This window comes from Paenalcaligenes sp. Me131, assembly GCF_050487225.1.
Taxonomy (GTDB): Bacteria; Pseudomonadota; Gammaproteobacteria; order Burkholderiales; family Burkholderiaceae_B; genus Paenalcaligenes.
The window spans coordinates 1-459,572 of sequence record NZ_JBKQGY010000001.1; the positions used below are offsets into that span (position 1 = coordinate 1).

A 459,572-nucleotide genomic window follows, 5' to 3' on the forward strand; every position below is an offset into this window, starting at 1 on the left:
GCTAACCAGTACTAATTGCCCGTGCGGCTTGATCCTATAACTCTTAAGGTTATAAGTTTTAAGTGTCGTTCAAACAAATTTAGCAGTACAAAACGCAATCCCAAACATGAAACACTGCATCATACTGTTGATGTGGTTGTGCTAATTCCAGATTTAGTTGACATGCTCGATGAGCATGTGAGCAAGCCAGTTACGCTTGACGACCATAGCAAGGTGGCACCACCCCTTTTCCATTCCGAACAGGACCGTGAAACGCCTTCGCGCCGATGATAGTGCATATTCATGTGTGAAAGTAGGTCATCGTCAGGCTCTTACACCAAAAGCCCCGCATCCAACCGATGCGGGGCTTTTTTACGTCTGGGCAAAACGAAAAAACCGCTGCAAAGAACCGATACAAGCAGAGCCAGAGCTCTGCTAATTACTATCTTCTATTACTACGCTGCCTGCTGAGCCAGTTTCTCTTTAGCATGGGCCACCTGCATACTATTGGGTAAGACTAGGCCATTTTTAATTGCAATGACTTCAGCCATCAAGCTGATGGCAATCTCTGCGGGAGTTTTACTGCCTATGTAGATGCCTATAGGACCGCGTAGCTTATTAAGTTGTTCGGCACTCAGATCAAAATGCTGCATCAGTCTTTCTTGGCGATCTTGATTATTACGCCGTGAGCCTATGGCTCCCACATAGAAGGCTTTAGTGTGCAAGGCTTCCATTAGGGCTAGGTCATCTAATTTAGGATCGTGGGTTAGCGCTATGATGCAGCTACGGCTGTCGGCGTTGAATGCTGTGACCACGTCATCAGGCATATCGGACACTATTGTTACGCCTTCTATAGAGACACTATTACGATACTCTATACGTGGGTCGCAAATGGTGACGCTAAAGCCGCTGAATAAAGCCATGGTGGCTACATATTCTGTGAGTTGGCCTGCACCAATCAGTAGCATTCTATATTCAGGGCCAAAAGAGGTACTTAGGCTGTTTTTGTCGATGCTAAGTGGCGATGGGCTAGTGATGGGCTGCTGAGCTACAGAACCATCTTGTAGACTGACTGAGCGCTGCATGAGCAGGCCTTGGTCCAATGCCGCTACCAATTGCTGTAGTGCTGTAGCCTCTGGGTTGAACTCCAACAGAATTTCTAGTGTGCCGCCACAAGGTAGGCCAAATCTAAATGCCTCTTCAGCACTTAATCCATAGGTGACCAGTCTAGGTATAGAGGCCTCTTCTTGCAAAGCCGCCTTTTCATTTCCTACGGTGTATTGCCGGATAAGGTCGTCCTCTATACACCCTCCGGATACTGAACCTACTACCGCGCCGTCTTCACACAAGGCCATGATAGAACCTAGAGGTCTAGGTGAGGATCCCCAGGTGCGTGTAACGGTAGCTAAGATGGCTTTTTTGCCTTCATTACGCCAAACACTGAGTTTGCGTAGTACTAGAACATCCAAATTTTCCATAAAACTCTCGTCTCGCTGAGGCGTAGCTCGCGCTCATTTATCATTTTTATAAATAACTGATGACAGCATTAGGGCGGCGTTGTGCACGCCCATGTATCGCTTTGGGTATTGATGTGAATGATTATGCCTGCATAGCAGTGGGCAAGACGAGCTAGAGATGAATAATCAGACTCAAAGGTAATTGGGCCGACTGTTAGGTAAAAGGGATAGGGCCTCTCATTCCTATACTGTTTCCAGATGTTTGCACTCTTATTTAACTCATCAAAATAAAGCACATAGTGAGTACAGGTAAGAGCAATACAGAGCCAGACAACAACGAAAACTACTACAGCAAGTTGAGTTGGCTCTGAGCAGGGTATTTTCGGAGACAGTGCATGAGCACAGTGGAAAGTATGCCAACAAACCCTACAAGCAGGTTTGTCGGGCAGAGAGTTGAGCGCTTTGAAAGCATTCCTTTGTTACAAGGCAGAGGGCGTTTTGGCGATGATCTAGCGATCAAGCCAGGCACCTTGCATGCGGCCGTCTATCGCTCAAGCTATGCACACGCACGGATCGTATCTATTAATGTGTCGCGCGCAGAAAAAATGCCTGGTGTACGTGGGGTGCTGACTTCAGCAGATGTGCGCGCATGGTCAAAGCCGTTTATTAACGGTGTGAAAGTGCCTATGGAAATGTGGGCATTGGCCATGGATAAGGTTCGCTATGTGGGTGAGCCAATTGCTGTAGTGATTGCCGAAGATCGGTATTTGGCAGAGGACGCCTTAGATGGCATAGTCATCGAGTTTGAGTCGTTGCCCGCGGTAAGTAGCATTGATACTGCTATCTCTACGGACGCTGCCATTTTGCACGAGGCCGTTGAAAGCAATGTATTGCATGACCGCTCATTTGTGTATGGCAACCCTCAAGCTAGGTTTGAAGAGAGCGATCACAGCTTATCGCTAGATATTGAGTACCCGAGAAACTCCTGTACGCCTATTGAGTGTGGGGTTGTCATCGCGGAGCACTTGCCAGGTGATGAAGGCTACGATGTCTGCTCAAACTTCATGGGGCCTTTCTCCATGCATGCGGTGATGTCGTTGGCACTTAAAGTACCAGGCAATAGATTACGTCACCGCTCTGCGCCAGACTCGGGCGGGAGCTTTGGAGTGAAACAAGCGGTGTTTACCGCCGTTGTGTTGATGTGCTTAGCCTCAAGAAAAGTGGGTGGAGCACCAGTTAAGTGGGTTGAAGACAGGCTAGAGCATCTTAGTGCAGCAACAGCGGCAAATGGCCGTAAGGCGACGATTAGGGCCGCATTTGATAGCGATGGAAAAATTAATGCTATAGACCTAGATCAGTTTGATGATGTGGGAGCTTATTTGCGAGCGCCAGAGCCAGCAACGTTTTATCGTATGCACGGCCTATTAACTGGGGCGTATCGCATTGCTGATCTGCAAGTACGTAATCGCGTGGTGGTCACCAACAAGATGCCCTCGGGTCTAGTGCGAGGCTTTGGTGGCCCGCAGGTGTACTTCGCCTTAGAACGAATGGTTCACCGTATTGCGCAGTATCTAAAGGTAGATCCGTTATCCATATATGAGCGCAACTTTATTCAGCCAGAAGCCTTTCCTTATCGTGCAGCAGCAGGTGCTTTATTGGACTCGGGGGATTATCCGCGAGCCATGAAAGCGGCGATTGAAGAGGGCGGGCTGAAGGAGCTACTACAACGACGGGATCAAGCTAGAGCGGAAGGTAAGCTATATGGCATAGGCTATGCCGCCATTGTAGAACCGTCTATTTCTAACATGGGCTATATCACGATTGCGTTGACGCCCGAGCAGCGTGCCAAAGCAGGCCCAAAAAACGGAGGGATTGCATCTGCTACGGTGAGCATAGACTTGCTGGGTGGTGTGACTGTGATTATTGCTTCAGCCCCAGCAGGGCAAGGCCATGTCACGGTCTGTGCGCAGGTGGTGGCAGATGTGTTTGGGTTACAGCCCAAAGACATTAACGTCAATATTGATTTTGATACCAGCAAAGATGCGTGGTCGGTTGCCGCTGGTAATTACTCCAGTCGTTTTGCGGGAGCCGTGGCAGGCACCGTGCACATTGCCGCGAATAAATTACGGAACAAACTAGCCGCTATCGCCGCACCGCAATTGCACTGTGATGTGGATGAGGTCAGGTTTGAAGCGGGTTATGTATTCCAAGAGAGCAATCCCTCTACCACTATTCCATTTGCTAGGTTGGCAAGCAGTGCGCATTGGTCGCCTGCAGAATTGCCCGAGGGCATGACACCCGCCATGCGCATCACGGAATTTTGGACACCCGAAACCTTAGAGGCACCATCCGAAGACGATAGGGTGAATACCTCAGCGGCCTACGGTTTTGCATTTGATATTTGCGCTGTAGAAATTGACAAGCAAACGGGCCGTGTACGTATCGATAAATACGTTACGGCGCATGATGCGGGGACTCTACTGAACCCTGCGATGGCGGATGGACAAATCCGAGGTGCGTTTGCCCAGGGCCTAGGGGCAGCGCTGTTGGAAGAGTTTAGGTATGGCGATGATGGTGGTTTTCAATCAGGTACCTTTGCTGATTACTTAGTGCCTACTAGCTATGAGGTGCCTGAGCCCGTCATCGTGCACTTAGAAACGCCTAGTCCGTTTACGCCTCTGGGTGCTAAGGGCTTGGGCGAAGGTAACAACATGAGCACGCCCGTGTGCATTGCTAATGCAGTAGCCGATGCATTAAGCCCGTCACATGGTGAGCTGGATATACGTCTACCGTTAACGCCTAACAAAGTATTAGAGCTTATTGGTTTTGACGATCCCGAGCCTTCTGGGGCGGTACAGGTACAAAAAGCAGCGAAGAAAACAGGTAAAGGTCACGCGCTGTCTGCCTCGGGCAGTACACAAATTTCTGCTTCGCCTGAACAGGTATTTGATGTGCTTTTAGACCCTATTGCTTTAGCCGCCGTGATTCCTGGTTGTCGTGAGTTGCAGCGTATAGGCGAAAACAAATACCGCGCAGATGTCACGATCAGTATAGGGATGATTAAAGCCAGATACGAAGCGACTATCGCACTTTCCAATATCCAACGACCACATTCATTGCATTTGCAAGGCACTGGTGTGTCGTCGCTAGGTGGCGCAGAGGGTGGAGGCGATATTGTTCTAGAGGCGAATGAACATGGTACGTTGATGACCTATCACTATGCTGCGGAAGTGCAAGGGAAGGTGGCTGCTGTAGGCGGGCGCATGCTAGAGGGGGCTGCTCGCATGGTGTTGGGGCAATTGTTTGAACAGCTTGGTCGTCAGGCATCCGGAGGCCAAGTGGCGCAGAAATCGGGTGGCTTTTGGTCTCGTTTGATGCGTTGGTTGAGGATAAGAAAATGAAGCCACAAGCCTTTGAGTATAAGCGTGTGGAGTCCACTACCCAAGCCCTAGAGTGGTTACACGAAGCCGGTGAGAATGCTCGCATATTGGCGGGTGGGCAGTCGCTGGTGATTTTGCTGAACATGCGTTTAGCGCAACCGGCATATCTGTTAGATATCTCTCACTGCCAAGAGTTGAACTACATACGACACGATAAAAACATGCTGTGCATAGGAGCTAGCACTACCCAAGCGCAATTGCAGCATTGGTCAGATTTATCGGTAGTGTCGCCCTTGCTAGCAGAAGCTATACCGTTTATTTCGCATTATCAGATTCGTAATAGGGGAACGGTAGCGGGTTCTATTGCCCATGCCGACCCTAGCGCGGAGTTGCCATTATGCCTTGCCACATTAGGCGGTCAGGTTGTGTTGCGTTCTCGAAAAGGTAGCCGAGAGCTACATGCTGCTGATTTTCAGCAGGGGATGCTGACGACCGCCAAGAAAAATAACGAGATGGTGACTGAAGTACGTTTTCCCGTTGCAAAAGATGGGCATGGGTATGCCTTTGATGAGTTTGCGTTACGCCGAGGGGATTTTGCCATTGTGGCGTGTGCCGTTGAAGCGGGGCCTGAGTATATACGCCTAGGAATAGGAGGCGTTGCCGACAAGCCGGTGGTAGTGCAATGGCTACGCAGTCAGCAAGCTCTCTTTCCACAGTATTTGAATGACTTGGCTTGGGAGCTTCAAGCGCAGGATGACCAACATGCATCAGCAGCTTATCGGCGTCATTTAGTACGTGTGTTAGGACAGAAAACTATAGAGACGGCGATATCTCGTTGTTCACGAAAAGAGGGCTAGTCCATGTCGGCATCACAACATAACAAGCATGTAGTAGAGCTTAGGCTCAATGGGGTGGCCCGTAGAGGCTATGCAGAAGATCGTACGTTGTTATCGGACTTTATTCGTCACGAGCTAGGAGCAACAGGTACGCACGTGGGGTGTGAGCATGGCGTGTGTGGGGCCTGTACGGTGCAGATTGATGGTGTGGCAGTACGTTCTTGTTTGTGCTTTGCACGCCAAGTAGAGGGGCGTGATGTCTGCACGGTAGAAGGCTTGGCTGATGACAGCGATACCTTGAGTGCGTTGCAGCAAGCATTCAAAAAACACCATGCCTTGCAATGCGGGTTTTGTACAGCGGGGATTTTGATGTCTAGCGCTGATTTCTTACAGCGTTTCCCACAACCCAGTGAAGAAGAGGTGCGGGACATGTTATCAGGCCACCTGTGTAGATGTACCGGTTACACACCGATAGTAGCGGCGATCCTCGATGTTGCCGATCAATTAAAAGCAGAGAAAACGGAGACTTCGAATGCTTGATTTAGGAAGCACTTTTATACAGAGTGTGGAGCGTAGCCCCAACGCGCTTGCTGTAGTCGCAGATGGACAGCGTCTGACGTACTTGCAGTGGTTTGACAAGATTAGAGCCGTCGCGGGTGGTCTTGAAAAGCTAGGCGTGCAGCATGGCGATCACATTGTCGTGATCATGCAGAATCGCTGGGAAATGGCGACGGTGCATTGGGCGTGTCAGCTTTTGGGCGTCATTATTACACCGCTGAATTGGCGCTCTAAAGCTGAAGATATCGAATACTGTATTGCTGACTCACAAGCCAAATTACTGATTCATGATGATTCATGTCTTGAGGCTATGCGTGAGTTGCGGGTTTCGGCAGACATAGTGAGAGTAACGGTAGGTGATGTGTGCGAACTGAGTGGAGAGCGTTTTGAGGATTTGCTTAATGCCGCCCCTATAGATGCAGTGTCTCGTGCCAATGCTAATGACTACTCATTGATGTTGTATACGTCGGGTACCACAGGCAAACCCAAAGGCGTACCACGTAGGCATAGACACGAGCGTGCGGCCGCTTTGGCGCATGTGGCACAAAATTTGTATGCCAATGGTGAGTGCACATTAGGCGTGATGCCCCTGTATCACACCATGGGCGTGCGTTCTCTATTAGCGATGGCATTGATTGATGGTTGCTTTGTTTGCATGCCCAAATTCGATGTAAGCCAAGCGCTTTCATTGATTGAGTCTGAAGGCATCACTAACTTGTATTTGGTGCCTACGCTTTATCACGATTTGCTGTCGCACCCAGCCTTCGCGGCAACGGATATTAGTCAGGTACGTAAGCTGGGGTTTGCGGGTGCCCCTATGTCAGAGGCGTTACTGAGAAAAATAGATAAAGCCTTTGCCCCGTCCTTGTTTGTGAACCACTACGGCAGTTCCGAGGTTTACACCATGGCAATCAATCAGAAAGCACAGCAGAAGGCAGGCTCTAGTGGTAGAGCTGGGCTGAACTGTAGATTGCGAGTGGTCAAGCTAGGAAGCACGGATCCAAACGATGTGGTGCAGGCCTTAGAAGAGGGGCAAATCATTGCCCACTTAGATGGTGATGAGGCGTTTGAAGGATATTGGAACCGTCCCGATGCAGATGCCAAATCGTTGAATGGTAGTTGGTACTTCACGGGCGATATTGGTTACGTGGACAGAGATGGTGAACTGTTCGTAAGTGGCCGGGTGGACGACATGATCATTAGTGGTGGAGAAAACATCTCGCCAGTTGAAATCGAGTCTGTTATTTCACTGCACCCCGCAGTGGATGAGGTTGCGGTTGCTGGTGTGAAAGATGAGCGTTGGGGGCATAAGGTCGTAGCCTTTGTGAAGCGCCAAGCGGCGGTCAGTGCTGAAGAGCTAGACCAATATTGTCGCTCTACAGACCTCGCCAATTTCAAACGACCACGCGAGTACGTGTTTGTTGCTGCTTTGCCTAAATCACCGGTTGGAAAAATTTTGAGACGTAAGCTGGTTTCAGGGGAGTACGACCTTGAGACCAGTGCAGAGTCTTCGCTTCATGCCACAAATTGAGATCTATTAAGGATAGAAAAAATGAGTCATATTACGCACCCTGCACAAACATTGTTGGATAACCTAGATGGTTTTACGGTAGAAATTTACCCCGAGAAAAAACGTGCAGACATCGTGTTAGGACGTCCACCTTTCAACATCATTTCCATGTTGCAACGTGAGCAGTTACGCCTGGTGTTTGAAGCGCTAGATACGAATGATGATGTGCAAGTGATTGTGCTGCGCGCTGAAGGTGAGCACTTTTCTAGTGGCGGCGACATACGTGGGTTTTTAGAGGCCTCTCCGGAGCATGTGTCTAAGCTCGCATGGAATGTGGCCGCCCCTGAGCGTTGCACCAAACCTGTGATTGCAGCAAATCGTGGTTACTGTTTTGGTGTGGGTTTTGAACTGTCGTTGGCCTGCGATTTTCGTATTGCGACGACTACGTCAGAGTACGCATTACCCGAGCAGAAGCTTGGTCAAATCCCAGGTTCCGGCGGTTCTGCTCGATTGCAAAAAATGGTGGGTGTTGGGCGTACTAAAGATATTGTGATGCGCTCACGTCGTATTCCAGGGCCACAGGCGTATGACTGGGGGCTGGTAGTAGAGTGTGTGGCCGATGATCAATTAGAAGCGGCTACAGACAAGTTAGTTGCTGAGTTAGTGAAGTTCTCTCCGTTGGCTCAGCGCACAGCGAAGAAGTTGTTAAACGACAGTGAAGATGCCTCGTTAAGTGCAGCCATTGAACTTGAAGGGCATTGCTACAGTCGCCTACGTAGTTCGGCAGACTTCCGCGAGGGAGTAGAAGCATTCCACGCAAAACGCCCTGCACATTTCATTGGGAAATAACGGGGAGGGCATCGATAGGGCTAAGTCCTTTCGATGCCTGAAATAATGAAAACAAAAAATATACGGCTTTCAGGAGACAAGCATGGACAGCCAAACAGTTGGGACAGCAAAAAATAGTACCCACAATGATCCAGTAGCCCCAGGTTGGCTATCAGGGTTAAAAGCGTTGCCCTCTGCCTTGAACTTAAACTCGTTCAGTGCAGGTTTAGTAGCAGCCATTTTCGGATGTTCTGGGCCCGCCTTGATTGTGATAGGTGCGGCACAGGCCGGTCAGTTAACCAATGGACAAACGGTTGCATGGTTGCTGGCCATTTATTTGTTGGGTGGCATTATCAGTTTGTTTATGGGCATACGTTATCGCATGCCTATTACAGGGGCCTATTCCATACCCGGGGCAGCCATTATGGTGGCCGCTTTTGCTAGCTTTTCTTATCAAGAAGCGGTGGGGGCGTTTATTATGGCCGGGGTCTTGGTGTTGATCTTAGGCATTACCGGCGTGATAGGAAAGATCATGCGTTGGGTTCCTATGCCCATCGTAATGGCCATGATTGCAGGCGCCATGATCCGTTTTGGTATTGCCGCTGTAGAGGCTGTACGCGCTGCGCCATTGATTGCCGGGCTAGCTGTGATTGCCTTTTTTATCACCGGACGTCTGACTAGAAAAGTACCACCGGTCTTAGCTGCATTAGTGGTGGGGCTGATCGCTACATTTGTGACCGGTGGTTTACAAGAAGGGGCATCCACATTGGCATTTGTCATGCCTGAGTTCACCGCTCCTGTATTCACGGTGGGCGCTTTTTTTGGCATCGCTGTGCCATTAGCGGCATTGGTCATTGGTGCCGAGAATGCTCAGGCGATTGGTGTGTTGATGGCAGAAGGTTATAAGCCGCCTATTAATGCCATGACTATAGTAAGTGGCGTAGGTGGGATTCTGGCTGGCATGATGGGTGGTCATAATGCCAATATTGCCGGTCCAATGACAGCGATTTGTTCTTCAGAGCAAGCGGGTGAAGATAAAGATAAACGCTATGGCGCTACGGTGGTGAACGGTATTTTGTTTGGCGCCTTTGGCTTAGTTGCAGGGTTAGCGGTTCCTGTCGTGATGGCCTTACCCAAAGCATTGATTGGGGTGGTCGCTGGCTTGGCAATGATAGGCGTATTGTTGAGTGCCTTACAGGGGGCGTTTGGGCCTAAGCTTGGGAATCAGGTAGGTTCTTTTGTGGCCTTCGTTGTAGGGATGAGCTCACTTAATTTGCTAAGTATTAGTGCACCATTTTGGGCATTAGTCTTTGGTGTATTAGCGTCATTACTTGCTGATAAGGTGATGAGCGAAAAGCCAGCTAAAGCAGAGCCGTTGGCTAAAGTATCAGGGTAAAAGAGGATACGCTAGACGCCTTGTGTGCTTGAAGTAAATGATAAAATTAGGTCACAAGATTCAGCAGGTTAGTCGAACCTGCTGAAAGACTCTTCGCTGAGGGTGTAGCCAACTCGACACCATGTCTACGGCAATCAAAATTTTCCAAGGAGCTTTTGGCCGCGTCTCGTTGCTTGATATGAGCAAACCGCTGGTCACTCACGCTCACCATCACTGCCACGCCCTGATTAAAGTCAGTGGCGTGGATAGTTCGTTTCTGGTGAAAGGACGCAGTCAGCCACTGACCAAAGATAGTGTGGTGTTGATAAATGCGTGGGAGCCGCATGCCTACGAACATACGCCTAGCGGTGAGGGGCGCTGTATTTTATTGGCGCTGTACTTAGAGACTACATGGCTAAGCCAAGTCTTGCAATCACTGACTGTTAGCGGTCATCCTCAATTTTTTCCTAAACCCTGCGCTGTCTTGCCGCCCGGTGCGCGCAAGCTTGTTAATGCCTTGGCAGCCGAAATGTTGGTGTCTCAAGAAATAGCCGCTGACATTTTAGAGGGGAAAATTTTCGACTTGTTTATGGCAACGGCAGAGAATCATTCTTTGTTGAAAGATGCCTCGCAATTACTGTCTAGCTTACGTACCCAGAGCATGGATCCACGTATTCGTAGAGCCGTAGCCAAAATGCGTGAGAATCTGCATTACGGTGATAACTTTGCCGAGCTAGCGGCTGAGAGCGCATTGTCTCGTGCGCATTTCTTTGAGCTATTTAAGCGCAGCACAAATTTAACGCCGGCCGTGTATGCCAATGCCCTACGAGTAGAAGCCGCTATTGCTGAACTCTGTAAGCCAGAGATCCGTATAGGAGACATCTCCTACAATGTGGGGTTTTCCGCGCCAGGCCATTTCACACGCTTCTTTAGACAGCATTTGGGTATTACCCCGGGTGAGTATAGGCGTGTGGTAGATCTGATGGACAGTGGCCAGTATTTTGATAGGCTGTAAGCCCACTCGCCTCGTGTAGTGCGTTAGCGAATGGGTGTCATATGCCTAGCTATTAAGATCGCTTGCTTCTGTGTACCGATGCCAACGCAATAATGCCGGTCACCACCATAGCACTACCAAATATTTGTCGGCCGTTTAGGCTTTGCTCTAACAGTATCCATGCCAGAATCAGTGAGGCAACGGGTTCAATGTTTAAGGCGGGGGCATTTTGGCTTAGGTTGAGTCGTGGCGTCAGTACGAATAAACCTATAAATGCACAACTGTAGAAAAAGCCTACGGCGATTAAGGCTAGCCATCCAGTGGCATCAATCGGCATAGCTGTACCGCCTTCTAAGGCTCCGGTAAAGCTTAGTCCTAGCATGCTGAAAAACACAATGCCAATGGTATAAAAACTGCGTACTGGGCCATATAAATTGGCAAGACGGTTTTCACTGATCCACAAAATAAAAGCAAAGCAGGTTGCGGCCCCAAAGGCAAAAAGCAATCCTAAAAACCAAGTGCTACTGAGCTGCTCGCTATTGTGAAACCACATGGGGGCGTCTAATACCCAAATCAGCCCAAATAGAATCATCCCCATAATAATGGCAGAGGCTTTAGTGGGACGCTTTCCGCTGACTGCCCAATTCAATAATGCTAAGAGAATAGGGAAAGTGTTTGCCACCAATAAGGCTATACCAACAGGGATACGAGCAACCGCAGAGAAGATGCAGAAACTTTGTAGTGCAACCAATAAGCCTAGTGTTAATTGCCAAGGCCAGAGCTTTCGTTCAAAGCGTAATGAATGGCGTTGCCATAACAGCAATAAGGTAAGGCACACCAAACTGGTGCCTGATCGGAACAAAATGGCGGTTAATAAGCCAGCACCATGATCAAAGGCGATGCGTGCAGAAACGTGATTGGTGGCAAAGCCTGTGCCTAATCCTAGCAATATAGGAATGGCGATATGGCGTTTAAATGGTAGAGGGGAGTTCATGCAGATACAGCCGGCTAGGAAAGAAAACAATCTTAATCATCTTATGACAGAGTGTGTTTTCTACCTAGCAGGGGATGGCTGTATAGAAAGAAAGAGTGGCAGTTGTTGTAATAAAGAGGTTTATTCCATGCAATGTTCATTTAGTGAACCATTTTGTGTAATGCATGGAGTTTTAGAGTGAATTACAGTTCAACCGCGTAGTACGCAATATAGAGTTCTTCGCCCGCTAACCATAAAGCTGTTACCCCCATGATCAATGCCATTGCAGTGTTAAATACGCGAAGATAGTTTGGGCTTTGTAGAAGCTGACGCAATCTATCCCCTAATAAGGCCCATAGCAAAATGCAGGGGAAGTTGGTAACGATGTAGAGCAAAGACACTTGTAGGTTGTGGCTTAGGGCTTGATCGCTGTCCATCGTCCCAAACAAGAGCGCCGTATTAATGGCCATAATCCAGGCTTTGGGGTTAATCCATTGAAAGGCAGCCATTTGCAGGAAACCAAAAGGACGAGCATCTTTTTTGGCTTCGGGTGCGCTGGATTGCAAAATCTTCCACGATAACCACAGTAAGTACATACAGCCGGCTAAGGCTAAGAACAACCGCATTTGTCCTAACCATGACACCATCGCGCCCAAGGCTTGCATGGTGACAAAGCACTGAAAGCCCGCACCCAAACTAATGCCCAAGCTCATAGGCAGGGTACGTTTGAAGCCAAAGTTCACGCCAGAAGTTGCTAACAGCAAGTTGTTGGGGCCGGGTGTAACCGACATAACGGCTACGTAACTGAGAAGGGCGGGGTTAATCATGATGACTGGCTATATGAAAAGGAAGAAAGAACTGTCAGCGTAAAGCAGATATAAAAATAGGTACAGGCTCAGAAATTATCAATTATGATGGGTACAGTTGCTGTGTGCTATTTCCTTTGAGGATGTCATCATGCCTGAGTTGCTGTCTGCTTCGTCACAACCACGTTATCTGCAATTGGCAGAGGGGTTAAAACAGGCCATAGAAAAAGGTGTGTTCAGTGCGGGTGGGGCTTTGCCGTCTATACGTCAGGCAGCGCATACCCATAATCTCAGCATTAATACGGTGATTGCTGCCTACCGTTCACTTGAGGATCAAGGGTTTATAGAGGCCAGGCCGCAATCCGGTTTTGTTGTAAAAAATCAGCTACCTGGTTTAATGCGTACCTTTGAAAAGGGTACAGAGGATAGTACGGCGAGTGCATCGGTGTTGAGCTTAATTGAACAAGCCTTTGCTATGCAGCAAGATCCATCCTTTTTGAATTTGTCGTTGGCTTGCCCCGATAAGCATTCGGATCTATTCCCTAGGGAAAAACTAGGGCGCATTATGAGCCGCTTAGTACGTCAGCAAGCATCGTTGATTTCCAGCTATGCCTTGCCTCCAGGGAGCTTGACGTTACGCAGACAGATCTCGCGTCGTATGCAAAATTTGGGTGTGCTGAGTCATGTGGATGATATTTGTCTGACGCATGGTTGTATGGAGGCTATTAACCTCGCACTGCGAGCAGTGACCAAGCCAGGGGATAGTGTAGGGGTAGAGTCGCCTACGTATTTTTATTTAATCCCGTTATTGAATGACTTGGGATTAAAACTGGTAGAGCTACCTACGCATGCAGAGACAGGTTTATGTGTGGATGACATAGAGCCGCTCTTGGCGGAAAAAAAGTTGCAAGCCTTGATTTGCATGCCCAACTTACACAACCCTTTGGGTTGCAGTATGCCGTTGGAGGCTAAGAAAAAGCTCGCCAAACTGGTGAATCAATACCACGTCCCGCTAATTGAAGATGGCTTATATGCAGAGCTGCAAAGCCACGGTACTTTACCTGCTGTACAGTCCTTGGATGAAAATGGTTGGGTGATTTTTTGTTCTAGCTTTAGCAAAACTTTAGCACCCGATTTCCGTATAGGCTGGGTACACAGCACGCGTTTCAATAGGAAAATACGCCAGCTGAAAAGCCTCTATTCCATTGCGGAGTCGCAGTTTTTATCGGAAACTTTGGGCCAGTTTTTAGAGGCTGGTGGCTATGACTATCACCTACGTAAACTACGTAAGAGCTATGCGAAGAATATGAACGTGGCGCAGGCCTTAATCGCTGATTATTTTCCTGAGGGTACTAAAGCTACTAAGCCTGATGGCGGGTATTTATTTTGGTTGGAGTTGCCCGAGCCCATCGATACTTATGTGCTGTATCAACAGCTAGTGCGTGACAAGATTAGTTTGATACCGGGGCGTTTATATTCAGCCAGTGGTAGGTTTAGCAATGCTGTGCGTATTTCTTGCTGCAATCCCATAGATGAGCGATACAGGGCGGGCTTTGCGAGAGTAGGGGAGAAGGCCAGAGAGTTACTGGCCTCGTCCTAAGTGCGGTGTTTAGACAAAAAGCAGGCTGAGATTGACGCCAAATGCAGCGAACCAGATTAGGCTGCGCAATGATGATAGGTTGCGAATGTACACGTAGATGTACGCCACGCGTAAGAGTACCCATGCTAAGCCCAGCTTCAGGACTAGCTCAGGAGCAACGGGCTGGATGAATAACGCGTAGATAAAGGCAGCGTAGAAAAAAGGTAGGGCTTCAAAGGTATTAGCTTGGGCCGCGTTGGCACGAGCACGCCAGCCTTCTTGCTTGGCTAACCATTCACGCGGGGTATGGTTTTGAAAACCTTTACCACCTACTTTGGCGCTGACTGCCGCCAGAAACGGCAAAAAAGCCGCGATGATCATAATCCACTTTGCACTCATGAGTAGTCTCGTCTAAAAGAGTAAGGGGCGAAATTTACAAGCCCGAATGATGGCATTATAATTTTTGTTGAGTGCAAACGCACTGTGCCGCTTTAGCTCAGTTGGTAGAGCAGTTCATTCGTAATGAAAAGGTCGCCAGTTCGATTCCGGCAAGCGGCACCAAACATAGCAAACATGTACGCCAACTCTACTGGGTTGGCGTTTTTGTTTTTGGTGGCAGGAGTAAGCACACAGTACGGCATTTTCAAAGACTTACTCATCTATGCTGAATGCAAGAAACAGGCGAAAATAAGCTGTTTCTTGAGCAACATAATGGATTGAGTAATGCACATCTCTGTGAACCCTGATTCGGTATTCAATAGCCTTCAGTATGGTTTTAGCCAAGCGGTACTAACCAAAGAGGGGAAGCACCTTTTCTTATCAGGCCAAGTAGCAACAGATAAAGATCAAAATACTATCGCTACTGGTATGAAAGAGCAGACGCGAGTTTGTCTTGAAAATATAGAGAAAGTGCTGTTAGCGACACAAGCTAAAAAAGAGCATATTGCAATGCTGCGCATCTACATCAAAGAAGATGCCAATAACCCAGAGAATCAACTGGAAATCAGCGAGGCACTGAAAACCTTTTTCAACACTAACCCTCCTGCGTCATCCTGGGTAGTGGTTACCGGTCTTGCATTACCAGAGTGGTTAATTGAAATCGAGGCTCAGGCTGTCATTCCAGCGGTTGGATGACCTAAGGAGTTTCGCATCCACGGCATGAGGAATTCAGGGCTCTGTTAGTTAGTTTGAGCTTGGATCGATACTAGGAAGCTTTTCTTAGTATCGACCCATGTATGTTTACTGGCTTGGTTAGGGGGCTCTCAGAGGCAGTAGCAGCTTTCAGCATCAGCCTTATGCCTTATCAGTCCCTATTTCCCCTCACGCATACTGGGCGAGCTGAGCTGCCAATTGCTGCTGATAAAAGCTATTGCCATTGCGTGTATCGAATGCGTTGGCGGCTTCTTGAGCATGTTGTAGCGCTTCGTCTAACCCCATACCTACATCCATAGACAGCCCGCGTTTTTTGGCAGCCTGCAACAGTACGGCGACGGCCGCATAAAGACGGAACTGGCGGAATTTGTTTTCGCTTTTGGGTAGGATTTTAAGTTCTGTAGCAGCAAGATTTTCAGCTTCTTGCCATTGATCACTCGCCATCAAATACAAGATGAAATCAGCATTGGTGTTTAAAAACTCAACCTGGTTTTTGGTGAGTTTGTAGCCTCTTTCAAAACGCTCTTGTGCGGCTTCTTTATTACCCAATGCCCAAAAAGACAAGGCCAACATGCCATTGGTAAGGTGCGGGACTTCACCGCATCGTTGTCTGCCAGACACCAACGGTTTGCCCTTGGTGACGGCGGCTTGATGATCGTTGTGATAGAACTGAAAATGTACTTCATCATTGGTTTCGCAGGCGGCACAATCGTTCATGTGGTCTTGCTTGGCCGATTGCCACTCAGCACGTAGACGCAGCACTTCTTCAGGTTCGCCCATGCTCATTGCCACCATAGTGCGGATTTTGTAATAGGGCTTTAGCGAGTACTGAAAGCCCAGATACTTTTGCTTCATGTCTTCCAGTAGGTTGTCGATTTGTGCTTTAGATATCTCGGGGAAATCGACAATACTTAAGGCCACCCATTTGTATTTCCACATCAGGTCGTCTTCATCAATGTGGATTTCTTTGTCTTCGAACTGTTTGATCATCCACGCAAAGGCCAACAATTGCTTTTTGGGCATACCTAAAGTGTAGGTGGCATCCATCAGCATTTCGCGTGCTTCATAGCCCGCTTCTACGTCGTTGTCAGCATCAGCTGCCTTAATAGCTTGTTCGATTAGGCGCACGCCTTCTACGCTGTTTTCACCTACTTCGTAGGCTTCTTCCATGTACTCGTGAGCATTCATGCTGGTGTTCCTTGTGTTGCTGGTTTGTGGGAGTAGGCCGTCACAAACTCAGGTGTTTTCTGTAGAGTGCCAACCGCACGGTTTGTCGTGAACGTCATGCGGTAGCCAGAGTGTCTTGGTAGGCAAGAATGCCTTATTTCATCGCCTTAATGATGTGCAGCAAGCCGGTGTTCATAAGGGTGACCTCATCTTTTTTCAGAGGGTAGTGCCCCATCAACAAGGCTTGCACATAGAGCACTTCAACCACGTTGCAGATTGCGTCTACGCTTTTTCCAGAGCAAAACACGGATTGCACCACTTCATTATGAAAGTTCAGATACAACTGTGCCAACGGTGCGCTTTCTGCTTCTTCTTGCAAGCTACCTAAAATGCCGCCAAACAAATCGTTGCTGGCTTCAGCTACCCGTCCTAGTTCGCGCTCTGCTTGCTTCTGCTGGTTGCAGATGTACAGCATAGGAATGTCGTGTGGACTAAAGTAGTTGAGCACCACTTCTACTTGGTGGGTTTGTAAGCGGGCGTTTAGTTGGCGTAGTAGATCAGCAAAAGCGCGCTCCTCTTCAGGAAATAGCGGTTGGAATGCAAACTCTACGTCTTCGGCCTGGAATAGCTTGAATACCTCGTGCCCCAGTATGCCGTTTAGGTGTCTGAGGATGGCTGAGTCGTAGGCGTAACCGCCGTTAATCAGAGGCATTTGCTGCGCACGAACGACATCGGCGATTTGGCGGAATTCATCTACAGTCTGGGTGTAGTACACCACTTCGGACCGTGATAGCAGGGTTTGCAGGTTTTCTTCACCATTTAGGGTGCGAAAGTTCAGGTGTGGGTAAATGAACTGCAGCAATTCGCTGTCTTCACATGCTAAGGCTTTGAAGGCCAAGTAGTGTGTGTTGAGTAGGCGCTGCAATTGTTTCTCAGGCATCGCTTTGATTTGTTGTTTTAGCGATGCTCCCAACTCTTGGCTAACACGTTCCAGCGCTTCGTTTTGGTAAAACGCCTCGCGTGATGCGACGGGTTGCAGCTCTTTAGTCCAAATGACCGTACGGGTAAAGAATGCCCACTCAGGCATCACTTCTTCTACCGCGTCGCTCACAAACATGCGGTTCAAATAGGCGCGGTGCAGTTTGCGTGCATGGGTACTGACAGCAAAAGGAATCACATATGCCACAGCAAAAGTGTTGCCACTTTCGTTATGCAAGATGAAGTAATCTTGCAGTGAGCGCATTTCATCGGCCCCAAAAAGGGTACGCCCAAACTGCAAAACCTCGTTGCGGCTCAAGGCTTGTAGGTCCGGCAAGCTGCCTACCTTATTGCTGTGCTCGTTTAGCCATACGCGTGTGCGTTGGTCTTTAAGATAAATAGGTACTTCGAGGCAGGCACCATACTGGAACATGTACTCACGCAGGGTGCTGTGCAGATCCGCATAGGTTTCCGCAGCAATCTCTGCTTTGTACGTTAAGTACACGGTGGTGCCGATTTCAGGGTGGGCTTCAGGTGCAAGCTCGCGGATTTCGTAAGTACCATCGCCTTTACCATTCCACTCTAATACCGTGCCGGTTTTGGCTGAATGGGTCACTAAACGAATCTGCGTGGTCACCACAAAGCAAGACAATAAGCCTATGCCGAAACGTCCAATAAAGCTTTGTTCACTGCTTTCACCAAAGTTTTTCTCGCCTTTGGATGAGCTGGCGATAGTTGCCAAGAACACCTCAACCTCATCAGCCGTTAGACCAATACCATTGTCAGCAAATACTAGGGTTTTGCTGTTAGCGTTTTGGTCTTGCTGTAACTCTACATTGATCTCGCCCGCATCAAATTGGCTGTCCCACAACTTACGGGCACGAATGGCGTCAGTGCCATTTTGCAAGAGTTCACGGATATAGACGTTTTGGTCGCTGTACAAATGGTTGGAGAGGATGTCAATCATGCCCGCAAGGTTGACTTGGAAGCGGCTTTCTTGGCTCATGTGGGGGACTCAAATATGACGAATAAGAAACCTCATCATGCTAGAGAGTCATCATGGAAATAACAAGTACGTTGACGTAATTTGAGATTTTGTAATAGATAGGTGCAATTTCGTAAGCCGCAGGGCGACACCGATGGCTGTTTGTGCGTAGTGAGGGACTAGACCCATGTGTTACTCCTCAACCGTGAGTAGGGGCGTGGTGTCTATTTTGTCATGCTGTGATTGGCGTGTTTGAAGCAAAAAAAGAACGAAGCGTGTAAGGGCGCTTCGTTCTTAGGGGAAATTTGCTTTTAGCGAGCTGTCATAAGAGGCTCTTAATGACAACTCGGGCTACGTTGAAAGGCTTAGCTGGCTTTTTTGAACTTTAATGACATAAACCCTTCAAGGGAGTCATCTTTAATCTCTAACCACGGTCTAGGTAGTTGAGCGGCAACAGTTCCTGTAATTGTAGAAGCATAGGATTTATTTCTGAAACCCATAATGTCTAGTTTCTTATCTTCTAGCCATTTTTTAAATAGTTCTGCTTGTTGATGAACTGGGAAACTTGGGTAGTCAGTAGCGCTAGTGAGGTCATCAATATAGTTAGCTTGGAAATCAATAGACTGGGCATCAGTATTTAATTTTTCATGATTTTGTAGCCAGCTATCTATATCTTTACGTCGTTCACTTTCATTAGGGAGCTGTATTTTCCCCATGATAACGTCACGAACGTACCACGCTTGAGCATCAAACATATTGAACGTGAACCATTGATCTTGCATACCAAGATAAATAAGTTTCGGATTGCTTTGGAAAAATACCCCTTTATATAAATTATCAGGATATAAACAGTTATGTGTTTCCAAACGCAGTTCATCTGGTAAGAACGGGAAGTGGAAGATGTATCCGGTACACATCACAATGGCATCAAAAGCTTGGCTACTACCATCGCTAAAGTGCACCACGTTCCCTTCAATATGTTCTAAACCTGGCTTCTCGTTAACGGCTTCTGGCCAGTTATAGCCAAATGAACCACCACGATGGCTAATCGTGACCGATTTAGCGCCGTACTTATAACACTGTGAGCCTATATCTTCTGCAGAGTAGCTACCGCCTACCAGCAGTATATTTTGTCCTTCAAATTCCAACGCATCACGGAAGTCATGTGCGTGTAAGACACGCCCAGGAAACTGCTCTAAGCCTTTGTAGTAAGGCATATTAGGGGTGGAAAAATGCCCTGTTGCTACGACAACATAGTCAAACTCTTCCGTTTCTTGCTCACCCGTTTTATGGTTCATCACCGTGACACTAAAGCGTTGTGTATCCTGGTCAAAGGTTACCCAACGTACCGGGCATTCAAAGCGCATGTACGTAAACAGGGCGCGTTTGTCTAAACGACCCATGATGTAGTCTTTAAGGACTTCGCGTGGTGGGTAGGACGGGATGGCCTGACCAAAGTGCTGGTCAAAACTATAGTCAGCAAACTCAAGGCACTCTTTAGGGCCGTTAGACCACAAGTAGCGGTACATGCTGCCGTGTACAGGTTCTCCGTTTCTATCTAAGCCTGTACGCCATGTGTAGTTCCACATGCCGCCAATATCGTTTTGTTTCTCATAACAAACAATTTCTGGAAAGTCACTGCTATTAGATTTTTTACGTAATGCTTCAAAAGCACGTAATTGAGCTAGGCCACTAGGACCCGCGCCTAGAATTGCGATTCTTGTTTTTGACAAAATAAAACTCCATTTCTTTTTGGCGCTACCCATGCTGAGAGTTACGCTCTGTTTTTAATAATAATTATTTCAAGAAAAGGTTATTTTTAACTATTTATTGGATTAAATTGAGATAGTTAAATTTTTAAAAACAACCTTTATTGTGTAAATTCTGGCGTTATTATACCACACTCTGTTTTTGCTTGATTTTAAGAGTTTTCTGTAAATTAATTATTGGTTGTTTTTGGTGTTCTCCTTCCTTATGCAAGAACCAGATTTTGTCTGCATGGAGACTAGCTGTTTTGTTGCAATACACGTAAGGAGGGGCAGGAGCTGTTGCCTATTTAATAGACCATGTCAGAAGCAAGCTAGCTGGCAGATAAGAGGCGATGTGGCGGTAAGTCAGACGATTTTGACAAGCCTTCTTCTATAAGGTAAAAAACCTACGCGAGCGGAAACCGTGGCTCGTTTTGCTGTGTGGCACTGTTGCTTGCTTATTTATTACCCGGGGCGGACCGGTGTTTAGCTTTGGTCTGTATGCCAAGGCACGCTGGAGTTTACGTTGATTACCCTGAGTCCTTTTAAACGCCGCTTGGTGTATGTAGGCATTTTTGAAGTTTTTGCGATACTGTTTTCTACCCTTATTTTGATGGTGCTCAGTGAAAGTGGGGCAGACGACTCATTGCCTGTAGCCGTGATGGTGTCAGTTGCTGCCGTGGCGTGGAATTACACATACAACAGTCTTTTTGAGGCGTGGGAACGCCGTAACCACGTGATGGATAGAACCTTGCGGTTACGCTGTGCACATGCCATAGGTTTTGAGGGCGGGTTGATCCTGATTTGTCTGCCTATTTATATGTTGTGGTATGGCGTTGGGGTGTGGACGGCTTTCATGATGGAAGTTACTTTGTTAGTCTTTTTCTTGGTCTATACATTTTTCTTTACCCTAGGCTTTGACAAGATTTTTGTACTTCCTCATCAGGTACCTCAAGCACCAGCCGAGTGATAGCAGTAGGGCAGTGCGTGGGGAGCCCCTCATCAGGAGCCCGTTCTATGTTGCACAGATTTTCTACACGTACATCGCCCCGCACTTACGGCACTACCTTTTTCGGTTATATGGCTTCTTTGGTGTTGGCCGTTGCTAGCCTCGTCACACAGGGGCAAGCGCAAGCCAGCAACCAGGGGCCTATTGTGCAGAAGGCGGCCACAATAGAAGAGCAACTGCAGGCACGCGTGGGTGTGGCGGTTATTGATACCGCTAGTGGGCAGTCGTGGCTCTATAGAGCTGACGAGCGTTTTCCCATGGCCAGTACGGCTAAGACGTTAGTGTGCGCCGCTTTGCTACAACAAGGTGAGCCGCTGCTGCATAGCCCTGTTTTGCTGCAGCCCGACGACATACAAACTTATGCGCCAGTGACTAAAGAATTGGTAGGACAGACATTGTCGGCCTTTCAATTGTGCGAGATCACGCTACGTAGCAGTGATAATACGGCGGTTAATCTGGTGTTGAATGTAGTGGGCGGCCCTAGTGCTGTAACGTCCTTTTTACGCCGTATTGGTGATGAAACCACGAGACTGGATAGGTTGGAGCCAGAGGTGAATGAGGCTAAGCCGGGGGATGAGCGCGATACCACAACACCTGCGGCTATGGCAGCCACCATGCGCGCTTTGCTGGTAGATTCCGCACTAAACCCAACGATGCAGGCGCAGTTAGTGGATTGGTTGAAGGCGAATGAAGTAGCTGGGCCTTTATTGCGTGCTGGTGTGCCTAACGATTGGTTGGTGGCAGACAGAAGCGGTAGTGCTGAGTACGGCACACGTGGCGTGGCTGCAGTAATGTGGCCGGAGCAGCGTGCGCCTATAGTGACAGCTGTGTATATCACCGAAACGGATGCGCCCATTGAGGCTCGCAACGCCGCGATAGCTTCAATAGGCCAGGCTATAGCCGAAGAACTGTCATCGCTGCCCCCTAAATGAGGGGGGGCGTTACCTATGTAACGCCGCTAGGCTGGCGAGTAGGCCGTAAAATGTCGATATGGTGGTTGTCTTGCGATTCTCAATTTTATAAAACGAATATTCATTCTATAATTACTTCATGATTGAACTAACTGAAAAATCCTGTAGTCTGTTTCCTGAAATGGGCCCTCGTCACGAGGCTATCCTCAGGGCAGCATTACGCTTGTTTAATGAAAAAGGCTATTTCAGTACTTCGGTTCATGAAATCGTGGCAGCGGCGGATGTGTCGGTAGGCTTTGTGTACCATCACTTCACCGATAAGGCCGGTATAGCGCGTGCTTTATTTGACCACTTGTTGTCAGGCATGAATGCATTGCTGGACGACATAGAGGCCAGCCATGAACGCGCGCAAGAGCGTTGCAAGGCTGTCGTGCAAATGCTGTTTGAGCTTACCGATACGGAGCCAGATGCAATGGGTTTTATTATCCATGCACGACACAAAGAGTTTTTACCTACCGAGAAATCTATTTGTTCTGCCTCGGCTTTTGTACGTATGCGCAGGTTTGTACTCAAGGGTATTGAGGAAGGGGAGATCCCCGCCATGGATTCCTCAGTAGCGGGGGCGCTGGTGTATGGTGCCGCCATACGTTTAGTATGCTTGCGGTTGGATGGTTTGGTAGAGCTACCACTAGAGCATTATTTTGATGAATTGTGGTCACGTACGTGGGCCGCAGTACAAAGCGAAAATTAAGTAGTAAGCGCTAAGAAACGGGGTGTAATCACGTCCCGTTTTTTTACCGCAGTAGTTAGAACGAATGTTCGTTCTGAATTTTAATGACAACAGGAGACATCAATGACGCATCATATTTTGATTGTGGGCGGCGGGATTGGCGGTACGATGACAGCGAATCACTTGGTGAATAAGCTGTACCCCGAAATACGCGCTAAAAAAGTCAAGATCACTATGATCTCTAATTCGCCTTGGCATTATTACAAGCCGGCGTTCATGTATGTAGCCTTCAATAGTTTCTTCCGTGATGAGCTGCGTAAGCCGCAACGTAGTTTGCTGCGTCCTGAAATTGATTTTCACGTAGAGGAAGTAACGCAGTTTGATTTCGCCTCCAACCATGTGCTTTGCCGCAGCGGTAAGAAAATCGGCTATGACCATCTGATTGTTTCCACAGGTTGCTTGCCAGCGCCTGAGAAGATTGAAGGCTTGAAAGAAGCGGGCGATCACTTTTATCAGCATGCGCCGGCCAGACAGTTGGCCGATAAGCTGGCTTCTATAGAGAAAGGCCGTATTTTTATTACGGTGACTTTCCCCAAAACGCATAACGTGCCGCACCAGTGCGGGATTGCACCTATAGAAACCACACTCATGCTAGACGACTTGTTGCGTAAACGTGGAGTACGTGACCAGATTGAGATTGTGTATACCTATCCAACGGTAGCGCAGCTATTGCGCAATTGCCTGTTCTTGCAAAAAGACACGTGCGAAGTCTTGCCTACGATTTTTGAACAGCGGGGCATTAAGCACCAGCGTGGCTTTACCTTGGACAAGGTAGACCCATCCAGAAACATTGCGTACTCGGTAGAAGGTCAAGAAGAAAACTTCGATATCTTGATGGCCACTCCTCCTATTCATGCAGTAGAAGCGGTACGCAATGCGGGTATTTCGCAGGCGGCTGATAACGAAGGGTGGTTGCCAACGGATCACGAAAGCATGAAAGTGCTGGGCTTGGAAAACGTGTATGTGTTGGGCGATACGGTAGATTTGCCAGTCAGTAAAGCGGGTGGTTCGTGCCATAGCCAATCGCCAGTGGTGGTCAATAACATAGCATCCGAGATTCGTCATGGACGTATTTGTGATGCATACGACGGCAAGGTCGTGGCGATTGCACAAATGGGGTTAGAAGATGGCATGCCGCTTTGGTATGACTACAACGAGGACGTGAAGCCTACGCCTCCCAATAAGTTGGGTGGATTAATGCGTAAAGGCTTTAACCGTGGTGTGTATTGGGCTGTGGCTCGCGGGTTGGTGTAAGTCATCCATACAGACAAGGAGATAACGACATGACAAATAGTGAAAACACAGGGCACAACATGCTGAATATCACGGCAGAGCAAAGTACCGCCAAACCCTTTGATGCGTTGATGCAAAATGAAGCTGCCATGAAAGGACTTGAAGATCTGCTGGAAAAAGTAGGGCCGTTGTTAGCTGGCGGGCGGTTCAACCGTTTGGTGGATTTAGCTTCCGTGACAGCCGATGCGGTGGATATGACCGACGCCTACATGATAGAGAAAATGGCCAAAGCCTTTGATGATGTGACGGGGGCGGTATGGACAGCAGGTAATGCGGCGCGCATGGCGCAAGCACACGTGGCTGATATGAAAGATCCTCCTTCTATCATGGGCTTGTGGCGCTTGGCTCGTGAGCCTGAAGTACGCCGTGGCTTGGCATTTTTATTCTCGGTGGCTGGTGTGTTAGGCAAAGGTATGTCTACCCCACCATTAGATGGCACGGCAGAGTAAATAGGCGCAGATAAGAAAAAGGCCCTGTATTCACACAGGGCCTTTTTCATGGCGAAGTGAGGACTACGCCTAACTTTTATACAGGTTGTAGCCCAAGGCATTAGCAATAGACGCAACCATTTTTTGACCGCGCACGCTATTGCCTACCTCGTCTAAGGGTGGCGAGAATGCGGCGATACCCATCACACCGGGGACTACGGCTAAAATCCCGCCCCCCACACCGCTTTTTCCTGGTAAACCTACGGTGTAGGCCCAGTCGCCAGAGGTGTCATACAGCCCCTCCATGGTCATATCTGCCAGAATGCGGGGAGTATTGTCGGCACTTAAGACTTGCTCTTGACTCACGGGATTGACCCCGCCTGTTGCGAGCGTAGCGCCCATAGTGGCTAGCTCTACGGTGGTTAACAGGGTGGAACATTGGCGGGTATACACATCACACGCTTCCATAGGGTCGCAGTACAAATAGCCAGCCGAATACAGTAACCAGGCGATGGCACGATTATGGAAGTTGGTGGTTTGTTCGGATTCGTTTAACTGAGCAGATAGCTTAATCTGTGGCGAGCCCAGTTTGCGCTGCATGGCAAGGATGCGGCTCCAGCGGTCTTCGGTGTTTTTGGCTTTGATCAGGCTGGCACTGGCAATGGCACCGGCATTCACCAGTGGGGATAAGGGTTTACCGCTGTGTAGCTCTAAGGCCATGACAGAGTTAAACGGCATACCTGTAGCATCAGCCCCGATTTTTTGCTGCACCGTTTCAGCGCCCCAATCTTCCAGAGCCAAAGCCAAGGTACACACTTTGGAAATGGATTCTATGGCAAATCGGTAGTGAATATCGCCAGCGGAAAGAATGTCTCCTTGTGCGGTCACAATCGCGACGGCAGAGAGGTCGCTGGGGATATTGGCGAGAAAAGGAATGTAATCAGCGTTAGCACCGCCGGGTGCTTGACCAAATTTTTGATGAGCGTCGTCAACGGCTGATTGTAGGGTCTTGAGGTCTAGCACGAGCCTACTCCTGAAAGTGGATCATGAAAGTAACAGAGGAAAAACTGTCATGATACGAACAGCTTTTCCTCTGGATGTGCTGGGTACTACAGCCTCTTAAGAGTTGCTAGGTGCAGCGGTTGTACTAGGGGCTGTAGTTGCTGTGGTGGCCGCCGCTTTGACTTCCCAGGTGAAGGGCTCGAAGTCAGAGTTGGGGTCACGCCAGCTAGGTTTACGTTGTGCGTAAATGATCAGCGGGATAGCCACAAAGATCACGACCAACACTACCAAATACAGGAAGTAGGAGGTTGGGCTACCTACGGCAATTTGGCTAGGTGGTACGAAGCTCAGTGCGAAAGCGAGTAAGGAGCCTACAAAACCCAACGATGCCCATAAATACATGGCGGGGGCGCGGTAGGGGCGAGGGCGATCTGGTTGTGTACGGCGCAGACGAATACCTGCCGCAAACATCAGCAAGTACATCACCAAGTACAAAATCACCGTCAACTGCGACAGGATCTGGAACGCAGCTTGCACAGAAGGCATTACTACGAAGGTAATGGAAAGAATGGATACGATCACCGCTTGCACCAGCATCAGGTTTACACCCATGCCGTGCTTATTGGTTTTTTGGAACCAACGTGGTAGGTAGCCTGCTTTGGCAACGGCCAGTACCCCAGTGTTAGGACCGGCAATCCATGTCACCACTCCACCCAGTACACCAAATGCCAGCATGACAGCGACAATAGAGCCTAGCCATGGTGCTCCCAGCCATTTGAAGAGCAGGTCATAGGCCAACAGCAGACTTTGAGTCAGGTTAATGTCTTGGGCGGGCACAATAAAGGCGATACCCAAGGTACTCAGCAAGAAAATCGCTACTGTACCCAATGATGCAATGGTGATAGCAATGGGGTATTTTTTAGTAGGATTGTCCATGTCCTTCACGTGTACCGCGTTCATTTCCATACCGGCGTAAGCCAAGAAAATGCTGGCGGCGAGTACGACGGTGCTGAAATTGCTGAAGTCGGGCATCAGCGCACCCCACGACAGTTCAATCAATGGTTTATTGCCACTGAACATCAAGTAGGCAAACCCTAGCAAGGTCACAATACCGGCTGGAATGATGGTGCCTACAATACCGCACCATTTGGATACGCTGGCAAAAATGCCTACGCCGCGCAGCGCAATGGCGACAGAGATCCAGTACACAATCAGCACAAAGCTGGTGATATACCATTTATTGGCCGAGATACTTTCCGCCATGCTGACGGTAGGATCAATAAAAGCAATGGAAACAGCACCAAATGTCAGCACTGTGGGGAAGTAGGGGATTACTTCAATCCACACCATCGCCATGGCTAAAAAGCCCAGTCTAGGGCCGAAAGCTTCACTGACCCAGCGGAATACACCGCCTTTTTCGGGGTACGTGGTGGCGAGTTCAGCCGCTACCAGTGCCATAGGAATCAGAAAAACGAGTGCAGCAAAGGCAAAGAAAAATATGGAACCTAATCCATACTCTGCTTCTGATGGTAGAAAGCGCAGGCTAACCACCGCCGTGATGTTCATGATGGCAATGGTAGCAATCGACATCTTCGCCGTAGGCTGATTTTGTGTCGCAGAGCTCATGGTTACCCTCTCATAAAGATGATTGAAAACAGAAACCGGCAGGGATGCAGAAAGAGGCCATTGCTGACCTCTTTCCTATACCTTATGTTTTAGTGGTGGAAGCCACCGGCTTCTTGTTCATCCAACGGCTGCGATACAGGGCGTTTGGCAAAGTAGTCCAACGTGCGTTGGAAATCAGCCAATAGCAAATCGGCCAAGTCGCGGCTCACGCCGTGACGTACCAAAATACGCTGCACCACGAGGTCTTCGCGATTGGCAGGCATGGAGTAGGCGGGAACTTGCCAGCCACGACTACGCAGGCGGTCTGCAAAGTCATACAAAGTGAAATTCACTTTACCTTTGAACTCTTCTTTAATGGTCCATGACAAGGCAGGAATGCCTTTTTTCATGTCGCCATCAAAAATGATTTTGAAGGGGCCGAATTTCTCAATTTCTTGGGACAGGTATTTGGCGGTGTCGTAGCACGCGGTTTGAATGCGTTTGTAACCCTCTTTGCCCAAGCGCAGGAAGTTGTAGTACTGAGCCACAATCTGGCCACCAGGGCGCGAGAAGTTCAGCGCGAACGTAGGCATGTTGCCACCTAGATAGTTCACGTTAAAGATTAGCTCTTCTGGCAGGCTGGCGGCATCACGCCACACTACCCAACCCACCCCCAGTGGTGCCAAACCGAATTTGTGACCCGATGAGTTAATGGATTTCACGCGAGGAAGGCGGAAGTCCCACTCGATTTCGGGGGCGCAAAATGGTGCCAAGAAACCACCGCTAGCACCATCGACGTGGATAGGAATATCTAACCCTGTGTCTTTTTGCAGTTTATCCAACGCATCGCTCACGGCTTTAACGGGCTCGTAATCGCATGTGAAGGTAACGCCCATGGTAGGTACAACACCGATAGTGTTTTCGTCTACGCGTTTTAGTACTTCTTCTGGCGACATGATTAGTCTATCGCCTTCCAGAGGGATCTCGCGCAGTTCTACATCGAAGTAGCGTGCGAACTTGTGCCAGCAAATTTGCACAGGACCGCAAATTAAGTTGGGTTTGTCGGTAGGCTTACCGGCTGCTTGCATCTTTTTGCGCCAGCTCCATTTCAGTGCCAAGCCCCCCAGCATTGCCGCTTCGGATGACCCAGTTGTAGAGCACCCCATGGTGTTAGCCGCATCGGGAGAGTTCCACAAATCAGCAATCATGTGCACGCAACGTGACTCGATTTCAGCCGTTTGTGGGTACTCATCTTTGTCGATCATGTTTTTGTCTATGGACTCATCCATAAGACGGCGGGCTTCATCGTCTACCCATGTCTGGCAAAAGGTCGCTAGGTTTTGGCGCGAATTACCATCCATCATTAATTCGTCATGTACCACTTGGTAGGCGTGACGTGGGTCATGCTCACCCTCAGGCATTTTGTACTTGGGCATGACTACCGATAGATCGTTGGATGCGTATACATCGTCGTACATACGATCACGGATATCATCTTTGGAGTGCAGAGCCATCTCTATAACCTCATTGAATGAAAAGGGTTGAGCCGAATTTCGGCTTGAAACAACATCATTAATACGAGTTAATCGGTAAGTGGCTTATTTGGTTTTATTGGAAATTTTTTTGCTGCAGCAATGACTGGATGATGTGTGGATTCTAGATGGCTTTAATAATTCTATTCTGTAACTAGTTAATTCTAGTATTTCTATATGTTTCTATGGTGGGCATTTATTTGCTAAGAGAGTGAGCTGATTTTTATGCGGTAAAACGTATTTTTGAGGTGCAAAATTGAGTAGAGATAGTATTTTTAGTCTCAAGGAAAACACACTAAGCACCTGATTTTTGGATGTAAAAAAGCAGGCAGTCTACTCAAAAAGGTAGGCTGCTTGCTGTGTATGCCATAACCGTGACACAGATGGCAGTGATGATGTGTCTGGGCAGTTACGACAAGAGCTTACGTAGCTCCATCAGGCCTGTTTGTAACGCTGTTTCTTGGTTTTGTACGGCTTCAGGTAAGCCTATATGGCCGTCATTACGTAAGATTTGTTCAGTAGAGAGGGTGAGTTCGGCATGTTGTTGGGTGACATGCAGTTTAAGCCCCGTTAATACTTGCCGTAATTGCGCTGCACATTTCTCACCCCCATGAGCGCCGTAACTCACAATAAAAGCGGGCTTATGGTGCCATTCACTATATAAATGATCCAGCGCATTTTTTAATGCAGCAGGATAGCCCCAGTTATATTGAGGCGTCACAAAAATAAACGCATCGGCTTGGGATATTTTACTGCTCCAGGCTTGAGCTTGTGGTGTTTGATAACCTGCGCCATGAGCAGGAATGGCTGGTTCATCCATCATGGGCAACGGCCAATTACGTAAATCCACTAATTCGAACACGGCTTCGGGTATGCAGAGTCGTCCTACGGATGCTACCCAGTCTGCTAGTAAAGGGCTAATACGCTGCAAGCGTACGCTGCCCATAATGACGAGAATTTTAGGGGAGGGCTTCATGTGCATTCTCTACGTTAATGTGGCTGATTGATGCAGGCCTAACGACCCCTCTCATCATAATCAGTTATGGCTATGCTGGTTTTGTTTTAAGGCAGAAAGGACACGATTTTTCTGTACGAAAGCTCGCTCTATGCGGGTGTGCGATGGGGTGTTTTGAGCCATTACGTAACTGAATGTTAGTAAATTATGGTTGTGACATGCCTTGCTATAAATAATAGAAAGTAATATGAGTGATATAAATCAAGGTATTAATGTCATGTTCATGCCTTAGTCAATTCAGTGGTATGTGGCAATGAAATATATGGTTACTAAATAGCGGTTAATTCAGTAAAAGCAAATAGGACTGAAAATCGTGAGCAATAGGCCAGCAGTGACGCCAAGCTTAAGTGTCTGTAGAAGCAGACAGAAAACAGGTGTTTTGGGCTTTGGTGGTGCAAGTCATAACGGTTGTGTTGAGGCTTCAAATACAATACATACGTATGTATTGAATGGTGCAAAACATGAGCAAACCGCGCAGCATAGACAGGGATAAAGTGTTGGATCTTGCTGAGGCCATTGTGGACGAACACGGTGCGGCGGCATTGACTATTGATGCTGTGGCGAAAGCGATGGGCATTAGTAAAGGCGGTGTGCAATCGTGTTTCGGTACCAAACAAGGTTTGGTGAATGCCATGTTGGAGCGCTGGGGGCGACGTTATGATGCCTGCTTGGAAAAGGCAGCAGGTGTCTCAATAGAGCAGTTATCCAGCATCGATAAAATCAGTCAGCATATACACATCACAGCAGATGAGCAGGCGCTCATTGCGCGAGCAGCCAGCCATCTTAGTGTGCTCCTAGAGGCTAAAGAACTACGTGAGTGGATCAAGCGATGGCATCACGAGCGATTAGCAGAATTAGACACCTCTACACCTGAAGGCAAAAAGGCGCGTATTGCGTACTTTGCGACAGAAGGGGCGTTTGTATTGCGTTATTTCGGTTTGGCCGAGTTAAGTGATCAAGCGTGGCAAGACACCTTTAACGATATAGCCGGCTTGATGGGCAAGCAGGCAATGTAACCACCTCTTAAGTCAGGGCAGTAGTTTTCATGTTGAGTTGGGTTTTTTTAGTGATATCCAGTGCGCTGGAGGTCTTGTGGGCAGCAGGGCTGAAGTATGCAGCAAGTCCAGAGGATTGGGCTGCAACCGTTCTGTGCATTGTGGGCAGTTTTGTGTTTATGGTGTTGGCGGCACAGCGTATGGGGGCGGCATTTGCCTATGTGGTGTTTGTCACCTTTGGCACGGTAGGTACTTATCTATTAGACGTGCTGTATTTTGGTAAAGAACTGAAATGGGCCGCCATGTTGGCCATCGCTGTGATTTTGTTCTCGGTGATCAAGTTGAAGCAGAACGAGGCATAGGATGAATTGGTTATTTCTGGTTCTGGCTGGCTTGTTAGAGATTTTCGTGGTGGCGGGTATTCGCGATATAGCGAGTAAGCGTTATAGGCGTGGTGCAGTGGTGTACGGCTTAGGCTTATCTAGTTCGCTGTACTTTTTGTACCTTTCTATGCGCAGTATTGATGTGTCTATTGCCTATACCGCTTACACAGGAATAGGGGTAATAGGCACGGTAGTCTCTGGTATTGTGCTGTGGGGCGATAAGGGTGGTGTGCGTAAGTTCTTCTACTTGCTGTTGATCATTGCGTCTATCGTGACATTGAAAATGGTGGGCTGATGACCTTACCCGATGTTGGGCCGCAGGGTATTTTGCTTGAAGTTGTAAGGTAAATTGTTTCTAAAAGTTTTTATTTTTCTTCTATTTTCTTCTAAGTTTAGCTAAAATCGGCGAAATTTGCTTTATTCTTCGTAATAGTCCATGCTATAGCGTGTTATGGGTTTTAGGGAGAATGGTATGCATGCGTATGAAACACGTATACAAACTGTGGAAGTGCGTGAAGCAGGCAATATGCGACTGCGCACTTTGGCCGACACTCAGCAGTTTCACGACTACAAAGGGATGGCGGCACGTTTGGGTGTTTCGTCGGCCACATGGCCGTTATTTGGTCAGCTTTGGCCTTCCAGTGTTCATCTGGCTAACAAAGTAGCCACACGTCCTTTAGATAAAAAACTACGGATACTAGAAATTGGTTGTGGCCTAGGGCTTGCCAGTTTGGTGGCGCATCAACGCGGTTTACAAATCACCGCCAGTGATACGCACCCGTTAAGCAGCGAGTTTTTACGTCGTAATGTGCATTTGAATAAGTTGTTGCCGATGCGCTATAAGTATGGCCGTTGGGGCAAGAACTATAACCAGCAAGCCAAAATCTTAGGGCTAGAGGTGCTAGAAAGCCGCTTTGATTTGATTATGGCGAGCGATGTGCTGTACGAGCCAGATATGCCTAACGATTTGGCTGCTTTTATTGACCAGCACAGTGAGCCTACCGCTGAGTTCTGGCTGGTAGACCCAAACCGAGGTTATGCCGGACGCTTTGGCAAAGAGCTGCAAGAGCACGGGTTTGAGTTGTTGGAAAATACAGAACTAAAAGAAGACCCAAGTGAGCATAATACTAAGGGGTTTTCAGGGCGCTTTTTACGTTATGGGCGTCAGGTTGTGCACCAATAAGTAAAACAGTAGCACGATAAAAAACGGCAGGCGCGCGAGCCTGCCGTTTTTTTGTTCTAGCCTAGAATCTCATCAGTGAGACTGATTGCGTTCTTCTTCTAGGCTGCGGTTGCGTTGCTCGATGGCAGCGGGGAATAGATCCCAGCATGCAATAAAGAGGGCTGCAATCAGCGGGCCAATCACAAAGCCATTCAGGCCAAAGAGCGACAAGCCTCCCAGCGTAGAAATCAAAATGATGTAATCGGGGATTTTTGTGTCTTTACCCACTAAGAGTGGGCGCAGAACGTTGTCTACCAAGCCGATGACGAATAAGCCAAAGGCTGTTAGTACAGTGCCTTCAAATATCTGCCCTGTGGCAAAGAAGTAAATGGCTACAGGCCCCCAGATGAGGGATGCTCCCACTGCTGGCAGTAGAGACAGCACAGCCATCAATACGCCCCAGAATAAGGATGCTTGAATACCGAGAATAAAGAAGATCAATCCCCCCAGTGCACCTTGGGTGGCAGCCACTGCAAGGTTACCTTTAATGGTCGCGCGCACCACGATAGTCAGTTTGCGCAACAGGTGGCTTTTTTGTTCTTCGCTCAGCGGGATCAGGTTGCGGCAGTGGCGACCCAGCATCGTGCCGTCACGCAGCAAGAAGAACAACATGTACAACATAATCCCCAGGCTAACCAAGAACTGGAAGGTGTTAGAACCTATGCTCAGTGCTTGGCGGGTTAGGAACTGCCCAGAGCTGATGGCGAACTCGGAAAAACGTTCGCGCATGCTGTCTAGATCACCGCCTAATAGGCGATTAGCAATGTCATGCACACTTTGTGGCATCACGCGCAAGATTTGGTCTAGGTAGTTACCAAGGTTGAGTTGTCCTCCCTCCATCATCTTGTAGAGCGAGACCATCTCTTGTATTAGTGCACCTGCGACGAGTATGACCGGGATAATGACGATCAGAATGATGATGAGTAGGGCGACTAGGGCAGCCAGTGTTTTTCTACCATTCATGACCGTCAAAATACGGCGTTGCAGTGGGGCAAAAATAATCGCTAAGACTACGCCCCAAAATACAGCGCCGTAAAACGGCAATAGCAGCCAAATAAACGTTAGGCTGACGAAAGCAAGCAACACCAGGAAGCTGCGGAAATAAAGGGCCGTTTCAATTTTCATGGAAAATGTGCGTAATGAGAAATCCGTGAAGTGTGCTAACGATAACCTGAATCCTGGTGTCTGCGCTTGAATTATCTGTAATTAGATATCAGTCATCTTTTCCCCACCAGCCCAGGGTTTTATAGAGTTGCACAACATAGCGTTGAGCCGTGAACTCCTCTTGTCGCAACTGTTGCTCTATGTCGTACAGTGTACGTTGAGTTTCCAGAACGTAAAGGTAGCTGCCTGAACCTGCACCGTGCCGGGTTTTGGCAATCTCAGCGGCACGTTGTATGTGCACGCTGGCTTGTAGCAGGCGCTGTAGTTGCTTTTGGTGCTCAGTGATATTCAGGATGGCACTTTGTACCTCTTGCTGAGCCGTGAGTATGTGCTGTTGGTAGTCCACTAGGGCATAGTCACCATCAGCTTCGGCAGCACGTAATTGTGCTCGCGCCGAAGACACGTTCACCGCTGGCCACTGCAGCATTCCTTGGGCTGAATACGCTTGTGTGGCGGAGTTCAGCCCCTGCGTTCCCAACGAGAAAAAGCCCAAAAAACTACTGATGCTAAGGCGTGGGTACAAGTTGGCTGTCGCAGCGCCAATGTGGGCGGTAGAGGCTTGCAGTTGTGCCTCGGCACGACGCACATCAGGGCGTTGTTGAATCCACTCGTTAACCTGTGCAAGCGGTAGTGTTTTGACCTCAGGGGTAGAGCCTTGTTCAGGTTGTAGCGGTAGCGCTTCATCAGGTGCTATGCCTAGCAAGGTTTTTAGCGTGAGTAGCTGCTGCTGTACATTCAGCGCTAAGGCTTCATGCTCTTGGTATTGATGTTGCAAACGGGCTTGGGCATCTTCGCTGTCCTCAGGTAGTCCAGAGCCAGCGCGTTGTTCGGCTTGCAGTTGGGTGACGGTAGCGGTCCAGCTTTGTATTTGCTGTTCTTTGAGCGCTACCTGTTTTTGCAAATGACGGTACGAGAAGTAGGCATCTGCCACGGTAGCGGCAATAAGTTGCTGCATTTGTGTCACGTCGGCACTGGAGGCTTCTGCATTGGCTGCAGCCGCCTCACTTAAGCGTTGCAGCCTACCAAACAGGTCTATTTCCCATTGCACTTGCATGCCTAGCTGACGTGGTTCACCTACCTCGCGTCGGTTGGGGTCTATGCTGACCTGTTGGCTTTGCCGTGTTTGGCTAGCGCTGCCGGTGATTTGTGGCCAGCGCTCGCTGTCTTGCTGATCTAACAAGGCTCTGGCTTTGCGCAATCTGGCTTCGGCTTTACGTATGTCGTGATTAGACTGTAGCGCTTGTTGTATAAGGCGGTCTAATTGAGGGTCGTTAAACCAGCTCCACCAATGGGTACGAGGAAGCACATCAGAAAAGTCCTGATAAGGCAGTGCGGTTTCGGCCAACTGGTGGGTAACGGGGCGCTCATAATCTGGGCCCACAGCGCAGCCTGCAATCACAAGGCTGCTTGCAATCAGCGAAAGTAAAAAAGGTGTACGCAAAATCATGATTGGGCTGGTCCTTCTTCTAGATCAAACTGCTCCAGTTGCTGTTGTCGGGTGGTCCGACTTTTTTGGGTATGGTCTTTGGCCATCAGCAAGTAGAAAGAGGGCAGAATAAACAAGGTAAATAGCGTACCCAGCGCCATGCCTGTAATCAGTACAGCACCTAAGCCAAAGCGGCTATTGGCACCTGCGCCGCTGGCAAACAGCAACGGCAGTAGACCAAATACCATCGCCACGGTGGTCATGAGCACTGGGCGCAGGCGGATTTCAGCAGCGCGCAAAATAGCACTGCGTTTATCCAGTTGGGATTTGTGCTGTAACTCGTTCGCAAACTCCACCATCAGAATCCCGTGTTTGCTGATCAGGCCTATTAAGGTGACCAGACCAATCTGGGTATAGATGTTGAGCGATCCCAGTCCTAAGGCTAGTGGTAATAGCGCACCACATAACGATAAGGGCACCGTGACCAAAATGATGAGTGGGTCTACAAAGCTGCCATATTGGGCGGCTAATACGAGGTAGATAACAATCAGTGCGCCCATGAATGCAAACACTAGGGTGTTGCCTTCTTGTTTGAACTGTCTGGAGTCAGCAAGCCAGTCGTGGCTAAACTCAGCGGGCAATGCTGCCAGAGTGTCTTCCAAGAAGGACACAGCATCCCCCATGGCCACGCCGGGTGCCAAAATCGCTTGGAAGATGGCGGCGTTTTGCTGGTCAAACTGGCTTAACGAATTGGCAGTAACGCCAGACTCTAACGTCACGATGGTAGACAGCGGAATGGTATCGCCTGCTGCTGTGCGTATGCGGTGCAGCTTTAGGCTGTCGGGGCTTAAACGTTCGGCATGGTTGCCTTGCGGGATGATGTCGTAGGCACGACCTTGCATGGTGAAGCGACTGATGTAGTCTTCGCCCATTAACAAGGAAAGCGATTCACCGATGCTCTGCATGCTAATCCCCAAGCTATTGGCTTTAGCGCGATCTATGCGCAAGCGGGTAACGGGGTTGTTGTAGTCCAGATCGCTGTCTACGACGACAAACAAACCGCTTTTCCATGCTTGTGCCTTGATTTGATCCATGACCTCAAACAACTGTGGGTAATCTAGGGTGCTTTTCAGCACCATTTGCACGGGCAAACCACCGGTAGATCCGGGCAACGCAGGAAGTTGGAAAATGAAAATACTACTACCTTCTACATCGCTGACTTTAGCTTGCAGCTCTTGCTGAATTTCAGCGGCAATACGTTCACGATCCCCCCAAGAGCTGAGTTCTAAACCACCAAAGCTGGCGGCAGGGCCATCGGTACCGTTGATGATCCATGAGCCTCTGCCTTCGGGGATGGTGTTGAACACCTCCGTCAGTTGGCGAGAGAAGTGTTCGGCATAGTTGAGGTTGCTGTATTGCGGGGATTTCACCGCGCTTAACAAGTGAGCTTGATCCTCGGGTGGGGCCAGTTCACGTTGGGGCATGGTGTAGAGAAAGGGTAAGCTAATGAAAATAAGTGCCGCAAAAGCCAGTACTTTTTTGTGATGACGTAGCAAGACTTCGAGGGTGCTGTGATAGCGTCTACCCAGTGACGTAAAGAAGTGCTCAGCGAGTTGTGCGAGTTTGCCTTCTTGTTGCTGGCTGTTCAATAAGTACGAACTCATGACGGGCGACAGCGTTAAGGCCACCACGCCCGACACCAACACTGCACCAGCTAAGGTCAGTGCAAACTCACGGAAAAGTGCGCCTGTTAATCCGTCCATTAACCCAATGGGGGCGTATACAGCAGCCAGGGTTAAGGTCATGGCAATCACAGGCCCAGCCACTTCGCGTGTACCCAGTAAGGCGGCCACCACAGGGGATTTGCCTTCTAGAATATGACGGTGCACGTTTTCTACCACCACAATGGCGTCATCCACGACCAGCCCTACTGCCAGCACAATGGCAAGCAAGGTGAGCAAGTTAATGCTGAAGCCGAATACCAGCATGATGGATGCGGCCCCCAATATAGAGAGAGGGATGGTAGCGAGAGGTACTAGCACCGTACGTAACGAACCCAAGCACAGGTAAATCACGCCAATCACAATCAGCATGGCTTCCAGTAAGGTGCTCATCACCTCATCAATAGAGGCTTGGATGAAACGGGCAGTTTCAAATGCTAGAGCAACGTCGACGCCGGGTGGCAAGGTGTTGCGAATGGTGGGGATGAGTTGGCGTATGCCATCTACAATCACCAATGGGTTGCCGGTAGGGGTGGAAAACAAGCCTAAATATACAGCAGGCTTACTGTTCATGAGGCCGCTGCTATCAGTTGCGTTGGCAGCTAGCTCTACCGTACCTACATCACGTATGCGTATAGGGCCTTCGTCGTCGTGACGGATCACGAGGTCCTGAAACTCTGACACGCTACCTATATCCGTGTTCACCTGAATGTTAGAGAGCACATAGCGGCCCTTCACCTGTCCGGGGGCGGCAATGTAATGGTTGCTGCGTACGGCTTGGGCTACATCGTTGGCAGTAAGGTCACGGGCGGCTAACTTTTGCGTATCCAACCATAAACGCATGGACAACGTTTGCCCGCCATAGACTTGCACGTTTGACACGCCGTCAATGGTGGAAAAGAGCGGTTCTACTACCCTAGATAAATAATCTGTAAGTTCAGGGATAGGAAGCTCTGTACTAGAGAAGCCCACATAGGCTACGGCAGTGGCGTCACCTGAAGAACGCTCAATGACGGGGTCATAGGCTTGTTCGGGGAGTTTGTAGCGGATCTGGCTCACACGTGCCATGACTTCGGTTAGGGCTTTGTTAGAGTCATGGTTGAGGTTTAAGCGTATGGTGACGCGGCTTTGTCCTTGTACGGATGCGGACTGCACATAGTCAATGCCTTCAACAGACGATACGGCTTGTGTGATGGGCTGCGTAATATAGCCTTGCACCACATCAGAGGGCGCGCCTGGGTATTGGGTAGTGACCGTGATAGAGGCGTTTTCTAACAGCGGGTATTGGCGTATAGGCAGTTTGCCCAACGCTTGCAAACCCAGTAAGCAAATCAGCGCACTGACAACCACCGCCAGCACAGGGCGGCGAATAAAGAGATCGGTAAAAGTCATGGTGCTAGCCCTTGGTTATCTGAGAGCGCAAGGGTGTTCTGCGCTTTAACCTGAACGGGGGCTTGATCTTGCAGTTTGATTTGGCCCGATACCACGACGTGGTCTTCGGGTTGCAGGCCATGCAAAATTTCGGCTAAACCTTGCTCGCGTCGGCCTACCTCTACCGAGGTGCGTTTCGCTAAGGTGTCACCCGAATCAGCCGTTTGTATGGTGAAAAGCGTGTTGCCGTAGCTGGCGTAATTGATGGCCGTTTCAGGTACCCAGTAACTATTCCCCTCTTGTGGGATACGTACTTGAATGGTGGCAGAACTACCGGCGCGCGCAGGAGGGTTGGCAGTGGATAGCTCTGCCTGCACAGATACATTGCGTGAGCGATTGGTTAAGGGATCAATTGCGGTGATGGTAGCGTCGAAAATTTGATCGGGATGGGCATCGCTGCGTACGGTTAAGCTTTGGCCTAGGTTCAACTGGGCCGCACTTTTTTCATCTACCTGAAAGTTCACATAGACGGTGTCGTTATTGACGAGCGACACAATGCTATCGCCGGTGTGTAGGTATTGCCCGGGATGCACTTGGCGTACGCCTACTACACCAGCAAACGGCGCTTTGATCTGCTTCTTGGCGATGTGTGATTCCACTAAGCGTAATTCACCAGTACTCATATCCAAGGCTGCTTGGGCTTGTTCCAGTTGCTCGGCTGTGGCAACGCCTTGGCGGTTCAGGGTGCGAGTGCGTTGGTAGTGTTGTCTGGCCTGAGTGAGTTGGGCTTGCAGGCGTTGGCGCTCGGCTTGTTCGCTGGCGTCATTCAGTTGAACTAGGGGTTGGTCGGCTTTGACGCTACTGCCTGATTCCAGTAGCAGTTTAGTGATGCGGCCTTCGGTTTCTGCGGTCAAGATGACCTGTTGTGCGGCCTCAAGTTCTCCGGTGCTCACAATATCTACATACGCAGGTTTGACGGTGACTGATGCCACGGCAACTGGAGTAGGGGGATACTGATGGCCACCCTCAGAGGGCGCGCCGGGAAAATAATAATAGCCAAGTACACCTATAGCTAGCACGGTGATGCCAGCAAAGGGGAAAACTACTTTCTTGGACATTCTGTACTCCAATAAAAGGTAACAAGCGCATGCTGCCTTGTCTCTAGGGTTTAGTTGGAGGTACTATAAGACCTCAAGTTAACTTGAGGTCAAGCGATGAAAACCGCAAAAAAACAGGAAATACAACAGACTAGTGAGCGTTTTCTAACGGTTGGTGAAGTGGCAAATCGTAGTGGTGTTGCCGTCTCGGCTATACACTTTTATGAGAGCAAAGGCCTCGTACACAGCGAGCGTGGTGCGAATAATCACCGGCGCTTTCCTGCCGTCACGTTGCGTTATGTGGCGATTATTAAAGTGGCTCAACGGGCGGGTTTGTCGTTAGAAGAGATCACGCAAGCGTTTGGGCGTTTTCCGCATGGTAGCAAAGTGAAAGCCGAGGAATGGCACCAGTTGTCTGGGCAATGGCGAGAAGGGCTGAATGAGCGCATTGCGCGCTTGACCCGTTTGCGTGATGAGCTAGATAGCTGTATAGGGTGTGGGTGCTTGTCGCTAGAAAGCTGCCCCTTGCGTAACCCTTATGATGAACTGGGTAAGTTGGGGCCAGGCGCTCATATTCTGGAGCGCCCGGTACTAGACAAGCCTCGTGCGTGTTTAAATGCGGGAGATGGCGATCACGCCCAGCAGTAAGGCAGCAAAAAAGTAGGGTACGCTGGGGTTCCAGCTGTACAGCAATGTACCTGCTACGGGGCCTACTACCATGCCAAAGCCTTGGGCTGCCCCAATAGAGCCAGCGGCGGCACCTTGTTCGTGGGGTTCTACTGCATTAGAGGCCAATGCTGCAAAAGCTGGGAAAATGCAACCAGTCCCTACGGAAACCACTAAGAAACTGGTGGCTAACATCCCTGTGGAAAGTGAAACGGCAGCAGAAGCAAAGCCTAGCATGCCAATCACAGCGCCTGTGCGGATGAGTTTCTTGGGTGGCCAGTTCAGTTGGCGTACGGCAATTTGGGTCAAGATCAGGCCAATGCCTACCAAGGTGAGCGACGTGCCAGCGGCTTGCGCGGCTTCGGTAGGGTTTAGTCGTAATTGGTCTATCGCAAAAAAACCAATGGTAATTTGGGCAATGGCTACACATAGCATGGCTACAAACGCTACCGTCATGGGCCCACGTAATCGCGGATCGTGCAAGGCAATGGCGGCACGACTAGCGTGGGCTTGTGCGGCTTGCTTAGGCAGATAACGCCAGAGCATAAAGCTGGCAACTAACGGTAGAACAGCAATCAAGTACAACGGGGCAGCTAAACTGTGATGGGTAAGGCTGGCGGCTAACGCTGGGCCCAGCACTAAACCGGCGGCATTGGCAGCCCCCAATGCCGCTAACGTGGCGGTGCGTTGGGCGGGTTGTACATTATCGGCAACTAGCGCCTGGCCTACGGTGGGGATGGTGGCATAAAACGCCCCCGTGACACTGCGAGCAAGTAGCATGCCCAAGAAAATGAGCACGCTAGATGGCATAAATTGCAGCGACAAAATCAGCAGCGCGCACATGGCTAGGTTGCTCAGCAAAAAGCCATTTACACCTTGTAGTAGCACGGTGCGTCTACCATGGTGGTCGCTGCGTTTACCCCAAAGGCGGGCAGTGGCCATCCAGAGCACCCCCCCTGCGGTAGCGATGGTGCCTGCTTGCCACGGGGCCAAGCCTACTACGCTGGCGATAGGGCCTAGTACAGCGATGAAAGCCATCATGGTCATGCTGCACACCATGTTAGAAATCAACAGTGGTTTGAAATTGAATGCGGGAGAGGAGGGGGTAGAGCTCATGAAACGAGAATTACGAAATGGTAAGGGTGAGCGCAGCAGAAAAAGAGCTGGCCAGTAGGTGGGCAAGAGCAGGGTGTTGCTGAGGAGTTTGGTTGGAAATCAGCGTATCGGCTAAGCCATGCATGCTTTGAAACATCATAATGGCCATTTCTTGCGGGTGATTACAGTGCCATACACCTGCTGTTTGACCATCCAGTATGAGTTGTCGTAACTGATCAACGACCGGGTTGTTCTGCATTAAGGAGCGGCTGGCGGGGTGTATGTCATGAAAGAGCATATCGTGCAGCAGCTCTTGGTGGATTAAGCCGCTCAGGGCCGCGTCAAACCAGTGCAGTAAGCGTTGTGTCCAATCGCTATAAGGCTGTTGTAGTGCGTGCTTGGTGCGCAGGCAAAAGTCATCAATAAAGCGCTGTTGTAGCGCCATGAGCAAAATATCTTTAGAGCCGAAGTGAACGTAGAAGGTCCCTTTGGCGACATCGGCAGCGGCAACAATATCATCCACACTGGTGTGTTGTATGCCTTTTTCCAAGAATAAAGATTGTGCCGCATTCATTAGCTCCAGACGGCGCTCTTTGGGGGCACGGCGTCTGGGGCGTGATGGCGGCGTAGAAGCGAGTGTCATGAACGAACAGCGGTTTGCAAGGCAGTTAGTGTCTGCATGAGTGTGTCAGATTTTGGCAAATGTTGCTGGAATACTTGTTGTTCTAGCCATGCGATAGAGGCAGGCGTATCAGCGAAGGTTTGGGCGGGTACGCCAAACAGTTTCTCGGCATTCATTTTGCTCAGTTTAGGGTATTGCGCCTCAGGCACGACAGTGGCCATCCCCATCATTTTTTCACGGATACTAGCTCCCCATTGCTGCAACCAAAGCTTGGACTGCTGGGCAGAGCCTTCGGGGTGAGTCAGTGAGCCTTCGTCCATAAACACACGCAGTGTGGCAAAGCGCTGATCTTGTTGCAGCCATTCTGCCCATTGTGCAAAGAAGGCTTCATATTCTTCTGTGCTAGCTGGGCCAGAGGCTACGGTGATCACTAAAGGCCAGTGGGACAGATCGTTTTTAAGCATAGTACACTCCTGTTAAATAGTATTGAGAATGATAATGACTAACAGTCGGTAACGCAAGTAGTGTGATGAATCAAAAAATTACTTAATGAGTATCATTCCTGTCTCTAAAGACTGCTTATAATGCTGGGATAAGCCTAAAAAGGAATAATGATGAAAATGAGAACAGTTTCACTGATGATCGGTTTGATGATGGCCTGCTCAGGCGTGCAAGCTGAAGAGGCTGTCAAAATCGGTTTTATGAGTGAATTGTCGGGGCCTCAGGCTGCATTGGGCCAAGACAAACTTGATGCCCTCATGATGCTAATAGAGCAAAATGACGGCAAGCTGGGTGGTGTACCCGTTGAGGTAATCAAGCGTGATACACAGTTGAAGCCAGAGGTTGCAAACCAAATTGCTGATGAGCTGATTGAGAAAGAAAAAGTAGCCATCGTGACCGGTTTTTCGTTTACGAACACCATGATGGCGGTAGCAAAGAAATTCGCCGATGCGGATGTCATTGTGATGAGTGCTAGCGCAGGTCCAGCACCTTTGGCGGGTGAGCAGTGCGATCCCAATGTGTTTGTCATGAGCAAACAGAATGATCAGTTTGCTGAAACCATGGGTGTGTATGCCAAAAACCAAGGCTATGAGCGTGTGATCACGCTGGCACCTAACTATCAAGCAGGTAAAGATTTTGTGCGCGGCTTTAAAGTAGCGTACGCCACTGAACTGCAAGATGAAATCTACACGCCCTTGAATCAGCTGGACTTCTCTACGGAAATCTCTCGCATCATGGCTGAGCAACCCGATGCCGTGTATGTGTTTTATCCCGGCGGTTTAGGGGTGAGCTTTGTACGTGCCTATCAGCAATCGGGCTTACTTGGCCGCATTCCACTGATGAGTGTATCTACTGTGGATGGCACCACCTTGCCAGCATTGAAAGGTTCTGCCGTGGGTGTGCTGAGTGCATCCGACTGGGGCCCAGACTTGGATAACGCCGTTAATCATCAGTTCGTACAAGACTTTACTGAGAAGTATGGCCGTATTCCTTCTGAGTATGCGGCGCAATCTTACGATGCGGCGAGATTGCTGGATTCTGCACTGCGAAAAGTAGAAGGCAATGTAGAAGATACCGAGGCGTTGCAAGCGGCGATCAAAGCAGCTGATTTTGAGTCGGTGCGTGGTAAGTTCAGATTCAACACCAACAACTACCCTATACAAGATTTCTATGTCTTTGAGGTAGTTAATCAAGACGGTGACACAACGCTGAAAACCGTGACCAAAACCTTGACGGATGCCAAGGATAGTTATTACCAGGCGTGCCCGATGCAGTGATGTTTTGGAATCTCTTTTTTTCGCAACTGCTCAACGGCGTACAGTTGGGCATGTTGCTGTTTCTTTTTGCTGCTGGTTTGACCCTAGTGTTGGGGATCATGAATTTCGTGAACCTCAGCCACGGGTCTTTCTACATGATGGGTGCCTACTTTTCGGCCACCACCTTTGCACACACGGACTCATTCGTCTTGGCTGGGTTGGCTGGTGTGGGTGGAACCATGCTGTTGGCGATGGCGCTAGAGTTCGTCGCGCTGCGACGTTTGTATGCGCGTGAGCACTTGGATCAAGTGCTGGCCACGTTGGGGCTAATCCTGTTTTTCAATGAAACCGCTCGCATGATCTGGGGCGCACAGCCCTTTTTTGCTAGCGTGCCAGAGTGGGCCAATGGTGCTGTCAGTATTTTTGGCATGTTCTACCCCATTTATCGCTTGTTGATTATTGCGATGGGGTTGGCGGTAGCGGTACTGATTTACTGGCTTATACACCGCACCAAGGTCGGTATGTTGGTGCGCGCCAGTTCTACGCATGTGGACATTGTTTCAGCGCTGGGTGTGAATGCCAAGCTGTTGAATACGCTGCTATTCAGTGTGGGAGCAGGGTTGGCAGCATTGGCAGGGTGGTTGGTGGGGCCTATTGTGTCCGTGCAATCCGGCATGGGTGATAACGTGCTGATTTTGGCCCTGGTGGTAATTGTGATTGGTGGCATAGGGTCCATACGTGGTGCATTTTATGCAGCCTTGATTATCGGCATTGTGGATACGATGGGTCGTGCTTATATGGCCCAAATCCTGCGTGGTTTCTTAGAACGCAGTGTGGCTGATGCGGCTGGGCCAGCGTTAGCGTCCATGTTGATTTATTTGTTTATGGCTATTGTGCTCGCGTTTAAACCGCATGGCCTGTTTCCGGTCAAGCGTTAAGGGTCTCCATCATGACATCATCTTCGCGAGACAAACCGTGCCAATGCGGCACTCTTTTTGGGTTGTTTCCTGAATCTATACAGTGGCGCTCTGTGCGCACTATTGCTGCGGTGTTGCTGATTGCGTTGTTGTTGGTGGTGCCGGTGTTATCGCAGTGGTTGGGGCAGAGTTTTTACTTGACCTTAGCAACACGTATTGTGATTTTTGCAATTGTGGCCAGTGGGCTAAACCTGATTTTAGGTTTTGGTGGACTGGTGAGCATGGGGCACGGCATGTTCGTGGGTATAGGTGCTTACGTGGTGGGCATCAGTAGTTTCCACGGCATGCAAGACGGCTGGGTGCAACTGGGTTTGGCGGTGCTGATCACCATAGGGGTATCGGCGGTAACGGGGCTAGTGTCTTTGCGCACACGCGGTATAGGGTTCATCATGATTACCCTAGCGTTTGGGCAAATGTTCTATTTCCTCTTTGTCAGCCTTAAGCAGTACGGTGGTGATGATGGGCTGCCTATAGAGCAACGTAGCCAGTTCGCATTCTTGCCTGATTTGAATGACAAAATAACACTGTATTACGTCACCGTCGCCGTGCTGTTGATCGTGATGTGGTTGATTTGGCGTGTGGTACACAGCCGCTTTGGCTATGTGTTGCGAGGTTTTCAAGCCAATGAGCAGCGCATGGTGGCAGCAGGGTATCCGCGTTTGCGCTATCAGTTATCGGCCTATGTGGCATCAGCCGTGATTTGTGCCATAGCTGGAGTGCTGTTGGCCAATTTAACGCTGTTTGCCTCGCCGTCGTATTTGTCGTGGCAAGCGTCGGGTGATTATGTGTTGATGATTGTGTTGGGCGGCATGGGAACGGTTATGGGGCCACTGTTAGGTACGACGGTGTTCTTGTTATTAGAAGAAGCATTATCCGGCATGACGCAGCACTGGATGGCTTGGATAGGATTATTTATCTTCCTGATTGCGCTGTTTTCCCGTAAGGGCTTGTGGGGGGCATTGATAGGGCTGTCCTCTAAAGGGGCAAAGCCATGACTGCGCTACTCACTGTACAAGGTCTGCAGAAACGTTTTGGTGGCTTGGTGGCCACTGATAATGTGTCGTTGGACATTAAGGCGGGCGAGTGCCATGCACTGATAGGCCCTAATGGCGCTGGCAAAACAACCTTGATGGGTCTGTTGGTGGGCGAGCTTAAGCCTGATGCGGGCACTATACATTTCCAAGGTAATGACATTACCGCATTAGCGGTACATCAGCGATCCTTGCAAGGTATTGCACGTTCGTACCAAATTACGCAGTTGCTCAAAGGCTTTAGTGTGCTGGAAAACGTCATGATGATGATTCTGGCGCGTACCGGCTCGGCGTGGCAGGTGTTTAAGCCGGTAAGAACAAATCAGGCAGTGAGCGATGAAGCCATGGTTGCCTTGCAGCAAGTGGGGCTGGCCCAGCGCGCGCATGATGATGTGATGGCCTTAGCGCATGGTGAGCATAGACAGTTAGAGCTAGCAATGGCACTGGCTATGAAACCAACACTATTGCTGTTAGATGAGCCTTTAGCGGGGATGAGCCGTTCAGAATCCCAGCAAATGATCGCCTTGTTGCAAGCGTTAAAAGCGCAGTACAGCATCTTAATGGTAGAGCACGACATGGAAGCGGTATTCCAGTTGGCGGATCGTATTTCTGTATTGGTGTATGGCCGTATTATTGCCTGCGATAGCCCACAAGCCATACGTCAGAACGAGGCGGTGAACCGTGCTTATTTGGGTGATGAGGAGTAACGCATGGCGACATTGTTGACGGTGGATGATGCGCAAGCTAGCTACGGTAGTAGTCAGGTGCTGCACGGTGTGAGCTTGGGCCTAGCAGAGGGTGAGGTGCTTACCTTATTAGGCCGTAATGGCATGGGTAAAAGTACGCTGCTGAAATGCATTATGGGCTTACTGCCGCTGCGAAAGGGGGCTATTCATTTTTTGGGCAAACACACTCACAAACTCGCTGCCTTTGAGGTGGCGCGATTGGGGGTGGGGTATGTGCCAGAAGGCAGGCAGATTTTTCCTACCTTGAATGTTGAAGAAAACCTAGTGGCTACGGCGGCGAATAGGCACGACACACAGCCAGCGTTTGACCTAGAACGTATCTACGATTTTTTTCCACGTTTGAAAGAACGCCGCAGCAACATGGGCAACCAGTTGTCAGGTGGTGAGCAGCAAATGCTGGCGATTGGACGGGCATTGATGACCAATCCTAAGCTCTTGATCTTGGATGAGGCGACCGAGGGCTTAGCCCCGTTGGTGCGTGCTGAGATCTGGCGAGTGTTAGGCGAGTTAAAGCAAACAGGGTTGGCGATGATTATCGTGGATAAGAATCTAAAACCGCTGTTAGAACTGGCGAATCAGCACGTGGTGCTAGAAAAAGGACATGTGGTGTGGTCCGGAAACAGCCAGGCCCTGCAAGAAAACAGGGCCATAGTGGAACAATACTTAGGTGTATAGTGCCAAAAAGATAATAAAAAGCCTGAACTCAGTTCAGGCTTTTTTTGTATGCGTCATGTGAGCGTTACTCGTCAATCTCTTCGCCTAGCAGAGCTATACGTGCTTTTTGGGCTTCGCGAATGTGTAAGGCAGCGGCATCGCTTGCGGCTTGGCTATCGCGAGCAATAATGGCGCTGATGATATTACGGTGCTCTTGGATGACTTGTTGGGCACGGCCCTCTACTTCAAAAGTGGTTTTGCCTAACAAAATCATAGAGTCGCGGATGGAGTTTAGCGATTTCAACAAATAGCGATTGTGTGCGGCATAAGCGAGCGCATGGTGGAAAATGCGGTTGTGACGCGCTTGCTCAGCAGGGGTGGTCGCGGCCTCGTAGCGTTTCATGATCTCGTTGAGGGAATAGATCTCGGCATCGCTGGCATGCTTAGCGGCTAAACCTGCTGCAGTGCTTTCTAACACCACGCGCATATCATAAAGCTCCATCACTTCTTGATAGCCCAAACGGGTGATTTGCATACCGCTATACGGCGCACTGGTAAGTAGGCCAGCTGTTTCTAAGCGCCGTAGTGCCTCGCGTACAGGTGTGCGGCTTATTTTGAGCCACGTAGCAATTTCTAGCTCGGTAATGCGGTGGCCGGGTTTGAGTGCGCCTTCGCGTATACCATCTAGAATTTTTTGATAAGCCCGTTCAGATCTGGAGGTGCGATCATCTGATGGATCGTGTGAATCGGTCATGGGGGAAGCGGCTGACGCAGTCATGTATCAAATAGCCCAGAGGGCTTTATGGTGTAGTCAGGCTATTGTAGGGGGCTTACCCTTAAAAGCAAAAGCGAAGCCTAACGCAACAGCAGCACGACCGCCACAACGGTGCATACGATGGCAAAAAGGCGTTGCCACAGCGAGGCAGGAATACGCGGTGCAATGAGGCGACCGCCCACCATCCCCATAATCGTGCACCAAATAAAGAGCCATTGTGGGGCGGTGATGGATAGCCCGTTGGCGAATGCGGTCACCACAGTGGTGGCAGAAACCAGAGCAATCACCATCAAGGATGTGGGGACGATGTTATCCATCTTGGCGGTGCTGAAGTACGCCAAGGCAGGAACAATAATGAACCCGCCTCCAATACCCAGTAAGCCAGTCAAAAAGCCAGAGACAGCGCCTATGCCAATCAACGTGATTGCAGTGGCGGGTGTCCAGATGAATTTACCGTTGTGGGGCGAGAGCGTACAGGTTTTGTGTGGCAGTGCCCCAGTGTCATTCATGGGTAAGGATTGTTGTTGCGTAGATTGATGCCACATGCGCAACGCCACCAGAAACAGCACGATAGCAAAGCAAAGATTTAACCAGTTTGGGTTCGTGACGTGTGCCGTCTTTAAACCCAAGGGGGAGGTTAACCCTCCGGATACAGCCATGAGTAGGGCTGCTTTGTAGCGTACATTACCTTGACTTAGGGCTTGTAAAGCGCCCACTAATGCTGCAGCACCTACGGCGATTAATGCGATGGGAGCCGCTTGGGGGAGTGTTAAGCCTAGACCAAAAATCAGGGCGGGTACGGCTAAGATGCCACCGCCTGCGCCGGTTAAGCCCAGCGAAAGGCCAATAATCAGCCCTAAAAGAATAGCCCACATATTCTAAATTTCTAAAAGAAATAAACTTATATTAAAAAATAATATGATAAGTGATGGACTGCTGTTTGGCGAGGGCGGATAGCAGTCATTTCAATGCTTTGCGGGATGGCAGGAAAGAAAAACTGCAAAAACAACATTAGGGCCGAAAAGGTCAACATGATTCGTCGTGAGTGGTAACGACAAAAAACAGCTAGGGGTTTGCCCTTGTATTTGGATATTAGGTTCCACAATCGCTGGAATTTTTTTTGACCATATGCTTTCATATAAAAAAGTAACTTTCATTCATAAATCTTTGTTTAGAAGTAAATGAAATTTGCAGCGCGCTTAGAGAAATGGAATGGGTGCTTCAAACAGGCTCTAAGCAGTGGTGGTTGTGGTTCGTATTAATCGTCAGGATGAAGTAAGTAATGACAAAAATTACCTCAATGGAAGTGCGGGATATCCGCTTCCCTACGTCAGACAATCTGGATGGTTCTGATGCCATGAATTTAGATCCAGATTACTCGGCGGCCTATGTGGTACTACATACCGATACGGCTGGATTAGAAGGTCATGGGCTGACCTTTACTATTGGCCGCGGTAACGATATTTGTTGTGCTGCAATCAGGGCTATGGAGCATCTGGTAGTAGGGCTGGATTTAGCATGGGTGGCAGAAGACATGGGGCGCTTTTGGCGTCATATCACCAGCGACAGCCAATTGCGTTGGATTGGCCCGGATAAAGGGGCGATTCATTTGGCGACGGGGGCTGTGGTCAATGCCATGTGGGATCTATGGGCGAAATCCGAAGGCAAGCCTGTATGGCGCTTAGTGGCGGATATGAGCCCCGAAGAAATTGTCAAACTCATTGACTTCCGCTACATCACCGACTGCATTACGCCAGAAGAAGCGCTAGAGCTGTTACGTAGTCGTGGTCAAGGCAAAGCTGAGCGCATTGCTGACTTGGAACAAAATGGTTACCCCTGCTACACCACGTCAGCGGGGTGGTTGGGCTATGACGACGAAAAGTTGCGTCGCTTGGCGCAAGAGGCTGTAGATGCCGGTTTTGACTATGTGAAATTGAAAGTAGGGCGCGATCTGGAGGACGATAAACGTCGTCTGCGTATTGCTCGTGAAGTGCTGGGTGAGCGCAACTTAATGATTGATGCCAATCAGGTGTGGGAAGTGAACCAAGCTATTGATTGGCTGGATCAATTGGCCTTTGCTAAACCGTGGTTCATTGAAGAGCCTACTAGCCCAGATGACATAGCAGGTCATCGAAAAATTCGTGAAGCCATGAAAGGAAAAATGCAGGTGGCGACGGGTGAAATGTGCCAGAACCGCATCATGTTCAAGCAGTTGATTATGGAAGGTGCGATTGATGTGGTGCAAATTGATGCCTGCCGTTTGGGTGGTGTTAACGAGGTGTTAGCCGTGATGTTGATGGCGGCCAAATACAACCTGAAAGTATGTCCGCATGCTGGCGGAGTAGGGTTGTGTGAGTACGTGCAGCACTTGTCCATGATCGACTATGTGTGCATTGCCGGTACCAAAGAGGGACGTGTGATCGAGTTTGTGGATCATTTGCATGAGCATTTTGTGGACCCTTGCCGCATTAAGAATGCTGCCTATGTGGCACCCACCATGCCAGGGTATTCCATTGAAATGAAACGCACTTCTATTGATCAGTATGAGTTTAAAGGCTAAGTAGGAGTTGCAACGTGAGAATAGACGCGCATCAGCATTTTTGGTCTTTTGATCCTGTTCAGTTTCCGTGGATTAGTACAGAGATGACTGTGTTAAGGCGCGACTATCACGTTGCTCAAGCTGTTGCATTACTGGATGCGCATGGTTTTGATAGTGTGGTTGCCGTGCAGGCTCGTGCTGACTGGAAGGAGAATGAGTGGTTGCTTGCAGTTGCTAAGCAGTCCTCACGTGTCGCAGGCGTAGTGGGATGGGCTGACTTGTGCCATGACGCCGCGCATGCCAAGTTGGACGAGTTCTTAAGCCAGCCTGAGAGTGTGGGGGTAAGAGCCATGCTGCAAGACATGGCTGATCCTGCATTGGTGCTTCAGAGCAGTATTTTCAATGATTACGTTAAGCAGATTCAACAGCACAGACAGGTTTATGAGTTGTTGCTGCGTCACGATCAGCTAGAAGGAGCGATCGCTTTTAGCCAAAAAAATGACCGCCATATGTTGGTGGTAGACCATCTGGCTAAACCAGATTATCAAGCTGGCTTAGCGTCAGAGCAAGGCCTTCGGTGGCAGCAATATTTTCACCAGTTGGGTAATTTGCCGCATGTTTATGTGAAGGTCTCCGGCTTGTTGACGGAGGTGGATGCGTCGACGCTTGAACGCACAGAGCATATTGATGCGCTTTTTCATCCGTTTTTGGATGTGGCACTAGAGTGTTTCGGGGCGCAGCGATTGGTGTTTGGTAGTGATTGGCCTGTAGCGCATTTATGTGGTGATTATGACGTTGGACTGGGCGTGATTGAACGCTGGGCGAAAGCGCGGTTGTCTATAACGGAGGCTGAACAGTTGTTTGGCGGCAATGCGCAGCGTCTTTATTCAAGGTAGGGCAAAACGATGGATTTACATTTAACAAACAAAGTGGTGATTGTGACTGGCGGAGCCTCAGGAATCGGTGGTGCGATTTCAGCGCAGTTATTGCGAGAAGGGGCAAAGGTGGTGATTTTTGCGCGCTCGCCAATCAGTGCCGAGATGCAGCAAGTATTTGCTGAAACTGGTGCGTCACCTGTGTTGTATCAGCTTGATTTGCGCGATGAGGCTGCTTGCACCAAGGCGGTGAACGAGGTGATTACTACGCAAGGGCGTATTGACGCCCTGGTGAATAACGCTGGCATTAATGATGGAGTTGGGTTGGATGCAGGCCGTGAGGCCTTTATGGCTTCGCTGGAAAACAACTTAATCCATTGCTATGTAATGGCGCATCTGTGTGTAGAGGAGCTAAAGCGTAATCAGGGTGTCATCCTAAATATTTCCTCTAAAACCGCGGTGACGGGACAGGGTAATACAAGTGGGTATTGCGCCTCTAAAGGAGCGCAACTGGCGTTGACGCGTGAATGGGCTGCCGCGTTGGCACCGTATGGCGTGCGGGTGAATGCAATTTTGCCAGCCGAAGTGATGACACCACTGTATGAACGTTGGTTGCAAAGTTTTGATGATGCAGAGGCTGCCAAGACCAATATCACGCGTCATATTCCCTTGGGTCAACGTATGACCACAGCAGAGGAGATTGCTGACACGGCCGTATTTTTGTTGTCGTCTAGAGCATCGCACACGACGGGGCAGTGGGTAGTTCCAGATGGTGGCTATGTGCATTTAGACCGCTCGCTTACCTAGTCGAGGTGAGTATGAAAATGTGCATGATGCTGGATTTGAAAGACGATGAGCTACTCATACAAGAGTACGAGTGTTGGCACCAACAGGTATGGCCAGAAGTGCAGGCACAGTTTTCTGAGTACGGCGTGGTAAGCATTGATATTTATCGTTTGGGCACTCGTTTGTGCATGGTGATGGAGACAGACGATACGTGTTTTGATGCAGCAGCATTTCAGCATGCACAGCATAGCAACAGCCGAGTACAGGAGTGGGAGCGTTTGATGTGGCGTTTTCAAGTCCCTACACCGTGGACTCCAGAGGGTGAAAAGTGGGTGGAAGCGCACTGCATTTATCAGTTTAACGCTGAGCGCTAAGCACTTACCAAAAGATTATCGTAGAGGTAGACAGTGAGTAATGATCAAGCAGGACAAGGTGTAAACCACGTGCAAGGCGGCTCGTACAGAGTGGCTCTGATTTTAATTACCAGCTTGTTTTTTATGTGGGGCTTGTCATATGGCTTGCTTGATGTGCTGAATAAGCATTTTCAAGAAGCGCTAGAAGTAAGTAAGGCGCAGTCAGGGTTATTGCAGGCGGCGTATTTCGGTGCTTATTTTGTTGTGGCTGTACCTGCCGCGGTTTTTATGGAGCGCTTCGGTTATAAGCCTGGAATTTTATTGGGTTTAGGGTTGTTCGCCGTAGGTGCCTTGCTCTTCATCCCCGCTTCTAGTGCGGCGAGTTTTGCTTTGTTTTTGTTTGCTTTGTTTGTGTTGGCGTCCGGGCTGGGGTGTTTGGAAACAGCGGCCAACCCGTATGCCACGATTTTGGGTAGCGAGGAAGGCGCAGCACGTAGGTTGAATCTGGCGCAGTCGTTTAATGGCTTGGGAAGTTTTGTTGGTCCCTTGATTGGCGGCACATTTTTCTTCAGTACAGCAGCAAACGAGGCAACAGGTGCTGTGGCAGAAGTAGCAGGGTTTGATGGGGTGCGTATCACCTATATTGCGATTGCTGCGGTAGTGGTGATTCTTGCGCTATTGATTGCGCGTATTCCTTTACCGGATATACGCGAGTCAGATGCTAGTACGCAGATGCAATCATTGCCTCTAAGTCAGCAGCGGCATTATGTGAATGGGGTAATTACCTTGTTTTTTTATGTGGCAGCGCAAGTGGGTCTAGGGGCGTTTTTCATTAATTACGCCATGGATCATTGGGGCAGTATGACGGCGTCTAAAGCATCATATTGGTTATCGGTGGCTATGCTTTGCTATATGGTGGGGCGCTTTGTCAGCACTGCTCTGATGAAAGTGATAGCGCCACGAGTGTTGCTGGCATGGTATGCACTCGTGAATGTAGTCTTGATGGGGGTTGTGGTGAGCGGCATCCCTGTGTGGTCAGTCATCGCGCTAGTGTTGGCATTTTTATTTATGTCCATTATGTTCCCCACGATTTTTGCACTGAGTTTAGAGCGACTGGGTAGTCGTACTAAGCGTGGATCATCGTATTTGATCATGGCCATTGTGGGTGGTGCGATTGCGCCATCACTGATGGGGTGGATTGCAGATAACAGTTCAATTGAGCAAGCGTTTTGGTTACCAATGGGGTGTTTTGTCATCGTGTTTTGGTTTGCAAAACGAGGTAGTAGGGTAGTTTAAGTAATGTACAGAAGATAAGAGCAATGACTCTGGAGACAAATAATGAAAGCACTGAAATCTTATACCGTAGCAGCTTTATCAACGTTCGCACTGGCAGCATCTACAGCAGTCTTTGCTGCTCCCACCACCATCAAAGTTGCCTATGAAAATCACCCTGGTGAGCCTGCTGATTTGGTGATGAACTATTGGGCTGATTTGCTCAAAGAACGCAGCAATGGGGAGGTTTTGTTAGAGCTGTACCCCAGTTCGCAGTTGGGTTCTAAAAGCGATGTGATGGATCAGGCGCTGATGGGGATGAACGTGGTGACGATCAGTGATGTGGGCTTTATGGCCGATTACGAGCCAGACTTAGCGGCACTGTATGGTCCATTTTTAACGGAAAACACTGAGAAGCTGTTTGAGTTGTATGACAGCCCGTGGTTTGCCGAGAAAAATAAGTCCTTGCGTGAACAAGGTGTGCATTTGGTCATCACTAACTATAACTATGGTGATCGCCACATCATTGCCAAAAAGCCTATTCGTACACCGGAAGATTTGGCTGGCATGAAAATTCGTGTGCCCAATAACGTCATTCAAATCAAAACCTTTGAGGCCATGGGTGCCACGCCCACACCTATGCCATTAGCGGATGTCTACCCAGCGCTGACGCAAGGTGTGATCGATGGTGCAGAAAACCCGCTTAGTGTGTTGTACGGACAAAAACTGCATGAGCCGGCTAAGTATTTGTCGCTAGTGAATTACCTCACCACAGCAGCAGTGTGGGTGGGAGGTGAGGCTTTCTTTAGTACCTTACCTGAAGAGCAGTTGGCGTTGATTCACGAGACTGGGCGCGAGGCTGGTTTGTATAGCCAGAAATTGGCCAAAGAAAGTGATGCCAAAGTGTTAGAGCTGATGCGCGCCCAAGGTGTGGAGGTTATTGAGCCCGACCGCGAGGCCTTCAAAGCTAAAGCGCTGAAAGTGTATGAGCAGTTCCCAGAGTGGTCTCCTAACCTGTATCAAACCCTGCAAGACCAGTTGAAATAAAACGAAATTTTATGCTTCACAGCTCATCGCTCTAGAGGTGCTGTGGGCAAGCTTAGGCTTGCAGAACCTTAAGAGTGATGAGCATTAGGGTTGGGGGGATGATGAAACAAGTGTTGAATAAGCTGGGCAATGCATTACTTGGCTTGATTCTGGGGGCGTTGGTATGCATCACGGTTGGTGGTGTGTTCATGCGTTACGTGATGCACATGCCGTGGCATTGGGTGGAAGAAATGTCGGGGCTTTTGATGGTGTGGATTATCTTTATGGGCGTGTTTTTTGCGGAACGCGATCATGAAAATTTAACCATCAGCTTTCTGACGGATGCCATGCGTCCGCGTGTACGCCAGATTGTGTATGTGCTCATGGGAGTATTGTCGGTGGCTGTATTGTTAATCGCTGCATGGTGGAGTTGGAATCTGGCGGGGGCTGTACAGGCGCGCATGACACGTATTTTGGGTATTTCGCTGTTCTGGATTTATGTGCCAGTGACTATTGGTTTTACCGCTACAGCGGCGCTGATGTTTAGGCGCTTATTTGTACGGGAATCGGCAAGCGGTAGTGGAGACGAAGTATGAGCTGGATGTGGATATTACCCATAATGTTCGGATTGATGCTGCTGAATATGCGCATTTATCTGGCCATGTTTACGGCGATTGTCGTTTACTTTTTGTTCTTTAATAGCCTACCGTTTGGTGTGGCAGTGCAGCGTCTGGTTGCGCCAGCACAAAATAGTACCTTGCTAGCTATCCCCTTTTTTATTTTGTTGGGGACCTTGTTATCTCACACTGGCGTAGCCGAGCGTATCTTGCATTTGGCTAACCTGCTGGTGGGGAAATTTAGAGGTGGTATGGCAATGGCTAATATCACCATGAGCACCTTGATGGGTGGGGTTAGTGCCTCTAACTTAGCTGACGCGGCCATGTTGTCTAAAATGATGGTTCCAGAAATGGAGCGTCAAGGGTATAGCCGTGCTTTTGCTGCAGCGGTTACTGCCTCGGGCTCATTAGTGACGCCTATTATTCCTCCTGGTATTGCGCTCATTATTTACGGTATGGTGGCCGACGTTTCCATTGGTCGTATGTTTATGGCGGGTATTTTGCCTGGCTTGCTGTGCGCCGTATCCCTGATGGTGGCGGTGTGGTTGGTGTCAGTGAAGCGTGGTTATAAACCCATGCTTAAAGAGTGGCCCAAGCCACGTGAGCTAGGGCGTGCAGGAGTAAGTGCTTGGCCAGCGTTGTTAGTGCTGGTTGGGGTGGTGGGTGGTATACGTGCCAACATCTTTACACCTACAGAAGCAGGTGCTGCGGGTGTGGTAATTGTGGCGTTTATAGGCTTTGTGATCTATAAAAAAATGACCTTGGGCCATGTGGGGCATGCGCTGACCACAACCGCAAAATCGACGGCCTCGATCATGTTGGTCATTATGGCAAGTTCGGCCTTGGCGTGGATATTCTCGTTGGAGCATGCTGGGGTAGCGATGGCGAGTTGGATTAGTAGCCTTACTGATAATAAGTATGTGTTTTTGGCAGCGGTGAATATCTTGCTGTTGCTGTTAGGCATGTTTATTGAAGGTACGGCGCTGATTATTGTGCTGGTGCCATTACTTAAGCCTGTCATGATGCAGATGGGTATAGATCCCATACATTTTGGGCTAATCATGATTCTGAATTTGTCTATAGGTACGCTCACTCCGCCGGTGGGTACGGTGATGTTATTGGTCTGCAACATCACTCGCGTAACGATGAACGAGTTCCTGAAAGAGTCTATGGCATTGCTATTGGCCTTGTTAGTGGCTTTGGCTTTGGTAACATACGTACCTGCAATCTCGTTATTACTAACGTGATCAGTGCAAAGGTGTGGGGCGCTGGCTTAGGTCGGCGTTGCCCATTTTGATTACTGTGTGTGAACACAAAGCCAAGCATCCTGAATGGTTACTGCTAAAAAAACAGCCGATACAACAACAGCACCGCGTTATGCAGCGCCTGCGCTTGAGAAAGGGTTAGATATTCTCGAAGTGTTATCCGACTCGTACGAGGGTTATACCTTGAACGAAATCTCTAAAAAGCTGGACCGCAGCATGAATGAGATCTTTAGAATGGTGATGACGCTAGAGCGTTGTGACTGGGTACAGGTGGATGAAAACGGCAGATATAGTCTCACGTTGCGCATGTTCCAGTTGGCGCATAGGCATAGACCTTTGCGCTCGCTGGTCAGTATTGCTACGCCGCTGATGCGAAAGCTGGTCAATCGTGCAAGACAATCTTGCCACCTTACGGTCTTGCAAGATGCCAAAGTGGTGGTGATTGCACAAATAGATAGCCCTGAGCGTTGGTCTTTTGGTTTGAAAGTGGGAGCATTGGTGGGGTTGCGTGACACGGCATCTGGACACGTGTTGCTCGCTTATCGCGAAGAGGCTGAACGCGAGCGTATTTTAGCCTTACATGGGCCAGTAGAAGGGGAAGGTACCCTGACCAAGGCGCAATTAGATCGGGTGTTGGAGCAAGTGCGTGTAAGCGGTTATGCCGAAACGCCTAGTCAACAAGTTAAAGGTATTGTGAATATTGCGTACCCAGTGTTTGGGCCTAATCAAACTGTGGTGGCCTGTTTAAACGTACCGTATCTGGAACGTGTAGACCTTGGTGTGCCGCCGTCGGTAGACGAGGTAAAAGAAATTGTGGATGGTTACGCTAAAGAGCTGTCTGAAATGATGGGTTACAGCAGTTATAACGCCAATCCCTGAGTGAGTAACATAAACGGAAAACGTCACCAAAAGGGGGCGTTTTTTATGGGAGTGTATAAGGAGTCGCTACCCAGAATATAAGAGCAGAAAAGCAAAAAGCGCTTATGTGTGAACATAAGCGCTTTTTTGAATCTGGCTCCCCGAGCAGGGCTCGAACCTGCGACCTGCGGATTAACAGTCCGTCGCTCTACCGACTGAGCTATCGGGGAATCGGTAAAGAAAGAACTATAGCATAGTTTCAAAAATTAAAACAAGCCCCTTGTGATGAAGATATGAACTATTTGTGCTGGTGGCATGTTTTGGGTTTCTGCGTACTGATCAAAAGCCTAACTTCTATTCTCTTTACTTACATACTTGTTAGTTTTTGGCAGCATTTTTTTATATTTCGGGATTTCCCTAGTTCAACAGGGAAACAAAAATCCAGATACTTACTCCTAACAAAACTGACAAACATGTAAGTTAATTGGAGTGATTGATGGGAAAGCAAGTTTTTGCCTCTGGCTCGTGTCTAGTGCAACCGACGGGCAGCGAGAGTTACTGGCAGCCTGTGCCAGCGAATGGTTTTGTACGTTGCTTGTTTAACAGCAAGGCGCTAGAGGCGAAAGCAGCATTCTCGGCGGGCACGCAAACCATTGATCCTGGTTGCTATGTACGTGAACACATGCACGACACGCATGAGGAAGTCATTTATATCTACGAAGGCGAAGGTTTTGTGGTGCTGGATGGTGTGGAGCATGCGTTAGCGCCAGGGGCCTCGTTGTATTTGGCTTCTAAGAGCACGCATAAGTTTGTGAATACGGGGTCAGGGCCGTTGTCGTTCTTTTGGATGCTGATGCCTGGTGGTTTGGATGACTTTTTCAAACAAATCGGTAGAGAGCGTCAAGCAGGCGATACCCCTCCTGAGCCGTTTCCGCGTCCTGACAATATTGAGGAAATAGAAGCCAACACCGTATTTGGTTGGACTAAGTCGTAAAAGGAGAGGGCTATGTATATAGAAGAGCGTGATTACCGTATTAAACCTGGGTTGGTTAACCAGTTTGTACGTACCTATGAAGAGCATGGGTTGGCATTACAAAAGCAGTATTTGGGCAAATTCCTAGGGTATTTTATCTCTGAGATCGGCGAGCTTAACCACGTGGTGGCGTTGTGGTCCTACGAGAGTTTGGATGAACGCGATAGAGCGCGCAGTCAAATGCTGGCGGATGAAAAGTGGCAAGCGTATTTGGCTAAAGTCATTGATTTGATTGATACGCAGCAGACCCGTATTTTGAAACCGGTATCGTTTTCGCCTATAGGCTAGTGGTGAGCAGTATGAAAAAAGTAGCTGTAATAGGTGGTGGGATTATCGGTAGTTCATGGGCTGTTGTGTTTGCTCGTGCTGGGATACAAACCAGTGTTTACGATCATGATGTGAACAGCGTTGAGCGCATTGCGTCGGCTATCCGCGAGAGTGTGCAAAACTCCACCCCGTTATTGACACAAGGCGATAGCGTAGACGCCGTGATGTCGCGCATCACCATTCAAACCAGTTTGGCAGAAGCGTTATGCGATGCCGATTACATACAGGAAGCAGCCTCAGAAAATCTGGCATTGAAGCAGCAACTCTTTGCGGATATGGCGGCACAGGCAAAAAATACAGCTATTTTTGCAAGTTCTACCTCTACTTATGGCGCGAGTTTGTTTACGCGTGATTTAGCGCAGCGCGAGCGTTGCTTGGTGGTGCACCCTATGACGCCTCCGCATCTGATGCCCATTGTGGAAGTAGTGGGGTCAGAGTGGACGAGTCCAGACGTAGTAAAAACGGCGTGCACTTTTATGGAGCAGTTAGGGCAAAGGCCAGTGGTTCTGCAAAAAGAGGTGTCTGGCTTTGTATTGAACCGTTTGCAGGGCGCGTTGTTGATGGAAATGTTTGAGTTGATTGCAGACGGGGTGATACGCCCTGCCGATGCTGACTTGATCATTAGCCAAGGCTTGGGGTTGCGGTGGTCAGTAGTAGGTCCGCTGGAAGGCATTGATTTGAATGCACCTACGGGCATACAAGGCTACTTGGAGCGTTACGGACATATTTTTAATGAGATGGCAGAAGCCAAAGGGTTACGCCCCCCGGTAGATACGCCATTAATTCAAACCTTGCATCACGCTATGCGAGCGTCATTAGGCTTGGAAAGCCTAGATGCCAAGCGTGCGTGGCGTGATCAAGCTATGGCAGCGGTGCAGTTACAACTCAGAGAGATAGAGGAGCGCGCATGATACGCCTCGTTAAGTTAGTTGATAGTTTGAACGGCGCTATTCGGTGGGTGTTGGCGGCGTGCTTGCTGGGCATGACGTTGTGCACGTTATGGCAAGTGGCAGTACGTTTTTTGTTGGGTACGTTCAGCTTGAATATTGCTGCACCGTGGACAGAAGAGGTGGCACGTTATTTGATGATTTGGGTGATCTTTTTGGGTGCATCTATTGCATGTAGAAAAGCGCAGCTTATTTCATTAGACGTGGTGGTGTTTAGTTTGCCCAAGAAAATCGGGGTGTTCTTACGTTACGTCTCGTTAGTGGTGTGTTTGGCGTTCTTTGTGCTCATGGTGAAGTTGGGGATGGAGTTTCTGGAGTTTGGTGCGATCGAGTCCAGTCCAGTGCTGTCTATGCCTAAAACATGGGTGTATGCCGCTATGCCTTTGGGTTTTAGCCTCATGATCGTGAACACAGTAGCCCTCATTATCGAAACCATTTTCCGTGGTGAAGATATACGGTTTACCAACGGCGAAAATATAGAGTAGGGGACGGTCATGATGGGATTTGGAATTATTCTGCTGTTGGGGTTGTTTTTACTGAGTGTGCCGGTATCACTCAGCTTGGGTATCGCGCCTATTCCGGCTGTATTGGAAAAAGGCTTGCCGCTGATCGTGTTGCCGCAAACCATTTTCGAAGCGATGGATTCATTTGCCTTGATGGCGATTCCATACTTCGTGTTGGCCGGTAGATTGATGCAAAGCGGTGGTATTGCGAAGCGTTTGATCGAGCTGGGGATGGCACTGATTGGTTGGGTTAAAGGTGGTCTGGGAGCCGCTACTGTGTTGACCACCATGTTCTTTTCTACCATTAGCGGCTCGTCATCGGCGACTACAGCGGCCATTGGTGGAGTGATGATTCCTGAGATGGAGCGTAACCGTTATCCACGCGCTTTTTCGGCATCGGTGGTGGCGGCATCAGGTGAGTTGGGGGTGATTTTGCCACCTTCTGTACCGATGATCGTGTATGCCATGCTCACTGGTACGTCGGTTGCGCAAATGTTCTTTGCGGGGATTATTCCTGGTTTGATGATCGGTTTCTCTTTAATGCTGACCATCATCATCTGGTCATCCATTAAAGGCTACGGTGATACCAAACGGGTGTCGTTCAAAGAGTGGTTTGTAGGCGTAATGCGGGCGTTGCGTTCGGCGTTCTTGTCCCTGATGTTGCCTGTCCTGATTTTGGGTGGGATTTACGGCGGGATGTTTACGGCAACGGAAGCCGCCGTGATGGCAGTAGCGTATGCGTTTGTCGTGGGTACTTTTATTTATAAGGAGATCAGCCTTAAAGAGTTGCCTACGATTTTGTGGGAATCCGCGATTACATCCGCCATTGTGATGTTGATTGTGGGCTTTGCTGCCGTGTTTGCGTATGCCTTATCGCTGTATCAAGTTCCTCAGTACATTGCGTCGGCTATTTTGTCGGTTTCCGATAATCCTTATGTGTTCTTGCTGATTGTGAACGTAGCGTTGCTGGTGATTGGTTTGTTTATGGAAACCTTTGCGGCCATTCTGATTTTGGCACCAGTACTCGCACCTGTAGCCGTGAGCTTGGGCATTGATCCTGTGCATTTTGGTTTGATTGTGATCGTTAACTTGGCGGTAGGGATGGTGACTCCTCCGGTTGGTGTGAACTTGTTCTTGGTGTGTGGTATTGCCAAAGTATCAATGGAAAAGTTGATGCGACCACTGTCTGTATTTCTTGGCATCTTGTTTATTAATTTAATGCTGATTACCTATGGGCCATTGTTGTTAAAAACTTGGTTCAATTAAAAATAACGTTGGGAGACCGTAGCATGAAAAAAGTAGTCAAATTTATGGCGGGTATGTCGCTGTTAGCGGTGGCATTGGGTGTAAGCGCAAAACCAATTGAAATTAATATTGGCCATGCGCTGAGCGAAAACAGTTCGTATCAAGCAGCAGCCGAGCATTTCGCCAAGCTGATGAATGAAAAAACCAATGGCGAAGTCACCGTAAAAATTTTTCCGTCTGGCACATTGGGCGGTGAGTTGAAACTGGTACAAGGCTTGCGTACTGGTGTGGTGGACGCGTCCATCATGGGCCAGCCTTCGCTAGAAAACACCGTGCGTGAGTACCGTGTGCTGTCATTGCCGTATTTGTTCGACAACTACGAAGAGGCCAACACCATTATGCAAGGCCCAGTAGGTGATCGTTTGCTGGAAGAGCTGGATAAATACGGCATGGTAGGCCTGGGTTGGGGGGCGATTTATGCACGCAGCATGGCATCCATGAAGCCTATTAATGATGTGGAAGACATGAGCCACCTGAAAGTGCGCGTGATTCAGTCTCCTGGTTATGTAGAGGCATACCGCTCTTTAGGTTCTCAGCCTACACCTACTGCTTACGGTGAGCTGTTCTTGGCGTTGCAAAACGGTGTGGTAGATGCGGCTGAGTTGAGCCCAGATCAAACGGTGGGTGATGGTTTCTCTGAGACCATCAAGTACTACACCGTGAGTGAAGTGCATCAGTTGCCTAGCTTGTTCATTATGTCTAAGGCTAAATACGCCAGCTACCCAGAAGAGGTACAGCAAGCCATCAAAGAAGCCTCGCAATCGGCAATGGAAGTAGCGTTGCAGTATCAGGACCAAAAGATGGCGGATGCGTTTACCACCATGGAAGCCAAAGGCATTACGGTAGTTCGCCCTGACTTGGCCCCATTCAAAGAGAAGGCGCGCGCTGGCTGGCCACGCATTATGCAAGATTCTCCCGGCGGTGAAGACTTCCTGCGTCAAATCGAAGACGCGCGTAAACAGTAGTAGGGGCTAGGGCAATGACGTCTTACTTTACCTCCAGCGTGGATGGCGCAACCTTTGCTGTAGAGCGTGCAGGTGAAGGCCCTGCGGTATTGCTCATTAGCGGTTTGGGCGGTAGCGCCGCCTTCTGGAAAGGTGTGAGTGCCGCGTTAGCGACCCAGCACTATCACGTGATTTGTCTGGATCAACGAGGGATTGGTGGTTCAGAGCGTGGTACAGCCAACGTAAGCATTGCCCAGCTAGCAGAAGATTTTTATCAACTTTTAACGCATTGCGGGGTTGAGCAGGCGCATGTTGTAGGCCACTCAACTGGCGGGTGTATTGCACAGCAGTTGGCCTATGCCCATCCGGAAAAAGTGCGCTCTTTGGTATTGGGGGCAACCTGGGCTGGGCCTAATGCATACATGCAAAACCTGTTTGCATTACGAGCGCAATTATTGCGCTTGGACCCGCAATGCTATGAGCAGCAAGGCGTGTATTTATCGTATCCCGCAGAATGGATATGGAAACACAACGCCTTGGTAGCAACAGGAAAAAAATGGGGGCCAGAGCAGGTCCAGACAGTGCAGGAACGTATAGAGGCATTGTTGCAGTTTGACGGTAGACGTCAGGCGGCAGCCTTGAGTGTTCCTAGTTTGATTTTGAGCGCTGAGGACGATGCGGTGGTTCCGCATGCATTACAAAAAGAGCTACAGACTCTAGTTGCAGACGCCACCTTGACCAGTTGGCCAACGGGTGGACATTTTTTTCCCATCACCTTGTCACATATCTATAACGAAACTTTATTGAGTTGGTTCTCGAGGTTTAAACATGATAAATAGCGTAGCGTTTATCGGCTTCGGTGCCATAGGCCAAGATGTTTTTAAAACATTGCAGCCTATGTTTAGTGCACAACAAACGAAGTTGCTGGTACTCAGACGACCAGACCCTCTTCAAGCGGAATTGCCTGAAGGCGTGATTGAATGTGCGTCGCTAGAAGAGCTTTTAGCGTTTAAGCCGCAATTAGTGATTGAAGCCGCAGCGCAAGCTGCTGTGCGAGAATACTTGCCTGCATGTTTGGGGTTGGGTATTTCGGTGGTGATCACCTCTATTGGTGCGTTAACCGATGCCGCGTTGGTGGATGAGCTGGTCCGCGTTGCAGGAGAAAACGGGTCGCAAATACTCTTGCCTTCGGGTGCTATAGGTGGATTGGATTACCTGCAGTCAGTACGTCATGCGCCTGATTTGCAGGTGGTGTATGAGTCCCGTAAACCGGTGGCGGCCTGGTTGCCTGAATTGGCCGAGCTCAACATAGAGCCAGCGTCAGTTTCTACGGAAATGCTGCTGTTTGAAGGTAATGCAGCAGAAGCAGCACAGCGCTATCCCAAAAATCTGAACGTGGCAGCCACCTTGGCGCTTGCGGGTGTGGGGATGCAGAAAACTAAGGTCAAAGTCGTGGTGGATCCAACGCTTACGCAAAACCAGCACGTTATACACATCACTAGTCAGTTTGGCAGTATGCGTTTGGTGTTGAGTAATACGCCGTCGCCGTCTAACCCTAAGTCGTCGTGGGTGGTGGCGCAAAGTATTGCCAGCGTGGTGCAGCGTGAGTTTTCTATCTTGAAAGTGCGCTAGGAGCCATTGATGAAACTACAGCATAAGGTTGCTGTCATCACCGGAGCGGCCTCAGGTATTGGGGCTGCAACGGCACAGTTGTTTGCGGCTGAAGGTGCAAGTGTGGTGGTGGCAGACAAAGATCTGGTTGCGGCACAAACGCTAGTGCAAAGTTTGGTGATGACGGTTGGGGCATCGGCGTTGGCTGTGCAGGTAGATGTGGCTGATTCTATTTCTGTACAGCAAATGCTGCAGCGTACGCATGATCATTTTGGGCGTGTTGATGTGCTGGTGAACAATGCCGGTTTTGGTCTGGCTAGTACGGTAGAAAATACCTCGGAAGACGATTGGGCACGATTGATGCGTGTGAACGTAGACGGCGTGTTCTATGGCTGTAAGTACGTTATCCCGATGATGCGCCAGCAAGGGGGCGGGGTTATTGTGAATACCGCTTCGGTAGCGGGTCTAGTAGGCTTGCGTGAGCGGGCTGCGTATTGTGCATCTAAAGGTGCTGTGATTGCTCTGACACGAGCAATGGCGTTGGATCATGCAGCCGAAAATATTCGGGTGAATTGTGTAGCGCCAGGAACAGTACAATCGCCGTACTTTACCGACATGCTCGCAAAAGCCGAGGACCCACAAGCCTTATTACAGCAACTTTCCGCAAGACAGCCTGTGATGCGTTTAGGGCAACCGGAAGAGATTGCTAAAGCGATTTTATTTTTGGCCTCGGCGGATTCGTCATTTAGCGTAGGTTCAGTATTGGTGACGGATGGTGGTTTAAGCGCCGCGTAATTTAATGTGGTAGGAATTTATTAATTTATAGGCATGAAAAAAGAATTGAATGAAATGCTCTCAATGAAAGAGCGCATCAAGCAAGAGGCTACGCGTATGTTAATCGCGCACGGTAGTGCGGGGTTTAGATTTCAGCAGATCGCCGAAGAGCTTGATTGTACGCGGGGCAATGTGCACTACCACTACCGACATAAGCATCAGCTTATAGAGGAAGTCACGGTAGAGTACTGCCAACGTACGATAGGGCATTTTGATCAAATTTGGCTGTCCGAGAATGATTTGGGCGAAAAGATACAGCAAAGTATGCAATTTAATCGCTCGCGCTATTTGATCTTCAATCCTTCAGGCAGTACGGGCCATCCGTGGAGTTTGATTGCGCGCATGCGTTCTGAGCGCGATCAAATTACGCCCCTAGCACGTGAAGCGGTGACCCGCTATACCAAAGAGCTGCAAGCCTCGGTGTTTTCTGGCATGCATCAAGCGGTGGCGCGTGGTGAGCTCTGCAAAGATACACCCGTAGAAACCGTATCGTTGTTGTTGGTGGAGATCGCGAATAGTGCCGACCCTATCACCCGTGATGCAGGAAGTTTCACCCGATTGCAGATGATGTATGAAGCCTTTGAGCGGTTGTTACGTGATGCGTATGGCAGAAAAACAGTCGCATCCTAAACCATCTAGATAGCAGGGCGAGTGTGCCTTGGTATGTCAGATAAAGCCCAGTTGACGATAGCTTAGCTGGGCTTTTTTGCGGCTATCAAAATGCGGTAGTTGTTGTACGGTGTCTGGGGTGTTTGGGTATCTGTGTGGCTATTGATAGAAGGCCGAGGGCGTCATGCCGAAGTGGCGTTTAAACATGGCAGTATAGGCGCTTTGGCTGTTATAGCCGTGCTCTAAGGCTACCTGAACAATGGGTGCGCCTTGGGCTAGGCTTTCCAACGAGAGTAGTAAGCGGGCCAACTGACGCCACTGACCAAAGGTAATGCCCGTGTGCTGCCTAAATTGCCGATGAAACGTTTTGGTGCTCATGGCTAATTGGCTGGCCCACTGGTCGGCAGTCGTGGGCGTATCAGGCTGTTTGGCCAGCTGTGTACACACACGCTTTAGACGTTTGTCTTCGGGCCACGGCAGGTAAAAGGGCAGAATGGGCAGGGTTTGTAGCTCATCTAGAATCAGGCGCATCAGTCGGCCATCACGGCTGTCTAGTAGGTAGTCCAGCGGAATTTTTGAGGCCTCTAGCATGAGCTCACGCAGTAATGGTGAGACATTTAACACGCAATCGGTATTGGGTAGGTTGGGGGCGGCATCGGGGTCTATAAACAGTGTGCGCATGCTGACAGCACCGCTCATGCGTACGGTGTGTTTTACGTCAGCCAGCAACCACACGCCCCTAGTGGGTGGCACTACCCAACGACCACTACTGGTTTCTATCACCATGACGCCTTGGGTGGCATAAAGGAATTGTGCTCGAGTGTGGGCATGAGAGGCGATGACATGCGCGTGTGGGTATTCCACCGCCAAGCCTGTGATGGGGCGAGCCGCCGTTTCAGAGGGTAAGTGTACTAAAGGGTCTATGCTCACAATGACTCTTTTGCGATAACAGATGACTCATTATCTTAATACAGTCTTTTGGCTTTGGCTCAACATAACCTTTTTGTGTGTGTAGAGGATGAGCATGAGATTCTGGTTGTTTCCCTTTCTGGCCATCGCCATTTGGGCCGGTAATGTGGTGGTTTCTAAGATGGCATCGGGAGCCATATCGCCGTTGGCCATTACCTTTTATAGATTGGCGTTGGCCATTAGCATCATGAGTTTATTCATTGCTGGGCCGGTATGGAAAAATCGAGCGCAAGTGAAACGGTATTGGCCAAAGCTGATGTTCTTGGGCTTTCTGAGTATGGCGTTTTACCAGTGCTTGTCGTATTGGGCGGCAGATACCTCTACGGCGACTAACATGGCGATTATTACGGCATTAACACCCTTGCTCACCATGTTGGTGAGTTCGTTGGTGTTACGTGAGTACCCCACCACAGGGATGGTGCTGGGTGGTGGCATTGCTTTGTGGGGGACGGCGTACCTGATTAGTGGTGGCGCACCGTTAGAGTTGATCAAAGGAAACTACCGCATAGGCGATGTGTTGATGCTTACGGCAGCGGTCAGCTATGCGTTTTACAGCGTGTTATTGCGTAAGTGGCAGATCGCGTTGCCAGCATGGCAGTCTACCTATATGCAAGCCATCTCGGCCTTGGTGTTTATGTTACCCATGTTTTTATGGGTACCTAAAGGGCAGGCTATGCTGGATACCGCGACGATTCCGTTGATTTTGTATGCAGGTATTTTGGCCTCTGTCGTGCTGCCATTTTTCTGGATCAAGGGCATAGAGTATTTAGGCCCTAACCGTTGCAGCGTTTTTATGAATTTATTGCCGGTGATGACGGCTGGTCTGGCGATTGTGCTGCTGGATGAGCACTTAAAGGCCTATCACGTTATGGGTGGTGGTATAGCTTTGCTAGGGGTGTTTATTGCCCAGACGTGGCGAGGCCGATTTTTTACGCGTAGGTCAGCACCTACCGTGAGCCGTTAAGCGGCCAAATACAGCAGGGCAGTAATTGATGAGTTTCTATTGTTTTGCCCTGTTTTTGGCTTGTGTAATACGTATGGCCGCCGGACAAACAAAAAGCCCAGCTAAAAATAGCTGGGCTTTTAAACTTGGCTCCCCGAGCAGGGCTCGAACCTGCGACCTGCGGATTAACAGTCCGTCGCTCTACCGACTGAGCTATCAGGGAATAGAAAGAAACTATAGCATGTGTTTCAGATATTATGCAAGCACTTTTTAATGGGCCTCCGCTGGAGGTTTGGGTCTATCGGCACTGGGTTTGATGGGTTTGGCAATCCAGACTAAGCCCAACAGCAGCAAGAAAATAATGGAGGATGCCAAGAAAATATCGGTGACCGACATGGTATGCGCTTGTTGCTCAATAATGCGGTTCACCATTTCAGCGCCTTGTTGCTGTGTAAAGCCTTGATTACGCACAGTTTGCATGACGTAATCAAAAGCAGGTTCTCCTGGTCTCGCGATCTCAGTTAAATGAGCATGGTGCATGCTGGCACGGTCATCCCACGCGGTGGTGGTGATGGACGTACCAAAAGCGCCTGCTAATAAACGAGCAAAGTTAGATAAACCCGCCGCACCCGGTACACGCTCTGGGGCTAACCCTGAAAGGGTGATGGTGGTCAACGGAATAAAAAATGTTGCCATAGCAGCCCCTTGAATGAAGGTGGGCAGCATGATGGACAAGATATCCACATCCGTATTAAAGCGTGAACGTATGTAGCTGGTTAACGAGAACACCAAAAACGCAAAGGTGGCCAATACCCTAGGATCGTGTTTGCCAAGTAGCTTACCGACTATAGGGGACAGCACAATGGCCAGTATCCCCACGGGGGCCAAAGCTACCCCTGCCCAGGTGGCCGTATAACCCATGGTGCTTTGCAGCCATAGCGGCATCAGCACTACCGAGCCAAAGAACACACCGTAGGCAATAGATACTGATAACACGCCAGCGGTGAAGTTACGCTCTTTGAATAGTGTTAAATCCACAATAGGGTGTTTGGCGGTGAGCTCCCAGATCAGGAAGTACACAAAGGCCACCACCGAGACTACCGCCAGAATGACGATGAATGGGCTGGCAAACCAATCTAGTTCTTTACCTTTATCCAGCAAGATTTGCAGGGCGCCTACCCAGACTATCAGTAGCGCTAACCCCACGGTATCTATAGGCAACTCACGGCGTCGTGATTCACGCTCATTGTAGACTTGCCAGGCGGCCCAGCCCGCTAACAGCCCAATAGGGACGTTGATATAGAAAATCCACGGCCAAGTGTAGTTGTCCGAGATCCATCCCCCTAATAAGGGGCCAGCAATAGGCCCCACCAAAATGGTCATTGACCACATGGCGAGGGCAAAGCCCGCCTTATCGCGGGGGTAACTTCCTAGCATCAACGCTTGTGATAGCGGGATCATGGGGCCGGCAACAGCACCCTGCAATACCCTGAACAACACCAGCGACTCTAGTGACCAGGCGAAACCGCATAGCCACGAGGTCAGCACAAAGAGCAGTACGGACAAGGTAAACAAGCGCACTTGTCCGAAACGTTGAGTGAGCCACCCGGTTAACGGTACGGTGATGGCGTTGGCCACCGCAAAAGAGGTAATGACCCACGTACCTTGTGTGCTACTTACCCCCAAATCACCAGCAATGGTGGGAATGGACACGTTGGCAATAGAGGAGTCCAGCACGTTCATGAACACCGCTGCAGACAGGGCAATGGTACCCATCACCCGGGCACGGCCTTGCAGCGGCGGGTAGATGATGGGCCCTTCTGCGGGTTTGCTGTCGGTAGTAGCGTCACTCATGATGCAAGATTGGCCTGAGTGATGTCAGCAATGCGTTGGTTCACTGCATCGTCATTTTGTTGGAAGATATCGGTGCTGAGGTGGGCAGGGCCGCCATTCAGCGCTTCAGGTTCGCTATCCAAATCAACAGTGACTTGCATGGATAACCCAATACGCAGTGGGTGTTCTTGCAGTTCTTTAGGGTCTAAGCGTATGCGTACGGGCAAGCGTTGTACGACTTTGATCCAGTTACCGCTAGCATTTTGTGCTGGCAACAGTGAAAAGGCACTACCGGTACCTGCCGCTAAGTTTTCTACAATGCCGTGGTATTCCACGTTAGTGCCGTAGAAGTCGGCGTGCAATGTCACTTTTTGGCCAGCGCGCATGTCTTTAAGCTGGTTCTCTTTGAAGTTGGCTTCTACCCAGAATTGATCCAACGGCACAACAGACATCAGCGTCGTGCCTGCGGCAACGTGCTGACCTACTTGCACCGAGCGTTGTGCCACCATGCCGCTGGTAGGCGCATCTACTCTTGTGCGGGTCGTGGCTAACCATGCATTACGGTAATGGTCGGCAGCCAGTTGTACATCAGGGTGGTTTTCTACTGTGGTGCCTGCGGTCAATGCCAAGTTGGTATTCAAACGCGCTTTAGCGGCTTGTATAGCAGCTTCGGTTTTATTGAGAGCGCTACGTGCGGTTTTAACCGTGGCTTCAGCATGCAGAATTTCTTCACCACTAACCCCACCAATTTTGCGCAGGCTTTGGCGGCGGCGTAAGTCACTTTCCGCTTTTTCTAGCGTGACTTTGGCTTGGCGTGCCTCGGCTTCTTGCACCTGTACCTCAGCTTCTAAGGCATCATTTTGTGCAAACAGAGTACGTGTTTTACGTACGCTTTGCGCCAACTGCGCTTCCGCTTGCTGCATAGCAATGTTGACATCAGTAGGGTCCAGTTCAATCAGTGGCGAGCCTTGTTGCACCATCTCGGTGTCATCCGCCAAAATAGCTTGAACCGTGCCGGTTTGGCGCGCTGAGATTTGCACCATGTTGCCATGTACATAGGCGTCTTCCGTGCTTTCAGTGTTGCCAGCTAAAAATAGTGCCCACACGGCATAGGCAATGCCTATCAGAACAAAAATCGTAGTAATGCTGGTTAGCAAGCGTTTGCGTTGCGAAGAGGGTTTTGTAGTCATGATTGTCTGTCTGTGTTTGGGCGATATTATTGATCTTGAAAGCCACCGCCTAGTGCGGTAGCCAATTGGGCATCGGCATTAAAGGCTTGTACGCGTAGATCGGTAGTCAGCAAGGCTTGTTGGGTGACGGTGTTCTGTGCAAGCAGCACTTGTACATAATCACCCAGGCCTGACTTATAGCGTTCTACGGCAATGTCTCTGGCTTTAGAGATGGCCTCGTAGGCTTGCGTTTGCTGTTGCTGCCTAGCTTCTAGTGTGTGGATGGTACTAATGGCATCGGCCACTTCACGTACGCTATCCAAAACCTGTTGGTTGTAGTGCGCAATGGCTTCATCAGTTTCTGCTTGGCGGGCATGCAGTTGCGCATTGAGTGCACCACCGTGGAAAATAGGCAGGCTAATGGCAGGGCCAACACCATATACGCCGCTGTCACCGTGCAGCAGGTTATCGGCTCCCAGCGATAAGAAGCCAGCAAACGCATTCAAATTAATATTGGGGAAGAAGTCGGCTTTAGCGGCTTTGATTTTGGCTTGGCTGGCTTCAATGCCCAGTTTGGCGACCAAAATATCAGGGCGTCTACCCAGTAGTTCTAATGGAATGTTGGCAGGCAACAGTTGGGCCGGTAATTGCAGCGTGACCGCTTGCAGTTTTTCTCCGGCTGCGGGGCCTTCACCCATCAGGCTCGCTAACTGATTACGTAACAGTTGTGCGTTACCTTCAGCTTGCAGTTGTTGGGCTCGTGTGCTGGCTAGGGATGAGCGGGCTTGTTGCAGTTCTACTTCAGTATCTAAGCCTGCATTAATACGTTGCTCGGTAATCGTCTGAATTTCTTGATACTGCTGTTCCAAGGTTTTCAGCATGTCGGCTTGAGCCAATGCATTTTGCAGGTTGAAATAGCTTTGGGTGACAGCACTGATCAGTGCGTTACGTGCAACCTGAATGTCTGCTGAGGCAGCGTCTTCTTGGGATAGTGCACTGGCATACAGTGCACGATTTTTACCCCAAATATCCAAATCAAAGCCTACGTTCAAGCGCAACGATGTGTCGGTGTACATAGAGCCTGCATAGGGAGCAGGGGTGCTGTAGCGTTCTGAGTACCGCTGACGGGTTAGGTTGTAGTTGGCATCCACTTGGGGAAGTTGTACGGCACGGGCACTGCCTACAGCGGCTTGGGCTTTACGTAAGCGGGCTTGTACGAGTTGTAAGCTGGGGCTTTGCTGCAATGCATGTTCTATGACCTCATTGAGCTGCGGGTCGTGATACTTCAACCACCATTGATCCTCTGGCCAGCTGATTTGGCTGGATTGCAGTCCAAGGGTAGAGCCTTCTACTTGAGAGAGTGGCAGTGGCTGTGTGTCGATCGCAGCACAACCGCTAAGAAGGGCAGCCAGTACTAGAGGATAGATTCGCTTCATGCTTACATTTAGCTTAAACATGCTGACTAAGCGCTTACTGCTTAGGCAGCTATTTGTGAAAAAAATACGTAAAGGTTCAAGAGTCGGATTCGTATGAACCTAAGGTTGCTTCGCCATTCTGACGCAAGCGATCCAGAAAAGAGAGTAGTTGATAAATTTCGGTATTGCTAAAACCTGCTAGGTGGGCATTTAACGCTTCGGCGATTTCAGGCAATATTTTGCCTGAAATGTCGCGACCCTCAGGTGTCAGGCTCAACAAAACCACACGTCTATCTTGTTCGCAGCGTTGGCGTGACAACAAGCCTTTGGCTTCAAGTCTGTCTAGTGTGCGCGTCATGGCACCAGTGTCCATACCCATTTGTTTGGCAAGACTGGCTGGCGTATTAATGTGCTCGTGATAGCGCAGCGTAACCAGAGGACGCCACTGCATGGCCGTAAGCCCTAAGTGCGCAATGCGTAATGCAATCACCGCATGTATAGAGCCCAATACATGTTTGGTGAGTAGCCCCAGATTGGACTGGGTTTTCAGAACATCAGTTCCTTCTTTATAGAAAGAAGATTTTGTCATGGCGTCGTGTATATGTAGCACTGCAAGCAAAAAATTGCGTGAAGAATGCATTGTATGGTGTACTTATCTGCCTAGGCAATCTTTTTTTATACCTTTAGCATCACACCCCCATGCATACTGAAGCTCGCGCGGCGTTGCGCTCTAACTCTTTGTACACCGGGCTAGTACTGGCTGGTCTAGGTTCCATTTTATTTTCAGCCAAAGCCATTGTTGCAAAGCTGACATATCACTATGGCGTTAATGCGCTGACAGTATTGGGGTTTAGGATGTTGCTGGCATTGCCAGTGTTTTTGATGATTGCCTTTTGGCAGATGCGCAAAGTCAAAGCAGGGCAGCTAAAACCCCTCACGCTTAAGCAGTTTTTCGAGTTGTTAGTGTTGGGTTTTTTAGGCTACTACTTAGCAAGCTTATTGGACTTCATGGGCTTAGAGCGTATTTCAGCCAGCTTAGAGCGGCTTATCTTGTTCTTGTCGCCTACCTTTGTGCTGCTGTTGTCGGCGGTGTTTTTACGCAAAAAAATCTTGCCCAAGCAATGGCTGGCATTAGCTCTATCGTACTTAGGTGTAGGCTTGGTATTTGTGCAGGATTTATCCTTCTCAGGGGATGACGTACTGCTGGGGGCGTTTTTTGTGCTGGGGTCAGCGCTGTCTTATTCTATTTATTTGATAGCGTCGGGCGAACTCATTAAAAACATAGGCTCTACGCGATTGGTGGCGTACGCCATGAGTATTTCCGCTGTGTACACGCTAATCCACTTGATCTCGGCGCAAGGCTGGGGAGTCTTAATACAGCCTGCACCGGTTTATGGGTTGTCGGTACTGCATGCTGTTTTTCACACGGTATTACCTACTTTTATGACCATGTGGGCTGTAGAGCGCATAGGGGCTCCCATGAGTGCCCAAATGGGGTTGGTGGGGCCCGTCTCTGTACTGTTCTTGGCCAGTTGGTTCTTAGACGAGCCCATTACCGTTGTGCAAATTTTAGGCACGGTATGTGTGTTGGCTGGTGCCCTGGTCTTGGGTAAAAAACGCTAACAGGGCGTTTAAATAAACCACGAAGCAGGGCTGCGATAAATCGCTACGCCTACTATATACGCGAAAATCAGCACCGCAATGATGGCTGCAATGGCACGGATTTGCGGTGTGCGGCCACGTTTGATGGCATACGTACCCACAATAATATAAACCACTAATAAAATGATTTTGGTGTACAGCCATGGGGCAGCGGCGGCAGCTCCAAGCATGCCCGCCATGCCCAACCCACAGGCGAGTAATACGGTATCAATCACATGAGGGGCGATGCGCACAAATTTCTTTTGTAGCAGAGCCGAGCCCGATACCGACCACCAGGCGCGAATAATGAAAAAACAGATGCTGAGTACGGCAGCCGTGACGTGAGAGTGTTTAAGGGCTAAATACATGGAAGTCCTGTTTTAAAAGCAACAAAGTGGCCTCAGTATATGTCACGACTTTGCAGGGTGACTATCAAACCTTACAGTCTTTCACGTCATTGATCTAGCATGCTATTTTTAATATTATAAAAACATAATATATAATTATGTATATTGATTGCTGCTATGTAGAAATACCTGCATAGCGTCACGCAAGCGTAGGGTGTTTAAGGAAAGGCAATGCATATCAATTGGGAAGTGTTTACGCCGTGGGCATCGTTGGCAGGCGGCGTATTAATAGGCGTAGCTGTCAGTATTTTGCTGTTGATGAACGGTAGGGTATTGGGGGTAAGCGGCATCGTGGCAGGGCTGTTTAAGATTCCTCGTGTGGCATGGCGATGGTGGTTTGTAGCCGGAGTCTTTGCGGCGCCGTGGTTGTATGGGGCGGTAGGTGGCGCGTTGCCGCAGCCGTCGGAACAATCAGTGTTGGGTATTGTGGTGGCAGGCGTATTAGTGGGCGTAGGTACCCGCTTAGGTTCTGGTTGTACGAGTGGGCATGGCGTATGTGGGCTAGCACGGTTGTCTACGCGTTCGCTGGCAGCAACGGTGATGTTTATCGTGGCCGGTGGTACGACGGTTTATCTCTTGCGCCATGTATGGGGAGGGCTGTAATCATGGGAGCGCTAGGTGCAGTCGTTGCAGGGCTGCTTTTTGGTGTGGGGTTACTGCTATCGGGCATGGGGCAGCCTACCAAAGTGCAAAATTTCTTGGACTTTTTTGGTCAGTGGGATCCATCATTAGCCTTGGTCATGGTTGGGGCAATTGCTGTCGCATGGTGGCCTTTCAAAGTAGCCAACAATGCCGTGAGCTCGCCGGTTGCGGCAGCAGTTTTTGAGTTACCTACATCAACGAAGATTGATACACGCTTGTTGGTCGGAGGCGCTTTATTTGGCATAGGCTGGGGCTTGGCAGGCTATTGTCCTGGGCCTGCCTTGGTGTCGTGGAGTGCGCTGATCGGTACGGCATGGTGGTTTGTGCCTGCGATGCTGGTGGGCATGTGGTTCAGTGATCGATGCTTGGCTACCTGATGCGTTGATACGCAGGCTCGCAAAGCCGTTAGCTTTAGCCTAGGTGGCTTTTTGAGCTGCGTTCTTCTAGTGGTAACTTGCTGAGGTTTTCCAAAATGCCGCAATCACTAACTTGCCCAGGGTGTTGGCACTGTTGGTACAAATCACGTAACTGCGTTTCCAACGATTGCAGCTCTTGAATGCGTATGGTCACGTGCTGCAAGTGTTCTTGTATGAGGTCGTTGATGGGGCTGCAGTCTGGTGTAGGGCCGGCCTTGCTGTAATCCAGCAGCGTGCGAATCTCTTCGTGCGTCATATCCAAGCTGCGGCAATTGCGTATAAAGCGCAGTTGTTCTACGTGTTTGGTGGTGTAGCGGCGGTAGTTGTTCTCACCGCGAATAGGCGGCGGCAGCAACCCTATGCGTTCGTAATAGCGTATTGTTTCTGTGCCGCAACGGGCTAATTGAGCTAATTCACCAATTTTCATGATGTTTGTCATCCTGACTAGGAAGAGGGCTTGACCTTAAAGCCACTACAAGGTGTGTACTGTTCAAAACATTGTGAGAAAGAGGTTTTGTGTATGACACGCTTACCGCATGAACATAGTCATGATCACAGCAATCATGAACATAATCATGATCATAACCATGATCACAGCAATCATGAACATAATCATAGCGATAGAGCTGAGCAGCAGCCTACATCGTGCTGCGCGCCCTCTGATTTGACCGCTTCAGCGGTTGAGAAGTTCGCTGGTGCGGGTGATAACCAACAACAAACCATTTTGCGTATTGAGCAAATGGATTGCCCTAACGAAGAGGCATTGTTGCGTAAGGCGTTAACACCCCGGGCAGAGGTGGCTGGGTTGGAGTTCAATTTGATGCAGCGACAACTGAGTGTCGTGCATCAGCCGGGTTTTCGTGATGCGCTCATCAAGATTGTCTCTAGCTTGGGGATGAGCCCAGAGTTACTAGAAGGCAAAGGGGCTGCTTTGTCTTCCCGCTCGTCTGTGGAAACTAAACCCTCGTGGTTGGCGGCGTGGGGGCGTATTAGCGCAGGGGTGGGTTTGGCCTTGGCTGCTGAGGTTGCCGCATGGGCTTCTGCACCATTTTGGTTAGTGGTGACGATGTCTATAGCTGCGATCTTACTGTCTGGTTTGAGCGTATACCGCAAAGGTTGGATCGCCATTCGGTATCTGGACCTGAACATCAATGCCTTAATGAGTATTGCCGTAACGGGTGCCGTATTGCTAGGCGAATGGCCAGAAGCCGCAATGGTGATGTCGCTATTTAGTTTGGCAGAAATCATCGAAGCACGCTCGCTAGATAGAGCACGACAAGCGGTAGATAGCCTATTGGCGTTGGCGCCTGAAACCGTAGAGGTATGGGATGACGCCAACGGCTGGGTAGCTGCCCACCCATCAGAAGTGGCCTTGAATACATTGGTCCGCGTAGTGCCGGGTGGCCGATTGGGTTTGGACGGTGTTGTTGAAACGGGCCAGTCCGCCGTGAACCAAGCATCCATTACGGGTGAAAGTTTGCCGGTCAGTAAAGGGGCGGGCGATAGCGTATTTGCAGGCACGATCAATGGGATGGGTGAGCTGCAGTACCGTGTGTCGTCGGCGTATGACCAAAGTTTGTTGGCGCGTATTACCTATGCCGTACAAGATGCCCAGCAAAATAAAGCGCCAGTACAGCGTTTTGTAGACAAGTTCTCGCGTATTTACACGCCTATAGTGGTGTTGTTTGCGATCGCGATCGCGGTGGTCCCTCCGCTGTTCATGGGTGGTGTATGGGCAGATTGGCTGTACCGTGCTTTGGTGTTACTGGTGATTGCGTGCCCATGCGCCTTGGTGATTTCAACGCCTGTCGCAGTAGTGAGTGCCTTAACGTACGCAGCCCGACAAGGGTTGTTGGTAAAAGGCGGGGCGTATCTGGAAAAACTGCGTCAAGTGCGTAACTTGATGGTAGACAAAACCGGTACGTTAACGGAAGGCAGACCGGTATTACGTGATCACTTTATTCGTGAAGACGCTGAGCCCAGCACCACTTTAGCGGTAGCGCATGCCCTGGCGAGTTTGTCTGATCACCCTGCATCGCAAGCACTGGCCGAAGCCAAACTGTCCGACGAGCGTTTGGCCATGGTTGGGTTTGAGGCCATTCCAGGTAAAGGTGTGCAAGCGGTACTGGTAGAAAAAACCTACAGTTTGGGTAGCCGTGCGTGGGCAGAAGCGCAAGGTGCGGTAGATAACTCCACGGCGTTGCAAGCGTGGGAAGAGCGTTGGCAGTCTGAAGGAGCAAGCTTTGTATTCCTGTATGACGGCAAACAAATCGTGGCTGCGTTTGCGATCAGTGATCCCGTGAAAGCGGGAGCGCCAGCCGCACTACAAGCTCTGAAACAGTTGGGGGTGAATGTTTACTTGGCGTCGGGTGACAACCCTTATGCCGTCGGTTCGGTCGCTAACACGTTGGGTATTACGCAGTACCAAGCCGAGATGCTGCCAGAGCAAAAATTGGCGTGGTTGCAGCAATTGCAGCAACAGGCGCCCACCGCGATGGTAGGGGATGGCATCAACGATGCGCCTGCTCTTGCTAAAGCGGATGTGGGCTTTGCCATGGGGGCGATGGGGTCTGATATTGCCATTGAAACGGCCGATATCGCTATTTTGAATGATGACTTGGCTAAGCTACCTGCTAGCTGGAAACTGTCTCAAGAATTACACAAGGTGTTGGTACAAAACATTACAGCGGCATTAGCCATCAAAGCGGTGTTTTTAGTATTGGCGTTGTTTGGTAATGCGGCGATGTGGATGGCGGTATTGGCGGATGTGGGCGCAAGTTTGCTGGTGATTATGAATAGTTTGCGTATCTTAAAGAAGTAAATAGTGCGTTATAAAAAAGCCGCTGTGCTACAGAGTTTTTCTCTGCAGCACAGCGGCTTTTTGTGTCTTAGGGCATTGCATATTATGATAAGAAGATGCATATGCTCACGTTGATTCTTAGTTCTGGGGTTCATACATGATTGCCATTTTAGAAGCCAAACGGGCTGGTTTGCTGGAACGTAAACACTGGTTGCCCAACATTGTGGCGGGGATCATTGTAGGGATCGTGGCACTGCCGCTGGCCATGGCGTTTGCCATTGCCTCGGGTGTGAAGCCAGAGCAGGGGATTTATACCGCGATCATTGCGGGTTTGGCGGTATCGCTATTTGGTGGCAGCCGTGTGCAGATTGCCGGGCCTACGGGCGCCTTCATTGTGATTTTGTCGGGTGTGGTCGCCCAACATGGTATAGATGGTTTGCAAATAGCCACCTTGATGGCAGGTGTCATGTTGCTCATCCTTGGCTTTACGCGCATGGGGGCGGTGATTAAGTTCATTCCGGCTCCTGTGATTGTGGGGTTTACAGCAGGGATTGGGATCATCATTTGGGTGGGGCAGTGGAAAGACTTCTTTGGTTTGCCTACGCCTGATTCCAATGCCATGTTTCATGAGCAACTTTGGTTTCTAGTGCAAAGCCTGCCATCGTTAAGTATCACTACTACGTTACTGGCGCTGTTATCTTTGTTTTTGGTAATAGTGACCCCGCGTATTAAACGAATGGAGCGGGTGCCGGGGCCCTTAGTGGCGCTGATTGTCGCTAGCCTTATACAAGCTATTTTTCAGTTTGACTCAGTGGCAACCATTGGTTCTGCCTTTGGCGAGATTCCTAGAGGCTTACCCAGCTTTCAGTTGCCAGATATTACGCTTAATAGAGTATTGGATTTAGTTGGCCCCGCGTTTGCGATTGCTATGTTGGGGGCAATAGAGTCCTTGCTGTCTGCTGTAGTGGCCGACAACATGAGCCACACACGCCACAACTCTAATCAAGAGCTGGTTGGGCAGGGTATTGCTAACGTGTTGGCCCCCTTGTTTGGCGGTATTGCCGCTACAGGGGCTATTGCTCGTACAGCGACCAATATACGTAATGGTGGGACCAGTCCTATTGCAGGTATCGTGCACGTTTTGGTGTTGGTCTTGGTGTTACTGGTGTTAGCGCCCTTAGCGGTATACATCCCATTAGCCAGTTTGGCAGCCATCTTGTTTATGGTGGCGTGGAATATGAGCCAGCCTAAAACAGTGTACGCATTAGTGCGTGAAGCACCGTGGGCGGATGTGTTTATTCTGGTGGTAACGCTGCTGATTACGGTGTTTGCTAACTTGGTGGTAGCGGTAAACATTGGCGTGGTGCTGGCGATGCTGCATTTCCTTAAACGCATGTCAGATAGCGTATCTGTAGAAAAGATAGAGAAAAAACGGTTACATGGCTTGGTGGGGCCAGAACTGCTGTCTCAATACAATAGCGATGAAGAAATTAAAGTACTGTCGGTTGAGGGGCCATTCTTCTATGCGGGTGTAGATGTATTTGAACGCCGTATAGAGAACCTGAAGCCAGTGCCAAAGGTATTGCTCTTGCGTATGCGGTATGTGCCATTTATGGACGGTACGGCGTTACAGGTGCTAGAAAAAACTATTCTAGATCTGCAGCGTTTAGAGTGCCGCGTGGTGATGTCTGAGTTGAATCCGCATTTGCGTAGGCAAATAGCCAGAGCCGGATTGTTGCGTAAGGTACGACAGCAACTCTTGTTCGAAACGGTAGAGCAAGCATTGCAAGCCGCGCATGAAACCTTGCAGGAAAAAGAAAAAGACAGTGCCGAGGTAGCATCTACATAGCTAATGTAGCGAGCCAAAAGAAAAGGGTAGGCGTTGTGCCTACCCTTTTTTGTGGTTGATGACTCGTTTTGGCTACGAGTTGTTGCTTGTGTAGGCAGTATTCTTTGCCTGCTACCGTGTGTTCTACGGCCGTTTGAACGCTTAGGAAACGCGTCGTGAATAGCGCAGCGTAAAGCTTTGATCCGTCATGCTGAAGTAACGAATGGCATCCATCCAGCCCAGCAGCACAGCAAGCGGTGGGTAGATGGCGCACAGTAAGATGTACAACAAACCACTGCCATACTTGCCTAAGTAAAAACGGTGTACGCCTAACCAACCTAAAAAGAACGCCAATAAAATAGCGGTTTTACGCTGCGAAGGCTGTTGCTCACCTTTTTCTTTGTCGCGGCGGCTTAACCAGTAATACGCCGGTACAGTCAGAATAAGCGCGAGTACCACCTTAAAGGGCTGGGCGCTGACGTACTGGGCGGTGAGTACATAGAGGTCATTAACGTTTTGTACTAATGAGCCTGTTAACCAACTAATCCAGCTAAAGAAAGAAGCTAGAATGCTTTCGCCAAAACTTAGCGCAAGCAGAATCAGTAAAAATAGGGCTAGGGCGACGAGGATTTTCTGCAGCATAAGCAATATATAGTTAGAGGGTTCGCGTACGGCGTACCGCTTGCTCCCAGTGTTCAAAGCGCTGGGCGCGTTCACTGGCTGATGTACGGGGAGAAAAGCGTCTATCAATACGCCAGTGTTGGCTAAGCTCGGCTTGCGAGCTAAAGAGGCCGCAGCCTAATCCAGCCAAATATGCAGCACCTAATGCGGTGGTTTCTATCATGGCGGGGCGTACCACATCGATGCCTAGTAAATCGGCTTGTAGTTGCATCAACATATTGTTGCTGCAAGCACCGCCATCTACCCGTAACTCTTTCAGCACAATAGCATTTTTCTGCGCATCATGAAGCATTGCTTGCAGTAAAGCAGTGCTTTGAAATGCAATACTTTCTAAAGCCGCGTAGGCAATGTGTGCCATCGAGGTATTACGAGTCAACCCTGTGATGCTACCGCGCGCTTCGGGGTCCCAGTAGGGGGCACCTAGTCCAGTAAAAGCGGGCACGAGAATGACGCCATCTGAATCAGAAACAGTTTCGGCTAATGCCTCTACTTCATGGCTGGCAGAAATGGCTTTTAACCCATCTCGTAGCCACTGCACCACAGCGCCACCAATAAATACACTACCTTCTAGCGCGTACTGTGCTGAGCCAGGCGCGGGCTGAGCGGCTTGCGTGCAAAGCAGTCCATGTTCTGAATTCAGTGCATGGTGGCCAGTGTGCATCAACATGAAGCAACCTGTACCGTAAGTGTTTTTTACCATGCCCGCCTCAAACCCTGCTTGTCCAAACAAGGCGGCTTGCTGATCGCCAGCGACGCCTCTAATAGGAATAGCGGCACCGAGTAAGGTAGGGTCGGCATAACCGAAGTCATCACTAGACGCACGTACGCAGGGAAGCAGTGAGGCGGGTATGTTAAAGAGCTGCAATAAGTCTTCATCCCAACGCTGGGTATGTATATTAAACAGCATAGTGCGTGAGGCATTACTCACGTCGCTAAGGTGCTGCTGGCCGCCGGTGAGTTTCCAAATGAGCCAACTATCAACGGTGCCAAAGGCGAGCTCACCCTTTTCTGCTTGCTGGCGAGCGTGCGGCACGTTATCGAGAATCCAACGTAGTTTAGTCGCCGAAAAGTAGGGGTCTAAACGTAATCCTGTGCGAGCCTGAACCTCATCTTCTTTGTCTGCATCCAGCAAGACTTGGCATAAGGGTTGAGTTCGCCGGTCTTGCCAGACAATGGCTGGGTATATAGGTTCGCCCGTGTGTTTATCCCATACCAACGTAGTTTCACGTTGGTTGGCGATGCCTATGGCGGCAATCTGTGAGGCCGAAACTCCACTTTCTTTCAGTACACGGGTAGCCGTGGCTAACTGCGACTCCCAAATGGCTTGTGGGTCATGTTCTACCCAGCCAGAGTGAGGAAAGTGTTGGGCAAACTCTTGCTGCGCTTGAGCAACGCAACGACCTTCTTTATCAAACAAGATACTGCGAGAGCTGGAAGTACCTTGGTCTAGGGCAAGTATATAAGTCATGGTCCAGAGGAGTGCCGCTTCTTGATAAAAGGGTCTTTATCATACGGCTGCGCTGGGTTTTGTGCCATGCGTGTTGATGGTTACCGCTATCCTCATCAGCAGAAAGAGAGGGGGAGGGCTGAAAGCATGCTACCGGGTAAACGTGGTATGTGTGAGGTGATTACGCATAAATCGAATATGAGATGTACGTTCATGCATGGATCACATGAACAAATGTAACAAAACAATGCTTGAATTGCGGTCTGCTCTATAGATGTTTGTAATTTTATGTTGCTTTTATTACATCGAAATGTAAATTTACTGACATTATTTGATTTTTGTCATGCTCTGGAGGAGCTTGCAAGTAGGACTTTTCATTGTCATCTGTTAATATTCGTTAAGAGTTATACGTAAAACGCATAATATGAAGCTCAATTATTAGACTTTTACGTACAAATTCCGAATATTGGCAGTTGAATGTATAGTTTGATTGCTTTTGTTTCGGTTTATTGTTTTTTGTTACGTTTCTGATTATGCTGTTTTTTGTGTCAGAAATGTGTCATTTGTGGTTTTTGCAAGGGAAGGCGCCATGTCCGTCACGGAAAACACGTTGTTAAGCGATATTCAGGAAGTAAATCTGTCTTATCTCATGCTGGCACAGCGCCTCTTGCGTGAAAATTTTGCGGCAGGCATGTATAGATTAGGTTTTGATGCTGATGTGGCCGAGACCGTTTTGCGTTTGTCTCCTGCTCAATTGGTCAAACTGTCTGCCTCCAATACGTTGTTGTGCGCATTCCGACTGAATGACTACGAGTTGTTGTCCACCTTGACCCAAGATGTGTTGGGCGGTGTGTTACAGCAAGCTCACTCTACGATTTTGCTTTCTCAGCGCGCGATGGTTAGCGCCTAATATTTTCAGGTAGTGGTGTATGGCTACGCGCAGTGTTGCTAAAGAGGCTGAAGACATCAGCTTGGCAACAGAAATGATCAAGTTGGGGGCGAGGCTGCAAGTATTGCAAGCAGAAACCTCTTTAAGTTACGACCGGTTGGCGAGGTTATACCGTGAGGTTCGAGGGTGTTCCCCTCCTAAAGGTATGCTGCCATTTTCGGTAGATTGGTTCATGACGTGGCTACCTAACATACATTCCAGTATGTTCTACAGCGTTTATCGCTACATGGATGTGGTCACGCCAGCCCGTAAAGCGCAGGCGTTGGTTGAGGGATACCGCATTTATCTCGAGCAGGCGAATGCCGGTCGTGATGGTGTTAACCCAGACGAAGAGCCTGTGCTTAGCTTTACGCGCGCATGGATGCTGTTGCGGTTTTTTGAAAGTGGCATGGTGCAACTGTCCAGTTGCGAACAATGTGCAGGGCAGTTTGTAGCACATGCCCACGACCCATCGGCAGGTTTTGTGTGTGCGATTTGTAGACCGCCACCACGGGCGGGTAAAACTCAGGCTAAGCGAGCTCGCAAAACGACGGCGAGCAAAAGTACTACTCAATCTACCGCATCACTCTAAGCGATAGTGCTCAAGCGCTTTCTCATGGTTATGAGAAGGCGCTTTTTGCGTCGCTCAGTACGGGGTTCTGAAAAGTTTACTGTGCTGAATGGATGAAATGCCCATAAAAAACCCGTCTTAAAGGCGCTTTCCCGAACAGGGATTAAGGCGATCATAAGAGGGATACACTAATTTAAAGGCGTACCGTGTTCATACTGCTTGGCTATCTTATTGTCTTTTTCTCAGTATTCGGCAGCTATGTGGCGCTGGGTGGGCACTTGGGCGCCCTGTACCAGCCCTTTGAGTTGTTACTGATCGGTGGGGCTGCATTAGGCTCTTATATTGCGGCGGGAAGCGGCAAATCGTTCAAGCTCATGATGGGGGCTATTCCCACAGCCATGAAGCGCACTCCGTATAGCAAAGCCTTGTATATGGAGTTGATGGGGCTGCTATACGTACTGTTGAATAAAGCGCGACGCGACGGCTTGATGTCTATCGAAGGCGATATTGAAGACCCCACACAAAGCGCTATTTTTACGGCGTATCCATCAGTGATGAAAGAAAAAGAGCTGATTGTGTTTGTGTCGGATTACATGCGCTTAATGATCAGCGGCAACATGAGCTCCTTTGAAATTGAAACCTTGATGGATCAAGAAATCGAGGCTTTCATTGCTGAACGCAACACACCTGGGCGCGCTATGCACGTGGTAGCCGATGCATTGCCCGCGTTTGGTATTGTGGCGGCGGTATTGGGGGTGATTAAAGCCTTGGCATCCGTGGATCAACCGCCTGCAGTATTGGCTGATTTAATTTCCAAAGCGATGGTGGGCACATTTCTGGGTATTTTGATGGCCTACGGCTTTGTATCGCCTTTTGCGAGTGTGATTGAGCGTCGTACCGAAGCGGCAGCCAAAGTATTGGAGTGCATCAAAGTAACGCTATTGGCGAACCTGAATGGTTACCCGCCACAATTGGCTGTAGAGTTTGGCCGTAAAGTGTTGTACGCCACAGATAGACCTTCTTTTGCTGAGTTGGAAGAACACGTACGTCAATCGCGTAGTACTGCGAACAAACAAGGCTGATCATGAGTGCGTCCAGACCAGACCGTATTGTTGTACGGCGTAAGAAAGTCGTAGAGGCACCGCATCACGGTGGTAGTTGGAAGATAGCCTATGCCGACTTCGTGACTGCAATGATGGCGTTCTTTTTGGTGATGTGGATTTTGTCGCTAATTCCTCGTGAGGAGCTACAAACCATTGCCGAGTATTTCCGTATGCCATTGGCTGAAGCGGTTTCTGGCGGGATGCGTTCTGATGCGTCGCGCTCGGTAATCCCCGGCGGCAATCCCAGTGTGATTCCTAGTGTGATGCCTTTAAACGGTGCAGACCCTGATAGTCATCGTCGTGATATAGAGCGGTTGGAAGACCTGCGCCAAGAATTATTAGATGTCATCGATAGCGACTCGGTACTGAATGAGTTTAAAGATCAGCTGTTAATCGACATGACGCCTGATGGTTTGCGTATACAGATCATCGATAAACAAAATCGCCCCATGTTCATGCTGGGTAGTGCGACGGTAGAACCCTACATGCGCAGTATTTTGCGTGCGCTAAGTGGGCCGTTAAATGCACTGCCTAATCGTATCCAAGTGGCGGGTCATACCGACTCTTTCCAATATGCTCGCGGCGAGCGGGAATACTCCAACTGGGAGCTTTCCGCAGACAGGGCGAATGCAGCCAGACGTGAGTTGGTGGCGGGTGGATTGGGTGAATCCAAAATCAAACAAATGCTGGGTTTGGCCGATACCATCAGTTTAGTTAAAGATAATCCGGCCGCAGCCGTAAATCGACGCATCAGTATTGTCGTATTGAACCAGAGAGCCGAGCAAAGGCTTGATACTCAAAATCAGTACGAAGACGTAGGACACGATCTGCAAAGTCTGATTAAAGCTGGCGAAACAATGGTGCCAGAAATTGCAGGTCCGTTTTACGACCCCTGATGTAGTTCAAGCAGTGCGATCTACTCTTGTTCGGACCCTATTTCTACGAAGGAATCACGCATGAGCTCCGGCGTTGATTTAAGCCAGTTTTTTGAGACGTTTTTTGATGAAGCAGATGAACTGCTGACAGACATGGAAAGCTTGCTACTGGAGCTCAATCTTGAGAATCCAGACATAGACAAGCTGAACGGCATTTTCCGTGCCGCCCATTCTATCAAAGGGGGAGCCGGTACCTTTGGCTGCTTTGGTCACTTAGCTGAGACCACCCATTTACTAGAAAATTTGCTGGATTTGGTGCGCAACGGTGAAATGTCCTTGCGTAAGGAAATGATTGATTTATTTCTTGAGACTAAGGACGTGTTGACGGATCAAGTAGCTGCCTACCGTCAGGAAGAAGATCCTGATGAAGATGCCTATCAGCGCATTTGTGCTCAGTTGCGTCAACTAGCAGAAGAGCACAAGAAAGGGGCAGCTCAAGCGGCGGCTCCTGCGTCAGCCGCCGCATCAGCACCGCCTGTCACTGCCGCGCCTGCGGTGGCAACCGCTCCAGTCGATCAGAATCTGCCGTTATGCGTGCGTGTGCAACGCAGTAGTGCCAAAGATATTGCGGTACTTAAAGACGAAATGGCCATTATGGGTGATGTGCTGCATGAGCAAAGCACAGACACTGAGTTGGCCGTGTGGCTGCAAACTACGGCGGCGGCGGATGACCTGATTGCCGTATGTTGCTTCGTGGTGAACGAAGACCAAGTGAGCGTGCAGCGCGAGGCCGTGCCGGCGACGACTGCAGCTCCTGCTGTTGAGGTGCACGTTGACGAGCCCACCGCTGCCCCTATCGTAGAAACACCAACTGAAGCTGAGCCCACTGTAGTAGGGCAAGTAGCGCCTACGGCAGACGTTGCAGAAACCAAACCCGCGCCTGCCGCTAAAGCTAAAAGCAGCGCCAGCAATAATGCCCGCAGCGAATCCAGCACTATACGTGTAGGGGTTGAGCGCGTAGATCAAATCATCAACTTGGTGGGCGAGTTGGTCATTACTCAAGCCATGTTGGTGCAAACAGCATCTACCTTGGATCCGGTAGTGCATGACAGGCTCATCAATGGCATCGAGCAGTTAGAGCGTAACGCACGTGACTTACAAGAGTCTGTGATGTCCATACGCATGATGCCCATGGATTACGTATTTAGCCGCTTCCCACGCGTAGTACGCGAGAACGCAGCAAGGTTGGATAAACAAATACGTCTGGTGACCAAAGGGCAAAGTACGGAACTCGATAAAAGTTTGATTGAGCGCATCATTGATCCGCTGACTCACTTAGTGCGTAACAGTATTGACCACGGTATAGAAACCCCAGAAAAACGTGAGGCAGCAGGCAAGAGTCGCGAAGGTACGTTGACGTTGTCTGCGCAACATCAGGGTGGTCACATCATCATTGAAGTGATTGATGATGGTGGTGGTTTGAACCGCGAAAAAATCCTCAAAAAGGCGATGGCCCAAGGCTTAGTCAGCAATGAAAACATTCCTGATGAAGAGTTGTGGCAGTTGTTGTTTGCGCCAGGGTTTTCTACCGCAGAAAAAGTGACCGATATTTCCGGTCGTGGCGTGGGAATGGACGTGGTGCGTAGAAATATCCAAAGCATGGGCGGGCATGTGCAAATGTTCTCGCGCGAAGGCAATGGCACCACAACTCGTATTGTGTTGCCACTGACCTTGGCCATTCTGGATGGTATGTCGGTGCAAGTGGGCAATGAGATCTTCATCTTGCCACTGAGCCACGTGACCGAGTCTATGCAGCCTACCACTGAACAGTTGCGCCAATTGTCCAACGACGACCATGTGATTCATGTACGTGGTGAGTATCTGCCCGTGATTTCTTTGGGGGATATTTTCTCGGTGGAAGGGGCGGAAACCGATATGACCAAAGCCATTGCAGTCATTCTTCAGGCAGAAGACATGCGCTTTGCGTTGTTGGTGGATCACCTTATTGGCCAGCACCAAGTCGTGGTGAAAAACCTAGAAGCCAACTACCGAAAAATACCGGGTATTTCTGCAGCCACCATTTTGGGGGACGGCAGTGTTGCCCTAATCGTAGATGTTTTTGCCTTACACCGACTAACGCGTGACCGTGTTGGTTCGCTGAGCTAAAGAAATTTCAGTACGGAGTACACATGTCGACTATAGAAAGCAAACACGATAATCAGAACGAAGGTGCGGGTAAAGAGTATCTGGTTTTTATCCTCGCGCAGCAAGAGTACGGTATTGATATTTTGAAAGTGCAGGAGATTCGCGGCTATGACGCTCAGAGCGTGACGCGCATTGCGAACGTTCCCTCTTTTATTAAAGGGGTGACCAACCTGCGTGGCGTGATCGTACCTATCGTGGATTTACGCATCAAATTCAATCTGGATGAGGTGAGTTACGACCACCAGACCGTCGTGGTGATTCTGAATTTGGGTTCCAGAGTCGTAGGCGTCGTGGTAGATGGCGTATCAGATGTGCTGGTTTTGCAAAACTCGCAAATCAGCGATGCACCGCAATTTGGTACCGCTTTTTCTACCGAATACTTGACAGGAATAGGCACACTGGATGAGCGCATGCTGATTTTGGTGGACATAGAAAAACTGATGACCAGCGAGGAAATGGCGCTAATGGATAGCGCATTGGTGTAACGCTCACACAAGTTTCTGGATAAAAAGCAAAAAGAGGAGATGTATATGCTGAAAGGGTTAGGGCTAGCTAATTTGAAAGTACGAACCAGTTTATTACTGGTGATGTTTTTCTTTATGGTGATGTTATTGGCCGGTGCGGCATTAGGCATTTTTTCTTTACGTGCTAATAACCAGGCGTTGGACGTGATTGTGACCAATCAAAAGGCCAATGAGTTTCTGAATCGCAGTATAGGTTTTTATAAAGATACGCAGACGGCATTGGGTAGGGCGTCTGCGGCCTATCTTTCTAATCAAAATAACCAAAGCTACACCACGACCAGTGAGTGGGTGAGTGGCACCGATGGTGCGGCTCGCAAGCTGGATGACAACACCATACGGTTATTGAACCGTGTGGACATGGACTATCAGCGCACCAAAATGGCGTTTGATGAGTTCAAAGAGTACTCCAGTGAGTTTGAGGATACGAATAACGCCTATGTGCCGGTATTTGCGAGCTTCGAGAAATTGCTAGAGGCGATTCCACCCTTGTTGGATTTGGTTAAACAAGGACGCATGGAAGAGTTTCGTGTGCATCTGGCCATTTTGGCATCGGGTGCCGAGTCTGATATGTACTACGCCGCTGAACGTTTACAGCAGTTCCAGCAAGCCTACATTGATGAGAGTTATGAGAAAGAAGAAAAGCAGTACGACCTCGTTATTCAGTTAGTGGGTGTGGCGCTGGCGTTGTGTGTGCTGATTTGTTTGGGTGTGTATGTGTTCTTGCGCAGCATGGTGTTAACGCCGTTGCGTACGGCCAAAGAGCATTTTGATCGTATCGCCAGCGGTGATTTAACGCAGCGTATTGAAGTTACGTCCGATAACGAAATCGGTGTGCTGAGCGAAGCAGTGCGTCGTATGCAAGATAGCTTGCGCAAAATGGTGCATGCCATACGTGATGGTGTGCAGGCCATTGAGCAGGGTTCGCAAGAAATCTTTCAGGGCAATACCGATTTGAGTAGCCGTACCGAGCAACAGGCGGCGGCATTGCAAGAAACGGCTGCCAGCATGGAAGAGCTATCTAGCACGGTGCGCCAGAATGCGGATAACGCACAGCAAGCAGACCGTGTCACACACGATGCCGCGGTAGTTGCAGAGCGTGGCGGTCAAGCGGTGTCCAAAGTGGTAGATACCATGAATGATATTGCAGCAAGCTCCAATGAAATTGCCAATATCGTGAATGTGATTGATGGCATTGCATTCCAAACCAATATCTTGGCTCTAAATGCCGCAGTGGAAGCGGCACGAGCAGGTGAGCAAGGTAGAGGCTTTGCCGTGGTGGCGGGTGAAGTACGTTCTTTGGCACAGCGCAGTGCGCAGGCGGCCAGAGAGGTCAAAGTCCTGATCGAGGGCTCATTGCAGAAAGTGAGTGTAGGTGCACGACAGGTAGACGATGCTGGCGGCATCATGCAAGAAGTGGTGGGGTCAGTACGCGGTATTACCGTGTTGATGGACGAAATCTCTTCAGCCTCGCATGAGCAGTCAGAAGGTATTGATCAAGTGAATCAAGCAGTATCGCAAATGGATGCTGTGGTACAGCAAAATGCGGCATTGGTAGAACAAGCTGCGGCGGCGGCAGGTTCGCTACAAAGTCAGGCAGCGCAACTGATGGAAGTAGTGGCCGCATTTAAGATTAATTCGGGCGAAATCATTGAAATGCAGGCAGATGAGCTGGGGTATGACTACGACGAGTACGAAGCCATATCCTCTGTGCGTCCTCAGGTGCTGGCGACTTAGTATTAGAGGCTTATGACTCATCTTACGTCGGAATCTTTTGTCTATTCATTGCCAGTGCTACCACAGGCGACAAGGGATGACTTCATTCGTACGGCCCGCATGCTCAAAGAGCGAGCGGGCATTGTGTTGGGCGAACACAAAGAAGACATGGTGGCCCGTAGTTTAGGGCTAGAGGCCAAGAATTTGGCCGTAGCGGAAGTGCGCCAGTATTTGGATTTTCTGGAACACAATCCTAGAGCTCCTGAGTGGGAGCGTTTTATCAATACCTTCACCATCAACCACACGGCTTTCTTCAGAGAAAGTCATCACTTTGGTACGTTGGCTGAATTTGTGAAAAAACGCAGTAAGCCGTTGTCGGTGTGGTGTGCAGCTGCCTCTACGGGCGAAGAGGTATACACCATTGCCATGGTATTACAGGAAAACGTCAGCAACGCAGACGTGACCTGTAGCGTGTTGGCGTCTGATATTGATACGCAGGCGCTGGTGCGTGCACAAGAGGGGGTGTATTCGCAGGATAGAGTGCAGCCTGTTGAGGATCACTTGCTGAGAAAGTATTTTCAGCGCGGAGTCGGTAAGCGTGCGGGCATGGTGCGAGTCAAGCCTGTGTTACGCAATATGGTGGACTTCAGAATGATTAATCTGGTGTCTGCCGAAAACTGGCCTACCGACCAAAGTTTTGATGTGGTGTTCTGTAGGAACACCATGATTTATTTCGAAAAAGAAACGCAAAGCAAACTGTTAGATAAGTTTGCTCAGGTGATGAAGCCAGGAGCTTTGTTATTTGTTGGGCATTCGGAAAATATTTCTCATTTGAGCAAAGCATTCCGTTTACAGGGGCAAACCGTTTACGTGCGTATTTAATGACAAAGCGCGTGCGGCTCCCCCTTTAACTGATTGAACGTAACATGAAAAAAATTCGAGTGATTTGTGTTGATGACTCGGCGTTAGTACGTAGTTTGATGATGGAAATCATCAATAACCATCCTGACATGGAAGTCGTGGCAACGGCACCTGATCCGTTAGTGGCTAGGGAATTAATCAAACAGCACAACCCAGATGTGTTGACCTTGGACGTGGAAATGCCACGCATGGATGGGTTGGATTTCTTAGAGCGCTTAATGCGGTTGCGCCCTATGCCGGTAGTGATGGTGTCTTCGTTAACGGAGCGTAATTCGGATGTCACCATACGAGCCTTAGAGCTAGGGGCTGTGGATTTCGTGACCAAGCCCAAGTTGGGGTTGCGTGACGGTTTGTTGGAATACTCCGACCTGATCGCAGACAAAATTCGTGCTGCAGCGATGTCCAAGCCTCGTCAAAGTACGGTGGCACCAAGCAGTGAGCCGCGTTCGCGCTTGACTCACCACTTCTCCACGACAGAAAAACTGATATTGATCGGTGCCTCTACGGGGGGGACGGAAGCGATACGTCAGGTGCTAGAGCCTATGCCGGCAAACAGCCCTGCGATCTTGATTACGCAGCACATGCCAGCGGGGTTTACTCGTTCGTTTGTGCAGCGTTTGGATAGTTTGTGCGCGGTACAGGTGCACGAGGCTGAGCATGGTCAGCGTGTCTTGCCAGGCCATGTGTATTTGGCACCAGGCGGTATTGCTCACATGAAACTGGCGCGCTCCGGTGCGAACTACGTGATTGAGTTGGAAGACAGCGAACCCGTCAACCGACACCGTCCCGCCGTGGATGTGCTGTTTCGTTCGGCTGCCGAGGTGGCTGGCAAAAATGCAGTAGGCGTATTGCTAACCGGCATGGGTAAGGATGGTGCACAAGGACTGTTGGCTATGAAGCAAGCGGGCGCCGTGACGTTTGCTCAAGACGAAGCCAGCAGTGTGGTATTTGGTATGCCCCGTGAAGCACTGATGATTGGTGCGGCAGACGAAGCCGTGCCTTTAGGTGAAATCAGCGCAAAGTTGCTGGCGAGTGCAGGATCTTACGGACATAGGGTTTGATTTGGCGAAAGGCCCTCGCCAGTGCTTTATTTATGATGGAGAGCTTTTGATGGCTAATAAAAATATAAAAATTCTTGTAGTAGACGACTTTCCTACGATGCGTCGTATTATCCGTAATCTGCTGAAAGATTTAGGCTACGAGAATGTGGATGAAGCAGAAGATGGCGCAATGGGCCTAGAAAAACTGCGCAATGGCAACTTTGATTTTGTCGTATCAGACTGGAATATGCCCAATCTGGATGGCTTGGAAATGCTTAAACAAATACGAGCAGATGCCAACTTGTCTACCATGCCCGTATTGATGGTGACAGCAGAAGCCAAAAAAGAAAATATCATCGCAGCAGCTCAGGCAGGCGCCAGTGGCTATGTTGTTAAGCCTTTTACCGCCGCTACGCTTGAGGAGAAGCTCAATAAGATTTTCGAAAAAATGGGCTAAAGCGGGAGAGTCGGGATGGATGAAGATCATAGCAGTACAACTACTGTAGAACCATTGGGGCAGATGTCTCTTGATGTCGTGCAGCGTATCGCACAGCTGATGAGGCTGGTGCGTGAGAGCATGCACGAGCTAGGGCTGGACCAAGCGGTTAAGGATGCTGCACATGCCATCCCCGATGCGAGGGATAGGCTACGTTATGTAGGGCGCATGACTGAGCAAGCTGCCAATAAAGTGCTCACGGCAGCGGAAGAAACGGGTCCATTGCAAGAGCAGTTGTTTGCAGGTTCTCAGAATCTGGGACAGCGTTGGCAGCACTGGTTTGATGCGCCCGCCGAGCTACCGGTTGCCCGTGAGCTGGTGGATGACACACGAGATTTCTTAGATCTAGTGGGCAGACACAGCAAATCCACTCAGGAAAACCTGATGGAAATCATCATGGCGCAAGACTTTCAAGACTTAACCGGTCAAGTGATTCAGGGCATGCTGAAAGTCATAGGCACGATAGAAACCGAATTGGTACAAGTGCTGATTGATAGTGTGCCACCTGAAAAGCGCGAAGAAACCGCCGGTTTGTTAAATGGCCCTGTCATCGATACGGCGGCGGCCGATGTAGTAACCGACCAAGACCAAGTGGATGATTTGCTATCCAGTTTGGGTTTTTAAGCGTCGTATAGCTCCTCTGTTTTATATCCGGCTTTATGAATAAAGCCGGTTTATAGCCCTTGCTTAGTCCTTAGCGTGCTGCGGCTTGCCTCTACAATTTTTACGCTTGGATACGTGTGCCAGCACGATAACGATCTGGCGTGATACGTATCCGTAATTTTGTTGGCAACGCATAGCATGGCTGAGGACAGCGATCTAGAAAGAACCGAACCGGCCTCACCCCGACGCCTAGAAAAGGCGCGCGAGGAGGGGCAAGTTGCGCGTTCGCGTGAGCTCAGCACATTTTTGATTTTGGCCGTAGGGGCCGCCACGTTGTGGCTGTCTGGTGGTTTGCTGTACAAGGCGTTGTCTGGCGTTATGCGCAGCAGTATGTGGTTTGATGTGCGCGTAGCCAGAGAAGCAAATGTCATGACAGCGCAAGCGGGAATACAAGCGTTTGAAGCATTGTTAGGCTTGCTGCCGTTGTTCTTGGCGCTGGTAGTGACCGCTATTGCTGGGTCGGCGCTGTTGGGTGGTTTCTTGTTTTCATGGAAATCCTTAGAGCCCAAGTTTGAAAAAATGAATCCGCTGAAGGGAATTAAGCGGATGTTCTCAGCGCAAACCTTGATCGAACTGGTTAAGGCCCTGGCTAAAGCCGGCTTAATAGGCACTGTGGCGGTGATGGTGATCTGGCATTTCAGGGATCAAATGACTGGGCTGATGCATGTGAATCCTACCGAAGCCTTAGTGAAGGGCTTAGGGTTGGTGGCCTTAAGCTGTGCGCTGATTATTTCTAGTTTGATTGTGATTGTATTGATCGATGCGCCGTGGCAACTGTTCAGTTTCTTCAAGAAAATGCGTATGTCCAAGCAGGATCAAAAAGAAGAACACAAAGAAAGCGAAGGTGATCCACACGTGAAAGGGCGCATACGTTCGCAGCAACGTGCGATGGCACAGCGACGCATGATGTCCGAAGTGCCGACGGCCGATGTGGTCATCACCAACCCTACGCATTATGCCGTGGCCTTACGCTACGCCGAAGGTGAAAAAGGTGCGCCACGCGTGGTGGCTAAGGGTACAGGTTTAATTGCACAGCGCATACGTGAGTTGGCGGCAGAGCATCGTATTCCTCGATTGGAAGCACCTCCGTTGGCGCGAGCCTTGCATGGTCATGTGGACTTAAATCACGAAATCCCTGTTGAGTTGTATGCCGTTGTTGCTGAAGTTCTGGCTTGGGTTTTCCAGTTACGTCACTGGAACCAAGGTGTAGGACTAGAACCGCAACAGCCTGTTAATTTGGAAGTCCCCAAAGGGTTTGATCCCCTAGCGACTTCAGCCAATGTTTCTGCTGAATGAATAGCTTTATAACCTTATTGAAAACCAATGGTTCGGCTCACGCCAAGATGCTGGCAGGCCCGGTACTGATCCTGCTGGTGTTGGCGATGATGGTATTGCCATTGCCGCCATTCTTGTTGGACTTGCTGTTTACCTTCAACATTGCGTTGGCGGTGATGATCTTATTGGTGGCCATGTTCACCAAAAAGCCCTTGGATTTTGCGGCATTCCCATCGGTATTGCTGTTTGCGACCTTGCTGCGTTTGGCATTGAACGTAGCCTCTACCCGTGTGGTATTGCTCAATGGCCATAAAGGGCCAGATGCAGCAGGTCAGGTGATTGAGGCTTTTGGCCACTTCTTGGTGGGCGGTAACTTTGCGGTTGGTTTAATCGTCTTTATTATTTTGGTGATCATTAACTTTATTGTGATTACCAAAGGTGCAGGACGTATTGCCGAGGTAGGTGCGCGTTTTACCTTGGACGCGATGCCCGGTAAACAGATGGCGATTGATGCGGATTTAAACGCAGGTCTTATAGGTGAAGAAGAAGCGCGTCGTCGCCGTCAGGAAGTATCGCAAGAGGCTGAGTTCTACGGGGCAATGGATGGGGCCAGTAAGTTCGTGCGTGGTGATGCCGTTGCTGGTCTGCTGATCATGGTCATCAATATTATTGGTGGTCTGATCGTAGGGGTGATGCAGCACGATTTGTCGTTTGGTGAAGCGGGCCACGTGTACACCCTGCTGACCATTGGTGATGGTCTGGTTGCCCAGATCCCTGCATTGGTGATTTCCACCGCAGCGGGTGTGGTGGTGTCTCGTGTCGCTACCGACGAAGACGTGGGTCAACAGATGGTAAGCCAACTGTTCAGTAACCCTCATGTGATGTTTTTGACGGCTGGCATTTTGGGGTTGATGGGCTTAATTCCCGGTATGCCGCATTTGGCGTTCCTCACTTTTGCTGCCATTGTGGGAGCTATTGGTTGGTCACTGCATAAGCGCCAACAGCAAGTAGAGCAGGCGCAAATAGTAGGGCCTAGTGAGGCAGAGAGGGCTGCCGACGCTGCCGCCTCTGAAGCCAGTTGGGATGATGTGGCCATGGTAGACCCCTTGGGTTTAGAGGTGGGCTACAGGCTGATTTCTTTGGTGGACCATGCCCAAAATGGTGAGCTTTTGCATCGCATCCGCAGCTTGCGTAAAAAGTTCGCACAAGATGTGGGCTTTTTGCCGCCGGTGGTGCACATACGTGACAACTTAGAGTTGAAACCCAATGACTACCGTGTGTTGTTGTATGGCGTAGAAGTAGGGCGTGGTGTGGCCATGCCAGGTCAGTGGTTGGCCATTGATCCAGGTGGCGTCACCATGACGCTATCGGGTACACCTACTACCGACCCAGCCTTTGGCTTGCCAGCGGTATGGATTGATGTGTCGTTACGTGAACAGGCGCAAATTGCGGGTTACACCGTGGTTGATGCCAGTACCGTGGTAGCTACGCACTTGAATCACTTGTTGCATCGTCATGGTGCACAGTTGTTGGGTAGACAAGAAGTACAGCAGTTGCTGGATCGCGTGGGCAAAGAGTTGCCACGATTGGTGGAAGACTTTGTGCCCAAAACAGTCAGCTTGGGGCTATTCCATAAAGTGCTGCGTGGGTTGTTGGATGAAGAAGTCTCCATTCGTGATATGCGCACCATTATTGAGGTGGTGTCCGAGAACATTACACGTTTGCAAGCCCAAAATCAGTTGGGGGCAAACTTGGATGAAGCGGCAGAGTTGCTGGCAATGGTGCGTACAGCATTGGGTAGAGCCATTACACAGCAGTGGTTCCCCGGTGAAGGCGAATTGCATGTCATTGGGTTAGATGCGCGTCTTGAACGCGTACTCACACAAGCCTTGACCAGCAGTGGGGCACTAGAGCCAGGCTTGGCTGAAACACTATTGGCAGAGGCGCAGCGAGCCACCATGCAGCAAGAACAGCGCGGCGATGCCGCTGTTTTGGTCGTGCCTGCATTGCTACGTCCGTCGCTGTCTCGCTTCTTGCGTCACCATTTACCGCAGTTGGGTGTGTTGTCTAACCAAGAAATTCCAGATGAACGAGTCATGAAAGTGACTGCAGTGATAGGTAATCAGGCATGAGTGTAAGTCGTTTTTTTGGTAGTACCAGTAGGGAAGCCATGCGTCAGGTGCGCTTGGCCTTAGGGCCTGATGCCCTAATCGTGTCCAATAGACGTGTCAACGGTGGTGTGGAAATTCTGGCCACAGATGCTACGGCAAGTGCTACACCGGCTCCTGTCAGTATGCCTGTGCCAGAGCAAAGCCAAGCGACTGCGAGTATCGCTGACAGTGCACCGACTCCAACCGCTGCGCCGTATGCCGGTATCAATCAGCAGCAGCAACCTGCAGAGTTAATGAGTGCCATTGGTGCTATGCGTGGTGCGCTGGAAAACCGTATTGACGAGCTGTTGTGGAGCAACCAACTGCAACGAGCGCCCGAAACCTTGTCGTTATTCCAAAGCTTGCTGGGCTATGGCTTTAGTACGGCTTTGCTGCGTGCCATGCTGAAGCGTATGCCGGCGCACCTTAATGACAGGGCGGCGTTTGAGTGGGCTAGACACGAGTTGGACACCCATTTACCCGTGCTGGCCAGTGAAGACAGGCTATGGCAGCCAGGTTTGGCGCTGGCGTTAGTAGGCCCTACCGGTGTAGGTAAAACCACCACTATTGCCAAATTGGCGGCACGATGTGTGAAGCGTTTTGGGCCGGATAAGTTGGTATTGATTACTACCGATACATACCGTATTGGGGCTCACGAGCAACTGAAAATTTATGCAGATATTTTGCGTGTGCCGGTACATGTGGTGCAAGACTCCGCAGGGTTACGACAGTTGTTGTTAAGCATTAGGCCAGACCAAATTATCTTAATTGATAACGTGGGGATTAGTCAGCGTGATTGCTTTGTGGCGGATCAAGCGGCCTTGTTGGCTAGTGCTGGTCGACGCATACAGCGCTTGTTGGCCTTGAATGCCTCCAGTCACGGTGACACCCTCGATGAAGTGGCGAGAGTGTACAAAACCGATGGTGGCACACCGCTGTCTGGCTGCATTATTACGAAGGTAGATGAGGCGAGCCGCTTAGGGCCTGCATTAGATACGGCAATACGCTACCAATTGCCCGTGCACTATGTATCAGACGGTCAGAAAGTCCCAGAAAATCTGCGTTTTATGACGGCCAAACAGTTAGTGGATATGGCGTTCACACGCACGTCTTACAACAGCAAAGCATTGTATGCCCCTACGGCGGGTGATTTAGCTGCGTTGTTATCGGTAGCAGAACAAAAAGAACCGGTGAATGATGCGGATGAGCAAGCGCGTAAGCAGAAGCTAACGGCGTTGGTGATGAGTGGTGCAGGTATGCGTAAGGTGGATGTGGATGGCTTACGTCAGCACACATCGGCCATTGAGCACTCGTTAGCATTGTCAGCCGCTTTTGATGGCTGGCGAGACCTTTCTGTAGGCCCGCAAGATGCTACTTATCTGGCTGAGCAGGCAGAAGACTTAATGCGTTCTGCCTTGCATGAGGTGAGTGAGTCACCAGAGTCCATGCTGTTAAGCAGCTATCAGTCAGTCAATCTTGCGCTAGAGAATGAGCAAGGAAAAAGCAAAATTTTGCTGACTACGCTTTGTACAGAACGTGGCGAAGCGTTGGCAGCACCGTTGCAGCAGTTGGCGGGCCCTATGGGCTGGTTAAACACGGTGGGTGAGCATGTATTGCACGAGCCGCAGTGGGCGGATCAGTTATTGCAGGCCGTGCAATGGGTGGAACAGCGTCGTAATGCTACCCCTATTATGCATATGCTGGAGGGCTTTACGCCAGCGGTGTGGCAGGTATTAGCGGCAGAAGGGACAGCCTTTATGGCGAGTGTGCCGTTGGGTAGCCGCTTCTGGCACGAAAATGGGACTACCAGTGCAGCCGCCAGAATTAAACAAATGCAGTTTCATGCCGTGTCAGATCTATCACGAAAGTTGCAGTTACAGCAGTTGGCGGGGCAGAGCATACCTAGTTTGACGTTGTGGGTGGCTAAAGAGCGTGTCGCCATACGTCAGCGAGGTGTGGCAGAGTTGCCGTTGGAGCTGATTGCGGTACGTCTGACCGATCGTTACAGCGGTGCGGTATTGCGAGACTCAGTGGTGTTGGTAAACGCGGGAGCATTCACACAGCTATCAGATGCCGATGTGGCAATGTGGGCAGTGTTACAGCACGAGCAACGTCTAGTAGGGCGTTTAGTAGCGCCGGCATGGCGTGCGGTGCAAGAGGAAGCGTCAACACAGGGGTTATCAGTCGCGCAGCAATTACGTACGTCGGCGCTATTGGCGTTGGCGGGCAGTGATGTGCAGTACTCGTCGCAACGGCAAGGTTTGTATGGGCAGTTGCAGACATTACTGCAGCAGCGCGGTGCATTGACCGCACCTAAGCTGATTGAAGCGTTATTGCGCTGCTTTGCATTGAAAGAAGCGCTGCAAGAGGCCTAAGTATTAGGCCTTAATGGCGGAGTGTTGTAGTTTGTGTGGGCGGGTTTTACCTTGGGCGGTATAAACCTGTTCCGAACGCTGCATCATGCTAGTGATGGCTTGTAGGGCTTGTTGGTTATGCTCCAGATAGGTCTGGATGATAATGCCGTTCTGGTTGTTTTGATGCTGAGCAGTTTCTGCTAGCTCAAAGAAACGTTGCACGATAGTTGCTAACTCTGCATCGTTTTCGGCTGCAGTGAGTAAGCCTTCGTGCGAGTTTTCTAATCCCAATGCGCGTAGCGCGTGACCACATGCTTCATGTTGTGCTTCTAGTTCTGCCAAGAACTGGTTTTTTTGCTGCGTAAAAGCCAGCAAGTCGGAATCATCATGCGTTGTGAGCAGCAGGTCGTTTTCTTGTGACAGTGTCTGGTTAAACGACTCCAAGACGGTAATGGCTTGGTTCAGACAGAATGATAGGGACGGTGTGCTCATGATGATGTGACTCGCGCTATTTCAGAAGCTCTCTGGCGCTGGCAATTAATGAGTCCGCAATGCGGCTAGTATCAATTTCCAATTTGCCAGAGGCAATGGCGTCCTTGATGGACTGGATTTTTTCAATATTCAGGTCGTGCTCGGACGATTGCAGATTTTGCAATTGTCTGGCGGTGGTGCTCAGATCAACCTGGCTGGATGAGGGGGTGTTACTTGCCTGATAGGCATCCGTCATGGCACGTTTGTTTTGACCAACGCTAAGCCGGTCAGTAGCGGGCTGTTTGTTGGAGCTGATATTAATTTTCATGGCAGTGAACGTAAAAGGTCAGAAGCGGGGTTCCAACAGTAACGGCAGTTACTGCTGTTTCTTTAATGGTGCCGTGTAGCGCTGTAAAGAATAGGATCATTTTACGTTAAAGCGGCACTTGAACCGTAGAGGAATCAAGCACTGTGCCAGTAATCACTTGCCCGGAAGCAACACGTACTTGTACTTGGCTGCCAGGCGCTGCGGTTTGTAGCGCCTGACCTTCGTTGCTGATCACAAACCCGTTGCCTCTGGCAATAGTGCGTACGCTTTGTCCGCGTTGTACGGATTGTGGGTTTTGCAGCAACGTGGATTTAATCGTGCTACCGGTGTTGACGCGCTGGCCAGCCATGTAGCCCACAATCAAACTAGGGTCTGTGACCACATTAGGTGGAAGGCGTAGTAAGTCACCTTCGCGAGTAATCAAGTCATCAAGCGAAATCAATTCGCCTTTGTTGATGGTTTTATTGCTGACGTAATAAAAGCCTTGAACGCTAAGGGCTACTTGTACCGGCACGGTCCACGTTTCGGGAGCCAAACAACTGACGATTACACGCATGCGAGAACGTAGTGTGGCATTGCCTGGTACGGCGTAGCGTAAATTGTCACACGCCGATTGCTGTTGCAAGCGGGGTGGCGTCACCGTGATGGTGGCGGTGCCAGCTAACGATTCGGCCTGTTCCATGAGGTAATTGCTCACGCCCTCTACGATTTCATCTGCTGATTGCAGTGGTGATGCGTAAAGAGATTGGCTGCCCAATAGGGCCATGAAAACGAAAGCAGAAACGTGTCGCATGACAGCATTGTAGTCAGTGCAATCCCAGAGCAAGAACTGAACTAGCAAAGAAATACTGTCTTATTTCCTACTTTGTAGAGGAGGGCGCGCGGCTACCATTATGGCATTCGGTGGCAAATGGCTGCTGCCTATGGGTTTCCTCCAGGAAACGCAAGACAAAGGTATACAACATGATCGACCGTATCGGTGAAGATTTCAGTTTTTACAAAACGGCAGTAAGTTTGCGCCAACAGCGTCAAGAAGTCTTGGCGGCCAATATCGCGAACGCTGACACGCCGCACTACAAAGCGCGGGATATCGATTTTAGTCAGGCATTGCAACAGGCCATGGGCAACAGCATGAACTTGCCTGCCGTTAAGTTGGATATGACTTCTGCTCGCCATATTGCGGGTGCGGGCTCTACGGCATTACAGAACGACTTGCTGTACAGACAGCCTTTGCAACCCAGCTTAGACGGCAACACCGTTGATATGGATGTAGAGCGCATGGCCTTTGCCGATAACAGCATGCACTACCAAAGTTCGTTGACCATTCTGTCACAGCGCATCAAAGGGCTGATGGCGGCGTTGCAGCAATAAGGTGAATCATGAGTAATTTCAGTATTTTTCAAATTGCCGGCTCGGCATTGAATGCTCAGTCGCAGCGTATGAACGTCAGCGCCAGCAATATTGCCAACGCAGACAGTGTGGCTGGGCCAGATGGCTTGCCCTATAAAGCTCGCCAAGTGGTATTCCAAGTGTCGCCATTAAGCCCGCAAACAGCGGTGGGCGGTGTGAAAGTGGCATCGGTAGTGGAAAGTAATGCACCCGCCCGCATGCAATATGACCCTCACCATCCTTTAGCCAATGATCAAGGTTATGTGGCCATGCCCAACGTGGATGTAGTGGCTGAAACCGTCAATATGATTTCGGCCTCGCGCTCGTATCAAGCCAACGTTGAAGTGGTAAACACCGCTAAAAACTTGATGATGCGTACGTTGAGTCTAGGTCAGTAAAAGGAAAGCAAATGACTACTGTTAATGGCACAGATTCAGCCAATAACGCCATGAACTATGCGCGTCAGCAAAATAACAGCTTGATGGCAGAAACGCAGGACAGATTTCTGACATTGCTGATTACGCAGATGCAAAACCAAGATCCCATGAACCCCATGGACAACGCACAAGTGACTAGCCAGATTGCGCAAATGTCTACTGTGCAGGGTATTCAAGATTTGAATAACACCTTGTTGGCGGTATCAGGGCAGTTGGATGTGTCGCAGTCCATGCAAGCGGCATCGCTCATTGGCAAAGAGGTATTGGTACCAGGCAGCAAGATCAAAGTGGGCACCAACCCCGACGATAACAGCATCAAGTCCACCACCGGTTTTGGGGTGGATCTAGCTGCTCCCGCTCAGAAAGTGGTCGTGTCTATTACAGACCAGGCAGGGCGTGTTGTGCGTCAGCTAGAGCTTGAAGACATGAAGTTGGGTGTGCACAACCTAGAGTGGGACGGTCTGGATGATGCCGGTAACCCCGTTCCAGATGGCGCATACGACACCAAGGTAGAAGCGCTGGATGCTGAAGGCAAAGCCGTGAGAGCAGAAATGCTGACGTCGGGCAAAGTGGACAGCGTGTCGTATAGCACCAAGGGTTTGCTGTTGGATCTGGGGTTGGCGGGTACGTATTCGCTGTTGGATATACGCAAGATTATGTAAGGCTTCACCTTGAAGGGTGAAGAATTCAAACGAATTTAAGCGAGAGAAATCATGGGTTTTGGACAAGGTTTAAGTGGGTTGAATGCAGCGTCACAGAATTTGGACGTGATTGGTAATAACATTGCGAACTCGTCTACGGTGGGCTACAAGTCTTCCAATATTCAGTTTGCTGATGTTTACGCTAGCTCCCGTGTGGGTTTGGGTGTGAGCGTGGCCGGTGTGAACCAGCGTTTCACCATTGGTACGGTGTCTATTACGGGTAACCAGTTTGATATGGCCATTGATGGCGAGAAAGGGTTATTTAGGTTGATGGATCAAAGCGGGGCCGTGGTGTACTCGCGTAACGGTCAGTTTTCTCCCGATAAAAACCTGTTTTTGACTAACTCGCAAGGCCACCGCCTAACAGGTTACTTGCCTGGTTCTACCGATCCACAGCCTATTCGTATTCCTACGGGCAATATTGCGCCTAAAGCGACTAGCGAAATGAGCTTGCGTGCCAACTTGGACTCCAATGCAAAGGTTGTGCCAGCAGGTACTAAGGTTGATCCAGCTAATCCAGATACCTACACCAGCTCTTTCCCATATAACGTGTATGACTCGCTGGGTAATGCTCACCAAGTCACACAGTATTTCATCAAGCGTGAAGCGGTGAACGGTGAGTCGGTGTGGGATGTGCAGTATTTCATGAACGGCAAGGTACTGGGCACGCCAGATCCTAACAGTGCTGACCCAGACAATCCCGACATTATTCCTACTACCAACACGCTGACTTTCAATAAGGCGGGTGAGTTGGTGTCGCCTACCGGTGCTGTGACGCTGAGTTTGGCCGTGGAAGGTGGTAACTCGCCTGCGGAAAATCTAGACATCAATTTGTCCTACGCTGGCTCTACACAGCTGGGTGGCCCATTTGCCGCAACGCCAGATCAAGACGGCTACAAAATGGGTGAGTACGCCAGTATGTCTATTGCGGCAGACGGCAGCATTGTTGCTAACTACACCAACGGCCAAACGCAAACGATGGGTACATTGGTTTTGGCTGACTTTTACAACATGCAAGGTTTGCAGCCTTTAGGCGGCAACGTGTGGGCTGAAACGGCTACATCTGGTCAGCCTATTTTGGGTAGACCTGGCGAGAACGGTATGGCTGTGGTGCGTGGTCAGTCAGTGGAAGAGTCCAACGTCGATATGGGTCAAGAGCTGGTCAATATGATTATTGCGCAGCGTACGTACCAAGCGAACGCACAGACCATTAAAACGCAGGATCAGGTGTTGCAAACACTGATCACCATGCGCTAAGGCTGAGTCATGGATAGGATTATCTACACCGCCATGAATGGTGCTCAGCGTCTGCTAGAACAGCAGTCTTCGCTGAGCAACAACTTGGCCAACATCAATACCTCAGGTTTTAGAGAGCAGTTGGCGTTGCAACGGGCTGTGCCTGTGCAGGGCGCTCCTGCGTTGCCTACACGGGTGTCTACCGTTACCGTGACACCCGGTAGCCGCATGCAAGCTGGCCCCTTGAGCGAAACCGGCAACCCACTGGATGTGGCCATTGCCGATCAGGGTTGGTTTGCGGTGCAAACGCCTGAGGGCGAAGCCTACACCCGTGCGGGTGACTTCTCTATTGACCAAGACAATATGTTGGTGAACCAGCGTGGGCAATTTGTATTGTCTGCTGATGGCGCACCCATCGAAATCCCAGATCGCGGCGTACTGACTTTTTCGTCTGACGGCCAGATAACGGCCTTGGGGGCTGGAGATAATCCTAGGGATATACAGGTTTTAGGCCAGTTGAAACTGGTGAACCCTGATCCGCAAACATTGCAGCGTAGTGATGACGGCTTGTTCCGTAGCACTACCGGCCAGGCGCAGCCTACGGATGAAAGCGTGAAAGTGGTTTCAGGCTTTGTGGAAAAAAGTAACGTCAGCGCGGCAGAAGCCATGGTGGGCATGATCAACAACGCTAGACGTTTTGAAATGCAGATGAAAGTGCTGCAAGACGCCAATACCAACGCAGAACGGGCTAATTCCATTCTGTCTATGAACGGTTAAGTCATGCAAGCATTGCATGTGAAGGAATACAAATGATTAGATCGCTTTGGATTGCCAAGACAGGTCTGGAAGCACAACAGACTGGTATGGATGTGATTTCCAACAACTTGGCTAACGTGAATACAGCAGGCTTTAAACGTGGCCGTGCGGTGTTTGAAGATTTGATGTACCAAACTATTCGTCAGCCCGGTGCTCAAGTAGGCGCGGCCAACCAATTGCCTACAGGTTTGCAACTGGGTACAGGGGTGCGCACTGTGTCTACCGAGCGTATCCATACGCAAGGTGATTTGCGTCACACAGGCGGCACTATGGATGTAGCGATTGAAGGCCGTGGGTTCTTGCAAGTAGAAATGCCGGACGGTACGTTTGCTTACACTCGTGCTGGCACCTTGCAGATGGATCAAAACGGTCAGTTGACTACGGCAGGTGGCTACCCCATTCAGCCACCCATCAACATCCCTGATAACGCCTTGGAAATTAGCATTGGCCGTGACGGTACGGTTTCCGTGACCCAGCCCGGTGCTGTGGGCACCAGCGTTGAAGTTGGGCAGTTGCAGTTAACGACCTTTGCTAACCCCGGTGGCCTGCAAAGCATGGGTGAAAACCTGTACGTAGAAACAGATTCTTCCGGTGCGGCCAACTTCCAGCAACCAGGTTTAGATGGTGCCGGTATTGTGCGTCAGCATTACACCGAAACCTCTAACGTGAACGTGGCCGAAGAACTGGTCAACATGATTATTGCTCAGCGTTCTTACGAAATGAACAGTAAAGCCGTGTCCACATCGGATCAGATGTTGGCGCGTTTGACGCAACTGTAAACGGTTGATGGATAACAGCGTGGTAGTAATGAAAGTGATGATGCGTAGTCTGCTGGGGGCTCTAGTAGGAGCCGTAATGCTGATCCAAGGCTGCGCTCTGGTGCCTCCCGAGCCTGTGGTGACAGGGCCGTTAACAGCGCAACCGCCAGCACAGATTTTGCCGGAAGTGGTAGCCAATGGTTCTATTTACCAACCTAGTGCTTACGGTAACTACCCGCTGTTTGAAGATCGTAGACCGCGTAACGTGGGCGATATTGTGACCATCGTCATACAAGAACGCACGAACGCGGCGAAAAACGTTTCCACCAGCACCAACCGTAATTCCAGCGGTGGTTTGAATTTTGGTGTGGATCCCTCTATTTTGCCTAGTGAGTTAGGGTCCAGACAAAACTTTGAGGTGGAAGGCAAAAATCAAGCCAATGGTACAGGTAGCAGCCGTGCAGACAACATGTTCTCAGGCACGTTAACCACTACCGTGATTGGCGTCTTGCCTAACGGTAACCTGCAGATTGCAGGTGAAAAACAAATCGCCATCAACCGAGGCAGCGAATACATGCGCTTTTCGGGAGTGGTAGATCCGCGCTCCATTTCGGGCAGCAATACAGTCAGTTCTACACAGGTGGCTGATGCACGTATTGAGTTCCGCAGCAAAGGGGTGATGGATGAAGTGCAAACCATGGGTTGGTTGCAGCGCTTTTTCCTGAATATTTCTCCGTTCTGATTAATGAGTATGACTATGCCTATACGAACGGTATTACGCGTATTGTTGGCGAGCCTATTGCTAGGCTTGCTTGTGCCTGCGCAGGCGGCTGACCGCATTAAAGATTTAGCCACTATCCAAGGGGTACGTGATAACCAGTTGATTGGTTATGGTTTGGTGGTGGGGTTGGATGGCAGCGGTGACCAAGTGCGCCAAGCGCCTTTCACCCAACAAAGTTTGACGAACATGTTGTCGCAGTTGGGGGTGACTATTCCTCAAGGCAGCAACATGCAGCTAAAAAACGTGGCGGCGGTGATGGTAACAGCGCGCCTACCCGCTTTCTCGCAACCTGGGCAGTCCGTCGATGTGGTGGTGTCTTCGATGGGTAACGCTAAAAGTTTGCGTGGCGGTACCTTGTTGATGACGCCATTAAAAGGGGCAAACGGCCAAGTGTATGCGTTGGCCCAAGGTAACTTGTTAGTGGGTGGTGCAGGTGCTGAATCCGGTGGTTCTAGCGTACAGGTGAACCAACTGAATGGCGGCATTATTCCTGGCGGCGCGATTGTAGAGCGTGATGTGCCTACTACCTATATTCGTGATGGACTGATTTCTCTAGAGCTCAATAGCTCTGATTTTGGTACGGCGCAAAACGTTGTAGCGGCATTAAATAGGCACTTTGGCAGCAACATCGCAACCGCACTGAATGCACGTGTGATTCAGGTGCAGGCACCATTAGGGCCTGAGATGCAGGCGAACTTCTTGTCTCAAGTGGAAAATCTGCAAGTTAACTTGCCGCCCGCCAGAGCACGTGTGGTGGTGAATGCCCGTACTGGCACGGTAGTGATGAACCGTACGGTGACCATTGATGAAGCGGCTATCGCCTATGGCAACTTGTCCATTGTGATCAGCAAGCAGTCCGAAGTGAACCAGCCTAATACGCCGTTTACTGACGGGCAAACCGTGGTGACTGACCGTACCGACATAGAAATGCGGTCTGACGGCGGGGCATTGCAACGTGTGAGTACCAGCGCCAACTTGGCTGATGTGGTACGTGCCTTGAATGCACTGGGTGCTACCCCTCAAGAGTTGCTCTCCATTTTGCAAAACCTGAAGAGTGCAGGTGCTTTGCGTGCCGACCTAGAGGTGATTTGATCTCATGAGTATCCATTACTATCCCCGTCCTGGTTCAGGTGCAGAACAACCCGTTTCTATGTTTGATGCCGAGCAATTGGCACAACTGAAACGTAATGCTCAAGACAATAAAGGCGGTACTGCCGAGCAACAGCAAATTGCTCAGCAGTTTGAGGCCTTGTTCATACAGCAGTTGCTCAAACAGGCGCGTGCTAATGCCAGCGGTAATGGGTTGTTCGATAGTGAACAAGTACGCATGACACAGAGCATGGGGGATGAGCAGTTATCGTTGCAATTGGCAAACCCCGGTATAGGGTTGGCAGAAGCGTTGATACGCCAGATGCAGGGTGGTGATGCGGGGATGGGTCAACCTGACTCCAATACGTGGCAGCAAGGGTTAGCCAATAGAGATCAAGGCATGGCACGTAATGTGGATGCGCCTTCTATTAGTGCGTTAATCCGTAAGTTAAGTGCTAAAGGTAGCTTGGATCAGGTGTATTCCGCCGTACGAGGTGCGCCCGAGCATGTGCGTAACTTCGTTGGGAAGATGCATGCTGCCGCTGAGGCCGTGGCAGAAAAAAGTGGTGTGCCTATGAAGCTGCTGCTTAGCCAAGCCGCATTGGAATCAGGCTGGGGTAAGCGTGAAATTCTGCATGAGAATGGGCAAAGCACGCATAACCTGTTTGGTATTAAAGCGGGTAAGAGTTGGACAGGCAAAGTGGCTCATATCATGACCACTGAGTTTGAGAACGGTGAGTACAGAAAAGTAAAACAGCCGTTTCGTGCCTATGACTCGTATGAGGATTCGTTGGCCGACTACGCACGCTTGATTAGTACCAGCCCACGTTATGAGTCGGTCATGCAAGCAGCTACACCTCAAGAAGCTGCGCAGCGTGTGCAAGATGCTGGCTATGCCACCGATCCTAACTATGCACAAAAGCTGATAAAAATCATGGCGTATTTTGATGCGGGAAGTCGTTAACTTCCCCTAAAGATTCGCTGCTGTAGCCCGTTAATAGTCCATTGATCGTGTTTGCGTTGCCATGGTTGGCAGCGCTTTCTCAAAAACGGAATTTGTTATGAATTTATCCCGCCTCGGTTTGTCTGCTCTGCAAAACGCACAGCAAAATCTTCAGATAACCGGCCATAACATCAGCAACTCTAAAGTTGAGGGTTATAACCGTCAAACGGTGTTGTCCCAAACAGCGGGCGCTCAGAACATAGGGGCGGGCTATGTGGGGCGCGGTGTGCAAGCCGTTACGGTGCAGCGTGCGTACGACTCGTTTGTCTGGAACCAGTTGGTACAGTCGCAAAGTGCAGGCGCGTCACTGATCACTTACGGTAACGAGATCGCTCAGGTGAATAACCTGTTTGGCGACCGTACTGTGGGGATTAGTCCTGCTATTCAGAATTTCTTTGATGCTATGAATGCCGTGGCATCCAGTCCTAGCGACCCCGATGCCAGACAAGAGCTGTTGGGTAGAGCGCAAAGCTTGGTCACGCAGTTCAATGATGCACAAAGCTCATTGAAAGCGCAGCGCGAGAACATCAATACGCAGGTGCGTACTACGGTTGCGCAAGTGAATAGCTATGTAGAACGTATTCACGATATGAATCAACAGATCACGGCAGCCAAAGCGGCTACGCCTGATCACAGTCCTAACGATTTGCTGGATCAGCGTGAACAACTGGTGATGGAATTGAACCAGTTGGTAGACGTGAAAGTGATTGAGCAAGATGGCGTGTTCAATTTGACATTGAGCAATGGCCAGGTGTTGCTGGGTGGTAGCCAAGTGTTCCCTCTGCAAGCACAAACCTCTAACAGCGATCCCTCTAAAGTAGTAGTGGCCTACACCGCTGCATTTGAAGATGGGGTAGGTAAAACGGTGCAGTTGCAGGATAGCAATTTCAAAGGCGGCCAATTGGGCGGCTTATTGAGATACCGTAGCGAGTCGTTGGACGCAACCCAAAACTATTTGGGTCGTTTGGCGGTAGGTATTAGCAGTGCTATCAATGCTGTGCATGCAGAAGGTTTTGATTTGTCTGGTGAGGCCGGTGGCGAGTTCTTCCGTGTCGAATTGGGTAAACCTATCCCTAGTAACAAAAGCGGTGTGTCGCCCGCCCCTGATTTGAATATCTCGTTAGCCGATGCGAATAAATTGACCGGTTCGGATTACCAGATTGAGTTTCGCAATGGTGAATACAGCGTAAAAACGCTGCCTAATGGCCCAGTCAAGGTGCTTACGCCAGCCGAAGCTGAAAACGGCTTTGAGATTGATGGTGTGACGTTCAAGTTTGATGGCGCTGCCTCTGCCGTAGACGGTGATAGTTGGTTGGTACAGCCTACACGTGATGCCGCCGCTCGTCTTGAGTTGGTGTTGGATGATCCCGCTAAAGTGGCCGCTGCCGGCAAAGACAAAGATGGCAACCCATTGGGTTCTGCTAACGGTGATATCGCGTTGAAATTGGCCGAGCTACAAGAAACGCGCACCTTGGGTAATGGCTCATTGAGCTTTAACGAAGCGTATGGCCAGTTGGTGAATAAAGTGGCGGTGCAAGCACAGCAAAATGCAACGGCCGCTAAAGCACAAGCGAACTTGATTCAACAAAACTATGCATCGCAACAGCGTATTTCCGGCGTAAACGAAGACGAGGAAGTACTGAACCTAGACAAGTTCTTGCAACAGTATCGTGCCGCTTCACGCATGATCGAGGTGAGCTCGAACATGTTTGATACTTTGCTGGGTTTGCGTAACTAACCCGCTGTCTTAACAGGAAAACACTTATGCGTATCAGCACTAATCTGTATTTTCAGACAGGCTTGAATTCCGTTAACCGTCAGCAATCACAGTTGATGGAAATCTTCCAGCAAATTGGCAGTGGGAAACGCTCGTTGTCACCCGCGGATGATCCGTTGGCAGCGGCACAAAGTATTACCTTGGCGCAAGCGCAAAGTATGAATAAACGCTTTGCAGAAAACCGCCATGTGGCAACTCGTATGTTGAACGAAGAAGAAAATATTCTGAACTCGTTAACATCGCAGGTGCGTGATGTAAAAACACGTTTGGTGGAAGTGGGTAACGGCACCATGTCGGATGCTGACCGCTCTACATTAGCCAACGTGTTGCGCGATAGCATGGAGTCTTTGTTGGGCTTGGCAAACAGCAAAGACGCGGCAGGTCAGTATTTGTTTTCTGGCAGCCAAGGCAATGTGGCTCCTTATGTGTATGACGGCACTTCTGTTACCTACCATGGCGACGAAGTAGAACGTTTGGTACAAGTAGACCAGACTCGTCAGCTACCTACTAGCAATCACGGTGTAGATGTGTTCTCTCGCGTGACACCTGGTGCTAATGCATTTATTACCGGTGCAGCGTCTACTAACGGTGGTACAGGCGTAATTGCTCAGCCTAGCATTGTGAATCCTAAAGCCGCTCAAAATATGATGAGCTTTGAGGTGCGATTCACGGATAGTGATACCTATGAAGTAGAGGCCAAATACCTTGAGGATGATGGGTCTATTACGACGGTGGTGTCTGATCCGCAGGCGTATACCGTCAATGAAAAAGGCGAAACTATCATTAATCTGCCAGCTGGCAACGATGACTCGGGCATCAGCATATTTTTTGCCGGTAATCCAGTTGCCGGCGATAGCTTTAGCGTAGAGCGCGCAACAGCCACTGCACGTGGCGATTACGATAAAACGGATGTAAACCTGTTTAACACATTGAGCGATTTGATTAATGTGCTAGAGCAACCCTCATCAGGCGATCCCGTCGCGCAGGCTGCGTTGCGTAACCAGCTAAATGGTGCCATGCAGCGTTTGGATATTAACTACGACAATATTTTGACAGTACGTGCCTCGGTAGGGGGGCGTATGAATGAGATCGCGGCGTTGAATGACAACGGTACCTTGCAAGCTTTGCACTTAAGCAAAGAGTTGATTCGTATCGAAGATCTGGATTACTACACCGCCTCTTCACAGTTGGAACAACGTAGTGCGGCATTGGAAGCGGCTGTGTTGGCTTTCAAAAAAATCCAAGGTGCAAGTTTGTTGGCGATGAGAGCAGGCTAATTACTTATCGTCATCAGTGTGTTGGTTCGTAGTGGCAGTTGACTATCTAAACTGGGTAAACGCAGATGTTATTCAAAAATATTAAAATCAAAACGGGTGCTACCGTTTTGCTGGCAGGGCTGTTCTTGTCAGCATTACTGATTGCCATACTGGGGCTGTATTTTCATGCACAAAGTCTGGCTGCTTTACAGCAGTTGGCAGGCGGTAGCGTGAATGCATCCGCCCTGAAAACACATTTGCAGCAAGCGGAAGGCCTGTACCAGGTGAGCATGTACTGGGCTATTGGCTTTGGCGTGTTAACCGTCATTCTCGCAATCTTGATGTACCAGTATTTATCCGTGCGGGTGGTTCGTCCTTTGCACCAAGTGATGCAGCATTTTGAAAGCATGGCTGCTGGCGATTTGAGCCAACGTGTAGTGGTGAAAACCGATAACGAAATGGGCAGCATGTTTTCGGCCCTGCGTAGATTGCAAGACGCGTTGATTCGTATGGTGAGCGCTGTACGTAACGGTATGGATGAGATCAGTGCTGGCTCTATAGACATTGCGGACGGCAACCGTAATCTGAGTGATCGCACCAGTGACCAAGCCGCCGCTTTGCAACAAACCGCAGCCAGCATGGGGCAACTTGCAGGTACAGTACGTCAGAATGCTGATAACGCTCACCAAGCAAACCAACTGGCTGCTACAGCATCCGACGTCGCGCAACGTGGTGGTAAAGCAGTAGGTGAAGTGGTGGCTACGATGCAAGGCATTTCTGCTAGCTCCAGCAAAATTGCGGATATCGTGGGTGTGATTGATAGCATTGCGTTCCAAACGAACATCTTGGCGCTGAATGCGGCGGTAGAAGCAGCGCGTGCAGGTGAGCAAGGTAGAGGGTTTGCTGTCGTAGCTTCTGAGGTTCGTGCATTGGCACAGCGTAGCGCACAAGCCGCCCGTGAAATTACGGCATTGATTGATGACTCCGTATCCAAAGTCAGCGAAGGTTCCGGTCAGGTAGAGCGTGCTGGTGCGACCATGCAAGAAATTGTGGATTCGGTGAAACGCGTGACTGACATCATGGGTGAAATCACAGCGGCAACGATTGAGCAGTCGTCCGGTATTGATCAGATCAACCGTGCTGTGGGCCAGATGGATGAGGCCACACAATACAACTCACGCTTGGTAGAGCAAACCGCCAGAGCCGCGACCACGTTGAATGCAGAGCTTAAACATGTGCAAGACGCCGTGACCAGTTTCAGATTGCCTGAGTCCGAAGTGATTGATATTGCGGCTCGCCAAGTGCGCGCAAAGCAGGCTAGAAAGGTACAGAGCAATACCGAACACCGTTCTGCAGCAGCAACGGGTACTGCAGGTAAACAGCTAACTTCTGCTCGCGCAGCTAGCAGTGCAGCGGCAGCACACAACGGTGCTACCTCTGGCTTGCCTAAGAAAAGCAGCAGTGCAGCCGCTAACGATATGACCTTATTGCGTCCTGATTTGAGCGGTACTAAAAAAGCGCAAAACAGTGACGATGATTGGGTGGAGTTCTAAAACGTGAAATCGTTGTGGCGTGCATCTTTAGTGGCGTTAACGCTGATGCTGGTAGCTTGTTACAGCACAGGTAATGCGTATAACAGTAATACGGCATGGTTAGAGCCTGGCGTAACCACGGTAGCCGATGCACGTTTAGGGTTAGGGGCTGCGCCGGTGACGGTGTACCCTCAACCTGACGGTGGCTCTATACAAGTCTGGCACTCCAGCCGTGCGTTGGTGCCTGATGCGATTTATATGGAACGTGACCTCTGGTTAGAGTTCGGTCCAGATCAGGTGTTACGCCAGATATTGCGCCGTTCTACCAGCTAGTAAACCCGTTATACACATAGCAAAAAGCACGCCTATTCTGCGTGCTTTTTTATTGGGACTGCTGTGCCTCTACGACTTTAGGTTCATCGTGGAAAAACAGCTTTTATGCTAGGGTACGCATAGGTGGATAGTCCATGACTTCCACGTTTACTCCCTAGGCAGATTACGCTATGTGTTCTCTTTTTGTATCCAAGCCCTCTGCTGTACTGACCACTGGCCAAGAGGCTGTGCGTCAAGGGCTGCAGTCGCTAATACAGCTTTTTAAGCAGTATCCCCCTTTTAACAGTTTGTCGGCAGAAGAAATGCTGCAGTTGTTAAAACGTGGGCAACTGGTGTTTTATGCGCAAGGCGATGTAATAGCCTCGCCCGCTCAGGGCATGTGCGAGCGTTTATGGATAGTACGTCAGGGGATGGTCCGTATCGCCAGTGTGGAGTCGGATGCGGCAGGGCAATGCTCTGAAAAGCAGGTGATAGGCATGTTGGGGGTGGCAGACTGCTTTCCGTTGGGAGCACTCATGGGAGAGCGACCTACCAGCCGTTTGTATGTGGCGGCCGAAGATGTGTTCTGTGTGCAGATAGACAAAACCGATTTTCTGCACGTGCTACACCAGTCAGAAAGCTTACGTCATTTTGTTTTTAAGGGCGTGAGCAGCTTATTTGGGCAGTTGTACGAACAAACGCGTACCAGTGCTTACGAACGTAATGCGGTAGGTGCGAACCTTAATGCACCACTTGATACATTGTTGTCCCGCGAACCCATTACCTGTACTCCTGAATTGTCGCTACGCGACGTAGTGCGCCACATGCATGAGCAGGGTATTAGTAGCATTGTGGTCATGGAAGGCCAACAGCCTACGGGTATTTTTACCCTGCGTGATTTGCGTAGAATCGTGGCACAAGGCGGTAGCCTAGAGCAGCCTGTAGCGCAGGTGATGAGCACCCAGTTAGTTTCTCTGGGTTTGGAAGCCACGGTGTTTGATGTGGCCTTGATCATGGCTAAACACCGGATAGGGCACGTCTGCATCATCGAGGATGGCCGGTTATATGGTGTAGTGTCCGAACGCGATGTGTTTGCGTTGCAGCGGGTGGATTTGGTCAGTGTATCGCGCAGGCTATACCATGCTGCCACGGTGGATGAGTTGGTATCGGTGTATCGCAGCGTGCAGCCGGTGCTGACGACAATGCAAGCGCATGGCGCTGATGCTATACAGTTAATGGAACTCATTAGTGGGCTACGTGATCACTGTATTAGCCGAGCAATTGCTCTGTGCTTACCGGATCATCCTGCTGTGGATTTCCCCTTTGATTGGATCGTGTTTGGGGCGGGCGCGAGGGGAGAGCAGTGGCTATTTAGTAAGCAGCAAAGTGGCATCGTATTTGATGCCGAGAATGCCGCACAGAGCCTAGAGAAGCAACAAAAACTATTGCCCTTAGCGGCGCAAGTGGTAGAGGTATTGCAGCGCTGTGGTATGCAGTTATGCCAAAGTGAAAAGCTGGCTAGCCATGCCGAGTACTGCCAGTCAGTGCAAGACTGGCAGCAACATATGCAAACGTGGATAGAGACGGGTTCGGCCAGAGACTTATCCAAACAGCAATCGTTGTTGGATCAGCGTTGTGTGTGGGGCAGTGGCGTAGCGTGGGAGCGCTGGCATAGTTTGTGGTTGCAACGTTTGCAAGAGCACGGAGACGCACTGCGACGATTAAAGAAAACCGTATTGCGCTACAGATTACCGTCGGCTGAGCAGTTGCAGCGGTTTTTGGAAAGCGAACAATTCGTGGTGGCAGACCAGGATTTTCGTAAACAGGGTTTGCGTGTACTAACACAAGCGGTGCGTGTGTTAGCGCTGGAACAAGGCTGTAGCGATACCAATACGTTAAAACGACTTAGCTGTTTGGTGCAGCATCAAGAGATTCCTATGGTGTCGGCGCATGCGCTACGCCAAGCGTTTAATTACTTGCACTTGCTTAAGCATCAACAAGAACAAAAAAACAAATTTGAGCCAGAGAAGTCCAGCAAGCTCTCACCACTGGAGAGGCGGCTGTTCCGTGAGGCATTGCGCCAGATTATGCCATTGCGTGAAGCACTAGAAAAATGACCACCACACGCGTTAAAAAATTCTTACAGCGTTATTTGAAAAAGGCAGAGACGGCACCGGATGTGCCGCTACCTTGGCTAAGTCCGTGGGAGCAGCCTTTGCTAGGCACACGGTATTTTGTGTTGGATCTAGAGTCTGATGGCTTACAGCGCAAAAACAACCGTATTTTGTCGGTAGGGGCGATCACAGTCGTAGAGCAGTCACTCTGTTATAGCGAGGCTTTTTATCACGTGCTGCAGCATACCGGTACGTTGCAAGAGGACGCCATGTTGATTCATGGGTTGTCGCCTACGGCGCTAGAGCAGGGTGATAACACGGCAGAAGTATTGCAGGCGCTCTGTGAGCAGGGGCAGCAGAGCGTATGGGTAGGCTTTCATGCGGGGTTTGATGCCTTGTTATTGCAGCAGGCGTTTGAGTCGGTGCTGCAGTGGCCATATGAGCCACAGAGCCTGAATGTAGCCGAATATTTGCCGGCACTATTTCCTGATAAAGCCAGTACTCAGCATAGTTTGGATGACTGGGTGGAGCACTTCGCATTGCAAGGTATAGAGCGTCATAACGCATTAGGTGATGCCATGGTCACAGCAGAGCTACTGCTGATCGCGTTGCGTAAAGCGTCTCAACTAGGATTAACGACGTGGGGTGAAGTGCGGCAGCTACGCCTGCAACAACAAAAAAAGCGTGGCTATTAAATGAATAGAGGCTTAGAAACCAGCCAAGCCTCTGGCCATACGCAGCATGGCGCTGTAACCAGAGTCAAAAAAGCGCATTAAGAAGGGCGTGATCTGCGGGACTACCACAGTTAGCAGCGATAACCCCACTAACAAGCTAATAGGGAAGCCCACCGCAAAGACAGTAAGTTGCTGCGCAGTACGATTCAAAATCCCAAAGGCTAAGTTAATCGTCAGCAACACAATAATCAGTGGCAGAGCCAGCAGTAAGCCGCTAATCATAAGCTGGGCACTCCACTCTAAAAGCACCCCCCAGCCGTTGCTGTTCAGGCTACCCGGTTGTATGGGCAAGATCTCAAAGGTTCTAAACAGCACTTGCAGCATGATGAGGTGGCCGTTGAGCGCTAAAAACACGAGCATGGCGACCAGGTTGAGAATGCGCGATAGTACAGCCGTGTTGGAGCCTGTGGCGGGATCAAAAAACGAAGCAAAGGATAAGCCCATTTGCAGGCCGATGAACTCCCCAGCAGTCTGCACGGCAGCAAACACAATACGCATGATCAAGCCTAGGGCGACGCCTATTAAGACCTGCTGTACGCCTAGCAGCAAAGCCGGGTAGGAGCCTGTAGGCAGTGTAGGCATGTCAGGTAAGCTAGGTGCAATGACTATCGCCATTAGCGCTGCCAAGCCTACTTTTACTTTTTTGGGAACGGCTGACTCACTGAACAGCGGTGCTGTGGCAACTAGCCCTAACAGCCTAAAGAAAGGCCAGATGAAGCTATTAAGCCAAAGGTAGGCTTGTTCAGTGGTGAACTGGATCATGTAGAAGAGCTACTGCACCAAGCCTGGAATAGAGGAGAACAGGTTTTGTATGTAGTCCACCAAGGTGCTGATTAGCCAAGGGCCTAACAGCACAATGGTAACGCCTACGGCCAACAGCTTAGGAATGAATGACAGTGTCATCTCATTGATCTGTGTAGCGGCTTGGAAAATACTGATGGCCAAACCTACGGTTAGCGTGACCAGCAGTAGTGGGCCTGCAATGGTCAGCGCTATTTTCAGTGCCATGTAGGTCATGGTCATGACGGTTTCAGCGGTCATGCTCTTTACCTCAAATATAGAAGCTGCGCGCTAAGGAGCCCAGCAACAAGTTCCACCCGTCTGCTAACACAAAAAGCATGAGCTTAAACGGTAGCGAAATGGTGACTGGCGGCACCATCATCATCCCTAGTGACATCAGTACACTGGCAATCACCAAGTCTATGATGAGAAAGGGGATGAAAATTGTGAAGCCTATCTGAAAAGCCGTTTTCAGTTCACTGGTGATAAATGCTGGCGCTAAGACACGCAGCGGCACATCTGCGGGGGATTCCAGATTGCTGACCCCTGCCATTTCGCTAAACAGTTGTAGATCGGTTTCACGTGTTTGGTGCAGCATGAAGGTTTTCAGGGGCTGACTACCGCGCTCTAACGCTTCAGGAAAGGAGATCTCGGCACGGGAGAGCGGGGCATAGGCTTCTTCGTGTATTTGCTCAAACACGGGCCCCATCGTAAAGAAGGTCAGGAACAGGGCCAGGCCAATTAACACCATATTAGGTGGGGCACTACCCGTACCCATGGCGTTACGCAACAAGCCCAGCACAATCACAATACGTGTGAAGCCTGTCATCAACAACAGGATGGCTGGCAAGAACGACATCATGGTCAGTAAAGCCAAGGTTTCTAGGCTTAATGACCACCGTTGTCCGCCGTCGTCGGTAGGGGTAGTGGTAAAGGCAGGTAGGCTGGCTTGTGCCCAGACATCCAGCGGATACAGATACAGCAGCATAGCGATCAGAGCGCAGCCCGAAAGTAGCCAAGAACGGCGTAAGGGCAGGCGATCAGCCAGCTGATTAAGAGGTTGGATTCTGCTCATGTTGGTGTTGTTGCAGATGGTGTTGAAAACTCTCGGGTGTCGCAGCGGAGGATTCAAAACGATGCAACAAATTGATCTGCTGAGGGGTAACGCCCAGCAGTAGTTTCTGGCCTTCACTTTCTACCAGTAACACCTGCATACGAGGCCCTACACCCTGTTTATCTAGTATGGTAATTAAGGGTTTTTTACCTGCAGGGCGCAAGAGCTTGGTACGTTTGGCCAGCCACCCACCCACTACGATCAGTAGAATGACTGCAATCAGGCTTGTGCTGATTCGTAGTAGGTCGGCTTCGTTCATGGTGCTTATCTGCGCGTATTCAGACGTTGGATACGGTCGGAGGGGGTAATGATATCGGTCACACGTATGCCGTATTTCTCATCCACCACTACAACCTCGCCTTGGGCTATCAAGTAGCCGTTCACGAAAATATCCATAGGCTCACCTGCTAGACCGTCCAACTCTACAACCGAGCCCTGCCCCAGTTGCAGAATGTTTTTGATGGTCAGGCGTGTACGGCCCAGCTCTACCGACAACTGAACAGGAATATCCATGATCATGTCTATGTCGCTGTGGCTGCTACCGCCAGCACCGCTGAGTGGCGGGAAGATCGCGTTAGGTGCACCGCTGTCTGGTTCTGGCGAAGTAGAGGTGGCAGCCGTTTGCTCCGCCAGTGCGGAGGCCCAATCATCATTCAGATTTTCCAGACCAGCCGCTTGGGTAGAGGAGGATTTATCGTCATTCTGACCAGCCAGTTGTTCAGCCATGGCAGCATCCCAGTCTAGCTCGGTGTTGTCGTCAGAAGAAACAGGCTGTGTGGGGTTGTTATTCTGAGGTTCTGTCATGTAAGTTCACTTTTCGGAAATCAGGTTCTGTATAGGTCAGAACTTTTTGTACGCGCAGTGCCATATGCCCATTGGAAGTACCGTATTGGCATTCCATGATGGGTACGCCATCCACGTGTGCAAAGATGCGTTCGGGGATATCAATAGGGAGTACATCGCCCACTTGCAGCTGCATCAATGCGGAAATAGAGGTATGGATTTTCTGGAAATCCGCAACTAGTTCCACATCGGCGCTACGTACTTGGCGTGTCAGTTGTTGGGTCCAGCGCTGATCAATGGCGCTGCTACTGGTGTCTTGCAGAGGGCGCGTCAGTAAGTCGCGTACCGGTTCAATCATGGAGTAGGGCAGGCAAATATTCAGGTTGCCACCTTGTGCGCCAAACTCAATGTTGAACGATGTCACGACGACCAAGTCGTTACCAGAGCTAATGCTGGCGAACTTGGTATGCATTTCTGAACGCACATACTCGTACTCAAGCTTGTAAACGTTTTCCCACGCTTCACAATAGTTTTCCAGCGTGTGCGTGAGCAAACGTTGAATGATGCGCTGTTCGGTGACGGTAAAGTCTCTACCTTCTACGCGAGTGCTGTAACGACCGTGACCGCCGAATAAGCTATCAATAATCAGGAACACCAAGCTGGGGTCAAACGTGAACAGTGAAATACCACGCAACGGCTTGAGATTCACCATGTTCAGGTTACTAGGCACGGGCAAATTACGCTCAAAGTCACTGTATTTTTGTACTTTGATGGTGCCAACAGTAATGTCTGCATTGCGGCGCATAAAGCTGAGCATAGTGCTGCGCAAACGACGAGCAAAGCGTTCGTTGATCAGCTCAAGCGTTTGCATGCGATGTCGGATGACACGCTCGGGCGACGCTAAGTCGTAAGGCCTGACACCGCTGGACGGCAGTTCTTTGCTGGTGTTCTCGGCACCTTCACCGGTGACACCCGCCAGCAGGGCATCGACTTCGTCTTGTGATAAAAAGCTTTGGTACGACATTTACTGGACCACAAAAGCGGTGAATAAAACATTAGCGATGCGCGGTTTTACAGAACTAGGTTCGTAAGGCGCATTCAAAACCATTGTGAGTGCATTCACCAGCTCTTCTCTGCCTTGTGGTGTTTGCACATGGAAAGGGTTTTGAGCTGACAGGGTTTTGAGCACGCGGTCGCGAACCACTGGCATAAATTCACCTAACAACAAACGGGTCTCGTCGTCTTCTACACGCAGCGTCAACGCGGTGTAGAGAATACGTGAGCGCTGACCATCATTTAGGGTGACCGTGAAAGGCTCAAGCGAGGTGAAAATAGGTTTGGGTGCAACAGCCGGTGCTGCCGGTTTAGACGCTGGTTTTTCTTCGTCTTCTGCGGTTTGTTCGGTAGCGTTGGCCTGAGGCGCGGCAAAAAAGGTAATACCCCCTTGTTGCCACGAGTAGTACAAGGTTGCTCCCACGCTGGCTGCAATAATCAGCACGACGATAAGCAAGTTCTTGAGAAAGCGAGAAAACCCAGAGCGCGCTGGGCGACGGCGTGGTCGCTCAACGGGAGTAGTCGCTGATGAGGATGCGTTTTTGGAGCGAACTGTAGTAGAAGTAGCCATAGTAACAATGTCGCGCGAAATTCTGTGTCGCAGCAAAAAAAGCCCTAGGACATTGTGCCCCAGGCGGTCAATTCAAATGCAGTGGAATAAGGCAGGTATTGCCGTCTTAATCCACTCTTTATGGTGTGCTAAGTAAAGGCGTTAGGTTTGGGGAGCCTTACGCAAAGGTGTCAATTAAGGCATCCGGTATAGCTCGTCGAACAGCTGGAGCAATGGTCTCGGTGGTGGCAGAGGATCGACCGTGTAAGAGATCATCAAAGCGGCTGGACGATGCAGAGTTGGTGCCTGAACCATCATCGTGTTGCTGAGCGAAAAAACCTTGATCGGAAGGCTGATCGCTGACATCGGCCTGACCCAGAGATAATCCGTTTTGTGCCAAAGCCTGCTGCAGTTGTGGCAACGCTTGTTCTACTGCCTGACGTACATTGGCATGTGCCGATACGATGTAGGCATGGGCAATGTTGTCACTGAGCTTTAAGCTGATACGCAACGGGCCAAGTTCAGGTGGGTCCAGTCGCAGTTCAGCATGTTGAACGCCTTGTCTTGAGAAGCTCAACATGGTTTTACTGAATTCCTGTCCCCATGAGGCAGAGTCTAACGGCTGATTCAAGCTGGCTTGTAGCACAGGCGAGGTACTTGGGGCGGCGGCTGTAGTAATAGACGACGCGGTATTCGTGATAGCAGTGGTAACAGCAGGAATATCCAGAGTATGAACCGCTGTTTCAACTTGTGTATTAGGCAGCGTGTTCGTTGCTGCAGGCAAGGAGGTTAATACCGCTTTGACGGTGTCTGTATTGCTAGCCTGCTTAGCAGCGACGTGTGCGGTGCTGAGTAGTGATGCTGCCGATACTGTTTTGACCGTGGCGGGTTTAGCCAGGTCTGCCATGGCTACCGTCTCAGTGTCTAGGGACGTGTCCGTGCTGCGTACAGCAGGTATAACGGGTGCTGCCACTGTTGCTGTAGTGGTTTGCGGGCTACGTAGATCAGAGACACGTTTTGCCGCAGGTTGAACAGCGGTATGCAGACGTGTTTCGGCGCTTTGTAGCAGCGTGTCAGTAAGCAGATTGCGAGGCTCAGATGTGCCGTGTTCTGTGCCTTCAGTTGCTACCTGTTGAGGGCGTAACCCTTGCTGTATGCTGGCGGACTCCGCTGCAATAAACAGTGTCGTTGCAATCAGGCTTAACGCCGAGTCGGTGTCGTCGTCAGCGTGAGAGGATGGCTCAGAGACTGACTCGTTTTTGTGTTTGTTAAAAGGCAGTTGACCGGGTGTGGCTAGTACGGCGTCCGTTGCTGTGTCGCTGCCGTCAGCCCCCTCGTGCTGCGAAGCCAATACCGACGCAAAACTATCTGCGTCGGCGCTGGGTTGTGCAGCGGCGGTGGGGGGCGCACTGGCTGGAACGGGAGTAACCAGAGTAAGAGCCTGTGTAGTCATAACTGCCTCGGACTAATTGGTAGGGTGTAAACGCTGGAATAAAGCTGCTGAAAACTCATCGTTTAGGCGTTGCTCTTGGCGCGCTTGTGTACGCTGCCATTCGGCCTGACGACGAGCATGCAAAGTTTCATAAGCATGTAGGCGTTTCTTTTCTTCTAGCCACAGTGCTTGTTCTTTGCCGATTTTTTCTGACAACTGACCCAATATAGTATTTTGCTGCTGAATGGCTTCATCCAAAGTGCCGATGAAGCGTTGAAAATTCATGTAGTTCGACATGGCAACACCATTTTGGCCAGCCTCAAGCAAACGTTGGGCATAGTCTTGGCGGTATTCATGCAGCATGTTGAGCTGTTGTTGAGCGGCGTTATGGCTTTGGTTTAGCGCAGCCAAGCGTTGAGCGACCTCGTCACGGCGATGCTCGCTAAGCTCAATTAGCATAGAGAGAGAGTGCTGCGGTTTCATAGGCTATTGCTCCCGGAGTTCAGGACAGTACGTAGCAGGGCAACGGAGTCGTTGTAATCCACTTGTTCGTTAACGTCCTGTTTAAGAAAACTCTCCAACCACGGGAAGCGATCTATAGCTTCATCAATGGCTGGGTCATTACCTTTGGTGTAAGCACCTACTGCAATCAGGTCATGATTGCGTTGATAGCGGGAAATCAGCCCTTTGAAACGGTGCACGCACTGTATTTGCTCAGGCGGCACGACGGCAGACATCACGCGTGAAATGGAGGCCTCTATATCAATAGCAGGGTAGTGGCCGGTTTCGGCTAGGCTTCTGGATAGCACAATGTGGCCGTCCAAAATGGCACGAGCGGAGTCAGCAATAGGGTCTTGCTGGTCGTCGCCTTCGGTCAGCACGGTATAGAACGCGGTAATAGAGCCTGCTTTACCTTGTTGGTTCACAGCACCATTACCAGCGCGTTCCACCAGTGCGGGTAGCTTGGCAAAGACAGATGGGGGGTAGCCTTTGGTGGCTGGTGGCTCGCCGACGGCCAAGGCAATTTCCCGCTGCGCCATGGCATAACGCGTGAGAGAGTCCATGATCAGCAACACGTGTTTGCCTTGATCGCGGAAATACTCAGCAATACGTGTGGCGTACACCGCGCCTTGTAGGCGCAATAAGGGGGAAACGTCAGCTGGAGCGGCAACCACAACAGCACGTTTCAGGCCTTCAGGCCCAAGGTTGTGTTCGATAAACTCTTTAACTTCTCTACCGCGTTCACCAATCAGGCCCACCACAATAATATCGGCTTGGGTGTATCGCGCCATCATGCCTAGCAGCACACTTTTACCTACCCCTGAGCCTGCAAAAAGCCCCATACGCTGGCCTCGGCCTACGGTCAGTAAGGCGTTGATTGCTTTGACGCCTACGTCTAGCACTGTATCAATGGGGGCTCGTGCTAAGGGGTTAATCAACTCAGTGTGCAGGCTCGCCGTTTTTGCGGTAGACGGTTCAGCAAAACCATCTAATGCTCTACCCGATGCATCCAGTACGCGGCCTAATAAGTGATCGCCTACGGGGAGGTGGTGAGTGATGGCGGGTGGTGGCGGTGGTGTGGTTTGGCCATCTTTAGGCAGCGCAATGGGAGCGTCATAGCTGGCCTCTAAAGGCAGTACACGCGCACCAGGCGTTAACCCAGCGGTATCGCCTTGAGGCATCAGAAACAGTTTGCCGCTTTCAAACCCCACCACTTCGGCATCCGCCCATAGCCCTTGAGCAGAAGACAGTTCAATGCGGCATGCCGAACCTACCGGTAAACGCAGCCCCGTTGCTTCGATTACCAATCCGGTTGCGCGCACCACACGGCCGCTATACAACAAGGGGTCGGTAGACTCTACACGCAAGACCGCATTTTGCAGTTGGGCTTGCCAGCGAGAGGGAAGGGAGGCTGGCTGCGTGCTCATGATAGTTCCAGTGTGCTCGCTTCGGGGGTCGCTAGGTTCAGCGTATGAATAGCTCTATGCCAGCGCGTTTCTAAGGTGGCATCTATATCGCCCAACGCGGTACGTACACGGCAACCGCCAGCGGTGATGCTGTCATCGTCCAATACGCGCCAAGAGGGTAGGTGTTCTTGTCGTTGCAGGTAATCGTGTACCAAGGCGTGATCGCGTGGGCTCACATAAATGGTGATACCGCTTTGGTCATCCATGTTGGATTCCAACAGCGTACGTATGAGCTGCGGGAGCTGCTCGGGTTGTGATGCCAAGGAGTGTTGAACCACGTGACTGGCAATGCGCACGGCGGTATTCAGTAGTGCTTCACCCATTTCGCCATACAGGTTTTCTAGATGGCTTTGGGTACTGCTTAATAGCGTGCTTAATTGTTCGGCTTGTTGGTGGGCCAGATGCTGGCCTTCAGAGAAACCTTGCTCTTTGCCTTGGGCTAGGCCTTCTGCGTGACCTTTTTGTTTGCCTTCCGCTAACCCCTCAGTTACCCCTTGTTCGTGGCCTTTTGCGTAACCATCTTGGTAGCCTTCTGCGTGGCCGCGTTGCACAGCGGCTTGGCGCAGTTGTTCAATCTCGGCCATGAGTTGGGCCACATCCGGCATGGCAGGCTTGGCCGTGTCATCGCGTTTACGCTGTTTGGCGGCGAGCTCAGGTAGCTCAAACGCCTGCATTTCCCAGCGTTGCCAATGACCGTAGGGGGAGGAGGGGGCGTGATCAGACATACTCGTCGCTTCCTAAGCCGCCCAATGTGATTTGACCGCTCTCGGCCAGACGACGCGCCACTTCCACAATGGCTTTCTGCTCTTGTTCCACCTTGGACATACGTACAGGGCCTTGAGCATCCAGATCTTCGCGCAGCATATCGGCGGCGCGGTTGGACATGTTTTTGAAGAATTTGTCGCGCAGCTCGTCGGTAGCACCTTTCAGTGCGATGGTCAGCGATGCAGTTTCTGTTTCTTTGAGGATGAGCTGGATGGCGGTGTCTTCAATGTCGGCCAAGTTATCGAAGACAAACATTTCTTCTACGATACGGTCGGTCAGATCATTATCAATACCACGCAAGCTCTTGATCACCGACTCTTCGTCGCTGGCGCTCAGGTAGTTCAGAATCTCAGCAGCAGTACGAGTACCACCCATTTTGCTGCGCTTAGCGCCTTGACCAGACAGCATGCCATTTAACACTTCGGTTAATTCGTGCAGAGCATTAGGCTGTACACCACCAAAGGTTGCAACACGCAGAATGACGTCGTCACGTAAACGCTCAGGGAGTTCTGTCAGAATATCGGCAGCACGATCACGCTCCAAATGTACCAAAATGGTGGCAATAATCTGAGGGTGTTCGTCGCTAATCAGTTCGGCAACGCTGTGGGCATCCAGCCAGTTCAGTGCATCTATCCCGCTGCTAACGCCATCGCCGGCCTCTAGGATATCTTCGATTAAGCCTGCGGCTCTGTCTGTACCTAGTGCTTTATTGAGTACCGAACGAATGTACTCGTTGGAATCCAGCGTGACCGCCATAAACTGATCGGCTTCTTGTCTGAACTCTTCCAAAATAGAGTCCATGTCGGCACGGGTCAGTTGTTTTAGGCTAGCCATAGCGGAGCCCAGTTCCTGCACCTCTTTGGGATTCAGGAACTTGAACACTTCTGCGGCGGCATCTTCGCCTATGGCCATCATGAGGATGGCACTTTCTCTCAATTTATTATCCGCGCTTTTCATCTTTATTTTCTTTGCTCATCCAACTGCGCAATACCATGGCTACGGCTCGTGGGTCTTGCTCAGCCATAGAGCGTGCGGTGCTCAGGTTGTCTTCATAACGATTGATTTCAGTGGCTCGGTCTTGGGCCAATTGCTGGCGCTCCAAGTCTTGCTCTTGTTCGGCACGACGGGCTTCTGCTTGCGCAGAGGCTTGGATAAACCCTTGGATGATGGGGTTGACCACAATGCGCCAAAACACAAAGAACAGTACCGCTAACAACAGATATTTAATGAGGGACATGCCTAGCTCTAGATAGTCGTTGTTTTTCCAGAAAGGAACAGAGGTATCGGGTACATCACTGAAACGGCTGTTTACTACGCTGATACTGTCGCCACGGTCTACAGAAAAGCCCACGGCTTGCTTAACAAGCTCACGAATGTTTTCTAATTCGTTTTCGTCTAAGGCCACCAGTTCGCCTTGGTCTAGGCGGTAGTTCACCACTACAGCAACTGACAAGCGTTTTAACTGACCATTGGGGCCTTTGATGTGGCTAATGGTGCGGTCTACTTCATAGTTGGTGGTAATGTCACGGCGCGCATTACCGGTAGCAGAGACCTCTCTGGCTTGCTCGTTTAAATTGCGCAAGCTGTTTTGCTGAGGGTCTTGTTGGGTTGCTGCTGTGGTGGCATCAGCAGCCGCTTCAGGCGTAATGATCGGGGCTACAGGATCAACTGGGGGCTGGTTACTGAGTGCGCCCGGTACACCTTCGGCAGGCAAGCTATTGTTGTTGATGGAGGTGCTGCTTTGCTCGCTGCGTACAGCGGCTTCACCGGGGCGTTGGTTAGGTCGGTAGATTTCCGAGGTTTCTTCACGCTTGGCAAAATCCATGTCGGCACTGACCTGGGCTCGTACGTTGCCAGGGCCCAGAATAGGGTTCAGCAGCGTCAAAATGCGTTGTACAGAGCGGTGCTCAATATCGTTAACCAGATTTTGCTGTTGGCTATTCATGCCGCCTTCACCAGCAGGCATGGTCAGCAGTCTGCCGTTTTGGTCTACCACAGACACATTCTGAGCATTCAGGTTTGGCACACTAGAGGATACCAACCACGTGATGGCAGACACTTGGTCTTCGCCCAAATTGCGACCGGGGTACAGGCTTAATAGTACCGAGGCGGTGGGCTCTTGTCGGTCACGCACAAACAGCGTTTCCCGAGGGATTGCCAAATGCACACGAGCTTCTTGTACGGCGTGTAGAGCTTGAATAGAGTTGGCAAGCTCACCTTCTAGTGCGCGTTGGTAGGTCACTTGCTCGGTGAATTGGCTGGCACCAAAACGAGATTGGTCTAACAGTTCAAAACCTACGTTGCCGGCTTTAGGCAGCCCTTGGCTGGCCAGTTGCATACGGGCCTCAGGTACTTGTGCCTGTGGCACCAGAATAGCGGTGCCGTTATCTGAGAACTGATAGGGAATATTGAGTTGCGTGAGTGCGTTCACAATGGCACCGCCATCGCGATCATCCAAATTAGAGAACAACACACTGTAGTCGGGTTTGCGAGCCCACATGGCTGCAACCGCAACCAGAGCAATCATGGCAGCAGCAATACCCAACTGCAGAGGTCGGGGAAGGGCCATGATTTTAGAAAAACCGGGAACGCGCGAAAAAATCTGCACTGCCTGATTCACGACAGATTACCTCATCTTAATGCATCGCGATGTCGCGACAGGACTGTGCGGGAGTAGTAGATACGGCCATGTAAAAACATGAAAACGAGAATGACATTAATAAATGCAACGATAAAAGTCGGGGCTTATACCGGCATGCTGGCGATCTCTTGGTAAGCCGCGACTAAGCGGTTACGCACTTGAACCGTGGTTTGGAAAGCAACGCTAGCGGTTTGCATATCAATCATGACATCGTTTAGAGCAATGCCAGGTACACCGGCCTCAAACGCTTTGGCTTGATCTTGAGCTTGATTTTGCATGGCTGACAGGCGTTGCAGAGAACGTGACAGTTCGGCTGCAAAACCGGATTCGGTAGAGCTGGCCTGATGGGCGCTGGCAGGGCGATTGCCTGCAACGTCGCTAAGGGCCTGCATTTTTGCCAAGACAGACTCTAGGCTGGAAAGCATGGAGGTAGACATTTAAAACTCGTCCAAAGTGGTGCACGGAACCCATTGTCATAATGAGTCGATTACACAGCCTACTGTACCTGTGTACGCACTAAGGCAAGCGGTGTATCTACCGCCAAAAAAGTGGGCTTTTCAAGCCTTATGGTTTTTGTCAGATGGGGTGAGGGGTTGAATGTCTAGGTTTTCAATGCTGTAGACCCATGCCAGTAGCTCGGCCACAACTTGATAAAGCTGCGGCGGAATATGGGCATCCAGATCGACTTGCATCAGTAAACTGACGAGTTCACGAGACTCATGTATGTGCAGCCCATTTGCTTCGGCAGTTTGGATAATGGTTTCAGCAATGTTGCCGTAGCCTTTAGCGACTACCTTGGGAGCCGGGTCGTGCGCATCGTAGCGTAAGGCGACGGCGCTAGGGCGCAATGGCGGTGAGAAAATTTTATCCGTCATGGTGCTCAGAGGCGGGTGGCGGTAATGGGGTGTCTTGTAGGCTAAGCGTGTGCAGGTTGAAGCCTAATGCGGAAAGCCTGTCTTGTAGGGCAGGTAAATGCGCGTTTAAGGAGTCATGGCCATCTGGTGCGGTAATGCGTAGGGATAGCTGTTTATCCACTAAGGTTAACGCCACCTCAACCGTGCCTAGCAAGGGCAGTTGCATGCGTAAATGGCTATCCCATTGTTGACTACTGACAGTGCGTTTGTGATTGGCTGAGCCTTCGTGTTGTTGCTTGCGTTGAATTAGCCAGTCCAGCGGCACATTTTGCCACGCCTCACCGCGCCATTGGAATTGCTGGTTGGCCAGTACTTCCAGTTGCTGGCGTATGAGCAATGCCTGCGGAGAGTCGCTACTATCTGCAGCGGCTAGCGTGGCACTGGTGTGTGCGGTAGGTGCAGAGCTGGTCTCGGGCTTGGCCTGCTGTGCGCGTTGTGATGTGTTCTGTGCCGTGTCGTTAGCTAACTGGTTTTGTGGTTGCTGTGTGAGGGTATGCAGCGAACCTTGGCCAAAGGCAAAGCGAGCAAGCTGTGCTTCATAGAACATGCCGCTGTGCTGAACGGTTTGCTGTAGCCCCTTCAAGAAGGTTTGCGCTAATGCTGTGGTGTCTAGCTGTTGCAGCAGCGTTGTAGAAGCAACGGCTGGGCGCATGAGTTGTGTGCTAGCGGCAGGTTGTTCGGTAGCGGGTGACGAGGGGGAAGGCTGCGCCTGGGGCGAGCTTACCGTATGCGAACGTGCTTGCGAGAGAGCAGCCTGCAGTAGGGTGCGCAGGTCACCATTGTTTACCAACGGTTGGCGTCCCTGTAGCCCTTGTTTGACCTCTGGGTAGCGATCAATGATTTGCAAAATGGTTTGCGCGGCTCTACCCAGAGTGGTGGGGGCGGATTTGGTTGCTGAAGTGCTGGTGTGTCGCAGTAGCGATTCTATCGCTGCTTGCCTATTTAGGCTGACATCTTGTTTAAGCTGTTGCTGTTTGCCTTGTTGCGCATGGCGAGTGGCCTGCTCCACGCTTTGCTGTGGGTGGCGAGACGTCGTGTTTTCACTGCGTTGATTGCGCTCTGGGTGCTGCGTTTGGCTGACGGCATCCGGTCTAGCACCCGAGCTGATGTTGCTTTGTTGGCCAAGGGTATTACCCAGTGCCGCATCTAGACGCTGTATCAGTAGAGTGCCTAGAGGGGAGTGACCACCTATGCTCATAGATGACTAGCGGTGTTGGGGTAGTACGTTTGTAGAATGTTTTGTTGGCGTTTCATGTTGCCTAGAAGCTTATCCAAACGTTTTAGTTCAGGTGTGGCTAGGTGGCGTATTTGAGCATCGTCTTCAAGTATGCGTGATAGCAGTTCGCGTCTGGCTTCGCGGTCGCTGCTCGTTAGCGCATCCATCGTGCGCAAGCAATCTACCGCTTCAATGTAGCGTTCGCTGAGTGTAAACACCTCATCCCAAGCATTAAGCTGTGCTTGTTGCAGCATGCTGCTGGTGATGTTTGCAATAGTTTCGTACTGTTGCAGTAGGGTGGGGTTGTTGGTGCTCATGATGGTAGTGCTCGGTGTAGAAGTGCCTGTCAACAGAGGGGTAGCCTCTTTAGGCGCGTTGTGGATCAACAGCGGTAACCCAAGCTTGCCCAAGCTCTTCTAGTAGCTTGTCAGCGGTATCGAGTTTGGTGCGGTCAGCATCCAAGTTTGCACGTAGTAAATGGTGCAGAATAATGTCGTAAGCAGCGATGAGGTTTTGTGCAACCTCACCACCTTTTTCGGTGTTTACGGCCGTTTTTAAGCCGCTGTCAACAATGTCTATAGCTTTAGAAATAGCCTTGCCTCGTTCGGCAATGTTGTTTTTCTCAAAATGCAGTTTGGCTTGAAGTATGGCGGCTCTAGCCCCCTGAAACAATAAAGTGATCAGGCGTTCTGGGGAAGCGCTAAGAACTTCTGTTTCCAGACCTATATTGGCATAGGTCTGTACCGAGCGTTGGCCGTAGCCGCGTCTAGTGGGGGCGTAAGTCATAACTATTTCTTGTCGTTCATATTGCCAAGCATGGACAACTGCTGGCTGAGGTAGTCGCTGATGCCGCCCATTTGGCTCATCATTTTGTCCAAGTTGGAGAATTGCTTTCTATAGGCTTCCATCGTGGTTTCGATGCGAGCCTCAGCAACTTTCATTTGTTTATCAATATCTTTGATGCTTTTGGTGATGTTGTCATTGGTGACAGCGAGCAAACCGTCTTTTTTCTTTAAGTAGGTTTCGGTGCTGTCTACCAGACGCTGCCCAATACCCTCTTTGCCTGAGAACAGGCGAGCGAGATCCTGGCTGTTATCTTTTAGGGCGGCATCCAGTTTCTTCTGGTCTACCTCCATCATACCTGTGCTGAGGTTGATGGTGATCCCCGCTTGCGACAGGTTGCGCACTTCACCGGTACTGAGGTTGTGGCTAATGGCATTACGTATATCAGATTGAATACGTCGAGGCAGTGCTTCACCGGTTAAGGCGCTACCTTGCTGGGCATCCAGGTCGTATTTGGTTTGTGACGCAATGGTACTGATGACATTGTTGTAGGCAGTCACAAACTCTTGGATGGTTTTGTTGGTGGCAGCGTCATCACGCGATAAGGCAAGACGGGTAAGTTTGCCATTTTCGCTACCAGCAGTGGTTTGGTTTAGCGTAAGGGTCACACCCTCTACCGCATTTTCAACCGTATTGCTCTGGCTGGTGATCTCGATGCCATCAATCGTGAGCTCAGCGTTTTGGGCTTTTCGCTCGATGTAAGAGTTAGTGTTGTTATCCGCGTCAAAACCTAGAAAGTCGTTTAGTTGTTCGTTGTCTTTGACTTCAATTTTGCTAACGGCGTTACCTACACCGGTTTTGGTAGAACTAATGACCAGATGGGTTTGGCCGTCACCCGCATTAATCATCGTAGCGCTAATGCCCAGTTTGGGGTCGCTGTTGATGGCCTTCACCATGCCTTCCATGGTGTTGTCAAAACCGGCTAAGTCTACTTCGTGTGTGTCGCCATTTTCCATGGTGACACTAATCTTGCCGCCTTCTTGATCACTAAGTACTCTCTCGCGATCATCCGTTTTGGTAAGGCGTTGGGAAGTAGCGAGGTTTTTGATCTCTATTTCGTAGGAGCCTGGAATGGCGTTACTGTTTGCTTTTGCTGTGACAGCATCATTAGAGGCGGTAAATTTGAATGCGCTGAAAACATCAGGATCAGCCAGCTTTTTACCTGCGCCTTGCAAACTATCTAAGGAGCCTTTTAATACGCTGTAGCCAGATAGGCGTGCTTCAGCCGCCGTTTTACGGTTCTGAATAAGCGCTAGTGACTGGTTTTCTACCTTGCGCAGGTCAGCCAGAATTTTGTCTACCGGTAGGCCTGAGCCTACACCAACGGATGAAATTGCCATGAATCGAGCTCCTTGTTCTGTATTGTGCCTGAGTCAGTCTGTTTACAAAGCGACTGTTAGCGTGCCTAAAGTTCCTTAGATCAATGGTTTCGCTACCATTTATGCCGTAGTGCTGATGCCTTTGCCTTGGAATTGAGCAATCATTTTGGCGACTGCCATGACTGCTTCAGAGGGGACTGTGCGAATCACTTCACCACTGTCGTTGTCCACGATAGAGAGCACGATGCGCTGCGTGTCAGGGTCTATGTCAAAGCGCAAGCCCGTAGACCATGCCTGCATATCTTGATTCAGCGTTTCTAACGCTTTATCGAGTGTGCTTTTCTCCCACTCAGACTCATAAGCAGTAGGTTTGCCAAAAGGAGTAGGGTGTTTATCAGCCGTGGATTTCTCGGTGGCTGCTGATTCAGTCACGGTGACCGCTGCATCAACCTCTGTCACGGCATCCGACTCCAGACTTTGCTGAGCGGAAGTTAACGCCGTTGAGGAAAGCGATAAGGTGTGTCCTGTAGGGTTGATCATGCGATGTCTCCGATCCGGGACGGTTAGCACAGGGCAAGCATGAGGGCTGCCAGTAAAGGTATAAGGAATCTATAGGGCTTAACGGATCACAGCGAAGAATCTTTAGCGGCCCTTAAAGGGCAATGGCAGAGCTAATGATGCGAATAGGCGTGAAAATCTGCGCTTGATTCATAGACCTCAAATGTGGTGTAGGCCTGAGAATAGCTAAATTATGTGTAAGCATTCCCGGATCTATCACACATGACCGCATCAGAAAACGCTTTGATCGAGAAGTATGCGCCGCTCGTAAGACGACAGGCGCTTCTGCTCGTGTCGCGTCTGCCGTCCAGCGTAGAGCTGGATGATCTTATCCAGGCCGGTATGATCGGCTTGCTGGATGCCGTTAGGCGTTATCAAGTGATGGTAGAGGCTCAGTTTGAGACTTATGCTGTGACCCGTATACGCGGCGCTATGGTCGATGAGTTACGCAGCCAAGACTGGTTGCCTCGTAGTGTGCGTACCAAAGCACGCCAAATTGATAATGCCGTCACTGTACTGCGCCAGCAGTTAATGCGCGAGCCACTAGAGTCTGAAATCGCAGAGCAGTTAGATCTCACTATCGATCAGTATTACCAACTGCTAGAAGAAGCCAGCGGCGTGCAAGTGTTGCACTACGAGGACTTAGCACGACGCGAAGAAGGAACGGGCGACGCCTTAGAGTTTCTTTCGGGGGGCGCAAAGCCGTCTTCACCTTTGGAAAACCCGCTGTCACAGCTAGAGTCGCAAGCGTTACGTGGTGCGTTGATATCGGCTATTGATCAGTTACCAGAACGCGAAAAACTACTGTTGTCGTTGCAGTTCGAGCAAGACCTGAATCAAAAAGAAATAGCGATGGTGATGGAAGTCACTGAGGGTAGGGTGTCGCAATTGCGCAGTCAGGCTATTGCCCGCATTCGTGCGGCGCTATCGCGAGAGCAATGGGAGTACTCCCCCGGTAGTGTGGAGTACTCCGCATTGCTGTAATGCGGTCGCATTACTATTTCTTCATGGCCGCTTCTAAGGCGTTAGCCAACTCTACTACAGACGCTGCATAAAAGTAGCTGCGGTTGTAGTGGGTAATGGAAAAGAAGCTAGGGGTGGCAACGCGGTACTCAACGGTTCCGCGAGGCTCATCCACCAAATTCACAATACCCAACGGTACAGATGCCAGTGCGCCAGGGGCTGGTTGGTTAGGGTAGAGCGTGTTCCAGTTCAGCGTGGCTTCTAGTCCGCCTGTTACCAAGCTATCTGGTTGTGCGGGTAGCGCTACATCTAAAAAGGCAGGTTGGCCTACCACCCAGCCGTGTTCTAACAAAAAGTTGGCAATAGAGGCGCTGACATCAGCAATAGAATCGTGCAAATTAATGTTGCCGTTGTTATCACCATCTTTGGCGTAACGCAGCAAACTGCCCGGCATAAATTGTGGCAAGCCCATTGCACCGGCAAACGACCCCTCAACAGTGCTGGCATCCAATATACCGGCTTGGTGTAGGTAAATTAGGTCTGCCAGTTGATTGCGGAAAAGCTCGCCGCGTTCTGGACGGCTATCGTCGGGGTAGCTAAAGCCTAAGGTGCTCAGCACTTCCAGCACATTGAAGTCGCCCGTGTATTTACCATACAGCGTTTCTACACCAATGATGGCAACTAATATAGAAGCAGGCACACCGTATTGTTGTTCGGCTTTGGCCAAGGTTTCGGCATGGTTGCGCCAGAATGTGACGCCTTCACGTATGCGAATAGGCTCTACAAAGCGATTGCGGTAGGTGACCCAGCTTTTTTTGATGCGACCTTTGCTAGGCGCCATCAGTTTGGCTGCGGTGGCATTGTATTTGGCCTGTTGCAAGAGAGAAGTGGTCAAGGCAACAGGGATTTGACGCTGGGCCTCTAGTGCTTGCGCCCACTCTAAAGCCCAAGGCTGCAGTGTGCCGTCGGCGCGTACTGGCGGTTGGCGTCTGGCAGCGCTGGAGCTCCCCGCATTTAAATCTTCATAAATAACGAGCTCGCGATGATCCGAGTTCACCGTGGTAACGGGGGAGGCGGGGGCGCTCACGCTAGAGGGCGTAGCAGCAGTATCGGTTGCAGGAGTGGAGTGCGGTGAGGCACAGCCCGTTAACAGGGCGAGTAATAGGCAGCTTCGTAGAATAGTCACGGCGATAGGCATGATGGCGGTTCCTTCAAGACCCACTATGTTACTGGTTTTGCGTGACGACTGTATATGTCGAAACCGTAAAAGTTCGGTACTGACATTGTGAGTAAAACTGCAGTCATTGTGATAATTTTGCAGTATAAGCGCTGCAGATTTAGGTATAGTGATAGGTTGGGTATGGTGATTTGCAATCACTCAAACTATGAGTGCCATTGAAATTTGTTTAAAAGTGTTTTGGAGATAACCGGATGAAAGTCTTGGTACCCGTGAAGCGCGTCGTTGATTACAATGTAAAAGTACGCGTGAAATCTGATCAAAGCGATGTAGATATCGCTAACGTCAAAATGTCGATGAACCCCTTTGACGAGATTGCTGTTGAAGAGGCTGTACGTCTGAGAGAACAAGGCGTGGTCAGTGAAGTGATTGCAGTGTCATGCGGTGTGACAGCTTGCCAAGAAACCTTGCGTACAGCGATGGCCATTGGTGCAGATCGCGCTATCTTGGTTGAAACCGATGCTGAACTGCAGCCTTTGGCCGTATCCAAACTGTTGAAAGCAGTGGTGGATAAAGAGCAGCCACAGTTGGTGATTCTAGGCAAACAAGCGATTGACGACGACGCTAACCAAACAGGCCAGATGCTGGCTGCTTTGTTGGATTGGCCACAAGCTACCTTTGCAAGCAAAGTAGAGCTGGCAGCTGATTCCGTACAGGTAACGCGTGAAGTAGATGGCGGTCTGGAAACGCTGAAACTGACTCTGCCTGCTGTTATCACTACCGATTTGCGCTTGAATGAGCCGCGTTATGTCACGCTGCCAAACATCATGAAAGCGAAGAAAAAGCCTTTGGAAACCATCAAGCCTGAAGACGTTGGGGTTGATGTGAGCCCGCGCTTGAAGACACTGCAAGTCAGCGAACCACCTGCACGTGCTGCAGGGGTGATCGTGGCAGATGTAGCTGCCTTGGTTGAAAAACTGAAAAACGAAGCAAAGGTGATCTAAGTCATGGCTATTCTTGTAATTGCAGAACACAACAACGAAAGCTTGAACGTTGCGACTCTGAATACGGTTGCAGCAGCAGCTAAGATTGGTGGTGATATCCACGTTTTGGTAGCCGGTCACAATGCTAAAGCCGCTGCAGATAGCGCTGCTAAAGTAGCTGGCGTAAGCAAAGTGCTGTTGGCTGACGATGCTAGCTTGACAGATGGCTTGGCTGAAAACGTAGCCGCACAAGTGCTGGCAGTGGCTGGTGATTACAGCCACATTCTGTTCCCAGCTACGTCTTCCGGTAAAAACGTTGCGCCTCGCGTAGCGGCTAAACTGGATGTGGCTCAGGTGTCCGATATCATCGCTGTAGAGTCCGCTGATACGTTCAAGCGTCCAATCTACGCAGGTAACGCGATTGCTACAGTGCAGTCTTTGGATGCTAAAAAAGTGATTACAGTGCGTACTACCGCATTTGATCCTCAAGCAGCCGAAGGCGGTTCTGCCTCTGTTGAAAGCGTTGGTGCTGCGGCTAATTCCGGTAAGTCACAATTTGTGGGCCGTGAAGTAGCGAAGAGCGACAGACCTGAACTGACTGCCGCATCCATCGTGGTGACGGGTGGTCGTGGTATGGGTAGTGCCGACAACTTTAAACTGCTAGAGCCTTTGGCTGACAAGCTGGGTGCTGCGATTGGTGCATCTCGTGCAGCAGTTGATGCGGGTTACGCTCCTAACGACTGGCAAGTGGGTCAAACAGGTAAGATCGTTGCTCCGCAGTTGTACGTGGCCTTTGGTGTGTCTGGCGCGATTCAGCACTTGGCTGGCATGAAAGACTCCAAAGTCATCGTGGCAGTTAATAAAGATGCTGAAGCACCGATTTTTGGTGTGGCAGACTACGGTCTGGTGGCAGATTTGTTCACCGTACTGCCTGAGTTAGAATCTGCACTGTAATGGTGTTGTTTCGCTTTACGCAGTAGAAAAAGCCCCACGAGTTATGTGGGGCTTTTTTGTTTTTGCAGCAAACAATGCCACTATAAGTTTATTTCTACTAGTTATTTGTAAGTGCTTTTTAATGCTGGGAGAATATATTCATTCTAAGCCGCTGTCAGGCGGCTTATTCATAGATGCATGAAGATGACCAAGGAGTGATTTATGGCTACATTGCGTTTGGGTGACATTGCCCCTGATTTTGAACAGGAATCTTCCGCTGGCAAGATTCGTTTCCATGAGTTCCTTGGCGATAGCTGGGGCGTTTTGTTTTCTCACCCTGCTGACTTCACACCGGTTTGCACGACCGAGTTGGGTTACACCGCTAAGCTGGCTGATGAGTTTGCCAAGCGCGGTGTAAAAGTGATCGCCGTATCGGTGGATGGCAATGACTCACACAAAGAGTGGATTGCTGACATTAACGATACTCAGAAAACGACGGTGAATTTCCCTATTCTGGCTGACGAAGACCGTAAAGTTTCCGAGCTGTACGACATGATTCATCCTAACGCCAGCACCACTGTGACTGTGCGTTCTGTGTTCATTATTGATCCGGCCAAAAAAGTACGTTTGACTATTACTTACCCAGCCAGCACAGGCCGCAATTTCAACGAAATTCTGCGTGTGATTGATTCCTTGCAACTGACAGACAGTCACAGTGTGGCTACGCCAGTGAACTGGGAAGATGGCCAAGATGTGATCATCGTGCCATCACTGAAAGACCCAGAAGTGATTAAGCAGAAGTTTCCTAAAGGCTATACCGAAGTACGTCCTTACTTGCGTATTACCCCGCAGCCTAATAAGTAATACGTAGACGCTTGCTTGCTACGCAGTTCAACCCTCTGTGGTGCTATACGCCACAGAGGGTTTTTTTATACTTGCGCTTTTTGCTGTTAATCTATACAGTACTGTATAATTAAACAGTTAATTGAGGTGCGTTATGTCTTTCACTACGTATAGAGAACAACAGAGTCACAGCGTGTCATCCCATATGCGTTCTACAGTCTTAGAGACTTCTTTTCCTGTAAAGAAAAACTGTTATTTGACCGCTAAGCGTTCCCAGCGCAATTCCAAAATACTGGATGTTTGCTTGGTTGCTTTGTGGGGTGTCTCTATTCCCGGTTTGATGTGGCTAGGTGCGTATAGCGGTCTATAAGCCGTTAGGGTACTAATGCTGTCCACTCAGGCGTACGGAATTTTTGATCAGCCAGTTGTTCGGCACGGTGTAGTGTGTCGGCATCCAGTGATACTTCTTCCAATGGGGCGAGTTTTCTGAACTGCTCTATCATGCAGTTAATAATGGCTTCACGTTCCAGTCCGGTTTGGCTGCGTAAGGGGTCCACGCGTTTTTTGGCGCTAGTCGTGCCTTTGTCCGATAGTTTTTCTTTGCCAATGCGCAGTACATCCAGCATTTTGTCGGCGTTAATATCGTAAGCCAGCATAGTGTGGTGTAGTACCGCTTTAGAGCGTCTGGCCTGAGCCGCGCCACCAATCTTGCCCTTGCTGCTGGTGATGTCATTTAATGGCTGATACCACGCATCTATACCCAGTGTTTTCAACGTTTCTACTACCCAGCTATCCATCAGAGCGTAGGATTCCTGAAAACTCATGCCGTGTACCAATGGGTCAGGTGCACAAATAGAGTAGGTAATACCATTGCCAGGCTCAAGAAACATAGCGCCACCACCACTAATACGACGTACCACAGAAATATCGTGGCGTGCTGCCCCGTCGGGGTCCACCTCGTTTTTTAGTGATTGAAAGCGGCCAATAATTACTGTGGATGAGGCCCATTCCCAAATACGCAATAATGGGGGGCGTTTTCCTGTACCTACATCATCGGTCAAGATTTCATCCAGTGCCATGTGCAGGGCAGGGTCTTGTGGCAGGTCGTGAATTAACTGCCAGCGGTAGTGATTCCATTCGGTGCGGGTGCTCATGCTAGGGCTCTCCCTACAACGACGGCCACAGCAGCGGCATCAAAACCAAAGAGCTGAGCCTCTGCGGGTAACGACTGCTCAACGGCTGCCTCGATAGTAGCGGCATCACTGGTAGCGGCTAAGCCCGTTAAGGCATGGTTGATGCGATCCAGGGCTTCGGGAGGCTCCAGAAAGAAATCACCGCTAAGTTGTACCTTAGCCAGCTGATTATCGTGAACCTCAAAGTCTATAACCACCAGTTTTCCACCGGGGACTTTATATTCACCATGCTTCATGTGTATGTTCCTGAGTAAACGAGACAGTATGCGCTGGCACAGTGCATTGCCAGACGTACGTACAACAGCTGCTCCCTGAGAGCCGTGTTCTACGCCAAGTTGTATGCTAGCTAAATTTTGTGGGTTTTAGGGGGATATGCTACGTTTGGCCTTGAAAATAAGGATTTTTTTTAAGATGGGTGCTAAAATGCCGAGTTCATCCTCTGATGGGTAATTAGGTCTATAAACGTAAAAATAGACTTGAAAATGGCAAACAATACCCAGTCAAGATGCTTTGGAGCTTATTGTGAATCTTATCGAAATCCTGGAACAGGAAGAAATCCAACGCCTGACAAACGGCCAAGCATTGCCTGAGTTCGCTCCTGGCGATACCGTTGTCGTAAACGTAAACGTTGTTGAAGGTACACGTAAACGTGTACAGGCTTACGAAGGTGTAGTTATTGCTCGCCGTAACCGTGGTCTGAACTCTTCTTTCATCGTGCGTAAAATCTCTTCCGGCGAAGCTGTGGAACGTACATTCCAGTTGTACTCCCCACAAGTAGCAAGCATTGAAGTTAAACGTCGTGGTGCTGTGCGTCGCGCGAAACTGTACTACTTGCGTAGCCGTTCCGGTAAAGCTGCTCGTATCAAAGAAAAATTGGTACGCAAAAACGCTCCTCAAGCGTAAGCGCTGTAATACCATCAGAAAGGGCACCTTAGGGTGCCTTTTTTGAAACCAGAGAGTCCTGAATGTCTGAAATCATGCCTACAGATGTAAAACGGAGTACGTGGTTTAACCCTGAAACCCAACCCGTTATTGCCGTAGACTCCTTGCCCAGCTTGGCTAAAGAAGCCTTGCAGGAGGATTTCATTCGTGAGGCTTTCAAAGCCATGCCATTGGGCCAAGTGGATCCGCACTTTCAAGGCCAATTTGTAGAGAACTTCACCGCAGCACCTACCGCCATTCCTGCGGCGGTGTATTTGGGGTTGCAGCAGCGAGAAACCGGCATGTCTATGCTGTTTACGCGTCGCTCGGCACAATTGCTGCACCATGCTGGGCAAATTAGCTTTCCGGGTGGTCGCATCGATCCCGAAGACCAAAGCGTGCAAGCGGCGGCGTTACGAGAGACGCATGAAGAAGTAGGTATTGATCCTGACTACCTAGAGCCGTTAGGGCAACAGCCTATCTTTTTAAGCTCATCAAGTTTTGCGATGTGCCCGGTGGTGGGCATGATTCATCCAGGCTATAGGATGGTGCCGTCTCCGGCTGAAGTGTCTGAAGTGTTTGAGGTGCCGTTATCTGCACTCTTGGACCCTAGCCAACACACCTTGCATCAAGTGCAAGTGAACGGTGTGAATTACCGTCAGTATTTTGCCATTCGTTGGCAGCAGCATTTTATTTGGGGTGCTACGGCGGTAATTGTCCGTAACTTTTACCATTATTTGCATGCTGCGCACCAACGATTAGCCTAAGTGCTAGTAACGGCTTTGTGCCTCATATTCCGCAAGCAAGCGCTCATATAACGCATATCGGTCTGGGTGGATTTTTCCAGCCTTAAGCGCTGCCACAATGCCGCAGTGAGGTTCGTGGCGGTGCGTGCAATTATAAAACTTGCAGTTCACCAGTTCTTCTACGAATTCAGGAAATCCACGCACAATATCAGAAGGTTCCAAGTGGGCTAAACCAAAGGTTTGGAACCCGGGGGAATCGATAAGCTGACCTGTGACGCCAGGGATATGGTACAGACGCGTACTGGTGGTTGTGTGTCTGCCTGTACCTAATGCCTCAGAGTGTGTTTGTGTATGAGCTTGGGCTTCAGGGATTAGCGTGTTCAGCAGGGTAGATTTTCCCATACCACTTTGGCCTAAGAGCAGCGTGCAGCGGTTTTCTAAGATGGGATACAACAGGCTTTTGACTTGTGCCTCGTTGAGCGCGCTCAGCTCGATGATAGGAATATCCAAATCGGCCAAAGGTTGCAACTGTTGTCGGGCTCGCTCTACGCTAGGTAGGTCGGCCTTATTCAGGAGGATGATGGGGGTAATGTCAGCGAACTCGGCAGCTACCAGCGCGCGGCCACAGAGGTCTTCTGAGAAAGGGGGCTCTGCAGCGACCACAATCAACAACTGATCAATATTGGCAGCAAACTGTTTAGAGCGAGCCTCGTCTGATCGGTAAAGCAGGTTGCGGCGCTCGTGTATGTTTTCTATGGTGCCTTGTTCAGCGCTTTGGGTGCTGAAATCTACTTTATCGCCCACACAAATACCGCTGCGCTTACCCCGTGTGTAGCACTTACGTACATCGCCATTCTCATCTTCTACAAAATAGTGACGGCCGTGTGCCGCAATAACAAGACCGCTAGATAGATTGCTGGTTTTCATAATGTTCCAGATGTTGGAGGCGGCTTAGTGCGCTAGGGTGCGTGTCGTAAAAGGCAGAGTGCAAGGGATCAGGTGTTAAGGTTGCGGCGTTATCGTTATAAAGCTTCAGTAACGCATGGCGTAGATGTATAGGTGGGCATTGTGCAGCGGCAAATGCATCAGCTTGGTATTCGTGTTTTCTGGACGAAAGATTCGTGAGTGGTGTGATCCAGAAAGTGAATACGGGTAGGCACAAGAAAAACAGCACCAAGGCCATACCATCGTTAGCACGTCCCAGTTGTGGGATCACACCTAGGTCTACATAAAACCATGCTTTTTGAGAAAGCCAGCCCAACAGCATAAACACCAGCAGTGAGCCTATGAAATTAAAAATCAGACGCTGGCGTATGTGATGGTGTTTAAAGTGGCCCAGTTCGTGCGCCAGTACCGCTTCAATTTCTTCGTCATCCAATTTGTTAAGCAGCGTGTCAAAAAAGACGATGCGCTTGTTGTTGCCTAAGCCCGTGAAATAGGCATTGCCATGAGCCGAGCGTTTGGAGCCGTCCATGACATACAAGCCGTTTAATTTGAATTGACAACGTTCTGCTAACGCATTGATGCGGTCACGCAGGCTATCACGTTCTAATGGCTTGAAGCTATTAAAGAGCGGGGCGATAAAGGTAGGATACGCCCAGATCAAAAACAGGTTAAAGCCTACCCAAAATAACCAGGCCCACAGTGGCCACTGCGCACCGGTTTTTTCCATGAAAAGCAAAATGGCACCGGCGCAGATGGTTAATAGCACCATGCCTAATAGGCTACCTATAATGGTATCGCGCACAAACAATGCAGGGGTCAGACGGTTAAAACCAAAGCGAGCCTCTAAGCGGAATTTTTTCCACGCATTAAAAGGCATACTGATTAGCCCAAGCAGGCCAGCGACGCTCAGGATTAAGGCAATTTGACGCCAAATTTCATGGTCTATATGGCGTGCCCAAAAGAGATCCAGTTGTTGCAGGCCACCCATTAGCGTTAAGCAAATCAACACTACCGCATCCACCAAGCGCTCGTATTGGTTAAGCTTCACCTTTGCTACGGTGTAGTCAGCAGCGCGTTGATGGCTGCGTAACGGAATACGCGAGCTAAACTCCTCTGGTACAGTACCGCGATGCAACATGACGTGGTGGATCTGTCGTTGCGCTAACCAAAAGCGGGTGAACAAATCCAGCAGAAAGAAGCCTAGAAAAAGGTAAGTGAACATGTAGTGCTGACAGGTATGCGAAAATAGGGTTTTTAAAGGAAGATTATATGGCGGTTACAAATCAACGTTTGGTCTGGTTAGATATGGAAATGACCGGACTAGACCCAGAAAAAGAACGTATCATCGAAGTGGCAGTCGTTGTGACAGAAGCAGATTTAAGCATTGTGGCAGAAGGTCCGGTGATCGTCATCCATCAAAGCGATGCGCTGTTGGATGCAATGGATAACTGGAACAAAGGTACACATGGTCGTAGTGGCTTGATTGATAAGGTAAAAGCCTCTACCACTACAGAAGAGCAAGCCGAAGATGTGTTGCTGGCTTTCTTGAAAAAACATGTACCCGAAGGGGCTTCACCTTTATGTGGTAACACCATTAGCCAAGACAGACGCTTTATGTACAAGTACATGCCCCGTCTGGAGCAATACTTCCATTATCGTAATCTGGATGTCAGTACCTTAAAGGAATTGGCGCGACGTTGGAAGCCTGAAGTGGTAAGCAGCTTTGTAAAACACAGCCGCCACGAAGCCTTGGCAGATATTTACGAATCCATTGATGAATTGAAACACTACCGAGAGCACTTTTTGAAAGTGTAAATAGCACGGTAGTCAAAGAGGCTATACATGAGCAGCATTGCGGGAATAGGCACCGACATTACGTATGTGTCGCGCATTCAGGCCGCGTATGAACGCCGGCCTGAGCGCTTTGTGCAGCGTATCTTGGGGCCAGAGGAACAAGTGGTGTTTGCGCGGCGCGCTGAGCGCGACATGCGACGAGGCATGCGCTATTTGGCAACCCGATTCGCCGCTAAAGAGGCATTTTCCAAAGCAGTAGGTTTGGGAATGCGCATGCCTATGGCATGGTCACGCATGCAAGTGTTGAATGCCCCCAGTGGTAAACCAACAGTAGTGCTAGCAGAACCACTGGCACACTGGTATAACCAACGTTTTGGTGCTGCGCATGTCAGTCTGACCGATGAGTCTGATTTGGTGATGGCATTTGTGATTGTGGAAAGTCAGACCTAATGACTAAAAGTGGAAACATCAGCATGAAGCAAAGTGAGCAAGGCTCAGTGTTGTTACCCGGTCCCGTAATGGTGGACGTAGAGGGTACTGAATTAACCGAAGCAGAACGTCAGCGCTTGCAAAACCCTCTGGTAGGGGGCGTTATTTTATTTGCGCGTAACTTTAGTTCGCGTGAGCAACTGACTGCATTGTGTGATGCCATACATGCATCCCGAGACGAACCATTGCTGATTGCTGTGGATCACGAAGGTGGTCGAGTACAGCGTTTCAAAACAGATGGCTTTACCGTGCTTCCCGCTATGCGTCATTTGGGTACGCTCTGGGAAAAAGATGCTAAAGCAGCGGCGGAAATGGCGGCGGCAGTGGGTTATGTGTTGGCTGCTGAGCTACGTGCTTGTGGCGTAGACATGAGCTTTACGCCGGTACTCGATTTAGACTGGGGTGTAAGCGGAGTAATTGGCAACCGAGCCTTTCACCGTGATCCTAAAGCGGTAGCGATGTTGGCGACTGGCTTAGTACAAGGTCTGCACCGCGCTGGTATGGCGAGTTGCGGCAAGCATTTCCCCGGTCACGGTGCGGTAGAGGCTGATTCGCATCACGAAATCCCTGTGGATGAGCGTGATTTAGAGCAAATCTTAAATGATGATGCGGCGCCTTATGGTTGGTTAGGGGCGCTGGTGCTGGATAGCGTCATGCCTGCACACGTGATTTACCCCAAGGTAGATGATAAACCGGCTGGTTTCTCTCGGTACTGGTTGCAGCGTGTGTTACGTAAGGCGTTGGGCTACGAGGGGGTTATCTTCTCGGATGACTTAACCATGGAAGGCGCAACTGTAGCCGGTGATATTTTGGCACGAGCCGAAGCCGCGCTGGGTGCAGGGTGCGATATGGTGTTGGTATGCAATAGACCAGATTTAGCCGATGAGTTGTTGCAGCGTTTGCAGCACAACTCTGATCCTGAGTCTGTGCAACGTATACGTCGCCTGCGTTGTTTAGAGCCAGCTTTGGCGTGGGATGAGTTGCAGTCTGATGAATACTACCAGCATGCCAGAGAGCTTCAATCTCAAATCGTTTCTAGCTGAGCTGCCAAATTTACCAGGTGTATACAGACATCTGGATGAAGAAGGCACGGTGCTTTATGTAGGCAAAGCCAAAGATCTGAAAAAACGTGTGAGTTCGTATTTTCAGAAAAATTTGGCTAGCCCACGTATCGCCCATATGGTGGCGCGTATTGCGCGTATTGAAGTGACGATTACACCTAGCGAAGCCGAGGCGCTGTTGCTAGAAAATAATCTGATCAAGCGCTTGCGCCCACGCTACAACATCCTGTTTAGGGATGATAAGTCGTACCCTTATTTGCAGTTGAGCGCCCATGATGCGCCACGCATTGCCTACTACCGTGGTAACACTAATGTGGGTGGGCAGTTTTTTGGGCCGTACCCCAATGCGTGGGCCGTACGCGAAACCATACAAATTCTGCAGCGAGTCTTTCAGCTACGTACCTGTGAGGACGGTGTCTATGCACACCGCTCGCGTCCCTGTTTGTTGCATCAAATCCAACGATGTACGGCGCCCTGTGTGGGCAATATTTCTTTGGAAGACTATCAAGCCGATGTGAAACGGGCTGTGCGCTTCTTATCCGGGCAAGCCAATGAGGTATTGCAAGAAATAGAAGAGCGCATGCAAGAGGCTTCCGAGCTGTTTGAGTTTGAACAAGCGGCCGTGCTGCGCGATCAAATGCGAGCGTTATCTACTGTATTGCAACAGCAGACTATGGAACATGCTGGCACGGATGATTTGGATGTGATTGCAGTCATCAGCGAAGAAGGCAAGGTGTGCGTCAACTTGGCGATGGTGCGTGGCGGGCGTCACCTAGGGGATAGAGCGTTTTTCCCCACTCAGGTACAAGACGATACGCCAGAAGATGTATTGGCTGCATTTATTAGCCAGCACTATATAGAGCGTCCTTTACCGCCGGTATTGGTGGTGTCGCACCGGTTGTTAGATACTGCTATTTTAGACATGCTCAAAGAGCAAACTGGCAAAGAAACACGGTTGCTGATTCGTCCTCAGGGCGTGCGTAAAGCATGGCTAGAGCAGGCACTGAAAAATGGCGAGTTGGCTTTGACGCGTAGGCTGAATGAGTCCATGACTAAAGCGGCTCGTACGTTAGATTTGGCGACGGTGTTGGGGCTGGATACGGGTGATGATGCGTTGGAAGCGCTAACTATTGAGTGCTTTGACATCAGCCATACGGCAGGTGAGGCGACGCAAGCATCATGTGTGGTGTATAGGCATCATGATATGCAGCCTACTTTATATAGACGTTACAACATTGCGGGAATTACGCCTGGGGATGATTATGCTGCCATGCGGCAGGTGTTATTTAGACGTTACGAGCGTGTAGCAGAAGGTCAGGCAACCTTACCAGATGTGGTGTTAGTGGACGGTGGTAAAGGCCAGATATCCATGGCAAAACAAGTATTTAACGAGCTTGGTTTAGATACGAATGTGCTGGTGGGTGTAGCCAAAGGGGAAGGGCGTAAAGTAGGGCTTGAGACCCTGATTTTTGCCGATGGCAGGCCAGAGTTACGCTTAGGAGTTGCCTCTCCAGCGTTGATGTTGGTGGCCGAGGCACGTGATGAAGCCCACCGTTTTGCCATTACAGGGATGCGAGCCCGTCGCGCAAAGTCTAGGAATGTGTCACGATTAGAAGATATAGAAGGCGTAGGAGCAAAACGCCGGCAGCGCTTGTTAGCTCGCTTTGGTGGGTTCACAGGTGTGGTAAATGCGAGCATAGATGATTTAGCTTCTGTTGAAGGAATATCTGCTGCATTAGCTGAGCGTATCTACTATGCTTTACGTTGATGTTTTGTAATACCGAGTTAGCCACATGATGATGCCTCTTACTTTTCCCATGGCCCTGACCTGGTTGAGAATCCTGATGATCCCGCTGGTACTGGCGTTGTTTTTCTTGCCGGAAAGCTGGATGAGCATACATTCGCGTGATGTATTGGCCTGTGGCGCGTTCATTGTGGCCGCTATTACTGACTGGTTTGATGGTTGGTTGGCCCGACGCTGGAACCAAACCTCAGCCTTTGGCGCATTTTTGGATCCTGTTGCCGATAAATTAATGGTTTCTGCCGCATTGCTGGTGCTGGTGGATTTGGGGCGTGTGGGCTTTGTTATCGCCTTTATCATTATTGGTCGTGAGATCGCCATATCAGCCTTGCGTGAGTGGATGGCACAAATGGGTGCTAGCAGCAGCGTAGCCGTTAACTGGTTGGGTAAATTCAAAACAGCAGCGCAGATGCTCGCTATCCCATGTTTGTTGTACTGGGAAAATTACGAAGGTATACCGGTGGGCATCATCGGTCAGGTATTGATTATCATCGCCGCGATTCTGACAGTGTGGTCTATGTGCTATTACTTGAAGAAAGCCTGGCCCGAAATAGCCCGTAAGAGTTAATGCTATGGCGATATCAGAGCTGACCGCTGAAGAGGCCATTGATCGCAAACAAGACTGGAGCATCATCAGCCTTATCGGTGTGGTGCATGCGAGTTCGCATTTTTTTCAATTACTGCTGCCCACACTGTATGTGTTCTTGGCGCGTGAGTTCGGTTTTGACTATGTAGAGCTGGGAGCCTTAGCCACCACGTTTTTTGTGGTGTCTTGCTTGGGGCAAGCTAGTTCAGGGTTTATCGTTGATCGCATAGGCCCAATCCCCGTATTGCTGTTTGGTTTGGGCGGTTTTGTGATCTCAGGCGTCATGATTGGTTTTGCGACTAGTTACTGGATGCTGTGGTTGGCGGCTGCTATTGGGGGCGCAGGGAACTCTATTTTTCACCCAGTAGACTATTCCATTATTAATCACCGTGTGAGTGCCAGGCGCTTAGGGCATGCATTTAGCGTGCACGGCTTAACGGGTAACTTGGGTTGGGCACTAACGCCGTTATTTGTAGCCGCGATTGCTTCAGACCATGGCTGGCGAGCTGCCGCTTTTTCAGCAGCAGGGTTAATTGCCGTCGTGTGGTGTGCGGCATTCTTGGGTAGAAACCTGTTAGCTGGTCAGCATGCGAAACAGCAGGTAGAGGCAGAACAAGACAGCGCATCAGAAAAATCATTAGCGCGTGAAGGGGTTTGGCAAACTCTGAAAATACTGTGTAAGCAGCCAGCTTTGTGGGGCGCTTTCCTGTTTTTTGCCTTTTCCTCTATGGCGCTGTCTTCTGTACAGAACTACACCATTCCTATGTTGGGTAGCGTCTATCACATTGACCCCGTGGTGGCTGGAACAGCATTGTCGGCGTATATGGTGACCGCTGCAGTGGGTATGTTGGCGGGTGGCTTTTTGGTTGGGGCCGATGCACGCAGTGAGCGCACAGTATTTTTGTCCCTGTGTTTTGCTGGCCTGATGCTCGTACTGTTAGGTTCTGGATTGTTAAGTTCGTCAGTGGCTGTTGTCATGGTGGGGTTGGCGGGTTTCTTCTCTGGTGTGGCGGCTCCGTCGCGTGACATGCTAATTAGACGTGTGACTCCTAAAGGGGCAACAGGTACGGTATATGGTTTGGTGTATTCAGGCATGGACGTGGGGTCGTCACTGGCGCCACTGATGTTTGGTGCCATGTTGGATGCCGGTTTGAATAGAGGTCCATGGTTTGGTGCGGCGGTGGCATTTTGTATTTCTGCATCGATGGCCGTGTGGATCGCACGGGCTGCCGAGAAAAAATAACGCTGTCATACCGGCTCTCTATATAGAGGGCACACAGAAGGTTGTTGTAAAGAAACACCTCAGAAATTGGAATAGCACCAGTTTTTGAGGTGTTTTTTTATTTTCTATTATTTTTTGGTACAAAACGGTTCGTTTTTCATATGGTGGTTATGTTATTCCGCATTGTGAAAATCAAATGGCGCGCTGCACAATAATTTTTTCCATAAACAAAAATATGATTTCATATCTTGAAATATAAAATCTATCTTATTGATATTAAATATAAAAATATATAGTCTTATATAAGATATAAGTGTGTTGCGTGCGCCGCATTTGCGTAGACTAATACTCATCTTGATTGTTTTCTTTTTCTTGTATTGGAGACTGACATGAGTAACCGCGAAACCGAAATCCGCAACTTGCAAAAACACTGGGCCGAGGACCCACGCTGGCAAGGTATCAAACGCACTTACAGTGCTGAAGAAGTTATACGTCTGCGTGGCTCTACTGTAGAAGAGCACACCTTGGCACGTCGCGGTTCCGAGAAACTGTGGAAGATGATCACGGAAGAACCCTTTGTAAACGCCTTGGGTGCGCTAACGGGTAACCAAGCTATGCAGCAAGTAAAAGCTGGCTTGAAAGCGATTTACCTGTCTGGCTGGCAAGTGGCTGGTGATGCAAACGGCGCGGGCGAAATGTACCCTGACCAATCACTGTACCCCATCAACTCGGTTCCTCAGGTTGTACGCCGTATCAACAATGCGTTGATGCGTTGCGACCAAATCCAGTGGTCCGAAGGTATGAACCCAGGCGACGAAGGCTATATCGATTACTTGGCTCCTATTGTTGCTGATGCAGAAGCGGGTTTCGGTGGCGTGCTGAACGCGTTTGAGCTGATGAAATCCATGATTGTGGCTGGTGCATCAGGTGTTCACTTTGAGGATCAGCTGGCTGCAGTGAAAAAATGTGGTCACTTGGGCGGCAAAGTGTTGGTTCCAACCCGCGAAGCTGTATCTAAATTAGTAGCGGCTCGTTTGGCTGCCGATGTTCTGAATGTACCTACAGTATTGGTTGCTCGTACGGATGCTGAAGCGGCTGACCTGATTACTAGTGATGTGGATGACAACGACAAACCATTTATTACAGGTGAGCGTACTGTGGAAGGTTTCTTCCGTACACGTCCCGGTGTAGAGCAAGCTATTTCGCGTGGTTTGGCGTATGCGCCTTACGCTGACTTGATCTGGTGTGAAACTTCTACACCTAACTTGGAATACGCAAAACGCTTTGCTGAAGCCATTCACCGTCAGTTCCCAGGCAAAATGTTGTCGTACAACTGCTCGCCATCGTTCAACTGGAAGAAAAACCTGGATGACCAAACTATTGCTAAATTCCAACGTGAGTTGGGTGCGATGGGCTATAAATTCCAGTTCATCACCTTGGCTGGTTTCCACGCCTTGAACTACGGCATGTTTGATCTGGCTCACGGCTATGCTCGCAACAACATGACCGCCTTTGTTGATCTGCAAGAGCGCGAGTTTGCTGCCGCAGAGCGTGGTTTCACTGCAGTACGTCACCAGCGTGAAGTAGGGACTGGGTACTTTGATGCCGTAACACAAACGATTGAAGGTGGCCAATCTTCTACTACAGCGTTGGCTGGTTCTACAGAAGCCGCTCAATTTGCTAAAGCTGCTGAATAAGGCTAGCATCAGTGGTTAATACAAGCCGTAGTGTCCAAAGACACTACGGCTTGTTCTGTATCAAACAGAAGCGAGACGTTGGCAGACCTTCCAGTACCTTTGTAGTAAAATGCCCCCGACTAGTAACTCATATCATGTATTCAAGCTTTCGCCGATAACGGTTAGCATGCATGTAAACGGTTAATAAGCAGTTAACGCTTATCTATTCTCTTTATGCGCGCATACTCTATATTTACTATCCCTGCGGGTCTCTCCGACGAGCAGCGCAGTCAGCGCAAACATATGCTCGCGCGACTAGGATTGGCGTGGTTGGCCATGATGCAGGTGATGATGTTTGCTTTTCCAGGGTATTTGCGCTCAGAGACTATGGAGCCAGACAGTCTGGCATTGATGGATAAAGCGATCCTGATCATGAACTGGGCAGGTTTGCTCCTTACCGTTCCCGTTATGCTTTACTGTGCTCAGCCTATTTGGTCTGGAGCATGGAGTAGTCTTAAAAAATTCAAAGTTGGGATGGATGTTCCCGTTGCGTTAGGGATTATCGTGGCATTCATACCCAGCGTTGTCAGCACTTGGCAAGGGCAGGGCGAAGTCTATTTTGATTCTGTTAGCATGTTTGTGGCGTTTTTGCTGACGGCCCGCTATTTGGAATTCTGTGCTCGACAATCTATTAGTCGTGGTCAGTCTTTTGATCGTGTGGAGCAATTCCGTGCTGGTATCTCGGTGCGTGCTAACACATTAGCCTTTTGGTTTGTTCTTATTCAAGTGATCTTGGCCCTGGTCTTGGGTGTGGTGTGGTTCTTTTATCAGCCAGACCATGCTGTGGCAGTTATGGTGGCGTTATTCGTCATGAGCTGTCCCTGTGCCATGTCCATGTCTGTTCCTACTGCCGTTGCCGCCGCCCAGGCGGGATTGATGGTGCAACCTGCACAATCTGACGCAGATATCTCTGCGCTTATCCAACGCACAGAACACATTTCAAAACAAAATTTATACGGTTCTATTGTCTGGCACCTGTTGATGACCCCCCTAGCTGCTATAGGGTTGGTCTCTCCTTGGGTTGCTGCAGTTTCTATGTTGTTGTCCTCACTACTGGTGGCCCTGAATTCCTGGCGTATTTACCGTCAGCGTATCTCGGGTAATCACCTGTCTGGTAGTGAGGTCACTGCATAACAAAAAAGGTGGTACACCATGCTTGAGTCACTGTTTCTCCTGATACCGATCTCGTTGCTGTTTGTGATCCTGATGGGGGTGGCATTCTGGTGGGCCATTTTTGCCGGACAATTTGAAAACTCCCAATCTGCTGGCGAATCAATACTAAATGATGATGACAGTACGCACGGGGATTCGGAGCGCACAAAGAAATAGTGTGCCTTTGTGAGGAGATGTGCCAGTTGGTATATATCCACACAATAACCACACTAATAATAAGTTCCCTGATTAAGATCAGGGAGCAACGGCCGAGCATGAGCGATCATGGCTCAGGAGATTAATTTTGTAATGTTAGTGTTATAGGGGAAGCAAATGGGCACTTCCGAGACAGTCGGGAAACAGGCCGAAGTCTTCAACTACGGAGTCGTGCGGCAGTTTTCTGTCATGACAGTGGTATGGGGAATTATCGGCATGAGTGTCGGCTTATTGGTTGCCTTGCAACTAATTTGGCCTGAACTTAACTTCGAAACGCCATGGTTCAGCTATGGCCGTCTGCGTCCAGTACATACCAACTTGGTGATTTTCGCCTTTGGCGGTAACGCATTGTTCGCGACGTCATACTATGTGGTTCAACGTACCTGTCAGGTGCGTCTGTACTGTACGAAATTGGCTTCCTTCACCTTCTGGGGTTGGCAGCTAATTATGTTGGGGGCGCTGATTACTTTGCCTATGGGTTTCACCAGCAGCAAAGAATACGCCGAAATGGAATGGCCACTGGATATCCTGATCACTATCGTCTGGGTGTCTTATGCGGTGGTGTTCTTTGGCACTATCGTTAAACGTCGTGTGCGTCACATCTACGTGGCGAACTGGTTTTACGGTGCTTTCATTACCACTATTGCTGTACTGCACATCTTCAATAACTTGGAAATTCCGGTTTCCATGTGGAAGTCCTACTCGGTTTACGCCGGTGTGCAAGACGCGATGGTGCAGTGGTGGTACGGCCATAACGCCGTAGGTTTCTTCCTGACCACAAGTTTCTTGGGGATGATGTACTACTTCGTACCTAAGCAAGCTAACCGTCCGGTGTACTCCTACCGTTTGTCCATTGTTCACTTCTGGGCATTGGCCTTTACCTACATGTGGGCGGGCCCTCACCACTTGCTGTACACCTCGTTGCCTGATTGGACACAGTCCTTGGGTATGACCTTCTCGCTGATCCTGTTGGCTCCATCTTGGGGTGGCATGATCAACGGTATCATGACCTTGTCCGGCGCTTGGCACAAACTGCGTACAGATCCTATCTTGAAGTTCTTGGTAACGTCATTGTCCTTCTACGGTATGTCTACCTTCGAAGGCTCCATGATGGCGATCCGTACTGTGAACTCCCTGTCCCACTACACTGACTGGACCATCGGTCACGTGCACTCTGGTGCGTTGGGTTGGGTAGCAATGGTGACCTTCGGTTCGCTGTACTACATGATTCCTCGCCTCTACGGTCAAAAACAGATGGCTCTGCCAAAACTGGTAGAAGTTCACTTCTGGGTCGCGACTCTGGGTGTGGTGCTGTATATCGCCGCGATGTGGATTTCCGGTGTGATGCAAGGTCTGATGTGGCGTGCTACTGCTCCTGATGGTTTGCTGACATACAGCTTTGTTGAAGGGGTGAAAGCAACTTATCCGTTCTATGCAATTCGTGCATTGGGTGGCTTTATGTTTGTTTGCGGTATTGTCATGATGGGCGTGAACGTCTTCTTGACAGCATGGGGTAAACCTCGTGTGAACCCAGTTGTTCCGCTGACTAACCCAGATGCGATCAGTCCGACTAACGTTGGTCCGGCTGTTGTTACGGAATAAGGAGCAATCAATGTCCTCATCTGAGAAAAAAGGTTTTACACACGCCACGATTGAGCGCAACGTTGGTTTGCTGATTGTGCTCAGTATTTTGGTGATTTCCTTTGCGGGTTTGGTGCAGATTGTGCCGCTGTTTTTCCAGCACTCCATGACTGAACCCACAGAAGGCGTGAAGCCTTACGAGCCTTTGCGTTTGGTAGGTAGAGATATCTACATTCGTGAAGGTTGCGTAGGCTGTCACTCCCAGCAAGTGCGTATGCTGCAATCGGAAGTGCAGCGTTACGGTCCATACTCACTGGCCGGTGAGACTGTGTACGATCACCCCTTCTTGTGGGGTTCCAAGCGTACTGGTCCTGACTTGGCCCGTGTAGGTGGTATTTACACCGATAACTGGCACCGTATTCACTTGCGTAATCCTCGTGATACAGAACCTGCTTCCAACATGCCAGCCTACCCTTGGCTGCAACATAACAGCGTAGAACATGACGATGTGCGTGCACGTATGAATGCTCTGCGTATTATCGGCGTACCTTACACCGACGAGCAGATTGAAAAAGCACCTCAGCAATTGGTTGGTAAAACCGAAGAAGATGCGCTGATTGCTTACCTGCAAGGCCTGGGTGTAGAGGGCCGCGCAGCAGCTGAACAAGCTGTAGCCGAGGGGAGACGCTAATCATGGTTGCATTCTTGAATGGTCTCATGACATTGCTTGGCATCGTGACGTTCATTGGTATTGTGATCTGGGCGTGGTCGGATGGCCGTAAAAAAGCCAACCATGATGGGTCTATGCTTCCTTTCGCATTGCCGGATGAAGCTGACGAGAAGGGAGGTTCGAATGAGTGATTTTTTTAATCTAGGCTGGGGGATTTATATCTCCGCTATTGCTCTGTTGGGCATTGCCTTCTGTCTGTGGTTGTTATGGACGCAGCGTGCTTGGCTGTCTCCTTCCATGGAAGAGCAAGAGTCGTCCCACGTGTGGGACGGCAACATCACGGAGCTCAACACTAACGTGCCACGCTGGTGGACCGTTATGTACATATTGTTGTGTATCTTTGCACTGGGCTACCTGATTATGTACCCAGGTCTGGGTAGCTATCAGGGGATGTTGAGTTACTCATCCGCTAAAGAAGTGCAGGCACAACAAGAGCAAATTAACGAGCGTTTAGCACCAACGTACGCACGTTTCCGTGAAATGCCTTTGAATGAAATCGCTGACGATGCAGAAGCTCGTGCCATTGGCCAACGTTTGTTCTTGAACAACTGTGCGCAGTGTCACGGCTCTGATGCTCAAGGTAGCCCAAGCTTCCCTAACCTGACAGACAGTACCTGGATGTGGGGTGGTAAGCCTGAGGATATCCTGCACACCATTACTGAAGGTCGTCGCGGCATCATGACAGCACACAAAGGTGTGTTGACTCCAGGTGAAGCGTCTGACATCGCTCAGTATGTGCGTTCCTTGAACAGCTTGGCTCATGACCAATCTCGTGTACCGTCTGGCAAAAAACTGTTTGAACAAACATGTTTTGCATGTCACGGCGCGGATGCTAAAGGCAATCAATTGTTGGGGGCTCCTGACCTGACTAGCGGTAACTGGCTGTATGGCAGTTCAGAGGCCGTGATTGTTGAAGGTATTTTGAACGGTCGTGATAACCAGATGCCAGCCCAGAAAAACCGTCTGACTGAAGAGCAGATTCGCTTGTTGGCCGGTTGGGTTTGGGGCTTAAGCAACAGCACAGCCAAGTAAGCATTGTGATGTGATTATTGTAAGTTGAGGTGTAGCATGAGTAGTGACGCTCCCCATCGTCATCCAGACGAAGGAAATACAGAGCAGGTACCGGAATGGCGGCCACCTAGTTCCTCCAAGCCGGTGACAGCTAAAGCGTCCGCTCATGCTGTGAAGGTCGTCGACATTAATCAGAAGATCTATGCTCGATCGGTAAAAGGGGTGTTCGCCAATTGGCGAATCGCCCTTGTATTCCTCACCCAGATTATTTATTACGGTCTGCCTTGGTTGCAGTGGAATGAACGCCAAGCCGTCTTGTTTGATCTGGGTACGAGGAAGTTCTATTTGTTCGGCATTGTGATGTGGCCACAGGATATTATTTACCTGACTGTGCTGCTGATTTTGTCGGCATTCTCGCTGTTTCTCTTTACCGCAATGGCAGGGCGTTTGTTCTGTGGTTACGCCTGTCCGCAAACGGTATATACCGAAATCTTCATGTGGGTTGAACGCAAGGTGGAAGGCGACCGTATGGCTCGCATCCGTCTGGATGAGGCTCCTTGGAGTGCTAAAAAACTGCGTCTCAAAGCCACAAAGCATTTCTTGTGGATAGTGATTGCGCTGTGGACTGGTTTTACATTTATCGGTTACTTCGCACCTATTCGCGAGTTAGGCGCGCAGATTCTAGATTTCACATTGGGTCCATGGCAGTGGTTCTGGTTGTTCTTCTACGGTTTTGCTACCTGGGGGAATGCAGGCTTTCTGCGTGAGGCAATCTGTAAGTACATGTGCCCGTACGCACGTTTCCAAAGCGTGATGGTGGATGACGACACGTTTGTGGTGAGTTATGACCACGTGCGTGGTGAGCCTCGTGGTAAACGTTCTAAAAAGGTAGACCACAAAGAAGCGGGCTTAGGGGACTGTGTAGACTGTACGCTCTGTGTACAGGTCTGTCCGACCGGCATCGATATTCGAGAAGGGCTGCAATACATGTGTATTGGGTGTGGGGCCTGTATCGATGCCTGTGATGATGTGATGGAGAAACTGGATTACCCCAAAGGGCTGATTCGCTATACCTCTGGTCGCGCTATTACCGAGCGTTTGAGCCAGTCTCAGGTACGCCGACACATGTTTAGGCCTCGTATCTTGGTGTATATTGCAATCTTGAGCCTTATTACTGTGGCAGCGGCCTATTCGCTGGTAGCCCGTAATGATCTGCATATGGATGTCATCCGTGATCGTGGGGTAATGGGGCGTGAGATTCCTGGCGGCTACATAGAGAATATCTATAGACTGCAAATGATGAACAAGTCCGAGCAGCCTATGCGTATTGAGTTAGAGGCTGAAGGTTTCCCAGGTATCACGATTAGTACAGTGAACAGCGGTAGTGCAGAAATAGTCGTACCATCAGCAACGAACGAGTTGATTCCTGTACACGTACGGGTTCCGGTAGAAGCTGGTTTGAAAGAAGGTATGCACGATATTGTGATTACTGCTCGAAAACCCGCAAACGCTGAGTCTGGTGAAGAATTCATCAGTGAGAAAACACGATTTTATGTGCCTCGCTAAGGCGCACACGATAAAGGACCTATCATGGCAAATGCAATAGATCAGGAATTGGATACGCAACCGTGGTTTAAAGAGCCTTGGCCGTGGATTCTCATGGCGGGCCCATTTGTGGCTATGGTTGGCTGCGCGATCACTATCGCTTTGGTATTGCAACCTACAGGGGTAAGCGAAGAGATTAGTGATGGCGGGCAGAAGCGTGGTTTGGTGGTGACCAGAGATCAAGCACCTGAGGCTCCTGCCGTAGTAGAAGCAGAGTAAAGCCACTACGCAGCAATAAAAAATCCCACGTTGTTACGTGGGATTTTTTTATGATGCCTTAAGCGTTGCGACGTTGAAGGCTTGCCAATAGGTCTGTGGCTTAGCAGTCTACCCCAGCCATTGCTTGCAGCGCAGGCAGGTCTAGGATCATGACTTCGCGTTGTTGTATACGCAGTAAGCCTTCACGGGCAAAGCGTGAGAACAGACGGCTAACCGTTTCTAGTGTTAGGCCCAAGAAGTTACCAATTTCTTCACGGCTCATGCGCAAAATGAACTGGTAAGGGGAGTAGCCCAAGGTAGACAAGCGTTGCGACAGGTTGATCAAGAAAGCGGCAAGACGCTGTTCAGAGCGTAATGCGCCCAAGTTCATGATCAGGGTATGAGCACGGTTGATTTCCTTACTCATTAGGCGACGCAGTTGTTGTTGCAAGATGGGAAGCTGCAATGACAGCTTATCTAGCTCGTTCAACGGCATCACACAGACCTCACTGTCTTCCAGTGCGATAGAGTGAGAGACATGGCGGTTATTTAATAACCCATCCATGCCAATAATTTCGCCCGGCAGCAAGAAGCCAGTAATCTGCACTTGGCCGGATGCGTCTTCCAGTTGTGTCTTGATGCTGCCTGTGCGCAAGGCATAGATGGCGTCTACTTCATCATCAAGGTGGAACAGGACAGAGCCTTTGGTCAAACGTATGCGTTCTTTGACCAGTTCATCCAGTTTCTGCAGGTCGTGGTTGGACATCCCCAGCGGCAAGCAGATTTCATTCAGCATGCAGGATGAGCAACGTATAGCATCGTGACTGACAGAGATTCGTTTTTGCATAGAAAGCGTCTGCGGTTGAAAACAGTTAGGTACAAAGACCGTAATGAGAGCTTATTTTCAAACGCAGCATAAAATTCGCACTTCGGAGTGAAGTGCCATAGTTAGTATTCTAGCGTATTTAAAAGCTCTTTTTGAAACATCAAGGATTTTGCTTTTTCTTTTATTTTAGTGGGTTGCAATAAATGTAAGAAAATGCAAATAAACACATAAATGATTTTAACAGGCTCTTGAAGTTTGGCCAGATGTCATCATCTATAAGTCAAGCGAAATTAAACTGGTGCAGTCTGTGAATACTCATCGCAAGATTCTGCACATTACCTAGAGTAAGGCAACATGCGAATTGATAAATTAACGACAAAATTTCAACAGGCTTTGGCTGATGCGCAAAGCTTGGCATTGCAACAGGGCAATTCTTATCTGGAACCTGTACACGTATTGGCTGCATTGTTGGCTGACGTGGATTCCGGAGCAGGCAGTCTATTGGCGCGTGCAGGTGTGGCCGTGCCGCGTTTACAAGCCGAAGTTAAAAAAGCAATTGATGCATTACCTCAGATTTCATCTGGGGATGTGAATTTAAATATTAGCCGCGAACTACAAAGTGCGTTGGCATTAACGGAAAAAGAAGCCACCTCACGTGGTGATACCTATATTGCCAGCGAATTATTTTTGTTGGTATTAAGCCGAGATAAAGGGCAGGCTGGCCGCTTATTAAAAGAAGCTGGTCTAAACGAGCAAGCGTTGGTTGCCGCGATTGATGCTGTGCGCGGTGGTGAATCGGTGAGTGACGCAGAAGGCGATGCCAATAGAGAAGCGTTGTCCAAATACACCACAGACCTGACTGAGCGTGCTCGTCTGGGTAAGTTAGACCCGGTGATTGGTAGGGACGATGAGATCCGTCGTTCTATACAGATCTTGCAACGTAGAACCAAAAACAACCCTGTGCTGATTGGTGAGCCAGGTGTAGGTAAAACAGCAATTGTGGAAGGGTTGGCTCAGCGTATCGTGAATAACGAAGTGCCTGAGAACCTGAAAAACAAACGTGTGTTGGTACTGGATTTGGCCGCCTTGTTAGCGGGTGCTAAATACCGTGGTGAGTTTGAAGAGCGTCTGAAAGCTGTCTTGAAAGAATTGTCTCAAGACGCGGGTAAAACCATTCTCTTTATTGATGAAATCCATACCATGGTTGGTGCAGGTAAAGCCGAAGGTGCGATGGATGCCGGCAATATGCTGAAACCAGCGCTGGCCCGTGGTGAGCTGCACTGTATAGGTGCCACGACCTTGGATGAGTACCGTCAGTACATAGAGAAAGATGCCGCGTTAGAGCGTCGCTTCCAGAAAGTGCTGGTGGATGAGCCTGATGTAGAGTCCACCATTGCGATTCTGCGTGGTTTGCGTGAACGTTATGAGTTGCACCACGGTGTGGTCATTACTGACCCAGCGATTGTGGCTGCTGCTGAGCTGTCTAACCGCTACATTACCGACCGATTCTTGCCGGATAAAGCGATTGACTTGATCGATGAAGCGGCTGCGCGTATTCGTATGGAGATTGACTCAAAACCTGAAGTCATGGATAGGCTAGATCGCCGCATGATTCAGCTCAAAATTGAGCGTGAAGCCGTGCGTAAAGAAACTGACGATGCGTCACAGCGTCGTTTGGCCACCATTGAAGAAGAGCTGGAGCGTTTGCAACGCGAGTACAACGATTTTGAGGAAGTCTGGAAAGCCGAGAAAGCGGCTGTACAAGGTACGCAGTCTATCAAGGAAGAAATTGAGCAGCTCAAAGCGGAAATGGCTGAACTGCAACGTAAAGGTCAGTTTGATAAATTGGCTGAGCTGCAGTACGGCAAGTTGCCCGAGTTAGAAGGCCGTTTGGCTACTGCCGAACAGTCTAAAGACAAGCTGGAAGACAAACCTAAGCTGTTACGTACTCAGGTAGGTACTGAGGAAATTGCCGAGGTGGTATCACGTGCAACCGGTATTCCTGTGTCTCGCATGATGCAAGGTGAGCGTGAAAAACTGCTGAACATGGAGCAGCACCTTGAGGAGCGTGTGGTAGGTCAGAACGAAGCTGTGTCGTTGGTGGCGGATGCGATCCGACGTTCACGTGCTGGTTTGGCTGACCCATCTAAACCTTATGGTTCGTTCCTGTTCTTAGGGCCTACCGGCGTGGGTAAAACCGAGCTGACCAAAGCCTTGGCGGCATTCTTGTTTGACTCTGAAGATCATTTGATTCGTATTGATATGTCAGAGTTCATGGAGAAACACTCGGTAGCCAGACTGATTGGTGCGCCTCCGGGCTATGTGGGTTACGAGCAGGGCGGTTACTTGACTGAAGCTGTGCGTCGTAAACCGTATAGTGTGATTTTGCTGGATGAGGTAGAAAAAGCACACCCCGATGTGTTTAACATCTTGCTGCAGGTATTGGATGATGGTCGTCTGACTGATGGACAGGGTAGAACGGTTGATTTCCGTAATACCGTGGTGATCATGACGTCTAACTTGGGTGCGCATCACATTCAGGAAATGGTTGGTGAGCCGTACGAGAAAGTGAAGTCGGCCGTGTGGGAAGAGGTCAAACTCTCCTTCCGTCCAGAGTTCTTGAACCGTATTGACGAAGTGGTGGTGTTCCACGCACTGGGCGAGGCACAGATTCAATCTATTGCCAAAATCCAGTTGCAACGTTTGGCACAACGTTTGGCTGACCGTGGTATGCAGTTAGAGGTTAGCGATGCGGCCTTGGCTGAGGTGGCAAAAGTTGGCTTCGATCCGTTGTTTGGTGCTAGACCGTTGAAACGTGCGATTCAGCAAAACATCGAAAACCCAGTGGCCAAGCTGATTCTGGAAGGTCATTTTGGTGAGGATGATGTAGTACCTGTGGACTGGCGTGACGGCAGTTTTGTGTTCGACCAGAAAGCAAGCAAAGCATAAGCCTGTTAGTGCTTGCGAAGCAAAAAGCCCCATCTCTGTGAGTGGGGCTTTTTTGCATCTAGGGCTATGGTGTTTCTGCGTAGGGGTGTATATTTTAATTTCTTATTAAAAGAATAATTTTCAATTATTGTTCTCAAAAGAAGAATTTAATGGATTCCGAAACTCTACGTATTTTCACCACGGTAGCGAGCGAGCTGAGCATTACACATGCTGCTGCGCATTTAGGGCGGGCACCTTCTAACGTCACCACTCGTATACAGCAATTAGAGGCTGACTTAGGATCAGAGCTGTTTGTACGCACGGGTAAACGGCTGGTGCTTTCAGCGGCGGGCCAGAAGTTTTTGGATTACGCCAATAGGCTGCTAGCCTTGGAAGCAGAAGCGAGGCATGTGGTAACAGGTGGCCTTGATGGCGGCACCTTACGTATGGGCAGTATGGAAAGTACGGCGGCAAGCCGATTGCCCGCTTTATTGGCTAATTACCATGCCAAACATACGAGCACTCAATTACAACTGAGTACAGGTCCTACGCGAGCCCTCATAGAGCAATTGCGCACTGGCTTGCTAGATTGTGCCTTTGCTGCCTTAGCGAGTTCAACAGATGCTGATGTGTTGCTGGATGAGTTAGGTTTACAAGCCATGCCAGTGTGGACAGAAGAACTGCTGTTTTTATTACCCAGTAGCGAGTCTGCGGTGACGCAGGTGTCTGAAATTCAAACACGTACCTTGGCTGCATTTCCGTTAGGGTGCACGTATAGAGGCATTGCAGAACAGGCCTTGGGGATGGCGGATACGCCTGAGTGGCGTGTGCTAGAGATTGCGTCGTATCACGCCATGATTGCCTGTGTGGCGGCAGGCAACTGTGTGACCTTAGTTCCTGCTAGTGTATTGAAACTGGCGGGGGTACCAGAGAGTATGCCCACAGTAAAAGTGGCGTCGGTAGACACCTTGTTGGTATGGCGTAAAGGCTATGATGTGCCAGCGTTTAGATCGTTCTTGGCGCTATTGTCTGAGGCGGTGAAATGACAGCCGCCGCACATCGCCGTACGCCAGTAGGACATTGGCGCTCAGCTGTAGAGGCAGCGTTAATCTTGTCGGTAGGTATGGGCTTTGGGCGCTTTGCTTTCACGGCTGTATTCCCTTACATGGTGGAAGACGGCGTGATTAGCGTGCAGCAGGGTAGCTGGGCAGCATCGATGAACTATGCAGGCTATTTGCTAGGGGCTCTGTTAGCGGTACGGATGCGTGCAAGCTACGCGTACAAACTGTGTTTGTGGTCTGTATTGGGAACGGCCTTGTGTTTAGCTGTGTTAGCGTTACCTGTGCCTGTATGGGGCATATTACTGGTGCGTGGTGTAGCCGGTGCCGTGAGTGCATTAGGCTTTGTAGCGGCATCTCTATGGTTATTTGAGCAGCGGGGGCATTTCACTGGAGCTCCAGTGTTGTATGCAGGGGTAGGCGTAGGAATAGCTTTATCTGCCGAGTTGTTGGTGTTAGGTGCCAGCCTAGGCTTGCATAGCTCAGGTATGTGGTTGCTATTAGGGGCGGTAGCAGCCGTGATGGGGCTTATTGCTGCACCTGGGTTGTTGATGCGCTATACCGAGTCGTCCACCGAGGTCTCTACAGCACAGGCGGCTATACAACCTAAATTGGTGGCAGTGCTGCCTATGGTGGTGATTTATGGGCTGGCTGGTTTTGGCTATATCGTAACGGCCACCTACTTGCCCATGTTGGTGCACATGGCGTTACCTAATGTGCATTCAGCTCATGTGTGGGCAGTGTTTGGTTTGGGTGCGGTACCAGCGTGCTTTGTATGGCATAGGCAGCATGAGCGATTGGGTACACGCGGGGCATTGCAATGGAATCTAGCGTTACAAGCGTTTGGTGTAGCTTTGCCTGTGCTTGTTCAGTCAGCCAGTAGTTATATGCTTAGCGCCCTGTTAGTGGGAGGGACCTTCACTGGCACCGTGACAATTGCGATGCCTGCCGCGCAACGTTTGGCTCGTCATACCGGGAAAAACGTTTTAGCCATCATGACATTGATGTACAGCGTAGGGCAGATCATAGGCCCTATGGTGGCAGAGCTTTTGCATACCTATAGCCACAGTTTTTCTAGCGCGCTATTAGCAGCGTCTTTGGCGTTAGTGATAGCACTGATTTGTAGCGTAAAGCTGTATCCGCCCACTACACCGTAGGGGGAATAAAAAAGGCCTGTGATCACAGGCCTTTTTAGTGTGGGCTTAGCGTATAGGTTTGTCTAAACGTTTGGCCGGTGTTTCATTCAGATTTTCCCGCGTAGCATCCCACGAGTAGAATTTCACACCAATTTGTATGCGTTCGCGGTTAGTTTCACGACGCCAGCGATTGGCATCACGCAGGGAGTACACGCAGCCACAGTATTCTTGCATGTAGAACTCTTCGGTTTTGCTGATTTCGATCATACGTTTAGCGCCGCCACCTTTGCGCCAGTTGTACGTCCAGTACAGCATGTCTGGGTAACGGGCTGCTGCGCGCTCGCCACAGCCATTGATCTGGTTCATGTCTTTCCAGCGTGAAATGCCTAGTGAGCTACTAAAGGTGTTGTAGCCGTGTTCATGCGCATACAAGGCAGTGCGCTCAAAGCGCATATCAAAGCATTCTGTACAGCGTATGCCACGTTCGGGTTCATGCTCCATACCTTTTACCCGTTCAAACCAATTGTCTACGTCGTAGTCGGCATCAATAAATTCGATACCGTGTTTTTCGGCGTAGCGGATGTTTTCCTGTTTGCGAATTTCATACTCGCGCACGGGATGGATATTCGGATTGTAAAAGAAGATGGCGTAGTCTATGCCTGATGCGGTCATGGCCTCCATCACCTCGCCCGAACAGGGGGCGCAGCAGGAGTGCAGCAAAACCTTTTTGCGGTTGTCTGGTAGGGTGAGTACAGGACGATCAACAGATGTGGACATGACGCTTATGACTAAATAAATGTAGCTGAACCTACTATTTTAGCCCTCAATCACAACTTCCCAAAGTGCACGCACAGTTTGGCGGTCTTGTTCGTGGTTTTGAGGCGGCACGCGCGCCCACGGTTGGGCTTGTAGACGCAAGGTGTGCTGCAGTTTTCGGTAGTTTCTGTAGATGCTGCTGACCTGGGTTGCCAGCGAGCTATCTATCAGCCCTAATTCTGCTGCTAATCCTAGCAACGTGATGTTACCTAGATTCCCTAAGAGCACTGGGTACTGATGGGCATGCGCCAGCACAATAAATTGTGTGATGAATTCTATGTCCACCATACCGCCACTATCGTGCTTCAAATCGAACAGCTCACTACGGTTGGGGTGGCCTTCAAAAATACGCGCACGCATTTGTCGTATATCGGCTTTTAACTGCTGTAAATCGCGAGGGCGTACCAATATGTCTTGGCGTACTTGTTCAAAACGCTCACCGATACGCGTGCTACCGGCGACAAAGCGGGCGCGGGTTAAGGCTTGGTGCTCCCAGCTCCAGGCTTGTTGCTGCTGGTATTGTTCAAAACTATCTATGCTGACGGCAATGAGGCCAGCATTTCCGTCTGGGCGTAGGCGCATATCCACTTCGTATAGGCGTCCTGACGAAGTGAGGGTGGACAGCCACGAGATCATGCGTCTGCCCAGTTTCACGTAGTGTTCAGAGGCATTTTGATCTGGGTCATCGTATAAGAACACCAAGTCTAAATCTGAGGCATAACCTAACTCCTTACCGCCCAGCTTGCCGTAGGCAATGATGGCAAACTCAGGTGCAGGCAATGACGATAAGTCAGCGCCTTTAGGTTGTGCTAACGGCCATGTACGGTACAGCGTTTCTTCTAGCATGAGGTCGGCCAATGCAGAGAGCTTGTCAGCCAGTTGCTCTACGCTGTAGCAGCCCGATAAGTCTTGGGCCAGTAGTTCAAATGTGTGTTGATGCAGTGTGTCGCGCATCAGGTTCATTTGTTGCTCGATGTCAGGTTGGCCATCAGGCAGTTTGCAGGCATCTAACTCATGGTGCAGTTGTTTTTGCAGGGCCGAAAAATCGGTGTCCTGCATGAGGCTTTGCCAGTTAATCAGCCTATCCAAAACCAAGGGGTATTGCACTAAATACTGCGCAACCCATGGGCTGGCAGACACCAGCATGGTTAAACGGCTGATGGTTTCTGGGTACTCGCTTAATAAGGCCACATACGCACTGCGCTGGGCAATGCTTTCCATCACATTGAGCAATCGGCTTAGCGTTTCTTCGGGGTTGATCGTGTGCGCAGCAGCCTGGCACAGTTGCGGCAGTAGTTGCTCTAGTCGGGCGCGACTAGGGCGGGGCAAGCGTCGCAGTTTATGGCTATCAAGAAAATGGGTGATTTTCTCGTGGGCATGAGCCTGAAAATCGTCAGGTGCGGCAACTTCAGGTTCAGGCTCGGGGATAGCGGGAGTACTAGTAGGGCTATTGTCGTTAAGCCCAGCTAGCCTAAAAGCATCACTAAAATACCGGCTGACTACCGTACGATGTTGCTGTAATTGCGTTTCAAACTCTTCTACGCTGAGTCCCATAGTGAGGGCCAGTGCATGACGCTCTTCGGGTTTGACTGGTAGCAAATGGGTTTGTGTGTCTTCACGGTACTGCAGCATATGCTCGGTGCGGCGCAAAAATAGATAAGCTTGTTTTAGCTCTTGCACAGAGGTAGCTGTTAGCACTCGGGCCCGTTGTTGGGCGCGCATCGCATCCAGCAAGTTGGCGCACTGTAATGAGGGCAGTCGTCCTCCTCGTATCAGCTGATTCAGCTGTACTACGAATTCAATTTCTCTAATGCCGCCGTCGCCCAGTTTGATGTTGTGTAGGCTATCAATACCGTTGCGGTTTAAAACGCGTCTATTCCAGTCTTGGCGTATACGTTCACGCAGTTCGCGTAGAGAGGCTAACGCATCAAAGTCAAAGTAATTGCGGTAGACAAACGGTGTGCGTAATTGTTCGAATTGGTAACGCAATTGATGGGGGTTACTACCGGACCACGCTTGCAGCGGTAAAGGTCGGGCTTTGATCCACGCATAACGCTCCCATTCCCGACCCTGGCTAATAAGGTAGTTGGCCACAGCAGCCATGCTCCACGCCAACGGGCCAGAGTCCCCATCTGGACGTAAGCGTAAATCGCAGCGAAACACCTGACCATCGGGGGTGACTTCAGACAAGATGGCGCTGATTTGCTGGGTTAGCTTCCCGAAAAACTCGTGGTGGCTTAACGGGCGCGGCCCCGAGGTGTCGCCATCAGGGCCGTAGATGCAGATCAAATCTATATCGGAAGAAACGTTTAATTCTTTTCCACCCCATTTACCCATTGCCAGAACCAACATCTCTAAGGGCTGACCAGTTTTAGGGTCCAGTGGGGCGCCATGCCGTTCTGCTAGTTTGCGATAAGCCGTTTCATACGCATGTTGTACCGACAAATCAGCCAGATGGCTCATTGCCTGAGTCACTTCCTCGAAACTCGCTAAACCGGCAATGTCACGCAGCATCAACGTATAGAAGACCTCGGTGCGCAATAGCCGTAAGGGGCGTTTAATATCGTTGATTTCACTATAGGGGGCATCTGCCAAAAAGTGGCGAGCCAGCTGATTTAAGCGCTCTATAGATAGTGGTGTTTGGCTATTTTGCTGCAAGTGTTGAGCAAAATCGGGGAATGCCGTTAATTTTCGTTGTAATGTGCCTGACCAAGCGAGGGCAGAGTTCAATATAATGGCTTCGTTCATCTGATAATCGATAAAAAGGTCAGAGCATTAATCAACGGTGTAAAGCATGCCCATGTTAGCACTTGTGCAGTCTTCCAGATTAGTGTGACGATTGGAGGCTTATGTCACGACTACGGCGCACGTTGCTGTATGCGCTTTTTGCTTTATACCTGAGCGCAGTACTGTTTGTCAGCGCAATACGTTTTTGGGTGATACCCAATTTGCAGCAATGGCAGGCACCATTGGAAAAAGTGTTGTCTGAAGCCTTAGGGGTAGAGCTGACATTTGAGCAGGTCTCCGGCGAGTGGAAAGGCTCGCGCGCTCGTATACAAATAGATAATGTGCGTGTGCAGCAAGGCGAAGGCCAACAACCAGCCTTGCATATTCCACTGCTGAAGTTTGAGTTCAGTTGGTCATCGTGGCTATATGCCAAGCCTATTTTTCACATGGTGTATGCAGAAGGCTTGCAACTCACTATACAGCGAGATGCCAATGCGGATATACGCGTGGGTGGCGTGTTGGTGGATGAGGGTACAAACACCAATCAAGCACCGCCATCAGGCGAGGAAGAAGCCGTATTACGTTGGCTAGCCTTGCAAAGACAAGTGCAGTTTGCCAATACCACTATCATTTGGGAAGACAGCTATAGGCAGCTTCCTCCAGAAATCATTAGTCCAGTACAAATAGACGTTCAAAACCGTGATGGCAGACATTATGTGGCCTTGCAAGAGGGTACGGTAGATCACCCAGCAGGGTTGGCCGTATTGGCTGATCTACGCAGTCCAGTAGAGGCGGGTGATAGCTTAGCGGCGATGGATGGTCAGTTGTATGTGCGTGCGCATACTGGGTTTGAGGCATTATTAGCCTTAGGTTTGGATAAAAGCGCTGATTGGTCTGTGTCACCTGAGTCGTTAGAGTTGCTCGTTAACGTAGAGAAAGGGCGCTTTACCGATATACGATTTAAAGCTGAGGCCTCTGATTTACACGGTGCGTTTTATGGCCAGCAGTTAGCGGCACAAAAAATGTCAGTGTTCATGTCCTCCTCCTGGGCTGACTTAGACAGATGGATAGGGCAGCGTGATTGGCTTAGTACTGCACCCGTGCAAAGTATGGCCCTGATGGAAGGGGTCAAGATCGGAGCCGGTCAGTTATGGCAAGAAGACTTGCGACTGGATAGGATGGCTTTTGAGCTAGACGGGCGAGGTAGAACATGGCAGCTCACGTCCTTCTTAGTAGAAAACTCAGAGCTGTATTTGCACGCTCAAGGTGATTGGCGTCCAGATGCAAACCATGAGCTAGGGTGGTTGGATCTACAGGGCAAGCTAGCGCATGTACAACTCAACACTTTGTACAAATACTTTCCGGATGATGTGGGTGAAGACGTCATCGTTTGGCTAAAAGCTGGCTTGCAAAAAGGATGGTTGGAGCAGGGGACGTTTACGTTACAAGGCGATGTGGACGCCTTCCCTTTTCAGTCAGAGCAAGACAAAGGTTATTTTGATGTCATCGCTTCCGTGCGAGATGCTCAAGTGGATTACTGGCAAGCCCCCGCACGTGAGCGTACGTGGCCAGTACTGCGTGATGTGCAGGGCCAGTTGCGCATTGAACGAGCCGGTTTATATGGCACGTTTACGCAAGCCTCGGTATTAATTGATCCCGCCTCTCCTGTGCAGGCAACGACGCTAGATATCACCATCCCTAATATGGAGCATGACTCCACGGTGTATGTAGATGCGCAAAGTCATGGCAGTGCAGCCTCGTACGCCCCATTGTTTAAAAACTCGCCTTTGGGCGAAATGCTGAACCATGAGTTGGATGCTTTACACGCTGAAGGGCAGTGGGAAGTCCCGCTGAAATTGACAGTGCCTTTGCAAGCAGGAAAGCCTGTCACCGTAGCGGGGCATGTAGCCATGCAAAATACAGTGCTGCGCGTGTATGACTACATCCCACCTATGCGTAGGTTGCAAGGCCAATTGAATTTCACGGAAGATGCCGTTTGGGCAGAGAACTTGCATGGCACATGGTTGGGGCAACCCTTGAGCATAGAAAAGGGTGTGGCTTATGAAGGAAACCAGCCGACGAAGTACCCAGGGCTACTCTTTAAGGGTAGTGTAGATATGCAGCAAGCTCGCCCATGGATACCCGCCATGTGGCATGAGCGTGTGCAAGGACGCACGCCGTTTCAGTTTATGCTTAGTGTGCAGCAGTCTGATGTGGTGTTAACGTTTGACTCAGCGCTGAATGGCCTGGTCATTGATCTGCCATTGCCTATGCAGAAAACAGCCGAGCAGCGTTGGCCACTACAGTTACGTTGGCAAGGCGTAGACCCTACTACATCTCAGTTGAGTGTAGCGCTAGGGCGTTCTTTCTATGCCAGCTTCTTGCACGACACTACCCAACCTTCGCCGTACTTCAAGGCCGGCACCATTACCGCCAACAAGGTGGTGCGTCCAGCTCAAAATGGGCTGATCGTTGATGTGCATTACCCCAAAGTGGATTTAGATGGCTGGCAGGCACTGATACAGACGGCACAGGCTGATGAGTCACAAGGGGAGGGATACTTCCCTGCCTTAAAACGTTTTCGCGTTCAGGCTGATGAGGCGCAGGCCGTAGGGATGGGTTTTGAGCAACTGACCCTGACCGCTCAACAGCCGCAGCAACGACATTGGCGTGTGGACATAAGCTCCAGCGAAGCGGCAGGAAACTTGCAGTGGCAAGTGGATAGCGACGGTGAGATAGACGGTGTGCTGCAAGCCCACTTCCAACGCATTATTCTGGGCGAAATGGCCGAGAACGAGGTAGGTGAGGATACGGAGTCTGAGCGCTGGGGAGATGACACGTTGCATTTGCCAGATATGAACTTGCATATAGAACAATTGGAAATCGCAGGTAAGCGCATAGGTAGCGTGCTGGCTGAGGGGCGATCAGAACCCGATTCTGATGTGTGGCAGTTAGAAAAGCTTTCATTGGTGGCCCCGGGCATGAGCCTCACAGGCACCGGGCACTGGTTGTTGAATGGTGAGTCCAGAGGGCTATATATAGAAGCACAGGCAGCGATAGATAGCTTACAAGATTATCTGAACTTCTTTGGTGTGCAGGATGTGGTGCAAGGAACCAAAGGTTCGGTAGCCATGCAGTTCAATTGGCGTAATTTACCTTGGCGCGTGGCTTTAGATGACCTTGAGGGTGATATCAATATCATTTTAGGCAAGGGTAGGCTGAATCAAATACAGTCACGTTCGGCACGCTTGTTAGAGTTGTTGTCATTACAGTCCTTAACGCGGCTGGCACGCTTAGAGCTGAACATCGGTGGTGTGCTGCGTGAAGGTTTCCCGTACGACGAAATGCGAGGCGACATCAGCTTGCGCGAGATGCTGTTGCACACCAATAACTACCGCATCATTGGGCCTGTAGGCACCATTGTGATTGAAGGCGATGTAGGTGTGAAAAGCGAAAACCTGGCATTGAATGTAGTAGTGATCCCACGGGTAGACGTGAGTGGCGCTGCTGTAGCGGCTGCCATTGCCGTGAACCCAGTGGTAGGGATAGGGGCGTTTTTGGCGCAATGGTTGATGCAAGAACCGCTCTCTAGGGCAATGACACAACGGTATGCTGTGCATGGCAGTTGGGATGATCCAAAACTGGAAGAAATGTCGCTAGATTAACGCGGTGGTGACAACGAGGAAGAGCATGAAAAAAGGGGCCTAGGCCCCTTTTTATTGATAGAACGTATAAGGATTAATATACACCTTGTTGGAGTATCGCATCCGCCACCTTTACAAAGCCGGCAATGTTAGCGCCGTCTACATAGTTAATAAATTGGGACTGCTTACCATGCTGTACGCAGTTCTCATGAATAGCGTGCATGATCTGGTGCAGTTTCTGGTCCACAGCTTCTTGTGTCCAGAATAAACGTTGTGAGCTTTGGCTCATTTCCAGTCCGGATACGGCTACGCCGCCCGCGTTACTGGCTTTACCTGGTGCGTAGAGAATCTTAGCTTCTAAGAACAGTTCTACAGCGTCCAATGTGGATGGCATGTTGGCACCTTCGGCCACACAACGCACACCGTTGGACAGCAAGACACGAGCATCGTGTGCATCCAGTTCGTTTTGTGTTGCACATGGCAGGGCGACATCAACAGGAACTTCCCAAGGGCGTTTACCAGCAATGTATTTAATACCTACTTCTTTGGCGTAATCTTCCACGCAGCCTTGGCTTTGGCAGCGTATAGCCATCAAGCGTTGCAGTTTCTCGGGTGTGAAACCGTCTGGGTCATAGGCATAACCTTTTGAGTCAGAGACTGTTACGACCTTAGCACCTAAGTGCATACATTTTTCAATGGCGTATTGAGCCACATTACCTGAACCAGATACCGACACGGTTAGGCCATCCAGAGCCAAGCTTTGGCGTTTCAACATTTCTTGAACGAAATACACCAAGCCATAACCAGTGGCTTCTGGGCGAATCAAGCTGCCACCAAAACTAATGCCGCGACCAGTAAAGACGCAAGCAGTGTTGTTGGAGAGTTTTTTCATCATCCCTGACATATAGCCCACTTCACGGCCACCCACGCCAATATCGCCTGCAGGAACGTCAGTGTCTGGGCCAATGTGACGGTAGAGCTCGGTGACCAGCGCTTGGCAGAAGCGCATGATTTCGTTCTCAGAGCGGTGTTTAGGATCGAAGTCAGACCCGCCTTTAGCGCCACCCATAGGCAGGGTAGTGAGGGCATTTTTAAAGGTTTGCTCGAAAGCCAGGAACTTAAGGATGGAGAGGTTTACAGAAGGGTGAAAACGCATGCCGCCTTTGAAGGGGCCAAGAGCACTGCTGTGTTGGATGCGAAACGCTCTGTTGGTTTCGGTTTGGCCTTGGTCGTTAACCCAAGATACACGGAACTGTATCGCACGTTCAGGTTCAACCAGACGTTCCAGCAATCCTTGTTTTGCATACTGCGGATTCTGCTGAATGAATGGCCACAAACTGCCCATGACCTCAGCGACTGCCTGCATGAATTCAGGCTGGTGTGGGTCACGGGCGCGCACAGAATCGAGGAACTGCTCTAGACTAGAAAATTTCATAACTACTCTGCAAATAATAAGGGCTGGCATGAGGGAAGCAAGAAACACCTAAGGTGAGGCCTGCCATCAGGCCCGCCTATGCCAGTGCAGAGTTAAACCGTAGAACGGTTTTATCCCAGAAAAGTCAGGGAAGCAGGGTCTGAATGCCCGCAGTTTCCAGCCCAGGCTGGAAAGAAAATAAGCCTCACAATGGAGGCTTATTTATTCTATGCTTATTTTTTCATCATATCGAAAAATTCTGCATTTGTTTTTGTGGCGCGAATCTTGTCGAGGATGAATTCCATCGATTCCACCTCATCCATATCGTGGATGAACTTGCGCAGTACCCATACTTTCTGTAGCAAATCAGGCTTGATCAGCAGCTCTTCGCGGCGTGTGCCAGACTTGTTCAGATTGATAGCAGGATACATACGGCGCTCGGCCAAACGGCGCTCCAGATGGATCTCAGAGTTACCGGTACCCTTGAATTCCTCGTAGATCACCTCATCCATACGACTGCCGGTTTCGATCAGCGCCGTACCGATAATGGTCAGAGAGCCGCCTTCTTCTAGGTTACGTGCCGCACCGAAGAAGCGCTTAGGACGTTGCAAGGCGTTGGCGTCCACACCACCGGTCAGCACCTTGCCGGAGGCAGGAACCACAGTGTTGTACGCACGCGCCAATCTAGTGATGGAATCCAGCAAAATAACTACGTCTTTTTTCAGTTCTACCAAGCGTTTGGCTTTTTCGATCACCATCTCAGCCACTTGAACGTGGCGAGTTGCAGGTTCGTCGAAAGTAGACGCTACAACTTCACCGCGAACGGTGCGTTGCATTTCAGTCACTTCCTCAGGACGCTCATCTACCAGAAGCACGATCAGCGTGGCTTCAGGGTAGTTGGTGGTGATGGCGTGAGCCATGTGCTGCATCATCACGGTTTTACCGGATTTTGGGCTAGCAACGATCAGGGCACGTTGGCCTTTACCAATAGGGGCAAAGATATCCAAGATACGGCCAGTGATGTTTTCTTCACTTTTGATCTCACGCTCCAAACGCATAGGCTGGTTTGGGTGCAGAGGAGTGAGGTTTTCAAACATGATGCGATGTTTGATGGCCTCTGGCTGCATGCCGTTAACTTTGTCGACTTTTACCAGTGCAAAGTAGCGCTCGCCGTCTTTGGGCGTACGTACTTCACCTTCAATAGAGTCGCCCGTATGCAGATTGAAACGGCGGATCTGAGAAGGAGAAATATAAATGTCGTCAGTGCTGGCAAGGTAGGAGGTTTCTGGTGAACGCAGAAAACCAAAACCATCAGGCAGAACTTCTAATACGCCATCGCCGAAAATCTGTTCGCCTTTTTTGGCGTGTTTTTTCATGATGGCAAACATCAGTTCTTGTTTGCGCAGGCGGTTAGCGTTGTCGATTTCCAGGCTGGCAGCCATTTCCAGCAACTGCGAAACATGCAGCGCTTTGAGTTCGTTGAGGTGCATGAGAGGAAAAGAAGGGGTTCAATCAATGATGGCGGGCCGAAGAATCGCTGGCCCGCGCATGATCAGAGTTGGACACAAGTTATAGGGAGTCGTTGAGAAACGTATTCAGTTGTGAGCGGTTCAGTGCGCCCACTTTAGTTTGTGTGGCTTCGCCATTTTTGAACAACATCAAAGTGGGGATGCCACGAATGCCATAAGAGGCAGCAATGTCAGGGTTTTCGTCAACGTTGACTTTGGCAATGATAACACGGCCTTTGAACTCTTCAGCAGCTTCTTCCAGCAAGGGGGCGATCGCTTTACAAGGCCCACACCATGCAGCCCAGTAGTCTACCAGTACAGGAAGATCGGCGTTCAACACATCCGAGTCAAAAGAGGCATCAGTAACGTGTTTGATGGAATCACTCATGAGAATTACAGTTTTAGTAAGAAAAATAGAGAATCTGCAGCCTGATAAGGCCTCATGGCAGTATGGTAGTCTAGCTTTGGAATGAGGGCAGATAGGCTGTCGCATTTTGACAGCAGAGCCAGGTGCAGCGCATTTACATTGTAGTGGTAGTTTAGCGTGTTGTGCGAGTCCTGTTTTGGCTTTTTGGCGCAACTCCGTAAAATACTTTTTATTTTTAATCCTGCTAGAGATGACTTTGGCCACTTCTAATTACGATGAACGTTCCATTCAGGTCCTAAAAGGCCTAGAACCTGTGCGACAACGACCCGGGATGTACACACGTACGGACTGTCCCCTGCACATTATTCAAGAGGTCATTGATAATGCCGCAGACGAGGCGTTGGCTGGGTTGGCATCTTTAATACGGGTTCGGTTGCACGCGGATGGTAGCGTTTCCGTCGAAGATAATGGGCGTGGTATTCCAGTAGGAATGCACCCCGAAGAGCATGCGCCAGTGGTTGAACTGGTGTTTACCCGTCTGCATGCTGGGGGTAAGTTTAATAAAAAAGATGGTGGTGCTTACGCATTCTCCGGTGGTTTGCACGGGGTGGGTGTGTCGGTGACCAACGCGCTGTCTACACGTTTGGAAGTAGACGTGAAGCGCGATGGGCTACAGCATCGCATCGTATTTTCCGAGGGCGAGGTGATTATCCCGCTGGCGGAAATTGCTAAAGTACCCAAAAAACACAGTGGTACTGTGGTGCGTGTATGGCCTGATGCCAAATACTTTGATAGTGCAGCTATTCCTTTAAGTGAACTGATGCACGTACTGCGCAGCAAAGCAGTGTTGCTGGGTGGTGTGCTGGTTGAACTCGTAAACGAAAAAACGGGCGAGACACATAGCTGGCAATACCAAAATGGGTTGCGCAGTTATTTGCAGGAAACCTTAGACACCACTGAGTTCCTCGTGCCGTTATTTGAGGCCCAGCAGTATGCCGAAGCCGATGACGACAACTATTCTGAAGGCGAGGGTGCGCACTGGGTAGTGGCATGGACAGCGGAAGGCAATGTGGTGCGTGAATCCTTCGTGAACTTGATTCCAACTCCTGCTGGCGGTACTCATGAGGCGGGGTTACGCGATGGGTTGTTTCAAGCGGTGAAGAACTTTGCTGAGTTGCATAGTTTGATTCCCAAAGGTGTGCGCTTACTGCCTGAGGACGTATTTGCACGGGTGAGTTTTGTGTTGTCGGCCAAAATTTTAGACCCGCAATTCCAAGGCCAAATTAAAGAGAAACTCAATAGTCGCGATGCCGTGCGATTAGTTAGCGGCTTTGTGCGCAATGCCTTAGAACTTAAGCTACACGCCGATGTAGAGATGGCGAAAAAACTGGCTGAGTTTGCCATTCGCCATGCACAAGCGCGAGTACGTTCTTTGCAAAAGGTAGAAAAGCGTAAAAGTTCTGGTGTGGCAGTCTTGCCCGGCAAACTTACCGATTGCGAATCTACCGATAACTCCCGCACTGAGTTGTTCTTGGTAGAGGGGGACTCCGCTGGTGGTTCGGCCAAAATGGGGCGTGATAAATCCTTCCAAGCGATTTTGCCATTACGCGGTAAAGTGCTGAACTCGTGGGAAGTCGATAAAGACCGCTTGTTTGCCAACCAAGAAATTCATGATGTGTCGGTGGCGATTGGCGTAGACCCTCATGGGCCAGACGATACGGTGGATTTATCGGGCTTGCGTTATGGCAAAGTATGTATTTTGTCGGATGCTGACGTGGATGGCTCACACATTCAGGTATTGCTGTTGACCTTGTTCTTCCGTCATTTCCCTAAACTGATCGAAGCCGGTCACATTTATGTGGCGCGACCACCGCTCTTTAGGCTGGATGTGCCAGCTATAGGTAAACGTGCTGCACGCAAGATTTATTGTTTGGATCAAAAGGAACTGGATGTCGCGCAGGAAAAGCTGCGAGCAGAAGGTATCAAAGAAAGCAGTTGGGCGATTAGCCGCTTTAAAGGCTTGGGCGAGATGAGTGCCGAGCAATTATGGGATACCACCATGAATCCCGATACGCGTCGTTTAATGCCGGTTAGTTATGGCGATTTGGGCAAACAGGGCACAGAGTCACTGTTCACCATGCTGATGGGCAAGGGCGAGTCTTCACAGCGTCGAGGCTGGTTGGAGACCAAAGGGAATTTGGCTGAGTTGGATGTGTAATCACGCCTGCTTTCATTTAACGAATTGACGAGTAAACATCATGGATTCTCAGCAACCAGGGCTATTTGATCAGAGTAGCAATGATGACAGCTTGAGCTTGGGCCTGTACGCAGAACAGGCCTATTTGGATTATGCAGTGTCAGTGGTACGTGGGCGAGCATTGCCCGACGTGTCCGATGGTCAGAAACCGGTACAACGACGCATTTTATATGCCATGCAAGCCATGGGCTTGGCGGCAGGTGCTAAACCAGTGAAGTCCGCTCGTGTGGTGGGTGACGTACTGGGTAAGTATCACCCGCACGGTGACCAAGCCGCTTACGATGCCATGGTTCGTATGGCACAAGATTTCAGCCTGCGTTACCCCTTGATCGACGGTCAAGGTAACTTTGGCTCACGCGACGGTGATAATGCAGCCGCGATGCGATACACCGAGGCTCGTTTAACGCCGTTTGCCAAAGTGCTGTTGGATGAATTAGGCGAAGGTACGGTAGATTTCATCCCTAACTACGACGGTTCACAAAAAGAGCCGCTGCTGTTACCAGCGCGTTTGCCAGTGGTGCTGTTAAACGGCGCATCTGGTATTGCTGTGGGGATGGCAACCGATATCCCTCCACATAATTTGCGTGAAGTGACCGAAGCGTGTGTGGAGCTGATTCGTGATCCTAAACTGCCTGATGAAAGACTGGCAGAGTTAATCCCAGGCCCCGACTTCCCTGGTGGCGGCCAGATTATTTCCAGTCGCCAAGAACTGAGCCAAATCTATGCATCAGGGCGAGGCAGCATCAAAGTACGTGCACGCTGGACCATAGAAGAAATGGCCAGAGGCCAGTGGCAGTTGGTGGTAAACGAACTGCCACCAGGCGCATCGGCACAGAAAATCCTAGAAGAAATCGAAGATCGCACCAACCCTAAAGTACGCACTGGGCGCAAAGCGCTGAGCAACGAGCAGCAGCAAACCAAAGCATTGTTGTTAGGCTTGCTGGATGCGGTACGTGATGAGTCGGGCAAAGATGCGCCAGTGCGTTTGGTGTTTGAGCCTAAGAGCAGCCGTGTGGATAGACAAGAGTTCATCAATACGCTGTTGGCACACACCAGTATGGAATGCAACCAGACCATTAACTTGGTGAGTATCGGTATTGATGGGCGTCCTGGTCAACGGTCAGTGCGTCAAATGCTGGAAGAATGGTTGCAATACCGTCACCAGACCTTGTTACGTCGTACACGTTACCGCTTGGATAAAGTCGAAGATAGAATCCACGTGCTGGAAGGTCGCATGGTGGTGTATCTGGACGTAGATGCCGTCATTAAAACCATTCGCGAAGCCGATGAGCCCAAAGAGGCGCTGATGGAAACCTTCAAGTTGTCAGAGCGCCAGGCTGAAGACATTCTTGAAATGCGTTTGCGCCAATTGGCCAGATTGGAAGGCTTCAAGATTGAGCAAGAGCTTGCTAAGCAACGTGAAGAGCAAGCTGGCTTGCAAAAACTATTGGATAACCCAGCAGCCTTCAAACGCATGATGATCAAAGAGTTGGAGACCGACGCGAACACCTATGGCGACGACCGACGCACCATCATCGAAGAAGCCGAGCGTGCTGTCTTGGAGAACAAGGTACTGGATGAGCCTGTGACGGTGATTGTGTCCAGTAAAGGTTGGATGCGCCGACGTCAGGGGCATGGTCATGATAACGATGGGGTAAGCTTCAAAACGGGTGATAGTTTCTACGCTGCCTTTGAGTGCCGTAGTACCGATGATTTAATCGCGTTGGGTACCGATGGGCGCTGCTATACCATTTCGGTAGCGAACTTGCCGTCAGGCAGAGGAGATGGCCAGCCCATTACCGCCTTAGCGGATATTAGTGCAGCCGCACCAGCCAAACACATGTTGGTAGCAACAGAAAAAACGCAATATCTGTTGGGGGCGCAAAGTGCTTATGGCTTTATTTGTGCGCTAACCGATATGACATCGCGTCAACGTGCCGGTAAACAGTTTATGACTGTAGCGGAAGGGGATACACTCATGCCTCCGCTGTTGCTGCGTGATGACGACACGGCTATCGCGCTATTAAGTGCCAAAGGGCGCTTCATGGTGGTGGATAGAGAAGAATTGCGGGTGCTATCGTCCGGTGGACGGGGTACGATGTTAATGACGCTGGATGACGATGATTATTTAGCGCAGTGGGTAGCTGTGGGGCCTCAAGGTATACGGTTGTCGGGTATTTACCGACGCAAAGAAAGTACTGAGGATCTAGATTGGGCAGCATTGGAACCTTACCGCGCCAAACGGGCACGTAAAGGTCGCCTGTTAGACAGTAAAATTGCTGAACCTACGCTCAGCACCCTACGTGAATAACGACTTGAATAGTGATAAGTGAAGACAAGATGAAGGTAACCGTACAACCCTCAGGGCTGGAGTTCCCGGTAGAAGCCGGACAGAATTTGTTGGATGCAGCAATAGCTGCCAAGATTTTGCTGCCATACAGCTGTAAAAGTGGCACTTGCTCTACCTGTAAGGCTAAGGTCATTGAGGGTGAGTACGAGGCAGGTAGCGCTCCAGAGAAAATCCTAGAGCCTGCTGAGTTAGAAGCAGGTTTCACCTTGTTGTGCCAAGTGCGCCCACAGTCCGATATGGTGATTGAGTCCTTACAGGCTCAGAAGCTGGGGGATATACAAATCCGCAAAATGCCGTCACGCGTAGCAGGTTTGGAACGTATTAGTGATGACGTCATGGTTGTGAAGCTGCAATTGCCAGCCAGTGATCCATTCAAGTTCTATGCGGGTCAGTATTTGGAATTCATTCTGAAAGATGGTCGTCGACGTAGTTACTCCATGGCCAATCCGCCTAATGAACAAAACTTGGTGGAATTGCATATACGCCATATGCCCGGTGGTGCGTTCACAGATCATGTGTTCGGTGCAGGCGCGACACAAATGAAAGAGCGTGAAATCCTACGTGCTGAAGCACCGTTGGGGTCGTTCTTCCTGCGTGAAGACAGCGATAAACCTATTGTGTTGCTGGCGAGTGGTACGGGTTTTGCACCCATCAAAGCCATTGTTGAGCACATGCAGCAAAAAGGTATTTCCCGCGAAGTACGTTTGTACTGGGGCGGTCGTAGACCTAAAGATTTGTACATGATGGCGTTAGCTCAGGAATGGGCTCAGACCATGACGAATGTCCAGTTCATTCCTGTGATCTCTGATGCACAGAAAGACGACGAATGGTTTGGCCGCACAGGTTTTGTACATCAGGCAGTAATGGCTGACTTGCCTGATATGTCAGGTTGGGAAGTCTATGCATGTGGTGCTCCTGCCATGGTAGAGAGCGCACGCAAAGATTTCAGCGAACAGTGCAAATTGCCTGACGAAGCGTTTTATGCCGATGCATTTACCTCCGAAGCCGACGCCTTGTAAGTAAGGGGTGAAAGCCGTGACGTGTTTACAGCCATAAAAGGGTAGGGCCATGAAAATCGCTGTGTTAGGAAGTGGAACGCTAGGAGTGGCCACAGCCTGGTGGCTGCATCAAGATGGGCACGAAGTGCTGGTGATGGATAGGCAGCCCGGGCCAGCGTTAGAGTGTTCACGCGCCAATGGCGGGCAGATATCAGTGTCTTATGCCGAGCCGTGGGCCAACCCTAAAGCGCCTTGGCGCTTGGCTCGCTGGCTGTTTAAAGATGATGCACCACTATGGTTCAAGCCGTCACTGGATCCCAAGCAATGGATGTGGGGGCTGCGCTTCCTATGGGAGTGTCAGCCTAAACGCTTTGAGCCTAACGTCAAAGCGTTGCTGCGTTTGGCTGAATACAGCCGTCAGGTATTGCAAGATATGCGCCAGTCGGTGGAGATGGATTACCACTGCTTAGAAAAAGGCATTTTGAGCTTTTACCGTGACGAACGCAGTTTCGATGAAGCGCAAGAAATGGCGGATGTGATGCGTAACTTTGGCATCGATAGACGCATTCTGAGTGCAGAAGAGTTGGTGGCATTGGTGCCTGCGTTAAAAGGTATCAAGCATCAGATTGCGGGCGGTGATTTCCACCCCGAGGATGAGTCTGGTGACGCCTATGAGTGGACTACGCAGTTGGCTAGCCATTTGGCAAATAGTGGCGTTACTTTCCAGTACAACACGAACGTGACGCGTCTGTGCACAGAGCAAGGCAAAGTGCAGCATCTGGAGATTGTAGACGCAGAAGGGGAGTACCAGCACGTAGCAGTAGATGCTGTGGTGGTGGCTTTGGGGGCACACTCAGCAGCGTTACTTTCGCCTTTAGGTATTAGTTGTCCTGTGTACCCGGCCAAAGGGTATTCGGCGTCTTTTGACATCACAGATGCCAGTGCCATCCCCGATATTAGTCTTACCGATTCGGCTCAGAAAATGGCGTATACTCGTTTAGGTAACACCTTGCGTATGGCGGGAACCGCAGAGTTAAGTGGCTACTCTCGGGCTCTGAATGGCAAAAGATGCTTGGCAATGGTTAAGCAAGCTCAAGAGTTATTCCCAAATGCGCTTGATTTTGATAATGTTCAGTTTTGGTCGGGGTTGCGTCCTGCTACTCCATCCAATATTCCCCTAATCGGACGCACTGAAGTACGTAACCTGTATCTCAATACCGGACATGGTACGTTAGGTTGGACTCTTGGGGCCGGTTCTGGCAAAGCGTTGGCTGACCTTATCGCAGGCAGACAACCCGAAGCGGAATTTCCTTTTTTGCGCTAGGCACTTCATGGAAAAAACATTGTTTTCTTCAGCTATTTCAGGCCGTTTAACGGCTATTGCATTTCTGGTTACTGCCACCTCCGCAGCATCTGCTGCGACGGATATCCAAGTCTGGCACGCTTTGCCAGAATACAATAAAGTCGTTTTTGAAGAGCTGGTCCGCAACTACAACCGTAGCCAGGACGATGTACGCGTAAGCTTGCGTGCATTCGAGAGTGAAGACCAGTTGGATACAGCTTTACAGGCTGATTCCAGCAAGCCCAACCTGTTCCAGATGGGTGAGACCTCAGGTCTGGATGATGTAGCGCAGCGCTCTTATGTGCAGCCTATGCACACGTTGCTGACTAAAGCATCAGCAGGTAATCAGCGCTGGTTCTTGCCAGCCGCTAATAACTTTATGCATGACACGCGTGGCCGTATGTTGGCCTTGCCGTTCATGGCAGAAATTCCTGTGATGTTCTATAACATCGACGCGTTTAAACGTGCAGGTTTAGAGCCTACACAGCCACAACGTGTATGGCAGGGGCTGCAGGACCAGTTAGTGACATTGGCTAATAATGGTTCGCGTCGCTGTCCATTGACCTCTGACCAACCTGTTTCCATTAACTTGGAAAACTTGGCAGCGGTAAACAAGCAATTCTACGCAGGCGATAGCAATAACCGTCGTGGCTTTGATTTTGACATTTTGTACGTACGTCACTTATCTACCATGATTAGCTGGGTACGCAGCGAGTTGATGGTGAAGCCTGAGTTTGGCCCACAATCCGTAGATCGCTTCCAAGGCGGTGAGTGCGCGGTATTGCTGTCTAACTCTGGCAATATCGGCAGACTAAACGCTCAGCGTGGGTTGAATTACGCTGTGACAGGGTTGCCTTATTACCCACAAGTTACGACACAGCCAGGTAATCCGTTTGTGTCGGGTTCTGGCTTCTGGGCTAGCAAAGGTAAGTCTAACGATGAAGACAAAGCCAGTGCACAATTTGTGAACTGGTTGGCGTCTGACGATGTAGCGCAAAAATGGTACGAGTCCACAGGTTATCTGCCTTTGACTCAAGCTGCGTATGCGAAAACTGAGCCTTCCTACTACGCTAATCTGGGTGACTGGAAGGCACTGGTGGATGTGTACGAACGTAACCCTGAAAACACCACACGTGGCTTCAGAGTTAATAACTACCATCAGATCCGTGCCATGTTTAACCTGACACTAGAAGACGCGCTAGATGGTAAAACTCCTGCTGTAGCGGCATTGCGTGTGGCAGCAGAAGAGGCGAATAAGATTGCGAATGCTAGACCACGCTAAGTCGGTCCATAGGCAATCATAGCGCTAGTTCTGCTAGGCTAAATCGCCCAAGATAGCACCCAACTCTAACGGTTGGGTGCTTTTTTATTGGGCGAAATATGAGGCAAGGTATCGCATGTGTGGTGGTGTGTAGTGTGCTCGCGGGCTGTGCCGCACCAAATAATGGTTCGTGGTGGGATGGCTGGGGCTATTTGGCATCGGCAGACGCTGAGCATCAGTTTGATTTTTCTTGGGCGTTAACCGGCAACAACCAGTTGGCACCACTGCAAGTATTTAGTAATACGAAACAGGTGTGGCTGCAATTTCCTAGTGATAGTTATGTGCCCGCCTTGTTTACGTTACGTCGTGATGGCACTTTAGTGCCAGTGCAGGCGCAGCCACAGGGCATCTATCACGTTGTGAACGAGTCGGTGGATGTATTGTTGCTGCGTAGAGGGGCAGAGGAAGCATGGGCGTATAGAACGGTTTCCAAGCCGCTATTATTGAGCTATTTGCAAAAGCAGCAAACGCTATTGCAGCGAGAGGGAGCCAAGCAGGTTATAGCGCAGTCAGCTCAGTCTTATCCAGATGCTGCTTTACGTCATGCAACGCTCATAGAGCCTGTTCAGGCGCAGGGGCATATCAACGCACTATCACAGTCAGAAAAACAGTCACGTCTTGGTTCTGAGGCTCATGCAAGGGCTTTGCCTGCGCTGACTCCACACCTAGATGCGAATGGACGAGAAAATAAAAGAAGAGCGGTCTTCGGTATTGAGCAAGAAAAGTGGTCTGACATCGGCTCAACATCTATAGGTCCGTCATCAGGCGTGGCGCCGCTGTCGAGAACACAGGTGGGTGAGGATAGTGATCAAAAGCAGTCAGGAAGGCGCTACGTAAAGAATGAGATCCCCTCAAAAACTACGCCTTTTCAGTCTAGGCCGGAACCTGTTGCAAGAGTGGCTCATGGCGAGAGGCAATCAAGCGCACTTTCTGAGCCAGCCAGTGCAGCGCTAGTTCAAGGTGTTGAGGCATCAGGGGAGCAGGCTGCGGATGCTAAATCGTTGCCTTCCTCCGCATCAGCGCAGCAGCGTTTTGCATCATTGACCAGCGATAAGAGCCTTAAACAACTCATACAGCGTTGGGCGCGTGATGCAGCATGGGTTTTTAATGATGAGCATTGGGCGGTAAGTGTAGAGATCCCATTAAGTGGACCATTCACTCAGCGGGGAAGTTTTCCTGATGTGGTGCAGCAAGTGTTGCTCAGTACGCAGTTGGGTGACTATCCTTTGCGGCCGTGTTTCTACAGCAATAACGTGCTGAGAGTCATTCCTTTTGAAGAATCTTGCCTAGCGTTAAGGGTGTTGCGAGGAGAGCGATAATGCGGCGTTCTATGTGTGGTGTAGCAGTTGTGGTGATGGGTGTCTTGCTAACAGGGTGTACGCTGACAGTGTCTAAGCATGAGACCGCTCCACCGGTAGAGCTAGGGGCGTTTCACACCTCGTATTCCAAGCAAGATATCTTCGTGCCTCTGCCATGGGTGGTTGGGAATGCGCAAAGGCCTACAGATAGTCAGCACCGTAAATAGGTGGGATGGTGTGCTTGTTGTTGAGGCCACAAAGATATTTCTCGCTAGGTACATAATCTCTGCAATTGAAAACGGTATAGTGATGGTGGTGCGTCGCGTGACGCTAGTACATATTCTGGTAATGGAAAACACAATGACTCAACCCACTACGACGGATCAAGACACTGAATTTACGCATTTAACTGAAGAGTTGTTGGAAAGCACAACGCTGCATGCGGGGAGCTTCATCACACTGAAGCGAGACACTGTACGCTTGCCTAATGGCGGGCAAAGTACACGTGATTATGTGGTGCATCCTGGGGCTGTAGTGGTGATTCCGTTGCTGGATAACGGGCATGTGCTGTTAGAGCGCCAATATCGTCATCCTGTAGGGCAAGTCATGATTGAGCTACCTGCTGGCAAACTGGATGCGGGTGAAGATCCGTTTGTATGCGGTCAACGTGAACTGTTAGAAGAAACCGGTTACACCGCTAGTGAGTGGCATTTGGCTGGGAAAATCCATCTGGCTATAGGGTACTCAAACGAAGTGCTCTACGCTTACTTTGCGACAGGCCTACAAGCCGGTACACGACAGCTAGATGAGGGCGAGTTTTTAGATGTGTTTAGCATGCCTGTAGAAGAGTTTCTAGAAGCGTGTAGGGATGGCCGTATCACAGATGCTAAAACATTATCCTGCGCTTTTTGGTTAGCTGATAAATGGCAAAATAGCTAAATAATAGTCATAAAAGGTCGTTACGATGCCGTGCCACCTTAGCTAGGTGGTACGGCATTTTTATATGTGTTAACGAGAGAGTTTTATGCCAATTTCCTCGCTGTTGGCGGTGCCTACAACGGTGCTGGATCACAATCGACTTGATGCAGCATCCCTGACCCAACCAGAACGTGCGTCGGGTGGTGATCTATCGGCATCAGCGGTACAGCCCATTGGCGAAAGTGTACGTATTAGTATTTCTGCTGAGGCACTGAATGCGGCCGCTAAACATCAAAAATCAGAGAAAAATAAAAATGCAGATATAGATGAGAGCGATTTGCCCGATACGGTGAAGGGGCTACTGAAACGTATACGGGAGTTGCGTGAGCAATTAGAGCAAAAGCAGTTAGAACTTCAGCAAGTGACGGCTGATCAGAAACTTTCTGATAGTGAAAAAGCACAGAAAGTATCTAGGTTGCAGGGCGAAGTAGCGGCGTTGAGTGGTGCAGTAGTAACTGCGATGCAGGATCTGGATGAGTTGATGAACAGCCAGAATATTTCTGCAGACCAGAAGAAAACAGCAGGCTTCTTGCTAATGAAGTAGCGGTGTATACACTAAGCGCCTGTGAGATCAGGCGCTTAGGTAGTGTGCTTTAGGCTTTATTGCCCCATTCTTGTAACTGCTGTTGCAGTTCTTCAGGGCTGTTAGCAATGGCATCCGCACCCCAGGTGGGGACGGTGTCGTCGTCTTTGCAGTAACCGTAGTTCGCTACGATGGTGGGCATGCCAGCAGCTTTTCCGGCTTGTATATCACGCAGGTCATCGCCCACATAAATACACTGTTCAGGTGCGATTCCGTAAGTGCTGGTGGCTAGAAGCAGCGATGCGGGGTTGGGTTTAAGGTAAGGGGTGCTATCGCCGCCTACCAATACCTTGCACTCCACATCTAACTCAAACTTAGCCATAATAGGGCGCGTTAAGCCTATGGCTTTGTTGGTAACGACCCCCCAGGGTAAGTTACTTTGCTTAAGCCCGGCCAACATAGTCTCTACACCACTAAACAGATGACTGAGTGTGGTGATGTTTTCGGCGTAGTAGTCCAAAAACTGCTGTCGTACTACAGCGTAGTCAGGGTGTTCGGTATCCAAACCCAAGCCTGTGCCTAGCAGGCCGCGCGCGCCGTGAGAGGCAACTGGGCGCAGCAGTTCATAAGGCAGGGGGGGAAGGTTACGGTCGTGACGCAGACGGTTTACAGCGGCCGCCAAGTCAGGGGCTGAATCTACCAGCGTCCCATCAAAATCAAACAGTACAAGCTTAGAGGTTGCCATAGCGCTACTTATGCTTCCTTGCGTGTGGCAAGTAGATAGTTGACGGAAGTGTTACGTGACAGCCAGTAGTGCTGTGAGAGTGGGTTGTACTCTAAGCCGCGCAAATCCATATTACTCAGGCCGGCCTCACGAGCGCTACGCGCCAGTTCGTGTGGCTTGATAAATGAGGAGTAGCTGTGTGTGCCTGCGGGCAGCAGTTTGAGTACGTACTCAGCGCCTACAATCGCAAACAGGAAAGACTTGGGGTTGCGGTTTAGGGTAGAGAAAAACACCCAGCCGCCTGGGCGCACTAGCGTAGAGCAGGCTTGGATAATCGATGCGGGATCAGGTACGTGTTCCAGCATTTCCATGCAGGTAACCACGTCGTACTGGCCGGCTGCTTCGGCAGCATGAGCTTCAGCACTGATCATTTGGTAGTTCACGGGCACACCGCTTTCTAAGCTGTGCAGACGTGCTACTTTGAGTGATTTTTCGGCTAGGTCAATGCCAGTTACATCGGCATTGTGGGTGGCCATGGCTTCCGTTAGAATGCCGCCGCCACAGCCTACATCCAGAACTTTCTTCCCTGCCAACGGGCCGGTGTGTTCCAGAATCCACGATAAGCGCAGAGGGTTGATCGCGTGTAGTGGTTTGAATTCACTGGTGGGGTCCCACCATTTAGAGGCCAAAGCACTGAATTTTTCTATTTCTGCGGGATCTACGTTAACGCTGTTTAGTGTGCTCATAGGAAATACGGTGATAGCAAAGAAAAAGGCCCCGCAAAATGCGGAGCCTTTAGTATAGCCTGTTTAGACTCTGTCGTAAGACAGATGGCTATGTGTGGATTACTGATTACGCAGACCCACGATTTCCAGCTCAACGCGACGGTTTTCGGCGCGACCGGCTGCTGTCTTGTTAGTAGCAACAGGATCAGCTTTACCTTTGCCTTCTGTGTAGATCAGGTCAGCAGGGATACCTTTGCTGATCAGGTAATCTTTAACAGTTTGGGCACGGCGTTGGGACAGTTTCAGGTTGTAAGCATCAGTACCGATGGAGTCTGTGTAACCCACGGCGATGATTGCTTCCAGTTGCAGACCGCGAACTTGTTCAGCAACTTGATCCAGAACCTGACGGCCTTCTGGTTTCAGGTTGTATTTGTCGAAGTTAAAGAATGTGTCTGCGCTCAGAACAACTTTAGTAGTTGTAGGAGCAACAACTGGGGCTTCTGCTTGAGCAACAGGTACACCGTCGCAACCAGGAATACCGGTAGCTGGTGTCCAGAATGCATCACGCCAGCACAGTTCACCAGTGCCGTTTACCCAGACGTTACCGAATGGGTTTTGCCAGTTGTTAACTTCGCCAGTTTGTGCCGACACAGTACCTGTGGCTGTGGCTGCCGCAAAGGCGAGTGCAAGTGCGATTTTGGAGGTTTTGTTCATGTTTCTCCTCGTTTAAGCTAATGCCTGTTAAGTGACCGCAGCGAACTCCCGCCGCTTATATGTAACGGAACCAGTATATGCAAGACTACGCATGATGCCTAGTATTAAGCCCTGTTTCACGCTTGTTAGCTGGAATCTTAAGTCATTTGTAGGCCTTAAGTTAAGCGCGTTTTAGGCAGAAACGCCTGATGAGGGTAATAAATGCATATATGCCCAAAATCTGTTGGGTTTGGGCAACAAGAGGGGCAGTTAAGGCTGAGTAAAGTCTGACGAAGGGTCAAAGTCAATCGTCTGTGACGAATATCGAGCCCAATTCCATATAGGTGCTCAGTAAGTGCTAGAATTTCTTATTCGACCGAGAACGGCCAGCTTCTTGCTTAACTTATATCTATAAAGACCTTTCATATGGATTCCTTTGCTAAGGAGACTCTTCCAATATCTCTGGAAGAGGAAATGCGTCGCAGCTATCTTGATTATGCAATGAGCGTAATTGTTGGACGTGCTCTGCCTGATGTACGTGATGGTTTGAAACCAGTGCATAGGCGAGTACTGTTTGCGATGCACGAGCTCAACAACGACTGGAACCGCGCTTACAAAAAATCCGCCCGTATTGTGGGGGACGTGATTGGTAAGTATCACCCTCACGGTGATTCGGCTGTGTACGACACGATTGTGCGGTTGGCGCAGGATTTCTCCATGCGCTATATGTTGGTAGATGGACAAGGTAACTTCGGTTCCATCGATGGTGATAGCGCGGCGGCGATGCGTTATACCGAAATCCGACTGGCAAAAATTGCCCACGAGATTCTGGCTGATATAGACCAAGAAACCGTGGACTTTATCCCTAACTACGATGGTAGCGAGCAAGAGCCTGCGCTGTTGCCTTCACGTTTGCCTAACCTATTGGTAAACGGTAGCTCCGGTATTGCGGTGGGGATGGCAACAAACATTCCTCCCCATAATTTGGGTGAAGTTGTAGAAGGGTGTTTGTATTGTCTGAAAAATCCAGAGTGCACGGTAGATGATCTGCTGGATTACATTCCAGCGCCTGACTTCCCTACAGGCGGCATTATTTACGGTATGTCTGGCGTACGTGAAGGCTATCGCACCGGCCGTGGCCGTGTGGTGATGCGTGCCCGCGCGCACTTTGAAGACATTGAGCGTAGCAATGGCCGTCAGGCAATTGTGATTGATGCATTGCCCTATCAAGTTAACAAGAAGTCCTTGCAAGAGCGTATTGCTGACTTGGTTAACGAGAAAAAAATTGAAGGTATCTCCGATATCCGTGATGAGTCCGATAAAGACGGTATGCGTCTGGTTATCGAGCTTAAGCGTGGCGAGGTGCCTGAGGTTATTCTGAATAACCTCTACAAGAACACACAGTTGCAAGAAACCTTCGGTATGAACATGGTGGCTCTGGTAGATGGCCAGCCACGTTTGTTGAACCTGAAGCAACTGGTGGAATACTTCTTGATGCACCGTCGCGAAGTGGTGACACGTCGTACGGTGTTCCAACTGCGTAAAGCACGCGAACGCGGTCATATTCTGGAAGGTTTGGCGGTTGCTCTGGCGAATATCGATGAGTTCATTCGTATTATTCGTGCAGCGCCTACACCGCCAGTGGCTCGTGAAGAGTTGATGTCTCGCACATGGGATGCCACCTTGGTACGCGACATGTTGTCACGTGCAGATGACAGTGGTGTGCCTGGTGGGCGTGCAGCGTACCGCCCAGATAACCTGTCTGCTCGCTTTGGCTTGCTAGATGATGGTCAGTATCGTTTGAGTGAAGTGCAGGCCCAGGAAATCCTGAACATGCGCTTGCAACGTTTGACTGGTCTGGAACAAGACAAGATCGTCGATGAATACCGCGAGATCATGGCGCGTATTGCTGACTTGCTGGATATCTTGTCCCGTCCTGAACGTGTGACTGAAATCATTTCCAATGAGCTGTTGCAGCTTAAAGAAGAATTCTCCCGTACCGATAAAGATGCACGTCGCTCTGAAATCGAACACAACGCTACCGAGCTAGACACCGAAGACTTGATCACACCAATGGATATGGTGGTGACCTTGTCGCATGCGGGCTATGTGAAGAGTCAGCCGCTGTCCGAGTACCGTGCGCAGCGTCGTGGTGGTCGAGGCAAGGTTGCAACGACTATGCGCGAAGACGACTGGGTAGATCAGTTGTTCGTGGCCAATACGCACGACGTACTGCTGTGCTTCTCGGATCACGGGCGTTTGTACTGGCTGAAAGTATGGGAAGTGCCACAGGGGTCTCGTAACTCCAGAGGCCGTCCAATCGTGAACATGTTCCCGTTGGTGGACGACGAGAAAATCACCGCCGTATTGTCCATTAAAGAGTTCAGTGATGATCAGTTTGTCTTCATGGCTACCTCCAGAGGTACAGTGAAGAAAACACCGTTGTCGCATTTCTCCAATCCACGTAAAGCCGGCATTATTGCGGTTGATCTGGACGAGGGCGACTTCCTGATCGGCGCTCAGCTTACTGATGGTAAACACGATGTAATGCTGTTCTCGGATGCCGGTAAAGCGGTACGTTTTGACGAGGGCGATGTGCGACCTATGGGCCGTACAGCACGCGGTGTGCGCGGTATGCGTCTAGAAGACGGTCAGAACGTAATTTCCTTACTGGTGGCTGATCCTGAGGGTGCTGAGCCGCAAGAAGGCGAAGCAGCGGAACGCGTATCGGTACTGACAGCTACGGCTAATGGTTACGGTAAACGTACTGCGCTGGAAGAATACACACGTCACGGTCGTGGCACTAAAGGCATGATTGCCATCCAATGTTCTGCCCGTAATGGTGACTTGGTTGGTGCTGTGCTGGTGAACGAAAGTGACGAGTTGATGCTGATCACCAACTCTGGTGTGGTGGTTCGTACACGAGTAGATGAGATTCGTGAAATGGGCCGTTCTACTCAGGGCGTCACATTGATTAGCGTTGACGAAGAGAGCAAGTTGTCAGGCGTCTACCGTATTCTGGAAACAGATGACGTAGAGGTTGATGAAGAAAGTGACGAAACGGTTGATGCTGCAGGATCAACCGACGCAGGGGATACCTCGTCTTTAGCTGCTGATGAAGGGAATGAATAGAGAGAGTCAATGATGCGTCCGTGGAATTTTTCAGCGGGTCCTTCCGTCTTGCCGATGGAAGTACTAGAACGTGCAGCAGCAGAAATGCTGGATTGGCAGGGCAGTGGCATGTCCGTTATGGAGATGAGCCACCGCGGTAAAGAGTTTATGCAAATTCTGCAAGAAGCCGAGGCGGATTTGCGTGATTTGCTGCATGTGCCCGAGGACTACGCCGTCCTGTTTACGCAGGGTGGCGCACAGGCCCAAAATGCCATCGTTCCTATGAACTTGTTAGGGCTGAAACCCGGACGCAAAGCGGACTATATAGTCTCTGGTAACTGGTCATCTAAGGCGCAGCAAGATGCGACGCAGTTTGGTCACATTAACGTGGCGGCTAGCTCGGCTGCGGCAGCCAAAATTGATGGCCGTGAGTACAAACCTTTTGCGTGGTTCCCTGCTGTGGATTCCTGGCATTTGCAGTCTGATGCCTCGTATATCCACGTTTGCAGTAACGAGACTATTGGTGGGGTAGAACACAACGAATGGCCACGCTTTGACGTGCCGTTGGTGGTGGATGCCTCGTCTAACTTGTTGTCGCGTCCATTTAACTTCGACAGCATCGATATGTTGTACGCTGGTGCACAGAAAAACGCTGGCCCAGCAGGTTTAACATTGGTCGTAATTCGTAAAGAACTGCTGGGTGCTGCTGATAAGATTTGCCCTCACGTATTCAACTACGAGTTATTGGCCGCTAATCAGTCCATGGTGAATACACCTGCAACCTATTCCATTTACATTGCTGGTTTGGTCTACAAATGGCTGAAACAACAAGGTGGTGTAGAAAGCATTGAAAAAGCCAATATCGTTAAAGCAGAAACTTTGTACGGTTACTTGGATCAGTCATCGTTCTATGTGAATGGTGTGCAGAATTGCGATCGCTCACGTATGAATGTGCCGTTCCAGTTGCACGATGCGGCATTGGATTCTGTGTTCTTGGCTGAGGCTGACAAGCAAGGTTTGTTGCAGTTGAAAGGGCACAAGAGTGTGGGTGGTATGCGTGCTTCCATTTACAACGCTATGCCTTTAGCAGGTGTGCAAGCATTGGTAGCCTTCATGAAGGAGTTCGAGCAGCGTCATGGCTAAAACTTTGCAAGAACAGTTAGCGCCGTGGCGTGCCGAAATCGACCGCATTGATGAAAGTATCCTGGCACTGCTCAATGAGCGTGCTCAGGCTGCTTTAGCAGTGGGTAAGGTAAAGCAGAACTACGACGCTGAAGACGCTATTTTGAAGCCTGAGCGCGAAGCCATGATTGTGCGTCGCCTGCAAGGGGTGAATAAAGGGCCGTTTACAGCAGAATCCGTACAAGCGGTGTGGGGGCAGATTATTTCTGCCTGCCGTGGTTTGGAGAGTGTGCTGCGTGTGGCCTGTCTAGGCCCACAAGGTTCTTTTTCTGAGCAAGCGGGTTACGAACATTTTGGGCATTTCATCAGCAACGTGTATTGCGACAGCTTTGATGAGGTGTTCCGTTCGGTAGAAGCAGGGCAGGCCGATGTGGGTATTGTGCCCGTGGAAAACTCCACAGAAGGCGCGGTAAACCGTACTTTGGATTTGCTGTTGAACTCCCCGCTGAAAGTGTTGGGTGAGCATTCAGTCAATATTCACCACAACTTGCTGACTAAAAGCGGCAATCTGGAGGGTGTGACCAAAGTGATGGCCCACCCGCAGGCCTTGGCGCAATGTCAGTCATGGTTGATGCGTAATCATCCTGAGCTTAGCCGTGAGCCAGCTTCTAGTAATGCTGAAGCAGCGCGTTTGGCCTCTGAGCACGATGATGTAGCCGCTATTGCCAGCATTTCTGCAGCGATGGTGTGGGGGCTGTCCGTGGTTGCCAAAGGCATACAGGATGACCCACATAACCGTACCCGCTTCCTGACTATTGGCAACATAGAGCCTTTGGCTAGCGGTAGAGACAAAACTAGCATTATTTTAGCTGTGCCTAATAAATCAGGTGCGGTCTACGATATGCTGTCACCGTTGGCTAAGCATGGTGTTTCCATGACTAGATTTGAGTCGCGTCCTGCGCGTACAGGTCAGTGGGAATACTATTTCTATGTGGATCTGCAAGGCCATAAAGATGAGCCGGCTATGCAGCAAGCATTGGCTGAGCTGAAGCAAACCGTGGCTTTCTTCAAAATATTGGGTTCTTACCCAGCACAATAACGAGAGCGGGTATGGAGAAAGGGGAGGCGACAGTTGGCTGTATAGCGCAACTCAGCACGCTGGCGATTGTGGGGCCTGGCTTAATAGGTGGCTCCGTCGCCGCAGCGTTGCGCAAACAGTACCCTACTGTGCGTATTCTAGGTACGGGTCGCAACCCTCAAAGTGTGCAGGTAGCTAAAGAGCTAGGCCTTGTAGACGAAGTGGTAAGCCTTGAAGAATGCGCGCAGCAAGCCGATATGATCTTGCTGACCATGCCGGTAGGTGCGACAGAGTCGGTGCTACGTGCACTAGAGCCGCACCTACAACCCCATACCGTTGTCACGGATGCGGGCAGTACAAAAATGAATGTGGTGCAGGCTGCACGCCAAGCACTGGGCGATAAAATTGCGCAGTTTGTACCTGGGCACCCCATTGCGGGGGCAGAGAAGGTGGGGCCGCAAGCGGCGACAGCTGAGCTTTATCAGGGCCGTAATGTCATTTTGACTCCTTTGGATGAAAACCCTGAGTCGTTTCGCAATACTGTGGTCGCGCTCTGGAAGGCGTGCGGTGCACGAGTTCTGTTGATGTTGCCTGATGTGCACGACAGGGTATTGGCATCGGTGAGCCATGTTCCCCATTTTTTATCATCCGTATTTATGTGGCAGGTGGCGATGGCGCCTGACGCTGACTCACGCTTTGCAGTAGCGGGCAGTGGTTTTAGGGATTTCACCCGTATTGCTGCTGGCTCATCTGAGGTGTGGCGAGATATTTTCTTAGCCAACCGCGAAGCCGTATTACAAGAATTGGAAGAGGTGCAGCAGGCGTTTGCTCAAGCCGAGCAAGCGTTGCGCAATGAGGATGGGGCTGCTCTAGAGGACTTCCTCGAGCGTGCCGCGTTGGCTCGCCGGTTGTGGGCGGGCAGGAGTGGATTATGAGTAGAACAGAAAATCTGGTCTTGACGCCGGTGAAGCAGGCGCAAGGTACAGTGACATTGCCCGGGTCAAAAAGTATTTCGAATCGTGCGTTATTGCTGGCTGCGTTGGCAGAAGGCGAAACTCGCTTATTCGGTTTGCTGGAATCTGATGACACCAAAGTAATGAAAGCAGCGTTGCGCCAGATGGGTGTGAGCGTAGAAGAGTCTGGCAATGCATTAGTGGTGCATGGGCAAATGCCTTTTACGCACCTCAAGGGGGATTTCTTCTTGGGTAATGCCGGTACGGCTTTTAGGTCTCTCACAGCGGCGTTGGCGTTCATGGGTGGTGAGTTCACGCTGAGTGGTATTCCTCGTATGCACGAACGCCCCATTGGTGATTTGGTAGATGCGTTGCGTAGCGCGGGCGCTGATGTGCGTTATTTGGGTAACGAAGGCTATCCTCCGTTAGCGATAGGTAAAGGGGCATTACGCGCCGAAAATTGCATACGCGTTAAAGGCAATGTGTCTAGCCAATACCTAACGGCGTTGTTGATGGCAGCACCTTTGTGGACGGCAGAGCATAAGCAACCGTTACACATAGAAGTAGAAGGCGTGCTGATTTCGCAGCCTTACATTGCCATTACCTTGGCGATGATGCAGGGTTTTGGTGTTTCGGTTCAGCACGAAGCATGGCAGCGTTTTACGGTACCAGCCGATGCGTATTATGTGTCACCCGGTGATTTCCAAGTAGAGGGCGATGCATCTTCGGCGTCGTACTTTTTGGCGCTAGGCGCAATTGGTGGTGGGCCGCTGCGCATTGAGGGTGTGGGCTCGGCTTCTACCCAAGGCGATGTGGACTTCGCTAAGGTTGTACAGGCCATGGGCGCTGAGGTGCGCTTTGAAGCGCACGCGATGGAAGTGCGTGGTGTGCAAGTAGCAAATGGGCAGCGTTTGAAAGCCTTTGATTTGGATTTCAACGTGATCCCCGATGCTGCGATGACTGCTGCGGCACTAGCGATGTTTGCGGATGGTCCGTGTACCTTACGCAATATTGCCTCGTGGCGTGTTAAAGAAACCGATCGTATTCATGCCATGCACACTGAATTACATAAGTTAGGTGCGCAGGTAGAGTCGGGCCCGGACTGGTTAACAGTGTGGCCCATCGCAGAAGGGCAATGGCAATACGCCGATATAGAGACTTACGACGATCACCGTATCGCCATGTGTTTCTCATTGGCTGCTTTCTCGCCACTGGGGGTGAATATTCTCGACCCAGACTGCGTGAGCAAAACTTTCCCCGATTATTTTTCTGTTTTTAACCGTTTGGTGAGCGCGTGAGTGGTGTACCTGTAATTACGATTGATGGCCCTACCGCCTCAGGCAAAGGAACTATCACCAGCCAAGTGGCACAAGCGTTAGGTTGGCATGTGCTGGATAGCGGTGCGTTGTATAGACTCACGGCATTATCGGCACTGCAAAAAAATGTGTCGTTGGATGATGAAGCGGCTGTGGCTGATGTGGCCAAGCATCTGGATGTGAGCTTTGGTGAGCAGGGTGCGGTGTTAGAAGGCCACAACGTGGCTGATGCTATACGTGCCGAAAAGGTGGGTAATGCCGCTTCTAAAATTGCAGCGTATCCGCAATTGCGAGAAGCATTGCTGCAGCGTCAGCGCAGCTTTAGAGTGATGCCAGGGCTGGTCGCAGATGGTCGCGATATGGGCACCGTGGTTTTCACTGACGCACCCTTAAAGATTTTTCTTGTGGCGGATGTTCGAATTAGAGCCGAGAGGCGCTACAAACAGTTGATGGAAAAAGGAATTTCTGCTAGTCTTACGAGTCTTTTGGAAGATTTGCAGGCACGCGATTTGCGGGATACCACCCGAGCGAGTGCTCCGCTAGTTGCTGCGGCAGATGCTGTAACCATTGATTCTTCACACTTAAGTATTGAAGAAACGGTGGCGAAAGTGTTGGCGCTTTGGCAACGTTCCTGATTGGTGCTGGCTGCTAGTAACGTCAGCGTTTTACAACTCCACCGGAAATGGTTCCGGTGTGTTTATTTAGAAGCCAGCAATGGCTGATATGGGATTGTTAATGTCCTCAACTACTACCGATATTCTTGGCGGCGAAAGCTTTGCCGACCTGTTTGCAGAAAGCGTAAAAAGCCAAGACCTGAAAGCTGGCGAAGTTATTTCTGCTGAAGTTCTGCGTATCGACCACAACTACGTGTTGGTTAACGCTGGCCTGAAATCTGAATCTCTGATTCCTCTGGAAGAGTTCCTGAACGATCAGGGCGAACTGGAAGTTGAACCAGGCGATTTCGTTTCTGTTGCTATCGATTCCTTTGAAAACGGCTACGGCGACACAATTCTGTCCCGCGACCGCGCTAAACGCCTGTCCGCATGGCTGGCTTTGGAACAAGCTTTGGAATCCGGCGAACTGGTAAACGGTACGGTAACTGGCAAGGTCAAGGGTGGTATGACAGTAATGACCAACGGTATCCGTGCTTTCTTGCCCGGTTCTTTGGTTGATCTGCGTCCAGTAAAAGACACCACTCCTTACGAAGGCAAAACCTTCGAATTCAAAGTGATCAAGCTGGATCGTAAACGCAACAACGTTGTGTTGTCTCGTCGTGCAGTGCTGGAAGCAAGCATGGGCGAAGAGCGTCAAAAACTGCTGGAAACCCTGACCGAAGGCGTAGTGGTCAAGGGTATCGTGAAGAACATCACCGATTACGGTGCGTTCGTGGATCTGGGCGGTATCGACGGTCTGTTGCACATCACAGATATGGCATGGCGCCGTGTTCGTCACCCATCCGAAGTTCTGCAGGTTGGTGAAGAAATCGAAGCTAAAGTGCTGAAATTTGACCAAGAGCGCAGCCGCGTTTCCTTGGGCGTTAAACAGCTGGGCGAAGATCCTTGGATCGGTCTGGCACGTCGCTACCCACAAGGTACACGTCTGTTCGGTAAAGTAACTAACTTGACCGACTACGGTGCATTCGTTGAAGTAGAAGACGGTATCGAAGGTCTGGTACACGTATCCGAAATGGATTGGACCAACAAAAACGTTGATCCTCGCAAAGTGGTTACACTGGGCGACGAAGTTGAAGTTATGGTTCTGGATATCGACGAAGACCGCCGTCGTATCTCTTTGGGTATGAAACAGTGCCGTCCTAACCCATGGGAAGAGTTCGCAGTGAACTTCAAACGTGGCGATAAAGTACGTGGCGCAATCAAATCCATCACTGACTTCGGCGTGTTCGTTGGTCTGGACGGTGGTATTGATGGTCTGGTTCACTTGTCCGATCTGTCCTGGACAGACACAGGTGAAGAAGCTGTTCGCAACTTCAAGAAAGGCGAAGAAGTTGACGCCGTTGTGCTGGGTATCGACACCGAGAAAGAGCGTATCTCTCTGGGTATCAAACAGTTGGAAGGCGACCCATTCAACAACTACGTTGCTACAAACGATAAAGGCGCTGTAGTAAGCGGTGTAGTGAAATCCGTAGAAGCCAAAGGCGCTGTGGTTACACTGTCCGTTGACGTTGAAGGTTACCTGCGTGCTTCCGAGCTGGCAGCTGGTCGTGTTGAAGATGCAACAACCGTGCTGAAAGAAGGCGAGGAAATCGAGGCAATGATCCTGAACGTGGATCGTAAAGCTCGTAGCATCCAATTGTCCGTGAAAGCACGTGATAACGCTGATACCGCTGACAACATGCAGCGCATTTCCGAAGCTAGCGCTTCTTCGGGGACGACTAACCTGGGTGCTCTGCTGCGTGCCAAACTGGATCAGCAGCAGCGCGACGACGGTTAATCAGCGTGACTAAGTCGGAACTGATAACACTGCTGGCCAACCGCTATCCGCAGTTGGCTCAGCGTGATATGGATCTCGCGGTCAAAACCATGCTAGATGCAATGACCCAAGCCTTGGCGAACGGTCAACGCATCGAAATACGTGGTTTTGGTAGTTTCTCGTTATCTACGCGTTCTCCTCGTGTAGGACGTAACCCTCGCTCCGGTGAGCAAGTGTTGGTACCTGCTAAGCAGGTTCCTCACTTCAAAGCAGGAAAAGAGTTGCGTGAACGTGTAGATGCAGCGTATCTGGAAGAGCTAAAGCGCTCTGAGGCTTCATCAGAAAGCTAACGAGATAAGCACGGCAAGATCTGCTAGTCCGTCTGAAAAAACAGGCCCTCATCGTAGGGCCTGTTTTGCGTATGGGCGTAGAAGCGAATTTCAAATTACAATGGTTTCTTGCCAATAAAGTGGAGTCATGACATGCGCTATCTAGTCTGGGTATTGCGTCTGCTGGTTTTTGTCATCGTGTTGTTGTTTGCACTTAAAAATACCGAGCCTGTAGATGTGCACTTTTTTGCCAACTATATGATTACGGACGTCCCCCTTGTGGTGGTAATGCTGACGGCCTTAATCGTAGGGTTGTTCATCGGTGTACTGTTGATGGTGCTGGCGATACTGCGTAAGCGTCGTGAAGTAGCCAAGTTAAAACAGGAAATTGTGCGTTTAGAGCGTCAGCAACGTCAGCCTATAGTGGCTGAACGTAATGAAGTTGCTGATGTGGTTACGCCTCTGTAAGTAGCATAAGGAGTTGGATGCGTGGATTTTGAACCGTGGTGGCTCATAATATTTCCTGTGCTATTTGCACTGGGTTGGCTGGCAGCACGTTTTGATTTTAGACAACTGCTGTCTGAGTCAAAAAATTTGCCGAATTCGTATTTTAAAGGCCTGAACTTTCTACTGAATGAGCAGCCTGATCGTGCGATTGATGCATTTGTTGAAGTAGCCAAATTAGACCCTGAAACTACCGAACTGCACTTTGCGCTAGGTAGCTTATTTAGACGTCGTGGCGAAATCGAGCGCGCCATTCGTGTTCACCAAAGCTTGTTGGCACGTGCAGACCTGCCTCAGAGCGATAAAGATGCGGCGCAATATGAGTTGGCGCAAGATTTCTTTAAAGCTGGCTTGCTAGATAGGGCAGAAGAAGCCTTTAAAGCGGTATTGGATACACGTTTCTCATTGGATGCAGCTCGTGCGCTGATTCGTATTTATGAGTCTGAACACGACTGGCCTAAAGCTATTGCTGCTGTGCATTACTTGCGTACATTGGTGGATGAGCCTGTGCCGCAATTGGTGCATTACCAGTGTGAAGAAGCAGAAACAGCACTGAAGCGACGCGAGCCTAATCTAGAAAAGGCACAGAAAGCCTTGGAAGCGGCAGAACAGGCATCGGAAGAGCTGGGCGAAGAACGCGGTAGTGTGGCTTCCAGAGCCAGAATAGGTATGTTGCAAGGCCATTTAGCGCAAGCTAAGGGTGATTTGCAAGCGCAGCGACGCTACTTGCTAGAAGCCATGAGCATTGCTCCTGAGTATGCGGGTTTAGTGGCAGCACGTTTCATGCAATGTTGCACACAGTTGGGTGTAGCTGCTGAAGGCCTATCTCAGTTGAAGGCACACTATGAATTGCACCCTTCGTTAGATGTGTTCATCGTAGTGTTCAAAGAGTTGCGTGAACAGCAAGGTCATATACGTGCATGGGCGTTCTCGCGTTCGGCCTTGCGCGAACAACCTTTATTGCTAGGGTTGGATCGTATGCTGGAAGCAGAGCTTAAGCATGCAGACCATACATTGCGCGTGCCGGATTATGAGTCCATCCCCCCCGGTGCGGCAGCGGCTGAGGTTGTGGCTGGTGCAGATTTGAGTTTGTTGTACAAAGTCGTACATAAACATGCACAGCGTCTGGATCGCTATTCATGCGATGTGTGTGGCTTTGAAGCACAACATTATTATTGGCAGTGTCCGGGTTGTAACTCTTGGGAAAGCTATGCGCCCAAGCGTCTGGAGGAAATGCGATGACTACTTTTCCAGCAGAAAAAATCCAGCAACTAAAAGTACTGGTGATTGGCGACGTGATGCTGGACCGCTATTGGTTTGGGGACGTAGATAGAATCTCTCCCGAAGCGCCAGTGCCTGTAGTCAAAATGGGACGCCAAGACGATAGATTAGGCGGTGCGGCAAACGTTGCGCGTAATGTGGCCGCCCTTGGTGCTCACGTAACGTTGTTGGGTGTGGTGGGTGATGATGCCACCGCTGATGCCGTAGAGCAGCGCGCTCAAGAAGCAGGTATCAGCACGCAAATGGTGCGTGATGCAGAGATGCCCACGACATTGAAACTACGCGTGTTGGGACGCCAGCAGCAGTTGATGCGTGTGGACTTTGAAGAGCGTCCGTCTACGGCGAGTTTGGCAGTATTGCAGCAGCAAGCAGAAAGCCTTATCGCTGAACACGATCTAGTGATTCTGTCCGATTACGCTAAAGGCTGTTTGGCACAGGTAGAGTCGCTCATAGCCTTGGCTAGAAAGCGTGGGATACCCGTATTGGTAGACCCTAAAGGTGACAAGTACACGCGCTATACCGGCGCCACTATTTTGACGCCTAATCGTTTGGAAATGTCTCAAGCGGTGGGTGTGTGGCATAGCGAGGCTGAATTAGAAGAACGTGCGCAAGCACTGCGTCAGGCGTTGAGCTTAGAAGCCATCCTGATCACGCGATCAGAGCAGGGCATGACCATTTTCACAGCAGAAGGGCGTTTTCACGCTGATGCTCAAGCGCAAGAGGTGTTTGATGTGTCGGGTGCAGGCGATACCGTATTGGCGACGCTTGCCGTCACTAAAGCAGCAGGATTATCGTGGAGCGATGCCATGAACTGGGCAAATATTGCCGGTGGCATCGTAGTAGGTAAGTTAGGCACATCCATTGTGACCGCAGGAGAATTGCAATGATCGTAGTAACAGGCGGAGCTGGTTTTATCGGAAGCAATCTGGTAGCTGGCCTCAATAAGCAAGGGGTTAGCGATATCCTGGTAGTGGATGATTTGCTAAATGGCGATAAGTTCGTCAATTTGGTGGACTTATCTATTGCTGATTACATGCACAAAGACGAGTTCCGTGAGCGTGTCGCTAAAGATCAGTTAGGTAATATCGAAGCGATCTTCCACCAAGGTGCGTGTTCGGATACTACCGAGCGTAATGGCCATTACATGATGGATAACAACTACCGCGTTACCTTGGAGTTGTTCGAGTACTGTCAGAAAAAACGCATTCCTTTCTTGTATGCCTCGTCCGCCGCCGTGTATGGTGCGGGCCCAGTATATGCCGAAGCGCCAGAAAATGAAGGCCCATTGAATGTATACGGCTATTCCAAACTGCTGTTTGACCAAGTGCTGCGCCGTCGCTTTGATAGCTTGGTAGCGCCTGTTGTTGGGTTGCGTTATTTCAACGTGTATGGCCCACGTGAGCAGCACAAAGGTCGTATGTCATCGGTGGCGTTGCACAACATGAAGCAATACCAAACAGATGGCTTGGTGCGCTTGTTTGGTGGTTGGGATGGTTACGCAGATGGCGGCCAACAACGTGACTTCATCTTCATTGATGACGTGGTGAACGTGAATCTGCATTTCTTGAAGCAACCGTTGTCTGCCTCGGGTATTTATAACTGCGGTACAGGCAGAGCGCAGCCCTTTAACGATGTAGCGATGGCTGTGGTGAATACCATGCGTGAGTCTGAAGGTAAAGAGGCGTTATCGCTGGCTGACTTAGTGCATCAAGGCCTGATCCGTTATGTAGAGTTCCCGGACGACTTGAAAGGGCGCTACCAAAGCCATACGCAGGCTGATTTAACAGCATTGCGTGGTGTTGGTTATCAAGCTGAATTTGCCACCGTAGGCGAAGGTGTGTCAGCGTACGTTAGACACGAACTCAGTAAAAAATCCTAGTCCTTAGGTAAGGTTGCGCATGGGCAAAGCCAGTCAGTCAATGCCCTAGTCGCGCAGCCATCCCGCATCATCAAAGCTCCTTTATCTCTTAGGAGTTTTGATGATGACTTCCTTAGCAATATCCCCCCGCTTTTCCTCACTGTGTAGCGCCGTTTCTCGTGGTGCTATAGCGCTATTGCTGTGCCTGAGTTTATGGGGCTTCAGTGCGTTGGCGTGGGCCGTGAACGTGAACACTGCGACAGACGAACAGCTACAACAAATCAAAGGCATTGGGCCTAAGACTGCCGCTTTGATTATGGAAGAGCGTGAGCGTGGTGGCCCATTTGTAGACTTTCAAGACTTACAAGAGCGCGTCAAAGGTATTGGTGCCAAACGTGCTCAGTCGTTAGAGCAGGGTGGCTTAACGGTACAAGGTAGTGAGAGCGCTACACCTGCTACGGCTCGCTAAGTTGGGTAGGCTGAATATAAGGGGGTTAAGGGCAGCGCTTTTATATTCAGCCACAGTAACTTTATTATTCTTTCTACTAATAATGAATTGTTTTTATAGAACTATACGTTCTATACGGAGGGATAGCAGCTGTATATCAGTAGATATTCCGTAATAGAGTAGACAGAACCTTGGTATAGCATTCAAAATGGTCATGATACAAAGAAGTGTTGCCAGCCCAGCCACGAAAACTGTGTAGGTGATGGGCACCCCTTATTTGATTTTGCTGATACTTAGACTATGACTGCTTATCCGACTATTGAAGATACCATTGGCTCAACTCCCCTGGTGCGCTTGCAACGCCTGCATCCAGAACTGACCACAGAGCGTGGGAATGTGATTCTTGCCAAGTTGGAAGGTAATAATCCAGCCGGTTCGGTAAAAGACCGTGCTGCGAGTTCCATGATTCGTCGTGCCGAAGAGCGTGGCCAGATTAAACCCGGTGATACCTTGATCGAAGCCACCAGTGGCAATACCGGTATTGCGTTGGCCATGATCGCGGCGGTTCGTGGTTACAAAATGATCTTGATCATGCCTGATAACCTGTCTGTAGAGCGTAGAGCCTCTATGGCGGCATACGGTGCAGAGCTTATTCTGACCCCTGCATCTGCTGGCGGTATGGAGTATGCGCGTGATTTGGCACTGAAAATGCAAGCCGAAGGCAAGGGCATTGTGTTGGATCAGTTTTCTAACGACGATAACCCTCAGGCGCATATTCATAGCACTGGCCCTGAAATTTGGGCCCAGACAAACGGTCGTGTGACGCACTTTGTGAGTGCTATGGGCACTACCGGTACCATCATGGGTGTGGGTTCTTTCCTGCGCCGCCAGAAACCCGATGTGATGATTGTGGGGGCTCAGCCTGCAGAAGGCGCTTCCATTCCCGGTATTCGTAAATGGCCTGAAGAATACCAGCCTTCTATTTTTGAGGCAGATGGCGTAGATAGATACGAACTGATTGGTCAGAAAGAAGCTGAAGATGCGGCCCGTGCCTTGGCATCGCAAGAAGGCATTTTTGCCGGTATCTCTACGGGTGGCGCGTTGGTCGCTGCCCTACGTGTGGCTGCTCAGGTAGAAAATGCGACTATCGTATTTATTGCTTGCGATAGAGGCGACCGTTACCTGTCTACAGGTGTGTTTAACGGTTAAGTGCTGTGCGTTTGCTGCTACGGCGTAGTTTATTGCACCATATAAAAAATCCCCCAGCGCTTAACTGGGGGATTTTTTTGCCTGAACTCTGCAGGGTTTTAGCACTACGTGATTGGCATAGTAAAGCGGTAGCCCATGCGCTTAGGCAGTAACCGCTTCGCTGTGCATCCAGTGTTGTACGGTGCGTTTTTCTAGCATGTCGCGGAATTGCTGTGTGGAAATGGGTAGTACCGTACCTTTATCCCAATCCAGAATGACACCATAACGTCGCACCGCATCTAACTGATCTATATCCCCAGCTCTATACCATTCTGCGACGTGTTCTGGGTCGGTTCTCATCCAATCCAGTCGGCTGGAGCGCATATGTTCACGTAGTGTGACGGTAGCAGCTTCATCAATGCGGTATTCACAAATCTCTGGGTCTACTGCCTCAATGATGACGCCATAGTCTTTGGCAGCACGAGCAATGGATACGTATTCGTCAATGACATCTTCGAGCACAAGTTTGGGGTCGCGCTCTAACGGATCGCCAAAACCGCCGCCGCCAGCCGTGGGGCGACTGAATTCATCGCCAGAACTCAAGGATACATCGGAAAACACGGAGCCCAACCACTCGGATTCGGCAGCATCCGCCCGCTTGAGGGTTAAGCCGTGTGGCATAGAGGGCAGGCCGCCATTAATCCCCCAGACGATGGCACGTTCGCGGTCACAAATGTAGGAGATCACCGGGTCTTCTGCATCTTGCATGATGGATGTCTTACGCACCCCTACGCCGCCACGCCATTTCCCCGGGCCAGCTGAGTCCGTGAGGATTTGGAACTCAGTAGTCAGAATGGGGTTAGCGCGCTCTTGCCCCTCTACGGGTTGCGACATTAAGCCTACCCCAAACGATGCTGTGGTGACGTTGCTGCCATCCTTACCGTTGCGTCCGCCCCAGCCGCCAGGTAGCCAGTCGTAGAACATGAAAATGGGCTTGTCTGGGCTGCGTGCATCTTTACCGCCAGTCAGCAGGTATTCCAAGTTAAAGGCGCAGGCGGTAGCGCGTTCTGGCATGATTTGCGACCAAATTTCGTAGATCGCATTCATGATCTTTTCAAACGGCATCAAGAAGCCCGTGACGGCCACCGGCCAGCGTGCATTCACAATACTGTCTTCGGGGGCGATCACATCAAACACACGGTAAAAACCGCTGTTCAAGGGCAGATCTGGGAAGAAAGTTTTCATCCCAGCGGCGACAGCCGAGAAGGTAGAGCCAAAGGCAGAGTTATAAATAGAACCGATGGTAGGGTGGCTGCCAGTAAAGTCGTAGGTGGCGCGATCGCCCTTGATGGTGAGTTTCACCTTAATAGGAATCATGCCTTCACCAGAGATGGGGTCTCTGTCGATGAAGTCTTGTGTTTCCCACTCACCATCGGGTAGTGCTGCCAAGCGCTGGCGTACCGCACGTTCCACGTAATCTTGTACAGCGCCCATGCCTTCCAAAACGGTGTCTACGCCGTATTTTTCACTTAAGCGTATGATTTCGCGTTCGCATACTTGGGTGGCTTGGGATTGTGCATGAATATCACCAATGATAGAGGCAGGATCTCGTGTATTGGAGGCAATGAGGTGTGCCACATCACGGCAGAACACGCCTTTGTGAAAGAGGCGTACCGGCGTGATGCGCATCCCCTCTTTGAACATGTCTTTGGCGGTGACGTCAAACGAGCCAGGTACGCTACCGCCTAAGTCTGACCAGTGGCCATTAGATTGGCTAAAGCCCAGCAAAGTATCACCTGAGAATATAGGGCGTATTAAGCGCACATCGTTAAAGTGGGTGCCGCCAGCGTAAGGGTCATTGATGGCGTAGACGTCGCCGGGGTGTATATCGCCTTCAAAGGCTTCAATCACGGCTTTGCAGGTGAAATGCAGGGTCCCCACGTGCACGGCAATGTCCTGATTACCTTGGGCAACGGAGTTTCCTTGCGCGTCATGCAGACCGCTAGAAAAGTCCCGGTTATAAATCACAAACGAGTAGCAGGTACGCAGAATTTGCTCTGCCATCTGGTCTACGCTGGTAATGAAGGAGTTTTTCAACACCTCAAAGGTGACGGGGTCCAACGAGGTGGATGTGGTTGCAGTAGTCATGATTCTTCTGCCTTTTAGAAACGGATAATGATGTTCAGATAGTTGTCGATGTCAGCACGGCATTGCGGTGGCACGACGACGGTGGAATCCAACTGTTCGATCACGGCAGGACCTTGCAGCGTGAAACCAGCAGGCAAGTCGGTGCGTTCGTACACAGGGGTATGGCAAGCGCCAAATTTGGAGAACCACACTTCTCTATGGCTGGCAGGAGTGGGAATGACACCAGTGGGTTCGTGGCGCGGTAGCTCTGCTTGAGCGACCAAACCTACCGCTTTGAGGTTCAGGCGAAACACACTCACAGGCGCATCCATGCGGCGGTAGTTGTATTCACGTTCGTGTTCTTGGTGGAAGATTTCAATCAAGCTATCCAGTGTTTTCACGGGGCGGGGTGTGGGAATCGCCAGCGAACGCCATTGGCCTTGATACATCATGTCAATGGTGCGCTCCAGCACCATGTTTTCTTCTTGTACGCCTTCGTGAGACAGGTGCGAGATGGCTTCTGCTTCTAGGCGTTGGAAGGCCGCTTCTAGTTCGGCTATATCCACCTCAGAGGCTTGCTTGATATAGCTTTCAGCAAAGTCGTGTTGAATATTGACGAGCAGGCAACCCAGGGCTGAGGCCACGCCGGGGTTTGGCGGCACAATCACAGCAGGAATGGAAAGCTCTTGGGCAATGGCTACGCCGTGTAGAGCACCTGCACCGCCAAAAGATACCAACGCAAAGTCACGAGGGTCATAGCCTCGGCTAATAGATAGCAGGCGTACCGCGTCAGCCATGTTGGCGTTGGCAACATCGATAATGGCTTGGGCAGCATCGTGCAGTTCTAGCTTGAAGGGTTCAGCCACACCTTGTTTAACGGCTTCATGGGCGAGAGAGGCATTCAGAGTGACTTGGCCACCTGCCAACCTCGTTCCTAATCTACCCAGTACGACGTTGGCGTCAGTGTTGGTAGGCTGCATGTTGCCGTTACCGTAGCAGGCCGGGCCGGGGTTTGCGCCCGCAGATTGTGGGCCATTTCGCAAAGAGCCTGCCTCATCCTGCCACGCTAGTGAACCACCACCCGCACCAATGGTCAGTACTTCAATACTGGCAAAACGAATGGGGTAGCCAAACTCGATAAACCAGTCATTGGTGATACGCGATTGGCCGTCATAGGCGAGGGAGACATCGGTAGAGGTGCCGCCCATATCCAGACCAATGGAGTTTCTAAACCCACACAGCATAGCAATGTGGCGACTGGCAATCGCACCTGCCGCAATACCGGAGCCTGCTAAGCGTGCAGAAAAGTGCTCAACCGCTTCGGTAGTCATTACGCCGCCACCGCTGTGCAGCAATAATAGGTCGCTTTCATAGCCACGGTGCTTGAGTTCTTGCCCTAAGCGTTTGGTGTAATCCACCACCACTGGACTGCAGGCAGCATTGATCACGGTGGTAGAGAAGCGTTCGTGCTCAAAAATCTCAGGCATTACCTCAGAGGACAACGAAATCGCGACGTCAGGCATTTCTGCTCGCAGAATGTCGCGCATTTCTTGTTCGTGCTGTGGGTTCATGTAGGCATTCATAAAGCAGATCGCTACGGCCTTGACTTCACGACGGCGTAGGGTGCGAGCGACTTGCTTAGCTTGCTCTACATCTAAGGCTGTCACGACTTTGCCTTGTGCGTCTATACGTTCAGCCACGCAGAGTCGGTCGCGGCGTTTCACATGGGGTGGGGCTACATCTTTGTAAATATCCCAGAGGTCTTCTTTATTCGCTCTACGTATTTCAATGACGTCTCTGAAGCCTTCGGTGCAGATCATGGCGGTGCGAGGTAAGCGTCGCGTAATTAATGCATTGGTCGCTACCGTAGTACCGTGGGAAAATAGTGATACTTGGTTCAGATCTACTTTGCTTTTATCAACGGCATTCAAAATGCCTTCAATGGGGTCTACGGTAGAAGAGGTTTTTTCAATACTGATGCGTCCGGTGTGTTCATCCATGACGCAGATATCCGTGAAAGTACCGCCTACATCGACGGCGACGCGAGTGTTTTTCATAGTGTGCTCCAAATGTTTGGCATGCAAAAATCCCTGCCTCGTTAAAACAAGGCAAAAAATTCGGTAGGGTGTGCAGGTAGTGTGAGGCGTTCTACGGTGTGTAGAGGCGGTAAGACTACCTACAGAGGTGGCAGGCCAGTGTTAGCGGTCTACCTGAAAGTGATGGTCCTGATGTTGGTTGAGGCGCGCACGGTATTGGCTACGTGCTTCGCTAGGCGATAACCCAAAGTGGTTTTTATAAAGTTGACTAAATGCAGCGGGACTACTGAAGCCCCACTCATAGGCGATTTCCGCAATGCTCTTGGTGTGGGCGTGCTGCTGCAGAGAGGCATCACTAAACAGTAAGCGCTGCTCTTGTACCCAACTGCTGACGGATTGGCCTCGCATTTGGAACAGCATGTGCAGATAGCGCAGTGAAATCCCACAGGCGCTGGCAATGTCTTGAGGGCGTAAGGGCTGTTGTATGTGGTCGCGTATGTACTTTTCAGCACGGTAGAGGTGGGCGGTTTGTACCGAAGTAAGCCCAGACTGCATGGGGGAGTGATCCAGTACGGCTAAGGCCAGTAAGTCCACCAAATGACTGCCTATGGTGTGGCGCGCAGCTTGATCCATATGGTCAAGTCTGGTGGAGACCATGCGTACCATTTCAGTCATGAGTTCGCCAGCCCCTTGGCTAGCATCGAATGCAAGAGACACCAAGCGTTCGGGTAGCCCAACCTTAGAACGTAATAAGGGGGCGGGGATCTTCATGACCCATAGTCTATTGGGTTGGGTATAGCTAAATTGGTAGGGTAGGTGGCTGCGTTGCAAGATAAAACTACCCGGATTACAGCCTACATCTCTACCGTTTTGGCTGAAATCGATACTGTCATGGTCGGGAATGGTGACCAGATAGCTTTCTTCGCTTTCTGCCTGTTCTAGGTGTTGGCTATTACGTTGATACAGCAGGCCATCAGACTCCAACTTGGATAGGGAAATAAGCCCTAGATCCCATGAGTTCAGAGCACCCGCAAAGCGTGATTCCGCTTTGAACGTGAGCGCTAACGGAAAATAGGTTTCCGTGACGACTTTTTCCCAGTAGCGCTTGCGGCTCTGAGGTGCTTCATTGGTGGTGCAATGGCTGATATTCACCATGAATTCCTCCTGTTCGGCGGCTACCTGTATGGTGCCTAAGGGTCTCCATAAACTGCTTTTTGTTTTTTATCATTCTATGAGTCATATCAAGCGCTTACAAGCTATGGAGTTTAGTGCCAGTGCATAAAAACATGGTGCTATATGCAATCTAGGGTAAGTGCGTAGATAAAAAGGCTGCCGTAGTGTGCCAGAAGTACATAAAAAAAACAGCCCACTCCAAACGGAGGTGGGCTGGTCAAAGGGACGGTGAAACGAGTAAAGCTTAGTGGGTGTTCTGGGCATCCCAGCGAGCAATAAGATCACGCTCTTCTGGTGTCATTTGTGTCAGGTTACCCAACGGCATGTATTGGTTGGACACGACTTTTTTGATGTCAGCAGCGTGCAAAAGCGTTTGCTCTTCGCTATCCATTTGCATACCCAGTGGCGGTGCGGCAAAACCAAACTGCTTGTCAGGTGTGGCAGCATGGCACTGAATACAGCGAGCTTCCATGATGTCCTGTACCTGGGCAATAGTGATGGTTTCTTCTGCACTGCTTACTTCTGTTGCTGGTTGAGATTTAGGAGCACCAATCCACACAATCACCAAGATCAGCAATACACCAGCGATGGGGTACATAGGCTTATTATGGCCAGCATGCATCAACACAAAGTACTGACGGATCAGGGCGCCTGCAAAAATGAACAGGGTCATGATGATCCACGCGTACTCGTTGTTGTACGTGAAGGAGTAGTGGTTGCTCAGCATCAGCAGCAACACAGGCAGCGTGAAGTAGGTGTTGTGCACCGAACGCTGTTTACCGCGCTTGCCATCGAGTGGATTAGGGGTTTGACCGGCTTTTAGCGCTGCTACCATGCGACGTTGCCCTGGGATAATCCAGAAGAACACGTTGGCAGACATACTGGTAGCCATTACAGCACCTGTAATCAGGAAGGCGGCACGACCAGAGAAAATATGTGTGCTTAAGTACGCCACCACAACCATCATGACGGCAACGGCAACACTCAGTAGGCCATCACGCTCCATGTTGGGGCTAATGCGCTTACACAGTTCGTTGTAGACCACCCAGCCTGCAATCAGGAACAGGATCGCCACAATGTTTACTTCTGTACCGCTCAAGTTAGCGGCCCATTCCCACGGACTGGATGGGTTCACCAAGTAGAACGTAGGTTTGGTCAGGTACAGCAAGGCGAATAGGGCAAAGCCAGACAGCCAAGTGGTGTACGACTTCCAGAATGACCAGTGCAGATCAGAGGGTAGTTCTGCAGGGCTGGTTAGGTATTTTTGGCTGTGGTAGAAACCGCCGCCGTGTACGGCCCACATTTCTCCAAACACACCGCTTTTCTTAGCAGTTTCACTTTTAGGTGGACGTAGACCGTTGTCTAGCATCACAAAGTAGATGGACTCACCAATCCATGCTACTGCGGCAATAACGTGCAGCCAACGCAATAATAGGTTGGCGAAATCTAGCAAATACGCTTCCATGTAAACCTCTCTTTGTTTGTCGCTTACTGAGTATCAGAGCAGGTATGGATTAGCTGCCACGGTAGGTGGACCATGACCATGGGGTCACGACCAGCGGTACGTGGTAGCTGCCACCGTCTTCAGCGATGCCAAAGTGAATGGATACTTGGTCTACAAAACGAGGGGAGGGGAGTGCTACGCCGCGTGCAGCAAAGTAGTCACCAGCATGAAAGACCAATTCGTATTGGCCTTTGGCTACCTCTTGATCCTGTAGTAGAGGTTCGCCACATCGACCGTCACTGTTTGTTTGTACGCTTTTGATCAGTGAGCGTGTGCCGTTTTCATGGCGGTATAGGTCAATTTTGACGTGCTGGGCTGGACAGCCGTGCATCGTATCCAGTACGTGGGTAGATAGTTTTCCCATGGTGTCTCCGGTTTTTTTGGATATATAAGAAAAATATAAGTCCAGCGAGCCCAGTTTGGGAAACCGGCCGTGGGGCAAGCGGTGCAAGGATCAGTGCGCTGGGTTCCGCCCCATGAAAATAAATTGTCGACAATTTATGTTGACGATTTTGAAAGCATCTCTAATAATTGTCAAGGTTAATCACTGGGAAATTTTATGCTTCAGCTGTCATCCACTCCTTCTACTCCCGCTGTGGATGTTGAAGCACCTTCGGCCTCTTCGCTCTTAGGCGGCAAGCGCCATGAGTCGGAAACGGGGCGTATCTACAATGAAATTTTTGATGCAGTGATGGATAGACGGCTGCTGCCTGGTACGAAATTAACCGAGGCTAAGCTGTGTGAGATTTTCTCTTGTTCACGTACAGTGATTCGTGCGGTGTTGGCTGAGCTGGCTCACGACAAGATTGTCAGCTTGGAAACCAACAGGGGGGCATTTGTGTGGCAGCCCGATCCCAAAGAAACACGTGAGGTGTTTGAGCTGCGCCGTGACATGGAATGCTTGATTATCGACAAGCTACTGCGTTTTCCTGACTTGGAGCAAAAGCTGCAAGGCTTGTATGGGATGGTGCGACGAGAGCAGTCGTCGTATAACGCCGGGCAGCGTATTAGTTGGATACGGTTATCCAATGCTTTTCACGTGGAAATGGCGCGTTTGTTGGGCAATGACGTACTGACAGAATTGATGCATATGTTGTGCGCAAGAACATCGTTGATTATTGCCTATCACGACAAACCCGGTGAGCAAGCGTGCTCTTTCTTTGAGCACGAAGAGATTTTGAACCTGCTGTGTCAGCGCGACCGAGAGGGGGCGCTGCATGCCATGCAGCATCACTTATTGGCATGCGAACAGCGTATGAATGAAGAACAGGCACCGGCCAAGCAAGATCCTTGGCAGGCATTTGGTGCTACACGTTTATAAAACTTGGAGACAGTAAATGACCATGACTTCCGAATACCCTCGCGATTTACGCGGCTATGGACGCGATGTGCCCCATGCAAACTGGCCGGGTAAAGCACGCATTGCGGTGCAATTTGTGCTGAATTACGAAGAGGGGGGCGAAAACTGCGTGTTGCACGGCGATCCAGCTTCGGAGCAGTTTTTATCGGAAATTGTGGGGGCGGCAGCCTACCCTGATCGTCATAAGTCCATGGAGTCCATTTACGAGTACGGTTCCCGTGCTGGGGTATGGCGCATTCTTAAAGAGTTTGAGCGTCGTGGTATGCCCATGACGATTTTTGGGGTGGGTATGGCGTTAGAGCGCCACCCTGAAGTAGCACAGGCTTTTGTGGATGCAGGTCACGAGATCGCGTGTCACGGCTACCGTTGGATTCACTACCAAGACAAACCTGAGGCGCTAGAACGCGAGCACATGCAGCGTTGCGTGGAAATCATCACTCAGCTCACCGGTAAACACCCTGCAGGTTGGTATACCGGTCGCGATAGCCCTAACACACGTCGTTTGGTGGCCGAGGAAGGTCAGTTCTTGTACGACTCTGACAACTATGGCGATGATCTGCCTTTCTGGGACGAAGTGCGTCTGCAAGACGGTAGTATTCATCCTCAGTTGATCGTGCCGTATACCTTAGATACTAACGATATGCGCTTTGCAACGCCGCAGGGTTTTAATACTGGTGATGACTTCTTCCATTTCCTGCGTGATGCCTTTGATGTGTTGTACGAAGAAGGTGAAGAGACACCAAAAATGCTCTCCATAGGCTTGCACTGCCGACTGATTGGTCGTCCATCACGCTTCCGTGGTTTGCAACGTTTCTTGGATCACGTGCAAAAACATGATCGTGTGTGGGTGGCAACACGCGAAGAGATTGCTCGTCATTGGGTGCAAACACATCCTTATAAAGCCTAACGTTAATACGGCTTAGCTGTATATTTATGGCGGCGCTCACGGTGTTTAGTGAGCGCCGCTTTGCGGTGAGAACCCCACATCTTTCCCGCATTTGTTAGGCGTAGTGCGTGCTCTTACTTATAATGAGTGGTTAACTGTATTTTTTTGTAGCGATCAATGAAGACATCCGAAATTCGCCAGAAGTTTCTCTCATTTTTTGAGGGGCGGGGCCATCAGGTCGTGCCGTCTTCCTCACTGGTCCCTGGAAACGACCCTACGCTGCTGTTTACGAACGCAGGTATGGTTCAGTTCAAGGACGTATTTACCGGTAAGGAAACGCGGCCTTATAAGCGTGCGGTCTCCTCGCAGCGCTGTGTGCGCGCGGGCGGCAAACATAATGACTTGGAAAACGTAGGCTATACGGCTCGTCACCACACATTCTTTGAAATGTTGGGTAACTTCAGCTTCGGTGACTACTTCAAACGCGATGCAATCCTGAATGCATGGGAATTACTAACATCCGTCTATGGTTTGCCCGCTGAGAAATTGTGGGTCACGGTGTACCACGAAGACGATGAAGCCTATGGCATCTGGCAAAATGAAGTAGGTGTGCCTGCCGAACGTATTATTCGTATCGGTGATAACAAAGGCGCACGCTACGCGTCAGATAACTTCTGGCAAATGGCTGACACAGGTCCATGTGGTCCCTGTTCAGAAATTTTCTTCGATCACGGTCCAGAAGTATGGGGTGGGCCTCCAGGGTCCCCAGAAGAAGACGGTGATCGTTATATCGAAGTCTGGAACTTGGTGTTCATGCAGTTTGATCGCTCCGCCGATGGCGTGATGCATCCGCTGCCTAGCCCATGTGTAGATACTGGTATGGGTTTGGAGCGTATTGCTGCTGTGCTACAGCACGTACACTCCAACTACGACATCGATTTGTTTCAAGCCTTGATCGCTGGTGCATCCCGTGAAACGGGGTGTGCAGATTTAGGTAACAACTCACTGAAAGTGATTGCTGATCACATTCGTGCCTGCAGTTTCTTGATTGTGGATGGTGTGATCCCCGGCAACGAAGGCCGTGGTTACGTGCTGCGTCGTATTATTCGCCGCGCTTTGCGTCATGGTCATAAACTGGGCCAAACACGTCCATTCTTCTACAAACTGGTGGGTGATTTGGTTGCGCAAATGGGCGTGGCCTATCCTGAACTGGTTGCTCAGCAAGCGCGTATAGAGCAAGTGCTTAAACAAGAAGAAGAGCGTTTTGGTGAAACACTGGAACACGGCCTGAAAATTCTGGAAGGTGCGTTGCAGCAGTTGGGCGACAGCAAAGTCTTGGATGGACAAACCTTGTTCACGCTGTACGACACCTACGGCTTCCCGGTAGACCTTACGGCGGATATTTGTCGCGAACGCGAAGTAGACGTAGATCAAGAAGGTTTTGAGGTCGCGATGCAACGTCAGCGCGAGCAAGCGCGTGCAGCAGGTAAATTTAAAGCAGCCGCTGAGCTGGTTTACGATGGTGCAGCAACTCAGTTTGAGGGCTATGATCACCTGCAAACCCAAGCTAAGGTCTTAGCGCTGTACGTGGATGGCTTGTCGGTTGAGTCCGTGAAAGCGGGTCAGCAAGCTGTGGTGGTTTTGGATACCACACCGTTTTATGCAGAGTCCGGTGGTCAGGTTGGCGATACGGGTGTGTTGCACAACGCTGAAAGCCACTTCGTTGTACACGATACGCAGAAAATTCAATCCCAAGTTTTCGGTCACCAAGGTGTGCTGGAAAGTGGTGAGTTGCGTGTGGGTAACAGCTTGCACGCACAAGTAGATGTAGCGAAACGCGAAGCAACGATTCGCAATCACTCGGCTACGCACTTGATGCACAAAGCCCTGCGCGAAGTGCTGGGTGGTCATGTGCAGCAGCGTGGTTCGCTGGTTGATGCACAAAAAACACGTTTTGACTTCGCACACGATGCTGCCATGACGGCTGAGCAAATCGCTGCGGTTGAAGCTATCGTGAACCGCGAGGTTCTGCAGAATAGTCCAGTTGCTGCGCAATTGATGGCCTTTGATGACGCTGTAGAAGGCGGTGCGATGGCACTGTTCGGTGAAAAATACGGCGACGAAGTGCGCGTATTAGACATTGGTTTCTCCAGAGAGCTGTGCGGTGGTACGCACGTATCTCGCACTGGCGACATTGGCTTGTTCAAAATCGTTTCAGAAAGCGGTGTGGCGGCTGGTGTACGCCGTGTTGAAGCCATCACTGGTTTAAATTCGTTGGCGTGGGTACAAGGCATTAATGGTTTGTTGAGCCAAGCTTCAGCAGCCTTGCGTAGTACCCCTGAAGACATCACTACACGTATTACATCGTTGCAATCGCAGCTTAAAGATGTAGAGCGTGAACGTGATCAGTTGAAAGATAAGTTGGCTAGCTCGGCTGGTCAGGACTTGGCACAACAAGCGGTAGAACTAGCGGACGGTGTAAAACTGCTGGTGGCTGACCTGCCGGGTGTTGAAGCTAAGTCGCTGCGTAACTTGGTAGACCAACTGAAAGACAAGCTGCAATCTGCGGTGGTGGTATTGAGCACCAGCGAAGATGGCAAGATCAGCTTGGTTGCCGGTGTAACGAAAGCGCTGAGCGCTACCGTTAAGGCTGGTGATGTTGTTGGTCATATCGCCCAGCAGGTGGGTGGTAAAGGTGGCGGTCGTCCTGATATGGCGATGGGTGGCGGCTCTGATATAGCCGCTTTGCCGCAAGCTCTGGCTTCGGTGCAAGCCTGGGTGGAAGCGAAGTTATGAGTAGCCAGGAAATAGGAAGCGTAGCCCTAGAGGTAGACGCTTCCGGCCTGAAATGCCCGCTGCCTATACTGCGGGCAAAAAAGGCATTAGCACAAATTCAAAGTGGTGAAGTTTTAAAAGTCATCACTACGGATACCCATGCACTGACTGATTTTCAGGCTTTTGCAACACAAACTGGCAACCTCTTGCTTAAACAAGAGGAAGCTGGGGAAACGTTGGTGCATTATTTACAGCGGCGCTGATCACAAAGCGCTGGATGTTGTTTTTGGTTGGGTTTATAATTGTTTTTTGCGGCCAAACGTATCGTTTGGGTCCGTATGATGATAAACTCTTTTGTTTTACACTTTTACTAACAGAAAAAGGAATTATCAATGGTGGTAATTCGCTTGGCCCGTGGTGGCTCCAAAAAGCGTCCGTTTTATACCGTAGTAGCCGCCAATCGTAGCGATCGCCGCGACGGCCGCTTTATTGAGCGTCTGGGCTTCTACAACCCCGTCGGTGGTGAAGGTCAGGAAAACCTGCGCCTGCAATTGGATCGTATCGAATACTGGACAACAAACGGTGCACAATTGTCGCCTTCCGTTAGCCGTCTGGTTAAAGAATACGCTAAAACCGTTAGCAGCGCAGTTTAATCAAACTGTCGCTGGTATCCATCTATAGCCTACGCAATGTCAGTTATTCCTGATGATCTAGTTGAGCTGGGTCGAGTAGTATCTGCTTATGGTGTGCGAGGCTGGGTGAAAATCCAACCTTATGCTGTAGATGGCGATACCTTGCTTACCGCAAAACGGTGGTGGCTGAAAACGCCTGTTTCTCCTGCTCACGGCGGAGGCGCAGGCGTTTCTGCGTCCTATACACCTTTTACGGTGCAACAAGCAAAATGGCATAGCGGTACGGTAGTCGCGCTTTTTAAAGGCTTCGATGACCGTAATCAATCCGAGCCGCTAAAAGCGCATACGGTATGGGTATCACGTGCTGATTTCCCCGCTGCCGACGAAGAAGAATTCTATTGGGTGGATCTTATAGATTGCCTGCTATATGGCGAAGAAGAGGGTGGTCAATCAGCCTTTTTGGGTCGTGTGGTGCAAGTGCTAGATAACGGTGCTCATGCAGTACTGGAAGTCGAGCAGGGCAGTTTAGATGATGCTCAGCAGTTTACACCTGTGCTTTCTGCTAAAGGAAAGCGACAGACTATTCTGGTACCTTTTGTCAAAGAGTGTGTGCACACAGTTGATTTGGCCGCTAAACGGTTAGATAGCAACTGGCCAGTTGGATTCTAAACCTGCTGGTGGCAGGTGCTCTGACTGTCTGGCCCGTTAGGGATAAACATGCGCTTTGATGTACTGACCATATTCCCAGAAATGTTTACATCGCTATTAGATAGTGGTGTGAATGGGCGCGCCCATAAAAAAGGGGCGTGGCAGTTGCATACCTGGAATCCTCGCGACTTTACGCACGACACACACCGTACAGTGGATGATCGTCCTTATGGTGGTGGTCCGGGTATGGTGATGATGGCTGCGCCATTAGAGGCGGCGCTGGCGGGCGTGCATACGGCACGTCACGAGCAGGGTGAGCCACAACAGGCTCCAGTGATCTTACTGAGCCCCATTGGTGAGGTGTTTCAGCAGCGCCATGCGCAAGAAATCGCTGATGCAGGGCAGGGGGCTATCTTTGTGTGTGGCCGCTACGAGGGCATAGATCAGCGTTTCATTGATAAATGCGTCACGCACCAATACTCCCTTGGTGACTTTGTGTTGTCCGGCGGTGAGCTGGCTGCGGCTGTCATGATGGATAGCGTGGTGCGACTGCTACCCGGTGTGCTCAACGACGAGCAATCGGCAATGCAAGATTCCTTCCATCCTTCTTTGGATGGTTTGCTAGATAGCCCACATTACACACGCCCTGAAAACTATGAGGGTGTAGTTGTGCCCGATGTATTGCTCTCAGGTAATCATAAACATATAGAGCAATGGCGTAGAGAGCAGTCGCTGCGTCTAAGTCTGCAGAACCGCCCGGATTTGCTGCTGGCAGCGTGGAAGAATGGGGCGCTTACCAAGAAGGATTTGGCGTTTTTGGCGACGCTGGGGGCAGTGCCTCCATTTGAGGGTTGAGTCCTGGCTTTTGTGCTGGTGTTGTATTCATCGCTCATGCTGGGGAAGTTTCGGAAAGATTTTTGATTTGAGACACCAAATCAAAAAAGTTTTCCTCCGCCTCCTCCGGTGCTGCTGATTCTGATGGGTTCACTTCCCGCTCTTACGTAACTGTGCTTCCTACTTGTAAGGGGGGGCTTACAGTCGTTGGAGGTTGGTAGTTGCAACGTCACACACACACACACTCTCTCTCTCTCTCTCTCTCTCTCTCTCTCTCTCTCGTGTTTCTACGACAGAAATACGCACCTCTTTCAACAGTAACCACACTAAAAACCGTGGCATGCGACGGGCAGAAGGCGGATGAAAGTGTTTTTTTATTTGGTGTACAAATTAAAAAATACTTTCGCAGCCTTAGGCTACGGCAGATAGGCGTTGATAGCGGGTATGTGCGGTTAGTGTTTATAGCCACTGCTGCGCCCAACAAGTACTTTTACACTGGCGCTAGCTTGTTTTTGGTTAGAATCTATCGCATTACTTTCCTGATTCTAGAGATGCTTATGTCGTTACCAAACTCCCTCTTTATTTCCTCCCGCCAAGAAGCTATTGCTCATGCTAAGGGCGAGCAGGCAACGGTTACGGGGATGTATGAATTCGCTGGCCTTACCGACTTGGATATCAGTATTTTGTTCTCCATTGCGGCAAATGAAGAGTTTGACTTCGATTTGCACGAAATCTTACCTATGGATGAGGTAGAGGATTCTGAGGTGTTTGAATTGCCAGCGCGTTTTGTGCAGGTGTTGGCGGCGAAGGGAGCTGCAGATATTCCTGTGCTGGCAAAAGAGTGGGCGGCTACCGAAGAGTTGCAGTGCGATCCTGCTGGGTTAATTCCTGTAGTGACAGCCTTGATTGATTTAAGCAAAAAAGAGGGTGCTCATCACCTCTATTTCACGGCTTAATTGCTCCCACGTGCTAGGCTGAAAATGGTTTGCTGGGGCTAGCGTTGTGGTGTGTTTGGTGTTTATTGCGAATGGATGGTGATGATGAATGTCCCAGGTTTGGGTGTAGTGGAAAAAGATGAGGATACCGGCTGGTATTACAGTGATCCTGTGGTGGTTCCGGTGTTGGGTGGGGATGAGTGCGAGATTGTTCTTGCAGGCTACGATGAAGATGAACGCAAAGAGGATTTTCATGCGGTGATAGTCAACTTCCTTTCGGTCAGTCCTGATGTATTGCGCGAAGCAGATGAAGCACTTTTTAGCTACTACAAAGATTATGAGGAGTATTGGCTAGAAGAGGGTAATGAGCCTATAGCTACGGCTGAGGAGTTGTGGCAGCGGGTGTGGTTTGGATCGGAGCCTATGGTGTCCCGTAACGATTGTGGTGACGACGCCTTGTATGTCTCGGTGGAATGCGGCTGCGACTGGGAGGTAGAGCACGGTTTGCAGATAGTCTTTAAGCAGGGATTAACTGTGACTAAGCTGGGGCCATATGATGGGCATTTAACCAATGTCAGCGCCTATGCTGATGATAGCCTTGAGGGTGTGATCTATAGGTCGCACCGATAAGCGGTATCGCTGTCTCCGGTCTTTGGGTTGCTGGCCTACCCGTGGTGGGCGAATGTGAATGCTGGCTCAGTGCTTGAGTTAAAGAAAAACTCCCTTGGTTAAGGTAACCAAGGGAGTTTTTGTTGGCTAAATAGGCCTAGCTAGTGCTTGGGCAGGTTAGCCATTCAAACGTGCTAACTGGGCTTGGATTTTCGCCAGTGTTTCGCTGAACTGGTTCAAGCGTTCACGTTCTTGTTCCACCACTGCTGCAGGGGCGCGTTCCACAAAGCTGGCGTTCCCTAGTTTGCCTTCGGCTTTGGCGATTTCGCCATTTAAGCGGTCCAGCTCTTTGGTCAAGCGCGCCGTTTCAGCGGCAACGTCGATTTCAACGTGCAGCATCAACTGAGTGGTGCCTACTACCTGCACTGGTGCGCCTAGGTCTGGTAGGGTGGCGTGGATTTCCACTTTTTCCAGTTTGGCCAAGGCTTGCAGGTATGGGGTGTTGTGTTCCAGTACAGCGGCATCACCTTGTGCAAGCAGAGGTACACGCTCAGCAGGCGACAGGTTCATTTCACCACGTAGGGCACGAATGGCATCCACTTGGGCTTTTAGCTCGGTAATGGCTTGCTCGGCTGCTTCATCCACCAAGTTTTGGTCAGCAACAGGGTAGGGCTGCAGCGCGATGGTGCTGTCGTCACCTGCTTGGCGTACGCCAGCAACCTCAGCTACTTTCTGCCACAGTTCTTCTGTGATGAACGGCATGATGGGGTGAATCAGACGCAGTACGGACTCTAGTACGTGAATCAGCGTGCGGCGTGTGCCCAGTTGTTGTGCTGGGGTGCCTTGCTGAATTTGTGCTTTAGCCAGTTCCAAGTACCAGTCGCAGTACTCGTCCCACACAAAGTGGTACAGCGAGTTGGCGACGTTATCAAAACGGTACTCGCTAAAGCCGCGCTCTACGTTGCTGTGCAGACGTTGTAGCAGACTGCTGATCCAGCGATCGGCAGTAGAAAACTCGGCAACTTCAGAGCCGTTCAGGCTGTGGCCTTCGGTGTTCATCAGCACAAAGCGTGTGGCGTTCCACAGCTTGTTGCAGAAGTTGCGGTAGCCTTCGCAGCGTTTCAAGTCAAAGTTGATGTTACGGCCCAAGGTGGCGTAAGCCGCCATCGTGAAGCGTAAGGCATCCGTACCGTAAGCAGGGAAACCGTCTGGGAAGTCTTTGCGCGTACGTTTTTCAATGCTTTGCGCTTGGCGTGGGTTCATTAAGCCCGTGGTGCGCTTGCTGATCAAGCTATCCAGATCAATACCGTCGATGATGTCTACGGGGTCAATGGTATTGCCCTTGGATTTACTCATCTTCTTGCCTTCCATGTCGCACACGAGGCCGTGCACATACACAGAGTGGAAAGGTACTTGGCCAGTCATGTGCATGCTCATCATGACCATACGGGCAACCCAGAAGAAGATAATGTCAAAGCCGGTGACCAACACGCTGGATGGCAAGTATTTTGCCAAGTCAGGGGTTTGCTCAGGCCAGCCTAGGTCAGTAAACGGTACTAAGGCAGAGGAGAACCAAGTGTCCAGTACGTCTTCGTCGCGACGCAGAGGCCCTTGGATGCCGGCAGCTTCAGCTTTGGCTTTGGCTTCTTCTTCGCTGCGAGCAACGATGATTTGGCCGTCTTCGCTGTACCATGCTGGAATCTGATGACCCCACCACAACTGACGAGAAATACACCAGTCTTGGATGTTGTTCAGCCACTGGTTGTACGTAGTCGTCCAGTTTTCTGGGTAAAACTTGATGCGGCCGTCGGCAACCACGTCCAGCGCTACGTCGGTAATGCTTTTGCCGGGGTGTAGGCTGTCAGCAGGCGCGGCTTTGCTCATGGCAACAAACCATTGGTCTGTCAGCATGGGTTCAATGACGGTGTTGGTACGGTCACCGCGTGGCACCATCAGCTTGTGTGGTTTTACTTGTTGCAGTAAACCCATGCTGTCCAAGTCGTACACGATTTTTTCGCGTGCAACGAAACGGTCCAAGCCTTGGTAGGCTTCGGGTGCATTATCGTTGATCTTGGCATCCAGTGTCAGGATGTTGATCAACTCTAAGTCGTGGCGTTGGCCTACGGCGTAGTCGTTGAAGTCATGGGCAGGCGTCACTTTGACTACGCCAGTGCCGAACTCCATGTCTACGTAGTCATCCGCGATGATAGGGATTTCTCTACCCACCAACGGCAGTGTGACGGTTTGACCAATCAGGTGTTTGTAGCGTTCGTCTTCGGGGTGAACCATCACTGCCACGTCGCCCAGCATGGTTTCTGGACGGGTAGTGGCAACCACCAGATGAGTTAGGTCACCAGAAGGTATGCTCAGTGGGTAGCGAATTTCCCACATGTGGCCATCTTCTTCCTCGCTCACAACTTCTAGGTCGGATACGGCAGTGCCCAGCACAGGGTCCCAGTTCACCAAACGTTTGCCACGGTAAATTAGGCCTTGTTCGTACAAACGAACAAATACTTCGGCCACACCACGGGACATATTGGAGTCCATGGTGAAGTACTCACGGCCCCAGTCACATGATGCGCCTAAGCGACGAAACTGTTGGGTAATGGCACTACCGGATTTTTCTTTCCATTCCCAGACTTTTTCTACGAAATTTTCGCGGCCTAAGTCGTGTCTGGAGATTTTTTGGGCGTCCAGTTGGCGTTCTACCACGATTTGTGTGGCGATACCGGCGTGGTCTGTGCCTGGGATGAAAGCCGTGTCATCGCCGCGCATGCGGTGGTAGCGCGTCAAACCATCCATGATGGTTTGGTTGAACGCGTGCCCCATGTGTAGCGTACCAGTGACGTTAGGTGGGGGAGACTGGATGACAAAGGCTGCGCTTTGGTGCCCTGGAGCGGGAGCGACGTGCTGACCACCGGAGAAAAAACCACTTTTTTCCCAACGGGCGTACCAGCGAGATTCGATGTCGCTGGGCTCAAAACTTTTGGCTAATTGATCGGTATTGCTAGTTGAAGATGCGTTTGTCATTGTCTATACGAAAATTTTGCGGCTTGTCGTTGTATGAATGTAACGCAGACAAGTGCCTAAGAATCGGATGCTGAAGCAGTTATTTTATGATGCTGCGCTGCTTCGTGGGCATGCTAAAATGTCTGGTTGCCGTAAAAGCATTAAAAGTGATTGTTTTTATTGAAAAAAACAACGCTTTGATTTAAATGGCTGTTTTCCTTTCTCTAGGGAAATGGCTGGATTTTTGATTATTTGGAATTTTACATGGCTATTGAACGCACTCTGTCTATCATCAAACCTGATGCTGTTGCTAAAAACGTAGTGGGTCAGATCGTATCCCGCTTTGAAAACGCAGGTCTGAAAGTTATCGCTGCTCGCATGGCTCACTTGTCCCGCGCTGAAGCTGAAGGTTTCTACGCTGTTCACAAAGAGCGTCCTTTCTTCAACGACTTGGTTGAGTTCATGATTTCCGGCCCTGTATTCGTACAAGTGTTGGAAGGCGAAGGCGCCATCCTGAAAAACCGTGAGTTGATGGGTGCTACTAACCCTAAAGAAGCTGCTGCTGGCACAATCCGTGCTGACTTTGCAGAAAGCATTGATGCTAACGCTGTTCACGGCTCTGATGCCCCAGAAACAGCTGCAGTTGAAATTGCTTATTTCTTCCCTGCAAGCCAGGTTTTCAGCCGCTAATTGCTGAGTCTTGAAAGAATCGTGTCGGGTCCTATGTCTGAAGTCGTTACACCTATCAATCTGCTGGGGCACTCGCCCGAGCAGTTAAGCAACCTCGTGGCGCAATGGGGAGGGAAACCTTTCCGTGCACGGCAGTTACAACGCTGGATACACCAGCGTGGCGTGTGTGACTTCGATCAGATGACGGACCTGGCGCGGGACTTTCGCCAGCAGTTGGCAGAGCATTGCAGCATTCAGGCCTCTGAGGTCGTGCATGAGCAACGCTCTGCGGATGGCACGCGTAAGTGGTTATTTGATGTGGGGCAGAATAACTCCGTGGAAACGGTGTTTATTCCCGAGGATGATCGTGGCACCTTGTGTATTTCCAGCCAAGCTGGCTGTACCGTAGCATGCCCGTTTTGTTCCACCGGATATCAAGGTTTTAACCGTAACCTGACCGCTGCGGAAATTATCGGGCAGTTATGGCACGCCAGACGTGCCGTGATGCAAGATTTAGAAAACGCTCGTATCGAGGGTGGTGCTACACCGCCCGATCGCGTCATCAGTAACGTGGTGATGATGGGTATGGGCGAGCCCTTGCTGAATTACAGCCAAGTGCTGATTGCGTTGCAATTGATGTTGGATGATAACGCCTATGGCTTATCACGCCGTCGTGTCACGGTGTCCACATCGGGCGTAGTGCCGTTCATGGATAAATTGGCACAAGAGTGTCCAGTGGCCTTGGCGGTTTCTTTGCATGCGCCCAACGACACACTGCGGGACCGCTTGGTGCCGCTAAACAAGAAGTATCCGCTTAAAGAATTGTTGGCAGCATGTAATCGCTACCTTGAGCGTGCTCCGCGTGACTTCATCACGTTTGAGTACATCATGTTAGATGGGATTAATGATCTGGATGAGCATGCCGATCAGTTGTTGGCTATCTCGCGCGAAGTAAAGTGCAAATTCAATTTGATTCCATTTAATCCTTTCCCACAGTCTGGGTTAAAACGTTCTTCCCATGCGCGTGTGCGTGAATTTGCGCAGCGTTTGATGGAAGGGGGCGTTGTAACAACTGTGCGCAAGACTCGTGGTGATGACATTGATGCTGCCTGTGGCCAGTTGGCTGGTGATATTCGAGATCGCACGCGCATTGACCAGCGTATGCCGCAGCGCGCGCAGATCTTACTCAAGCAGGAGCCTTAATGAGTCTGATGACGTACGATTCGTCGTTGAATGCCGAAGCTGCTGTACCGGCAGCATCTGAGATTACAGATGTGGGTGTCATGTTGCAGCAATTGCGTGAGCAGCGTGGGTTATCAGTGAGCGATGTGTCGCGACGACTGAAGTATTCCGAAGCACAGTTGTGTTTGTTGGAACAAGCGCAGTTCGATCAGCTACCTAAGGCAGCCGCCTTGCGTGGCATGGTGCGCAATTACGCTCGCTACTTGAAAGTCGATGAACATGCTGTGCTGGCCGTGTTGGATAAGCAGGCAGGTACAGCGCCTAGACCGCCTGTTCCGCGCAAGATTAAAGGCTCGTGGGCTGGGGCGGATACGCCTTTGTATGCCGAAGAACCGCGCCAACGAGCATGGGGCTGGGGGCTGATTATTGCGTTGTTGCTCTTTGTGGCTGCTTTTTATGCGTTGGATCGGGGTTGGATTCCTGATTCTTGGCTGTTTTTTGATTGGTTGAAAGAACTGAAAAGATGACCTCTGCCGTTACCCCTTTTGCTCATCAAGCCCCACTGGCTGTAGGTGCACAGAGTAGACGTCCAACTCGTGCCGTACCTGTTACTTGGAACGATAAGCAGGTGGTGATTGGTGGTGGAGCACCGGTTGTGGTGCAATCCATGACCAATACGGATACCGCCCACGCGATTGAAACCGCCATACAAGTTAAAGAGCTGGCCTTGGCGGGTTCTGAGATGGTGCGCATCACGGTGAACTCCCCCGAAGCGGCACGTGAGGTGCCAGCGATTCGCGAGCAATTAGATCGCATGGGGATGAATGTGCCGTTAGTGGGGGACTTTCACTTTAATGGCCATAAGCTGCTGACAGACTACCCAGAGTGCGCTCAAGCGCTCTCTAAGTACCGTATTAATCCGGGCAATATGGGTGGTGGAAAACGCCGTGACGATAACTTTGCACGCATGATTGAAGTTGCGTGCCGTTACGAAAAACCTGTGCGTATTGGGGTGAATTGGGGCAGTCTAGATCATGATCTGATGGCCCGAATGATGGATGACAATAGTCGTCAATCTACGCCATGGGAAGCGCAAGCGGTAATGCGTGATGCACTGGTGATTTCGGCCATCAGTAATGCGCGCCGCGCCGAAGAGCTGGGGTTGTCACCAAATGCGATTGTGCTGTCGTGCAAAGTGAGCCATGTACAAGATTTGATTACGGTATATAAAGACTTGTCTCAGCGCTGTGATTACCCCTTGCATTTGGGGTTGACCGAAGCGGGGATGGGCAGCAAAGGTATCGTGGCTTCTACCGCTGCGTTATCGGTATTGTTACAGCAAGGCATAGGCGATACCATACGTATTTCGTTGACCCCCGAGCCGGGTGGTGACCGTAGTCGTGAAGTGGTGGTAGCGCAGGAAATTCTACAAACCATGGGCCTACGAGCCTTTACTCCTATGGTGGTGGCCTGTCCTGGTTGTGGTCGTACGAGTAGTACGGTATTCCAAGAGTTGGCCGATGACATTCAGCGCTTCTTGCGTGAACAAATGCCCGTTTGGCGTCAGCAGTATCCTGGCGTAGAAAGCATGAATGTGGCGGTGATGGGATGTGTGGTCAACGGGCCAGGTGAAAGTCGCCATGCAGATATAGGCATTAGCTTGCCAGGTACGGGGGAAGTCCCATCGGCACCGGTCTATCTGGATGGTGAGCGAGTAGTGACATTGAAGGGCGATACGATTGCCAAAGAGTTTCAAGGCATTGTGCTGGACTACGTTCAGCGTCGCTATGGTAATAAACAAGCGCAGCAATAATACTGTGCAGGTTCAATACAAAAAAGTAGAGTTATGACGCAGTCGTTTCAAAAGCTTCGTGCCTTAACAGGTATGAAAGACATTCTTCCCGATACCAGTTGGCAGTGGGAACAGCTAGAAGAAACCGTACGCCAGTGGTTGGCCAGTTATGGCTACCGCAATATGCGTACTCCTGTGCTGGAGCATACGCAGCTGTTTAGTCGTGGTATTGGCGAAGTAACCGATATCGTAGAAAAGGAAATGTATTCCTTTACCGACTCGTTAAATGGCGATTTGCTCACCATGCGCCCTGAGTTCACAGCAGGGATGGTGCGCGCCAGTATTGAACATAATTTGTTGTACGACCGTCCGCATCGTGTGTATGCGATGGGGCCAGTATTTAGGCATGAGCGCCCACAGCGCGGTCGTTACCGCCAGTTCCACCAAATTGACGTAGAAGCCTTGGGTTTGCCCGGCCCTGATGTGGATGCCGAGCTGATCATTATGCTGAATCGTTTGTGGAAGATTCTAGGGCTTAAAGACATACGTCTGGAAATCAACTCGTTGGGTCAAGCCGAAGAACGTGCTGCGCACCGCGAGGCGTTGATCAAGTATCTGGAAGAGCATAAATCTATTCTGGATGAAGAAGCGCAACGACGCATGTACAGCAATCCTTTGCGTGTACTGGATACGAAGAATCCAGCGATGCAAGAAATGGCTAACAATGCGCCTAAGCTGTTTGATTACTTGGGTGAAGAGTCGTTGGCTCACTACCAAGGCGTCTGCCAGCGTTTGGATGATGCCGGTATTGCCTACACGCTGAATCCTCGTTTGGTGCGTGGTTTGGACTATTACAACCTAACGGTATTCGAGTGGATTACCGATCGCTTAGGTGCTCAGGGCACGGTATGTGGTGGTGGTAGATACGACGGCTTGATTCCTTTGTTAGGTGGTAAACCTGCACCTGCGGTGGGTTTTGCTATTGGTATGGAGCGTCTGCTGGATCTGTGCGAGCAAGAGGCTAATCAAACTGAACAAAGCGAATGTGATGTGTACATGGTGCACCAAGGCGATGCCGCACAACGCCACGCCAGCTTGTTGGCCGAGCAATTGCGCGATGTAGGCTTGCGGGTGATCGTGCATGCAGGTTCGTCAGGCTTTAAATCGCAGTTCAAACGTGCCGATGCAAGCGGTGCGTACGTAGCAGTGATTCTGGGTGAAAACGAATTGGCTACACGTACAGCAAGCGTGAAGTGGCTGCGTCTGGAAGACGACGAAGCACAACAGCAAAGCGTGGCATTCGATCAATTGGCAACGGTTTTAACAACGAAGGTATAAACACGACATGGCTTACGATCTGGAAGAACAGGAAAAGCTGGACGCGATTAAAGACTGGTGGACGCGCTACGGTACATTGTGCGTAGTTCTCGCCTTCGTGGTGTTGGCTGGTATTTTGGGCTGGCGCGGCTGGCAGTGGTATCAGACTCATCAAAACACGCAAGCCATGGGGTATTACGAAGCGCTAGAAGCCGCAAGCACCATGAGCGGTGAAGAAGCTGATGCACGTCTTGTGGCTGCTAGTGCGACATTGCGTTCAGATTTCCCTAAATCGGGTTATGCCAGTCGTGGCGCGTTGGTAGCGGCATGGGCTCTGCAAGAGCGTGGTAATGTCGACGGTGCGCGTGAGCAGTTAGAGTGGTTGATTCAACAAGGTTCCGATCCTGCAATGAAAGCGGTGGCTAGACTGCGCTTGGCGGGTTTGTTATTGGAACAAAAGAATTTCGATGCGGCTTTGGCGCAGTTGAATAACCCACCAGCGGGTTTTGCTGGTTTATATGCCGACCGAAAAGGCGACATATTGTTTGCACAAGATAAAGTGGCTGAAGCGCGTGCTGCATGGCAAGAGGCGTTGGGCTTGCTGAAAGGTGATGCGGTTGAGCAATTGGTACAACTGAAAATTGACGCAGTCGGAGAGCAACAATAATGGCTAAACATGTGTTTAAACGTTCAGTAGTTGCCATGGCCGTAGTGCTAGGTCTAGGCGTGTTGACAGCGTGCTCAAGCAGCAACCCACGCTTTGATCCTGTACCGTTGACTGATTTTCAGCCAGAAGTACAAGCCAACGTGCGTTGGTCTACCTCAGTAGGTAGTGGCGGTGGATACGGCTTTGCACCAATGGTGCTGGGCTCAAACGTCTACGCGGCAACGCCTTCTGGTGCGGTGACTAAGGTGGATGTGTCTACCGGCAGACCGGTATGGAGCACAAATGTAGACAAGCGTTTGAGCGCTGGTGTGGGGGCAGATGGTCGCTTGGTCGTAGTGGCCGCCAATGACGGCACTGTGATTGCTCTGGATGACCAGGGGCAGGAGCAGTGGCGTGCTCAAGCCGCTAGCGAAGTAAACGTGCCACCCGCAGTGGGCTACGGTGTAGTGGTAGTGCGCAGTAGTGATTACCGCTTGCAAGCCTTTGATGCGAAAAACGGTGAGCTGCTATGGAGCGTACAGCGCCCCGGCCCCGCATTGGCATTGAAAACCAGCATTCAGATGGACATCGTGGACGGCATGTTGATTGCCGGTATGCCTAACGGCCGAGTGATGGCGATTGATCTGGGTACAGGGGCTGTGCAATGGGAAGGTACCGTAGCCGTATCCAAAGGCGCAACCGACCTAGAACGTATTATTGATGTGGTAGGTTTGCCGCTGATTCGTGGCCCATTGTTGTGCGCTGCAGCCTATCAAGGTCGTATTGTGTGCTTCGATGTGTCCAAAGGTGGTGTGCCAGTATGGTCTCGCGACTTCTCTACCAGTGTAGGGATCGCGGCTGACGATAGGTTTGTATACGCTGCAAACAGACATGATGTGCTGAGTGGGTTCAGCATGATGGACGGGACGTCACTGTGGAGCCAAGAAGGGCTGCGCAACCGCCGCTTGTCAGCACCTGCAGTGGTGCCTGAAGCCGTGGTAGTGGGTGACTCCGAAGGCTACGTGCATTTGTTATCCCGCTCAGATGGGCGCTTCCTGGGACGCGTAAGCGTCGGTGGTGGTGCAATTACTTCTCCGTTGGTGGCTACTGATCGCGGTGTGATCGTGCAGACTGGCAACGGTAATTTATTATTGGTTGGTGTCAATTGAGCAAGATTGCTTTCAAGCCGGTGGTGACGCTGGTAGGGCGGGCAAACGTGGGTAAATCCACGTTATTTAACCGCCTTACACGCTCCCGTCAGGCGTTGGTGGCGGATTTCCCAGGGCTGACGCGCGATCGCCATTATGGCGAGGGCAGAATGGGATCACGTCCTTATTTGGTGGTGGATACAGGTGGTTTTGAGCCTGTGGCCAAAGAAGGTGTGGTGCGTGAAATGGCACGTCAAACACATCAGGCCATTATTGAGTCCGATGTGGTGATTTTCTTGGTCGATGCTCGTGAGGGCATTAATAGACTAGATTACGATATTGCCAACTTACTGCGCCGCTCTGGTAGACCCGTTATTTTGGCGGTGAATAAGGCTGAAGGCATGCGTCATAGCGCTGCCGTGGCAGACTTCTTTGAGCTGGGTCTGGGTGAGGCGCGAATGATTTCTGCGTCGCACGGTGATGGGGTGATGGACCTTATCGAGACAGCCTTGGCGGAAGTGCCTGAGCCCGAGCTAGAGCCAGAGATCGAAGAGGAATTCGATCCCGATGCGCCAGAAACAGAAATTAAGCACCGTATCAAACTGGCGATTGTGGGTAGACCCAACGTAGGTAAATCGACGTTCATCAACAGCTTGATGGGTGAAGAGCGCGTGATTGCGTTTGATATGCCGGGTACGACACGGGATGCTATCGAAATTGAATTCGAGCACGGTGGTGTGCCTTATACGCTGATTGATACAGCAGGTTTGCGACGCAAAGGCAAAGTGTTTGAAACCATCGAGAAGTTCTCGGTGATTAAAACCTTGCAAGCGATTGAAGCATGTAACGTCGTGCTCTTGATGCTTGATGCGCAAACCGAAATTTCGGATCAAGATGCCAGCATTGCCGGTTTTATTCAAGAAACAGGCCGTGCTCTGGTGATCGGTATCAATAAGTGGGACGACCTAGACAGCTACAAGCGTGAGTGGGTGCAGCGTGAATTTGAGCGCAAATTGCACTTTCTGAACTTCGCTAAGACACATACGATGTCGGCATTGAAAGGGCAGGGTATACGTCCGGTAATGAAGTCGGTGCGTGAGGCGCACGGTGCGGCATTCCGACGCTTGTCTACACCAAAACTGACACGTGTCTTGCATGCAGCGGTAGAACAGCAACAGCCGCCACGTAAAGGTATTTTCCGCCCCAAACTGCGCTATGCTCACCAAGGGGGGCAGAACCCACCTTTGATCGTTATTCATGGTAGCGGTTTAGAAGGCGTATCGGACTCTTACCGACGCTACCTTGAGGGACGTTTTCGTGAAGCATTTGACTTGCAGGGTACGCCATTGCGTATTGACCTGAAGTCATCACACAACCCTTATGTGCAGGATAAAAAGTGAGCCGTTTCTGGAGTGACCACGTTAATAGCTTGCAGCCTTATGTACCAGGCGAGCAGCTTGCCATCGATAACCTAATCAAGCTAAATACCAACGAGCATCCTTATGGGCCATCGCCTAAAGCGATTGCTGCCATTAATCAGGCTGCTAATGACAGCCTGCGTTTGTATCCTAGCTATGATGCTAAGGGCCTGCGTCAAAGTATTGCTCGTTTGCATCATCTGGATATGGGCAATGTGTTTGTTGGTAATGGCTCAGATGAAATTCTGGCGCATATTTTCAGTGGTTTGTTCCTACGCGGTGGTCGTCCGTTGCTGCTGCCTGATATCAGCTACAGCTTCTACCGCACATACTGCCGCTACTATCAGGTGCCCTTTGAGATCGTGCCGCTAGCGGATGACTTCTCTATTCGCGTAGAGGACTACACCGCACCACGCGATGTAGCACCGGCTGCGATTATTTTTGCCAACCCCAATGCGCCTACAAGTTTGGCGTTAGCGTTGGGAGATATAGAGCGTATCGTCAAAGCTAACCCGGATACCGTGGTGGTGGTAGACGAAGCGTATGTGGATTTTGGCGGACAAAGCGCATCAGGCCTGATTAAACAGTACCCCAATGTGGTGGTAGTGCAGACGCTGTCTAAGGCTTATGCGTTAGCGGGTTTGCGTGTGGGTTTCGCCTTGGCAAGCACAGAAATCGTAGCAGGTTTAGAGCGCATTAAAGACAGCTTTAACTCCTACCCCTTGGATAGTTTGGCCTTGGCGGGTGCGCAAGCGGCTATTGATGATCAAGCGTATTTCAATGAGGTACGTAAGGCAGTAATAGATGCACGCGACGAGCTAACTCAAGACTTGCAGGGCCTAGGTTTTACGGTGTTGCCATCAGCAGCTAACTTCGTGTTTGCGACTCATCCAGCACACGATGCAGCGCATTTGCAACAAGAGTTAAAAAGACGTGGTATTTTGGTACGTCATTTCTCACAAAACCGTATTCAGCAGTTTTTAAGGATTACAGTGGGAACTTTGGGTCAGTGTAAGCGTCTGACTCAAGAGCTAGCATCTATACTAGAGAACCACGTAGAGTAAGCATTTGTTAAGATGCTATGGTTTGCAGGGTGCGCAACAGGGTGAAACCCTGTAAAGTATAGGTTTACAAGATTCAACCGAATAACAACACAATTGGAGTTTAGCCAATGAGCAATAAAGGGCAAATATTACAAGACCCATTTTTAAACGCCCTGCGTAAGGAACACATTCCTGTATCCATCTATCTGGTAAACGGCATTAAATTGCAGGGGCAAATTGAATCGTTTGATCAGTACGTAGTATTGCTGCGCAATACCGTGACTCAGATGGTTTACAAACATGCAATCTCCACTGTGGTTCCTGCTCGTCCCGTATCTCTGAAAGCGGATGACGACGCTGAATAAGTGTAGTGCCATCTTCCCAATACCCGCTTATCGCTACCGATGGGCGGGTATTTATTTTGGGGATAGCCGATGAATACGCTGATTATCAGTGTGGACATGGGCGAACCAGATTATCAGGCTCATGCCGATGAGTTTGTGATGCTGGCGACTGGCGCAGGGGCAGTTATTGCCGATGTGGTGGTAGCTAAGCGCAGCAAACCAGATGCAGCCTATTTCATTGGCTCAGGCAAGGTTGAAGAAGCGGTACGGTTGGCAGAGGCTCTAGAAGTTGAGCTTATTTTGTTCGACCATCCCCTAAGTCCTGCGCAGCAGCGAAATCTAGAACGACAGTTCAATCGTCGTGTAGTAGATAGGGTATCGCTGATCTTGGATATCTTCGCCTTACGAGCACAAAGCCACGAAGGTAAGTTGCAAGTAGAGCTCGCGCAGCTACAGCACTTATCTACCCGTTTAACACGGCTGTGGACGCACTTGGAGCGTCAGCAGGGTGGTATAGGTATACGTGGGCCTGGTGAGTCTCAGCTTGAGCTGGATCGCCGTATGATCGGCGATAAAGTACGTAAGTTGCGTGAGCGGCTTGAAAAAGTGCAGCGCCAACGCGCTACACAGCGTCGAGCACGTATGCGCAGTAGTACCTTAACGGTTGCTTTGGTGGGTTACACCAACGCCGGAAAATCCACACTTTTTAATGCATTGACGCGCGCTAATGCGTATGCAGCCGATCAGCTTTTTGCCACGCTGGATCCTACAACCCGAAAAATTTGGATTGAAGGAACTGGGCAGGTAGTGGTGTCAGACACGGTAGGCTTTATTCGTGATCTGCCCCCCGCATTGATTGCTGCGTTCCGTGCTACGCTCGAAGAAACAGTGCATGCCGATTTGCTCTTGCATGTTGTGGACGCATCCAGTCCTCAGCGTGATGAACAAATACACGAAGTACATAAAGTACTGGAAGATATTGGGGCGGCACAGATACCTCGTGTGCTGGTCTATAACAAGATCGATCAAGCGGGTTTCGAACCTAGGATCGAGCGCGATGAACATGGTAAGATTTTGCGTGTCTTTGTCAGCGCCCTTGAGCGGGTTGGGCTAGACTACTTACGCGAAGCGATTGCCGAATCAGGTCAACTTTCAGAAAGTAATGCGTTTAATGTCCAGAATTTACAACTTGAATGATCCCGGTTGGGGGCGTAGCGGCGAGAAAAAAGGTGATCAACCTCCTCGTCGTCCTGAGTCCGGCCAAGAAGGTCCGCCAGATCTAGACGAAGTATGGCGCGATTTTAATAACCGCTTGGGTTCGGTTTTTGGTCGTAAGCAGCGTGGCGGCAATCAACCTCCAGGTGGTGGTGCGGGTGGTAATACCCCTCGCATGCCTAAAGGCTCGCCTAAAATTTTCCTAGGTCTAGGGATCGCAGCAGTCGGCTTTTGGCTGGCTAGCGGTTTCATGATCGTAGAAGAGGGGCAGGTTGCTGTAGTGACCCGTTTTGGTCAGTACACTAAAACCTTGGGCCCTGGTCTGCAATGGCGCTTGCCTAGCCCTATAGAAGAGTCTCAGGACGTGAACGTAGCGCAACTGCGTACTATCGAACTGGGCTACAGAGGCAACTCCCGCAATAAAGTGCTACCTGAGTCACTGATGCTGACGCAGGATGAAAGTATCGTGGACGTGCAGTTCGTGGTGCAGTACCGACTGCAACCTGGTGGCGCGCCTGATTACTTGTTTAATACGGTTGCTCCAGATGACGCTGTGCGCCAAGCCGCCGAGACTGCTATGCGCGAAGTTGTGGGCCGTACGCCTATGGACTCCATCTTGTACTCGGGTCGTACCGTTGTAGCGCAAGATGTGCAGAAATTGGCGCAAAGTATTCTTGAGCTGTACAAAACGGGTATTGAGATCAGTACCGTTGCGATTCAGAACGTTCAGCCGCCAGAGCAAGTTCAGGCCGCTTTTGACGATGCTGTGAAGGCGGGTCAAGACCGTGAGCGCCTGATTAACGAAGGTAATGCGTACGCCAACAAGATTCTTCCTGAGGCACGAGGTCAAGTGTCCAGAATGATGGAAGAGGCAGAAGGGTATAAAGCACGTGTTATTGGTGATGCGCAGGGTGATTCCGCACGCTTTACCAGCGTAGAGCAAGAGTACGTCAAAGCACCAGGTGTGATGCGTGATCGTCTCTACCTGACAACCATGCAGGAGATCCTCGAGCAAACAGCCAAGGTTATGGTGGACTTACCTGCAGGCAGCAATATGTTGTATTTGCCTTTGGATAAGATCACGAGCCAAGCAGCTAAAGCAAACTCTGCGGGTTCGGTTGGTAATGGCAGTGATGCGGCAGTGTCTGCTGCAGCATCGGCAGCCACGACAACAAGCAAGCCTGTAGAAGCAGCACGTCCTGCTGCGGCAGCGGCTTCGCAAGGGGCTAATAGCTTGCCTAACCTTTACTCGCCTTATTCCCGCTAGGAGATCACAATGCATCGTTTGTTTCCAGCATTGATCGCCTTGGCCATCGCCCTGGCGGTATTGCTATCCTCCGTTTTTATCGTACGCGAACGTGATTTAGCGTTGGTGTTTGCGCTGGGGGAAGTGAAAGAGTCCATTTCCAAACCCGGTTTGTATTTCAAGCTGCCACCGCCATTCCAGAACGTCGTGTTCTTGGATAAGCGTTTGCAAACAATTGAGAACAAAGAGCCTGAGCGTATTCAAACAGCAGAAAAGAAAAACTTGCTGATTGATTACTACGTGAAATGGCGTATTTCTGACCCACGTCAGTACTACGTGACATTTGGCGCATCAGATCGTGGTGCAGTAGAGCGCTTGCAAGCGCAGATTCGCGACGCACTGAACGCGGCAGTTAACGTACGTACCGTAAAAGATGTAGTGGCTTCAGAACGTGACGAAATCATGCGCGAAGTGCTGAATGCGGTAGCTGCGCGTGCTCGTCCGTTTGGTGTGGAAGTCATTGACGTGCGTTTGACACGTATTGGTTTTGTGCCAGAGATTTCTGAGTCTGTGTACCGTCGTATGGAAGCTGAGCGTAAGCAAGAGGCTAACCGTTTGCGTGCAACCGGTATGGCAGAAAGCGAACGTATTCGTGCGCAAGCCGATCGTACGCGTGAAGAAATGTTGGCTGAGGCTTATGCGAAATCTCAAGCTATACGAGGTGATGGTGATGCGGAAGCCGCTGGTGTGTACGCTTCGGCATATGGCAAGAACCCAGAGTTCTATCGCTTCTACCGTAGCTTAGAGGCCTATCGTAACGCCTTCAGTTCTGAGAACGATGTCCTCGTGATCAGTCCTGATACGGAATTCTTTAACTTCTGGTCTCAGAGCAAGGATTCCCGTTAAACCACAATTGGTATAGACGGGCTTGCCACAGCGAGGCAAGTTTCGTTTATACTAACGTGTAAGTTATTACACCATTTCGCAGGCGACTTGGAGGGCTTACGCCCCAAGTCGCCTTTTTGTTGTTTGTGTATTTATTGACTACGCCGCACGAGTCTTAGACATGTCAAATTGGTTGTTACCCGAAAGTCTGGCTGATATTCTGCCTGCAGAAGCTCGACGCATCGAGGAACTACGTAGAAAGCTGCTTGATCTGTATCGCACCTATGGGTTCGAACTGGTTATGCCCCCCTTGGTAGAGTACCTGGAGTCCTTACAGGCTGTTTCGGGTACCAAATTAAACTTGCGAACCAATAAGTTGGTAGACCAGTTGTCTGGTCGTACCATGGGTGTGCGCGCTGATATGACGCCGCAAGTTGCTCGAGTGGATGCCCACTTGCTGAACAGGGAAGGGGTGACACGTCTGTGTTATTGTGGTCCTGTATTGCACGCGCGTCCTACCGGCTTGATGGCTGATCGCGAACTGCTGCAAATTGGTGCAGAGGTGTTCGGTTGTGCTGGGGTAGAGGCGGATATAGAAATTATTCGCTTGGCTCTGGCAAGTGTTGCCGCCGCTGGCGTGCAGGGCGCTAGGCTGGATTTGAACTTTCCTGGTATTGGTCAGACCTTGATCAATCAGGAACCAGCGCTGGTGCCATATTCCGCTGAAATTTTTGATCTGTTAAGCACCAAAGATATGCCTGGTATCCAAGAGTTGGGTAGCAGAGTAGAAAGGTGCAATCCTGCTGTGATTGAGCACTTGCTGGTATTAACTGGCTTGTACGGCGAGGTAGACGCTACCTTGGCAGCAGCACGCAAAAAATTACCGGCATTGCCCGAGATTGTTGCCGCTTTGGATGGTCTGGAAGTGCTGGTTGCAGCGCTGCCTGGCCAAGCACTGGCAATGGACTTGGCTGACATGGCGGGTAGTTATGGTTATCACACTGGCGCAGTATTTTCTGTGTATGCACCGGGTTGGCACGATGCGCTAGTACGTGGTGGACGTTATGACGGCGTAGGCAAAGTCTACGGTCGTTCGCGTCCGGCAACCGGGTTCAGTCTGGATTTACGCAAACTGTCGGGTGGGTTAACACCTGCCACAGCAACGCAAGCAATACGAGCCCCATGGGGTTTGGATGAGGCCTTGCTGAAGGCCATCTCGGCACTGCGTGAATCGGGGCAGATTGTAATACAGATGTTTCCTGATCAGGTCCCCACTCAAGATGAGTTCATCTTTGATAGGGAGTTGATTTGCGAAGCGGATCAGTGGCACTTAAGGGCGATTTCTGCATAAATATGCAAGTTCGCGTGGTTTTTGGTGGTTGAGCGGCATAACCGTTCCTATTTTACTAAGTACGTAACATGAGCAAGAATATTGTAGTCATCGGCACGCAGTGGGGTGATGAAGGTAAGGGCAAGATCGTTGATTGGCTTGCTGAATCTGCCCAAGGCGTTGTACGTTTTCAAGGTGGTCACAATGCGGGTCACACGCTTTGGATCAATGGACAAAAAACGGTATTGCGTTTGATTCCCTCTGGGATCATGCATAGCCACGTTACTTGCTATATCGGCAATGGCGTAGTGCTGTCACCTGAAGCGTTGCTGGCAGAAATTGCTGAGCTAGAAGCAGCAGGTTTGAATGTGCGTGACCGTTTGCAAATCTCTCAGGCTTGCCCGTTGATTCTGCCTTACCACATTGCTGTGGACCAGGCGCGTGAACGCCGTAAAGGCGATGCCAAGATTGGTACTACCGGTCGTGGTATTGGGCCTGCTTACGAAGATAAAGTGGCTCGCCGTGCATTGCGTGTGCAAGATCTGTTTGATCTGGTTAAGTTTGAAGAAAAGCTCAAAGAAATTCTGGATTACCACAACTTTGTGTTGACCCAGTACCTAGGCGCAGAGGCAGTATCTGTTGCGCAAGTGATGGAGCAAGTACGCACATACAGTGAAGCGCTGAAGCCTATGGTGGCTGATGTGTCCAACAACTTGTACGTTGCTAAGAAAGAAGGGCAGAAGTTGCTCTTTGAAGGCGCGCAAGGTGCGTTGCTGGATATCGATCACGGTACATACCCATTCGTTACTAGCAGCAACTGCTTGGCTGGTGCGGCATCGGCTGGTGCGGGCGTTGGCCCTCAACAGTTGGAGTACGTACTGGGTATTGCTAAGTGCTACACCACACGTGTAGGTTCTGGTCCTTTCCCAACTGAGCTGCACGACGAAGTCGGTACACGCATGGCTACTGTTGGCAAAGAGTTTGGCTCCGTAACAGGTCGTGCTCGTCGTTGTGGTTGGTTTGATGGTGCGGCGATGAAGCGCTCTGTCATGATCAATGGCATTACCGGTTTGTGTATGACTAAGCTTGACGTATTGGACGGCTTGGAAACACTGAAAATTGGTGTGGGCTACCGTTACAACGGTGAGTTCCTAGACGTGCTGCCATACGGTGCAGACGCTGTGGCAGGTGCTGAGCCAGTGCTGGAAGAAATGCCAGGTTGGTCAGAGACCACCGTTGGTGTGACTGAGTACGACAAATTGCCTGTAAACGCTCGTCGTTACCTAGAGCGTATTGCTGAAATTTGCGATGTGCCTATTGATATGGTGTCTACTGGTCCAGATCGTCGTGAAACGATTGTTCTGCGCGACCCGTTTACTAACTAAGTTTAGTTAGGCATTATTTTGCACAAGGCGGCTATTTTTAGCCGCCTTGTGCGTTTTTGTCATCATGAGGGCGGTGATCGCATAGTGGTAGATGATTTTCAGGCGTAGGCAGTGATATGATTCTACTTTGTTTGTCAGTCAGGAATTTTTATGAGTTTGCCCCCAAACACCGATAGTGATCTTTGGATAAGTTGGGATGAGTATCACCGTCTGATAGAACGTCTGGCATTAACCATTCATGAGTCCGGCTGGAAGTTTGACAAGATTGTCTGCTTGGCTCGTGGTGGTATGCGAGTGGGCGATATCATTTCTCGTATTTACGATGTACCTTTAGGTATCCTCGCAACCAGTAGCTACCGTGAAGCCGCTGGTACCCAACAAGGGGCCTTGGATATTGCGCAGTTTATTACCATTACCCGTGGTACGCTGGACGGTAATGTATTATTGCTGGATGATATGGTCGATACAGGCATGACCTTCAAGCGCGTGCGCGACCATCTACGTCAGCAATTTCCTGCCATCAATGAATTACGTACTGGTGTGTTGTGGTGGAAAGGGCACTCCGGTGTAGAGCCTGATTACCACGTGGATCACCTGCCAACGAACCCTTGGATTCACCAGCCTTTTGAGGATTACGACAGCATTCGTCCTCATCAGTTGGAGCCTTGGATTCGTAAAGGTCGTAGCAGTAACTAATAGCCGAAGCTAATACCATGAAAAATTATGGCGAGTGTGAGTTTTAAACGGCTCATATCTTTATTGTCATAGGTTTTCGTGGTATTCTACAAGGCTACCCCGTATGCCTTTTGCGGTTTGAAACAAAAGGGCTGGGCAAAGCATGGTAGCTTGGATATAAGTGGTTTTATTTATATCTGACGTCGCTGATACGTGTCATATGTTGTGGTCTGGATCATAATGTAGTGCGACTGCAACGTATGTTTTTGCCCTAGTGGCCTTTTTGTTCAGGCAGAAAGTGCTTTTGATTGATTTACTAACTGAATTTAGAACTACATGTCTATTGTTCGCCTAAAAGAGAACGAGCCTTTCGAGGTCGCAATGCGCCGTTTTAAGCGCACTATTGAAAAAACAGGTCTGCTGACCGAACTGCGCTCACGCGAGTTCTACGAGAAGCCAACTGCTGAGCGCAAGCGTAAACACGCCGCCGCAGTAAAGCGCCACTACAAGCGCATCCGTAGCCAGCAACTGCCTCCACGCCTATATTGATTCCTGAATCTTTTATTCAGGAACTGCTCGTACGCATCGATATTGCCGATGTTGTAGGGCGCTATGTGCAGTTAAGAAAGGGTGGAGCCAACCTGCTTGGACTCTGCCCTTTTCACAACGAAAAATCCCCCTCCTTCACTGTCAGTCCAACTAAACAGTTCTATCACTGCTTTGGTTGTGGCGCTCATGGTTCTGCCGTCACATTTTTGATGCAGCATACCGGAGCTAGTTTTCCTGAGGCCGTACGCAGTCTTGCCAATGAGGTAGGTATGGTGGTGCCTGAAGCACCCCGAAGCCCACAGCAGCGTGCAGCAGATCAGCGTCGTAAGGTTGAGGTCTCCCGTCATCAGCAAATTTTGGATGCGGCGCAGGAACATTACCTGCGAGAACTGAAACGTAGTGAAGCGGCTAAGCAGTATCTTAAAAAGCGTGGCTTAACCGGCGAAATTGCCAAAACCTTCGGCTTGGGCTGGAGTGGCACAGAGCGTCGTGGATTAAGCAGCGTCTACCCCAATTACGAAGATCCGTTGTTAATTGAGTCCGGTTTGGTAATAGAGGGCGATGATGGTCGCCGCTATGATCGATTCAGACAGCGGGTGATGTTCCCTATTCGCAATAGTCGCGGCCATATTATTGGTTTTGGCGGGCGATTGATTGAAAAAGGGGAGCCTAAATACCTCAACTCACCTGAAACCTCCTTGTTCTCCAAAGGGCACGAGCTCTATGGGCTATGGGAAGGGCGCAAAGGCATCAGAGATGAAGGCTTTGTGGTGGTGGTTGAAGGGTATATGGATGTGGTGGCATTGGCACAGCACGGTTTAGCCAATGCTGTGGCGACCTTAGGTACGGCCACGAGCGAACACCACATTAAAAAACTCATTCGTAGCAGTGACCGCATCGTGTTCTGCTTTGATGGCGATCAGGCTGGGCGTAAAGCCGCATGGCGTGCGTTGGTAACATGTTTACCCTTGGTGCGTGATGATGTGGCGATGCGTTTTATGTTCCTAGAGCAAGGTCATGACCCAGACTCTTTTGTGCGCGAAAGTGGTGCTGATGCATTCCGAGAACAGGCGAGTCAAGCCAGCGCACTCTCTACCTTTATGCTGGACGAGTTGTCCGAGCGTCATGCCTTAAACGAGGCAGAGGGTAGGGCGGCGTGCGTGCACGAAGCGTTGCCACTGTTAAAAAGTTTGCCTGACATTACGTTGTCAGTGCAGATTCAAAATGAATTTGCCAAACTGGTGCAGCTAACACCAGAAGAACTGCAGCAGCGTTTAAGTGCAGTGACAGGTGTAGCGGCGGCAGCGAACCAAGCGTCAAGCACTGAGTATGGCAATGCGCCACCCATGGATTATGGTCCGCCAGATGACTATATCCCGTTTGATGATGGTGATGCGCCGTACGCAGATTTTGGTGGCATGCCCTATGACAATATGCCATCATCGGGGCAGAGCAAGCCTCGTCGACGTCAGCGTGGCAGAGCGTCTAGTGGCCATGCTGGTGGCTTTGGCGGTAATGAAGTAAGGTCACGTACAGTGATGCCGTTAGCGAAGCGCTTATTGCGTTTGTTGGCTGCGCATCCTGAGCTGGTGAGCCGATTGGCAGACCAGCAACTTGAAATTATCGTACAAAGTCCCAATCTACTACTTGTACAAGAGCTAATCGCGCTCATTAATGTGTGCGATGCCAAGCATTCAGGTGCATTGTTGGAAGCGGTTGATCCTGATACTGAGCTTGGTGAGTTGTTGATAGCGTTAACAACTGATTTATTGGCAGAGGAAGAGCTGCCTAGTCCGCAGGTAGAGTTACAAGATACGTTGCGTAGAGTAGAGCAGGTATTGGTGAAGACTGAATTAGATGCGTTGGCGAGTAGTGGGCTTCCAGATGAGGCTTCGCGCCGACGGTATCAAGAACTTTTCAAGCGTAGTGTTCTGCTTAATGCTGCGCCTGGTTCGCAACTGAAGTAAAATATAAGGTTTAGGTAGTTTGCAAAACCATTGGTAGGTAAAGGGCCACGCTCTATTGAGCATACGGCACGATACGTAGTTGGATTCTGATTAATCAAGCCCTTAGCAAAATAGCAGGGACACTTATACAGTACTGATCAGAACGCACGTTTCACCTGGTCCTCCCAGTAGTTTGGCGAATTACCCGATTGCGTTTTGTCCTGTGGCACTATGCTGCTTTAGCTGTGCTACGTCTATGGGATCCACTATGACACAAACGACTGGTAAGAAATCGGTGACTACGGAAGATGAAAAACGTGTAGTGATGGCAGCAGCCGCTGCATCCGACGATACTTCTGTGGGCGTTGAGCCGGCAGCAAAAACAGCCAAGAAAGCCGCTAAAAAAGTGGCAAAGAAGGCTGCTGCCACAAGTGCGGATGATACGACTGCAGTGAAAAAGACTGCTAAGAAAGCCGCTAAGAAGGCTGCAGCGAAAGCTGCTGCAGTCCCAGGTCGTCGTGGGCGTCCTGCCAAAAACACGAATTACGATGATGAGGATGATGACCTGCACGATAGTGATGAGGTTATTCCTGATCTGAAACCCGTCAGCAAAAAAGGTGCTAAACGCGGTCGCGGTGAACGCGATGTGTTTGGTGGCCGCGGTCAGTTGACGCCAGAAGAGCAAGAAGCTCGTCGTAACCGCCTGAAAGCCCTGATTAAACTGGGTAAAGAGCGCGGTTACTTGACCTATGGCGAAATCAACGACCATTTGCCTGATGATCTGGTTGATGCTGAAGCGATTGAGGGTATTATCGGCACCTTTGGCGACATGGGTATCTCGGTCTACGACCAAGCCCCTGACGCTGATACCTTGCTGATGAGCGACACCGTGCCATCGGCTTCTAGTGACGATGACGTGGACGATGAGGCCGAAGCAGCATTGACCACGGTAGATTCTGACTTCGGTCGTACGACTGACCCAGTACGTATGTACATGCGTGAAATGGGTTCAGTAGAACTGCTGACACGTGAAGGCGAAATTGAAATCGCTAAACGTATTGAAGACGGTCTGAAACACATGATCATGGCGATTGCCGCTTGCCCAACTACGGTGAAAGAAGTGCTTTCATACGTAGAGCAAGTACGTGGCGGCACCATGGAGATCGACGAAGTTGTTGACGGTCTGATCGATGATGACGGCGAAGAATACGCCGGTTCAGGTGTGACTCGCGACGAAGATGATGAAGGCCCAGCAGGCGGCATGAGCAGCCAGCAGCTTGAGCATCTGCGTACCAAGTCCTTGAAAAAATTCGATTTGATCAACGACTGGTTCGAGAAAATGCGCACTGCCTTTGAAAAAGAAGGCTACCGCAGCGAAGGCTACTTAAAAGCCAAAGAAGCCATTCTTGAAGAGTTCATGGGTGTGCGCTTTACCGCCAAAATGGTTGAGCGTTTGGCTGACACTATGCGTAATCAGGTAGCAGAAGTTCGTGCTCACGAGCGTGAAATTCTGAATATCTGTGTACACCGCGCTGAAATGCCACGTTCACACTTCATCAAGAGCTTCCCTGGTAATGAAGTGAATCTGGAGTGGGTAGCACAAGAAATTGCTGCTAACCCTGCGTATGCTGAAACACTAGAACGCAATATTCCTGCGATTCAAGAAGTACAGCAAAAGCTGATTGATTTGCAAACTAGCGTTGTGTTGTCGCTGAAAGACCTGAAAGAGGTTAACAAACGCATGCTAACTGGCGAGGCCAAAGCACGTAAAGCGAAGCGTGACATGACCGAAGCCAACTTGCGTTTGGTGATTTCCATTGCGAAAAAATACACCAACCGTGGCTTGCAGTTCTTGGATCTGATTCAAGAAGGTAACATCGGTTTGATGAAGGCCGTGGACAAGTTTGAATACCGTCGCGGTTATAAATTCTCTACCTATGCTACATGGTGGATTCGTCAGGCGATTACTCGTTCTATTGCTGACCAGGCGCGTACGATTCGTATCCCTGTGCACATGATCGAGACCATCAACAAGATGAACCGCATCAACCGTCAGATTTTGCAAGAAACTGGTGTAGAGCCAGATCCAGCAACACTGGCGCAGAAGATGGATCTTCCAGAAGATCGCGTACGCAAGATTCTGAAAATCGCCAAAGAGCCTATTTCCATGGAAACGCCTATTGGTGACGATGATGATTCCCACTTGGGCGATTTCATTGAGGACAACAATACCGTGTCCCCATCGGATTCTGCATTGCACGGCGATATGCGTGGCGTGGTGAAAGAAGTGTTGGATTCCCTGACACCTCGCGAAGCTAAAGTGCTGCGTATGCGTTTCGGTATCGAAATGAGCACTGACCAAACGTTGGAAGAAGTAGGTAAGCAGTTTGACGTAACGCGTGAGCGTATTCGTCAGATTGAGGCGAAGGCACTGCGCAAATTGCGTCACCCTAGCCGTGCTGACAAACTGAAATCCTTCTTGGAAAGTCAGTAAGCGAAAAGATGGTGCGCGGTATAGCGCACTGTCTAACAAGTGGTAGAGTAACGACGAACCTCTGGTGTTTAGCCAGAGGTTTTGTCGTTTCTGGGCTGTTGTTTGTGGTGTGAGATTCTGCAAATCTGTTCATCGCACACGCTGGGGACTGCAGGAATACTTTTTGTGATTTGTACACCAAATCAAAAAAGTTTCCTCTCCGTCCCCCGATGATTCTGAATGAGGGTAGGTTTACAGCCCTTTCTTTTGCGGCAGTGTTATCTATCCATGCGGTATTTAGAATTGATCTGGCCTACCTGGTGCTAATGCGACGGTGCTTAATGACTATTTCTGCTCATAGTGAGATGAGGGTAGCAATGGTGGTGATATTGAAAATACCTTCATCTACCAGCGACAGAAATACGCTTTACTCGCAGCAACTACCAAAGCAAAAACCGTGGCAAGCCATGAAGGGAAAACGGAGGAAAGTATTTTTTTATTTGGTGTACAAATTAAAAATACTTTTCGCAGTGCTAGCTATGGCAGCTAGTGGTGAATACGTTGGTGGAAGCGCCGTTTGCTATAGGAGCTCGAGTGCCCTGCAGCCTAGGTTACTCTGCTCGCTGGTGCACACAGGCCCCCGCTGCATACGTAGCATAGATACAGCGATCATCCCCTAATAAGGCTACCGCAAATAGCAGTTCCTCCAAGCTATTGGCAGTAGAGCTGCGTCTAGCCAATAACGGAGTAGCGTGGGTGTCTAGCACAATAAAGTCAGCTTCCGCCCCCGCTGCTAAAGTACCTATTTTCCCTGCTAAACCCAACGCCTCAGCAGCACCGGCTGTGCAGTGATAAAACAGCTGCAATGCGGGCAGATAGTGCTGCTGCAGTCTCGCCACTTTATAGGCTTCATCCATCGTGCGTAACAACGAGAACGACGTACCAGCCCCTACATCAGTTGCTAAGGTGTAGCGCATCTGGCTGTTTTCAGCAGCAGCCACATCAAATAGTCCGCTGCCTAAAAATAGGTTAGAGGTAGGGCAGTGTGCGGCTACGCTCTGTGTGTCACGCATACGGCCTCGGTCTGTTTCATCCAACCAAATACAGTGTCCGTATACGGCTTTAGGGCGTAGCAAACCGTACTGGTCGTAAATGTCCAGATAGCTACGGCTGTTAGGGAAGAGTTCAGCGGCCCATTTCACTTCAGCTTGGCTTTCGGCTACATGACTTTGTATATAAACGTCTGTGTAAGCCTTAGCAAGCTCGCCACAGCGTCCTAGTTGCTCAGGGGTGGAGGTGGGGGCAAAGCGTGGTGTCAGCGCGTATAGCTGCCTTCCTGTGCCGTGCCAGTGCTGTATCAGGGCTTCACTATCTCTGGCACCGTTTTCAGCCGTGTCTTGTAAATAGTCAGGGCAGTTTCTATCCATTAGCACTTTACCGGCAATCATGCGTAGATTACGGCGGTGGCTGGCTTCAAAGAAAGTGTTCGTGGCTTCTTTGTGAGACGTACAGTACACCATGGCGGTGGTGGTTCCGTTACGCAGTAGTTCGTCTAAGAAGAATTCGCTAATTTCTGCGGCATGTATAGGGTCAGAGAAACGGTTTTCCGTAGGGAAGGTATAGTTTTCTAGCCAAGGAAGTAGATCTGGCGCGGGTGAGGCAATCATTTCCGTTTGTGGAAAATGAATGTGGCTATCTATAAAGCCCGGCATCAGTAGTTTGTTATCAAAGCGAGTGAGGGGGATGCCGTCCGTCAGCAGGTGCTGCAAACTGCTGTAGTCGCCACAGGCTAGCACCTTACCCGCTTGTACCAACAGTAAGCCATCAGAATGGTAGGTAATGCAGTCTTGATACTGCTTGTGTTGAGCTGAGGGTTGCTGGTGAAAGTACAGCAGTGCGGCACGAAACGCCTGAGTGGTGGTGTGGGTAGAGACAGTAATCATGATGGGCGTATCCTGAAATCACAGAAACGATTCGTGCAGTTGTAGTAGTTGAGCTGTGATGGCTACCGCAATGGCGGCGGGTTCCTTGCTACGTATTTGGCCTATGCCTATGGGGCAGGTGAGTCGTTCAATAACCTCATCGGTGATCCCACGTTGGCGAAAGCGTTTCTCAAACTGTTGGCGTTTGGTTTGAGAGCCTATTAATCCGGCATATCTGAAATCGTTGCGCTGCAAGATATGGTTGCACAGTTTTTGGTCTAAATCGTGGCGGTGTGTCATCACTAGGAAGTAAGCATTGGCGGGCGCAAGCTCTACCGCCTCCTCCGGAAAGTCGGTGATGTGTACTTGTACGTTGCTGGGAATGCTATCGGGAAATTCTGCTTCGCGTTCATCTACCCAGGTCACAGAGCAATCACTGAGACTTCCTAGAAAATGAACCAATGCTTTGCCTATGTGTCCCGCACCAAATAACACCACGGGGATAGCGGGGGGCGACAGTTCGTCGGTGAACCATTGGGTATGGCCGTCTAGGTCTTTATCCAGACGTGTGTGGCCTAAACTGTGAGGCAACTCCATCAGGCTTACGTCATGCTGAGCTCCCATACCTACACGGCGTTGAGCGCTTTTTCCAGTATCCAATAAGGTAGCGAGATCTTCTAACCATTCCAGATCATCGCTGCCTAGTAATTCAAAGACTAGCGTGACCATGCCACCGCAGCATTGCCCTAAGCGAGGGCCTAGTGGATAGCGTTCAATTAAGCGTGCAGATTTACCGGCGACATGCTCGCTCATCAGCGTACGGGCTTGACGAATGGCTTGCCATTCTAAGTGTCCACCCCCTATGGTTTGCCACTGCTGCGTGCTGCTGACCAACATGCGTGTACCCGCATTGCGAGGAGCGGAGCCTTTGGTTTGGGCTACCGTAATTAATACGGCAGCCTGCCCTTGGTCCAGCAGTCGCCGTGCTTGGCGTATCAATGCTGGCATGGCTTAGCTCCCCTGTTGTGCTCGCTCTACGGCAGCGAGTATGGCCTCAGGCGTAGCAGGAGCATTCAGCGTAGGTTGACGCGTGTAGTTACTGGTACTGGCTACCGCATCGCGCAGCGCATTGAATACACAAAAAGGCAGCAGTAAGGGGGGCTCACCCACGGCTTTAGAGCGGTGAATACTGGGTTGAACGTTTTGATTATCAAACAGCTTGACCGAGAAATGCTCTGGGCAATCACGTATGGCTGGGATCTTATAGGTGGAAGGCGCATGCGTTCTTAATCGGCCTTCTTTATCCCACCACAGTTCTTCCAATGTTAACCAACCCATGCCTTGAATGAATGCACCTTCTACTTGCCCTATATCCAGAGCAGGGTTGAGCGAGCGACCCACATCATGCAGTGCATCGGCGGCCAACAGCGACCATTCGCCGGTTAGGGTGTCTAGCACTACCTCTGCTACGGCTGCCCCATATGAAAAGTAATAGAACGGGTTGCCCGTCATTTTGACGCCATCCCAATGCAAACCGGGGGTGGCGTAAAAGCCGTCGGACCACAGTTGAACACGCTGCAAGTACGCTTGTTCTACCACCTCGGCAAAAGGCGTGACTAAGCTGCCTGCATACACCATGCCTTTGGCGAAATGTATGTCCTCGGGTTGTAGTTGCTGTAGTGTTGCCCAAAACTCAGTTAGCCGTGCTCGTACTTGGGCAGCGGCATCTTGTGCGGCCATCCCGTTTAAGTCAGAGCCAGTAGAGGCAGCAGTAGCAGAGGTATTGGCAACTTTGCTGGTGTCTGTGGCGGTACAACGTACTTGGTCGAGTGTGAGCCCCAGCTCATGGGCGACCACTTGCGCGACTTTGGTGTTCAGCCCCTGGCCCATTTCCGTACCGCCGTGATTCACGAGTACAGAACCATCTCGATAAACGTGTACCAACGCACCCGCTTGGTTAAAGGCGGGGAAGTTAAATGAAATACCAAATTTTACGGGCGTGAGCGCCAAGCCTTTTTTTAGAATGGTATTGCGTTTATTGAACTCCAATACCGCTTGCCTGCGTTTGTGGTAGCGGCAGTCTGCACTTAATTGCGCGACTAGCGTGTCAATGACGTTGTCTTTGACTACTTGACCATAGGGGGTGAGGTTGCGGTCTTCATGGCCATAGAAGTTACGTTGGCGCACCAACAAAGGGTCTATGCCTAAGTGACGCCCAATGTTATCCAAAATGACTTCCATCACCAATGCGCCTTGTGGGCCACCAAAGCCTCTAAATGCGGTATTGGATTGCGTATTCGTCCGAGCACATAACGCGTGTATGGCGACGTGTTCCAGATAGTAGGCGTTATCGAAGTGACACACGGCACGGGTAGCAACAGGGCCGGATAAGTCGGCGGAGTAACCCGCATTTAAGGCCATGTCTACGTAAGCGCCCAGAATATTCCCGTCGTTATCAAAGCCTATGTCCCACTCGTAGTACACGCCGTGGCGTTTACCGGTGATGGTCATATCGTCTTCACGGTCTAAACGCAGTTTGATGGGGCGGTGCAGTTTTTGCGCGGCAATGGCGGCTACGCAGGCATACAGTGCGGATTGTGATTCTTTACCGCCAAAACCACCGCCCATGCGTCGGCAGGTGACTTCGATTTTGTGTGTGGACACCTTCAGTGCGCGTGCGGCCAGCATCTGCATTTCAGTAGGGTGCTGGGTAGAGCAGTAAATGCGTACTGCACCATCATCCTGAGGCAAAGCATACGAAATTTGGCCTTCCAGATAAAACTGTTCTTGGCCACCACACTCAAAAGTGCCTTGTAGGCGATGAGGAGCGCTGGCGAGCTTTTCATGGGGATTGCCACGCACCAAGTTGAACGGTGGCAATACGCTAGCCCCTGCCGCTTTAGCTTCTTTTGCCGTCAGGATAGCGGGTAAGGCTTCGTATTCGATTTTAGCTAACCGCGCAGCACGGCGTGCTAGGTCATGGCTGGTTGCAATGACGGCAAAGATGGGTTGCCCCACGTAGTGCACCACACCATCTGCTAACAAAGGGTCATCGTGTAACACAGGGCCGCAGTTGTTCTCGCCGGGCACATCAGCCACCGTGAGTACGGCGACTACGCCTTGCGCCGCTTTAACCGGCTGTAAATCCATGGACAGGATATTCGCGTGCGCTTGGGTAGAGAGCCCCAGAGCGATGTGCAGCGTACCTTGTGACTCAGGAATGTCGTCGGTGTAAATAGCCTTGCCGTTTAGGTGCAAGACTGCGGACTCATGGTAGGGCGATACGCCTACTTGGCGTGCATCGTGTAGCAGATCGTGCTCTAGAGAGTCAGTGTGAAGGCTCATGGCTGTACTCCCTCAATAGAACGAACGTGTTCAAACACGTTGAGTTGATGTGTGGCTAAGGCCTGTTCAGGGTGGGTGTGTAGGTAAAAACGGCGCAGTAAGTTGGCAGCAGCAGTGCGACGGTAATCGGCACTGGCACGCATATCGCTTAAGGGTTGGAACTCTTCGCGTAAATGATTGACGGCCACAGTCAGGGTATTGTCATCCCACGTTTTACCCAACAAAAACTGTTCTGTTTGACCTGCGCGGATCGGAGTCGCGGCCATACCACCAAAGGCGATACGAATTTGACTTACATGCTGTTGTGTATCCAGCGTGACGGAAAAGGCGGCGCACACAGCAGAGATATCTTGGTTGTATCGCTTGGCCAGTTTGTAGGTGTGGAACTGTAAGCCGGGCTGTTCACGTGGAACGCGCAGGCCTTGCACAAATTCGCCGGGTTGCAACGCCGTTTTTTGATAGGCCAGATAGAAATCTTCCAGTGGCATCTCGCGCACCTCATCCCCTTTGCGCAGCACAATACGCGCATTTAGGCAGATCAACGCTGGCATAGAGTCACCAATAGGTGAGCCATTGGCAATGTTGCCACCTAAGGTGCCAGAGTTACGTATGGGGTGCGACGCAAAGCGTTGATGCAGTTCGTGCAGTTCAGGGTAATAGCGGCACAAGGCCTCAAAAGCAGGGTTGAGCAGTACGCCAGCGCCAATGTAGACGTAGTCACCATCGTGATGATCTATATGCTGCAATTCGCGTACACGCCCAATGTAGAGCAGGTGTGGCAGATGCCTGAATTGGCGTGTCACCCATAAGCCTATATCGGTACTGCCCGCTAGAATGCGTGCGTCGGGATAGGCTAACCGCAGTTCAGCCATCTCTTTCAAGGTGAGGGGGGCGTGAAATTGCTGTTCTTCGTGTTGGTAGTGCAAGCCGTTTTCACGTTGCATGCCCAGTAAGGTGTGCTTGAGGGTGTGGTGATCGAACTCCGGGCGCTCATAGCTGAACATGCGCTCACAGGCATCAATGATGGGGCGGTATCCGGTACAACGGCAGAGGTTGCCAGACAGGGCGGCATCAATCTCGTCGCGTGTAGGTGTAGGCGAGCCGGGTGTGTGCTGCAAATACAAAGCCCACATAGACATTAAGAATCCAGGGGTACAGAAGCCGCATTGGCTACCGTGACACTCCAGCATGGCTTGCTGTACAGGGTGCAGGCTTTGGTCGGTTGCCTGTAGGTCTTCTACGCTAAAGATGGCTTTACCATCCAGAGCGGGCAGTAGTTGAATGCAGGAGTTAATCGCACGCATCTGCACGTTTTGCTCTGCATCCAGCTCGGCAACCACTACCGTACATGCGCCGCAGTCGCCTTCAGCACAGCCTTCTTTGGTGCCGGTGCAGTGTAGATCCTCGCGCAAATGCTGCAAGAGCGTGCGCGTAGTCGGGGCGTTCTGCACCTCGTGAACGTGTCCGCGATAATAGAAGCGGATAGGGGTTGTCTCCATAGCCTTGCCTGTTATGTAGTTAATGTAATGAATGGCTGCGTTCAGCATAACAGGCTGATGTCATTACAGTATTTCCGGGGGCTGATGATGACTATCAGAACTGCATCATGAGGGAATTACATAACTAGGCAGTACAGTGATGGCTGGAGATAATGCAAGAATGATTAGACCAAAAGAGCCTTTAGATACTTATTTATTGCGGGTATTGCAGTTACTGCTAACCGAGCAAAGCGTATCGCGTACGGCCTTGCAGATGGGGCAATCCCAACCTGCAATCAGCAATGCGTTGCGACGACTTCGTGAAATAACCGGAGACCAGATTCTATTGCGGGGCAAATCAGGCATGGTACCTACAGCACGCGGGACAGAGCTGCTGCACTATGCCAATGAGGCCCTACAAGCCATAGAACGTATCGCCAATCCGCCAGAGGATTTTGATCCTCAGCACTCAGAACGCGAGTTCCATGTGGCGGCGCCCGACTATCTGGACACCTTATTTCTACCCACAATCATTGAAAAACTGCGTGCGCAAGCGCCACACGTCAAACTGTATGTGCACGCGATCAGCCATGACAGCAACTATGCGGCCTTACTAGAAGAAGGGCAGCTGGATGTGGTGATTGGTAACTGGTTAGAGCCACCGCCACAGTTGTACCGCTCTCGTCTGTTTGATGACGAGGTGGTCTGTATGCTGGGTGGTCATCACCCATTGGCGCAAAAAGGGATTTCCATGAAACATTTCTTGGAGTTGCCACATTTAGCGCCTACCCCATACGTGTCACACCGTAGCAATTTTATTGACGGCTGTTTAGCCGAACAAGGGCTGCGTCGCCGTGTGCAAATGGCAGTGCCTTATTTTGGCTTAGTGCCCTATGTATTGATGCGCACAGACATGGTGTTCACCACCGGTAGGCAGTTTGCGCAGCACTATGCTAAGCACCTGCCTATCGTGGTGTTGGATGCGCCTATTGCTTTCCCGCCCATGCGCTTTTATCAACTGTGGCACCGACGAACCCACAAAGCGCCCGACGCCATTTGGTTGCGTCGCTGTATTACTGAAGTGGCAACGACGTTGTTAGGGGGCCATAAAAGCGCGACTGGTACATGAGGTAGCTTGCGCCGGTTACCCACACCCAGACTATAGGGTATTGCGCAACAAAACCCATAGATCTTGAAGGGGCAATACACGATTTGGTGTATTTATTTTGTGCACAACCACTTGGCATAATGAATTACTGGTGAAAGGTCTATCAGCTTTCACCAGTTTTTAAGCACCTCAAAAACAGCAGCTTCACCAAAGCTGTGACAATGGGACATATTTATGAATAAAAAACCCTTTTCCTGTATGAGCGGGCTGATGGGGGGCGCTGCACTAGTATTGACTGCAGTGATGTCGCCCGCCGCCGTAGCCCAAGATGATGCAGCCGCCATCGAGCGCGGAAAAACAGCCGCAATGGTCTGTGTTGCCTGTCACCAAGTAAATGGTGGCGGTATGAATATTCCTAGTGGCGAGTCTTGGCCCCGTCTGGCTGGGCAAGATCGTGACTATCTGGTTGCGCAATTGAAAGCCTTCAAAGAAGGGACCCGCGACAGCGTCAGCATGAAGCCATTTAGCATGATGCTGAATGACGAGCAGATGATGGACGTGGCGGTTTACTTTGAAAGTCTGCCTTTCCCCGATACCACCAGTGTGGCAGTGAATGCGGACGAAGCATTGTTAGAGCACGGCCGCAAACTGGTAGAGCAGGGTGACTGGGATCGCTACATCGTGTCCTGTCAAAGCTGCCACGGCCCTGGTAGCCAAGGGGTGGGCCACTTCTTTCCCAACATCGCGGGCCAGCATGAGGGCTATATCGCTGCACAGTTGAAGCACTGGCAAGATGGCACACGTAAAAATGATCCCCAAGATTTGATGGGTAGTATCGCGCGTCGCATGAATGATCGTGACATTCAGGCTGTATCAGCGTGGTTGGCCAAACAAGAAGCGGATAGCAAGGAGTAACCCATGAAAAAGAATATTTTGCTATGGATAGGTGCTTCCGTTGTGGCAACGTCAGTGTTTGCTGCGGAAGAGCCAGCGACTACAAGTAGCTTTGACCCAGCACTATTAGAACAGTTGTCGCACATGGCTCCTGGCTTTAAACCGCCAGCCGACGGTGACTATGTACACGTACCCCCAACCATGGAAGATCTGGAAAACTCCGATCTGCACCCAGAGCTAAAAGCGGTGATTCGCCGTGGTCACGATCTGTTCGTGGACACTCAGCAACTGCGCGGCGTGAACGTGTTTAACAATATGAACTGTAGTAGCTGTCACATGGGTGAAGGGCGCTTGCCTAATGCTGGCCCAGTGTGGCCTGCGGTAGTGACCTTGCCGGATTACCGTGGCAAAAACGGTCACGTCAATAACTTGGAAGAACGTATCGTAGGGTGTTTTGCGTACTCTATGAACGGTATTCCACCTGAGTACGGCAGCGACAACATGTTGGCGTTAACGGCGTACCACCAGTGGTTGGCCCGTGGTGTGCCTATGTACCCTGCAGCAGATGAAAAACTGTACGGTCGAGGCTATGCACGTTTGGCCGATCCAGAGCTTAAACCAGACGTAGAACGTGGCCGCGAGTTGTACCAAGCACAATGCGCCATGTGTCACGCTGAGGATGGCGCTGGCACGATGAAGGGCGAAAAAGTGATTTTCCCCGCATTGTGGGGCGATGGTTCGTATAACTGGGGGGCTGGTATTGCACGTCCCTTTACCTTAGCGGCATTTGTAAAACAGAACATGCCATTGGGTAAGCCTAACTCGTTAACCGACCAACAGGCATGGGATTTGGCCGAGTACATCGACACACGAGAGCGTCCTCAAGATCCGCGTTATACCGGTGATGTTAGAGAAACGCGTGAAATGTACTTAGATACCTTCCACAAAAATACCCGTTACGGCACCGAGCTAAACGGGGAGTTGTTGGCTGACCATGCCAATACAGGCCATAAACCTATCATGAAGCCAGAATTGCTGCGTTCTCGTTCTTTCGAGTAATGCACTCAAGTATTAAGTAGTGCCTTTGCCCGCTATACCGATGGTGTAGCGGGTTTTTTATATGTGACAAGTTGTAGGTAAAAGCAGGCAGAGCGAGCAGGTTTTAGTATGATTGCCCCTGTGTAAGAGCAGACGGCGACCATAAAAAGCAGCGATGTTTTTACAGTACGTAACTGGCAGCAGTAGGTGCTGGTGACAGACAGAAAATGCGATCAACCATCTTTATGGGTAATCTTGGCATGCAAAACGCATTACGAAAAATGGGGCAGCATCAAGGGTTGTGGGCGCTGGCAGGTGCAACACCCGGAAAAATCCAACGTCGCCGTGGGTGCGACTGTGGTGGCACTATCATGCAGATACTGCATGCCCGCGTTATGGCAGATATGTCCAGACGACAATTTCTAGGCGGTGCGATTGCTATGGCTGCAGCGTTTTCAGGCATGACCCGAAGCGTAGGGGCTGCGACGGGTAGCGCCACGCCTAAAACGCCACCACGCCCTGTAGTGATTCATAACGCTAGGCTTTTCGATGGTAGCGGTAAAAAACCGCAGCAAGGCTTGAAACTGGTGCTGCGTGGCGCCATGATCGAAGACATCATTCCTGAGTCTGAGCCTGTCAACGATGCTGAGCTTATCGACGCAGGCGGGAAGCTGTTGATGCCTGGTTTGATTGATGTGCATTGGCACACCATGCTGGCAGCCATCAATCAAGTGACTGCCATGACCTCTGATGTAGGGTATTTGTATTTGGTGGCAGCGAAAGAAGCACAAAACACGTTGCTGCGTGGGTTCACAACCATCAGAGATCCGGGCGGCCCAGCTTTTGCATTGAAGCGTGCTATCGATGAAGGCATTATTGATGGCCCACGTATTTACCCATCAGGGGCCATGATTTCGCAAACCTCTGGGCACGGGGACTTCCGTATGCGTAGCGATTTGCCACGAGCAGGAGCGGCTGACTTAGCCTTGGTTGAGCGCGTTGGTGTGGCGATGATTGCTGATGGTGCAGACGAGGTGCTACGCCGAGTGCGCGAACAGTTGATGCTAGGTGCCTCGCAGATCAAAGTGTTGGCAGGTGGCGGTGTGGCGTCTATGTACGATCCTTTAGATAGCACGCAGTACACTGAAGCAGAGCTAAAAGCTGCTGTTGCCGCCGCATCAGACTGGAATACCTATGTGATGGCTCATGTGTATACGCCCACAGGCATACAACGGTGTATACGTGCAGGCGTGAAAAGTATTGAGCATGGCCAGTTGGCTGACGAAGAAAGCGTCAAAATGATGGCTGACACCGATACATGGTGGAGCTTACAGCCATTCTTGCAAGACGAAGATGCTAACTTTTATCCAGATGATATGCGTCGTCAGGCTCAGCATGAAGTCGCTCAAGGTACGGTGCATGCCTACGAAATGGCACAAAAATACAATATCCATACTGGCTGGGGTACAGACGTATTATTTAATGCCAATAACACGCGTACGCAGGGTAAGCAGCTAGCAAAACTCACGCGTTTCTATGATCCGTTAACGGTGCTTAAGCAGGGGACTGGTATGAATGGTGAATACGTTGCCTTGTCGGGAGCACGTAACCCATACCCCCATACCTTAGGTAAGCTGGAAAAAGGAGCGTATGCGGATCTGATTATTGCGGATGGTGATCCTGAAAAAAATCTGGATTTTGTGGCTGATCCAGAGCAAAACTTCCATCTGATTATGAAAAATGGCGTGGTGTATAAAAATCTACTGTAAACCGTAATAGTGTGGATTTACGGCCTTACTACAGTGCTGTGGCACCGCTAGTTAGGACAGCAGAAAAACTTTCAATAGGGTTAATAAGCAGTTTGTAATAGGAGAAATCAGCCGTTTTGTTTCTAAAAAACGGCTAATCCTATTTTTAAAATGCCCTAACGTTTATCTTTGTTAAAAAGGGATGCAAAGCGCCTCGTTTTTGGCCAGAATGGTACTTTAGCCATTTGCTGATAGACCTTTTATTATTCTTAATTTTTATTGTAGTGTTTCATGTTTCTTGTTCTCCCTGATCCACAAGCGGTTGCCGCCTACGTTAGTAACCACTTGATCCAACTAATACAAAGAAAACCTAATGCTGTGTTGGGGCTGGCGACAGGGGGGACGATGGAGCCCGTCTATCAACAGTTCGTGCGACAGGTCACGGCATTGCAACTGGACGTGGCGCAATTACATAGCTTTAACTTGGATGAGTACGTAGGGTTATCTCAGGCGCATCCACAAAGCTATAACTATTACATGCACCAGCATCTGTTCAACTTGCTGCCTTTTACTGAAGCACAATTGCACTTACCGGATGGCTTGGCTAGTGACTGGCAGACAGAGTGTCAGCATTACTCAGCACGCATACAGCAAGAAGGTGGTTTGGATTTGCAGTTGCTGGGCATAGGTAGCAATGGCCACATAGGCTTTAACGAGCCAGGTACGCCTTTTGATAGCCGCACCCATGTAGTAGAACTGCTAGAGCGCACCAGACAGGATAATGGTCGTTTTTTTAGTAGTATGGATGAGGTACCGCATCATGCGCTGACCATGGGCATTCAAGATATTTTCGAAGCGAAGGAAATCTTGTTGGTGGTCACGGGTGAGCACAAAGCACAGACTATGCTGAACTATTTCCAAAGTCCTGCTAGCGAAGATATGCCTGCAACCGTATTAAAGCAGCACAGTAATGTACGCATTGTTATGGATAGCGCGGCCGCCAGTTTGTTGCCAGAAACCGTCTTGCACCAAGCGGCATAACCGCCTTACTAGGCCATCAGCCATAAAAACAGCCCCCACGGCTTTGTGCCTGTGGGGGCTGTTTGCTTAGCGGGTTAAGCAGGGGAGGCACACACTTAGTCGTTAGGTGTGAACTCGTCCCAAATTACTTGCGTCAAACTGTCGTTTGCATCGCCTAGCCACTGAATACGTGTTTCAGTCAGTGCGCCTTGATCACCCATGGTGTCTGTACGTAGTGCACCGGCTTCAAACTGTTCAGATTTAGGGTTGTAAAGCACTAAGTAGCTTTGTGTATTGCAGTCGTGTGGTTTGCAGCCTTGGAATACCAAGTAGTTTTGTTCTTTTTCACCAGCAGTTACCAAACGGGCAGGAGAGGAGGTGCCGTAATTTTTAACCCACTCAGCTTGACCTGTGACAGGCTCGAAAAAATGCACAAAGCGCTCGGCAATCGCGGTGTTTTTATCAGCGATGTCTGCTAAGTATTCGTCTACATACGGCACAGTGGAGTCTGCATGGCTAAGAGGGCTAAACAGCAGGGCCAAGGATAGTGCCGCAGCAGAGTATTTAATTGTCATGAGTGCTCTCCAATGAGAAAGATTACGTTCGTAAAGATCATAACGTAATTTGTGTATAGTCTGATTGCTTACGCGTTTCTGAATATGTCAATTTTATAAAGGTTTTGGTGTTACTTAGTTAGGAAATTGGCCCTCTACATAAAACCATTGATCCTGTTCTTTTATAAATTGGCTTATTTCTTGTAAACGGCAGGCTTTCCCATTTTCTTTATAGCGTGCGGTAAAACTGACTTCAGCATGTGTGTCATCTTGCTGCTGCGCATGATGAATGGTGAGCGCAATCCATTTGGTGAATGCATCATCCAACTCCAGCTCTGAGGGGCGCGTGCTGGGATGCCATGTGGCGAGCAGGTAGTCCGGTAGCTGCAAGACAAACGCGCTATAACGTGAGCGCATTAAGCGTTCAGCATCAGGGGCTTGTAAGTATTCAGGGCCCTGATGCCAACGACCGCAGCACTGCTCATAGTGATTGCCCGTGCCGCAAGGGCAGGGCTGCTTAACAGCGTTGCGCATAGCTTAGATCTTTACTGGGGTATCAGAGTTAGCTTGCAGCAGTGCACGAATTACGGCAATGAACAGCAGTGGGGCTAGGTTTAGACCCAACTGGAAAATATCGAAAGTTGGGAACCACTTCAGCGCGCCTTCATAGCCCAGCGTGAACTGAATGTGAAAGTCATACATGCCGGGGGTGAGGGTAATAGTGGGGGTGAGCCCTAAGCCAATAATGCTGTGGTACGACAGCATAGTAGAAGAAAATACTGGCACGCTGGTCCATGATAACCAGTACAGCAGTTGGCCGCCCTCCGGGTTGCCACGCCAGAATCTCACGCCACCATAGATGGCGACTACGTTTTGAATCAGCATTAGCGAGAACAGAATAATGGCCAGTGCTGAAACCATAAAAATCTGCGCTTGAGAAAGCAGTACATATAAACCAACAATTCCACCAAAGAAATAAATAGCACTTAGCGCTTGGCGCAGTAGTTTGTGTGAGGTGGAGCTAGTGGCAGTAGTCATGGCAAGAAAGAAAATAGAGAATAAGAAACAGTATGGATACAGCCTATTATACAGACGCTCCATGATGGTTACGTGTATTCCCCTAGGTAATCTTTCTTGCCTTTATTGTGCTTACATCATTTGGAAAAATGTGCTTGTAGGTGTTTAACCAATGTCAGGGCTAAGTTTTCATCGTCATCTAAGGCTCTGCCGCTGACCCCTAAAGCGGCAAAGCTCTGGTTAGGTAAGGTGAGGATGACACCCCCTGGTAAGGCGCAGAGAGCACTGTCCATAAACTCACTGCACTGCAGGCTTTCTTGCTGCAAGCGATGTCGGAATTGACGTGTGCTGGCTCCCATGCGGGCTGCTGTATAAGCTTTGGCTATAGCGATGTTAATGGTACGTACAGGAGCACCGTCCATGCGTTCGAAACACAGCAAATCACCTTGTGCATCAACCAGTGCAAAGCAGACCGGGGGAAGGCCGTCTTGCACTGCATGGTGGTGCAGGGCGTTTAGGCTAGCGTGACAGAGTGCTTTCTGAGTAATAACGGTCATAGCAGCACCAACGAAATAGCAGGCACATAGGTCACCAATAGCAGCACTAGAATCATGACCAGTAAGAGCGGGAAGCTGGCTTTGGCGATCTTATCTATACCAATTTTGGCGATACCACTGGCGACGAACAGGTTAACGCCTACAGGGGGCGTAATGAACCCAATGGCTAGGCCTACTACCATGATGACACCAAAGTGGATGGGGTCTACACCCAGCTTAAGCACCAGCGGTAGCAAGACGGGGGTAATAATCACAATGGCAGCTAACGCCTCCATGAACACCCCAATAATCAGCAGCAAAATGCAGATAAGGAACAGAATCAGGTATTTGTTATCGGTGAACGTCAGCACGCCACTGGCCACCGTTTCGGGAATTTGCTCCAGTGTCATGATGTTGCCGAAAATGGTCGCCATCGCCATCAAAATGATAATGATGGAAGAGGTTTGGGTGGCTTCTATGCTGGCATTCCAGAGCTTTTTCCAGCTTAGTTCGCGGTACACGCATTTACCAATGATCAGGCCGTACAGCGCCGCCACAGCCGCCGATTCGGTAGGTGTCATGATGCCGCCGTAGATACCGCCCAAAATAATGACTGGGACTAACAGCGCCCACTTGGCTTGCCAGAGTGAGATCAAAATAGAGCCAAACGAACGGTCCCCTTCTTCACCTTTCCAACCGTTCTTTTTGGAAATAAAGTAGGTGATTGCCATGAGCATGAAGCCCATGAATAAGCCGGGCACAATGCCTGCGATAAACAATTTACCAATAGAGGCTTGAGCCGCCACACCGTACACCACAAAGGGGTTACTAGGCGGAATGATGACACCAATAGCGCCAGCACAAGCAACGACGGCAGCAGCAAAGTAAATGTTGTAGCCTCGGGCCGCCATGGCGGGAATGGTGATAGTACCAATGGCGGCAACGGTGGCTGGGCCTGAACCACTAATGGCCGAGAAGAACATACATGTCATGATGCTGGCTAAGGCTAAGCCACCGGGTAAAGAACCCACTAACTTATCAGCCACAATCAGTAGGCGCTCAGATAACCCGCCCGCCCCCATGAAAATACCGGCAGCAATAAAAAACGGTATAGCCATAATGGGGAAGGAATCGATGGAAACAAAGGCAATTTGCGCGATGTAGTCCAGCGGTAGTGTGTCGGCACCGATGATGGTGACGATACTGGCCAGCCCCAAAGAGAAAGCAATGGGCACGCCTAAAACGATGAACACTACAAAATAGCAAAACAGCAGCAAGGTAGCGTCCACATACTCCCAGATAAAGAGGGGAGACAGTAAAACGACGGGAATCAGCAGACCAGCAACAAAGTCATACCAGCTCAAGTTTTTCCACGACTCATACAAGCATTGCAGCGTACGTAAACTCATCAGCCCAAAGCCTAGGGGGAGAATCAAATACGGTACTAAATAGTTGATTTGCAGAGCAGGAGTGGTTTGCGTAAATTCGCGCTGCATGCCTATGTGTTCAATACCCATTTGCAAAAAAGCGGCGGTCAGCAGCAGGCTCAGCGCATAAATAGCCACCCAGACAATATTTTGTAATCTAGGGGGCAGAGCATTGTGTACAGCATCCATACGAATGCTATTTTTGGACAAAATGGACAGGGATACGGCTAGATAAGAGATCCACACAAAGATGTAGCGAGCAAGTTCCTCGCTCCACGTGGCCCAGCCGATTTTGCTACGTAACCAGGCTTTAACCGCGCTAGGATCGCCCAATAAGGTAATCCATGGATACTGGTCCGGGTGGCTGGCCCAAGTGGTGAGCGTAGACATGGAGTATCTAAACAGTGTTTGGTAGTTGATGATCAAGATCATCAGTAGCAGACCAACAAAAAGTAATGGTTTTTCCAGTTGGTTCAGTATTGCTATAGGGGATCGCTGCGATGTGGCGTGGGCCATGCTGGTGCTCCTCAAACCTAGTGGCGTAGCTACCGTGTGGTGGTAGCTACGCAGGCATAATCTTATTGTTGTGTTTGTTCTACCAGCTCAATTAGCTCGCCTGGTAGTTTGGCCGCAAACTCTTCAAATACAGGACGAGTAAGGGTTTTGAAGGTTTGAATTTCCTCTGGTGTTGCATCATGGATTTGGATGCCAGCTTCTTCGAAGGCTAAGCGAGCTTGACGCTCGTTTTCTGGATACAGCACTTCGCGTTGGTAGGTAACGGCTTCTAATGCCGCATCTTGGATGACCTTTTGAGTCTCGGGGGCCAAGCTATCCCACCATTTTTTATTGGCCATAGCAACTTGCATGCCGTAGTTATGGGCCGAGGTAATGGCATATTTCAGTGCTTCGTGGTGTTTAGCACCGTACAGGTGGGGGAAGGTGTTGCCTTCAGCGTCTATAGTGCCTTGTTGCAGTGAGGTATAGACCTCACCCCAAGCAATAGGGGCAGGGTTGGTGTTTAAGGATTTAGCGACTGCCACTTCCACAGGGGAATCGGTAGTACGCATTTTGAGACCTTCTAGGTCGGCTGCACTGTTCAGTGGTTTATCGCTGGAAACAAAGTGGCGGTAGCCATATTCGGCATACATGATGGGCTGTAGGCCTATGTCATTGGCCGCTTTTTCTAAGTACTGATTCAGTGCACCACCTGGGTTGATCGCGGCATAAAGCTGTTGCTGCTTTTCAGGCGTTGTGATGTAAGGCAGGTCAAATACCTGAAATTGGTTGGAGAAGTTGGCCAAGTTGGGTGTAGAGCTAACCCCCATTTGTAGTGTGCCTTTCTGTGCACCTTCTATCAGTACGCGATCGCTGCCCAGCACAGCGCCGGGAAACAGTTGTACGACGACTTTGCCATCTGATTTTTCTTTCACCAGTTCCGCAAATTTCTCATACGCACCAGTGATGTGGTTGCCGGGAGGCGCAGTGTGCGCCAGTTTGAAACGTACCGCAGGGCCTTCGTAGGCCGCTTGTGCAAAAGAGGCTGCACATAAGCCTATGCCCATTAACCAGAGTTTTGCAGTTGTCTTCCTCATGAAATCTCCTTTATGGTACTTTTTGTTTTGTTTAATGAGATTTGATGGTATGTTTTTTTTCTTAAGACGGCAATGAGCAAAGGGGCAAATCCTCTAAGGATTTACCCCTGATCGTAGAAAAAAGAGAACATTACAGCAGCAGTGTGCTTAGGCTTCGAACAATTAAGCTGATACCGATGAGTATTAAGGTACCAAAGGTGATGCGTCGTACCGTTTCTATGCTGAGTGGGGGCGGGAACCGTTGTGTCAGAATCGTGACCAGTGCGACGCAAGGAATAGCGAGTAGCGTGGTGGTCAGTGTGCCCTCGGGAAAACCGGTAGTAATGAACTCATACAAACTACGGGAAAAAGCGGTACAAGCAAAAATCAGCAGCAACATGTTGCGTGTGACGGCAAGGCTCATGGGCTGTCGGTAAAGATGAAAAATAATCGGTGGGCCTGGAATGCCAAACAAACCACCACAGAGACCGGAAATAAAACCCACGGAGAAAAAAGAACGCAGGCTGGAGATCTCGGTATGCTGGCGGGGGCGTAGGGCAAAGCTGATGCCGCTATAGCCAATGACGCAGCCCAGCAGAAACTCCAAAATGCTAGTCGCTTGCGCGTTTAGAAAGTTCAGCAGCACCACACCCAACACACTGGCAGGAATCACGCCTAACAAGGTGGTATTGGCAAGTCTCCAATCAATGTGGTGCAGGTGGCGCGGTAAGGCCACACCACTGTTCACTAAGCTCACGAGGCTCACTACCGAGGCGATAAACGGCACGCTAGTAAGCCCGACGGCGCTGTTGATACCGATGACGATCATGGCCAGACCAAAACCGGTCACGGTTTGAAAGTACGTACCAACAACAATAATGAGCAGTAAAAGCAGTGTGGTGATCAAGCTCATGACGTGGAATGTGTTTGCAGAGAAGTGATGGCAATCACAGCATAAATATCGTCGCTGCTGCAGCCTCTGGATAGATCATTAGCCGGTTTACGTAAACCTTGAAGCAACGGGCCAATGGCGGTGAGTTGGCCTAAACGTTCGGCCGCTTTATAGGCTATGTTACCAGCCTCAAGTGTAGGAAATATTAAGACGTTAGCCTGACCTTTGACATGTGAATTAGGGAGTTTGCGTGCGGCAATTTCAGGCACTAATGCCGCGTCTAACTGTATGTCTTCATCAATGGCCAAATCAGGACAGCGCTGTTTCACCAGTTGTGCCGCTTTGATCACTTTATCGACAGCAGGGTGGTGAGCACTACCCGCGGTAGAAAACGACAACATGGCGACGCGCGGTTCAGTTTGTAGCAGTCGTCGCGCCGATTCTGCTGCAGCTTGGGCGATGCTGGCTAACTGTTCAGCATTAGGGTCAATGACTAATCCGCAGTCACTAAAGATCATGCCGCCTTTGTAAGGGTGGTGGGGTTGGCACATGAGCATCAAGAAAAAGCTAGATACCAACTCTGCATCGGGGGCTTTGCCTATGAGCTGCAAGGCGCAACGCACAACGTCGGCGGTGCTATATACCGCACCGGCTACAGAGCCATCAGCAAGATTGCAATGCACCAGCATATTGGCAAAGCACAATGGGTCTTGGATTTGTTTGGCAGCATCTTCAGGCTGCATGCCTTTTGGGGCACGCAAGGCCAGTAACGCGGCTTCTACGGTGGCTAAGTGTGATGATGTAGCGGGGTCTTCTATGACTAAATCAGCGAGCGAAATTCCATGCTGTTGGGCGCATGCCTCAATGTTCTGGCGCGCACCAACCAACATAATGCGCGCAATGCCTTTGCTTTGTGCACGTTGTGCCGCCGCCAGAACCCGAGGGTCATCGGCTTCGCATAAGACGATGGTGGCAGGTTGACTACGTGCCGCCTCAATGATGTTGTCCAATAAGCGCACCTTAGTCTCCTTCTTGTTTATCGAGATATTTTGTTCTGTTTAATGAGATTTATAGCAGATTTTTGGTGTTTGAAACAAGTGTCAAGCATTTTTTGATATACAATGGAACGCAAAGAGTCTGAAAAGTGAGTTCTGTAAATGGCTGAAAAACAAGCAGAAGTACGTGAGTCAAAAGTAAAAAACTCTGGCGATACACCCACTATGCGTTTGTTCGGCATATTGGAACTAATTGCTAGCCAAGATCGAATGTTTGCATTGCAGGATGTGGTAGATGCGATTGAGCTACCTAAACCTACGGTGCACCGCATGCTGCAGCAGTTGGAAGGCGCGGGTATGTTGGCTCGCGATACCGATGGCCGTCATTATTGTGTGGGCGGGCGTTTACGCCGTTTAGCCGAAGATTTACTGCTCAATGACACCAAATATGGTGCTAGACGTGCGGTATTACGAAATTTGGGTAATGAGTTGGGTGAAAGCTGTAACCTGACCGCGTTGTCTGGCAGCGAAGTGCTGTACATGGACAGGGTAGAAACCGAAGCGCCGTTGCGCTTTTATTTGCGTCCAGGCTCTCGCGTTCCAGTGCATTGCTCGGCCAGTGGGAAGGTACTGTTGGCACAAATGAGCCCAGCGCAGCGCCGACGTTTGTTGGCGGATACACCGCTGGAAAGCTACACCAAAAACACCATTACCACGCTGGATGACCTAGAAAAAGAGCTGGCCCAAGTAAAAGAAAGTGGTTATGCCTTTGATAACGAAGAGTTCCTGCCAGGGTTGTTTTGTGTGGCGGTGTTAGTGCCTCGTGCCGATGGTGGTAGATCCAACATGGCCGTGGCCACTCAAGCGCCTGTCATGCGTATGACGCCTGACAAAGCGCTATCGTGTTTGCCCGCCTTAAAACGTGCAGCGACGGCGTTGGCTAAGATCGAGAACCAAGGCCAAGGCGAGTAGGGCGCAGGCTGCGCACAAAATCATCCAGAAAATGGTTATCTAAGCCGTGCTCAAAATCCGCAATTAATGAGTGCGTATATAGCCGGCTTAAATCCAACCCTATACCTATACCCCACACCTCTATCCCTTGTTGTGCGGCCGAGTCTAGCACCTGCAAGAGGTGGTTTTCTAGATAGTGTTCGTTGTTCCCTAGGTTAGTGGCGCTGTCCATAGGGCAGCCGTCAGAAAGTACGTACAGTATTTTGCGTTGGCTTTGCAGCGATTGCAGACGTTGGCAGGCCCACTGTACGGCTTCACCGTCTATGCCTTCACGGTAATAATCCAGTTTCATCAGTGCGACGATGTCTCTATTGGCCCGTTTCCATGGTGTTTTAGCGGCCTTGAATACACGGTGGCTAACCTCGTTTAAGCGACCTGGATGAGCGGGGCGTTGCCGTGCCATCCAGCGTTTAAAGGGGCGGCCGCCATTCCAAGCGTGCGTAGAAAACCCCAGTACTTCTGTTTGTGCGCCAGCTTGTTCTAACGCTCGACTTAGAATATCTACCATCAAGGTCACGGTTTCCGCGTGATGCTTCATAGAGCCTGAACAATCCACCAAAAAACTGATACTGCAGGGAGTGTGTGGCGCTACGGTGGGTTGCCTAAACAAACGTCGTTCATTTGGATTGCTGATGATTTGGCTTAATCGTGCACCGTCTATGTAGCCCGACTCTTGATCGTTTTCCCATCTAGGGTCGCTGTATTGCGTAAGCACCCTGCGTAAACGTTGTATCAGCAGATTGATGTGCAAATTCTGATGGCTAATGCGTTGGTTAATTTGTTCACGATAACCGTTCAGTAACTCAGGGCGTATGAGTTCAGATAAATGCTCTTCTTTGTCATACTGGTTATCGAAAACTTGGTATTGCTCTTGCGTCATGGCGGTGCTGCGAGTGGTGTCGTTAAGCACTTCATCATAGGCAGCGGCTTCATCGCCATCAAAATCCAGTAGCAATGAGAAGTTATCCCACTCTTGATCATCCTCGGTGTCTGTACCCGATTCGGACTGTGCTTTTTGCATGGCCTCTACTTCGTGATGTACTAGCGCTGCAACACGTAGAGCATACGTGGCGTAGCTGGCTTGGTCTGTACGATGCTTACGTAGTTCATACAGTAAAGGCCCCAGCACTGGCGTCAAACTGGCGCGCGTACTTTCAATGAAGTCTTCGGTTTCCGGGTATACCGGCAGCGCATTTAAGCGGCTCCAGCACATTTGCGCCAAGGTATACAGCCAAATGCCTAGTTCACTTTCGGTATGACGAGCATGGTAGTAGCCCGCCGACCAGAAATAGAAACGTTGCTGTAAGTTGTGACGCATACCGGGCATGGATTCCGGTGCTAACGATTCAGTGCGTAATGCTTCCAACCAATCAAAAATCAGTCTGGAAACAGCATCTGCCGGCATCAGTTGTTGATGCAACGCATGTTGCGTATGCAGCAAGCGCAAGGCCAAGCTATCGGCCACGCCTCTAAGGTGTTGCAGGCTTTCGCTGTCGTGCACACGTAAGTGTGGGGCCAACGTGACCAACGGGCGGTTCTCTCTAAAGAATAGCTGCTGGCGTATGTGTACGTGGGGGTCGTCAGCCAAGGCGCGGGTCACCATGGCGCTCAGTTCTAGTACACGGCGTTGCTCACGCAAGTCGGGGGTGGGGCTGTTCATGCGCAGGCTCCAAAATCAATTTGCGGCGGTAGGCAGCAATTCCTCATTAAAACAGCGTTGATACAACTCTTTCACCAGATTCTGTTCGCTTTCATCGCATTTGTTGAAGAAAGACACCACAAAGGCACGGCGTTTGTCATGGAATAAAGTGCAGTTCTCGGCCCAGGTAATGACTGTGCGGGGTGACATCAAGGTGGATAAATCGCCAGCGGCAAAAGCTTGTCGGGTGAGGTTGGCTAACGCCACCATTGCTTGAATATCGTGTTTCCCTTGCTCGGTGTTTTTAATGGGTACACGGCCTAGAACAATGGCTTCTTCTTCTGCTGCAGGTAAATAGTTCAAGGTGCTGACGATGTTCCAGCGGTCTAACTGGGCGTGATTCAGCGTATGCGTACCTCTATATAGCCCGGTTTGGTCGCCTAATCCCAAGGTGTTCGTGGTAGCAAAAATGCGGAAATAGGGGTGTGGGTGCAAGACGCGGTTTTGGTCTAGCAGGGTAAATCTGCCGTCTTGTTCCAGAATCTGTTGAATCACAAACATGACGTCAGGTCGGCCAGCATCGTACTCATCCAAAATAAGTGCCATGGGGCGTTGCATGGCCCATGGAATCACGCCTTCCTGAAAACGGGTGACTTGTAGCCCGTCTTGAATGGTGATGGTGTCTTTACCTACTAGATCCAATCTACTGATGTGGCCATCGAGATTCACACGTATGCAAGGCCAGTTCAAGCGGGCAGCGACTTGTTCTATGTGGGTAGATTTACCGGTGCCATGACGGCCTTGAATCAGCACACGCCTGTTGTGAGCAAAGCCTGCCAACAGCGACAGCGTGACCTCGGGGTCAAAGCGGTATGCCTCATCAACGGCTGGAACGTACTCGGTGGTTTCACCAAACGCAGGTACTGCTAAGGGGCTATCTATGCCGAACTTCTCTTTAACCGATACGTTGTGTTCGGGTATTTCTATTTTTTGAGACATGTCTACTCCTTTACTGCTGGGCTTAGGGTTTACATCTATTTATACACAATATATGGTACTAAATATATCGAATATTGAGATTATTATCCATTTTATGATTGACAAGCCTATTTTGTCTCGATAAAGTGTTTAAAAAATCTCGAATAATAAGATTTTTGATGGATGTGGTGTGCCATGCACTGTATTTGTATATAAATGGAGACTAGGTGATGAGCCAGGTAGCAGATAACCGCAAGCCGGTAACCGGATTGACAAAAATGACCCCTTCAGAGGCTTTCGTAGAGACTATGGTGTCCTACGGTGTGAAGGATATGTTTGGGATCATGGGGTCCGCTTTTATGGATGCCATGGATATTTTTGCCCCAGCAGGTATTCGCTTGATTCCTGTGGTGCACGAACAAGGTGCGGCACACATGGCTGACGGTTACGCTCGCGTATCCGGCAAACATGGTGTGGTGATCGGCCAGAACGGTCCTGGTATCAGTAACTGCGTAACAGGTATTGCCGCCGCGTACTGGGCACACAGCCCGGTGGTCATCGTGACGCCTGAAGCGGGTACGAACACAATGGGTCTGGGTGGTTTTCAAGAGTGCAACCAGTTGCCCATGTTCCAAGAGTTCACCAAATACCAAGGGCACGTAACCAACCCTGCCCGTATGGCTGAATACACTAGCCTGTGTTTTGAACGTGCGATGACAGAAATGGGCCCAACCCAGCTGAACATCCCTCGTGATTACTTCTACGGCGAAGTTACCTGCGAAATCCCTACACCACGCAAATTGGATCGTGGCCACGGTGGTGAGCAAGCCCTAGAAGAAGCATTGGAATTGCTGGCTAGCGCTAAATTCCCAGTCATCATTTCTGGTGGCGGCGTAGTGATGAGCGATGCCGTTGAAGAATGTAAAGCCTTGGCTGAACGCCTAGGTGCGCCGGTAGTGAACAGCTACCAACACAATGACTCTTTCCCTGCTAGCCACCCACTGTGGTGCGGTCCTTTGGGTTACCAAGGTTCGCAAGCTGGTATGAAACTGATTTCCCAAGCTGACGTGGTGATTGCACTGGGTACACGTTTGGGGCCGTTCGGTACGTTGCCACAGTACGGCATCGACTACTGGCCTAAAAACGCCAAGATCATCCAGATCGACGCTGACCACAAAATGCTGGGCTTGGTGAAGAAAATTTCCGTTGGTATTTGTGGCGATGCACGTGCTGTCGCTAAAGAACTGTTGGCGCGTATCAGTCAGCGTAAATTGGCGAGCGACGCCAGCAAAGAAGAGCGTGCGAAGAAAATCGCTCAAGAAAAAGCAGCGTGGGAAGCTGAGTTGGATGCGTGGACACACGAAACTGATCCCTACAGCTTGGACATGATTGCTGAAAACGCCAAAGAGAAAACCTTCAACGGCGGCGAGTACCTGCACCCACGACAAGTATTGCGTGAGTTGGAAAAAGCTATGCCTGAGAATGTGATGGTGTCTACCGATATCGGTAACATCAACTCGGTGGCACACAGCTACCTGCGCTTTGAAAAGCCACGCAGTTTCTTTGCGCCAATGAGCTTTGGTAACTGCGGTTACGCATTGCCAACCATTATCGGTGCGAAAACAGCTGCTCCAGATCGTCCAGCGATTGCCTACGCCGGTGACGGTGCGTGGGGTATGAGCATGATGGAAATCATGACAGCAGTACGTCATGAAATCCCCGTTACAGCGGTGGTGTTCCATAACCGTCAGTGGGGCGCTGAGAAGAAAAACCAGGTGGAGTTCTACAACCGTCGCTTTGTAGCCGGCGAGTTGGATAACGCATCGTTCGCAGATATTGCCAAAGCCATGGGTGCGGAGGGTATAGTCGTGGATCGCCTGGAGGATGTAGGTCCTGCGCTGAAACGAGCCATTGACATGCAGATGAACGAAGGCAAAACCTGCGTGCTGGAAATCATGTGTACACGTGAATTGGGTGACCCATTCCGTCGTGATGCCTTGAAGCGCCCTGTACGTCTGCTGGAAAAATACAAAGATTACGTCTAATTTTTCTGCACACTGTAGTACCTGGAGGGGGCGCCTCGCCCCCTCACTATGAAGTCAACAAAAGAACAGGCTGTTTATGGAAGACGCACTCGTTATCGCAGGCCGCTCATACCGTTCTAGATTGCTGGTAGGTACTGGCAAGTACAAAGATTTTGTTGAAACACGCGAAGCGGTAGAGCAGAGCGGGGCAGAGATTGTCACCGTGGCCATTCGTCGCACCAATATTGGTCAGGACGCTGGCGAGCCCAGTTTGCTGGACTACGTGTCCCCACAAGATTACACCTATTTACCCAATACAGCAGGTTGCTTTAGTGCTGATGATGCGGTGCGCACACTGCGTCTGGCGCGTGAACTGCTGGATGGCCATGCGTTGGCCAAGTTGGAAATTTTTGGTAGTCAGAAAAACTTGTACCCCAATATGCCCGAAACCCTCAAAGCCGCGAAAACGCTGGTGAAAGAGGGGTTTGATGTGATGGTGTACTGTTCGGACGACCCCATACAAGCTCGTATGCTGGAAGACATGGGTTGTGTCGCCATCATGCCGCTGGCCTCTATTATTGGCTCGGGCATGGGCATTCTGAACCCATGGAATATCCGTTTAATTCTGGATCAAATTAACGTACCAGTACTGCTGGATGCGGGGGTGGGAACCGCCTCTGATGCCACCATCGCCATGGAGCTAGGTTGCGATGCGGTACTGATGAACTCTGCCATTTCCTACGCACAAGACCCCATACGTATGGCACGCGCCATGCGTAGGGCAGTGCAAGCAGGGCGTGATGCATTTTTAGCAGGGCGTATGCCCAAGAAACATTATCTGGCTGAAGCGTCCTCACCCACTACAGGGCTGATACACAGCGACGCACAGCCAGTAATGCAATAACGACGATAACAGGAAGGAGCACAAAAGATGAATCAAAAATTAGAACTGCTGAAAGCCTATAGCCAAGCGTGGAATGACCACGATATTGATGCCATCATGAGCATGATGACCAAAGATTGCGCGTTCTACGCGATTGCGGGTAATGAAGTAGAAGGCACGATCCATCAAGGTCATGAAAAAGTGCGTGTGGCCTTTGAGTCGGCGTGGAAAAACTTCCCCGATGCAGCGTGGCTAGATGGCGACTTCTACATGCTGGATGCTAACCATGCCATGTCTACATCGCGCTTTAAAGGCACCGATCTGAACGGTGGTAAGCACGAAGCTTTGATGGTGGATTTGTTCACCTTCGAGGGCGACAAAATTGCCATTAAAAACGCCTTCCGTAAAAACCGTCCTCCAGTGACCAGCGGGAAATAATATGCTCCAAGAAACGTCAACACAGACTACGGCTGAGACGTTAGGGCATGCTACACCTGCTAAACGTCCCTATGACCCAGCTTATGACCCGTTCACCGCGCGTAGTAATCCTGGTGAGGGTACTGAATATGCGCCTACGTATTGGGTAGGCACCGCCGGCGAACCGCCTGAAGATGATGGCCCCATCACCCACGATATAGAAGTGGATGTGGCGATTATTGGTTCGGGTTTCACTGGTTTAACGACAGCCATCTTTTTGGCACAAGAGCACGGTATCAAAGCTACAGTGCTGGAAGCCAACCGTACGGCGTGGGGCTGCAGTACCCGTAATGGCGGGCAGGCGCAGTGCGCATCGGGTCGTCTGAAACGCTCGCAGTGGATACAGCGCTGGGGCGTAGATACGGCGCTCAAAATGCACCGCGAGTGCGTAGAGGGCATGGAAAACTTCAAAGAGCTGATCAAAGACATAGACTGTGATCCGCAGCCGGGTGGCCACTTGTATATCGCTCACCGTGAGCGTGTGATGCCCGTGTTAGAAAAAGAAGCAGCCTTGCTGCGTGACACCTTTAACTACGATGCACGCATTTTGAGTGCGGACACCGTACGTAATGAGTGGGTGAACGATCACGAAGCGCATGGTGCGATGCACGAGCCAGAAGGCATTGGTATTCACGCCGGTAAATTGGCATTTGGGTATTTGAAAAAAGCCCGTGCGTTGGGCGCGACCGTACACCCTTCTAGCCCAGTACAAAGCTGGAAAACACGCAATGGCTACCACTATTTGCAGACACCAGGAGGCGTGGTGAAAGCGAAAGCGGTAGGCGTGGCGACAGGTGGGTATACCTCTAATGGTTTGCATAAAGAGTTCAAAAATCGCTTATTGCCGATTTTGTCTAACTCTATGGTGACGCGTCCGCTGACCCCTGCTGAAATTGAAGCTTGCCGTTTCTACACGCACCAAGTGCTGACAGATACGCGCGTGCTGCGTAACTACTATCGTTTGCTACCGGATAACCGTTTACAGATTGGTAGTCGTAGCGCGATTACGGGTAAAGATGCACCGCAGCGTAAGTATCAAGACTTACTTGTAGGTGCAATGGAGCGTAAGTTTCCCGAACTAAAAGGCATTGATATCGCGTACTCATGGTGGGGCTGGGTAGATGTGAGCCACGACATGATGCCGCGTATTGTGCAACCCGATCCACAACAAACCATTTATTACGCCATGGGTTACGGCGGTAATGGCGTGATGTATTCCTCGCAAGCTGGCCGACGCATGGCTGAGTGGATTGCAGGTAAAGGCAAAGAGTTGGATTTACCTATATTCAAAGATCGTCTGCCGTACCCCAATGTGCGCGAGATGGTTGAGTCTGAGTTTTTTGCCCCGTTCCGACGTTTTGGACAGCGCTTCTTGTATCGCTGGTATCACTTGAAAGATGAGGTGCTGTAAGGGCTGAAATCCCCAAGCACTGGAAAAAGGAGTCTGGTGCTTGGTTTTGCTGTAATACACATACAACCTCTGAAAAAAGAGGGAGGAGACTACGATGACACTCAAGAAATGGCTCACAGGTTCTGTTTGGGCAGCAAGTTTGTTGTTGGCAACGGTTGCCAGTGCTACGACCTTCAAGGTGGCGATTGGCGACGCAGCAGGTGGGACTCAGTATGAACTGGGCAAGGCCTTTGCCGAGCAGTTGAAAGAAAAAAGTGGTGGCAGCATGACCGCTGATCTGTTCCCAAACAGTCAGTTGGGCGATGAACAAGACACAATTAATGACGCAGCAATGGGGTTGCTGGATTTCTCTATTCTAGCGATCAACAACATTACCCCGTTTTCCCCTAGTGTGGCTGTACTCACACTGCCTTATGTGATTCAAAGTCTGGACGATGCCAAAACCCTAACGCAAGGGGATGTTGGTAAAGAACTGACTGAAAACACCATTCGTGATGCGGGTGTACGCATCATTGGCTGGTCGTATTCGGGCTTCCGTGTACTCACAAACTCCAAGCGACCCGTACGTACACTGGATGATCTAAAAGGTTTGGTGATTCGTGTACCTAAAAATGAGCTGATGATTGCTTCCTACAATGCCTGGGGCGTGAACCCTACACCAATGGCATGGAACGAAACCTTCACCGCGTTGCAGCAAGGCGTGGTGGATGGTCAGGACAATCCTTACATGACTATTTCTGCCATGAAGTTTGATGAAGTGCAGAAGTACATCACACCTATTCGTTACCTGTTCTCGTTGGAACCGCTGGTAATGAGCGAGCAAGTTTTCCAAGCGCAAACACCAGAAGTTCAAGCATGGATTCTGGCAGCAGGCCAAGCAGCAACAGAGCATAGCTACGAGTATATTCAAGCGACTGAAGACCGTATCAAGCAAGAGCTGCAAGCAGCCGGTATGGAAATCGTAGAGCCAGCCAACAATGAGCAGGAGTGGATTGAGGCAGCAACGACAAAAGTATGGCCTGCATTCTATGACTCCATCGGCGGCAAAGAGCGTTTGGATGCCATTCTGGCTACGCTGAATCGTTAAACCGAAGTTTTTCATCAAAACCTGAAGTACCGCAGATACCTGCCATGAGCCGGTATCTGCCTTGATGCTGCCTGATGCACGCCTAAATCAGGCTAAAGAGTGATGTTGGAGACAGGTATGACGATTAAAAAAGTACTAGTACACATAGTCGACCACGTAGAAGAATACATTTGTGCCTTATTGTTGAGCACCTTTGTGGTCCTGTTGTTTGTACAGATTATCTTGAGGCAGTTTTTTGCGTACAGCATCCCCTGGGGGGAAGAGGTTGCAACCTACATGTTTGTGTGGTTTGCCTATTTGGGGGCAGTGGTAGCCGCCAAAATGTCAGCGCATAACCGTGTGACATTCCAGTTTAAGTTTTTTCCTCCCATCGTGAAGAAAGTGACAGAAAGCATCGCTGATTTGCTGTGGGTGGCGTTCAACCTGTATTTCACCTGGTTGAGCTATGACTTCGTATTCAATCGTATGAATCTGTTCTGGAAGTCGCAGACTACAGGCATTCCAATGAAGTATTTCTTCATGGTGTTGCCAGCAGCGTTCTTGCTGATGTCTATACGAATTTTGTGGAACAACTACTTGATCTGGTTCAAGCATGTGGAATTGGTTGACCCTGAAAGCCAAGAATTAGAAGCAATCAAGCGTCAGGGTGCGGAAGCCCGCGACAGCGTGGTGGAAGGAGCCTAACCATGGAACAGTCAATTGTAGGGTTATTGTTTGGCGGTTTTTTTGTGCTGCTCTTGCTGGGCGCACCGATTACCGTGTCGCTGGCTGGCGCTGCCATGTTTGCCTTTTTGGCGCTGGGTAAGAACCCCATTTCATTTGTACAGATTGCATTTACCTCAGTAGGAAGTTTCCCGTTGATGGCGTTGCCAGCATTTATTCTGGCTGGGGCGCTGATGGAGGCAGGGGGGATATCGCGGCGTTTAGTGGATATTGCAGAAACCTTAGCAGGGCCGGTTACAGGCGGGCTAGGCATGGCAACCGTTCTGGCCTGCCTGTTTTTTGGTGCGATCTCAGGGTCAGGGCCAGCAACAACGGCTGCTGTTGGTATGTTGATGATTCCTGCTATGACTCAGCGTAACTACGACTTGAGCTATGCATCGGCACTAACCGCATCGTCGGGCGGTTTGGGGATCATTATTCCACCTTCCATTCCTATGGTGATTTTTGGGATTTCAGCCTTGGGTCTGCGCCCACCAGCAGAAGCCATTGCATTGCACGGCCAGTTTTCTACCGTTTCTATTTCTAAGTTGTTTATTGCCGGTGTGGTACCAGGCTTGGTGATGGCCAGCAGCTTATTGGTGATGAACTACATCATTTCACGCAAATCTGGCTACAAGGGCATGGGTTCAGGCTGGTGTTTGGCAGATCTTAAAAAAGCGTTGCGTCGTGGTGTGTGGTCTATTTTTGCACCGGTATTTATTTTGGGTGGTATTTACGCGGGCTTCTTTACGCCTACTGAGTCTGCGGTAGTGGCGATTTTCTACACGCTGTTTGTGGGAGTATGTATTCACCGCGAAATGAGCTGGAAAAAACTATTCACCTCCTTACGTACAACCACATGGATTACCGGTCGTGTATTGCTGATTCTGTTTGCGGCAACGGTATTTGGTCGCCTGTTGGTAGAGCAGCGTATTCCGGCATTGATTGCTGAATCGCTAATCAGCTGGACAGACAACATGTACTTGATCTGGACCATCTTGATCGCTTTCTTGTTGTTCGTGGGTATGTTCATGGAAACCTTGGCGGCCATCATGATCTTGGTGCCAGTGTTGTTGCCTGTGACCTATATGTTGGGTGTAGATCCTACACACGTAGGGATCGTGGTGATTTGTACCTTGTCAGTGGGCTTTATTACACCGCCATTGGGTGAGAACCTGTTTGTGGCGTCGGGTATAGGGGGAGCCACGGTAGAGCAGGTAGTGGCTAAAGCATTGCCATTCATTCTGGTATTGGTGATTGCTATTTTCATCATTGCATTCGTACCGAGCTTATCGCTATGGCTGCCGGGCTTAATGGGGTATTGAGATGACGACACGACGCAATAAATGGCTCTCGGCATTGCTGAGTGGTTGTGCGGTGCTTGCAGTAGGAACAGTGCAGGCAAGCTCCATGGTAGTCAGTACTGAGGGGGCACAGGCACAGATTAGTCAGCAGCAGCAACGTGCGCACCAACTGTTGAATAAAGCAGTAGCACACATACGTAAAAATGGCCCATCGGCGGTGAATAATTTCACGCATGATCCAGAATTTATTGACCGAGACTTGTATGTCTATAGCCTTAGCCCCGCCGGACAAATGCTGTCCAGCGGTGGCTGGTCAGCTGGGCTAATAGGGCAAAATGTCTTGGAGGAAACCGATGATGCGGGCCAACCTTTCTTCAAACAGATGCTGAAAAAAGCCAAGCAAGATAACGAAGGCAGCATTGAGTACTACTGGTTTAATCCTAACGATGGCCAAGACGAAATCAAAATTACGTATTTTGAAGTAGTAGACGGCATCGTTGTGGCGGTGGGTTTCTTCCCGGGTTACCCTACCGAAGAACAGGCCAAACAAATGCTAGAGCTGGCGGTGAGCGAATACTTCGCTAACCCAACGCTGGCATTACGTAAATTCCGTAATAAGCAGGGTGAGTTTAGACGGCAAGATCAGTATGTGTTTGTGTTGGATAAAGCGCAGCGCAAGGTAGTGCTGAATCCTGCATTTGCAGAAAATAATGATGTTTCTGTCGATGATATTACCGACGTGCAAGGCCAGCACTTTCTACGAGATATGCTAGAGCAAGCATCCCCCAACATCATCCAAGCCATCGATTACTGGTGGTTAAGCCCCGAAACGCGTCAGGTAGAGCATAGACGGGCGTTTTATCAGCAAGTGGGCGATCAGGTGATTGCCGTAGGCACGAATATATTTCCTGATTCTGCACCTTAATAGCGTGTTATCTGCTCCAAAGTTGCCGGCCCTATGGGCCGGTTTTTTTATCTACGCCACATTCAACACACGTATAGCCTCATCCAATTGCGTGGTTTGTTTAGCCAATTCTGCAGCGGTGTGATGGATGTTTTCGATCAAGTCGCTGTTTTGTTGGGTAGTGTGGTCAATGTGTTGTATAGCGACGCTCACTTGTTTTAAGCCAACCGCTTGCTGTTCTGATGCACAAGAGATCTCTGCCACGATGTCAGAGACGCGCTGGCTGGATTCCAGCATCTGTTGCAAATGCTGGCCTGAGCTTTCGGCCTGTTTGACCCCTGCATCCACACGCTGCACCGATGCGTCTATTAGCGCTTTGATGTCGCTGGCAGCGCTAGCACTGCGTTGTGCCAAGCTACGTACTTCGGATGCCACGACAGCAAAGCCTCGTCCTGCCTCGCCTGCACGGGCGGATTCTACGGCGGCATTCAAGGCCAAAATATTGGTTTGGAAGGCAATGCTATCGATGAGTGTGACGATGTTGGCGATTTTGGTAGAGCCTTGGTGTATGTCTTGGATGGTTTGTATGAGCTGGCCCACTTCGTGACTACCACGCTCAGCGGTTTTCATGCTGGCTGCGGCCAGTTGATTGGCTTGCTGAGCATTGTCCGCATTTTGTTGCACGGTAGTGGTGAGCTGCTCCATGCTGGTGGCGGTTTCCTCAATGGAGGCGGCCTGGCTACTGTTGCGTTCAGTTAGGTGAGCATTGGCGTCATACAGTGATTGCACCGCTTGGTTGGCAGCGTGTATGCCGTAACGGGTTTCGCCTGCTATGCCCGTTAGGCTTTTGCGCATCAGCTCTAAGTTGTAGAAGAGTTTTTTGTGTTCCTCTAACCCATGTAGGGCGAGGTGATCGATGTCTAGGATTAAGTTGCCCGTAGAGATCTGCTGCACGATGAGATTGGCGTGTTGCAAGGCGGGGCTAAGGTTACGCTGTAAGCGCCAGGTGTAGAGCAGTACGGCTAAGCCCAAGACGGTAGGCAAAGCAAAGGGTAGCCATGTAGGCGCCTCGCTAGGGAGGTAGTAGGGGAGCGCGACACTGGCGGCAATAGACAGCAGCACCAGTGTGGTCAAGCGTGTAAGCGCACCAGGGATAGTATTGCGAAAGGGGCGCTTGAGCGTATGCAGGATACGTCGCCATCCGGTAGGCACTAACAACCCTTCTTGTAAGCAAGCGGTAGCACGTTTTTCTTGTAGCGCTTTGTAGAAGCTTTCGGCAGTGGCTATTTGCTGGCGACTGGGCTTGGTACGTACCGAGGCATAGCCCACGACTTGTCCATTTTCATACAGCGGCGATACCAGTGCTTGTACCCAATAAAAGCCACCATCTTTACGGCGGTTTTTGACTAGCCCCATCCACGGTTTACCTTTTTGTAGGGTTTGCCAAAAATCAGCAAACGCCTCAGTGGGCATATCGGGGTGTCTAACAATGTTGTGGGCTTTACCTATAAGTTCTTCGCGCTCAAAACCACTGATCGTGACGAACTCAGGGTTGGCGTAGGTGATGCGTCCTTTAAGGTCGGTTTTGGATATCAGATATTGTTCCGGCCCTAGCTCGGTTTCAATCTGCGTTACTGGCATATTAATGCGCATGGTATTGCTCCTTAATCGTGTCGGAGTAAGTGCAGCGGTTCAGAGCGTTTGAAGGGCCTGAGTCGCGCGATACGTGATATCACGACGATTACGGCAAGTGGTACATGTGCTTTAAGCCTAAATGGAAACATAAGTGAAACAAATGAAACAAATAACTAATAAAAAATGCCTGTTCCAAATTGGAACAGGCATGAATGCTGTGATAGCGCTTGTTTGTGATGTGAGCGCTTTGTTACAAATTTAGCGCAAACGCGAATGCGGCGTATGCTCTAGCGCCGGTGTTTGGCGGGTGGCTTCTGTATTTAGTACACGTATGGACTCATCTAGCTCAGTTGCTTGATGGCTCAGTTGCTGTGTGGTGCGGCCTAGGTCATCCACTAAGAAACCATTTTGACGTGTGACCTCATCCATATGGGCAACGGCTTGATTGATTTGTTGTAGCCCTATGGATTGCTCTTCAGAGGCGTAAGAGATCTCGTTAATAATGTCGCTCACGCGTTGCACGGACTCTTCAATATCGTGCATGGTTTGGGCGGCGTGATCGGCTTTTTGCACACCTTCGTTCATCAGTGTGACAGACTCATTGATCAGCAGTTTGATTTCACCAGCGGCTTTAGAACTACGTTGCGCCAAGCTACGTACTTCACCGGCAACCACAGCAAAGCCTCTACCAGCCTCACCGGCTCTAGCTGACTCAACGGCCGCATTTAGCGCCAAAATATTCGTTTGGAAGGCAATACCTTCAATCAGGCTCACGATCTCGCTAATTTGGTTGGCGCTACTGTGAATACCTTGCATGGTTTGGGTAAGCTCAGCGACCGCGCTACCACCGCGTTTGGCCGTTTGCATGCTGTTGTTTGCCAATTCGCTAGCACGTACAGCGTTGTCTGCATTTTGTTTAACGGTGACAGTCAGCTCTTCCATGCTGGCGGCTGTTTTCTGCAGCGAGTCGGCTTGGTGGGCGGTGCGTTCAGACAGCAGTCGGTTATCTTGATCCAGCTCTTTAGCGACTTGGATAGAGGCCAACACACCTCTGTGGGTGTCAGCGGCAATGGCAATCAAGCTTTTACGCATGATTTCTAAGCAGAAGTTCAGCTCGCCAGTTTCGTGATTCTGTTGTTTAGACTGTTCGGCTTCATCAATGTGCAAATCTAAGTTACCGGCAGCAATTTGCTGGGTAATCTGAGCAGCACTTTTGAGTGCTTTATTGACGCGTTGGCTAATGCGCCAGCCATAAGCCATGAACGCCGAAAAACCTACGCCTAAAAATAAACCAGCAGGTAGTTGATAGCCGTCAGGAATGCCTTGGTTAAAAGCTGCCACGCTGATGGTGCCGGTAATGGCAGTGGCTAACATGGCCAGACGGAACATGCTGGCACGCAAGGACCTGTTAAATGGCCAGCTTGCCCATTGCAGCAGGCGTCGCCAACCCGTAGGCACAATACGCCCAGCCTTGAGGGTGTAGCCACTGACCTTGCCAGTGTTCAGGTGCTCGTAAAACTGTTCTGCTTCGGCGACTTGGGCATCCGAGGGGCGTACACGCACAGAGGCGTAGCCGGTTACTTTCCCGTTTTCAAAGATGGGTGATACCAGTGCTTGCACCCAGTAAAACCCACCGTCTGCACGACGGTTTTTGACCAGGCCTAGCCATGGTTTATGCGCTTGCAAGGTATCCCAAAGGTCTTGGAAACCAGCGGGTGGCATGTGTGGGTGGCGCACAATGTTATGCGCTTTGCCCAGTAGCTCGGCGCGTGTGAAACCGCTAATGTCCACAAAGGCCGAGTTGGCATACGTGATGCGGCCTTTAAGATCCGTTTTAGAAATCAGGTACTGATTGGGGTGTACCTTGGTTTCTACCTCGGTAATTGGGTAGTTCTTGCGCACGGCTCAACCTTGTCACAGCAGAATTTACGATAGGGTTCTCTTTAACGGTTGATTGGTTAAAAACTTTAGGTATGGTCATAAAGAGTAATAGTTTCTTCTGCCAATATAGAGAGAGGCTTACGGCTATAATCCTATGCGTGATCCATCCATTATTGACAGGTTTGTGTGAATTTGAGTCATTCTGATATTTTGGTGCGAACAGAACTGGTAGCGGTATTGGTTGCTGTGAATCAAGGCCAACCGCGTGTGCTGACCACAAGTGAGGGGCGCTGCTTACCTGCAGGCCCTTTGGAAAACACACACCACTCACTACAAATGGGCCTGCGGGCCTGGGTAGAAACACAGACTCATCACCCCATAGGTTATGTAGAACAGCTCTATACGTTTGCCGATCGCAGCCGTTTTTCGGCAGCCGGTGAGCGTATTATTTCGGTGAGCTACCTAGGGCTAACGCGTGAGGGCGAAACCCCTAAAGATGCCGGCGTCAGTTGGCAGGATTGGTACCGTTATTTTCCGTGGGAAGATTGGCGCGAAGGCGAACCTGCTCTGATACAAGACTATATTCTTCCCAAACTGCAGGCATGGGCGTCTGCGGATGTGCTGTCAAAAGCCGAACGCTGGCAACGTGTGTGTTATGCCTTTGGGTTTGATGGCGCGGCGTGGAATGAAGACATGGTGCTGCAGCGTTACGAGTTGCTGTTTGAGGCTAAGCTCATCCCCGAAGCACAACGCGACAGCTCAGACGAGCACCCCGGCGACGAAGGTAAATTGGGTTTGCCTATGCGCTATGATCACCGCCGTATTTTGGCCACGGGCGCTGCACGGTTACGTGCCAAAATTAAGTACCGTCCTGTGGTGTTCGAGTTAATGCCGCCTGAGTTCTCGTTGCTGCAGTTGCAGCAAGCGGTAGAAGCGTTGGCAGGGCGTGGGTTGCATAAACAAAACTTCCGACGCTTGATGGAACAACAAAATCTGGTGGAAGAGGCTGGTGGCATTGTGTCCAGTGGGGCAGGCAGGCCAGCAAAGCTCTTCAGATTTAAAGGCGATGTAGTACTAGAACGCGCGATTGCGGGCACGAAGCTGCCACTGGCTCGTCAGGCACGTTAATCATAAGGAATAGCCATGCTTGCTGCACACACGCTTTACAGTCCTAGCCAAGTGGCGATGTTAGATGCAGCAGCAGTCGAAGCAGGGGTTTCACTGCAAACCTTGGTCTATGTAGCAGGTACAAGGGCGGCAGAAGCCATTCATGCACGCTGGCCTACTAAAGCGATTGTCGTTTTGTGTGGCCCAGGCAATAACGGGGCCGACGGTTGGATCGCAGCACAGCATTTACGTACGTTGGGACACAAGGTGCGCATACGCATCGTCGCCCCCCAAGAACAGGCGAATGCTCAAGTGCAGTGGGCAGCCAGTTTATGGCCAGAACATGTACAACCTAGCGATGACTGTGATGTGCAGTCAGATGAGCTGGTAGTTGATGCTTTATTTGGCACAGGGCTGAAACAGGCCTTAAGCCCCGTGTTGCAGCAGTGGGCGGCGCATATTCAGACTCTAGGTGTTCCGGTATGTGCGTTAGACATTGCTTCAGGGGTGAATGGTGCAACAGGTGCCATAGAGGGACAGGCTTTGAAAGCCACATTAACGCTGAGTTTCTTGTGTGCTAAACCTGGGCATTATCTATTGCCTGGGCGCGAGTACACCGGCGAGTTGCAGGTATTGGCACTGCCATTTCCGTTTGCTTTGTGGCAGCGAGCAGAAACCGATGCCGCATGGCGTCAACGTTTAGGTACGGTGACGCACGTCAATAGCCCAGCCTTGTGGGGCGCACAGTTTCCTGTTGCCGGTATGGCGGGGCATAAATACACCCGAGGTCATGCCAGTGTTGTAGGGGGCGAGCAACTGACGGGTGCTGCTCGATTAGCAGCGATGGCCGCCCAACGTAGCGGTGCGGGCTTAACCAGCGTTGTGGCGTCTGCGCAGGCATGGTCGGTATATGCCACGGCTTTGCCCAGTAGCATTATGGTGCAAAGCGTTGAGCCAACGCAGTGGCAGCAGGCGTTACTGGATGAGCGTCAAAACACATGGTTGGTAGGCCCAGGGGCTGGTGTGACTGAGCACACCAAGCAGCGTGTGCTGAAAATTTTGCAGGCAAAAAAATCGGTGGTGTTGGATGCGGATGCCCTCACGGTATTCAAAGGGCAGGCGGCTTTATTAGCACAGACCATTGCTTCGCCCTGCGTGATGACACCTCACGAAGGCGAGTTTGCGCGACTCTTCACGCGTAGTAGCGATAAGCTGCAAGACGTCATCAATGCCGCCCAGCAAACAGGGGCGGTGGTGGTGCTTAAAGGCGCTGACACAGTAATCGCAGCACCCGATGGGCGAGTCGTGATTAATGCCAATGCTCCGGCCTATTTAGCGACGGGCGGCAGTGGGGATGTCTTGGCAGGGATAGTCTGCGGGCTGTTGTCGCAAGGTATGCCGGCTTTTGAGGCAGCGTGTGCAGCGGTGTGGATGCATGGTGAGGCAGCACAGCAGTGTGGTGTGGGGCTAGTGCCAGAAGATTTGATTGCTGCATTACCCATGGTGCAACGACAGTTGTCGTCGTCATTGCAGGGCTAACGTATAGCCACTATACTGCGTAAATCGTAGCGCCTTTTTTTAGGCGCTTTACTTTCATTTATAAATACTCATAATGAGCATAATAATTTACAGGAGCCAACTATGACAGCCACAACCCATTCACTGCCACGCATCATGATAGAACCTGTGGTACGAGCCGCGCTATTGGAGGATCTGGGCCGCAGCGGTGACATTACTAGCCAAGCCGTGGTGCCTGCAGGGACGCCAGCGCACTTGCAGTTAGTAGCGCGTGAGAGTGGCGTATTAGCAGGAATAGAGGTCGCGAAGCTGGCTTTTATGTTGATGGATGAAAACTGCCGTTTCCATGTGTTGTGTGAGGATGGTGCTGATCTACACGCAGGTACGGTGATCGCTGATATTCAAGGCGATGCCAGAGCCATGTTGACGGCCGAGCGTACAGCACTGAATTTTCTGGGGCATTTAAGTGGTATCGCATCCGCGACTAGGCCTATTGCGCAGGCTATTGCTCCCTATGGCACCACCGTCAGTTGCACTCGTAAAACCTTGCCTGGTATGCGTATGCTGCAAAAGTACGCAGTACGCGTAGGTGGCGGTAGTAATCACCGTTTTGGTTTGGATGATGCGGTCTTAATCAAAGACAATCACGTTGCCATTGCTGGTGGTGTACGTTCTGCGTTAACGCGTGCCAAAGAAAGTGTAGGGCATCTGGTGAAAATAGAGCTGGAAGTTGACACCTTAGAACAACTGGATGAAGCATTGCAGTGTGGGGTAGATATGGTGCTCTTGGATAATATGCCTATTCCTATGTTGAAAGAGGCCGTGCAGCGTATTGATGGACGCGCTATCAGTGAAGCTTCAGGCGGCATTACCCCAGAAAGCGCCATCGCTGTGGCGCAAACTGGGGTAAATCAAATTGCGATGGGTTGGTTAACACACAGTGTGCGAGTGTTAGATATAGGCTTGGACAGCGTATAAGGCGTGACGGCCCAAGCCAATGCATCACAGTTAGATGCGGCCAGCGTGTTGACCACCACCGTGACGAGGGCCTGAGTGTGAACCCATATCGCCTCGGCGATCACCGCGATTACCGGGGCGGCCACCACGCGGTTGGTCGCGGTTGGCAGCATGCTGTTGCTGCATTTGCTGGCGTTGTTCAGGGGTTAGTACTGCCATGCGCTGGGCATGCAGTCTGCTGCGTTGCAGGCTGAGGTCGGCTTCTGCTTTGGCCAGTTTTTCGCTGCTGGCTTTAGCTTTGGCTTCGTCAAAGGTTGCGGCGTTAGACAGATCACGCAACTCGGTGCGGGCATCGCGTATTGCATTACGCAGACGACGCATTTCAGGTTCTTGCTGATGGCGCAGTTCAAACAGTTGATCTTGCTGGGCTTGCGTCAGGTTCAGACCGCGTGCGTGGAACATGCCACGATCAGAGATTGGCGTGCCTGTGACTTGTATAGGGCTAGAGGTTGGGGGTGTGGCTTCTACCGCTTGAGACAGAGGTGAAAACACAGCCGCTACGGCAACAGTGGCAGCCAAGAGGGAAGTACGTAGTTTCAGCATGGTGAATCTCCTTTTTGCGTTAAGCGTTGAGCTGATGACTACATAGTAGGACCGCAGTGTGCAGCAAATTGGCAAAAAATATGGAGAAAATGTGAAGCTTAGGCACCGCCTTCTTCAAATTTGTAGCCTACCCCATAGATAGAGCGTATGACGTCTTGGTCGGGGCGAATCGCTTCTAGTTTCTTGCGTAAGTTCTTGATGTGACTGTCTACAGTACGATCAGTCACGATGCGATGGTCGTCATAAATCAATGTCAGTAGTTGATCTCTGCTGAAGACTTGGCCAGGGGAGTTCGCCATCAGGGCAAACAACCTAAACTCTACAGGCGTAAGGTCCAGTGTGACCCCATCTAATTGCGCCAAAAAACGGGTTTCATCAATATGCACACCGCTGGCAGTTGCGTTATCCGTAGCGGCTTGAGGCTGTTGATAGCGTCGTAGTACGGCTTTGGTGCGTGCAACCACTTCGCGTGGGCTGTAGGGCTTGCAGATGTAGTCATCAGCGCCTAGTTCTAAGCCTAAGAGTCGGTCTATTTCTTCGACTTTAGCGGTCACCATGATGACGGGGATTTGGCTGTGCTGACGCAATTCACGGCAGATAGTTAACCCATCTTTGCCGGGCAGCATAAGGTCTAGCAGTAGCAGATCGGGGTTGAAGGTAGTGAGCGCCTGCTCTACCTCATTGCCGTTGAACACAGCATGGCACTCATAGCCGGCAGCCTCTAAATACAAGGTTAAGAGCTCTACCAGTTTGGGCTCGTCTTCAACAATCAGTATGCGTGCAGAAGTGGTCATGATGGTTGTCGCAAAGGAAGCATCACATGAATACGTACACCGCCTAATGGCGAGTGTTGTGCTTGGATAGTGCCGTGGTGGGCATGTGCAATGCGTTCACATAGTGCCAAGCCTAAACCTGACCCGCCTAATGCTCTGCTGCGAGACGGGTCCACACGGTACAGGCGTTCACATAAATGCGGTAAGTGCTCAGACGCGACACCAGGTGCAGAGTCATCAATAAACACATGTAGGCCATCAGCCTGTTGTTCAGCCTGTATGCGTACGTCGCCGGGAGCATGGGTGTAGCGCAGGGAATTTTCCAACACATTGCTAAATAACTGATTTAAGCGCGTGATATCGCCTTGCAGGGTGGGTAACTCGGGCACATCAATGCTCAGTGCCAAGCCTTTGGCTTCCAAACGGGGGTGGTACGCGTCGTAGCAACGCTGCAAGATAGCACGCAGGCTAGTGTTGGGCTGTAGATCAAACTCTAACGCACCAGAGTCCGCCAGTGACAGCATGTGCAAATCATTAATGAGCTGATTTAACTGAACCACTTCTTGCTTCAACGACTGCAAGGTCTCTGGTGTGGGCTGGCGTAGGCCATCCAGTAGTGCCTCTATTTCACCTTGCAAAATAGCTAGGGGGGTGCGCAGTTCATGCGAGATATCAGCCACCAACGCTAAGCGTAGCTTTTCCGTTGCAGCCAACGAGTGCGCCATGGCATTGAAGTCTTGGGCAAGTTGGCCCAACTCATCTTGGCTGTGTGTGGGAATACGCACGCTGTAATCGCCGGCGGCGACTTGTCGGGTGGCGCGCGCCATGCGCTGTATAGGCTCAAGCAACAGGCGGGCAAGTAAGTAGCTGACCAAGGCTGCTAACAATACGCTTAACCCGGCTATAGACCATGTGGCCTGTAGTTGTTGCTGCTCAAAACGTTGTTCAGCTGCGCTATCAAAGAGTTCTATAGAAGGGGGCGGGTTGTAGAGCAGCGCACCGATGGTAGTGCCGTCTTGCACCAGTTCGTGGCGTATCCACCCTGAGTTTTGTCGGCTTAACGAGCCTGCAATGAATTTGTCATTGGGGTCAACCAAGGCAATAAAGGGCATGCCGCCTTGGCCATGACCACGAGGGTCACCGTGACCAGGCATTTCATTGCTGGTGGCGCGTAGTGCACGCCACCAGCGGGAACGGCCTTCTATAAAAGACCAGTTGCCTTGTTGCTCATACTCATCCAATAAGAACGAGGCTAGCGATTCTATGCGTTGTTGCTCACGTTCTAAGCGGTAGTCCACAAAACCGCGATCAAAACTCCAACGAATGGCGCCACCCATCGCCACAATCAACAAGATGCTGGTGGCGAGTATGGCTAAAAATAGTTTGAGAAAAAGATTCAGGCGCATGGCAACAATCCGGCGGCAGGGATAGTGCTACTAGTGTAGCGCCTTATGTGGTTGTGTCAGTCAACAATGAAAAGCTTAGCGCCTGTTTGGGTGCTGGAGCGATGAGCTTCGGCATTGTCTGCCACCTGATAACTAATACCCGGTGTGAGCGTGAAGTGGCGGCCGTCATCGAGTTCGGTGTCTAAACTCCCTTCCAGACACAACAAAATATGGCCTTTGCTGCACCAGTGGTCAGCCAAGTAGCCTGCGGAGTATTCCACCATGCGTACCCGAATATCGCCAAAGTGACAGGTGCGCCAGTACGCAACACCATGTATGCCGGGGTGTTCTGTTGGAGAGATAGTGGACCAGTCGGTTAAGCCAAAAGGGATGTTGTGCAACTGCATAGAGGGCTCACAGGGAGAAAGAGAAAACTAGGTTGTACCGTGAGCGCTATGGCTTGTCACCCTAGTAATCTCCCTGTTGAGATTAAGCGATGTGGCTTAATGGGTAGGTTGCTGCATCCACTGCATAGCGGCTTCTAGTTGTTCACAAAACTCGGTAACACTAGCGGTGGGTGTATGAGCATGCTGCAAAAAGAAGGGTAAAAATCCCGCTGCACTAGGGTGGTGCTCTACCGCAAAGTTTACGTACTCTTCTAAGGTATTAGGCCAGTAATCAGACGCAGCAGGGCGCAGAATATTGGTCGCACGTATTAGCTTTCTAGACGCCTCTTTTTGCAGACGACGTATCTGGGATTCGGGGGCGGTTTCTTGCAGTCGATGTTGATACCCTTTTAGTACAGCAAGGTAGTCACCATTCACGGCAATCGCAATCTCACGAGAGGGCGAAAAAAGTGGGAAGCGTTCACCAAGGTCTTCGCCTTTAATGCAACGACAATGGTGTTTAAGCCAATAGCCCCAACTGTAGTGGTTTTTCTCGGCAAGTACTTCGGCCCTAGTCCCGCAATCAATATCGACTTTACTCACACTAAAGTGGCGAGCGGCAGTCGTCGTACATAAGTCGGCCAACTGCTCGGTTTGAGCGAGACTCAGTGGGTGGCGAGTAATCAAACACAGATCCAAGTCTGAGCTACCCACGGTAGCCGTGCCTCGGGCCACACTGCCGTAGAGGTAAAGGCTATCTACCGCGTCACCCAGAATGCGCTCTAGCGCACGACACAGTTCATCGACTACAGGTTGGAACTCCACTTGCAGTGGCGTAGGGGCAATAGTAGGTAGGGCAGGACTAGACATAGGTATTGCAATCAAACAGTAGAGGCGAGCTATGCTAATACGGTCATATGTAGAGAATGTGGAGATTGCAATATGGTTTATGGAGACAGTGTTAACACCATCGTTTGCGACAGTAGAGTAGACCCTTCACGCAATGGGATTGCCTCGCCTACGGGGGCAAAACCATACTGACTATACAGATGTATGGCGGCTGCGTTGGATTGTGTAACCCCTAGCGCTACTGTGCGCATACCAGCGTTTTTAGCCCAGTGTACAGCGGCATCCAGTAGGCGTGTACCGGCCCCGTGTCCGCGCTGAGCGGGGGCAACCCACATTTGAAAGAGCTCGGCGGTAGTGGCGGATTGGGTGGCCAGTTTGCACCATACCAAACCACACGCGACGTCATTATGGTAGGCAAGAAAAATACGATCGTGTTGCGATGCTAGGGCAGTAGCAATACGTTGCGCCCAGTCAGTGTCAGAGCGAGTGTGTTCAGCTTCGTAGGTACTACCAAATGCCTCAGGAGAGTCTAGCAACGATTGTAGGCGCAGCATTTTATGGTGTTGCCATTGCGATGCGCTAAGAGGGCGGATGGTAATCATGGGGTACGGTCAAAAGAATAAGGGCGTTTCAGTATGCCATGCTTATTTCGTGCGGGTGAAGCGCTGGTACACCCCTAGCCAGATGATTGATAACACTGACAAGCCTAACCACGGTAACAGCAGTAGGTTCATGCTAATCCAGCCTATGGTTTGCAATAACCAACCGGTGCTCAATGCACAGGCTACGCCCACGATAAAAATCACCATGTCATTTGTGGCTTGGGCGCGTGCTTTTTCTTGTGGTCGGTAGGTGCTGGTTAACAGCGTAGTGCTACCTATGTACATGAAATTCCAGCCTACGCCTAGCAAAGTGAGTGAGCTAACAAAAGATGCAAAACCCGTACCAGTCATGGTGAGCAGAAGATGGGCGGCAAACAGCAGGGCACCCACTAACATGATGCGCAGTACACCAAAGCGAGTGATGAGCGATCCTGTAAAAAATGAGGGCAGAAACATGCCTAGTACATGCAACTGAATCACGGTAGCTGCTGCCCCTAACTCATGATGGTGATACTGCATCGCAAGAGGCGTCGCGCTCATGGCCATAATCATGATGCCGTAGCTAGTAGCCCCTCCAAATAACGCTACTAAATAGGAGGGCTGGGCCACAATACGTAGCAATGGTCTGGCAGGTGTGCTGTGACTGGTGATGGTTGCATACACTGGTGGCATATGGAACCCTTGCAGCACGCCTACAGAAATAAAGGCTACTACCGCAATCAGTAGGAAGGAGCCCAAGTAAGCAGGCTGCATGAGTGGCACGCCTATTTGCGCTAAGACGGGCCCCACCAATGCAGCTGCTACGCCACCGGCAAGTACCAATGAAATGGCACGAGGTCTGTAAGCCGGTGCTGCGATTTCACTTGCCGCAAAGCGATAGAACTGGGCAAAAGCCTGATAGCAGCCAATAAAGAAAGTCCCTAACCCCAATAGGGCTAGCGAATTTTCTAGAATGCCCACGCAGGCGATAAGCCCACCAATTGTGCCTAGTAATGCACCCGTTATAAAACCTGTGCGCCTACCTATTTTGGCCATCCAGAGTGATGCAGGAAACATCATTAGGGCTGTGCCTAGAAATAGGGTGGCAATGGGGAGCGTAGACCAATGAGCTGATCCGGAAATGGCTGAACCTGCTAAGCCGCCAACGGTCATGACAGCAACATAAACAATCTGAAAAAGAGCCTGCGCACTAGCAAGAATCACTACGTGCTGGTGCATGGTTTTGGTGAACATACGCTGCCCTGCGTGCCTATAACTTGCTGCCCACGCACGCTAACCAGAAAGGGTAGGTGATGGTCGTTGTTTTATTCAATAAATCCTTTGATTGTTGTGTTGGGCAGGAAAAGTTGTCAAGAAAACATCTTCAACAGGGCGTAACGATTTGCGAGTAATGTCTTTGGGAAAACGATGTCTAGCGAGTTAAGGTGCCTTGGTGATAACGCATTTGCCAGCTGTTAGGGCCGCGTAACCAAAGCGAACTGCGTATTGAGTGGGTGGTGGTTTCTGCGTGGCGCTTCTCTAACCTATATGTAACAAGGATGACCTCGTTACTGATTTTTTGCGCTCGCATCTCGTGTACAGAAAACATCGTTTCTGACTCTGCAGGCAAGGTGTCTATTACCGTTTCTTTGCCAAAGCTTTGGCCGGTGGCTCCTACCTCTTGGAAATCATCGCAGAGTAGGGCGTTGATGCGTTGTTGGTTCGCGCGTGTGGCTGGTAGCAGTAGCTCACGCTCCAAGCGCATGACAAGATTTAGATCGTTATTCATCGAGATAGAAAGCGTGAGAAGGCCACAATGTGATGAAGCAGTCAGTTTATCGTCAAAGCCAATATTTTGGATAGCTACCTGTGCTGCGGGCGTTGTTCACCACATAGGCGATGAGTACGATCGCCAATGACCCCAATAACACGGGGGAAATCAAATAGCTAATGGGCGTGTGGGCAGCAATTACGATCAAAGGGTCTGCCCCAGCAGGGGCGTGTACGGTGCGTGTGATTTGCATGGCAGCTAAGGCTAAACCCACACTGAGGGCGGCGGCTAACCAGCCATCACCAACTAGCAGTAATACAAGTAACCCTACGGCAGTGGCAACCAAGTGGCCACCCACAATAGCGCGAGGTTGGGCTAAAGGGGAGTCAGGCACACCGAAGGCCAATACACAGCTAGCGCCAAAGGGGGCCATTAGCCAGGGCGTACCGGATAAGACGCTTAACCAGCCAGTGAGTGCGATAGCAATGGCTGCTCCCACCGAAGAAATAAAGATAAATTTCAAGGGCGGGGCAGGGGGCGCATTAGAGGAAAGTAAACGACGCATAGATAGGATTCACGCTCTTTTAAGTAGTCAGGAAGTACTGGTTTGAGCTAGTATACTGATCAGTATCTTTGTGTCAACCGATCGGTATACTTGCCCCATGACTACAGCACACCATATCGCCTCTTCATCCTTAAAATTGTTTTATCAAAATGGCTTTCACGCTACCGGAGTAGAGCTGCTTAGCCGTGAGGCGGGCGTGACTAAGAAAACGCTTTATAGGCATTTCGCCAGTAAAGACCTCTTGATAGCAGCTGCATTGGAGCTACGGCATGCATGGTTCATGGATAAAATGCGTCGCTTTGTAGAGGCTTCGCCTGAGCAGGATCGCCCTTTGGCCTACATAGATTTCATTGCGAGTTGGACGCACGAGGAAGGTTTTTTTGGGTGTGCGTTTATTAATGCTGCCGCAGAGTTTGCCGCTGCCGATATGCCGCCGCACCAGCAAGCCGCTACTCATAAGCAAGAGGTCTTGGAGTATGTGCAGAAGTTATGCTGCCATGCTCAGGCTACACAACCAGAACTGATTGGCGAGCAATTGTATTTATTGGGCGAGGGCTTGATTGTGACTAGCCAGGTGCAGGGATATCAACCTTCAAAAGTAGAATCCGCAAAAAGGATGGCGAAAATGGTGTGGCAGTCTGGTGGTTAAAGATTTTTCAATAATGAACCGGAAATTTTGGTAAAGCTGCACGGGAATAAATACAGGCATTAATGCATTTGGGTTATGCTCATGCAATAGCGAACACGCAGTAAAACATTTATTGCGATGTATCGTGCCTCCCCAACATCTATATGCTATTTGGATTCTAAATATGTGCACCTCTTTACTCTATTTTGATCAACAAGCAGCACCATATGCGGGGCGCACTTTAGAGCTTCCTTTTGATATGCCGTATATCGTGGCGTATCAACCTAAAGGTACTGAGTTCTCGTCGCAAGCGAATCAGCACGCAGCGCTGCCATTTACGGCTAAATACGGTTTTTTGTCGGTGAGTATTCCGAATGGTTCTGTTGCTGATCTTAAAACAGTAGAAGGGATTAACAGCCAAGGCCTGACGTTTAGTCTGTTGGCATTTGCGACCACCCAAGGCCCGGAAGATACGCTGGATAATAGTGTGCCTGTATTGGCGGCTATAGATTTGGGTAATTGGGTGTTGTCACAGTTTGAGTCTGTCGCCGAAGTAAAAGAAGCCATTACGCATCAACCCGTGCTAACGACGGCAATAGAGCAAATGGGTGGTGCACAAACGCCCTTTCATTACGCCATACACGATGCCTCTGGTGCATCCTTGGTTATTGAATACTCGCACGGTAAGCAGCAGGTGTACGACAACCCATTAGGGGTGATGACAAACGGCCCAGACTTCTCGTGGCACCTGACGAACCTGAGCAACTACACGTTTTTGTCCAATATTGACCAATCCAGCTTGACCATTAAAGGTCAAACGTTCCAACAGCCAGATTCTGGTATTGCGACGGTAGCATTGCCAGCATCGAATACCGCAGTAGGGCGTTTTGTGCGTGCTGTGTATTACGCGCACTTTAGCGAAAAAGCCAAAGATGCCAACAGTGCACTCACGACGTTGTCGCATATCATGAATAACTTTGATAGACCGCGAGGCATCACTATCGATTCACAAAGCACCAATAAAGGGGCTGATGCGATGGCTCCGGATGTGGGCGGTTTTGCTGGCTACAGCTCTGAATACACGACGTGGACATCGTTAACAGATTTACGCCAAGGTCGTATTTACCTACGTACGTACGATCAACTGAATTATGTGCAATTTGATTTGCAGCCGTTGTTAGCGTCTACAAAGCCTCTGTTGTTACCCTTGGCCAAGTTTCAGGCTGGTAGCTTGGATGGCACAAGTATGTTGCAGCAAACCGCATAACGAGTCGTAGATAGCATAACGAAACCCGTCCCCCCATAAAGAGGGACGGGTTTTTATCTGGGCAACGTATTTCTAGTGCGAGAGCTGGCGTTCAGCGGCTGACCTAGTTGTCTACGTTGTGCTCTAGTTCCATCATGTAGCCTTTGTGTACAGCAGTGAACCCTAGTTGCACATAGAAGCGATGGCTATCAGGCCTTTTTTTGTCAAACGTCAGTTGTGCAAATCGGCAATGGCGAGCTTTGCATTGTTCTACGGCCCATCGGATCATGCTTTCGATCAAGGCGTTCCCTCGAATGGTACGTGCTACGCGTATGGCGGTAATATCTCCACGCCAAGCGCCTTGGTAAGACAGGCCGGGAATAAAAGAAATCTGCAAGGTGCCACAAATGACGCCAGAGATTTCTACGACAGCTAAGAAGTGATTTGGGTCTGAGTTTAAGGCTTGAAAAGCATTCAAGTAACTTATAGGAAGAGGCCAGCGTGAATCTTCCCTTTCTTGGCCCAGGACGTCATCGGCAAGGATGGCGACGATTGCTTCTAGGTCTGATTCTTGAGCTCGACGAAAAATAGGGTCAGACATATATTCAATCTCCTGTTGGTTAAAGAAATGGCTACACGGTTTTAACTAAAGCGTAGTGATATGTCGTTCTATTTTTCTGGAATTATTATCTAAAATCTAAGAAACAAAGAATATTATGCCGTGAATAAGCGGTTTGTGATGGGAAGTCACAACACTAAAAGCGTTAGTGATTGTGTAGATAAGAATGATTCAGCAATGAATAAGCGGTACATCATAAATAAAAACCGCCTGTAGGCGGTTTGTAATAGTGGCTAGTTTATCTTGAGCTTGCTGTAAATGGAGCAGCCCTCAGAAAGGCCCGCTGCACAAGACTTCCCAAACCACGCTAATGCTTCTGCATCACTTTGTGGTACGCCTTGGCCACGATAGTGCAGCACACCCAGCTGAAATTGTGCCAGTGCTTCATTTTGTGCGGCGGCGCGACCAAGCCATTTATGCGCTTCTGCATAACTTTGCGGCACAGAGTTCCCTTCTATATACAACACGCCTAGAGCGGCTTGAGCAAAGCTTTCGCCTTGTTCTGCCAATTGGCGCATTTCTTGTATTTGCTGTGGGGTGTAGTCGGCTTCTTGGGCTTGAACACCCGTTGTTAAGGTCGTGAAGAAAGCCACGCTAGTGGCAAGTTTCATCATTGTTTTAATCATGATTGTCCTAGTAACGTATAACGGTTTTCACCAGTTATGCGGTAGAAAGTCGTGCTCGTACTTATGAGGGGTCTGCTGTTTTTTTCATTGCTGCACGGGTAGCAAAGGCCAAAATAATCAGGCCGAAAAATAGCAAAATCAGCAGAATAGGCGTGGAAATACTAAAAGATTGTGCGGCATCAGACGTGGCGTCATGGCGCAGTCGTGCCCATATACCTACAACGACTAATGCTATGCCCAAGAGTGTACCTAACCACTCCAAACGATTAAGTAGTGTAGACATGGGTACAGGAGATATGGGAAATATTCGGTATAAGTCGGCGAGGTAAACCGCGCAGTAACCTACGCCAACGACGGCTGTCAGGGTATAGCCTGTTTCGGTGGCGTAAACAAAGTATGCCAGCACTAAGCTGCCCAGTCCTAAAACGGTAAGGAACAGGTTAAAGCAGCCCAGTATTACGGCTGGATAGCGGCTGAAATCTCGCACTTCTACAAAACCGCCAGGAATCATTGAAGCAAGATTGAGCATTGAAAGTAGCAGTAGTAGTGGGAGTATCAGATTCATAGCCGTTATTGATTGGGTAGGTTGAATGTCGGTAAGCAAGGTAGAACGCTGCTGGAAATTGTAGTACACACCTTAGCGTTTACTCCTACGCAGCGATTTTCCGGCAGTATATCCTTGTGACGGCCGTGTTTTGTGGTTGACTATGTCACAGTATGTATAACAGCTCTATTCATGTGAATGAAATTTCTATACACGATAAATTTCAGCAGTAGAATAAACATAAAAATAGTTTAGAACTAAAGGAGCTGAGTGTGGGAGCAGAGACAACAGATGCTATTGTGATTGGGGCAGGTCACAACGGTTTAGCCGCAGCGGTAGAGTTAGCCAGCCGTGGTTGGAAAGTACGCGTTATTGAAGCCAAAAGCTCGGCAGGTGGCGCCGTGAGTACACAGGAACTAACGTTGCCAGGCTTTAAGCACGACGTATGCGCCATGAACTTATCTTCTTTCGCAGGATCTGCGTTTTATCAGCGCCATAAAGAAGCATTAGAGCGTCATGGTTTGGCGTTTGTGCCAGCACAGCATTGTTTTGCTAGTGTGTTTAGAGACCACAGCTACCTAGGTGTTAGTACAGACCTAGAAACTACGCTGCAGCGCATACGTGCTGTGTCTGAGAACGATGCAAAAGCATGGCAGGCTATGTTGGATGATTTTCAGCATAAAGCGCCCCATTTGTTTGCAGTACTGGGTAGCCCTATGCCGTCTACCGCATTGGTGAAAAGTGTGTGGCGCAGTTGGCGTGAGTTGGGCAAAGAGGGGGTTGCCGAGCTATTGCAGTTGCTGTTGGCGACACCGCGAGATTTTCTGGATAGGCATTTTGAAAACGACTCCCTTAAAGCCATGATGGCCGCATGGGGGCTGCATGTGGATTTCACACCAGATACCGCGGGTGGTGCGCTGTTTCCGTATTTGGAGTCTATGGCAAACCAAGCTTTTGGAATGGTCATCGGAAAAGGTGGTGCTGACACCATTATTAAGGCGATGGTGGGGCTGCTGCAGGAGCTGGGTGGCGAGGTGTTGGTGAATGCGCCGGTGCAGCATATAGCGCAAACACGGGGCAGAGCGAGTGGTGTTGTGCTTAGCGATGGCCGACGCTTTAATGCCACCAAAGCCGTCATCGCAAATCTCAATCCGAAGTTGGTATTTGGGCGTTTAGTAGATATACAGGCTGTGCCCGCATCGTATCAGCAAAAGGTAGATGTATTCCGTCCCGGTCTGGGCACGATGATGATTCATTTGGCGTTGGATAGCTTACCTGACTGGAAAGCTGGGGCAGAGCTACAGTATTTTTCGTACGTACATATAGCCCCCGACTTAGCCATGATGAGCAAGGTGTATGCTGAGGCCGCAGCAGGCTTATTACCGGCTGAGCCTGTATTAGTGGTGGGGCAGGGAACGGCGCTAGATCCATCCCGAGCACCAGACGGCAAGCATACGCTGTGGGTGCAGGTGCGCGTGTTGCCTGCTGAAATACGGGGTGATAGTTTGGGCGTGATAGGGCCTGCGGAATGGTCACAGGTGAAAGCTGCCTATGCAGAGCGTGTGTTGGATGTGTTAGAGCAGTACGCCCCCGGGTTGCGCAGTCAAATTCTGGCTTCGCACATTATGTCACCAACCGATTTGGAGCAGTTCAATGCCAATTTGATTGGTGGTGACAATTTGTCGGGTAGTCATCATCTGGATCAAAACTTCTTTTTGCGTCCGGTGGCGGGGTATTCCAAATACAAAACCCCTATTAAAGGTTTGTATTTGTGTGGTGCTTCTACGTGGCCGGGGGCTGGTACAGGAGCTGGTTCGGGCTATATGCTGGCGACGACGTTGGCCGCGTAGTGCATGGCATGAGCCAATCACACTAGGTAAAAAAACAAGGCGCCGTATAGGCGCCTCGTTTTTATTGATTAGCATGTGTGAAAGGTACGATAGTGCCGTCTATGACTGCCCCGCGTTTTACCGCGTCGCCGTAATCATCTAGCTCTTCTACTATCCCGTCAAATGCGCCGTTCTTCAGTTGAGCTCGCATAGAGAGTAGATTACTGTCGCTGTCGTGATACTGACGAAATGAGCCATGCGGAATGCCATTTACCACAGACAGTTCATATTCTAGGTTGCCATTTGGGTAGTAGCCTTTTACGACACCATTCGCTTTACAGTTATCGATAGGGATAACCATTTTTGGCTTACCGTTTTCATAGTAGGTGTTTAGCTGTTGATCTAAGCAATCACCACGCACCCACGAGTGTTGTTTGATTTGGCCATTAGGGTAATGTGCGAGGAATTCTCCATCTTCTGAGTCCTGTAGCTCTTCAAGCTGGAAGTCTGGGAATGGGCCTAAATTCACAGCCAGTTTAGGTTTTGGGGCAGCACAGCCAACCAGTAGCGATAGTACCAATATGGGGAGTGAGTAGTGAAATTTCATGGTGTGTACTTAGAAGGGGGAAATTCCGTCTATCTCATCAGCCCACCACAAACCTTGTGCATCCTTGACCAACTCAATGCTGCCGCTTTGCTCTAGCCACTGTGTGGTGCTATGACGAGTGGCGTAAGGTAGGTCAATGTCGTAGTAGTAGGTGCGCGACGTATCGTTGCTGCTTTTTTTAATATCGGTAATTTTAAGATTCTTATAGCCGCCATTGTTTTGAACATATTGGCCGATTTTTTCTATAGAAAGCATAATCAATGAGGATTCTGCGTTGCTTTCTAGCTCCGCTAATACACTAGGTTCTAGTATGTGTTTAATGGTGCGGCTGTTACCGGTATAGAACGCTTCTATATAAGCGAGGGCAACAGCATCAGCCGAGCTTTGGTCTACTTTGGGGCCAAGGCCTGGAATGGAGACGCAGGCAGATAATAAAAATGCCCACATAGCGAGTGATGCTACGTTGAATACTCTCATGGTTTCCCTTTGGCCATCTACGCGACGCGCTGATAGCATGATTTTTTTGGACACGTAGCACCTTAGGGATGTATAGAGTCATCGCATTGCCCACGCCCCTTGTACTAGCCTTTTCTACGGTATTGCACTGAAGCAGGCGTTATTATCGCTCTTTCGTTTTAACGCAGTGGTATCTTTACACCGCGACACAGAAGGCGAAGTTTGTGAGATATTTGTGGCGGGATGTATCGCACCTAGCAGGCTAGGGGCACGGCCAAAATCAATCATGCAGGCGAGTCAGGTTTCTCTTTGTTTTTCGCCCTGAAATAGGCCGTAATAGTAATGGAGTACCCCAGCATTCTCATCTCATCCTGAATGTTGCAAATACGCTTAGGATTCGTGATGTGTTGTTCTCTGCAATATTCCTGAACTTCATTAGCGAGAGTGGTATTGGCAGAAAGGTTAGTAGAGAAAATGGCATTCTCTATATCGTGAGGGGCTAAAGAAGCGGGCTTGTGATAGTAGTTTCTATTGATAGACATAAGATTTCCTATTTCAGGTTTCCTGCACATTGCCGTGGCATTACTGCGTGTCTACTAGCACCTAAATCTCAGCATAATTGTTGTTAGGGTTACGAAAAGGCTATGGGTTAGGGGCACTGTTTTGCGAACGAGCTTTGCCGTTTAACACCACCATAATGCATGCTTTTCTAGACTCGGCATCGCATTGTTTGACGCGTTTAATCGCGTCGAGTCGGTCGAAACTATTGACCTCATAGCGGCGTAAGCGTCCATTTTCTCGTCTAAAGTAAACGTTCATAGGGGCTCCATAAAGGTGGGTGAGTAGCCAGTGGGCTTAGGTATACGCAGCGAGCAACCACGCGGAAAGGTCTAGCTTGTACACGTTCATCAGGTGTTTATGTTCTTTTTAGCCATCACCGCGTGTAGACCTACCAGCCTTCTTGCTTATTATTTTTACGTGTTTTTGTCAGGGCTGAGTGCTAAGCGTAGCAATGCATGTGCCGTATACGTACAGCCTGATAGTGACTATGACTTATACCGCTTCTTCATTACCAGAGTAAACGTTTTTTAAGCATTAACTCTTTGTTTTTAATCAAATACGGCTGGCTGAAATGTTAGGTATTGATAAGCTAGTAATGCGAACACATGACGGTGCTGAATCCGCATTGCTGTGAACGAGTCCCCCCGCGTTTTCACGCAGGGAAAGAGGGGGGGCACAAGCACAGTGCTGTCTATAGGGGTGAAGCAAAATGCGAGACAGAATAAAGAGGCAGAGACCGTTTATTTGGACTGCTGCATTTTTCGATACTCTCGTAGCTCTTCTGCTTCTCGCGCACAGAGGCGATCTTGCTCCGCATTGGGTAGCGAGGCGTAGTGCTGTTTAGCCTCATGATAGACGGCCATGATTTCCTCGGCCTCACCCTTAGTTGCCTCATGAGACTCTAGTTTTTTAACGAAGCTATCTATGGCTGCATAGTAATCTTGGCAGATAGGCGTGAGCCCGTTAGAAAAGGCAGTGGATGACATGGACAAGGCAACAGCGGCGAACAGTATTTTCTTCATGATGGCCTTTAGGGTAGAGAGTAAAAGCGGCATTGGATAAGCAGAGCGTGGATTGACTTGGGGTAGAGGCCTTATGCTCTGCTGTGGATGCCTTCATTATAGCGAGTGTGATTTTTTGGACTGTTGGGGCACGCACTTAGCTATTGATTTGGCAGGTCAAGAGATCCTCGTCATTGATTGCCCATGTGTCATCTACGGTAATGGACACATTTTTAAGAATGCATGGGTCGTCATCCTCATCAATCAAGCGTACATCCCAGTGACCAGGCGCAACATCAGTGAGTGTCAGGCTATCACCGTGCTCTAGAACATCTTCGCCAAGGTAATCTTCCCCCCATTCATCTTGATTAGTAGGAGAGAAATAAATCTCGTAGATATCCCATGAGGATTGATTAATGAACTTTACCTCAGCAGCAGAGGCAGTGAGGGGGAGCAGCCCTGCCGCCATTGCCAGTGTTAATAAACGTTTTTTCATTATGTGTGGTGTCCTCTACGAGGGATGTAGGTCATTGGCGAGCATGCTATCACAGCAGTAGTGGGGAGTTGTTGAGCGATAACATTATCGCCATATTTCGATAATTTGTTTCCAGTCTGTGGTGCAGGCAGGCGTCATATATTTTTGACGTGTTTTCCATGGTGCATCATCCAGCCCTAAGGTTCTGGCAGGAGCAATCATGCCTCGACCAAAACGCAGATTAATGTCATCAATAACCTGCATCAGGTTAGAGGTGGTGCTTTGCTCTATAGGGTCGGCAATATCAAAGAGCGACCCTTGTATAGAGTGTGTTTGCACATTTTCTATATCCAAAAGACACACTCCCGCCTTGGTGTACTTGGCGCCTTGGCGATAAATGTGGTCTAGCGCTTTTAGCGCTGCCGCATTAAGTTCTGTGGTGCTGTTGGTCGCATGCAGTAAATTAAAAACCGTACTGCCTGAATAGTGGGGGCTATCACCAAACGAACTAGTACGTATAAAGAGCAGCAGCGATGAGGTTTTGGCGTTTTGAGCTCGTAACTTTACTGCCGCCGCCGTGGCAAAGGTCGATACAGCCTGAGCAAGGTCTTCTTTGGTGTAGACCGGGCTGCCAAATGATCTGGAGTACATGATTTGCTGCCGCTCTGCAGGTACTTCATCCCACGTTAAACAGGCATCGCCATGTAGCTCACGAGCGGTTTTCGCCAATACAATAGAAAACTTGTCGCGTATCACACGCCTATCTGCTTGGGCAAGATCAGCTGCCGTACGAATGTTCAGCTCAAGCAATTTCTTGCTCAGCCGGCGTCCAACGCCCCACACCTGATCAATGGGTACATGGCGAATGGCACGCATTAATTGTGGGCCATCCAGCATACTCAAATCACATACACCATCTAAGCGCGGTACATCTTTTGCCAGATGATTAGCGAGTTTGGCGAGGGTTCTGGTTGATCCTATGCCCACACAGGTAGGAATACCTACCCATTGTTTGACGCGTTTTCTAATGGCTTGCCCAAGCTCTCGGCCTGACTCTTGAATGCCGCTTAAATCAAGAAATGACTCATCAATAGAGTAGATTTCTTGGCGCGGTGAAAACTGACCAATCACATTCATCATGCGACGGCTTAGGTCTGCGTACAGACGAAAATTAGCAGACAGAGCAATTAACCCGTGCGACTGAGCCAAGTGTTTAATCTGGAACCAAGGGGCTCCCATTTTGATGCCTAAGTTTTTAGCCTCTGCAGTACGCGCGATGGCGCAACCGTCATTATTAGACAGTACGACGAGCGGTAGCCTTTCATAGGCTGGGTGCATGGCCCGCTCACATGAGCAGTAAAAACTGTTCCCGTCGATGAGGGCTATGCGTGTACGTGGTTTTTGAGTGTCCACGTGACGACTCCCCAGACAGATAACTCTTGCCCGTCTTTAAACTCAATATTGGGAAAGGCAGGGTTGGCGGCCAAGAGTTTCACATGCCCACGCTGCTGGTGGAGTTGCTTGATCGTAAACTCGCCATCTACCACCGCCAAAACAATATGCCCATGCCGTGGTTCTATAGAGCGATCAATCACCACGTAGTCACCATCATCAATACCCGCGTCGCGCATAGATGGCCCCCGCACACGCATAAAGTAGGTAGCGTCCGCTTGGTGAATCAGTAGATCAGTAATGCTGAGCGTCTTATGGTCGTAATCACCCGCAGGGCTAGGAAAGCCGCACTGCACGGTGCTGTTCATGATCCGCACGGGAGTTGAGTTGGGCGAAAGAGGGGCAGGCGAATCCATGTTTATTTTATGCTGTATAAATAAACAGTATTTTCGATGTTTATAGAGGCTTCGTCAATGGGGATGTAGCGGTTGTGTGGTGTGGAATAGAGTAGAGGTGTTGTGCTAGAGAGCGTAGCAAGTGATAGGTGCTTACTTATTGCTATTGTGCGGAGCAACCTACAGACGAAAAAAATGGCCTGCATTTCTGCAAGCCATTCATTTATCTGAGAAGTGTGTGGTGGGCCCAGCTGGACTTGAACCAGCGACCAACGGATTATGAGTCCGCTGCTCTAACCAACTGAGCTATAGGCCCACGACCTTCACAAGAGTGCAATTATGACATAAAGAAGGCCGCTTTGCCTAGTGAGTCTGACAAGGAAAAAAAACGCGGTTCAGCCTGTGTCTGGATGCGATTATCAATGCTATGGTGAAAGGCGTTAAAGGGCTGAGGAAAAGGATCACTATGGAGTCATCGGTCACGCCTGGGAGCGCTAAGAATGCAGCGTATTTGTATACGCAGCAAGGTGCGTATAAGCATGAGGATATGGACGCCCTACGCACGTTGTCACGCGCGGAGGGCGATGTGCTATGGGTAGTGTTGTCTGACCCGGCTGAGGAAGAGATTCAGAGGGTGTGCGCGGATCTTTCTATCTCTGAGTATGTGCAGCAAAGCATGCAGGAAAAGCACCGTCGCCCCAAACTGATTAGTCTTGAACAAGAAGGTTTTGTGGCGGTGATTACGTTGGAGCTGAAGTCCAAACGCCCTGTGTTTTCTGAAATGCAGCTAGTGATAGGGCGTAATGTGTTGATCACCGTCTGCAAAGGGCAAGATCTGCAGCATGAAAAACTCCATGAGCGGTTGTCGTCACTCACGAGCGCAGCTTTGCGTGGCAGCGATTATCTGGCGTTTGAGTGGTTGGACTTGGTGATGGATCACTATGTGCAAGCGCTGGATGTACTAGAGGTCGCGGTAGAGGCAATGGAGCAGCGGTTGTTGTTGCATGGCTTTCAGCGTAGTGATGTGCAAGGTATTTACCGTTTGCGCCGTGACTTGTTACGCATAGAGATGGTGGTTGCGCCACTAGCAGAAATCTGCCGACGTATGGCGCGTTTGGATTCGTCATTTATTGAATCCTCTAACCAAGCGTATTTTGCAGAGGTGTCGGATAGGGCTTCTCGTGTGACAGAGCTCATACACGCGTTGCGTGATGCATTGGCCTTTGCCTTTGAGGGTGGGCAGATGTTAGAGCAAATGAAGCAGACGGATACGGGGCGTAAGCTGGCATCGTGGGCGGCTATTTTGGCGGTCCCTACGGCTATTGCTGGTATCTATGGGATGAACTTCAAGTTTATGCCCGAGTTGGAATGGAGCTTTGGGTATCCGATGGTGCTGACGGGTATGGCGAGCTTGTGCGGGTTTCTGTATTACCGGTTCAAGAAAGCAGGTTGGTTGTAGAAGCGAGTTGTAGCAATTTTTTTTGTGACCACTGCACAAGCAGATAATTACTGACCAAAGAACCTCGTTTGTATGATTGATGCGTCTCACGGTAGTTTCTGCATGAGTTGTCCCCAAAGTTATGCACAGATTTTGGGGATATCTTTTGGCTTGACTTTTAAGGCTTATTGAAAATCGTTCAGTGCAATGTGAATGCTCAGTCACAAACTACCTAATGTTATTTGTTTATTTTTGTTTCTGAGCCAATAAATACTATTTAATCAAAGTCTTACATTGATTTTTAGGTGGTTTTGGAGACTTTTCTGACGTTATGCTGAATGTTTTTTGGGCGTTAATGTTTGAAGCCTAAAAGGCAAGATAAGCATAAGTAAAGACAAGGAAAATTTTGGTTTTAATCGTACTGAAACTGAAAGATATCCACTGTTTTTAAAATGTCAAGATGGAAATAACGAGGGGCTTGATCTTAGTCTATTGATTTGATTGTGGCTTCCACATCGATGACTGTACCGCGCGAGGTGGACTGGCTTTGTTGATGGGCTAAGAGCTGGCTAGCTATGTTGAAACATTCCTCTATGTGCTTGTGACCTACGCGTCGCAACACAATATAGCTTAGGCCAGACGCAGCCACTGACCCTAGTACAGGAATGTATTTACCGCCGTATTTGGTGGCCAGACTTTTCATGCCCATGCTTTGCAGCAAGCTCATGACGCGTTTGGGTGTGATGACTTTGCCTAATAAGCCAATGCTAAAGTTGGCCCCACCCACCACCAGTATTTTCTTTAACTCGGGGCTTAATGCTTCTACTTCTTCGGCGCTTAAGCCAAATTTTTCATTGATTTGCGGCAGTATTTGCAGCAATAGGGCAACGTCAGTACTAACGTCTAAGCCAGGGATAGGAACAACAGCGGCGGCAGCTGAAATCAATGCACGTTGGCTTACCAGCTTGCGGCAATCAGCACGTATTTGTTCGAGTTCGGCAAGGGATGTAGCGGCCATAAGAGTTCACTATATAAGGGCGCAGAAGGCCTGCACGTCTTAATAATGCTAGCAGAAATAGCTAGGTGATGGCGGCGGTTTTGTGGGGAAGGGCAGCTTCACGCTGCCCGTCCTGTTGGGGTTAGCGTTGTACGCCTAATGCGTGCAAACACTGCTCTAAAGAGCGTTCTGCAGTTTGTGCGTAAAGCTGCTGCTCATCAATCACCGATTGACCCAATTGAGATTCAAATATCTCTTGATTGGATAGTTGCGCGTAGCTGCTGTTAGCGCCATCACCCAGATTGGATTGGAAAATGCCTGCTGCACTGACGGGCAGAAAGTCTTCGTACACGATGGGGGATAAACGTACATCGCCCGCTTGTATCAACTGGGCAATAGAGGTGTTGGCGTCGTAGCTGCCTGCTTTGGCCAAACCTTTGGGGGTGGGCAGATAGTTGAAATACACCAAGTCGTTGTTGAACATCTGCTCCAACGTGTCGGGGAATTGCTCAAAGTGCTTCTGCATCAACGCGCTGTAAGTTTCTGCATTATGCTCGGCGGGGGCTTCACCTAGCTCTGCGCGAGCGGCATTGAGCAGGCGGTCATACAGTGCTCGGCCTTGGTGTGTGACAGCGGCGCCGCGTTGTTCGATTTCGCCGAAACGGGCGGTATGGCTACCTTGCTCGTTCGCGTCTTGGTCTGCAAAGCGCACGGGTTCATTCAATGCCTTGAAGCTGGTTTGGCGCAATAAAATAGGGTGTTGGCGTGTAGGCGGGCCTTCAATCACGGCTTTTGGCGTAATACCGTACTTAGGCATGCTTGCTTGTACAGAGTCTATGTCTAAGGTGCGCGGAGTCAGGTGATTGATATGCGGGCCTTTGAATGCCACTACGTCAGCAATAAGCCTGTGCTGGTCGTGCAAATCTTTGTATTGCGCACTAGATACTGTGGATTCGCCATGCCATCTAAAGGTTTTAATGGCTTCATTTACAAAGCGGGTGGCGTCTTCTGCACAGAGCCCACCGTCTTGTTCGCATTGTGCAATCAGTTGTAGCGCATCGGGGCTGAAGATTTGACGATTAGCCAAAATAGCGCGGGCTTCTTCACGCAAGGCGGCATCTTCAATTAACTCCAGACGCAGCAGCGAGGTGAATACGCGGAACGGGCTAACACGTAGCTCGTCTTCGTGCAGCGCACGAAAGGCTGTAGAGTGTACGGGCACGCCAGCCGGGGTTAGATCGTAGTAGCCCACGGGATGCATGCCCATGACCGCGAATAAACGGCCAATAGTGTGCAGTTCTTCAGGTGTGCCAACGCGAATCGCGCCATGGCGTTCTTCGTCCAAGCGTTCCAGCTCTTTAGCTTGCTGCAGGTTTTTACGCAGGTCTTGGTCGGCTTGCAAGGTGTTCTGGTTAATATCAGCCACCAGTTCCATCAGCGTACCGTAGAGTGGCACTTCGTCTTTGTACATGGCAGACATGGCGGCAGAAAATTGCGCACGGATCTGGCTAGGGCTTACAAAATTAGGGGATGTCATACAAGCTACTCCTTTGCGTGATGACGGCATAGATCAATAGGAAATCAGTGACATTCAGCCAAGCATTCACCCAGAATGCTCAGGCCTTTATCCAGCAGTTCAGGCTCAATGGTCAGAGGAGCCAACAGACGAATCACGTGACGTGAGTCGCCGCTAGGCATCAACAACAGACCGCGTTCGCGAGCGCGTTGCAGGACTTTTGCGAGTTCTTGTGTGCCGGGGCCACCTTGTGGGTTACGCAGTTCAATGCCGCGCATAGTGCCCACACCTGTTAGGCGTTTGATAACAGGTAGTTTTTGGGCTTCCCAGCGCTGATAGTGTTTGAGCACGAGGTTTTCATAGGTGCTAGCCCACTGCTGCAATTGCTGCTCATCGCTAAGCTGCTGAATGATTTGCAACGCAGCGGCACAAGCAACGGCGTTGCCAGAGTAGGTGCCACCCAAGCTGCCTGAGGGCATGCTTTGGAACAGCACAGAACGGCCCATCACCGCGCCTAAAGGCAAGCCACCAGCAATACTTTTACCTAACAGCAATAGGTCAGGTTCTACGCCCAATTGCTCGAAGCCAAAGCGTTTGCCAGTACGGCCAAAACCTGACTGCACTTCATCCCACACCAGCAAAATGCCGTGTTCATCACAGAACTGGCGCAAGTAACGGGCAAACTCAGGGTCTAGCATCTGGAAGCCACCATCGCCTTGTACTGGTTCAGCAATAATGCAGGCGATGTCGTTCACGTCCAGCTCTACTTTGATTAAGCGCTGCAAGGCTGCAATGGCCGCAGCACTGTCTACATTGCTGTCGTGGCTGGGGTAGGGAATGTGATAGACCGGCCCAGGCAATGCCACCAAGCCCTTTTTGTAGGGGGCCACTTTGCCATTCAGGTTGAGTGCAGCCAGCGTACGGCCATGAAATGCGCCATCAAAGGCGACTACGGCGCTACGTTGGGTGTTGAAACGGGCAATTTTTAAGGCATTTTCAGTCGCTTCAGCTCCGCAGTTGGTGAGCATGCCCAAGTACGGTTCTTTGCTGGGAATAAATGCGGCCAGGGCATCCATCAGTTGGCTGTAGGGCTGATGGGGGATGGCATTGAACGCGGAGTGCGTCATGCGTTGTGCTTGATCGATAATGGCCGCGACTACCGCAGGGTTGCAGTGCCCCAAGTTAAGCACGCCAATACCGCCGATAAAATCAATGTATTCGCGGCCTTCGCTATCCCACACACGGGCATTCTTGCCCGAGGTCAGCGTGATGGGGTGAACAATAGACAGAGCGGGGCTGATGTGCGCGCTGGTTTGCATGGAAAATCCTTTGTGATGTTGTCTCGATATTCTTCTTGGAGAGCGAGCCTGTATCACAGCAAAAATCATGCAGTGCAGCAAACGAAAAAAAGGGAGTGTGTTATTCCTTTTTTTCGTGATCTTTAAGTTTCAAGTGTTGGGTGAGCCAGTTAATTAATTGACGTATGCGGGGCTCATCTGCCGTATGTGCTTCATAGGCGACATAGTAAGCCCCCAGGCTGGGCAGTTCATGCTCCCACGGACAGATCAATAGTTGCTGCTGTAAAGCATCAGCCGCTAGAAATTTTGGGACTAAAGCGATGCCATATCCGGCTAAGGCTGCTTGTATACAGGCAGACCATGTGGCGAAACGGGGGCCGTGGTAACTGTGCTCTACCGGGTCATTTTGATCTGAAAAATAGAGCTCCCACGCATTGGGGCGTGAATGACATTGAATCAATCCGAAACGGGCTAACTGCGAAGCATGTCGTATGGTTTTATTGCCTAACAGGCTAGGCTGACAAACGGGAATCATGCCTTCTTCGAAAAGCTTAATACATTCCAAATTTTCCCAATTTCCATGCCCGAATAAAAAAGCGACATCAATGCTCTTTTGCGCCAAGCTAAAGGGCTGTAACGAGTCGTGCATATCGATTTGTATATGCGGATGCAGGTCATGGAAATGCTTCAGTAACGGGATTAGCCAATGCGCCCCCAAGCTGGGGTGTGCAGCAATGCTAAGCAACTCACGCTCATGGTCATAAGACAGCATTTGCAGCGTAGATTGCTCTATATGCAGCAGTATTTTACGGGCTTGTTCCAGATACAGTTGGCCAGCAGGGGAGAGACTTAAGCGTTTGCGTAGTCGTCTGAATAGTGGGGTTTGCAGCGTGTCTTCAAGCAACGCCACTTGTTTGCTGACAGCGCTTTGGGTGAGGTGCAGTTCTTTGGCCGCATGCGTGAAACTGAGGTGCCTAGCCGCCGCTTCAAAACATTGTAGCGATGTTATGGAAGGGTATTGATTACGGGAGAGGCCCTGAAAGCTCATGCTAAAACCTACACAAACAAAGAGTAGGGCTATTTTAGCCTGTGAAAGACAGTGAGGGGAAAAGGCGCGCGCAATAAAAAAACCAGCCCGCAGGCTGGTTAAGAGGAGGAGACCACCACAGAAAACCTGAAAGCTACAGTGCTTGATTTCATTATGGGAGTATTGGTTATAGCGTCAAGGTATAAATCCCATTAAGTTTTTGTAAATGAAAATGGTCAGTAGCAAGAAACAGCTATATGATGGTTGTAAAGCTACTGTTTATCTGGCTTTGTGGATTTTTCTCGTAATTTATTAAATTGCTTTTTGTTACGATATAGCGGTATATAAAAGCGAACTTTTGCGTGTTTTTTCACTAAAGGAGTGCAGCAATGGCTAAAAAAATTCTGATGTTGTGCGGTGATTATTGCGAAGATTACGAAACGATGGTCCCGTTTCAGACATTGCAGGCAGTGGGGCATAGAGTGGATGCCGTATGCCCCGGCAAGAAAAAGGGCGAAAGTATTGCAACGGCCATTCATGACTTCGAAGGGGAGCAAACCTATTCGGAAAAACGCGGCCATAACTTTGTACTGAATGCCGATTTTGATGCCATTCAGGCTGCTGATTACGATGCGTTAGTGATTCCTGGTGGGCGTGGGCCTGAGTACTTGCGATTGAATCCGCAAGTGATTGCCATCGTGCAGCACTTTTTTGTGGAAGATAAACCAGTGGCGGCGGTGTGCCACGGGGCACAATTGCTTGCCGCAGCTAAGGTACTTAATGGCCGTACATGTTCAGCGTACCCGGCGTGTCGTCCTGATGTAGAGCTTGCTGGTGGCCGTTATGCCGACATTGCAGTGAATGCGGCGATCACAGAGGGCAACTTGGTGACAGCACCAGCGTGGCCGGCGCACCCCGAATGGTTAGCGCAATTCTTGAAGTTACTAGGTACTAAAATCACGCTATAAGCGATTAGCGTATCAGCGGTTGAACGTAAAAAAGCCCTGCAGCATTTGCAGGGCTTTTTTGTGGGTGCAGCGTGATCGAGGTTATGCGCTCTGTGCAGGCTCTACCAGCAACATTGCCCCTTCTATACCGACCACACGCACTGGGTCACCCTCAGCAATAGGCGTCGAGCATAGCGCTGTGTAAAAGCTGTCATCGAGGCGTACACGACCTTGGCCTTGGGTAAAAGCGGTAATCGCCACGGCTTGACGCCCTATATAGCTTTGCAGGCCACTGTTTAGCGAGCTTTGTTCAGGGCTAAGCTTGCGTTTACGGTGTAGTCGCAACCCCACCCACACCGATAGACCAATGGCGACGGCTAGCACCAGAAACTGTAGGCCTAAGGGAGCCTCTGGCCACGCACTCACGAATAAGCCCACGACAATTGCCGCGACGCCTATCCATAGAATAAACACGCCCGGAATCAGTGCTTCCAAAGCCATCAGCAAGCAGCCGATAATAAACCATGACCAAGGGCTAGCGAACATGTAGGAGCCTTTTCTTAGGATTTAGTGGTGGTGTTGGTGGACAGGTTTTTCAGTAGTTCACCAATACCGGCAACCGCGCCCGTGACGCCCGTTGCTTCCAGAGGCATCATCACCAGTTTGCTGTTATCGGCACTACCGATTTTTTCCAGCGCTTCCACGTATTTTAAGCCTAAGAAGTATTGCACGGCGTGCAGATTACCATCGGCAATCGCAGCGGATACGTCACGCGTTGCCTTGGCTTCGGCTTCCGCCTGGCGTTCACGCGCTTCGGCAATCAAGATGGCAGATTCACGTTCACCTTGAGCACGCAACACGGCAGCTTGTTTTTCACCTTCGGCTTGCAGAATTTCGGCTTCACGTTGACCGTTGGCCTTAGTGACCAGCGCACGACGATGACGTTCGGCCGTCATTTGCAGGTTCATAGCTTCTTGCAGTTCGGGTGACATGGCTAAATCGCGAATTTCAATACGCGTTACCTTCACACCCCACGGCGCGGTAGCAGAGTCTACGGCAGACAGTAGGCGTTCGTTAATTTGCTCACGGTTGGACAGCATGTGATCCAGTTCCATGGAGCCCAATACCGAACGTAGGTTGGTAGTGGTCAGGTTCACAATCGCGCGTTGCAGATTATCGACTTGGTAAGCGGCTTGTGCGGCGTTATCAATACGGTAAAACACTACGCCATCAGCAGTAATGGAAACGTTATCGCGTGAAATTACGTTTTGTGTAGGTACATCCAAAACGGATTCCATAACGGAAAGTTTAGTACCAATGCGATCAATAAACGGAACAATAAAGTTCAAGCCGGGACTAAGTGTACGGGTATAGCGGCCAAAACGTTCTAGTGTCCATTGTCTACCTTGGGGGATAACTTTGACCCCAGCGCCTATTACTACTACCGCTAGAACGACTAAAACGACAGTAAAATCAAAAAAACCACCTAACATATGAGAAATCCCATTTAAAGTACAGTAAATTGCTATAAATAGATTTTAGCGTATTGCGCAAGGAAGTTTTTATGCTTGAGATGGTAATTGAAACTCGGTTACACAATATAGGGGCATTTGACGTAGGCAGAGTATTACCTTTCCGCAAACGTAGAATGGTAGGGCCTTTTATTTTCTTTGACCGTATGGGGCCGCAACATTTTGCTGCACCTATTACAACTGATGCAGACGTATTACCACATCCACATATGGGTTTGGCTACCGTTACGTACTTGTTTGAAGGCACCATGACCCATCGCGACAGTTTGGGTGTGCAACAGCAAATACGTCCGGGTGAATTGAATTGGATGAGTGCAGGCTCGGGCATTAGCCATTCCGAACGCTTTGATGATATGCGTGCGACGGGCGGTACTTTGGATGGCATTCAGGCATGGGTAGCGTTGCCTAAAGAGTTTGAAGAAAGCGATCCTAGTTTCCAGCACTTTGATGAGCAGCAATTGCCATTGCTGGAAGACACGATGTTCCGTGGTCGTTTGATCGCTGGTAAAGCCTTTGGCTGTGAGTCCCCTGTTGATGTGTTCTCACCGCTATTTTATGTGGACGTGCAGGTAAAAGCCGGTGGGCGTATTCCATTGCCTAAGCCCTATACAGAGCGTGCTGTGTATGTGGCTAAAGGCTGTATAGAGTACGGTGGTCATCGCTATGAGTCTGGCCATATGCTGGTGTTTACGCCAGGTGCAGATCCTGATGTACGCGCCGTGGGTGATGCTAGGGTGATGCTGTTGGGTGGTGAGTCTGTGGGTGAACGCTTCATGTGGTGGAACTTCGTGGCGTCCAGCAAAGAGCGCTTAGAACAAGCCAAAGCAGATTGGCAGTCGGGGCGCATTGCGTTGCCCCCCACGGATAACGACGTATTTATCCCGCTGCCTGAGCAATAAATTAGGCTTTAGCTGTGGTGGATTCGGTTTGTTGCTGGCGTATAAAACAGGGTTTGACCAGTAGTGTCAGCGTGATTGCTAGCACAGCCAACGACGAACAGAAGCTAATCAGCGCGGCATGCATACCAAAATGGTCAGCAATATAGCCTATGGCAAGCATAGGCAAAATAGCGCCTAAATACCCCATGATTAAATAGGTGGACATGAGTGCTGCTCGTTGCTGGGGCTTGGCCACCAAACTGACCGTAGCCGTGCCTGAGGTCAAACACAAACCATGACCTAAAGCCGTGGTTAGTACGCTCACAATAAACAGCCATGACCAGCCGCTAAATAAGTTTGCCATGAGCAGTACGCCACTGATGGCAATAAACAGCATGCCTTGCTGCATATTTTGCTTAGGCGATCGGTGACGCAGCATGAGCTGGAATGAGGCTGATAAAAACAAAATAATGCCAATGGACAAACCGCTCACGGCGGGTCCATGCCAAGGCACCATGCTTTGCATGAAGCTAGGGGCTAGCGAGGCAAACAAACTAAAAATAGAAAAAGCGATAAAAGCAGAGCCGCCGGCAATCAAGAATAGAGGGCGGCAGTTACCTTTAGGTAGTTCAATCTTAGGCAACGGTAGGCGTTTGGCGACATTTAGCCTCGCGGATTCCGGTGTATTGTGGCGCAGCGAGAATAAGGCGTAGGTGGCCAAACAGCCCATCAAAATAGACGGAATATAGCTGCTACGTAGCGGAGCGGGGAAAATCTGCGCAATCAAGCCGCCTATGGCAGGGCCCATACCAAAACCAAATGCCAACATCAGGCTGGTGGTGGAGGCTGCGCGCTGTAGGTCGCGCGACGGGCTAAGCTGCGTTAAACCAATAGAAGCAGACGTCACAATGAGGCTGGAGGCCAACCCAATTACGACACGGCTCACCATAAAGATGCTGAAGCTATTTGCCACAGCAGAAAGAGTGAGCCCCACTGTCACTAACACTAGGCCACCGCGCAAAATAGGCATATAGCCGTATTGGTCGCTTAACTTACCTAGAAACAGCAAACTGCACAGTGCCGAGAACATATAAACCACGTAGACCAACGTGATGTCGCCGGTGCGTAATCCCCACAGTTCTTGGTACAGCGGGTACAGTGGGCTGGCTAATGCCGTGCCCATTACACCCACGAACATGGCATAGCACACCCAGGCATACGGGTTGCGATGCAAATGTCGTGAAAAAGCAGAGTGCGGTTTAGCGGGTGGATGAGAATGTGACATGAGTGGAGTATTATGGCGGTGTTGCGCATCTGCCTATTCAGGCAAAACATTCATAGAATACAACCGCCTACATTATGAAAATAATTCCGTTATCTGTGTCCTTGGCTCTGGCGCTAGGGGGCGCCGTGGCGTCAGCACAAACTTTGAAAGCTCCTCATTTTACGCCTGAAATGGGCGAGGGGGGGCTAGGCCTACGGGCTGTTGTGGCAGATTTTGGCCAGAACGTCGCCGTACTGGGCCGCCAATCAGAGGCTCCCTTTATCATACAGTGCGATGATCCCGAGGCCATAGGTGCGGGTAGATGGCTTGATGCAAGGCGGTGGGTCTACGAGTTTGTAGAGCTGGTCTCAGCAGGGGCGAGTTGTACCGCGCAGACGAACCCGGTTTTTGTAGCCACACAAGACAGAAAGTTGTCGCCTAGCGTGTCCTATTCGTTCAACTCGGGCGGGCCTAAGCTATTAAGTTCCAGACCATACTATTACTCTGATATTAGTGAGGATCAGGCGGTGGTGATGCGCTTTGCAGCGCCTGTGGATCCTAAAGAGTTAGAGCAACTGGGCGGGTGCGCGGTAGATGGCGTGGGGGAAATGATTCCCCTGAAGGTGGTAGAGGGTGAGCGCCGAACCGAACTGCTGAAAGCGGTGTTGTATGACTTTGATCCCGACAACGATAGCGCAGCCGATCAGGTGGTGCAGTGCGCGCGCTTGTTGCCTGCGGGGGCAGACGTAAAGTTTGTAGTGGAAGCTGGGCTGGGCAGTGCCTTTGAAGGGCGTGAACCAGTACGCTACACCGATCCTATTTTGTTGAACTACCAAGTACGCCAACCGTTTCTGGGGCGTATTACCTGCGAACGTAGTAACCCTGATGCACCATGCAACCCGTTACTGCCTATACACGTCGTGTTCTCTTCCATTGTGGAAGATGATTTATTGAAGAAAGTGTATTTGGAAGGGGGCGGAAAACGTTGGGATCAAGCCAAAGCCGAAGAAGACGACTACTACTATGGCAATACGCGTGTGGTGCGTTTTGAAGGGCCATTCCCGCCGGAAATCAGCGTTAAGGTGAATATTCCTGATGGTTTTGTGGATGATAGCGGTCGTACGCTGGAAAACGCGCAAGCCATGAAAGACGCTACGGTGGCGCTGGCAGGTTACCCGCCGCTATTGAAGTTTGCCTCTGGCAACTTCGGGATTGTGGAGCGTTTCGCGCATGCGGGTGTTCCGGGCGAGGAAGACAATTCGCCTGCCGCTGTGCCGTTGACTATACGAGGTTTAGAGGCAGGCTTCCGCGTGGAAGAGCTGCAGCGTAGTGCCGGTAACGTCAAAGACTACGCTACTCAAGATGACCAAGAAGTGTTGCGTTGGTTGTCGCGCTTGCGTAGGTTGTACGAAGGCAGAATGATGCTGCATCAGGTCGATAATATTTTGGCCGATAGAGAATGGAGGTACAGCAATGGCGGTACCGAAGTAGATACGCGTTCTATTTCTGTTTTTCAACGCTTGGGTTTAGAGGCGAAAGAGCTTACTTTGCCTGGCGTACCGGATCAGGGTGAAACACCGTTTGAGGTGATCGGTGTGCCGTTGGCGGAGCCAGGTTTCCACGTGTTGGAGGCGGGCTCTGAAAAGCTGGGTGAGGCTTTCTTAGACAGTCCTGCGCCTATGTATGTGCGTACCAGCGCGTTGGTGACGAACTTATCCGTACATATGAAGCATGGTCGTGATGACATGCTGGTATGGGTGACAACACTGGATGATGCGAAACCTGTCCCGAACGCCGAAGTGCACGTGCTGGATTGTGATGGCAACGAACTGATGCGCGGCACCACGAATGCAGATGGTGTGTTCCATCGCGAAACCAGGATACAAAAGCAATATTGCCCTCGACTAGGTACAAGCGCTTTGTATGCGTCTGCACGTATTCCTGCGGATCACCCACAAGCGTATGGCAAAGCGGATTTCTCTTTCGTCTTGTCTGATTGGGATAGAGGGATTGAGCCATGGCGTTTCAACGTAGCGGTAGGGTATAGCGAGAACAAAGATCGCATTGCACATACCATTTTGGATCGCTCGTTATTCAGAGCGGGCGAAACCGTGCACATGAAGCATCTGCTGCGTGAGCAAACACGTAATGGTTTAGAAAACCCTAGCTATGGTTCATTACCTGAAACCGTAGAGCTGACACATTACGGTTCAGGTGAAAGTTTCGAGCAGCCGCTGCGTTGGTCTAACGACGAGCACGGTTCGCGCGCTTATTCGAGTTTTGATCTGCCTAAAAATGCACCGTTGGGCGAGTACATGATTATGTTTAGCGGTTCCCGCGACTGGCATACGACTGGCACGCTGCGCATTGAAGAGTTCAAGCTGCCCTTTTTGAAAGGCAGCATTAAGTTGAGCGATGGTAGCGATGCGGCCAGCATGGTGCGCCCAGCGCAGTTACAAGCCGATTTGCAGTTGGGCTATGTGAATGGTGGTGCGGCGAGCGCATTGCCCGTTACTGTGTCTGCTGTGTCGCGCCCATACTTCCCGAGTTTCCCGCAGTACGAGGAATACAGCTTCGGTAACGTGCGTAACTACAGCTATGACGAGGAAGAAAACACTGCGCCATCTGAGCAGAGGCTGTTCTTAAATAAACATGCGTTGGTGCTGGATGTAGAAGGCGGTGCTCGCGTACAGGTGGACGAAGTCCCTGTGGACGAGAAACCTCAGCAATGGTTGGTAGAGGCGAGCTTCCACGACCCTAACGGTGCTATCCAAACCTTGAGCCAAACTACCGTAGTATGGCCATCGGCTGTGGTGCCAGGCATCAAGTCTGATGGCTGGATGAGTAAAGGCAGCAAGAACACCGTGAAGTTGTTGGCGCTGGATACCCAAGGTCAGCCTATTTCTGGGCAAGCTATGACGTTGCGTGGCCAAGTGCGTAAAACCTTGTCTACCCGTAAGCGTTTGGTGGGCGGTTTTTACAGCTACGACAATCAGCAGCAAGTAGAAGATTTGGGTCAACTGTGCAAAGGCTCTACCAATGAAAAAGGCGAGCTGGAATGTTCTATTGATCCTAAGAAAGGTGGTGAGATTGTCTTGATTGCCGAAGCAGAAGATGCAGCGGGCAACAAAGCGGATGCGTCCACCAATGTTTGGGTGAGCAGTTCCGAGAGACTATGGTTTGGCGGCGAAAACGATGACCGTATAGACCTGATCCCTGCCAAGAAAGTATGGGCGCCCGGCGAGGAAGCTGAATTCCAAGTTCGTATGCCATTTGAAAAGGCCACCGTTCTGGTTAGCGTAGAGCGCGAGGGTGTACTGAGCTATGAAATCATGGAAGTGTCTGCGGACAATCCGGTGATCAAATTGCCAGTGCTGGCTGAGTGGGGGCCAAACGTATTTGTATCAGCGTTGGTGGTACGTGGTCGTTTACGCAGTGTGCCATGGACTTCGTTCTTTAGCTGGGGATGGAAACAGCCCTTTGATTGGTACGATGCGTGGAGCAATAGCGATGCCGAGTACGAAGCACCTACCACTACCGTAGATTTGTCTAAACCTACGTACCGCTTGGGTTTGGTGGAAATCGAAGTACGTACTGATGAGAATCAACTGAAAGTTGAGGTGAAGCCTGAGCAACCACGTTATGCCGTGCGTGAAAAGGTAGATGTAGAAGTACAAGTCAAATTGCCTGATGGCAAACCAGCGGCAGGTGCATTGTTAAGCTTTGCTGCGGTAGACGAAGCCTTGTTAGAGCTGTCTCCTAACCGTAGTTGGGACGTGGTGAAAGCCATGTTGCAGCCACATGCTTACGGTGTGAATACGGCAACGGCACAGTCCGAGGTAGTAGGGCGACGACACTATGGCCGTAAAGCCATTCCTGCTGGCGGTGGTGGCGGTAAAGCACCGACGCGTGAGTTGTTAGATACCTTATTGCTGTGGCAAGGTGAGGTACGTACGGATGAGCAAGGTATTGCCCATATAGAAGTACCGTTGAATGATGCGTTGACAGCCTTTAAGTTGGTGGCCATTGCTGAATACGGTGAGCAGCGCTTTGGTACCGGCAGTGCGTCTATTGTGGTGAGCCAAGACGTACAACTGATTTCTGGGTTGCCAGAAGTGGTGCGTAATGGTGACAACTACCAAGCCACCTTCACAGTGCGTAATAGCAGCGAGCAAGATCGCACATTGGTGTTGAAAGCCACTATGCAGTGGGCAGGTCAAGACAAACCCGTGGCATTGCCTGCGCAAGAGGTCGCGTTGGCAGCGGGGCGTGCTCAAACCGTGCAGTGGCCTGTAGATGTCCCTGCTGGATTAGCGGGTGAAGGGGATGCGCAAATTACATGGCGTATCGACGCCGAAGATGCGTCGCAGCCTAATGCACGCGACTCGCTGACCGTGACACAAGTGGTGAAACCGGCTGTGCCTGTGATTACTCAGCAAGGTTTCTGGACTCTGGTAAAAGAGGACAAGGCGTACGACGCGCAGTTGAGTACACCAGAAGGGGCGTTGCGTGATAGCGCAGGCCAATTCTTGGGTGGTATTGCTATTCAGTTGCAATCAGGTTTGTCGGCGGATTTGCCAGACGTACGTCGGTGGTTCCAGCGTTACCCCTACACATGCTACGAGCAACAAATGTCGCGTGCGGTGGTATTGGATGACACCGCATTGTGGCAACAATTAACGCTGGGTGCGGCGGCTTATATTGCGCCAGACCAATTGCTGCGCTATTTCCCAAGCCCTATGTTAAAAGGTAGCCCGGTACTGACCTCGTATGTGATGAACTTGGCCGATGAAGCCAAACAGCGTAATGAGGCCTTTAGCCTGCCTAGCAGCATGCAAGCACAGTTGTTGCAAGGTTTGCGTAATGTGGTGATGGGCCATACCGTACGAGAAGATTGGCTCTCACCAGAGCAGCGCGCCTTGCGTCAGTTGATGATGATCGAAACCTTGTCCCGTTATCAGTCGGCAACGGCCAATATGCTGGACAGCATCACCATTGAGCCGCAAAACTGGCCAGTAGAAAGTATTTTGGACTGGTTGCTGGTGTTAGATCGTGTTCCTAATATTGCGAATGCAGCAGAGCACAAAGCTAAGGCTATAGATGTACTGCGCACTAGACTGGTCACGCGTGGTAGCTCTTTGCGCGTGAACGAAGGCGATTATCAGTGGTGGTTGATGCGTAGCCCTGTGACAGCACAAGCTAGATTGCTGGTGTGGGCGCAGCAGCAAGACGCGTGGCAAGATGATGTGCCGCTGTTGTTGCAAGCACTGATCAATATGCAAACCAAAGGTCATTGGTTGAGCACGACTGATAATGCACAAGCATCGCAGTCTATTGGTTTGTTGGCCAAACAAGTGAAGCCTGCCGAAGGGATGGCGCTGCTGAGTCTGGGCGATAAAAACCGTATGGTGAATTGGGCTACAGTGAACAGCAAAGGGCCTGATTCTCGTAGCTACAATCAGCAGTTAGCGTGGCCAGAGCACCAAGTGCCTTTGCAGATACAGCAAGAGGGGGCAGGTGATGTGTGGGCGTTGATTCGTTTGCAAGCGGCCGTGCCTACTGCTAAAGCTGTGATGTCTGGCTATTCCGTACAGCGAGAAGTGATCCCCGTGACGCAAGCCGTAGCAGGTGAGTGGACCGTGGGTGACGTGTACAAGGTACGTCTGACTATTGATGTGAATGCGGCATCAGGTTGGACGGCAGTGAATGATCCAGTGCCTCCTGGTGCGGTGATTTTAGGCAGCGGTTTGGGACGTGACTCGGCAATCGAAGCCGCAGGTACTCAACAAACCGGGATGTGGCCAAACTATGTAGAGCGCCGATTTGATGCGTACCAGGCGTACTACGAGAACTTGCCTGCAGGTAAACATACCTTGGAGTACCAAGTGCGCTTGAATACAGCAGGCGAATTTATGTTGCCTGACACCAAAGTTGAGGCGTTGTACGAGCCTGAAACGCACGCTTTGCAACCTAACGCGCCTATGGTGATTGGTGAAGCAAAGTAAGGTGAAAAAAAGCGCACTATGGATGCTGGGTGCAGGCGCTATGTTGCTTTCAACAAGCAGCATAGCGCGCTACCCTGATCTGTCCACGCTACAGCAAGAAAATCCCGCGTCTGAATTCATTGTGCAAGACCGTAGTGGTTCGCCACTGCAGGCCTTGCGTGTGAATTTCCAGCAGCGCCGTGGCGATTGGGTGCCGTTGTCGCACATCTCACCAGCCTTACAACGCGCTGTGCTGGCTTCTGAAGATCAACGGTTTTTTGAACACGGCGGAGTGGATTGGCTGGCCGTCGCCAATGCGGCGTGGGATCAGTTATGGGATCAGCGGGTACACCGTGGTGCATCCACGTTGTCCATGCAATTGGCGGACTTGATGGGGCTAAGCGAACGCCCAAGCGTGCAACGGCGTTCTTGGCAGGGCAAGCTAGATCAAGCGTATGCAGCCTATCAGCTGGAGTCCTTGTTTACCAAAGCAGAAATTCTAGAGGCTTACCTTAACTTGGCCCCCTTTAGGGGAGAGCTGGTTGGTATTGATGCGGTGGCTCGCGTACTGTTTCAAAAACAAGCCAATGCCTTGACGATGCAAGAGGCCGCGTTGGCGGCGGCGATGCTGCGCGCACCTAATGCCTCAGCATCGGTATTGCAGCAGCGTGCGTGCTCATTGTTGATGAGCATGGGCAGGGCAGAGCAATGTGGGTCATTGGGGTATGTGTTGAGTACGGCCTTGTCGCGTATGCAGGCACCCATGTGGGATCAGCCGCAATCTGCTAGACACTATGCTCGCCTATTGCAAAACCAAGGGCTGACAGCAGATGGGGCTACTCTGCGCAGCAGTCTGGATGCCTCTTTGCAAGCCGAGGCAAATAGGGCTGTTGATGCCACGCTGCAAACGTTAAATGTGGCACGCGTTAGCGATGCGGCTGTGGTGGTGCTGGATAATCGCAGCGGCGAGGTCTTGGCGTATGTGGGGGCGAGTTCGGGTTCGTCGGCCATAGAGGTGGACCATGCTCGTGCTAAGCGCCAAGCTGGTTCAACGTTAAAACCCTTTTTGTATGCGCAAGCTATAGGTGAAAAGCGCTTAACTGCCGCATCACTGTTAGAGGATTCCCCCTTAAATCTGGCTACTGCTAGTGGCTTGTATGTGCCGCAAAATTACGATCAGCAGTTCTCAGGCTGGGTCAGTGTGCGCACGGCCTTGGCGTCTTCCTTAAACATTCCTACTGTGCGTACGTTAGAAATGGTGCAGGTAGACCGTTTTGCTAATCTCCTACGAGCGTTGGGTTTGCCTCTGGATAAAGCCACTGAGCACTATGGTTTTAGTTTGGCTCTGGGCAGTGCTGACATTGATTTGTTGTCGTTAACCAATGCCTACAGGGCATTAGCCAATGGCGGTTGCTACAGTCCGCCGCAATTTGTGCCAAGCGAGACAGCGGAGCCTGCGGCGTGCCAAAGCGTGCTGGATGCAGATGCGTCTTGGATTGTGGCAGATATCCTAGCGGATAGGCAGGCAAGGTCTTACACCTTTGGGTTGGACAGTGCATTGAGTTTGCCATTCTGGGCAGCAGTCAAAACCGGTACCAGTAAAGACATGCGTGATAACTGGGCGATAGGGTTTAGTGATCGCTATACCGTAGGCGTATGGGTAGGCAACAGCGATGGCTCGCCCATGCGCAATGTATCCGGGGTTACGGGGGCAGCGCCTATATGGCACAGGATGATGCGCACCTTGCACGATAATGCGTTATCCGTAGCGCCTGTTATACCTGAGAATGTCGTGGCGCGTGTGGTGCATTATGAAGGTGTACCTGAGGCAGATCGTACCGAGTACTTCGTGTCAGGTACTGAACAAGAGTTGATACGTTTAGCTACAAAGAATGCAACGGTGCAGCAACAGGGGCGAGCACGTATCGTGTCACCGACCACTGGCAGCATTTTGGCGTTTGACCCAGACATTCCACGACAGCATCAATTGTTGCCGTTACGCGCCACTGGCAGCGGTCAATTGTATTGGCGTGTAAATGGCCAGCCCTATGCAGAAGGTAGCGAAGCATGGTGGGCTGTACAACCGGGTAAAATTACGGTGGAATTGGTAGATGAAAAGGGCGTAGTGCACGATAGCGTAACGCTGCAGGTTCGTGCGACTATTAATTAGAATTAACATTTAATCATGTTAGGTAACGTAGTATGCTGCTACACTCCCGACATATATTTACTTTGAGAGGAAAAGCCATGTCCGCGAAGCTCTGGATGAGCCGTACCCTTGCTCCAATTGGTTTGTTGGCTTTGGCTGCGTGCCAAACCGTACCGCAAAAAACGGATGCGGATGCTGCTAGCACAACAGCAGCCCCAACAACAGCTACAGCACCTGCACAGCAGCCTGCTGGGGCACAAGACCAAAATGCACAGCAGATGTTGTCACCAGTATTGGTTTTCCTTGCCGACACAAAACCGCAAGAAGGTTGGGCGGAAGTACAAGTGGGTGAAAACAGCAGTTTGTATCTAGAGCCTGAAGCTTTTCTCGCATTGGAAGACTTCACCGGCGTAGAAGCTGGCCGCAGTGAAGCAGGTGAAGGCTTGTTGGCGCTGGATATGAGCGAACAAGCAATTGCAAACGTGACTCGCGTGACCTCTGCTAACCCAGGCAAACGCCTAGCATTGGTGGTAGACGGTACCTTGTTGGCTGTTCCTGGTTACTCCGAGCCTATTACCAGCGGTCGTCTGGTATTCATGGTTGGTAGCGAACAGAACGCTGTAACGGCTGCGCGTATCATCGCTGGTGATGCGGCTCCTGCACCAACGCAGGCTCCTGCCAGAAAATAATACGCTATAGATAGCGTGTTATGAGCAACGCCCCGGAATGTGTCTAGGCACTTCCGGGGCGTTGTTGTATGCGCGTTGTTTGATTCCGTCTACAAAATAGCGTGGATGATGTAAAAAGTTCATACGCCTTCGTGGTTTGATTATAAAATGTGCGCATTGCGTATAGTTCTATGGAGCGAATGATGGCTGTTTCCCAACAAGTGTTTTTGCGCGATGCAATGCGTCGTTTGAATCTAACCCGAGATGTGTTTGCAGCGCGTGTTGGTGTAAAACGCCGTGCATTGGATACCTGGCTACTGCCAGAGGGTTCGCAAGAGTTTCGCTCTATGCCCGAAGTGGTGCTGCGTTTCGTGACCGAAATCGTAGAGAACGACACGCTTCTGACTAAGTATGCGCAGAGCGTACAGTCAGGTCCATTGCGTGACCGCATTGCGGTAGGTGGTAAACATCAGTTGCTGTCTGTAGAACAGTTCGGTCGTGAATCGGTAGAAGAATTATTCCGAGTCGCTGACCTGATGCAGCCTATAGCGCGACGCCAGAAAGTGTCGCGTGTATTAGAAGGCGCGGTGTTGGGTAACTTGTTCTTTGAAGCCAGTACTCGTACTCGCGTGAGCTTCGGGGCTGCATTCTGCCGTTTGGGCGGCTCGGTGTGTGACACCACCGGTTTTACGTTTTCCTCCATGGCCAAAGGTGAATCTATCTATGACACCAGCCGTGTCATGAGCGGCTATGTGGACGCTATGGTGATCCGTCACCCAGAGCAAGGTTCGGTGGCTGAGTTTGCACGCGCAACCAATATTCCTGTAGTAAACGGTGGTGATGGCGCGGGTGAACACCCTAGCCAAGCATTGCTAGATTTGTATACCATTCTGACGGAATTTTCTCGTCTGGGTAAATTGCTGGATGGTGCACACATCGTGATGACGGGCGACCTGAAATATGGCCGTACTGTGCACTCGTTGCTGAAGTTATTGGCTTTGTATCGTGGTCTGAAATTCACGCTGATTTCTCCGCTGGGTTTGGAAATGCCAGAAGAGATCATTGAGCATGTGGCCAAACTAGGTAATCACGTGATTGAGCAATCTCACGATTTGGCTGATGTGAAAGGCGCTGATGTGATTTACGCTACCCGCGTACAGAAAGAGCGTTTCTCGGATGAGCAACTGGAAGGCTACACCGCAGAGTTCCAAGTATCCAAAGCGTTGATTGATCAGTACTGCGATGAAAACGTGATCGTGATGCACCCGCTGCCACGTGACAGCCGTGAAGGTGCTCATGATTTGAGCGTAGATTTGAACGACGACCCTCGTCTGGCTATTTTCAGACAAGCCGATAACGGTATTCCTGTGCGTATGGCAATCTTTGCGGTATTGCTGGGGGTAGAGAATTTAGTACAGCACTCTATGCGTGACGTGACATGGAATCCACCTTCACATGTGGGTCCCGATGATGCTGTCTTCCACGGCATGTACTAAATAGCAAAAGGGCACCAAACGGTGCCCTTTCTATATGCGGGGAGCGTAGTTGCTTACACTACTTTTTTCTCGCCACCCAGCGCATTCAGCAAGTCATCAAACAGCTTTGTTAGTTCAGCAGTCATGAGTGTCATGTCTGAATTAAACAATTCTGCTTCATCACCAGCCAATACTTCGTTTTGCTCTTTCAGTACATCCAGAGGTGCAACGCGTTTTAGTTCTAGGCCATCGGTCAGAACGAAAGAAATGCGATCATCCCATGTGAGGGCCAAGCGCGTGCACTGTTTGCCGGACTCAATATGACGGCGCAGTTCCTCAGGCTCAGCGCTGTGGCGCACGTAGCGAACCACGGCACGGCTCTCGCTAGTAGAGCGCAGCTCGGTGTCTTGGTCGATACTGAAATTAGTAGGGGCTTCATCTTCGATCAGCCAAGAGGTCATCGCCGCGCCAGGAGATAGCTCGGTGTAGAGCGGCAAGACAGGGAAGGGGTTCAGGCTTTTCGCCAACAGACCCATCACTTCATCGCCGGTTGCGGCCGAGGCTGCATCGACTACCAACCAGAGGTTTTTGGTATCAATCCAGATGCGGGTGTCGCGTGCAATGCTGAAAGCGCGTGGCATCAACTCAGTGATGACCTGCTCTTTAATTTCACTCATTTGCTTGCGACCTGGTTTGTAGCCTTGTTCGGCTTCCATGTCGCGAGCTTTGGCGCGAGCCACCTGATTAATTACGGTGCTAGGCAGCAGTTTCTTTTCGCTACGTAGGCAGATCAAAAACTGATCGTTCAGGGCGTGTACCAGCCCTTCACCTTCACGGGGGGCAACCCAACCCAAGCTCAGTGGGTCTTGGCTAGTGCCAGGTTGAAAAGCATGTTCTTGCAGTGCTGCTTCTAGCGTGTCTGCAGTGTAGTCCCACTCGGGGGAGAGGCGGAAAATTCGTAGATTTTTAAACCACATGTGCAAGTGTCTTTGTTGAAAAAGTGATGCCTGCTATGGGTGCAGGTTGGTGAGTAGAATGAATGAATTGTACGCGCATTTGCATGGCTGTCAGGTGAAAAAGTCCTAGCGTAGGCATAAAGTACAGGCCTGTGTTTTAATGGCTGATTTTGTGACTAGGTAGCACGGTTGCATGACGTTTACGTACAATCCTGTATGGCTTTATATAGCGTAACGCATATTCAGGTCGGCTTAGGCGCGTTACGCTGCAACAGAAAATAGTTACGTAATTAGGTGTGGTGTAATACTGGATATCTGTTTATTTATACAGTATAATAATTTTTTGAATTTCATGCCTCTCTTTGAAGGATTACCCCATGGACGATAAGCGCAGTAAAGCGGTATCGGCAGAACGCGCCAAAGCGTTGGCAGCCGCCTTGTCTCAAATCGAAAAACAATTCGGCAAAGGCTCGGTTATGCGTTATGGCGATAACCAGATTGAGCACGATATTCAGGTTTGCTCTACCGGCTCATTGGGCTTGGATCTGGCGCTAGGCGTAGGCGGTTTGCCTCGTGGTCGCGTTATCGAAGTCTACGGTCCTGAGTCCTCTGGTAAAACCACCTTGACCTTGCAAGTGATTGCAGAAATGCAAAAGCTAGGCGGTACATGTGCATTCGTCGATGCCGAGCACGCGCTAGACGTACAGTACGCCTCCAAACTGGGTGTAAACCTGAGCGATTTGCTTATCTCTCAGCCAGATACTGGCGAGCAAGCATTGGAAATTACTGAAGCGTTGGTGCGCTCCGGTTCTGTTGATCTGATCGTGGTTGACTCCGTTGCTGCCTTAACCCCTAAAGCCGAAATTGAAGGCGATATGGGTGATGCGTTGCCAGGTCTGCAAGCGAGGTTAATGAGTCAAGCGCTGCGTAAACTGACTGCGACCATCAAACGTGCTAACTGCATGGTGATCTTCATTAACCAGATCCGTATGAAAATCGGCGTGATGTTCGGTAACCCCGAAACCACCACTGGTGGTAACGCGCTGAAGTTCTACTCCTCCGTACGTCTGGATATACGCCGTATTGGTTCTATCAAGCGTGGCGACGAAGTGATCGGTAACGAAACACGTGTGAAAGTGGTGAAAAATAAAGTAGCGCCACCTTTCAAACAAGCTGAGTTCGACATCATGTACGGCGCAGGTATTTCCCGTGAAGGTGAAATCGTCGACTTGGGTGTACAGGCTGGTATCTTGGATCGTGCAGGCGCATGGTACAGCTACGGCAGCACACGTATTGGTCAGGGTAAAGATAATGCCCGCGATTTCCTGCGTGAGCACCCCGCCTTGGCAATCGAGATCGAAAACAAGGTCCGTGATAAGTTTGGCGTGGCACAAGTTGCCGTGACAGAGTTCGTGCCTACAGCAGAAGAAGCGTCTGAAGGTACACCAGAGCCTGATGCCGAGTAATGTCTTGGGATGATGAGTTCGAAACGGACCCTACTGAGCGCGTAGAGCGTGAGCAACGCAAAGCGCCTCAGGGGCCATCTCTGAAAGCACGCGCCATAGACTTACTGTCGCGGCGCGAGCATTCTAGGCTAGAGCTGCAGCGTAAGCTGTCACGCTACAGCCAAGATGAAGACGAAATTACAGCGCTGCTAGATTTACTAGAGCGCGAAAAATGGTTGTCCAACACACGCTTTGCGCAAAGTTTAGTAAACCGACGTGCATCTAAGCACGGTACCTTGCGCATCGTACAAGAATTAAAACAAAGTGGTGTGGCACAAGAAGACATCTCTCTCTTAACCGAAGAGTTGCGTGAAACCGAATTCGAGCGCGCCGTAGAGGTGTGGTTTCGTAAGTTTGGGTGTTTGCCTGAAGATCAAAAAGCCTATACCAAACAGGCTAGGTTTCTGGTGTCCAGGGGTTTTGCTTTAAGTACTTTGCATCGCATTCTAGATACGGTGAAAGCAGGCGATATTGATCTGGAAGACTACTAGAAACTAACTGGGTAGGCTTCCTCAATATTATTCAAGGTGGCAAAACATGTTTTGCGTGCCTGTTCTAAAAACGCTTGTATGTAATCCGAGTCGTGGTCTTCATCACGCAGTGCAGCGTACAGGTTTCTCCATATACCGTGCTCACCCAATTTAATGGTGCGTAGCCACCCCGAATGTGTGAACTCCGATAATGCCCAATTAGGCAGTGCCGTGACGCCACGGTGGCTGGCCACTAGTTGCATGATCATGGGGGTTAGTTCGGCTTGCCGTATATGCAATGGTTCGATGCCGGCTGGGTCAAGAAATTGCGTGAAGACATCTAAGCGGTTGCGCTCCACGGGGTAGCTAATTAGGGTTTGATCGCTTAATTGCGCGGCTTCTATATAGCGGTATTGCGCTAAGGGGTGGCCTGAGCTTACGGCAAGTACCAATTCATACCTAAAGAGCGGCACGTAATTAACACCAGGCAAGTCTTTGGGGTCCGACGTGATGACCACATCCAAGTCGCCGCGTAACAGGGCTGGTAACGGGGCAAAGGAAAAGGCCGCCGATAAATCTAGGCTGACATCAGGCCAGTCTTGTCTGAACTTATCCAACGCGGGCATTAACCACTGAAAACAAGAGTGGCAGTCAATGGCGACGTGTAGCCTGCCGGTGCGCCCTGAAGATAAGCGTTGTAATTCACGTTCGGTGTTTTTAATGCGGGGCAGTATGTCGTCCGCTAAGGCGATGATGCGCAATGCCGCTGTAGTAAGACGGGCAGGGCGGGTGCGGCGGTTGAGTAGCTTCAGCTTGAGTCGTACTTCTAAGTCACGGATTTGGTGCGATAGTGCTGACTGGGTGACATAAAGCCGTTCAGCAGCCTCTTGCAAGCTTCCTGTGTCTCGTATGGCGCTGAGGGTTTCTAGATGACGGATTTCAAGCATGGCAACACATAAACATTAAATATGAAAATTACTCACTCTAAGAATGGTGTATTTGATTTTTTTTCATTTAATTGTACAGGCACAATACATGGGTTGACGAATTTTTCCTGTAAATACGATTTCCGGTAGGCATAAGATGACAGTGATTCATAACTTGGGTTTTCCTCGCATTGGTAAGCAGCGTGAGCTGAAGCGTGCTGTAGAAGCGTATTGGGCGGGCGAATTGCCACAAGACGCTTTATTGCAAACAGGTAAAGAGCTGCGTAGCCGCCATTGGGCGCTGCAAAAAGCAGCGGGTGTGGATTTGATCCCCGTAGGTGACTTTGCGTGGTACGACCAGATTTTGGAGTGGACGTGTTTGTTGGGGGCTGTTCCTGCACGTTTTGAACACGCTGCTACAGCGGATGTTGATCTAGATACCTTGTTTAGAATGGCGCGTGGTCGTGCCCCACAAGGTAAGCCAGCGGCTGCGTGTGAAATGACGAAGTGGTTTGATACAAACTACCACTACATCGTCCCTGAAATTCAGCCTAACCAGAGTTTCCGCTTGGCGCGTACTGCATTGTTAGAGCAAATCGCCGAAGCTGTGGCGGAAGGCTATAACGTGAAGCCTGTGATTCCTGGTCCGTTAACCTGGTTGTGGTTGGCCAAAGGTGAGGCCTACACCCAAGGCGCTACGGATGCAGCAAAATTGGATTTGTTGCCTGCGTTGCTGCCGGTGTACCAAGATGTCTTAGCGCGTATTCAGGCGTTGGGCGTAGAGTGGGTGCAAATTGATGAGCCCATCTTGGCTGTGGATTTGCCTGCTGCATGGCGTGATGAGTTCAAAGGCGTGTACAGCAACTTGAAACAAGGTGGCTTAAAAGTGCTGTTGGCAACGTACTTTGATGGCCTGCGCGATAACGTGTCGGTATTACAAGGTTTGCCTGTTAACGGCGTGCATATTGATGCCGTGCGAGCACCAGAGCAAATCGCTGCTGTACGTAAGCAGTTATCAGCGGAACAGGTGTTATCCGTTGGCGTTATTAATGGCCGCAATATTTGGCGTACCGATTTAGATAAAGCCGCGCAACAACTGAAGCCTCTCAAAGCAGAATTGGGAGACAAGCTTTGGATAGCGCCGTCATGCTCACTGTTGCACGTGCCTGTGGATGTGGAAGGTGAGGATGCGTTAGATGCTGAACTCTATAGCTGGTTGTCGTTTGCGACACAGAAGCTAGATGAGTTGCAGTGGCTGCGTGCATTGGTAGATAACAAGGTGGACGCCACCATTGAAGCTGCCTTGGTAGCACAGCGCACAGCACTGAAAACACGAGCAGAGTCTCCACGTACACATAACCCAGCTGTGGCCGAGAAAGTGGCAAAGCTGGCTACGTTGAAACGGGATCGTGCTCCTTTTGCCGAACGTATCGCAGCACAACAAGCGCGCTTGAACTTACCCGCTTTTCCAACTACGACGATTGGTTCTTTCCCGCAAACTCAGGATATACGTAAATTGCGTCGTGATTGGCGTTCGGGCGCGTTGAGCGATACAGCCTACGAAAAAGAAATACGTGCTGAAATCGAACGGGTCATCCGCTTCCAAGAAGACATAGATTTGGATGTGTTGGTGCACGGTGAAGCCGAACGTAACGATATGGTGGAATACTTCGGTGAACTGTTGGGCGGCTTCGCCTTCACACAAAATGGATGGGTACAAAGTTATGGCTCCCGTTGCGTGAAACCGCCTATTATTTTTGGTGATGTGCTGCGTGTGATGCCAATGACTGTAGCGTGGTCGCAATACGCTCAGTCCCTGACAACGCGCCCAGTCAAAGGCATGTTGACGGGCCCGGTAACAATGCTGCAGTGGTCATTTGTGCGTGATGATCAGTCTCGCGCTGACACATGCCGCCAATTGGCATTGGCACTGCGTGATGAGGTGCACGATCTTGAAGCTGCGGGGGTAAAAATCATCCAGATTGATGAGCCTGCCATTCGCGAAGGTTTGCCGCTACGCAAAGACGATTGGGATGCGTACTTGCAGTGGGCCGTAGATTGTTTCCGTATCTCGACGAGCAACATTGATAACGACACGCAGATCCATACGCACATGTGCTATTCAGAGTTCAACGACATCATCAAAGCAATTGCAGCGATGGATGCCGACGTGATTACCATTGAGACCTCTCGCTCAAACATGGAGCTGTTAGAAGCGTTTGAAAACTTCCATTACCCTAACGATATTGGTCCCGGTGTGTATGACATCCACTCGCCCAACATTCCAGACCAAGCGTGGATGGTTGAGTTGATGCGCAAAGCGGCTAAGCGTTTGCCTGCAGAGCGTTTATGGGTGAACCCAGACTGCGGTTTGAAAACGCGTGGTTGGCCAGAGACCACGGAGGCATTGAAAACCATGGTAGCGGCAGCCAAGGAGTTACGTCAGGCCTAATACTGGCTTCAACGTAGTGTGAACCAACGCCATGCGTGTGTACGCATGGCGTTTCTTTATGCTTGAAATTTTTGAATAGTGCGTACTTTTGTCATCAGGTTGCCTGAGTGATTACCAGCTATTACGCCTAAGATGAGTCCGATGAGCTGGGCATGATTGGTCTTCTTTTGTTGGTAGTATGCGCATGTTGTTAAATAGATTTAGTTTACTTCGCCGATTCAGAGTCACGATCTGGGTGTTTTGGTGTGTGTTTGTACTGGCCATGGCGGCAGGTATCTGGGGGCTGATGCAATCCAAAAAAAGCTTGGAGACGGTGTATCAAACGCGCATGAGTACGATGGCGCAGGTGGACAGCATGGTCCGTAATTTCTATAACACCCGGCAAAGCGTATTGTTGGCGTTTCAGCATGATCCCAATGGGCCTTTGCATGCTTTGCATGATCATCCTACTTCCATGCATTTGGATGACGTATGGATGAATATGCAGCGCAATGGCGAAATACGTCAATGGCTTGCCGAACGTACACAAGATCAAGATGAGCTGCAACTGTTGGAACTCGCGACTAAAGCGCAAGTTGAGTGGCGTAACGTGCTGGAGCAAGCTGTAGGCCAATTGGAGAAAGGCAATTTTTCCCCTGAGGTCATGCAAGCCTTTTTGATCGGTGGGCGTACCCAAGGCGAGCAGGCTGTTACCGCTTTACAGGGTTTACAGTACTATCAAATGGCGCAGGCGGATCAAGAGGTAAAGCATGCTGAGCGTCGTTACAACCAAGGTCTGATGTTGTTTGCTGCTATTGCTTTATTGGGAGCGCTACCGGTAACCATCATCTTATTGCTGACATTGCGTCGCTTAAGCAAAGGGTTTGCTGAGGTAAACGTCGCAGCACAGTCTATCGCTAAAGGGGATTTAAGTCGTACCGTACAACCCGATGGTGACGATGAAATTACCCAGTTGCTGCAACAAATACGCACCATGCAGCAAAATCTACGCTTACTGATTGCCCGCATTACACGTAGCGCAGCGACATTAGCGGATGTCACTAGCCATGTGGCCGATAGCTCCTTATTGCTGTCTGATAGAACCGATCAACAAGCTAGTTCGCTGCAAGAAACCTCTGCGGCCACAGAAGAGCTCAATAGCACCGTGCATCAAAATGCGGCGAATGCTCAAGAGGCCGAAGAGGTGGCGGAGCAAGCGGCTCAAGCGGCACGCCGTGGCGGTGAGACGGTAGGGAGTGTCATCTCTACGATGGAACAAATTACGGCATCTTCACAGAAGATCTCCGACATTGTGGGCATTATTGATAGCATTGCTTTTCAGACGAATATCTTGGCGCTGAATGCTGCGGTGGAGGCCGCTCGTGCTGGTGAGCAGGGTAGGGGCTTTGCAGTCGTAGCGTCTGAGGTACGAGCCTTGGCTCAGCGCTCATCTAGCGCCGCACACGAAGTGAAGCTGTTAATTGAAAGCTCTGCGCAGGTCGTGAGCCACGGCGCGGGTTTGGTGGGTGTGGCAGGTGATACCATGCACGACATCGTGACCAATAATGAGCGTATGTCCACGTTAATTCGTGAGATCGCAAGCGCCAGCCAAGAGCAATCATTGGGCTTAAGCCAGATCAATCAGGCGATTACGTTAATGGATGACACCACACACCAAAACGTGTTGTTGGTAGAGCAAACCAGTGAGGCGGCTGCCGCTTTGCGTACTCAGTCTGATGAGTTGGTGGCGTATGTATCAGCCTTTAAATTAGGCGAAACGGTAGATGTGGATGTGATTGAAGCCCTAGAACCAGACACCCACGAGCGGGTAGCCCTAGCGGGCAATAGGGCGCAGTTGGCCTAGCGCATGATAAAAGCCCCATTATGTCAATGGGGCTTTTTTTATACTCCACCAATCAGCTGCGGTATACTGGGGCGTTTATCGTTATTTTTACCCTTGGTGAGAGATGCCACTTCCACCGTCTACTGTATCCCGTAGTCTCCTGCATACCCGTACCTATCGGGCTCAAGCATTTGAGCGTGAGGACGGGCTATTGGATATAGAAGCGGAAATCATGGATGTCAAAGACTATGATTTCCCGTCGCAAATGTCGGAAAGCGGCGTGCACAATGCAGGCGACCCTGTGCACCACATGCTGATGCGCGTCACCATCGATAAGCATTACGTTATCCAAGATGTGGTGGCGACGTACGGCGCAGCGCCGTATAGACAACATTGCACGGGTATTGCGGATGCGTATCGCCAGCTTATAGGATTAAGCTTGGTCAAAGGGTTTAAACGTGCGGTAAGAGAAATTATGTCTCGTACCGCTGGCTGTACACACATGACCGAATTGACTGATATTCTGCCTACGGTGGCGATTCAGTCTATGGTGAAAGAGGCACGCAGCGCCAAACAAGTGGCAGAAGAATCAAATGCGTCACAACAGCGACCATTTCAGATTGATGGCTGCCACGCCTTACGTAGTTCAGGCGAGGTGGTGAGGATGTTTTACCCTAAGTGGTATGAGGCAGCTGAACACACAGAAGTTGTACCAGAGTAGTCAACAGTGGTGGATGTAGGCAAAGTTTTTTTTGTGTTTTTATTAAGACTGACAGGTAATCAATGAAAATTCATGAATATCAGGGTAAGGCCCTGCTAAGAAAATACGGAGTAGTTGTTCCGCGCGGCAAACCTGCTTTCTCGGTAGACGAAGCTGTTGCCGTAGCAGAAGAGCTGGGCGGTCCAGTATGGGTTGTGAAAGCCCAAATTCATGCGGGTGGTCGTGGTAAAGGTGGTGGCGTTAAGCTGGCACGTTCCATGGACGAAGTACGTCAAATCGCCGGTGAAATTCTGGGTATGCAACTGGTGACACACCAGACTGGTCCTGAAGGTCAGAAAGTACGTCGCTTGCTGGTAGAAGAAGGCGCGGACATCAAGAAAGAATACTACGTTGGTATCGTGACCGACCGTGCTACTCAGCGTGTTGCCGTGATGGCGTCTGCTGAAGGCGGTATGGAAATTGAAGAAGTGGCTGAACGTAACCCTGACGCCATTCTGAAAGAATTCGTAGACCCAGCCGTTGGCCTGACTGACGAGCAAGCTACCAAATTGGCGCGTGGTATCGGTGTACCAGATGCTTCCATCGCTAAAGCTGTTGCTGAGTTCCAGAAGCTGTACCAAGTGTACACAGACACTGACGCTGAATTGGCTGAAATCAACCCACTGATCCTGACAGGCTCAGGCGACATCATTGCTTTGGACGCTAAGTTCAACTTTGATAGCAACGCGTTGTTCCGTCACGATGACATTCTTGAGTTCCGCGATCTGGACGAAGAAGATCCTGCTGAAATCGAAGCTAGCAAATTTGATCTGGCCTACATTCAGTTGGACGGCAACATTGGTTGCTTGGTAAACGGTGCTGGTTTGGCGATGGCTACTATGGACACCATCAAGTTGTTTGGCGGCGAACCTGCCAACTTCTTGGACGTTGGTGGTGGTGCTACTGCCGAGAAAGTAACCGAAGCATTCAAAATCATGTTGGCTAACAAAGACGTTAAAGCCATCCTGGTAAACATTTTCGGTGGCATTATGCGTTGTGACGTGATCGCCGAAGGCGTGATCACTGCATGCAAGGCTGTGAACCTGAACGTACCTCTGGTTGTACGTATGAAAGGTACCAACGAAGAGTTGGGCAAGAAAATGCTGGCTGAATCCGGCTTGCCTATCATCAGTGCCGACACGATGGCTGAAGCAGCCACTAAAGTCGTTGCCGCCGCCAAATAAGTACAGGAAGGGATTTTTCAATGTCGATTCTGATTAATAAAGATACCAAAGTTATTACTCAAGGTATTACAGGTAAAACCGGTCAATTTCACACACGTATGTGTCGTGAATACGGTAACGGTAAAGAAGCGTTTGTAGCTGGCGTGAACCCACGTCGCGCAGGCGAGGACTTCGAAGGCGTGCCTATCTACGCAAACGTAAAAGATGCACGTGATGCAACTGGCGCAACCGTGTCGGTTATTTACGTTCCACCAGCAGGTGCTGCTGATGCGATCTGGGAAGCTGTAGACGCTGACCTGGATCTGGTGATCTGCATTACCGAAGGTATTCCTGTTCGTGACATGCTGCGTGTACGTAACCGTATGCGTGCTGAGAACAAGAAAACCTTGTTGTTGGGCCCTAACTGCCCAGGTCTGATCACTCCAGACGAACTGAAAATCGGTATTATGCCTGGCCACATCCACCGTAAAGGTCGTATTGGTGTGGTTAGCCGTTCCGGTACATTGACCTACGAAGCGGTTGCTCAGGTAACTGAGTTGGGCTTGGGTCAATCCAGCGCGGTAGGTATCGGTGGTGACCCAATCAACGGTCTGAAACACATCGATGTACTGAAAATGTTCAACGACGATCCAGACACTGATGCCGTGATCATGATCGGCGAGATCGGCGGTCCAGACGAAGTGAACGCTGCTCTGTGGGCTAAGGACAACATGAAAAAGCCAGTAATCGGCTTTATCGCTGGTGTTACAGCGCCTCCAGGGAAACGTATGGGTCACGCAGGTGCTCTGATTTCCGGTGGTGCTGATACTGCAGACGCCAAACTGGAAGTGATGGAAGCTTGCGGTATTCGTACTACACGCAACCCATCCGAAATGGGCAAGTTGCTGAAGTCTGTACTGTAAGCGCTGTTCATACCCAGTTGCGGTAAACTGGGTATAGGCATGCAAAAAGAAGTGCCCTGCATTGCGATGTAGGGCGCTTTTTTGATGGTGTACTCATCGCATGCGTGAATAGCACTACTTTGCTAGATATAGGGCAACACAAAGCAGGCTATGACCATTATCTAGGTTGAACACTACAGAAACTCAATGATCGAATTCTTCGAAACGCTCCACTGGGGCGCATTGTTTCAGATCGTTTTAATTGATATTTTGCTGGGCGGTGATAATGCCGTGGTTATCGCGCTAGCGTGCAGAAATCTTGACCATAAACAACGCATCAAAGGCATATTGTGGGGTACGGTAGGGGCAATTATCCTGCGCGTCCTCTTGATTTTCTTTGCGTTAACCTTACTGGATATTCCTTTCCTGAAATTGGTAGGGGCCGCGATGTTGTTCTGGATAGGGTTGAGGTTGTTGGTTCCAGACGAGGGCGAACACGGTAATGTGCAAGCGGGTAGTAGTGTGTGGTCAGCCGTCAAAACCATTTTGATTGCAGACTTTGTCATGAGTCTGGACAACGTGATTGCGATTGCTGGCGCTGCACAAAATACACAAGCCGATCACCAAATGGTGTATGTGATCTTTGGTTTGCTGCTAAGTGTCCCCATTATTATTTGGGGTAGCACGTTAGTGTTGAAATTGATTGACCGGTTTCCTGTGCTCATCACCTTGGGCGCGGCCTTATTGGGTTGGATCGCAGGGGGCATGCTGGTGACTGATATCGCTGTGACACGCTATGTGGGCGATATCTCCTCTACAACGAAGTTGATTGTAGAAGCCTCTGTTGCCGTTATACTGGTCATATTGGGCAAATGGATGGCAATGCGCCAACCTACCATTAAATAAAGGATGAAATCATGAGTTTTTTACCTGACTCTGATCGTAAAAAGCATGAATCTGGCCTGTCCCTGCTACAAGGGTTGGCGATTTTGGCTATTTTGGGGATCGTGGGCGCCGCTGTGGCCCGTTACTTTGCTGGGTAGGAGTTGTTTTGTTGGTACCTGATCAGTTGATTATTGCAACACGTGCTAGCCGACTGGCATTGTGGCAGGCCGAGTTCGTACGTGACTCTTTACAGACACTGTATCCTACCTGCAAGGTTGAGCTGCTGAGTATGACTACTCGCGGTGATCAAATCCTTGATCGCACGCTGTCTAAAGTGGGTGGTAAGGGGTTGTTCATCAAAGAGCTGGAAGTGGCTTTGTTAGAAGGCAAGGCCCATTTAGCAGTGCACTCCTTAAAAGATGTGCCCTTTGATCTGCAAAGCCCGTTTGCTTTGCCAGTGATCATGAAACGCGAAGACCCGCGTGATGCTTTTGTATCTAACCACTATGCGTCGCTGGCTGATTTGCCAGAGGGTGCTGTAGTGGGCACAGCCAGTTTGCGTCGTGAAGCGCAAATACGAGAACGCTACCCACACCTGACCATTAAGCCGTTGCGTGGCAACTTAGACACCCGCTTAGGCAAACTGGATAACGGCGATTACGATGCCATTATTTTGGCTGCAGCCGGCTTGATTCGTCTGGGGCTAGCTGAGCGTATACGTTCATTGCTGTCCCCTGAAGACAGCCTACCTTCAGCAGGCCAAGGCGCGCTGGGTATAGAGATTATGGAAGCTAATGTAGAGCTACAGGCTCTATTGGCCCCCTTAGCATGTGCTGAATCTACAGCGCGTGCGCTGGCTGAACGTACCGTGTCACGCTTGTTGGGTGGTTCATGCCAAGTGCCAATGGCGGCGTATGCCACCATTGAGAACGATCAATTGTATTTGCGTGCATTGGTTGCCGAGCCTGACGGATCACGCATTATTCGCGCAGAAGCCCGTGGTAATGCTGACGATGCTGTTGCATTGGGTACTCAAGTAGCCAATGCGCTCTTAGCAGATGGGGCTAAAGACATTTTGTCTAGATTGTCCATTGCGAGCAGCGAGAACTAACGCGTGAGCGAAGGGCGTTCTGCTACCGCCATACTGACTCGTCCAGAAGGCCGTAACCAAGCCTTGCAGGAGGCCTTGCAGCAGCAGGGCCAGCAAAGCTTGGTGCTGCCTGCCTTAGTGCTAGAAGAACAGCAGCACAACTTTGATCCTTTGATACATCACCCTTCTTTGTTTGACCTGGTGGTGTTTGTCAGCAGCCAAGCGGCACTCAGTTACCTCAATATCATTGCGCAGCACGGCATTGCTTGGCCGGCCACTGTGCGAGTCGCAGGCGTGGGTCAAGCGAGCATCGTACCGTTTCGCGAACAGCGCGTGGTATCGGAACAACTGTTGTTGTACCCCGCTAGTCATACTGCACAAGATTCCGAGGCATTATGGAGCGTGTTGCAACCCCACCTCTCTACACTGCGTAATGTGTTGGTAGTGCGAGGCCAGAAAGGCCGTGAATGGTTGGGGGCAGCGCTAGAGGCAGAAGGAAAGCAGGTGCAGCGTTTAACGGTCTATCAGCGCCAACCAGCGTTATGGACGGGTGAGGACGTCGTGCAGTTGCAGCAGGCGTTGTTGTCTACACAATGCTCCATCTTATTTAGCAGTTCCGAAAGTGTCGCAGCGATTTTGGATAACCTATGCCGTCTGGGTTTAGAGCAGTATTGGGCCAAGGTAGGTGGCGTAGTCATTCACGAACGCATAGGGAAACGACTACAATCGGAACAAGAGAAGCGGAATTTGGCCCCGTTACAAAGGCTGCGTTATGCTTCACCTAGTGTGGAGTCCATGTGCGCGGCCTTTACTGAGCTGGCCAGCGTCAACAAAACGTAATCGGATTACATCTTGCTATGACAGATAAAACAGATAAAACACCTGAAATCGATCCGTCTCAGCCCGAGAAGGCCACTGTGCAGGATACGCCTGCCACAGTAGGCGCTGAGCATACCGGCAAGAAAAGCACCTATTTTTCGCAGAATGACACTGCCAAGCAGCCGGCGGCTAAAAGCAAGCATGGCTTAACCGTATTGGCGGCAGCGATTGTGTTGGCACTGGTGGGTGGCGGTGTCTGGTATGGCCAACAGCAGCAAAAAGACTACGTTGACCTTGAGCGTCAACTGCAGGCGAATATTCAGGCTAGCAACAAAGCGGTAGACCAAGTACAGCAGGTGCAGTCTCAATTACGCGATCTGCAACAAAAATATCAGCAATTGCAGCGTGAATTGGCCGATAGCCAAGAACGCACTCAAGATTTACATCAGGCTTTCCAGACGCTCACTGATGCGGGCGGCCAGCAAGCGCTGTTAAATGACGTCGAGCATTTGGTGAATCTGGCTCAGCAGCAATTACTGATAGGCGGTAACGTCAATAATGCGATTGTGTCCATGGAAACAGCGCAAGCGCGTTTGGCTCGTGCCAACCGACCTACCTTGGCCTCATTGCAGCAAACCATTAATGGTGATTTGCAACGCCTACGCGCCATTACTGTGGTCGATGTGTCCTCGCTATCCCGTCAATTAGATACCTTGCAGGCAGAGCTAAACCGCGCTGTGTTGCTAGCGCCTGATGCAGCGGTGGAAGAAAACGAAGATACCGCATCAGAACCAACGATTCCAGAGCCAGTGTTTACTGAAGAAACACCCTGGTGGGAACGTACGGCCAAACAAAGCTGGTACTGGGTAGAGCGTGGTTGGGATGCCGTATCTCAAGACCTCGGCGATCTGGTGTCTGTGCGCCGTATTGATGATGCGTCTGCGTTGTTGTTGTCTCCTGAGCAAGCCGACCGTTTGCGCGATAACCTACGTTTACGTATCACCACGGCACGTTTGGCGCTGATGACGGGCCAACCGTTGGTGTGGCAGTCTGAAATGAATGCCGTGTTGGCCGTGTTGCAACAACGTTTTGATGTGCAAACAGGTGCTGGCGCAGAAGCACTGCAATTGACGCGAAGCCTGCTAGAAATGCCTATAGTGACCCATCTGCCTACCTTGGATAACAGCCTGCAGGCCTTGGAATCCATGATGCAGAAAGAGGCTGTGGACGATGAAACAGCCGCTGCAAATGAGGCAGATGAACCTGCCGAAGCGGGTACAGTGGTCGAGGAGCAAGAGGAAGCAGGGGACGCTGTAGAGACGGTAGAGGATCAACCTGACGCCACTACTGAGAATGCGACTCAAGCTGCATTGCGCACACTGGCCACCCCTTTTCAAGGATAAGTCATGAGAGCCTGGATTTGGACGCTGGTAGTATTAATTGCGGCGGTGACTCTGGCGCTGGTATTGCGTGAGCACAGCGGTAACGTGGTGGTGCTGGTGCCGCCATATCGTGTGTCGTTCGGCTTAAACTTTGCCGTCGTGGCCGCCATTGTCATTTTTATCGTGCTGTATGTGGCGCTACGCTTCATCAGCTGGATTTCCGGTAGCCCTGAGCGCTTTCGCTTGTGGCGTGGCCGTAGAGCCCAAAACCGTGACCGTGCTTTGTTGGAAAGCGGTTGGTTAAATGTGCTGGAAGGTCGCTACGATCAAGCCGAAAAAGATCTCACCAAGTTGTTGGCTAAAACACGTTCGCACAGCAGTCGCGTGCTGGCAGGCTTGGCCAGTGCTAGAGCCGCCCATAATCAGGGCGAGTATCAACGCCGTGACGAACAGTTCAAGCAAGTACAAGACGAAGCGGCTAAAGACGAGCGTTTGAAAGTGGCCGCCGCAACAGCAATGGCTGAAATGTGGTTGGATCAAGGTAACCCTCAAGAAGCGGTCGCATTGTTGCAGCCTTTACAAGACGTGAATGCCCGCTTTTTGCATACGACTCGCTTGTTGTTACGTGCTTACCGCCAGCTAGGGCAACACGATCAGGTGTATGAATTGACGCGTCTCTTGGTGCGCCGTAGTGCGATTGATAGAGATGAAGCCTTAGCAGCGATAGAAGAAGCCGCTGCGGCACGTATTAAAGTAGGCGGCATTGAGCAGTTTAAAACGATCTGGGGCGACTTACGTGCCGACGAAAAAACACTGCCAATTGTGGCCTTGGCTGCTGCGCAAGTGAAAGCGGAAGCCGATGAGTACGATGATGCTGCTCGTATTCTGGAAGCCGCCATCAATGTGCGTTTCGAGCCTTCATTGATCATGGCCTATGCGAATTGCACGCCAGAACACTATGCGCGCCGTTTGAGCAAAGCCGAAGAATGGCTGCGTAAGTACCCCAACGATGCCGATTTGTTGGCCGCTTTAGGTCAACTGTGTTTGACTGGTCAGTTGTGGGGGCAGGGCGAGCACTACCTGAAACGCAGCATGAAAATCCGCAACGACATGCGTATTCATGCGCTGTTGGGTAACTTGTACGACGGTTTAGGCCGTAGCCAAGATGCGATGCGTCACTGGCAATTAGCCTCTGCTGTAGTAGTAGGTGCATTGCCTAGCGTGCGTACCAGCCGCTCTTTGCCTGCTGCCGAGACTCAGGCCGATCCCGACATTGTAGACACGGCATTTGCACCTGATGCGGTTATCACTGACCCTTCAGAGGTGCAGCCATTGGCTGCTAGCGCGGCTGATTTCTATTCTGAAGACTCAACCAGCCCTACACCGGCGGTTGAGGTTGTAGCACCCGCTTCCACAACACCGGCAGCAAGTTCATCTAACGATGATGACGAGTATTTTGACTCGGCCTTGCCACCAGGGGTGGACACCAGCATTATTTCTGACCGCCCTGATCGCAGGGTTGATTAATCATTATTGAAGGTTCGCTCATGAGCTTAAATCTCGTCACCCCCGGTGCTAATGCACCGGAAGAGTTCAACGTCATCATCGAAATTCCTATGAATTCCGATCCAGTGAAGTACGAAGTGGACGACGAAACTGGCGCGATCTTTGTTGATCGTTTCATGTTGGCCGCTATGCACTACCCAGTGAACTACGGTTACGTGCCACAAACTATCGCTGACGATGGTGACCCAGCTGACGTGTTGGTATTGGCTCCATTCCCAATCCAAATCGGTGCTGTAGTGAAATGCCGCGCGATTGGCGTATTGATGATGGAAGATGAAGGTGGTGGCGATTCTAAAGTATTGGCCGTACCAGTAACCAAACTGTACCCTCCATACCGTCACATTAATGGCCCAGACGATCTGCCAGAAGAAGAATTGGCTCGTTTGAAACACTTCTTTGAGCGTTACAAAGACCTGGAAAAAGGTAAATGGGTCAAAGTAAACGGTTGGGAAGGTGTTGAGTCTGCGAAACGTGAGATTTCCAACAGCATCGCTCGCTTCCAAGAAGGACAAAAATAAAATGACTTGGGCAATCCAACCACAGGAAGTCGTTGGGCTAGAGGTGACAGGCAGTGAGCAGCGTTTTCCGGTAAACCGCATTTTTTGTGTAGGCCGGAACTACGCTGAGCACGCTCAGGAAATGGGTCATAGCGGACGCGAAGACCCATTCTTCTTTGCCAAACCAGCGGGTGCGGTATGGGCGATGGGTACTGATTCAGCACCTGTATGGCCTTATCCAGTACAAAGCCAAGATGTACACCATGAGGTAGAACTTGTGGTGGCATTGGGCTCTGGCGGCAAGGACCTTAGCCTAGAGCAAGCTGAGCAGAGCATTTGGGGTTATGCCATTGGTTTGGACATGACGCAGCGAGATGTGCAGACTCAGTTGAAAAAACAAGGTAGGCCTTGGGAAGTGGGTAAAGCATTTGATGCATCAGCGCCTATGGGGCCCTTGCATCCACGTGCGGCGTTTGGCGTACTGACCAAAGGGGCTATTAGCTTGGATATCAATGGTGAGCGTAGACAATCTGGTGATATCAACCAGATGATCTGGCCTATTGTTGAAACCATTGCCTACTTGTCTACGCGCTTTACCTTGCAGGCAGGTGATTTGATCATGACAGGCACGCCAGCAGGCGTAGGCCCTGTGCAGATCGGTGACGTGCTGACAGCAACAGTAGAGGGTTTAGGCAGCGTACAGTTAACGGTAGGGCGTTCGTAACGAGCGAACACTACCGTAGCAACCCGGTTTTGCAGCATAGCTCAACCGGGTTTTTTTATGGATGACACATGAAGCACGCAGCACAGCAACGTGGTTGGAAAGCCGTACCGGGCGGGGTTTGGGCGCTGGGTTTTGTTTCTATGTTGATGGATATTTCGTCGGAAATGATCCATGCTTTATTGCCTATCTACATGGTAACGGTATTGGGTACATCAGCGCTCAGTGTGGGCTTTATTGAGGGCATAGCCGAGGCCGTGGCATCCGTCACTAAAGTATTCTCGGGGGCGGTAAGTGATAGGTTAGGCAAACGTAAGATCTTGGCGGTATGTGGTTATGGACTGGGAGCCTTAACCAAACCCGTATTTCCCTTGGCAGGGACATTGGGTTGGCTGGTGGGAGCGAGGTTCGTAGACCGTATAGGTAAAGGCATACGGGGTGCGCCACGTGATGCTTTAGTGGCGGATATCACGCCTGCAGAGCTACGTGGTGCGGCCTTTGGTTTACGCCAAACCTTAGACACTATAGGTGCATTTTTAGGACCATTGTTGGTCATAGGGTTGATGTGGCTAACCGCAGACTCGTTCCAAAGCGTATTTTGGATTGCTGTCATTCCGGCATTCTTAGCGGTATTTGTGCTGATTGTGTATGTCAAAGACCCAGCGCCAAGCTCATTAAAAAAAGATCCTAAAAAGGTCTTGAAATGGCATGATTTAGTGAAGCTAGGTAGTGATTACTGGTGGGTGGCTGGGGTAGGGGGCGTATTTGCCTTAGCGCGTTTCAGCGAAGCCTTTTTGATCTTGCGCGCCGATGCCGTAGGCATAGAAATTATGTGGACGCCCATAGTGCTGGTGTTGATGAGTCTAGCGTTTTCGATATCTGCGTATCCTGCTGGTGCTTTATCCGACCGCATTAATAGAATCAGCGTGTTGGGTATAGGTTTGGTGCTATTGATTGCAGCCGATTTGGTGATTGCGCTAGTGCCAGGTTTAACCGGTTTGCTCGTGGGTGTGGTGTTGTGGGGGCTGCATATGGGCTTTACCCAAGGGCTGTTTGCGGCCTTGATTGCCGATTGTGCACCCACAGAATTACGCGGTACGGCTTTTGGTATGTTCAACCTGTTAACCGGTATTGCGCTCTTTATTGCCAGTGTCGTAGCTGGTTTGCTGTGGGATGTGGTGGGTTTTCAAGGTACGTTCCTTGTGGGGGCGGGCTTTGCTGTGTTGACTGCTGTGGGGTTGGTCGCCTTAAAGCACAAAACGTCCTTATAAGGTGCTGCAGATTACCGCAATACAACAAAGACACCATGCCTAGTAGACAGCGCATGGTGTCTTTATGTGGCCATGTGTAAAGTAGAGCAAGAGTGAATATATCCATGGGTTTATAGAGGGCAGAGAGGCATTCAGGATGAACGTAGTTGTACAAGAAGAAAGCACTGGATGTGGTATTGCATCAGTCGCCAATATTGTTGGTAAAACATACGCAGAAATGAAGGCTATTGCCAATGCAATGGGCATTTACGCGGAAGATACATCGCTATGGTCGGATACCAACTATGTACGCAGATTGTTACGCCATGAGGGCATCAAGACTTCTACGGATGAGCTACCTTTTGAGTCATGGGAAACACTGCCCAATACCGCGTTGTTATCCATTAAACACCATCAAGAAAATGGGAAAGACTTCTGGCATTGGGTAGTGTTTAAACGCGTAGAAGGCGCGGCGGTAGTGTTGGACTCTGCCAGTTACTTGCCGTCGAACATACGTAAAGATTTTTCCGCTATGCAGCCTAAGTGGTTTATTACGGTAGAGGCATAACGCACAGTGTAGTGGTGAGGCTGGCTGTATTCGTTGCAGAGCGTGACGGTCTTGTCATGTGCACAGGTGGCCTGCGCTGTATACTGAGCCACTTTTTAGGTAAACGACTAACGTGGGTTAGGGGCATGTATGTTTTCTAGAATATTTGGTTCACTGGATAGAACCTATCTGATCAGAGCGTATTGCGTAGGCGCTTTGTATTTCGCCTTGTTTCTATTCATGGAAAACAATATAGGGTGGAGTACCAATGGGTTGTGGAATCGCATTATTCCTGGTGTTATTTGCTTGATCCTTTTCCCATTTTCTAAAGTGGTGTACGACGAGCTAAAACGCTTTGTGTTTGGCGATAACGTTTTCTACATCAACACATGGGTGATGTTGGTGGGGAAGATCATCATTAACCTAGTCTTGTTTGTGATGGCGTGGATTATTGCTCCAGTAGGTATCGCCTACATTTGGTTCAAAACGCGCGGGCATTAATGCCAGGGAAACTAGGCTGCTTGTTTTAGGCGAGACTGCAGTCCCTTACTAACGGTAAAAAGGTTCGGTTTACATGACACCCAAGCTAATGCGTGTGCTAAGAAAACTGTATAAGTATCAAAACGCTGAGTACGATGCAGAGCGTCGCGTGTCTATCTACAATGAGCAAATACTCAGCGATAAAGAACGCGACATTTTGCAAGAGCATCAGTGGCAAAGTAATGCCATCACGTATTTTGCTGATCATGATGATGTAATTGAAAAGCTGCGGTCGCTAAAAAATAGTCCTGAACTGACACAAGAACGCATACTGACAACCTTCATTGCGGGAGTTGGCGGTAGTTATTTGCGCGGAAGATCGGTGTTATCCGCATGGAGCAAACTGAATAATATTGCCGTACACACGTATCTAGAAAAGCCCGAATACCGCTGTTGCTGGGTGTGTGCGGACCATAACGAGCCTAACTACCTGCATGACTCCCATTTGCAGTACTGTTTGTATGTGGGGAATGCTTACAGCAGTACGCCCACCTACGCCTATCTGAATTTGGCTCATTTGTTGACACAGCCTGTAGTAGCCGCGACAGCAGAAGATAAACATGCCTTTCTCAGTCTGATTGATTTGCTACGCAATGCACCCGATGACGAGACACCAGGGCAATTTGAAAAGCGCTTAACCGCTGCGAAAATTATCAAGGGTGATGTCTATACTAAACGAGGCATACTAGACAGCTTGGCAAGGCTAGGTGTGATACCCAATCAGTTCATCACATTGAGTGATAGGGCATGGACGAACTTTGGTGACATAGTGAGTTGTGAAAACCAACTCAAAAACACCAAAGGGCGATCGGATATGGAAATGCCCTGGGCAGGCTGGAAAGGGCGTTTAAAAGTAGACGAAGCTCAACTGCAAAAGGTATTTGGCGCATACGTGTAACGCGCAAGTTTGTAGCCATTCAACGGATCAGAAGGGTGTTTGTTTATATTCGTCACACGCCTATTTGTTCGTAGTGCTATAACCATCACATACATGGTCTTTGGAGGAACAGTGATGTACCACATCGGAATGGCAGCGGTTGCCGTGTTATTAGTGGCTTGTGCGCCTGTAGAGCCCAAAGTAGGGATGGCGAACCCGGCCTCTGTCTATTGTGTAGACATGGGTGGGACGGTGAGTAACCAAGATCAGCCGGGTGGGCAAGTAGGTATTTGCACCTTACCGGATGGCAGCGTAGCCGAAGAGTGGGAGCTTTTCAGGCGAAATAACCCTCAAAACTAAGATAAACTCTTTAGTGCTTGACAGCTTATCTTTTAAGCTGCACAATACTGTCTATCGATACAGTTTTGGTCGATAAAGATTTTAAAGCCTCGCTTTTGTGGCGAGGTTTTTATTTGGTCAGACGCGGGATGGAGCAGCATGGTAGCTCGTCGGGCTCATAACCCGAAGGTCGTAGGTTCAAATCCTGCTCCCGCAACCAATAAGAAACCCCAGCATGAGAAATCATGCTGGGGTTTTTCTTTTGCTGAAACATATGCTGCAGCATGCCTAAAGGGGCATCTACAGAAAAGTGGAGGCATTGGGAGTGGCTCATATACCTCAATACTGCTGTTCTGTTTCTACGTCAAATAACTCTTGATCCTTGCTGTCTATTTGTGCTGTTATCATCTCAGTATCTTATTGAAAGGAGATGAGAATGAGGGCACTTGTGGTAGGAGTGTTGTGTGCAGTAGCACTGGCAGGATGTGGTCAGCTTCAAAATGTCACGGTCGAGCAAATTAGAACTCCGGATCATTTGAGAAAATCGGGGACGATAGAAAAGTCGATTTCTCAGATTCAGCAGTCTCTATATGATTACGGTGATAAGTGCAGATCCCCAAGAGGGCAGATTACTGTTAATCCATCAGACCATAGGAAAGCACGTGTCACTTCTTATATGGATGGGCTTACAAAAGATAGTGCAGCACTTTTGATTGAGTTGAATCAGGTTGGCGATACACTGACTGAATATCAAGGTTATACATATTATTCAAATTGGACAAAAATATTAGAACAGATTTTGTATATTATGGAAGGGGGCTTGGATTGTGATAAATGAGCTTATTGAGTGGTGCTGGCTATAGCGATGTTTGGCATTTAATGACGACTCAGACTTATTTTCACACAGCTTAAGTAGTTATTAGGGAACTGTCTGTAACACTGCATATGTTACATAGCTCGCTCCCGCAACCAATAAGAAACCCCAGCATGAGAAATCATGCTGGGGTTTTTCTTTTGCTATTACCTCTATAGCCCTACAGGGCGTATCACTGTGGGCAGTAGGGTACTGGAATCGCCACTCCCCGCTCTACAAACATATACCTTAAATGTGTCATAGTGCGACATAAGTTACTGAATGAGTAATCCGCACAGAGTGAGGGATTGTTGTTTGTAGCCCCGGGTGTTTTATTTTGACGTTGAATGATACATAATAGTAACCGCATGTTTTTTCATTCTTGAGAAGGAATGGAAAACTTTACGCCACCAGTTCTAAAGGATTGGTGGCGTTTTTTCTTGTCTAAAACGTCTGCATAAGCTTTGTAACAATGCCTCACGATAGAGCTGTACTACTATGACTGGAAATACACAGCTGTTGATGCCAACACGGCATGCATGCGCAGCGGGCAATTAATTTTTTGGTTCCATTCCAAGGGGGAGAAATGAAGAAACGTGTCCTAGTATTAGCGTTGCCAGCAGCGTTGTTAGTTTCTGGTTGTGGCTCTATGGGCGATGGCAGTGACGGTTCTTTCCTGAGTGCTTTACAGCGCTTCTCTACTCTGTTGGATGGTACTACTCCTTTTGTAGAAGAGGCAGAGGAGTGGAAGCAGTACAGCATTACGAAAACGGCACAAGGGGTAACCTATACAACAGCAACAACGTCAGACACACAGTTTGTGGTGAGGAAAATGGATACGGAGTATGTTGCGGCCATTGATCGCTTATCGCGTCCGTTTGCAATCAGCGAGAGCGCTAAGAAAGAGCTGGATGAGGCTAATAAAGGCTACCAATTTACTTATAACCAGATTAGAGCGGTGAAAGACAAAACGACCTCTAACACGATTGGTTATTGCATCAATTACGATGTGAATAGACACGAAAATGGTCAGCCTACGCCCCTGAATGCACCCGGTAACGTTCAGCAGGGTTTTCTTTATGTGGCAAAAGATAAGCCTGTCTCAGCGACCACTTCCAATATAGAGTTTATAAAACGGATGTGTACCGAAGATTTTTATAATCGATATAAAAATCCCAATTACTAACAACGTGAAGCGTTGCTTGCCACGTTGCACGGTGGATAAGCGACGCGACAGATCACCGCATTGCTGGCTTGATGATTATGGGTGTTGTAGCACCTAAAAAAGCTAAATCTAGCACGCCTTCTTCCCTAATTTAGTCTCCTACATCACTTTATCCGCCCTCAATCTTACGAATTGAGGAGGGCGGAGCTTTGTTCCAAACTGCTGCTACAGACAACAGGAGAGTCACATGACAGCAGATAAGAAACAAAGCGGACAGGGGATGGTCGAGTACATCATCATCGTAGCGTTAGTAGCGATTGCGGCTATTGCTGTATTTCAGCTATTTGGTCAGGTAGTACGTTCGCAAACTGCAGCGATTGCTCACGAGCTAGCAGGCGAGGATGGTTCGGAAATGACGCAAGCGGCAGGGGATGCTGCTCAAGCTACGGCGGCACAAACCTCGGCTAAAGGCCTGAAATCGTTTACAGGTAATACGAGCGTTCCAAAATGAGGCACGTTAGCCATTCCTCAGCCCAGCAAGGCCAAGTGCTGGTGCTGGGCATTATATGTCTAGCGGTTTTGGTGCTGCTCTTTAACCGCGCCTTTTGGGTGGGGGACATTAGCGCCGCCAAAATGCGGCAGAACAGTGCGACGGATACGGCGGTGTATAGCGCTGGTCTGGTTCAAGCCAGACTACTTAATATGCTGGCGTTATTGAACCGAGCCTATGTGGCGCATCATGTGGCAAGTGCCCACTTGGCTACAGCGGCTTCGTGGGGGCATTTTGCGCTGACACAGGCAGAGCGTTTCGGTAGAGCAAACCCACCAGCGAGTTTGATTGGCCTGATGTTTGGTCCGGCTCATGCCAGAGATTACGCGTCTTCAGCCAAGGCGCTAGGGTTGGGGGAAAGGCTGTCGTTGCAGAGTCGATTGCAGAGTGCTGCGCTTGCGCATACCGAGTTTAGTAATCAGGTATTTGGCCGCGTGCAGCAGAATCTTCAACAACATTTTTTTGCGTTGGCCAAGCAAAGTGCTGAAGTGATTTTGTACCGCAGCTATCCAGAAATAAACGCAGCATCTAGGCTGAGTGCTGCGCTGCAGCAGCACCCGAGTACGGTATTGGCAACGGTAGCGGCACAGTCATTCGTAGCGGATTGGGTGCGTGATAGCGCAGGCAGCTATGCGTTCTTACAGCCAAGGAACTATACCGCTAAAAACAAATGGGTAGTCAGTGCTCGTTGCCCGCATTTACGACACCAGCTTCGTCGACGCGGTGAAACAAAACTCGACGACAAAGCAGGCTGGCGAAGTGGTGACACCTTGTCTTTCCATGCGCTGAGGTCTAACCGTTGGATAGGTTGTTATTACCGTGAATATGCTATGGGGTACGCCTGGATACCTAGCCGGCGTGGGCAAGTCCCCGATGGCGTATTTATTGAGGACCCGCCTGATAACTTTTCTCAGCAAGATTTCTGGCGCTGGGTACGCGAGGTGGCTGGCTGGAATCTACTGGGTGAAGAGGCGAATCCGTTAGCCAGTTCGTATGGCTATGCATTGGCACAGCCATTAATGAGTGCCACCTTGCAGCCTGCTCTAGTATTGGCATCCCAGGTTTCAACGGTTGAGTTAGCGTTGCAGGTGACGCAGCCTACAGCCAATACCACGTTAACAACGCACAGCACGGCAGAGGTAGCCTATTTGCCCCCCGTGCAGGTCTCACATCGCCCCAATCTATTTATGCCGTATTGGGAATCTAGGCTAGTCGCTAAAGCTAGCGTGCCCCGTTGGAGTGCGTCATGAGTCAACGAGGGCAAGCCATAGTGGAAAGCATCATCGTGTTGCCTGTGCTGATGGGGCTGTTATTTATGGCGCATTGGTTGCTGTATGCGCAGCATGAGAAAAGTCGAGTCCAATTAGCCGCTGCACACGGCGCTTTTCTACGCGCACAACTGTGGTCTGCCGACTATCCCTTAACAGAGCCTCAGCGTAAAGCCCTCTGGGATGCAGAGGCTACGGGACTGCAGTATAGCCAAACAGGTTATGGGTGGAATGAAGCCCTGGATAGGGAGTCCACATCGTTAGCGGCTGAAGTGCGTTTAGAGGATGAGGGCATCCATCAAAGTAGTTTGCAGAAGCGCTTAAGCCATGCCTTGTTCCCTTCGTTGGCGTTAACGCAGCAGCATGTGGTGTTAGTGGGTAGTGGGAGTGCAGTTGCTGCAGCCCAGGTACGGCAACGCTTGGAGCAAGCGCCTCAATGGTGGGGGAAGGCGGCAGATCGTAGTCGTCGTCAGGTACAAAACATAGAGTACTTTACTGGCACGGTGGATAAGGCGTGGGGGCGAGCCACTCCTGAATACGACTGGCTGCGTCAATGGGAAAGCAGCATACCTTCACGGTATGAGCGGCAGGAGTGAGCCATGAGGATATCCATGACTAGACTGTGTTGCGTAGGTGTATTGGGAGTAAGTGCAGTCACAGTAGCAGAGCCGCTGCAAGCGCAATGGCTTGCTCCGTTGCACAGTGTTGAGCAGATCTTGCATGCATATAGCCCCGAGTTATTGCTGTCGCTGCAATCCGATGCGTTGTGGTATTACGCTTGGCAGGTAAAAGGCGTGGATCTTGCTGAGTTCATGCAGCAGGCACAAGAGCGTATTCCACAGCTAGAGAAAGCCCATGTACAAAAGGGAAGTGTCTTATGGGAGCAATCGGGGGTGACAGATCCTTGCTCTGTGCGGTTACAGACAGTGGATCAGAGTACTGCGTTTATTGCACTGAGCTGTCTGCGTTCTGCGCAGCCCGTGTACTTACCTCTGTTTTCTCATCCTGACTTGCAACTGCTGTGGGCGTGGGAAGAACAACTGAGCAGTGCGAGGGTGCAGCACCAATGGTATAGCGTGTCTAAAGACGTAGAACCTCAGGCTGTATTGGCAGAATTGGTAGCCAAGAAGTTTCCCACATTGTCTGTGCATATGGATTCTTATGCCCTGAGCTTTCAGCATGGTGCGGAACAGTGGGTAATGAGTTGGATACCGATGGGTGAACAAATGGTTGGTATCTACGTGTTGCGCTGCTATTAGGGCCAGAAGCAAGGGGGAGCAATGAGTACCGTATGGCAGCAGCGCTTATGGGCGCATCGATCCACAGCAATTTGGGTGTTGTTGTCTTTGCTGGGGGCAGGGTTGGCAGTGTGGTCCAGTTCGCGCTATTTGGCGGATAAAACACAAGAATTAGAAGCGCGTGCAGCGGTTCCGATGGTAGCGCGTCTAGTCGCTGCGCGATCATTACCGGTAGGGGCCATTCTAGGTAGCGAAGATGTGGCGATACGTGATTTTCCTCAGCACTTAATCAGTAGCGATAGTTTGTCACCAGAGTATTTTTTAGCTATAGAAAATCAGAAATTAGCGCATGCATTGGTAGCGGGCGACTTGATCTTGCCTGCCCATGTACGAGAACAAGAGCCGGATCGGTTTTCTTCTATCTTGCGCCCTGGACGCCGGGCATTAACTATCCCTGCCGATGTGTTGAGTTCTGTGGCAGGGCTTTTGCAGGCAGGGGATTTAATCGATGTATACGTGTCTTTTGATTATCAGCGACGTCGTATTTCTTCGCCTTTACTGCAGGGCGTGAGAGTTTTAGCCATTAATCGCAATACCGAGTATCTCAGCGAAAGCCGTTATGAAGCCAGCACACTGACATTGGATGTGAGCCCTGAAGAGGGTGTGACCTTATTGGCGGCAAGGCAGGCAGGAACATTAACAGCCATGCTGCGCCCAGTAGGCGATGCGGGGAGGTCGGATCGAGCGATTCGGGGTGATTTGGCTGCTTTGTTAGGTCTGGCTACGTCGTCACCAACGAGGGCAAAGAAGTCTGCTCCGGTGGTGTATGGCAATCAGCAGAACCGTACCTTACAAGCATTGGTGGCTTCGACGGCGGCGGCGTCTCCTTCTAAGGCTTTGTTTTCACTACCAGCACAAGCCTATGGCTTAGAAAACATGTCTGAACAAGCTGCCGCACCGTGGGCTGATTGGACTGAGCGTAATGCGGCAGAGGCAATAGTCTTACAGGGAGAGGAATATGAATGACGCCAGTGCAAAGCACGTAATGAGGCTGAGCCTATGTGTAGTGATAGTTTGGTGGGCGATGGCAGGGTCAGCCAAAGCAGAAACGTGGCAGATGCAAGTGGGTGATATGCGGGTGCTGGCTATTCCAGAATTAGCGCGCGTCGCAGTAGGTGATGGTCATGTACTAAACGCTGTGACAACGGAAGAGCAAGAGGTAATTGTTTTTGCGCGCAACGAGGGCAGCAGCACAGTGCAACTGTGGCAGCGTGACGGTAGTCGTCAGGCTTACCACGTAGACGTACTGTCTACTGGCGTGCGGCAAAGTAAAAGTGAATTAAAACAGTTATTGGCCAAAATTCCTGGCGTGGAAATTAGTGAGGTGGGGGATAAGTTGGTTGTAGAGGCTACACATTTAACAGATAGACAACAGGAACACTTGGCAGTACTAGCTAAGCGATATCCGCAGCTTTTGGACTTAAGTGATAGCCAAGGGTGGGATGCGATGGTGTTGTTAGATGTGCAGGTGGTAGAGGTACCTCGCAATGCCTTACGCAATTTAGGCACGCGCTGGAGTGATACCACAGAAGGTGGGTTTACGGCTGGGGTTGCATGGGAGAATGCAGCCGGTAGCATTGGCGCACGGCCCGGTGAAACCGTGGTGGCCACGGAAATGGGCAGTTCAGCACTCAAGGGCTATTTTGGTATTAATGCGTTGCTCTCAGCACGTATACAAGCGTTGAGCGAGGTGGGGGCGGCAACCATCTTGGCACAGCCGCAATTACTGGCTCGCAGTGGCAGTACTGCTGAGTTTCTGGCAGGCGGTGAAGTGCCTTATACCGTGACAGACAGCAATGGTAATAACTCCACGCAGTTCAAGCCCTATGGCGTTTCATTGCGTATTACGCCCCTCATCCAAGCCTCTGGAGCGGTACGTTCACGTATTGAGGTAGAGGTGAGTTCTATAGATCCTAGTTTATCAGTGCCCAGTGGCCCCTCTCTGAAAACAAGGCGAACGGCGACGGAGTTTAATGTGCAAACGGGCCAAACCTTAATTCTGGCGGGGTTCATCTCCAGAGAGGTTTCTCGCAATCAAGATAGGGTTCCAGGGTTGGGTACATTGCCTGTTTTGGGGGCAGCATTTAGTTCTGAGCGTTTTCAGCGTCAGGAAACAGAATTAGCCATTTTCGTAACGCCGCATATTGTGGAAGCCAATCATCCTGTTATGCAGCAGCGCATACATAGGGCGCAGGCAATGGTGGCCCAGCAGTTCCCAGAAGCCCCCAGAGTGAATACAACAATGACTGAAGGGGAAAAAGATTCGTTGTCGCGACCGGATTGGGCATTGCCAGTGGAGCCATTGAGTGCGTTGCTTCAAGGTGGTCATTATGAGTGATCTAGCCTTTAAGCTTTGCGGTGAATACCAAAATGGAGAGCGTTTTGAGTTTCCATTGGCAGAGCAGTGTGTAATTGGTAAAGAGGCTTCTGCACAGTTGGTGTTAAAGGGATGGCGTATTGCCAAGCAGCATGCACGTATCGCTAGGCATGCCCAACAATACTTTTTAGAGGATTGTGGGAGCTTGGCTGGTACGTATGTGAATGGGCAACGCGTGACGCAATACGGGCCATTGCAAGACGGTGATTGTGTGGTGATAGGGCCCTGTCAGTTAGTGGTGAAGCGTGTGGCAGAGGATGAGCCGGAATTAGGGCGGCTACAGATTAACAATGAAAGCGTAGAGGCTAAGCAACAGAGTGCTTCCGTCGCAGCGCAGCGAGAGCAAGCCTTGTTGTTGGCGGAACATGTGGCGGCCTTGCATGCGCGTTTGGTGGATGCGTTAGAGTTGCGCCGTAAGCAGTACAGCGATATGAATGAAGCCGTATTACGCTTGGAAGCGCAGCAATGTGTAGAGGCTCTGATTGCGAAAAGCACCGATTTGCCGCCTTCGTTATGTAAGCAGCAATTGGTCCAAGCCGTGTTGGATGAGGCGTTAGGTTTAGGGCCGTTAGAAGCTCTATTACGTGACCCAGGCATTAGCGAAATCATGGTGAATTCCCCGTCACAGATTTTTGTGGAAATGCAGGGGCAATGCCATGAAAGCGCTGCTGTGTTTAGTAGTGAGTCGGCATTGGTCGCCATTATGGAGCGTATCGTAGCGCCCTTAGGTAGGCGCTTGGACGATGCCTCTCCTATGGTGGATGCGCGGTTACGAGATGGCTCTAGAGTGAATGCGGTGTTACCGCCTATTGCCCTTAAAGGCCCTACCTTAACCATACGAAAGTTCCCCGCCAAGCGTTTGGTGATGGATGACTTATTGGCCTTTGGTGCGCTGAGCCCGACGATGGCCGAGTTTTTACGTTGCTGCGTACAGGCTAGAAAAAATGTGGTGGTGGCCGGGGGAACGGGCTCAGGGAAAACGACGTTGTTAAACGTGCTCACGAACTACATTGCTCCTCAAGAAAGGGTGGTCACCATTGAAGATGCTGCAGAGTTGCAGTTGAACATGGCAAATTGGGTTTCTTTAGAAGCGCGTCCCGCCAACGTGGAAGGGGAGGGGCTAGTGAGCATCCGTGACTTGGTACGTAATGCATTACGCATGCGGCCCGACCGTATCGTAGTGGGGGAGTGTCGTGGTGGTGAAGCCTTTGATATGTTGGCAGCGATGAATACGGGGCATGAGGGTTCCTTGACAACCGTGCACGCTAATACCCCTAGAGAGGCGCTTAATAGGTTGGAAACGCTGGTGTTATTAGCAGGTATGGATTTACCAGTGACCGTGGCGCGTGAGCATATCGCCAGCAGCCTAGAGGTGTTGGTGTTGCAGAAACGTTTGGCTGATGGCCGCCGCATCATTCATTCCATTACTGAGGTATGCGGTTTAGAGGCGGGGCGTATACAGCTACAAGAGCTGTTTGCTGCAGAGGTATCTAGCTCAGGTGGCGTGGTGTTCAAAGGGCAGGGGCTGATACCGCAGATTTTTAGTGAGCAAATGGAGTGGTTGGATCAACGCTGGTTTAGCGATGTAGCCTAATAAAGGAGGCTGACATGTGGTGGATAGGCGCGTTATTGGGAGTAATGGTGGCCGTGGCAGCATTTACGATGATGACTGCACCAAAGGCTTGGGGAGTATTCGAGCAAAAAAAGAAACAAGTAGATGCTCAGTCACAGGCGGTATTAGAAGCGGCGTATTGGTTTGTGGATGCTCGTGTGCTGGCGGTGTTTTTCAGCTTGATATTGTTGTTCAGTGTGTTTCTCTGGTGGTGGCTCACGGGTAATGTTTGGCTGGCTTGGATCGCTCCGATCTTGGTTCTGATTGCCGTGCCAAGAACAATGCAACGTTTGCAGAAAAAGCGTCATTTGCGCGTCTGCACACAGTTACCAGATTTTATCCAGTCGCTAGCGGCAGCCTCGCGAGCGGGCCTAGGGCTGCAAGTAGCGTTTCAGCAGTTAGCACTGCAGAGTAAGTCCCCACTACGTGCTGAACTGGAACTTTGCTTACGTGAACTACGATTGGGGATAGGGCTAGAACAAGCCGTGATGAACTTATCTAGCCGTATTCCACATGAAGGCACGCAATTGTTGGCCGCGAGTCTAGAGGTTTCTCAGCGTTGCGGCGGGCGTATCAGTGATGTGTTGGAACGTTTAGCCCATAGTTTACGTATGCGCTTGTATCTAGAGGAAAAGGTCAAAACCCTGACGGCACAAGCATCGTTGCAAGCGTGGGTGATGGCAGCGATTCCGCTCCTGATTGCTGCGGCATTGAGTTGGATGCAGCCCGAGTTGATGCAGAGTTTTTGGTCTGAACCCATAGGGTGGGGTGTGGCCACCTTGGTTGTGGTCTTAGAGGGTGTTGGGTTGCATATGATGCGTAAGATTGCTCAGATCAGGGTGTAGGTATGCAGGGGCTCTGGGGGTATATTAGCTTTGCGTTGGTGGCCGTCACGACGATGGCTAGTCTACTGGGTGTAGGGAATTGGCTGCGTACTCGTTGGCGGCAATTACCAGAACAGGTGCAGGATCGTGCATGGCATCAATGGTTAGTATGGCTACATAGTGCGCTAGGGCGCAGGCTATGGGTGTTATTGCCGTGGCGATGGCGTCATCGATTGCCAATCTGGTTAGGCATAGAGCAGCATGCCGAGGTCTATGTAGTGCTGGGACGAGTGTTTCTGCAGGCGCTAACCGCTGCATTCATTGTGTTGCTGCTCAGTGCTGTCTACAGTGAAGAAATGAACCTGTATATGGCGGCTGTAGCTGGGGGCGTCACGTTGATATTGCCGTGGTGGAAGCGCTATCAAGAACGCCAAAGCCGATTGCACGCCCAACGTTGCCAGTATCCGTTCTTTCTGGATGTATTGGCGTTGTCGGTAGAGTCTGGTGCCGGTGTGATGTTGGCTTTGCAAACCGCTGCTGAAAGTTTGCCATCAGGTGATTTACAACGGTTACTACAGCAGGCCTTGTTTAGGATGCGTTCGGGTATGAGTCGTGAACAAAGCTTTGAGCGCCTTGTGCAGGACAGCGGTTTGGTAGAGATGTCAGTGCTTTCTGCGAACTTAGACAATGCCGTGAAAATGGGTTTGTCGCTCAGCACTGTTCTACGTGCGCAAGCGGACCAATATAGACAAGAACGCTTTTTACGCGCAGAGAAACAAGCCTTAGAAGCGCCTGTGAAAATGCTTTTTCCTGTTGTGAGCTGCATTTTGCCATGCACCTTTTTGGTGATCGCTTTTCCTTTGGTCATGCAGATGATGCAAAGTTTGTTCTAAGGTAGCGTCGTATGCCTACATCACCAGCACTACAGGGTGTGCGTCATGTTTGGTGCATGCAAAGTTTTCAGGCAAGGCTCTTTGGTATGCACCGTATAACAATGTCTGAAAGGGCTCATACCATTTTGTGTTTTAAGGGCTGCCGATTGGTGCATACACTGGGGCTGTACAGCTCGCATGCGGTGCTTTTTTTGGATGCAAAAGGCGATGTGCTAAAGGGGCCGTTGCTCATGCTGCCAAACCGCATATACGGTTGTACACGTGCGGCAGAGGTGGTTGAGATGCCTGCGTGGGTACTGCAACTACGCCAATCTGTCTTAGAGCAAGAACTAAGGAGTTGGCGCAGGTGTGCGCAGAGGCGTTAACAGCCAGCGTGATGCTTGGTTGGTATGGGTTTACAGATCAGGATCTTGGTGCGAGGCTGCATTTAATGCCATTGCACTAGGGCCAAATACCGTCAGGTAAATAGGGTAGAAGCTACCATACAGAATCGCCAAAATGACTAAGCTAAGCGGTGTCAGAATCAGCTGTTGCAGACTAGGGGCTAGGCCAGAAGACAACAAAATTAAATCCAACTGCTGCATCAAGAAATACAGCACTAACCAACATAGGCCGTACAAAATGAATGGGAACTTGTTGCGCCAGCACGCCACCATGGAATAGAACAGTGCTTGTTTGATGGCAATGTTGTGCCAGCCAATGAGGGCGGGGGCATGCCAGAACAGCGCAGAGACCAGTACGTAGATAGCCATCAGGGCGAACATGGGCGCGCGTAAGGCACGCATGAATGCCGCTTCATCGACAGGCTCGCCTGGTGCAGGCATCACGCTCATGATGCTGTCTACGAATGGAATGGTGGCTAGTAACCCTGCCGCCAAACAGGCCAGCATATAGAGTGCGCCCAGTTTGATTAAAGGGTTACGCACCTTAGTTGGACGTAAGGGGGCAGTCCACATGCCTAGCTGCATTTGCTGGCCTTTAGCAATATTGTGGCTGGCATTGAGAACAATAAAGGTCAGAGCAGGTGAGGCTACCAGCAAAGCGATTTGGCCTAATAGCGGCAGCAAATAGCTTAGGTGGATCAGCAAGTTGGTGACCAAGCTCCAGAACAACATGGCCATAGGTTGACGCATGAAAAGGCTGAAGCCTTCACGAACCCAGAGCCAACCATAGAAAAAGGGCAGGGAAACAGCTTGCATACGGTGTCTCTTAGTCTACGAGTTGAGGTGTGCTGGTGTTGCGACGATTACGCAGCACGCGTTCAAAATGACGGGGGTCATGCGGTTTGAGGGTTTCCGCTTCGCGTGGACGGAAGTAGTCGTACAGGCGGGAAATCCAGAAACGCAGGGCAGCGGCTTGCAGCAGGTATGGCCATGCGTGTTGTTCAGCCTCAGTGAAAGGGCGAACGGCATTGTAGGCTTGCAACCAAGCATGCAGCTTAGCATCGTCAAAGCTACCATCTTCGCGGTTGATGCACCAGTCATTGACGCTAACGGCTACGTCAAACAGCCATGTATCGCAGCCGGCAAAGTAGAAATCGATGAAGCCACCCATTTGTGGGGCTTCTGGCGTACCACTGAACAGCACGTTATCGCGGAACAAGTCGCAGTGCGCAGGGCCAGAAGGTAGGCTTTTATAGATGTCTGTTTGGGCAAAGGCCTCTTGTTCGGACAGTACAGTCAACAGCAGTTCACGTTGGCTGTCATCCAAAAACTCAACAATGGATGGTACGGTTTTTTGCCACCATGCTAAACCGCGCAGGTTTGGTTGGTAGATCTCGAAGTCTTGAGCCGCCAAGTGGGCTTTAGCCAAGGTGTCACCCGCTAAGGTGCAGTGTGCTGGGCTTGGGTCGGGTTCGTAGCGACCAGGCAGCAGGCTCACAATAGCGGTGGGTTTGCCATTTAAGCTGGTTAGTAATTTACCGTCTTTCAGTGCCTGAGGTTTGGGCACGGGGATGTTCCGCTCAGCCAAGTAGTGCATTAACTCAATGTAAAAAGGCAACTGTTCGGCTGTTAGCACCTCAAACAGAGTGAGCACATACTCGCCACGGGTCGTGGTCAGAAAATAGTTGGTGTTCTCTATGCCTGCTGAAATACCGCGCAGATTGACCAAGTCGCCCAAGTCGTATGAGCTAAGCAATTGCTGAGCGTCATGTTCAGAAACAGTAGTAAAAACAGCCATAGTATGAATAATGCAAAAAAGTTGGGATAGCGCGACGGTATGGCGCAAGGCTTAACCCTTTACTTTAACCTGTTTGAGTGCAGGTAGTGAATAGCTTAAGCGCGAGTTACCTACATTTATTAGCGCTTAGTCGCCGCCATCGCAGGGGAAAGAGAAAAAAGCCTGCTTGTTCTGGCGTAAAATGCTGTTTTTGCCCCATTTTCAGCAGGTGAGTGTGTGTCAGGACTTTCAAACGTTATAGCCAACACGGCGTCTACGAACAAAGCGGATTGGACGCTTTGCGTGGCCCCTATGATTGATGTAACGGATAAGCATTGCCGTTTTTTTCACCGCATGTTGGCACCACGTGCAAGGCTGTACACCGAAATGATCACTACAGGCGCATTGCAGTATGGTGATGTGCCGCGTTTGCTGGATTACGACGTGAGTGAGCATCCTGTAGCGTTGCAGTTGGGCGGGAGCGAGCCGGCGGCATTAGCCCATAGCGCTAAGCTGGGCGAACAATGGGGTTACGACGAGATCAACCTCAACTGTGGCTGCCCTTCTGAGCGTGTGCAAAAAGGGGCGTTTGGCGCGTGTTTGATGGCCGAGCCTAATTTGGTGGCTGACTGTGTGAAAGCGATGCAGGATGTGGTGAGTGTGCCAGTCACAGTTAAGCATCGCTTAGGACTGGATTACGAGCAAGACTACAGCTTTGCCCAGAACTTCGTCGGTATTTTGTATGAGGCTGGTGTGCGTGTGTTTGTGGTGCATGCTCGTAATGCGGTGCTCAAAGGCTTATCACCCAAAGAAAACCGTGAGATTCCGCCGCTGCGTTATGACTATGCGCGTCAGCTCACTAAAGATTTCCCGGATGCGACCTTCGTGTTGAACGGCGGCTTGGCTACCACGCAGCAATCGTTAGATGAGCTGGCAGGCTTTGATGGGGTGATGCTGGGCAGAGCTGCATGGCATACGCCAGCGGTGTTGCGCGAGATTAGCCAACACCTGTGGCCGGAAGATACGTATATGGATGGTGCTGAAATTGTGCAACGTATGTACGGCTATGCGCAGGCATTGGTGGCACAAAATTTGAATATACGTATGGCAACGCGTGCCATGCTAGGCTGGCCACATGGTTTGCCAGGCGCACGTCAGTGGCGCAGAACCTTATCTGACGCAACAATTATGAATAAAAATGAGCCAGAAGTATTGCTGGCTGCGTGGGAAGCACTGCAGGCCCGTCAAAACGAGCCTGCAGCGTAAGGCAACGATTAGGCTGCTGAGTTGCCTTGGTCTGATGGCCAGTCGCGAATGTAGGCTTTCAGCATAGAGTTTTCAAATTGCTGAGCCTTCACGATGGCTTTGGACATATCGTAGAACGAAATCACCCCTTGCAAGGTGGGGCCGTCCATGACTGGAATGTAGCGTGCATGGTTGTCCAGCATCAAGCGCTGTACTTCGTCGGCGCTGGTGTTGGGCGTCACACTCACAGGTGCGTCATCCATGATGGCGCGCACCGTGGTGGCTTTATTGCCATGTTGGGCTTTGTGCAAATGGCGAATGATTTCTCTAAACGTGAGCATCCCGGCTAATTGACCATGCTCCATAATCACCAGTGAACCTATGTCTTGTTCGCTCATGATTTGAATTGCGGTATCAATCGCCATGTCAGGAGTCGCGGTGTAGAGAATATCCCCTTTGACTCGTAAAATTTCACTAACTTTAAGCATACGAGGGCTCCTGTGCTGCATTAAGTGACGTGCTTAATTTTTTTTGTATGGATTCAGAAATATCTTCGAGCAACCCAGGCTGTTCAAACAACTGCTGTAGACGCAGATGAGGGTTAGCCAAGGTGGCGTTCATTATTAAGGCTACACCATTGCCCACTTCAGTGCTGGGTTGAGCCCTATTTAGTAGGAAGGTGTCAACCAGTGCGGCAAGGTCTGTTTTGGTAGGGTCGCAGGCCAAAACCCAGCGTTCACGGTTGTTTTCTTGGGTGTTAGCGACATATCCCAACTTTTTTAGCGTGAGTAGTGTACGTGTGAGTTCGTGTGCGTCGTGTGCCAAAGTGTCGCTTAATTGCTCCACTGGCAAGCCTACTGGTGTGTGGCCTCGCTGTAGCCACAAGCTATGAAGCATGCCGAGTGCGTGCAGGAATGACTCACCTAAGTAGTGTTTTTCGCTAGGGTTACGGTGCCTACGTATGTCAGGCAGGATGGCAGCAAACGAAGCGCCTAACAGCACGACTAGCCACGATAAATACACCCAGAGTAAGAAAATAGGAATGGTGGCAAACGCACCGTAAATTAAGGTGTAGGTTGGAAACTTGGTCAGGTAAAAGGCGAAACCCGCTTTCAGCAACTCTAAGAAGAAAGCCACCAGTACACCACCTACAAAAGCGTCACGCCAGCGCACATGGCAATTGGGCACGAAGGTAAACAGTGCGGTAAAGCTGAGTACGGTCAGCAAAAACGGTAGAGCGGACAGCAATAACGAAATCACAATCCCAAAGCTACTGATATAGCCCATGGACTCACGGGCAAGCATCGTCGTTGCCCAAAGGCTAGCACCACCCAAGATAGGCCCTAAAGACAACAATGCCCAGTACACCAGCAGGCGCTGTGCGATAGGGCGCTGCGTATTAACCTGCCAAATGTCGTTTAACGTGCCATCAATGGTGGAAATCAACATGATGGACGTAATGATCAAAAACAAGCTACCAATGGCCGTCAGGCTAGAGGCCTTGGCGGCAAATTGGTTGAGGTAGGACATGATCGTGTCAGACACGGCTTCGGGCATCAGATTCGTGGTGAAGAAGTTTTCTAATGCTTCACGAAAATCAGAGAATAGGGGAAAAGCCGTGAACAGAGACAGCACTACAGCCAGTAGTGGGACAGCAGCCAAAATGGTGGTGTACGTGAGGCTGGATGCGACTTGCGTTAGACGACGTTGGGCCATGCACTGCAACATGATCGCAGCGAGCTCACGCTTTTTGCGCTGAGGTTGGCCAGAAGCGGGGGGCGTTTTCGCCTTCTGAGCCAAAGCATCAAGAGAAGGGGACGGTTGGTTTGTCATGGTAAAAAATCATCCGGCTGGCTGCGTGCAATGGTATAGGGTTTTAACCCGCCTTAGGCGATAATACCAGTATGAATGCTCAATTGAATCCCGTTTTACATCGTGTTGCTGCTGCATCGTTAATAGGCCTAATCATCCTTTGTATAGCATGGGAAATGTGGCTGGCGCCATTGCGCCCCGGTGGGTCGTATATGGCACTTAAAGTATTGCCGTTGATTTTGCCTCTGCCTGGTATCTTGCGCGGCAAGATCTATACGTTGCAGTGGTCGTCAATGTTGATCTTGCTGTATTTCATGGAAGGCTGCGTACGAGCATGGTCTGACCCGAATCCTGTGTCGGTGTATTGTGCGATTGCTGAAATCGTCTTGTCGTCGGTGTTTTACTTTTGTGCCATTTTCTATTTGCGCCCTGCTAAAAAAGCGGCCAAAGCGCGTGCGAAACAAGTGGCTGCAGTTGCAGCCAAGGAGCAGTAATCATGTCGATATTGGTCTCTACTCTAGACGATTTGCACGTTAGTAATGGTTTCGCGTCGTCGTTACCAGAAACTTTCTACACGTTATTGCAGCCTTCGGGTTTGCGCGATGCGCAACTGCTGCACGCAAACGATGACTTGGCCCAGCGTTTGGGGTTGAGTCAGGCGCTGCTGCATTCGCCTGAGATGCTAGCCGTGTTGTCTGGTAATGCACCATTACCGGGTGGGCAAAGCTTGGCTGCTGTCTACAGTGGCCATCAGTTTGGGGTGTGGGCTGGCCAGTTAGGGGATGGGCGGGCGCATTTATTGGGTGCGATTGATGGGTCGCAGGGCTCGCAAGAATTACAGCTTAAAGGCTCGGGGCTCACACCGTATTCACGTATGGGAGACGGTAGGGCGGTCATACGTTCGTCGGTGCGCGAGTATTTAGCCAGTGTGGCGATGAAAGGTTTGGGTATTCCTACGACTGAAGCCCTTGCTATCGTGACTTCACCTGTGCCGGTGTACCGCGAAACGGTAGAGCGCGCCGCCATCGTGACGCGAGTTGCCCCTAGCTTCGTACGCTTTGGTTCGTTTGAGCATTGGCTAGGTCATCACGACGAAATGCAGAGCTTGCTGCATTATGTAGTACAGAATTTTTATCCAGCCTTGTATGAGCAAAGTGAAGATAATGCCGAATTGGCACGGCTCTTGCTTACTGAGGTAACTCAGCGCACGGCGTATTTAATGGCCGATTGGTTAACCGTGGGCTTTTGTCATGGTGTGATGAACACCGACAACATGTCCATTTTGGGTTTGACACTGGACTTTGGGCCTTTTGGCTTTATGGATGCATTCCAAGCCAACCATATTTGCAATACTACCGACCAGCAAGGGCGTTATGCCTGGAACCAACAGCCCTCTGTAGGCCATTGGAACCTTTATAGGCTAGCCAGCGCGATGACCACCTTGGGGGCGACACCAGAAACGCTTAACCCTGTATTACAACAATACGAGGGGTGGTTCTTAGAGCGTTACCGCGAGAACCTTTGCCGCAAAATGGGGTGGCAAGAGTGGTTGGAAGGCGATACGCAGTTAGTTGATGACTGGTGGCGTTTGTTGCACAGAGATCAAGCGGACTTTAGTTTGAGTTTCCGTGCGTTAGCCTGGGCAGAAAAACACCCTGAGGCTTTCTTGCAATGTTTTCATGATCAAGATCAGGCGCGTGCGTGGGTAGATAAATACCGTGCACGTGTCGAAGCCGACCCACAAACCAGCGAGCAGCGCCAGCAATCCATGAATGCGGCCAACCCGCTGTATGTGTTGCGTAACTACTTGGCACAGCAAGCCATTGCGGCGGCTGAAAAAGGCGATGCCTCGGTATTGTCTGATTTGTTTACGGTATTAAGTAACCCGTTTGAAGAACGTTCTGGGTACGAGCGCTATGCGGAAGTTCCCCCGCCCGAGGCACAATCCATTGCCTTGAGTTGTTCTTCCTAACTTGTGCACGGTGCATGCTCTGGGCTTTAATGCCATAATTCTGCTTTCGATTGGTCTATAAACCGAACTGTTTATGTCTGCAAATACTTTAGGTAGCTTATTTCGTGTAACGAATTTTGGGGAGTCTCATGGCCCAGCCATTGGCGCTGTGGTAGATGGCTGTCCGCCCGGATTAGAACTGAGTGTTGAAGATATTCAGCTAGAACTAGACCGACGTAGACCTGGTACGTCACGCCACGTGACGCAACGCCAAGAGGCCGATCAGGTAGAAATTCTGTCGGGGGTGTACGAGGGCAAAACTACAGGTGCTCCTATTGCGTTGTTGATTCGTAATACCGATCAACGCAGTAAAGATTATGGCAACTTGTTAGATACCTTTAGGCCTGGTCATGCAGACTACACCTACTGGCGCAAGTACCAGCATCGCGACCCACGGGGCGGCGGCCGTTCCTCGGCACGACTGACAGCGCCTACCGTAGCAGCCGGTGCTATTGCCAAAAAATGGTTGGCAGCAGAGTTTAAAACGGTGATTCGTGGCTACATGAGCCAGCTAGGCCCTATCGTGATCCCCTTTAAAAGCTGGGACGATGTGCCTAACAACCCTTTCTACGCCGCCGATGAGTCGGTCGTGCCCGAGCTAGAAGCCTTTATGGACGCCTTGCGTAAGGATGGTGATTCCATTGGTGCTCGTATTGAAGTGGTTGCCGAAGGTGTGCCAGCCGGTTTGGGTGAGCCTATTTATGGCCGTTTGGATGCGGATATCGCGTATGCCATGATGGGGCTGAACGCGGTTAAGGGCGTAGAAATCGGGGACGGTTTTGAAAGCGTGTCGCAACGTGGTTCTGAACACGGCGATGCGATCCTGCCTGACGGTTTTGCATCAAACCATGCTGGCGGTATTTTGGGGGGGATTTCATCGGGCCAAGATATTCGCGTGTCGTTAGCCATTAAACCTACCTCCAGTATTCGTATTAAACGTCCTTCCATTAACCAGCAGGGCGAAGCGATAGAAGTACAGACCTTGGGTCGTCATGATCCTTGCGTAGGTATTAGGGCTACGCCCATTGCAGAAGCGTTGCTGGCCATCGTGTTGATGGATCAGGCGTTACGTCAACGTGCCCAATGCGGGCAATGGTAAGGATTACTGCGTATGAACCTGTTTGGGCTATGGCGTAAGGCATGTATTGTTGTGGCGGCGAGCGCCACGGTGATCCTTACGGGATGTGCGGCAATAGACACCACTTCTAGTGGCGTTGTCGGTATACAACGTAAGCAATACATGTCTAGTTTTGTGCCCGAGCAAGATCTGAACTTGGCAGCAGCGCAGAACTACAACGAAACGTTGGCGCAAGCTCAAGCGCAAGGGGCGTTGTCTCCTAATGCGGCACAAGTTCGTCGTGTGCGAGAAATTTCCACCAAGCTGATCAATCAAGTACCTATTTTTAGGCCTGATGCATTGCAGTGGGACTGGCAGGTAAATGTTTTAAAGTCAGATGAACTGAATGCGTGGTGTATGCCGGGCGGCAAGATGGCTGTATATACCGGCTTGATCGATAGGCTAAAAGCGACAGACGATGAGCTGGCAGCGGTGATGGGGCATGAAATTGCCCACGCATTGCGCGAGCATTCGCGAGAGCAAATGTCCCATAAAATGGGCACCAGTATTGGCTTGGCGATTTTATCGGCCGTCGTAGGCTCGCAGGCCGTGGGCGATTTGGGTGGTTCGCTAACAGATGTGATGTTCCATCTGCCTAACAGCCGTACGCACGAGGCAGAAGCCGACCTCATCGGTGTGGAGCTTGCTGCACGTGCGGGTTATGACCCGAGGGCTGCCATTAGCTTTTGGGAAAAAATGATTAGTATGTCGGGAGTGAACGGCAATGAGTCAGATCTCTTGTCTACTCATCCTTCACCACAAAGCCGTATTGATGAGTTGCGCGTCGCGGCGGAACTGGTCATGCCTTTGTATTTGGAAGCAAAAAAACAGTAGGCTGATGCATCACCAACTACAGCGGGTTTTGGGCGAGTCTCAAAACCCGCTTTGTGTTTTTGGGAGCTAGGGTGGTACTCACAATACTAGTATAACTAATGGTCTTGTGCTGGTTTTAGAGACGGGCATAATGAATTCATCGCGAAATAACAGCGTTTCGCCTGTTCTGATTGATTGAGAGTCTGTTATGGCAAAAACTTTATACGACAAGCTGTTTGACAGCCACGTGGTACACCGCGAAGACGATGGTACCTGTTTGCTCTATATCGACCGCCAGTTACTGCATGAAGTGACTAGCCCCCAAGCTTTTGAAGGGCTGGAGCTGGCTGGCCGTAAGCCTTGGCGCATTAGTGCCAACCTTGCCGTAGCAGACCACAACGTTCCTACTACCTCGCGTGCAGCAGGGATCGCTGATCCTATCTCTAAATTGCAGGTAGATACGCTGGAAGACAACTGTCAAAAATTTGGCGTGACCTTGTTCGATATGGACGACCAACGTCAAGGTATCGTGCACATCATTGGCCCTGAGCAAGGTGCGACCTTGCCGGGTATGACCATTGTGTGCGGTGACTCCCACACCAGTACGCACGGTGCGATGGGGGCGTTGGCCTTCGGTATCGGTACTTCTGAAGTTGAGCACGTATTGGCTACCCAAACCTTGCTGATGAAAAAAAGCAAGAGCATGTTGGTAGAGGTGAACGGCGACTTGCCTGCAGGCTGTACAGCTAAAGACTTGATCTTGCACGTGATTGGTGTGATCGGTACTGCCGGCGGTACAGGCTATGCGATCGAGTTTGGTGGTTCTGCTGTACGAGCACTGAGCATGGAAGGCCGTATGACAGTGTGCAACATGGCTATTGAAGCCGGCGCGCGTTCGGGCATGGTAGCGGTGGATGATAAAACCGTTGAGTACTTCCGTGGCCGTCCTTACTCCCCTAAAGGTGCGCAGTGGGATCAAGCGGTTGAATACTGGAATACCTTAAAAAGCGATGATGGCGCGCAATTTGATGCGGTGGTTCGTGTTGATGCCGCAGATATCAAGCCCCAACTGACATGGGGGACATCGCCAGAGATGGTGTTGCCAGTGGATGCCAATGTGCCTGATCCACAGAATGAAACCGATCCAGTACGTCGCGAAGGCATTATTCGCGCGTTGCAGTACATGGGCTTGGAAGCTAACCAGCCCTTGACCAGCATTGCGATTGATAAAGTGTTTATTGGCTCCTGTACCAACGCACGTATCGAAGACTTGCGTGCTGCTGCTGAAGTGGCACGTGGTCGCAAAGTAGCGAAAAACGTGAAACAAGCTATCGTGGTACCTGGCTCCGGTTTGGTGAAACAGCAAGCTGAACAAGAAGGTTTGGATAAAATCTTTGTTGATGCCGGCTTTGAATGGCGTGAGCCTGGTTGTTCCATGTGTTTGGCGATGAACGCCGACCGTTTGGAGCCTGGTGAGCGTTGTGCGTCTACATCCAACCGAAATTTTGAGGGTCGTCAGGGGCAGGGTGGGCGTACCCACTTGGTTAGCCCGGCGATGGCTGCGGCAGCTGCTGTAGTAGGTAGCTTTGCCGATGTACGTGAATTGAGTCAGGAGCACTAATCATGCAAGCTTTTACTACTCACACAGGAATGGTTGCTCCGTTGGACCGCGAAAACGTGGACACCGACTTGATCATCCCTAAACAGTTTTTGAAGTCCATCAAACGTACAGGCTTTGGCCCTAACTTGTTTGATGAGCTGCGTTATCTGGATCACGGTGAGCCAGGTATGGATAACAGCAAACGTCCTCTGAACCCAGAGTTCGTGCTGAACCAGCCTCGCTACCAAGGTGCGTCCATCTTGTTAGCTCGTAAAAACTTTGGCTGTGGTTCTAGCCGTGAGCACGCGCCATGGGCATTGTTGCAATACGGTTTTAGAGCCATTATTGCGCCGTCATTTGCCGATATTTTCTTTAATAACAGCTTCAAAAATGGTTTGCTGCCCATCATCCTGCCTGAGGATGTAGTCGCTAAGCTGTTTGATGCGGTGCAGGCCAAAGAAGGCTATCAGTTGAGCATTGATCTGGAACGCCAGAAAGTGATTGCTGAAGACGGCCAAGAGTATGGCTTTGATATCGACGCCTTCCGCAAACAAAGTTTGCTCAAAGGTTTAGATGAAATAGGCCAAACCTTGCAAAAAGCAGACACCATCAAGGCGTTTGAAGCACAGCGTTTGGCGCAACACCCTTGGTTGGTGGGTAATCCATCAGCGTAATACTTAATACACGGCCGCTTAGCGGTCGTGTGGCTTGTCTAAAGTAGGGGCAAGCCACACAGAACACAGTGTGAACCCCGCGCGGTTCGTTACAACACCACAGGAAAACGTATGTCTACAAAAATCGCAGTATTACCCGGTGATGGCATTGGTACCGAAATTACAGAACAGGCTGCGCGTGTTCTAACCGCTTTGGGTTTGGATCTTGAGCTGCATCATGCACCCGTTGGTGGCGCTGCTTACGACTTGCATGGCCACCCATTGCCACCCGCGACATTGGAGCTGGCTAAATCATCTGCAGCAGTGCTGTTCGGTGCTGTAGGCGATTGGAAATACGATTCGTTGGCCCGTGAACTGCGTCCAGAGCAAGCGATTTTGGGTTTGCGTAAAGCGATGGGTTTGTTTGCGAACCTGCGTCCTGCGATTTTGTACCCACAGTTGGCTAATGCCTCGTCATTGAAGCCAGAAATCGTTGCTGATTTGGATATCCTGATCATCCGCGAACTGACCGGCGATATTTACTTTGGTCAGCCTCGTGGTGTGCGTACCGTGAGCGAAGGCAATTTTGCGGGTGAGCGTCAAGGTTTTGACACTATGCATTACGCTGAAAGCGAAGTGCGCCGTATTGCGCACGTGGCTTTCCAAGCTGCGCAAAAACGCCAAGGCAAACTGTGCAGCGTAGACAAAGCCAACGTGTTGGAAACCTCGCAATTCTGGCGTGACATCATGATTGATGTAGCCAAAGAATACCCAGATGTTGCATTGAGCCACATGTACGTAGACAATGCGGCCATGCAACTGGTTCGTGCGCCAAAAGAATTCGACGTAATCGTGACGGGTAATCTTTTTGGTGACATACTATCAGACGAGGCGGCGATGCTGACGGGTTCCATCGGCATGTTACCTTCTGCATCCTTGAATGCGTCGCAACAAGGTCTGTATGAGCCTAGCCATGGCTCCGCTCCTGACATCGCTGGTCAGAACAAAGCCAACCCCTTGGCAACTATTTTGTCGGCAGCGATGTTGCTGCGCTACTCACTGAATGAAAATGCTCAGGCAGTACGAGTAGAAAATGCAGTGCGCCAGGTGTTAGAGCAAGGGTTACGTACAGCAGACATCTATGAGGCAGGCACTCAGTTAGTGGGTACCCGCGAAATGGGGGATGCAGTGCTTAAGGCATTGGGTTAATTTGGTTTTTAGGTGATTATTCATGAAACAAGCGGTAGGCCTAGTCGGTTGGCGTGGCATGGTGGGCTCGGTCCTTATGCAACGCATGCGCGAAGAGAACGATTTCTCACGATTTGAGCCGGTATTTTTCTCTACCAGTAATGCTGGTGGGGCAGCACCGGAATGGGCAGCAGGCGCAGGCGCCTTGCAAAATGCCTACGATATAGACAGCCTGAAAAAGCTGCCTATTATTGTGACGGCTCAAGGTGGGGACTACACCAAAGAGGTGTATGGCAAATTGCGCGCAGCTGGCTGGACTGGCGTTTGGATCGACGCTGCCAGCTCATTGCGTATGGACGACAACTCCATCATTGTGCTGGACCCAATCAACCGCGACGTGATCGACGCGGGTTTGGCCAAAGGCGTGAAGCAGTTTATCGGTGGTAACTGTACGGTTAGCTGCATGCTGATGGGCTTGGGCGGTTTGTTCAAGCACAATTTGGTAGAGTGGATGACCTCCATGACATACCAAGCTGCTTCCGGCGGTGGTGCACAACACATGCGCGAATTGCTGACTCAGTTCGGCGATTTGAACGCCGCTGTTAAAGCGCAATTGGATGACCCTGCATCGGCCATTTTGGACATCGATCGCGGTATTCTGCAAAAGCAGAAAGATCCTAGCCTAAGCAGCGTGCAGTTTGGCGTACCACTGGGCGGTAGCCTGATTCCTTGGATCGATTCCGATCTGGGTGATGGTATGTCCCGCGAAGAATGGAAAGGCGGGGTAGAAACTAACAAGATTTTGGGCCGTCAGGGCCAAGATCACGTGGTTGTAGACGGTTTGTGTGTACGTATTGGTGCATTGCGTTGCCATAGCCAAGCACTGACCATCAAACTGCGTAAAGACGTGCCGTTGGATGAAATCAATGACATCATCGCTAACACTAGCGACTGGTCCAAACTGATTCCTAACGAAAAACAGGCCACCATGGAGCAACTGACTCCTATCGCTGTGACCGGTACGATGGATATTCCAGTTGGCCGTGTGCGCAAACTGGGTATGGGCCCTGAGTACATCAGCGCCTTCACCGTAGGCGATCAATTGTTGTGGGGTGCAGCAGAGCCGCTGCGCCGCATGCTGATGATCACCTTAGGGGAACTGTAAATGACGACCAGCCGTTTATCGTTGCGTACTGTAAGTTCACTTGCATTGGCATCAATGACGGCTTTGGCTGCGCATTCAGCGTATGCGGTAGAGGTGGGCAGGGCCCGCCTCTTGTCGCAACCAGCGCAGCCGCTGGTGTTAAGTGTGGCATTACGAGATTGGAAGCCAGACGAAACGCTCAGCATACAGTTTCCTGAACAGGAACAATGGCAGCAGGCGGGGTTAACCCCGCCCGTTGCGTTAGAGGGATGGCAGATTGAGCAGCAGCCTGGAAAGTCGCAAATTATTTTGCGTAGCCCCCACGCTGTAGATGCCAAAGTCATAGACGTTTTACTGGATATTCAGTCGTCATCTGGTTTGCAGCGCCACCAAGTAAGTGTGGTTAATGCGGCCAAGGTGGCTGAGTCCTTGCAGTTGCCCAGCACCGCTGCAGCATCAAGTAGTCGTAGTTACGGTACGCGTAGCGTAGCGGCTAGTGCAGACGGTGGCGATCGCTACAAGGTACGCACAGGCGATACGTTAAGTAGCATTGCAGCCAAACGCACCCCCGAAGGGGTTAGCACCTATCAGTACATGGCAGCGCTCTTAGCGGCAAACCCTGATGCCTTCCAGCATGGCAACATGAACTTGTTGCGAGCAGGCAGTACGCTGAATGCGCCCACAGCCGATCAACTGCAAGCTTATAGCGATGCGCAAGCACGTAAACTGTTTGGTGAACAAGCAGATTGGTATACCCAATACAAACGTCGTCTGGCTGATAATCAATCGCCCGCATTAGCGGTCGAGGAAGCCACCGCTGGTGAGGCTAGCCCTCAAGCGCCAGCCGCCCCTACAGAATTACCTTCTAAAGGCGATACCTTAACGCTTAGCACTGAATCGTGGGCTGATAGCGTTAAGCAAGATCAAAGCGTGGCTACCGCACAAGCTCTGCGTGATGCCAGCGAGAATGTAGAACAACTAGAAGAAAATGTACGCCAGCTTTCTTCAGCCTTGAGCGAACAAGAAGCGCTTGCTGCTGAACAGCAGAAAGCCGGTGTAGCCACTAGCGATGCAGAGCAGCAGGCTACGCCAAGCGTGACGGCGAGTGAGGCAGACAAAAACGAACCGGCAGCCGCCGCTGTTAGCACAGCAGAGCACGCTGCACAGAACACATCAACAACCACTGATACGGATAGTACTTTGTCTTGGATTCAAGAGCATTTGCTCATTGTGATGTCAGCGCTGCTGGCATTGATTGTCATTATTACTGTTTGGGTATTACGTCGCGCTAATAATAGCCGCGCCGAAATAGATTCTCCTGCACCGGTAACCCCAGAAATGGTGCGCGAGAAGCTAGAAAAAATTAATCTGGATTTAGATGTACCGCCGTCTGATGAGCCAACGCCTTCGGAGCGTAAGCCTTCATGAACCGTGTAGCACTGGGCATCTGCTATGACGGTAGTGCATGGTATGGATGGCAACGGCAGCCGGTGCTGCCATCGGTACAGTCGGAATTAGAAAACGCATTATTGAAGTTTGTAGGGCAGCCAGTTCCCGTTTGCTGTGCGGGCAGAACGGATAGAGGCGTGCACGCACTGAATCAAGTGGTGCATTTGGATCCTCCTGTAAAGCGCTCTGCTCAAGCGTGGGTAAGTGGCTTAAATGCATTTTTACCCAGCTCTATTTCTGTGCAGTGGGCGCAAGAGGTGGATGAAAACTTCCATGCTCGGTTTTCTGCCAGACAACGTACGTATTTTTATGTGTTGCGCGAAGCCAGTGTTCGCTCTCCCTTATTAGATGGGAAAGTAGGATGGGTATTCCGTCCGCTGGATATAGAGCGTATGCGCCGTGCCGCAGAACATTTTGTGGGCACACACGATTTTAGTAGCTTTAGATCAACGGATTGCCAGGCCAAAAGCCCGGTAAGAGAAATCTACACCATAGACATACAACAGTCGGGTAGTTTCTATGTATTCCGTTTTGTGGCCAACGCGTTTCTCCATCATATGGTGCGTAACCTGATGGGAACATTGCTCTACGCGGGCTATGGCCGCCTCGATGCTGCCGATATACCGACTCTGATCGAGCGGCGTGATCGGCAGTATGCTCCTCCTACGTTTGCACCAGACGGGCTATACCTAGCTGGCGTAAAGTACGAAGAGGCGGTACAACTGCCAATGCAAGATCCATTGACGTTGTTCCAGCAGCATTTGGGGCCATGGATAATCCCAGCGCGACCTGAGCCTGAAGACCCAGGTGTCGCATGATTAATCGTGGTGAATGGTAGGGAATTTCATCATCATTACGAGGTGGGTGTAGCCGCTTGAGATCCACTCTGGCTTATTCACCATCATTATTTTTATGACATTGTTATTACGTCTATCGCAACTGATAGACCGCCTGAATACGGTGGTAGGGAAGTCGGTTGCTTGGCTCACACTGCTAGTCGTGCTAGTTAGTGCGGGCAACGCCATTGTGCGTAAAGTGTTTGGCGTCAGTTCCAATGCGTGGTTGGAGCTGCAATGGTATTTGTTTGGCGCTATCTTTTTGCTAGCGGCAGGCTATACCTATCTGCTAAATGAACACGTGCGTGTGGATGTGCTGGCGCAGCGCTTCTCTCGCAAAACACAAGTGTACATAGAAATATTTGGCATTCTGTTTTTCTTGCTGCCGGCTTGTATCTTGGTGTTCTGGTTAGCGATTCCTTATTTCTGGCAGTCTTACGAAACCATGGAGCTTTCCTCTAATACGGGTGGCTTAATCCGTTGGCCAGTAAAACTGTTGATTCCCATAGGCTTTGCACTATTGATTCTGTCTGGGGTGTCGCGTCTGATTCGCTTGTTCGGCTTCTTGGCTGGAAAATGTGCGGATCCTTTAGACGCACCTAAAGTGGCAGAAGCAGAGCTAGCAATTGCCGAAGACATTCGCAAAGTGGCGGAAGAAAACGATAAACGCCAACGCGAACGCCTACAACAAAAACAGAATAGGAATTGATCATGATGGAATTTGTCGTGGCAAACATTGCACCCATCATGTTTGTCAATTTGATTATCTTTTTGCTGCTGGGTTTCCCCGTAGCGTTTACGCTGGCAGCTACAGGTGTGCTGTATGGCTTATTCGCGATTGAACTGAATTTGATGCAGCCTGCGCTGTTTCAAGCGCTACCGCAACGTATTTTCGGTATTGTGGCCAATGACACGCTCTTGGCGGTACCGTTCTTTACGTTAATGGGGCTAATACTTGAACGTTCAGGCATGGCGGAAGACTTGCTAGACACTATTGGCCAATTATTTGGTCCGTTGCGTGGTGGTCTGGCTATTGCTGTGGTATTGGTGGGCGCTATGTTGGCCGCTACTACCGGGGTGATTTCTGCATCTGTGATTTCCATGGGCTTGATCTCGCTGCCTATCATGTTGCGCTACGGCTATGACCGCCGATTAGCAACGGGTGTGATTGCGGCGTCTGGTACGTTGTCGCAGATTATTCCGCCTTCTATCGTACTGATTATTTTGGCTGACCAGTTGGGCCGCTCTATCGGTGACATGTATCGTGGTGCGATGCTGCCCGGTTTGCTCTTGGCGCTGTCCTACATTTTGTATGTAGTCATTGTTGCCATTGTGCGCCCAAACAAAGTGCCTGCATTGCCAGAAGAAGCGCGTGTGTATGTAGAGCCTGATGGTTCGCGTGGTTTGAAGTCGTTGTTGGTATTGACCGTTGTGGCGGCCTTGGCTGCTCACTTTGGTTCTATGCACTATTTCAGCACGCACCCAAGCATTCCTATTGATGAGCATGTAGTCATCATCATGATGTTGTGGGGTGCTACGGCGTGGATCATCGCGATTTTGAATCGTGTGTTGAAGCTAAACATGCTGTCGCAAATTGCCGAACGCGTCACTTTTGTGATGATTCCGCCGCTGTTCCTGATCTTCTTGGTATTAGGAACCATCTTTATCGGTGTGGCTACACCAACCGAGGGTGGGGCGATGGGTGCTGTAGGTGCGATCTTAATGGCCGTTTCTCGCAGACGTTTGTCGTGGACACAACTGAAGCAAGCCATGACAGCCACTACACAGCTATCGTGCTTTGTGGTGTTTATCTTGGTGGGTTCTACCATCTTTACACTGAGTTTCCGTGGTATTAACGGCGACTTGTGGGTAGAAAGCTTGCTGATAGATTTGCCTGGTGGTGAGTGGGGCTTCCTGATCTTCGTTAGTGTGTTCACCTTCTTGCTGGCGTTCTTCCTAGACTTCTTTGAGTTGGCTTTTATTATTGTGCCGCTCTTAGGGCCTGTAGCCGATAAGATGGGCATAGACCTGATTTGGTTCGGTGTGTTGCTGGCCGTGAATATGCAAACGTCCTTCATGCATCCACCCTTTGGTTTTGCGTTGTTCTTCTTGCGTTCGGTTGCCCCCAAAGAGGATTACACCGACACGGTAACGGGTAAACGTATTGCTAAAGTAACGACAGGCGATATTTACTGGGGCTCTGTGCCATTCATCATGATTCAAGTCACGATGATCGTGGTGGTGTTGGTGTTCCCAGGGATTGTCACGCACTACAAAGGCAACGAAATTAAGATCGATGAGTCTACGATCCAGTTTGGTGTAGATGATGTCTATGGTTCAGATTCTTACGGTGACCCGTTTGGTTCTGATGCCGCTAATGCATTTCAGTAAATAGTGGTTTAACAAATGAGTATGGGCAAAATACGGGTGAAAATGTGTGGTTTCACCCGTGCTGAAGATATCACCGCAGCGGTAGAGCACGGGGCTGATGCCTTGGGTTTAGTGTTTTATCCGCCAAGTAAGCGTTTTGTGAGCCTAGAGCAGGCGGCGGCATTGCGCCGTCATGTGCCGGCTTTTGTTTCGCTAGTCGCATTATTTGTGAATCCAGAACCTCGCTACGTTAAGGATGTTCTAAAAGTGGTGCGCCCAAACTTAATACAGTTCCACGGTGATGAAAGCGTTGCCTTTTGCGAGTCTTTTGACCACCCCTACCTGAAAGCATTCAGAGTAGGGGGGCCGCATAGCGACAGTGCACGTGCGGTGTGGGAGCAATGCAAAGACTACCAAAGTGCCAGTGGTTGGTTGTTTGATAGCTTTAGCCCAGCTTATGGCGGTACAGGCGTACGCTTTGATACCGCCTTGCTGGATGAGGTGCGTCAACAACCTACGGCACGTCCAGTGATCTTGGCAGGCGGCTTAGATGCATTGAATGTGGGCGCTGCTATTCAACAAGTACGTCCTTTTGCTGTAGATGTCAGCTCGGGCGTAGAGCAGGCTCCGGGTGAAAAATCCAGCCTGCGCATGCAAGCCTTTATGCAGCAATGCAACCTTTACTGTTAATAGGGGTCTGATCCTGTTGCGCTAAAGGTTTACGTGAGCAGGAAATGAACTCTATAACAATTGGTCCCTTTGCATTAAGCACTCCTCTTTTCATTGTCATGTTGACGCTGCTCTGTGCAGTGGCGTTGGCATGGCTGCTTGAAAAAAAATACACCATCAAAATCGAATCGCGCCTATGGCTAACCGCCATAGCGGGGCTATTCGTTGCACGTGTGGTATTCGTGGCTCAATACTGGGAACAATATCAAACGAATCTGTTAGGCACGTTGGACATACGGGATGGGGGCTTTTCGGTTGCAGCGGGACTGATCGCTGCGGCTGCAATGGCCTTATACCTAGGCTATAAAAGCGTAGGGTTGCAGCGCACAGCGTTCGTATTAAGTGTGATGACGGCTGTAGTGGTTGGGGGTAGCACCTTTTTGTGGTTAGGAGTCTATAAAAAAGACGCTCAACCGCTGCCTTTACAAACCCAACTGCAAAACCCGTGGGCAGACTCTGCGGCGGAACAAACCGTGACTCTGGAGAATTTTAGTGGTCAGCCCATGGTGATCAATCTATGGGCATCATGGTGCCCGCCGTGTAGGCGTGAGATGCCTGTCTTTGAGGCCGCACAGCGTGAATTCCCTCAGCTCACCTTTATCTATGCTAACCAACAAGAGCGAGCAGAAACGGTAGAGGGATTTTTATCGGGGCAGCAACTGAATTTACAGCATGTGCTGTTGGATCAAGAAGGAGACTTGGCGCGTTTTGCTCGTAGCCGAGGACTCCCCACCACGTTGTTCGTGAACAGTGATGGCAGTGTACAAGCCATCCGTATGGGGGAAGTCTCCCGTGCGACGTTAGCGCAATATATAGAGCAACTGCGTTAAGCGGTTGCTGCTGTTTGCTGTTGGTGTTTAAGCGCGTATTGATTGGCCATCACGGCACACGCCATTAACTGTACCTGATGGAAAATCAATAGTGGTAATAGCATGGGGCCAATGATGCTACCAGCGAAGAGCACTTGTGCCATGGGTACACCGGTAGCCAGACTTTTCTTGGATGCACAAAATACGATGGTGATTTCATCCGGCAAGTCAAAGTGCAAACGTTTGGCAATCCAGCGTGTGGCATACAAAATCACAAACAACAGCAGTAAGCACACAAAGGTGAGCGCCAAGAGTGACAGTGGGTGAATCTCGGCCCACAAGCCACCTACTACCGAGGCACTAAACGCAGTGTATACCACCAACAAAATAGAGCCTTGATCAATGTTTTTTAACCAACGTTGGTTGCGTGTGACCCAGTGCCCAATCAAGGGGCGCATTAAGTGACCCACCACAAAAGGCAACAGAATTTGCAGGCTGATTTTGACCACGGTGTCGGTCATGTCAATTTCCACATCTGTTTCCAGCAGCAGCTTTAACAGCAGTGGCGTCAGCACAATCGCAATAATACTAGAGGCTGATGAACTGCAAATGGCGGCAGGAACGTTACCTTTAGCGATAGAGGTAAAGGCAATAGCGGATTGTACGGTGCCTGGCAATACACACAGATAGAGGATACCGGCAGCCAGTTGTAAGCCTAGAAAAGGCACCAATACAGGTTGTGCTGCCCAGCCTATCAGTGGGAAAAGCACAAAGGTGCAGCTAAATACCACCAGATGCAGACGCCAGTGTGTGGCACCCGCAATAATGGCTTCGCGAGAAAGCTTAGCCCCGTGCATGAAAAACAGCAGGGCAATCGCTGCATTGGTGAGCCAGTCAAAAAACACTGCGCCTTGCCCGTGAGCGGGAAGGAAAGTGGCGAGTGCTACGACGGCAATTAGGATGAGGGTGAAGTTGTCAAATAGAAGGCGTAGTCTAGCGAGCATGAGAAGCTTCGTGTTTTTTATTCATGGTACGTAACACTGTAGCATCATTTGACAAAGCTGCTAATGCGTTACACTTAAGGATGATAAATACTTCTTCTATTGGATTGCACTATGCCTTCTTTTGACGTTGTCTCTGAGGTAGACAAACAAGAGCTGAAAAACGCCGTGGATCAGGCTAACCGCGAGTTGGTAAACCGCTTTGATTTCAAAGGCACAAATGCTCGATTTGAACTGGACGAATACGTGGTGACACAATACGCGCCCAGTACCTTCCAGTTAACACAAATGATGCCTATATTGCGTGCACGTATTGCGGCGCGAAATATTGATGTGCGTTGTTTGGAAACGGCTGATCCGCTGGAAAACGTGGCTGAAGCACGCCAAGCAATTACGGTTAAGCAAGGTATTGACCAACCCACGTCCAAGAAATTGATTGCAGCTATTAAAGCCGCCAAAATCAAAGTGGAAGCCCAAATCCAAGGCGAGAAACTGCGTGTGACTGGCAAAAAGCGAGATGACCTGCAACAGGCCATCGCTTTGCTAAAACAAAGCGATGTAGAGCTGCCGTTGCAGTTTGAAAACTTCCGCGATTAAGTCGTTTACGCCTTTAGGGGCGTAAACGATAGCCAGTACGGAAAATCTGGGCAATGACGGCGACACACAACAACATGAATAAGCAGGTCATGCCCAGGCTTAATGCCACATTCACATCTGCCACACCATAAAAGCTCCATCTGAACCCGCTTACTAAATACAGCACAGGGTTCAGTAGGCTGACGTTTTGCCAGAAACTAGGCAGCATATCTACGGTATAGAAACTACCCCCTAGGAAAGTCAGCGGGGTAATAATCAGCATGGGTACCAGTTGTAGTTTTTCAAAGTTGTCTGCCCATAAGCCCACGATAAAGCCCAATAGGCTAAATGTCATGGCAGTGAGCAATAAAAAGGCCACCATCCAAAACGGATGCTCTACGTGAAAAGGTACAAATATCTTGGCGGTAATCAAAATGATAGTGGCCAAGATAATAGATTTGGTCGCCGCAGCCCCCACAAAGCCTAATGTGATCTCTGTGTAAGAGACTGGAGCCGATAAGATTTCGTAAATGGTGCGCGAAAATCGGGGGAAATAGATCCCAAATGAAGCATTAGATACACTGTGCGTCAGCACCGATAACATCACCAAACCCGGCACAATAAACGAGCCGTAACTGACGCCTTGTACTTCGTGTATACGTGGGCCAATAGCGGCACCAAACACGACAAAATACAGGGCTGTAGAAATGACAGGGGCAATAATACTTTGCAGCAATGTGCGTCGTGTACGTGCCATTTCAAACTTATAAATAGCGAATAAAGCACGCAGGTTCATGCGGGTTTCTCCATGAGGCTGACAAAGATTTCTTCTAATGAGCTGCGGTGTGTGTCTATATCTTGAACAGAAATATGGTGCAGTTCTATGGCCTTGAGAATATTGGCGATACTCAGATCGGCATCATCAGTTTTATAGTGATACAACAAAGCCATGCCGTCTTCGGCTAGCACCAAACCTAAATCGGCGAGGTCGTCGGGCAGGGCCGTAATAGGGCTTTGTAATTGCAAACGCATGGTTTTTTCACCAAACTTTTGCATTAATTGCTGCTTGTCCTCGACGAGTAGCAGTTTGCCACCTTGAATAATCCCCACACGGTCAGCCAAGTCTTCAGCTTCTTCGATGTAGTGGGTGGTAAGAATAATGGTGACACCCTGATCACGCAGTTGGCGCACCAATGCCCACATATCTTGGCGTAGGCTGACATCCACACCGGCGGTAGGCTCGTCTAAAAACAAAATAGCGGGTTCATGCGATAAGGCTTTAGCGATGAGCACACGGCGCTTCATGCCGCCTGATAGCGCAATTTGTGGGTTAAGACGCTTGTCCCAGAGGCTTAGGCTTTTGAGAATTTTTTCTATCAGTCCTGGGTTAGGGGCTTTACCAAATAAGCCGCGGCTAAAGCTGACGCTGTTCAGGACATTTTCAAAGCTTTCGGCCCCAATTTCTTGCGGAACTAAGCCTATGCGTGAGCGTGCTTGTCGGTATTGTCGTTTGTAGTCAAAACCATCAATAGTCACAGAACCGTGACTGGCGTTTACCAGTCCGCATATAATGCTGATCAAGGTGGTTTTGCCGGCACCATTTGGGCCTAACAAGGCAAAAATCTCGCCTCGTTGAATATTTAGGCTGACATTATCCAGCGCTTGAAAGCCATTGGTATAGCGCTTAGATAGGCCCTCAATCTGTATGACGGTTGAATCAGATGTGTTCATGGAGTTTGGCATGAATGTGAACACCAAAAATGGGAATGACCTCTAGTATACGTGCCCCACACACGATGCGACGTAGTAGCAAAGTGGTGATAGGGGATTTGGCTGATTAGGTAAGGTGGTAACAGGTGGATCTGCAAATCTTCAGTGCTGAAGCAGAGCAACGCTATATGGATAGGGCGCTAGAGCTGGCTATGCAAGCGTGGGCGTGCGGAGAGGTGCCTGTAGGGGCTGTGGTGGTAGATACACAAGGCCAAATCATCGGCGAGGGGTATAATCGTACGATTACCACGCCAGACCCTACCGCACATGCCGAAGTAGTGGCATTGCGGGCCGCTGCCAGTCATGTTGATAATTACCGCTTGCCAGGCGCTAGTGTGTACGTCACCCTAGAGCCCTGTGTGATGTGTATGGGGGCCATGCTGCACGCGCGAGTGGGCAGAGTGGTTTTTGCCGCTACGGACCCTAAAACAGGAGCATGCGGCAGCGTGTTATGTTTGCAGCAGCATACCCAGTTGAATCATCAGACTACGGTTGAGCAAGGTCTGCGAGAAACCGAAGCAGCCGATCTGCTGCGCCGTTTCTTCAAAGAGCGACGCGCTCAACAAAAAGCGCAACGCAAGTTGTGCGACAGTGAAAGTCCTAAAGATAGCGAAAACGCCTAAATCTGCTTATAGATGCGCCTTGTCTGCGAGAGCAGGAGGGGTGCACTATCTTGTTTCAGTTAAATTTGTGTGAGTCAGCCAAACCATGAGCCAGCATCATCACCATTCTTGTACCTGCAGTGAGCATAACCATGAGCACGATGCGGTATATGTGATTTCACCTTCCAGCGCAGTGAAAGACCCAGTGCAGTTGGAACGTGCCACGCAGTGCTTGAAAACACTAGGTTTTGAGACGGTCATAGACCAAGATGCTTTGGCTCGCCATCAGCGTTTTGCCGGCACAGATGAGCAGCGTTTGGCCGCTATTGAGCGCTCTATTCATGTAGAGCAGAACATTATTCTGGCCAGTCGTGGTGGGTACGGCATGTCCAGACTGCTGCCACACATTAACTGGAAGGCCATTGCTGACAGTGGCAAACGTTATGTGGGACACAGTGATTTCACGGCCTTTAACTTGGCCTTGTTGGCGCAAACAGGCGCGATCAGCTATGCAGGCCCTTGCGCTGCATTTGATTTTGGTGCCGAAGAAGTAGACGATTTAACCGCTGATTTATTTGCGGAAACCATGCGTCATGAGTTGGAAGTACTGAGCTTTGAGTCTTTTGGTTCAGATCCAGTCGATGAACGCGGGGTATTGTGGGGCGGGAATTTGGCCATGCTGTGCTCGTTGATGGGCACACCTTATTTCCCTAACGTAGAAAATGGCATTTTGTTTATTGAAGATGTGAGTGAACACCCATATCGCATTGAACGTATGCTGAGCCAGTTGCTGTATGCCGGCGTGCTAGATAAACAGCATGCCATCTTGTTGGGTAACTTTAGCCATTACAAACTGAGTGACGACGATAGAGGTTTTGATCTAGATGCCGTTATTCAGTGGTTACGTGCCAACACTAAAACGCCAATTATTACTGGCTTACCCTATGGTCACACCGAAGTAAAAGCTACGTTGCCAGTAGGCAAACAGGTGGGTGTGGCATGGGAAGACGACATGGCGTACTTATTAATAGACGAGCACAACCACGACTAAATGCGTGCTCGTTCGGGGAGTGTATGGGCTGTGCTTTGTCACAGCCCTTGCTACACTTGAAGGTTTTAGTTTTTAGCGAATTACAATAGCGTGATCTCCACTGCAAATCTCACCATCCAATTTGGTGCCAAACCTCTTTTTGAAAATGTGAACGTCAAGTTCGGCGGCGGTAACCGTTACGGCTTGATTGGTGCCAACGGTTCGGGCAAATCTACGTTCATGAAAATTATCGGCGGTGACTTGGAAGCCACTTCCGGTAACGTGACGCTGGATCCGGGCCTGCGTATGGGTAAACTGCGTCAGGATCAGTTTGCGTTTGAAGACCAACGCGTATTGGATGTGGTCTTGATGGGCCACACCGAAATGTGGCGGGTGATGGCCGAGCGCGATGCGATTTATGCCGATCCTGAAGCCACCGAAGAAGACTACTTAAAAGCAGCTGATCTAGAAATCCAGTTTGCTGAGTTTGATGGCTACACGGCCGAATCACGTGCGGGTGAATTGCTGCTGGGCTTGGAAATCCCCGTTGAGCAGCACACGATGCTGATGTCGCAAATCGCACCCGGCTGGAAGCTGCGTGTGTTGCTGGCTCAGGCACTGTTCTCAAACCCTGATGTGCTGCTGTTAGACGAACCTACCAACAACTTGGATATTCATACTATTCGTTGGTTGGAAGACGTGCTGAACAGCTACCAAAGCACCATGATTATCATCAGTCACGATAGGCACTTCCTGAATCAGGTATGTACGCACATGGCTGACTTGGATTACGGTGAGTTGCGTGTCTACCCCGGTAACTACGACGACTACATGTTGGCGTCTACCCAAGCGCGTGAGCGTCAGCTGAATGCCAATGCTAAAGCTAAAGAGCGTATTACTGACTTGCAAGACTTTGTGCGTCGATTCTCGGCGAACAAGTCTAAAGCAAGACAGGCGACGGCTCGTATCAAGCAGATCGATAAAATTAAATCTGACACCGTAGAGGTAAAACCGTCTTCGCGTCAGAACCCCTACATTCGCTTTGAGCAAACCAAACCGTTGCACCGTTTGGCCGTGAAAACGGAACTGATCAGCAAATCGTATGACCGTCCTATCGTGAACCGTTTGAACTTGGCAGTAGAAGCCGGTGAACGTATTGCGATTGTGGGGGCAAACGGCGTGGGTAAAACCACCTTGCTGCGTATGTTGGCACAAGATTTAGCTGCAGATTCCGGTACGCTGACCTGGTCTGAAAACGCTGATATCGGTTACATGGCGCAGGACGTATCAGACCAGTTTGATACGGACGCTAACTTGTTCGATTGGTTGAGCGAGTTCCGTAAAGCAGGGGATGACGATCAAGCCATGCGTTCCGTGCTGGGGCGTTTGCTGTTCTCGGCAGATGAAATCAACAAGTCGGTCAACGTACTGTCTGGTGGTGAGAAAAACCGTTTAAGTTTTGGTCGCTTGATGCTGGGTAGACACAACGTATTGTTGATGGACGAGCCTACCAACCACTTGGACATGGAATCCATCGAGTCCTTGCAAATGGCCTTGGAAAAATACCCTGGTACCTTGATTGTGGTTTCTCATGACCGTGAGTTCGTGGGCGGCGTGGCACAGCGTATTCTGGAAGTGATGCCAGACGGTAAGATCGAAGACTTCGTGGGTAACTACGACGACTACTTGACCTACCGCGGTTTGGATTCCTAACGGAGTGACTATGCTGTGCAGTTTGACAGGGGTGCATCAGTTTGAAGAAGACATCAAACGTAGCCGATTTTTGGCTATTGCTGCCCCTGTTAACACAGTAGAAGAGGCTATGCGTTTCTTAGAAGCGCATAGCGTACTGGATGCTACACACAACTGCTGGGCCTACAAAATAGGCAATAACTACCGTTTTAATGACGATGGTGAGCCCGGTGGTACAGCGGGAAAACCCATTTTGCAGGCCATAGAAGGGCAACAGTGCGACGAAGTCGTGGTGCTGGTGATTCGCTGGTTTGGCGGAGTAAAGCTTGGCACAGGCGGTTTGGTGCGGGCGTATGGGGGTGTCGCAGCGCAATGCTTGCGACTGGCTGAGAAACGCGAAATTATCGCCTTGGCCGAAATAGACTGTACCTGCAGCTTTAGCGATATGGCTCTCGTGCGCTCCCGATTTGAGCAGCACAGTGTGCAAGTCGTGACAGAAGACTTTGATGCTGAGGGCGTGCTGTGGCGGTTAGCTATACCCGTCGATAACGTGTCGGAGTTTGAAAATGCCTTCACCAATATGACGCGTGGACAAGGCTTCTTTGAAAAAGTTAAAGCACCCGAAGACGAAGAATAATTACGCACTGTAGGGATAAAGGGTAAACCCCAATCAGTGAAAAAGGTGCAACCTCATTATACTCTCGGTTGTTTTTGTCGCTGCGCAGAATGCAGTGACAGCATACGCTTAGATTTTTCAGAAGTGGGCAGCTTCTGCAAGCGCACGCTTATTCATATCAAGGAGACATAGTGAGTCAACAAAACGAGGCCACAGTAGCGCCAAAGGTTTCGCATAAACGCGTACTTATAGCGAGTTTAACGGGTAGTTCCATTGAGTGGTTTGACTACTTCTTGTATGCCACTACCGCAGGGTTGGTGTTCAATAAAGTATTTTTCCCCACGGTTGATCCTGTCGTTGGGTTGATGCTGGCATACCTGTCTTTTGCGCTCACATTTTTCATTCGCCCATTGGGTGGTTTCATTTTTGCGCACATCGGTGACCGTATTGGTCGTAAGCGTACGCTGGTGATCACACTGTCCTTGATGGGAGGTGCAACCGTACTAATCGGTTTGTTGCCTGGCCATGATGACATCGGTATATTGGCGCCGATCTTGCTAATCGTGCTGCGCTTAATTCAAGGCTTGGGTATTGGTGGTGAGTGGGGTGGTGCGCTGTTGCTGGCCTACGAATATGCGCCTAAAAACCGCAAAGGCTTGTACGGTAGCGTGCCGCAAATGGGTGTGACCATTGGTATGTTGCTGGCTACGTTAGCGATGACGCTGATGAGCCTGCTGCCAGATGAAGACTTCCTGAAATGGGGCTGGCGTGTGCCATTTATTGCCAGTGCTGGTTTGGTATTCTTGGGCTTGTGGATTCGTAACGGTATTGATGAAACTCCAGCCTTCAAAAAAGCCAAAGAAAGTGGCGATATCTCTCGTATGCCTATTATGGAAACACTGACCACGCACCGTCGTGAAGTGTTGATCGCCATTGGCGCTAAAGTGGTTGAGACAGCTCCGTTCTACATCTTCTCTACGTATGTAGTGAGCTACGCGACAGGCGCGTTGGACTTCAACCGTTTTGACGTACTGAACGCCGTTACCATTGCTACTTTGGTAACCACTATCTGCATTCCGCTGATGGGCTTGTGCTCTGACTACGTAGGCCGTAAACGCCTGTTTATGCTGGGCGCTGTGGCAATGGGTCTATATGCCTTCCCGTACTTCATGATGCTGGACAGCGGCAGCACCACGTTGTTGTTGATCGCGACAGTAGTGGGCTTGGGTATTATCTGGGCACCTATTACAGCGGTACTGGGTACCATGTTCTCGGAAATTTTCTCAACACGTGTACGCTACACCGGTATCACTTTGGGTTACCAGATTGGTGCAGCGTTGGCGGGTGGTACAGCACCACTGATCGCGACATGGTTGATGGATAAATACGATAACTCGTGGACCCCTGTTGCGGTGTACATCGTACTGACAGCGGTAATTTCACTGTTTGCAGTGGCAACTGTACGTGAACAAAAAGCTCAGTAATAACAACCTACTGTAGCGAATAAAAAAGCGGGGGCATTCCCCGCTTTTTTTGTGCGTAGAGACTGCTAACGTATGTGCTGTAGTGCGTTAGCAGCACGCAGGCTTACTCCCACACTCTCATGCCTGCGGGCACCGAATAACGTTGTCCGTCGTATTGCAACTTGCTACGGCTGGTCGTGTTTTCTACCTCTGCTTCATTACAGTCACCGTTTGCATCTGCTTTGGCTTCTGAGCTATTGCTTTTGGTTGTGATCAGAATCTCTGCACCTTTGTGCTGATTGGGCTTGCCTATAGCTAGGGTGCGGGTCAGGCTAGAAAAGGTACCATTGCATATGCCATCCCATTCGCCAGTGTGGCGTTCTACTTCAAGGTTAAGCAGTAGGGGGCGTAGCGTAGTGTCTTGTAAATTAAATAAAAATAAGCCAGTTTGGTAAAACGGGTTCACGCGCGAGGCGCCTCGGTGTGACAGGCGCACCCCAAAGGCTAGGCGGCCTTCTACCAATCTATAGGGCGCAGTGTCTATGCCTAGCATGCTTAGGCTAATGGCGTCATCGTCGATTAGGCCATCAATACGGTGCTGCGCGACAGGGTCCAAGGTGTCATGGTGCAGTACGGCAACGACCAGATCGCCGGTGGCATAGTGATCGCCCTCATCGGTAAGCAGCGGTAATGCCACTAACAGGTGCTCGGGCTGTGCCGGCCATTGTCGGCATACCATCGCGTAGGGCGACATGCCTAGATAGCTATCAGTAGATATTCTGGCGGTTGCACCTTCTATAGTGAAATCTGTGCCAGAGACTTTTTCTGCTTGTGGGTATAGGGCGCGTAGGATGTGTTCGGCTCGTTCGCCGCATTCGTTGAATCGCTCTTGGGCGATTGCCGCACCTGAGGAAACAGAGAGCGTGAGGGCTGCAATGGTTAGGGCGAATAGACGTGGAAGCATAACGTGAGTTCTGTGTTTCAAAGTAAGTGCGATACGGGGCGTGTGGTTTGTGTTTTTGATTGCTAGAGCATTTGTGGCTATGCTTGGCAATGGTATCGCAGACTGTGCAGAAGTGTAGGGTGCTTAGTACTCTCTTGACCCTCATCAACATCTCAAACTGTGGCTAGAGGCATAGTAATAGTGAAAGCATAAATTATTCACCCTTGTACAAAAAGGAGCATTTATGATTCGTGACGTTGAAGGGGACATCCTGCTGACCCACGCTCAATTAATCGCACACGGTATTGCACCGCAAGATCCATTTGATAGTGGTTTAGCCTTGGCATTACGTGAACGCTGGCCTTCTATGGTGCGTGATTATAGGCATGCTGTACGTGCCAACTCCATTAACCCCGGTGAGGTATGGCCATGGGCAGGTGTGGATGAGGATGGCAGTGTGCGCCGTATATTGAATCTGGTAACTCAGAACAATTTGGGTGATGGCAAAACTGCTCGAGCTGGTAAAGCTACCTTGGAAAACGTCCGCCATGTATTACAGAACTTGGCGAAGTACGTGCAGGCAGAGGGCATCACTAGCGTTGCAATACCACGCCTTGCTACGGGTGTAGGTGGCCTGGAATGGAGCGATGTGAAGCCGTTAGTTCAACAGTATCTAGGCGAATTAAAAATTCCTGTGATTGTGTACGAGGTGTATCAGAAGGGCGTGGCAGCAGACGAAAATCTGTGACGCAAGCAAGTACCTGTAGCAGTGAGTCGTGAGTATGGTGCTAGCGTTGCTAATGCCTGTTGTGAAGTAAGACGCATCATGCAAACGATAAGAGGGCGGCGATTATTCGCTGCCCTTTTTTATGCCTGCGATTTCTATGTGGAGGCTGTCATATTGCGTATGTGAATAAAGTATTAGGGCTTTCACCAATTACGCATATTTAGTTTAGAAATGAATAATACATAAGTAAACATTGCCAGAGTAACACGCTAGGCGTAGCTCTTTTGAAGAGTAGCAGAGCAAGCGGGATTTCCCATCATCGCATAAGTATTGATTCCCACATTGACTGGCCAGTAGTGGAAAAAATCAAAATAAGGAGACATCAATGAATACATCAGTTTGGTTGGGCTTTGCTCCTCGCCGTCTAACAGTAGCGTTGTTAGCGGCTGGTGTCAGTATGTCAGCGTGGGCAGAGGATCCCGTCAAGGTAGGGATTGCACTGGATATTTCTGGTCCTTTTGCCGCGTCGGGTGCCGAAGCACGCGATGGTTTTGATTTAGCGATTGAAAAACTGGGCAGCACCTTGGGTGGTAAACCTGCTGAGTTCATTAAAACTGACTACGCCGGCAGCCCCGAGCAAGCCACACAGTTGGTGAACCGCTATTTGCAGCGTGAAAAAATCGACCTGTTTACCGGGCCTATCCCGTCTAACGCAGCGTTGGCGGTAGCGCCAGCCTTGTTCCGTGCCAAAGTGCCATTTTTGTCCAGCAACCCAGGCCCTAGCCAGTTTGCGGGCGAGCGTTGTAGCCCGTATTTCTTCGGTCAATATCAAAACGATACCTATGACGAAGCAGGCGGCAAGTTGGCGAACGAAAAAGGTTATAGCAATGTGGTCATCATTGCGCCTAACTACCCGGCAGGTAAAGACCACCTGAATGGTTTTAAACGCTTGTACGAGGGTGAAATTCGCGACGAGATCTACACCAAAGTAGGCCAGATTGACTACGCCGCAGAGATCGCTCAAATCCGTAGCCAGAAACCGGATGCCGTGTTTTTCTTCTTGCCCGGCGCCATGGGTATTAACTTTGTGAAGCAGTATGTGGCAGGCGGTTTGCAAGACATTCCGATGATTGCCCCTGGCTTCTCGGCTGACCAAGACATTATTCCGGCGGTGGGCGATGCCATGCTGGGCGTACAGAACACCGCGCACTGGGCGCATGATCTGCCACTGCCAGCCAATACTGAGTTCGTAGCGGCTTTCCGCGAGAAATACGATGGCCGTTATCCATCGGTGTATGCCGCTATGGCCTACGACACCATCATGGCGATGGATGCCGCTGTACGTGATGCGGGTGGTGCGCAAGACAAAGATGCCTTGGTAAAAGCCTTGGAAACCCCTAGCTATGCATCGGTACGCGGTGACTTCACCTATGGCAAAAACCATTACCCCATCCAGAACTACTACGTACGTGTGGTAGAGAAAGACAGTGACGGTAACTTGACCAACAAGCTGGTGGGTACGGTGCTAGAACAGCACCAAGATGCTTACGTTGCTGAATGCAAAATGTAAGAAAGGGCGGTAAGCATGAACGGGATCTTCATTACTGAGCAATTGCTAAATGGAGTGGGGTTTGGCCTGATGCTGTTTCTGATTGCAGCAGGTCTGACCTTAGTCTTTGGCATTATGGATACCATGAACTTGGCCCACGGGTCTCTGTTCATGGTGGGTGCCTATGTGGCAGCACGCGTGCATGTGGCCAGTGGGTCTATGTGGGTGGCCTTAGTCGTAGCCATTGCCGCGACGGTGGTGGTGGCTTGGGTGTTGGAGTTCCTGATCATGCGGCACTTGTATCGACGCGATCACCTCGCACAGGTACTGGCCACCTTTGGCATTATTTTGCTGGCCGATGATGCGGTAAAAGCCATCTGGGGTGCGGCGCCTATTATGGCGCCCATGCCAGAGATGCTGGCAACCCCCATCGAACTTATTCCTGGTTTGCCATACCCCGCCTACCGCTTAATGCTGTTGGCCGCTGGGTTGTTGGTAGCCGTAGCACTGTATGTGCTGGTGAATCACACCCGCATTGGGATGCTGGTGCGTGCGGGGGCGTCTAACCGTTCCATGGCGGAATTCATGGGTGTGCGAGTAGGGCATATTTTCTCGTTCGTGTTTCTGGTGGGCGCAGCCTTGGCAGCGTTGGCCGGTGCATTGATGGGGCCTATTAGTGCCGTGCAAGTAGGGATGGGCGAGTCCATCTTGATCCCTGCATTAGTGATTATTGTGATTGGCGGTATTGGTTCGGTACGCGGGGCATTTGTGGCCTCGATGATCGTGGGTCTGGTGGACACATCGGGTCGTGCATTCTTACCACCTATCTTGCGTGAAATTCTTTCTCCTGCGTTGGCCGCAGATTTGGCACCCGCGTTGGCAGGCATTGCTATGTACCTGCTGATGGCCGTTGTGCTGACATTTAAACCTGCAGGGTTGTTCCCTGCGCGTGCCTGAGGAGACTACACATGACTATTGCCATGACTTCGGAACAGGCTAAACCCACAGCTCAGCGTGCAACGACGGCAGGAAAACTCTTTCCGTGGCTGGTGTTTGCAGTATTAGCGGCGTTGCCGTGGTTGCTGCAAGCCTTAGAGCTGGATTATTACATTGGTTTTGTGAACCGCTTGCTGATCATGATGATGGCGGTCACGAGTTTGAACTTTATTTTGGGCTACGGTGGTTTGGTGGCGTTGGGGCACGCGGGCTTTATCGGTGTAGGGGCATACACCGTCGTTGCGTGTGTGGATGCGGGCTACAGCTCAGCATGGGCCGCATGGTTCATGGCGCTAGCGGTATCCGGTGTGGTGGCCTTGCTGATAGGTTTGGTGGCACTGCGCACCCGTGGTGTGTACTTCATCATGATCACCTTGGCTTTTGCCGAGATGCTGCATTACCTCGCTATGTCGCTACGCGTGTTTGGGGGCGATGACGGTTATAGCATTTACACCCCATTATCCATGGGGGGCTGGTTAGACGACATGTCCTACGGCTTCTATGGTGTGGTGCTGGTGATTGCCGCCTTGATTTTTGCACTCAACAGCCGCTTGGAAGTATCCAAATACGGTTACGCCTTAAAAGGCACACGCGATAACGAAACTCGTATGGGCGCATTGGGTTTCCCTGTATTCAAACTGCGCTTGGTGGCTTTTGTGGGCGCGGGTGCTGTGGCTGGGTTGTGTGGCGGTTTGCTAGCCAGCAACGACGGTTTTGTGAGCCCATCGCTCATGTTATGGACGCATTCCGCGGTGCTGATCGTGATGGTAGTGATTGGCGGCGTGGGGAATCGTTGGGGTGGCGTGATTGGTGCGGGCGTGTGGCTAGTGCTGGAAGAGGTACTGCGCATGTACACCGATTACTGGCACTGGCCTATGGGCTTATTGCTGTTGTTTGTGGTCTTTGTTGCGCCTAAGGGTATTGCGGCTTGGTTTGAACCAAAGGGGAAAACAGCATGAGTTTGTTTAAAACCGAAGGTGTGGTGAAACGCTTTGGCGGTTTGCTGGCTACAGATAATGTGTCGTTAACAGTAGAAAAAGGCGAGATTCATGCGCTGATTGGGCCTAACGGTGCCGGTAAATCTACCTTGGTTAACCTGATTTCAGGGCTGATCCCAGCGGATCAGGGCCGCACAGTATTGGATGGCAAAGACATTACAGGTATGCCCTCACACTTACGCGTACGTGCGGGGATGGCGCGCTGTTTCCAAGTAACGAACATCTTTCGTGATGACACGGTACTGAACAACCTAATGCTGGCCGTGCAGGCGCATTCTGGCACCAGCTTCCGTTTTCTGTCACGTCGTTCTAATGAGCTGTTACTGCAAGAGCATGCTGAGCAATTAGCTGCCAAGCTGGATTTGACTCAACACTTGCATCGTATTGCCGGCACGTTGCCACATGGTGTGCAGCGTAAGTTAGATGTAGCGTTGGCATTGGCGTCACGCCCTAAATTGCTGCTGTTGGATGAGCCTATGGCCGGTATGGGGCCAGAAGACTCCCTACAAATGGTGGGCATTATTCGTGAACTGCGTAAAGAAACCACCATTTTGCTGATTGAGCACGATATGGATGCCGTATTTCAGTTGGCTGATCGTATTTCTGTGCTGGTGTATGGCCGCATCTTGACGTCTGGCACGGCTGACGAAATACGTAATCACCCGCAAGTACAAGAAGTGTATTTGGGTACAGAAGACGATGCAGTGGAGGCGATGGTATGAGTAACAGCAATACTGGGACCTTACTGTCCTGCAAAAACGTGGAAGCCGGCTATGGCGCAAGCCAAGTGCTGTTCGGCGTAGGGTTGGAAATACGTGAAGGCGAGGTAGTGACTTTGCTAGGGCGTAACGGCATGGGCAAAAGCACCACCATCAAAACCATTATCGGTGCGCTGAAACCCAAAGGCGGTGAAATCCACTTTGCAGGTGAAAAGCTTAACGGCCTTAAAGCCGACTCCATTGCGCGTCGTGGTATTGCCATCGTGCCAGAAGGGCGTATGTGTTTTCCTAACCTCACGGTTGAAGAGCACCTGATTGCTTTTGCTGATAACCGCAGCGGTCAGCAAGACCGTTGGACACTAGACCGTATCTATTCGATTTTTCCTAGGCTCAAAGAGCGCTATCGCAACTTGGGTAGCCAATTATCCGGTGGTGAGCAGCAATTGCTGGCCATAGGTAGAGCCTTATCCACCAATCCCAAACTGCTAATTTTAGATGAAGCTACCGAAGGGCTGGCCCCCTTAGTGCGCGAAGAAATTTGGCGGTGTTTGGATATGTTGCGCGACGCAGGCCAGACCATTCTGGTCGTCGATAAATATGTACAGCGATTAATTAGGCTGGCGGACCGACACGTGATTTTAGAAAAGGGGCACGTGGCGTGGCAGGGATCGTCAGCAGAATTGGACAGTGATCGCAGCCTCTGGAAGACGTACCTAGGAGTATAAGCTGGGGCGGTTTCAAGGCAGGGCGATGACAGAACGACAAAGATAAGCCGGAGGAGACCTATGTACAGTGCACACCAAGATACTTTTGCACGAGACAACCTGCCACCACGCGAATGGTGGCCAGAGCTGCTGTTTGATTTACCGGAGTACCAATTCCCTGAGCGCTTGAACTGCGCCACAGAGCTGCTGGATAAACACGTAGCCGAAGGGCGTGGCAATAACGTTTGCATACGCGCCGAGGGTCTGACATGGACCTATGCTGACCTGCAAGAGAAAGCCAATCGCATTGCTAATGTATTGGTAGACAAAATGGGTTTGGTGCCAGGTAATCGCGTGTTGTTGCGATCGGCCAATAACCCCATGTTGGTGGCATGCTGGTTTGCGATCATGAAAGCGGGCGGTATTGCTGTAACCACCATGCCACTGCTGCGTGTGAAAGAGCTCACGCCAGTGATTATGGTGTCGCAATCCACCCATGCTCTGTGTGATGCGGCATTGGCTGAAGCGCTGCTAGAAGCGCAAGAGCAAGAGCCGGTGCTGAAACACATCATGTTCTACCACAGCGATGCAGCAGACAGCCTAGAAGCGCTGATGGCACAAGCCTCACCACATTTTGAGAATGTGGATGCAGCTTCTGAGGATTGCTGCTTGTTTGGCTTTACCTCGGGTACTACCGGTATTCCTAAAGCCACCATGCACTTTCACCGTGATGTCATGGCCATTTGTAATGGTTGGGCAAAGCATGTGTTGAAGCCAGTGGCAGATGACGTCTTTATTGGTAGCCCGCCGTTGGCGTTCACCTTTGGTTTGGGAGGGTTGGTGCTGTTCCCTATGAGCGTAGGCGCCAGCACTGTGCTGCTAGAAAAGAGCACCCCTGAACCGCTGTTAGCAGCGGTACAAGAGTTTGGTGCCACCATTTTGTTTACGGCTCCTACGGCGTACCGTGTGTTGTCTGCACAGGGCGATCTATTACGTAATGGCACACTGCGTAAATGCGTGTCGGCAGGCGAGTCCCTACCTATTGCCACACGTACTGCATGGCGTGACGCCACTGGCATAGAACTGATTGACGGTATTGGTGCAACAGAGATGCTGCACATTTTCATCTCTCATGACGAAACGACGGTGCGCCCAGGCGCAACGGGCAAACCGGTGCCAGGCTACCAAGCGGCAGTGCTGGACGATAACGGTAATGAAGTGCCACCCGGTACAGTAGGTAGACTGGCTGTGAAAGGGCCAGTGGGTTGCCGTTACTTGGCAGATGATAGACAAAAGGTATACGTACAAAACGGCTGGAACGTCACGGGCGATGCCTATGTGATGGATAAAGATGGTTATTTCTACTATCAGTCACGTACGGATGATCTGATCATTTCTGCGGGCTACAACATCGCTGCTATAGAGGTAGAAGAAGTGCTGCTGATGCACCCTGCGGTCGCTGAGTGTGCGGTGGTTGGTGTGGCCGACGAGCTGCGTGGTCAAGTGGTGAAAGCATTTGTAGTGCTGCGCGCAGGGCATACCGTAGGCGAGGCGATGGTGAAGGCACTACAAGACTTCGCTAAGCAAAATGCCGTGCCGTACAAATACCCACGTCAGGTGGCGTTTGTAGAAACCTTGCCGCGTACCTCTACAGGGAAGTTGCAGCGTTTTAGATTGCATACCGAAGCGGAAACCGTGTCCTAATTGGTAGAGCGACAGCCAAAAAAGCCCATGGATAACACCATGGGCTTTTTGTTGCACTGAGAAAGTAATCTAGTGGGACGTAGGGGTAGGGGCTGGGTAATGTTGTTGCAGACTACGTACTAAGTTAGCAGCGAACTCTGTCACGGGTGTGGCGACGTTTAACTGCTGACCTTGTCTGACGATGGCTCCGTTAATGGCTTCGATTTCAGTGGGCTTACGGTTACGTATATCGATAGCCATAGATGGAATGTGATCACGCGTGAACTCGGCAACATGCAGCACATGTTGCAGGGCTTTTGTCCTAGAAATCGCTAAGCCCTTAGCTTGGGCGACGTCCGCGGTTTCAAACACAATACGGTCCAGAAGTTGGCGTGATTCAGGCGTGTCTACCACTTGCCCTACAGTTTGCTGCAAGATGCCGCACAAACTGTTTAGCGAAGCATTCACCAGCAGTTTCATCCAAATATCATGCTCTACATTGGCGGAAATGCTGGTGTTTAAGCCCGCTTGATTCATCAGTTCGCACAAGCGTTGTAAGGCAGGACTAGGTTGATGGTTCAGTGGCCACATCGCCGTGTGCAGGCTAAGGTCACAGGTCACGTGGATGTGGCCAGGTTCTACCAAATCGCTGGTGAGGGTGCTGAAGCCGTACACAATTTGTGCAGGGTTCAGTACCTGTTTCATTAGGTCGGTGTTACCCAGCCCATTTTGTAGACTCACCACGACGGTGTTGGGTGTGATGGCTTTTTTCAAGCCATCCCGCAATGCGCTTTGCGTATAAGGGTGCTTCACAAACAAAATGACCGCATCCATGGCTTCCAATTCATTGGCATCCGAAACGGCTTGGATGGCAATAGTTTCCGCACGGTCTGGGTACGAGACCCGTAAACCGTGCTGTTTGATCGCCCCTACATGTTGGGTATTTAAATCGTACAGTACGGGTTGGCTGACTTTGCTGAGCAAACTGCCAAACAAGCTACCCATTGCACCCGCACCAATAATGGCTATTTTCATAGTGGTTATTTGATTAAGTTAGGTAGTCCAACCGCAATGACGGGGATGAAAAATACCGCAGCAAGTACAACGAGCTCGATGGTGATGAAAGGCACTGCTGCACGGTATATTTGTGGCAGGCGTATAGCCGGTGGCACGACGCTTTGCATCACAATCAGCAGCAAGCCAAAGGGGGGCGTCAGTAGGCCTATTTCCAAAGCAATGAGCATCATTACGCCTAGCCATACTGTATCGATGTTGGCGGCTAATGCCAGAGGCATAAAAAACGGCAAAGTGATCATCATCATGCTGATTTGATCCAGTACCATGCCCATAATCAATAAAATCAACAGCATGCACAGTATTAGCATGGCAGGGGACAAGTCTAAGCTGCGTATGACACTCAGAAATCCTGTGCTGGCACCTGAGAAACTCAGCAATTGAGCAAAGGTGGTAGAGGCCGCCAGAATAAACAGAATGACTACAGACACCTTGGCGGTTTCAATCAAGCTTTTCCAAAGGGCACTAAGCGTAAAGACGCGGTAGATGAAGGTAGCCAGTACAGACGCCAACACACCTATAGCGGCAGATTCAGTAGGAGAAGCCCACCCTATAAGCATAGAACCCACTACCGCTATAAAAATACCCAATAGAGGCAGTACGTTTTTGCAGAATGGGCCCCACTTTTGCCAGCCTTTCAAACCAGAGTCGTCTTGTTCACTCACCGGTGCATCTTGTGGACGCATAATGCTGCGAATGACTACATAGCCCAAAAAGCCTATGGCCATCAAAATACCCGGCAAAATGCCGCCAATGAGCAAACGCTCAATGGAAATACCAGCCAAGCTACCCATCATCACGGCTAACGCCGAGGGGGGAATCAGCATAGCGATACCGCCTACGGCCATGATGGGGCCCATGGACATCGTAGGGTGATACCCACGGCGCATCATTTCAGGCATCATCATGCCGCCCATCATCGCGGTATTAGCAATGGATGAACCGGATAAGGTAGCAAAGGTTGTACCGCCCAAAATGCTCACAATAGACAGCTTTCCTGGCACGCGGGAAATGGCTTTTTCAATGGCATCAATGGCCCTGAATGCGAGACCAGTATGAAAGAGCACTTCACCCATCAGTACAAATAAGGGGATGGGAGTGAGGGAAAAACTGATCAGTGACGAGTTGGTGTTGCGTACCCATTGGCCTAAGCCCATTTCACCGCCTAAAAATACCCAGGCGCCGATAAGGTTGACGGCTAAGAAGGCAAATACCACGGGCATGCCTACCGCCATGAAGAAAAACAGGGAACCTAGCATCAGTCCCAATGCAAGTGGCCAATCCATGGTTAGTTTCCTTGATGACGTAGGTGATGAATAGACTGGCGCAAGCGGCGGCAGAACTCGATAGTGAGCAGTAGACTAGCCATCAGCAACGGCAGATTGAGCCACCATTCAGGAAATACCAATTCTTTAAACACCAGCGTGCCCGTAGTCGCGTTGTCTAGCGCAATGATGTAGGACTGCCAGGTTAAGGTGGCACAGACTGCAATACCGATGAGGTTGCAAAGCACCTCTAATTGGCGTGCAAATACAGCAGGAAGCTTATTGACGATTACGTCTACGCGTATGTGTCCGTTATGGTGCAAAAGCCAAGGTGCACCGGCAAAGGTAGCAATCATCAGCATGTATTCGGACAGTTCTACGCTGGAAGGAATCCAGTCGTAGCCTAGGTTGCGCAGAATCACATCAAAACCAATCAGCAGGCTCATGAGCCCAAAGATAATGGCGGCAAGTGCGCCGCAGGCCGACATGATGAATTTATAGCCGTGCTCCAGCACGCCTACACGGGAAGTAGAGGCTGTTGTCATAATGAGAAGGCAAAAAAGAGGGTGGCCAGACCGATGTGCATCGATCTGGCAGGAGGGCGAATTAAGGTGCGTCGTCGCCGAACAGTGCTTTCAGTTCAGCCGCATGGGTAGGGCTGGTTTTAGCAATACCGTCCCAACCTGCTTGGTAAGCAATGGCACGTAGCTCTTGGCCGGCTTCGTCAGACAGCGTAATGGTTTCTACGCCAGCTTCGGCCTGACGTGCTTTTTCTTGTTCAGCACGCTGCAAGTCTTCTTGGTTTAAGGATTCTACCCACTCGATTTTTTCTTGTAGGAAAGCTTTTTGTGCATCATCCAGCTTGTTCCAGCTGTTTTTATTCATGAACAAGCTGACCTCTACGTTGTAGAAGCCTGGGTCTACACGGTATTTGGTTTTCTCTTGCCAGCCTAGGTCTAGTACTCCCACGGAAGGCCAGCCGTAGCCATCGACCACACCACGCTCAAGGGCTGTGTAGACCTCGCCGGGAGGCACTTGTAAGGCTGACGCACCTAACGCTTGGAAGAAAGCCAAATACGTAGGTACACTGCGCAGCTTCATTTTCTTCAAGTCGCTGGCTTGGTTAATGGGTTTGTTGGTGTAGATGTGATATTGCAAACCATCGGTAATTCGCGCCAGCCATAGCATGTTGGCTTTGTCTTGGTGCAGTTTGTCCATCAGCGCATGACCACCATTGGCGCGCAGCTCTTGAATGGAGCGGTCGGTCAAGGTCATAGCCAAGGCCTCGGGTACCAGATTGGCATGAAACACGGCAGAGCTGTTGGCCAGATCAACCACGCCAGCACGTACGGCATTACCTACTTCAAACGTGGGAATGGCTTCGGGGCCACCCATAAACTGAATTTGTACTAGCCCTTTACCGTCTTCGTTAACCTTGTCTACGAAAACTTTGAAGCGGTCGGTAAAGAAGGTGTCGGTGTTAAAGGCACTGACGGCTTTTAGGGTGACTTCTTCAGCCTGAACGCTGAAGAAGGTGCATGACAATAGGGCAGCACCCAGCAGTGTGCGTTTGATCATGATGGTTGTCTCCGTTCCTTGTAATGATCATTTTTAATGTATTTGTTTTCATATTTTTAATACTAAATATATTACTGATGAAATAAAAAAAAGGCATCTAGGGGTTTGCGCTAGTGCCTTTAGGGGGAACGGAAACAGACTGAAATTAGGTGGGTCTACGCATATCAAATAGCGTGTCGTCAGAGACTTCAAAGAAGTCACCAGGGCCACCACCCCGCAAGATAGGTTGTGCAGCAGCGGTGTGATACACACCGTCTTTAATGAGGGTGGGCGAGATATGTACGGCCACCACTTCGCCTAAGACCATCCAGGTATCGCTTTGCCCGTCCAGTTTTTGTAGGGGGAAGTGCTGTGTGACACGGCACTCTAGCGAGACTGGGCTTTCGCCTACGCGAGGCGCGGCAATCATCTGGCCCGGCACAGGCGTGAGCTTGCTGAGTTCGAACTCGTTTACGGGCTGCTCTAGGCTGCTGAGGTTCATGGGTACAGCAAGCGGACGAGTGGCTAAATTCCATGTAAATACGCCGGTTTCAATGGCATTACGCACGCTATCTTTGTAGCCCACACTAGAAAACGCAATGATGGGCGGGCGGTAATTAAAAATATTACAGAAGCTGTAAGGGGCTAAGTTGGTTTCGCCTTGGGCATTCTGTGTACCAATCCAGCCAATCACACGTGGGCCCACAATGGCGCTGATAGGGTCGTAGCGTAAACCGTGGCCTTGGCTGGGTTCGTAGGTATGGTAATCGTGCTGCATGGTCAATCTTGTCTCCTAAGCACTAACGGATAGATAGTTGTTGGGGAATATACGTATAGGGTTCAATATACTTTATAACTAAACTATATTGGCTGCCAACCTAGAAAAAAACGCATTCTGTTGATCGTTTCGGGTTTTTGTTAACTTGTTTTCCGAGTATCTGCCATGAGCAATGATTCTGTTTCTTGGGAAAACGTTATGTCTACGGATGCTGATCAGGTGAAAACAATGATCAGTAGTATGTTGACGCCACATAAACTTAGCCTCTTAAAGGCAAGTTCCTTGCAGTCCTGTATACGCCACGCCAACTTTGGTCAGGTGGATGTAATACGGCTGGGCTATGGGGCGCATGTGCGCATACAGCCAGACGACTTGGTGGACTATTACCTCATACAGATTCCGCAATATGGTCAGGCAACGGTACGCTGCGGAGCAGAAGAAGTAGAGTCCATGCCGGGTGTGGCATCGGTATTAAGCCCAAACGCCGAAATAGACATGAGTTGGCAAGCCAGCAACGAGCAGATCATGATCAAGGTAGACCGTTTGTTGTTAGAGCAAACGGCTCAAGACATGGGCATGGACTCTATGGTGAACGGCGTGCATTTTCCGGCCAAGTTCGAATGCCATCGTTCGGTTAGTTGGCAGTTGATGTTGCGCTACTTAGTAGACTGCGCCCGCAATTCGCTCTCCATGCAACGATCCCCTTTATTGGTTAGGCAGATAGAGCAGTTGGTGGTGACCACCTTGTTGGGCGAGCATCCCCCTGTAATGCAATCAGGGCTAAATCGCTTACGCAGCAGTATTTTGCCTAGGCACATTAAACAAGTAGAAAATTACCTGCACGAGCATATAGATCAGCCCATCAACTTAGCGCTGTTGGCGGCTCAGGCACAGGTGAGTGTACGTACGTTACAGGTGGCATTTAAAGAGCATTGTGGCGTCAGTCCCATGCAGTATCTACGACAACTACGCTTAGAGCGCGTACGTGCCGATTTACTCACGCATGGTGATTCGCTGGAATGCTCGGTGGCAGATATTGCGATGCGCTGGGGCTTTGCCCACTTAGGGCGTTTTAGCGCGGCGTACAAAGACAGATTTGGCGAAACGCCTAGCCAGAGTCTGCAACGTTTGCGGCAGAGCCCTGTCTAGGCGCTATCACTACTTTTTACAGATACGCTGTGCGGCTAAGTAGCCAGACTGACCACCTAACCCAGGGCCAGGGTGCACCGAGGCACCAATCTGAAACAGATTAGGAATAGGGGTGCGGCCAGTACGTGTCTTGGCGTTACCTGCAAAGGGGCGCATAAAGAAAAACTGATCTGGCGAGCACACGCCTGAATACGGATCGCCACCTACCAAGTTCATATTCCACGCTTCTAAATCAGCCGGGCTATAGGCTTTGCTACCGATAATATGCTGACTAAAACCGGGCATCACAGTTTCTAAACGTTGTCTGACGCGTTCTACCATGCCATCACGCAATGCATCGTTCCAGCGCCCGTCTGCCGGAATAGGCAGTTCATTGGCGACGTCGGCCTTAACCGTAGAGGGCATGTCTTGCATTTGCACCCACAGTATCCAACTGCCTTCGGGGGCACGGCTAGGGTCTACCGCTAATGGCTGGCCTACTGCCAAGGTGGGTTTTGCAGGCAACCATCCATTATTGGCCTCTACTACCGAAGCACACACTTGCTCCATGCTTTCGGTGACGTGCACCATGGGTACGTGTATGAGCTCAGGGTTTAGCCAGTGGGGGCGTTCTTTCAACGCAAAGTGTATTTGCATGCCACCACGCCCGTATCTATAGCGCTTGGCCAGTTGTTGATACTCAGGGCCGGCCGTAGGTAGCAGTGTTTCGTACAGTTGATTAGGTGTAACGTTGCAGACCACGGCTTTGCTTGCCATGAAACGCTCTTGGGTAGCTGTGCGCACACCTATAGCCCTGCCATTTTCGACTAGGACTTCGTCTACGTGTTGACCAGTGAGCACGTGGCCACCACGTTCTTCAATAACGCGTATAAAGGCTTCCACTAACTTATAGCTGCCGCCTTCCACGACGGGCATGCCACCCGCCACAACGGCAGCAAAAGTCAGTTTACCTATCAGTGAGGAGGCTGCTTCATCAGGGCCTAAGCCACTGTGCAGTACCCACGGTGCAATCAAGGCGCGGCTAAGGTCGTTTTGCAGGGCATATTCAGCCCAACGCCTAAAGTTTTCTAAGGAGTCGGATGCAAAGTGCAGCATGCCATCAAGGCCACGTTGACGCCATGACGAGAACAGCAGCTTGCTGGTTTTCCAACTGTAGGGGTCGTTACCCATTAGCCCAAAGACCAACGCCGCATCATTGCCGAAAATCTGAGCCGCCGCTTGGCCTATGGCGTCGCCATCCCCCTGGGCAATGGCATTTAAACGCTGCACGGTGTCTTCCATGTCTTGGCGTAAGGCAATGCCCGTACCATGTGGCGTAGCTAGCCCCGTACTGTAGTCGCCAGACACAAAACGCAGCCCAGCATCGGCCAGCGGTTGCGCGAGCTCGGCGTAGGCGGCACCCCCAACAAACAGGGGGTACCAACTGGAAAACACATCGTGGGTAAAGCCGGGGAAGAGTTCCTCGGTGCGAATGCAGCCGCCCGCGACGGGGTTGCGTTCCAGTACCGTTACCGTTAACCCTCTACAGGCGAGTAGGGCGGCACAACATAAGGAGTTGATGCCGCTGCCCACTACCACCACATCCTGATGTTGTGGCATGAATTAGTCTCCTGATTGTTGTTGTAGATGGGTGAAGCTACCTCGGTGAAATACTGCTGGTGCTTGATTAGGAACCGTGTCGTGACGAATAACTTTGCCAATAAACAGCGTGTGGTCCCCCCCATCGTGTTGGTTATGATTTTCGCAGATAAAGGTCGCTAAACAGTCATCAATTACGGGAATCCCCTCATCACAACTGTAGTGGCTCACTAACGAAAATTTGTCTTCCAACCGTGAGTTGGCAAAGCCCAGCGCGGCTTCTACTTGATTCTGACTGATCACATGAATAGCAAAATGTTTGCAGTCCTGAAAAAAGGCGAGGCTAGGTGAATGCTTCACCAAACTCCATAACACCAACGGAGGGTCTAGCGACAGAGAGGCAAAGGAGTTGATGGTCAGGCCTACAGGCCGTCCTTCGGGGCTGCGTGTGGTAACAATGGCAACTCCCGTAGGAAAGTGCCCCAGCGCCTGCCTGAAGGTACGGCTGTCAAAGGTGACCGTTTCCTGAACAAGTTCAGCCTGTGTGGACATGGCAATCTCTCCTGTACGCTTAGGCAGCCGTGGTCTGCTCTTCTGCCAGTTTGGCGATCAGTCCTTGTGCGGAGGGCAGATCTGTCCAAGCCGGGAACAGCGTGGTGGGGTTGTTAAAGGCATTGGCTAGGAAGTTAGCTAAACGCGGTGAACCGGCGGCATTTCCCAGCAAGGCTAGGGCGGACTCGGTAGGCGGCAACAACATAGAGTTGGTCCAGGCCACAACTTTGCTGGCGTAATCCCAGTAGCTATCAAAGGTGTGCTGCATCCATTGCCTATCAAAGGCTTGTTCGCCACGCGCCAAGATGCTGTCTAAATACACTTGCGCTGCGCGTGCCGCATTGTTAGAGCCTTGGCCAGTAATAGGGTCGTTCACCACTACAGCGTCACCCATGCCCAGCACGATGCGCCCTGATGGCAGCGTCAATACTGGCTTACGCACTGTGGGAGGGAAGCTGCCAGCCAAGTAACCTTGGTCATCGGTAAGCTCTACATTGCGACAGCGATCGCCTTCCCATGGCAAGAATTCCTGCAAGAAAGACACACTGCGTTCTAAATGCTCTTGTGGCGAGGTGGTGTCGCGGAAGCGGTCTAAGGGGCCGCCTGGAATGCCCTCAAACACCATGATGTCGCAGGGGCCAGACAAGGTGAGTGAGGGGAATACAAAGTATTCGCCCACACCGGGGATGAAGTTAAAGGATACCCGCGAGAACTCAGGCATGGGCTCTAAACCGTGCACATACGTCAGGGCTAAGGCGCGTTGCGGTTTGTCGAAAGGAGAGCGTTCTGCATCACGTTCAAACAGACGTACCACTTCGCCTTTGCCTGCGGCCAGAATAGTGAGCTCGTATTCTTCAGCGATACGTTCTAATTCGGCAACGCCTACATCTTCCATGATCAAACGTCCGCCGCGTTTCTCAAACTCTTCCAGCCATACCGGCATTTTTAAACGCTGGTCGGTAGCTTGAGCAGGGCGCTCAATGCGGCTGGCCCAGTCCAATAGTTTGGTGTCGGGCTTGTCGGGGTTGGGCAGAGCAAAGCCAATACCTTCTACAGGAGGGCATTCATCATCCCAATAGTTAATACCTAAGCGTCGTTCTACATCTAGCGCATGGGGGAACATACACTGGCTAGACATCACACGCCCCTGGCGAATTTGATCTGGCGTGCGGTTGGTGTACAGGGCAACGTCATAGCCTTTGTCTAGCAGGCCAAAGGCTACGGGCATACCAGCCTGACCACCACCGATAATGGCAACTTTACGCATAAGAGTCTCCTAATTATTCTGATAAAAGTGCGTTATTGAGCAAGTTTGGGAATGGCAGGAACGTTTTGTTCCGGCCCCATGGCGGAATAGCCACCGTCCACGGCGTAGTCGGCTCCGGTGACAAAGCTGGCACAGTCAGACAGTAAAAATGCCACCACTTCGCCTACTTCTTCGGGGTTGCCTACGCGGCCCAATAAATGGAAAGGTGCGGCAACCTTGTCGGTTTTGTAGCGGTTGCCGTTGGTTAAGGAATGCATCACCTTGGACCACGTCCACCCCGGGGACACAGAGTTCACCCGTATGTGATCAGGGGCGAAATCCATGGCAAGACTACGGGTGAGCTGCACAATAGCGGCTTTGGATACCGGGTAGAGCCAGCGGCCAGTTTGTGCAATGGATGAAGAAATGGACGTGAAATTCACAATCGCACCGCCATGCTGCTCTTGCAGATAAGGGCGTACTGCCTTACTCATGGCAACCGTGCTGATCACGTTAATATCTAAGGCTTGCTGCCAGTCTTTGCGGGGGGAATTCATGCCCTCATCCAAGTAGGAGCAGGCCAAATTCACCAACCCATCTACACGCCCAAAGTGGGCATTAACGGCAGCGATATTGCGGCTGATAGCGGCGTCATCGGTAATATCAGTGCGCCAGAATCGGCAGCGTTTGGGATCGTTACCAGCGGCAATCTCGCCACCTGCTTCATCAATATCAAAGATAGCAACGCGCGCACCATAGCTGGTCAGAACGTTGACTACACCCGTACCAATCAACGTGGCACCGCCCGTGATGATAAAAACCTTGTCTTGTAGACCTTTCATATGAGTCTCCTTGCTGCGAATACATTAAAAAGGAATGGCGGCTTTCAGCATGAGCTGGTGACCTTTAGGGCGGCTACGTACACCAAAGTCTTGCTGCCATTTGGCGGTGAACAACCAGCCACTGGCATTGGCGTAACGCAGAGAGGGGCCAATGCTGAACGCACGAGCTCGGCCATCGCCAGAACGCGGGCCAGAATCGCTGGCAATTTGTTGGTAGGCATAACCACCAATACCGGCTACGAAACCGTTACCAAAGCCATAGCCCAGCGCGTAATCGGCGTGAATGGCATTACCTGTGCGCGTGCGGGTGTCGTTATTGCGGAAGTTAAAATCCACCATTACTTTCAGGTCGGCATTAATCCCGCTGGGCTGCATATAGGTGAATGCAGCAGCCGGTTGAATAGTCCAGTAATTGCGCCCCAAATTAGCCATCGCGTCTTGGCGGTAGTAGCCCGTAGGCGCCACAAAATCCACCCCCACAACGGCGTGGGCGCTTTCGCTGAAGTGATAGCCCAGTGCAGGACCAAAGGCGATATCGCCCAGACCGGTTCGGCGCTTACTTTGGCCGAAAGCTTCTTCTTTAACCGTGAGTAGAGGGAACAGGGCATGAAACGCCAATTGGCCGCCGGCTACTTCAGCGGAAGTTACCCAAACCACACGCGGAGCCACCATATTGACGTCAACGCTGAAATCTTGAATGGGCAGCTTATCGCCGTGTTTATCGCGTACTGAGTTATAGCTAAGAGAACCGGCATACATCAGCAGGTGGACGCCGGGGCCAGGCAGAGCACCTGAAAGGTAGTTTTCAAGCCCGTCGGGGTAGATAGGCAAGCCATTACCTTCAATGGCAACAGCGCTATGGCTGATGAGTACCGCTGCGCCACAGGAAAGACGCACGAGGGTGTTTTTTAACATGAGGAACTGTCTCCACTGTTATTGTGATTGTGGGTGAGACAGATGGTAGGGTGGGGGTGAAAGCGTGGTCTAGCCGCTTTCCGCAAGCACTATCCACTTAGCGAAATTACTTTAGATTTCAAGGGAAAACCCCAGCAGTAGGGGCCAGGCTTGGCGTAAGGCGCGGTGAAGATAGACGTCTATTGGCTGCTCTAGGTCTACGGGTAACTTTATAATGTCAGCAACTGGCCAGAAGCAACTGTGGTGAAATTCCAGAGCGTAGTTCTACCGTATTTCTTCGGTTTTTTGAGAGTGAATAATGTTTACTAATATTGACGGCATTTTCTATAGAGCCATTGATCCTGCATACAGAGCTTATGCGCTATCCGGATCACAAAGCGCGGGACGCTATTCAAGTAGCACGCAACCCACGCTCTATCTGAGTTCGTCGCGTGAAGGGGTAGACGCAGCGATGCAAGCCCACAAACAGAATCGCAGTAGTAAGTTAGAAGTGCTCAGTTTTCATGTCGTGGCCAAGAACATTGTCGATCTTCGCAATCCGTTGGCGTTGTCTGCGGCAGAGGTAAACATTGAAGATGCTATCGCTTCATGGCAAGAGCTTGTAGCTAGAGGTGCAACACCACCTTCGTGGACAGTTCGTGATCGTCTCGTGGCTTGCGGTGCAAACGGGTTGATTGATCCCTCAAGAAAAGCACCAGGCCTGTGGCATCTGGTTTTGTTTTCTTGGAATCAGAATGATGCGCCGCAAGTTCATCTTGTGGATGAGGCATAAATGAATTCTATAATGTCCGCCATATGCACCTACTTACCATAACGAACCCTGAAAACCGATAAGGGTTCCTGTTGAAACACGATGTCATCTCCAAAATCAGGTAATCCCATTTCTACACCCTCAACACCTAGCAAAACTGCGGCTTTGCTGCATTCACGTAATCGTCATCAAGGTCGTTACGACTTCGATGCACTGATCAAAGACACGCCAGAGCTGGCTGCTTTCGTAGCCTTGAACCCGCATGGCGATAAAAGCATTGATTTCGCTAATCCTAAGGCCGTGAAAGCATTGAACCGTGCGTTATTAAAGTCCTTTTACGGTATAGAGCACTGGGATATTCCTGCGAATTACCTTTGCCCGCCTATACCTGGCCGTGCGGACTACGTGCACTATTTGGCTGATTTGCTGGCAAGCAGTAATAAGGGTGTGATTCCGCAAGGCACTGCAGTACGTGCTTTGGATATTGGCGTGGGCGCAAACACGATTTATCCCTTAATTGGTCACGCAGAATATGGCTGGCAGTTTGTGGGCTCAGATATTGATGCGAATGCGCTGACAGTGGCGCGAACCACTATTAATGCAAATGCGGGCTTATCTGCAGCTATCACATTGCGCCAGCAAAAATCGCAGAAGCACATATTTAAAGGCGTGCTCAGCACAAATGACTACTTTGACCTGACGCTGTGCAACCCTCCATTTCATGCGTCGCGGGCAGAAGCGCTAAGTGGCTCTACTCGTAAATGGCGTGGCTTAGGCAAGGCGGCACCAAAGCAAAACAATAATACTGTGCTGAATTTCGGCGGGCAGGGTACGGAATTGTGGTACGAAGGCGGTGAAGCGGCCTTTATACGTCTCATGATAGAAGAGAGTAGGGCCGTAAGCAGGCAGGTTTTTTGGTTTAGTACCTTGGTATCCAAAGAGTCTAATTTGCCCGGCATATTGCATGCCTTACGAAAAGCGAATGCGTTTACGGTCAAGACGGTGGAAATGACGCAGGGGCAAAAGAAAAGTCGCTTTGTAGCATGGACGTTTTTAAACCCTGCGGCGCAAGAAACGTGGCGTAAGGGGCGGTGGAGATAGAACTATATCAAAAGCAGGACTACGCAAAGTGTCCTAAGCGGTGGGCTTTACTGTTCTGGTAGGGTGTATCAATGAATAAACTGCTGTGCCTAACAACTCATCGTCTACTCATGAGTATGAGAGCAGGCATACACAATACCCTCAAAACTAACTTATGACTTCTATAACGTAAGAGAAAGGTAGCCTAGAAAGGTGGTTTTTTGTCGGCAGCTCTATGTTTGCAAGCAATCTTATAGTGTCTGTAATTTGCCAAGAGCTGCCAGTGGCCGTAGAAAGGGTTAGTCACTAAACACTTGCGATAAGGGGCAGTCGAGCGCAGTGATTAGTTTCGGATGTCCTCTGTCTTCAGTAGGTTTGCTGCAATAACTTTTTCATCGTAGTCTTTAATTAGGTTCTTTATGGCGATTCGAAATTCACTGACAAACTTATAGTCCAACTTGATGTACCCACCAGCCCTAATAGGGATTTTCGGGTTGTCCTTCTTGAACTGTGCAGGGATTTTTCCATCCACATGAACAAGGAAGTGGCGTACCTCAAGATATGGGAGTGCCGCCCTTATTAAAGTTTCATCAACATCGAGGGCAAGTTTTGTTGAGACTTTCTCTAGTAGCTTAAGGGTGCTTTTTTCCGCTTCTAGCGATTGAAACACAGAGTCAGTAATGAGGCGTGCTACTTCTGGCCATGTCCCAGCAGCAAGAACTATTCTTGCATCGAGTTTTGTTGTGTGTTCGCCTATTAATCTCCCCGAATCAAAACCATTCTCTGCAGCTTTTTCCAAAATTGTTTTTAGGTATTGAGTTACTTCCTCGTAAATATCTTTTATGTAAGAGGAGTAGACTGTCTGGCGTAAGTGATTGGCTAGCAGAGTTCGGCTTCCTTCTGAGTTTCTTCGCCTCTTGATATGCAGATGATGTGCTGGATTTATGTTTTTAAGAGCAAATTTAGAGGTATTGTCCGTTAGGTCACCATTCAATATTCCAAGCCTGACAACTTCAATTAAATCGATATCGTCATCAAAATAAAATAGCTTTGTCTCAAAAGAGTGATAAGCCTTAGTTCTCACGGTAACTCCTTAAGGTAATGAGTTCTAACGCAATGTTGACTGCACCAACCTAGCGTTTGTGGTCTAAATTGGCCGCCCCAAAGTCTCAGGTATGGCTAAGCTGTATGAATTAACATTAATAAAATTATAGCCATTAAACCTCCAGCCTTCTTTCTGACGTTGCTCTAGAAGGTTGCAGAGGGTCGGAAGGAGATTGTCGCGCACCATAAACGAGTGAGCACTAGCCAAGATGCAACATCGTTAGCTTTTTTATGTTTGCGACTACTGCTGCGTGTCGCGATAACTTGCGCTGTAGTACCTTTCCCGGTGATATATTTCAAAATACGAGCGGCCGTCCGGTTGCCGCTTTGACTTACGCTGCTCGCAAGTGCAAGAGCTTCCACAATTACATCAGGATTACGCTTGAAAACCTGCGCCAGCACGATTTGCTGTTTCGACATAATCCGATCTTGTCTGAATTGCCGCGTGCGATTCAGACGTATCTGCCAACGTCTTTGCCTATTAATCGTCAAGCGAGAGGGACATTTCCGTCAAACATGGCCATTTTGCGAAGCCTGTCGACAACCTCTGCATTAACACGGAGCAATCTTGCATTAGCATATTGCGAGAAAAAGCCGGTATCCATTCGCCGTGCGTTCTGCGATGCAATATTCTGCAGCAAGGGTTTTTTGCGTATCGGTCTGCTTAGTCCTTCCTTCAAGTTCCTGCCTCGAGGTTTTTAGGCTGCTGCAATACTTTTAGCGTAAGCGTGGCGCGAGCCATGCGTGCTGCTACTTTTTCGACAGTTAATTGGCAATGATAAACTGTCTTTCAGCGAAATGGTGGGTTCAAGCTTCAACGACCAACTCATACATACTCGAGTCGAAAGCACTCTGTTCGTTGGGGAAATGGGGGCTTTTCATCGAAAGAGAAACCCATGAAACCGGATATCAATGAAGCAAAGTCGTTTTTTCCTTGGAACAAGGGGATGTTTGTTGGCCGCTTTGTTTATCTTGAAAAAAATTTGGGCGATCCACATACGGCTCCAGCTAGCTAAAAAGTGCGGGATCTGACGCTATTTAAACTAGCCATCTACATGGCTGCGATTTGATCAGATTGCGCGTTTGTGGAATTTCACTAGAGAAGCGTATCTACTCACGCGCTATCGTCATGGAGCGCAAGATGCATAGACCCGTGCAATTCGAGATTACCGAGTTGACGCGGCAGTCAGTAGCTGCTTGAATTAATCTGACGCTTCTTACTATCGGACATACAAGTGGGAAAGCACGGGAGGATACCTTGGTATCGAAGGTGACGATGTGTTGGAAATGGCAGAGCAGACAGAAATGTGATGTTTACTTACAATTGGACAGGGTATCTATCTGGATTGTTGCTGTCCTATCATCATTCCCTCAAGTGTGGTATTGCTTTGGTAACTATTACATGGCGGCAACAACTTTGGTGTTATTGCTCTACAGCGCCCGGACGGTGTTAAGCCGGCGCTTATACTCAAAGGATAGTCATACCTATAGTTAAGTTTGGAAACTATTCTAGGTTTGGAAATTGCCACTATCGTTGTGTCGGCCCTGACCGATAACTATAGAACAATGAAAAAAGGAAAATATGCTTAGTCAAGTTAGCCTTTCGGGGTTTAAGTCGATCTCAAGATCGGAACCAATTAATCTAACGGGTTTTTCGATTTTATGTGGATCAAATAGTAGCGGTAAGAGTTCCTTTATTCAGGCAATTCTTATGCTTAGCCAAACGTTTGGTTCACGTTTCAACCAAGCTACAATGGTGCTTAATGGCCATCTTGTGCGCCTAGGTGCTTTCAGTGACATTAGGACGCATGTTGAGGGAGAAGGTGAGAGGCAAGGTCCTATTGAAATCGCCTTCACTATTACTGATCCGATGATTCAATACGGACTGAGTAACGTTAAAGCAATTGAGTGCAAGTTCACTTTCGGCCAGCCTGAAGTTACTGATCAGACTTCCTCCTCAGAAATCAATTTTCATCCACCAATTAACCGTATCGAGATAGAGTTACAGAAGATAGTGGATGGGGACGAAAAAGTTGAGAAATTTGTCCTGTCAGCCCCAGTTTTGGACAAGAATAGTGTTCAGAGCTTGCCTTCTCCATCAAAAATGTTGCATGAGATTGAGCAGTGTACTATCTCGGATATAGAAGAAATTACAAAGAAGTATCCAGGATATAGAATGTTGGGATGTGAAGGGGGAGCCGTTATTCCGAACGTTCTCCATCTCGAATATGATCATACACGCAAGATGAGCGCGTATGTAATCGGTCTAATTTCAGGGAGTATCGCCCTAGGTGAGAGTCCACTCAATGACGCTGATCAAACTTCGATAATTATTCCGTCGAGTTTTTTCAAAACATTGAAGGATTTTATAAATGCAGAATTCGAAACTATGTTAGATAACGTTGTACAGGATCTGCCTAAACTCTTCTCAGAACAAGCGGCAAATCAACTGAAAGCTCTCTTCGAGTCCGAAAAGAGTGTAAAAAAACCGCTTCAACGGCATATTGTAGAGATGCAGATCGGCTTTCAGTCGAAGATTGTGGACAAGTTTTTATCAAAAAAAGATCCCATTACTCTTAATGAGTGGATAGAATTCTTAAATATTCGATCAGAAAAAGAGAGGAAGGCACTGACTGCACTGATCGATAAATACCGTAATAAATTGCAGGATGCATGGTACCAAGGTTCGAGTGCAGAAGTAAGACAAGTTCAAGTCCCTCTTGGGAGCATTTTCTACTTAGCAAATTATTTATCAAATTACTTTTCCCGCTCGATCAAGTACTTGGGTCCACTTAGAAATGAACCACAGGCGATCTACTCTTCCCTTGGGTACACAGAGCCGGGACAAATTGGACTTAAGGGTGAATACACAGTTGCCGCGCTCCATATCAACCGAACAAAGCTTGTTTCTTATCCGTCTCCGATTGAACGGAAAGGTGAGCAACTTGAGTTTCAGATTAAAAAAGCGTCTCTGAAAGAGGCATGCAGAAACTGGCTGGAGTACCTAGGTGTACTAGTCGCGTACAAAACTGAGGATAAGGGGAAAATCGGATACGGAATTTCCGTTAAGACAGTCCCGGGTGACCATTGGCAGGATCTTACTCATGTTGGAGTCGGAGTTAGCCAAGTGTTGCCTATTGTGTTGATGGCCTTGCTCTCGAAGCAGGACGATTTGCTTGTATTTGAACAGCCAGAGCTACATCTTCATCCCAAAATTCAATCCCGATTATGTGATTTTTTCATTGCTATGATGTCTTCTGGCCGACAATGTCTTATCGAAACGCACAGCGAATACTTGATAAATAGGCTGAGACGTCGCATTGTTCAAAGTCGTGATGAAATTTTGCGAAGTTCATCTTCCATATTCTTTGTTACGAAATCAGAAGGGCTGTCCCAATTCAGTGAGGTTGGAGTAACGAGATATGGGGTTATTTCTGATTGGCCCGAAGATTTTTTCGACCAGACTGACATGGAAATACAGAAGTTGCTGCTTGAAGCCACGCTTAAGCGAAAAGAAGAAAGAAGAAAGGAGGGAACAAGAGAATGCATACAACAGTCATGAGTTGTGATTTTCTATTGGCACCAGCATACTGTGCTCCCGAGAGTATCGAGCACCGGGTTGCGGATCTTGCCGAGTACGCGCGGTCCGTGTTAACGAGAAATGAAAGTCCATTGCTAGAATCAGATGCAGTCAATAAGCTAATCGAGGCTGGAAAATATCCCTGCGAAGGACTATTTAAGAATAACTTGGCTAAGGTGAAAGAAGAATTTTTCACAGCAAAAGACATCGCTCGTATCGTTAGCAATATTCTCATCAATGGAAAGGGTCTTGAGTACTCGGATTATCAATTGTGGGAATGCTCGCAGTCGCTGATGCAGCCTAGTTTCTCACAACTGAGCCCTAACCGTCTTAAAGAGCTGGAAGAGTTAGTTGAGGAAGTGTCTATATTTAATGAGCTTGAAGCTAAGGATCATTCGATACTGCACTACTGCCCTATCAACTCATTTCCGGAAATTGAGTATACTGGTAATTTGGATGAAATTGCTCCTCAACGAGACTTAGTTCTCCCACACCCTATTAAAAGAATAACGAGATTATTTTCGGATTACCGAGAGTACTTGACTTCAATTTCCTATTTCCATGATCTTAGTGAGAATCGCGAGAATGCTGTACTTTTAAAAGAGGCTATTTTCTGGGGGGTGGTTTGTGACTTAAAGAACAGGAATTTGCCATTGAGTAGTTTTGATCCAAGTGACTTCGATCTTGGAGATAATTTCGTCGATTCATTGAGAGAGCATCAATGTTTACCCGGACAAAATTTTTGGGGCTCCTGTTTCTCGAGCATCGTAGCGGTCCTTAGTCGCGACCCTGCGTATGAGATCAATATTTTTTCCAAAACTGGCAAATGTGACAAGCAGAGGGAGCATGGCAGATATAAAGCTTATAGAAGCCATGTCACGAAGGGTGGCGTAGGGCTTAGGCTGTTATTCTGGCAAGATGATGACGACTACATCGAACTTGCGAATATTGGGCCAAAACATGAATTGAAGATTGAAGTTCCGAGAGGTAATTGAACTTTAAGTGTTTCCAACTATACAGTTGGTATGAAGAGCCCTAATCTTACATATATATGGACTCCTTTAGTACAGTATAAAATACTGAACGGTCAAGTCCAACGTCTGAGTTTGGTTGTAAGCAGACATAACTTCTTTTATTTGGCCCCCTTCTTTGTTTGGAAAACACAAGTGTAAAACAACGAAGTAAACCTCCCAGTAACTAGTCACTCAGCCTGTTAGATGAGTGTTGCCTCTCTACATGACACAAACGAAAAAAAAACCGACAACCAAAACGGTTGTCGGCTAACGCAGGAACTATAAAAACTTATTGGTTGCTCAGAGTTTCGATTTGAGCGCGGTAGAACTCTAGTACGGCTTTGCCATCAATACCTTTCTTCTCGGCAGCAGCAATCCAGTCTGTTTCGATGAAAGACAATTCGCTACGCAACTGTGCCAATTGTTCGCCTTCAACTGTGTAGGTTTTCAAGCCAGCATCGGTCAGCGTTTTGATCGCGGCATCTTCAGATGCTTGCCATTTACCACCAAAATCACGCGCAATGTACTCACCAGAGATCTGTTCAATGGCAGCACGGTCGGCTTCGCTTAATGACTGCCATTTACGTTCGTTCATGAACATAAACTGACTGCTTTTACCCAAACCACCAGGTACGGCTACAGCGCTTTTGATCAGTTTGTCTAACTTGAAGTTCTCGATCTGATCGTACTGGAAGAACAAGCCATCAATCACGCCACGCGACAGCATTTCGTAGCTCTCGGAAGCGGGTGCGTTCAGCGTCACAACGCCCATGGCTTTGCCGATGGCATCAAATAGTGGGCTAGGGGAGCGCAGCTTCAAACCTGACAGGTCAGAAACGTTGCTAACTTCTGGTTTGGTGGTGAAGATCACGGTGGCAGGGCTAGTCCACAAGCCCATTAGTTTGACGCCACGGTGTTCGTTAGCACCCAGCATGAACTGGCTGTAAGTATTCCAGTAAGCCACCGAGTTAATTTCACCGTTGTCGGTGGTGAAGGGCATTTCCGCAAACTCAATCATTGGGAAACGGCTAGCGGTATAGCTGTGTACCGACATCCCCATGTCTGCAATACCATTACGCACCAAATCTAAGTGCGCCTGTGGTTTGCCTAATGGGTTGATGAATTCGATTTTGACGCGGCCTTCGGTGACTTCAGAAACTTTCTCTGCCCATGGCTCTAGCATCTCTGTAACGATGTAATGTGCTGGGGGCAGCCAGTTGGAAAAGCGCAGTACTTGTGTTTCAGCATGAGCATTGCTGGAAAGGCCAATGGCGCTTAGGCTCAGGCCCATACAGAGCCCTAATTTTTTTAATAGTGTCATAAGTACTCCAGATTAATGATGGTTGGTTTGCTTGTGCTGTAACTAAAACTAAGGGTCAAACTAGGTAGTGCTACATACTGTTAGGAATGAGCAGCACCATGCCTGGCAACAAGATCAACAGCACCATGCGCAGAATGTCAGTCAGTACAAACGGGGCAGTACCGTAGAAAATGGTGCGTAGTGGAAGTTCTGGCATGACGTTTTTGATCATGAAAATGTTCAAACCTAGCGGGGGAGCAATCAGACTGATTTCAGCAGCTACCACTACGATGATCCCGAACCACACCAAATCGAAGCCCAAGGAGCTGACGATAGGGTAGAAAATAGGCACGGTTAGCATCACCATGGACATGGTTTCTAAGAAGCAACCCAGTACCAAGTAGATCAGGCAGATAATAAAGATGACGGTCAGTGGCGATACATCTAGGCCGTTAATAAAGCCCAGCAGGTGGTTAGGTAGACCAGCAACGGTCAGGAAGTTGTTGAACACCAAGGCACCAATTACTAGCGCAAACATCACTGCAGTAGTGTGTGATGCCTCCAGCAACACGGTGAGGTACAGCTTAGGCTTCCAGCCACGTCGTTTTAGGGTGATCAAGAAGGTACAGAAAGCACCAATACCAGCGGCTTCGGTAGGGGTGAAAATACCGCCATAGATACCACCCATAATCACCAAAAACAGCACGGTGATGGTGAAAATACCTTTAATAGAATGCAGACGTTCTTTCCATGTACTGCGAGCACCCGGCATACCCAGTTTGGGATTGATGACCGTCAAAACCAGTACAGTCAGCAAGTACATCAAAATGGCTAAGGCACCAGGGATCACACCAGCAGCAAACAGTTTGCCAATGTCGGTTTCAGTCAGAATGCCGTACACCACCATAATCACACTTGGGGGAATCAGCACGCCCAACGTACCGCCAGCGGCAATACTGCCAGCAGCCAGTCTGTCGTCGTAGTTGAATTTACGCATATTGGGCATGGCCACACGGCTCATGGCCGCAGTCGTTGCCATACTGGAACCACACAGCGTACTAAAAGCACCACAGGCCAAAATGGTGGCCATCGCCAAGCCGCCACGTAGGTGACCGATAAAGGCATTGGCAGCGGTATACATGTCGCGGGATAAGCCGGAGGCATTCACCAGATTACCCATCAGTACAAACAGCGGTAGCACGGTAAAGCTGTAACTTAAGCCGGTGTCAAACGCCGTTTGGGCGGCCATGGTGTAGGCGGCTTCAAAGTCGGTATAGAAGCTGAAACCCAGCGTCCCTACCAGCAGCATCCCCCAAGCGATGGGTAGGCCAACAAACAGGCTGATCAGCAGGATGATCAGTCCAAGCAAGGAAATAAGCATGATGGAGTCCGGTGTATCAGGGTTGGCGGTGGCGGGTGAACAGTTGCGACAAAGCAGCAAGTGACGCAAGGCCTGTCAGTACCGAAATCAGATACGCAACAGGTGCAATGGGAATATCCAAGGCGTTACTGCGGTCACCGTAGTCGGCAAGCTGCATGGCATGTAGCCAGAGGTAGTAGCTCAAAATAGCGAGCCCGCCGCCAGAGATCAGAGCAATGATCATGCGCTGGAACTGTTTGGCGCGTTTGCTTAGCACGGAATCCAGCAAACTAACCGTTAAGTGCTGATTGTGCAAAGTGACGTGGGGCAATGCTGAAAAGATCAGAATGGCCAATAAGAACTCGTTGCTTTCATAAGCGCCATGTATAGGTGCGTGAAAGATATAGCGACCTAGCACATCAAGGGTGGTGACCATCACCATCAATGTCAGGATTATGACGCACACCCCATTCAGTAGACGCTCAGCCATACGTAGCGGCCCGTTAGGGGAGTGTTTGACTTGCATACCCTCTAATTCGTTGTCCATGTTGTCTCCGTTGTGGACTGGGTTTGGCAATCTCTAAGGGGTTTATCATCCCCTCATATAATATTTATAGGAATATAGTTTATAGGTAAATAAATTCAAGTGAATAGGAAATAACCCTAGATGGTCAGGGTACCGATACTCGCGCCACCGCAAACATACAGGGTTTGGCCGGTCACAAAGCTGTTCTCAGGGTCAGAGAAAAACTGCACAGCACGGGTAATGTCGTCCACTCTGCCTAAGCGTTTGACGGGGATGCTGGCGGCAATGTTCTGTTCGCGTTCGCTGCCAGAAGGCACCACGTCATAGAACATAGGGGTTTGAATGGGGCCAGGGGCGACTACGTTAACGGTGATGCCTTGGTCTGCAAATTCAAGTGCCCAGGTTCTGGCCATGCCCATCATGCCGGCTTTGGTGGCGGCGTAGGCGGTACGGGTCTGCAAGCCCAAGGCACCACGTGATGACATCAGCACCACGCGACCAAATCGCTTAGCACGCATGGACGGCAAAATGGCCTGCATGATTTGTATGGCTGAGCCTAGGTGAATTTGTGTGAGCCCTTGCAGCTCTTCTAGGCTGACGTTTTCCAGCAGGTTAGGCCAGATGACGCCCGCATTATGTATGAAGTGGCTGACCTCATACTGGGCTGTGATCTGTTCAATGGCTTGCTGGGTGGCTTGGCTATCTAACAAATCCACTTGCACTGATACCAGTCTTTCATGGCTCCAATCCGGTGCTTTACGTGCCATAGAGATAACGGTGTAGCCTAGGGCTAAGTAATGCTTACACAGATCTGCACCAATACCAGCGCTGCCGCCGGTAACGATAACGGTATGGGGTGTGGTCATAAGAGTTCCGCGACGAAATAGGAGCTATCAAATAGGGGTGGCGTTGAGTACAGCACTTTGCGAGGCGTCTAATTCCAGCGCTAAGCGCAGGCGTTGGCCTAGAGGCAGCGACGCCGGCAAGTTCACGATGGCCACCGGGCCGCAATCTAATTTGGCCGTACCGATGTACCACGGCAGTTTGGCTTGGAAGTAGGGCTCATTGCTGTGATGCAGCGTGCTGCAGGCTACCAAAGTGGCCGTAGCGTCCACAGCTTGCCACAACAAACCAGCGCCTAAGCAATGGCTACATACATCGCGAGGGGGGTATTGAACGGTGTGGCACTCTTGGCAAACCTGCAGGCTAAAACTGCCGGATTTAGCAATCTCGTTTAGGTGCAGAGCTGTTGTGCTGCGTGCATGGGGAGGAAGAGACTGTGTCATGGTTATCCTCGCTGCAAAATGGTCGCGGCCGTACAAATGCCACGGTCGTAATTAATCATGCCAAAGCCAGACACCATGCCGATGCGGGCGTTTTCTACTTGCGTGCTACCGCCCGTGTTCGTCAATTGACGTATGGCTTGTACCAAACCTAAGTAACCGCCTGCGGCACCCGCTTGGCCTACGGATAACTGGCCACCCGATGTATTAAAGGGGAAGCTGCCATCTATGGTGAAGCTGTGATCGCGAATGAACTGTGGGCCTTCGCCTTTGGCGCAGAAGCCTAAGTCCTCGAATTGCAGTACGTTAATGACGGGGTAATCGTCATAGGTTTCTAAGAAATCTATGTCGCTGGGCGTGACACTAGCCATGTTGTAGAGCTCGTCTACATCCATTGCCCAACCTCCACGGTATTGCACGGGGTCTTGGTGAAAGGCGTTGTGTCGTTCAATGCTGCCCAAAATACGTACATAAGGCAGACCTAGTTTTTCGGCTTGTTCGCGGCGCATCACTAAGTAGCCTTCTGCTCCCGCGCAAGGCATCACGCAGTCAAACAGATGTATGGGGTCGGCAATCACTCTGGCATTGAGGTAGTCGTCTAGGGTCAACGGTTTTTTCATCAACGCATCTGGGTTACGTAATGCGTTGTCGCGTTGGGCGACGCACAATTTGCCAAAGTCGGCGCGGGTAGCGCCATAGTGGTGCATGTAATAGTTGGTCAGCAAGGCGAAGCTGCCATTGGGGCCTGCGGCACCATAGGGGTAGACGGCGTCTTGAGAAAAACGCGAGAACGCACTCACCGTGTGTTTGAAGGATTCACGGTGGTTAGTGTCGCCAGCGATGCAAGCCACAATACTGGCATCACCACATTGCACAGCGCGTGCAGCGCGGCGCAACGCGACCACGCCGCTGGCTCCACCCATAGGGATATGATCCAGCCAGCGTGGGCTCATTTGAAAGTGCTGCATCACCCCCACGGCAGAGTCGTTACCCAGCGTGAAGCTGGATACACACACGCCATCAACTTGAGTTTTTTGCAGCCCACTATCATCCAGTAAGCGTCGTAAGGCAGTGCCTAACCAGTAGTGTGCGCTTTGTTCAGAAAAGCGCTCATACGCAATGGTGACAGGGCAAGCCAGTACGACATCATCGTAGGGCAGGCGGGTAGTGCTCATCATCGCTCCTGACGTTTTTTCAGGTGATTGGTGTCAATGCACTCGGTGCTTTGTAGCAGGGCTAAAGCTTTAGCTTTAAGCTCGCCACGTTGGATTTTGTTGGTAGAGGTCAGCGGTACGGCATCTACAAATACTACATAGCCAGGCACTTTGAAGTAGGCCAATTGGGTCAGTGCCCACTTCACGATTTCTTCGGCCAAGGCTGTAGGATTGGCGGGGGCTTCGTGGGTGATGATAAGCGCCATCACTTCGTCACCCCGTATAGAATCCGGTACCGCTGATACAGCAATAGAACGAATAGCAGGGTGTTGCTGCAAAGCGTTTTCTACTTCTACCGCGGCAATGTTTTCACCACTGCGACGAATCACGTTACGTTTGCGGTCAATGAAGTGTAGGTAGCCGTGTTCATCACGCATGACGATATCGCCAGTGTGAAACCAGCCATCGGCCCATGCCGCTTCGGTGGCAGCAGGGTCTTCCCAGTATTCAGAGAAAAAACCAAAACGTGGGTTGGGGCCTGCACGACGCACCAGTAGTTCACCGTTCACGCCGTTAGGCACGGGTTGGCCGTTGTCATCCACCAAAAGAATGTCTACGTTGTCGCTTTCTTTACCAAAGCAACTAGTGCCAATGAAACGAGGCTCTTCGTTGGCGATAACGCAGGCGGCAGCGCCAGTTTCCGTCATGGCCCAGGCTTCTAATAAGGGGAAGCCAAAGCGGGTTTCAAAAGGATGGTGCAAGGTTTTTTCTACCCCGGCACCAAAGCCAAAGCGTACGCAATGGTTTGTGTCTTCGCTGCTTGCGGGCAGCTTCATTAGAATCGCAGGCATCACACCCAAGTAATGCACGATGGTGGCTTTAGAAAGTCTGACGGAATCCCACCAGCTACGTGGGTGGAATCGATCTAAAACGATGATACAACCGCCGGTTTTGATGATGGCCATGGTGGAGGTTGCCAAGGCGTTCATGTGGAACAGTGGCAGAGGCGTCAACATACGCTCTTTGCCGGGCTCCAAATGGGCCAAACCACCTACCGTGGCGTACCAGTCACCAGCGTAGTCAAAGTACTCGTTCGTCAGCACACAGCCTTTAGGTAAGCCGGTAGTGCCTGATGTGTAGAGCAAGGCACATTCAGTGTGTAAACCCAATGGGCCGTCTGCACGAGCAGGCGTGTTCGCGGCAGGGAAAGGTTGCTCTGGCGTGATCACTGGCAGAGCAATGCTGTTTTGTGCAGCCGCTTCGTTCAGATCATTCACGCGAGAGGCCAAGCTAATGGCCAACACCATATCCGAGTGTTGAATTAAGTAGCTGAGTTCGGCAATGCGCAGATCTGGGTTGATGGGCACAATGGATGCGCCCAATTTGTTCAACGCTAACCAGTGCAGCAGAAACACAGGGCGGTTTTCCAGCAGTAACCCAATACGGTGGCCTTGACCGTAACCGGCTTGCTGGTATTGTTCTGCCAACTGGTCTATGCGGTGTAAGGCCTCGGTATAGCTAAGACTGCCCGCATCAATGCCATAGATTTCTGCTGTTTCAGGTAAAACAGTGATGAAATCGTTGTTTGGCCATTGTTTGGCGGTGCTTTGAAAAACAGAATAAATCGTGTGCGACATGAGTAATTAGGCTCCGAGGGGGCTTACATGAACAGCTGTATATTGCCGAAGGGGGCGTCACAGTTCAGCAGATCAACGCGTTTCAGGCGTATGCGTAACTGACCGTCTTGATCTACAACCACGTGGTGGGTGGCCCAGCCTACGTAAATTTGCAGATCGTCACCGCGTGTTTCGGTGTAGTGAAAGGCGGTGCGTACGCAGTGCTCGGAAGCCTGTGCATCGAAGTTCACGACTTGGGGGCGTTGCAATAGATGGTGGCAACGGCTTTTAGGCTGTTGAGAAAACGTACGTTGTCCGGCTAGGCGCTCAATACGTATGCGCAGCAACAGCGTGTCTTCATACATCAACGACGCATGCAAGACAGGGTCTGTTTGGCCGTGTGCCAACGGCATCCAGTAGTAGCCATCTTCAGTAAACAACTTGAGCCAATCGTCGTAGTGTTGCTGATCCAGCAGCTCGGCTTCTTGGTAAACAAAATCAATGAGGTCTTGGGGGGTAATGTGGGTCATGTCGTATTCCTTGAATGAAGAACCAGGAAATTCAGGGGTTAAAGACCCATGTATTTCAGCCAAGCGCGAAACTGTGCGCGCATTTGCAGCTCACTGGTGCCATTAATCACCACATTGGTGCGCGTCTCTTCACCGTCTTCATACAAACGTCCTACGTTCATCCAGTCGCGGCCACGGCTTTGCAGCGCGGTTTGAGCGCGTTCGTACATTTCCAGATCATCATGACCCACTACAGAAGTAGGTGCATTGATCAGGCGGTTGTACATGAGCGTGCGTTCCAGCAGCTTGTCGGGCGCGCCTACTAAGCGGAAGGTCCACGATTCCACCAAGGTTTTGTCGGCGGCAATGGGTTTGAACACGCGCAGTGTTTGGATGGGGCCTTTGACCATGATGTTGGGGAAGTAAATGGTGTTATGGCGCACATCACCCAAAATGGCTTTGGCTTTCTCTTCACCGTAGGCTGCTACCATTTGATCCCAGTAACCGCCAATATCGGAGTATTCGGCGTGTATGGAATCACTCACACCGGTGTGGCCATGGCCGTTTTCCCATACCCGTATACCCATGTTTTCAAAGAACTCATACGGCGACATAAAGGGCGCAAAGAGTTCTACCGCCATAGGTTTAGGCGTGCCCTCAGGCGCTTCTTGCCAGACTTTGACAGCAGTACCGGCTGACGACTCGTGTGCCACCATGGGGTGACAGGTATCGGTCTGGTTATCGACCAGCATTTTCCAGTTGCAGTTGTGCATGTAGCGCATCACGCCACCGGCTACTTCTAACTTGCCTTCAGGTGATCGGTCCACCATGTTGTCGATGGTGCTTAAGGACTCGCCAAAGAAGTCCGCAAAGCTTTCGCCTTCAGGGCTTAATCTACAGAATACGAAGTCACGGTATACCTCTACGTTCTCAACCGGAGCCATGCCTTGGCTGGCTTCGCTGCATTCAAAGCCCGTGTTCTCGTAGCCTTTTTTTAGTGGAATAGCTAACAGCTTACCGTCAGTGCGGAAGGTCCACGCGTGGTAGGGGCAGCGGAAAAACTTACCGGTGTTGCCACAGCTTTCGCCAGCCACTTTGACGCCTTTATGCGGGCAGCGGTTGTACAGCACTTTGATGCTGTCGTCGTTATGGCGCACCATCACCACTTCTTCATTGCCTACAGTCGTAGTGATGTAATCGCCCTTGTTAGGCACTTGGCTAGCATGGCCAACGTAAACCCACGTGTTGGCAAATAACTGTTCCATTTCCAGTTGGAACACTTCTGGGCTGATATACAGGTCTTTGTGTACCTCTGTATCACGCACCAGTTGGCGAATGGCGTCGGGGTTGTTGCGGTAGGTAGTCATGATGGCACCTGCTAATTACAGATCAAGAACAAGTTTGGGTGTTTTGCAGCGGGAAATGCAGGTCTGTATGACCTTATTGCTGGCTTTCTCGTTATCACTCAGGAAGTAGTCGCGGTGGTCGGGAATGCCTTCCAGTACGTCGGCAGTACAGACGCCGCACTCGCCGCGTTTGCAGTCGAACATAGGGTCCAAGCCAGCTTCTTCCAGCACGTCTACGATGGTTTTATCGGCAGGCACCGTTAGTGTCATGCCTGACTGACGCAGCTCAAGTTCAAAGGGCTGGTCGCCTGCTTGGGCTGTGGCAGTCGTAAACAGCTCAAAGTGCACATGGCTGCGTGGCCAGTTACGTGCTTTGGATATCTCAATCACCGCATCAATCATGGATTGTGGGCCACAGACATAAATATGCTGCTCAGGATTCAGCGTATCGAAGAGCGCATTCAACTCTAAGGGTTGGCCGTCATTTTGGTAGCACACCAACTTGTCGCCTAATGCATGTTGCAAGCTGTCGGCAAAGGCCAATTGTGCTTGGCTGCGTGCGCTGTAGTGCAGACGGAACGGGCGGTTTTGCTGTTGTAGAGTGCAGGCCATACTGGCAATAGGCGTAATGCCAATACCGCCAGCGATCAGTACATATTCGGGTTCTGCTTGCGCAGCAGTGTGCACTGGGAAATCATTGACGGGGCCCTTAACCTGAATCACATCACCTACTTGCAACTGGTGCATGAAAGCCGAACCACCACGGCTTTCCGCTTCTAGGCGTACACCTAAGCGATAACAGGAGGGGGCGCTTTGCCAGTTGTAGTCGGGAGCAGTGACAATCAACGAGTAACAGCGGTGATCGTTAAGGCCAGGGATTTGTACTTGTAAGTGCGCACCAGCATCAAAACTGGGCAGAGGTGAGTTGGTTGCGGATTCCAACAAGATTTCTCGTATCAGCTCGGAAGCTGGACGTACGTCGCGGACCACAAGATCGAATGTAGGCATCGTTTATCTCTTCCAGTATGGCCTGAAGTCAGGTCAATTATTTTCTTATTGCTTAATAGTTTAGTAGTAAACATATTCCAAAGAATATAAAGGAAAACCATTAGTGGAAGATGACGGTTTTTTGGGTTGATGCAGAAGGGGGCGGTAGGCGGGTAGGGTGAGACGAGGGCAGCCAATTGCTGGCGAGTAATGACTTTGTGGATGCGGCTATGTGGGCTTAAGAGTATGTTGGCAGGCTAGTGCTACAACGGAGCATTGCCTTCATCGCACACGCTGGGGACTGCAGGAATACTTTTTGTGATTTGTACACCAAATCAAAAAAGTTTCCTCTCCGTCCCCCGGTTGATCTGAGTGTAGTGAGATTTACAGCCCTTTCTTTAGGGCAGTATGGCTTCAGCCGTTAGTTGAGCTAGAAATTGCTCAAATGATTCCGCCACTACATCTACCTCCTCGAACTCCGGCTCTAGTCCCATGACGATGCGGCCAAAGTGTGCGGGTGAGGTATCTATCGCGTAATAGCTATACCCATTGGTGACTGAGAGCATAAAAGGGAAATGATGATCCCAGAATGACAGTATTTCAGACTTCAGCGTGCTGTCGTCACCGGCTGCTTCTAGCGAGATCAGTTCCCACTCATTCCACCGGAAGGCGGATTCGTCTGTGTTGTGAAAGTCGGCTTCGCATAAGAACCAAGCTGTTTCTGCGGGATTAACGCACGAGACTAGACTGCCTAGGAAATTCAGTAATGCGGTAGGTAACTTGGGGTGTCTAGCCGAGACTTCGGGCGGTAGCTGAAACTGTTGGTGGTGTCGTTTTTCAATAGACCAACCACGGTGCTGTAGTTCGGTTATAGGGGGCGGGTTTTGTGGCGTAGACATAAATGTGTGACTGGCTGCGCTGTGGTAACGCGATATCGTATCGCTCAGATTGCAGCATTACAAATAAAAAACCCTTCGTAAAAACGAAGGGTTTAGTCGTTACAACAGTCCCAGTATGTAAAAAGGGAAGTCGTAACGTCGCTTAGTTTGACACCAACGCGAGCACACGCAGTGGGCTGCCTGAGCCTGCTTCAATTTTCAATGGTGCAGAAATAATCAGCGCACCGGTAGGAGGCAACTGATCCAAGTTTTGCATGCATTGCAAGCCGTAGCGGTTGGCGCCGTGCATTAAGGTGTGGCAGGGGAAAGGCATGGGCCACGCGTAAGATTGTCCGGCATCGGTATTGATGGTTTCTACCCCAAAACCGTGCACGTTACGTTCTTTGAGCATCCATTCCACCGCTTCTTGGCTAGGGCCTGGCGTGTGTGGGCCGTCGTCTTTCATGTTGACGTAGCTGGCAGGGTCTTTAGCCAGACGTTTAGACCAGTCCGTACGTAAAAATACCCAACTGTGCTCTGGAATACGGCCATGTGTGGCTTCCCATGCTTTAAGGAAGTCGCTGGTCAGTACCCAGTCTTCATTCGCGGCAACCTCAGCAGATGCGTCGATCACGACCGCAGGACGTATGAAGTTTTGCGCAGGAATGGTGTCTACGGTGTTTTGTGGCTGATCTTTGCCCGACACCCAATGCACAGGTGCATCAAAGTGTGTGCCGGTATGCTCACCACAGGTGAAATTGTTCCAATACCACGCGGGGCCTTGTTCGTTGTATTGGCTGATAGTTTGTTTGCTGAATCCTGCAGTTTGGCCAAACTCGGGTGGCAATTGCAGGGCAGGGAAGCTTTCGCTTAATGTGTGGGTGAGGTCAATGACCTTCACCTGTTGGCTATTCAGCGCTTGTACAAGCTGGCTGATACTGTTCTGTGTACTCATCCCGTTGTCTCCTCGTTGTACTCGTACCTGCCGCTATTACTGGCATAGCGACAGGTAGGTACATATCATTCTTTAGTTTTCGGGTTGTTCATCCAGACCTGCGGGTGCCGGGTTGAGCTCGGCGGCGCAGAAGTCATCGTTCACAAAGGTGGCAGCACTTAAGGAACGTCGATTGACTTGCAGATTGAAGATGTCAAAACGGTTGTAGTGACCGGTGATGTCATGCATTTGTCGTGGCTGTATGCAGCGTGACAAATCAATCTCACCGTAAGCAATACCGTCATCATCAATCAGCGGTGTGCCTATAGTGCGACCATCTGGGCCGATCACGCCTGAGAACGCGCTGTTTTTACGTTCCAGCAAAGCACGAGCGTCAGGGTGTACGGTGCTCATTTGTTCGATGATTTCTTCCGAAATCGTAGAGCACGCAATCACCGTAAACACTTTGCCTTCAAAACAGTGGGCCGCAGCACGCAAACGAATAGCCTCAGCCATGTCGTAGTCTTTAGGCGCCACAGGCAAACCAATGTAGTTAGCCACGTGTACTAACTCACCTTGTGACAGCAAGCTAAAGCGTGCCAAGGTGTTGGTGTTCTCACCGCAGGCCAACGCACCCAATGGACCAACGCTGGTTTTGTGTACGCGTAAGGACGACGCATCGCCTGGCGACCATGTCAGTTTTTCAGCCCATGTAGGTACCAGCTTACGATGGCGACCCAACAGGCGACCTTCGTCGCTGATAGTCACTACCGTGTTGTAGATGGTAGCGATACTGTTGGGGTTGCGTTCGTTAACACCAATCACCACGTTGACTTTGCGCTGACGCGCTACTTCGGCGATTTTCTGGGTTTCAGGGCCTGGCACTTCAATAGCGGACTTCACCAGTTTTTCAAACCAAGGGCTACCGTCTACTGGGTTCAGAATCCAGCTCCAGTAGGGGTAGGCCGAAATAAAAACTTCAGGAAAAGCCACCAGTCGGGCACCGTTATCGGCAGCTTCGTGGATCAGCTTGCATGCTTTTTCTACGGTGGCATCCGTATTCAGGAATACAGGTGCTGTCTGTACGGCAGCAGCCTTGAACACTGGAAGATCTAGCATGTGACTACTCCTTATTTGCTGGGCGTAACGTCAACAATAGGGTGACGCAGTGTACCGATGTGTTCTACGTAGGCTTCTACTACGTCGCCTGGCCACATCCATTCTTGTGGACTACGACCGGCGCCTACGCCTTCAGGTGTACCAGTTGCAATGATGTCGCCGGGTTCCAGTGTGATCCCTGCGCTGATGTCAGCAATCAGGTGGTTCACGTTGAACAGCATGTGACGTGTGTTGGAGCTTTGTTTGGTCACGCCATTCAGTGTCAGGCTCAAGTTGATATTGTGTGGGTCTGGCAGTTCGTCAGCGGTAATGATGACGGGGCCAAATGGTGCGTAGGTGTCTTGGCCTTTGGAGTAAATCCACTGACCAGCACGACGGCAGTCACGTGCGCTCACGTCAATCATGGCGCTGTAGCCAAACACGTAGTTCAGCGCGTCTTCTTTGCTGACACGTTTAGCGCGTGTACCCATGATCACGGCCAACTCAACTTCCCAGTCCATTTGTTGGGTGATGTTTTTGTTGTGCTCAATAGCGTCGCCAGGGCCTACAACGGTGGTTGGTGGCTTGGAGAAAATGACTGGCTCTTTAGGCAGCTCTTTGGCGGTATCCAACGTGCGGCTGGATTCGGCTACGTGCTCAACGTAGTTCAAACCAATACCAAAGATGTTTTTGCGTGGGCGAGGAATAGGGGCCAGCAGTTTTACGTTAGCCAGCGGTACGGCGATGCCAATGGGCATATCGTCGCTGTATTCGTTCAGCAAGCGGGAAACGGCTGTGACTGTAGCAGGACCCATGTCGATGAAGTCCAGCATGTTGTCTGGCAATGGGGTGCCAGTCACAACGCCAAAATCGTGCAGGTCAACAACTAAGTCGTTAACGATAGCGCCTAAACGGCCTGCTGCTGCGGGTTCACTGCGGTAAGTTACGAGACGCATTTTCTTCTCCAGAGTTACGAACATGCTTCATGGAGCATGTAGTGATGCAAAGGTGTTAGTTAGTAATGATTTGATGCCCGCCGTTATCGGCCAAGGCTTCTTCACGATAAAGATTCAGTGCACGCATGGTGGGCAGATCATGGAACGAGAACAAGCAGGCGTCTTCGCTGTTAGAGCCGTTGACGTGCTCGTGGAACATCCATGATGGCACGCAGAAAATGTCGTGCTCGTTCCAGTCATAGCGTTTGCCATTGATGATGGAGTGACCATGACCCTTGGCAACGTGATAAATGATGCTACCGGTGTGGCGGTGGGCTTTAGTGTGTTGACCAGGCAGCAGCATTTGCATGCTGGCACCCATGGTGGCCATCACTGGGCCGCCTGTTAGCGGGTTCAAGTAATCCATGATCAGGCCATCAAATGGGCTGCCTTCAGATACTTTGGCGTAGCGTTGCAAGGCTTCGTACGTAGGCTCCCATTCGTATTTCAGCAACGGCGAGTACGGTTTTTGCCAGTCATGCAAGGTAGGTTTCAGACCTGGGCCACCCCAAATGTTGGTGGCATCGTTGACAGGGAAGGTCACGGCTTGCTGCAAGTCGGGGTGCACAGCGTAAAAACCGGCTTCCAGTGCATTCACCAGTGGGATATCCAAACCGTCTTGCCAGATGCAGGTAGTGCCGTCTGAGCTAACACCGTGTTCGTGCCATGAGCCATTAGGTGTGAGCACGAAGTCGTTCGCACCCAGTGTCATTTTGTGGCCATCTACTACGGTGTACGCACCAGAGCCTTCCATGATGAAGCGCAGCGCTGACGATGAGTGAGCGTGTGCGGAGGCGGCTTCGCCAGGGTGCATGACTTGCAAGCCCGAGTACAGCCAACCCACGGCAGCTGCGAAATCGCGGCGGCCTGGGTTGTTCAGGTAAATGACTCGGCGACCCGCTTGTTCCGGGGTAACCAAGTCTACCGAGCGCAGCACGTAGTCACGCAAGTCTTTAAAGCGCCATACCACGGGTACGGAGTCTGATTTAGGTTCCCACGGCTCAATTTTGTTGGCCACGTTCCATAGCGCACCCGCCTCGAACTTTTCCAGTTCGCGGTAGTACGCCACCAGTTCTGGTGTATCGGTGACGTTGGCTCGGCCAATCACATCTTCGCGGTAGGCGTCATAGCGTTCTTGTGTCATTGTTGTCTCCTTTGATCTTCTGCCATGTTGCTTAGTGTGGGGTGTCTAGCGCGTGAGCCAGTCCTTTCCCCACTGATAGGGGGCAGGCCACGGTATGTCTTGATAACCTAGCTTGGCAGCTTCATGTAAAGGCCAAGCGGGGTTAGCAAGGAAGCCACGGGAGAGCGCACATAAATCGGCACGGCCTGCGGCGATAATGCTATTTGCATGGTCTGCTTCTAGAATCGCACCCACTGCCATAGTAGGGATGGATGCTTCATTACGGATGCGGTCAGCAAACGGTGTTTGGTACATACGGCCATACACCGGTTTTTGGTGAGCTACGACTTCACCACTGGACACATCCACCAGATCTGCACCTGCTGCCTTGAAGTGGCGAGCAATTTCTACGGCATCGTCTGGGGTAATACCGCCTTCAGCCCAATCGTGTGCTGAAATGCGTACCATCAACGGTTTTTCTGCAGACAGCGCAGCGCGCATGGCTTTCAGCACTTCTACGGGATAACGCAGACGGTTTTCTAAGCTGCCACCAAATTCATCGGTACGCTGGTTGGTCAGCGGAGAGATAAAACTAGACAGCAAGTAGCCGTGACCGGCTTGTAGTTCAATGCAGTCAAAGCCTGCAGCATCAGCGCGTTTGGTTGCCGACACAAAGGCATCGCGTATGGCTTGCATTTGTGCTGCAGTGATGGCGCTAGGGGTAGCGCTATCTGCGTTGTAGGCAATGGCAGATGCCGAGACCAGATCCCAGTTGCCGGATGGCAAAGGTTTATTGGCCTTTTCCCAACCTACTTGAGTAGAGCCGCGACGGCCAGCGTGACCCAACTGAATACCAATACGAGCATCCAAGCTGTGTACATGGTCTACGACTTTTTTCCAAGCAGATGTTTGGTCGTCATTCCACAAACCAGCGCAACCGGGGGTTACACGGCCTTCAGGGGTAACGGCCGTCATTTCTGCCATCAACAAAGCTGCGCCGCCTAAGGCTCTAGCACCGTAATGGGTGTGGTGGAAATCGTTAACCAGACCATCTTTGGCCGAATACATCAGCGTAGGCGCAAAGACGATACGGTTTTTCAGTGTCATGTTACGCAGTTTGAAGGGCGTAAACATAGGCGGAGGCGCTTGTTTGCCTGCTTCCGGTTTCAGACCAGCGTCGGTAGCAAACCAGCGTTCAAACTCGGCAATGCCTTCAGGGTCACGTAAACGTAGGTTCTCGTGGGAGATACGCTGTGAGCGAGTGAGCATGGAGTAAGTGAATTGCTCCGGAGCCATATCTGCATAGCGTGCAACGTTTTCGAACCACTCGGTAGAGTTACGGGCAGCATTCTGGATGCGCAGCACATCAATGCCGCGAGCTGTTTCGTACTCTTTCAGAGCAGTTTCCAGATTGATGTCATGCTTCAGGTGCTGGGCTAAGGAAATCGCATCTTCCAAGGCCAGTTTGGTGCCTGAACCAATAGAGAAGTGGGCCGTGTGAGCTGCATCACCCATCAATACAAACGGTGTTTGCTTGCCATCTACGTTTTCCCAATGTACCCAGTTGCGGCAGATGACACGTGGGAAACGAATCCAGATGGCAGAGCCACGCAGGTGGGAAGCATTGCTGATTAGCTTGTTGCCATCCAAGTGAGGGGCAAACAGCTTCTCGCAGTAAGCAATACCTTCTTCCTGGCTCATGTTCTCGATGCCAGCTTTTTCCCATACTTCCTGCGGTGTTTCTACGATGAATGTGGAAAGTCCGTTTTCAAAACGGTAAGCGTGGGCTTGGAACCAGCCATGCTCGTTTTCAACAAAAATGAAGTTGAAAGCGTCGAATTTTTTCTCTGTACCTAGCCACACAAAACGGCACTGGCGCTCGTCAATGTCTGGCTGATAGCTTTGCGCGTACTTTGTACGAATGCGGCTATTAATACCATCACAAGCGATGACTAAATCAGCTTGGTATTTGCGAGCGATTTCAAGCTCGTCTTCAACGAAGGTTTCAAACACTAACTTGACGCCGATTTCTTCGCAACGCGCCTGCAAGATATTCAGCAGTTTTTTACGACCAATACCGACGAAACCGTGTCCACGGCTACGCAGTGCACGGCCTTTGAAGTGCGTTTCGATGTCGTCCCAGTGGTTGAAGGCATCACCGATGGTTTGAGCGGAAACTGGGTCAGCTTCACGCAGGTTTTCCATGGTGGCATCTGAGAACACAACGCCCCAGCCAAAGGTATCGTAGGGGCGGTTACGCTCCACCACAATGACCTCGTTGCTCGGGTCTTGCAACTTCATCAGTAGACCGAAATACAGGCCGGCAGGGCCTCCTCCTATGCATACGATCTTCATGTCTGCTCCCTTATTGGTATGTACCACGCTGAATTAGATGCAGAGTAGTATGTTTATTAATAAATAATATACAAATAAAGTATTTAGGTACAGGAAAAAACGCGTTTTATTTTGCGCTATCCATCACGGCGGCTTCTTTCTGAACGTAAGCCTGCATGGGTGTACGTAAAAACTCTGGAATATCAATGGCTTTGTGCGTTACCAATGATGTAGTCACAATCACTTGGTTGATCTCCATACGTAGCTGACCTTCCAAGTCGGTGCATTGCAAATGCAGTTGGATGGAGCGACCACCCAAGCGTTCTATGCTGAGGCTAAGGATGACGTCATCCCCCATTTTGCTGATGGCACGGAAGTCGGCATCCAAATGCACGGTAGGTAGGCCAACTTTACGATCGGCAATAACGCCATGGAAACCTTCGGTGGGAACGATGTCATCGATCCATTTTTCCAGCAGATCGTTGAACATCACAAAGTACTGCGGATAGAACACAATGCCTGCAGGGTCGCATTCCGAGAAACGGATCCGGTGTTTTTGCATGTATGGCTTTGATTCCATGCGTTTTCCTTTTTATTTATAGTGACGCCATAAAGCGCTAGTTCTAGGTGAAGCCAGACAACATACGTGTGTATCTAGTCTGGCCTGTTTTGGTTTCTGTAATTAGCCGAGGTTCTTTTGCAAATGCACACGCAATTGCCCTAGTTGTTGCAGTACTTGTACGATCACATCGTGGTCCATACCTTCAAACAACTCGCTTAGCCATTGGTTATGTTGGCTCGCCATTTTTTCGAATGCGGTTTTGCCTTTTGGGGTCAGGTGCAACAACCAGGTTCTACGGTCGGTAGGGCTGCTGACACGTGAGACCAGACCTTCGCGGGATAGCTCGTCGGTGAGACCCGTAATATTGCCGCTGGTGACCATCAGATAACGGGATAACTCACCCATTTTCAGGCCTTGGGGGTAGCGGTATAGCTGAGCCATGTAATCGAAACGTGCCAGCGAAATATCGAAATTAGTGCGTAGGCGTTTACGTATTTCGTCCTCAATCTGCTTGGTGCAGGTCATGAGTCGTAGCCATAGCCGCACGCTGGCGGGATCTTTAGGGCTGATGCGTCCTTCGTAGCCGCTGTCTTGTACTAATTCGGTAGACAGATCTAAGTCTGTGGTTGGTTGCATTTTCTGATTCCAAGCGCACCCTTAAATGAGGACGCAGTACGTTAACAATAAAGACCAAGCCGTCGCATACGCACGTAGTCAAATTACATTCTACACTATATTGTTTAGTAGTAAAGTATCTAACGACGACTTACTATAATTGCTCACATAAAGTGCTTAAACTAAGGCGTACGCCTGTTTAGTTTCGTCTAGTTTCTTCCCATGTTCATCAGCCAGTGCAGCATCACGTAGGGCATGCAGCATTTCGGGTGAGACACGGTCGGCGTGCTGATCCAAAATTTGCATCAAGGTCGAGAAGTTGCGTAAGCCTCGTTGATGGGTATCGCCATAGCCTTTCACCAAGCGTTGTGTGCGGGTAATTTCCAGCGCCAAAGCAGGGTGGTTAGAGGCTTGTTTAGCTATACGTTGTAGCCATTCTTCAATGCGTAGCTGTTCAGCCTCGTAACGCAAGGTTTTGCGACGCCAGCGTTTCATGCCGCTTAAGGTGTTCAGTAATAAGAAGCCGCGTAACGAGCTGGTTTGGACGATTCTGCCTTTACCAGTCATGCTGCGTAACAAACGGTGGCCCCATGACTTGCTGTTTAACAGCCAACGCGCAAGACGTTTACAGGGCAAGATCTCGCTGATTTCTTCGACGCGAGGGTGCATGTATTCGTTGATGGCCAGTATTTGTCCGGACTCTAGCTGCACTTCTTGGCTGACGCGCTCAAAGCGTGTACCACGGGTTTTGAGTTCAGCAACACGTATGGCGTCTTCAAATGACATCCAGAGTGCGAGGTAACGAGCGGCTTCACTTAACAGTAAATGGTCGTCGGCGCGCATGTTCTGTTGCAAGGCGGCTAGCCTGTCTACATACAGTTCACCGTACTCCACGTCTTGGAAGTCAATGAGTCGTCGTGTACCTTCCAGAATAATGGGCTGGGTACTGGCAGGGAATGTCTGACGTATACGGTCTACCAGCGAGGCCACACGAGGGTGTTTTGGATTGACTGTGGCTGGGTCGGGTAGGGCAGGTTTGTCGTCATCGGTGTTTTCTTCTTGTGCCGCATTCACACGGCTGTACGCCGCATCAAAAGCACGTAAGCTAGGTTTAACGCCTACACCACCACGTTCAATGGTTTGTTCAAACTGTTCGCGGCTAAAAGGCAGTACGCCCGCAGCGGACAGCGAACCAAACATCACGGCACTGATCACACTACCTGCTTCTTCGGCGGCTTTGGCCATATTGAAATGGATAAAGCGTTTAGCGGCTTGTTTAGCATGTTGAATCAGTGCATCGCTGTCCACGCGGCCATCGCCCATGGCTGTTTTTTCAGCAATGGAATACACCCGGTGTGTGGAGGCAATCAACGTGGTGCGATCGTCAGTCACAATGCCGCGTTGTACTGCTCGACCAGCCTCCATGAGTTCAGAAGCCAAGACTATATCCACGTCACCAGCCATAGGCATGAGCGACAGTACGGGCTTTTTGTCTTCTGGTGCGGCACTGATAGGGAACAGCTCTACATAGTAAATGGTGGCACCGGTACGTTGGGCAACGCCTGGTACCGACGTGGTTTGCGCAAAATAGCCATTGTGTTCGCCTAGGCTGACTACCCAGTCGGCTAACACACCGCCACCTTCGCCGCCCATCGCTAAAATCGCAATTTTTATGGGTTTGACTTGCATGATTCTTTATTCCCTAATGTTCAGAATGCGTAACGTTCACGCTTAGCGGCGCTACGGCGCTGGAACCAACCGATTACGTTGCGACGCAGTTTTTCGCGCCAGCGATCCCAGCCGGTAGGGTTGTTAATGATTTGTGCGCGGTAGAACGATGGGCACAAAATGGCGGCATGCGATACTTCACCGCATAAGCCACAGCCCACGCAACTATTCATCACCGTAGCCACAGGGTCCGAACGCAGTGCATCGGGGTTAGGGCGAATGGATAAGGAAGGGCAGCCAGATAAGCGTATGCAAGAGTGATCGCCTGTGCAGGTATCAGGATCCACGCCAAAGCGTTCACGCACTACACGCTGACCGTCGGATAAGGCTTTACGTACTTGACCGCGTTCACGGCGCTGTCTGTTCAGCATGCACTCACTTTGTGCAATCAGTACTTTGGGGCCTTTCTCTTCTGTAGTTAAGGCGTCACGCAGCGTTTCCGTCATGGCTTTGAGGTCATAGGTACGACGGATGGTACGCATCCACTCCACACCCACGCCTTTAACGGCTTTTTCAATAGGGTGGTTGGTGCTGCGGGTGATGTTTTGTGCACGCGATGACAAGATGTCTTGTCCGCCGGTGGCCGAGGTGTAGTTGTTGTCGATAATGATGGTGAGGTTATCGCTCTTGTTGAACACCGCATTCGCCACACCGCTGGTCAAGCCGTTGTGCCAGAAGCCACCGTCACCCATGACGGAAATGGCGCGTTTGTTGCTGGCGCCCGTGTTTAATGCTGCCGCCCCAGCGCCACCCAAGCCGTAGCCCATGGTGGTATTGCCAAGATGGAAAGGCGGCAGAATAGAGAATAAGTGACAGCCAATATCAGCACTCACGTGGTGCGGGCCTAGTTCACGCTCTACCAGTTTCATCGCTGTGAAAATAGGGCGTTCAGGGCAACCGGTACAAAAGCCCGGAGGTCTACCGTGCACGTTGTCATTCAATGATCCTGCGGGCAGCACTTCTGCAGCCACTGCAGTGGTAGTCGCAGGTTGGCGTTGTACGCTTTCTTCTTTGAGTGGAATCACACGTGGTTTACGAGCGGGTTGTGGCTCAATGCGACCATAATGCTCTAAGTAAGCACGTAGCCCTTTTAGCATGGTGAGGGTGTTGTACTCGCCAGCCATGGGCAAGAAGTCTTTACCGTGCAGCTCGGTTGTGCTTTTGGCTTTACGCAAAATAGCCGAGATGTTTTGTTCTACGAAGTTAGGTTGGCCTTCTTCTAGCACCAGAACGGCGCGTTTACCTTCGCAGAAGCGTAAGATTTCGGACTCTATTAGTGGGTAGGCTACGTTCATCACGTACATAGGAATCTTGGATTCGCCAAACACATCAGCCAGATCCAAGTGTTCTAAGGCACGAATAACGTTGTTGTAGCCACCGCCCTGAACGATCAACCCTATATCGTCGTGGTTGTCACCGAAGAACTCATTAAGCTGGCGCGATTCAATGAACTGCACCGCAGCAGGCCAGCGTTGTTCGATTTTTTCTTTTTCATGCAAGAAGCTGGCAGGAGGCAGCACAATACGATCCAAGTCGCGTTGTGGGTTTTCCATGGCCTCTTTGAGCGAGAACTTAGCGCGCTTATTATCAGAGGCAACGAATTGACCGTGTACGTGACAAGCTCGTATGCGCAATTGCAGCATCACAGGTGTATTGCTGGCCTCTGACAGATCAAAGCCATCTTTTACTGCTTGCACAATACAGGGCAGGTTAGGGCGGGGGTCTAACATCCACATTTGTGATTTCATTGCAAAAGCGTGGCTACGCTCTTGCATGATAGAAGAACCTTCACCGTAGTCTTCGCCCACGATGATCAACGCACCGCCTTTCACGCCGCCAGAAGCCAGGTTAGCCAATGCGTCCGAGGCAACGTTTGTACCTACGGTAGCTTTAAACGTGACCGCACCACGCAATGGGTAGTTCACAGAAGCTGCAAGAGACGCAGCAGCCGTAGCTTCACTAGCGCTGTTTTCAAAACGTATGCCGTTTTCCGTGAGAATGTCTTGGGCATCTGCCAACACATCCATTAAGTGGGAAATGGGTGCGCCTTGATAACCAGCTACGTACGAAACACCAGACTCTAAGAGTGCTTTGGTGACGGCAAGAATGCCTTCGCCACTAAACACATCGCCTGCGCCTAGACGTAACAGCTCAACCTCTTTGACAAATGAACGCTCTGCCATCGTGTCCTCCTAGTGCTACTGCTTTTTGTATATTGGAATATTATTATTTTCATATGAATATGTTTAGTTCTCAATATATTATTTGTGATGGTTTTCCCTGATAAGGAAAACGGCATACCGCAGTGCGGTGAGCAAAGTTTGGTATATTAGGCAAACTTCAGACTCTATTGGCCACGTAATGACCGCCTCTACAACCGATAAATTTGTGTTCGTTGATGACTATTTACCCGCTTTGCTGGCGCAAGCGAGTTTGATTATCTCGACGGAGTTTCACCAAGTCGTACTAAAAAAAGGCCTGTCCATTACCGAGTGGCGTGTGTTGTCGACGTTATCAGGTGCTGGTGTGGTGAGCGTGGGGCATTTGGCGCGTATTGCGACAAGCAAGCAACCTACCGTCACGCGGGTGGTAGATAAGATGGTAGGGGCGGGCTACATATGTCGTGTACCGCATTCGGGCGACAGACGTGTCACATTGGTGGAAATCACCGAGGAAGGGCAGGTGTTGATTTCGGGCTTGATTCAAGAAGCTAAGCACCACGAGTCAGAAGTGATCCGACGTTTGCAGCCTTTAGATATAGATATGCTCAAAGATACGTTACGCAGCTTGATTGCCGAAACGCGTAGCGATGATTGATGCGGTACTCATCGCACACACCGGGGAACTGCAGGAAAGCTTTTTGTGATTTGAGACACCAAATCAAAAAGTTTCCTCTCCGTCCCCCTGATACTTCTGAATCTGGCAGGTTCACAGCCCTTTCTTCTGCTCGACAATGACGGGTCTGAGCGATCCCACTGATCTGCGACAGAAATAGAAAAACCGCGCAGCAACTATTACAGCAAAGCCAAAGAAAGCGACCACGCACGCCTATAGCTACGCTTCTGCGCTACTTGAGAAAAGGGAGTAAAGGGAGAATCTGAAACCGCTTGAAATCATCCAAGCGGTTTTCAAGCATGATTAGGCTTCAGGAGCCTGTTTTTGCTGTTCGGCAATTTCAGCATGTACTTGCTGCATATCTACCGCTTTAACTTGAGAAACCAATTCTTCCAATTGTGACTCAGAGAGAGCACCAGAGTGGGAGAACAGCAGTACGCGTTCGCGAAATACCATGATGGTAGGAATAGAACGAATGCGCAGCGCAGCGGCCAGCTCTTGCTCTTCTTCGGTGTTTACTTTGGCGAAAACGATATCATCGTGTTTCTCGGACACCTTTTCAAAGGTTGGGCCAAATTGGCGACAAGGGCCACACCATGGCGCCCAGAAATCGATAATGAGTGGCTTATCGCCTTCGATGCTGGATTGAAACGTGTTTTGCGTGAGTTCTACAGTGCTCATGAGCCGGACCTTCTAAAAAGAGAGCAAACAGTCGCTGGGACAGTGAGTAAGACTCCAGTGTAGCGTGTTTAAGTGCTATTGCAACGCCTTGCGGTTACAAAAACGGCAACAGAATATTAGCTTCTGTTGCCGTTGGAGACCGAAGGATAAAGGACTTATTCGAAGGTGTATTTCGCAATAAACAAGGCCGCTACGATGATGGTAGCAGGGTGCATATCACGGAATTTACCGGTGACAGCCTTGATCACTACGTAACTGATAAAGCCAAATGCTAGGCCGTTTGCAATGGAATATGTAAATGGCATTGCCAGTGCAGTCAGGGCAGCTGGAGCAGCTTCAGTAACGTCATTCCACTCAATATCGCCCAACTCACGCAGCATCAAACATGCGACATAGAGCAATGCAGGGGCTGTAGCATAAGCAGGTACGACACCAGCCAGTGGTGAGAAGAACAAGGCCAGCAAGAACATGGCGGCGATCACCAAGGCGGTCAAACCTGTGCGGCCACCAGCTTGTACGCCAGAGGCGCTTTCTACGTAAGCTGTTGTACTGCTAGTACCGATCATGGAACCGGCCACAATCGCGGTACTGTCAGCCAACAACGCACGGTTCAAACGGTTGGGCTTACCTTCTTGGATCAGGTTGGCGCGTTTTGCTACACCAATCATGGTGCCAGTCGCATCAAAAATCTCTACCAACACTAATACCAGAATCACGTGCACTACACCCATGGACAGTGCGCCCATGATGTCTAGTTGCAGGAAGGTAGGAGCAATGCTGGGTGGCAAGGACATCAGGCCATGAAATTCGCTGTGACCCAACTGGATGGACAGCAGCGTAATCACCAAAATACCGATCAGGATGGCGCCGCGTACTTTCAGGGCATCCAACGCAGCAATGATGAAAAAGCCCAAAATGGCGTACAGCGCAGCAGGCTCGGTCAAGCTACCCAAGCCTACTTTGGTGGCCGGGTTGGCAACCACGATTTGGGCGTTGGACAATGCAATCAAGCCCAAGAACAAACCAATACCCGCCACAATGGCAGAGCGCAGTGAGCGGGGGATGCCATCTACAATCCAGCTACGTATGCCGGACACCGTCAGAATCAGGAAGATAATCCCCGATATAAATACGGCCCCCAGCGCTTGTTGCCACGTAAAACCTAGCGTACCGACAATCGTGAAGGCAAAGAAGGCGTTTAGCCCCATGCCTGGCGCCATACCAATAGGCCAGTTGGCGACAAAAGCCATAATCAGCGAACCAATAATGGCAGCCACGCAAGTCGCCACGAAAATGGCGTTGCGGTCCATGCCGGTGGAGGACAGAATCTCCGGGTTCACAAAAATAATGTAGGACATGGTCAGGAAGGTAGTCACCCCGGCCAGTATTTCTGTTCTGATGTTGGTTCCGTGCTCTCTTAGTTTGAATAGCTGTTCAAACATAAGGCTCCCCTGTGAAATAAAAATGTGTGTTGCGCTTGAGCTATTTGCTGCGAGGCAGATTTTAGACCTTTTGGCCGCCTTATGGTGGGGAATGCAGGGTATATCATCATGTGGGGATGCTGATAAGGCTTATGTGCCTCAATAGAGAAGCGTAACGGAGCAGTACGCTTTCGCAGTACAATAGAAGGCTATGAAAATACTTGGTTATGAAAGCTCTTGCGATGAAACGGGCGTCGCAATAGTCTGCACAGAAAAAGGGCTGCTGGGCCATGCCTTGCACAGCCAAATCGCCATGCACCAACACTATGGTGGCGTGGTGCCTGAGCTCGCCTCAAGAGACCACATTCGCCGTGCGCTACCGCTCACGCAAGAAGTGTTGGACCAAACTGGCTTGAGCTTGTTGGATATTGATGCCGTGGCGTACACCGCAGGGCCTGGTTTGGCGGGTGCGTTGTTGGTAGGTGCCAGTGTGGCGCGATCCTTAGCGTGGGCGTTAGATTTGCCTGCTATTCCCGTGCACCACTTAGAAGGTCACTTGTTATCGCCATTGCTAGCTGAACCCCGACCAGACTTCCCCTTTGTGGCGTTGCTGGTGTCAGGCGGTCACACGCAGTTGATGCGTGTAGATGGTGTAGGTCAATACGAATTACTAGGTGAAACACTGGATGACGCCGCGGGTGAGGCGTTTGATAAAAGTGCCAAGCTGATGGGCTTGGGGTATCCGGGTGGTCCAGCTTTGTCCAACATGGCACAAAAAGGCAATGCCGATGTCGTCTCGTTGCCGCGTCCTATGCTGCATAGCAAAGATTTAGATTTCAGTTTCAGCGGTCTGAAAACAGCTGTACTGCTCAAGATGAAAGAGCTGAAAGCACAGTATGACGATGTGGTGCCAGAAGATCAGTTGGCCAATCTGGCCGCTGGTACTGAGGCCGCTATTGTGGATGTGTTGGCTGCTAAAGCGATACGCGCCTTAAAAGAAACAGGCTTGAAGCGTTTAGTGGTGGCTGGGGGCGTGGGGGCTAACTTGCCGTTGCGTAACCGTTTGCTGACACAAGCCGCCAAGCTCAAAGCTGAAGTGTTCTTCCCGCCCGTGGCGTTGTGTACGGATAACGGTGCAATGATTGCGTTTGCTGCAGCGATGCGAGCGAATGCGGGCTTGTTGCCTGAGAATCTGAAAAAGCCTGGCTTTACGGTGCGCCCGCGTTGGGAGTTAAGTAAGGCAGGTGAGCTGTACTAAGGTGTAGCGCTGCTGTGGGATGCAGCGCACACGCTGGGGACTGCAGGAATACTTTTTGTGATTTGAGACACCAAATCAAAAAAGTTTCCTCTCCATCCCCCGGTTGGTCTGAGTGTGGTAGGTTTACAGCTCTTTTTTCTGACCCACTTTAGGTTCAGTGCCCTGAATCAGTCTGCGGATGTTGGCACTGTGACGCCAGAGCAACAATGCGCAAATTAAAATTAAGCATAAGGCGATCACGCCATTCAGTGGCCACAACGTGCCTGCACCTAGGAAGTAATACATGGGGCTAAGTACAGCGGCGGTCAGGGCAGACAGCGACGAATAACGGCTGGCATAAAACACCACTAACCACGTGGCTGCCGTCAGCAATCCCAACCAAATATTCAACGCCAACAGTACGCCTAGTGCCGTGGCAACTCCTTTGCCGCCTTTGAATTTCAGGGTGCAAGGGAAAATATGTCCTAAGAAAGCCGCCAGTGCAGCAATGCCTGGTAAGCCGGTAGACAGTCCCCAGTAACGCACGGCATACTGAGCCAGAAGCACAGCCACTACGCCTTTCAGCATGTCACCCAACAAGGTGTATATCGCGGCTTTCTTATTTCCCGTACGTAAAACGTTGGTCGCTCCTGGGTTTCCAGAGCCGAAGCTGCGCGGATCCGCCAGCCCCATGAACTTGCTGACAATCACAGCAAAAGGCAATGAGCCCAGAAGATAGGCGATAAGAGCGGTCAGAATAACGCTGGGTAACATGGTTGTTTTGGGAAATGGTTGAAGAAGAAAATACTAAAATGGTGATTCTACTGGCTTGATGATAAAAAACCAAAGCAGCAGGTACAATGTGAGCTGTGCCTCACTCTGTTTTTCGGGTTGAACAATGAAAATACTAATTTCCAACGATGATGGGTATAACGCAGAAGGCATTGAGGCTTTATATGCGGCCCTGAAAAACTTGGGAGAACTGGTGGTGGTGGCACCAGAAACCAACTGCAGTGCATCGTCTAACGCGCTGACGCTAAATAGGCCACTGTTTGTGCGCCAAGCCTCCAACGGCTTTCACTATGTCAATGGTACTCCGTCAGATAGCGTGCATGTCGCGCTAACGGGCTTATTGGATTTCAAACCCGACTTAATCGTGTCTGGTATTAATAACGGTGCCAATATGGGTGACGATACCTTGTATTCAGGTACGGTAGCTGCCGCGATGGAAGGGCACTTGTTTGGTATCCCGTCTATCGCTTTTTCACTGATTGAAAAAGGCTGGCAACATCTGGATAGCGCTGCGCGCGTTGCTCGCGATATCGTAGAAAAAGTTGCGAAACAACCCTTGGCTGCAGGCACGTTATTGAACGTGAATATTCCTAATGTGCCTTACGAGGCCCTAAAAGGTACACGTGTGACGCGTTTGGGTAAGCGCCATCCTTCAGAGCCAGTAATCAAAAGCGCCACACCATATGGTGAGCCGGTGTATTGGATTGGGCCAGTAGGTAAAATCCGTGACTCCGCTAGCGATACTGACTTTGGTGCGGTAGCCGATCTGGCTGTGTCATTGACACCATTACGTTTCGATCTGACCAGTTATGACAGCATCGAAGCCATGAAACGTTGGGTGAGCGATGAGCAAGAATCCCAATAACAACCGATTTTCGTGGGCAGACGGCACCACCAATAGGTTTGGGCGCTCCAGACTAGGTAAAGGCTTAACCACTTCAAACAGTAATGCAAAGGTCATCCAACCGGGCCAATTACGTGCGCCACTCAGCACGCCAATAGAAACAGTGGCAAGGAATGTAAATCTGGGTTTGAACTCAGAGCGTTCGCGTGGCATGATGATCGAACGTTTGCGCAGACAGGGCATAAAAGACGAGCGCGTGCTGCAAGCCATGATGGCTGTACCACGGCATTTATTCGTAGATGAGGGCTTGGCAAGTCGAGCCTACGAAGAAGACGCTCTACCTATAGGCTACGCGCAAACTATCTCGCAACCTTGGGTGGTAGCACGTATGATTGCTACCTTATGTGAGGTGCGTGTTCCTACCAAAGTTCTGGAAGTGGGCGCTGGCTGCGGCTATCAGACGGCTGTGCTCGCCCAATTGGCCAATGAAGTGTATGCCATAGAACGAATACAGGGACTATACGATCTAGCTCGTATTAAAATGCGTGATTTAGGCTTAACAAGCCGCGTAAGATTAAACTTTGCGGACGGTATGCTGGGTGTGCCCCATGCCGCGCCGTTTGATGGAATTATTGTGGCAGCAGCCGGGCTGAAAATCCCGCAGGCGTTACTGGAACAGTTGGCTGTGGGAGGGCGTTTAATTGCCCCAGAAGGCTCTGCCTCACAACGATTGGTATTGATTGAGCGTACTAGTATGACAACGTGGCAACGTAAGGAGTTAGAATCCGTGCGTTTTGTGCCGTTACGTGCCGGTACTCAGCTTTAAAAAACTCAGGAGAGGGATATGCAGCATTCAGGCGGTAGGTTGATGGCCGTTGCTGAAAATGGCTTGAGCAAGTCGGCAAGCCGTAGTGTAGTAAGCGTAGTCTTGCTATCAGTAGTGTTAGCAGGTTGTGCTTCCAGAATGGATAAAGCACCTATAGTGGATGGTTCCGCTGGTGGTCCTACTGGTACCACGCAAACTGCACAAAATGCTGGTGGTACGTATCAAGTAAGAGCGGGCGATACGCTCTACAAAATTGCACAAGCTCATGGCATGAGCGTGTCAAATTTGAGCCGTATCAACAACATTACCGATCCTTCACAATTGCGTGTGGGTCAAGTGTTGCAACTGGGTGAGGGCGCTACACAAGTAGCCGTTACTACACCTGTGACCCCACCTCCCACCAAAGCGCCTGCGCAGCCTGAACAAGTGCCACCAACTAGTGGGACTACGACTACACCTGCCGCAACGGGTACCGTACAACGTGCAAGCGATGCAAACCTGATTGCGTGGGCATGGCCTGCAAACGGCCCTGTTATTCAGGCCTTTACTACCGCGACTAAAGGTATAGATCTGTCCGGTGCTATCGGTGATCCTATCCGTGCTGCTGCAGATGGTAAAGTGATGTACGCCGGTAATGGTGTACGTGGTTTGGGTAATCTGATCTTGTTGGGCCACAGCAATGGCTTCATTACAGCCTATGCGCACAACGACAAGTTGTCCGTAAAAACGGGTGACGAAGTGAAAAAAGGCCAAACTATTGCATCGCTGGGTGAAAGCGATACAACCTCCCCACGCTTGCACTTCGAGATCCGCCGCAGAGGCACACCAGTCAATCCACTGGCATATCTGCCCGCACGCTGATATGATTTTCAGCCGAATGGCATAACGTGAACGAATGCGTTGCTTGTTCATACAGGCAGCGCATTTTTAATTTAGACATCCCCATGACAACAGCATACGAGTTGGAAATAGAGTCTCTCGATATAGAGGGACGTGGTGTAGGCCACTACGATGGAAAAGTGGTATTTGTAGATGGTGTACTGCCAGGTGAACGCGCGTTAGTGGAAAACGTACGCAGCAAATCATCCTATGACAAAGCTCGCGTTGTGCAGCTGTTGACACAGTCTCCCCAACGACAGACACCTCCCTGTCCTAGCTTTGGTGTGTGTGGCGGCTGTGCCATGCAACACCTAGAGCCTGCGGCGCAGGTAGCGGTTAAACAGCGTGTGTTGGAAGATGCGCTGAACCACATTGGTGGTGTCAAAGCGGAGAGCTATTTGGCACCTATGCATGGCCCGTATTGGCACTATCGTCATCGTGCGCGTTTGTCCGTGCGTAATGTGATGAAAAAAGGCACAGCGTTAGTGGGCTTTCGTGAGAAAGGCAGCCATTACGTTGTAGATATGGCCGATTGCCACATCTTGCCTCCGCAGGTGTCGGCATTGTTATTGCCACTGCGCGAGCTGATTAGCGGCATGTCTATCCCGCACCGTATCCCACAAATCGAAGTGTCGGTAGGTGAAGATTGCTTGTCTTTGGCATTGCGCCATATCGAGCCATTGCAAGACAGCGATATACAGAAGCTGCGGGACTTTGCTAAACGCTATAACGTGAGTTGGTGGTTGCAGCCTAAAGGGCCAGAAACCATGCACCCATTAGAGCGCGAAGACGAAGATAGCTTGTATTACGACCTGCCAGATTACGATCTGCACATGCCGTTTAAGCCTATTGATTTCACGCAGGTGAACCCTAGCATCAACCGTAGTTTGATCCGTTTGGCACTGAACCTGCTGCAGATTAAACAAGGCGAGCGTGTGGCAGACTTGTTCTGTGGTCTGGGTAACTTCAGCTTGCCATTAGCGCGTGTAGCGTCTTCGGTAGTGGGTATTGAGGGTAGCTCTACCTTAACTAAGCGTGCGGGCGAAGCGGCGGCTTTACATGGCCTGCAAGATAAAGCCAGCTTTACGACCTTGAACTTGTTTGAGGTAGACGTATCGTGGCTGCGTCAGTTGGGCTATTTTGATCGCATCCTGATTGACCCCCCACGTGATGGCGCACAAGCTGTCGCACAAGCGCTAAGCGAGTTAAGCGAGCACGAAAAGCCTAAACGTATTGTGTACGTATCCTGTAACCCCGCAACCTTGGCACGTGATGCCGGTATCTTGTTGAAAGAGGGCGGTTACCGTTTGCTGAATGCAGGCGTGTTGAACATGTTCCCGCACACTGCACACGTAGAGTCTATTGCTGTGTTTGAGCCGGTTTCAGCCGGCGCAGTACAAAGCACCGTAGAGGCGTAACAGCACGATCGTTGTGTTGCCATGTAGGCGGATAAAATGGCTACTGTTGAGTTTCTCACAGTAGCCATTGCTTTATGCGGTGCCGCGGTGTTTAACGCTGTAGTGCTGCGATGCAGTCCACCGTGTAGTTGAGTGGGCAGTAAGCCTAGCTATTTGCTAATGAGGTTGCACTCCACTGTGCTACAGCCGTCTTGCTGCTGTGCGCAGCACTCCGCCATCAAGAAGTTAACGAGTCCCATCATTTCGGTCAGGTTCGCTCTATAACGCTGGTAGCGTCCCTCTTGGGTAGCCGTAATCAGCCCGGCATGGGTGAGGGCTTTGAGGTGAAATGACAAGTTGGTAGAGGGAATTTGCAATGTGCTGGCAATATCGCCTGCGACCAATCCATCTTCGCCAAACTTCACGAGTAGCTTAAATACATCTAACCTGACTTCTGAGGCCAGGGAATCGAACATTTGTACGGCTGTTTTGGTGTCCATAAGTTGATTGTTCAATTATAGTTGAATTATTGTATTGTTATTGCTAATACTAAGCGTAATCTCCTCATGGATACTACCACCTTGCCACCGCAAGTCATACCAGAACTGTTTGGCGCACCTGATTTACAGCAGTTATTGCAGCCAACGCAACGAAAGACGCACGTACCACGCTTTTTACTACTTTATGGCTCATTGCGAGAGCGATCCTATAGTCGCTTCGTGATAGAGGAAAGCGCCCGTTTGTTGCAGGCGTTTGGCGCTGAGGTACGTGTTTTTAATCCCAAAGGCTTACCGCTGGTAGATGACAGTTCGGAGCAACATCCTAAAGTGCAAGAACTACGATCGTTAGCGCAGTGGGCAGAGGGAATGATTTGGTGTTCTCCTGAACGGCACGGCGCTATGACGGGAGTGATGAAAACACAAATAGATTGGATTCCGCTATCTGAAGGCGCGGTGCGGCCTACACAAGGTAAAACATTAGCCGTGATGCAGGTTTCAGGAGGTTCACAATCCTTTAATGCGGTGAATCAGATGCGGGTGTTAGGGCGTTGGATGCGCATGCTGACTATCCCAAATCAGTCTTCTGTGGCCAAAGCGTATTTGGAGTTTGACGAGGATGGCCGTATGAAACCGTCGGCTTATTACGATCGTATTGTGGATGTCGTGGAAGAACTGGTGAAATTTACACTGCTAACACGCGATGTAGGGGGGTATTTGGTTGATCGTTATAGTGAGCGCAAAGAAAGTGCTGAAGCCCTAAGCGCTAGAGTCAACCAGCGTTCTATTTAATGGTGTAGATCATGTTTATTGCAGTAGGTATTTTTATCCTTACATTGGTACTGGTGATCTGGCAGCCCAGGGGATTGTCCATAGGGTGGAGTGCGAGCATTGGGGCTGTGCTGTCCTTGCTACTGGGTACCGTCAGTGTGGCTGACATCCCAGTGGTATGGGGCATAGTGTGGAATGCAACCGCCACATTCATCGCCATCATTATTATCAGTTTACTTTTAGATGAGGCGGGCCTCTTTAAATGGGCAGCTTTGCACGTGGCTCGTTGGGGGAAGGGCAGTGGTTTAGCCTTGTTTGCGTTGATTGTCTTGCTAGGGGCTGCAGTAGCCACGTTATTTGCCAATGATGGTGCGGCGCTGATTTTGACACCTATTGTGATGGCAATGCTCTTAGCCTTGGGCGTGAATGCAGGCGCGACATTAGCGTTTGTGATGGCCGCAGGTTTCATTGCAGATACCGCCAGTTTGCCTTTGGTCGTCTCCAACTTGGTCAACATTGTTTCGGCTGACTTTTTTGCTATAGGTTTCACTGATTATGCGGCGGTAATGGTGCCTGTGGCTATTGTTGCTGTAGTAGCGTCTTTAGTGATGTTGGTGCTGTATTTTCGTCATGCAATACCTAAGCGCTACAGCCAGGAGTCATTGCAACAACCCCACGAAGCTATCGTTGACCCCATTACCTTCCGCTTCGGTTGGCTAGTACTACTGTTATTGCTGGTGGGCTTTTTTGCACTAGAGCCTATGGGGGTACCCGTGAGTGCTGTGGCTGCAACGGGGGCGTTGTTACTCTATGCAGTGGCAACGCGTCAGCGCATCATCAATACACATAACGTCGTTAGGGCTGCGCCGTGGGCCATCGTTATATTTTCTTTGGGCATGTACTTGGTAGTCTATGGCTTACGTAACCAAGGCCTAACAGACTATCTGGTACGTCTACTGAATTACTTCGCTGAACAAGGGCTTTGGGTAGCGACATTAGGCACAGGGCTGCTGACAGCACTGTTGTCTTCAATCATGAATAACATGCCTACAGTCTTGGTGGGGGCTCTGTCTATTGAGGCGTCCAGCGCTACAGGCGTGGTGAAAGAAGCCATGATTTACGCCAACATCATTGGTAGTGATCTGGGCCCCAAAATAACACCTATAGGCTCATTGGCGACACTGCTGTGGCTACACGTGTTGGCACGTAAAGGTATGGTGATTAGCTGGGGCTATTACTTCCGCGTAGGTGTAGTGCTGACGCTTCCTGTGTTGTTGGTGACGTTGCTGGCGTTGGGGGTGAGGCTTAGTTGGGTGAGCTAGAAGGAGACTATGGAGCTATAGCATTAGTCAGGAAAGATTTGCTGTAGAAAATTATCTCGTAGTACAGACTGAGGTATTGGTTTCCAGACGCAGTGCGTTTCCGACAAAATGTGATGATTATCTATGGGGCGATAGCACACATCACTTTTCATCAGTTGTTGCATAGATTGTGGCACCAGCGCTATGCCCAAACCTTGGGCTACCAGTTCCACGATGGTGAGCCAATTGCGGCTTTCATGACTGATGCGTGGGCTGAAGTCTGCGGTGGCACAGATCGCCATGATGCGATCATGGTAGTGCGGAGAGAGGCTACGCGGAAATAATAGAAAATTCTCGTGCCGGAGTTGTTGTATAGCAAGTTGAGGGTGTTGGCTCAGAGGGTGGTCACTGGGCAGACAGCACAGAAATGGCTCAGCCAGAAATAAACGGGTTTGTAGGTCGTCTTCGTCTTGATGATTATGAACAAACCCTAAGTCTATTTGCTCTCGTTGTAATGCTTTAATTTGTTCGCTGGAGTTCAGTTCCTTTAGTGAAACCTCTACATCAGGATAGTGCTGTTGGAAGGCCTTAATGTGCTGGCTTAATCCTCTAAATAACATAGAGCTAGCAAAGCCCAACCGTAGTTGTCCAGAAATCCCTTTAGCAACTTGCTCGCCCACTCTACGCATGTCATTGGCATGTCGTAGTAGGTGCAGTGCTTCTTTGTGAAACAAAGCGCCCGCCGCGGTTAATTGCACGCTTTTATTGGTGCGATCAAAGAGGCTAAACCCCAGTGATTGTTCCAGTTGCTGGATACTCATGCTCAATGGTGGCTGCGAGATATGTAGTATCTTTGCTGCCCGCCCAAAATGTAGCTGCTCTGCTAGCACAACAAAATGCATGATTTGCTTCAAGGTCATCCCAGACGCCTTTTCAATATATTTTTTATATCAAACAATCAGAATAATATATTTTACTTAGTTATAGGGGATTGCCAAGATAGGTGTCAGAACAGTATTGGACGGTGAGCCAAATAAGGAGGATGAGATGAGCGAGCACACTAATCAGCACACTGTAGATATTCCTGATGCCAAAGGCATGAATGTTTTTGAGCAAGACTTGGCTTTGCAGAGTCTCATAAAGGTGTATCTTGAGCCCAAGCTAGTACAGCATTTGTGGCCTTACCTTACCCGTCTGGGTCAAGAGGTAGGGGGGAAGTTAGATGAGTGGGCGTCTACAGCAGATAAAAATCCACCGGTGTTACAGCACAGAAATCGTCAAGGCTTTGATGAGCAGAAAATCATCAAGCACCCAGACTATATTCAGTTGGAGCGCAAAGCGTATAGCGAGTTGGGATTAGCCAGAATGTCGCATGTGGCCGGTGTATTAGATTGGCCTGAAGTGATGCCGCCTATGGCGAAATATGCACTAACTTTCTTATTTGTGCAGGCAGAATTTGGCTTGTGTTGCCCTGTGAGTATGACGGACTCCCTCACTCATACCATGTGCAAGTTTGCGCCTAAAGAGGTAGTGGATCGTTACTTTCCCAACCTGACCACCTCCGATTTTGATGCCCTGACGCAAGGTGCCATGTTTATGACGGAGCAAGGCGCAGGCTCGGATGTGTCCAGAATCACGACGGTAGCTTGTGAGAAAAACGGTGAGTGGTTGTTAACGGGCGATAAATGGTTTTGTTCTAATCCTGATGCGGGCGTGGCCATGGTATTGGCCCACGTAGAAGGTGCGCCATCTGGTCTTAAAGGATTGGGGTTATTTTTACTGCCGCGTCATTTGGAAGATGGCAGCACGAACAATTACCGTATTTTGCGTCTTAAAGATAAGCTGGGCACACGCTCCATGGCTAGCGGTGAGATCACCTTAGAGGGTGCCAAGGCGTACCTGCTAGGTGAGGTAGGGCGGGGTTTTCAGCAGATGGCTGACATGATTAACTTGTCACGTCTGTCCAATGGTGTACGGGCTGCAGGTTTGATGCGTAGGGCGGTGGGCGAGGCATTGTATATTTGCCAGCATCGGCAAGCGTTTAATAAAGCCTTGATAGACATGCCTTTGCAGCAAAAACAACTATTAAAAATGATGCTGCCTAGTGAGCAGGCGCGCAGCATGATGTTTCACACCGCGTTTCTGATGCACCAGGCTAAACAAGGTGATGCGGATGCAGCGAAATGTGTACGCGTGTTGACGCCATTGATCAAATTCCGTGCGTGCAGGGATGCCCGTAAAGTGACGGGGGATGGCATGGAAATACGCGGTGGTTGCGGCTACATAGAAGAGTGGTCTGACCCACGTATTGTGCGTGATGCGCATCTGGGGTCTATCTGGGAAGGTACCAGTAATATTGTGGCACTTGATGTAATGCGTGCCATTAAGCGTAATCAAGCCTTGGATTTCTTGAAAGCCTATCTACAGCGACTGCTCAATGAAAGTACGCTGCCAGAGGTCTCTAGCCAGCAGTTAGCAAGCAAGTTGGCTGACGTGGTGGCTTTTGTGGAGCAGGTGGCTGAGGCTGACGACGAACAAGATACACGTAAAGCTGCCTCAGCGCTGTACCACATTGCTACCGCCATCATGATGGCATGGGAAGCCTCTAGATTGAAAAACGAAGGTTGGGCACGTCTAGCATGGGCGCATTTGGTAGTGCGTTACCGTTTGTCCGCCTACGATCCACTACGTGTTGATAACAGTGCATCGCAGAAAACAGCACTTCAGTATTTACTGCTACAGCAGCCATTAACAGAGGAACAAGCGTTTAGCTTGTTAACCGCGTAATGGAAGGGAGAGCAGCGATGCAGCATGGTGCATTAGATGGCATTCGTGTGGTGGATCTAAGCCGTGTATTGGGCGGACCATTTGCGGCACAAGTGTTGGCCGATCATGGGGCCAGTGTCATCAAAGTAGAGCCTCCTGCGGGGGATGATACGAGGCTATGGGGGCCACCATTTAGACAAGAAAGTGCCGCTTATTTTGCTGGGATTAATCGCAATAAACGTGGCATGGTCGTGGATTTTAGTACGCAGGAAGGGCAGCAGCTCTTAGCTGATTTGCTGGTAAGCGCCGATGTGTTGATTGAAAACTTCAAAATAGGCACGCTAGAAAAATGGGGCCTAGGCGATTTGCAACAGCGTTTCCCTCGTTTAATTCATTGTCGTGTGTCTGGCTTTGGTGCAGACGGCCCGTTGGGGGCATTACCTGGTTATGACTCCGTCATTCAGGCCATGACCGGCATCATGAGTGTGAACGGTGACGAGGGGGCAGAGGCATTACGTGTGGGGTTACCTGTAGTAGATATGGTGACAGGCATGAATGCCGCCATGGGAGTGCTGCTAGCGTTGCAAGCAAGACAACGTAGTGGGCAAGGGCAGTTTGTAGAAGCTGCCCTGTATGACAGCGGTATATCGCTGTTACACCCGCATGTTCCTAACTACTTGTGGTCTGGGAACATGCCAAAACGTACTGGTAATGCGCATCCAAACATTACCCCTTATGACGTATACCAAAGCGGTACTACGCCGGTGTATATCGCTGTTGGCAACAATCGTCAGTTTGCCAAGCTATGCGAATACCTAGCCTTGCCGAGCATTCCCGAGGATGAGCGTTTTTCTAGCAACGCAAATCGTTGTCAGCATAGGCAAGAGCTAAAAACCATACTTGAGAAAGCGATGTCATTGCATGATGGCAAGCAGCTTGCTGCGGAACTCATACAGCAAGGCGTACCTTGTGGTCCCATCTTGGATGTGGCTGACGTGGTGCAACACCCGCATACACAACATCGTCAGATGTTGGTGTCTATTGGTGAGCATTACCAAGGTATCGCATCACCTATTAAGTTGGATAAAACCCCAGCGAGTTATCGTTTGCCGCCTCCCCAGTTTGCTGAACATAGCACAGAGATTTTGCGTGAGTACGGTGTGGATGAGTCAGCCATTACGCGGCTATTGGAGCAGGGGGTAGTGAAGCAGAAAGCGTGAAAAATATCTTACTTATACCGTTTTATCGGTAGGTGGATGTAGGCATTGTCTAGGCAATGCACAATAAAACAAAACAATTATTACTAAGCAGGAGGAGCAATGAAACACAGTTATTTGTCGTTTCTAACAGTGCTGTGCGTGATAACCGCATCCGCAGTCTCTGCCGCGCCACAAGAGATACGTGTAGGTTCGGTGATTTCCTTAACAGGAAATAATGCGCGAGGTGGCACAGGCATGCATGAGGGCATGCAGGTGGCGGTAGAGGTGTTTAATGAACGCCAGCCAGAATATGCCATTCGGCTGCTGACCGTGGATGACGAGTCTGCGCCCAGCAAGGCGATTGCAGCGGTGGCTCAGTTGTCATCACAGCGTGTGGTGGCCATTACCGGAGGTGCTACTTCCGATCTGGTAGCACCTGCGGCGGCCGCCGCTGATAAGGTCAGTATGGTGTATATCACCTCTGGTGGCACGAGCGAGGAGTTTGTGAATCAAGGCTACCGAAAATTCTTCCGCATTAATAATACGCATGGCTATGTGAACGCGATGACGGGGCTCTTTACCGACATGGGCATACAAAATATGTCGGTAGTGTATTCCACGCAGAAATCCACCTATGAATTGGCCAGAGATGTAAAGCAGACCATGGAGGCCAAAGGGGTCACTGTGCATATGCATCCGTTTGATCCGGCAATTCGCGACTTCAAACCAGTGGTCAATAAGGTAAAGCTCTTGGATCAGCCTGAGCTGATTAATGTATTGGGCTACGAGAATGACTATGTGGGCTTCTTACGCGCCGCGCGTATTTTGCAGCCTGATGTCAAAGCCATTGTGGGGGTTTGGCAAATTGCTAATGCCAAGATGGCCCATGAGTTTCCAGACTTAGTACGCAATATCTCGGGCACAGAAATGTTGCCGTATCCCGTGGAGTTTAGTGATGCAGAAGGACAAGCCTTTGAGCATAGGTTTAAAGAGAAATTTAATAAAAGTCCTGATTACTTAAATGAATATGGCTACGTGCAATCTATGTTGTTGTTCGAGGCTATTGCTAGAGCTGCAGATAAGGAAATCTTGGATACACCAAATGGTTTGGCGGATGAAATGCGCAACACGGATCGCCAGACGTTAATAGGTAGGGTGAAGTTTGAGGACAATGGCGACAACCCTTATTTCATGCCAAATATCGGGCAGCATCAAGAAGGAAGGGTTGTGCTGGTCTGGCCAGATCAAGCGGCAACGGGTGAAATGAATTTGCCGGGTGTTCCTTGGCGCGCTCAATAATCCATTATCAAATTTTTATAAAAAACGTGGAGACAAACTATGTTTGAACTAATTTTACAGGCCTTGTTTTCAGGCCTGTTAATTGGTGGTTCCTATGCGTTGATAGCACTGGGGCAGGCCTTGGTTTTTGGAAACATGAAGATAGTGAACCTGGCTCATGGTGAGCTGGTGCTATTGGCAGCTTATCTTGCCTACAGCTGCGAGATTTGGTGGGGGCTCAACCCTATAGTGGCGATTCCTTTGGCCATGCTGGTGGTGTGCGTGCTAGCGGTTTCTATTTATCTGATGGTAGATAAGATCCGTTTAGATCGAGAGCTGAATTCCTTATTGCTGACTTACGGTGTAGCCATCGTGCTGACAAACGTGATTTTGTTGATTTGGAAGTCGGATGTGCACGCTAGCGGTACGCCGTGGTTTCAAGAAGCATTAGTGATTAAGAATCTCTATAGCATGAACAGTGAATGGTTCTTCTTTTTGGTGAGCATGCTATTGCTGTTGGTGTGTGGCTGGTGGTTACGCAAAAGTTGGTATGGGCGTGCAGTACGTGCCGTAGCCAGTAATAGAGATGCAGCAAAACTCATGGGCGTTAATCCACGTCAGACAGAAATGTTGTCGTTCGTGGTGGCGGGTTTACTGGCTACCTTTGCTGGTGTTGCTCTTTTTAGCACAACATTTATTCAACCTGAGTTGGGTAATTTGCTGACCATTAAAGCTTTCATTATTACGGTGTTGGCAGGCGTGGGCTCTATTCCAGGAGTGTTCTTGGCTTCGGTGCTATTGGGGGTTGTTGAGTCGTTGACTATTACCCTCTTTAGCTCATCGCTGCAGGAGCTAACCGGTATGGTGCTGTTCTTGCTGGTGTTGTTCGTGATGCCAAATGGCTTGTTTGGACAGAAAAGGAGAGCCGCATGACACAGCGCATTTGGCTAGTAGTGCTACTGGTGGGATTTTATGTGTTTGTACCACTGGCACTGGGCAATAACTTTTATTTGTATAGCTTGTTGATTGCCGCATTGACCATTGCAGCCATTGCAACAGCCTGGTCCTTGCTGAGCAATTTAGGCGGCATGATGAGTTTTGGTCATGCAGCATTTTTTGGTGTGGGTGCTTATACCTCTGCGTTGTTAACCATGCAGGTAGGGGTGCCGGTGTTGTTGTCTATGCTCATAGCAGGGGTCTGCACGGCAGTGGTGGCTATTGTGATGTTGCCCACGCTTCGACTATCTGGTCCGTATTTTTCACTGGCAATTTTGGGCTATGCACATATTTTTAAAATCATTGCCACTGAGTGGCGCAGCTTAACTGGCGGGGCGGGGGGCTTAACGGGAATTCCTGCTTTACCTACGTTTATGGGCATGGACTTAGGGAGCAACTTAGGCAGTTATTTGTTGATTTTGACCGTGGTGCTACTGTTTATTGTGGCCTATTACTGGCTTAGCAAAAGCTATTACGGCTTAGCGTTGAAAGCCATGCATGAGTCCGAAACGGCCACGCGAGTGATTGGTGTGAACAGTTTTTGGTTAAAGGCATTGATGCTGTTTATTTCTGCTTTTATGACTGGGATAGTAGGGGCGTTTAATGCGCATTACATCAACTTCCTGGAGCCTAGCTACGCCTTTGATTCCAGTTGGACATTGATACCTATTATTGCTGCTATTTGCGGTGGGTATCGCAGCATTATCGGACCATTTGTGGGGGCCATTGTGATTTACCTGATGGATCAGTTTGTGTTTAAAAACCTGATCCCAACAGGTCACCAAGTTATTTTAGGAATGCTGTTAGTAGGCATGATCATCCTTAGACATTCGGGGCTGGTGAGTCTGATTGGCGGTAAAAAACAAGGAGGGGCACATGCTTGAACTCGATCAGGTAACCATACGTTTTGGTGGGCTGGTGGCCGTGAATCACGTGAGCTTCAGTATGCAGCAAAATGAAGTGGTGGGTTTGGTAGGGCCAAATGGTGCAGGTAAAACCACCTTGTTTAATGCCGTGTCAGGATTAGTACGACCTAATTCGGGGCAGATACGTTTCCAGCAGCAGAATATTATGCGTATGCCTTTGCATAAACGAGCTAGACAGGGCATAGGCCGGTCTTTTCAAATTCCGCAGCCATTACACCAACTGACCGTACGAGAGAATCTGTTAGTAGCGCAGCGTTTTGGCATGGGTCGTGTAGACATGCCGAAAATTGATGAGATTCTTAGCTTTATGGGGCTAGCGCATAAGGCGGAGAGCCAGGCGGCAACAGACTTAGCCCTTACTGAATTGAAAGCGTTGGAGGTCGCTAAAGCCTTGGCGACAGAGCCTAAATTACTGTTGTTGGACGAGGTGTTGGCAGGGCTAGAGGTGAAAGGTAAAGCGCACTTTATGCGGCTGTTAAAAACGTTACAGCAAGAGCGCCAAATAGGCATTCTGATTATTGAGCATGATATTGAAACCATCATGCAGCTTTGCAATCGCGTGTGTGTATTGAACTTTGGTCAGTTGATTGCCGATGGCGAACCCGAAAAGGTGTTCAAGATGCCAGAGGTCATGCAAAGCTACACAGGAGAAATACATGCTTAAGGTAGAGGCAATCCAAGCCGGTTATGGCGATATCAATATCTTGTGGGATGTGTCACTTAGTGTAGAAAAAGGTCAATTCACCACCATTATTGGTACGAATGGCGCAGGTAAAACTACCTTGCTACGAGCCATTATGGGGCTGATCCCTCTTAAAACAGGGGCGATACGCTTGGAAGGTACGGATATCAGCCGCTATGAAACATGGGATATGAATGAACGCGGTTTATGTCTGATTCCTGAAGGACGAATGGTGTTTAGAGAAATGTCCGTGGAAGAAAACTTGATGATGGGGGCGTATCCCCAAAAAAGCAGGGCTAATGCAAAGCAAAACCTAGAGTCTGTGTATGCACGTTTCCCACGGTTAAAAGAGCGCTATAAGCAATTGGCTGGTTCGTTATCGGGTGGTGAGTCGCAAATGTTGGCGATGGGGAGGGGCTTAATGTCTGAGCCAGACATAATCTTGATTGATGAACCTTCGCTGGGGTTAGCGCCTGTCATCGTGAACGATATTTTCGATATTCTGCGAGGCTTAAAGGACGAGGGAAAAACCATCGTACTAGTAGAACAGAATACGCATCGCTCGGTTGAGATGGCAGATCACGTGTACTTAATGCAAAGCGGCAAAGTTATTTTGTCGCAAAATGCAGCCGACGTGGATTTGGATGCGCTGCATGATTTGTATTTTGCACGATAGCAAGGAGGGTATATGTCAGAAGTGCTTACGTATACGGTGCAGGATGGCGTAGCAATCCTTGCCTTTGGACAAGGTAAAGTAAATGCCTTGAGTTTGTTAGTAAGAACAGCGCTGTATAACGCTATGCAGCGTGCACAAGACGATGTGCAGTGTCAGGCGATTGTCTTAGTGGGTAAAGGTAATAGTTTTAGTGCAGGCGCGGACATTAAGGAGTTCAATACCCCTCAAGCACACGCCACACCCTCTTTAGAAGCGCTATTGGCACGAGTGCAAGCAAGTACTAAGCCTGTGGTCGTAGCTATACAGGGCGTGGCACTAGGCGGTGGTTTTGAACTGGCGTTGGCGGCGAGCTATAGGGTGATGCATAGCACGGCCAAACTAGGGTTACCTGAGGTGAGTTTGGGGTTGATTCCTGGCGCAGGTGGAACGCAACGTTTACCGCGTATTGTGGGTGTGGGAACGGCGGCAACATTGATTGCCACGGCACAGCGACTAGATGCCGCTGAAGCCTTGAGTTTGGGCGTGGTTGATGACGTATCTGAGCATGATGTCTTAGTTGATGCTGTGCTGCTAGCCAAGCAAAAAGCCCCCGATTTTATGGCTTGCCCTGATGATGTTCCGGCGCTAATACCTACAGCCGAGGATGCGCAGCAATTGCAAGCGCTCAAGGCGTCGTTAGCTAAACGTAAACGGGGTTATCTCGCGCCAGTAGTTGCTGTGGAATGCGTAGAGCAAAGCACGCATCTCACGTTGCAAGAGGGGTTGAAGCATGAGCGAGAGCAGTTTCAGCAGTTGATGCAAGGTACGCAAAGCAAAGCGTTGCGGTACTTGTTTCTGGCTGAGAGACGTACGCAAGATGGGTTGCACACGCAAGCCGTCAATGACAATTTCACTAACGTAGCCGTCATTGGTGGCGGGCTGATGGGGCGTGGCATCGTTATGTCGTTGTTGGATGCTGGGCTGCAAGTCGTGTTGGTAGAGCAAAGCGTGGCCGCAGAGCAAGCAGCAGTACAGAGCATTAAGCAAGCCTACCAAGGGCAGGTGGACAAGGGGCAACTTGATAAATCGCAGCAGGATGCCCGCCTACAAAGACTCACTAGTTCAGCACAGATCACCACTATGGGCCACGTCGATTTGGTTATAGAGGCAGTGATTGAAGACATGGAGGTCAAGAAAGCTGTATTTGCTCAGTTAGATACGCTGTGTGGCCCAGAAACTGTGTTTGCGAGCAATACCTCTAGATTGGACATTAATCACTTGGCGGCGGCTACCCGTCGTCCTGAGCGTTTTCTGGGCTTGCACTTTTTTAGTCCTGCCAATCGCATGCCCTTGCTAGAAGTGGTGCAAGGGGCACGTACTGCTCCGGTCGTGATGGCACAGATCATGAGCTTTGCGAAACGTCTACGCAAGATTGCCGTGCCTGTAGGCGTGTGTGAAGGGTTTGTAGGCAATAGAATGCTGACGGCGTACAGACGCGAAGCTTCATTTTTGCTAGAGGAGGGGGCCAGCGTGGCTCAGGTAGATGCTGCGCTGTACGACTTTGGCATGGCGATGGGGCCTTTTGTGATGACGGATATGGCTGGGCTGGATATCAGTTGGGCCGCCAGGAAACGGTTGGCTGCGAGCAGAGATCACACCATTCGAGACAGCAAAATTGGGGATAGGCTGTGTGAAATGGGGCGGTTCGGTCAGAAGAGTTTAGCGGGATACTACCGATACGAAGCCGGCAGTCGTCAACCCGTAGAAGATCCTGTGGTGGCAGAGGTGATTCAGCGTTGTGCGCAGGAGGCGGGTATTGCTCAACAACCGTGGCAAGCAGCACAGATTGTAGAGCGGGCCATGTATGCATTGATTAATGAAGGCGTACACCTACTTGCCGAGGGTATTGCTAGACGAGCTTCCGATATTGATTTGGTGTATGTGAACGGCTATGGCTTTCCTGCCTATAGGGGAGGGCCAATGTTTTATGCCGATACGGTGGGGTTGCAGCATGTTTATCGTCAAATACGACAATGGGAACAGCAGTTCGGCAAACATTGGTCTCCCTCGCCGCTTTTTGCCGAGTTAGTGCAAAAACAGCAACGACTATCCGACTATCAATCAGAATAAGGAAAAATAGTGAAAGAAGTGGTGGTGGTTTCTACAGCTCGTACCCCCATTGGTAAGGCATACAGGGGGGCGTTTAATAATAGCTATGGTGCAGAGTTAGGTGCGCATGTAGTACGGGCAGCGCTGGAGCGGGCAAAGGTCGAGCCAGCCGAGATTGATGAGGTGGTGTTTGGTGTGGGGCGTCCCGAAGGCACAACGGGGGGTAATATCGCCAGACAGATTGCCTTGCATGCAGGCATGCCGGTGAGCACATCAGGGATGGTGGTGAGTCGGTTTTGTGCTTCCGGTTTACAAGCCATTGTCAGTGCTGCTCATCGTATTTTGGTGGATGGGCTGCCCATGGCGGTAGCGGGTGGTATGGACGTGATTAGTCTGACTGTGAATGAACACACGAATACGTGGTATCAGCAAGCCCCCTGGCTAAAAGAGCATTGCCCAGCTATTTATAGCAGCATGATACAGACTGCAGAAAATGTGGCTAGGCACTATGGCATTACTCGTGAGCAGCAAGACGCGTATGGTTTGCAAAGCCAGCAGCGTGTGGCGGCAGCACTTGCAGCGGGGCGGTTTGAGCAAGAAATAGTGCCGTTCACGACGACAAAACTTGTGAAAGATAAAGAGACTGGTGCATGGCAAGAGGTATCGGTGTGTCTACAGCAAGATGAAGGGATTCGAACCACAGATGCCGCATCGTTAGCAGCGTTGAAGCCGGTGTTGGAGGGCGGTACGGTGACAGCAGGTAATGCGAGTCAACTGTCAGACGGTGCTAGCGCATGTGTAGTGATGGAAAGGCGTATAGCTGAACAACGAAATGCTAATATTTTGGGTGTGTTTCGAGGCTTCGCGGTGAGTGGATGCGAACCAGGGGAAATGGGCATAGGCCCTATTTATGCTGTACCCAAGCTCTTGAAACAGACTGGATTACGTGTGCAAGATATAGGATTATGGGAGCTAAATGAGGCGTTCGCCGTACAGGCGCTATATTGTCGTGATTATTTAGGTATTCCCAATGATGCGCTGAATGTGAATGGCGGTGCTATTGCTATTGGTCATCCCTTTGGTATGTCTGGAGCACGCATGGTAGGTCATGCATTGCTGGAAGGTAGACGTCGTGGTGTGCGCTATGTGGTGGTCACTATGTGTGTGGGTGGTGGTATGGGTGCAGCGGCATTATTTGAGATCACGCCCTAAGCAGGGTGATGTGATGATTATTGGAGCCTAAACACTTAGGCATCTATCTTGTGCTACTGCGTCAGAGGTCAGCCATACAAAAAGGGGTAGAACAATGATGTTCTACCCCTTTTTTAGCTACCTATGCCGCCTGCTTATTCAGCTAGAATGCGCTCTGCTTCAAAGCGTACACGTTCGGGGGCTGTGCCACCGATGTGGTTACGCGAAGCCACAGAGCCTTCAAGAGTCAGCACACCGTAGATGTCTTCTTCGATACTGGCGTGGAAAGCTTTAAGCTCGTCTAAGCTCAGGTCAGCCAAGTCGCAGCCTTTTTCTTCGCATTTACGTACAGCCAATGCCACGGTTTCGTGTGCATCACGGAAAGGCAGACCTTTTTTCACCAAGTAGTCAGCCAAGTCAGTGGCTGTGGCAAAGCCTTGCAGTGCCGCAGCACGCATGGCTTCTGGGTGAACGCGAATGCCGTCAACCATGTCTACAAAAATAGTCAGGGTGTCGCGGATGGTATCAGCCGAGTCAAACAGACCTTCTTTGTCTTCTTGGTTGTCTTTGTTGTAGGCCAAAGGTTGACCTTTCATCAAGGTCAGCAACGCCATCAGGTGACCGGTTACGCGGCCTGTTTTACCACGAGCTAACTCAGGTACGTCTGGGTTTTTCTTCTGAGGCATGATGGAGCTACCTGTGCAGAAGCGGTCAGCGATGTCGATGAAGCCTACGCGTGGGCTAACCCATAGCACCAACTCTTCAGAAAAACGCGAAATGTGGGTCATGACCAAAGCGGCTGCAGCGCAGAACTCAATGGCAAAGTCACGATCTGATACGGCATCCAGCGAGTTACGACATACACCGTCAAACTCCAGCAAGCTAGCCACTTGTTCGCGATCTATAGGGTAGCTAGTACCGGCCAGTGCGGCAGCACCCAGAGGCAATCGGTTAACACGTTTGCGACAGTCGGCCAAACGCTCGGCATCACGACCAAACATTTCTGCATACGCCAGCAAGTGGTGACCAAAGGTCACGGGTTGAGCCACTTGCAGGTGGGTGAAGCCGGGTAGAATGGTGTCGGAATGTTTAAGCGCGAGAGCGGCTAGACCTTTACGCAATTGTTGCAGCAGTGTAATAGCCGTGTCGATTTCTGCACGCAACCACAGACGAATATCGGTGGCTACTTGGTCATTACGTGAACGGCCTGTGTGCAAACGTTTACCGGCATCGCCAATGATTTCAACCAGACGTTTTTCAATGTTCAGGTGCACGTCTTCGAGGTCGATGGACCACTCAAACTGCTGCTGTGCTATTTCGTCCAAGATTTGCGCCATACCGCGCTCAATCGCTTGCAGGTCATCGTTGCTGATAACACCAACCGTGGCCAGCATAGCGGCGTGAGCCAAGGAGCCTTGAATATCAAAGGCGGCCAAGCGTTTGTCAAAATTGACGGACGCGGTGTAACGCTTGACGAGGTCAGACACCGGTTCACTAAAGCGCGCCGACCAGGCTTGGGCTTTGTTCGCGAATTGATTTTGCATGGAAGATGAAGAGTTATCAGACATAATTGATTGCTTTTGTAGGTCAGCCAGGCTTACGTGTAGCCAGGTCCATAGGCTATATTAAACGGTTATTTAGGACGTGATGGCAAGTTTGACGATCAACGCGCTCTGGCGTCCGGCAAGATTATAGAAAAAAGGTATACATGATTATGTTAGACGAATGGGTAGATCAAAGTTTATTGATGCAGTATTTGCCAGAAGTTTGGATGCGGGTTTTGGCAGGGCTGCTACTGTTGATCGTGCTCTACAGCATTATAAGCTGGGGCGTGCGCGCAGGGATGGCTGTTGTGGTAGGCAGGGCCTTGCAAGCTATACGCAAAGGGTCATGGCAGGAACCTTTACGTAAACGTCGTGTGGCGGCTTATTTAAGTCACATGGTGGCCTTGCTGTTTTTGGCGCTGAACCTACAGTTGATGCCCATGAGTGAGGCAGTGACCGAGGGCTTACAGCGCATTGTGCTGACACTGTCGTGTTTTTACGCCTTACGTTGCCTGAGTGCAGTGTTGTCTGCCACCCAAGATATCTATGAAGAAAGCACCCGTTCGGGTCGTGCCTCGATTAAGGGCTATATAGAGGTAGCTCGCAGCATTATGTGGGCGCTTGGTACCGTAGTGGGGGTTTCCATTCTATTGGATAAATCGCCCATCCTAATGCTCTCTGGTCTGGGTGCGATCTCAGCCGTCTTGCTGTTGGTGTTTAAAGATACCTTGCTGTCCATGGTGGCGAGTGCGCAAATCAGCAGCAATGACCTGTTGCGTATCGGCGACTGGATCAGTATGCCGCAGGCTAATGCAGACGGTACGGTGATTGATATTTCTCTACATACCGTCAAAGTCGAGAACTTTGATAAAACCGTGACCAGCGTACCTACATACAAGCTGTTCTCAGAGAGCTACAAGAACTGGCGCCACATGTTTGAGTCGGGCGGTCGTCGTATTAAACGTACCCTGAGCATTGATGCTTCTACCATTCGTTTTTTGGATGATGAAGAGATTGAAGGGTTACGCCGATTTGCACTGCTGGATGAGTACCTAGTAGAAAAGCAGCAAGAACTTGAGGAAAGTAATAAGCAACTAGTTGCTGAGGGTCGCGATGGGATTAACCGTCGTCGTTTGACCAACATTGGTACGTTCCGGGCGTACGCCATGCAGTACTTGAAGCATAAAAAAGGTATTCATCATCAAATGTTGATGATGGTGCGCATGATGGAGCCTAGCAGTGAGGGTGTACCAGTAGAGGTTTATTGCTTTACGGACGACACCGCCTGGGTCAATTACGAGCGCATTCAAGGCGATGTGTTTGACCACTTCCTGTCCATCTTGCCTGAAATGGGTCTGCGTTTGTACCAGTCACCGTCTGGTGTAGATATGCGCGAAGCCTTTGCACAGGGAGCAAACCTGAAAGAGATGTTGCAGGCAGAGCGTCCTTCTACTGAAAAACGTGCAGGTAGTGCGCTGGACAGTTAAGATGTAGCGGGTGGCAATTTTCAGAGTTATTGCTTTGGTTATATAGATGAAACAAATTACCGCAATTATTAAGCCTTTTAAGCTGGATGAAGTCCGCGAGGCCTTGGGTGAGCTAGATGTAAATGGGCTCACTGTCACTGAAGTGAAAGGCTTTGGTAGACAAAAAGGGCATACCGAGCTCTATCGTGGCTCCGAGTATGTGGTGGATTTTTTACCGAAAATCCGTATTGATATTGTGGTGCCAGCAGAGCGTTGTGATGCTGTGATCGAAGCCATTATCAAAGCGGCTCGTACCGGAAAAATTGGTGACGGAAAAATCTTCGTTACCAACGTAGAGCAAGTGGTGCGTATACGTACAGGCGAAGCCGGCGCCGCCGCCATCTAAGGAGTGCAGGGTGCAGTCGTATTTTTCACTGGATAGTGCTGCGTTTTCTAGAGTTGGGCAGGGCTCTTGGTATTTGGATAGTGCTGCCGATAGGGCGCAAGTCATTCGCGCCATACAAACGGGGCTAGATGCCGGGCTGACCCATATAGATACCGCAGAAATGTACGGTGATGGCGATGCAGAAACTCTACTGGGCGAAGCCTTGCGTGATCGTAGAGACGAGGCATTTCTAGTCTCTAAAGTACTGCCATTTAATGCGGGTTATGACGATGCTATTGCTGCCTGTGAGCGCAGTTTGCAACGTTTGCAAACCGACTATTTGGATAGCTACTTGTTGCATTGGCGAGGCCAAGTCCCACTGGAAGAAACCGTTGCGGCGATGGAGCAACTGCAGCAATCAGGCAAGATTCGTAGTTGGGGCGTTAGCAACTTTGACGTCAGTGATCTGGTAGCGCTGTACGCTATCGCTGGCGAGGGCAAAATTGCCTGTAATCAAGTGCTTTATCACTTGGAAGAGCGCACGATCGAGCACGAGCTTATAGGGTGGTGCGTTGCACACGGTATTAACGTTGTGGCCTATAGCCCGTTTGGGCATGACCAGTTTCCGCTGGAAGGCAGTGCAGAAGGTCAGGTGTTAGCTCAAATAGGGCAACAGTACGATGCCAGTGCACGTCAGGTAGCGTTGGCGTTTTTGTGCCGTAGGCCAGATGTGTTTGCTATCCCTAAAGCCGCCAGCATGCGACATGTGCTGGATAATGCAGGCGCGTTGGATTTAACGCTGAGCCAAGACGATATTGCCAATATTGATGCAGCGTTTCCGCTGCAACCTCATCCGGGTTATTTACCCATGATCTAAAGGCCGCAGCGGTAGGCGATTAGTCTGCCGCTACGTCGGCGGCTTGGCTACGTTCATGGAACCATAGCCACATTAGCGAAACTACTACAACCCCTACGATAGGGAAGGTCCAGGTGTTGATGCCATCCCAGCCATGTGTGACCAGTAGTTGGCCTGAAGAAAATGACGAAATGGCGACTGAGCCAAACACTAAAAAGTCGTTAAACGCTTGTACGCGATTACGTTCTTCGTTGCGATAGCAGTCGGTGACCATGGCGGTTGCACCAATAAAACCAAAGTTCCAACCCAAGCCCAGCAGAATCAAACTGATCCAGAAGTGTTCGACGGATAAGCCGCGTAGTGCGACCACGCTCGCCAGAGCAATCAAGAGTAGGCCACTGAGTGTGACAGCAATTTTGCCGAAACGACGAATGAGCGTACCGGTGAAAAAGCTAGGGCCAAACATGGCCAGAATATGCCATTGAATGCCTAGCGTGGAGTCACGCATGCTATGGCCGCAGCCCACCATCGCTAAGGGGGAGGCCGTCATCATAAAGCTCATCAAGCTGTATGAACTAGTCCCCGCAATCACAGCCACAATGAACTTAGGTTGCTTGATGATTTCTAGTAGGGGGCGTCCGTGTGAAGCGTTGGTGTGTGCTGCTGGTGTATTGTGTGTGACTGCCGGATCATTGCGAAGAAATGCAATTAACGGAAGAGCGCACAGAGCCAGTATAGCCTGAGCGATGAACGTGCCGCCAAAGGGGAGGCTAGGAATAATTTCGCTGGTATGCAGGATAACTTGGGTTGCCAGTACGGCTGCTACCAACCCCCCAATCATGACCCAAGAAATGGCTTTAGGCTTGAGAGGGCCTTCTACCGAGTCAGCCGCTGCAAAGCGGTAGCTTTGTACATATGAGGCGTATAGCCCAGCCAGAATAGTACCTAGGCAGAACAGTAGAAAAGAGCCTATAGCGATACCGTAGAAGGCAATCATGCCACCGGATGCTCCTAATAAGCTGCCTACCACATAGCCAAATCGGCGGCCCTTCTGACGCATGACGAAAGCAGCGGGGAGTACGCCCAGCGCCAGCCCAATATTAAACAAGCTGACGGGCAGTGTTGCCATCTCAGTAGAAGGGGCCAACTGCGAGCCTACCAACCCACCCAGCGCCACGACAACGGCGGGGTTGGCACCTCCAAGAGCTTGCAGTCCGGACAGCACGAGGGCGTTACGACGCCCGTTGCCTGTAAGAGAGGAGTTCATGCGTTAAGTACTTTGTTAGTAAAATTAATTGTTACGAGGAATATACAAAGAACTTAACGTAATTTATCTTTTTAGGCTAGAAGCTGGCTGTCGGGGTAGTGCGTCCAGAACTCCGGATGAAAACACTCAATCACAATCAAAGCCTGATCCTGTCTCATAAAACGGGAGCATCGCGCATACAAAGGCTGCAGTTCTTGGATGTGGAAGGTGTGTTGCGCTAAAGGTGCAAGTGCGCTGTCAGTTTCGGTGTTGACTCTATAGCAGAACTGAGAGCGGCTAACCTCTGGGTCGTTGTAGAGAATATCGGCCAGAGGTTTAGTACCTAGATTTTTAATGCTGCCCCATTGGTCGTCAGAGGCTGCTACAGTACAGAAACTGCGTGCACAAACCATAGGCTGTCCATCCAAACTCATCACGATTTCCCGCACCCAGGCGTGGGGTTGATCCAGCATCCAACGCTCTTCGTCATGCAGCGTGGTGGCACGTTCTGCTTGTACGGCTAGCGTGAGTTGACCGAGGTTACGCAGCGACGCAGTCAGCGCGCCAGGCTTATCTAGCCAGAAAGCAGGTAAGGGTGCCAAGTCGGCGGGCAATTGGGATGTCCAGGAGTTCTTAGCGGGCGGACAGAATTTCATAGGGAATTACGCAAACAACGCTTAAAATAGCAAAACTATGGAACAGATCAGAATTTCAAAACTCATGTCAGAGCGCGGCCTTTGTTCGCGCCGGGAAGCCGATGCTTTTATTGAGCGTGGCTGGGTAAAAGTTAATGGCCGCGTTGCGGTATTGGGGCAAAAAGCATCACCAAACGACAAAATTGTACTGGATAAAACCGCTCAACAACGTCAAACCGAGCGTGTGACCATTATTTTGCATAAACCGGTAGGTATTGTGTCCGGTCAGGCAGAAAAAGGGTATAGAAACGCGGTGTCGTTGATTCAGGCTAGTACACAGTACAAGCCAGGTATCTCTGGGCAAGGTAAATTTAGCCCTGCACACTTGCGTGGTTTAGCTCCTGCGGGGCGTTTAGATATTGATTCGCAAGGTTTGTTGGTGCTGACGCAAGATGGTCGTATTGCAAAACAGCTGATTGGCGAAGATTCTCCTATTGATAAAGAATATCTGGTGCGCGTGAGTGGCAAGCTGGATGACCGTAATTTGGCTATGTTGCGCCACGGTTTAAGCTTAGATGGCAAGCCATTGCTGCCTGCAGAAGTGCGTTGGCAAAACGACGACCAGCTGCATTTTGTACTACGTGAGGGTAAAAAACGTCAGATTCGCCGTATGTGCGAAATGGTGGGCCTGAAAGTAGTAGGTCTGAAACGCGTACGTATGGGACGCGTTGTACTGGGTGATTTGCCTCCAGGCAAATGGCGCTACCTGCGCCCCGGTGAGAAGTTCTATTGAGATTCACAGCAAGGTGCGCCGCGTTTGACGATGCGCACCGCTGTGCTGGCTGATAGCATTGTCACCGCAAAAGGCTCATCGCCAGTTAGTTTTACATGTGCGATCTTTCAACAGGCAGGAGTACCTGCAGAGCATATTGCACAGTTCAACGCCATGTTGGCTGCAGAGCATCAGTGATGCTCTGCCTGAACCAGTAAAAGCGTTATTCGTCTTCGTCGCGCGTAGTGCGACGCACAGGTTTTGCTGCTTGGTGACGGCAGGTAAACGAGGCATCTTTATCTTGTGCCAAGGTTTTAGCTAACCACTTCATGGTTTGTGGCAACTCTTTGGCCAGCACCCAAGGTGGGTTGATCACAAACATACCGCTACCATGTAAACCAAAGCCGTCTTTTTGTGGCGCTTTCACAGTCAGTGATGCATGTAGCCACTCCACTTTCAATTGTTCCAAACGGCGTTGTAGGCTACGCACTTCTTCGCGTTGCACGATGGGATACCAAATGACGATACAGCATTGGGCAAAGCGTTTCAGTATTTCCGAGAGGCTATCAAAGACCTTTTTGTAATCGGTTTTTGCCTCATAAGACGGGTCTATGATCACAATGCCGCGACGTGTGTGGGGCGGCATCAAGCGCAACACCTCCTTAAAGCCATCTTCTGCATGTACGTGTACGCGACGTTTAGCGGGCGTACGTAGTAATTTTAGGTTGTGTTGCAGCAAAGGGTATTCGTTAGGATGCAGCTCAAAGCCGTGAAAGCTATCCTGCTTACGCAGTTTGCTAACGGCCAGCCACGGTGAGCCTGGGTAATAGCGGGCTAAACCATCAGGGTTTAACTCAGCGATGGCGTCTAAGTAGCCTTCCACCATGTCAGGTGCATTTTCGGCTTCTATCACTCTATCTAAACCATCGACGCATTCGCCGCTTTGCTGTGACCAGTCATGTTCCAGATCGTAAAGTCCGGCGCCGGCGTGTGTATCAATAACAGTAAAGCCGGTTTCCTTTTGCAGGTAATAGTCCAGAATGCGTGTGTAAATCACATGCTTCAGTACATCTGCATGATTGGCGGCGTGAAAAGCGTGTCTATAGCTGAACAAAGTACTATCCGATGGAAGTAAGCGGTTAATTGATGAAATAGGGAGTGAGGCTAGCGTTTAACTCTTCAAAAAGCTAAGTGCTTGTGTCAAAAGAGATTTATACCGCATTTCTAGGTGATAAGGCGTATACCAGTCTACGATTTTAAAGGTTTATGCAGGCTAGAGGCGATTCAGCAATGAAAGCAGGCCAAAAGTTCAGTAGAATAGGGGATTATTTTATTCTCTGGCCAGCAGTCCGGTCTTTGGTTTTGATCATAGATTAGGCCGTTGTGCTGTTCTAAACACGCAAGAATAGGTGTTTAATGTTCACTTTTTTCCGAACGCATCAACGTTTGATGCAGGTGGTTTTGCTGATCCTGGTTCTGCCTTCTTTTGTGCTGATCGGGGTGAGTGGTTACAGCAGCTATACCTCTAATGACACCGAACTGGTGAGAATTGGGGATACAGCGCTTACTGCTGAAGAGTTTGATCAAGCACGTCGTGTGCAGCTACAAAACATGCAGCAAGAGCAAGGCAGTGCTTTTGACTTGGCTGCAGTGGACTCTCCTGAAGCGCGTCGTAAGCTGTTGGACGCAATGGTGAACCGTAATGTCTTGGTTGAAGTCGCCACCAAAGAAGGTCTGAGCGTATCGGATGGCGTGCTGCGTCAAGCTATTGCCGCTATTCCTGATTTTCAAGTTGACGGTGTGTTCTCG

The 459,572-nt window shown here is 50.2% G+C and carries 434 protein-coding genes, 5 tRNA genes, 1 rRNA gene and 1 pseudogene (1 of these 441 running past the window's edge); 271 read left to right on the forward strand and 170 right to left on the reverse strand.

All coding sequences use genetic code 11. The annotated features are described in order from the left end of the window. Nucleotides 1–195 precede the first annotated feature (195 nt). Nucleotides 196–309, forward strand: a 5S ribosomal RNA gene (gene rrf, locus ACLPHM_RS00005). A gap of 125 nt (nt 310–434) precedes the next feature. Here the strand turns inward: rrf and ACLPHM_RS00010 are convergent. Then, nucleotides 435–1,457 carry an XdhC family protein gene (locus tag ACLPHM_RS00010; protein WP_430219250.1) on the reverse strand — a complete coding sequence of 341 codons (1,023 nt, stop codon included), beginning with the start codon at nt 1,455–1,457 and terminating at the stop codon, nt 435–437. A 374-nt stretch (nt 1,458–1,831) separates the two neighbouring features. Between ACLPHM_RS00010 and ACLPHM_RS00015 the strand changes: the two genes are divergently transcribed. The 7 genes from ACLPHM_RS00015 (at nt 1,832) to ACLPHM_RS00045 (ending at nt 10,938) form a co-directional block, all read left to right on the forward strand. After that, on the forward strand, nt 1,832–4,837 hold the full coding sequence (locus ACLPHM_RS00015; RefSeq protein WP_430219251.1) for a xanthine dehydrogenase family protein molybdopterin-binding subunit: 3,006 nt from the start codon (nt 1,832–1,834) through the stop codon (nt 4,835–4,837). Then, nucleotides 4,834–5,673: an FAD binding domain-containing protein gene (locus ACLPHM_RS00020; RefSeq protein WP_430219252.1), complete on the forward strand. Its 840-nt coding sequence runs from the start codon at nt 4,834–4,836 to the stop codon at nt 5,671–5,673. The genes ACLPHM_RS00015 and ACLPHM_RS00020 overlap by 4 nt, the downstream gene beginning before the upstream one ends. A gap of 3 nt (nt 5,674–5,676) precedes the next feature. Further along, nucleotides 5,677–6,192, forward strand: a complete 516-nt coding sequence (locus ACLPHM_RS00025) for a (2Fe-2S)-binding protein (RefSeq protein WP_430219253.1) — start codon at nt 5,677–5,679, stop codon at nt 6,190–6,192. Continuing rightward, on the forward strand, nt 6,185–7,741 hold the full coding sequence (locus ACLPHM_RS00030) for an AMP-binding protein (RefSeq protein ID WP_430219254.1): 1,557 nt from the start codon (nt 6,185–6,187) through the stop codon (nt 7,739–7,741). Before ACLPHM_RS00025 ends, ACLPHM_RS00030 begins: the two co-directional genes overlap by 8 nt. A 21-nt stretch (nt 7,742–7,762) precedes the next feature. Beyond that, on the forward strand, nt 7,763–8,569 hold the full coding sequence (locus tag ACLPHM_RS00035; RefSeq protein WP_135865701.1) for an enoyl-CoA hydratase/isomerase family protein: 807 nt from the start codon (nt 7,763–7,765) through the stop codon (nt 8,567–8,569). Nucleotides 8,570–8,651: 82 nt separating this feature from the next. Next, nucleotides 8,652–9,944, forward strand: coding sequence for a benzoate/H(+) symporter BenE family transporter (locus ACLPHM_RS00040; RefSeq protein ID WP_430219255.1), 1,293 nt, complete (start codon nt 8,652–8,654; stop codon nt 9,942–9,944). A 121-nt stretch (nt 9,945–10,065) separates the two neighbouring features. Then, the gene (locus ACLPHM_RS00045) at nt 10,066–10,938 is read left to right on the forward strand and encodes a helix-turn-helix transcriptional regulator (protein ID WP_430219256.1); all 873 of its coding nucleotides are present in this window, start codon (nt 10,066–10,068) and stop codon (nt 10,936–10,938) included. A gap of 52 nt (nt 10,939–10,990) precedes the next feature. Here the strand turns inward: ACLPHM_RS00045 and ACLPHM_RS00050 are convergent, their stop codons facing one another. Then, the gene (locus tag ACLPHM_RS00050) at nt 10,991–11,911 is read right to left on the reverse strand and encodes an EamA family transporter (RefSeq protein WP_430219257.1); all 921 of its coding nucleotides are present in this window, start codon (nt 11,909–11,911) and stop codon (nt 10,991–10,993) included. A gap of 182 nt (nt 11,912–12,093) precedes the next feature. Next, on the reverse strand, nt 12,094–12,717 hold the full coding sequence (locus ACLPHM_RS00055; protein ID WP_430219258.1) for a LysE family translocator: 624 nt from the start codon (nt 12,715–12,717) through the stop codon (nt 12,094–12,096). A 130-nt stretch (nt 12,718–12,847) separates the two neighbouring features. On the opposite strand from ACLPHM_RS00055, the gene ACLPHM_RS00060 reads away from it, so the two are divergent. Next, nucleotides 12,848–14,296, forward strand: coding sequence for an aminotransferase-like domain-containing protein (locus ACLPHM_RS00060; RefSeq protein ID WP_430219259.1), 1,449 nt, complete (start codon nt 12,848–12,850; stop codon nt 14,294–14,296). A gap of 9 nt (nt 14,297–14,305) precedes the next feature. Here the strand turns inward: ACLPHM_RS00060 and ACLPHM_RS00065 are convergent, their stop codons facing one another. Further along, nucleotides 14,306–14,674, reverse strand: a complete 369-nt coding sequence (locus ACLPHM_RS00065) for an MAPEG family protein (protein ID WP_430219260.1) — start codon at nt 14,672–14,674, stop codon at nt 14,306–14,308. 86 nt (nt 14,675–14,760) lie between these two features. On the opposite strand from ACLPHM_RS00065, the gene ACLPHM_RS00070 reads away from it, so the two are divergent. Beyond that, a tRNA-Thr gene (locus tag ACLPHM_RS00070) sits at nt 14,761–14,836 on the forward strand. Nucleotides 14,837–14,998: 162 nt separating this feature from the next. Beyond that, nucleotides 14,999–15,409, forward strand: coding sequence for a RidA family protein (locus ACLPHM_RS00075; RefSeq protein ID WP_135866297.1), 411 nt, complete (start codon nt 14,999–15,001; stop codon nt 15,407–15,409). A gap of 186 nt (nt 15,410–15,595) precedes the next feature. Here the strand turns inward: ACLPHM_RS00075 and ACLPHM_RS00080 are convergent, their stop codons facing one another. The 3 genes from ACLPHM_RS00080 to ACLPHM_RS00090 all read right to left on the reverse strand — a co-directional run bounded on the left by ACLPHM_RS00080 (nt 15,596) and on the right by ACLPHM_RS00090 (nt 20,323). Next, entirely contained in the window at nt 15,596–16,615 is a 1,020-nt protein-coding gene (locus ACLPHM_RS00080; protein WP_430219261.1) for a hypothetical protein, read from the reverse strand. A 133-nt stretch (nt 16,616–16,748) separates the two neighbouring features. Then, nucleotides 16,749–18,578: an HSP90 family protein gene (locus ACLPHM_RS00085; protein WP_430219262.1), complete on the reverse strand. Its 1,830-nt coding sequence runs from the start codon at nt 18,576–18,578 to the stop codon at nt 16,749–16,751. A 344-nt stretch (nt 18,579–18,922) separates the two neighbouring features. Continuing rightward, the gene (locus ACLPHM_RS00090) at nt 18,923–20,323 is read right to left on the reverse strand and encodes an NAD(P)-binding domain-containing protein (RefSeq protein ID WP_430219263.1); all 1,401 of its coding nucleotides are present in this window, start codon (nt 20,321–20,323) and stop codon (nt 18,923–18,925) included. Nucleotides 20,324–20,831: 508 nt separating this feature from the next. On the opposite strand from ACLPHM_RS00090, the gene ACLPHM_RS00095 reads away from it, so the two are divergent. The 5 genes from ACLPHM_RS00095 (at nt 20,832) to ACLPHM_RS00115 (ending at nt 24,757) form a co-directional block, all read left to right on the forward strand. Further along, a complete protein-coding gene (locus ACLPHM_RS00095) occupies nt 20,832–21,275 on the forward strand; it encodes a PACE efflux transporter (RefSeq protein ID WP_430219264.1) in 444 nt (147 codons plus the stop codon). 110 nt (nt 21,276–21,385) lie between these two features. Next, entirely contained in the window at nt 21,386–22,246 is an 861-nt protein-coding gene (gene bla, locus ACLPHM_RS00100; protein WP_430220726.1) for a class A beta-lactamase, read from the forward strand. Nucleotides 22,247–22,364: 118 nt separating this feature from the next. Then, nucleotides 22,365–22,976: a TetR/AcrR family transcriptional regulator gene (locus tag ACLPHM_RS00105; protein WP_430219265.1), complete on the forward strand. Its 612-nt coding sequence runs from the start codon at nt 22,365–22,367 to the stop codon at nt 22,974–22,976. A gap of 102 nt (nt 22,977–23,078) precedes the next feature. Further along, nucleotides 23,079–24,269, forward strand: coding sequence for an NAD(P)/FAD-dependent oxidoreductase (locus tag ACLPHM_RS00110; protein ID WP_430219266.1), 1,191 nt, complete (start codon nt 23,079–23,081; stop codon nt 24,267–24,269). Between the two features lie 29 nt (nt 24,270–24,298). Continuing rightward, nucleotides 24,299–24,757, forward strand: a complete 459-nt coding sequence (locus ACLPHM_RS00115) for a DUF1641 domain-containing protein (protein ID WP_430219267.1) — start codon at nt 24,299–24,301, stop codon at nt 24,755–24,757. A 69-nt stretch (nt 24,758–24,826) separates the two neighbouring features. Here the strand turns inward: ACLPHM_RS00115 and glsA are convergent, their stop codons facing one another. The 4 genes from glsA to ACLPHM_RS00135 form a co-directional block, all read right to left on the reverse strand. Continuing rightward, nucleotides 24,827–25,759 carry a glutaminase A gene (glsA, locus tag ACLPHM_RS00120; RefSeq protein ID WP_430219268.1) on the reverse strand — a complete coding sequence of 311 codons (933 nt, stop codon included), beginning with the start codon at nt 25,757–25,759 and terminating at the stop codon, nt 24,827–24,829. 96 nt (nt 25,760–25,855) lie between these two features. Further along, nucleotides 25,856–27,364, reverse strand: coding sequence for a putative glutamine/gamma-aminobutyrate antiporter GadC (gene gadC / locus ACLPHM_RS00125; protein WP_430219269.1), 1,509 nt, complete (start codon nt 27,362–27,364; stop codon nt 25,856–25,858). Nucleotides 27,365–27,453: 89 nt separating this feature from the next. Further along, nucleotides 27,454–28,857, reverse strand: coding sequence for a glutamate decarboxylase (locus ACLPHM_RS00130; RefSeq protein ID WP_430219270.1), 1,404 nt, complete (start codon nt 28,855–28,857; stop codon nt 27,454–27,456). 427 nt (nt 28,858–29,284) lie between these two features. Continuing rightward, nucleotides 29,285–29,851: an NADPH-dependent FMN reductase gene (locus ACLPHM_RS00135; protein ID WP_430219271.1), complete on the reverse strand. Its 567-nt coding sequence runs from the start codon at nt 29,849–29,851 to the stop codon at nt 29,285–29,287. Between the two features lie 500 nt (nt 29,852–30,351). On the opposite strand from ACLPHM_RS00135, the gene ACLPHM_RS00140 reads away from it, so the two are divergent. The 4 genes from ACLPHM_RS00140 to ACLPHM_RS00155 all read left to right on the forward strand — a co-directional run bounded on the left by ACLPHM_RS00140 (nt 30,352) and on the right by ACLPHM_RS00155 (nt 32,451). Beyond that, complete coding sequence (locus ACLPHM_RS00140; RefSeq protein ID WP_430219272.1) at nt 30,352–30,906, forward strand: TetR/AcrR family transcriptional regulator; 555 nt, start codon at nt 30,352–30,354, stop codon at nt 30,904–30,906. 29 nt (nt 30,907–30,935) lie between these two features. Then, nucleotides 30,936–31,247: a DMT family transporter gene (locus ACLPHM_RS00145; protein ID WP_430219273.1), complete on the forward strand. Its 312-nt coding sequence runs from the start codon at nt 30,936–30,938 to the stop codon at nt 31,245–31,247. Nucleotide 31,248: 1 nt separating this feature from the next. Further along, on the forward strand, nt 31,249–31,563 hold the full coding sequence (locus tag ACLPHM_RS00150; protein ID WP_430219274.1) for a DMT family transporter: 315 nt from the start codon (nt 31,249–31,251) through the stop codon (nt 31,561–31,563). Nucleotides 31,564–31,740: 177 nt separating this feature from the next. Next, the gene (locus ACLPHM_RS00155) at nt 31,741–32,451 is read left to right on the forward strand and encodes a class I SAM-dependent methyltransferase (protein ID WP_430219275.1); all 711 of its coding nucleotides are present in this window, start codon (nt 31,741–31,743) and stop codon (nt 32,449–32,451) included. Nucleotides 32,452–32,523: 72 nt separating this feature from the next. Here ACLPHM_RS00155 and ACLPHM_RS00160 read toward each other — a convergent pair whose 3' ends face one another. From ACLPHM_RS00160 to ACLPHM_RS00175, 4 genes are all read right to left on the reverse strand, one after another. Further along, the gene (locus ACLPHM_RS00160) at nt 32,524–33,615 is read right to left on the reverse strand and encodes an AI-2E family transporter (RefSeq protein ID WP_430219276.1); all 1,092 of its coding nucleotides are present in this window, start codon (nt 33,613–33,615) and stop codon (nt 32,524–32,526) included. Between the two features lie 88 nt (nt 33,616–33,703). Then, nucleotides 33,704–35,101, reverse strand: a complete 1,398-nt coding sequence (locus ACLPHM_RS00165) for an efflux transporter outer membrane subunit (RefSeq protein WP_430219277.1) — start codon at nt 35,099–35,101, stop codon at nt 33,704–33,706. Next, a complete protein-coding gene (locus ACLPHM_RS00170) occupies nt 35,098–38,193 on the reverse strand; it encodes a MexW/MexI family multidrug efflux RND transporter permease subunit (protein WP_430219278.1) in 3,096 nt (1,031 codons plus the stop codon). The genes ACLPHM_RS00165 and ACLPHM_RS00170 overlap by 4 nt, the downstream gene beginning before the upstream one ends. Next, complete coding sequence (locus ACLPHM_RS00175; protein WP_430219279.1) at nt 38,190–39,290, reverse strand: efflux RND transporter periplasmic adaptor subunit; 1,101 nt, start codon at nt 39,288–39,290, stop codon at nt 38,190–38,192. Before ACLPHM_RS00175 ends, ACLPHM_RS00170 begins: the two co-directional genes overlap by 4 nt. A gap of 96 nt (nt 39,291–39,386) precedes the next feature. Here ACLPHM_RS00175 and soxR point away from each other — a divergent pair, with 96 nt between their 5' ends. After that, a complete protein-coding gene (soxR, locus tag ACLPHM_RS00180) occupies nt 39,387–39,917 on the forward strand; it encodes a redox-sensitive transcriptional activator SoxR (protein WP_430219280.1) in 531 nt (176 codons plus the stop codon). Here the strand turns inward: soxR and ACLPHM_RS00185 are convergent. From ACLPHM_RS00185 to ACLPHM_RS00195, 3 genes are read right to left on the reverse strand one after another with little or no spacing between them, the layout of a single operon-like run. Further along, on the reverse strand, nt 39,882–41,051 hold the full coding sequence (locus ACLPHM_RS00185) for an MFS transporter (protein ID WP_430219281.1): 1,170 nt from the start codon (nt 41,049–41,051) through the stop codon (nt 39,882–39,884). The two genes, soxR and ACLPHM_RS00185, sit on opposite strands and share 36 nt — an antisense overlap. Nucleotides 41,052–41,061: 10 nt before the next feature. Further along, nucleotides 41,062–41,673, reverse strand: coding sequence for a TetR/AcrR family transcriptional regulator (locus tag ACLPHM_RS00190; RefSeq protein ID WP_430219282.1), 612 nt, complete (start codon nt 41,671–41,673; stop codon nt 41,062–41,064). Further along, nucleotides 41,670–42,116, reverse strand: a complete 447-nt coding sequence (locus tag ACLPHM_RS00195) for a hypothetical protein (RefSeq protein WP_430219283.1) — start codon at nt 42,114–42,116, stop codon at nt 41,670–41,672. Before ACLPHM_RS00195 ends, ACLPHM_RS00190 begins: the two co-directional genes overlap by 4 nt. A 156-nt stretch (nt 42,117–42,272) precedes the next feature. Here ACLPHM_RS00195 and ACLPHM_RS00200 point away from each other — a divergent pair, with 156 nt between their 5' ends. The 5 genes from ACLPHM_RS00200 to ACLPHM_RS00220 are packed head-to-tail and all read left to right on the forward strand — an operon-like array spanning nt 42,273 to nt 46,838. Continuing rightward, a complete protein-coding gene (locus tag ACLPHM_RS00200; RefSeq protein ID WP_430219284.1) occupies nt 42,273–43,430 on the forward strand; it encodes an ABC transporter substrate-binding protein in 1,158 nt (385 codons plus the stop codon). Then, nucleotides 43,430–44,347 carry a branched-chain amino acid ABC transporter permease gene (locus ACLPHM_RS00205; protein WP_135865530.1) on the forward strand — a complete coding sequence of 306 codons (918 nt, stop codon included), beginning with the start codon at nt 43,430–43,432 and terminating at the stop codon, nt 44,345–44,347. Before ACLPHM_RS00200 ends, ACLPHM_RS00205 begins: the two co-directional genes overlap by 1 nt. Before the next feature lie 11 nt (nt 44,348–44,358). Further along, the gene (locus ACLPHM_RS00210) at nt 44,359–45,381 is read left to right on the forward strand and encodes a branched-chain amino acid ABC transporter permease (protein ID WP_430219285.1); all 1,023 of its coding nucleotides are present in this window, start codon (nt 44,359–44,361) and stop codon (nt 45,379–45,381) included. Further along, nucleotides 45,378–46,124: an ABC transporter ATP-binding protein gene (locus ACLPHM_RS00215; RefSeq protein WP_430219286.1), complete on the forward strand. Its 747-nt coding sequence runs from the start codon at nt 45,378–45,380 to the stop codon at nt 46,122–46,124. The genes ACLPHM_RS00210 and ACLPHM_RS00215 overlap by 4 nt, the downstream gene beginning before the upstream one ends. Nucleotides 46,125–46,127: 3 nt before the next feature. Continuing rightward, on the forward strand, nt 46,128–46,838 hold the full coding sequence (locus tag ACLPHM_RS00220) for an ABC transporter ATP-binding protein (RefSeq protein WP_430219287.1): 711 nt from the start codon (nt 46,128–46,130) through the stop codon (nt 46,836–46,838). Nucleotides 46,839–46,902: 64 nt separating this feature from the next. Here ACLPHM_RS00220 and ACLPHM_RS00225 read toward each other — a convergent pair whose 3' ends face one another. Continuing rightward, nucleotides 46,903–47,571 (reverse strand): GntR family transcriptional regulator, encoded by a 669-nt coding sequence (locus ACLPHM_RS00225; RefSeq protein ID WP_430219288.1) that lies wholly within the window; start codon nt 47,569–47,571, stop codon nt 46,903–46,905. 101 nt (nt 47,572–47,672) lie between these two features. Continuing rightward, the gene (locus ACLPHM_RS00230; RefSeq protein WP_430219289.1) at nt 47,673–48,467 is read right to left on the reverse strand and encodes a sulfite exporter TauE/SafE family protein; all 795 of its coding nucleotides are present in this window, start codon (nt 48,465–48,467) and stop codon (nt 47,673–47,675) included. A 407-nt stretch (nt 48,468–48,874) separates the two neighbouring features. On the opposite strand from ACLPHM_RS00230, the gene ACLPHM_RS00235 reads away from it, so the two are divergent. The 9 genes from ACLPHM_RS00235 to ACLPHM_RS00275 all read left to right on the forward strand — a co-directional run bounded on the left by ACLPHM_RS00235 (nt 48,875) and on the right by ACLPHM_RS00275 (nt 57,204). Then, the gene (locus ACLPHM_RS00235; RefSeq protein ID WP_430219290.1) at nt 48,875–50,152 is read left to right on the forward strand and encodes an L-fuconate dehydratase; all 1,278 of its coding nucleotides are present in this window, start codon (nt 48,875–48,877) and stop codon (nt 50,150–50,152) included. A 14-nt stretch (nt 50,153–50,166) separates the two neighbouring features. After that, nucleotides 50,167–51,027 (forward strand): amidohydrolase family protein, encoded by an 861-nt coding sequence (locus ACLPHM_RS00240; protein ID WP_430219291.1) that lies wholly within the window; start codon nt 50,167–50,169, stop codon nt 51,025–51,027. A 9-nt stretch (nt 51,028–51,036) separates the two neighbouring features. Continuing rightward, nucleotides 51,037–51,813 carry an L-fucose dehydrogenase gene (locus tag ACLPHM_RS00245; RefSeq protein WP_430219292.1) on the forward strand — a complete coding sequence of 259 codons (777 nt, stop codon included), beginning with the start codon at nt 51,037–51,039 and terminating at the stop codon, nt 51,811–51,813. A 23-nt stretch (nt 51,814–51,836) separates the two neighbouring features. Further along, nucleotides 51,837–52,166 (forward strand): L-rhamnose mutarotase, encoded by a 330-nt coding sequence (locus tag ACLPHM_RS00250; RefSeq protein ID WP_430219293.1) that lies wholly within the window; start codon nt 51,837–51,839, stop codon nt 52,164–52,166. A 33-nt stretch (nt 52,167–52,199) separates the two neighbouring features. Further along, complete coding sequence (gene fucP, locus ACLPHM_RS00255) at nt 52,200–53,441, forward strand: L-fucose:H+ symporter permease (RefSeq protein ID WP_430219294.1); 1,242 nt, start codon at nt 52,200–52,202, stop codon at nt 53,439–53,441. A gap of 42 nt (nt 53,442–53,483) precedes the next feature. Further along, nucleotides 53,484–54,464 (forward strand): C4-dicarboxylate TRAP transporter substrate-binding protein, encoded by a 981-nt coding sequence (locus tag ACLPHM_RS00260; RefSeq protein WP_430219295.1) that lies wholly within the window; start codon nt 53,484–53,486, stop codon nt 54,462–54,464. 98 nt (nt 54,465–54,562) lie between these two features. Next, nucleotides 54,563–55,039: a TRAP transporter small permease gene (locus ACLPHM_RS00265; protein WP_430219296.1), complete on the forward strand. Its 477-nt coding sequence runs from the start codon at nt 54,563–54,565 to the stop codon at nt 55,037–55,039. A 23-nt stretch (nt 55,040–55,062) separates the two neighbouring features. Then, a complete protein-coding gene (locus ACLPHM_RS00270; RefSeq protein ID WP_430219297.1) occupies nt 55,063–56,307 on the forward strand; it encodes a TRAP transporter large permease in 1,245 nt (414 codons plus the stop codon). An 84-nt stretch (nt 56,308–56,391) separates the two neighbouring features. After that, on the forward strand, nt 56,392–57,204 hold the full coding sequence (locus tag ACLPHM_RS00275; protein WP_430219298.1) for an IclR family transcriptional regulator: 813 nt from the start codon (nt 56,392–56,394) through the stop codon (nt 57,202–57,204). A 133-nt stretch (nt 57,205–57,337) separates the two neighbouring features. Here the strand turns inward: ACLPHM_RS00275 and ACLPHM_RS00280 are convergent. Next, nucleotides 57,338–57,413 (reverse strand) — tRNA-Asn (locus ACLPHM_RS00280). Nucleotides 57,414–57,679: 266 nt separating this feature from the next. On the opposite strand from ACLPHM_RS00280, the gene ACLPHM_RS00285 reads away from it, so the two are divergent. The 10 genes from ACLPHM_RS00285 to ACLPHM_RS00330 are packed head-to-tail and all read left to right on the forward strand — an operon-like array spanning nt 57,680 to nt 65,317. Further along, complete coding sequence (locus ACLPHM_RS00285; RefSeq protein WP_430219299.1) at nt 57,680–58,177, forward strand: cupin domain-containing protein; 498 nt, start codon at nt 57,680–57,682, stop codon at nt 58,175–58,177. 12 nt (nt 58,178–58,189) lie between these two features. Further along, nucleotides 58,190–58,504, forward strand: coding sequence for an NIPSNAP family protein (locus ACLPHM_RS00290; protein WP_135863221.1), 315 nt, complete (start codon nt 58,190–58,192; stop codon nt 58,502–58,504). A gap of 11 nt (nt 58,505–58,515) precedes the next feature. Beyond that, entirely contained in the window at nt 58,516–59,454 is a 939-nt protein-coding gene (locus ACLPHM_RS00295; protein ID WP_430219300.1) for a 3-hydroxyacyl-CoA dehydrogenase, read from the forward strand. Next, on the forward strand, nt 59,451–59,975 hold the full coding sequence (locus tag ACLPHM_RS00300; protein WP_430219301.1) for a TRAP transporter small permease: 525 nt from the start codon (nt 59,451–59,453) through the stop codon (nt 59,973–59,975). Before ACLPHM_RS00295 ends, ACLPHM_RS00300 begins: the two co-directional genes overlap by 4 nt. A 12-nt stretch (nt 59,976–59,987) precedes the next feature. Then, nucleotides 59,988–61,259 carry a TRAP transporter large permease gene (locus ACLPHM_RS00305; RefSeq protein ID WP_430220727.1) on the forward strand — a complete coding sequence of 424 codons (1,272 nt, stop codon included), beginning with the start codon at nt 59,988–59,990 and terminating at the stop codon, nt 61,257–61,259. A gap of 23 nt (nt 61,260–61,282) precedes the next feature. Continuing rightward, nucleotides 61,283–62,263, forward strand: coding sequence for a TRAP transporter substrate-binding protein (locus ACLPHM_RS00310; RefSeq protein ID WP_430219302.1), 981 nt, complete (start codon nt 61,283–61,285; stop codon nt 62,261–62,263). Nucleotides 62,264–62,277: 14 nt separating this feature from the next. Continuing rightward, entirely contained in the window at nt 62,278–63,081 is an 804-nt protein-coding gene (locus tag ACLPHM_RS00315; RefSeq protein ID WP_430219303.1) for an alpha/beta fold hydrolase, read from the forward strand. After that, nucleotides 63,071–63,874, forward strand: coding sequence for an aspartate dehydrogenase (locus ACLPHM_RS00320; protein WP_430219304.1), 804 nt, complete (start codon nt 63,071–63,073; stop codon nt 63,872–63,874). Before ACLPHM_RS00315 ends, ACLPHM_RS00320 begins: the two co-directional genes overlap by 11 nt. Before the next feature lie 9 nt (nt 63,875–63,883). Next, on the forward strand, nt 63,884–64,648 hold the full coding sequence (locus ACLPHM_RS00325; protein ID WP_430219305.1) for an SDR family oxidoreductase: 765 nt from the start codon (nt 63,884–63,886) through the stop codon (nt 64,646–64,648). 33 nt (nt 64,649–64,681) lie between these two features. Next, nucleotides 64,682–65,317 (forward strand): TetR/AcrR family transcriptional regulator, encoded by a 636-nt coding sequence (locus ACLPHM_RS00330; protein ID WP_430219306.1) that lies wholly within the window; start codon nt 64,682–64,684, stop codon nt 65,315–65,317. Nucleotides 65,318–65,455: 138 nt separating this feature from the next. Here ACLPHM_RS00330 and ACLPHM_RS00335 read toward each other — a convergent pair whose 3' ends face one another. Then, nucleotides 65,456–66,226 carry an AraC family transcriptional regulator gene (locus tag ACLPHM_RS00335; RefSeq protein ID WP_430219307.1) on the reverse strand — a complete coding sequence of 257 codons (771 nt, stop codon included), beginning with the start codon at nt 66,224–66,226 and terminating at the stop codon, nt 65,456–65,458. A gap of 88 nt (nt 66,227–66,314) precedes the next feature. On the opposite strand from ACLPHM_RS00335, the gene ACLPHM_RS00340 reads away from it, so the two are divergent. Further along, on the forward strand, nt 66,315–67,229 hold the full coding sequence (locus ACLPHM_RS00340; protein ID WP_430219308.1) for a DMT family transporter: 915 nt from the start codon (nt 66,315–66,317) through the stop codon (nt 67,227–67,229). Between the two features lie 126 nt (nt 67,230–67,355). On the opposite strand, the gene ACLPHM_RS00345 is transcribed toward ACLPHM_RS00340, so the two are convergent. The 5 genes from ACLPHM_RS00345 to ACLPHM_RS00365 all read right to left on the reverse strand — a co-directional run bounded on the left by ACLPHM_RS00345 (nt 67,356) and on the right by ACLPHM_RS00365 (nt 72,214). Further along, nucleotides 67,356–67,431, reverse strand: a tRNA-Asn gene (locus ACLPHM_RS00345). A 47-nt stretch (nt 67,432–67,478) separates the two neighbouring features. After that, nucleotides 67,479–69,062: a DHA2 family efflux MFS transporter permease subunit gene (locus ACLPHM_RS00350; RefSeq protein WP_430219309.1), complete on the reverse strand. Its 1,584-nt coding sequence runs from the start codon at nt 69,060–69,062 to the stop codon at nt 67,479–67,481. Continuing rightward, nucleotides 69,059–70,231, reverse strand: a complete 1,173-nt coding sequence (locus ACLPHM_RS00355; protein ID WP_430219310.1) for an HlyD family secretion protein — start codon at nt 70,229–70,231, stop codon at nt 69,059–69,061. The genes ACLPHM_RS00350 and ACLPHM_RS00355 overlap by 4 nt, the downstream gene beginning before the upstream one ends. A gap of 26 nt (nt 70,232–70,257) precedes the next feature. After that, nucleotides 70,258–71,646: an efflux transporter outer membrane subunit gene (locus ACLPHM_RS00360; RefSeq protein WP_430219311.1), complete on the reverse strand. Its 1,389-nt coding sequence runs from the start codon at nt 71,644–71,646 to the stop codon at nt 70,258–70,260. 76 nt (nt 71,647–71,722) lie between these two features. Continuing rightward, nucleotides 71,723–72,214: a MarR family winged helix-turn-helix transcriptional regulator gene (locus ACLPHM_RS00365; protein ID WP_430219312.1), complete on the reverse strand. Its 492-nt coding sequence runs from the start codon at nt 72,212–72,214 to the stop codon at nt 71,723–71,725. A 110-nt stretch (nt 72,215–72,324) separates the two neighbouring features. Between ACLPHM_RS00365 and ACLPHM_RS00370 the strand changes: the two genes are divergently transcribed. Further along, nucleotides 72,325–73,248, forward strand: a complete 924-nt coding sequence (locus ACLPHM_RS00370; protein WP_430219313.1) for a DMT family transporter — start codon at nt 72,325–72,327, stop codon at nt 73,246–73,248. An 8-nt stretch (nt 73,249–73,256) separates the two neighbouring features. On the opposite strand, the gene ACLPHM_RS00375 is transcribed toward ACLPHM_RS00370, so the two are convergent. After that, entirely contained in the window at nt 73,257–73,634 is a 378-nt protein-coding gene (locus ACLPHM_RS00375; RefSeq protein WP_430219314.1) for a SirB2 family protein, read from the reverse strand. A 210-nt stretch (nt 73,635–73,844) separates the two neighbouring features. Between ACLPHM_RS00375 and ACLPHM_RS00380 the strand changes: the two genes are divergently transcribed. Further along, complete coding sequence (locus tag ACLPHM_RS00380; protein ID WP_430219315.1) at nt 73,845–74,276, forward strand: YeeE/YedE family protein; 432 nt, start codon at nt 73,845–73,847, stop codon at nt 74,274–74,276. A gap of 2 nt (nt 74,277–74,278) precedes the next feature. Next, entirely contained in the window at nt 74,279–74,692 is a 414-nt protein-coding gene (locus ACLPHM_RS00385) for a DUF6691 family protein (protein ID WP_430219316.1), read from the forward strand. A 34-nt stretch (nt 74,693–74,726) separates the two neighbouring features. On the opposite strand, the gene cadR is transcribed toward ACLPHM_RS00385, so the two are convergent. Continuing rightward, a complete protein-coding gene (gene cadR / locus ACLPHM_RS00390; protein ID WP_430219317.1) occupies nt 74,727–75,158 on the reverse strand; it encodes a Cd(II)/Pb(II)-responsive transcriptional regulator in 432 nt (143 codons plus the stop codon). Between the two features lie 93 nt (nt 75,159–75,251). Here cadR and ACLPHM_RS00395 point away from each other — a divergent pair, with 93 nt between their 5' ends. Together ACLPHM_RS00395 and ACLPHM_RS00400 are read left to right on the forward strand one after the other, a co-directional pair. Further along, entirely contained in the window at nt 75,252–77,552 is a 2,301-nt protein-coding gene (locus ACLPHM_RS00395; RefSeq protein WP_430219318.1) for a heavy metal translocating P-type ATPase, read from the forward strand. A 136-nt stretch (nt 77,553–77,688) separates the two neighbouring features. Continuing rightward, nucleotides 77,689–79,380 carry a SulP family inorganic anion transporter gene (locus tag ACLPHM_RS00400; protein WP_430219319.1) on the forward strand — a complete coding sequence of 564 codons (1,692 nt, stop codon included), beginning with the start codon at nt 77,689–77,691 and terminating at the stop codon, nt 79,378–79,380. A 141-nt stretch (nt 79,381–79,521) separates the two neighbouring features. Here the strand turns inward: ACLPHM_RS00400 and ACLPHM_RS00405 are convergent, their stop codons facing one another. Both ACLPHM_RS00405 and glpK read right to left on the reverse strand, forming a co-directional pair. Continuing rightward, on the reverse strand, nt 79,522–80,001 hold the full coding sequence (locus ACLPHM_RS00405) for a TM2 domain-containing protein (RefSeq protein ID WP_430219320.1): 480 nt from the start codon (nt 79,999–80,001) through the stop codon (nt 79,522–79,524). A 13-nt stretch (nt 80,002–80,014) separates the two neighbouring features. After that, a complete protein-coding gene (glpK, locus tag ACLPHM_RS00410) occupies nt 80,015–81,508 on the reverse strand; it encodes a glycerol kinase GlpK (protein ID WP_430219321.1) in 1,494 nt (497 codons plus the stop codon). A 568-nt stretch (nt 81,509–82,076) separates the two neighbouring features. On the opposite strand from glpK, the gene flhD reads away from it, so the two are divergent. The 14 genes from flhD (at nt 82,077) to flhF (ending at nt 98,326) form a co-directional block, all read left to right on the forward strand. After that, nucleotides 82,077–82,397 carry a flagellar transcriptional regulator FlhD gene (gene flhD / locus ACLPHM_RS00415; RefSeq protein ID WP_430219322.1) on the forward strand — a complete coding sequence of 107 codons (321 nt, stop codon included), beginning with the start codon at nt 82,077–82,079 and terminating at the stop codon, nt 82,395–82,397. Between the two features lie 19 nt (nt 82,398–82,416). Then, the gene (gene flhC / locus ACLPHM_RS00420; RefSeq protein ID WP_430219323.1) at nt 82,417–83,007 is read left to right on the forward strand and encodes a flagellar transcriptional regulator FlhC; all 591 of its coding nucleotides are present in this window, start codon (nt 82,417–82,419) and stop codon (nt 83,005–83,007) included. A gap of 185 nt (nt 83,008–83,192) precedes the next feature. Then, complete coding sequence (gene motA, locus ACLPHM_RS00425) at nt 83,193–84,068, forward strand: flagellar motor stator protein MotA (protein WP_135866874.1); 876 nt, start codon at nt 83,193–83,195, stop codon at nt 84,066–84,068. 2 nt (nt 84,069–84,070) lie between these two features. After that, nucleotides 84,071–84,985, forward strand: a complete 915-nt coding sequence (gene motB / locus ACLPHM_RS00430; RefSeq protein WP_430219324.1) for a flagellar motor protein MotB — start codon at nt 84,071–84,073, stop codon at nt 84,983–84,985. 60 nt (nt 84,986–85,045) lie between these two features. Continuing rightward, nucleotides 85,046–87,130 (forward strand): chemotaxis protein CheA, encoded by a 2,085-nt coding sequence (gene cheA, locus ACLPHM_RS00435; protein WP_430219325.1) that lies wholly within the window; start codon nt 85,046–85,048, stop codon nt 87,128–87,130. 23 nt (nt 87,131–87,153) lie between these two features. Further along, nucleotides 87,154–87,654 carry a chemotaxis protein CheW gene (locus tag ACLPHM_RS00440; RefSeq protein WP_166408337.1) on the forward strand — a complete coding sequence of 167 codons (501 nt, stop codon included), beginning with the start codon at nt 87,154–87,156 and terminating at the stop codon, nt 87,652–87,654. Between the two features lie 45 nt (nt 87,655–87,699). After that, entirely contained in the window at nt 87,700–89,427 is a 1,728-nt protein-coding gene (locus tag ACLPHM_RS00445) for a methyl-accepting chemotaxis protein (RefSeq protein WP_430219326.1), read from the forward strand. 12 nt (nt 89,428–89,439) lie between these two features. Beyond that, complete coding sequence (locus ACLPHM_RS00450; protein ID WP_430219327.1) at nt 89,440–90,288, forward strand: CheR family methyltransferase; 849 nt, start codon at nt 89,440–89,442, stop codon at nt 90,286–90,288. 44 nt (nt 90,289–90,332) lie between these two features. Next, on the forward strand, nt 90,333–91,388 hold the full coding sequence (locus ACLPHM_RS00455) for a protein-glutamate methylesterase/protein-glutamine glutaminase (RefSeq protein WP_430219328.1): 1,056 nt from the start codon (nt 90,333–90,335) through the stop codon (nt 91,386–91,388). A gap of 49 nt (nt 91,389–91,437) precedes the next feature. Then, nucleotides 91,438–91,824 carry a chemotaxis response regulator CheY gene (gene cheY / locus ACLPHM_RS00460; protein WP_135862099.1) on the forward strand — a complete coding sequence of 129 codons (387 nt, stop codon included), beginning with the start codon at nt 91,438–91,440 and terminating at the stop codon, nt 91,822–91,824. Between the two features lie 15 nt (nt 91,825–91,839). After that, nucleotides 91,840–92,487, forward strand: coding sequence for a protein phosphatase CheZ (gene cheZ, locus ACLPHM_RS00465; protein ID WP_430219329.1), 648 nt, complete (start codon nt 91,840–91,842; stop codon nt 92,485–92,487). A gap of 177 nt (nt 92,488–92,664) precedes the next feature. After that, complete coding sequence (flhB, locus tag ACLPHM_RS00470; RefSeq protein ID WP_430219330.1) at nt 92,665–93,822, forward strand: flagellar biosynthesis protein FlhB; 1,158 nt, start codon at nt 92,665–92,667, stop codon at nt 93,820–93,822. Then, entirely contained in the window at nt 93,819–95,933 is a 2,115-nt protein-coding gene (gene flhA / locus ACLPHM_RS00475) for a flagellar biosynthesis protein FlhA (RefSeq protein WP_430219331.1), read from the forward strand. The genes flhB and flhA overlap by 4 nt, the downstream gene beginning before the upstream one ends. Next, nucleotides 95,930–98,326, forward strand: coding sequence for a flagellar biosynthesis protein FlhF (gene flhF, locus ACLPHM_RS00480; RefSeq protein ID WP_430219332.1), 2,397 nt, complete (start codon nt 95,930–95,932; stop codon nt 98,324–98,326). The genes flhA and flhF overlap by 4 nt, the downstream gene beginning before the upstream one ends. Nucleotides 98,327–98,329: 3 nt before the next feature. Here the strand turns inward: flhF and ACLPHM_RS00485 are convergent, their stop codons facing one another. From ACLPHM_RS00485 to flgA, 3 genes are all read right to left on the reverse strand, one after another. Then, nucleotides 98,330–98,797, reverse strand: a complete 468-nt coding sequence (locus ACLPHM_RS00485) for a flagella synthesis protein FlgN (RefSeq protein WP_430219333.1) — start codon at nt 98,795–98,797, stop codon at nt 98,330–98,332. A 16-nt stretch (nt 98,798–98,813) separates the two neighbouring features. After that, nucleotides 98,814–99,104, reverse strand: coding sequence for a flagellar biosynthesis anti-sigma factor FlgM (flgM, locus tag ACLPHM_RS00490; protein WP_135862088.1), 291 nt, complete (start codon nt 99,102–99,104; stop codon nt 98,814–98,816). A gap of 106 nt (nt 99,105–99,210) precedes the next feature. Then, nucleotides 99,211–99,897 carry a flagellar basal body P-ring formation chaperone FlgA gene (gene flgA, locus ACLPHM_RS00495; protein WP_430219334.1) on the reverse strand — a complete coding sequence of 229 codons (687 nt, stop codon included), beginning with the start codon at nt 99,895–99,897 and terminating at the stop codon, nt 99,211–99,213. A 170-nt stretch (nt 99,898–100,067) separates the two neighbouring features. Between flgA and flgB the strand changes: the two genes are divergently transcribed. The 15 genes from flgB to ACLPHM_RS00570 all read left to right on the forward strand — a co-directional run bounded on the left by flgB (nt 100,068) and on the right by ACLPHM_RS00570 (nt 115,000). Next, the gene (flgB, locus tag ACLPHM_RS00500) at nt 100,068–100,475 is read left to right on the forward strand and encodes a flagellar basal body rod protein FlgB (protein ID WP_430219335.1); all 408 of its coding nucleotides are present in this window, start codon (nt 100,068–100,070) and stop codon (nt 100,473–100,475) included. 8 nt (nt 100,476–100,483) lie between these two features. After that, nucleotides 100,484–100,891 (forward strand): flagellar basal body rod protein FlgC, encoded by a 408-nt coding sequence (gene flgC / locus ACLPHM_RS00505; protein WP_430219336.1) that lies wholly within the window; start codon nt 100,484–100,486, stop codon nt 100,889–100,891. An 11-nt stretch (nt 100,892–100,902) separates the two neighbouring features. Continuing rightward, on the forward strand, nt 100,903–101,592 hold the full coding sequence (locus ACLPHM_RS00510; protein ID WP_430219337.1) for a flagellar hook capping FlgD N-terminal domain-containing protein: 690 nt from the start codon (nt 100,903–100,905) through the stop codon (nt 101,590–101,592). Between the two features lie 51 nt (nt 101,593–101,643). Continuing rightward, entirely contained in the window at nt 101,644–102,888 is a 1,245-nt protein-coding gene (gene flgE, locus ACLPHM_RS00515) for a flagellar hook protein FlgE (protein ID WP_430219338.1), read from the forward strand. Nucleotides 102,889–102,897: 9 nt separating this feature from the next. Then, entirely contained in the window at nt 102,898–103,644 is a 747-nt protein-coding gene (flgF, locus tag ACLPHM_RS00520) for a flagellar basal-body rod protein FlgF (RefSeq protein WP_430219339.1), read from the forward strand. A gap of 32 nt (nt 103,645–103,676) precedes the next feature. Beyond that, nucleotides 103,677–104,462, forward strand: a complete 786-nt coding sequence (flgG, locus tag ACLPHM_RS00525; RefSeq protein WP_135862075.1) for a flagellar basal-body rod protein FlgG — start codon at nt 103,677–103,679, stop codon at nt 104,460–104,462. A gap of 37 nt (nt 104,463–104,499) precedes the next feature. Next, nucleotides 104,500–105,183, forward strand: coding sequence for a flagellar basal body L-ring protein FlgH (locus ACLPHM_RS00530; protein ID WP_135862109.1), 684 nt, complete (start codon nt 104,500–104,502; stop codon nt 105,181–105,183). Nucleotides 105,184–105,186: 3 nt separating this feature from the next. Then, a complete protein-coding gene (locus tag ACLPHM_RS00535; RefSeq protein WP_430219340.1) occupies nt 105,187–106,314 on the forward strand; it encodes a flagellar basal body P-ring protein FlgI in 1,128 nt (375 codons plus the stop codon). Between the two features lie 4 nt (nt 106,315–106,318). Continuing rightward, nucleotides 106,319–107,275, forward strand: coding sequence for a flagellar assembly peptidoglycan hydrolase FlgJ (flgJ, locus tag ACLPHM_RS00540; RefSeq protein WP_430219341.1), 957 nt, complete (start codon nt 106,319–106,321; stop codon nt 107,273–107,275). A 97-nt stretch (nt 107,276–107,372) separates the two neighbouring features. Next, on the forward strand, nt 107,373–109,052 hold the full coding sequence (flgK, locus tag ACLPHM_RS00545) for a flagellar hook-associated protein FlgK (RefSeq protein WP_430219342.1): 1,680 nt from the start codon (nt 107,373–107,375) through the stop codon (nt 109,050–109,052). Nucleotides 109,053–109,078: 26 nt separating this feature from the next. Continuing rightward, complete coding sequence (gene flgL / locus ACLPHM_RS00550) at nt 109,079–110,368, forward strand: flagellar hook-associated protein FlgL (protein ID WP_430219343.1); 1,290 nt, start codon at nt 109,079–109,081, stop codon at nt 110,366–110,368. Between the two features lie 65 nt (nt 110,369–110,433). Continuing rightward, a complete protein-coding gene (locus ACLPHM_RS00555; RefSeq protein ID WP_430219344.1) occupies nt 110,434–111,900 on the forward strand; it encodes a methyl-accepting chemotaxis protein in 1,467 nt (488 codons plus the stop codon). A gap of 3 nt (nt 111,901–111,903) precedes the next feature. After that, entirely contained in the window at nt 111,904–112,212 is a 309-nt protein-coding gene (locus ACLPHM_RS00560) for a hypothetical protein (protein WP_430219345.1), read from the forward strand. A gap of 170 nt (nt 112,213–112,382) precedes the next feature. Then, nucleotides 112,383–114,308, forward strand: a complete 1,926-nt coding sequence (locus ACLPHM_RS00565) for a DUF294 nucleotidyltransferase-like domain-containing protein (protein WP_430219346.1) — start codon at nt 112,383–112,385, stop codon at nt 114,306–114,308. After that, complete coding sequence (locus ACLPHM_RS00570) at nt 114,305–115,000, forward strand: 3'-5' exonuclease (RefSeq protein ID WP_430219347.1); 696 nt, start codon at nt 114,305–114,307, stop codon at nt 114,998–115,000. The genes ACLPHM_RS00565 and ACLPHM_RS00570 overlap by 4 nt, the downstream gene beginning before the upstream one ends. A gap of 12 nt (nt 115,001–115,012) precedes the next feature. Here the strand turns inward: ACLPHM_RS00570 and fliR are convergent, their stop codons facing one another. The 20 genes from fliR to ACLPHM_RS00670 all read right to left on the reverse strand — a co-directional run bounded on the left by fliR (nt 115,013) and on the right by ACLPHM_RS00670 (nt 130,956). After that, nucleotides 115,013–115,801, reverse strand: coding sequence for a flagellar biosynthetic protein FliR (gene fliR, locus ACLPHM_RS00575; RefSeq protein ID WP_430219348.1), 789 nt, complete (start codon nt 115,799–115,801; stop codon nt 115,013–115,015). A gap of 9 nt (nt 115,802–115,810) precedes the next feature. Further along, a complete protein-coding gene (gene fliQ / locus ACLPHM_RS00580) occupies nt 115,811–116,080 on the reverse strand; it encodes a flagellar biosynthesis protein FliQ (RefSeq protein ID WP_430219349.1) in 270 nt (89 codons plus the stop codon). A 10-nt stretch (nt 116,081–116,090) separates the two neighbouring features. After that, nucleotides 116,091–116,807 (reverse strand): flagellar type III secretion system pore protein FliP, encoded by a 717-nt coding sequence (fliP, locus tag ACLPHM_RS00585; protein ID WP_430220728.1) that lies wholly within the window; start codon nt 116,805–116,807, stop codon nt 116,091–116,093. 64 nt (nt 116,808–116,871) lie between these two features. After that, nucleotides 116,872–117,192, reverse strand: a complete 321-nt coding sequence (locus ACLPHM_RS00590; protein ID WP_430219350.1) for a FliO/MopB family protein — start codon at nt 117,190–117,192, stop codon at nt 116,872–116,874. Between the two features lie 5 nt (nt 117,193–117,197). After that, a complete protein-coding gene (gene fliN / locus ACLPHM_RS00595) occupies nt 117,198–117,737 on the reverse strand; it encodes a flagellar motor switch protein FliN (protein ID WP_430219351.1) in 540 nt (179 codons plus the stop codon). Further along, entirely contained in the window at nt 117,718–118,740 is a 1,023-nt protein-coding gene (fliM, locus tag ACLPHM_RS00600) for a flagellar motor switch protein FliM (RefSeq protein WP_430219352.1), read from the reverse strand. The genes fliN and fliM overlap by 20 nt, the downstream gene beginning before the upstream one ends. Continuing rightward, nucleotides 118,741–119,340, reverse strand: a complete 600-nt coding sequence (locus ACLPHM_RS00605; protein ID WP_430219353.1) for a flagellar basal body-associated FliL family protein — start codon at nt 119,338–119,340, stop codon at nt 118,741–118,743. Between the two features lie 157 nt (nt 119,341–119,497). After that, the gene (locus ACLPHM_RS00610) at nt 119,498–120,772 is read right to left on the reverse strand and encodes a flagellar hook-length control protein FliK (protein WP_430219354.1); all 1,275 of its coding nucleotides are present in this window, start codon (nt 120,770–120,772) and stop codon (nt 119,498–119,500) included. A gap of 12 nt (nt 120,773–120,784) precedes the next feature. Then, on the reverse strand, nt 120,785–121,234 hold the full coding sequence (fliJ, locus tag ACLPHM_RS00615) for a flagellar export protein FliJ (RefSeq protein ID WP_430219355.1): 450 nt from the start codon (nt 121,232–121,234) through the stop codon (nt 120,785–120,787). Next, on the reverse strand, nt 121,231–122,679 hold the full coding sequence (gene fliI / locus ACLPHM_RS00620; protein WP_430219356.1) for a flagellar protein export ATPase FliI: 1,449 nt from the start codon (nt 122,677–122,679) through the stop codon (nt 121,231–121,233). Before fliI ends, fliJ begins: the two co-directional genes overlap by 4 nt. Then, nucleotides 122,676–123,443 carry a flagellar assembly protein FliH gene (locus tag ACLPHM_RS00625; protein ID WP_430219357.1) on the reverse strand — a complete coding sequence of 256 codons (768 nt, stop codon included), beginning with the start codon at nt 123,441–123,443 and terminating at the stop codon, nt 122,676–122,678. Before ACLPHM_RS00625 ends, fliI begins: the two co-directional genes overlap by 4 nt. Further along, on the reverse strand, nt 123,436–124,440 hold the full coding sequence (fliG, locus tag ACLPHM_RS00630; protein ID WP_430219358.1) for a flagellar motor switch protein FliG: 1,005 nt from the start codon (nt 124,438–124,440) through the stop codon (nt 123,436–123,438). Before fliG ends, ACLPHM_RS00625 begins: the two co-directional genes overlap by 8 nt. Continuing rightward, nucleotides 124,424–126,103, reverse strand: coding sequence for a flagellar basal-body MS-ring/collar protein FliF (gene fliF, locus ACLPHM_RS00635; RefSeq protein ID WP_430219359.1), 1,680 nt, complete (start codon nt 126,101–126,103; stop codon nt 124,424–124,426). Before fliF ends, fliG begins: the two co-directional genes overlap by 17 nt. A gap of 125 nt (nt 126,104–126,228) precedes the next feature. Beyond that, nucleotides 126,229–126,561: a flagellar hook-basal body complex protein FliE gene (gene fliE / locus ACLPHM_RS00640; protein WP_430219360.1), complete on the reverse strand. Its 333-nt coding sequence runs from the start codon at nt 126,559–126,561 to the stop codon at nt 126,229–126,231. 120 nt (nt 126,562–126,681) lie between these two features. After that, nucleotides 126,682–126,999: an EscU/YscU/HrcU family type III secretion system export apparatus switch protein gene (locus ACLPHM_RS00645; protein ID WP_430219361.1), complete on the reverse strand. Its 318-nt coding sequence runs from the start codon at nt 126,997–126,999 to the stop codon at nt 126,682–126,684. Continuing rightward, nucleotides 126,989–128,236, reverse strand: coding sequence for a flagellar hook-length control protein FliK (gene fliK, locus ACLPHM_RS00650; RefSeq protein WP_430219362.1), 1,248 nt, complete (start codon nt 128,234–128,236; stop codon nt 126,989–126,991). The genes ACLPHM_RS00645 and fliK overlap by 11 nt, the downstream gene beginning before the upstream one ends. Continuing rightward, the gene (locus tag ACLPHM_RS00655; protein WP_430219363.1) at nt 128,233–128,571 is read right to left on the reverse strand and encodes a flagellar protein FliT; all 339 of its coding nucleotides are present in this window, start codon (nt 128,569–128,571) and stop codon (nt 128,233–128,235) included. Before ACLPHM_RS00655 ends, fliK begins: the two co-directional genes overlap by 4 nt. A gap of 49 nt (nt 128,572–128,620) precedes the next feature. After that, complete coding sequence (gene fliS / locus ACLPHM_RS00660; protein ID WP_430219364.1) at nt 128,621–129,040, reverse strand: flagellar export chaperone FliS; 420 nt, start codon at nt 129,038–129,040, stop codon at nt 128,621–128,623. Between the two features lie 2 nt (nt 129,041–129,042). Further along, entirely contained in the window at nt 129,043–130,437 is a 1,395-nt protein-coding gene (gene fliD, locus ACLPHM_RS00665) for a flagellar filament capping protein FliD (protein ID WP_430219365.1), read from the reverse strand. A gap of 99 nt (nt 130,438–130,536) precedes the next feature. Then, entirely contained in the window at nt 130,537–130,956 is a 420-nt protein-coding gene (locus tag ACLPHM_RS00670) for a flagellar protein FlaG (protein WP_430219366.1), read from the reverse strand. Nucleotides 130,957–131,196: 240 nt separating this feature from the next. On the opposite strand from ACLPHM_RS00670, the gene ACLPHM_RS00675 reads away from it, so the two are divergent. Continuing rightward, nucleotides 131,197–131,958 carry an RNA polymerase sigma factor FliA gene (locus ACLPHM_RS00675; protein WP_430219367.1) on the forward strand — a complete coding sequence of 254 codons (762 nt, stop codon included), beginning with the start codon at nt 131,197–131,199 and terminating at the stop codon, nt 131,956–131,958. A 13-nt stretch (nt 131,959–131,971) separates the two neighbouring features. On the opposite strand, the gene mltB is transcribed toward ACLPHM_RS00675, so the two are convergent. Then, nucleotides 131,972–133,135: a lytic murein transglycosylase B gene (gene mltB, locus ACLPHM_RS00680; RefSeq protein ID WP_430219368.1), complete on the reverse strand. Its 1,164-nt coding sequence runs from the start codon at nt 133,133–133,135 to the stop codon at nt 131,972–131,974. A 233-nt stretch (nt 133,136–133,368) separates the two neighbouring features. On the opposite strand from mltB, the gene ACLPHM_RS00685 reads away from it, so the two are divergent. The 3 genes from ACLPHM_RS00685 to ACLPHM_RS00695 all read left to right on the forward strand — a co-directional run bounded on the left by ACLPHM_RS00685 (nt 133,369) and on the right by ACLPHM_RS00695 (nt 135,894). Further along, nucleotides 133,369–134,118: an electron transfer flavoprotein subunit beta/FixA family protein gene (locus ACLPHM_RS00685; protein ID WP_430219369.1), complete on the forward strand. Its 750-nt coding sequence runs from the start codon at nt 133,369–133,371 to the stop codon at nt 134,116–134,118. Between the two features lie 3 nt (nt 134,119–134,121). Continuing rightward, a complete protein-coding gene (locus tag ACLPHM_RS00690; RefSeq protein ID WP_430219370.1) occupies nt 134,122–135,051 on the forward strand; it encodes an electron transfer flavoprotein subunit alpha/FixB family protein in 930 nt (309 codons plus the stop codon). Nucleotides 135,052–135,252: 201 nt separating this feature from the next. Next, nucleotides 135,253–135,894 (forward strand): peroxiredoxin, encoded by a 642-nt coding sequence (locus ACLPHM_RS00695; RefSeq protein ID WP_430219371.1) that lies wholly within the window; start codon nt 135,253–135,255, stop codon nt 135,892–135,894. A gap of 353 nt (nt 135,895–136,247) precedes the next feature. On the opposite strand, the gene ACLPHM_RS00700 is transcribed toward ACLPHM_RS00695, so the two are convergent. After that, nucleotides 136,248–137,027 (reverse strand): lipoate--protein ligase family protein, encoded by a 780-nt coding sequence (locus ACLPHM_RS00700; protein ID WP_430219372.1) that lies wholly within the window; start codon nt 137,025–137,027, stop codon nt 136,248–136,250. Beyond that, entirely contained in the window at nt 137,024–137,302 is a 279-nt protein-coding gene (locus ACLPHM_RS00705; protein ID WP_430219373.1) for a biotin--protein ligase, read from the reverse strand. Before ACLPHM_RS00705 ends, ACLPHM_RS00700 begins: the two co-directional genes overlap by 4 nt. 286 nt (nt 137,303–137,588) lie before the next feature. Between ACLPHM_RS00705 and rplS the strand changes: the two genes are divergently transcribed. Continuing rightward, complete coding sequence (rplS, locus tag ACLPHM_RS00710; RefSeq protein ID WP_135863782.1) at nt 137,589–137,969, forward strand: 50S ribosomal protein L19; 381 nt, start codon at nt 137,589–137,591, stop codon at nt 137,967–137,969. Between the two features lie 62 nt (nt 137,970–138,031). Beyond that, complete coding sequence (locus ACLPHM_RS00715) at nt 138,032–138,754, forward strand: CoA pyrophosphatase (RefSeq protein WP_430219374.1); 723 nt, start codon at nt 138,032–138,034, stop codon at nt 138,752–138,754. A 3-nt stretch (nt 138,755–138,757) separates the two neighbouring features. Here the strand turns inward: ACLPHM_RS00715 and rsgA are convergent, their stop codons facing one another. Together rsgA and ACLPHM_RS00725 are read right to left on the reverse strand one after the other, a co-directional pair. Beyond that, a complete protein-coding gene (gene rsgA, locus ACLPHM_RS00720; RefSeq protein WP_430219375.1) occupies nt 138,758–139,660 on the reverse strand; it encodes a ribosome small subunit-dependent GTPase A in 903 nt (300 codons plus the stop codon). Beyond that, entirely contained in the window at nt 139,638–140,900 is a 1,263-nt protein-coding gene (locus ACLPHM_RS00725) for a M48 family metallopeptidase (protein ID WP_430219376.1), read from the reverse strand. The genes rsgA and ACLPHM_RS00725 overlap by 23 nt, the downstream gene beginning before the upstream one ends. Before the next feature lie 47 nt (nt 140,901–140,947). Between ACLPHM_RS00725 and orn the strand changes: the two genes are divergently transcribed. From orn to ACLPHM_RS00800, 15 genes are all read left to right on the forward strand, one after another. Then, the gene (orn, locus tag ACLPHM_RS00730) at nt 140,948–141,493 is read left to right on the forward strand and encodes an oligoribonuclease (RefSeq protein WP_135863777.1); all 546 of its coding nucleotides are present in this window, start codon (nt 140,948–140,950) and stop codon (nt 141,491–141,493) included. Nucleotides 141,494–141,520: 27 nt separating this feature from the next. Next, nucleotides 141,521–141,922 (forward strand): holo-ACP synthase, encoded by a 402-nt coding sequence (gene acpS / locus ACLPHM_RS00735; RefSeq protein WP_430219377.1) that lies wholly within the window; start codon nt 141,521–141,523, stop codon nt 141,920–141,922. A gap of 23 nt (nt 141,923–141,945) precedes the next feature. Next, nucleotides 141,946–143,004: a beta-N-acetylhexosaminidase gene (gene nagZ, locus ACLPHM_RS00740; protein WP_430220729.1), complete on the forward strand. Its 1,059-nt coding sequence runs from the start codon at nt 141,946–141,948 to the stop codon at nt 143,002–143,004. Further along, nucleotides 142,967–144,790, forward strand: coding sequence for an excinuclease ABC subunit UvrC (gene uvrC, locus ACLPHM_RS00745; RefSeq protein WP_430220730.1), 1,824 nt, complete (start codon nt 142,967–142,969; stop codon nt 144,788–144,790). Before nagZ ends, uvrC begins: the two co-directional genes overlap by 38 nt. A 31-nt stretch (nt 144,791–144,821) precedes the next feature. Further along, on the forward strand, nt 144,822–145,391 hold the full coding sequence (gene pgsA, locus ACLPHM_RS00750) for a CDP-diacylglycerol--glycerol-3-phosphate 3-phosphatidyltransferase (RefSeq protein WP_430220731.1): 570 nt from the start codon (nt 144,822–144,824) through the stop codon (nt 145,389–145,391). A 4-nt stretch (nt 145,392–145,395) separates the two neighbouring features. After that, complete coding sequence (locus tag ACLPHM_RS00755; RefSeq protein WP_430219378.1) at nt 145,396–146,652, forward strand: MFS transporter; 1,257 nt, start codon at nt 145,396–145,398, stop codon at nt 146,650–146,652. 368 nt (nt 146,653–147,020) lie between these two features. After that, nucleotides 147,021–148,328, forward strand: coding sequence for an isocitrate lyase (aceA, locus tag ACLPHM_RS00760; RefSeq protein WP_430219379.1), 1,308 nt, complete (start codon nt 147,021–147,023; stop codon nt 148,326–148,328). Nucleotides 148,329–148,541: 213 nt separating this feature from the next. After that, complete coding sequence (locus tag ACLPHM_RS00765; RefSeq protein ID WP_430219380.1) at nt 148,542–149,501, forward strand: P-type ATPase; 960 nt, start codon at nt 148,542–148,544, stop codon at nt 149,499–149,501. A gap of 18 nt (nt 149,502–149,519) precedes the next feature. After that, nucleotides 149,520–149,696 carry a cbb3-type cytochrome oxidase assembly protein CcoS gene (ccoS, locus tag ACLPHM_RS00770; protein ID WP_430219381.1) on the forward strand — a complete coding sequence of 59 codons (177 nt, stop codon included), beginning with the start codon at nt 149,520–149,522 and terminating at the stop codon, nt 149,694–149,696. A gap of 156 nt (nt 149,697–149,852) precedes the next feature. After that, nucleotides 149,853–151,337: a cytochrome-c oxidase, cbb3-type subunit I gene (ccoN, locus tag ACLPHM_RS00775; RefSeq protein ID WP_430219382.1), complete on the forward strand. Its 1,485-nt coding sequence runs from the start codon at nt 149,853–149,855 to the stop codon at nt 151,335–151,337. A gap of 10 nt (nt 151,338–151,347) precedes the next feature. Continuing rightward, entirely contained in the window at nt 151,348–152,007 is a 660-nt protein-coding gene (gene ccoO, locus ACLPHM_RS00780; RefSeq protein WP_430219383.1) for a cytochrome-c oxidase, cbb3-type subunit II, read from the forward strand. 2 nt (nt 152,008–152,009) lie between these two features. Beyond that, nucleotides 152,010–152,177: a cbb3-type cytochrome oxidase subunit 3 gene (locus ACLPHM_RS00785; protein WP_430219384.1), complete on the forward strand. Its 168-nt coding sequence runs from the start codon at nt 152,010–152,012 to the stop codon at nt 152,175–152,177. Beyond that, on the forward strand, nt 152,170–153,078 hold the full coding sequence (gene ccoP, locus ACLPHM_RS00790; protein WP_430219385.1) for a cytochrome-c oxidase, cbb3-type subunit III: 909 nt from the start codon (nt 152,170–152,172) through the stop codon (nt 153,076–153,078). The genes ACLPHM_RS00785 and ccoP overlap by 8 nt, the downstream gene beginning before the upstream one ends. Before the next feature lie 36 nt (nt 153,079–153,114). Further along, complete coding sequence (gene ccoG / locus ACLPHM_RS00795) at nt 153,115–154,623, forward strand: cytochrome c oxidase accessory protein CcoG (protein ID WP_430219386.1); 1,509 nt, start codon at nt 153,115–153,117, stop codon at nt 154,621–154,623. Nucleotides 154,624–154,647: 24 nt separating this feature from the next. Beyond that, nucleotides 154,648–154,881, forward strand: a complete 234-nt coding sequence (locus tag ACLPHM_RS00800) for a hypothetical protein (RefSeq protein ID WP_430219387.1) — start codon at nt 154,648–154,650, stop codon at nt 154,879–154,881. A gap of 100 nt (nt 154,882–154,981) precedes the next feature. On the opposite strand, the gene fnr is transcribed toward ACLPHM_RS00800, so the two are convergent. Further along, nucleotides 154,982–155,707 (reverse strand): fumarate/nitrate reduction transcriptional regulator Fnr, encoded by a 726-nt coding sequence (fnr, locus tag ACLPHM_RS00805; protein WP_430219388.1) that lies wholly within the window; start codon nt 155,705–155,707, stop codon nt 154,982–154,984. Nucleotides 155,708–156,040: 333 nt separating this feature from the next. Here fnr and clpB point away from each other — a divergent pair, with 333 nt between their 5' ends. The 3 genes from clpB to ACLPHM_RS00820 all read left to right on the forward strand — a co-directional run bounded on the left by clpB (nt 156,041) and on the right by ACLPHM_RS00820 (nt 160,829). Next, nucleotides 156,041–158,635 carry an ATP-dependent chaperone ClpB gene (gene clpB / locus ACLPHM_RS00810; RefSeq protein WP_430219389.1) on the forward strand — a complete coding sequence of 865 codons (2,595 nt, stop codon included), beginning with the start codon at nt 156,041–156,043 and terminating at the stop codon, nt 158,633–158,635. Nucleotides 158,636–158,784: 149 nt separating this feature from the next. After that, nucleotides 158,785–159,660 (forward strand): LysR family transcriptional regulator, encoded by an 876-nt coding sequence (locus tag ACLPHM_RS00815; protein ID WP_430219390.1) that lies wholly within the window; start codon nt 158,785–158,787, stop codon nt 159,658–159,660. Beyond that, complete coding sequence (locus ACLPHM_RS00820; protein ID WP_430219391.1) at nt 159,657–160,829, forward strand: YbfB/YjiJ family MFS transporter; 1,173 nt, start codon at nt 159,657–159,659, stop codon at nt 160,827–160,829. Before ACLPHM_RS00815 ends, ACLPHM_RS00820 begins: the two co-directional genes overlap by 4 nt. 45 nt (nt 160,830–160,874) lie before the next feature. Here the strand turns inward: ACLPHM_RS00820 and ACLPHM_RS00825 are convergent, their stop codons facing one another. Both ACLPHM_RS00825 and glnE read right to left on the reverse strand, forming a co-directional pair. Continuing rightward, nucleotides 160,875–161,585, reverse strand: coding sequence for an epoxyqueuosine reductase QueH (locus tag ACLPHM_RS00825; RefSeq protein WP_135866608.1), 711 nt, complete (start codon nt 161,583–161,585; stop codon nt 160,875–160,877). A gap of 39 nt (nt 161,586–161,624) precedes the next feature. Next, nucleotides 161,625–164,372 carry a bifunctional [glutamate--ammonia ligase]-adenylyl-L-tyrosine phosphorylase/[glutamate--ammonia-ligase] adenylyltransferase gene (gene glnE / locus ACLPHM_RS00830; RefSeq protein WP_430219392.1) on the reverse strand — a complete coding sequence of 916 codons (2,748 nt, stop codon included), beginning with the start codon at nt 164,370–164,372 and terminating at the stop codon, nt 161,625–161,627. 101 nt (nt 164,373–164,473) lie between these two features. Between glnE and ACLPHM_RS00835 the strand changes: the two genes are divergently transcribed. Beyond that, a complete protein-coding gene (locus tag ACLPHM_RS00835; RefSeq protein WP_430219393.1) occupies nt 164,474–168,016 on the forward strand; it encodes a YhdP family protein in 3,543 nt (1,180 codons plus the stop codon). A 73-nt stretch (nt 168,017–168,089) separates the two neighbouring features. Here the strand turns inward: ACLPHM_RS00835 and gdhA are convergent, their stop codons facing one another. The 3 genes from gdhA to trxA (ACLPHM_RS00850) form a co-directional block, all read right to left on the reverse strand. Beyond that, a complete protein-coding gene (gene gdhA, locus ACLPHM_RS00840) occupies nt 168,090–169,430 on the reverse strand; it encodes an NADP-specific glutamate dehydrogenase (protein WP_430219394.1) in 1,341 nt (446 codons plus the stop codon). Nucleotides 169,431–169,642: 212 nt separating this feature from the next. Beyond that, entirely contained in the window at nt 169,643–170,899 is a 1,257-nt protein-coding gene (rho, locus tag ACLPHM_RS00845) for a transcription termination factor Rho (RefSeq protein ID WP_430219395.1), read from the reverse strand. A 79-nt stretch (nt 170,900–170,978) separates the two neighbouring features. Continuing rightward, entirely contained in the window at nt 170,979–171,305 is a 327-nt protein-coding gene (gene trxA, locus ACLPHM_RS00850) for a thioredoxin TrxA (RefSeq protein WP_135864938.1), read from the reverse strand. Between the two features lie 229 nt (nt 171,306–171,534). Here trxA (ACLPHM_RS00850) and ACLPHM_RS00855 point away from each other — a divergent pair, with 229 nt between their 5' ends. The 9 genes from ACLPHM_RS00855 to ACLPHM_RS00895 all read left to right on the forward strand — a co-directional run bounded on the left by ACLPHM_RS00855 (nt 171,535) and on the right by ACLPHM_RS00895 (nt 182,372). Next, on the forward strand, nt 171,535–173,502 hold the full coding sequence (locus tag ACLPHM_RS00855) for a DNA topoisomerase IV subunit B (RefSeq protein ID WP_430219396.1): 1,968 nt from the start codon (nt 171,535–171,537) through the stop codon (nt 173,500–173,502). A gap of 37 nt (nt 173,503–173,539) precedes the next feature. Next, nucleotides 173,540–175,852 carry a DNA topoisomerase IV subunit A gene (gene parC, locus ACLPHM_RS00860; protein ID WP_430220732.1) on the forward strand — a complete coding sequence of 771 codons (2,313 nt, stop codon included), beginning with the start codon at nt 173,540–173,542 and terminating at the stop codon, nt 175,850–175,852. A 29-nt stretch (nt 175,853–175,881) separates the two neighbouring features. Then, nucleotides 175,882–176,910, forward strand: a complete 1,029-nt coding sequence (locus ACLPHM_RS00865; RefSeq protein ID WP_430219397.1) for a CDP-6-deoxy-delta-3,4-glucoseen reductase — start codon at nt 175,882–175,884, stop codon at nt 176,908–176,910. 49 nt (nt 176,911–176,959) lie between these two features. Further along, complete coding sequence (locus ACLPHM_RS00870; protein ID WP_430219398.1) at nt 176,960–178,213, forward strand: D-amino acid dehydrogenase; 1,254 nt, start codon at nt 176,960–176,962, stop codon at nt 178,211–178,213. 7 nt (nt 178,214–178,220) lie between these two features. Then, the gene (locus tag ACLPHM_RS00875) at nt 178,221–179,513 is read left to right on the forward strand and encodes an extracellular solute-binding protein (RefSeq protein WP_430219399.1); all 1,293 of its coding nucleotides are present in this window, start codon (nt 178,221–178,223) and stop codon (nt 179,511–179,513) included. A 98-nt stretch (nt 179,514–179,611) separates the two neighbouring features. Next, a complete protein-coding gene (locus tag ACLPHM_RS00880; RefSeq protein WP_430219400.1) occupies nt 179,612–180,871 on the forward strand; it encodes a TcpQ domain-containing protein in 1,260 nt (419 codons plus the stop codon). Beyond that, nucleotides 180,871–181,077, forward strand: a complete 207-nt coding sequence (locus tag ACLPHM_RS00885) for a hypothetical protein (RefSeq protein ID WP_430219401.1) — start codon at nt 180,871–180,873, stop codon at nt 181,075–181,077. The genes ACLPHM_RS00880 and ACLPHM_RS00885 overlap by 1 nt, the downstream gene beginning before the upstream one ends. A gap of 133 nt (nt 181,078–181,210) precedes the next feature. Continuing rightward, nucleotides 181,211–181,789, forward strand: coding sequence for an NUDIX domain-containing protein (locus ACLPHM_RS00890; RefSeq protein WP_430219402.1), 579 nt, complete (start codon nt 181,211–181,213; stop codon nt 181,787–181,789). Between the two features lie 85 nt (nt 181,790–181,874). Further along, on the forward strand, nt 181,875–182,372 hold the full coding sequence (locus ACLPHM_RS00895; protein ID WP_430219403.1) for a Rho GTPase-activating protein: 498 nt from the start codon (nt 181,875–181,877) through the stop codon (nt 182,370–182,372). 49 nt (nt 182,373–182,421) lie between these two features. Here ACLPHM_RS00895 and gph read toward each other — a convergent pair whose 3' ends face one another. The 3 genes from gph to ompA all read right to left on the reverse strand — a co-directional run bounded on the left by gph (nt 182,422) and on the right by ompA (nt 184,514). Then, nucleotides 182,422–183,096, reverse strand: coding sequence for a phosphoglycolate phosphatase (gph, locus tag ACLPHM_RS00900; protein WP_430219404.1), 675 nt, complete (start codon nt 183,094–183,096; stop codon nt 182,422–182,424). An 8-nt stretch (nt 183,097–183,104) separates the two neighbouring features. Continuing rightward, nucleotides 183,105–183,821: a bifunctional 2-polyprenyl-6-hydroxyphenol methylase/3-demethylubiquinol 3-O-methyltransferase UbiG gene (gene ubiG / locus ACLPHM_RS00905; protein WP_430219405.1), complete on the reverse strand. Its 717-nt coding sequence runs from the start codon at nt 183,819–183,821 to the stop codon at nt 183,105–183,107. A 99-nt stretch (nt 183,822–183,920) separates the two neighbouring features. Then, entirely contained in the window at nt 183,921–184,514 is a 594-nt protein-coding gene (gene ompA, locus ACLPHM_RS00910; protein WP_430219406.1) for an outer membrane protein OmpA, read from the reverse strand. Between the two features lie 405 nt (nt 184,515–184,919). Here ompA and gyrA point away from each other — a divergent pair, with 405 nt between their 5' ends. The 14 genes from gyrA to cysM all read left to right on the forward strand — a co-directional run bounded on the left by gyrA (nt 184,920) and on the right by cysM (nt 200,132). Then, nucleotides 184,920–187,625 (forward strand): DNA gyrase subunit A, encoded by a 2,706-nt coding sequence (gyrA, locus tag ACLPHM_RS00915; RefSeq protein WP_430219407.1) that lies wholly within the window; start codon nt 184,920–184,922, stop codon nt 187,623–187,625. A gap of 9 nt (nt 187,626–187,634) precedes the next feature. After that, nucleotides 187,635–188,747, forward strand: coding sequence for a 3-phosphoserine/phosphohydroxythreonine transaminase (gene serC / locus ACLPHM_RS00920; RefSeq protein ID WP_430219408.1), 1,113 nt, complete (start codon nt 187,635–187,637; stop codon nt 188,745–188,747). Further along, the gene (gene pheA / locus ACLPHM_RS00925) at nt 188,740–189,825 is read left to right on the forward strand and encodes a prephenate dehydratase (protein WP_430219409.1); all 1,086 of its coding nucleotides are present in this window, start codon (nt 188,740–188,742) and stop codon (nt 189,823–189,825) included. The genes serC and pheA overlap by 8 nt, the downstream gene beginning before the upstream one ends. An 11-nt stretch (nt 189,826–189,836) precedes the next feature. Next, nucleotides 189,837–190,739: a prephenate dehydrogenase gene (locus ACLPHM_RS00930; RefSeq protein ID WP_430219410.1), complete on the forward strand. Its 903-nt coding sequence runs from the start codon at nt 189,837–189,839 to the stop codon at nt 190,737–190,739. Next, nucleotides 190,736–192,055, forward strand: a complete 1,320-nt coding sequence (aroA, locus tag ACLPHM_RS00935) for a 3-phosphoshikimate 1-carboxyvinyltransferase (RefSeq protein WP_430219411.1) — start codon at nt 190,736–190,738, stop codon at nt 192,053–192,055. Before ACLPHM_RS00930 ends, aroA begins: the two co-directional genes overlap by 4 nt. Continuing rightward, complete coding sequence (gene cmk / locus ACLPHM_RS00940) at nt 192,052–192,708, forward strand: (d)CMP kinase (RefSeq protein WP_430219412.1); 657 nt, start codon at nt 192,052–192,054, stop codon at nt 192,706–192,708. The genes aroA and cmk overlap by 4 nt, the downstream gene beginning before the upstream one ends. Nucleotides 192,709–192,808: 100 nt before the next feature. Beyond that, entirely contained in the window at nt 192,809–194,524 is a 1,716-nt protein-coding gene (gene rpsA, locus ACLPHM_RS00945) for a 30S ribosomal protein S1 (RefSeq protein WP_168246826.1), read from the forward strand. A 5-nt stretch (nt 194,525–194,529) separates the two neighbouring features. Further along, on the forward strand, nt 194,530–194,853 hold the full coding sequence (locus tag ACLPHM_RS00950) for an integration host factor subunit beta (protein WP_135862988.1): 324 nt from the start codon (nt 194,530–194,532) through the stop codon (nt 194,851–194,853). A 132-nt stretch (nt 194,854–194,985) separates the two neighbouring features. Further along, nucleotides 194,986–195,300, forward strand: coding sequence for a LapA family protein (locus ACLPHM_RS00955; protein WP_430219413.1), 315 nt, complete (start codon nt 194,986–194,988; stop codon nt 195,298–195,300). A gap of 21 nt (nt 195,301–195,321) precedes the next feature. Next, nucleotides 195,322–196,578 carry a lipopolysaccharide assembly protein LapB gene (gene lapB / locus ACLPHM_RS00960; protein ID WP_430219414.1) on the forward strand — a complete coding sequence of 419 codons (1,257 nt, stop codon included), beginning with the start codon at nt 195,322–195,324 and terminating at the stop codon, nt 196,576–196,578. After that, entirely contained in the window at nt 196,575–197,504 is a 930-nt protein-coding gene (gene rfaE1, locus ACLPHM_RS00965) for a D-glycero-beta-D-manno-heptose-7-phosphate kinase (RefSeq protein ID WP_430219415.1), read from the forward strand. Before lapB ends, rfaE1 begins: the two co-directional genes overlap by 4 nt. Next, nucleotides 197,501–198,496, forward strand: coding sequence for an ADP-glyceromanno-heptose 6-epimerase (gene rfaD, locus ACLPHM_RS00970; RefSeq protein ID WP_430219416.1), 996 nt, complete (start codon nt 197,501–197,503; stop codon nt 198,494–198,496). Before rfaE1 ends, rfaD begins: the two co-directional genes overlap by 4 nt. A gap of 100 nt (nt 198,497–198,596) precedes the next feature. Beyond that, a complete protein-coding gene (locus ACLPHM_RS00975; RefSeq protein ID WP_430219417.1) occupies nt 198,597–198,944 on the forward strand; it encodes a ComEA family DNA-binding protein in 348 nt (115 codons plus the stop codon). A gap of 279 nt (nt 198,945–199,223) precedes the next feature. After that, on the forward strand, nt 199,224–200,132 hold the full coding sequence (cysM, locus tag ACLPHM_RS00980; protein ID WP_135862998.1) for a cysteine synthase CysM: 909 nt from the start codon (nt 199,224–199,226) through the stop codon (nt 200,130–200,132). 141 nt (nt 200,133–200,273) lie between these two features. On the opposite strand, the gene ACLPHM_RS00985 is transcribed toward cysM, so the two are convergent. From ACLPHM_RS00985 to uraH, 5 genes are all read right to left on the reverse strand, one after another. After that, nucleotides 200,274–202,259 carry a hydantoinase B/oxoprolinase family protein gene (locus ACLPHM_RS00985; RefSeq protein WP_430219418.1) on the reverse strand — a complete coding sequence of 662 codons (1,986 nt, stop codon included), beginning with the start codon at nt 202,257–202,259 and terminating at the stop codon, nt 200,274–200,276. Nucleotides 202,260–202,273: 14 nt separating this feature from the next. Further along, on the reverse strand, nt 202,274–204,295 hold the full coding sequence (locus ACLPHM_RS00990) for a hydantoinase/oxoprolinase family protein (RefSeq protein ID WP_430219419.1): 2,022 nt from the start codon (nt 204,293–204,295) through the stop codon (nt 202,274–202,276). Between the two features lie 141 nt (nt 204,296–204,436). Further along, the gene (locus ACLPHM_RS00995) at nt 204,437–205,429 is read right to left on the reverse strand and encodes an AraC-like ligand-binding domain-containing protein (RefSeq protein ID WP_430219420.1); all 993 of its coding nucleotides are present in this window, start codon (nt 205,427–205,429) and stop codon (nt 204,437–204,439) included. A gap of 262 nt (nt 205,430–205,691) precedes the next feature. Next, a complete protein-coding gene (locus tag ACLPHM_RS01000) occupies nt 205,692–206,912 on the reverse strand; it encodes a urate hydroxylase PuuD (protein WP_430219421.1) in 1,221 nt (406 codons plus the stop codon). Nucleotides 206,913–206,961: 49 nt separating this feature from the next. Continuing rightward, nucleotides 206,962–207,315 (reverse strand): hydroxyisourate hydrolase, encoded by a 354-nt coding sequence (gene uraH, locus ACLPHM_RS01005; RefSeq protein ID WP_430219422.1) that lies wholly within the window; start codon nt 207,313–207,315, stop codon nt 206,962–206,964. 195 nt (nt 207,316–207,510) lie between these two features. On the opposite strand from uraH, the gene ACLPHM_RS01010 reads away from it, so the two are divergent. The 9 genes from ACLPHM_RS01010 (at nt 207,511) to ACLPHM_RS01050 (ending at nt 215,651) form a co-directional block, all read left to right on the forward strand. Continuing rightward, a complete protein-coding gene (locus ACLPHM_RS01010; RefSeq protein WP_430219423.1) occupies nt 207,511–208,272 on the forward strand; it encodes a GntR family transcriptional regulator in 762 nt (253 codons plus the stop codon). 16 nt (nt 208,273–208,288) lie between these two features. Beyond that, nucleotides 208,289–209,218 (forward strand): allantoinase PuuE, encoded by a 930-nt coding sequence (gene puuE, locus ACLPHM_RS01015; RefSeq protein WP_430219424.1) that lies wholly within the window; start codon nt 208,289–208,291, stop codon nt 209,216–209,218. Between the two features lie 156 nt (nt 209,219–209,374). Next, nucleotides 209,375–211,993 (forward strand): alanine--tRNA ligase, encoded by a 2,619-nt coding sequence (gene alaS, locus ACLPHM_RS01020; RefSeq protein ID WP_430219425.1) that lies wholly within the window; start codon nt 209,375–209,377, stop codon nt 211,991–211,993. Then, on the forward strand, nt 211,990–212,235 hold the full coding sequence (locus ACLPHM_RS01025) for a sulfurtransferase TusA family protein (RefSeq protein WP_430219426.1): 246 nt from the start codon (nt 211,990–211,992) through the stop codon (nt 212,233–212,235). Before alaS ends, ACLPHM_RS01025 begins: the two co-directional genes overlap by 4 nt. Nucleotides 212,236–212,364: 129 nt before the next feature. Next, nucleotides 212,365–212,625: a 30S ribosomal protein S16 gene (gene rpsP / locus ACLPHM_RS01030; RefSeq protein WP_135862012.1), complete on the forward strand. Its 261-nt coding sequence runs from the start codon at nt 212,365–212,367 to the stop codon at nt 212,623–212,625. Nucleotides 212,626–212,661: 36 nt separating this feature from the next. Further along, nucleotides 212,662–213,273: a ribosome maturation factor RimM gene (gene rimM, locus ACLPHM_RS01035; RefSeq protein ID WP_430219427.1), complete on the forward strand. Its 612-nt coding sequence runs from the start codon at nt 212,662–212,664 to the stop codon at nt 213,271–213,273. Between the two features lie 48 nt (nt 213,274–213,321). Next, nucleotides 213,322–214,107 (forward strand): tRNA (guanosine(37)-N1)-methyltransferase TrmD, encoded by a 786-nt coding sequence (gene trmD / locus ACLPHM_RS01040; RefSeq protein WP_430219428.1) that lies wholly within the window; start codon nt 213,322–213,324, stop codon nt 214,105–214,107. A gap of 536 nt (nt 214,108–214,643) precedes the next feature. Next, a complete protein-coding gene (locus ACLPHM_RS01045) occupies nt 214,644–215,042 on the forward strand; it encodes a hypothetical protein (RefSeq protein WP_430219429.1) in 399 nt (132 codons plus the stop codon). A gap of 81 nt (nt 215,043–215,123) precedes the next feature. Further along, a complete protein-coding gene (locus ACLPHM_RS01050; protein ID WP_430219430.1) occupies nt 215,124–215,651 on the forward strand; it encodes a DUF6985 domain-containing protein in 528 nt (175 codons plus the stop codon). 156 nt (nt 215,652–215,807) lie between these two features. Here the strand turns inward: ACLPHM_RS01050 and ACLPHM_RS01055 are convergent, their stop codons facing one another. Then, nucleotides 215,808–218,660 carry a valine--tRNA ligase gene (locus ACLPHM_RS01055; RefSeq protein ID WP_430219431.1) on the reverse strand — a complete coding sequence of 951 codons (2,853 nt, stop codon included), beginning with the start codon at nt 218,658–218,660 and terminating at the stop codon, nt 215,808–215,810. A 243-nt stretch (nt 218,661–218,903) separates the two neighbouring features. On the opposite strand from ACLPHM_RS01055, the gene ndk reads away from it, so the two are divergent. From ndk to rpoD, 19 genes are all read left to right on the forward strand, one after another. Beyond that, the gene (ndk, locus tag ACLPHM_RS01060) at nt 218,904–219,329 is read left to right on the forward strand and encodes a nucleoside-diphosphate kinase (RefSeq protein WP_166408228.1); all 426 of its coding nucleotides are present in this window, start codon (nt 218,904–218,906) and stop codon (nt 219,327–219,329) included. A 33-nt stretch (nt 219,330–219,362) separates the two neighbouring features. After that, nucleotides 219,363–220,511 carry a 23S rRNA (adenine(2503)-C(2))-methyltransferase RlmN gene (rlmN, locus tag ACLPHM_RS01065; RefSeq protein ID WP_430219432.1) on the forward strand — a complete coding sequence of 383 codons (1,149 nt, stop codon included), beginning with the start codon at nt 219,363–219,365 and terminating at the stop codon, nt 220,509–220,511. Next, complete coding sequence (locus tag ACLPHM_RS01070) at nt 220,511–221,017, forward strand: helix-turn-helix domain-containing protein (protein WP_430219433.1); 507 nt, start codon at nt 220,511–220,513, stop codon at nt 221,015–221,017. Before rlmN ends, ACLPHM_RS01070 begins: the two co-directional genes overlap by 1 nt. After that, nucleotides 221,014–222,303 carry a flavodoxin-dependent (E)-4-hydroxy-3-methylbut-2-enyl-diphosphate synthase gene (gene ispG / locus ACLPHM_RS01075; protein ID WP_430219434.1) on the forward strand — a complete coding sequence of 430 codons (1,290 nt, stop codon included), beginning with the start codon at nt 221,014–221,016 and terminating at the stop codon, nt 222,301–222,303. The genes ACLPHM_RS01070 and ispG overlap by 4 nt, the downstream gene beginning before the upstream one ends. Nucleotides 222,304–222,336: 33 nt before the next feature. Beyond that, nucleotides 222,337–223,620 (forward strand): histidine--tRNA ligase, encoded by a 1,284-nt coding sequence (hisS, locus tag ACLPHM_RS01080; RefSeq protein WP_430219435.1) that lies wholly within the window; start codon nt 222,337–222,339, stop codon nt 223,618–223,620. A 7-nt stretch (nt 223,621–223,627) separates the two neighbouring features. Beyond that, the gene (locus ACLPHM_RS01085; protein ID WP_430219436.1) at nt 223,628–224,266 is read left to right on the forward strand and encodes a tetratricopeptide repeat protein; all 639 of its coding nucleotides are present in this window, start codon (nt 223,628–223,630) and stop codon (nt 224,264–224,266) included. Further along, a complete protein-coding gene (gene bamB / locus ACLPHM_RS01090; protein ID WP_430219437.1) occupies nt 224,266–225,414 on the forward strand; it encodes an outer membrane protein assembly factor BamB in 1,149 nt (382 codons plus the stop codon). Before ACLPHM_RS01085 ends, bamB begins: the two co-directional genes overlap by 1 nt. Before the next feature lie 5 nt (nt 225,415–225,419). Beyond that, nucleotides 225,420–226,793 carry a ribosome biogenesis GTPase Der gene (gene der, locus ACLPHM_RS01095; protein ID WP_430220733.1) on the forward strand — a complete coding sequence of 458 codons (1,374 nt, stop codon included), beginning with the start codon at nt 225,420–225,422 and terminating at the stop codon, nt 226,791–226,793. Further along, a complete protein-coding gene (gene hisC, locus ACLPHM_RS01100; RefSeq protein WP_430219438.1) occupies nt 226,790–227,875 on the forward strand; it encodes a histidinol-phosphate transaminase in 1,086 nt (361 codons plus the stop codon). The genes der and hisC overlap by 4 nt, the downstream gene beginning before the upstream one ends. A 107-nt stretch (nt 227,876–227,982) precedes the next feature. After that, nucleotides 227,983–228,219 (forward strand): RNA chaperone Hfq, encoded by a 237-nt coding sequence (gene hfq / locus ACLPHM_RS01105; RefSeq protein WP_135861985.1) that lies wholly within the window; start codon nt 227,983–227,985, stop codon nt 228,217–228,219. Nucleotides 228,220–228,288: 69 nt separating this feature from the next. Next, nucleotides 228,289–229,395, forward strand: a complete 1,107-nt coding sequence (gene hflX, locus ACLPHM_RS01110) for a GTPase HflX (RefSeq protein WP_430219439.1) — start codon at nt 228,289–228,291, stop codon at nt 229,393–229,395. After that, nucleotides 229,361–230,680, forward strand: a complete 1,320-nt coding sequence (gene hflK, locus ACLPHM_RS01115; RefSeq protein ID WP_430219440.1) for an FtsH protease activity modulator HflK — start codon at nt 229,361–229,363, stop codon at nt 230,678–230,680. Before hflX ends, hflK begins: the two co-directional genes overlap by 35 nt. A 9-nt stretch (nt 230,681–230,689) precedes the next feature. Further along, nucleotides 230,690–231,565: a protease modulator HflC gene (hflC, locus tag ACLPHM_RS01120; RefSeq protein ID WP_135861979.1), complete on the forward strand. Its 876-nt coding sequence runs from the start codon at nt 230,690–230,692 to the stop codon at nt 231,563–231,565. 160 nt (nt 231,566–231,725) lie between these two features. Beyond that, nucleotides 231,726–232,895 (forward strand): ATP phosphoribosyltransferase regulatory subunit, encoded by a 1,170-nt coding sequence (locus ACLPHM_RS01125; RefSeq protein ID WP_430219441.1) that lies wholly within the window; start codon nt 231,726–231,728, stop codon nt 232,893–232,895. A gap of 68 nt (nt 232,896–232,963) precedes the next feature. After that, a complete protein-coding gene (locus tag ACLPHM_RS01130; protein ID WP_430219442.1) occupies nt 232,964–234,259 on the forward strand; it encodes an adenylosuccinate synthase in 1,296 nt (431 codons plus the stop codon). Between the two features lie 150 nt (nt 234,260–234,409). Continuing rightward, nucleotides 234,410–234,955, forward strand: a complete 546-nt coding sequence (locus ACLPHM_RS01135; protein WP_430219443.1) for a phosphoribosyltransferase — start codon at nt 234,410–234,412, stop codon at nt 234,953–234,955. A 315-nt stretch (nt 234,956–235,270) separates the two neighbouring features. Continuing rightward, nucleotides 235,271–235,483, forward strand: a complete 213-nt coding sequence (rpsU, locus tag ACLPHM_RS01140) for a 30S ribosomal protein S21 (protein WP_166408216.1) — start codon at nt 235,271–235,273, stop codon at nt 235,481–235,483. Continuing rightward, a complete protein-coding gene (dnaG, locus tag ACLPHM_RS01145) occupies nt 235,480–237,450 on the forward strand; it encodes a DNA primase (RefSeq protein ID WP_430219444.1) in 1,971 nt (656 codons plus the stop codon). The genes rpsU and dnaG overlap by 4 nt, the downstream gene beginning before the upstream one ends. A gap of 247 nt (nt 237,451–237,697) precedes the next feature. Further along, a complete protein-coding gene (rpoD, locus tag ACLPHM_RS01150; RefSeq protein ID WP_430219445.1) occupies nt 237,698–239,923 on the forward strand; it encodes an RNA polymerase sigma factor RpoD in 2,226 nt (741 codons plus the stop codon). A 590-nt stretch (nt 239,924–240,513) separates the two neighbouring features. Here rpoD and guaD read toward each other — a convergent pair. Genes guaD through xdhA form a run of 4 tightly spaced genes read right to left on the reverse strand, consistent with a single transcriptional unit; the run spans nt 240,514 to nt 246,668 of the window. Next, nucleotides 240,514–241,845 (reverse strand): guanine deaminase, encoded by a 1,332-nt coding sequence (gene guaD / locus ACLPHM_RS01155; RefSeq protein WP_430219446.1) that lies wholly within the window; start codon nt 241,843–241,845, stop codon nt 240,514–240,516. Nucleotides 241,846–241,863: 18 nt separating this feature from the next. Continuing rightward, a complete protein-coding gene (gene xdhC, locus ACLPHM_RS01160; RefSeq protein ID WP_430219447.1) occupies nt 241,864–242,832 on the reverse strand; it encodes a xanthine dehydrogenase accessory protein XdhC in 969 nt (322 codons plus the stop codon). 3 nt (nt 242,833–242,835) lie between these two features. Beyond that, nucleotides 242,836–245,169 (reverse strand): xanthine dehydrogenase molybdopterin binding subunit, encoded by a 2,334-nt coding sequence (gene xdhB / locus ACLPHM_RS01165; protein ID WP_430219448.1) that lies wholly within the window; start codon nt 245,167–245,169, stop codon nt 242,836–242,838. Beyond that, nucleotides 245,166–246,668 (reverse strand): xanthine dehydrogenase small subunit, encoded by a 1,503-nt coding sequence (xdhA, locus tag ACLPHM_RS01170; RefSeq protein ID WP_430219449.1) that lies wholly within the window; start codon nt 246,666–246,668, stop codon nt 245,166–245,168. The genes xdhB and xdhA overlap by 4 nt, the downstream gene beginning before the upstream one ends. 160 nt (nt 246,669–246,828) lie before the next feature. Here xdhA and ACLPHM_RS01175 point away from each other — a divergent pair, with 160 nt between their 5' ends. The 5 genes from ACLPHM_RS01175 to nagB all read left to right on the forward strand — a co-directional run bounded on the left by ACLPHM_RS01175 (nt 246,829) and on the right by nagB (nt 252,476). Further along, nucleotides 246,829–247,776, forward strand: a complete 948-nt coding sequence (locus tag ACLPHM_RS01175; RefSeq protein ID WP_430219450.1) for a LysR family transcriptional regulator — start codon at nt 246,829–246,831, stop codon at nt 247,774–247,776. A gap of 213 nt (nt 247,777–247,989) precedes the next feature. Beyond that, nucleotides 247,990–248,670, forward strand: a complete 681-nt coding sequence (locus ACLPHM_RS01180) for a c-type cytochrome (protein ID WP_430219451.1) — start codon at nt 247,990–247,992, stop codon at nt 248,668–248,670. A 3-nt stretch (nt 248,671–248,673) separates the two neighbouring features. Beyond that, the gene (locus ACLPHM_RS01185) at nt 248,674–249,708 is read left to right on the forward strand and encodes a c-type cytochrome (RefSeq protein ID WP_430219452.1); all 1,035 of its coding nucleotides are present in this window, start codon (nt 248,674–248,676) and stop codon (nt 249,706–249,708) included. 260 nt (nt 249,709–249,968) lie between these two features. Then, nucleotides 249,969–251,456, forward strand: a complete 1,488-nt coding sequence (locus tag ACLPHM_RS01190) for a metal-dependent hydrolase family protein (protein WP_430220734.1) — start codon at nt 249,969–249,971, stop codon at nt 251,454–251,456. Nucleotides 251,457–251,726: 270 nt separating this feature from the next. Beyond that, the gene (gene nagB, locus ACLPHM_RS01195) at nt 251,727–252,476 is read left to right on the forward strand and encodes a glucosamine-6-phosphate deaminase (RefSeq protein ID WP_430219453.1); all 750 of its coding nucleotides are present in this window, start codon (nt 251,727–251,729) and stop codon (nt 252,474–252,476) included. 95 nt (nt 252,477–252,571) lie between these two features. On the opposite strand, the gene ACLPHM_RS01200 is transcribed toward nagB, so the two are convergent. From ACLPHM_RS01200 to pta, 8 genes are all read right to left on the reverse strand, one after another. Continuing rightward, a complete protein-coding gene (locus ACLPHM_RS01200) occupies nt 252,572–253,030 on the reverse strand; it encodes an Ivy family c-type lysozyme inhibitor (protein WP_430219454.1) in 459 nt (152 codons plus the stop codon). A 114-nt stretch (nt 253,031–253,144) separates the two neighbouring features. Further along, on the reverse strand, nt 253,145–253,543 hold the full coding sequence (locus tag ACLPHM_RS01205; protein WP_430219455.1) for a YchJ family protein: 399 nt from the start codon (nt 253,541–253,543) through the stop codon (nt 253,145–253,147). 3 nt (nt 253,544–253,546) lie between these two features. Then, nucleotides 253,547–254,047 carry a hypothetical protein gene (locus ACLPHM_RS01210; RefSeq protein WP_430219456.1) on the reverse strand — a complete coding sequence of 167 codons (501 nt, stop codon included), beginning with the start codon at nt 254,045–254,047 and terminating at the stop codon, nt 253,547–253,549. A gap of 116 nt (nt 254,048–254,163) precedes the next feature. Continuing rightward, entirely contained in the window at nt 254,164–254,583 is a 420-nt protein-coding gene (locus ACLPHM_RS01215; RefSeq protein WP_430219457.1) for a GlcG/HbpS family heme-binding protein, read from the reverse strand. Next, the gene (locus tag ACLPHM_RS01220) at nt 254,580–256,505 is read right to left on the reverse strand and encodes a TRAP transporter large permease (RefSeq protein WP_430219458.1); all 1,926 of its coding nucleotides are present in this window, start codon (nt 256,503–256,505) and stop codon (nt 254,580–254,582) included. Before ACLPHM_RS01220 ends, ACLPHM_RS01215 begins: the two co-directional genes overlap by 4 nt. A 62-nt stretch (nt 256,506–256,567) precedes the next feature. Then, nucleotides 256,568–257,581 (reverse strand): TRAP transporter substrate-binding protein, encoded by a 1,014-nt coding sequence (locus ACLPHM_RS01225; RefSeq protein ID WP_430219459.1) that lies wholly within the window; start codon nt 257,579–257,581, stop codon nt 256,568–256,570. Between the two features lie 130 nt (nt 257,582–257,711). Then, a complete protein-coding gene (locus tag ACLPHM_RS01230) occupies nt 257,712–258,473 on the reverse strand; it encodes a sulfite exporter TauE/SafE family protein (RefSeq protein WP_430219460.1) in 762 nt (253 codons plus the stop codon). Further along, on the reverse strand, nt 258,470–259,471 hold the full coding sequence (gene pta / locus ACLPHM_RS01235) for a phosphate acetyltransferase (RefSeq protein WP_430219461.1): 1,002 nt from the start codon (nt 259,469–259,471) through the stop codon (nt 258,470–258,472). The genes ACLPHM_RS01230 and pta overlap by 4 nt, the downstream gene beginning before the upstream one ends. Nucleotides 259,472–259,609: 138 nt before the next feature. Between pta and ACLPHM_RS01240 the strand changes: the two genes are divergently transcribed. Further along, nucleotides 259,610–260,419, forward strand: a complete 810-nt coding sequence (locus tag ACLPHM_RS01240; protein WP_430219462.1) for an IclR family transcriptional regulator — start codon at nt 259,610–259,612, stop codon at nt 260,417–260,419. On the opposite strand, the gene ACLPHM_RS01245 is transcribed toward ACLPHM_RS01240, so the two are convergent. Both ACLPHM_RS01245 and ACLPHM_RS01250 read right to left on the reverse strand, forming a co-directional pair. Beyond that, nucleotides 260,388–262,118, reverse strand: coding sequence for a cobaltochelatase CobT-related protein (locus ACLPHM_RS01245; protein ID WP_430219463.1), 1,731 nt, complete (start codon nt 262,116–262,118; stop codon nt 260,388–260,390). The genes ACLPHM_RS01240 and ACLPHM_RS01245 overlap by 32 nt on opposite strands. 15 nt (nt 262,119–262,133) lie before the next feature. Further along, nucleotides 262,134–263,096, reverse strand: a complete 963-nt coding sequence (locus ACLPHM_RS01250; RefSeq protein ID WP_430219464.1) for an AAA family ATPase — start codon at nt 263,094–263,096, stop codon at nt 262,134–262,136. A 209-nt stretch (nt 263,097–263,305) separates the two neighbouring features. Here ACLPHM_RS01250 and xsc point away from each other — a divergent pair, with 209 nt between their 5' ends. The 8 genes from xsc (at nt 263,306) to ACLPHM_RS01290 (ending at nt 271,888) form a co-directional block, all read left to right on the forward strand. Then, nucleotides 263,306–265,120, forward strand: a complete 1,815-nt coding sequence (gene xsc / locus ACLPHM_RS01255) for a sulfoacetaldehyde acetyltransferase (protein ID WP_430219465.1) — start codon at nt 263,306–263,308, stop codon at nt 265,118–265,120. 76 nt (nt 265,121–265,196) lie between these two features. Then, entirely contained in the window at nt 265,197–266,003 is an 807-nt protein-coding gene (locus ACLPHM_RS01260; RefSeq protein ID WP_135863889.1) for a thiazole synthase, read from the forward strand. A 27-nt stretch (nt 266,004–266,030) separates the two neighbouring features. After that, entirely contained in the window at nt 266,031–266,420 is a 390-nt protein-coding gene (locus ACLPHM_RS01265) for a nuclear transport factor 2 family protein (RefSeq protein ID WP_430219466.1), read from the forward strand. A 1-nt stretch (nt 266,421) separates the two neighbouring features. Further along, nucleotides 266,422–267,870 carry an NAD(P)/FAD-dependent oxidoreductase gene (locus ACLPHM_RS01270; RefSeq protein WP_430219467.1) on the forward strand — a complete coding sequence of 483 codons (1,449 nt, stop codon included), beginning with the start codon at nt 266,422–266,424 and terminating at the stop codon, nt 267,868–267,870. A gap of 94 nt (nt 267,871–267,964) precedes the next feature. Next, nucleotides 267,965–268,957 carry a TRAP transporter substrate-binding protein gene (locus ACLPHM_RS01275; RefSeq protein WP_430219468.1) on the forward strand — a complete coding sequence of 331 codons (993 nt, stop codon included), beginning with the start codon at nt 267,965–267,967 and terminating at the stop codon, nt 268,955–268,957. A gap of 117 nt (nt 268,958–269,074) precedes the next feature. Continuing rightward, nucleotides 269,075–269,641 carry a TRAP transporter small permease gene (locus ACLPHM_RS01280; protein WP_430219469.1) on the forward strand — a complete coding sequence of 189 codons (567 nt, stop codon included), beginning with the start codon at nt 269,075–269,077 and terminating at the stop codon, nt 269,639–269,641. A 2-nt stretch (nt 269,642–269,643) separates the two neighbouring features. After that, complete coding sequence (locus tag ACLPHM_RS01285) at nt 269,644–270,984, forward strand: TRAP transporter large permease (protein WP_430219470.1); 1,341 nt, start codon at nt 269,644–269,646, stop codon at nt 270,982–270,984. Between the two features lies 1 nt (nt 270,985). Continuing rightward, on the forward strand, nt 270,986–271,888 hold the full coding sequence (locus ACLPHM_RS01290; protein WP_430219471.1) for a cache domain-containing protein: 903 nt from the start codon (nt 270,986–270,988) through the stop codon (nt 271,886–271,888). Nucleotides 271,889–271,939: 51 nt separating this feature from the next. Here ACLPHM_RS01290 and ACLPHM_RS01295 read toward each other — a convergent pair whose 3' ends face one another. The 3 genes and pseudogenes from ACLPHM_RS01295 to ACLPHM_RS01305 all read right to left on the reverse strand — a co-directional run bounded on the left by ACLPHM_RS01295 (nt 271,940) and on the right by ACLPHM_RS01305 (nt 275,404). Further along, nucleotides 271,940–272,722: a methyl-accepting chemotaxis protein gene (locus ACLPHM_RS01295; RefSeq protein ID WP_430220735.1), complete on the reverse strand. Its 783-nt coding sequence runs from the start codon at nt 272,720–272,722 to the stop codon at nt 271,940–271,942. 468 nt (nt 272,723–273,190) lie between these two features. Beyond that, nucleotides 273,191–273,520 (reverse strand): annotated as a pseudogene (locus ACLPHM_RS01300) (PAS domain-containing protein); the annotation flags it as partial. A gap of 240 nt (nt 273,521–273,760) precedes the next feature. After that, nucleotides 273,761–275,404, reverse strand: coding sequence for a methyl-accepting chemotaxis protein (locus tag ACLPHM_RS01305; protein WP_430219472.1), 1,644 nt, complete (start codon nt 275,402–275,404; stop codon nt 273,761–273,763). Between the two features lie 171 nt (nt 275,405–275,575). Here ACLPHM_RS01305 and ACLPHM_RS01310 point away from each other — a divergent pair, with 171 nt between their 5' ends. The 3 genes from ACLPHM_RS01310 to nadC all read left to right on the forward strand — a co-directional run bounded on the left by ACLPHM_RS01310 (nt 275,576) and on the right by nadC (nt 278,986). Continuing rightward, complete coding sequence (locus tag ACLPHM_RS01310) at nt 275,576–276,511, forward strand: NUDIX hydrolase (RefSeq protein WP_430219473.1); 936 nt, start codon at nt 275,576–275,578, stop codon at nt 276,509–276,511. A gap of 15 nt (nt 276,512–276,526) precedes the next feature. After that, nucleotides 276,527–278,029, forward strand: coding sequence for an NAD(P)H-hydrate dehydratase (locus tag ACLPHM_RS01315; protein WP_430219474.1), 1,503 nt, complete (start codon nt 276,527–276,529; stop codon nt 278,027–278,029). A gap of 102 nt (nt 278,030–278,131) precedes the next feature. Then, nucleotides 278,132–278,986, forward strand: coding sequence for a carboxylating nicotinate-nucleotide diphosphorylase (gene nadC, locus ACLPHM_RS01320; RefSeq protein WP_430219475.1), 855 nt, complete (start codon nt 278,132–278,134; stop codon nt 278,984–278,986). Between the two features lie 30 nt (nt 278,987–279,016). Here nadC and ACLPHM_RS01325 read toward each other — a convergent pair whose 3' ends face one another. The 9 genes from ACLPHM_RS01325 to ACLPHM_RS01365 all read right to left on the reverse strand — a co-directional run bounded on the left by ACLPHM_RS01325 (nt 279,017) and on the right by ACLPHM_RS01365 (nt 285,878). Further along, nucleotides 279,017–279,568, reverse strand: a complete 552-nt coding sequence (locus tag ACLPHM_RS01325; RefSeq protein ID WP_430219476.1) for a Spy/CpxP family protein refolding chaperone — start codon at nt 279,566–279,568, stop codon at nt 279,017–279,019. Nucleotides 279,569–279,666: 98 nt separating this feature from the next. Then, nucleotides 279,667–280,362 carry a response regulator gene (locus ACLPHM_RS01330; RefSeq protein WP_430219477.1) on the reverse strand — a complete coding sequence of 232 codons (696 nt, stop codon included), beginning with the start codon at nt 280,360–280,362 and terminating at the stop codon, nt 279,667–279,669. Next, nucleotides 280,359–281,747 (reverse strand): ATP-binding protein, encoded by a 1,389-nt coding sequence (locus ACLPHM_RS01335; protein WP_430219478.1) that lies wholly within the window; start codon nt 281,745–281,747, stop codon nt 280,359–280,361. Before ACLPHM_RS01335 ends, ACLPHM_RS01330 begins: the two co-directional genes overlap by 4 nt. Before the next feature lie 56 nt (nt 281,748–281,803). Beyond that, nucleotides 281,804–282,133 (reverse strand): DHCW motif cupin fold protein, encoded by a 330-nt coding sequence (locus ACLPHM_RS01340; protein ID WP_430219479.1) that lies wholly within the window; start codon nt 282,131–282,133, stop codon nt 281,804–281,806. 96 nt (nt 282,134–282,229) lie between these two features. After that, nucleotides 282,230–282,982, reverse strand: coding sequence for a nucleotidyltransferase domain-containing protein (locus tag ACLPHM_RS01345; RefSeq protein ID WP_430219480.1), 753 nt, complete (start codon nt 282,980–282,982; stop codon nt 282,230–282,232). A 77-nt stretch (nt 282,983–283,059) separates the two neighbouring features. Continuing rightward, nucleotides 283,060–283,563 (reverse strand): GNAT family N-acetyltransferase, encoded by a 504-nt coding sequence (locus tag ACLPHM_RS01350; RefSeq protein WP_430219481.1) that lies wholly within the window; start codon nt 283,561–283,563, stop codon nt 283,060–283,062. Nucleotides 283,564–283,605: 42 nt separating this feature from the next. Beyond that, nucleotides 283,606–284,796: an MFS transporter gene (locus ACLPHM_RS01355; RefSeq protein WP_430219482.1), complete on the reverse strand. Its 1,191-nt coding sequence runs from the start codon at nt 284,794–284,796 to the stop codon at nt 283,606–283,608. A gap of 178 nt (nt 284,797–284,974) precedes the next feature. Next, nucleotides 284,975–285,331 carry a nuclear transport factor 2 family protein gene (locus tag ACLPHM_RS01360; RefSeq protein ID WP_430219483.1) on the reverse strand — a complete coding sequence of 119 codons (357 nt, stop codon included), beginning with the start codon at nt 285,329–285,331 and terminating at the stop codon, nt 284,975–284,977. A gap of 52 nt (nt 285,332–285,383) precedes the next feature. Continuing rightward, complete coding sequence (locus ACLPHM_RS01365; RefSeq protein WP_430219484.1) at nt 285,384–285,878, reverse strand: HPP family protein; 495 nt, start codon at nt 285,876–285,878, stop codon at nt 285,384–285,386. A gap of 97 nt (nt 285,879–285,975) precedes the next feature. On the opposite strand from ACLPHM_RS01365, the gene ACLPHM_RS01370 reads away from it, so the two are divergent. Both ACLPHM_RS01370 and ACLPHM_RS01375 read left to right on the forward strand, forming a co-directional pair. Beyond that, complete coding sequence (locus ACLPHM_RS01370) at nt 285,976–286,527, forward strand: TetR/AcrR family transcriptional regulator (protein WP_430219485.1); 552 nt, start codon at nt 285,976–285,978, stop codon at nt 286,525–286,527. A gap of 163 nt (nt 286,528–286,690) precedes the next feature. Next, complete coding sequence (locus ACLPHM_RS01375; protein ID WP_430219486.1) at nt 286,691–287,773, forward strand: linear amide C-N hydrolase; 1,083 nt, start codon at nt 286,691–286,693, stop codon at nt 287,771–287,773. Between the two features lie 103 nt (nt 287,774–287,876). Here ACLPHM_RS01375 and ACLPHM_RS01380 read toward each other — a convergent pair whose 3' ends face one another. The 3 genes from ACLPHM_RS01380 to ACLPHM_RS01390 form a co-directional block, all read right to left on the reverse strand. Continuing rightward, a complete protein-coding gene (locus ACLPHM_RS01380) occupies nt 287,877–288,353 on the reverse strand; it encodes a GNAT family N-acetyltransferase (protein ID WP_430219487.1) in 477 nt (158 codons plus the stop codon). 251 nt (nt 288,354–288,604) lie between these two features. Beyond that, nucleotides 288,605–288,997: a tetratricopeptide repeat protein gene (locus ACLPHM_RS01385; protein ID WP_430219488.1), complete on the reverse strand. Its 393-nt coding sequence runs from the start codon at nt 288,995–288,997 to the stop codon at nt 288,605–288,607. 61 nt (nt 288,998–289,058) lie between these two features. Next, the gene (locus ACLPHM_RS01390; protein ID WP_430219489.1) at nt 289,059–289,526 is read right to left on the reverse strand and encodes a hypothetical protein; all 468 of its coding nucleotides are present in this window, start codon (nt 289,524–289,526) and stop codon (nt 289,059–289,061) included. 287 nt (nt 289,527–289,813) lie between these two features. Between ACLPHM_RS01390 and ACLPHM_RS01395 the strand changes: the two genes are divergently transcribed. Beyond that, on the forward strand, nt 289,814–291,391 hold the full coding sequence (locus ACLPHM_RS01395) for a phytoene desaturase family protein (protein WP_430219490.1): 1,578 nt from the start codon (nt 289,814–289,816) through the stop codon (nt 291,389–291,391). A gap of 61 nt (nt 291,392–291,452) precedes the next feature. Here the strand turns inward: ACLPHM_RS01395 and ACLPHM_RS01400 are convergent, their stop codons facing one another. The 9 genes from ACLPHM_RS01400 to ACLPHM_RS01440 all read right to left on the reverse strand — a co-directional run bounded on the left by ACLPHM_RS01400 (nt 291,453) and on the right by ACLPHM_RS01440 (nt 296,573). Beyond that, on the reverse strand, nt 291,453–291,977 hold the full coding sequence (locus tag ACLPHM_RS01400; protein ID WP_430219491.1) for a toxin-antitoxin system YwqK family antitoxin: 525 nt from the start codon (nt 291,975–291,977) through the stop codon (nt 291,453–291,455). Nucleotides 291,978–291,986: 9 nt separating this feature from the next. Next, nucleotides 291,987–292,508, reverse strand: a complete 522-nt coding sequence (locus ACLPHM_RS01405) for a hypothetical protein (protein ID WP_430219492.1) — start codon at nt 292,506–292,508, stop codon at nt 291,987–291,989. A 209-nt stretch (nt 292,509–292,717) separates the two neighbouring features. After that, entirely contained in the window at nt 292,718–292,975 is a 258-nt protein-coding gene (locus ACLPHM_RS01410) for a hypothetical protein (protein ID WP_430219493.1), read from the reverse strand. Nucleotides 292,976–293,075: 100 nt separating this feature from the next. Further along, the gene (locus tag ACLPHM_RS01415; protein WP_430219494.1) at nt 293,076–293,252 is read right to left on the reverse strand and encodes a hypothetical protein; all 177 of its coding nucleotides are present in this window, start codon (nt 293,250–293,252) and stop codon (nt 293,076–293,078) included. Between the two features lie 482 nt (nt 293,253–293,734). After that, nucleotides 293,735–294,016, reverse strand: a complete 282-nt coding sequence (locus tag ACLPHM_RS01420; RefSeq protein ID WP_430219495.1) for a DUF5339 family protein — start codon at nt 294,014–294,016, stop codon at nt 293,735–293,737. A 136-nt stretch (nt 294,017–294,152) separates the two neighbouring features. Beyond that, nucleotides 294,153–294,491 (reverse strand): hypothetical protein, encoded by a 339-nt coding sequence (locus ACLPHM_RS01425; protein WP_430219496.1) that lies wholly within the window; start codon nt 294,489–294,491, stop codon nt 294,153–294,155. 84 nt (nt 294,492–294,575) lie between these two features. Continuing rightward, a complete protein-coding gene (locus ACLPHM_RS01430) occupies nt 294,576–295,883 on the reverse strand; it encodes a Y-family DNA polymerase (RefSeq protein ID WP_430219497.1) in 1,308 nt (435 codons plus the stop codon). Continuing rightward, nucleotides 295,853–296,230, reverse strand: a complete 378-nt coding sequence (locus tag ACLPHM_RS01435; RefSeq protein WP_430219498.1) for a LexA family protein — start codon at nt 296,228–296,230, stop codon at nt 295,853–295,855. Before ACLPHM_RS01435 ends, ACLPHM_RS01430 begins: the two co-directional genes overlap by 31 nt. A gap of 266 nt (nt 296,231–296,496) precedes the next feature. Next, nucleotides 296,497–296,573, reverse strand: a tRNA-Ile gene (locus tag ACLPHM_RS01440). A gap of 150 nt (nt 296,574–296,723) precedes the next feature. On the opposite strand from ACLPHM_RS01440, the gene ACLPHM_RS01445 reads away from it, so the two are divergent. Then, complete coding sequence (locus tag ACLPHM_RS01445) at nt 296,724–297,716, forward strand: magnesium and cobalt transport protein CorA (RefSeq protein WP_430219499.1); 993 nt, start codon at nt 296,724–296,726, stop codon at nt 297,714–297,716. 463 nt (nt 297,717–298,179) lie between these two features. Here ACLPHM_RS01445 and ACLPHM_RS01450 read toward each other — a convergent pair whose 3' ends face one another. From ACLPHM_RS01450 to ACLPHM_RS01465, 4 genes are all read right to left on the reverse strand, one after another. Then, nucleotides 298,180–298,713 (reverse strand): hypothetical protein, encoded by a 534-nt coding sequence (locus tag ACLPHM_RS01450; RefSeq protein ID WP_430219500.1) that lies wholly within the window; start codon nt 298,711–298,713, stop codon nt 298,180–298,182. Nucleotides 298,714–298,834: 121 nt separating this feature from the next. Further along, a complete protein-coding gene (gene hglS / locus ACLPHM_RS01455) occupies nt 298,835–300,229 on the reverse strand; it encodes a 2-oxoadipate dioxygenase/decarboxylase HglS (protein WP_430219501.1) in 1,395 nt (464 codons plus the stop codon). 44 nt (nt 300,230–300,273) lie between these two features. Next, nucleotides 300,274–301,527: a 2-aminoadipate transaminase gene (locus tag ACLPHM_RS01460; RefSeq protein WP_430219502.1), complete on the reverse strand. Its 1,254-nt coding sequence runs from the start codon at nt 301,525–301,527 to the stop codon at nt 300,274–300,276. Between the two features lie 100 nt (nt 301,528–301,627). Further along, nucleotides 301,628–302,554: a LysR substrate-binding domain-containing protein gene (locus ACLPHM_RS01465; RefSeq protein ID WP_430219503.1), complete on the reverse strand. Its 927-nt coding sequence runs from the start codon at nt 302,552–302,554 to the stop codon at nt 301,628–301,630. A 368-nt stretch (nt 302,555–302,922) separates the two neighbouring features. Between ACLPHM_RS01465 and ACLPHM_RS01470 the strand changes: the two genes are divergently transcribed. Beyond that, a complete protein-coding gene (locus ACLPHM_RS01470; RefSeq protein WP_430219504.1) occupies nt 302,923–303,501 on the forward strand; it encodes a DJ-1/PfpI family protein in 579 nt (192 codons plus the stop codon). A gap of 81 nt (nt 303,502–303,582) precedes the next feature. On the opposite strand, the gene ACLPHM_RS01475 is transcribed toward ACLPHM_RS01470, so the two are convergent. After that, entirely contained in the window at nt 303,583–304,026 is a 444-nt protein-coding gene (locus tag ACLPHM_RS01475; protein ID WP_430219505.1) for an NfeD family protein, read from the reverse strand. Between the two features lie 14 nt (nt 304,027–304,040). Beyond that, the gene (locus ACLPHM_RS01480) at nt 304,041–304,973 is read right to left on the reverse strand and encodes an SPFH domain-containing protein (RefSeq protein ID WP_430219506.1); all 933 of its coding nucleotides are present in this window, start codon (nt 304,971–304,973) and stop codon (nt 304,041–304,043) included. A gap of 71 nt (nt 304,974–305,044) precedes the next feature. On the opposite strand from ACLPHM_RS01480, the gene ACLPHM_RS01485 reads away from it, so the two are divergent. Then, nucleotides 305,045–305,911: a pirin family protein gene (locus ACLPHM_RS01485; RefSeq protein WP_430219507.1), complete on the forward strand. Its 867-nt coding sequence runs from the start codon at nt 305,045–305,047 to the stop codon at nt 305,909–305,911. Between the two features lies 1 nt (nt 305,912). On the opposite strand, the gene ACLPHM_RS01490 is transcribed toward ACLPHM_RS01485, so the two are convergent. Further along, the gene (locus ACLPHM_RS01490; protein ID WP_430219508.1) at nt 305,913–307,175 is read right to left on the reverse strand and encodes an MFS transporter; all 1,263 of its coding nucleotides are present in this window, start codon (nt 307,173–307,175) and stop codon (nt 305,913–305,915) included. Between the two features lie 74 nt (nt 307,176–307,249). On the opposite strand from ACLPHM_RS01490, the gene ACLPHM_RS01495 reads away from it, so the two are divergent. The 4 genes from ACLPHM_RS01495 to ACLPHM_RS01510 all read left to right on the forward strand — a co-directional run bounded on the left by ACLPHM_RS01495 (nt 307,250) and on the right by ACLPHM_RS01510 (nt 317,451). After that, entirely contained in the window at nt 307,250–313,159 is a 5,910-nt protein-coding gene (locus ACLPHM_RS01495) for an alpha-2-macroglobulin family protein (protein ID WP_430219509.1), read from the forward strand. 1 nt (nt 313,160) lies between these two features. Then, nucleotides 313,161–315,308: a penicillin-binding protein 1C gene (pbpC, locus tag ACLPHM_RS01500; protein ID WP_430219510.1), complete on the forward strand. Its 2,148-nt coding sequence runs from the start codon at nt 313,161–313,163 to the stop codon at nt 315,306–315,308. Nucleotides 315,309–315,385: 77 nt separating this feature from the next. Beyond that, the gene (locus ACLPHM_RS01505) at nt 315,386–315,976 is read left to right on the forward strand and encodes a hypothetical protein (protein ID WP_430219511.1); all 591 of its coding nucleotides are present in this window, start codon (nt 315,386–315,388) and stop codon (nt 315,974–315,976) included. 182 nt (nt 315,977–316,158) lie between these two features. Next, nucleotides 316,159–317,451, forward strand: a complete 1,293-nt coding sequence (locus ACLPHM_RS01510) for an aspartate carbamoyltransferase (RefSeq protein ID WP_430220736.1) — start codon at nt 316,159–316,161, stop codon at nt 317,449–317,451. Nucleotides 317,452–317,504: 53 nt separating this feature from the next. On the opposite strand, the gene ACLPHM_RS01515 is transcribed toward ACLPHM_RS01510, so the two are convergent. Continuing rightward, the gene (locus ACLPHM_RS01515) at nt 317,505–318,407 is read right to left on the reverse strand and encodes a recombination-associated protein RdgC (protein ID WP_430219512.1); all 903 of its coding nucleotides are present in this window, start codon (nt 318,405–318,407) and stop codon (nt 317,505–317,507) included. 356 nt (nt 318,408–318,763) lie between these two features. Between ACLPHM_RS01515 and recA the strand changes: the two genes are divergently transcribed. Together recA and recX are read left to right on the forward strand one after the other, a co-directional pair. Then, nucleotides 318,764–319,852, forward strand: a complete 1,089-nt coding sequence (recA, locus tag ACLPHM_RS01520) for a recombinase RecA (RefSeq protein ID WP_430219513.1) — start codon at nt 318,764–318,766, stop codon at nt 319,850–319,852. Beyond that, the gene (recX, locus tag ACLPHM_RS01525; RefSeq protein WP_430219514.1) at nt 319,852–320,382 is read left to right on the forward strand and encodes a recombination regulator RecX; all 531 of its coding nucleotides are present in this window, start codon (nt 319,852–319,854) and stop codon (nt 320,380–320,382) included. Before recA ends, recX begins: the two co-directional genes overlap by 1 nt. Here the strand turns inward: recX and ACLPHM_RS01530 are convergent. Beyond that, the gene (locus tag ACLPHM_RS01530; protein WP_430219515.1) at nt 320,379–321,308 is read right to left on the reverse strand and encodes a LysR family transcriptional regulator; all 930 of its coding nucleotides are present in this window, start codon (nt 321,306–321,308) and stop codon (nt 320,379–320,381) included. The two genes, recX and ACLPHM_RS01530, sit on opposite strands and share 4 nt — an antisense overlap. A gap of 136 nt (nt 321,309–321,444) precedes the next feature. Here ACLPHM_RS01530 and metE point away from each other — a divergent pair, with 136 nt between their 5' ends. From metE to ACLPHM_RS01680, 30 genes are all read left to right on the forward strand, one after another. Beyond that, entirely contained in the window at nt 321,445–323,739 is a 2,295-nt protein-coding gene (gene metE / locus ACLPHM_RS01535) for a 5-methyltetrahydropteroyltriglutamate--homocysteine S-methyltransferase (RefSeq protein ID WP_430219516.1), read from the forward strand. A gap of 184 nt (nt 323,740–323,923) precedes the next feature. Further along, nucleotides 323,924–325,582: a methyl-accepting chemotaxis protein gene (locus ACLPHM_RS01540; protein WP_430219517.1), complete on the forward strand. Its 1,659-nt coding sequence runs from the start codon at nt 323,924–323,926 to the stop codon at nt 325,580–325,582. Nucleotides 325,583–325,685: 103 nt separating this feature from the next. Continuing rightward, a complete protein-coding gene (locus ACLPHM_RS01545) occupies nt 325,686–326,282 on the forward strand; it encodes a DUF2889 domain-containing protein (protein WP_430219518.1) in 597 nt (198 codons plus the stop codon). Nucleotides 326,283–326,344: 62 nt separating this feature from the next. Further along, on the forward strand, nt 326,345–327,505 hold the full coding sequence (sucC, locus tag ACLPHM_RS01550) for an ADP-forming succinate--CoA ligase subunit beta (RefSeq protein ID WP_430219519.1): 1,161 nt from the start codon (nt 326,345–326,347) through the stop codon (nt 327,503–327,505). 20 nt (nt 327,506–327,525) lie between these two features. Next, complete coding sequence (gene sucD, locus ACLPHM_RS01555) at nt 327,526–328,407, forward strand: succinate--CoA ligase subunit alpha (protein WP_135866077.1); 882 nt, start codon at nt 327,526–327,528, stop codon at nt 328,405–328,407. 186 nt (nt 328,408–328,593) lie between these two features. Beyond that, a complete protein-coding gene (locus ACLPHM_RS01560; protein WP_430219520.1) occupies nt 328,594–329,292 on the forward strand; it encodes a TerC family protein in 699 nt (232 codons plus the stop codon). An 11-nt stretch (nt 329,293–329,303) separates the two neighbouring features. Further along, nucleotides 329,304–329,429: a hypothetical protein gene (locus tag ACLPHM_RS01565; protein WP_430219521.1), complete on the forward strand. Its 126-nt coding sequence runs from the start codon at nt 329,304–329,306 to the stop codon at nt 329,427–329,429. An 8-nt stretch (nt 329,430–329,437) separates the two neighbouring features. After that, entirely contained in the window at nt 329,438–330,382 is a 945-nt protein-coding gene (gene hemC / locus ACLPHM_RS01570) for a hydroxymethylbilane synthase (protein WP_430219522.1), read from the forward strand. Nucleotides 330,383–330,385: 3 nt separating this feature from the next. After that, nucleotides 330,386–331,201 carry a uroporphyrinogen-III synthase gene (locus tag ACLPHM_RS01575; RefSeq protein ID WP_430219523.1) on the forward strand — a complete coding sequence of 272 codons (816 nt, stop codon included), beginning with the start codon at nt 330,386–330,388 and terminating at the stop codon, nt 331,199–331,201. A 17-nt stretch (nt 331,202–331,218) separates the two neighbouring features. Further along, the gene (locus ACLPHM_RS01580) at nt 331,219–332,583 is read left to right on the forward strand and encodes a uroporphyrinogen-III C-methyltransferase (RefSeq protein WP_430219524.1); all 1,365 of its coding nucleotides are present in this window, start codon (nt 331,219–331,221) and stop codon (nt 332,581–332,583) included. A 3-nt stretch (nt 332,584–332,586) separates the two neighbouring features. Continuing rightward, on the forward strand, nt 332,587–334,089 hold the full coding sequence (locus tag ACLPHM_RS01585; RefSeq protein WP_430219525.1) for a heme biosynthesis HemY N-terminal domain-containing protein: 1,503 nt from the start codon (nt 332,587–332,589) through the stop codon (nt 334,087–334,089). A 20-nt stretch (nt 334,090–334,109) separates the two neighbouring features. Further along, the gene (ppa, locus tag ACLPHM_RS01590; protein WP_135867027.1) at nt 334,110–334,646 is read left to right on the forward strand and encodes an inorganic diphosphatase; all 537 of its coding nucleotides are present in this window, start codon (nt 334,110–334,112) and stop codon (nt 334,644–334,646) included. 1 nt (nt 334,647) lies between these two features. Continuing rightward, nucleotides 334,648–335,349: a fumarylacetoacetate hydrolase family protein gene (locus tag ACLPHM_RS01595; protein WP_430219526.1), complete on the forward strand. Its 702-nt coding sequence runs from the start codon at nt 334,648–334,650 to the stop codon at nt 335,347–335,349. A gap of 68 nt (nt 335,350–335,417) precedes the next feature. Continuing rightward, nucleotides 335,418–336,617: an MFS transporter gene (locus ACLPHM_RS01600; protein ID WP_430219527.1), complete on the forward strand. Its 1,200-nt coding sequence runs from the start codon at nt 335,418–335,420 to the stop codon at nt 336,615–336,617. A gap of 136 nt (nt 336,618–336,753) precedes the next feature. Then, a complete protein-coding gene (locus ACLPHM_RS01605) occupies nt 336,754–337,164 on the forward strand; it encodes a hypothetical protein (RefSeq protein ID WP_430219528.1) in 411 nt (136 codons plus the stop codon). A gap of 129 nt (nt 337,165–337,293) precedes the next feature. Further along, complete coding sequence (locus ACLPHM_RS01610; RefSeq protein ID WP_430219529.1) at nt 337,294–337,644, forward strand: hypothetical protein; 351 nt, start codon at nt 337,294–337,296, stop codon at nt 337,642–337,644. A gap of 73 nt (nt 337,645–337,717) precedes the next feature. Further along, nucleotides 337,718–338,581 (forward strand): hypothetical protein, encoded by an 864-nt coding sequence (locus ACLPHM_RS01615; protein WP_430219530.1) that lies wholly within the window; start codon nt 337,718–337,720, stop codon nt 338,579–338,581. A 114-nt stretch (nt 338,582–338,695) separates the two neighbouring features. Further along, entirely contained in the window at nt 338,696–338,920 is a 225-nt protein-coding gene (locus tag ACLPHM_RS01620) for a putative hemolysin (RefSeq protein ID WP_430219531.1), read from the forward strand. Between the two features lie 122 nt (nt 338,921–339,042). Then, nucleotides 339,043–339,119: transfer RNA gene (locus ACLPHM_RS01625), tRNA-Met, on the forward strand. A 216-nt stretch (nt 339,120–339,335) separates the two neighbouring features. Then, nucleotides 339,336–339,737 (forward strand): hypothetical protein, encoded by a 402-nt coding sequence (locus ACLPHM_RS01630; protein ID WP_430219532.1) that lies wholly within the window; start codon nt 339,336–339,338, stop codon nt 339,735–339,737. 601 nt (nt 339,738–340,338) lie between these two features. After that, on the forward strand, nt 340,339–340,938 hold the full coding sequence (locus ACLPHM_RS01635) for a hypothetical protein (protein ID WP_430219533.1): 600 nt from the start codon (nt 340,339–340,341) through the stop codon (nt 340,936–340,938). Nucleotides 340,939–341,164: 226 nt separating this feature from the next. Continuing rightward, a complete protein-coding gene (locus ACLPHM_RS01640) occupies nt 341,165–341,428 on the forward strand; it encodes a hypothetical protein (protein ID WP_430219534.1) in 264 nt (87 codons plus the stop codon). Further along, nucleotides 341,425–342,717 carry a hypothetical protein gene (locus ACLPHM_RS01645; RefSeq protein WP_430219535.1) on the forward strand — a complete coding sequence of 431 codons (1,293 nt, stop codon included), beginning with the start codon at nt 341,425–341,427 and terminating at the stop codon, nt 342,715–342,717. Before ACLPHM_RS01640 ends, ACLPHM_RS01645 begins: the two co-directional genes overlap by 4 nt. Continuing rightward, entirely contained in the window at nt 342,714–343,331 is a 618-nt protein-coding gene (locus ACLPHM_RS01650; RefSeq protein WP_430219536.1) for a TadE family protein, read from the forward strand. Before ACLPHM_RS01645 ends, ACLPHM_RS01650 begins: the two co-directional genes overlap by 4 nt. 3 nt (nt 343,332–343,334) lie before the next feature. After that, a complete protein-coding gene (locus ACLPHM_RS01655) occupies nt 343,335–343,994 on the forward strand; it encodes a hypothetical protein (RefSeq protein ID WP_430219537.1) in 660 nt (219 codons plus the stop codon). Nucleotides 343,995–344,015: 21 nt separating this feature from the next. Beyond that, nucleotides 344,016–344,999 carry a Flp pilus assembly protein CpaB gene (gene cpaB / locus ACLPHM_RS01660; protein WP_430219538.1) on the forward strand — a complete coding sequence of 328 codons (984 nt, stop codon included), beginning with the start codon at nt 344,016–344,018 and terminating at the stop codon, nt 344,997–344,999. Further along, on the forward strand, nt 344,992–346,371 hold the full coding sequence (locus tag ACLPHM_RS01665) for a type II and III secretion system protein family protein (protein WP_430219539.1): 1,380 nt from the start codon (nt 344,992–344,994) through the stop codon (nt 346,369–346,371). The genes cpaB and ACLPHM_RS01665 overlap by 8 nt, the downstream gene beginning before the upstream one ends. Continuing rightward, nucleotides 346,364–348,004, forward strand: a complete 1,641-nt coding sequence (locus tag ACLPHM_RS01670) for an ATPase, T2SS/T4P/T4SS family (RefSeq protein ID WP_430219540.1) — start codon at nt 346,364–346,366, stop codon at nt 348,002–348,004. Before ACLPHM_RS01665 ends, ACLPHM_RS01670 begins: the two co-directional genes overlap by 8 nt. Before the next feature lie 14 nt (nt 348,005–348,018). Next, nucleotides 348,019–348,867, forward strand: coding sequence for a type II secretion system F family protein (locus ACLPHM_RS01675; protein WP_430219541.1), 849 nt, complete (start codon nt 348,019–348,021; stop codon nt 348,865–348,867). Between the two features lie 2 nt (nt 348,868–348,869). Continuing rightward, on the forward strand, nt 348,870–349,739 hold the full coding sequence (locus ACLPHM_RS01680) for a type II secretion system F family protein (RefSeq protein WP_430219542.1): 870 nt from the start codon (nt 348,870–348,872) through the stop codon (nt 349,737–349,739). Between the two features lie 395 nt (nt 349,740–350,134). On the opposite strand, the gene ACLPHM_RS01685 is transcribed toward ACLPHM_RS01680, so the two are convergent. Continuing rightward, nucleotides 350,135–350,938 (reverse strand): BPSS1780 family membrane protein, encoded by an 804-nt coding sequence (locus ACLPHM_RS01685; protein ID WP_430219543.1) that lies wholly within the window; start codon nt 350,936–350,938, stop codon nt 350,135–350,137. 10 nt (nt 350,939–350,948) lie between these two features. Next, entirely contained in the window at nt 350,949–351,920 is a 972-nt protein-coding gene (locus ACLPHM_RS01690; RefSeq protein WP_430219544.1) for a homoserine kinase, read from the reverse strand. 216 nt (nt 351,921–352,136) lie between these two features. On the opposite strand from ACLPHM_RS01690, the gene dusA reads away from it, so the two are divergent. Next, on the forward strand, nt 352,137–353,165 hold the full coding sequence (gene dusA, locus ACLPHM_RS01695; RefSeq protein WP_430219545.1) for a tRNA dihydrouridine(20/20a) synthase DusA: 1,029 nt from the start codon (nt 352,137–352,139) through the stop codon (nt 353,163–353,165). A gap of 8 nt (nt 353,166–353,173) precedes the next feature. Here the strand turns inward: dusA and ACLPHM_RS01700 are convergent, their stop codons facing one another. Both ACLPHM_RS01700 and ACLPHM_RS01705 read right to left on the reverse strand, forming a co-directional pair. After that, complete coding sequence (locus ACLPHM_RS01700; RefSeq protein WP_430219546.1) at nt 353,174–353,632, reverse strand: CBS domain-containing protein; 459 nt, start codon at nt 353,630–353,632, stop codon at nt 353,174–353,176. Continuing rightward, nucleotides 353,625–354,977 carry a YihY family inner membrane protein gene (locus ACLPHM_RS01705; protein ID WP_430219547.1) on the reverse strand — a complete coding sequence of 451 codons (1,353 nt, stop codon included), beginning with the start codon at nt 354,975–354,977 and terminating at the stop codon, nt 353,625–353,627. The genes ACLPHM_RS01700 and ACLPHM_RS01705 overlap by 8 nt, the downstream gene beginning before the upstream one ends. Before the next feature lie 71 nt (nt 354,978–355,048). Here ACLPHM_RS01705 and ACLPHM_RS01710 point away from each other — a divergent pair, with 71 nt between their 5' ends. The 14 genes from ACLPHM_RS01710 (at nt 355,049) to ACLPHM_RS01775 (ending at nt 369,696) form a co-directional block, all read left to right on the forward strand. Continuing rightward, nucleotides 355,049–355,450, forward strand: coding sequence for a DUF2069 domain-containing protein (locus tag ACLPHM_RS01710; RefSeq protein ID WP_430219548.1), 402 nt, complete (start codon nt 355,049–355,051; stop codon nt 355,448–355,450). Nucleotides 355,451–355,452: 2 nt separating this feature from the next. Beyond that, nucleotides 355,453–356,928: a protein adenylyltransferase SelO gene (locus ACLPHM_RS01715; protein WP_430219549.1), complete on the forward strand. Its 1,476-nt coding sequence runs from the start codon at nt 355,453–355,455 to the stop codon at nt 356,926–356,928. Between the two features lie 73 nt (nt 356,929–357,001). Continuing rightward, nucleotides 357,002–358,066: a chorismate synthase gene (aroC, locus tag ACLPHM_RS01720; RefSeq protein WP_430219550.1), complete on the forward strand. Its 1,065-nt coding sequence runs from the start codon at nt 357,002–357,004 to the stop codon at nt 358,064–358,066. Between the two features lie 12 nt (nt 358,067–358,078). Further along, nucleotides 358,079–358,918 carry a M48 family metallopeptidase gene (locus tag ACLPHM_RS01725; RefSeq protein WP_430219551.1) on the forward strand — a complete coding sequence of 280 codons (840 nt, stop codon included), beginning with the start codon at nt 358,079–358,081 and terminating at the stop codon, nt 358,916–358,918. A gap of 187 nt (nt 358,919–359,105) precedes the next feature. Beyond that, nucleotides 359,106–360,518: a 3-isopropylmalate dehydratase large subunit gene (leuC, locus tag ACLPHM_RS01730; protein WP_430219552.1), complete on the forward strand. Its 1,413-nt coding sequence runs from the start codon at nt 359,106–359,108 to the stop codon at nt 360,516–360,518. Between the two features lie 2 nt (nt 360,519–360,520). After that, a complete protein-coding gene (gene leuD / locus ACLPHM_RS01735; protein WP_430219553.1) occupies nt 360,521–361,171 on the forward strand; it encodes a 3-isopropylmalate dehydratase small subunit in 651 nt (216 codons plus the stop codon). Between the two features lie 111 nt (nt 361,172–361,282). After that, the gene (gene leuB, locus ACLPHM_RS01740) at nt 361,283–362,359 is read left to right on the forward strand and encodes a 3-isopropylmalate dehydrogenase (protein WP_430219554.1); all 1,077 of its coding nucleotides are present in this window, start codon (nt 361,283–361,285) and stop codon (nt 362,357–362,359) included. 22 nt (nt 362,360–362,381) lie between these two features. Next, nucleotides 362,382–363,503, forward strand: coding sequence for an aspartate-semialdehyde dehydrogenase (gene asd, locus ACLPHM_RS01745; RefSeq protein ID WP_430219555.1), 1,122 nt, complete (start codon nt 362,382–362,384; stop codon nt 363,501–363,503). After that, a complete protein-coding gene (locus tag ACLPHM_RS01750) occupies nt 363,504–364,910 on the forward strand; it encodes a type IV pilus assembly protein FimV (protein WP_430219556.1) in 1,407 nt (468 codons plus the stop codon). Then, nucleotides 364,907–365,749, forward strand: coding sequence for a tRNA pseudouridine(38-40) synthase TruA (gene truA, locus ACLPHM_RS01755; RefSeq protein WP_430219557.1), 843 nt, complete (start codon nt 364,907–364,909; stop codon nt 365,747–365,749). The genes ACLPHM_RS01750 and truA overlap by 4 nt, the downstream gene beginning before the upstream one ends. A gap of 94 nt (nt 365,750–365,843) precedes the next feature. Beyond that, entirely contained in the window at nt 365,844–366,476 is a 633-nt protein-coding gene (locus tag ACLPHM_RS01760; RefSeq protein WP_430219558.1) for a TRAP transporter small permease subunit, read from the forward strand. Between the two features lie 5 nt (nt 366,477–366,481). Next, complete coding sequence (locus tag ACLPHM_RS01765; RefSeq protein WP_430220737.1) at nt 366,482–368,158, forward strand: TRAP transporter large permease; 1,677 nt, start codon at nt 366,482–366,484, stop codon at nt 368,156–368,158. A gap of 15 nt (nt 368,159–368,173) precedes the next feature. Then, nucleotides 368,174–368,827, forward strand: coding sequence for a phosphoribosylanthranilate isomerase (locus ACLPHM_RS01770; RefSeq protein ID WP_430219559.1), 654 nt, complete (start codon nt 368,174–368,176; stop codon nt 368,825–368,827). Nucleotides 368,828–368,871: 44 nt separating this feature from the next. Continuing rightward, complete coding sequence (locus ACLPHM_RS01775; RefSeq protein WP_430219560.1) at nt 368,872–369,696, forward strand: TlpA family protein disulfide reductase; 825 nt, start codon at nt 368,872–368,874, stop codon at nt 369,694–369,696. Here the strand turns inward: ACLPHM_RS01775 and ACLPHM_RS01780 are convergent. Then, nucleotides 369,693–370,679: a bile acid:sodium symporter family protein gene (locus ACLPHM_RS01780; RefSeq protein ID WP_430219561.1), complete on the reverse strand. Its 987-nt coding sequence runs from the start codon at nt 370,677–370,679 to the stop codon at nt 369,693–369,695. The two genes, ACLPHM_RS01775 and ACLPHM_RS01780, sit on opposite strands and share 4 nt — an antisense overlap. Before the next feature lie 111 nt (nt 370,680–370,790). On the opposite strand from ACLPHM_RS01780, the gene ACLPHM_RS01785 reads away from it, so the two are divergent. Next, the gene (locus ACLPHM_RS01785; protein WP_166409207.1) at nt 370,791–371,273 is read left to right on the forward strand and encodes a YajQ family cyclic di-GMP-binding protein; all 483 of its coding nucleotides are present in this window, start codon (nt 370,791–370,793) and stop codon (nt 371,271–371,273) included. A gap of 13 nt (nt 371,274–371,286) precedes the next feature. Here ACLPHM_RS01785 and ACLPHM_RS01790 read toward each other — a convergent pair whose 3' ends face one another. Both ACLPHM_RS01790 and ACLPHM_RS01795 read right to left on the reverse strand, forming a co-directional pair. Then, nucleotides 371,287–372,048, reverse strand: a complete 762-nt coding sequence (locus ACLPHM_RS01790) for an ABC transporter permease (protein WP_135863591.1) — start codon at nt 372,046–372,048, stop codon at nt 371,287–371,289. After that, complete coding sequence (locus ACLPHM_RS01795; protein ID WP_430219562.1) at nt 372,045–372,983, reverse strand: ABC transporter ATP-binding protein; 939 nt, start codon at nt 372,981–372,983, stop codon at nt 372,045–372,047. Before ACLPHM_RS01795 ends, ACLPHM_RS01790 begins: the two co-directional genes overlap by 4 nt. Before the next feature lie 125 nt (nt 372,984–373,108). Here ACLPHM_RS01795 and tadA point away from each other — a divergent pair, with 125 nt between their 5' ends. The 5 genes from tadA to ACLPHM_RS01820 all read left to right on the forward strand — a co-directional run bounded on the left by tadA (nt 373,109) and on the right by ACLPHM_RS01820 (nt 378,446). Continuing rightward, nucleotides 373,109–373,645: a tRNA adenosine(34) deaminase TadA gene (gene tadA / locus ACLPHM_RS01800; RefSeq protein WP_430219563.1), complete on the forward strand. Its 537-nt coding sequence runs from the start codon at nt 373,109–373,111 to the stop codon at nt 373,643–373,645. Nucleotides 373,646–373,730: 85 nt separating this feature from the next. Next, nucleotides 373,731–374,675: an LD-carboxypeptidase gene (locus ACLPHM_RS01805; protein WP_430219564.1), complete on the forward strand. Its 945-nt coding sequence runs from the start codon at nt 373,731–373,733 to the stop codon at nt 374,673–374,675. Between the two features lie 90 nt (nt 374,676–374,765). Further along, the gene (locus ACLPHM_RS01810; protein ID WP_430219565.1) at nt 374,766–376,367 is read left to right on the forward strand and encodes an ABC-F family ATPase; all 1,602 of its coding nucleotides are present in this window, start codon (nt 374,766–374,768) and stop codon (nt 376,365–376,367) included. A 10-nt stretch (nt 376,368–376,377) separates the two neighbouring features. Next, nucleotides 376,378–376,983 (forward strand): IMPACT family protein, encoded by a 606-nt coding sequence (locus ACLPHM_RS01815; protein WP_430219566.1) that lies wholly within the window; start codon nt 376,378–376,380, stop codon nt 376,981–376,983. 170 nt (nt 376,984–377,153) lie between these two features. Further along, complete coding sequence (locus ACLPHM_RS01820) at nt 377,154–378,446, forward strand: MFS transporter (protein ID WP_430219567.1); 1,293 nt, start codon at nt 377,154–377,156, stop codon at nt 378,444–378,446. A gap of 103 nt (nt 378,447–378,549) precedes the next feature. Here ACLPHM_RS01820 and ACLPHM_RS01825 read toward each other — a convergent pair whose 3' ends face one another. Further along, the gene (locus ACLPHM_RS01825; RefSeq protein WP_430219568.1) at nt 378,550–379,389 is read right to left on the reverse strand and encodes a PA3715 family protein; all 840 of its coding nucleotides are present in this window, start codon (nt 379,387–379,389) and stop codon (nt 378,550–378,552) included. A gap of 223 nt (nt 379,390–379,612) precedes the next feature. Here ACLPHM_RS01825 and ACLPHM_RS01830 point away from each other — a divergent pair, with 223 nt between their 5' ends. From ACLPHM_RS01830 to ACLPHM_RS01860, 7 genes are all read left to right on the forward strand, one after another. Next, nucleotides 379,613–380,116 carry a macro domain-containing protein gene (locus ACLPHM_RS01830; RefSeq protein WP_430219569.1) on the forward strand — a complete coding sequence of 168 codons (504 nt, stop codon included), beginning with the start codon at nt 379,613–379,615 and terminating at the stop codon, nt 380,114–380,116. 364 nt (nt 380,117–380,480) lie between these two features. Continuing rightward, the gene (locus ACLPHM_RS01835; protein WP_430219570.1) at nt 380,481–381,665 is read left to right on the forward strand and encodes an ABC transporter substrate-binding protein; all 1,185 of its coding nucleotides are present in this window, start codon (nt 380,481–380,483) and stop codon (nt 381,663–381,665) included. 15 nt (nt 381,666–381,680) lie between these two features. Next, a complete protein-coding gene (locus tag ACLPHM_RS01840; protein ID WP_430219571.1) occupies nt 381,681–382,601 on the forward strand; it encodes a branched-chain amino acid ABC transporter permease in 921 nt (306 codons plus the stop codon). 11 nt (nt 382,602–382,612) lie between these two features. Beyond that, on the forward strand, nt 382,613–383,599 hold the full coding sequence (locus ACLPHM_RS01845) for a branched-chain amino acid ABC transporter permease (protein ID WP_430219572.1): 987 nt from the start codon (nt 382,613–382,615) through the stop codon (nt 383,597–383,599). Beyond that, the gene (locus ACLPHM_RS01850) at nt 383,596–384,360 is read left to right on the forward strand and encodes an ABC transporter ATP-binding protein (RefSeq protein ID WP_430219573.1); all 765 of its coding nucleotides are present in this window, start codon (nt 383,596–383,598) and stop codon (nt 384,358–384,360) included. The genes ACLPHM_RS01845 and ACLPHM_RS01850 overlap by 4 nt, the downstream gene beginning before the upstream one ends. Next, nucleotides 384,357–385,082: an ABC transporter ATP-binding protein gene (locus ACLPHM_RS01855; protein WP_135865118.1), complete on the forward strand. Its 726-nt coding sequence runs from the start codon at nt 384,357–384,359 to the stop codon at nt 385,080–385,082. The genes ACLPHM_RS01850 and ACLPHM_RS01855 overlap by 4 nt, the downstream gene beginning before the upstream one ends. A 60-nt stretch (nt 385,083–385,142) precedes the next feature. Next, nucleotides 385,143–386,765 carry an AMP-binding protein gene (locus tag ACLPHM_RS01860; RefSeq protein ID WP_430219574.1) on the forward strand — a complete coding sequence of 541 codons (1,623 nt, stop codon included), beginning with the start codon at nt 385,143–385,145 and terminating at the stop codon, nt 386,763–386,765. A gap of 69 nt (nt 386,766–386,834) precedes the next feature. On the opposite strand, the gene ACLPHM_RS01865 is transcribed toward ACLPHM_RS01860, so the two are convergent. From ACLPHM_RS01865 to ACLPHM_RS01885, 5 genes are all read right to left on the reverse strand, one after another. Continuing rightward, complete coding sequence (locus ACLPHM_RS01865; protein WP_430219575.1) at nt 386,835–387,779, reverse strand: ketopantoate reductase family protein; 945 nt, start codon at nt 387,777–387,779, stop codon at nt 386,835–386,837. A 5-nt stretch (nt 387,780–387,784) separates the two neighbouring features. Further along, a complete protein-coding gene (locus ACLPHM_RS01870; RefSeq protein ID WP_430219576.1) occupies nt 387,785–389,104 on the reverse strand; it encodes a TRAP transporter large permease in 1,320 nt (439 codons plus the stop codon). A 2-nt stretch (nt 389,105–389,106) separates the two neighbouring features. Continuing rightward, entirely contained in the window at nt 389,107–389,628 is a 522-nt protein-coding gene (locus tag ACLPHM_RS01875; protein WP_135865111.1) for a TRAP transporter small permease, read from the reverse strand. A gap of 61 nt (nt 389,629–389,689) precedes the next feature. Further along, entirely contained in the window at nt 389,690–390,661 is a 972-nt protein-coding gene (gene dctP / locus ACLPHM_RS01880; RefSeq protein ID WP_430219577.1) for a TRAP transporter substrate-binding protein DctP, read from the reverse strand. A gap of 145 nt (nt 390,662–390,806) precedes the next feature. Beyond that, nucleotides 390,807–391,418: a flavin reductase family protein gene (locus ACLPHM_RS01885; protein WP_430219578.1), complete on the reverse strand. Its 612-nt coding sequence runs from the start codon at nt 391,416–391,418 to the stop codon at nt 390,807–390,809. Nucleotides 391,419–391,583: 165 nt separating this feature from the next. Here ACLPHM_RS01885 and ACLPHM_RS01890 point away from each other — a divergent pair, with 165 nt between their 5' ends. After that, nucleotides 391,584–392,567: an AraC family transcriptional regulator gene (locus ACLPHM_RS01890; RefSeq protein WP_430219579.1), complete on the forward strand. Its 984-nt coding sequence runs from the start codon at nt 391,584–391,586 to the stop codon at nt 392,565–392,567. Nucleotides 392,568–392,576: 9 nt separating this feature from the next. Here the strand turns inward: ACLPHM_RS01890 and ACLPHM_RS01895 are convergent, their stop codons facing one another. The 5 genes from ACLPHM_RS01895 to ACLPHM_RS01915 are packed head-to-tail and all read right to left on the reverse strand — an operon-like array spanning nt 392,577 to nt 397,700. Next, entirely contained in the window at nt 392,577–394,166 is a 1,590-nt protein-coding gene (locus ACLPHM_RS01895) for a phytoene desaturase family protein (protein ID WP_430219580.1), read from the reverse strand. Between the two features lie 3 nt (nt 394,167–394,169). Continuing rightward, entirely contained in the window at nt 394,170–394,697 is a 528-nt protein-coding gene (locus ACLPHM_RS01900; RefSeq protein ID WP_135866474.1) for a flavin reductase family protein, read from the reverse strand. 19 nt (nt 394,698–394,716) lie between these two features. After that, nucleotides 394,717–395,964, reverse strand: coding sequence for a styrene monooxygenase/indole monooxygenase family protein (locus ACLPHM_RS01905; protein WP_430219581.1), 1,248 nt, complete (start codon nt 395,962–395,964; stop codon nt 394,717–394,719). Nucleotides 395,965–395,996: 32 nt separating this feature from the next. Then, nucleotides 395,997–396,785 (reverse strand): SDR family oxidoreductase, encoded by a 789-nt coding sequence (locus ACLPHM_RS01910; protein ID WP_430219582.1) that lies wholly within the window; start codon nt 396,783–396,785, stop codon nt 395,997–395,999. Between the two features lie 24 nt (nt 396,786–396,809). Beyond that, nucleotides 396,810–397,700 carry a SphA family protein gene (locus ACLPHM_RS01915; protein ID WP_430219583.1) on the reverse strand — a complete coding sequence of 297 codons (891 nt, stop codon included), beginning with the start codon at nt 397,698–397,700 and terminating at the stop codon, nt 396,810–396,812. A gap of 298 nt (nt 397,701–397,998) precedes the next feature. Here ACLPHM_RS01915 and ACLPHM_RS01920 point away from each other — a divergent pair, with 298 nt between their 5' ends. Further along, nucleotides 397,999–398,472 carry an RES domain-containing protein gene (locus ACLPHM_RS01920; protein WP_430219584.1) on the forward strand — a complete coding sequence of 158 codons (474 nt, stop codon included), beginning with the start codon at nt 397,999–398,001 and terminating at the stop codon, nt 398,470–398,472. Nucleotides 398,473–398,553: 81 nt separating this feature from the next. After that, nucleotides 398,554–399,552 carry a 23S rRNA (adenine(1618)-N(6))-methyltransferase RlmF gene (rlmF, locus tag ACLPHM_RS01925; protein ID WP_430219585.1) on the forward strand — a complete coding sequence of 333 codons (999 nt, stop codon included), beginning with the start codon at nt 398,554–398,556 and terminating at the stop codon, nt 399,550–399,552. 322 nt (nt 399,553–399,874) lie between these two features. On the opposite strand, the gene ACLPHM_RS01930 is transcribed toward rlmF, so the two are convergent. Beyond that, nucleotides 399,875–400,615 (reverse strand): hypothetical protein, encoded by a 741-nt coding sequence (locus tag ACLPHM_RS01930; RefSeq protein ID WP_430219586.1) that lies wholly within the window; start codon nt 400,613–400,615, stop codon nt 399,875–399,877. A 164-nt stretch (nt 400,616–400,779) separates the two neighbouring features. Further along, nucleotides 400,780–401,055 (reverse strand): hypothetical protein, encoded by a 276-nt coding sequence (locus ACLPHM_RS01935; RefSeq protein ID WP_430219587.1) that lies wholly within the window; start codon nt 401,053–401,055, stop codon nt 400,780–400,782. Between the two features lie 1,162 nt (nt 401,056–402,217). Between ACLPHM_RS01935 and ACLPHM_RS01940 the strand changes: the two genes are divergently transcribed. Both ACLPHM_RS01940 and ACLPHM_RS01945 read left to right on the forward strand, forming a co-directional pair. Then, nucleotides 402,218–404,197 (forward strand): DUF3696 domain-containing protein, encoded by a 1,980-nt coding sequence (locus ACLPHM_RS01940; RefSeq protein WP_430219588.1) that lies wholly within the window; start codon nt 402,218–402,220, stop codon nt 404,195–404,197. Beyond that, a complete protein-coding gene (locus ACLPHM_RS01945) occupies nt 404,179–405,210 on the forward strand; it encodes a hypothetical protein (protein WP_430219589.1) in 1,032 nt (343 codons plus the stop codon). The genes ACLPHM_RS01940 and ACLPHM_RS01945 overlap by 19 nt, the downstream gene beginning before the upstream one ends. Before the next feature lie 307 nt (nt 405,211–405,517). Here the strand turns inward: ACLPHM_RS01945 and ACLPHM_RS01950 are convergent, their stop codons facing one another. The 20 genes from ACLPHM_RS01950 to ACLPHM_RS02045 form a co-directional block, all read right to left on the reverse strand. Beyond that, nucleotides 405,518–406,549, reverse strand: coding sequence for a TRAP transporter substrate-binding protein (locus ACLPHM_RS01950; protein WP_430219590.1), 1,032 nt, complete (start codon nt 406,547–406,549; stop codon nt 405,518–405,520). Between the two features lie 70 nt (nt 406,550–406,619). Next, nucleotides 406,620–407,909, reverse strand: a complete 1,290-nt coding sequence (locus ACLPHM_RS01955) for a TRAP transporter large permease (protein WP_135865652.1) — start codon at nt 407,907–407,909, stop codon at nt 406,620–406,622. Between the two features lie 16 nt (nt 407,910–407,925). Then, on the reverse strand, nt 407,926–408,435 hold the full coding sequence (locus ACLPHM_RS01960) for a TRAP transporter small permease (protein ID WP_135865650.1): 510 nt from the start codon (nt 408,433–408,435) through the stop codon (nt 407,926–407,928). Between the two features lie 116 nt (nt 408,436–408,551). Next, on the reverse strand, nt 408,552–409,280 hold the full coding sequence (locus ACLPHM_RS01965; RefSeq protein ID WP_430219591.1) for an SDR family NAD(P)-dependent oxidoreductase: 729 nt from the start codon (nt 409,278–409,280) through the stop codon (nt 408,552–408,554). 27 nt (nt 409,281–409,307) lie between these two features. Next, on the reverse strand, nt 409,308–409,700 hold the full coding sequence (locus tag ACLPHM_RS01970; protein WP_430219592.1) for a Zn-ribbon domain-containing OB-fold protein: 393 nt from the start codon (nt 409,698–409,700) through the stop codon (nt 409,308–409,310). A 2-nt stretch (nt 409,701–409,702) separates the two neighbouring features. Continuing rightward, the gene (locus ACLPHM_RS01975) at nt 409,703–410,872 is read right to left on the reverse strand and encodes a thiolase family protein (RefSeq protein ID WP_430219593.1); all 1,170 of its coding nucleotides are present in this window, start codon (nt 410,870–410,872) and stop codon (nt 409,703–409,705) included. Further along, the gene (locus tag ACLPHM_RS01980) at nt 410,872–412,488 is read right to left on the reverse strand and encodes an AMP-binding protein (protein ID WP_430219594.1); all 1,617 of its coding nucleotides are present in this window, start codon (nt 412,486–412,488) and stop codon (nt 410,872–410,874) included. The genes ACLPHM_RS01975 and ACLPHM_RS01980 overlap by 1 nt, the downstream gene beginning before the upstream one ends. A gap of 23 nt (nt 412,489–412,511) precedes the next feature. Beyond that, nucleotides 412,512–412,997, reverse strand: coding sequence for an aromatic-ring-hydroxylating dioxygenase subunit beta (locus tag ACLPHM_RS01985; protein WP_430219595.1), 486 nt, complete (start codon nt 412,995–412,997; stop codon nt 412,512–412,514). A 38-nt stretch (nt 412,998–413,035) separates the two neighbouring features. Beyond that, on the reverse strand, nt 413,036–414,343 hold the full coding sequence (locus tag ACLPHM_RS01990; protein ID WP_430219596.1) for an aromatic ring-hydroxylating dioxygenase subunit alpha: 1,308 nt from the start codon (nt 414,341–414,343) through the stop codon (nt 413,036–413,038). A 15-nt stretch (nt 414,344–414,358) separates the two neighbouring features. Continuing rightward, a complete protein-coding gene (locus tag ACLPHM_RS01995) occupies nt 414,359–415,330 on the reverse strand; it encodes a PDR/VanB family oxidoreductase (protein WP_430219597.1) in 972 nt (323 codons plus the stop codon). Between the two features lie 377 nt (nt 415,331–415,707). Then, the gene (locus ACLPHM_RS02000; RefSeq protein ID WP_430219598.1) at nt 415,708–416,208 is read right to left on the reverse strand and encodes an SMI1/KNR4 family protein; all 501 of its coding nucleotides are present in this window, start codon (nt 416,206–416,208) and stop codon (nt 415,708–415,710) included. A 142-nt stretch (nt 416,209–416,350) separates the two neighbouring features. Further along, nucleotides 416,351–417,142: a cyclase family protein gene (locus tag ACLPHM_RS02005; protein ID WP_430219599.1), complete on the reverse strand. Its 792-nt coding sequence runs from the start codon at nt 417,140–417,142 to the stop codon at nt 416,351–416,353. 72 nt (nt 417,143–417,214) lie between these two features. After that, a complete protein-coding gene (locus ACLPHM_RS02010; protein WP_430219600.1) occupies nt 417,215–418,240 on the reverse strand; it encodes a carbon-nitrogen hydrolase family protein in 1,026 nt (341 codons plus the stop codon). An 11-nt stretch (nt 418,241–418,251) separates the two neighbouring features. After that, complete coding sequence (locus ACLPHM_RS02015) at nt 418,252–419,175, reverse strand: fumarylacetoacetate hydrolase family protein (protein WP_430219601.1); 924 nt, start codon at nt 419,173–419,175, stop codon at nt 418,252–418,254. A gap of 55 nt (nt 419,176–419,230) precedes the next feature. Further along, complete coding sequence (locus tag ACLPHM_RS02020; protein ID WP_430219602.1) at nt 419,231–420,358, reverse strand: cupin domain-containing protein; 1,128 nt, start codon at nt 420,356–420,358, stop codon at nt 419,231–419,233. A 45-nt stretch (nt 420,359–420,403) separates the two neighbouring features. Beyond that, nucleotides 420,404–422,692 carry a bifunctional salicylyl-CoA 5-hydroxylase/oxidoreductase gene (locus ACLPHM_RS02025; RefSeq protein WP_430219603.1) on the reverse strand — a complete coding sequence of 763 codons (2,289 nt, stop codon included), beginning with the start codon at nt 422,690–422,692 and terminating at the stop codon, nt 420,404–420,406. A 106-nt stretch (nt 422,693–422,798) separates the two neighbouring features. Further along, nucleotides 422,799–423,251: an acyl-CoA thioesterase gene (locus ACLPHM_RS02030; RefSeq protein WP_430219604.1), complete on the reverse strand. Its 453-nt coding sequence runs from the start codon at nt 423,249–423,251 to the stop codon at nt 422,799–422,801. Nucleotides 423,252–423,353: 102 nt separating this feature from the next. Beyond that, on the reverse strand, nt 423,354–423,869 hold the full coding sequence (locus ACLPHM_RS02035; protein WP_430219605.1) for a MarR family winged helix-turn-helix transcriptional regulator: 516 nt from the start codon (nt 423,867–423,869) through the stop codon (nt 423,354–423,356). Nucleotides 423,870–424,025: 156 nt separating this feature from the next. Continuing rightward, entirely contained in the window at nt 424,026–425,537 is a 1,512-nt protein-coding gene (locus ACLPHM_RS02040; RefSeq protein WP_430219606.1) for an indolepyruvate oxidoreductase subunit beta family protein, read from the reverse strand. 20 nt (nt 425,538–425,557) lie between these two features. After that, nucleotides 425,558–427,759 carry a thiamine pyrophosphate-dependent enzyme gene (locus ACLPHM_RS02045; protein ID WP_430219607.1) on the reverse strand — a complete coding sequence of 734 codons (2,202 nt, stop codon included), beginning with the start codon at nt 427,757–427,759 and terminating at the stop codon, nt 425,558–425,560. 178 nt (nt 427,760–427,937) lie between these two features. Here ACLPHM_RS02045 and ACLPHM_RS02050 point away from each other — a divergent pair, with 178 nt between their 5' ends. Beyond that, entirely contained in the window at nt 427,938–428,393 is a 456-nt protein-coding gene (locus tag ACLPHM_RS02050; RefSeq protein ID WP_430219608.1) for a MarR family winged helix-turn-helix transcriptional regulator, read from the forward strand. A 321-nt stretch (nt 428,394–428,714) separates the two neighbouring features. Here the strand turns inward: ACLPHM_RS02050 and trxA (ACLPHM_RS02055) are convergent, their stop codons facing one another. Next, on the reverse strand, nt 428,715–429,092 hold the full coding sequence (gene trxA / locus ACLPHM_RS02055) for a thioredoxin (RefSeq protein WP_430219609.1): 378 nt from the start codon (nt 429,090–429,092) through the stop codon (nt 428,715–428,717). 155 nt (nt 429,093–429,247) lie between these two features. After that, the gene (locus ACLPHM_RS02060) at nt 429,248–430,534 is read right to left on the reverse strand and encodes an NCS2 family permease (RefSeq protein WP_430219610.1); all 1,287 of its coding nucleotides are present in this window, start codon (nt 430,532–430,534) and stop codon (nt 429,248–429,250) included. 190 nt (nt 430,535–430,724) lie between these two features. Between ACLPHM_RS02060 and tsaD the strand changes: the two genes are divergently transcribed. Beyond that, nucleotides 430,725–431,771, forward strand: a complete 1,047-nt coding sequence (gene tsaD, locus ACLPHM_RS02065) for a tRNA (adenosine(37)-N6)-threonylcarbamoyltransferase complex transferase subunit TsaD (RefSeq protein ID WP_430219611.1) — start codon at nt 430,725–430,727, stop codon at nt 431,769–431,771. A 123-nt stretch (nt 431,772–431,894) separates the two neighbouring features. On the opposite strand, the gene plsY is transcribed toward tsaD, so the two are convergent. Further along, the gene (gene plsY, locus ACLPHM_RS02070; protein ID WP_430219612.1) at nt 431,895–432,524 is read right to left on the reverse strand and encodes a glycerol-3-phosphate 1-O-acyltransferase PlsY; all 630 of its coding nucleotides are present in this window, start codon (nt 432,522–432,524) and stop codon (nt 431,895–431,897) included. Between the two features lie 124 nt (nt 432,525–432,648). On the opposite strand from plsY, the gene surE reads away from it, so the two are divergent. From surE to rlmD, 4 genes are read left to right on the forward strand one after another with little or no spacing between them, the layout of a single operon-like run. Next, nucleotides 432,649–433,407 (forward strand): 5'/3'-nucleotidase SurE, encoded by a 759-nt coding sequence (gene surE, locus ACLPHM_RS02075; RefSeq protein ID WP_430219613.1) that lies wholly within the window; start codon nt 432,649–432,651, stop codon nt 433,405–433,407. After that, nucleotides 433,388–434,212, forward strand: coding sequence for a protein-L-isoaspartate(D-aspartate) O-methyltransferase (locus ACLPHM_RS02080; protein WP_430219614.1), 825 nt, complete (start codon nt 433,388–433,390; stop codon nt 434,210–434,212). Before surE ends, ACLPHM_RS02080 begins: the two co-directional genes overlap by 20 nt. 18 nt (nt 434,213–434,230) lie before the next feature. Next, entirely contained in the window at nt 434,231–435,073 is an 843-nt protein-coding gene (locus ACLPHM_RS02085; protein WP_430219615.1) for a peptidoglycan DD-metalloendopeptidase family protein, read from the forward strand. Between the two features lie 26 nt (nt 435,074–435,099). Then, nucleotides 435,100–436,509: a 23S rRNA (uracil(1939)-C(5))-methyltransferase RlmD gene (rlmD, locus tag ACLPHM_RS02090; protein ID WP_430219616.1), complete on the forward strand. Its 1,410-nt coding sequence runs from the start codon at nt 435,100–435,102 to the stop codon at nt 436,507–436,509. 149 nt (nt 436,510–436,658) lie between these two features. Here the strand turns inward: rlmD and ACLPHM_RS02095 are convergent, their stop codons facing one another. Continuing rightward, nucleotides 436,659–436,988, reverse strand: coding sequence for an ArsR/SmtB family transcription factor (locus tag ACLPHM_RS02095; RefSeq protein WP_430219617.1), 330 nt, complete (start codon nt 436,986–436,988; stop codon nt 436,659–436,661). 66 nt (nt 436,989–437,054) lie between these two features. Here ACLPHM_RS02095 and arsH point away from each other — a divergent pair, with 66 nt between their 5' ends. Together arsH and ACLPHM_RS02105 are read left to right on the forward strand one after the other, a co-directional pair. After that, the gene (arsH, locus tag ACLPHM_RS02100; RefSeq protein WP_430219618.1) at nt 437,055–437,777 is read left to right on the forward strand and encodes an arsenical resistance protein ArsH; all 723 of its coding nucleotides are present in this window, start codon (nt 437,055–437,057) and stop codon (nt 437,775–437,777) included. 11 nt (nt 437,778–437,788) lie between these two features. Beyond that, nucleotides 437,789–439,078, forward strand: a complete 1,290-nt coding sequence (locus ACLPHM_RS02105; protein ID WP_430219619.1) for an arsenic transporter — start codon at nt 437,789–437,791, stop codon at nt 439,076–439,078. A gap of 23 nt (nt 439,079–439,101) precedes the next feature. On the opposite strand, the gene ACLPHM_RS02110 is transcribed toward ACLPHM_RS02105, so the two are convergent. Continuing rightward, complete coding sequence (locus tag ACLPHM_RS02110) at nt 439,102–439,977, reverse strand: LysR substrate-binding domain-containing protein (protein WP_430219620.1); 876 nt, start codon at nt 439,975–439,977, stop codon at nt 439,102–439,104. A gap of 127 nt (nt 439,978–440,104) precedes the next feature. On the opposite strand from ACLPHM_RS02110, the gene ACLPHM_RS02115 reads away from it, so the two are divergent. From ACLPHM_RS02115 to ACLPHM_RS02155, 9 genes are all read left to right on the forward strand, one after another. After that, complete coding sequence (locus ACLPHM_RS02115) at nt 440,105–441,844, forward strand: acyl-CoA dehydrogenase family protein (protein ID WP_430219621.1); 1,740 nt, start codon at nt 440,105–440,107, stop codon at nt 441,842–441,844. Nucleotides 441,845–441,861: 17 nt separating this feature from the next. Next, nucleotides 441,862–443,043 (forward strand): CaiB/BaiF CoA transferase family protein, encoded by a 1,182-nt coding sequence (locus ACLPHM_RS02120; protein ID WP_430219622.1) that lies wholly within the window; start codon nt 441,862–441,864, stop codon nt 443,041–443,043. Between the two features lie 99 nt (nt 443,044–443,142). Continuing rightward, nucleotides 443,143–444,321 carry an ABC transporter substrate-binding protein gene (locus tag ACLPHM_RS02125; protein ID WP_430219623.1) on the forward strand — a complete coding sequence of 393 codons (1,179 nt, stop codon included), beginning with the start codon at nt 443,143–443,145 and terminating at the stop codon, nt 444,319–444,321. 39 nt (nt 444,322–444,360) lie between these two features. Next, nucleotides 444,361–445,233, forward strand: coding sequence for a branched-chain amino acid ABC transporter permease (locus tag ACLPHM_RS02130; RefSeq protein ID WP_430219624.1), 873 nt, complete (start codon nt 444,361–444,363; stop codon nt 445,231–445,233). Then, nucleotides 445,230–446,180 carry a branched-chain amino acid ABC transporter permease gene (locus ACLPHM_RS02135; protein WP_430219625.1) on the forward strand — a complete coding sequence of 317 codons (951 nt, stop codon included), beginning with the start codon at nt 445,230–445,232 and terminating at the stop codon, nt 446,178–446,180. The genes ACLPHM_RS02130 and ACLPHM_RS02135 overlap by 4 nt, the downstream gene beginning before the upstream one ends. Next, the gene (locus tag ACLPHM_RS02140) at nt 446,173–446,886 is read left to right on the forward strand and encodes an ABC transporter ATP-binding protein (protein ID WP_430219626.1); all 714 of its coding nucleotides are present in this window, start codon (nt 446,173–446,175) and stop codon (nt 446,884–446,886) included. Before ACLPHM_RS02135 ends, ACLPHM_RS02140 begins: the two co-directional genes overlap by 8 nt. After that, nucleotides 446,879–447,580, forward strand: coding sequence for an ABC transporter ATP-binding protein (locus ACLPHM_RS02145; RefSeq protein ID WP_430219627.1), 702 nt, complete (start codon nt 446,879–446,881; stop codon nt 447,578–447,580). Before ACLPHM_RS02140 ends, ACLPHM_RS02145 begins: the two co-directional genes overlap by 8 nt. A 12-nt stretch (nt 447,581–447,592) precedes the next feature. Further along, nucleotides 447,593–449,689, forward strand: coding sequence for a 3-hydroxyacyl-CoA dehydrogenase NAD-binding domain-containing protein (locus ACLPHM_RS02150; protein WP_430219628.1), 2,097 nt, complete (start codon nt 447,593–447,595; stop codon nt 449,687–449,689). A 9-nt stretch (nt 449,690–449,698) separates the two neighbouring features. Further along, nucleotides 449,699–450,880: an acetyl-CoA C-acyltransferase gene (locus ACLPHM_RS02155; RefSeq protein ID WP_430219629.1), complete on the forward strand. Its 1,182-nt coding sequence runs from the start codon at nt 449,699–449,701 to the stop codon at nt 450,878–450,880. A gap of 134 nt (nt 450,881–451,014) precedes the next feature. On the opposite strand, the gene argH is transcribed toward ACLPHM_RS02155, so the two are convergent. Then, the gene (gene argH / locus ACLPHM_RS02160) at nt 451,015–452,427 is read right to left on the reverse strand and encodes an argininosuccinate lyase (protein ID WP_430219630.1); all 1,413 of its coding nucleotides are present in this window, start codon (nt 452,425–452,427) and stop codon (nt 451,015–451,017) included. A 140-nt stretch (nt 452,428–452,567) separates the two neighbouring features. On the opposite strand from argH, the gene ACLPHM_RS02165 reads away from it, so the two are divergent. The 3 genes from ACLPHM_RS02165 to ACLPHM_RS02175 are packed head-to-tail and all read left to right on the forward strand — an operon-like array spanning nt 452,568 to nt 455,131. Then, the gene (locus ACLPHM_RS02165; RefSeq protein WP_430219631.1) at nt 452,568–453,890 is read left to right on the forward strand and encodes a mechanosensitive ion channel family protein; all 1,323 of its coding nucleotides are present in this window, start codon (nt 452,568–452,570) and stop codon (nt 453,888–453,890) included. Between the two features lie 46 nt (nt 453,891–453,936). Beyond that, on the forward strand, nt 453,937–454,275 hold the full coding sequence (locus ACLPHM_RS02170) for a P-II family nitrogen regulator (RefSeq protein ID WP_430219632.1): 339 nt from the start codon (nt 453,937–453,939) through the stop codon (nt 454,273–454,275). 10 nt (nt 454,276–454,285) lie between these two features. Then, on the forward strand, nt 454,286–455,131 hold the full coding sequence (locus ACLPHM_RS02175) for an aldo/keto reductase (protein WP_430219633.1): 846 nt from the start codon (nt 454,286–454,288) through the stop codon (nt 455,129–455,131). A gap of 19 nt (nt 455,132–455,150) precedes the next feature. Here the strand turns inward: ACLPHM_RS02175 and ACLPHM_RS02180 are convergent, their stop codons facing one another. After that, nucleotides 455,151–456,377, reverse strand: a complete 1,227-nt coding sequence (locus ACLPHM_RS02180) for an MFS transporter (protein ID WP_430219634.1) — start codon at nt 456,375–456,377, stop codon at nt 455,151–455,153. Between the two features lie 71 nt (nt 456,378–456,448). Beyond that, on the reverse strand, nt 456,449–457,012 hold the full coding sequence (locus ACLPHM_RS02185; protein WP_430219635.1) for a chorismate--pyruvate lyase family protein: 564 nt from the start codon (nt 457,010–457,012) through the stop codon (nt 456,449–456,451). A 37-nt stretch (nt 457,013–457,049) separates the two neighbouring features. Between ACLPHM_RS02185 and ACLPHM_RS02190 the strand changes: the two genes are divergently transcribed. Together ACLPHM_RS02190 and ACLPHM_RS02195 are read left to right on the forward strand one after the other, a co-directional pair. After that, on the forward strand, nt 457,050–457,784 hold the full coding sequence (locus tag ACLPHM_RS02190; protein WP_430219636.1) for a pseudouridine synthase: 735 nt from the start codon (nt 457,050–457,052) through the stop codon (nt 457,782–457,784). A 24-nt stretch (nt 457,785–457,808) separates the two neighbouring features. After that, entirely contained in the window at nt 457,809–457,961 is a 153-nt protein-coding gene (locus ACLPHM_RS02195; protein WP_430219637.1) for a hypothetical protein, read from the forward strand. A 25-nt stretch (nt 457,962–457,986) separates the two neighbouring features. On the opposite strand, the gene ACLPHM_RS02200 is transcribed toward ACLPHM_RS02195, so the two are convergent. Beyond that, nucleotides 457,987–458,877: a 23S rRNA (adenine(2030)-N(6))-methyltransferase RlmJ gene (locus tag ACLPHM_RS02200; protein ID WP_430219638.1), complete on the reverse strand. Its 891-nt coding sequence runs from the start codon at nt 458,875–458,877 to the stop codon at nt 457,987–457,989. 302 nt (nt 458,878–459,179) lie between these two features. Between ACLPHM_RS02200 and ACLPHM_RS02205 the strand changes: the two genes are divergently transcribed. Next, on the forward strand, nt 459,180–459,572 hold the start of the coding sequence (locus tag ACLPHM_RS02205) for a SurA N-terminal domain-containing protein (RefSeq protein WP_430219639.1). 1,569 nt of this gene lie beyond the right edge of the window; only the first 393 of its 1,962 coding nucleotides appear in the window; the start codon lies at nt 459,180–459,182; its stop codon lies off the right edge, out of view.

Excerpts from the sequence above, each read along its gene's own strand:
- ACLPHM_RS01640 (WP_430219534.1), top strand. The coding sequence starts at position 341,165 with ATGACAGCAGATAAGAAACAAAGCGGACAGGGGATGGTCGAGTACATC.
- ACLPHM_RS01225 (WP_430219459.1), bottom strand. The coding sequence starts at position 257,581 with ATGAGGAAGACAACTGCAAAACTCTGGTTAATGGGCATAGGCTTATGT.
- ACLPHM_RS00090 (WP_430219263.1), bottom strand. The coding sequence starts at position 20,323 with ATGGGTAGCGCCAAAAAGAAATGGAGTTTTATTTTGTCAAAAACAAGA.
- fliD (WP_430219365.1), bottom strand. The coding sequence starts at position 130,437 with ATGGCAATTTCATCCGTTGGTGTAGGCTCAGGCCTACCGGTAGACAAA.
- ACLPHM_RS00375 (WP_430219314.1), bottom strand. The coding sequence starts at position 73,634 with ATGTATTTAGCCCTTAAACACTCTCACGTCACGGCTGCCGTACTCAGC.
- hfq (WP_135861985.1), top strand. The coding sequence starts at position 227,983 with ATGAGCAATAAAGGGCAAATATTACAAGACCCATTTTTAAACGCCCTG.
- ACLPHM_RS01705 (WP_430219547.1), bottom strand. The coding sequence starts at position 354,977 with ATGACAAACCAACCGTCCCCTTCTCTTGATGCTTTGGCTCAGAAGGCG.
- ACLPHM_RS02020 (WP_430219602.1), bottom strand. The coding sequence starts at position 420,358 with ATGACACAAGAACGCTATGACGCCTACCGCGAAGATGTGATTGGCCGA.
- rlmF (WP_430219585.1), top strand. The coding sequence starts at position 398,554 with ATGTCATCTCCAAAATCAGGTAATCCCATTTCTACACCCTCAACACCT.
- gyrA (WP_430219407.1), top strand. The coding sequence starts at position 184,920 with ATGGATTCCTTTGCTAAGGAGACTCTTCCAATATCTCTGGAAGAGGAA.
- ACLPHM_RS00025 (WP_430219253.1), top strand. The coding sequence starts at position 5,677 with ATGTCGGCATCACAACATAACAAGCATGTAGTAGAGCTTAGGCTCAAT.
- flgF (WP_430219339.1), top strand. The coding sequence starts at position 102,898 with ATGGATAGGATTATCTACACCGCCATGAATGGTGCTCAGCGTCTGCTA.
- ACLPHM_RS00865 (WP_430219397.1), top strand. The coding sequence starts at position 175,882 with ATGAAGGTAACCGTACAACCCTCAGGGCTGGAGTTCCCGGTAGAAGCC.
- ACLPHM_RS01545 (WP_430219518.1), top strand. The coding sequence starts at position 325,686 with ATGCCACTTCCACCGTCTACTGTATCCCGTAGTCTCCTGCATACCCGT.
- ACLPHM_RS01840 (WP_430219571.1), top strand. The coding sequence starts at position 381,681 with ATGAACGGGATCTTCATTACTGAGCAATTGCTAAATGGAGTGGGGTTT.
- hisS (WP_430219435.1), top strand. The coding sequence starts at position 222,337 with ATGACGCAGTCGTTTCAAAAGCTTCGTGCCTTAACAGGTATGAAAGAC.
- ACLPHM_RS00885 (WP_430219401.1), top strand. The coding sequence starts at position 180,871 with ATGCGGCGTTCTATGTGTGGTGTAGCAGTTGTGGTGATGGGTGTCTTG.
- asd (WP_430219555.1), top strand. The coding sequence starts at position 362,382 with ATGAAACAAGCGGTAGGCCTAGTCGGTTGGCGTGGCATGGTGGGCTCG.
- bla (WP_430220726.1), top strand. The coding sequence starts at position 21,386 with ATGGCTTCTTTGGTGTTGGCCGTTGCTAGCCTCGTCACACAGGGGCAA.
- ACLPHM_RS00700 (WP_430219372.1), bottom strand. The coding sequence starts at position 137,027 with ATGAGCACCCGCACCGAATGGAATCACTACCGCTGGCAGTTAATTCAC.
- ACLPHM_RS00725 (WP_430219376.1), bottom strand. The coding sequence starts at position 140,900 with ATGTTCACTTACCTTTTTCTAGGCTTCTTTCTGCTGGATTTGTTCACC.
- ACLPHM_RS00305 (WP_430220727.1), top strand. The coding sequence starts at position 59,988 with ATGGGATTTGGAATTATTCTGCTGTTGGGGTTGTTTTTACTGAGTGTG.
- ACLPHM_RS01345 (WP_430219480.1), bottom strand. The coding sequence starts at position 282,982 with ATGTCTAGTCCTGCCCTACCTACTATTGCCCCTACGCCACTGCAAGTG.
- ACLPHM_RS01955 (WP_135865652.1), bottom strand. The coding sequence starts at position 407,909 with ATGCTTATTTCCTTGCTTGGACTGATCATCCTGCTGATCAGCCTGTTT.
- ACLPHM_RS01990 (WP_430219596.1), bottom strand. The coding sequence starts at position 414,343 with ATGACTACCTACCGCAACAACCCCGACGCCATTCGCCAACTGGTGCGT.
- ACLPHM_RS01630 (WP_430219532.1), top strand. The coding sequence starts at position 339,336 with ATGAGGGCACTTGTGGTAGGAGTGTTGTGTGCAGTAGCACTGGCAGGA.
- flgJ (WP_430219341.1), top strand. The coding sequence starts at position 106,319 with ATGAGTATCCATTACTATCCCCGTCCTGGTTCAGGTGCAGAACAACCC.
- ACLPHM_RS01220 (WP_430219458.1), bottom strand. The coding sequence starts at position 256,505 with ATGGCCCACGCCACATCGCAGCGATCCCCTATAGCAATACTGAACCAA.
- metE (WP_430219516.1), top strand. The coding sequence starts at position 321,445 with ATGACAGTGATTCATAACTTGGGTTTTCCTCGCATTGGTAAGCAGCGT.
- ACLPHM_RS01850 (WP_430219573.1), top strand. The coding sequence starts at position 383,596 with ATGAGTTTGTTTAAAACCGAAGGTGTGGTGAAACGCTTTGGCGGTTTG.
- ACLPHM_RS01815 (WP_430219566.1), top strand. The coding sequence starts at position 376,378 with ATGCTGTGCAGTTTGACAGGGGTGCATCAGTTTGAAGAAGACATCAAA.
- ACLPHM_RS01690 (WP_430219544.1), bottom strand. The coding sequence starts at position 351,920 with ATGGCTGTTTTTACTACTGTTTCTGAACATGACGCTCAGCAATTGCTT.
- ACLPHM_RS01450 (WP_430219500.1), bottom strand. The coding sequence starts at position 298,713 with ATGGCCGCTACATCCCTTGCCGAACTCGAACAAATACGTGCTGATTGC.
- ACLPHM_RS01355 (WP_430219482.1), bottom strand. The coding sequence starts at position 284,796 with ATGTTCACCAAAACCATGCACCAGCACGTAGTGATTCTTGCTAGTGCG.
- ccoS (WP_430219381.1), top strand. The coding sequence starts at position 149,520 with ATGCTTGAGTCACTGTTTCTCCTGATACCGATCTCGTTGCTGTTTGTG.
- ACLPHM_RS00065 (WP_430219260.1), bottom strand. The coding sequence starts at position 14,674 with ATGAGTGCAAAGTGGATTATGATCATCGCGGCTTTTTTGCCGTTTCTG.
- ACLPHM_RS00150 (WP_430219274.1), top strand. The coding sequence starts at position 31,249 with ATGAATTGGTTATTTCTGGTTCTGGCTGGCTTGTTAGAGATTTTCGTG.
- ACLPHM_RS01865 (WP_430219575.1), bottom strand. The coding sequence starts at position 387,779 with ATGAAAATAGCCATTATTGGTGCGGGTGCAATGGGTAGCTTGTTTGGC.
- ACLPHM_RS00210 (WP_430219285.1), top strand. The coding sequence starts at position 44,359 with ATGACATCATCTTCGCGAGACAAACCGTGCCAATGCGGCACTCTTTTT.
- dctP (WP_430219577.1), bottom strand. The coding sequence starts at position 390,661 with ATGATCAAACGCACACTGCTGGGTGCTGCCCTATTGTCATGCACCTTC.
- ACLPHM_RS00230 (WP_430219289.1), bottom strand. The coding sequence starts at position 48,467 with ATGTGGGCTATTCTTTTAGGGCTGATTATTGGCCTTTCGCTGGGCTTA.
- flgB (WP_430219335.1), top strand. The coding sequence starts at position 100,068 with ATGATCGACCGTATCGGTGAAGATTTCAGTTTTTACAAAACGGCAGTA.
- ACLPHM_RS01230 (WP_430219460.1), bottom strand. The coding sequence starts at position 258,473 with ATGAGCTTGATCACCACACTGCTTTTACTGCTCATTATTGTTGTTGGT.
- fliM (WP_430219352.1), bottom strand. The coding sequence starts at position 118,740 with ATGTCGTACCAAAGCTTTTTATCACAAGACGAAGTCGATGCCCTGCTG.
- ACLPHM_RS01490 (WP_430219508.1), bottom strand. The coding sequence starts at position 307,175 with ATGTCACATTCTCATCCACCCGCTAAACCGCACTCTGCTTTTTCACGA.
- ACLPHM_RS00030 (WP_430219254.1), top strand. The coding sequence starts at position 6,185 with ATGCTTGATTTAGGAAGCACTTTTATACAGAGTGTGGAGCGTAGCCCC.
- pgsA (WP_430220731.1), top strand. The coding sequence starts at position 144,822 with ATGCCTCTTACTTTTCCCATGGCCCTGACCTGGTTGAGAATCCTGATG.
- ACLPHM_RS00875 (WP_430219399.1), top strand. The coding sequence starts at position 178,221 with ATGGAAAAAACATTGTTTTCTTCAGCTATTTCAGGCCGTTTAACGGCT.
- ACLPHM_RS00020 (WP_430219252.1), top strand. The coding sequence starts at position 4,834 with ATGAAGCCACAAGCCTTTGAGTATAAGCGTGTGGAGTCCACTACCCAA.
- ACLPHM_RS01085 (WP_430219436.1), top strand. The coding sequence starts at position 223,628 with ATGGCTTACGATCTGGAAGAACAGGAAAAGCTGGACGCGATTAAAGAC.
- ACLPHM_RS00155 (WP_430219275.1), top strand. The coding sequence starts at position 31,741 with ATGCATGCGTATGAAACACGTATACAAACTGTGGAAGTGCGTGAAGCA.
- aceA (WP_430219379.1), top strand. The coding sequence starts at position 147,021 with ATGAGTAACCGCGAAACCGAAATCCGCAACTTGCAAAAACACTGGGCC.
- ACLPHM_RS00530 (WP_135862109.1), top strand. The coding sequence starts at position 104,500 with ATGATGCGTAGTCTGCTGGGGGCTCTAGTAGGAGCCGTAATGCTGATC.
- ACLPHM_RS00270 (WP_430219297.1), top strand. The coding sequence starts at position 55,063 with ATGTTCGGATTGATGCTGCTGAATATGCGCATTTATCTGGCCATGTTT.
- rho (WP_430219395.1), bottom strand. The coding sequence starts at position 170,899 with ATGCACCTCAACGAACTCAAAGCGCTGCATGTTTCGCAGTTGCTGGAA.
- ACLPHM_RS00010 (WP_430219250.1), bottom strand. The coding sequence starts at position 1,457 with ATGGAAAATTTGGATGTTCTAGTACTACGCAAACTCAGTGTTTGGCGT.
- ACLPHM_RS00815 (WP_430219390.1), top strand. The coding sequence starts at position 158,785 with ATGGATTCCGAAACTCTACGTATTTTCACCACGGTAGCGAGCGAGCTG.
- orn (WP_135863777.1), top strand. The coding sequence starts at position 140,948 with ATGGCGGTTACAAATCAACGTTTGGTCTGGTTAGATATGGAAATGACC.
- ACLPHM_RS00195 (WP_430219283.1), bottom strand. The coding sequence starts at position 42,116 with ATGCTTAAAAACGATCTGTCCCACTGGCCTTTAGTGATCACCGTAGCC.
- ACLPHM_RS00485 (WP_430219333.1), bottom strand. The coding sequence starts at position 98,797 with ATGAGCACACCGTCCCTATCATTCTGTCTGAACCAAGCCATTACCGTC.
- ACLPHM_RS00355 (WP_430219310.1), bottom strand. The coding sequence starts at position 70,231 with ATGACTACAAAACCCTCTTCGCAACGCAAACGCTTGCTAACCAGCATT.
- ACLPHM_RS00930 (WP_430219410.1), top strand. The coding sequence starts at position 189,837 with ATGGAGAAAGGGGAGGCGACAGTTGGCTGTATAGCGCAACTCAGCACG.
- ACLPHM_RS02030 (WP_430219604.1), bottom strand. The coding sequence starts at position 423,251 with ATGGAATCAAAGCCATACATGCAAAAACACCGGATCCGTTTCTCGGAA.
- rpsU (WP_166408216.1), top strand. The coding sequence starts at position 235,271 with ATGTCTATTGTTCGCCTAAAAGAGAACGAGCCTTTCGAGGTCGCAATG.
- nagB (WP_430219453.1), top strand. The coding sequence starts at position 251,727 with ATGTTTCTTGTTCTCCCTGATCCACAAGCGGTTGCCGCCTACGTTAGT.
- ACLPHM_RS01665 (WP_430219539.1), top strand. The coding sequence starts at position 344,992 with ATGAATGACGCCAGTGCAAAGCACGTAATGAGGCTGAGCCTATGTGTA.
- ACLPHM_RS01265 (WP_430219466.1), top strand. The coding sequence starts at position 266,031 with ATGAATCAAAAATTAGAACTGCTGAAAGCCTATAGCCAAGCGTGGAAT.
- ACLPHM_RS02045 (WP_430219607.1), bottom strand. The coding sequence starts at position 427,759 with ATGGCAGAGCGTTCATTTGTCAAAGAGGTTGAGCTGTTACGTCTAGGC.
- ACLPHM_RS01270 (WP_430219467.1), top strand. The coding sequence starts at position 266,422 with ATGCTCCAAGAAACGTCAACACAGACTACGGCTGAGACGTTAGGGCAT.
- ACLPHM_RS01915 (WP_430219583.1), bottom strand. The coding sequence starts at position 397,700 with ATGTTAAAAAACACCCTCGTGCGTCTTTCCTGTGGCGCAGCGGTACTC.
- ACLPHM_RS02080 (WP_430219614.1), top strand. The coding sequence starts at position 433,388 with ATGAGCAAGAATCCCAATAACAACCGATTTTCGTGGGCAGACGGCACC.
- ACLPHM_RS02140 (WP_430219626.1), top strand. The coding sequence starts at position 446,173 with ATGCTTGAACTCGATCAGGTAACCATACGTTTTGGTGGGCTGGTGGCC.
- hglS (WP_430219501.1), bottom strand. The coding sequence starts at position 300,229 with ATGACATCCCCTAATTTTGTAAGCCCTAGCCAGATCCGTGCGCAATTT.
- ACLPHM_RS02145 (WP_430219627.1), top strand. The coding sequence starts at position 446,879 with ATGCTTAAGGTAGAGGCAATCCAAGCCGGTTATGGCGATATCAATATC.
- serC (WP_430219408.1), top strand. The coding sequence starts at position 187,635 with ATGATGCGTCCGTGGAATTTTTCAGCGGGTCCTTCCGTCTTGCCGATG.
- glnE (WP_430219392.1), bottom strand. The coding sequence starts at position 164,372 with ATGAACGAAGCCATTATATTGAACTCTGCCCTCGCTTGGTCAGGCACA.
- ACLPHM_RS00250 (WP_430219293.1), top strand. The coding sequence starts at position 51,837 with ATGATGCTGGATTTGAAAGACGATGAGCTACTCATACAAGAGTACGAG.
- ACLPHM_RS01240 (WP_430219462.1), top strand. The coding sequence starts at position 259,610 with ATGGCTGAAAAACAAGCAGAAGTACGTGAGTCAAAAGTAAAAAACTCT.
- ACLPHM_RS00245 (WP_430219292.1), top strand. The coding sequence starts at position 51,037 with ATGGATTTACATTTAACAAACAAAGTGGTGATTGTGACTGGCGGAGCC.
- trxA (WP_135864938.1), bottom strand. The coding sequence starts at position 171,305 with ATGAGTGATTCCATCAAACACGTTACTGATGCCTCTTTTGACTCGGAT.
- ACLPHM_RS01540 (WP_430219517.1), top strand. The coding sequence starts at position 323,924 with ATGTTGTTAAATAGATTTAGTTTACTTCGCCGATTCAGAGTCACGATC.
- xdhA (WP_430219449.1), bottom strand. The coding sequence starts at position 246,668 with ATGGAGACAACCCCTATCCGCTTCTATTATCGCGGACACGTTCACGAG.
- ACLPHM_RS01750 (WP_430219556.1), top strand. The coding sequence starts at position 363,504 with ATGACGACCAGCCGTTTATCGTTGCGTACTGTAAGTTCACTTGCATTG.
- ACLPHM_RS01935 (WP_430219587.1), bottom strand. The coding sequence starts at position 401,055 with ATGTCGAAACAGCAAATCGTGCTGGCGCAGGTTTTCAAGCGTAATCCT.
- ACLPHM_RS00275 (WP_430219298.1), top strand. The coding sequence starts at position 56,392 with ATGGTTACTGCTAAAAAAACAGCCGATACAACAACAGCACCGCGTTAT.
- ACLPHM_RS01595 (WP_430219526.1), top strand. The coding sequence starts at position 334,648 with ATGACTTGGGCAATCCAACCACAGGAAGTCGTTGGGCTAGAGGTGACA.
- ACLPHM_RS01890 (WP_430219579.1), top strand. The coding sequence starts at position 391,584 with ATGAGCAATGATTCTGTTTCTTGGGAAAACGTTATGTCTACGGATGCT.
- ACLPHM_RS00015 (WP_430219251.1), top strand. The coding sequence starts at position 1,832 with ATGAGCACAGTGGAAAGTATGCCAACAAACCCTACAAGCAGGTTTGTC.
- ACLPHM_RS00295 (WP_430219300.1), top strand. The coding sequence starts at position 58,516 with ATGAAAAAAGTAGCTGTAATAGGTGGTGGGATTATCGGTAGTTCATGG.
- ACLPHM_RS01805 (WP_430219564.1), top strand. The coding sequence starts at position 373,731 with ATGAGCCAGCATCATCACCATTCTTGTACCTGCAGTGAGCATAACCAT.
- ACLPHM_RS01315 (WP_430219474.1), top strand. The coding sequence starts at position 276,527 with ATGCTTGCTGCACACACGCTTTACAGTCCTAGCCAAGTGGCGATGTTA.
- rsgA (WP_430219375.1), bottom strand. The coding sequence starts at position 139,660 with ATGAAAACCAGCAATCTATCTAGCGGTCTTGTTATTGCGGCACACGGC.
- nadC (WP_430219475.1), top strand. The coding sequence starts at position 278,132 with ATGACAGCCACAACCCATTCACTGCCACGCATCATGATAGAACCTGTG.
- ACLPHM_RS01615 (WP_430219530.1), top strand. The coding sequence starts at position 337,718 with ATGACACCCAAGCTAATGCGTGTGCTAAGAAAACTGTATAAGTATCAA.
- ACLPHM_RS00215 (WP_430219286.1), top strand. The coding sequence starts at position 45,378 with ATGACTGCGCTACTCACTGTACAAGGTCTGCAGAAACGTTTTGGTGGC.
- uvrC (WP_430220730.1), top strand. The coding sequence starts at position 142,967 with ATGCCAGAGAGCTTCAATCTCAAATCGTTTCTAGCTGAGCTGCCAAAT.
- ACLPHM_RS02015 (WP_430219601.1), bottom strand. The coding sequence starts at position 419,175 with ATGCGTCTCGTAACTTACCGCAGTGAACCCGCAGCAGCAGGCCGTTTA.
- ACLPHM_RS01260 (WP_135863889.1), top strand. The coding sequence starts at position 265,197 with ATGGAAGACGCACTCGTTATCGCAGGCCGCTCATACCGTTCTAGATTG.
- ACLPHM_RS00510 (WP_430219337.1), top strand. The coding sequence starts at position 100,903 with ATGACTACTGTTAATGGCACAGATTCAGCCAATAACGCCATGAACTAT.
- ACLPHM_RS01410 (WP_430219493.1), bottom strand. The coding sequence starts at position 292,975 with ATGTCTATCAATAGAAACTACTATCACAAGCCCGCTTCTTTAGCCCCT.
- ACLPHM_RS00320 (WP_430219304.1), top strand. The coding sequence starts at position 63,071 with ATGATAAATAGCGTAGCGTTTATCGGCTTCGGTGCCATAGGCCAAGAT.
- ACLPHM_RS01485 (WP_430219507.1), top strand. The coding sequence starts at position 305,045 with ATGCTTGAGATGGTAATTGAAACTCGGTTACACAATATAGGGGCATTT.
- ACLPHM_RS01390 (WP_430219489.1), bottom strand. The coding sequence starts at position 289,526 with ATGCTCAATCTTGCTTCAATGATTCCTGGCGGTTTTGTAGAAGTGCGA.
- ACLPHM_RS02185 (WP_430219635.1), bottom strand. The coding sequence starts at position 457,012 with ATGAAATTCTGTCCGCCCGCTAAGAACTCCTGGACATCCCAATTGCCC.
- fliG (WP_430219358.1), bottom strand. The coding sequence starts at position 124,440 with ATGAAAAGCGCGGATAATAAATTGAGAGAAAGTGCCATCCTCATGATG.
- ACLPHM_RS00285 (WP_430219299.1), top strand. The coding sequence starts at position 57,680 with ATGGGAAAGCAAGTTTTTGCCTCTGGCTCGTGTCTAGTGCAACCGACG.
- ACLPHM_RS00400 (WP_430219319.1), top strand. The coding sequence starts at position 77,689 with ATGATTGCCATTTTAGAAGCCAAACGGGCTGGTTTGCTGGAACGTAAA.
- argH (WP_430219630.1), bottom strand. The coding sequence starts at position 452,427 with ATGTCTGATAACTCTTCATCTTCCATGCAAAATCAATTCGCGAACAAA.
- ACLPHM_RS01760 (WP_430219558.1), top strand. The coding sequence starts at position 365,844 with ATGACATTGTTATTACGTCTATCGCAACTGATAGACCGCCTGAATACG.
- ACLPHM_RS02130 (WP_430219624.1), top strand. The coding sequence starts at position 444,361 with ATGTTTGAACTAATTTTACAGGCCTTGTTTTCAGGCCTGTTAATTGGT.
- ACLPHM_RS00570 (WP_430219347.1), top strand. The coding sequence starts at position 114,305 with ATGACCACCACACGCGTTAAAAAATTCTTACAGCGTTATTTGAAAAAG.
- uraH (WP_430219422.1), bottom strand. The coding sequence starts at position 207,315 with ATGGGAAAACTATCTACCCACGTACTGGATACGATGCACGGCTGTCCA.
- ACLPHM_RS01445 (WP_430219499.1), top strand. The coding sequence starts at position 296,724 with ATGGAGTCATCGGTCACGCCTGGGAGCGCTAAGAATGCAGCGTATTTG.
- ACLPHM_RS00440 (WP_166408337.1), top strand. The coding sequence starts at position 87,154 with ATGTCGACTATAGAAAGCAAACACGATAATCAGAACGAAGGTGCGGGT.
- ACLPHM_RS00330 (WP_430219306.1), top strand. The coding sequence starts at position 64,682 with ATGAAAAAAGAATTGAATGAAATGCTCTCAATGAAAGAGCGCATCAAG.
- rpoD (WP_430219445.1), top strand. The coding sequence starts at position 237,698 with ATGACACAAACGACTGGTAAGAAATCGGTGACTACGGAAGATGAAAAA.
- clpB (WP_430219389.1), top strand. The coding sequence starts at position 156,041 with ATGCGAATTGATAAATTAACGACAAAATTTCAACAGGCTTTGGCTGAT.
- mltB (WP_430219368.1), bottom strand. The coding sequence starts at position 133,135 with ATGCCTATCGCCGTGACTATTCTACGAAGCTGCCTATTACTCGCCCTG.
- surE (WP_430219613.1), top strand. The coding sequence starts at position 432,649 with ATGAAAATACTAATTTCCAACGATGATGGGTATAACGCAGAAGGCATT.
- ACLPHM_RS00975 (WP_430219417.1), top strand. The coding sequence starts at position 198,597 with ATGATGACTTCCTTAGCAATATCCCCCCGCTTTTCCTCACTGTGTAGC.
- ACLPHM_RS01605 (WP_430219528.1), top strand. The coding sequence starts at position 336,754 with ATGAACGTAGTTGTACAAGAAGAAAGCACTGGATGTGGTATTGCATCA.
- ACLPHM_RS01725 (WP_430219551.1), top strand. The coding sequence starts at position 358,079 with ATGAACCTGTTTGGGCTATGGCGTAAGGCATGTATTGTTGTGGCGGCG.
- ACLPHM_RS01350 (WP_430219481.1), bottom strand. The coding sequence starts at position 283,563 with ATGATTACCATCCGCCCTCTTAGCGCATCGCAATGGCAACACCATAAA.
- ACLPHM_RS01385 (WP_430219488.1), bottom strand. The coding sequence starts at position 288,997 with ATGATTAAAACAATGATGAAACTTGCCACTAGCGTGGCTTTCTTCACG.
- fliS (WP_430219364.1), bottom strand. The coding sequence starts at position 129,040 with ATGACTTACGCCCCCACTAGACGCGGCTACGGCCAACGCTCGGTACAG.
- ACLPHM_RS01510 (WP_430220736.1), top strand. The coding sequence starts at position 316,159 with ATGGCTGTTTCCCAACAAGTGTTTTTGCGCGATGCAATGCGTCGTTTG.
- ACLPHM_RS02170 (WP_430219632.1), top strand. The coding sequence starts at position 453,937 with ATGAAACAAATTACCGCAATTATTAAGCCTTTTAAGCTGGATGAAGTC.
- cheZ (WP_430219329.1), top strand. The coding sequence starts at position 91,840 with ATGGATGAAGATCATAGCAGTACAACTACTGTAGAACCATTGGGGCAG.
- fliJ (WP_430219355.1), bottom strand. The coding sequence starts at position 121,234 with ATGAAACCGCAGCACTCTCTCTCTATGCTAATTGAGCTTAGCGAGCAT.
- ACLPHM_RS00170 (WP_430219278.1), bottom strand. The coding sequence starts at position 38,193 with ATGACTTTTACCGATCTCTTTATTCGCCGCCCTGTGCTGGCGGTGGTT.
- ACLPHM_RS01190 (WP_430220734.1), top strand. The coding sequence starts at position 249,969 with ATGGGGCAGCATCAAGGGTTGTGGGCGCTGGCAGGTGCAACACCCGGA.
- ACLPHM_RS01910 (WP_430219582.1), bottom strand. The coding sequence starts at position 396,785 with ATGAAAGGTCTACAAGACAAGGTTTTTATCATCACGGGCGGTGCCACG.
- ACLPHM_RS01200 (WP_430219454.1), bottom strand. The coding sequence starts at position 253,030 with ATGACAATTAAATACTCTGCTGCGGCACTATCCTTGGCCCTGCTGTTT.
- ACLPHM_RS00060 (WP_430219259.1), top strand. The coding sequence starts at position 12,848 with ATGCCTGAGTTGCTGTCTGCTTCGTCACAACCACGTTATCTGCAATTG.
- nagZ (WP_430220729.1), top strand. The coding sequence starts at position 141,946 with ATGAAGCAAAGTGAGCAAGGCTCAGTGTTGTTACCCGGTCCCGTAATG.
- fliN (WP_430219351.1), bottom strand. The coding sequence starts at position 117,737 with ATGACAGAACCTCAGAATAACAACCCCACACAGCCTGTTTCTTCTGAC.
- ACLPHM_RS00160 (WP_430219276.1), bottom strand. The coding sequence starts at position 33,615 with ATGAAAATTGAAACGGCCCTTTATTTCCGCAGCTTCCTGGTGTTGCTT.
- ACLPHM_RS02105 (WP_430219619.1), top strand. The coding sequence starts at position 437,789 with ATGTTTATTGCAGTAGGTATTTTTATCCTTACATTGGTACTGGTGATC.
- ACLPHM_RS02000 (WP_430219598.1), bottom strand. The coding sequence starts at position 416,208 with ATGTCTACGCCACAAAACCCGCCCCCTATAACCGAACTACAGCACCGT.
- ACLPHM_RS01185 (WP_430219452.1), top strand. The coding sequence starts at position 248,674 with ATGAAAAAGAATATTTTGCTATGGATAGGTGCTTCCGTTGTGGCAACG.
- rfaD (WP_430219416.1), top strand. The coding sequence starts at position 197,501 with ATGATCGTAGTAACAGGCGGAGCTGGTTTTATCGGAAGCAATCTGGTA.
- ACLPHM_RS01435 (WP_430219498.1), bottom strand. The coding sequence starts at position 296,230 with ATGAACAGCACCGTGCAGTGCGGCTTTCCTAGCCCTGCGGGTGATTAC.
- ACLPHM_RS00055 (WP_430219258.1), bottom strand. The coding sequence starts at position 12,717 with ATGATTAACCCCGCCCTTCTCAGTTACGTAGCCGTTATGTCGGTTACA.
- ACLPHM_RS01420 (WP_430219495.1), bottom strand. The coding sequence starts at position 294,016 with ATGAAGAAAATACTGTTCGCCGCTGTTGCCTTGTCCATGTCATCCACT.
- ACLPHM_RS01670 (WP_430219540.1), top strand. The coding sequence starts at position 346,364 with ATGAGTGATCTAGCCTTTAAGCTTTGCGGTGAATACCAAAATGGAGAG.
- flgC (WP_430219336.1), top strand. The coding sequence starts at position 100,484 with ATGAGTAATTTCAGTATTTTTCAAATTGCCGGCTCGGCATTGAATGCT.
- alaS (WP_430219425.1), top strand. The coding sequence starts at position 209,375 with ATGAAGACATCCGAAATTCGCCAGAAGTTTCTCTCATTTTTTGAGGGG.
- ACLPHM_RS00855 (WP_430219396.1), top strand. The coding sequence starts at position 171,535 with ATGACTTTGGCCACTTCTAATTACGATGAACGTTCCATTCAGGTCCTA.
- ACLPHM_RS01180 (WP_430219451.1), top strand. The coding sequence starts at position 247,990 with ATGAATAAAAAACCCTTTTCCTGTATGAGCGGGCTGATGGGGGGCGCT.
- ACLPHM_RS01045 (WP_430219429.1), top strand. The coding sequence starts at position 214,644 with ATGTCGTTACCAAACTCCCTCTTTATTTCCTCCCGCCAAGAAGCTATT.
- ACLPHM_RS01010 (WP_430219423.1), top strand. The coding sequence starts at position 207,511 with ATGCTTCAGCTGTCATCCACTCCTTCTACTCCCGCTGTGGATGTTGAA.
- ACLPHM_RS00405 (WP_430219320.1), bottom strand. The coding sequence starts at position 80,001 with ATGCTGCAGAAAATCCTCGTCGCCCTAGCCCTATTTTTACTGATTCTG.
- acpS (WP_430219377.1), top strand. The coding sequence starts at position 141,521 with ATGAGCAGCATTGCGGGAATAGGCACCGACATTACGTATGTGTCGCGC.
- flgM (WP_135862088.1), bottom strand. The coding sequence starts at position 99,104 with ATGAAAATTAATATCAGCTCCAACAAACAGCCCGCTACTGACCGGCTT.
- aroA (WP_430219411.1), top strand. The coding sequence starts at position 190,736 with ATGAGTAGAACAGAAAATCTGGTCTTGACGCCGGTGAAGCAGGCGCAA.
- hflK (WP_430219440.1), top strand. The coding sequence starts at position 229,361 with ATGCGTTTAATGTCCAGAATTTACAACTTGAATGATCCCGGTTGGGGG.
- fnr (WP_430219388.1), bottom strand. The coding sequence starts at position 155,707 with ATGCAAAAACGAATCTCTGTCAGTCACGATGCTATACGTTGCTCATCC.
- ACLPHM_RS01380 (WP_430219487.1), bottom strand. The coding sequence starts at position 288,353 with ATGTCTGACCCTATTTTTCGTCGAGCTCAAGAATCAGACCTAGAAGCA.
- ACLPHM_RS00870 (WP_430219398.1), top strand. The coding sequence starts at position 176,960 with ATGAAAATCGCTGTGTTAGGAAGTGGAACGCTAGGAGTGGCCACAGCC.
- ACLPHM_RS01995 (WP_430219597.1), bottom strand. The coding sequence starts at position 415,330 with ATGCCTACATTCGATCTTGTGGTCCGCGACGTACGTCCAGCTTCCGAG.
- ACLPHM_RS01515 (WP_430219512.1), bottom strand. The coding sequence starts at position 318,407 with ATGTGGTTTAAAAATCTACGAATTTTCCGCCTCTCCCCCGAGTGGGAC.
- ACLPHM_RS00765 (WP_430219380.1), top strand. The coding sequence starts at position 148,542 with ATGCGCGCATACTCTATATTTACTATCCCTGCGGGTCTCTCCGACGAG.
- ACLPHM_RS00690 (WP_430219370.1), top strand. The coding sequence starts at position 134,122 with ATGGCTATTCTTGTAATTGCAGAACACAACAACGAAAGCTTGAACGTT.
- flgL (WP_430219343.1), top strand. The coding sequence starts at position 109,079 with ATGCGTATCAGCACTAATCTGTATTTTCAGACAGGCTTGAATTCCGTT.
- ACLPHM_RS00130 (WP_430219270.1), bottom strand. The coding sequence starts at position 28,857 with ATGGCTCTGCACTCCAAAGATGATATCCGTGATCGTATGTACGACGAT.
- ACLPHM_RS01685 (WP_430219543.1), bottom strand. The coding sequence starts at position 350,938 with ATGCAAGCTGTTTCCCTGCCCTTTTTCTATGGTTGGCTCTGGGTTCGT.
- ACLPHM_RS01680 (WP_430219542.1), top strand. The coding sequence starts at position 348,870 with ATGCAGGGGCTCTGGGGGTATATTAGCTTTGCGTTGGTGGCCGTCACG.
- ACLPHM_RS00085 (WP_430219262.1), bottom strand. The coding sequence starts at position 18,578 with ATGAGCCAAGAAAGCCGCTTCCAAGTCAACCTTGCGGGCATGATTGAC.
- ACLPHM_RS02005 (WP_430219599.1), bottom strand. The coding sequence starts at position 417,142 with ATGAGTACACAGAACAGTATCAGCCAGCTTGTACAAGCGCTGAATAGC.
- xsc (WP_430219465.1), top strand. The coding sequence starts at position 263,306 with ATGAGCCAGGTAGCAGATAACCGCAAGCCGGTAACCGGATTGACAAAA.
- ACLPHM_RS01295 (WP_430220735.1), bottom strand. The coding sequence starts at position 272,722 with ATGCGCAAAAGCCTAACGGGCATAGCAGGCGAAACCCGTTACGGCATA.
- glpK (WP_430219321.1), bottom strand. The coding sequence starts at position 81,508 with ATGACTTATATACTTGCCCTAGACCAAGGTACTTCCAGCTCTCGCAGT.
- gadC (WP_430219269.1), bottom strand. The coding sequence starts at position 27,364 with ATGAGCTCTGCGACACAAAATCAGCCTACGGCGAAGATGTCGATTGCT.
- ACLPHM_RS02125 (WP_430219623.1), top strand. The coding sequence starts at position 443,143 with ATGAAACACAGTTATTTGTCGTTTCTAACAGTGCTGTGCGTGATAACC.
- ACLPHM_RS01465 (WP_430219503.1), bottom strand. The coding sequence starts at position 302,554 with ATGAGCTTTCAGGGCCTCTCCCGTAATCAATACCCTTCCATAACATCG.
- ACLPHM_RS01895 (WP_430219580.1), bottom strand. The coding sequence starts at position 394,166 with ATGCCACAACATCAGGATGTGGTGGTAGTGGGCAGCGGCATCAACTCC.
- ACLPHM_RS00365 (WP_430219312.1), bottom strand. The coding sequence starts at position 72,214 with ATGACAAAATCTTCTTTCTATAAAGAAGGAACTGATGTTCTGAAAACC.
- rlmN (WP_430219432.1), top strand. The coding sequence starts at position 219,363 with ATGTCTGAAGTCGTTACACCTATCAATCTGCTGGGGCACTCGCCCGAG.
- ACLPHM_RS01610 (WP_430219529.1), top strand. The coding sequence starts at position 337,294 with ATGTTTTCTAGAATATTTGGTTCACTGGATAGAACCTATCTGATCAGA.
- ACLPHM_RS02120 (WP_430219622.1), top strand. The coding sequence starts at position 441,862 with ATGCAGCATGGTGCATTAGATGGCATTCGTGTGGTGGATCTAAGCCGT.
- bamB (WP_430219437.1), top strand. The coding sequence starts at position 224,266 with ATGGCTAAACATGTGTTTAAACGTTCAGTAGTTGCCATGGCCGTAGTG.
- ACLPHM_RS01710 (WP_430219548.1), top strand. The coding sequence starts at position 355,049 with ATGAATGCTCAATTGAATCCCGTTTTACATCGTGTTGCTGCTGCATCG.
- ACLPHM_RS01795 (WP_430219562.1), bottom strand. The coding sequence starts at position 372,983 with ATGAACACATCTGATTCAACCGTCATACAGATTGAGGGCCTATCTAAG.
- flgK (WP_430219342.1), top strand. The coding sequence starts at position 107,373 with ATGAATTTATCCCGCCTCGGTTTGTCTGCTCTGCAAAACGCACAGCAA.
- ACLPHM_RS00325 (WP_430219305.1), top strand. The coding sequence starts at position 63,884 with ATGAAACTACAGCATAAGGTTGCTGTCATCACCGGAGCGGCCTCAGGT.
- cheA (WP_430219325.1), top strand. The coding sequence starts at position 85,046 with ATGAGCTCCGGCGTTGATTTAAGCCAGTTTTTTGAGACGTTTTTTGAT.
- ACLPHM_RS00955 (WP_430219413.1), top strand. The coding sequence starts at position 194,986 with ATGCGCTATCTAGTCTGGGTATTGCGTCTGCTGGTTTTTGTCATCGTG.
- ACLPHM_RS01565 (WP_430219521.1), top strand. The coding sequence starts at position 329,304 with ATGAGTTTTTTACCTGACTCTGATCGTAAAAAGCATGAATCTGGCCTG.
- ACLPHM_RS01285 (WP_430219470.1), top strand. The coding sequence starts at position 269,644 with ATGGAACAGTCAATTGTAGGGTTATTGTTTGGCGGTTTTTTTGTGCTG.
- ACLPHM_RS01340 (WP_430219479.1), bottom strand. The coding sequence starts at position 282,133 with ATGCAGTTGCACAACATCCCTTTTGGCTTAACCGACTGGTCCACTATC.
- ACLPHM_RS01415 (WP_430219494.1), bottom strand. The coding sequence starts at position 293,252 with ATGAACGTTTACTTTAGACGAGAAAATGGACGCTTACGCCGCTATGAG.
- ACLPHM_RS01400 (WP_430219491.1), bottom strand. The coding sequence starts at position 291,977 with ATGAAATTTCACTACTCACTCCCCATATTGGTACTATCGCTACTGGTT.
- fliR (WP_430219348.1), bottom strand. The coding sequence starts at position 115,801 with ATGATCCAGTTCACCACTGAACAAGCCTACCTTTGGCTTAATAGCTTC.
- flgA (WP_430219334.1), bottom strand. The coding sequence starts at position 99,897 with ATGCGACACGTTTCTGCTTTCGTTTTCATGGCCCTATTGGGCAGCCAA.
- ACLPHM_RS00315 (WP_430219303.1), top strand. The coding sequence starts at position 62,278 with ATGACGTCTTACTTTACCTCCAGCGTGGATGGCGCAACCTTTGCTGTA.
- ACLPHM_RS00200 (WP_430219284.1), top strand. The coding sequence starts at position 42,273 with ATGAGAACAGTTTCACTGATGATCGGTTTGATGATGGCCTGCTCAGGC.
- leuC (WP_430219552.1), top strand. The coding sequence starts at position 359,106 with ATGGCAAAAACTTTATACGACAAGCTGTTTGACAGCCACGTGGTACAC.
- ACLPHM_RS01460 (WP_430219502.1), bottom strand. The coding sequence starts at position 301,527 with ATGCAAACCAGCGCGCACATCAGCCCCGCTCTGTCTATTGTTCACCCC.
- ACLPHM_RS01360 (WP_430219483.1), bottom strand. The coding sequence starts at position 285,331 with ATGAATAACGATCTAAATCTTGTCATGCGCTTGGAGCGTGAGCTACTG.
- fliK (WP_430219362.1), bottom strand. The coding sequence starts at position 128,236 with ATGAGCATAGGTGGTCACTCCCCTCTAGGCACTCTACTGATACAGCGT.
- ccoO (WP_430219383.1), top strand. The coding sequence starts at position 151,348 with ATGTCCTCATCTGAGAAAAAAGGTTTTACACACGCCACGATTGAGCGC.
- flhC (WP_430219323.1), top strand. The coding sequence starts at position 82,417 with ATGGCTACGCGCAGTGTTGCTAAAGAGGCTGAAGACATCAGCTTGGCA.
- ACLPHM_RS01875 (WP_135865111.1), bottom strand. The coding sequence starts at position 389,628 with ATGACAACAGCCTCTACTTCCCGTGTAGGCGTGCTGGAGCACGGCTAT.
- ACLPHM_RS01210 (WP_430219456.1), bottom strand. The coding sequence starts at position 254,047 with ATGACTACTGCCACTAGCTCCACCTCACACAAACTACTGCGCCAAGCG.
- ACLPHM_RS01675 (WP_430219541.1), top strand. The coding sequence starts at position 348,019 with ATGTGGTGGATAGGCGCGTTATTGGGAGTAATGGTGGCCGTGGCAGCA.
- ACLPHM_RS00450 (WP_430219327.1), top strand. The coding sequence starts at position 89,440 with ATGACTCATCTTACGTCGGAATCTTTTGTCTATTCATTGCCAGTGCTA.
- ACLPHM_RS01765 (WP_430220737.1), top strand. The coding sequence starts at position 366,482 with ATGGAATTTGTCGTGGCAAACATTGCACCCATCATGTTTGTCAATTTG.
- ACLPHM_RS01700 (WP_430219546.1), bottom strand. The coding sequence starts at position 353,632 with ATGCTTAAAGTTAGTGAAATTTTACGAGTCAAAGGGGATATTCTCTAC.
- ccoN (WP_430219382.1), top strand. The coding sequence starts at position 149,853 with ATGGGCACTTCCGAGACAGTCGGGAAACAGGCCGAAGTCTTCAACTAC.
- ACLPHM_RS01475 (WP_430219505.1), bottom strand. The coding sequence starts at position 304,026 with ATGTTCGCTAGCCCTTGGTCATGGTTTATTATCGGCTGCTTGCTGATG.
- ACLPHM_RS00890 (WP_430219402.1), top strand. The coding sequence starts at position 181,211 with ATGACTCAACCCACTACGACGGATCAAGACACTGAATTTACGCATTTA.
- ACLPHM_RS00590 (WP_430219350.1), bottom strand. The coding sequence starts at position 117,192 with ATGAACGAAGCCGACCTACTACGAATCAGCACAAGCCTGATTGCAGTC.
- flhD (WP_430219322.1), top strand. The coding sequence starts at position 82,077 with ATGTCCGTCACGGAAAACACGTTGTTAAGCGATATTCAGGAAGTAAAT.
- ACLPHM_RS01130 (WP_430219442.1), top strand. The coding sequence starts at position 232,964 with ATGAGCAAGAATATTGTAGTCATCGGCACGCAGTGGGGTGATGAAGGT.
- ACLPHM_RS00395 (WP_430219318.1), top strand. The coding sequence starts at position 75,252 with ATGACACGCTTACCGCATGAACATAGTCATGATCACAGCAATCATGAA.
- ACLPHM_RS00260 (WP_430219295.1), top strand. The coding sequence starts at position 53,484 with ATGAAAGCACTGAAATCTTATACCGTAGCAGCTTTATCAACGTTCGCA.
- ACLPHM_RS00235 (WP_430219290.1), top strand. The coding sequence starts at position 48,875 with ATGACAAAAATTACCTCAATGGAAGTGCGGGATATCCGCTTCCCTACG.
- ACLPHM_RS00985 (WP_430219418.1), bottom strand. The coding sequence starts at position 202,259 with ATGACTACTGCAACCACATCCACCTCGTTGGACCCCGTCACCTTTGAG.
- ACLPHM_RS00350 (WP_430219309.1), bottom strand. The coding sequence starts at position 69,062 with ATGAGTGACGCTACTACCGACAGCAAACCCGCAGAAGGGCCCATCATC.
- ACLPHM_RS01000 (WP_430219421.1), bottom strand. The coding sequence starts at position 206,912 with ATGGAAGCGTATTTGCTAGATTTCGCCAACCTATTATTGCGTTGGCTG.
- ACLPHM_RS00185 (WP_430219281.1), bottom strand. The coding sequence starts at position 41,051 with ATGAGCTCTACCCCCTCCTCTCCCGCATTCAATTTCAAACCACTGTTG.
- ompA (WP_430219406.1), bottom strand. The coding sequence starts at position 184,514 with ATGAACAAAACCTCCAAAATCGCACTTGCACTCGCCTTTGCGGCAGCC.
- rpsA (WP_168246826.1), top strand. The coding sequence starts at position 192,809 with ATGTCCTCAACTACTACCGATATTCTTGGCGGCGAAAGCTTTGCCGAC.
- ACLPHM_RS01635 (WP_430219533.1), top strand. The coding sequence starts at position 340,339 with ATGAAGAAACGTGTCCTAGTATTAGCGTTGCCAGCAGCGTTGTTAGTT.
- fliQ (WP_430219349.1), bottom strand. The coding sequence starts at position 116,080 with ATGACCGCTGAAACCGTCATGACCATGACCTACATGGCACTGAAAATA.
- hflX (WP_430219439.1), top strand. The coding sequence starts at position 228,289 with ATGAATACGCTGATTATCAGTGTGGACATGGGCGAACCAGATTATCAG.
- ACLPHM_RS00535 (WP_430219340.1), top strand. The coding sequence starts at position 105,187 with ATGAGTATGACTATGCCTATACGAACGGTATTACGCGTATTGTTGGCG.
- ACLPHM_RS00165 (WP_430219277.1), bottom strand. The coding sequence starts at position 35,101 with ATGATTTTGCGTACACCTTTTTTACTTTCGCTGATTGCAAGCAGCCTT.
- ACLPHM_RS00050 (WP_430219257.1), bottom strand. The coding sequence starts at position 11,911 with ATGAACTCCCCTCTACCATTTAAACGCCATATCGCCATTCCTATATTG.
- ACLPHM_RS01050 (WP_430219430.1), top strand. The coding sequence starts at position 215,124 with ATGATGAATGTCCCAGGTTTGGGTGTAGTGGAAAAAGATGAGGATACC.
- ACLPHM_RS01965 (WP_430219591.1), bottom strand. The coding sequence starts at position 409,280 with ATGACCACACCCCATACCGTTATCGTTACCGGCGGCAGCGCTGGTATT.
- ACLPHM_RS01070 (WP_430219433.1), top strand. The coding sequence starts at position 220,511 with ATGAGTCTGATGACGTACGATTCGTCGTTGAATGCCGAAGCTGCTGTA.
- guaD (WP_430219446.1), bottom strand. The coding sequence starts at position 241,845 with ATGATTACTGTCTCTACCCACACCACCACTCAGGCGTTTCGTGCCGCA.
- sucC (WP_430219519.1), top strand. The coding sequence starts at position 326,345 with ATGAAAATTCATGAATATCAGGGTAAGGCCCTGCTAAGAAAATACGGA.
- ACLPHM_RS00625 (WP_430219357.1), bottom strand. The coding sequence starts at position 123,443 with ATGTCTGATCACGCCCCCTCCTCCCCCTACGGTCATTGGCAACGCTGG.
- ACLPHM_RS01290 (WP_430219471.1), top strand. The coding sequence starts at position 270,986 with ATGACGACACGACGCAATAAATGGCTCTCGGCATTGCTGAGTGGTTGT.
- ACLPHM_RS02110 (WP_430219620.1), bottom strand. The coding sequence starts at position 439,977 with ATGACCTTGAAGCAAATCATGCATTTTGTTGTGCTAGCAGAGCAGCTA.
- ACLPHM_RS02060 (WP_430219610.1), bottom strand. The coding sequence starts at position 430,534 with ATGTTTGAACAGCTATTCAAACTAAGAGAGCACGGAACCAACATCAGA.
- ACLPHM_RS02115 (WP_430219621.1), top strand. The coding sequence starts at position 440,105 with ATGAGCGAGCACACTAATCAGCACACTGTAGATATTCCTGATGCCAAA.
- ACLPHM_RS01250 (WP_430219464.1), bottom strand. The coding sequence starts at position 263,096 with ATGTCTCAAAAAATAGAAATACCCGAACACAACGTATCGGTTAAAGAG.
- ACLPHM_RS01900 (WP_135866474.1), bottom strand. The coding sequence starts at position 394,697 with ATGTCCACACAGGCTGAACTTGTTCAGGAAACGGTCACCTTTGACAGC.
- ACLPHM_RS00565 (WP_430219346.1), top strand. The coding sequence starts at position 112,383 with ATGTGTTCTCTTTTTGTATCCAAGCCCTCTGCTGTACTGACCACTGGC.
- ACLPHM_RS01775 (WP_430219560.1), top strand. The coding sequence starts at position 368,872 with ATGAACTCTATAACAATTGGTCCCTTTGCATTAAGCACTCCTCTTTTC.
- flhA (WP_430219331.1), top strand. The coding sequence starts at position 93,819 with ATGAATAGCTTTATAACCTTATTGAAAACCAATGGTTCGGCTCACGCC.
- ubiG (WP_430219405.1), bottom strand. The coding sequence starts at position 183,821 with ATGAGCACACTAAACAGCGTTAACGTAGATCCCGCAGAAATAGAAAAA.
- cheY (WP_135862099.1), top strand. The coding sequence starts at position 91,438 with ATGGCTAATAAAAATATAAAAATTCTTGTAGTAGACGACTTTCCTACG.
- ACLPHM_RS00340 (WP_430219308.1), top strand. The coding sequence starts at position 66,315 with ATGAGCATGAGATTCTGGTTGTTTCCCTTTCTGGCCATCGCCATTTGG.
- ACLPHM_RS02035 (WP_430219605.1), bottom strand. The coding sequence starts at position 423,869 with ATGCAACCAACCACAGACTTAGATCTGTCTACCGAATTAGTACAAGAC.
- ACLPHM_RS02190 (WP_430219636.1), top strand. The coding sequence starts at position 457,050 with ATGGAACAGATCAGAATTTCAAAACTCATGTCAGAGCGCGGCCTTTGT.
- soxR (WP_430219280.1), top strand. The coding sequence starts at position 39,387 with ATGAAAACCGCAAAAAAACAGGAAATACAACAGACTAGTGAGCGTTTT.
- ACLPHM_RS00040 (WP_430219255.1), top strand. The coding sequence starts at position 8,652 with ATGGACAGCCAAACAGTTGGGACAGCAAAAAATAGTACCCACAATGAT.
- ACLPHM_RS02025 (WP_430219603.1), bottom strand. The coding sequence starts at position 422,692 with ATGAAGATCGTATGCATAGGAGGAGGCCCTGCCGGCCTGTATTTCGGT.
- ACLPHM_RS00380 (WP_430219315.1), top strand. The coding sequence starts at position 73,845 with ATGCATATCAATTGGGAAGTGTTTACGCCGTGGGCATCGTTGGCAGGC.
- ACLPHM_RS00825 (WP_135866608.1), bottom strand. The coding sequence starts at position 161,585 with ATGTCCACATCTGTTGATCGTCCTGTACTCACCCTACCAGACAACCGC.
- ACLPHM_RS00995 (WP_430219420.1), bottom strand. The coding sequence starts at position 205,429 with ATGGTGAATATCAGCCATTGCACCACCAATGAAGCACCTCAGAGCCGC.
- ACLPHM_RS01905 (WP_430219581.1), bottom strand. The coding sequence starts at position 395,964 with ATGCGTAAAGTTGCCATTATCGGTGGTGGTCAGGCTGGTATGCCCGTA.
- flgE (WP_430219338.1), top strand. The coding sequence starts at position 101,644 with ATGGGTTTTGGACAAGGTTTAAGTGGGTTGAATGCAGCGTCACAGAAT.
- ACLPHM_RS00075 (WP_135866297.1), top strand. The coding sequence starts at position 14,999 with ATGCACATCTCTGTGAACCCTGATTCGGTATTCAATAGCCTTCAGTAT.
- ACLPHM_RS00370 (WP_430219313.1), top strand. The coding sequence starts at position 72,325 with ATGCATACTGAAGCTCGCGCGGCGTTGCGCTCTAACTCTTTGTACACC.
- ACLPHM_RS00035 (WP_135865701.1), top strand. The coding sequence starts at position 7,763 with ATGAGTCATATTACGCACCCTGCACAAACATTGTTGGATAACCTAGAT.
- ACLPHM_RS00835 (WP_430219393.1), top strand. The coding sequence starts at position 164,474 with ATGTCACGACTACGGCGCACGTTGCTGTATGCGCTTTTTGCTTTATAC.
- ACLPHM_RS01920 (WP_430219584.1), top strand. The coding sequence starts at position 397,999 with ATGTTTACTAATATTGACGGCATTTTCTATAGAGCCATTGATCCTGCA.
- ACLPHM_RS00190 (WP_430219282.1), bottom strand. The coding sequence starts at position 41,673 with ATGACACTCGCTTCTACGCCGCCATCACGCCCCAGACGCCGTGCCCCC.
- ACLPHM_RS01125 (WP_430219441.1), top strand. The coding sequence starts at position 231,726 with ATGTCAAATTGGTTGTTACCCGAAAGTCTGGCTGATATTCTGCCTGCA.
- ACLPHM_RS01055 (WP_430219431.1), bottom strand. The coding sequence starts at position 218,660 with ATGACAAACGCATCTTCAACTAGCAATACCGATCAATTAGCCAAAAGT.
- ACLPHM_RS01025 (WP_430219426.1), top strand. The coding sequence starts at position 211,990 with ATGAGTAGCCAGGAAATAGGAAGCGTAGCCCTAGAGGTAGACGCTTCC.
- hflC (WP_135861979.1), top strand. The coding sequence starts at position 230,690 with ATGCATCGTTTGTTTCCAGCATTGATCGCCTTGGCCATCGCCCTGGCG.
- ACLPHM_RS01945 (WP_430219589.1), top strand. The coding sequence starts at position 404,179 with ATGCATACAACAGTCATGAGTTGTGATTTTCTATTGGCACCAGCATAC.
- xdhC (WP_430219447.1), bottom strand. The coding sequence starts at position 242,832 with ATGCCAGCATTGATACGCCAAGCACGGCGACTGCTGGACCAAGGGCAG.
- ACLPHM_RS01770 (WP_430219559.1), top strand. The coding sequence starts at position 368,174 with ATGAGTATGGGCAAAATACGGGTGAAAATGTGTGGTTTCACCCGTGCT.
- ACLPHM_RS00385 (WP_430219316.1), top strand. The coding sequence starts at position 74,279 with ATGGGAGCGCTAGGTGCAGTCGTTGCAGGGCTGCTTTTTGGTGTGGGG.
- ppa (WP_135867027.1), top strand. The coding sequence starts at position 334,110 with ATGAGCTTAAATCTCGTCACCCCCGGTGCTAATGCACCGGAAGAGTTC.
- fliP (WP_430220728.1), bottom strand. The coding sequence starts at position 116,807 with ATGCTGCTGTATCTGTATCCGCTGGATGTCTGGGCACAAGCCAGCCTA.
- ACLPHM_RS00080 (WP_430219261.1), bottom strand. The coding sequence starts at position 16,615 with ATGAATGCTCACGAGTACATGGAAGAAGCCTACGAAGTAGGTGAAAAC.
- ACLPHM_RS00105 (WP_430219265.1), top strand. The coding sequence starts at position 22,365 with ATGATTGAACTAACTGAAAAATCCTGTAGTCTGTTTCCTGAAATGGGC.
- cadR (WP_430219317.1), bottom strand. The coding sequence starts at position 75,158 with ATGAAAATTGGTGAATTAGCTCAATTAGCCCGTTGCGGCACAGAAACA.
- ACLPHM_RS00800 (WP_430219387.1), top strand. The coding sequence starts at position 154,648 with ATGGCAAATGCAATAGATCAGGAATTGGATACGCAACCGTGGTTTAAA.
- ACLPHM_RS01505 (WP_430219511.1), top strand. The coding sequence starts at position 315,386 with ATGTCCGCGAAGCTCTGGATGAGCCGTACCCTTGCTCCAATTGGTTTG.
- ACLPHM_RS01135 (WP_430219443.1), top strand. The coding sequence starts at position 234,410 with ATGAGTTTGCCCCCAAACACCGATAGTGATCTTTGGATAAGTTGGGAT.
- ACLPHM_RS00140 (WP_430219272.1), top strand. The coding sequence starts at position 30,352 with ATGAGCAAACCGCGCAGCATAGACAGGGATAAAGTGTTGGATCTTGCT.
- ACLPHM_RS01870 (WP_430219576.1), bottom strand. The coding sequence starts at position 389,104 with ATGGATTGGCCACTTGCATTGGGACTGATGCTAGGTTCCCTGTTTTTC.
- ACLPHM_RS02050 (WP_430219608.1), top strand. The coding sequence starts at position 427,938 with ATGACCGCCTCTACAACCGATAAATTTGTGTTCGTTGATGACTATTTA.
- ACLPHM_RS00175 (WP_430219279.1), bottom strand. The coding sequence starts at position 39,290 with ATGTCCAAGAAAGTAGTTTTCCCCTTTGCTGGCATCACCGTGCTAGCT.
- ACLPHM_RS01715 (WP_430219549.1), top strand. The coding sequence starts at position 355,453 with ATGTCGATATTGGTCTCTACTCTAGACGATTTGCACGTTAGTAATGGT.
- ACLPHM_RS01620 (WP_430219531.1), top strand. The coding sequence starts at position 338,696 with ATGTACCACATCGGAATGGCAGCGGTTGCCGTGTTATTAGTGGCTTGT.
- ACLPHM_RS01365 (WP_430219484.1), bottom strand. The coding sequence starts at position 285,878 with ATGCGTCGTTTACTTTCCTCTAATGCGCCCCCTGCCCCGCCCTTGAAA.
- ACLPHM_RS01885 (WP_430219578.1), bottom strand. The coding sequence starts at position 391,418 with ATGCAGCACGATTACCATACCTACGAACCCAGCCAAGGCCACGGTTTA.
- ACLPHM_RS00445 (WP_430219326.1), top strand. The coding sequence starts at position 87,700 with ATGCTGAAAGGGTTAGGGCTAGCTAATTTGAAAGTACGAACCAGTTTA.
- rpsP (WP_135862012.1), top strand. The coding sequence starts at position 212,365 with ATGGTGGTAATTCGCTTGGCCCGTGGTGGCTCCAAAAAGCGTCCGTTT.
- ACLPHM_RS01370 (WP_430219485.1), top strand. The coding sequence starts at position 285,976 with ATGACTACAGCACACCATATCGCCTCTTCATCCTTAAAATTGTTTTAT.
- ndk (WP_166408228.1), top strand. The coding sequence starts at position 218,904 with ATGGCTATTGAACGCACTCTGTCTATCATCAAACCTGATGCTGTTGCT.
- ACLPHM_RS00225 (WP_430219288.1), bottom strand. The coding sequence starts at position 47,571 with ATGACCGATTCACACGATCCATCAGATGATCGCACCTCCAGATCTGAA.
- ACLPHM_RS01470 (WP_430219504.1), top strand. The coding sequence starts at position 302,923 with ATGGCTAAAAAAATTCTGATGTTGTGCGGTGATTATTGCGAAGATTAC.
- ACLPHM_RS00895 (WP_430219403.1), top strand. The coding sequence starts at position 181,875 with ATGCCAATTTCCTCGCTGTTGGCGGTGCCTACAACGGTGCTGGATCAC.
- leuB (WP_430219554.1), top strand. The coding sequence starts at position 361,283 with ATGTCTACAAAAATCGCAGTATTACCCGGTGATGGCATTGGTACCGAA.
- ACLPHM_RS01275 (WP_430219468.1), top strand. The coding sequence starts at position 267,965 with ATGACACTCAAGAAATGGCTCACAGGTTCTGTTTGGGCAGCAAGTTTG.
- arsH (WP_430219618.1), top strand. The coding sequence starts at position 437,055 with ATGGATACTACCACCTTGCCACCGCAAGTCATACCAGAACTGTTTGGC.
- ACLPHM_RS00145 (WP_430219273.1), top strand. The coding sequence starts at position 30,936 with ATGTTGAGTTGGGTTTTTTTAGTGATATCCAGTGCGCTGGAGGTCTTG.
- ACLPHM_RS01585 (WP_430219525.1), top strand. The coding sequence starts at position 332,587 with ATGAGAGCCTGGATTTGGACGCTGGTAGTATTAATTGCGGCGGTGACT.
- ACLPHM_RS01940 (WP_430219588.1), top strand. The coding sequence starts at position 402,218 with ATGCTTAGTCAAGTTAGCCTTTCGGGGTTTAAGTCGATCTCAAGATCG.
- aroC (WP_430219550.1), top strand. The coding sequence starts at position 357,002 with ATGTCTGCAAATACTTTAGGTAGCTTATTTCGTGTAACGAATTTTGGG.
- ACLPHM_RS01785 (WP_166409207.1), top strand. The coding sequence starts at position 370,791 with ATGCCTTCTTTTGACGTTGTCTCTGAGGTAGACAAACAAGAGCTGAAA.
- flhB (WP_430219330.1), top strand. The coding sequence starts at position 92,665 with ATGGCTGAGGACAGCGATCTAGAAAGAACCGAACCGGCCTCACCCCGA.
- ACLPHM_RS02165 (WP_430219631.1), top strand. The coding sequence starts at position 452,568 with ATGATTATGTTAGACGAATGGGTAGATCAAAGTTTATTGATGCAGTAT.
- ACLPHM_RS02085 (WP_430219615.1), top strand. The coding sequence starts at position 434,231 with ATGCAGCATTCAGGCGGTAGGTTGATGGCCGTTGCTGAAAATGGCTTG.
- ACLPHM_RS01830 (WP_430219569.1), top strand. The coding sequence starts at position 379,613 with ATGATTCGTGACGTTGAAGGGGACATCCTGCTGACCCACGCTCAATTA.
- ACLPHM_RS01580 (WP_430219524.1), top strand. The coding sequence starts at position 331,219 with ATGACAGATAAAACAGATAAAACACCTGAAATCGATCCGTCTCAGCCC.
- ACLPHM_RS01335 (WP_430219478.1), bottom strand. The coding sequence starts at position 281,747 with ATGCGCCTGAATCTTTTTCTCAAACTATTTTTAGCCATACTCGCCACC.
- pheA (WP_430219409.1), top strand. The coding sequence starts at position 188,740 with ATGGCTAAAACTTTGCAAGAACAGTTAGCGCCGTGGCGTGCCGAAATC.
- ACLPHM_RS01980 (WP_430219594.1), bottom strand. The coding sequence starts at position 412,488 with ATGTCGCACACGATTTATTCTGTTTTTCAAAGCACCGCCAAACAATGG.
- ACLPHM_RS01280 (WP_430219469.1), top strand. The coding sequence starts at position 269,075 with ATGACGATTAAAAAAGTACTAGTACACATAGTCGACCACGTAGAAGAA.
- ACLPHM_RS02095 (WP_430219617.1), bottom strand. The coding sequence starts at position 436,988 with ATGGACACCAAAACAGCCGTACAAATGTTCGATTCCCTGGCCTCAGAA.
- ACLPHM_RS01845 (WP_430219572.1), top strand. The coding sequence starts at position 382,613 with ATGACTATTGCCATGACTTCGGAACAGGCTAAACCCACAGCTCAGCGT.
- ACLPHM_RS00265 (WP_430219296.1), top strand. The coding sequence starts at position 54,563 with ATGATGAAACAAGTGTTGAATAAGCTGGGCAATGCATTACTTGGCTTG.
- ACLPHM_RS00880 (WP_430219400.1), top strand. The coding sequence starts at position 179,612 with ATGAGGCAAGGTATCGCATGTGTGGTGGTGTGTAGTGTGCTCGCGGGC.
- rimM (WP_430219427.1), top strand. The coding sequence starts at position 212,662 with ATGTCAGTTATTCCTGATGATCTAGTTGAGCTGGGTCGAGTAGTATCT.
- tsaD (WP_430219611.1), top strand. The coding sequence starts at position 430,725 with ATGAAAATACTTGGTTATGAAAGCTCTTGCGATGAAACGGGCGTCGCA.
- ACLPHM_RS01530 (WP_430219515.1), bottom strand. The coding sequence starts at position 321,308 with ATGCTTGAAATCCGTCATCTAGAAACCCTCAGCGCCATACGAGACACA.
- ACLPHM_RS01835 (WP_430219570.1), top strand. The coding sequence starts at position 380,481 with ATGAATACATCAGTTTGGTTGGGCTTTGCTCCTCGCCGTCTAACAGTA.
- fliI (WP_430219356.1), bottom strand. The coding sequence starts at position 122,679 with ATGAGCACGCAGCCAGCCTCCCTTCCCTCTCGCTGGCAAGCCCAACTG.
- cysM (WP_135862998.1), top strand. The coding sequence starts at position 199,224 with ATGACTGCTTATCCGACTATTGAAGATACCATTGGCTCAACTCCCCTG.
- ACLPHM_RS01960 (WP_135865650.1), bottom strand. The coding sequence starts at position 408,435 with ATGGACAACGAATTAGAGGGTATGCAAGTCAAACACTCCCCTAACGGG.
- ACLPHM_RS00820 (WP_430219391.1), top strand. The coding sequence starts at position 159,657 with ATGACAGCCGCCGCACATCGCCGTACGCCAGTAGGACATTGGCGCTCA.
- ACLPHM_RS00360 (WP_430219311.1), bottom strand. The coding sequence starts at position 71,646 with ATGAAGCGAATCTATCCTCTAGTACTGGCTGCCCTTCTTAGCGGTTGT.
- ACLPHM_RS00685 (WP_430219369.1), top strand. The coding sequence starts at position 133,369 with ATGAAAGTCTTGGTACCCGTGAAGCGCGTCGTTGATTACAATGTAAAA.
- fliE (WP_430219360.1), bottom strand. The coding sequence starts at position 126,561 with ATGTCTACCTCCATGCTTTCCAGCCTAGAGTCTGTCTTGGCAAAAATG.
- ACLPHM_RS02010 (WP_430219600.1), bottom strand. The coding sequence starts at position 418,240 with ATGCTAGATCTTCCAGTGTTCAAGGCTGCTGCCGTACAGACAGCACCT.
- ACLPHM_RS01325 (WP_430219476.1), bottom strand. The coding sequence starts at position 279,568 with ATGCTGAAACTACGTACTTCCCTCTTGGCTGCCACTGTTGCCGTAGCG.
- ACLPHM_RS01175 (WP_430219450.1), top strand. The coding sequence starts at position 246,829 with ATGATTAGACCAAAAGAGCCTTTAGATACTTATTTATTGCGGGTATTG.
- ACLPHM_RS01860 (WP_430219574.1), top strand. The coding sequence starts at position 385,143 with ATGTACAGTGCACACCAAGATACTTTTGCACGAGACAACCTGCCACCA.
- ACLPHM_RS00220 (WP_430219287.1), top strand. The coding sequence starts at position 46,128 with ATGGCGACATTGTTGACGGTGGATGATGCGCAAGCTAGCTACGGTAGT.
- ACLPHM_RS01825 (WP_430219568.1), bottom strand. The coding sequence starts at position 379,389 with ATGCTTCCACGTCTATTCGCCCTAACCATTGCAGCCCTCACGCTCTCT.
- ACLPHM_RS01645 (WP_430219535.1), top strand. The coding sequence starts at position 341,425 with ATGAGGCACGTTAGCCATTCCTCAGCCCAGCAAGGCCAAGTGCTGGTG.
- ACLPHM_RS00290 (WP_135863221.1), top strand. The coding sequence starts at position 58,190 with ATGTATATAGAAGAGCGTGATTACCGTATTAAACCTGGGTTGGTTAAC.
- ACLPHM_RS01790 (WP_135863591.1), bottom strand. The coding sequence starts at position 372,048 with ATGAACCTGCGTGCTTTATTCGCTATTTATAAGTTTGAAATGGCACGT.
- flgG (WP_135862075.1), top strand. The coding sequence starts at position 103,677 with ATGATTAGATCGCTTTGGATTGCCAAGACAGGTCTGGAAGCACAACAG.
- ACLPHM_RS01205 (WP_430219455.1), bottom strand. The coding sequence starts at position 253,543 with ATGCGCAACGCTGTTAAGCAGCCCTGCCCTTGCGGCACGGGCAATCAC.
- ACLPHM_RS00135 (WP_430219271.1), bottom strand. The coding sequence starts at position 29,851 with ATGAAGCCCTCCCCTAAAATTCTCGTCATTATGGGCAGCGTACGCTTG.
- ACLPHM_RS01480 (WP_430219506.1), bottom strand. The coding sequence starts at position 304,973 with ATGTTAGGTGGTTTTTTTGATTTTACTGTCGTTTTAGTCGTTCTAGCG.
- xdhB (WP_430219448.1), bottom strand. The coding sequence starts at position 245,169 with ATGAGCCTTCACACTGACTCTCTAGAGCACGATCTGCTACACGATGCA.
- sucD (WP_135866077.1), top strand. The coding sequence starts at position 327,526 with ATGTCGATTCTGATTAATAAAGATACCAAAGTTATTACTCAAGGTATT.
- ACLPHM_RS01975 (WP_430219593.1), bottom strand. The coding sequence starts at position 410,872 with ATGAGCACTACCCGCCTGCCCTACGATGATGTCGTACTGGCTTGCCCT.
- ACLPHM_RS01970 (WP_430219592.1), bottom strand. The coding sequence starts at position 409,700 with ATGACACAGTCTCTTCCTCCCCATGCACGCAGCACAACAGCTCTGCAC.
- gph (WP_430219404.1), bottom strand. The coding sequence starts at position 183,096 with ATGGCAACCTCTAAGCTTGTACTGTTTGATTTTGATGGGACGCTGGTA.
- motB (WP_430219324.1), top strand. The coding sequence starts at position 84,071 with ATGAGTGCGTCCAGACCAGACCGTATTGTTGTACGGCGTAAGAAAGTC.
- recA (WP_430219513.1), top strand. The coding sequence starts at position 318,764 with ATGGACGATAAGCGCAGTAAAGCGGTATCGGCAGAACGCGCCAAAGCG.
- ACLPHM_RS01560 (WP_430219520.1), top strand. The coding sequence starts at position 328,594 with ATGATCGAATTCTTCGAAACGCTCCACTGGGGCGCATTGTTTCAGATC.
- ACLPHM_RS01495 (WP_430219509.1), top strand. The coding sequence starts at position 307,250 with ATGAAAATAATTCCGTTATCTGTGTCCTTGGCTCTGGCGCTAGGGGGC.
- ACLPHM_RS00670 (WP_430219366.1), bottom strand. The coding sequence starts at position 130,956 with ATGATCAACCCTACAGGACACACCTTATCGCTTTCCTCAACGGCGTTA.
- ACLPHM_RS01855 (WP_135865118.1), top strand. The coding sequence starts at position 384,357 with ATGAGTAACAGCAATACTGGGACCTTACTGTCCTGCAAAAACGTGGAA.
- ACLPHM_RS00990 (WP_430219419.1), bottom strand. The coding sequence starts at position 204,295 with ATGAAAAACACTCGCGTCGCCGTCGATGTAGGCGGTACTTTCACGGAT.
- ACLPHM_RS00605 (WP_430219353.1), bottom strand. The coding sequence starts at position 119,340 with ATGGCTACTTCTACTACAGTTCGCTCCAAAAACGCATCCTCATCAGCG.
- ACLPHM_RS02040 (WP_430219606.1), bottom strand. The coding sequence starts at position 425,537 with ATGCAAGTCAAACCCATAAAAATTGCGATTTTAGCGATGGGCGGCGAA.
- ACLPHM_RS01600 (WP_430219527.1), top strand. The coding sequence starts at position 335,418 with ATGAAGCACGCAGCACAGCAACGTGGTTGGAAAGCCGTACCGGGCGGG.
- ACLPHM_RS00715 (WP_430219374.1), top strand. The coding sequence starts at position 138,032 with ATGTCTGAAATCATGCCTACAGATGTAAAACGGAGTACGTGGTTTAAC.
- ACLPHM_RS01215 (WP_430219457.1), bottom strand. The coding sequence starts at position 254,583 with ATGACCGTTATTACTCAGAAAGCACTCTGTCACGCTAGCCTAAACGCC.
- ACLPHM_RS00110 (WP_430219266.1), top strand. The coding sequence starts at position 23,079 with ATGACGCATCATATTTTGATTGTGGGCGGCGGGATTGGCGGTACGATG.
- gdhA (WP_430219394.1), bottom strand. The coding sequence starts at position 169,430 with ATGAAATTTTCTAGTCTAGAGCAGTTCCTCGATTCTGTGCGCGCCCGT.
- ACLPHM_RS00610 (WP_430219354.1), bottom strand. The coding sequence starts at position 120,772 with ATGACTACACAGGCTCTTACTCTGGTTACTCCCGTTCCAGCCAGTGCG.
- ACLPHM_RS01330 (WP_430219477.1), bottom strand. The coding sequence starts at position 280,362 with ATGACCACTTCTGCACGCATACTGATTGTTGAAGACGAGCCCAAACTG.
- cpaB (WP_430219538.1), top strand. The coding sequence starts at position 344,016 with ATGAGTACCGTATGGCAGCAGCGCTTATGGGCGCATCGATCCACAGCA.
- ccoP (WP_430219385.1), top strand. The coding sequence starts at position 152,170 with ATGAGTGATTTTTTTAATCTAGGCTGGGGGATTTATATCTCCGCTATT.
- ccoG (WP_430219386.1), top strand. The coding sequence starts at position 153,115 with ATGAGTAGTGACGCTCCCCATCGTCATCCAGACGAAGGAAATACAGAG.
- ACLPHM_RS00655 (WP_430219363.1), bottom strand. The coding sequence starts at position 128,571 with ATGAGCACCAACAACCCCACCCTACTGCAACAGTACGAAACTATTGCA.
- ACLPHM_RS00705 (WP_430219373.1), bottom strand. The coding sequence starts at position 137,302 with ATGAAGCATGGTGAATATAAAGTCCCCGGTGGAAAACTGGTGGTTATA.
- ACLPHM_RS00045 (WP_430219256.1), top strand. The coding sequence starts at position 10,066 with ATGTCTACGGCAATCAAAATTTTCCAAGGAGCTTTTGGCCGCGTCTCG.
- ACLPHM_RS00695 (WP_430219371.1), top strand. The coding sequence starts at position 135,253 with ATGGCTACATTGCGTTTGGGTGACATTGCCCCTGATTTTGAACAGGAA.
- ACLPHM_RS00310 (WP_430219302.1), top strand. The coding sequence starts at position 61,283 with ATGAAAAAAGTAGTCAAATTTATGGCGGGTATGTCGCTGTTAGCGGTG.
- recX (WP_430219514.1), top strand. The coding sequence starts at position 319,852 with ATGTCTTGGGATGATGAGTTCGAAACGGACCCTACTGAGCGCGTAGAG.
- truA (WP_430219557.1), top strand. The coding sequence starts at position 364,907 with ATGAACCGTGTAGCACTGGGCATCTGCTATGACGGTAGTGCATGGTAT.
- ACLPHM_RS00555 (WP_430219344.1), top strand. The coding sequence starts at position 110,434 with ATGTTATTCAAAAATATTAAAATCAAAACGGGTGCTACCGTTTTGCTG.
- ACLPHM_RS00300 (WP_430219301.1), top strand. The coding sequence starts at position 59,451 with ATGATACGCCTCGTTAAGTTAGTTGATAGTTTGAACGGCGCTATTCGG.
- trmD (WP_430219428.1), top strand. The coding sequence starts at position 213,322 with ATGCGCTTTGATGTACTGACCATATTCCCAGAAATGTTTACATCGCTA.
- ACLPHM_RS02180 (WP_430219634.1), bottom strand. The coding sequence starts at position 456,377 with ATGAACTCCTCTCTTACAGGCAACGGGCGTCGTAACGCCCTCGTGCTG.
- trxA (WP_430219609.1), bottom strand. The coding sequence starts at position 429,092 with ATGAGCACTGTAGAACTCACGCAAAACACGTTTCAATCCAGCATCGAA.
- ACLPHM_RS01375 (WP_430219486.1), top strand. The coding sequence starts at position 286,691 with ATGTGCACCTCTTTACTCTATTTTGATCAACAAGCAGCACCATATGCG.
- ACLPHM_RS01985 (WP_430219595.1), bottom strand. The coding sequence starts at position 412,997 with ATGACCCACATTACCCCCCAAGACCTCATTGATTTTGTTTACCAAGAA.
- plsY (WP_430219612.1), bottom strand. The coding sequence starts at position 432,524 with ATGTTACCCAGCGTTATTCTGACCGCTCTTATCGCCTATCTTCTGGGC.
- ACLPHM_RS00645 (WP_430219361.1), bottom strand. The coding sequence starts at position 126,999 with ATGACGGATAAAATTTTCTCACCGCCATTGCGCCCTAGCGCCGTCGCC.
- ACLPHM_RS01425 (WP_430219496.1), bottom strand. The coding sequence starts at position 294,491 with ATGAAAAAACGTTTATTAACACTGGCAATGGCGGCAGGGCTGCTCCCC.
- leuD (WP_430219553.1), top strand. The coding sequence starts at position 360,521 with ATGCAAGCTTTTACTACTCACACAGGAATGGTTGCTCCGTTGGACCGC.
- ACLPHM_RS01950 (WP_430219590.1), bottom strand. The coding sequence starts at position 406,549 with ATGACACTATTAAAAAAATTAGGGCTCTGTATGGGCCTGAGCCTAAGC.
- ACLPHM_RS00115 (WP_430219267.1), top strand. The coding sequence starts at position 24,299 with ATGACAAATAGTGAAAACACAGGGCACAACATGCTGAATATCACGGCA.
- ACLPHM_RS01245 (WP_430219463.1), bottom strand. The coding sequence starts at position 262,118 with ATGAACAGCCCCACCCCCGACTTGCGTGAGCAACGCCGTGTACTAGAA.
- ACLPHM_RS00755 (WP_430219378.1), top strand. The coding sequence starts at position 145,396 with ATGGCGATATCAGAGCTGACCGCTGAAGAGGCCATTGATCGCAAACAA.
- ACLPHM_RS00455 (WP_430219328.1), top strand. The coding sequence starts at position 90,333 with ATGAAAAAAATTCGAGTGATTTGTGTTGATGACTCGGCGTTAGTACGT.
- ACLPHM_RS02135 (WP_430219625.1), top strand. The coding sequence starts at position 445,230 with ATGACACAGCGCATTTGGCTAGTAGTGCTACTGGTGGGATTTTATGTG.
- puuE (WP_430219424.1), top strand. The coding sequence starts at position 208,289 with ATGACCATGACTTCCGAATACCCTCGCGATTTACGCGGCTATGGACGC.
- ACLPHM_RS01780 (WP_430219561.1), bottom strand. The coding sequence starts at position 370,679 with ATGCTCGCTAGACTACGCCTTCTATTTGACAACTTCACCCTCATCCTA.
- ispG (WP_430219434.1), top strand. The coding sequence starts at position 221,014 with ATGACCTCTGCCGTTACCCCTTTTGCTCATCAAGCCCCACTGGCTGTA.
- ACLPHM_RS00205 (WP_135865530.1), top strand. The coding sequence starts at position 43,430 with ATGTTTTGGAATCTCTTTTTTTCGCAACTGCTCAACGGCGTACAGTTG.
- flhF (WP_430219332.1), top strand. The coding sequence starts at position 95,930 with ATGAGTGTAAGTCGTTTTTTTGGTAGTACCAGTAGGGAAGCCATGCGT.
- ACLPHM_RS00785 (WP_430219384.1), top strand. The coding sequence starts at position 152,010 with ATGGTTGCATTCTTGAATGGTCTCATGACATTGCTTGGCATCGTGACG.
- rfaE1 (WP_430219415.1), top strand. The coding sequence starts at position 196,575 with ATGACTACTTTTCCAGCAGAAAAAATCCAGCAACTAAAAGTACTGGTG.
- ACLPHM_RS01650 (WP_430219536.1), top strand. The coding sequence starts at position 342,714 with ATGAGTCAACGAGGGCAAGCCATAGTGGAAAGCATCATCGTGTTGCCT.
- ACLPHM_RS00675 (WP_430219367.1), top strand. The coding sequence starts at position 131,197 with ATGACCGCATCAGAAAACGCTTTGATCGAGAAGTATGCGCCGCTCGTA.
- ACLPHM_RS01655 (WP_430219537.1), top strand. The coding sequence starts at position 343,335 with ATGAGGATATCCATGACTAGACTGTGTTGCGTAGGTGTATTGGGAGTA.
- ACLPHM_RS02150 (WP_430219628.1), top strand. The coding sequence starts at position 447,593 with ATGTCAGAAGTGCTTACGTATACGGTGCAGGATGGCGTAGCAATCCTT.